General features: G+C 67.0%; 400 protein-coding genes, 5 tRNA genes, 3 rRNA genes, 8 pseudogenes and 2 riboswitches (2 of these 418 running past the window's edge). Of the genes and pseudogenes, 251 read left to right on the forward strand and 165 right to left on the reverse strand.

Going from position 1 to position 461373, the window contains the following annotated elements:
- The 3 genes from QF036_RS06995 to QF036_RS07005 form a co-directional block, all read right to left on the reverse strand.
- Positions 1-897: the 5' portion of an amylo-alpha-1,6-glucosidase gene (locus tag QF036_RS06995; protein WP_307100429.1), read on the reverse strand. Its footprint begins 1269 nt before the window's first position; the window shows 897 of its 2166 coding nt (coding positions 1-897); it begins with the start codon at positions 895-897; its stop codon lies beyond the left edge, outside the window.
- Between the two features lie 128 nt (positions 898-1025).
- Positions 1026-2693 carry a thiamine pyrophosphate-binding protein gene (locus QF036_RS07000; RefSeq protein ID WP_307100431.1) on the reverse strand — a complete coding sequence of 556 codons (1668 nt, stop codon included), beginning with the start codon at positions 2691-2693 and terminating at the stop codon, positions 1026-1028.
- Between the two features lie 120 nt (positions 2694-2813).
- Positions 2814-3317 (reverse strand): Lrp/AsnC family transcriptional regulator, encoded by a 504-nt coding sequence (locus tag QF036_RS07005; protein WP_307100432.1) that lies wholly within the window; start codon positions 3315-3317, stop codon positions 2814-2816.
- Between the two features lie 93 nt (positions 3318-3410).
- On the opposite strand from QF036_RS07005, the gene hisC reads away from it, so the two are divergent.
- Positions 3411-4520, forward strand: coding sequence for a histidinol-phosphate transaminase (hisC, locus tag QF036_RS07010; protein ID WP_307100434.1), 1110 nt, complete (start codon positions 3411-3413; stop codon positions 4518-4520).
- A 70-nt stretch (positions 4521-4590) separates the two neighbouring features.
- Positions 4591-6006 carry an amino acid permease gene (locus tag QF036_RS07015; protein ID WP_307100436.1) on the forward strand — a complete coding sequence of 472 codons (1416 nt, stop codon included), beginning with the start codon at positions 4591-4593 and terminating at the stop codon, positions 6004-6006.
- 190 nt (positions 6007-6196) lie between these two features.
- Here QF036_RS07015 and QF036_RS07020 read toward each other — a convergent pair whose 3' ends face one another.
- Entirely contained in the window at positions 6197-7885 is a 1689-nt protein-coding gene (locus tag QF036_RS07020; protein ID WP_307100439.1) for a multicopper oxidase family protein, read from the reverse strand.
- A 285-nt stretch (positions 7886-8170) separates the two neighbouring features.
- On the opposite strand from QF036_RS07020, the gene QF036_RS07025 reads away from it, so the two are divergent.
- Positions 8171-8425 (forward strand): hypothetical protein, encoded by a 255-nt coding sequence (locus QF036_RS07025; RefSeq protein ID WP_307100441.1) that lies wholly within the window; start codon positions 8171-8173, stop codon positions 8423-8425.
- Here the strand turns inward: QF036_RS07025 and QF036_RS07030 are convergent.
- The 3 genes from QF036_RS07030 to QF036_RS07040 all read right to left on the reverse strand — a co-directional run bounded on the left by QF036_RS07030 (position 8415) and on the right by QF036_RS07040 (position 10749).
- Entirely contained in the window at positions 8415-9401 is a 987-nt protein-coding gene (locus tag QF036_RS07030) for an aldo/keto reductase (RefSeq protein WP_307100442.1), read from the reverse strand. The two genes, QF036_RS07025 and QF036_RS07030, sit on opposite strands and share 11 nt — an antisense overlap.
- Positions 9402-9472: 71 nt before the next feature.
- The gene (locus QF036_RS07035) at positions 9473-9880 is read right to left on the reverse strand and encodes a (R)-mandelonitrile lyase (protein WP_307100444.1); all 408 of its coding nucleotides are present in this window, start codon (positions 9878-9880) and stop codon (positions 9473-9475) included.
- A complete protein-coding gene (locus QF036_RS07040; RefSeq protein WP_307100446.1) occupies positions 9877-10749 on the reverse strand; it encodes a helix-turn-helix transcriptional regulator in 873 nt (290 codons plus the stop codon). Before QF036_RS07040 ends, QF036_RS07035 begins: the two co-directional genes overlap by 4 nt.
- 167 nt (positions 10750-10916) lie before the next feature.
- On the opposite strand from QF036_RS07040, the gene QF036_RS07045 reads away from it, so the two are divergent.
- The gene (locus QF036_RS07045; RefSeq protein WP_307100448.1) at positions 10917-11234 is read left to right on the forward strand and encodes a carboxymuconolactone decarboxylase family protein; all 318 of its coding nucleotides are present in this window, start codon (positions 10917-10919) and stop codon (positions 11232-11234) included.
- A gap of 22 nt (positions 11235-11256) precedes the next feature.
- Here QF036_RS07045 and QF036_RS07050 read toward each other — a convergent pair whose 3' ends face one another.
- The 4 genes from QF036_RS07050 to QF036_RS07065 form a co-directional block, all read right to left on the reverse strand.
- On the reverse strand, positions 11257-13101 hold the full coding sequence (locus QF036_RS07050; protein WP_307100450.1) for a glycoside hydrolase family 15 protein: 1845 nt from the start codon (positions 13099-13101) through the stop codon (positions 11257-11259).
- A 29-nt stretch (positions 13102-13130) separates the two neighbouring features.
- Entirely contained in the window at positions 13131-13607 is a 477-nt protein-coding gene (locus tag QF036_RS07055; protein WP_003806116.1) for a hypothetical protein, read from the reverse strand.
- Between the two features lie 137 nt (positions 13608-13744).
- The gene (locus tag QF036_RS07060) at positions 13745-15037 is read right to left on the reverse strand and encodes a flavin-containing monooxygenase (protein WP_307100453.1); all 1293 of its coding nucleotides are present in this window, start codon (positions 15035-15037) and stop codon (positions 13745-13747) included.
- A gap of 2 nt (positions 15038-15039) precedes the next feature.
- The gene (locus tag QF036_RS07065; protein ID WP_307100455.1) at positions 15040-15426 is read right to left on the reverse strand and encodes a TfoX/Sxy family protein; all 387 of its coding nucleotides are present in this window, start codon (positions 15424-15426) and stop codon (positions 15040-15042) included.
- 248 nt (positions 15427-15674) lie between these two features.
- Between QF036_RS07065 and QF036_RS07070 the strand changes: the two genes are divergently transcribed.
- The 5 genes and pseudogenes from QF036_RS07070 (at position 15675) to QF036_RS07090 (ending at position 18578) form a co-directional block, all read left to right on the forward strand.
- On the forward strand, positions 15675-16142 hold the full coding sequence (locus tag QF036_RS07070; protein ID WP_307100457.1) for a hypothetical protein: 468 nt from the start codon (positions 15675-15677) through the stop codon (positions 16140-16142).
- Positions 16139-17367: pseudogene (locus tag QF036_RS07075) on the forward strand (Nramp family divalent metal transporter). The gene QF036_RS07070 and the pseudogene QF036_RS07075 overlap by 4 nt, the downstream one beginning before the upstream one ends.
- The gene (locus QF036_RS07080) at positions 17364-17804 is read left to right on the forward strand and encodes a hypothetical protein (RefSeq protein WP_307100459.1); all 441 of its coding nucleotides are present in this window, start codon (positions 17364-17366) and stop codon (positions 17802-17804) included. The pseudogene QF036_RS07075 and the gene QF036_RS07080 overlap by 4 nt, the downstream one beginning before the upstream one ends.
- Positions 17791-18138 carry a PRC-barrel domain-containing protein gene (locus QF036_RS07085; RefSeq protein ID WP_307100461.1) on the forward strand — a complete coding sequence of 116 codons (348 nt, stop codon included), beginning with the start codon at positions 17791-17793 and terminating at the stop codon, positions 18136-18138. Before QF036_RS07080 ends, QF036_RS07085 begins: the two co-directional genes overlap by 14 nt.
- 236 nt (positions 18139-18374) lie before the next feature.
- Positions 18375-18578 carry a cold-shock protein gene (locus QF036_RS07090; RefSeq protein WP_190606256.1) on the forward strand — a complete coding sequence of 68 codons (204 nt, stop codon included), beginning with the start codon at positions 18375-18377 and terminating at the stop codon, positions 18576-18578.
- Positions 18579-18703: 125 nt separating this feature from the next.
- Here QF036_RS07090 and QF036_RS07095 read toward each other — a convergent pair whose 3' ends face one another.
- Positions 18704-20533 carry a tetratricopeptide repeat protein gene (locus tag QF036_RS07095; RefSeq protein ID WP_307100463.1) on the reverse strand — a complete coding sequence of 610 codons (1830 nt, stop codon included), beginning with the start codon at positions 20531-20533 and terminating at the stop codon, positions 18704-18706.
- A 119-nt stretch (positions 20534-20652) separates the two neighbouring features.
- On the opposite strand from QF036_RS07095, the gene QF036_RS07100 reads away from it, so the two are divergent.
- Positions 20653-20817 carry a hypothetical protein gene (locus QF036_RS07100; protein ID WP_307100465.1) on the forward strand — a complete coding sequence of 55 codons (165 nt, stop codon included), beginning with the start codon at positions 20653-20655 and terminating at the stop codon, positions 20815-20817.
- Between the two features lie 173 nt (positions 20818-20990).
- Positions 20991-22343, forward strand: coding sequence for a Na+/H+ antiporter NhaA (nhaA, locus tag QF036_RS07105; protein WP_307100467.1), 1353 nt, complete (start codon positions 20991-20993; stop codon positions 22341-22343).
- Positions 22344-22378: 35 nt separating this feature from the next.
- Here nhaA (QF036_RS07105) and QF036_RS07110 read toward each other — a convergent pair whose 3' ends face one another.
- Positions 22379-23113: a FadR/GntR family transcriptional regulator gene (locus QF036_RS07110; protein ID WP_307100470.1), complete on the reverse strand. Its 735-nt coding sequence runs from the start codon at positions 23111-23113 to the stop codon at positions 22379-22381.
- Between the two features lie 192 nt (positions 23114-23305).
- On the opposite strand from QF036_RS07110, the gene QF036_RS07115 reads away from it, so the two are divergent.
- From QF036_RS07115 to QF036_RS07125, 3 genes are all read left to right on the forward strand, one after another.
- Complete coding sequence (locus QF036_RS07115; protein ID WP_307100472.1) at positions 23306-23851, forward strand: gluconokinase; 546 nt, start codon at positions 23306-23308, stop codon at positions 23849-23851.
- Between the two features lie 53 nt (positions 23852-23904).
- A complete protein-coding gene (locus QF036_RS07120) occupies positions 23905-25308 on the forward strand; it encodes a GntP family permease (RefSeq protein ID WP_307100475.1) in 1404 nt (467 codons plus the stop codon).
- A gap of 127 nt (positions 25309-25435) precedes the next feature.
- Positions 25436-25702, forward strand: a complete 267-nt coding sequence (locus QF036_RS07125; RefSeq protein WP_043420101.1) for a hypothetical protein — start codon at positions 25436-25438, stop codon at positions 25700-25702.
- 23 nt (positions 25703-25725) lie between these two features.
- Here the strand turns inward: QF036_RS07125 and QF036_RS07130 are convergent, their stop codons facing one another.
- Both QF036_RS07130 and QF036_RS07135 read right to left on the reverse strand, forming a co-directional pair.
- Positions 25726-26427 carry a type 1 glutamine amidotransferase domain-containing protein gene (locus tag QF036_RS07130; protein ID WP_307100479.1) on the reverse strand — a complete coding sequence of 234 codons (702 nt, stop codon included), beginning with the start codon at positions 26425-26427 and terminating at the stop codon, positions 25726-25728.
- A gap of 105 nt (positions 26428-26532) precedes the next feature.
- Positions 26533-27852, reverse strand: a complete 1320-nt coding sequence (locus QF036_RS07135; protein WP_307100481.1) for an SAM-dependent methyltransferase — start codon at positions 27850-27852, stop codon at positions 26533-26535.
- Positions 27853-28056: 204 nt separating this feature from the next.
- On the opposite strand from QF036_RS07135, the gene QF036_RS07140 reads away from it, so the two are divergent.
- The 3 genes from QF036_RS07140 to QF036_RS07150 all read left to right on the forward strand — a co-directional run bounded on the left by QF036_RS07140 (position 28057) and on the right by QF036_RS07150 (position 30442).
- Complete coding sequence (locus QF036_RS07140) at positions 28057-28524, forward strand: hypothetical protein (protein ID WP_307100482.1); 468 nt, start codon at positions 28057-28059, stop codon at positions 28522-28524.
- A 237-nt stretch (positions 28525-28761) separates the two neighbouring features.
- The gene (locus QF036_RS07145; protein ID WP_307100484.1) at positions 28762-29229 is read left to right on the forward strand and encodes a hypothetical protein; all 468 of its coding nucleotides are present in this window, start codon (positions 28762-28764) and stop codon (positions 29227-29229) included.
- Between the two features lie 220 nt (positions 29230-29449).
- The gene (locus tag QF036_RS07150; protein ID WP_307100486.1) at positions 29450-30442 is read left to right on the forward strand and encodes an IS481 family transposase; all 993 of its coding nucleotides are present in this window, start codon (positions 29450-29452) and stop codon (positions 30440-30442) included.
- On the opposite strand, the gene QF036_RS07155 is transcribed toward QF036_RS07150, so the two are convergent.
- The gene (locus QF036_RS07155) at positions 30413-30913 is read right to left on the reverse strand and encodes a hypothetical protein (RefSeq protein ID WP_307100488.1); all 501 of its coding nucleotides are present in this window, start codon (positions 30911-30913) and stop codon (positions 30413-30415) included. The two genes, QF036_RS07150 and QF036_RS07155, sit on opposite strands and share 30 nt — an antisense overlap.
- Before the next feature lie 390 nt (positions 30914-31303).
- Here QF036_RS07155 and QF036_RS07160 point away from each other — a divergent pair, with 390 nt between their 5' ends.
- The gene (locus QF036_RS07160; protein WP_307100490.1) at positions 31304-32935 is read left to right on the forward strand and encodes an alkaline phosphatase D family protein; all 1632 of its coding nucleotides are present in this window, start codon (positions 31304-31306) and stop codon (positions 32933-32935) included.
- A gap of 96 nt (positions 32936-33031) precedes the next feature.
- Here the strand turns inward: QF036_RS07160 and QF036_RS07165 are convergent, their stop codons facing one another.
- Entirely contained in the window at positions 33032-33385 is a 354-nt protein-coding gene (locus QF036_RS07165) for a GYD domain-containing protein (protein WP_307100492.1), read from the reverse strand.
- A gap of 147 nt (positions 33386-33532) precedes the next feature.
- On the opposite strand from QF036_RS07165, the gene QF036_RS07170 reads away from it, so the two are divergent.
- From QF036_RS07170 to QF036_RS07180, 3 genes are all read left to right on the forward strand, one after another.
- On the forward strand, positions 33533-33784 hold the full coding sequence (locus QF036_RS07170) for a hypothetical protein (RefSeq protein WP_307100494.1): 252 nt from the start codon (positions 33533-33535) through the stop codon (positions 33782-33784).
- A gap of 182 nt (positions 33785-33966) precedes the next feature.
- Positions 33967-34986 (forward strand): exonuclease domain-containing protein, encoded by a 1020-nt coding sequence (locus QF036_RS07175; RefSeq protein WP_307100495.1) that lies wholly within the window; start codon positions 33967-33969, stop codon positions 34984-34986.
- Between the two features lie 176 nt (positions 34987-35162).
- The gene (locus QF036_RS07180) at positions 35163-35918 is read left to right on the forward strand and encodes a ZIP family metal transporter (RefSeq protein WP_307100497.1); all 756 of its coding nucleotides are present in this window, start codon (positions 35163-35165) and stop codon (positions 35916-35918) included.
- Between the two features lie 19 nt (positions 35919-35937).
- Here QF036_RS07180 and QF036_RS07185 read toward each other — a convergent pair whose 3' ends face one another.
- From QF036_RS07185 to QF036_RS07205, 5 genes are all read right to left on the reverse strand, one after another.
- The gene (locus QF036_RS07185) at positions 35938-36120 is read right to left on the reverse strand and encodes a PspC domain-containing protein (RefSeq protein WP_307100498.1); all 183 of its coding nucleotides are present in this window, start codon (positions 36118-36120) and stop codon (positions 35938-35940) included.
- 188 nt (positions 36121-36308) lie between these two features.
- The gene (locus QF036_RS07190) at positions 36309-38657 is read right to left on the reverse strand and encodes a multicopper oxidase domain-containing protein (RefSeq protein WP_307100500.1); all 2349 of its coding nucleotides are present in this window, start codon (positions 38655-38657) and stop codon (positions 36309-36311) included.
- 164 nt (positions 38658-38821) lie between these two features.
- Positions 38822-40222: a GAF domain-containing serine/threonine-protein kinase gene (locus tag QF036_RS07195; protein ID WP_307100502.1), complete on the reverse strand. Its 1401-nt coding sequence runs from the start codon at positions 40220-40222 to the stop codon at positions 38822-38824.
- Between the two features lie 140 nt (positions 40223-40362).
- Positions 40363-40620 carry a hypothetical protein gene (locus QF036_RS07200; protein ID WP_307100504.1) on the reverse strand — a complete coding sequence of 86 codons (258 nt, stop codon included), beginning with the start codon at positions 40618-40620 and terminating at the stop codon, positions 40363-40365.
- 211 nt (positions 40621-40831) lie between these two features.
- Positions 40832-42031 (reverse strand): IS110 family transposase, encoded by a 1200-nt coding sequence (locus tag QF036_RS07205; RefSeq protein WP_307099832.1) that lies wholly within the window; start codon positions 42029-42031, stop codon positions 40832-40834.
- A gap of 732 nt (positions 42032-42763) precedes the next feature.
- Between QF036_RS07205 and QF036_RS07210 the strand changes: the two genes are divergently transcribed.
- The 3 genes from QF036_RS07210 to rrf all read left to right on the forward strand — a co-directional run bounded on the left by QF036_RS07210 (position 42764) and on the right by rrf (position 48210).
- Positions 42764-44289, forward strand: a 16S ribosomal RNA gene (locus QF036_RS07210).
- A gap of 525 nt (positions 44290-44814) precedes the next feature.
- Positions 44815-47941 (forward strand): 23S ribosomal RNA (locus tag QF036_RS07215).
- Between the two features lie 152 nt (positions 47942-48093).
- A 5S ribosomal RNA gene (gene rrf / locus QF036_RS07220) occupies positions 48094-48210 on the forward strand.
- Together the 16S, 23S and 5S rRNA genes form the textbook arrangement of a ribosomal RNA operon.
- A gap of 161 nt (positions 48211-48371) precedes the next feature.
- Here rrf and QF036_RS07225 read toward each other — a convergent pair.
- Positions 48372-49319, reverse strand: coding sequence for a patatin-like phospholipase family protein (locus tag QF036_RS07225; protein WP_307100505.1), 948 nt, complete (start codon positions 49317-49319; stop codon positions 48372-48374).
- 300 nt (positions 49320-49619) lie between these two features.
- Between QF036_RS07225 and QF036_RS07230 the strand changes: the two genes are divergently transcribed.
- Positions 49620-50474, forward strand: a complete 855-nt coding sequence (locus tag QF036_RS07230) for an SDR family NAD(P)-dependent oxidoreductase (protein WP_307100507.1) — start codon at positions 49620-49622, stop codon at positions 50472-50474.
- Positions 50475-50919: 445 nt separating this feature from the next.
- Here QF036_RS07230 and QF036_RS07235 read toward each other — a convergent pair whose 3' ends face one another.
- The 8 genes from QF036_RS07235 to QF036_RS07270 form a co-directional block, all read right to left on the reverse strand.
- The gene (locus QF036_RS07235; protein ID WP_307100509.1) at positions 50920-53067 is read right to left on the reverse strand and encodes a putative bifunctional diguanylate cyclase/phosphodiesterase; all 2148 of its coding nucleotides are present in this window, start codon (positions 53065-53067) and stop codon (positions 50920-50922) included.
- 164 nt (positions 53068-53231) lie between these two features.
- The gene (locus QF036_RS07240) at positions 53232-54617 is read right to left on the reverse strand and encodes a UDP-glucose dehydrogenase family protein (RefSeq protein WP_307100511.1); all 1386 of its coding nucleotides are present in this window, start codon (positions 54615-54617) and stop codon (positions 53232-53234) included.
- On the reverse strand, positions 54614-55915 hold the full coding sequence (locus QF036_RS07245; RefSeq protein WP_307100513.1) for a glycosyltransferase family 4 protein: 1302 nt from the start codon (positions 55913-55915) through the stop codon (positions 54614-54616). The genes QF036_RS07240 and QF036_RS07245 overlap by 4 nt, the downstream gene beginning before the upstream one ends.
- A gap of 80 nt (positions 55916-55995) precedes the next feature.
- A complete protein-coding gene (locus QF036_RS07250) occupies positions 55996-56241 on the reverse strand; it encodes a hypothetical protein (protein ID WP_306926717.1) in 246 nt (81 codons plus the stop codon).
- A 39-nt stretch (positions 56242-56280) separates the two neighbouring features.
- Complete coding sequence (locus QF036_RS07255) at positions 56281-57717, reverse strand: flotillin family protein (protein ID WP_307100516.1); 1437 nt, start codon at positions 57715-57717, stop codon at positions 56281-56283.
- Between the two features lie 338 nt (positions 57718-58055).
- The gene (locus tag QF036_RS07260; RefSeq protein WP_307100518.1) at positions 58056-58697 is read right to left on the reverse strand and encodes a DUF3618 domain-containing protein; all 642 of its coding nucleotides are present in this window, start codon (positions 58695-58697) and stop codon (positions 58056-58058) included.
- Positions 58694-59125: a phage holin family protein gene (locus QF036_RS07265; protein WP_307100519.1), complete on the reverse strand. Its 432-nt coding sequence runs from the start codon at positions 59123-59125 to the stop codon at positions 58694-58696. Before QF036_RS07265 ends, QF036_RS07260 begins: the two co-directional genes overlap by 4 nt.
- On the reverse strand, positions 59122-60072 hold the full coding sequence (locus tag QF036_RS07270; protein WP_307100521.1) for a hypothetical protein: 951 nt from the start codon (positions 60070-60072) through the stop codon (positions 59122-59124). Before QF036_RS07270 ends, QF036_RS07265 begins: the two co-directional genes overlap by 4 nt.
- A 423-nt stretch (positions 60073-60495) precedes the next feature.
- Here QF036_RS07270 and QF036_RS07275 point away from each other — a divergent pair, with 423 nt between their 5' ends.
- Entirely contained in the window at positions 60496-61368 is an 873-nt protein-coding gene (locus QF036_RS07275) for a PRC and DUF2382 domain-containing protein (protein ID WP_307100522.1), read from the forward strand.
- A 101-nt stretch (positions 61369-61469) separates the two neighbouring features.
- A complete protein-coding gene (locus tag QF036_RS07280; protein ID WP_307100524.1) occupies positions 61470-62177 on the forward strand; it encodes a MarR family winged helix-turn-helix transcriptional regulator in 708 nt (235 codons plus the stop codon).
- 152 nt (positions 62178-62329) lie between these two features.
- Here QF036_RS07280 and QF036_RS07285 read toward each other — a convergent pair whose 3' ends face one another.
- Positions 62330-62506 carry a hypothetical protein gene (locus tag QF036_RS07285; RefSeq protein ID WP_307100526.1) on the reverse strand — a complete coding sequence of 59 codons (177 nt, stop codon included), beginning with the start codon at positions 62504-62506 and terminating at the stop codon, positions 62330-62332.
- A gap of 89 nt (positions 62507-62595) precedes the next feature.
- Positions 62596-63726, reverse strand: coding sequence for a hypothetical protein (locus tag QF036_RS07290; protein WP_307100528.1), 1131 nt, complete (start codon positions 63724-63726; stop codon positions 62596-62598).
- Between the two features lie 155 nt (positions 63727-63881).
- Between QF036_RS07290 and QF036_RS07295 the strand changes: the two genes are divergently transcribed.
- Together QF036_RS07295 and QF036_RS07300 are read left to right on the forward strand one after the other, a co-directional pair.
- On the forward strand, positions 63882-64064 hold the full coding sequence (locus QF036_RS07295; RefSeq protein ID WP_307100530.1) for a hypothetical protein: 183 nt from the start codon (positions 63882-63884) through the stop codon (positions 64062-64064).
- Positions 64065-64130: 66 nt separating this feature from the next.
- A pseudogene (locus tag QF036_RS07300) lies at positions 64131-64640 on the forward strand (zinc permease); the annotation flags it as partial.
- 234 nt (positions 64641-64874) lie between these two features.
- Here QF036_RS07300 and QF036_RS07305 read toward each other — a convergent pair.
- On the reverse strand, positions 64875-65336 hold the full coding sequence (locus QF036_RS07305; protein ID WP_307100535.1) for a DUF4383 domain-containing protein: 462 nt from the start codon (positions 65334-65336) through the stop codon (positions 64875-64877).
- 175 nt (positions 65337-65511) lie between these two features.
- Here QF036_RS07305 and QF036_RS07310 point away from each other — a divergent pair, with 175 nt between their 5' ends.
- Entirely contained in the window at positions 65512-66831 is a 1320-nt protein-coding gene (locus QF036_RS07310; RefSeq protein WP_307105819.1) for a cell division protein PerM, read from the forward strand.
- Positions 66832-66867: 36 nt separating this feature from the next.
- Here QF036_RS07310 and QF036_RS07315 read toward each other — a convergent pair whose 3' ends face one another.
- A complete protein-coding gene (locus QF036_RS07315) occupies positions 66868-67311 on the reverse strand; it encodes a hypothetical protein (protein ID WP_307100537.1) in 444 nt (147 codons plus the stop codon).
- 39 nt (positions 67312-67350) lie between these two features.
- On the opposite strand from QF036_RS07315, the pseudogene purN reads away from it, so the two are divergent.
- Positions 67351-67927, forward strand: a pseudogene (gene purN / locus QF036_RS07320) (phosphoribosylglycinamide formyltransferase).
- A gap of 298 nt (positions 67928-68225) precedes the next feature.
- Entirely contained in the window at positions 68226-69101 is an 876-nt protein-coding gene (locus QF036_RS07325; protein ID WP_307100539.1) for a hypothetical protein, read from the forward strand.
- A 151-nt stretch (positions 69102-69252) separates the two neighbouring features.
- Here the strand turns inward: QF036_RS07325 and QF036_RS07330 are convergent, their stop codons facing one another.
- Complete coding sequence (locus QF036_RS07330) at positions 69253-70605, reverse strand: MFS transporter (protein ID WP_307100541.1); 1353 nt, start codon at positions 70603-70605, stop codon at positions 69253-69255.
- Between the two features lie 180 nt (positions 70606-70785).
- Here QF036_RS07330 and purH point away from each other — a divergent pair, with 180 nt between their 5' ends.
- Positions 70786-72456: a bifunctional phosphoribosylaminoimidazolecarboxamide formyltransferase/IMP cyclohydrolase gene (gene purH, locus QF036_RS07335; RefSeq protein WP_307100544.1), complete on the forward strand. Its 1671-nt coding sequence runs from the start codon at positions 70786-70788 to the stop codon at positions 72454-72456.
- 122 nt (positions 72457-72578) lie between these two features.
- Here purH and QF036_RS07340 read toward each other — a convergent pair whose 3' ends face one another.
- Both QF036_RS07340 and QF036_RS07345 read right to left on the reverse strand, forming a co-directional pair.
- Positions 72579-72713 carry a hypothetical protein gene (locus tag QF036_RS07340; RefSeq protein ID WP_307100546.1) on the reverse strand — a complete coding sequence of 45 codons (135 nt, stop codon included), beginning with the start codon at positions 72711-72713 and terminating at the stop codon, positions 72579-72581.
- Positions 72714-72741: 28 nt separating this feature from the next.
- Entirely contained in the window at positions 72742-73743 is a 1002-nt protein-coding gene (locus QF036_RS07345; RefSeq protein ID WP_307100548.1) for a trypsin-like serine peptidase, read from the reverse strand.
- Positions 73744-74116: 373 nt separating this feature from the next.
- On the opposite strand from QF036_RS07345, the gene QF036_RS07350 reads away from it, so the two are divergent.
- On the forward strand, positions 74117-76336 hold the full coding sequence (locus QF036_RS07350) for an NADP-dependent isocitrate dehydrogenase (protein WP_307100550.1): 2220 nt from the start codon (positions 74117-74119) through the stop codon (positions 76334-76336).
- Positions 76337-76447: 111 nt separating this feature from the next.
- Here the strand turns inward: QF036_RS07350 and QF036_RS07355 are convergent, their stop codons facing one another.
- Complete coding sequence (locus QF036_RS07355; protein WP_307100552.1) at positions 76448-76633, reverse strand: hypothetical protein; 186 nt, start codon at positions 76631-76633, stop codon at positions 76448-76450.
- Positions 76596-77315 carry an SRPBCC family protein gene (locus tag QF036_RS07360; protein WP_307100554.1) on the reverse strand — a complete coding sequence of 240 codons (720 nt, stop codon included), beginning with the start codon at positions 77313-77315 and terminating at the stop codon, positions 76596-76598. The genes QF036_RS07355 and QF036_RS07360 overlap by 38 nt, the downstream gene beginning before the upstream one ends.
- Positions 77316-77587: 272 nt before the next feature.
- On the opposite strand from QF036_RS07360, the gene QF036_RS07365 reads away from it, so the two are divergent.
- Positions 77588-79804 (forward strand): catalase, encoded by a 2217-nt coding sequence (locus tag QF036_RS07365; RefSeq protein ID WP_307100556.1) that lies wholly within the window; start codon positions 77588-77590, stop codon positions 79802-79804.
- A gap of 68 nt (positions 79805-79872) precedes the next feature.
- On the opposite strand, the gene QF036_RS07370 is transcribed toward QF036_RS07365, so the two are convergent.
- The 11 genes from QF036_RS07370 to QF036_RS07420 all read right to left on the reverse strand — a co-directional run bounded on the left by QF036_RS07370 (position 79873) and on the right by QF036_RS07420 (position 93940).
- Positions 79873-80412, reverse strand: a complete 540-nt coding sequence (locus QF036_RS07370; protein ID WP_307100558.1) for a mucin-associated surface protein — start codon at positions 80410-80412, stop codon at positions 79873-79875.
- Complete coding sequence (locus QF036_RS07375) at positions 80409-81635, reverse strand: serine/threonine-protein kinase (protein WP_307100560.1); 1227 nt, start codon at positions 81633-81635, stop codon at positions 80409-80411. The genes QF036_RS07370 and QF036_RS07375 overlap by 4 nt, the downstream gene beginning before the upstream one ends.
- A gap of 230 nt (positions 81636-81865) precedes the next feature.
- Positions 81866-83428 carry a hypothetical protein gene (locus tag QF036_RS07380; protein WP_307100563.1) on the reverse strand — a complete coding sequence of 521 codons (1563 nt, stop codon included), beginning with the start codon at positions 83426-83428 and terminating at the stop codon, positions 81866-81868.
- A gap of 87 nt (positions 83429-83515) precedes the next feature.
- Positions 83516-84349, reverse strand: coding sequence for a hypothetical protein (locus QF036_RS07385; protein WP_307100565.1), 834 nt, complete (start codon positions 84347-84349; stop codon positions 83516-83518).
- A 429-nt stretch (positions 84350-84778) separates the two neighbouring features.
- Positions 84779-85849 (reverse strand): Gfo/Idh/MocA family protein, encoded by a 1071-nt coding sequence (locus QF036_RS07390; RefSeq protein ID WP_307100567.1) that lies wholly within the window; start codon positions 85847-85849, stop codon positions 84779-84781.
- A 329-nt stretch (positions 85850-86178) separates the two neighbouring features.
- The gene (locus QF036_RS07395) at positions 86179-86886 is read right to left on the reverse strand and encodes an ABC transporter ATP-binding protein (RefSeq protein ID WP_307100570.1); all 708 of its coding nucleotides are present in this window, start codon (positions 86884-86886) and stop codon (positions 86179-86181) included.
- Positions 86887-86888: 2 nt separating this feature from the next.
- A complete protein-coding gene (locus QF036_RS07400) occupies positions 86889-88358 on the reverse strand; it encodes an ABC transporter permease (RefSeq protein WP_307100573.1) in 1470 nt (489 codons plus the stop codon).
- Between the two features lie 222 nt (positions 88359-88580).
- Positions 88581-89681 carry a substrate-binding domain-containing protein gene (locus tag QF036_RS07405; protein ID WP_307100575.1) on the reverse strand — a complete coding sequence of 367 codons (1101 nt, stop codon included), beginning with the start codon at positions 89679-89681 and terminating at the stop codon, positions 88581-88583.
- 55 nt (positions 89682-89736) lie between these two features.
- A complete protein-coding gene (gene mmsB, locus QF036_RS07410) occupies positions 89737-91014 on the reverse strand; it encodes a multiple monosaccharide ABC transporter permease (RefSeq protein WP_307100577.1) in 1278 nt (425 codons plus the stop codon).
- 47 nt (positions 91015-91061) lie between these two features.
- Positions 91062-92621: a multiple monosaccharide ABC transporter ATP-binding protein gene (mmsA, locus tag QF036_RS07415; RefSeq protein ID WP_307100579.1), complete on the reverse strand. Its 1560-nt coding sequence runs from the start codon at positions 92619-92621 to the stop codon at positions 91062-91064.
- Between the two features lie 128 nt (positions 92622-92749).
- A complete protein-coding gene (locus tag QF036_RS07420; RefSeq protein WP_307100581.1) occupies positions 92750-93940 on the reverse strand; it encodes an ROK family transcriptional regulator in 1191 nt (396 codons plus the stop codon).
- A gap of 209 nt (positions 93941-94149) precedes the next feature.
- Between QF036_RS07420 and QF036_RS07425 the strand changes: the two genes are divergently transcribed.
- Positions 94150-94983, forward strand: a complete 834-nt coding sequence (locus QF036_RS07425; protein ID WP_307100583.1) for a carbon-nitrogen hydrolase family protein — start codon at positions 94150-94152, stop codon at positions 94981-94983.
- 7 nt (positions 94984-94990) lie between these two features.
- Here the strand turns inward: QF036_RS07425 and QF036_RS07430 are convergent, their stop codons facing one another.
- Together QF036_RS07430 and alr are read right to left on the reverse strand one after the other, a co-directional pair.
- Positions 94991-96622 (reverse strand): PucR family transcriptional regulator, encoded by a 1632-nt coding sequence (locus QF036_RS07430; RefSeq protein WP_307100586.1) that lies wholly within the window; start codon positions 96620-96622, stop codon positions 94991-94993.
- Positions 96612-97826 carry an alanine racemase gene (gene alr / locus QF036_RS07435; protein WP_307100588.1) on the reverse strand — a complete coding sequence of 405 codons (1215 nt, stop codon included), beginning with the start codon at positions 97824-97826 and terminating at the stop codon, positions 96612-96614. The genes QF036_RS07430 and alr overlap by 11 nt, the downstream gene beginning before the upstream one ends.
- 101 nt (positions 97827-97927) lie before the next feature.
- Between alr and QF036_RS07440 the strand changes: the two genes are divergently transcribed.
- Positions 97928-99466 (forward strand): amino acid permease, encoded by a 1539-nt coding sequence (locus tag QF036_RS07440; RefSeq protein ID WP_307100590.1) that lies wholly within the window; start codon positions 97928-97930, stop codon positions 99464-99466.
- A 33-nt stretch (positions 99467-99499) separates the two neighbouring features.
- Entirely contained in the window at positions 99500-101236 is a 1737-nt protein-coding gene (locus QF036_RS07445) for a flavin monoamine oxidase family protein (RefSeq protein ID WP_307100592.1), read from the forward strand.
- Positions 101237-101303: 67 nt separating this feature from the next.
- On the opposite strand, the gene QF036_RS07450 is transcribed toward QF036_RS07445, so the two are convergent.
- The 4 genes from QF036_RS07450 to QF036_RS07465 all read right to left on the reverse strand — a co-directional run bounded on the left by QF036_RS07450 (position 101304) and on the right by QF036_RS07465 (position 104300).
- On the reverse strand, positions 101304-101828 hold the full coding sequence (locus QF036_RS07450; RefSeq protein WP_307100594.1) for a gamma carbonic anhydrase family protein: 525 nt from the start codon (positions 101826-101828) through the stop codon (positions 101304-101306).
- 44 nt (positions 101829-101872) lie between these two features.
- A complete protein-coding gene (locus QF036_RS07455) occupies positions 101873-102442 on the reverse strand; it encodes an HAD family hydrolase (RefSeq protein WP_307100597.1) in 570 nt (189 codons plus the stop codon).
- A gap of 25 nt (positions 102443-102467) precedes the next feature.
- Positions 102468-102788 (reverse strand): DMT family transporter, encoded by a 321-nt coding sequence (locus QF036_RS07460; protein WP_307100598.1) that lies wholly within the window; start codon positions 102786-102788, stop codon positions 102468-102470.
- Positions 102789-102887: 99 nt separating this feature from the next.
- A complete protein-coding gene (locus QF036_RS07465; RefSeq protein ID WP_307100600.1) occupies positions 102888-104300 on the reverse strand; it encodes an aminotransferase-like domain-containing protein in 1413 nt (470 codons plus the stop codon).
- On the opposite strand from QF036_RS07465, the gene QF036_RS07470 reads away from it, so the two are divergent.
- Positions 104299-105315 carry a DMT family transporter gene (locus tag QF036_RS07470; RefSeq protein WP_307100602.1) on the forward strand — a complete coding sequence of 339 codons (1017 nt, stop codon included), beginning with the start codon at positions 104299-104301 and terminating at the stop codon, positions 105313-105315. The two genes, QF036_RS07465 and QF036_RS07470, sit on opposite strands and share 2 nt — an antisense overlap.
- Positions 105316-105339: 24 nt before the next feature.
- Here the strand turns inward: QF036_RS07470 and QF036_RS07475 are convergent, their stop codons facing one another.
- Positions 105340-105699, reverse strand: coding sequence for a class I SAM-dependent methyltransferase (locus tag QF036_RS07475; protein ID WP_307100604.1), 360 nt, complete (start codon positions 105697-105699; stop codon positions 105340-105342).
- A 104-nt stretch (positions 105700-105803) separates the two neighbouring features.
- Entirely contained in the window at positions 105804-106664 is an 861-nt protein-coding gene (gene purU, locus QF036_RS07480; protein ID WP_307100606.1) for a formyltetrahydrofolate deformylase, read from the reverse strand.
- Between the two features lie 42 nt (positions 106665-106706).
- Positions 106707-106793: riboswitch (ZMP/ZTP riboswitch) on the forward strand.
- Positions 106794-106967: 174 nt separating this feature from the next.
- On the opposite strand from purU, the gene glyA reads away from it, so the two are divergent.
- The 13 genes from glyA (at position 106968) to QF036_RS07545 (ending at position 118975) form a co-directional block, all read left to right on the forward strand.
- Positions 106968-108278, forward strand: a complete 1311-nt coding sequence (gene glyA / locus QF036_RS07485) for a serine hydroxymethyltransferase (protein WP_307100608.1) — start codon at positions 106968-106970, stop codon at positions 108276-108278.
- 3 nt (positions 108279-108281) lie between these two features.
- The gene (locus QF036_RS07490; protein WP_307100610.1) at positions 108282-109181 is read left to right on the forward strand and encodes a bifunctional methylenetetrahydrofolate dehydrogenase/methenyltetrahydrofolate cyclohydrolase; all 900 of its coding nucleotides are present in this window, start codon (positions 108282-108284) and stop codon (positions 109179-109181) included.
- A gap of 160 nt (positions 109182-109341) precedes the next feature.
- Complete coding sequence (locus QF036_RS07495; protein WP_307100612.1) at positions 109342-110538, forward strand: sensor histidine kinase; 1197 nt, start codon at positions 109342-109344, stop codon at positions 110536-110538.
- Positions 110535-111200: a response regulator transcription factor gene (locus tag QF036_RS07500; RefSeq protein WP_307100615.1), complete on the forward strand. Its 666-nt coding sequence runs from the start codon at positions 110535-110537 to the stop codon at positions 111198-111200. Before QF036_RS07495 ends, QF036_RS07500 begins: the two co-directional genes overlap by 4 nt.
- 216 nt (positions 111201-111416) lie before the next feature.
- On the forward strand, positions 111417-111752 hold the full coding sequence (locus QF036_RS07505) for an SHOCT domain-containing protein (RefSeq protein WP_307100617.1): 336 nt from the start codon (positions 111417-111419) through the stop codon (positions 111750-111752).
- A gap of 338 nt (positions 111753-112090) precedes the next feature.
- Complete coding sequence (locus tag QF036_RS07510) at positions 112091-113026, forward strand: ABC transporter ATP-binding protein (protein ID WP_307105821.1); 936 nt, start codon at positions 112091-112093, stop codon at positions 113024-113026.
- Positions 113019-113852 carry an ABC transporter permease gene (locus QF036_RS07515; RefSeq protein WP_307100619.1) on the forward strand — a complete coding sequence of 278 codons (834 nt, stop codon included), beginning with the start codon at positions 113019-113021 and terminating at the stop codon, positions 113850-113852. The genes QF036_RS07510 and QF036_RS07515 overlap by 8 nt, the downstream gene beginning before the upstream one ends.
- A complete protein-coding gene (locus tag QF036_RS07520) occupies positions 113849-114682 on the forward strand; it encodes an ABC transporter permease (RefSeq protein WP_307100621.1) in 834 nt (277 codons plus the stop codon). Before QF036_RS07515 ends, QF036_RS07520 begins: the two co-directional genes overlap by 4 nt.
- Before the next feature lie 62 nt (positions 114683-114744).
- On the forward strand, positions 114745-115308 hold the full coding sequence (locus QF036_RS07525; RefSeq protein ID WP_307100623.1) for a hypothetical protein: 564 nt from the start codon (positions 114745-114747) through the stop codon (positions 115306-115308).
- Between the two features lie 10 nt (positions 115309-115318).
- Positions 115319-116152 carry an exodeoxyribonuclease III gene (locus tag QF036_RS07530; RefSeq protein ID WP_307100625.1) on the forward strand — a complete coding sequence of 278 codons (834 nt, stop codon included), beginning with the start codon at positions 115319-115321 and terminating at the stop codon, positions 116150-116152.
- Positions 116153-116171: 19 nt separating this feature from the next.
- Positions 116172-117260, forward strand: a complete 1089-nt coding sequence (gene trpS / locus QF036_RS07535; RefSeq protein ID WP_307100627.1) for a tryptophan--tRNA ligase — start codon at positions 116172-116174, stop codon at positions 117258-117260.
- Between the two features lie 4 nt (positions 117261-117264).
- Positions 117265-117873, forward strand: a complete 609-nt coding sequence (locus QF036_RS07540; RefSeq protein WP_307100629.1) for a 2'-5' RNA ligase family protein — start codon at positions 117265-117267, stop codon at positions 117871-117873.
- Positions 117874-117910: 37 nt separating this feature from the next.
- Positions 117911-118975, forward strand: coding sequence for a YihY/virulence factor BrkB family protein (locus QF036_RS07545; protein ID WP_307105823.1), 1065 nt, complete (start codon positions 117911-117913; stop codon positions 118973-118975).
- Here QF036_RS07545 and QF036_RS07550 read toward each other — a convergent pair.
- The 5 genes from QF036_RS07550 to sdhC all read right to left on the reverse strand — a co-directional run bounded on the left by QF036_RS07550 (position 118932) and on the right by sdhC (position 123454).
- Positions 118932-119702, reverse strand: coding sequence for an alpha/beta hydrolase family protein (locus tag QF036_RS07550; RefSeq protein WP_307100631.1), 771 nt, complete (start codon positions 119700-119702; stop codon positions 118932-118934). The genes QF036_RS07545 and QF036_RS07550 overlap by 44 nt on opposite strands.
- Before the next feature lie 184 nt (positions 119703-119886).
- Positions 119887-120669: a succinate dehydrogenase iron-sulfur subunit gene (locus tag QF036_RS07555; protein ID WP_307100633.1), complete on the reverse strand. Its 783-nt coding sequence runs from the start codon at positions 120667-120669 to the stop codon at positions 119887-119889.
- A gap of 1 nt (position 120670) precedes the next feature.
- Complete coding sequence (sdhA, locus tag QF036_RS07560; RefSeq protein ID WP_003798095.1) at positions 120671-122473, reverse strand: succinate dehydrogenase flavoprotein subunit; 1803 nt, start codon at positions 122471-122473, stop codon at positions 120671-120673.
- Positions 122474-122578: 105 nt separating this feature from the next.
- Positions 122579-123070 carry a succinate dehydrogenase hydrophobic membrane anchor subunit gene (locus QF036_RS07565; protein ID WP_307100635.1) on the reverse strand — a complete coding sequence of 164 codons (492 nt, stop codon included), beginning with the start codon at positions 123068-123070 and terminating at the stop codon, positions 122579-122581.
- A gap of 3 nt (positions 123071-123073) precedes the next feature.
- The gene (sdhC, locus tag QF036_RS07570) at positions 123074-123454 is read right to left on the reverse strand and encodes a succinate dehydrogenase, cytochrome b556 subunit (protein ID WP_076798412.1); all 381 of its coding nucleotides are present in this window, start codon (positions 123452-123454) and stop codon (positions 123074-123076) included.
- A 257-nt stretch (positions 123455-123711) separates the two neighbouring features.
- Between sdhC and QF036_RS07575 the strand changes: the two genes are divergently transcribed.
- The 20 genes from QF036_RS07575 to QF036_RS07670 all read left to right on the forward strand — a co-directional run bounded on the left by QF036_RS07575 (position 123712) and on the right by QF036_RS07670 (position 143253).
- Positions 123712-124845 carry a mannose-1-phosphate guanylyltransferase gene (locus QF036_RS07575; RefSeq protein ID WP_307100637.1) on the forward strand — a complete coding sequence of 378 codons (1134 nt, stop codon included), beginning with the start codon at positions 123712-123714 and terminating at the stop codon, positions 124843-124845.
- A gap of 148 nt (positions 124846-124993) precedes the next feature.
- On the forward strand, positions 124994-126193 hold the full coding sequence (locus QF036_RS07580; protein WP_003798088.1) for an amidohydrolase: 1200 nt from the start codon (positions 124994-124996) through the stop codon (positions 126191-126193).
- A 157-nt stretch (positions 126194-126350) separates the two neighbouring features.
- A complete protein-coding gene (locus QF036_RS07585) occupies positions 126351-126785 on the forward strand; it encodes a MarR family winged helix-turn-helix transcriptional regulator (RefSeq protein WP_307100639.1) in 435 nt (144 codons plus the stop codon).
- Positions 126786-126828: 43 nt separating this feature from the next.
- The gene (locus QF036_RS07590; protein WP_307100641.1) at positions 126829-127260 is read left to right on the forward strand and encodes an organic hydroperoxide resistance protein; all 432 of its coding nucleotides are present in this window, start codon (positions 126829-126831) and stop codon (positions 127258-127260) included.
- Positions 127257-128285: an NADP-dependent oxidoreductase gene (locus tag QF036_RS07595; protein WP_307100642.1), complete on the forward strand. Its 1029-nt coding sequence runs from the start codon at positions 127257-127259 to the stop codon at positions 128283-128285. Before QF036_RS07590 ends, QF036_RS07595 begins: the two co-directional genes overlap by 4 nt.
- Before the next feature lie 209 nt (positions 128286-128494).
- Entirely contained in the window at positions 128495-128896 is a 402-nt protein-coding gene (locus tag QF036_RS07600; protein ID WP_307105825.1) for a cytidine deaminase, read from the forward strand.
- A gap of 8 nt (positions 128897-128904) precedes the next feature.
- The gene (locus QF036_RS07605; RefSeq protein WP_307105827.1) at positions 128905-130215 is read left to right on the forward strand and encodes a thymidine phosphorylase; all 1311 of its coding nucleotides are present in this window, start codon (positions 128905-128907) and stop codon (positions 130213-130215) included.
- Positions 130216-130217: 2 nt separating this feature from the next.
- On the forward strand, positions 130218-130835 hold the full coding sequence (locus QF036_RS07610; protein ID WP_307100644.1) for a DedA family protein: 618 nt from the start codon (positions 130218-130220) through the stop codon (positions 130833-130835).
- Positions 130836-130937: 102 nt separating this feature from the next.
- Positions 130938-131636 (forward strand): DedA family protein, encoded by a 699-nt coding sequence (locus QF036_RS07615; RefSeq protein WP_307100646.1) that lies wholly within the window; start codon positions 130938-130940, stop codon positions 131634-131636.
- A gap of 87 nt (positions 131637-131723) precedes the next feature.
- Positions 131724-132869: an adenosine deaminase gene (locus tag QF036_RS07620; protein WP_307100648.1), complete on the forward strand. Its 1146-nt coding sequence runs from the start codon at positions 131724-131726 to the stop codon at positions 132867-132869.
- Entirely contained in the window at positions 132862-133566 is a 705-nt protein-coding gene (locus tag QF036_RS07625) for a MazG nucleotide pyrophosphohydrolase domain-containing protein (protein WP_373460109.1), read from the forward strand. Before QF036_RS07620 ends, QF036_RS07625 begins: the two co-directional genes overlap by 8 nt.
- 120 nt (positions 133567-133686) lie before the next feature.
- Positions 133687-134967, forward strand: a complete 1281-nt coding sequence (eno, locus tag QF036_RS07630; protein WP_003798068.1) for a phosphopyruvate hydratase — start codon at positions 133687-133689, stop codon at positions 134965-134967.
- 88 nt (positions 134968-135055) lie between these two features.
- Entirely contained in the window at positions 135056-135823 is a 768-nt protein-coding gene (locus QF036_RS07635; protein WP_307100651.1) for a septum formation initiator family protein, read from the forward strand.
- Between the two features lie 75 nt (positions 135824-135898).
- Entirely contained in the window at positions 135899-136618 is a 720-nt protein-coding gene (locus QF036_RS07640) for a DUF501 domain-containing protein (RefSeq protein ID WP_307100652.1), read from the forward strand.
- Entirely contained in the window at positions 136615-137571 is a 957-nt protein-coding gene (locus QF036_RS07645; RefSeq protein ID WP_307100654.1) for a Ppx/GppA phosphatase family protein, read from the forward strand. The genes QF036_RS07640 and QF036_RS07645 overlap by 4 nt, the downstream gene beginning before the upstream one ends.
- 18 nt (positions 137572-137589) lie before the next feature.
- Positions 137590-138984, forward strand: a complete 1395-nt coding sequence (locus QF036_RS07650; RefSeq protein WP_307100657.1) for a S8 family serine peptidase — start codon at positions 137590-137592, stop codon at positions 138982-138984.
- Between the two features lie 34 nt (positions 138985-139018).
- Complete coding sequence (locus tag QF036_RS07655) at positions 139019-140506, forward strand: NAD(P)/FAD-dependent oxidoreductase (protein WP_307100659.1); 1488 nt, start codon at positions 139019-139021, stop codon at positions 140504-140506.
- A 183-nt stretch (positions 140507-140689) separates the two neighbouring features.
- Positions 140690-141640: an N-acetyltransferase gene (locus tag QF036_RS07660; RefSeq protein ID WP_307100660.1), complete on the forward strand. Its 951-nt coding sequence runs from the start codon at positions 140690-140692 to the stop codon at positions 141638-141640.
- Between the two features lie 20 nt (positions 141641-141660).
- Positions 141661-141734, forward strand: a tRNA-Leu gene (locus QF036_RS07665).
- Positions 141735-141906: 172 nt separating this feature from the next.
- Positions 141907-143253 carry an ABC transporter substrate-binding protein gene (locus QF036_RS07670; protein WP_307100662.1) on the forward strand — a complete coding sequence of 449 codons (1347 nt, stop codon included), beginning with the start codon at positions 141907-141909 and terminating at the stop codon, positions 143251-143253.
- An 86-nt stretch (positions 143254-143339) separates the two neighbouring features.
- Here the strand turns inward: QF036_RS07670 and QF036_RS07675 are convergent, their stop codons facing one another.
- Genes QF036_RS07675 through QF036_RS07690 form a run of 4 tightly spaced genes read right to left on the reverse strand, consistent with a single transcriptional unit; the run spans position 143340 to position 147501 of the window.
- Positions 143340-144110: an ABC transporter ATP-binding protein gene (locus QF036_RS07675; RefSeq protein WP_307100664.1), complete on the reverse strand. Its 771-nt coding sequence runs from the start codon at positions 144108-144110 to the stop codon at positions 143340-143342.
- Positions 144107-145186: an ABC transporter ATP-binding protein gene (locus QF036_RS07680; RefSeq protein WP_307100666.1), complete on the reverse strand. Its 1080-nt coding sequence runs from the start codon at positions 145184-145186 to the stop codon at positions 144107-144109. The genes QF036_RS07675 and QF036_RS07680 overlap by 4 nt, the downstream gene beginning before the upstream one ends.
- Positions 145183-146151, reverse strand: a complete 969-nt coding sequence (locus tag QF036_RS07685) for a branched-chain amino acid ABC transporter permease (RefSeq protein ID WP_307100669.1) — start codon at positions 146149-146151, stop codon at positions 145183-145185. The genes QF036_RS07680 and QF036_RS07685 overlap by 4 nt, the downstream gene beginning before the upstream one ends.
- 9 nt (positions 146152-146160) lie before the next feature.
- The gene (locus QF036_RS07690) at positions 146161-147501 is read right to left on the reverse strand and encodes a branched-chain amino acid ABC transporter permease (protein WP_307100670.1); all 1341 of its coding nucleotides are present in this window, start codon (positions 147499-147501) and stop codon (positions 146161-146163) included.
- Positions 147502-147805: 304 nt separating this feature from the next.
- Here QF036_RS07690 and QF036_RS07695 point away from each other — a divergent pair, with 304 nt between their 5' ends.
- Positions 147806-148741: a Bax inhibitor-1/YccA family protein gene (locus QF036_RS07695; protein WP_307100672.1), complete on the forward strand. Its 936-nt coding sequence runs from the start codon at positions 147806-147808 to the stop codon at positions 148739-148741.
- Positions 148742-148876: 135 nt separating this feature from the next.
- On the opposite strand, the gene QF036_RS07700 is transcribed toward QF036_RS07695, so the two are convergent.
- From QF036_RS07700 to QF036_RS07715, 4 genes are all read right to left on the reverse strand, one after another.
- A complete protein-coding gene (locus QF036_RS07700) occupies positions 148877-150115 on the reverse strand; it encodes an acetyl-CoA C-acetyltransferase (protein ID WP_307100674.1) in 1239 nt (412 codons plus the stop codon).
- Between the two features lie 37 nt (positions 150116-150152).
- On the reverse strand, positions 150153-151310 hold the full coding sequence (gene galK / locus QF036_RS07705) for a galactokinase (RefSeq protein WP_307100675.1): 1158 nt from the start codon (positions 151308-151310) through the stop codon (positions 150153-150155).
- Positions 151307-152500 carry a galactose-1-phosphate uridylyltransferase gene (gene galT / locus QF036_RS07710; protein WP_307100677.1) on the reverse strand — a complete coding sequence of 398 codons (1194 nt, stop codon included), beginning with the start codon at positions 152498-152500 and terminating at the stop codon, positions 151307-151309. The genes galK and galT overlap by 4 nt, the downstream gene beginning before the upstream one ends.
- Before the next feature lie 132 nt (positions 152501-152632).
- Positions 152633-153442 carry a DeoR/GlpR family DNA-binding transcription regulator gene (locus tag QF036_RS07715; protein ID WP_307100680.1) on the reverse strand — a complete coding sequence of 270 codons (810 nt, stop codon included), beginning with the start codon at positions 153440-153442 and terminating at the stop codon, positions 152633-152635.
- A 257-nt stretch (positions 153443-153699) separates the two neighbouring features.
- Between QF036_RS07715 and QF036_RS07720 the strand changes: the two genes are divergently transcribed.
- The 4 genes from QF036_RS07720 to QF036_RS07735 are packed head-to-tail and all read left to right on the forward strand — an operon-like array spanning position 153700 to position 157993.
- Positions 153700-154677 carry an aldose 1-epimerase family protein gene (locus tag QF036_RS07720; protein WP_307100683.1) on the forward strand — a complete coding sequence of 326 codons (978 nt, stop codon included), beginning with the start codon at positions 153700-153702 and terminating at the stop codon, positions 154675-154677.
- A gap of 26 nt (positions 154678-154703) precedes the next feature.
- The gene (locus QF036_RS07725) at positions 154704-156137 is read left to right on the forward strand and encodes an AI-2E family transporter (protein WP_307100685.1); all 1434 of its coding nucleotides are present in this window, start codon (positions 154704-154706) and stop codon (positions 156135-156137) included.
- Between the two features lie 3 nt (positions 156138-156140).
- Complete coding sequence (gene ilvA, locus QF036_RS07730) at positions 156141-157379, forward strand: threonine ammonia-lyase (protein WP_307100687.1); 1239 nt, start codon at positions 156141-156143, stop codon at positions 157377-157379.
- Between the two features lie 8 nt (positions 157380-157387).
- Positions 157388-157993, forward strand: coding sequence for a rhomboid family intramembrane serine protease (locus QF036_RS07735; RefSeq protein WP_307100689.1), 606 nt, complete (start codon positions 157388-157390; stop codon positions 157991-157993).
- A gap of 118 nt (positions 157994-158111) precedes the next feature.
- Here QF036_RS07735 and greA read toward each other — a convergent pair whose 3' ends face one another.
- Together greA and QF036_RS07745 are read right to left on the reverse strand one after the other, a co-directional pair.
- Complete coding sequence (greA, locus tag QF036_RS07740) at positions 158112-158606, reverse strand: transcription elongation factor GreA (RefSeq protein WP_307100691.1); 495 nt, start codon at positions 158604-158606, stop codon at positions 158112-158114.
- A gap of 180 nt (positions 158607-158786) precedes the next feature.
- A complete protein-coding gene (locus QF036_RS07745; RefSeq protein WP_307100693.1) occupies positions 158787-159257 on the reverse strand; it encodes a DUF4307 domain-containing protein in 471 nt (156 codons plus the stop codon).
- Between the two features lie 84 nt (positions 159258-159341).
- On the opposite strand from QF036_RS07745, the gene mca reads away from it, so the two are divergent.
- From mca to QF036_RS07760, 3 genes are all read left to right on the forward strand, one after another.
- Complete coding sequence (gene mca / locus QF036_RS07750; protein WP_307100695.1) at positions 159342-160247, forward strand: mycothiol conjugate amidase Mca; 906 nt, start codon at positions 159342-159344, stop codon at positions 160245-160247.
- Between the two features lie 147 nt (positions 160248-160394).
- A complete protein-coding gene (locus tag QF036_RS07755) occupies positions 160395-160673 on the forward strand; it encodes a hypothetical protein (RefSeq protein ID WP_003798018.1) in 279 nt (92 codons plus the stop codon).
- A complete protein-coding gene (locus QF036_RS07760; RefSeq protein ID WP_307100697.1) occupies positions 160651-162834 on the forward strand; it encodes a thioredoxin domain-containing protein in 2184 nt (727 codons plus the stop codon). The genes QF036_RS07755 and QF036_RS07760 overlap by 23 nt, the downstream gene beginning before the upstream one ends.
- On the opposite strand, the gene trhA is transcribed toward QF036_RS07760, so the two are convergent.
- Positions 162815-163477, reverse strand: a complete 663-nt coding sequence (trhA, locus tag QF036_RS07765) for a PAQR family membrane homeostasis protein TrhA (RefSeq protein WP_307105831.1) — start codon at positions 163475-163477, stop codon at positions 162815-162817. The genes QF036_RS07760 and trhA overlap by 20 nt on opposite strands.
- A gap of 234 nt (positions 163478-163711) precedes the next feature.
- On the opposite strand from trhA, the gene QF036_RS07770 reads away from it, so the two are divergent.
- Positions 163712-164473, forward strand: coding sequence for an isoprenyl transferase (locus QF036_RS07770; protein WP_043417634.1), 762 nt, complete (start codon positions 163712-163714; stop codon positions 164471-164473).
- Between the two features lie 269 nt (positions 164474-164742).
- Positions 164743-166179: a PhoH family protein gene (locus QF036_RS07775; protein ID WP_307100700.1), complete on the forward strand. Its 1437-nt coding sequence runs from the start codon at positions 164743-164745 to the stop codon at positions 166177-166179.
- A gap of 81 nt (positions 166180-166260) precedes the next feature.
- On the opposite strand, the gene QF036_RS07780 is transcribed toward QF036_RS07775, so the two are convergent.
- The 3 genes from QF036_RS07780 to QF036_RS07790 form a co-directional block, all read right to left on the reverse strand.
- Positions 166261-166914 (reverse strand): GNAT family N-acetyltransferase, encoded by a 654-nt coding sequence (locus tag QF036_RS07780; RefSeq protein WP_307100701.1) that lies wholly within the window; start codon positions 166912-166914, stop codon positions 166261-166263.
- Between the two features lie 66 nt (positions 166915-166980).
- The gene (locus tag QF036_RS07785) at positions 166981-167538 is read right to left on the reverse strand and encodes a hypothetical protein (protein WP_307100703.1); all 558 of its coding nucleotides are present in this window, start codon (positions 167536-167538) and stop codon (positions 166981-166983) included.
- 65 nt (positions 167539-167603) lie between these two features.
- The gene (locus QF036_RS07790; RefSeq protein ID WP_307100705.1) at positions 167604-168416 is read right to left on the reverse strand and encodes a hypothetical protein; all 813 of its coding nucleotides are present in this window, start codon (positions 168414-168416) and stop codon (positions 167604-167606) included.
- A 59-nt stretch (positions 168417-168475) separates the two neighbouring features.
- Between QF036_RS07790 and QF036_RS07795 the strand changes: the two genes are divergently transcribed.
- Positions 168476-169027 (forward strand): prepilin peptidase, encoded by a 552-nt coding sequence (locus QF036_RS07795; protein WP_307100707.1) that lies wholly within the window; start codon positions 168476-168478, stop codon positions 169025-169027.
- Between the two features lie 116 nt (positions 169028-169143).
- On the opposite strand, the pseudogene QF036_RS07800 reads toward QF036_RS07795, so the two are convergent.
- The 4 genes and pseudogenes from QF036_RS07800 to QF036_RS07815 all read right to left on the reverse strand — a co-directional run.
- Positions 169144-169407 (reverse strand): annotated as a pseudogene (locus tag QF036_RS07800) (MFS transporter); the annotation flags it as partial.
- A 94-nt stretch (positions 169408-169501) separates the two neighbouring features.
- Positions 169502-170929 (reverse strand): class II fumarate hydratase, encoded by a 1428-nt coding sequence (locus QF036_RS07805; protein WP_307100710.1) that lies wholly within the window; start codon positions 170927-170929, stop codon positions 169502-169504.
- 87 nt (positions 170930-171016) lie between these two features.
- Positions 171017-171631, reverse strand: coding sequence for a carbonic anhydrase (locus QF036_RS07810; protein WP_003797999.1), 615 nt, complete (start codon positions 171629-171631; stop codon positions 171017-171019).
- 9 nt (positions 171632-171640) lie between these two features.
- Entirely contained in the window at positions 171641-172309 is a 669-nt protein-coding gene (locus tag QF036_RS07815) for a DUF4245 domain-containing protein (RefSeq protein WP_307105833.1), read from the reverse strand.
- A gap of 206 nt (positions 172310-172515) precedes the next feature.
- Between QF036_RS07815 and glpX the strand changes: the two genes are divergently transcribed.
- Positions 172516-173553, forward strand: a complete 1038-nt coding sequence (glpX, locus tag QF036_RS07820) for a class II fructose-bisphosphatase (RefSeq protein ID WP_307100712.1) — start codon at positions 172516-172518, stop codon at positions 173551-173553.
- 112 nt (positions 173554-173665) lie between these two features.
- Here glpX and QF036_RS07825 read toward each other — a convergent pair whose 3' ends face one another.
- The 6 genes from QF036_RS07825 to QF036_RS07850 form a co-directional block, all read right to left on the reverse strand.
- Complete coding sequence (locus QF036_RS07825; protein ID WP_307100714.1) at positions 173666-174607, reverse strand: endonuclease domain-containing protein; 942 nt, start codon at positions 174605-174607, stop codon at positions 173666-173668.
- A 158-nt stretch (positions 174608-174765) separates the two neighbouring features.
- Positions 174766-175725, reverse strand: a complete 960-nt coding sequence (locus QF036_RS07830; protein WP_307100716.1) for a lipid II:glycine glycyltransferase FemX — start codon at positions 175723-175725, stop codon at positions 174766-174768.
- A gap of 5 nt (positions 175726-175730) precedes the next feature.
- Entirely contained in the window at positions 175731-176981 is a 1251-nt protein-coding gene (manA, locus tag QF036_RS07835; RefSeq protein ID WP_307100718.1) for a mannose-6-phosphate isomerase, class I, read from the reverse strand.
- Positions 176982-177039: 58 nt separating this feature from the next.
- Positions 177040-178698 (reverse strand): LCP family protein, encoded by a 1659-nt coding sequence (locus QF036_RS07840; RefSeq protein ID WP_307100719.1) that lies wholly within the window; start codon positions 178696-178698, stop codon positions 177040-177042.
- An 8-nt stretch (positions 178699-178706) separates the two neighbouring features.
- Positions 178707-179294 carry a 5-(carboxyamino)imidazole ribonucleotide mutase gene (gene purE / locus QF036_RS07845; protein WP_307100721.1) on the reverse strand — a complete coding sequence of 196 codons (588 nt, stop codon included), beginning with the start codon at positions 179292-179294 and terminating at the stop codon, positions 178707-178709.
- Positions 179291-180484, reverse strand: coding sequence for a 5-(carboxyamino)imidazole ribonucleotide synthase (locus tag QF036_RS07850; RefSeq protein ID WP_307100723.1), 1194 nt, complete (start codon positions 180482-180484; stop codon positions 179291-179293). Before QF036_RS07850 ends, purE begins: the two co-directional genes overlap by 4 nt.
- Before the next feature lie 196 nt (positions 180485-180680).
- Here QF036_RS07850 and QF036_RS07855 point away from each other — a divergent pair, with 196 nt between their 5' ends.
- Positions 180681-181247: a GtrA family protein gene (locus QF036_RS07855; RefSeq protein WP_307100725.1), complete on the forward strand. Its 567-nt coding sequence runs from the start codon at positions 180681-180683 to the stop codon at positions 181245-181247.
- A gap of 42 nt (positions 181248-181289) precedes the next feature.
- Here the strand turns inward: QF036_RS07855 and QF036_RS07860 are convergent, their stop codons facing one another.
- Positions 181290-181988, reverse strand: a complete 699-nt coding sequence (locus QF036_RS07860; protein ID WP_307100727.1) for a TIGR03089 family protein — start codon at positions 181986-181988, stop codon at positions 181290-181292.
- Between the two features lie 26 nt (positions 181989-182014).
- On the opposite strand from QF036_RS07860, the gene QF036_RS07865 reads away from it, so the two are divergent.
- The 4 genes from QF036_RS07865 to QF036_RS07880 all read left to right on the forward strand — a co-directional run bounded on the left by QF036_RS07865 (position 182015) and on the right by QF036_RS07880 (position 188012).
- The gene (locus QF036_RS07865; protein WP_307100730.1) at positions 182015-182221 is read left to right on the forward strand and encodes a hypothetical protein; all 207 of its coding nucleotides are present in this window, start codon (positions 182015-182017) and stop codon (positions 182219-182221) included.
- Between the two features lie 118 nt (positions 182222-182339).
- On the forward strand, positions 182340-182900 hold the full coding sequence (locus QF036_RS07870) for a WhiB family transcriptional regulator (protein WP_307100731.1): 561 nt from the start codon (positions 182340-182342) through the stop codon (positions 182898-182900).
- A gap of 29 nt (positions 182901-182929) precedes the next feature.
- The gene (locus QF036_RS07875; RefSeq protein ID WP_373460112.1) at positions 182930-186337 is read left to right on the forward strand and encodes a glycosyltransferase; all 3408 of its coding nucleotides are present in this window, start codon (positions 182930-182932) and stop codon (positions 186335-186337) included.
- Positions 186330-188012 carry a DUF5719 family protein gene (locus tag QF036_RS07880; protein ID WP_307100733.1) on the forward strand — a complete coding sequence of 561 codons (1683 nt, stop codon included), beginning with the start codon at positions 186330-186332 and terminating at the stop codon, positions 188010-188012. Before QF036_RS07875 ends, QF036_RS07880 begins: the two co-directional genes overlap by 8 nt.
- A gap of 58 nt (positions 188013-188070) precedes the next feature.
- On the opposite strand, the gene QF036_RS07885 is transcribed toward QF036_RS07880, so the two are convergent.
- Positions 188071-188583, reverse strand: coding sequence for a metallopeptidase family protein (locus QF036_RS07885; protein WP_307100735.1), 513 nt, complete (start codon positions 188581-188583; stop codon positions 188071-188073).
- Positions 188584-188705: 122 nt separating this feature from the next.
- Between QF036_RS07885 and QF036_RS07890 the strand changes: the two genes are divergently transcribed.
- The 4 genes from QF036_RS07890 to QF036_RS07905 all read left to right on the forward strand — a co-directional run bounded on the left by QF036_RS07890 (position 188706) and on the right by QF036_RS07905 (position 192341).
- Positions 188706-189089 (forward strand): DUF3499 domain-containing protein, encoded by a 384-nt coding sequence (locus QF036_RS07890; protein WP_307100737.1) that lies wholly within the window; start codon positions 188706-188708, stop codon positions 189087-189089.
- A gap of 93 nt (positions 189090-189182) precedes the next feature.
- Positions 189183-189422, forward strand: a complete 240-nt coding sequence (locus QF036_RS07895; RefSeq protein ID WP_307100739.1) for a Trm112 family protein — start codon at positions 189183-189185, stop codon at positions 189420-189422.
- A 52-nt stretch (positions 189423-189474) separates the two neighbouring features.
- Positions 189475-190956, forward strand: coding sequence for an adenosylhomocysteinase (ahcY, locus tag QF036_RS07900; protein ID WP_307100741.1), 1482 nt, complete (start codon positions 189475-189477; stop codon positions 190954-190956).
- 152 nt (positions 190957-191108) lie between these two features.
- The gene (locus tag QF036_RS07905; protein ID WP_307100743.1) at positions 191109-192341 is read left to right on the forward strand and encodes a L,D-transpeptidase; all 1233 of its coding nucleotides are present in this window, start codon (positions 191109-191111) and stop codon (positions 192339-192341) included.
- 66 nt (positions 192342-192407) lie between these two features.
- Here the strand turns inward: QF036_RS07905 and QF036_RS07910 are convergent, their stop codons facing one another.
- Positions 192408-193220, reverse strand: a complete 813-nt coding sequence (locus QF036_RS07910; protein WP_307100745.1) for an RDD family protein — start codon at positions 193218-193220, stop codon at positions 192408-192410.
- Positions 193221-193290: 70 nt separating this feature from the next.
- Between QF036_RS07910 and QF036_RS07915 the strand changes: the two genes are divergently transcribed.
- Complete coding sequence (locus QF036_RS07915) at positions 193291-194283, forward strand: stage II sporulation protein M (protein WP_307100747.1); 993 nt, start codon at positions 193291-193293, stop codon at positions 194281-194283.
- Between the two features lie 157 nt (positions 194284-194440).
- Positions 194441-195676: a TIGR01906 family membrane protein gene (locus QF036_RS07920; protein WP_307100748.1), complete on the forward strand. Its 1236-nt coding sequence runs from the start codon at positions 194441-194443 to the stop codon at positions 195674-195676.
- A gap of 24 nt (positions 195677-195700) precedes the next feature.
- On the opposite strand, the gene QF036_RS07925 is transcribed toward QF036_RS07920, so the two are convergent.
- Both QF036_RS07925 and QF036_RS07930 read right to left on the reverse strand, forming a co-directional pair.
- Positions 195701-197530 carry an AMP-dependent synthetase/ligase gene (locus tag QF036_RS07925; protein ID WP_307100749.1) on the reverse strand — a complete coding sequence of 610 codons (1830 nt, stop codon included), beginning with the start codon at positions 197528-197530 and terminating at the stop codon, positions 195701-195703.
- A gap of 55 nt (positions 197531-197585) precedes the next feature.
- The gene (locus QF036_RS07930; RefSeq protein ID WP_307100751.1) at positions 197586-199292 is read right to left on the reverse strand and encodes a dolichyl-phosphate-mannose--protein mannosyltransferase; all 1707 of its coding nucleotides are present in this window, start codon (positions 199290-199292) and stop codon (positions 197586-197588) included.
- Positions 199293-199483: 191 nt separating this feature from the next.
- On the opposite strand from QF036_RS07930, the gene rsmI reads away from it, so the two are divergent.
- Positions 199484-200305, forward strand: coding sequence for a 16S rRNA (cytidine(1402)-2'-O)-methyltransferase (gene rsmI / locus QF036_RS07935; RefSeq protein ID WP_043417645.1), 822 nt, complete (start codon positions 199484-199486; stop codon positions 200303-200305).
- 224 nt (positions 200306-200529) lie between these two features.
- Positions 200530-202080, forward strand: coding sequence for an NAD-dependent succinate-semialdehyde dehydrogenase (locus QF036_RS07940; RefSeq protein WP_373460113.1), 1551 nt, complete (start codon positions 200530-200532; stop codon positions 202078-202080).
- A gap of 93 nt (positions 202081-202173) precedes the next feature.
- Here QF036_RS07940 and QF036_RS07945 read toward each other — a convergent pair whose 3' ends face one another.
- From QF036_RS07945 to QF036_RS07960, 4 genes are all read right to left on the reverse strand, one after another.
- Positions 202174-203583, reverse strand: a complete 1410-nt coding sequence (locus QF036_RS07945) for an MFS transporter (protein ID WP_307100755.1) — start codon at positions 203581-203583, stop codon at positions 202174-202176.
- Positions 203584-203815: 232 nt separating this feature from the next.
- On the reverse strand, positions 203816-206371 hold the full coding sequence (locus QF036_RS07950) for a transglutaminase family protein (protein ID WP_307100757.1): 2556 nt from the start codon (positions 206369-206371) through the stop codon (positions 203816-203818).
- A complete protein-coding gene (locus QF036_RS07955; protein WP_307100759.1) occupies positions 206368-207792 on the reverse strand; it encodes a DUF58 domain-containing protein in 1425 nt (474 codons plus the stop codon). The genes QF036_RS07950 and QF036_RS07955 overlap by 4 nt, the downstream gene beginning before the upstream one ends.
- Before the next feature lie 14 nt (positions 207793-207806).
- On the reverse strand, positions 207807-208916 hold the full coding sequence (locus QF036_RS07960; RefSeq protein WP_307100761.1) for an AAA family ATPase: 1110 nt from the start codon (positions 208914-208916) through the stop codon (positions 207807-207809).
- Between the two features lie 188 nt (positions 208917-209104).
- Between QF036_RS07960 and QF036_RS07965 the strand changes: the two genes are divergently transcribed.
- The 5 genes from QF036_RS07965 to QF036_RS07985 all read left to right on the forward strand — a co-directional run bounded on the left by QF036_RS07965 (position 209105) and on the right by QF036_RS07985 (position 215233).
- A complete protein-coding gene (locus tag QF036_RS07965) occupies positions 209105-209992 on the forward strand; it encodes a TatD family hydrolase (RefSeq protein WP_307100763.1) in 888 nt (295 codons plus the stop codon).
- A 268-nt stretch (positions 209993-210260) separates the two neighbouring features.
- On the forward strand, positions 210261-211445 hold the full coding sequence (locus tag QF036_RS07970; protein WP_307100765.1) for a resuscitation-promoting factor: 1185 nt from the start codon (positions 210261-210263) through the stop codon (positions 211443-211445).
- 58 nt (positions 211446-211503) lie between these two features.
- On the forward strand, positions 211504-212391 hold the full coding sequence (rsmA, locus tag QF036_RS07975; protein WP_307100767.1) for a 16S rRNA (adenine(1518)-N(6)/adenine(1519)-N(6))-dimethyltransferase RsmA: 888 nt from the start codon (positions 211504-211506) through the stop codon (positions 212389-212391).
- Positions 212391-213359, forward strand: coding sequence for a 4-(cytidine 5'-diphospho)-2-C-methyl-D-erythritol kinase (locus tag QF036_RS07980; protein WP_307100768.1), 969 nt, complete (start codon positions 212391-212393; stop codon positions 213357-213359). The genes rsmA and QF036_RS07980 overlap by 1 nt, the downstream gene beginning before the upstream one ends.
- A 35-nt stretch (positions 213360-213394) precedes the next feature.
- Complete coding sequence (locus tag QF036_RS07985) at positions 213395-215233, forward strand: ABC-F family ATP-binding cassette domain-containing protein (protein ID WP_307100771.1); 1839 nt, start codon at positions 213395-213397, stop codon at positions 215231-215233.
- A 25-nt stretch (positions 215234-215258) separates the two neighbouring features.
- On the opposite strand, the gene QF036_RS07990 is transcribed toward QF036_RS07985, so the two are convergent.
- On the reverse strand, positions 215259-215858 hold the full coding sequence (locus QF036_RS07990; protein WP_307105836.1) for a TetR/AcrR family transcriptional regulator: 600 nt from the start codon (positions 215856-215858) through the stop codon (positions 215259-215261).
- 246 nt (positions 215859-216104) lie between these two features.
- Between QF036_RS07990 and QF036_RS07995 the strand changes: the two genes are divergently transcribed.
- The 9 genes and pseudogenes from QF036_RS07995 to sufU all read left to right on the forward strand — a co-directional run bounded on the left by QF036_RS07995 (position 216105) and on the right by sufU (position 228306).
- A tRNA-Gln gene (locus QF036_RS07995) sits at positions 216105-216176 on the forward strand.
- Between the two features lie 121 nt (positions 216177-216297).
- Complete coding sequence (gene glmU / locus QF036_RS08000) at positions 216298-217788, forward strand: bifunctional UDP-N-acetylglucosamine diphosphorylase/glucosamine-1-phosphate N-acetyltransferase GlmU (protein ID WP_307100772.1); 1491 nt, start codon at positions 216298-216300, stop codon at positions 217786-217788.
- Between the two features lie 5 nt (positions 217789-217793).
- Positions 217794-218774: a ribose-phosphate diphosphokinase gene (locus QF036_RS08005; protein WP_003801047.1), complete on the forward strand. Its 981-nt coding sequence runs from the start codon at positions 217794-217796 to the stop codon at positions 218772-218774.
- A 235-nt stretch (positions 218775-219009) separates the two neighbouring features.
- On the forward strand, positions 219010-219618 hold the full coding sequence (locus tag QF036_RS08010; RefSeq protein ID WP_307100774.1) for a 50S ribosomal protein L25/general stress protein Ctc: 609 nt from the start codon (positions 219010-219012) through the stop codon (positions 219616-219618).
- A gap of 120 nt (positions 219619-219738) precedes the next feature.
- Positions 219739-220323 carry an aminoacyl-tRNA hydrolase gene (gene pth, locus QF036_RS08015; RefSeq protein WP_307100777.1) on the forward strand — a complete coding sequence of 195 codons (585 nt, stop codon included), beginning with the start codon at positions 219739-219741 and terminating at the stop codon, positions 220321-220323.
- 174 nt (positions 220324-220497) lie between these two features.
- Positions 220498-223236, forward strand: a complete 2739-nt coding sequence (locus tag QF036_RS08020) for a helix-turn-helix transcriptional regulator (RefSeq protein WP_307100778.1) — start codon at positions 220498-220500, stop codon at positions 223234-223236.
- Entirely contained in the window at positions 223214-225979 is a 2766-nt protein-coding gene (locus QF036_RS08025) for a LuxR family transcriptional regulator (RefSeq protein WP_307100780.1), read from the forward strand. The genes QF036_RS08020 and QF036_RS08025 overlap by 23 nt, the downstream gene beginning before the upstream one ends.
- Positions 225980-226499: 520 nt before the next feature.
- Positions 226500-227826, forward strand: a pseudogene (locus QF036_RS08030) (SufS family cysteine desulfurase).
- A 30-nt stretch (positions 227827-227856) separates the two neighbouring features.
- Positions 227857-228306, forward strand: coding sequence for a Fe-S cluster assembly sulfur transfer protein SufU (sufU, locus tag QF036_RS08035; RefSeq protein WP_307100782.1), 450 nt, complete (start codon positions 227857-227859; stop codon positions 228304-228306).
- 11 nt (positions 228307-228317) lie between these two features.
- On the opposite strand, the gene nhaA (QF036_RS08040) is transcribed toward sufU, so the two are convergent.
- The 4 genes and pseudogenes from nhaA (QF036_RS08040) to QF036_RS25240 all read right to left on the reverse strand — a co-directional run bounded on the left by nhaA (QF036_RS08040) (position 228318) and on the right by QF036_RS25240 (position 232201).
- Positions 228318-229661, reverse strand: coding sequence for a Na+/H+ antiporter NhaA (gene nhaA / locus QF036_RS08040; protein ID WP_307100784.1), 1344 nt, complete (start codon positions 229659-229661; stop codon positions 228318-228320).
- 193 nt (positions 229662-229854) lie between these two features.
- Positions 229855-230076 carry an SCO4848 family membrane protein gene (locus QF036_RS08045; protein ID WP_003801911.1) on the reverse strand — a complete coding sequence of 74 codons (222 nt, stop codon included), beginning with the start codon at positions 230074-230076 and terminating at the stop codon, positions 229855-229857.
- A 4-nt stretch (positions 230077-230080) separates the two neighbouring features.
- A complete protein-coding gene (locus QF036_RS08050; RefSeq protein ID WP_003801913.1) occupies positions 230081-230578 on the reverse strand; it encodes a DUF2505 domain-containing protein in 498 nt (165 codons plus the stop codon).
- 47 nt (positions 230579-230625) lie between these two features.
- Positions 230626-232201: pseudogene (locus QF036_RS25240) on the reverse strand (SDR family oxidoreductase).
- Between the two features lie 209 nt (positions 232202-232410).
- On the opposite strand from QF036_RS25240, the gene mfd reads away from it, so the two are divergent.
- Together mfd and QF036_RS08070 are read left to right on the forward strand one after the other, a co-directional pair.
- A complete protein-coding gene (mfd, locus tag QF036_RS08065; RefSeq protein ID WP_307100789.1) occupies positions 232411-236187 on the forward strand; it encodes a transcription-repair coupling factor in 3777 nt (1258 codons plus the stop codon).
- 5 nt (positions 236188-236192) lie between these two features.
- Positions 236193-237014 (forward strand): metal-dependent hydrolase, encoded by an 822-nt coding sequence (locus QF036_RS08070; protein WP_307105837.1) that lies wholly within the window; start codon positions 236193-236195, stop codon positions 237012-237014.
- Between the two features lie 74 nt (positions 237015-237088).
- On the opposite strand, the gene QF036_RS08075 is transcribed toward QF036_RS08070, so the two are convergent.
- The 6 genes and pseudogenes from QF036_RS08075 to nirB form a co-directional block, all read right to left on the reverse strand.
- Positions 237089-237322: a hypothetical protein gene (locus QF036_RS08075; RefSeq protein ID WP_307100790.1), complete on the reverse strand. Its 234-nt coding sequence runs from the start codon at positions 237320-237322 to the stop codon at positions 237089-237091.
- Between the two features lie 46 nt (positions 237323-237368).
- Positions 237369-238112 (reverse strand): deoxyribose-phosphate aldolase, encoded by a 744-nt coding sequence (deoC, locus tag QF036_RS08080; protein ID WP_307100792.1) that lies wholly within the window; start codon positions 238110-238112, stop codon positions 237369-237371.
- Positions 238113-238197: 85 nt separating this feature from the next.
- Positions 238198-239097: an FAD-dependent oxidoreductase gene (locus tag QF036_RS08085; protein ID WP_307100794.1), complete on the reverse strand. Its 900-nt coding sequence runs from the start codon at positions 239095-239097 to the stop codon at positions 238198-238200.
- A 259-nt stretch (positions 239098-239356) separates the two neighbouring features.
- Positions 239357-240526, reverse strand: a complete 1170-nt coding sequence (locus tag QF036_RS08090; protein ID WP_307105839.1) for a uroporphyrinogen-III synthase — start codon at positions 240524-240526, stop codon at positions 239357-239359.
- A 14-nt stretch (positions 240527-240540) separates the two neighbouring features.
- Positions 240541-241575 carry a uroporphyrinogen-III C-methyltransferase gene (cobA, locus tag QF036_RS08095; protein WP_307100796.1) on the reverse strand — a complete coding sequence of 345 codons (1035 nt, stop codon included), beginning with the start codon at positions 241573-241575 and terminating at the stop codon, positions 240541-240543.
- 1 nt (position 241576) lies between these two features.
- Positions 241577-244209: pseudogene (gene nirB / locus QF036_RS08100) on the reverse strand (nitrite reductase large subunit NirB).
- A 294-nt stretch (positions 244210-244503) separates the two neighbouring features.
- Between nirB and nirD the strand changes: the two are divergent.
- Entirely contained in the window at positions 244504-244869 is a 366-nt protein-coding gene (nirD, locus tag QF036_RS08105; protein ID WP_307100798.1) for a nitrite reductase small subunit NirD, read from the forward strand.
- A gap of 14 nt (positions 244870-244883) precedes the next feature.
- Here the strand turns inward: nirD and QF036_RS08110 are convergent, their stop codons facing one another.
- A complete protein-coding gene (locus QF036_RS08110) occupies positions 244884-246635 on the reverse strand; it encodes a phospho-sugar mutase (protein WP_307100801.1) in 1752 nt (583 codons plus the stop codon).
- Between the two features lie 132 nt (positions 246636-246767).
- On the opposite strand from QF036_RS08110, the gene QF036_RS08115 reads away from it, so the two are divergent.
- On the forward strand, positions 246768-247262 hold the full coding sequence (locus tag QF036_RS08115) for an RrF2 family transcriptional regulator (protein WP_307100802.1): 495 nt from the start codon (positions 246768-246770) through the stop codon (positions 247260-247262).
- 15 nt (positions 247263-247277) lie between these two features.
- Here QF036_RS08115 and QF036_RS08120 read toward each other — a convergent pair whose 3' ends face one another.
- The gene (locus tag QF036_RS08120) at positions 247278-248096 is read right to left on the reverse strand and encodes a purine-nucleoside phosphorylase (RefSeq protein ID WP_307100804.1); all 819 of its coding nucleotides are present in this window, start codon (positions 248094-248096) and stop codon (positions 247278-247280) included.
- 117 nt (positions 248097-248213) lie between these two features.
- Here QF036_RS08120 and QF036_RS08125 point away from each other — a divergent pair, with 117 nt between their 5' ends.
- Positions 248214-249629, forward strand: a complete 1416-nt coding sequence (locus QF036_RS08125) for an NAD(P)H-quinone dehydrogenase (protein WP_307100806.1) — start codon at positions 248214-248216, stop codon at positions 249627-249629.
- 183 nt (positions 249630-249812) lie between these two features.
- Positions 249813-250190 (forward strand): hypothetical protein, encoded by a 378-nt coding sequence (locus QF036_RS08130; RefSeq protein ID WP_307100808.1) that lies wholly within the window; start codon positions 249813-249815, stop codon positions 250188-250190.
- A 13-nt stretch (positions 250191-250203) separates the two neighbouring features.
- Here QF036_RS08130 and QF036_RS08135 read toward each other — a convergent pair whose 3' ends face one another.
- The 4 genes from QF036_RS08135 to QF036_RS08150 form a co-directional block, all read right to left on the reverse strand.
- The gene (locus QF036_RS08135; protein ID WP_307100810.1) at positions 250204-250911 is read right to left on the reverse strand and encodes a hypothetical protein; all 708 of its coding nucleotides are present in this window, start codon (positions 250909-250911) and stop codon (positions 250204-250206) included.
- A 72-nt stretch (positions 250912-250983) separates the two neighbouring features.
- On the reverse strand, positions 250984-252546 hold the full coding sequence (locus tag QF036_RS08140) for an FAD-dependent oxidoreductase (RefSeq protein WP_307100812.1): 1563 nt from the start codon (positions 252544-252546) through the stop codon (positions 250984-250986).
- Positions 252543-254759: a molybdopterin oxidoreductase family protein gene (locus tag QF036_RS08145; RefSeq protein WP_307100814.1), complete on the reverse strand. Its 2217-nt coding sequence runs from the start codon at positions 254757-254759 to the stop codon at positions 252543-252545. The genes QF036_RS08140 and QF036_RS08145 overlap by 4 nt, the downstream gene beginning before the upstream one ends.
- Position 254760: 1 nt before the next feature.
- The gene (locus tag QF036_RS08150; RefSeq protein ID WP_307100816.1) at positions 254761-256185 is read right to left on the reverse strand and encodes an MFS transporter; all 1425 of its coding nucleotides are present in this window, start codon (positions 256183-256185) and stop codon (positions 254761-254763) included.
- Positions 256186-256465: 280 nt separating this feature from the next.
- On the opposite strand from QF036_RS08150, the gene QF036_RS08155 reads away from it, so the two are divergent.
- Positions 256466-257878 (forward strand): MFS transporter, encoded by a 1413-nt coding sequence (locus tag QF036_RS08155; protein WP_307100819.1) that lies wholly within the window; start codon positions 256466-256468, stop codon positions 257876-257878.
- Between the two features lie 99 nt (positions 257879-257977).
- On the opposite strand, the gene QF036_RS08160 is transcribed toward QF036_RS08155, so the two are convergent.
- The 4 genes from QF036_RS08160 to QF036_RS08175 form a co-directional block, all read right to left on the reverse strand.
- Positions 257978-259789, reverse strand: coding sequence for an acetyl/propionyl/methylcrotonyl-CoA carboxylase subunit alpha (locus tag QF036_RS08160; RefSeq protein ID WP_307100821.1), 1812 nt, complete (start codon positions 259787-259789; stop codon positions 257978-257980).
- A 102-nt stretch (positions 259790-259891) separates the two neighbouring features.
- Entirely contained in the window at positions 259892-260551 is a 660-nt protein-coding gene (locus tag QF036_RS08165; protein WP_307100823.1) for a Maf family protein, read from the reverse strand.
- 32 nt (positions 260552-260583) lie between these two features.
- The gene (locus tag QF036_RS08170) at positions 260584-263139 is read right to left on the reverse strand and encodes an MMPL family transporter (RefSeq protein ID WP_307100825.1); all 2556 of its coding nucleotides are present in this window, start codon (positions 263137-263139) and stop codon (positions 260584-260586) included.
- 1 nt (position 263140) lies between these two features.
- The gene (locus QF036_RS08175; RefSeq protein ID WP_307105842.1) at positions 263141-263860 is read right to left on the reverse strand and encodes a TetR/AcrR family transcriptional regulator; all 720 of its coding nucleotides are present in this window, start codon (positions 263858-263860) and stop codon (positions 263141-263143) included.
- A 259-nt stretch (positions 263861-264119) separates the two neighbouring features.
- Here QF036_RS08175 and QF036_RS08180 point away from each other — a divergent pair, with 259 nt between their 5' ends.
- Positions 264120-264695 (forward strand): hypothetical protein, encoded by a 576-nt coding sequence (locus tag QF036_RS08180; RefSeq protein ID WP_307100827.1) that lies wholly within the window; start codon positions 264120-264122, stop codon positions 264693-264695.
- A gap of 73 nt (positions 264696-264768) precedes the next feature.
- On the opposite strand, the gene QF036_RS08185 is transcribed toward QF036_RS08180, so the two are convergent.
- The 5 genes from QF036_RS08185 to QF036_RS08205 all read right to left on the reverse strand — a co-directional run bounded on the left by QF036_RS08185 (position 264769) and on the right by QF036_RS08205 (position 270897).
- Positions 264769-265473, reverse strand: coding sequence for an alpha/beta fold hydrolase (locus QF036_RS08185; protein ID WP_307100829.1), 705 nt, complete (start codon positions 265471-265473; stop codon positions 264769-264771).
- 122 nt (positions 265474-265595) lie between these two features.
- Positions 265596-266999, reverse strand: a complete 1404-nt coding sequence (locus QF036_RS08190) for a dicarboxylate/amino acid:cation symporter (protein WP_373460114.1) — start codon at positions 266997-266999, stop codon at positions 265596-265598.
- Positions 267000-267217: 218 nt separating this feature from the next.
- Positions 267218-268903 (reverse strand): DUF885 domain-containing protein, encoded by a 1686-nt coding sequence (locus QF036_RS08195; RefSeq protein ID WP_307100833.1) that lies wholly within the window; start codon positions 268901-268903, stop codon positions 267218-267220.
- A gap of 183 nt (positions 268904-269086) precedes the next feature.
- A complete protein-coding gene (locus tag QF036_RS08200; RefSeq protein ID WP_307100836.1) occupies positions 269087-269317 on the reverse strand; it encodes an acyl-CoA carboxylase subunit epsilon in 231 nt (76 codons plus the stop codon).
- The gene (locus QF036_RS08205; RefSeq protein WP_307100838.1) at positions 269314-270897 is read right to left on the reverse strand and encodes an acyl-CoA carboxylase subunit beta; all 1584 of its coding nucleotides are present in this window, start codon (positions 270895-270897) and stop codon (positions 269314-269316) included. Before QF036_RS08205 ends, QF036_RS08200 begins: the two co-directional genes overlap by 4 nt.
- Before the next feature lie 230 nt (positions 270898-271127).
- Between QF036_RS08205 and QF036_RS08210 the strand changes: the two genes are divergently transcribed.
- From QF036_RS08210 to QF036_RS08290, 17 genes are all read left to right on the forward strand, one after another.
- Positions 271128-271997: an SDR family oxidoreductase gene (locus tag QF036_RS08210; protein WP_307100840.1), complete on the forward strand. Its 870-nt coding sequence runs from the start codon at positions 271128-271130 to the stop codon at positions 271995-271997.
- Positions 271998-272128: 131 nt separating this feature from the next.
- The gene (locus QF036_RS08215; protein WP_307100842.1) at positions 272129-273145 is read left to right on the forward strand and encodes a biotin--[acetyl-CoA-carboxylase] ligase; all 1017 of its coding nucleotides are present in this window, start codon (positions 272129-272131) and stop codon (positions 273143-273145) included.
- Positions 273138-273737, forward strand: a complete 600-nt coding sequence (locus QF036_RS08220; RefSeq protein ID WP_307100844.1) for a PH domain-containing protein — start codon at positions 273138-273140, stop codon at positions 273735-273737. The genes QF036_RS08215 and QF036_RS08220 overlap by 8 nt, the downstream gene beginning before the upstream one ends.
- A complete protein-coding gene (locus QF036_RS08225; protein WP_307100846.1) occupies positions 273727-274902 on the forward strand; it encodes an adenylate/guanylate cyclase domain-containing protein in 1176 nt (391 codons plus the stop codon). The genes QF036_RS08220 and QF036_RS08225 overlap by 11 nt, the downstream gene beginning before the upstream one ends.
- A 228-nt stretch (positions 274903-275130) precedes the next feature.
- Positions 275131-281220 (forward strand): Ig-like domain-containing protein, encoded by a 6090-nt coding sequence (locus QF036_RS08230; RefSeq protein ID WP_307100848.1) that lies wholly within the window; start codon positions 275131-275133, stop codon positions 281218-281220.
- A 63-nt stretch (positions 281221-281283) separates the two neighbouring features.
- Positions 281284-282255, forward strand: a complete 972-nt coding sequence (locus tag QF036_RS08235; protein ID WP_307100850.1) for an AAA family ATPase — start codon at positions 281284-281286, stop codon at positions 282253-282255.
- A gap of 61 nt (positions 282256-282316) precedes the next feature.
- Positions 282317-283597 carry a DUF58 domain-containing protein gene (locus QF036_RS08240; RefSeq protein ID WP_307105843.1) on the forward strand — a complete coding sequence of 427 codons (1281 nt, stop codon included), beginning with the start codon at positions 282317-282319 and terminating at the stop codon, positions 283595-283597.
- A complete protein-coding gene (locus QF036_RS08245; RefSeq protein WP_307100853.1) occupies positions 283594-286035 on the forward strand; it encodes a transglutaminase family protein in 2442 nt (813 codons plus the stop codon). The genes QF036_RS08240 and QF036_RS08245 overlap by 4 nt, the downstream gene beginning before the upstream one ends.
- 41 nt (positions 286036-286076) lie before the next feature.
- A complete protein-coding gene (locus tag QF036_RS08250; RefSeq protein WP_373460117.1) occupies positions 286077-287522 on the forward strand; it encodes an RDD family protein in 1446 nt (481 codons plus the stop codon).
- Complete coding sequence (locus tag QF036_RS08255; protein WP_307100856.1) at positions 287519-288397, forward strand: PP2C family protein-serine/threonine phosphatase; 879 nt, start codon at positions 287519-287521, stop codon at positions 288395-288397. Before QF036_RS08250 ends, QF036_RS08255 begins: the two co-directional genes overlap by 4 nt.
- On the forward strand, positions 288384-290081 hold the full coding sequence (locus QF036_RS08260; RefSeq protein ID WP_307100857.1) for an FHA domain-containing protein: 1698 nt from the start codon (positions 288384-288386) through the stop codon (positions 290079-290081). Before QF036_RS08255 ends, QF036_RS08260 begins: the two co-directional genes overlap by 14 nt.
- Positions 290078-291733, forward strand: a complete 1656-nt coding sequence (locus tag QF036_RS08265) for a serine/threonine-protein kinase (protein ID WP_307100859.1) — start codon at positions 290078-290080, stop codon at positions 291731-291733. The genes QF036_RS08260 and QF036_RS08265 overlap by 4 nt, the downstream gene beginning before the upstream one ends.
- Positions 291734-291808: 75 nt before the next feature.
- Complete coding sequence (locus QF036_RS08270; RefSeq protein ID WP_307100861.1) at positions 291809-292513, forward strand: hypothetical protein; 705 nt, start codon at positions 291809-291811, stop codon at positions 292511-292513.
- Positions 292510-296982, forward strand: a complete 4473-nt coding sequence (locus QF036_RS08275) for an FtsK/SpoIIIE domain-containing protein (protein ID WP_307100863.1) — start codon at positions 292510-292512, stop codon at positions 296980-296982. Before QF036_RS08270 ends, QF036_RS08275 begins: the two co-directional genes overlap by 4 nt.
- A gap of 88 nt (positions 296983-297070) precedes the next feature.
- A complete protein-coding gene (locus QF036_RS08280; protein WP_307100865.1) occupies positions 297071-297721 on the forward strand; it encodes a hypothetical protein in 651 nt (216 codons plus the stop codon).
- Between the two features lie 77 nt (positions 297722-297798).
- Entirely contained in the window at positions 297799-300063 is a 2265-nt protein-coding gene (ligA, locus tag QF036_RS08285) for an NAD-dependent DNA ligase LigA (RefSeq protein WP_307105847.1), read from the forward strand.
- Complete coding sequence (locus QF036_RS08290; RefSeq protein ID WP_307100867.1) at positions 300060-300899, forward strand: inositol monophosphatase family protein; 840 nt, start codon at positions 300060-300062, stop codon at positions 300897-300899. The genes ligA and QF036_RS08290 overlap by 4 nt, the downstream gene beginning before the upstream one ends.
- 42 nt (positions 300900-300941) lie before the next feature.
- On the opposite strand, the gene QF036_RS08295 is transcribed toward QF036_RS08290, so the two are convergent.
- Positions 300942-301454, reverse strand: coding sequence for a cupin domain-containing protein (locus QF036_RS08295; RefSeq protein WP_307100869.1), 513 nt, complete (start codon positions 301452-301454; stop codon positions 300942-300944).
- 276 nt (positions 301455-301730) lie between these two features.
- Here QF036_RS08295 and QF036_RS08300 point away from each other — a divergent pair, with 276 nt between their 5' ends.
- On the forward strand, positions 301731-302258 hold the full coding sequence (locus tag QF036_RS08300; RefSeq protein WP_307100870.1) for a GNAT family N-acetyltransferase: 528 nt from the start codon (positions 301731-301733) through the stop codon (positions 302256-302258).
- Between the two features lie 22 nt (positions 302259-302280).
- The gene (locus QF036_RS08305) at positions 302281-302607 is read left to right on the forward strand and encodes a Rid family hydrolase (protein ID WP_307100872.1); all 327 of its coding nucleotides are present in this window, start codon (positions 302281-302283) and stop codon (positions 302605-302607) included.
- 57 nt (positions 302608-302664) lie between these two features.
- On the opposite strand, the gene QF036_RS08310 is transcribed toward QF036_RS08305, so the two are convergent.
- Positions 302665-303327, reverse strand: coding sequence for a response regulator (locus QF036_RS08310; protein WP_307100874.1), 663 nt, complete (start codon positions 303325-303327; stop codon positions 302665-302667).
- 24 nt (positions 303328-303351) lie between these two features.
- Positions 303352-305091, reverse strand: coding sequence for a sensor histidine kinase (locus tag QF036_RS08315; RefSeq protein WP_307100876.1), 1740 nt, complete (start codon positions 305089-305091; stop codon positions 303352-303354).
- A gap of 215 nt (positions 305092-305306) precedes the next feature.
- On the opposite strand from QF036_RS08315, the gene QF036_RS08320 reads away from it, so the two are divergent.
- The 4 genes from QF036_RS08320 (at position 305307) to gatB (ending at position 310283) form a co-directional block, all read left to right on the forward strand.
- The gene (locus QF036_RS08320; RefSeq protein WP_307100877.1) at positions 305307-306785 is read left to right on the forward strand and encodes a CitMHS family transporter; all 1479 of its coding nucleotides are present in this window, start codon (positions 305307-305309) and stop codon (positions 306783-306785) included.
- 127 nt (positions 306786-306912) lie between these two features.
- Complete coding sequence (gene gatC / locus QF036_RS08325) at positions 306913-307209, forward strand: Asp-tRNA(Asn)/Glu-tRNA(Gln) amidotransferase subunit GatC (protein ID WP_003802035.1); 297 nt, start codon at positions 306913-306915, stop codon at positions 307207-307209.
- Positions 307210-307212: 3 nt separating this feature from the next.
- Positions 307213-308775 (forward strand): Asp-tRNA(Asn)/Glu-tRNA(Gln) amidotransferase subunit GatA, encoded by a 1563-nt coding sequence (gatA, locus tag QF036_RS08330; RefSeq protein ID WP_307100879.1) that lies wholly within the window; start codon positions 307213-307215, stop codon positions 308773-308775.
- On the forward strand, positions 308775-310283 hold the full coding sequence (gene gatB, locus QF036_RS08335) for an Asp-tRNA(Asn)/Glu-tRNA(Gln) amidotransferase subunit GatB (protein ID WP_307100882.1): 1509 nt from the start codon (positions 308775-308777) through the stop codon (positions 310281-310283). The genes gatA and gatB overlap by 1 nt, the downstream gene beginning before the upstream one ends.
- 77 nt (positions 310284-310360) lie before the next feature.
- Here gatB and QF036_RS08340 read toward each other — a convergent pair whose 3' ends face one another.
- Positions 310361-311269 (reverse strand): LysR family transcriptional regulator, encoded by a 909-nt coding sequence (locus QF036_RS08340; protein WP_307100884.1) that lies wholly within the window; start codon positions 311267-311269, stop codon positions 310361-310363.
- Positions 311270-311402: 133 nt separating this feature from the next.
- Here QF036_RS08340 and tdh point away from each other — a divergent pair, with 133 nt between their 5' ends.
- From tdh to QF036_RS08365, 5 genes are all read left to right on the forward strand, one after another.
- The gene (gene tdh / locus QF036_RS08345) at positions 311403-312449 is read left to right on the forward strand and encodes an L-threonine 3-dehydrogenase (protein WP_307100886.1); all 1047 of its coding nucleotides are present in this window, start codon (positions 311403-311405) and stop codon (positions 312447-312449) included.
- Positions 312450-312538: 89 nt separating this feature from the next.
- Positions 312539-313735, forward strand: coding sequence for a glycine C-acetyltransferase (locus QF036_RS08350; RefSeq protein ID WP_307100888.1), 1197 nt, complete (start codon positions 312539-312541; stop codon positions 313733-313735).
- A gap of 28 nt (positions 313736-313763) precedes the next feature.
- Positions 313764-314900, forward strand: coding sequence for an NAD(P)/FAD-dependent oxidoreductase (locus tag QF036_RS08355; protein ID WP_307100890.1), 1137 nt, complete (start codon positions 313764-313766; stop codon positions 314898-314900).
- An 11-nt stretch (positions 314901-314911) separates the two neighbouring features.
- Positions 314912-316123 carry an amidohydrolase family protein gene (locus tag QF036_RS08360; protein ID WP_307100891.1) on the forward strand — a complete coding sequence of 404 codons (1212 nt, stop codon included), beginning with the start codon at positions 314912-314914 and terminating at the stop codon, positions 316121-316123.
- A 111-nt stretch (positions 316124-316234) separates the two neighbouring features.
- Complete coding sequence (locus QF036_RS08365; RefSeq protein ID WP_307100894.1) at positions 316235-317023, forward strand: DeoR/GlpR family DNA-binding transcription regulator; 789 nt, start codon at positions 316235-316237, stop codon at positions 317021-317023.
- Here QF036_RS08365 and QF036_RS08370 read toward each other — a convergent pair.
- Positions 317020-317700 (reverse strand): histidine phosphatase family protein, encoded by a 681-nt coding sequence (locus QF036_RS08370; protein ID WP_307100896.1) that lies wholly within the window; start codon positions 317698-317700, stop codon positions 317020-317022. The two genes, QF036_RS08365 and QF036_RS08370, sit on opposite strands and share 4 nt — an antisense overlap.
- 119 nt (positions 317701-317819) lie before the next feature.
- Here QF036_RS08370 and QF036_RS08375 point away from each other — a divergent pair, with 119 nt between their 5' ends.
- On the forward strand, positions 317820-318599 hold the full coding sequence (locus tag QF036_RS08375; RefSeq protein ID WP_307100898.1) for a CPBP family intramembrane glutamic endopeptidase: 780 nt from the start codon (positions 317820-317822) through the stop codon (positions 318597-318599).
- A 132-nt stretch (positions 318600-318731) separates the two neighbouring features.
- Here QF036_RS08375 and QF036_RS08380 read toward each other — a convergent pair whose 3' ends face one another.
- Complete coding sequence (locus QF036_RS08380; RefSeq protein ID WP_003802054.1) at positions 318732-319370, reverse strand: VOC family protein; 639 nt, start codon at positions 319368-319370, stop codon at positions 318732-318734.
- A 218-nt stretch (positions 319371-319588) separates the two neighbouring features.
- A riboswitch (SAM riboswitch) is annotated at positions 319589-319704 on the forward strand.
- 12 nt (positions 319705-319716) lie between these two features.
- Here QF036_RS08380 and metX point away from each other — a divergent pair.
- From metX to QF036_RS08395, 3 genes are all read left to right on the forward strand, one after another.
- A complete protein-coding gene (gene metX, locus QF036_RS08385; RefSeq protein WP_307100900.1) occupies positions 319717-320847 on the forward strand; it encodes a homoserine O-acetyltransferase MetX in 1131 nt (376 codons plus the stop codon).
- A gap of 214 nt (positions 320848-321061) precedes the next feature.
- Entirely contained in the window at positions 321062-322444 is a 1383-nt protein-coding gene (locus QF036_RS08390) for an MFS transporter (RefSeq protein ID WP_307100902.1), read from the forward strand.
- A 102-nt stretch (positions 322445-322546) separates the two neighbouring features.
- On the forward strand, positions 322547-323683 hold the full coding sequence (locus tag QF036_RS08395; protein WP_307100904.1) for an alcohol dehydrogenase catalytic domain-containing protein: 1137 nt from the start codon (positions 322547-322549) through the stop codon (positions 323681-323683).
- 11 nt (positions 323684-323694) lie between these two features.
- On the opposite strand, the gene QF036_RS08400 is transcribed toward QF036_RS08395, so the two are convergent.
- Positions 323695-324627 (reverse strand): LysR family transcriptional regulator, encoded by a 933-nt coding sequence (locus tag QF036_RS08400; RefSeq protein WP_307100906.1) that lies wholly within the window; start codon positions 324625-324627, stop codon positions 323695-323697.
- Between the two features lie 112 nt (positions 324628-324739).
- On the opposite strand from QF036_RS08400, the gene mmsB (QF036_RS08405) reads away from it, so the two are divergent.
- The 4 genes from mmsB (QF036_RS08405) (at position 324740) to QF036_RS08420 (ending at position 329552) form a co-directional block, all read left to right on the forward strand.
- Complete coding sequence (gene mmsB, locus QF036_RS08405; RefSeq protein ID WP_307100908.1) at positions 324740-325642, forward strand: 3-hydroxyisobutyrate dehydrogenase; 903 nt, start codon at positions 324740-324742, stop codon at positions 325640-325642.
- Positions 325643-325704: 62 nt separating this feature from the next.
- A complete protein-coding gene (locus QF036_RS08410) occupies positions 325705-327189 on the forward strand; it encodes a CoA-acylating methylmalonate-semialdehyde dehydrogenase (protein WP_307100910.1) in 1485 nt (494 codons plus the stop codon).
- A gap of 163 nt (positions 327190-327352) precedes the next feature.
- On the forward strand, positions 327353-328945 hold the full coding sequence (locus tag QF036_RS08415) for an HNH endonuclease signature motif containing protein (RefSeq protein WP_307100912.1): 1593 nt from the start codon (positions 327353-327355) through the stop codon (positions 328943-328945).
- A gap of 112 nt (positions 328946-329057) precedes the next feature.
- Positions 329058-329552: a hypothetical protein gene (locus tag QF036_RS08420; RefSeq protein WP_307100913.1), complete on the forward strand. Its 495-nt coding sequence runs from the start codon at positions 329058-329060 to the stop codon at positions 329550-329552.
- 21 nt (positions 329553-329573) lie between these two features.
- Here the strand turns inward: QF036_RS08420 and QF036_RS08425 are convergent, their stop codons facing one another.
- The 4 genes from QF036_RS08425 to QF036_RS08440 form a co-directional block, all read right to left on the reverse strand.
- Positions 329574-330542, reverse strand: coding sequence for an IS481 family transposase (locus QF036_RS08425; protein ID WP_307100916.1), 969 nt, complete (start codon positions 330540-330542; stop codon positions 329574-329576).
- Positions 330543-330652: 110 nt separating this feature from the next.
- Positions 330653-331315, reverse strand: coding sequence for a hypothetical protein (locus QF036_RS08430; protein ID WP_307100918.1), 663 nt, complete (start codon positions 331313-331315; stop codon positions 330653-330655).
- Between the two features lie 108 nt (positions 331316-331423).
- Entirely contained in the window at positions 331424-332611 is a 1188-nt protein-coding gene (locus QF036_RS08435; protein WP_307100920.1) for a winged helix DNA-binding domain-containing protein, read from the reverse strand.
- Positions 332612-332680: 69 nt separating this feature from the next.
- On the reverse strand, positions 332681-333553 hold the full coding sequence (locus QF036_RS08440) for an SGNH/GDSL hydrolase family protein (protein WP_307105849.1): 873 nt from the start codon (positions 333551-333553) through the stop codon (positions 332681-332683).
- Positions 333554-333647: 94 nt separating this feature from the next.
- On the opposite strand from QF036_RS08440, the gene QF036_RS08445 reads away from it, so the two are divergent.
- Positions 333648-334298, forward strand: a complete 651-nt coding sequence (locus QF036_RS08445; RefSeq protein ID WP_307100922.1) for an alpha/beta hydrolase — start codon at positions 333648-333650, stop codon at positions 334296-334298.
- Positions 334299-334319: 21 nt separating this feature from the next.
- Here the strand turns inward: QF036_RS08445 and QF036_RS08450 are convergent, their stop codons facing one another.
- The gene (locus QF036_RS08450; protein WP_003802087.1) at positions 334320-334553 is read right to left on the reverse strand and encodes an RNA-binding S4 domain-containing protein; all 234 of its coding nucleotides are present in this window, start codon (positions 334551-334553) and stop codon (positions 334320-334322) included.
- Positions 334554-334586: 33 nt separating this feature from the next.
- Between QF036_RS08450 and QF036_RS08455 the strand changes: the two genes are divergently transcribed.
- The 3 genes from QF036_RS08455 to QF036_RS08465 all read left to right on the forward strand — a co-directional run bounded on the left by QF036_RS08455 (position 334587) and on the right by QF036_RS08465 (position 338145).
- Positions 334587-335603 carry a DMT family transporter gene (locus tag QF036_RS08455; protein ID WP_307100924.1) on the forward strand — a complete coding sequence of 339 codons (1017 nt, stop codon included), beginning with the start codon at positions 334587-334589 and terminating at the stop codon, positions 335601-335603.
- A 191-nt stretch (positions 335604-335794) separates the two neighbouring features.
- Positions 335795-337180: a glycine--tRNA ligase gene (locus QF036_RS08460; protein ID WP_003802092.1), complete on the forward strand. Its 1386-nt coding sequence runs from the start codon at positions 335795-335797 to the stop codon at positions 337178-337180.
- A 2-nt stretch (positions 337181-337182) separates the two neighbouring features.
- Positions 337183-338145, forward strand: a complete 963-nt coding sequence (locus QF036_RS08465) for a GNAT family N-acetyltransferase (RefSeq protein WP_307100926.1) — start codon at positions 337183-337185, stop codon at positions 338143-338145.
- A 70-nt stretch (positions 338146-338215) separates the two neighbouring features.
- Here QF036_RS08465 and QF036_RS08470 read toward each other — a convergent pair whose 3' ends face one another.
- Genes QF036_RS08470 through QF036_RS08480 form a run of 3 tightly spaced genes read right to left on the reverse strand, consistent with a single transcriptional unit; the run spans position 338216 to position 340657 of the window.
- Complete coding sequence (locus QF036_RS08470; protein ID WP_307100928.1) at positions 338216-339058, reverse strand: lysophospholipid acyltransferase family protein; 843 nt, start codon at positions 339056-339058, stop codon at positions 338216-338218.
- Between the two features lie 17 nt (positions 339059-339075).
- Positions 339076-339876, reverse strand: a complete 801-nt coding sequence (locus QF036_RS08475; protein ID WP_307100930.1) for a DUF1295 domain-containing protein — start codon at positions 339874-339876, stop codon at positions 339076-339078.
- A 19-nt stretch (positions 339877-339895) separates the two neighbouring features.
- Positions 339896-340657 (reverse strand): alpha/beta hydrolase, encoded by a 762-nt coding sequence (locus QF036_RS08480; protein ID WP_307100933.1) that lies wholly within the window; start codon positions 340655-340657, stop codon positions 339896-339898.
- Between the two features lie 53 nt (positions 340658-340710).
- On the opposite strand from QF036_RS08480, the gene QF036_RS08485 reads away from it, so the two are divergent.
- From QF036_RS08485 to QF036_RS08510, 6 genes are all read left to right on the forward strand, one after another.
- Positions 340711-342168, forward strand: coding sequence for a YibE/F family protein (locus tag QF036_RS08485; protein WP_307100935.1), 1458 nt, complete (start codon positions 340711-340713; stop codon positions 342166-342168).
- Between the two features lie 100 nt (positions 342169-342268).
- A complete protein-coding gene (dusB, locus tag QF036_RS08490) occupies positions 342269-343450 on the forward strand; it encodes a tRNA dihydrouridine synthase DusB (protein WP_307100937.1) in 1182 nt (393 codons plus the stop codon).
- Positions 343434-344747: a deoxyguanosinetriphosphate triphosphohydrolase gene (locus QF036_RS08495; RefSeq protein ID WP_307100939.1), complete on the forward strand. Its 1314-nt coding sequence runs from the start codon at positions 343434-343436 to the stop codon at positions 344745-344747. Before dusB ends, QF036_RS08495 begins: the two co-directional genes overlap by 17 nt.
- Before the next feature lie 52 nt (positions 344748-344799).
- Positions 344800-346779 carry a DNA primase gene (gene dnaG, locus QF036_RS08500; protein WP_307100941.1) on the forward strand — a complete coding sequence of 660 codons (1980 nt, stop codon included), beginning with the start codon at positions 344800-344802 and terminating at the stop codon, positions 346777-346779.
- 128 nt (positions 346780-346907) lie between these two features.
- A tRNA-Asn gene (locus QF036_RS08505) sits at positions 346908-346980 on the forward strand.
- 125 nt (positions 346981-347105) lie between these two features.
- Positions 347106-347178: transfer RNA gene (locus tag QF036_RS08510), tRNA-Asn, on the forward strand.
- Positions 347179-347230: 52 nt separating this feature from the next.
- Here QF036_RS08510 and QF036_RS08515 read toward each other — a convergent pair.
- From QF036_RS08515 to QF036_RS08525, 3 genes are all read right to left on the reverse strand, one after another.
- Positions 347231-347638, reverse strand: coding sequence for a hypothetical protein (locus tag QF036_RS08515; protein WP_003805942.1), 408 nt, complete (start codon positions 347636-347638; stop codon positions 347231-347233).
- Between the two features lie 108 nt (positions 347639-347746).
- Entirely contained in the window at positions 347747-347926 is a 180-nt protein-coding gene (locus tag QF036_RS08520; protein WP_102970802.1) for a hypothetical protein, read from the reverse strand.
- Between the two features lie 61 nt (positions 347927-347987).
- The gene (locus QF036_RS08525; protein WP_307100945.1) at positions 347988-349208 is read right to left on the reverse strand and encodes a multidrug effflux MFS transporter; all 1221 of its coding nucleotides are present in this window, start codon (positions 349206-349208) and stop codon (positions 347988-347990) included.
- Between the two features lie 180 nt (positions 349209-349388).
- On the opposite strand from QF036_RS08525, the gene QF036_RS08530 reads away from it, so the two are divergent.
- The 6 genes from QF036_RS08530 (at position 349389) to QF036_RS08555 (ending at position 354711) form a co-directional block, all read left to right on the forward strand.
- Positions 349389-350270 (forward strand): phage holin family protein, encoded by an 882-nt coding sequence (locus QF036_RS08530; protein ID WP_307100947.1) that lies wholly within the window; start codon positions 349389-349391, stop codon positions 350268-350270.
- Positions 350271-350325: 55 nt separating this feature from the next.
- Positions 350326-350949 carry a CDP-alcohol phosphatidyltransferase family protein gene (locus QF036_RS08535; RefSeq protein WP_307100949.1) on the forward strand — a complete coding sequence of 208 codons (624 nt, stop codon included), beginning with the start codon at positions 350326-350328 and terminating at the stop codon, positions 350947-350949.
- The gene (locus QF036_RS08540; protein WP_307100951.1) at positions 350949-351857 is read left to right on the forward strand and encodes a DMT family transporter; all 909 of its coding nucleotides are present in this window, start codon (positions 350949-350951) and stop codon (positions 351855-351857) included. Before QF036_RS08535 ends, QF036_RS08540 begins: the two co-directional genes overlap by 1 nt.
- Before the next feature lie 107 nt (positions 351858-351964).
- Positions 351965-353161 carry a glycosyltransferase gene (locus tag QF036_RS08545; protein ID WP_307100953.1) on the forward strand — a complete coding sequence of 399 codons (1197 nt, stop codon included), beginning with the start codon at positions 351965-351967 and terminating at the stop codon, positions 353159-353161.
- A 145-nt stretch (positions 353162-353306) separates the two neighbouring features.
- A tRNA-Ile gene (locus QF036_RS08550) sits at positions 353307-353380 on the forward strand.
- Positions 353381-353520: 140 nt separating this feature from the next.
- Entirely contained in the window at positions 353521-354711 is a 1191-nt protein-coding gene (locus tag QF036_RS08555) for an acyl-CoA dehydrogenase family protein (protein ID WP_307100955.1), read from the forward strand.
- A gap of 31 nt (positions 354712-354742) precedes the next feature.
- Here QF036_RS08555 and QF036_RS08560 read toward each other — a convergent pair whose 3' ends face one another.
- The gene (locus QF036_RS08560) at positions 354743-355306 is read right to left on the reverse strand and encodes a M23 family metallopeptidase (protein WP_307100958.1); all 564 of its coding nucleotides are present in this window, start codon (positions 355304-355306) and stop codon (positions 354743-354745) included.
- A 422-nt stretch (positions 355307-355728) separates the two neighbouring features.
- On the opposite strand from QF036_RS08560, the gene rpsB reads away from it, so the two are divergent.
- The 6 genes from rpsB (at position 355729) to QF036_RS08590 (ending at position 360706) form a co-directional block, all read left to right on the forward strand.
- Positions 355729-356598: a 30S ribosomal protein S2 gene (gene rpsB / locus QF036_RS08565; protein ID WP_307100960.1), complete on the forward strand. Its 870-nt coding sequence runs from the start codon at positions 355729-355731 to the stop codon at positions 356596-356598.
- 126 nt (positions 356599-356724) lie between these two features.
- Positions 356725-357561 carry a translation elongation factor Ts gene (gene tsf, locus QF036_RS08570; RefSeq protein ID WP_307100962.1) on the forward strand — a complete coding sequence of 279 codons (837 nt, stop codon included), beginning with the start codon at positions 356725-356727 and terminating at the stop codon, positions 357559-357561.
- A gap of 123 nt (positions 357562-357684) precedes the next feature.
- Positions 357685-358422, forward strand: coding sequence for a UMP kinase (pyrH, locus tag QF036_RS08575; RefSeq protein ID WP_307100964.1), 738 nt, complete (start codon positions 357685-357687; stop codon positions 358420-358422).
- A 97-nt stretch (positions 358423-358519) separates the two neighbouring features.
- Positions 358520-359077 (forward strand): ribosome recycling factor, encoded by a 558-nt coding sequence (gene frr, locus QF036_RS08580; RefSeq protein WP_003805927.1) that lies wholly within the window; start codon positions 358520-358522, stop codon positions 359075-359077.
- Positions 359077-360000 carry a phosphatidate cytidylyltransferase gene (locus tag QF036_RS08585; RefSeq protein WP_307100966.1) on the forward strand — a complete coding sequence of 308 codons (924 nt, stop codon included), beginning with the start codon at positions 359077-359079 and terminating at the stop codon, positions 359998-360000. Before frr ends, QF036_RS08585 begins: the two co-directional genes overlap by 1 nt.
- A gap of 118 nt (positions 360001-360118) precedes the next feature.
- The gene (locus tag QF036_RS08590; RefSeq protein ID WP_373460119.1) at positions 360119-360706 is read left to right on the forward strand and encodes a DivIVA domain-containing protein; all 588 of its coding nucleotides are present in this window, start codon (positions 360119-360121) and stop codon (positions 360704-360706) included.
- Between the two features lie 47 nt (positions 360707-360753).
- On the opposite strand, the gene QF036_RS08595 is transcribed toward QF036_RS08590, so the two are convergent.
- The 4 genes from QF036_RS08595 to QF036_RS08610 all read right to left on the reverse strand — a co-directional run bounded on the left by QF036_RS08595 (position 360754) and on the right by QF036_RS08610 (position 364567).
- Positions 360754-362220 carry a sodium/solute symporter gene (locus QF036_RS08595; RefSeq protein ID WP_307100968.1) on the reverse strand — a complete coding sequence of 489 codons (1467 nt, stop codon included), beginning with the start codon at positions 362218-362220 and terminating at the stop codon, positions 360754-360756.
- A gap of 22 nt (positions 362221-362242) precedes the next feature.
- Positions 362243-362593: a hypothetical protein gene (locus QF036_RS08600; protein WP_307100970.1), complete on the reverse strand. Its 351-nt coding sequence runs from the start codon at positions 362591-362593 to the stop codon at positions 362243-362245.
- The gene (locus tag QF036_RS08605) at positions 362590-363309 is read right to left on the reverse strand and encodes a LytR/AlgR family response regulator transcription factor (RefSeq protein ID WP_307100972.1); all 720 of its coding nucleotides are present in this window, start codon (positions 363307-363309) and stop codon (positions 362590-362592) included. The genes QF036_RS08600 and QF036_RS08605 overlap by 4 nt, the downstream gene beginning before the upstream one ends.
- A 61-nt stretch (positions 363310-363370) precedes the next feature.
- Positions 363371-364567, reverse strand: coding sequence for a sensor histidine kinase (locus tag QF036_RS08610; RefSeq protein WP_307100973.1), 1197 nt, complete (start codon positions 364565-364567; stop codon positions 363371-363373).
- Positions 364568-364732: 165 nt separating this feature from the next.
- Here QF036_RS08610 and QF036_RS08615 point away from each other — a divergent pair, with 165 nt between their 5' ends.
- Together QF036_RS08615 and QF036_RS08620 are read left to right on the forward strand one after the other, a co-directional pair.
- The gene (locus QF036_RS08615; protein WP_307100977.1) at positions 364733-365116 is read left to right on the forward strand and encodes a DUF485 domain-containing protein; all 384 of its coding nucleotides are present in this window, start codon (positions 364733-364735) and stop codon (positions 365114-365116) included.
- A 56-nt stretch (positions 365117-365172) separates the two neighbouring features.
- The gene (locus QF036_RS08620) at positions 365173-366729 is read left to right on the forward strand and encodes a solute symporter family protein (protein WP_307105853.1); all 1557 of its coding nucleotides are present in this window, start codon (positions 365173-365175) and stop codon (positions 366727-366729) included.
- A 207-nt stretch (positions 366730-366936) separates the two neighbouring features.
- Here the strand turns inward: QF036_RS08620 and QF036_RS08625 are convergent, their stop codons facing one another.
- The 4 genes from QF036_RS08625 to QF036_RS08640 all read right to left on the reverse strand — a co-directional run bounded on the left by QF036_RS08625 (position 366937) and on the right by QF036_RS08640 (position 369280).
- Positions 366937-367569 carry a hypothetical protein gene (locus QF036_RS08625; RefSeq protein ID WP_307100979.1) on the reverse strand — a complete coding sequence of 211 codons (633 nt, stop codon included), beginning with the start codon at positions 367567-367569 and terminating at the stop codon, positions 366937-366939.
- Complete coding sequence (locus tag QF036_RS08630) at positions 367570-367974, reverse strand: DUF4383 domain-containing protein (protein WP_307100981.1); 405 nt, start codon at positions 367972-367974, stop codon at positions 367570-367572.
- 126 nt (positions 367975-368100) lie between these two features.
- On the reverse strand, positions 368101-368664 hold the full coding sequence (locus QF036_RS08635; RefSeq protein ID WP_307100983.1) for a hypothetical protein: 564 nt from the start codon (positions 368662-368664) through the stop codon (positions 368101-368103).
- A gap of 142 nt (positions 368665-368806) precedes the next feature.
- Positions 368807-369280, reverse strand: a complete 474-nt coding sequence (locus QF036_RS08640; RefSeq protein WP_003805914.1) for an Lrp/AsnC family transcriptional regulator — start codon at positions 369278-369280, stop codon at positions 368807-368809.
- 196 nt (positions 369281-369476) lie between these two features.
- Here QF036_RS08640 and pdhA point away from each other — a divergent pair, with 196 nt between their 5' ends.
- The 3 genes from pdhA to QF036_RS08655 are packed head-to-tail and all read left to right on the forward strand — an operon-like array spanning position 369477 to position 373074.
- Entirely contained in the window at positions 369477-370652 is a 1176-nt protein-coding gene (gene pdhA / locus QF036_RS08645; protein ID WP_373460277.1) for a pyruvate dehydrogenase (acetyl-transferring) E1 component subunit alpha, read from the forward strand.
- Positions 370652-371662, forward strand: coding sequence for an alpha-ketoacid dehydrogenase subunit beta (locus tag QF036_RS08650; protein ID WP_307100986.1), 1011 nt, complete (start codon positions 370652-370654; stop codon positions 371660-371662). Before pdhA ends, QF036_RS08650 begins: the two co-directional genes overlap by 1 nt.
- 8 nt (positions 371663-371670) lie before the next feature.
- Positions 371671-373074, forward strand: coding sequence for a dihydrolipoamide acetyltransferase family protein (locus tag QF036_RS08655; RefSeq protein ID WP_307100989.1), 1404 nt, complete (start codon positions 371671-371673; stop codon positions 373072-373074).
- Positions 373075-373240: 166 nt separating this feature from the next.
- Here the strand turns inward: QF036_RS08655 and QF036_RS08660 are convergent, their stop codons facing one another.
- On the reverse strand, positions 373241-373915 hold the full coding sequence (locus QF036_RS08660; protein ID WP_373460120.1) for an SACE_7040 family transcriptional regulator: 675 nt from the start codon (positions 373913-373915) through the stop codon (positions 373241-373243).
- Positions 373916-374059: 144 nt separating this feature from the next.
- Here QF036_RS08660 and QF036_RS08665 point away from each other — a divergent pair, with 144 nt between their 5' ends.
- From QF036_RS08665 to QF036_RS08695, 7 genes are read left to right on the forward strand one after another with little or no spacing between them, the layout of a single operon-like run.
- Positions 374060-375667: a carboxyl transferase domain-containing protein gene (locus QF036_RS08665; RefSeq protein WP_307100991.1), complete on the forward strand. Its 1608-nt coding sequence runs from the start codon at positions 374060-374062 to the stop codon at positions 375665-375667.
- 8 nt (positions 375668-375675) lie between these two features.
- Positions 375676-377904, forward strand: a complete 2229-nt coding sequence (locus QF036_RS08670) for an acetyl/propionyl/methylcrotonyl-CoA carboxylase subunit alpha (RefSeq protein ID WP_307100992.1) — start codon at positions 375676-375678, stop codon at positions 377902-377904.
- Between the two features lie 2 nt (positions 377905-377906).
- Entirely contained in the window at positions 377907-379082 is a 1176-nt protein-coding gene (locus QF036_RS08675; RefSeq protein WP_307100994.1) for an acyl-CoA dehydrogenase family protein, read from the forward strand.
- A 54-nt stretch (positions 379083-379136) separates the two neighbouring features.
- A complete protein-coding gene (locus QF036_RS08680) occupies positions 379137-379979 on the forward strand; it encodes a CoA transferase subunit A (protein WP_307100996.1) in 843 nt (280 codons plus the stop codon).
- A gap of 2 nt (positions 379980-379981) precedes the next feature.
- Positions 379982-380722, forward strand: a complete 741-nt coding sequence (locus QF036_RS08685; protein WP_307100999.1) for a CoA transferase subunit B — start codon at positions 379982-379984, stop codon at positions 380720-380722.
- Positions 380719-381270, forward strand: coding sequence for a MaoC family dehydratase (locus tag QF036_RS08690; RefSeq protein ID WP_307101001.1), 552 nt, complete (start codon positions 380719-380721; stop codon positions 381268-381270). Before QF036_RS08685 ends, QF036_RS08690 begins: the two co-directional genes overlap by 4 nt.
- 15 nt (positions 381271-381285) lie before the next feature.
- Positions 381286-382116: an HpcH/HpaI aldolase/citrate lyase family protein gene (locus tag QF036_RS08695; protein WP_307101003.1), complete on the forward strand. Its 831-nt coding sequence runs from the start codon at positions 381286-381288 to the stop codon at positions 382114-382116.
- 52 nt (positions 382117-382168) lie between these two features.
- On the opposite strand, the gene QF036_RS08700 is transcribed toward QF036_RS08695, so the two are convergent.
- Complete coding sequence (locus QF036_RS08700; RefSeq protein ID WP_307101005.1) at positions 382169-383614, reverse strand: lipase maturation factor family protein; 1446 nt, start codon at positions 383612-383614, stop codon at positions 382169-382171.
- A 117-nt stretch (positions 383615-383731) separates the two neighbouring features.
- Between QF036_RS08700 and dxr the strand changes: the two genes are divergently transcribed.
- From dxr to QF036_RS25245, 13 genes and pseudogenes are all read left to right on the forward strand, one after another.
- Positions 383732-384946 (forward strand): 1-deoxy-D-xylulose-5-phosphate reductoisomerase, encoded by a 1215-nt coding sequence (gene dxr / locus QF036_RS08705; RefSeq protein WP_307101006.1) that lies wholly within the window; start codon positions 383732-383734, stop codon positions 384944-384946.
- A 19-nt stretch (positions 384947-384965) separates the two neighbouring features.
- Positions 384966-386297, forward strand: a complete 1332-nt coding sequence (locus QF036_RS08710; protein ID WP_307101007.1) for a M50 family metallopeptidase — start codon at positions 384966-384968, stop codon at positions 386295-386297.
- Between the two features lie 87 nt (positions 386298-386384).
- Positions 386385-387073: pseudogene (locus QF036_RS08715) on the forward strand (MarR family transcriptional regulator).
- Between the two features lie 8 nt (positions 387074-387081).
- Positions 387082-387636 carry a hypothetical protein gene (locus QF036_RS08720; RefSeq protein ID WP_307101009.1) on the forward strand — a complete coding sequence of 185 codons (555 nt, stop codon included), beginning with the start codon at positions 387082-387084 and terminating at the stop codon, positions 387634-387636.
- Positions 387637-387661: 25 nt separating this feature from the next.
- The gene (locus QF036_RS08725; RefSeq protein ID WP_003805893.1) at positions 387662-387955 is read left to right on the forward strand and encodes a YciI family protein; all 294 of its coding nucleotides are present in this window, start codon (positions 387662-387664) and stop codon (positions 387953-387955) included.
- Between the two features lie 39 nt (positions 387956-387994).
- On the forward strand, positions 387995-389161 hold the full coding sequence (ispG, locus tag QF036_RS08730; RefSeq protein ID WP_003805892.1) for a flavodoxin-dependent (E)-4-hydroxy-3-methylbut-2-enyl-diphosphate synthase: 1167 nt from the start codon (positions 387995-387997) through the stop codon (positions 389159-389161).
- Complete coding sequence (locus QF036_RS08735) at positions 389124-390011, forward strand: GNAT family N-acetyltransferase (RefSeq protein ID WP_307105859.1); 888 nt, start codon at positions 389124-389126, stop codon at positions 390009-390011. Before ispG ends, QF036_RS08735 begins: the two co-directional genes overlap by 38 nt.
- Positions 390012-390302: 291 nt before the next feature.
- Complete coding sequence (locus QF036_RS08740; RefSeq protein WP_307101011.1) at positions 390303-392114, forward strand: proline--tRNA ligase; 1812 nt, start codon at positions 390303-390305, stop codon at positions 392112-392114.
- Between the two features lie 15 nt (positions 392115-392129).
- Positions 392130-392924: a sulfite exporter TauE/SafE family protein gene (locus tag QF036_RS08745; protein WP_307101013.1), complete on the forward strand. Its 795-nt coding sequence runs from the start codon at positions 392130-392132 to the stop codon at positions 392922-392924.
- A 229-nt stretch (positions 392925-393153) separates the two neighbouring features.
- Positions 393154-393435 (forward strand): hypothetical protein, encoded by a 282-nt coding sequence (locus tag QF036_RS08750; RefSeq protein ID WP_003803594.1) that lies wholly within the window; start codon positions 393154-393156, stop codon positions 393433-393435.
- A 120-nt stretch (positions 393436-393555) separates the two neighbouring features.
- Positions 393556-399213 (forward strand): DUF6531 domain-containing protein, encoded by a 5658-nt coding sequence (locus tag QF036_RS08755; RefSeq protein ID WP_307101015.1) that lies wholly within the window; start codon positions 393556-393558, stop codon positions 399211-399213.
- Positions 399214-399239: 26 nt separating this feature from the next.
- Entirely contained in the window at positions 399240-399575 is a 336-nt protein-coding gene (locus QF036_RS08760) for a hypothetical protein (protein WP_307101017.1), read from the forward strand.
- A 75-nt stretch (positions 399576-399650) separates the two neighbouring features.
- The gene (locus tag QF036_RS25245; RefSeq protein WP_373460121.1) at positions 399651-400241 is read left to right on the forward strand and encodes an RNA 2'-phosphotransferase; all 591 of its coding nucleotides are present in this window, start codon (positions 399651-399653) and stop codon (positions 400239-400241) included.
- Between the two features lie 106 nt (positions 400242-400347).
- On the opposite strand, the gene QF036_RS08765 is transcribed toward QF036_RS25245, so the two are convergent.
- From QF036_RS08765 to QF036_RS08775, 3 genes are all read right to left on the reverse strand, one after another.
- On the reverse strand, positions 400348-401415 hold the full coding sequence (locus QF036_RS08765) for an aminoglycoside phosphotransferase family protein (protein ID WP_307101018.1): 1068 nt from the start codon (positions 401413-401415) through the stop codon (positions 400348-400350).
- A 116-nt stretch (positions 401416-401531) separates the two neighbouring features.
- Complete coding sequence (locus QF036_RS08770) at positions 401532-402275, reverse strand: VIT1/CCC1 transporter family protein (protein ID WP_307101020.1); 744 nt, start codon at positions 402273-402275, stop codon at positions 401532-401534.
- Positions 402276-402361: 86 nt separating this feature from the next.
- Positions 402362-403573 (reverse strand): ferritin-like domain-containing protein, encoded by a 1212-nt coding sequence (locus QF036_RS08775; protein WP_307101022.1) that lies wholly within the window; start codon positions 403571-403573, stop codon positions 402362-402364.
- A 105-nt stretch (positions 403574-403678) separates the two neighbouring features.
- Between QF036_RS08775 and rimP the strand changes: the two genes are divergently transcribed.
- The 5 genes from rimP to rbfA all read left to right on the forward strand — a co-directional run bounded on the left by rimP (position 403679) and on the right by rbfA (position 409695).
- Complete coding sequence (gene rimP / locus QF036_RS08780) at positions 403679-404296, forward strand: ribosome maturation factor RimP (protein ID WP_307101023.1); 618 nt, start codon at positions 403679-403681, stop codon at positions 404294-404296.
- Complete coding sequence (nusA, locus tag QF036_RS08785) at positions 404296-405273, forward strand: transcription termination factor NusA (protein WP_003798366.1); 978 nt, start codon at positions 404296-404298, stop codon at positions 405271-405273. The genes rimP and nusA overlap by 1 nt, the downstream gene beginning before the upstream one ends.
- Before the next feature lie 248 nt (positions 405274-405521).
- Positions 405522-405854: a YlxR family protein gene (locus QF036_RS08790; RefSeq protein ID WP_307031735.1), complete on the forward strand. Its 333-nt coding sequence runs from the start codon at positions 405522-405524 to the stop codon at positions 405852-405854.
- Positions 405855-406006: 152 nt separating this feature from the next.
- Complete coding sequence (infB, locus tag QF036_RS08795) at positions 406007-408883, forward strand: translation initiation factor IF-2 (RefSeq protein WP_307101025.1); 2877 nt, start codon at positions 406007-406009, stop codon at positions 408881-408883.
- A 302-nt stretch (positions 408884-409185) separates the two neighbouring features.
- Positions 409186-409695, forward strand: a complete 510-nt coding sequence (gene rbfA, locus QF036_RS08800; protein WP_307101027.1) for a 30S ribosome-binding factor RbfA — start codon at positions 409186-409188, stop codon at positions 409693-409695.
- A gap of 107 nt (positions 409696-409802) precedes the next feature.
- Here the strand turns inward: rbfA and QF036_RS08805 are convergent, their stop codons facing one another.
- Positions 409803-410924, reverse strand: a complete 1122-nt coding sequence (locus QF036_RS08805; protein WP_307101029.1) for a ScyD/ScyE family protein — start codon at positions 410922-410924, stop codon at positions 409803-409805.
- A 227-nt stretch (positions 410925-411151) separates the two neighbouring features.
- On the opposite strand from QF036_RS08805, the gene QF036_RS08810 reads away from it, so the two are divergent.
- Positions 411152-412780, forward strand: coding sequence for an HNH endonuclease (locus QF036_RS08810; RefSeq protein ID WP_307101030.1), 1629 nt, complete (start codon positions 411152-411154; stop codon positions 412778-412780).
- Positions 412781-412829: 49 nt separating this feature from the next.
- The gene (locus QF036_RS08815; protein ID WP_307101032.1) at positions 412830-413315 is read left to right on the forward strand and encodes a nucleoside deaminase; all 486 of its coding nucleotides are present in this window, start codon (positions 412830-412832) and stop codon (positions 413313-413315) included.
- 18 nt (positions 413316-413333) lie between these two features.
- On the opposite strand, the gene QF036_RS08820 is transcribed toward QF036_RS08815, so the two are convergent.
- On the reverse strand, positions 413334-414485 hold the full coding sequence (locus QF036_RS08820; protein WP_307101033.1) for a pyridoxal phosphate-dependent aminotransferase: 1152 nt from the start codon (positions 414483-414485) through the stop codon (positions 413334-413336).
- 81 nt (positions 414486-414566) lie between these two features.
- On the opposite strand from QF036_RS08820, the gene truB reads away from it, so the two are divergent.
- The 3 genes from truB to QF036_RS08835 are packed head-to-tail and all read left to right on the forward strand — an operon-like array spanning position 414567 to position 416360.
- Entirely contained in the window at positions 414567-415547 is a 981-nt protein-coding gene (gene truB, locus QF036_RS08825; protein ID WP_307101035.1) for a tRNA pseudouridine(55) synthase TruB, read from the forward strand.
- 2 nt (positions 415548-415549) lie between these two features.
- Positions 415550-415903, forward strand: a complete 354-nt coding sequence (locus QF036_RS08830) for a hypothetical protein (RefSeq protein WP_306922049.1) — start codon at positions 415550-415552, stop codon at positions 415901-415903.
- Position 415904: 1 nt separating this feature from the next.
- Positions 415905-416360: a hypothetical protein gene (locus QF036_RS08835; protein WP_373460122.1), complete on the forward strand. Its 456-nt coding sequence runs from the start codon at positions 415905-415907 to the stop codon at positions 416358-416360.
- Between the two features lie 9 nt (positions 416361-416369).
- Here the strand turns inward: QF036_RS08835 and QF036_RS08840 are convergent, their stop codons facing one another.
- Positions 416370-417125 carry a DUF937 domain-containing protein gene (locus QF036_RS08840; protein ID WP_307101039.1) on the reverse strand — a complete coding sequence of 252 codons (756 nt, stop codon included), beginning with the start codon at positions 417123-417125 and terminating at the stop codon, positions 416370-416372.
- 249 nt (positions 417126-417374) lie between these two features.
- On the opposite strand from QF036_RS08840, the gene QF036_RS08845 reads away from it, so the two are divergent.
- From QF036_RS08845 to QF036_RS08875, 7 genes are all read left to right on the forward strand, one after another.
- Positions 417375-418358, forward strand: coding sequence for a bifunctional riboflavin kinase/FAD synthetase (locus QF036_RS08845; RefSeq protein ID WP_307101041.1), 984 nt, complete (start codon positions 417375-417377; stop codon positions 418356-418358).
- Positions 418359-418428: 70 nt separating this feature from the next.
- Positions 418429-419283 carry a tryptophan 2,3-dioxygenase gene (kynA, locus tag QF036_RS08850; RefSeq protein WP_307101043.1) on the forward strand — a complete coding sequence of 285 codons (855 nt, stop codon included), beginning with the start codon at positions 418429-418431 and terminating at the stop codon, positions 419281-419283.
- Positions 419280-420518: a kynureninase gene (gene kynU / locus QF036_RS08855; protein ID WP_307101045.1), complete on the forward strand. Its 1239-nt coding sequence runs from the start codon at positions 419280-419282 to the stop codon at positions 420516-420518. Before kynA ends, kynU begins: the two co-directional genes overlap by 4 nt.
- Positions 420519-420697: 179 nt before the next feature.
- On the forward strand, positions 420698-420967 hold the full coding sequence (gene rpsO / locus QF036_RS08860) for a 30S ribosomal protein S15 (RefSeq protein WP_003798808.1): 270 nt from the start codon (positions 420698-420700) through the stop codon (positions 420965-420967).
- 240 nt (positions 420968-421207) lie between these two features.
- A complete protein-coding gene (locus tag QF036_RS08865) occupies positions 421208-423472 on the forward strand; it encodes a polyribonucleotide nucleotidyltransferase (protein ID WP_307105861.1) in 2265 nt (754 codons plus the stop codon).
- Between the two features lie 194 nt (positions 423473-423666).
- Positions 423667-425010, forward strand: a complete 1344-nt coding sequence (locus QF036_RS08870) for a M16 family metallopeptidase (RefSeq protein ID WP_307101047.1) — start codon at positions 423667-423669, stop codon at positions 425008-425010.
- Between the two features lie 15 nt (positions 425011-425025).
- Entirely contained in the window at positions 425026-425487 is a 462-nt protein-coding gene (locus tag QF036_RS08875; RefSeq protein ID WP_307101049.1) for a DUF1579 family protein, read from the forward strand.
- Positions 425488-425503: 16 nt separating this feature from the next.
- Here the strand turns inward: QF036_RS08875 and QF036_RS08880 are convergent, their stop codons facing one another.
- The 3 genes from QF036_RS08880 to moaA form a co-directional block, all read right to left on the reverse strand.
- Positions 425504-425785 (reverse strand): hypothetical protein, encoded by a 282-nt coding sequence (locus QF036_RS08880; protein WP_307101051.1) that lies wholly within the window; start codon positions 425783-425785, stop codon positions 425504-425506.
- A 221-nt stretch (positions 425786-426006) separates the two neighbouring features.
- Positions 426007-426273, reverse strand: a complete 267-nt coding sequence (locus QF036_RS08885) for a MoaD/ThiS family protein (protein ID WP_307101054.1) — start codon at positions 426271-426273, stop codon at positions 426007-426009.
- Positions 426274-426276: 3 nt separating this feature from the next.
- Entirely contained in the window at positions 426277-427488 is a 1212-nt protein-coding gene (moaA, locus tag QF036_RS08890) for a GTP 3',8-cyclase MoaA (RefSeq protein WP_307101056.1), read from the reverse strand.
- A 269-nt stretch (positions 427489-427757) separates the two neighbouring features.
- On the opposite strand from moaA, the gene QF036_RS08895 reads away from it, so the two are divergent.
- The 7 genes from QF036_RS08895 (at position 427758) to QF036_RS08925 (ending at position 433406) form a co-directional block, all read left to right on the forward strand.
- Positions 427758-429179, forward strand: a complete 1422-nt coding sequence (locus QF036_RS08895) for a molybdopterin-dependent oxidoreductase (RefSeq protein WP_307105863.1) — start codon at positions 427758-427760, stop codon at positions 429177-429179.
- Positions 429180-429197: 18 nt separating this feature from the next.
- Positions 429198-430574, forward strand: coding sequence for a molybdopterin molybdotransferase MoeA (locus QF036_RS08900; protein WP_307101058.1), 1377 nt, complete (start codon positions 429198-429200; stop codon positions 430572-430574).
- Positions 430562-431056 carry a cyclic pyranopterin monophosphate synthase MoaC gene (moaC, locus tag QF036_RS08905; RefSeq protein WP_307101059.1) on the forward strand — a complete coding sequence of 165 codons (495 nt, stop codon included), beginning with the start codon at positions 430562-430564 and terminating at the stop codon, positions 431054-431056. The genes QF036_RS08900 and moaC overlap by 13 nt, the downstream gene beginning before the upstream one ends.
- On the forward strand, positions 431053-431580 hold the full coding sequence (locus QF036_RS08910; protein WP_307101061.1) for a MogA/MoaB family molybdenum cofactor biosynthesis protein: 528 nt from the start codon (positions 431053-431055) through the stop codon (positions 431578-431580). Before moaC ends, QF036_RS08910 begins: the two co-directional genes overlap by 4 nt.
- A complete protein-coding gene (locus QF036_RS08915) occupies positions 431570-432037 on the forward strand; it encodes a molybdenum cofactor biosynthesis protein MoaE (protein WP_307101063.1) in 468 nt (155 codons plus the stop codon). The genes QF036_RS08910 and QF036_RS08915 overlap by 11 nt, the downstream gene beginning before the upstream one ends.
- 117 nt (positions 432038-432154) lie before the next feature.
- Positions 432155-432913 carry a 4-hydroxy-tetrahydrodipicolinate reductase gene (gene dapB, locus QF036_RS08920; RefSeq protein WP_307101065.1) on the forward strand — a complete coding sequence of 253 codons (759 nt, stop codon included), beginning with the start codon at positions 432155-432157 and terminating at the stop codon, positions 432911-432913.
- A gap of 4 nt (positions 432914-432917) precedes the next feature.
- Positions 432918-433406 (forward strand): hypothetical protein, encoded by a 489-nt coding sequence (locus QF036_RS08925; protein WP_307101067.1) that lies wholly within the window; start codon positions 432918-432920, stop codon positions 433404-433406.
- Here the strand turns inward: QF036_RS08925 and QF036_RS08930 are convergent, their stop codons facing one another.
- A complete protein-coding gene (locus tag QF036_RS08930; RefSeq protein WP_307101068.1) occupies positions 433407-434642 on the reverse strand; it encodes a heparan-alpha-glucosaminide N-acetyltransferase domain-containing protein in 1236 nt (411 codons plus the stop codon).
- 121 nt (positions 434643-434763) lie between these two features.
- Between QF036_RS08930 and QF036_RS08935 the strand changes: the two genes are divergently transcribed.
- The 9 genes from QF036_RS08935 to QF036_RS08975 all read left to right on the forward strand — a co-directional run bounded on the left by QF036_RS08935 (position 434764) and on the right by QF036_RS08975 (position 443912).
- The gene (locus QF036_RS08935; RefSeq protein WP_307101070.1) at positions 434764-434934 is read left to right on the forward strand and encodes a hypothetical protein; all 171 of its coding nucleotides are present in this window, start codon (positions 434764-434766) and stop codon (positions 434932-434934) included.
- Positions 434935-435260: 326 nt separating this feature from the next.
- Complete coding sequence (locus tag QF036_RS08940; RefSeq protein ID WP_307101072.1) at positions 435261-435530, forward strand: hypothetical protein; 270 nt, start codon at positions 435261-435263, stop codon at positions 435528-435530.
- 9 nt (positions 435531-435539) lie between these two features.
- Positions 435540-436391 (forward strand): carbon-nitrogen hydrolase family protein, encoded by an 852-nt coding sequence (locus QF036_RS08945; protein ID WP_307101075.1) that lies wholly within the window; start codon positions 435540-435542, stop codon positions 436389-436391.
- A 77-nt stretch (positions 436392-436468) separates the two neighbouring features.
- Entirely contained in the window at positions 436469-437377 is a 909-nt protein-coding gene (dapA, locus tag QF036_RS08950) for a 4-hydroxy-tetrahydrodipicolinate synthase (RefSeq protein ID WP_003798773.1), read from the forward strand.
- Positions 437378-437421: 44 nt separating this feature from the next.
- Positions 437422-439113, forward strand: coding sequence for a ribonuclease J (locus QF036_RS08955; RefSeq protein WP_307101077.1), 1692 nt, complete (start codon positions 437422-437424; stop codon positions 439111-439113).
- An 84-nt stretch (positions 439114-439197) separates the two neighbouring features.
- Entirely contained in the window at positions 439198-442086 is a 2889-nt protein-coding gene (locus QF036_RS08960; protein WP_307101079.1) for an FtsK/SpoIIIE family DNA translocase, read from the forward strand.
- 50 nt (positions 442087-442136) lie between these two features.
- Complete coding sequence (gene pgsA / locus QF036_RS08965; protein ID WP_307101081.1) at positions 442137-442808, forward strand: CDP-diacylglycerol--glycerol-3-phosphate 3-phosphatidyltransferase; 672 nt, start codon at positions 442137-442139, stop codon at positions 442806-442808.
- Complete coding sequence (locus QF036_RS08970) at positions 442805-443290, forward strand: CinA family protein (protein ID WP_307101083.1); 486 nt, start codon at positions 442805-442807, stop codon at positions 443288-443290. The genes pgsA and QF036_RS08970 overlap by 4 nt, the downstream gene beginning before the upstream one ends.
- Before the next feature lie 169 nt (positions 443291-443459).
- Positions 443460-443912 (forward strand): helix-turn-helix domain-containing protein, encoded by a 453-nt coding sequence (locus QF036_RS08975; RefSeq protein ID WP_307101085.1) that lies wholly within the window; start codon positions 443460-443462, stop codon positions 443910-443912.
- A gap of 178 nt (positions 443913-444090) precedes the next feature.
- Here the strand turns inward: QF036_RS08975 and QF036_RS08980 are convergent, their stop codons facing one another.
- Entirely contained in the window at positions 444091-444597 is a 507-nt protein-coding gene (locus QF036_RS08980) for a MarR family winged helix-turn-helix transcriptional regulator (protein WP_307101087.1), read from the reverse strand.
- A gap of 42 nt (positions 444598-444639) precedes the next feature.
- On the opposite strand from QF036_RS08980, the gene QF036_RS08985 reads away from it, so the two are divergent.
- From QF036_RS08985 to dapF, 7 genes are all read left to right on the forward strand, one after another.
- A complete protein-coding gene (locus QF036_RS08985; RefSeq protein WP_307101089.1) occupies positions 444640-444879 on the forward strand; it encodes a DUF3046 domain-containing protein in 240 nt (79 codons plus the stop codon).
- 210 nt (positions 444880-445089) lie between these two features.
- Positions 445090-446142 carry a recombinase RecA gene (gene recA, locus QF036_RS08990; RefSeq protein WP_307101091.1) on the forward strand — a complete coding sequence of 351 codons (1053 nt, stop codon included), beginning with the start codon at positions 445090-445092 and terminating at the stop codon, positions 446140-446142.
- A 100-nt stretch (positions 446143-446242) separates the two neighbouring features.
- A complete protein-coding gene (locus tag QF036_RS08995) occupies positions 446243-446758 on the forward strand; it encodes a regulatory protein RecX (protein ID WP_307105865.1) in 516 nt (171 codons plus the stop codon).
- 38 nt (positions 446759-446796) lie between these two features.
- Positions 446797-448353, forward strand: a complete 1557-nt coding sequence (gene miaB / locus QF036_RS09000; protein ID WP_307101093.1) for a tRNA (N6-isopentenyl adenosine(37)-C2)-methylthiotransferase MiaB — start codon at positions 446797-446799, stop codon at positions 448351-448353.
- A gap of 4 nt (positions 448354-448357) precedes the next feature.
- Entirely contained in the window at positions 448358-449257 is a 900-nt protein-coding gene (gene miaA / locus QF036_RS09005) for a tRNA (adenosine(37)-N6)-dimethylallyltransferase MiaA (protein WP_307101094.1), read from the forward strand.
- 32 nt (positions 449258-449289) lie between these two features.
- On the forward strand, positions 449290-450261 hold the full coding sequence (locus QF036_RS09010; protein WP_307101096.1) for a DMT family transporter: 972 nt from the start codon (positions 449290-449292) through the stop codon (positions 450259-450261).
- On the forward strand, positions 450258-451202 hold the full coding sequence (gene dapF, locus QF036_RS09015; RefSeq protein WP_307101098.1) for a diaminopimelate epimerase: 945 nt from the start codon (positions 450258-450260) through the stop codon (positions 451200-451202). The genes QF036_RS09010 and dapF overlap by 4 nt, the downstream gene beginning before the upstream one ends.
- Here the strand turns inward: dapF and QF036_RS09020 are convergent.
- Positions 451183-451797 (reverse strand): class I SAM-dependent methyltransferase, encoded by a 615-nt coding sequence (locus tag QF036_RS09020; RefSeq protein WP_003798746.1) that lies wholly within the window; start codon positions 451795-451797, stop codon positions 451183-451185. The genes dapF and QF036_RS09020 overlap by 20 nt on opposite strands.
- A 396-nt stretch (positions 451798-452193) precedes the next feature.
- Here QF036_RS09020 and hflX point away from each other — a divergent pair, with 396 nt between their 5' ends.
- Together hflX and QF036_RS09030 are read left to right on the forward strand one after the other, a co-directional pair.
- The gene (hflX, locus tag QF036_RS09025) at positions 452194-453771 is read left to right on the forward strand and encodes a GTPase HflX (RefSeq protein ID WP_307101101.1); all 1578 of its coding nucleotides are present in this window, start codon (positions 452194-452196) and stop codon (positions 453769-453771) included.
- Complete coding sequence (locus tag QF036_RS09030) at positions 453764-455824, forward strand: ATP-dependent DNA helicase (RefSeq protein ID WP_307101103.1); 2061 nt, start codon at positions 453764-453766, stop codon at positions 455822-455824. The genes hflX and QF036_RS09030 overlap by 8 nt, the downstream gene beginning before the upstream one ends.
- A gap of 91 nt (positions 455825-455915) precedes the next feature.
- On the opposite strand, the gene lexA is transcribed toward QF036_RS09030, so the two are convergent.
- The gene (gene lexA, locus QF036_RS09035) at positions 455916-456662 is read right to left on the reverse strand and encodes a transcriptional repressor LexA (RefSeq protein ID WP_307101105.1); all 747 of its coding nucleotides are present in this window, start codon (positions 456660-456662) and stop codon (positions 455916-455918) included.
- 307 nt (positions 456663-456969) lie between these two features.
- Here lexA and QF036_RS09040 point away from each other — a divergent pair, with 307 nt between their 5' ends.
- The 7 genes from QF036_RS09040 to QF036_RS09070 all read left to right on the forward strand — a co-directional run.
- Positions 456970-457422, forward strand: a complete 453-nt coding sequence (locus QF036_RS09040) for a LysM peptidoglycan-binding domain-containing protein (RefSeq protein WP_307101109.1) — start codon at positions 456970-456972, stop codon at positions 457420-457422.
- Positions 457423-457488: 66 nt separating this feature from the next.
- The gene (locus QF036_RS09045) at positions 457489-458607 is read left to right on the forward strand and encodes a histidinol-phosphate transaminase (RefSeq protein WP_307101111.1); all 1119 of its coding nucleotides are present in this window, start codon (positions 457489-457491) and stop codon (positions 458605-458607) included.
- Positions 458608-458666: 59 nt separating this feature from the next.
- Positions 458667-459293: an imidazoleglycerol-phosphate dehydratase HisB gene (hisB, locus tag QF036_RS09050; RefSeq protein ID WP_003798736.1), complete on the forward strand. Its 627-nt coding sequence runs from the start codon at positions 458667-458669 to the stop codon at positions 459291-459293.
- A complete protein-coding gene (gene hisH / locus QF036_RS09055; RefSeq protein ID WP_307101113.1) occupies positions 459290-460027 on the forward strand; it encodes an imidazole glycerol phosphate synthase subunit HisH in 738 nt (245 codons plus the stop codon). Before hisB ends, hisH begins: the two co-directional genes overlap by 4 nt.
- Positions 460028-460186, forward strand: coding sequence for a hypothetical protein (locus QF036_RS09060; RefSeq protein WP_307101115.1), 159 nt, complete (start codon positions 460028-460030; stop codon positions 460184-460186). It abuts the gene before it with no gap.
- 75 nt (positions 460187-460261) lie between these two features.
- Entirely contained in the window at positions 460262-461008 is a 747-nt protein-coding gene (priA, locus tag QF036_RS09065) for a bifunctional 1-(5-phosphoribosyl)-5-((5-phosphoribosylamino)methylideneamino)imidazole-4-carboxamide isomerase/phosphoribosylanthranilate isomerase PriA (protein ID WP_102970896.1), read from the forward strand.
- Between the two features lie 9 nt (positions 461009-461017).
- Positions 461018-461373, forward strand: the beginning of a protein-coding gene (locus QF036_RS09070; RefSeq protein ID WP_307101116.1) for an SseB family protein. Its footprint extends 556 nt past the window's final position; 356 of the gene's 912 nt are visible here — the first part of the coding sequence; it begins with the start codon at positions 461018-461020; the stop codon falls past the right edge of the window.

Below are 461373 nucleotides of genomic sequence, written 5' to 3' on the forward strand. Positions count from 1 at the left end.
CACCGGCAGCGCCATCAGGGACGCCCACAGGGAGTCCCGGCCGAACAGCGCCATGAACCAGGGCGCACCGGCGGCCACCACGATCCGGTCCGGGTGGTGGGGATCCTCGATGCGAAGTGCGCCCAGGTCGTCATAGCTGCGGCGAAGCGTCCGCTCGATGGAGCGGTTGCCCATGCGGAGCATCGGAATCTTTGACACCCACTCCTGCCGGCGGAGGTCGCGCGGAGACAGTCCGCCGTCGTCCGCACGAACAAAGGGCGCCGCGGAACCGGACATGTCTGCGGTGGGCACCGCGCTGACAGTGGCGCTCCATTCTCCATGCGGCGGGACAACGGCGTGGTACGTCAGGGCCTCCGGCGTGGCGTCGGCACCGCTGCCCGACACGACGACGCCCTTCCGAATGTCCTGCCAGACGGCCCGGATGGTCAGCGCGTCACCGTCCGCTTCTCGGGATTCGCTCCAGCGCCCCTGGATGCGCGCCTCCTTCACCTCGAAGAGGTCAGCGAAGTCCGCATCGACTTTGAGGGAGACCACGCATTCGGCGGGGACCGTCGCGTAGTTCCTGACGGTGATCTGCTCCAGGATTCCGGTGCCCACCTCGCGGAGGCGTTCGACAATCAGCGGGCTGTCCGCGTGCCCGTCCGGGCGTGGGACGCGGCCGGCGAAGAGGGCCCTGAACGGTTCCTTGGTCTTGGCGGCGAGTGCCTCCAATGGAGCTCCGTTAACGGTCAGATGCCAAGTGGACAGGATGCGGGTGTCCTCAAAGAAGACCCCATGCGGATACTCCGGGCTGATGTCCCCGTTCGCCCCCGAGATGCAGAATGATGAGCCCTCCACCAGGGTGACCGCGCCCGGCCCCGCCGAACCTGCAGCAGTGTCAGCATTCCATCCAGCCATCCCGACTCCTTCAAAGGACCGACTTCCACGGCTCAGCGCCGCACAGAGCCGGGCGGATCCTCCTGCGGCCGCCTGCTCAAAACGACGCTACGCCTGCGCGCCGATCGATACCAGTGGCGGTCCGAACCTCAGCTGGCGACCGTCTCCTTTGCCTTCATCCATTCGGTCAGCCACTGGGCCCGGACGCTCGAGGTGATGCGGCAGTCGGCCACGAAGGTGCCCTTGGCACCGGCGTCGATCCAGTCCTGGAGCGCGGAAAGGTCCTCCAGGGTGCGGATGATCGCAGATTCAGCCCCGATGGCGCGGGCTATCCCGCTGAAGTCCACCTCGGGGATCAGCATGGGCTTTTCGGTCAGGCCCTGCGAGCCGTACTGATGGATCTCGGCCCCGTAGGCGGCGTCGTTATAGATCACGACGACGGCGCTGCTCGCCGTGCCCACGAGCGACTCAAGGTCGGACAGGCCCATCAGGAATCCGCCGTCGCCCGCGGTCAGCACCAGGGTATTGCCCGCGTCCACGGCCCGGGCGGCCCCCACGGCGCTGGCCAGTCCAAGCCCGATCGCCTGGTAGGCGGTACCCACCATGACCAGGTCCTGAGGGCGCGGGATGCGCCAGTACATGGGCGCCCAGCCCATGAAGTGCCCGCCGTCCTGGACCACGGTGCGGCGTTCCGGCAGGACGGCATCCAGGGCCGTGGCAAGCGCCCGGGGGTCAAGCCGGCCGTCGGGGGTCTCCGTGCTGCCGGGGTGGTGGCAGGGTCCTTCGGCCAGACGGTTGAGGGCTTCCGCGCGCCAGGCCTTCGATGCACCGGCCTCGGATGGGGTGGCGCCATCCAGCAGCCGGAGGAGCCGGCCTGCGGCGGCCTTCACGTCCGCACCGACGAACAGGTCCACCCGCGGGTGCGTCGGCTCCATGGCGGTGTCGATCTGGATCACGGTGGCGTCCGGACTAATCAGGTGGCCGAAGCGCATCGTGAAGGGGCTCAGGCTCGCCCCCGCCACCAGCACCACGTCCGCCTCGTTCATGAGCCCGGCGGCGGTATCCGTGCCGAAGCCGCCCGCGACGCCGAGGTACCCCTCGCCCTGCAGCAGGTTCAGCGCCAATGCCGTCCCCGCGGTGAGCGCGCCGAGGCGGTCGGCGAGTTCCCGGAGTTCGGGGCCGGCTCCGGCCAGGTGCGCACCGCGGCCGGCAAGGATGAGCGGCCGTTTCGCGCCGGCGAGCACTTCGGCCGCCCGTCCGAGTCCGCCGTCGACGTCGTCCGCCACCGCAGCCGCCGCCGGCGGCGGCACGGGAAGCTCTTCCTCCGCCGCCTCAAGGGCCGCCAGATCGTACGGAACGGCGATCACGACGGCGGTCCGCCGGGCAAGTGCGTACTCCACCGCTTCCTGCGTGATTGCGCCCGCGGCTTCACGGGTGACCGTGAAGGTCGCCGCCCCCAGCCCGGCGGCGATCGCCGCCTGGTCCACGTCCCAAGGACGTGCGCCGCTGCTCGGGGCGTCTCCGGTGACGAGCACGACGGGAATCTTCGCCTGGACCGCTTCCGCGAGGGCCGTCAGGGCGTTGGTGTAACCGGGGCCGTAGGTGGTGGTCCCCGCCGCCAGCCGCCCGGATGTCCGATAGTAGGCGTCCGCCGCAGCGATGGCGGCACCTTCATGGCGTACCGCCGTGAAGCGGAGGCCCTCCTTCTCGGCGGCGTCCAGGAAGTAGACGTTTCCGTTGCCCATCACGCCGAACACATCACTGATATAGCTGCTGAGAACCTGCGCCACGCGGCCGGACACTGTAAGTGAAGTCATGCAGGAATCGTCGGATCTAGATCGTTGATAGGCAAGAGACTAGATTTTCGCTGGGATATTTGTCAGCTAAATCATTAACTGAGTGAAAATATGCCCAACGTGGCGCAGGTCACGGCAACCTTAGCCGGGCAGGCGGCTCTCCTGCTGTGACAGCCGGTCCAGGAGGCCGTCGTAGCGGGGCGGCATGAGCTCCAGTACGGAGATGGCCGTGCTGGTCCGCTGGATTCCGTCGATTTCCAGGATCTGGTTGGTGATTCGATAGAGATCGGCCGTGTCCCGGGCCACCACCTTGGCCATGAGATCCGCATCTCCCGTGGTGGCGTGGACCTCGATAACCTCCGGGATAGCAGCGAGCCCGCTTTCGATCGATTTCGCACGGGCCTGGCTAATGGCCAGGGAGAGGAAAGCCAGCAGGCCGTAGCCGAGCGCCGCCGGGTTCAGCCTCCGGCTGAAGGACCTGAGGGCGCCGCCGCTCTCAAGCTTCGTCAGGCGTGCGTGCACGGTGTTCCGTGCGACACCGAGCGTCCGGGAAAGAGCCAGGGCGCTCGCTTCCGGGTCCTTGTCGAGGGCGAGGATGATCCTGGCGTCCAGGGAATCGAAGGTGCGGGGATTCGGGATGGTCATATTTTCACCACAGACGATAGAAGTTGAGCAGAAATCCCAAGAGGGTAAGCGTATCTTGCAATGTGGCCCGGGTCACTTCCATGATCAAGCCTCATGACCAGTGATCAAACTCTGACGGCAACGGAAACCGCGCACCCCACCCTGCGTGACGCGGTCTCCGGCCTGCCGTCCTATGTGCCGGGCCGGCGCAGTGCCGGCGAGGACATCGCAGCCCTCGCCAGCAACGAAAGCCATTACGAACCCCTGCCCGCGGCCGCCGCCGCGGTGGCTGAAGCGGCCGGCAGGATGAACCGCTACCCGGACATGGCCGCCGTCGAACTCCGGGAACGGATCGCCGGACACCTTGCTGTCACCGCCGCGGAGATCGCGGTGGGACCCGGAAGCGTCGGCGTTCTCCAGCAGATCATCACCGGGCTGTGCGACGCCGGGGATGAAGTGATCTTCGCGTGGCGGAGCTTCGAGGCCTACCCCATCCTGGTGGAGCTGGCAGGTGCCCGGCCCGTCCGCATCCCGCTGGACGACGCCGAGGGCCACGACCTCGATGCGATGGCCGCAGCCGTCACCGAACGGACCAAGGTGGTCCTGCTCTGCACCCCCAACAACCCGACGGGCGTCCCGATCAGCCATGACCGCATCGAGGCGTTCCTCCGCTCCGTCAGCTCGGACATCCTCGTGGTGATCGACGAGGCCTACGTGGAATACGCCGAGGCGGGCAGCGGGCCGGACTCCCTGGCGCTCTACCGTGAATACCCGAACGTGTGCATCCTCCGAACCTTCTCGAAGGCCTACGGACTCGCCGGCCTGCGCGTGGGATACGCAGTGGCTGCGCCGGAAATCGCGGAGGGACTGCGCCGGACCGCCATTCCGTTCGCCGTGACGGCCCTGGCCCAGAAGGCTGCCGTCGCTTCGCTGGACGCGACCGACGAGATGCAGGCGAGGGTCGCCGTCGTCAAGAAAGAGCGCTCGCGGTTGGCCGCACGGCTGGAAGCCCAGGGCTGGAAGCTGCAGCCAAGCCAAGGCAACTTCCTGTGGATCCGGGCAGACGATGACCTCAGGGCGAGGCTCGTGGCCGCCTTCGACCAGGCGGACATCCTGGTCCGCGCCTACCAGGGCGACGGCATCCGGATCACCGTTGCCGATCCTGCTTCCAACGACCGCGTGCTCCAGGTTATGAAAGCCGTCCTGGCAGCCCGCGCAGCCTGAAAATCCCCACCCGTTCCACCTTTACCCGTTCGATCTTTACCCGTTCGACAGACAACACAGAGGACTCCCCATGGAACAACGGACAATGACGTCTGCCCCGGCGCTTGGCGCCGCCCTCAAACCCCGCCAGCTCACCATGATGGGACTCGGAAGCGCCATCGGCGCGGGTCTCTTCATCGGTTCGGGCGCCGGCATTCAGGCCGCCGGCCCGGCGGTGTTGATCTCTTACCTGGTCGCCGGCACGCTCATCATCCTGGTGATGTGGGCCCTCGGCGAGATGGCCGCCGCCAACCCGGACAGCGGTGCCTTCTCCGTCTACACCGCCAAGGCCTACGGGCCGGTGGCCGGTGCCACGGTGGGCTGGCTCTGGTGGCTGCAGCTCGTGGTGGTCATCGCCGCCGAAGCGCTCGGTGCGGCAGGCCTGCTGTCCACCATCTTCCCGGCCCTGCCGGTGTGGCTGATGGCCTTCGTGTTCATCGTGGTGCTCACCGCCGTGAACCTCACCAGCGTGAAGAACTTCGGCGAGTTCGAGTTCTGGTTCGCCCTGCTCAAGGTGGCAGCCATCGTCGGGTTCCTCCTGGTGGGTGCCGCCCTGCTCTTCGGCTGGCTGCCCGGCGTAGCGTCGCCGGGCCTGGCCAACTTCATCGGAGGCGATGCCGCTCCGCACGGGTTCGCGGGGATTGCCACGGCACTTTTCGTGGTGGCTTTCGCGTTCGGCGGCACCGAGATCGTGTCCGTGGCGGCAGCCGAGACCGCGGAGCCGGCCCGCAGCGTGAAGAAGGCAGTCCGGACGGTGCTGTGGCGCATCCTGGTGTTCTACATCGGTGCCATCTTCGTCATCGCTGCCGTGGTTCCCGTGGGTTCGGCGGGGCTGAAGAGCCCGTTCGCTGCCGTGCTGGAGGCCGCGGGCATGCCCGGTGCAGCGACTGCCATCACCCTGGTAGCCGTAGCGGCACTGCTCTCCGCCCTCAACGCCAACCTTTACGGCGCCTCCCGGATGGCTTACTCCTTGGCTGAGCGGGGTGAGGCTCCCCGTTTGCTCGCTTCCGTCTCCAAGGCCCAGGTCCCGGTCGTCGCAGTCCTGGCCAGCGTCGCCTTCGGTGTTGTCACGGTTGGGCTGGAGCTGGCCTTCCCCGAGATGGTCCTGCCCGTCCTGCTCAACATTGTGGGCTCGACCTGCCTGCTGGTCTGGACGTCCGCGCTCCTCGCCCAGCTCGCGCTCCGCATCCGCGCCGACCGCGACGGAACGGAACTTCCCCTGCGGATGCCCGGCTTCCCGTGGCTCACGGGCCTTGGCCTGCTCATTCTCGCGGCCATCTTCACCGTCGGCTTCATCGGCGAGGATTCCCGTCCCCAGCTCCTGAGCACCTTCGGCCTCGTGGCGCTCCTGGCAGTAGCGAACTGGCTGCACCACCGTTCCGCCAACATGCGGGAGCAGCGCGTCGAGTCCCCGGATCGCGTTGAACCTCCGGTCCTCGTCGACTGAACCGCGGTGCTCGTCGACTGAACCCCACCCTGGGGATTCTCCGCAAAGGGGAGGGCGCGTCCGGCCTGGCCGGCCGCGCCCTCCGTCGCCACGTGCACCGCCCCGAGTTTTTGTCCAGATAATCCACGTTTGGCGCGATTTATGTCGCGATATCTGCCCAAAAACTCGGGGCTTCGGTCATGGATCCATCTCACGTCCCCGCCGGGAACAGTGGCCGGTACACCGGCGGGAAGGCGTTCGCGGGCAGGGTGTCGCGCTTGGGCGGATCGGTGGTGATTGGGTTGTTGGTCCGCAGATCACCAACCGCATACTGAACCATCATGTCGTGGTCCTCGTGCACCAGGTTGTGGCAGTGGATCATGTACCGACCGGCCTCCTGCGGGATGGCGTCGAACTGCATCAGCGTGGTGATGGACTCGTTCTCGCCGGCGTAGAACACGTCCTTCGGGCCGAGTTCCCAGGCGAATGGTTTGCCGCCGTTGGTGTTGCGGGCGATGATTTTGGCGTCGACCAGGTGGATGTGTACCGGGTGGAACCACCCTCCGGATTGGTTAGTGATGGTCCACTGCTCGACGGCGAATGGCTGCGGGTTGCCGAACAGCTTGGTGAACCCGGACCTTTCGATGTCGTCCCAGATGACCCCGTTGATGCTCCACTGGCCGTTTTCGCGCTCGAACCGCAGCTGCCTCTTCACCGTGGCCATCTGCGGGGTGAGGCTCATCGTGTCGAGCCCACCCCGGGACGCGGTGGGCGACCCCCCGCCATCCAGCCTCGACGGGACGGAGGAGATGGACCCTGCCCCGGAGCCGGAATCGGCGACCACCTGGAACCGCATGATCTTGTCCGTGTTGGCAAAGTCGATGTTGTTCTTGTTGCTGAGGTTGCGCAGGTCGACGGTTTGCCCGGGCCTGTACTTGCGGAAGTCGATCAGGATTTCGTAGCGCTCGGCACTGCCCTGCCGCCACGAGGAAACAGCCTGGACCACCGGCGTCATGCCCGCATCGGTGCCAACGATATAGACGGGTTCACCGTTGGAGAGGGCAGGCCGGTAGGAGCGTGAGATCGATGCGTCGAGCACGCGGAAACGGTAGATGCGTGGCTTGACCTTCATGGTGGGCCAGGGCACCCCGTTGACCAGGATCACGTCACCCCACAGCCCCTTTTGGCTGTTGTCGCTGTACCCGAGCGAACCGTCCGCCTGGAACAGTGCGTCGGAAAGCATCAGCGGAACGTCGAACTCCCCTTGCGGCAGCTGGGCCCGCTCGAAACGGTCCGTCAGCGGGTAGAACCCTGCCAGTCCCGAATACACATTCTGGGCGGTGATGTGGTGCTTGTGGTCGTGGTACCAAAGCGTCCGCGCTGTCTGTCTATTGGGATAGTGGTAATTCTTGAAGAAACCGGTAACGGTGATGTCGTTGGCATAGCCGTCGTATTGGGGCAGGGACGCCGAGCCGTGCAGGTGCGTGGAGGTGCTGAATGCCCCCGGTTGGAGCAGTCCGGTCGCCGGGAATGCGTTGCGGATCCGGACCTCGATCCGGGTTCCCTGCCTGGCCCGGATGGTGGGACCCGGGAAGATCCCGTTGAACCCGGCCACAGTGGTGGAAAGGCCAGGCAGCATGCGGGCCTGTCCGAGTTTCTGGGTGAGGGCGTAGCGCTCGAAAGGTCGCCGCGGGTCGCCGCCATCGAAGCCCCGCTGAAACGGCACCAACTCCGGGGGCCGCCGGAAGACAGCCCTGAAAGGGATTGGCGTGTTCTGCGGTGCAAGCTGGCTGCGGCTTATAGGGTCCGTGGTCGCAGCGGGCTCAGCGCCGCCGGCCAGCACCCCGGTCAGAGCGGCGCCCACCGCACCCAGTTTCAGTACTTCCCTGCGAGACGTCATTGTCTCCTCCAGACATTGGGAACATATGTATTGACATACAACGGGCCCGCGACAATGGCCGCGGGTCCGCCTCCCCCTCGATGCTGCAGAGACCTGGATGCAACGACGCCAGTGTCTGCCGGACACGTTGGGAAAAGCTTGCCGGATCTGCCAGCCCGGACTGCGTTTCACCCCAAATGGGGCGTTGACCGCCCAGGACGATCTCTATACACGTCACGGTGCCATGGTCTTGGTCGGAACCGGGCCGTACCAACCGCTCTTTCAGGCACCGGTGACTGGGCGGAAATGACGGACAGCGAGCGCCGGATCGGTGCGGTGCACGCACTCGGTACCGACGCCGCCGTCGTCCTTCTTCTTGGATCCCTCATCGCGCGGATGCGTGGCCACCACGCGCTCGGGCTGAAGCTCGGCCTGGCAGGAAACGCCATCGTGGCAGGGGCCGGCTTCCTGGGCGGGCATCTGGCGCTCAACCGCGGAACGGCCCGCCGCGGCGCCGGCGGTGCGGACGGGGCCGGCCCGTCCGCACGGGTCACCGGTTGACGTATCCCAGATGCTGGTCGTTGTAGCGGGCGCCCTGCACGCCAATCCGCTGCGCGAGCGCATCGAGGTCTCCGACCTCGTCCGCTGACAGGGCCACGGTGGTGGCGCCGGCGTTCTCTTCGATCCTGGTGGCGCTCCGCGTGCCCGGAATCGGCACGATCCACGGCTGCTGCGCGAGCAGCCACGCCAGCGCGATCTGCGCCGGGGTGGCGCCCTTGGTGCGGGCGAGGCCGGCGACATGCTCGACGAGCGCGGCGTTCGCGGAGCGGTTCTCCTGGCTGAACCGGGGGATCGTGGCGCGGACGTCGCCCGCGGCGAAGGCGGTGTCCGTGCTGACGGTGCCGGTGAGGAAGCCCTTGCCGAGAGGACTGAACGGCACAAACCCGATGCCCAGCTCAGCGAGCGTTGGGAGCACCTCCGCCTCGGGATCGCGGGTCCACAGGGAGTACTCGCTCTGGACCGCCGTCACCGGCTGGACCCCGTGCGCGCGGCGGATGGTCCCTGCAGAGGCTTCCGACAGTCCGAAGTGCCGGACCTTGCCTTCCGCGATCAGCTCACCGACGGTACCGGCGACTTCCTCGATGGGAACGTCGGGATCGACGCGGTGCTGGTAGAACAGGTCGATCACGTCGGTCCGAAGACGCTTCAGTGAGGCGTCGGCGACGCGGCGGATCTGCTCGGGCCGGCTGTCCAGGCCCACGCTCTTTCCGTCCTCGATGCGCCACCCGAACTTGGTGGCGACCTGTACCTGGTGGCGGATCGGCTCCAAGGCCTCGCCGACCAGCTCCTCGTTCACATACGGCCCGTACACCTCGGCGGTGTCGAAGAAAGTCACCCCGAGGTCGTGGGCGGAGCGGATCACAGCGATCATGTCCTCGCGGCTGCCGGGGTTGGGTCCGTAGCTTTGCGAAATGCCCATGCAGCCCAACCCCACCGCCGAAACGTTCAGGCCCTGTCCGAGAGTACGTGTGTGCATTGTTCGGTCTCCGTTGCAGTCGGTGCTCTGATCGTGGTGCTTCCCGCGTCGGCCGATCCCGGGCGGGGGAGTCAGGACTGGGTGCCGTTGTATTCGTCGTCGGTGATGTGCTCCAGCCAGGTGGTGGTCGTGGCAGGGTCGTCACCGTTCTCCAGCATCGCGATGTGCTCCATGAAGCAGCCGGGTGCGGCAGCGTGCCAGTGCTCTTCGCCGGGCGGGGTGTACAGGGTCTGGCCGGGGTGAACCTCGATGATGGTGCCGTCGCGGCCACCGAACCGGGCGACGCCCTGGGTGACGCGGAGGTACTGTCCGCGGGCGTGCGAGTGCCAGGCGGTGCGGGCGCCGGGGGCGAACCGCACGGTCGCGACCACCATGCGCTGGTCGCTTTCGTGGGGAAGCGCGATGGGGTCCAGCCACACATCACCGGCGAACTGCTCGGGCGGATTCTTGCTCGTGGGTTTGGCGGGTTCGATGTTCATGCGTTCTCCTTGCTGGTTGTGGAAGTCGATTCTGTCGCCGCCCAGCTGGCGAGCAGCCGGAGGCCGTCCTCCGACGGGGTGCCGGGGTCGGCGCTGTAGGCGGTAAGCGTGAGCCCGGGCGCGTTCGGGAGCATCAGGGCGTCGAACGCCAAGTGCAGGTCTCCGACGGCGGGGTGGCGGAAGTCCTTGTAGCCTCCCCGGTGGAGGCGCACGTCGTGCCGTGCCCACCGGGTGCGGAAGTCCTCCGAACAGGTGGACAGCTCTCCGATCAGCTCGGTAAGGGACTTGTTGAACGGGTCACGGCCCGCCTCGGTGTGGAGGATCGCGACCGAGGTGTCGGCCGCCTTCTCCCAGTCGGGGTACAGGCCGTGCGAGCGGTGGTCGAGGAAGGCGAAACGTGCGAGGTTCACGGTTTCGGTGTTCTGTCCGTACGCCTCGGAGTACAAGGCACGCCCAAGGCCGTTGATCGCCAGGACGTCCAGCCGGCCGTTGCGGACGAACGCGGGCACGCCGACCATGGAGTCCAGCAGCCTCTGAACGCTGGGAGTCACACCCTCACTGGGCTTGCGCCGCGGCCGCGCCGAAGGTGACGCCGCGCGGGCCAGATTGTAGAGGTGCTCGCGTTCGGCCTCGTTCAGCTGCAGCGCCCTGGCCAGCGACTCGAGCACGCTTTCGGAGACCCCGGCAAGCGAGCCGCGTTCGAGTTTCGTGTAGTACTCAACCGAGACGCCGGCCAGCAGCGCGACCTCTTCACGGCGCAGCCCGGGGACGCGCCGGGTGCCGCCGAACGAGGGCAGGCCCGTCTGCTCCGGGCTGAGCTTCGCCCTCCGTGTGCCGAGGAACTCACGGATCTCGCTGCGGTTGTCCATGCCGACCACGCTACGTCGACCATCCGGGTCCGAGGGAGTCCCTGTCAGTACCATGCTTCGACGGACCCTGTATCGGCCGGGGCTCCCGCGCGGCCGCGGACGCGTGTTGACTCGTGTCATGACCGGCCTACCCCCGGTGAAAAGCCCGCTGAAAGGAAAGAATTCCCATGCCCGAAAACCCTCTCGCCGACTTCGCCCCCGCGCTCGTCGGCTACACGAACGACGTCCTGTTCGGCCAGGTGTGGGAACGCCCCGAGCTCTCCCCGCGTGACCGCAGCCTCATTACGGTCGCGGTGCTCCTCGCCGGCGGTAACACCGAGCAGCTGACCTTCCACCTCGACTACGCCAGGAAGAACGGCCTCACGGAGGAGGAGCTCATCGAGGCCATCACCCACCTCGCCTTCTACGCCGGGTGGCCCAAGGCCATGTCAGCCATGACCGTCGCGAAGAACGTCTTCACCGCCGGTTCGGGGCAGGAAGGCTGAACCGGGATTGGTTTCGACAGGCTCAACCAGCGGGGTCAGGCTCAACCAACGGGCTAGGCCGCGTTTCGACGGGCTCAACCAGCGATACATCGCGGAGGGCCAGGGCTGCCTGGACCAACGCGGCGTGGGTCATGGCCTGTGGGTAGTTTCCGAGCAGGACGCCGGTGGCGGGATCGATCTCTTCACTGAACAAACCCAGCGGGCCGGCGATCCCCAGAAGCGCCTCGAACAACTCCGCAGCTTCCGTGGCCCTTCCCGTGAGCGCGACGGCCTGGGCCAGCCAGAACGAGCACGGCAGGAACGCCCCCTCGTCCCCGGGCAGCCCGTCCTGACCCGGCGGGTAGCGATACAGGAACGGGTAGCCTGCCGAGAGCTCCGCCCACACGGCATCGACTGTGCCCCGCAGCCGTGCAGAGCCCGGCGACTCGAAGCCGGTCACAGGCAGGATCAGCAGGGCCGAGTCGAGGTCGGCGGATCCATACGAGCGGGTGTACGTGTTCCGAGCAGTATCGAAGCCCCGCATCCGGATGTCGGCAGCCACAGCGCTCCTCGCCGCCTCCCACCGGCGCCGCCGCCGGGCACTGATGTGGTGGCTCTCGGCGATGCGCAGGGCCCGGTCCAGCGCAAGCCAGCCCATGATCTTGGAATGCACGTGGTGCGCGGCATCAGCGCGGATTTCCCAGATACCGGCGTCCGGTTCCGGCCACCGCTGCGCCACGAGGTCAGTGAAACCGCGCATCGCCCGCCATGTCTCCGAATTGAGCCGGTGGCCCTGCCGGACGAGGTTCCATGCGGCGTCCAGGACCCAGCCGTAGCCGTCGAGCTGATGCTGGTGCGCGGCCCCGTTTCCCATCCGCACCGGAGCGCTGCCCAGGTAGCCCGGCCAGCTTTCCAGAGTGCGCTCGCGGGGGACATGCCCACCGGTCAGGGTCAGCAGGGCCGGCAGCCGGGGCCGCTGCAGCCTGCTCGCATGCAGGAGCCAGTTCAGGAAATTCAGTGCCTCGCCGTCTTTGCCCAGTCCGAGGAAGGCGGCGATGCCGATGCTGGCGTCCCGCGGCCAGGCGTACCTATAGTCCCAGTTGCGGATCCCGCCGGGGTCCTCGGGCAGGGACGTCGTCGGGGCTGCCACAGGGGCGCCCGACGGCGAGTAGGTCAGCAGCTTCAGCGTCAGCAGGCTCCGCAGCACAGGCTCCCGGAACGGGACGTCCTCGCTGATGCCTGATGTCCACTCACGCCAGCGGGCCTCGTCGGCCTCCACCAGGTCCCAGGCGGTTTCGGGATCGACCCAGATCAGCGGTTCCGTGTACGCCAGGGCGAGCACCATCACAACGGGACGGCCGGGCTCAACGGTGATAACCGTCGTCGTACCCGGCTCCACGCGCACCCCGCCGCTGCAGCCGAGCGATAGGGCCAGGGCGCCCCATTCGCACACCAGATGCTGCCCCTGCCGGACCCGGGGGCGGACATGGCGCTCGCCGAGGCGGGGGTTAAGTTCGACGGCGGCCTGAACCGGGACGCCGTCGGCCTCCAGCCGCCGGATTAGGAGAGTTGTGGGCAGCAGGCGGCCCGATACCTCCGCCACCATTGCTTCGGTGAGGGTCAGCGTGCCGCCGCCCGCGGCCCAGACCGTCTCCAGCGTGGCGGTGTGCGGACGGTACCGGCGGACGAGCCGCTCGGCGGGCAGGGCCGGGCCGGCGCGGAAGGTGCCTGCTTCCGGGCCGCCGAGCAGGGCACCGAAGACGGGATCGCCGTCGAAGGTGGGAGCGCAGAGCCAGTCGATGCCGCCGTCGGCCGAGACCAGGGCAGCCGTGCGCGTATCTCCCAGCAGCCCGTAGTCCGCAAGGGCGGGGGAGTGCTTAGCGTCCACGTTCCCGTTCACCTTCTTTCGCTCAGAGCTCAGTTGACCGTGAGGAGCAGCCCGAGCAGCGAGCCGTAGACCAGGTGGGCCGCCACGGCCACCGCCGGGGTCTGGATTCCGTAGTTCAGGCCCAACAGGCCCGGCGGTTCAAGCGCCGCACGGCTGGCCGGACCCGCCCTGGTGCTGGCCATTCTGGGGTGGATGCCGGGGAGCAGGGGGAGAATGACGGTGAGTGCCACGGCAACGTGCAGGAGTCCGAGCAGGGCGCCGATCCACCACGTGGCCCGGCCCAGCAGCGCAAAGACCGCCGCGTAGCCAAGGGCGAAGACCTGCCCCGCGGCCAAGTGGATGAAGAAGCCGGCGATCCGTGCCTTGTCCGGATCCGGCGTGACGAGGCTCCCCAGGACCAGCGGCAGGTCGAGCCGGGTCCAGCCGGCCATTTGAAAGGCGATCATCACCGCGGTCAGGGCTGTGGTGGCAAGCAGCCCGAACAGCGCCCAGCCTTGCCAGTCCATCTCAACCTCCCGGCCGGTTCTAAAGCTAACTTATTTAATTTTAGAACCCGGGGGAGCGGCAGGCAAGGTCCGGCTGGTTTCGACAGGCTCAACCAGCGGGCTTGGTTTCGACAGGCTCTACCAGCGGCTCCGGTGGTTCACCGCCCGGCGAGGTGCCCCACCACGTACTCGGCATCCAGACCCACCGCCGCCACCGTGGACGACGCGTGCTTGGTGAGCCACGGGAGCCCGACCGCATAAAGCCCCGGAACCTCCGTGACTCCCCGCGAATGGCGCGGGTAGTTCCACTCGTCGAGCACGGGAATGTCCAGGAAGCCGAAGTCCAGGCCGTAGCCGGTGCTCCAGATAACGGAGGTGATGCCCTCGGCGCCGAGGTCCAGGAGCGCCCCGGAGGAAGGAAGCAGCCAGTCATCCACCGGCACAGGTTCAGCAACAGGCGCCTCGATGCCCGCCGCGGCGATGTACGCGTCAAGCATCACCTTCATCCGCTGCCCGAACGCCGCCTCCACCAGCGCCATGCGGGCGGTGAGGTCGTCGCTGAAGGTGATGACACCGTCGTCCGTTCCCTCAAAGTGGCCGTGCAGCTGGACGCCCCGGCGGCCCAGGTCCCGCAGCCGGATGCCGTGCCCGCCGTCGTTGCCGGAGACCAGCGGATTGCACATGAAGCGCGCGGCGGGCGACGGGAGCTGCGCAGCCTGCAGGCCGTTGATGCCGTAGTCCGGCCCGTGCAGGTTGACCTGCAGCAGCCAGTGGAACGTGTCCTGGCCGCGGTAGCGCCGCGGCGCCTCGGGGCAGGCCGACACAGACAGGTGCACCTCCCGGCCGGAGGCGATCAGGTCCTCGGTGATCTGGCCGCCCGACTGCCCGGTCCCCACCACCAGCACCGCGCCGTCGGGCAGCTTCGCCGGGTTGCGGTAGTCATGGCTGTGCAGCTGGGTAATGCGCTGGGGGAGTTTGGCGGCCGACGCCGGAATCCGCGGCCGCTGATAGGCCCCGTTCGCCAGCACGACGTTCCGTGCCAGCCAGCGCCCCTGGTTTGTGTCGACGGCGAACCCGCCGTCCGCCGTCGGCCCGCCAGCGGCAAACCCCTCCGCCCTTGCAACCCGGGTGACCTCGGTCCCCAGCTGCACCGGCACCGCAATGCGCCGGGCGTACTCCCGGAACAGCTCGATCACCTCGTCCCGGGGCAGGAACGCGTCAGGCTCGGGTCCGTCGTACATCATCCCCGGCAGCAGGAACGCGAAGTTCGGCGTGTTCAGGTAGAACGAGTCCCAGCGGTCCTGCCACGCGCCGCCCAGTTCCGGGCGCTGCTCCAGCACCTGGTGTTCGACGCCCGCCCGGCTGAGCCAGTAGCTCGTGGCCAAGCCGGCCTGCCCCGCCCCGATGACCAGGGTGTCGACTTCTCGAGCGGCCGCTGCAGGCGGGGACATGGCTACTTCTTCGCGGCCCTGGGTTTGGGTTCCTTGGCGGCCTTGGGCGGCAGGCTGGCGACGTACGCGAACGCCTTCTCCGTCCAGGCCCGGGCCCGGGCGTCATCGCCGTCGCCCTCTTCGTTCCAGATCTCCGGCAGGCCAGTGTACCCGCCCATGGGGCGCTCGGCGGGACCGAACGGTACTGTCCGCTCCGAGGACTCGAGCACTTCGCGGTCCTCATCGGAGAGCTTGATGCCGATGGTCGGCCCGAACAGCCCGGCGAACATGTTGCCGTTGACGAACGCCCCCAGGTTCCCGAACATCGGCTTGATGACCACCTCGGGATGGTTGGGCACCACGGTCCGGAAGTGTTCCTTGTCAGCCTCGGACGCTTTGGGCATTTCCATCGGTGCACCTCCGGGTAGCAGGGCTCAGGCAGCAGTTCAGGGGACCGGCTCGGTGCCGTCCCATGCCGGGATCATACGCCCGGCCGGCGCCCCCGGCCACCGCTTCGGGCAGGCCGGCCACCTTCCCCACGCGGCACTCTGCTGTTTCCCGGCGCGCAGTGCTATACATACCTCAAGGCAACCAAATGCGCGGCTGTCTGCAGTGGCGTTTCGGACGAACCGGGCCCCGCCCGGAGGCTGGAGGAAAGGTGCTGACCAGGCCGGCCGGAGCGCGGACCAGCCCTCAGGTACTCCTCACCGCCGCCTGTCTGGGAGCCCTCCTCACCGCCTGCTCAGCCGGCAGCGCCGTCACGGACACTGTCTCCACCGCCGCCGAGGACAGCTCCTCCGCCATCGCCACCGCCAAGCTCGCCGTCGGCCTGGACTCCGACGGGAAGCTCACCCGGGCCGCCACCTCCACCGCGCTCGACGACGCCCTCAAGGAGGTGCAGACCAGCCGCGACACCGTCCTGCGGCTCTCGCCCACCTCGCCCGAGGACCGGCAGGTGCGCGAGGACGCCCTGAGGGTCCTGGACAGTTCCGCCGCCGGCCTCACCACCGCGCGGGACGCCGTTTCGTCCGACGACGGCGGGCCGTCCCTTTCGGACGGAGCGCGGGCGCTCGCCGCGGCTGAGGACGCGCTCTCGCAGCTCACGGCCAAGGTGGGCAAGAAGTGAAGCGCCTGCTCGGCGTCGCGCTCGGCATCCTCACCGCCATCGGAGGGTTCGTGGACATCGGCGACCTGGTGACCAACGCCGTCGTCGGGTCCCGGTTCGGGCTGTCGCTTGTGTGGGTGGTGCTGGTCGGCGTCGTCGGCATCTGCGTGTTCGCCAATATGTCCGGGCGGGTGGCGGCCGCCTCCGGCCGGGCCACCTTCGAGGTGATCCGCGAACGGCTGGGCCCGCGGGCCGGGCTGGCCAACCTGTCCGCCTCATTCCTCATCAACCTGATGACCGTGACCGCGGAAATCGGCGGCATCGCCCTAGCCCTGCAGCTGGCCAGCAGCGTCAATTACCTGCTCTGGATTCCGCTGGCGGTGGTGGCGGTGTGGCTGGTGATCTGGCGGGTCAAGTTCTCCATCATGGAAAACGTCACCGGGCTCCTGGGCCTGACCCTGATCGTCTTCGCCGTGGCGCTTTTCCTGCTGAAACCGGACTGGGGCAACCTGGCCAGCCAGGCCATCCCCGCCGTCCCGGCCGAGGAGACCGGCGCCACCTACTGGTACTTCGCCATCGCCCTCTTCGGCGCCGCCATGACCCCGTACGAGGTGTTCTTCTTCTCCTCCGGCGCTGTGGAGGAGGGGTGGAAGATCAAGGACCTGATCCAGTCGCGGATCAACGTCCTGGTGGGGTTTCCGCTCGGCGGGCTGCTGTCCGTGGCGATCGCGGCGTGCGCCGCCGTCGTTCTTCTCCCCGCCGGGATCGCCGTCACGTCCCTCTCCCAGGTGATCCTCCCGGTGGCGGAGGGCGCCGGAAAGCTGGGGCTCGCCGTCGTCCTTCTCGGCATTGTGGCCGCGACATTCGGGGCGGCCCTGGAGACGACGCTGTCCAGCGGCTACACGCTGGCGCAGTTCTTCGGCTGGTCCTGGGGCAAGTTCCGCAAGCCCGCAGAGGCCGCCCGGTTCCATCTGGCGATGATCATCTGCCTGCTGGTGGGCATCGCGGTGCTGGCCACCGGCGTGGACCCGTGGTGCTGGTGACCGAATACTCCGTGGTGTTCTCCGCGGTGGCGCTGCCGCTGACGTACCTGCCCATCCTGATCGTGGCCAACGACCCCCAATACATGGGCAAACACGTCAACGGCCGGGGCGTGAACGTGGTGGCGATGGTCTACCTCGTGGTGATCCTGGTGGCCTCGCTGGCGGCCATACCCCTGATGATCGTGACAGGAGCCGGCGCATGAAAACGCCCCGCCGCTCTGTTCCCCTGGCCCCGGTTCCCCCTGTCGCCGGGCAGACCCTGGACGCGCAGCTGCACCTGCTGGACCGCCAGGTTTTGGACAGCGACGGCGTCCCCGTCACCACCGTGGACGACCTCGAACTCGGCGTCCCCGAGGGCGCGCCCGAACTTCCGCTCGGGACGGTGATTCCCGAGGGAACGCCGGCCCCGGTGATCACCGCCGTGCTGACCGGCCCCGTCCTGGGGACGCGCATCTTCGGCGGCAGGCCGCCGTCGTCCCGGCTGATCCGGATCCCGTGGACGGACGTGGCCGACGTCGGCGTGGTGGTCCGGCTCGGCGTCAGCGGCCAGGGCCTCGACGCCGACTGGGTGGAGCGCTGGATCCGCGACAAGATCATCGCCCGGATACCGGGATCGGGAGGCCGCCGTGATCCTCGGTGACCTTTTGGGCACTCCGGTGCATGACGACGACGGCGTGCGGCTGGGGCGCGTGGCCGACGCCCGGTTTGTGGTGGACGGTGCCCCGCGCCGGCTGATGGCCGAAGCCCGGCTGCTGGGCCTGGTGGTCAGCCCGCACAGCTGGTCGTCGTTCCTGGGCTACGAGCGGAACAGCCTCACCCAGCCGTGGCCGCTGCCCAAGCTGCTGCGGTGGCGGCACCGGGGATCCTTCTTCGTGATGTGGGAGGACATCGCAGTGTTGGGGGACCGGTCCGTCCGGCTGCGGCCCGGGTACACGGCGTACAGTCCGGCGCTGGACGGCAACGGGCAGGAGTAGTTTCCCTTGCCGCCGCCGACAGCCCTGATCACCCTCGAAGGTTGATCCTGCAAGTTTGTCGCGGTGCCGGCTGGATCTCGTGTAGTCTAGAGACCGTTGTTGTGTTTGTATTTGGTAGTTCAGGCAGTACGCGCGGTCGAAAGTCCGCGTTCTTCTGAAGTAGCGGTTTTGAACACCCCACGCCGGAGGACCCGAAAGTCGGGACTTTTCCTCCACCTTCACGAAGGACAAAAATAATGGCTACTGGCACCGTCAAATGGTTTAACGCTGAAAAGGGCTTCGGCTTCATTTCCCCCGATGACTCTTCCCAGGACGTGTTCGCACACTACTCCGCGATCAACTCCGGCGGCTTCCGCTCCCTCGAAGAGAACCAGAAGGTCTCCTTCGAAACCGAGCAGGGCCCCAAGGGTCCCCAGGCCGTCAACATCCAGGCTCTCTAATTCCATAGAGTTTCTGGGGCCGCAAGGTTTCTGAGCAGGGCCCGTCTCCGGACGGGCCCTGCTTTTTGTTAACCCGGGTGTGCTGCTAATCGGCAGGCTCAACCACCGGGCTCAACCAGCGGCTGTTAGAGCTGGCCGCGCGCGGCCAGGAACGTGGTCAGTGCGGGGTTTTCGATTTCCTTTGCCAGCCAGGGGACGGCCTGGGCTGCGGTCTCGTCCCCGAGCACGGCGCGGTGGGACTGTGCCCGCACGGCGAACTCCCGCATCCCGCTGCGGCTGGCAAGTGCCCCGAGACGCTCGACCACTTCTCCCGCCCGCTCAGACCGTGCCGCGATAGCCACTTCCGCCGCAACGTCCAGCAGCCGGGCCGAATACCAGAGGTACCAGGGCTTGGGTTCCATCCCTCTGTCCACCCAGTGCTGCGCCGCGGCGAGGTTGCCATGCGCCAGGAACAGGCGGGCTTCGGCCCCCGCAGCGAGGGCCATGTAGCAATGGTCCCCGGCCAGGTCCGCCATCACCCACGAGCGGTCGATCATTTCGGCGGCAGCCTCGAGGTCGCCGGCAGCGAGGTACGTTTCGCCGCGTACTCCGGCCACAAACGGCTCGAACGCTGTCCAGTGCTCGGCAGCAATCCATTCCAGGGCGTGGTCCAGGGTCTTGGCCGCCAGGTCCAGCTCACCGCGCAGCAGCAAGACCCGGCCGAGGAGCGCGCTGCTGAACGCCTGCTGCCGGCGGTTCCGCATCTCCCGGGCCAGCTTCCCGGAGGCGGTCAGCGCATCCATCGCGTCCCCATAGCGTGCGGTATCCGACGCCAGCATGCCCTGAATCGCCAGGACTCGTGCCTGCTCTTCCGGGAACCCTGCGGCAGCCGCACTGGCCCGCTCCAGCCAGCCGGCCGCCCGGTCCGGGACACCCCGCTGCACGGATAAGTACCCCAGCTCGCGGTAAGCGGCCGCCGCAGTGGGGGACGCGCCGTCGTACTTTTCCGACGGCGCCACGGCCGACGGCGATTCGGCCGACAGGGCCCGGTGCAGAAAGTCCGCTACCTCCGCGCCGCGGCCGCCCGCCTGGTGGATCATCGCCCCGGCGAGCGTGACCAGCGACTCGGCGAGCAGGTGCCGGTTAGGCGTGCGCTGGGCCAGGACGACGGCAAGCCGCAGCTGATCCAGCCCGCGGTCCACGGCGCCGGCCGAGAGTGAGGCGCCGCCGGCGTCGAGATAGGACCGGACGGTAGCCACGGTGGCGGGAATCCCCGGGGCGGTCTCAGGTGCCGCGCCGGACAGCGCCGTCCGGATTTCGGGTGGCAGCGGGAGGCCCAGTTCGTCGCGGTAAAGGTTGGCGCACTTGCTCACATGCTCGCGCGCATGCCGGTGCTCACCAATCGCCACCAGCGCCCGGACCAGCACCGCGTTGCAATCAGTGTGGAACGGGTCACGCTGCAGCGCACGGGAGGCCAGCTCCGCAGCCTCCCGCGGATCGCCCGAAGCCATGGCGGACACTGACGACTCGTACAGCACGGACTGCGCGCAGTTCTCCAGCCGGTAGCGCTGGTCCGACAGCCAGGATTCGAAAACCGGGCAGTCGACGAAGGACAGCCCCTCGAGCAGCTGGCCGTTCAGGCTGTGCGGGTCAGGGCGGGGGACCGCACCCGACCCCACGAGTTCCGCAGCGTCGCAGCGCCACGGCGGCTGCATCTCAAACCGGAGGGGATCACCCGCCATCGTCACGCCGTCGAGGGTGCGCCGCAGCTCCGACAGGTTCCAACGCAGCGCCCCGAGCGGATCTGCAGCATCGGGAAATAGCAGCCCGGCGGTCCTCGACCGTCCGGTGCCCGCAGCCTGCAGGGCGAGGTAGGCCAGCACAGCCCATGCCTTCCGGCCGCGGGGCTGTGGAGGACTTGCGCCAGGGGACTCGATCCGCGGCGGACCGAGGAGCCGGATCCACGTCTCGGCCATACGGCTCATGGTACCCCGGCGGCTTTTCGCTGTCTGCGGTGCCTCACACGCTTGCTCACACGCATGCCGGACACACTGAAATCACCAATCAGCACCAACACTCATCCGAGGGAAACACCATGGAACTGCTCGTCATCATCCTGCTCGTTGGACTCTGGGTTGTCGGCGCCACCGTCCGTGCCGTCCTCACCGACGGCCGTGGCCACACTCCCCGGGTGCGTTCCACTGAAGGATGGCACGCAGGGCGTCTGCCCAGCGTTCCCTTCTCCGAGGCGCGGCTTTAGGGAGCAGCGGGTTTCAACAAGCTCAACCCTGAAGAGCCGCGCGGGGAACGCTCCGCCCGAGGATCGGACTGGGGTCGTTCGTGTCAGGGCGGCCCGAGCCCATAGACTGGAGGCAGGTGAGCCGGGAAGTCTGGTCGGCACGGTATTTGTCGACCCAACGATCAGGACACCTAATGGACCAGAACCCACCCTCAACTTCGCCCCGCGGCGGATCCACCGTCTTCGGACGCGGCAGCTACGCCGAGGCGCTGCGCATCGGGGCGATACTGCGAAAAGAAACCGTCGGCGGCGCACTGCTGGTCGTCGCAGCCGTCGTCGCACTCTTCTGGGCCAACTCACCCTTGGCCGAGAGCTATTTCGCACTCCGGGACTTCAGGATCGGCTACGAGCCCTGGCACCTAAACCTCAGCCTCGGAGCCTGGGCCGCCGACGGACTGCTGGCCATCTTCTTCTTCCTCGTCGGACTCGAACTCAAGCGGGAGTTCGTCGCCGGAGACCTGCGCCAGATCAGCAAATCCATCGTCCCCATCGCCGCCGCCGTTGGCGGTGTCGCTGTGCCCGCGGTCATCTACGCCCTGGTCAACCTCTCGAGCCCGGAGATGTTGCGGGGCTGGGCCATCCCCACCGCCACCGACATCGCCTTCGCCGTTGCCGTCCTGGCGATCATCGGCTCCCACCTGCCCAGCGCCCTGCGGATCTTCCTGCTCACCTTGGCCGTGGTCGATGATCTGATCGCGATCAGCATCATCGCCATCTTCTACTCCAGCGACATCCAGCCCGGGCCGCTGCTGCTGGCACTGATTCCTCTGGGCCTCTACACCTTCCTCGCCCAGAAATACCGCCGGTTCTTCGGATCCAGGCTTGTAGCAGCATGGCTCATCCTGCTGCCACTGGGCATCGCCACCTGGACGCTGGTGCATGCCTCAGGCATCCACGCCACCGTCGCCGGCGTGCTGCTGGGGTTTGCCGTGCCCGTGATCCGTTCCCAGGCCAGCGGCGGTCCGGAAGCCGGTCCCGGCCTCGCGGAGACCTTTGAACACCGCTTCCGCCCCATCTCCGCCGGCATCGCCGTACCGATCTTCGCGTTCTTCTCCGCCGGAGTCGCCGTCGGAGGATGGGAAGGGCTGGTCTCCGCCCTTACCGACCCGGTAACCCTGGGCATCATCCTCGCCCTCGTGCTGGGTAAGCCTGCCGGGATCCTCGGCACCACCTGGGTTCTCACGAAGGCCACCAGGGCAAGGCTGGATGACTCCTTCAAGTGGATCGACATCTTCGGAGTCTCCGTCCTGGCCGGAATCGGTTTCACCGTCTCGCTGTTAGTGGCTGAACTCAGTTTCGGTCACGGAAGCATCTACGACGACCACGCCAAAGTCGGCATCCTGACCGCGTCTCTTATTGCTGCGCTGCTGGCAGCAGCCGTCCTCAGCACCAGAAACCGCCAATACCGGCTGGCAGAAGCCGCCGAGGAAATCGACTCCGACCATGACGGCATCCCCGACGTTTACGAACAGGACCAGCGCTCCTGAACCCAGTGCGGGAATGTGCCGCCGGTCCCCTGGGACTAGTGCAGCCCCATCGCATTCCGCACTTCGTCGAGGATGTGGTGCATGGCGGTCTCTGCCGCCGTGGCGTCCCCACCGGCGACAGCTGCGGCCACTGCCTCGTGCGCGTCCAGGGCTTCGGGCCGGGGCTTGAACGGCATGAGGCCCTGCTTGGTGCGGCTGGTGAGCACCTCGGCCACCATGCCCTCGAGCGAGGAAAACATCTCGTTGCCGCAGCTTGTCAGCACCAGCCGGTGGTAGGCGATGTCAGCCGCCAGGAACGCCTCCAGTTCACCGGCTTCACCCAGCCGCCGCAGGTCCGCGGCCAACTCCACCAGCTGGCTGCGCTCGGCGGCACTTGCCCGGCGGGCGGCGCCCGCGGCGGCGATGGGTTCGACGGCGATGCGCAGCTCGGTGAGGCTGGCGTACTGCTGCGCGCGGCGCTCTGACGCGAGGCGCCAGCGCACAAGTTTGGGATCGTAAACGTTCCAGCGTTCCGGGCTCTGCACCACAATCCCCACCCGCCGGCGAGAGTAGACCAGGTTCATCGACTCGAGGACCTTCATCGTGTCCCTGGCGACCGTCCGGGACACGCCGTACTCCTGCTGCAGGCCTTCAAGGGTCAGGCGGCTCCCGGGGCCAAGACGCCCGGAAGCGATAGCCACGCCAAGAGCGTCAAGGACGCGTTCATGCATCGCGGGTGACAACCCGCCGTCGTTCGCGTCATCCGCGCTCTCTGATGTCGCCATCGACATATTCCTGCCTTCCCTCCGCGCCCGTGGCGCCTCCCAAGACTACCGGACGATGAAGGCAAAGATATGACCTGTGACACGAAAAGATAGTATCTTTTGAATGAATTGGTGATACCTTATCTCCAGCGCAGTTCGAATCGGGCTGCAGATTGAGCTTCTTCCACAAGCCAAAGACGTCTTCTTCGGAGGTAAAACATGCAGTATCCAGCCACGCACCTGGTGGTCATGGGCGTTGCCGGTTCGGGCAAGTCCACGATTGCCGCGGCCCTTTCCAAGCACCTCGGCTGGGCCAGCGCGGAGGCGGACGAGTTCCACCCGCAGTCCAACATCGACAAGATGAGCCAGGGCATCCCGCTGCAGGACGAGGACCGCTGGCCCTGGCTGCAGCAGATTCAGGACTGGATGACCGAACAGGCCCGGGCCGGCCACAGCACCGTGCTCACCTGCTCCGCGCTCAAGCAGAGCTACCGGAGGCTGCTGTCCGAAGCCGAAGGCCGCGTGCTGTTCATCCACCTGCACGGCGAGGCAGCCCTGATCAGCCAGCGCATGCAGGGACGCGAGGGCCACTTCATGCCGCCCACGCTCCTGCCCAGCCAGCTGGCCACCCTGGAACCGCTGACCGCGGAGGAACTGGAAGCCGGCAGCCTCCGCCTGGACATCACCCGCACCCCGGAGGAGCTCATCGGCGCCATCCTGGCCGCGCTGCAGCTTCCCTCCCACCAGGCGCCGTGCGCTAACTAAGCGCCCACCCTCTTTCACCTCCCCAACGCAAGAACCTGTTTCAAAGGAGAACCATGACCATCGAAGGATGGACCCAAACACTGGGCGCAGGACCACTGTTGCTCATCGCGGCAGCGGCCATCGCCGTCCTGCTCGTCCTGATCATCCGGCTGCGCATGCACGCGCTGCTGGCACTGATCGTGGTCAGCCTTGCCACCGCGTTCGCCACTGGCATCCCTGCCAACCAGGTAGTGCCGGTGCTGGTCAACGGCTTCGGGACAACCCTGGGCACCGTTGCACTGCTGGTGGGCCTGGGGGCCATGCTCGGCCGCATCGTGGAGACCAGCGGTGGCGCGAAAGTGCTGGCCGACTACCTCATCGGCATCTTCGGCGAAAAGCGCGCACCGTTCGCGCTGGGCCTCGCATCCCTGATCTTCGGCTTCCCGATCTTCTTCGACGCCGGCCTCGTGGTCATGCTCCCTGTCGTGTTCGCCGTGGCCCACCGTCTGGGCGGGGGCGTGCTGCGCTACGGCCTGCCCGCCGCCGGCGCGTTCTCCGTGATGCACATCTTCCTGCCGCCCCACCCTGGTCCCGTCTCGGCGTCGGCCTTCTTTGAGGCGAACATCGGCCTCGTCACCATCGCCGGCCTGCTCACGGCAATCCCCACCTGGTATGTCACCGCCTACCTGTACGGCCTGTGGACCGGCAAGAAGCTGGAGCTGCCCGTGCCGGAACTGCTCGGCCACGCAACCGCCGACGCCGAATCCCACCCGCCGCGGTTCCGCACCGTCATCGGCCTGCTGCTTCTGCCGCTGGCACTGATCTTCATCAATACCGGCCTGAACACCCTCGCCGCCTCCGGCGTGCTGTCCGAAGCGGTCAAGAAGGAACAGTGGTTCCAGGTGCTGCGCACACTCGGTGAAACGCCGGTGGCGCTGCTCATCTCCGTCCTGGTTGCGATGTTCGTCCTCGGCGCCCGCCGCGGAGTCCACAACGGCGCCCTGGAGAAGCTGCTTGAATCCTCGCTGGGCCCGGTCTGCTCGGTCATCCTCATCACCGGCGCCGGCGGCATGTTCGGCGGTGTGCTGCGCACCTCCGGCATCGGCGACGCCCTCGCCGACGTGCTCGGCAACATGGGTATCCCGCTGATCCTGGCCGGCTTCCTGATCTCCGCGATCCTGCGGATTGCGCAGGGCTCCGCGACCGTGGCATTGACCACCACCGCAGGACTGATCGCTCCGGCCGTTGCCGCGGGCGGACTGAACGGCATGCAGGTCGCTGCCATGGTCATCGCCGTGGCCGCCGGCTCCGTGGTGGTCTCCCACGTCAACGACTCCGGCTTCTGGCTGGTGGGCCGCTTCTTCGGCATGGATGTCAAGACCACGCTGAAGACCTGGACCGTCATGGAAACCCTGATCGGCGTCATGGGCTTCACCATCGCCGCGGTGATCTTCCTGGTTGCCGGGCTGGCCGGTTAGCTACTGCTTTCTAAAGTACGACGGCGGGAGGTTGGCAGATCTGCCAGCCTCCCGCCGTCGTACTTTTGTCGGCCGACTTCTGAAAAGTGAGGGAGACTGGAAGCCACAACCACGAAGGCGGACCACATTGATCAATCTGCAGCAGGATGCCGAAGGCTTCATCCGGATGAACCGGCATTTCCCGGAGAGCATCCTCGTCTCCGTCACCTTTTCCGACGGCTCGGTGGAGGAGGTTTCCGGCAAGCGGCTCAACCAGGCGTACGACGAGGCCTTGGCCGAGTTCCGCGCACAGAACCACCTGGACGCGAAAGGCTTCTCGCGTCACCAGAAGAGCCGGAGCAACCCCGGCAACAAGGTCGACTTCGTGCGGGTCCAGCCCGGCATGGGTGGCTGAGCCGGGGCGCCGCTTCGGCAGTTTTATTCGGCGAGGGCCTTGATGACCTCCTTGGCCACGTCCTCACTGGACTGCGGGTTCTGGCCGCTGATCAGGTTGCCCTCCCGCACAATGTGGCTGGCCCAGTCCGGGCCGGTTTCCACGTTGGCCCCCTTCCCCCGCAGCGCCGTCTCCACGAACCAGGGCGTGTTCTCGCCGGTGCCGCCGCCCATCTCCTCCGAGTTGGTGAAGACCGTGAGCTTGCGACCCGCGAAAGCGAACGCGCCGTCGTCGGCCGTGGCGCTGAGCAGGCCCGCCGGGCCGTGGCAGAAGGGCGCGATAATCTTTCCGGCACCGTCCGCCTCCACCAGAATCCGGCCGAGGTCCTTGTCCTGGAACAGGTCCGCCATCGGGCCGTGGCCGCCCGGCAGGACGACGGCGTCGTACCCGGACATGTCGACGTCGGCCAGCACCAGCGGCGCGAAAAGGTCGACGTCGATCATCTCCAGATAGGTCCGGAAGTCCTCCGCCCTCTCCTCGCTGCCGACCATGTCCGGCTGCAGGCTGATCTTGTCCACGTTGGGCTTGACGCCGCCGGGAGTGGCGAAGTCCACGTTGTGCCCGGCCTGCTGCAGGGTACGGTGTGCCACCACCAGCTCCTCGGCCCAGAACCCGGTGGGGTGCCGGCTGCCATCCTTCATGGTCAGCGAATCGGCCGCCGAGACGACCATCAGAATGTTAGCCATTGTTCTTGCTCCTTTTGTGATTTTCTTGGTTTCGGCAGGCTCAGCCAGCGGGGACCGCTAATCGAGCTTGTCGAGATCCCGCGGACCGGCTTGGTTTCGACGGGCTCAGCCGGTGGTCCATTCCCTCAGCCGGAGCGGCGGCTCCTCGCCGCCGGGCTTCTGAAGCAACACTTGGTTCACTCCCGTCAGGCCGCCCTCGAAGCCGAGAGCACTGGCGGCCATGTAGAGCCGCCAGATGCGCGCGCGGCCGTCGGACGTCAGCCGCACGGCCTCGTCCCACTGCTCCTCGAGGTTCTTCACCCAGGCCCGCAGCGTCAGGGCATAGTGCCGGCGGAGGGCCTCGACGTCCAGCACCTCGAAGCCGCCGCCCTCCAGCGCCACCACCAACTCGCCCAGGCTGAGCATCTCGCCGTCGGGGAAGACGTAGCGGGGGATGAAGGAATCCGGATCGTCCTCGGTGGGCCCGGCGTTCCAGGAGATGGCGTGGTTCAGCAGCCGGCCGCCCGGCCGCAGAAGACCGTGGAGCTGCGAGACGTAGCGGCCCAGCTGTTCGCGGCCGACATGCTCGGACATGCCGATGGAGCTGATCGTGTCGTAGGGCCCGTCGGTCACGTCGCGGTAGTCCTGGACCCGGATATCCACGAGTTCAGTCAGGCCGGCCTCGGCCACCCGCTTGCGGGCCATCTCGGCCTGCTCGGTGGACAGCGTGATGCCGACGACGCTCACCCCGAACCGCCCGGCCGCATGCAGCGCGAAGCTTCCCCAGCCGCAGCCCACGTCCAGCACCCGCATGCCGGGCTTCAGACCCAGCTTCCGGCAGGCGAGGTCGAGCTTCTCCTCCTGGGCCTCTTCCAGGCTCCGGCCCTCATCGGACCAGACGGCGCACGAGTAGACCAGCGACGGACCGAGGACCAGCCGGTAAAAGTCATTGCCGACGTCGTAATGGTGTGAGATCGCGGCAGCATCCCGTTTCTTGGAGTGCCTCCTGCCGTGCTTTTCCACCCTCGCCTCCTCCGGCGGGGGAGCGGGGTTGGGCCCGAGCGCGCCGACCCGGACACCCGTCTTCACCAGCGTCCACAGTTCCCGGGGTGTCAGCGGACTGAAAGGGCCAGGCTCGGCGAACTTGCCGACGGAGCTGAGGGCGGCGAAGGCCGCGAAGATGTCGCCGTGCGCGTTGATTTCACCGGCGACGTATGCCCGGCTCAACCCCAGCTGCCCGGGCGCCCACAGGATCCGCCGCAGCGCCCGCCGGGACGTGAACTCGATCAGCGGGGCATCTTCGGGACCGGCTTCGGAGCCATCCCAGGCCCGCAAACGGATGGGTATCTGCTCTGTGCCGGACCGGTCATTGTTCAAATCCCCGGTTCCGAGAACAATGGCCAATGCCTTGGCCAGCTTTGGTGCCGCTCCGGTCGTCTTTGCCATCCTCGTCGCCTCTCGTCCGCTGCCCCAGCTCGGCGGGCTGCGCCATTGCAGTCCCGTGGCAATAACGTACACAAGCCTGCGTGTAGCGGACAGGGAGACAACCCTGTCTCGCTGGCATCAGTCCAAACATTTCGACTCTGGACCGGATATCAGGGCGGTGGGATCCTGATCGCAATACCGTCGGAGAGGGAGGCTGATACCGCCATGGACGACTCGCCGGAGACGCGCCAGAGGCTGTCCGACCGCATCGAGGAAAAGCAGAGCGCACTCCGCTCCTACCTGGAACGGCTCCGGCCACGGCGGCACAGGCTCACGGAATTCAGCGTCGCCGGGAGCGTGCTGGCGGCTCTGTTCACTGCGGGTCCGGCGTTTGGCGGCACGGGGTTCACGGCGGCAGTCCAGGGTATGTTCTCGCTCGGTGACGCCTCCGTGGTGTGGCGCGTCCTTTGCCTGGGAGCGGTGATCCTGTCCGTTGGGGCAGGTCTGGCCACGAACTTCGCCAACTCGCAGGCTTTGGCCGAGAAAGTCACCGCAGCGGAGACAGCGATCGCGCAATTGGAGGGGCTGCAGCTGTCTCTGGGCTTCGGTCACATAGCGATTGACGAGGCAGCGATGCTGTACAAGCAGTTCGTTTCCCACGTTCCGTTCGTGGCAGAGGTCCCGTCCCGCTGAGCGGTATTAAGAGTACGACGGCGGTGGCGGCCAGCCGGTTCCGCGCTATCGCGGCCGAAGGATGCGCGGAGTCTCCCGTCCGGGTCCTCCTTCCCGGGTTCGGCGAACTTTCAGTGAGCCCTTGCTATTCCGCGTCCTATGGCGGGCGGACCCTGAGCATCCGAGTCTGGACCGGGATTCCGGGCGGTGGGATCCTGATCCAAACGTCGACCGGGGGGAGAAAGGCTGTAGCTAACCATGGAAGAATCCGCCGATACGCGGCAACGGCTCTCCGAGCGCATTGACCAAAAACAGCAGGCCATTCGCTCCTACATAGGACGGGAGCGGCCACGACGGAACCGACTCTCCAACATCAGCATCGTGGGCAGTGCGCTGGCGGCCGCACTCACGGCCGGACCGGCAGTGGGCGGTACCGGATTCACGGAGGCGGTACGCGGGATCTTCTCGCTGGACGACGACTCCATCGTGTGGCGGTTCCTCTGCCTTGCAGCCGTAATCTTCTCCGTGTCCGCCGCCCTGGCCACGAATTTCGCCAACTCCCGGGCCTTGGGCGAAAAGGTCAGCGCGGCCGAGAGCGCCAACGCCCAACTGGAGGGCCTGCAGCTGTCGCTGAACTTCGGCAACCTCGCCGTGCCCGATGCCCTCAAGCTCTACCAGCAAGCTGTGGCGCCGGTGGCCTTCGTGGACGAGGTTCCTTTGCGCTGAGCTGCTTTTTCTAAGAACGCACGACGTCGGGTGGCTGGCAGAAAGCCAGCCACCCGACGTCGTGACACGTGGAAGTGTTCTTATCGCGCTAGGTGTACTGCCCAGGGACGTTGGTTGGGTGAATGTGATGACTCGCTGGAGTCGTTGACTCATGGGTGAGGACCTCCGGTTGGACAGTGGAGTTGCTTAGACAACCGCTGAAGCGACCAGGAGGTCCTCAATGTCCCACGCTAATGCTGCTTTGACTCCACGCCAACGGTTACGCGTCGCGCGGCTCGTCGTTGATCACGGCTGGCCGGTGTCCCGGGCTGCCGAACAGTTCAATTGCTCCTGGCCCACCGCCAAACGGTGGGCAGCCAGGTATGCCGCGATGGGCCCAGCCGGCATGACGGACCGATCCTCAAGCCCGCACCGGGTGGCGAACCGGACTCCGCCGCATCTGGTTCGCAAGGTCGTGCACCTGCGCTGGAAGCAAAGGCTGGGGCCTGTCGCGATTGGAGCGAAGCTGGCCATGCCTGCCTCCACGGTCCACGCGGTCCTGGTCCGGTGCCGGCTGAACCGGCTGCATTACGTGGATAAGCGCACCGGGGAAGTCATCCGCCGCTACGAACACGACAAACCCGGGGCGATGATCCACGTCGATGTGAAGAAGCTCGGCAACATCCCGGACGGTGGCGGCTGGCGCTACGTTGGCCGGCAGGAAGGCAAGAGGAACCGCGCTACGACTCCGGCAAAGCCGCGAAGCAACCACCGCAACCCGCTGATCGGCACCGCCTACGTGCACACCGTCGTGGACGACCACTCACGCGTCGCCTACGCCGAGATCCATGATGACGAAACAGCGGCCACCGCAGCCTCCGTTTTGAAAAGGGCAGTATCCTGGTTCGCCGCGCGCGGCGTCACCGTCGAGCGAGTCCTTTCCGACAACGGATCAGCGTACAAATCGAACCTCTGGCGGGACACCTGCCGGGAGCTGAACATCAAGGCCAAGAAGACCCGACCCTACCGTCCGCAAACCAACGGCAAGATCGAACGGTTCCACCGCACACTGGCCGACGGATGGGCCTTCAAACGCTTCTACGCCACTGAATCAGCCCGCAGAAACGCCCTCCCTGCATGGCTGCACCACTACAATCACCACAGGCCCCACACTGCAATCGGAGGCCACACGCCCATCAGCCGCTTAACCAACCTGCCTGGGCAGTACAGCTAGGACAGCGCAGACGTCTGTGACTCTACCGGTCCCGCTAAATACGTGGACTTCGATGGACCCGTTAAGTTCAAATCGGAACGTACCCTCGACGAGGAAGATTCCCGGGCGGACTGTTTCATTGAGTTCAATGCTGTTGACGATGGCGTTCCTGCCGGTCACGGTGGAAACCACGTTACCGTTGGCCAGTGTTTGGTTGTGCGTAGCTCCCGTGATTACATAAGTGACGGACTTTCCAGTAAGCGTATTCGTGAACGTTGCTTTCAGTCCAGGTGCGATAAGAATGGAGTCGTCCCCAGGGGCGCCGATTTCTTTACTCTTTCCAGCGACTTCCACCAAAACAGGAAATGCACAGACATCGCCAGCGGTAGTGGTGAAGTCAAAAGCGATGGGTTCTACGGGCGCCGCCGCAACCGGTCCGGAGGTGACCATCGAGCCCAGGAAGACCCCAATGAGAATGAATAGCTTTTTCATGATTTATCTCCATTGTTTTTTGGCATACAAGCGCACTGGGCAGAATAATGCCGCAATATGCGCGCAAAGAAGGTGAGGGGCGTTGAATATTCGCATAAGGCCAATATTCCTATGAGGCAGGTTCTCCCACGGAGTAGCCCGCAAATGAGTTGCCGCAGGAAATGGCACGAAGCGCATTCCCACTCATTTACCCTTACGTAAAAGTAAGGGTCAGCTCTCGGCATTGTCTTCTTTGATTAATGCCTAGGTGCAGGATATTAGACCTGCTACTCGCCCTTGGGAAGACAATTCATTATTTGTCAAGGAATTCGAACTGGTTGTCACCGCCGCGATCCACCCGGTTCACCCCGCCGTCGCAGTCCCTTAACCCGGCCCGTCAACGATGGCCCCATGACTGCTCTCTCCCGCCGAAAAGTCCTCAAAGGTGCCATCGCCGCTGCCGGTGCCGCCGCCGTCGCGCCTTCGCTGGTGGTCCCGGCCCACGCGGCCCGGCCGTCCGCGGTTCCCCTGGTACGCAACCGGCTGACTCTCCCGTCCGGCATTTCCACCGGGGACGTCACAACCAACTCGGGCGTCCTGTGGTCGCGCGCGTCAGGCGCCGGCCGGCTAGTCGCCAACCTGGTGGCGGTCGACGAGGACGGGTCCGCGCTCCGCGGCAGCCGCGCCTTCAGCCGGGTGCTGCGCGGCACCACTGCCAGCGACGCCACCGACTTCACCTCGAAGATCGCCGCCCGAGGCCTCCCGGCGGGAACCCGCTTCGCGCTCACCATGCACTTCGAGGACTCGGACGGGAACGCAGGCGAAACCGCCCGCGGCTCCTTCAGCACCGCGCCCGGTTCGAAGGCCAACAGCGTCTGGTCCCGCAGCCCCGGCAGCAAGCGGGGCCAGAGCTTCGTCTGGACCGGCGACACCGCGGGCCAGGGCTGGGGCATCAACGAGGAGATCGGCGGCATGCGCGGATATGCGGCCATGCTCGCCACCAAGCCTGACTTCTTCATCCACTCGGGCGACACCATCTACGCCGACGGCCCCATCGCCGCCCAGGTCACCGAGCCCGACGGACAGATCTGGCGCAACCTCGTCACCGAAGAGGTTTCCAAGGTGGCCGAAACCCTCGAGGAGTACCGGGGGCGGCACCGCTACAACCTTATGGACAAGAACATCCGCGCCCTCTACGCGGAGGTCCCGGTCATTGCCCAGTGGGACGACCACGAAACCACCAACAACTGGTACCCAGGCGAAATCCTCACCGACGCCCGCTACACCGAGCGCCGCGTGGACGTGCTCGCCGCCCGTGGCCGCCAGGCCTGGCAGGAATACCAGCCCATCGCCCAGCTCAGCGACGGCAGCACCGGCTTCGAGCCTGCCCGCATCTACCGCAAGATCACCCGCGGCCCGCAGCTGGACGTCTTCTGCCTGGACATGCGCACCTTCAAGGACCCCAACACGGACGGCAAGGAAACGAACCTCACCCACATCCTTGGCCAGGAACAGGCCGACTGGCTCATACGCGAGGTCAGCACGTCCCAGGCCACATGGAAGGTGATCTCCGCAGACCTGCCGCTGGGCATCATCGTCCCCGACGGGCCCGCAGCGCAGGAATCTCTCTCCAACCGCGACGCCGACGCCCCCTTGGGCAAAGAACTCGAAATCGCACGTGTATTGTCCGCGTTCAAGCGCAACCGGGTTAAAAACGTCGTGTGGCTCACCGCGGACGTGCATTACTGCGCCGCCCACCACTACTCACCCGAGCGCGCCGCCTTCCAGGACTTCGATCCCTTCTGGGAGTTCGTGGGCGGGCCCATCAACGCCGGAAGCTTCGGCCCCAACCAGATGGATGGCACCTTCGGCCCCGAGGTGGCCTTCTCGCGGGCAGGAGCCTACTCCGGCGAGTCCCCACGCAGCGGCGAAAGCCAGTACTTCGGCCACGTGGACCTCGGCGCGGACGACGTCTTCTCCGTCACCCTCCGCAACGCCAACGGCACGGTGATCTTCCGCAAGGACCTGAATCCGGAGCGCTGAGCCGGCTGGTTGAGCCTGTGGGGATCTCGCAGATCTACTGGTTTCGACAGGCTCAACGGGCGGGGTTTTCGACAGGCCCAACCAGCGGGCATCGGCTCAATCGACGGTAACCTCGGGCTGCTGTGCGCCGCCGGGCGGTTGGTACTTGATCCGCGCAGCCTGCCGCATGGCTTCCATCGATTCCTCGACGCTCAGAAGCACCGTGGTTTCGAATGAGCTCAGTGCACCGCCTCCGCTAATTGCCAGTGCCACTGCAGCCATGGACACGTTGTCGGGCGCCTCCCAAAGGTTGTAGCCGTCGTGGCTGCCGAAGGCGTACCAGAATCCGTGGAGCTTCCCGCCGACCGATTCGATGTAAGCCTGGGCGGCTTTTCGTCGGTCCTCAGGGTTGTTGATCAGCCGTGCCCATGTGTCCGGTGTGTAGCTGAATTTGGATAGGTAGAGCGGCATCGTCTCGTCCTTTCGTTCACTGCCGGAAGCAGGATTCACCCAGAATGGCAGGCTGCTGTGCGGCCAGCAACGGCTGGATTTCCTGGCCTGACGTGCTCGCGGTTAGGGGAGGTAGTCACCCGGCCCGTCCGGTGGGACGATTCAACTATGAGCGACTACTTTCCGGACCATGGGCCGCACCTGCACGCGCATGCGGCTCCCACCACCCAGCAGATGCGCACCGTTGGCCAGCGCCGCCGGGATGCGGAAGTGAAGCTGGAACAGCATCTTCAGGAAGCCCGCCTGAAGGACCAGTCGGCCCACGATGAGCCAGTCACACTGGCAGGTACTCCGGCGGCGGACGAGAACGACGGCGGGCTGGCCGCCTCGGAGGGCGTGGACCCGAACCCCGGGCGGTAGGCTTCGCTACCCACCGGCACCCTAACCTCGCGTGCTCGGCCAGGGGACCCGGATGGCGCATGTCACATTTTCCGTTGAGAATGTAATCCGGCATCTCTTCTGCAAGAATGGCGAAGTCATGTGCGGGAGGTCACAAGCAAAGGCGCTTGAGACCTCCCGCACTATGCCCTGGGGAGGCAAGAATGTCAGGAATCAGTTTTACGGCCATCGATTTCGAAACGGCCAACAGCCACCGCGGCTCGGCGTGCGCCGTCGGCCTGGTGAAGGTGCACGACGGGCACATCGTGGACACGGCGTCGTGGCTCATCAAGCCGCCGCCCGGCATCGACGACTTTGATCCCATCAACGTGGAGCTCCACGGGATCGCGGAACAGGACGTCCAGAACGCCGCCGACTGGGAGATGTCCCTCGAAGGCATACTGCAGTTCGTCTGCGAGGACCCGCTCGTGGCGTTCGACGCCGCCTACGACGCCTCCGTGATGCGGAAAGCCACCGATCACCAGCACCTGGACCTGCCGGCCAAGGACTTCTACTGCGCGCTGCGCCTCGCCCAGGATCACCTGGCCCTGCCGCGGCACCGCCTCGACGACGTTCTCGCCGCACTGGACCTTCCGCCGGTTGAGCGGCATGAGCCGCGGGCGCACGCGCTGGCCTGCGCCCAGATTGTGCTTGCCATTGCGGCAGCACGGCGTTTCTCCACTCTGGCCGAGGTTTGGGAACAGCCGGCGACGGCGGTCGGCAAGCGCCGCCGTGGCCGGCGCGTCCGCACCGACGGCGACCCGGAGGCTGAAACTTCCGGCGCCGGACATGCGGAAGCTGAAGTTGCGCCTGGGGGACGGGATGAGCCCGATGCCAACCTCGCCGTGGTGGCGCCCGACGCCGGTCCGCACCGGACTCCTCAGCTGGTTCAGTTGAGCCGGGCGGAGGTTGCGCCCGTTGAAGACGGTGACGCTGAACCGGACCGAACACCCCGTCGGGGTGCCCCGAAGCGCGCGTTCAGTACTGCAGCGGGACTGGTGCTGTTCGCGCTGGGTGTGGCGGCCGCCGTCGGGCTCGCCTACCTCACCGGATTCACCATCCGCTTCTTCGCTGCCGGCCAGAACGTCACAGCCGCACTGACACTCGCCGCAGCCACAGCGACCATGTGGGCGATCTGGGCAAGCATCACCCTCGGCTGGCACCGGCTCCGGCCCGGCACCTGACCCGCTGTAGCTGACCCCCGGAAACTGACCAGCCTCATCTGCGGCCTGCCGCCACGGCGTCATACTTCCCGTCTGCGAGAATGCTCGTGGACCGGGGGCGGGCGCAACTGAACAATGCCGTCCCCTTAGCTCAACGAAGCTCAGCGAGGCCTCGCGGCCGGGGAAGGCGGACAACCATGCCCATGTGGGCCCAGGCGCTCTTTTGGGGAACTCTTGCCGGCGGGGCGCTGGTTCTCGGCTCGGGACTGTCCTGGAAATGGAACATCCCCGCGAAGCTTGTCTCCTCGATCATGGCGTTCGGCGCAGGCGTCCTCATCTCCGCGCTCGCGTTCGAACTCGTGGACGAGGCCGTGCAGGGCGGCGGCCTCTGGCCCACGGTCCTCGGCTTCCTCGCCGGCGCGGTGGTCTACGTCAGCGCCAACGCATTGCTCGCCCGCTCCGGAGCCAAGCACCGGAAGCGCTCCAAGGACCAGCAGCCCTCCGAAAAGGACGACCCGGGCAGCGGCACGGCCATCGCCGTCGGAGCACTCCTGGACGGCATCCCGGAATCGGTGGTCCTCGGCGTCGGACTGGTTACGGCAGGCACCGTGAGCCCGGCGATGCTCGCCGCTGTCTTCATCTCAAACGTCCCTGAGGGGCTGTCCAGCACGGCGGGCATGAAGAGGGCGGGCCGCGGTGCCAAGTACGTCTTCGGTGTGTGGAGCGGGATCGCGCTGCTGTGCGGGCTCGCGTCACTTGTCGGCTACACGGCACTGGAAACCGCGCCCGCGGGGATGGTGGCCTTCATTACGGCCGTGGCGGCAGGCGGGATCCTTGCCATGCTCGCGGACACGATGATCCCCGAGGCCTTCGAGGAGCACCACAACCTCACCGGCCTGGTGGCTGCCGTGGGCTTCCTTTCGGCCTTCACCATCCACCACGTCGGCGGGTAGTTCTCCTTTTCCGGAAGGTCTAACGCTCCTTGGGGATGAGGATCCACAGAGCGATGTAGACCAAGTCCCCGACGCCGAACAGGCCGAACAGCACAAAGCCGATGCGGACCAGAGCCGTGGAAATACCGAACCGTGCAGCCAGCGCCGCGCAGACGCCCGCGATCATCTTGCCACTCCTGGGCCGAACCATACCTGCTTCCATGCCGCCACAGTAGCAGCCGGTTCCGCCGGCGTCAGTGCACTGGTCGCACCAGTTTTCAAACGGTGGCTGGACCCCGACAGCGGGGGCACCACCGGTATCGGGGTCCCGAAAGTACCCCGACGACGGGCGGGCGGCGACGCTGACGCCCGCCCGCCGTCGGGCTTAATTGAGCGGTCCTGAAGGGCCGCTCAGGCTGCGGTGACTGTCACTGTCCGCGTGGCGAGCACCTCGGACGTGATCCAGTGCAGGAATTGGATGCTGATGGTGTACCTCCCGGGAGCCGGCGGGCGCAGCAGGAAGTCGAACTTCTCGGCGGCGCCGGACTTGATGATGTCGGTCAGGAGCGGTTGCCCGGCCTGCGACGGCTGAACCGCGGGTCCTGTGGGGCTGGGTGTGGTCCAGAAGGGCCGGCCGTCGTGGGCGATCAGCTCGGCGATTTTCGCTGGCCTGCCCGCCGAGTCCGTGATCTTCGTAAGCGTGGGGAAATAGTCCACGTTGACCATGCGCACGAGGGTCGGGTACTTGCCGTTCCGCACGACGTTGGCGCGCATCTGGGAGACGGCCCAGACCCTGTCGTCGCCCCTTGGCCGGCTTGGGATGATGCCGCCCAGGAGGAAGAAGTGCTTGGGCTCGAAGCGGTTGAGCCCCGCATCCTCGCCGTTGAGTCCGGCAGCATGGTTCAGTTCATGCCACCTCGGATCAAGCGAGTAGGGCGCGATGAATGTTTCGGTGGCGATATCATACAGCGGTCCCTCGAACGAATGACGCCGCGTGCCGGCCGGCGTCGGCGCAGCGGGGTTGGGCCGGGGATCAACCACGATCGCCCCGAACATGCCCATCTGAACGTGCAGCGGGGTGTTGACGTGGCAGTGGTAGAAGTAGGTGCCCGCCGCGCCGCGGTTGGGGTTGCCGCGTTCTGCGACGTCGGGCCTCCACTGGTAGGTGTAGTGTCCCGTAACCTCGAAGGAGGTGTGGCCCACGCCGTCATTCCGCGGGTCCGGTTCGATGCCGTGCCAGTGGATGGTGTGGACCCTCTTGCTTGGTTTGATCGTGGCCTGGAACAGTTGGCCCTCCTGCATCCTCACCGTTGTTCCGGGAATCTGGCGCCCGAATTTGTTGCCCTCGAAGCTCCACATCTCATGCTCTGAACCGTCAGGAAATGTGAACTTCCGGTTGAAGAAGTCCATCAGGAGGAAGACGTCAGGCTTCAGCGGGAACTCGGTCTCCGGGCTGCCTTCATGGGGCTGGTCCGACGAGAAGTCCACCTGGCTCCTGAACGTGTGGTGCGGATCCGCGGCCGTCGGCGGCGTCCCTTGGACAGGGGCGGGCTGGCCGGCCAGCACCCAGTCCGCCACCAGGCCGCCGGGGTACAAACCGCCGCGCGCCGTCTGGGACGGTTCCGCATGGCAGTGCATGGGGTACGTCCAGTCCTCGTCCCTTGTGTTCCACACCTGGTCGATCACATCAGGTGGCCGCCGGACCGGCAGCATCGATTCCTTGCGTTCCAGCGGCTGCAGCTGAACGGTGTCCTCCCATTGCTGGAGCTGCACGTCGCCCTGGGGCGACACCCGGCCGTTGGACCGGGGAAAGTCGATTCCATTGGCACGCACGGTCCACACGTGGTTGCCGTGGTAATGCAGCTGATGGTCCACGATGCCGGCGTTGAGCATTCGCATGAGGTGACCGGTGCGGATAGCCCCGGCTGAGGGGGAGGCGCTGAAATTGCGCACATCGGTCTCTCGGGGATGGCCTGAAGCCAGCGTGTCCTCATGCCGCCGCTCGTTGAATTCCAGGTCAGTGGTGACGGCCAGCGCCTGGAAGCCGGCGAACCCATTGATGGTGAAGTAATTCGGCACTGCCGGCGTGGCGAGGGGATCCACCGTCTGCCCCCTCGATGCGATGCGGGCCCAGTTGGAATCGACGTCGTGACAGAGCCACAGCCACTGCCGCTCGAATTCAGCTGCACCGGGCGCGAGCCGCCATGCGTTGCGCGGATCGATCACCACGAGGGCTCCGTAGAGACCAAGGATCCGTTCCACAGGCTGGTTGCCGGGGTCTGTGTACACGTAGGTTCCAGGCAAGGGCGCAGGAAACCTCAGGAGCTTCGTTTTTCCGGGAGCGACCTGACCGGAGCCAATATCCGCCCCGCCCGGGCCGGCACGGTGGAACCGGATCTCATGCGGCTGCGCGAGGTTGTTGTGCAACAGAATTTCGATGGTGCTGCCCGTCTCGGCGATCAGCGTCCGGGGCGGAAAGAAGCTGGCCCAGTAGCCTCGCCGGGCAAGGAACTGCCGGGTGAATGTAGGGTCCGGCCGCAGCGGCGAGGGCCTTCCATGCGGCGGTAGCGGCGCTCCCAGGGGATAGGTCCGGCTGGCCACCACCCGCCCGTTCACGGTGATAACCCTTGGGCTTATGGCCAGCGCCGGCTTCGGATCGTTGATCGCGGTGCGGCGGTCCCCGAACCCACGGTGGTAGACGAGCGATCCGTCCACCATCGGAACGAAGCCGTCGTTGATGTGGATGTCCAAGACTGCCATGCCCGGCCTCCCAGTGTGCTGGGGACGGGAGTACAGGTGGAATGCGGGTCCATGTCGCCCCCAATTGCGCTTATAGACAGAACCCCATGGTTGTGGGCGCAGCCTATAGAAAGCTTGGGGATGACCGTGGGAAGCGCATGTCCTTACATGCGCAGGTATGGCTTCTACTTGCCGACGGCGGAATCCTGGGGAGCGCCGTTCAATCCGGCTGCTGCTTCAAGCCGCAGTTCAAGGTCGGCCATGACCATCGCCGCCAGGTCCCGCAGGTTGGCGTTGTCCTCGGCGGTCATGGTGCGCGGCTCGAAATCCAGGATGCACAGGGTTCCGAGGTTGTAGCCGTCCCGGGTCTTGAGGGGAGCGCCGGCGTAGAACTTCAGCCCGAACTCACCCGCGACCAGCGGGTTGAGCAGGGTACGTGGGTCTTCCGGGGCGTTCTCCACCACCCAAAGCCCGTCCTGCAGGATCGCTGACGCGCAGAGGCCGGGGTCCCTGCTGATCTGCTCCACGTCCACTCCGTGGTGGGACTTGAACCAGATCCGGTCATGATCAACGATCGACACGATCGCCACAGGCACCGAGAAGAGCCTGGCGGCCAGCGCGGTGATCCTGTCGAAGGCGCCGTCCGGGGGAGTGTCGAGGATGCTGTAGCTGTGCACGGCCTCCATCCGGGCTTCCTCGTCTGCAGGTATGACGGCGGCATCCACCTTGTGCTTGCCGCGGCTGCTCAGGGACAGCTCATACAGGGCCTGGCTCACCTCGCTGGTTGACGGCCTGTCCTCCGGATTCCGCGCCGTCATCGCAGCCAAGAGAAGCCGCCACTCGGGATCAACGTGGTCGGGGATATGCGGGTCGTCCATGAGGCGGGCGAGGGCGCTCTGCAGGGGATCACCCGGGAAGGCTTGCTGCCCGGTCAGGCTTTCAAGCAGCACCAGGCCCAGGGAGTACACATCACTTGGGGGCCCGATGGGCTCGGCCTTGGCCTGCTCCGGGCTGAGGTATCCCGCGGTACCGAGGAAGCCGCCGTCGTGCAGGTCCGGCGCGTCAGCCATGAGCGCGATGCCGAAATCCGTCAGCTTTGCGTGCATCCGCGCGGTGTCGTGCTGGTAGTCAAACACCAGGATGTTTCCGGGCTTCACGTCCCGGTGAACCACACCGCTTTCGTGGATGTAGGCGAGGGCATCGGCCACGTCGTAGCCGATCTCGGCCGCTTGGCGGGAGGAGAGCGGGCCTTCGCTGAGGCGGCGCTTAAGATCCGGGCCTTCCACGAGTTCCATCACCAGGTAAATGAGCGTGCGGTCGCCTTCCGCCCGGTCCACGCCGGCGTCAAGGAGTGTGATCAGGCTGTGGTGGTTCAGGGCCGCGAGGACTTTGACTTCGGCGTCATCGTCGCGCACTGTTTCCCGAGCGGCATTGCTTCGGTTGATGACCTTAAGGGCCACTTCGCGCTCGAGGGAGTCGTCGACGGCCCGGTAGACGTTGGCCATGGCGCCGGAACCGATCTGTTCCACCACCCGGTACCTTCCGCCGAGGACTGTGCCTTCTGCAATGCCGGGTTGTACGGCCATGAGGTACCTTGATTTCCCGCCGGGCCCCGGGGGCCGGCGCTGTTAGTGCGTTGAAGCGTTGTGACAGCAGTGTGCGCCTGATACAGGGTTTTGGGTACGCAGAAAGAGCCGATATGTATCGGCTCTTTCTGCGGTTCGGCCTAGATAAGGCTGGGGGCGCTCGCCAGGATGTAGTCGGCGGCTGCGGGCCCGGTCATGGCCAGCTCGCAGTTCGCCGGATCGATGCCTCGCTCCTTGAGTGCCGCAAACAGGGAGTCAGGGGCGGCTGGCTGCAACTTATGGATCAGGCACCAGCTGGTGTAAAGGCCGTATAGCTCGTCGGTTCCGAGAACCGTGTCGGTTTCCCGTTCCGTGGTCAGCGCCTCGGCGATAAATTGTTCAAACTTGGTGGCGTCCATTTTTGGGCTCCTCTACGGACATGTACATTGATCCGCCGTTTCTGCTTCAGCGATAAACGGATCTCCGCCCATAGGGGCCAGCGATCTACCTGAAATTTATGCGAGACAGACTGTTCTGTCTAGTTGAGCCGGGGACGCGCAAAGTAGCATCTAGAACGCCACTTTCGATAAGGGGTAACGACGGCCGGGGGGGGTGTCCCTATGCTTTTGTTCAAGCGGCCTGGGCTGGTTTCTCCTTGTAGAGGGTGCCGTGTTTGAGCATGGAGTAGATGACGTCGCAGCGGCGCCGGGCGAGGCAGATGACGGCGGCGTTGTGCTTCTTTCCTTGGGCCCGTTTCTTTTGGTAGTAGGCCTTCGAGGCCGGGTGGTGGCAGCTGGCGATCCAGGCGGATCTGAATAGGGCGTTCTTGAGTTGTTTGTTGCCGGAGCGGGCAGGAAATTCACCGCGAATCGAGGTGCCGGAGCGTCGTGTCACCGGGGCTATGCCTGCGTAGGCCGCGAGGTGTCCGGCGGAGGTGAAGGTGCCGGCATCGCCGATGGTCAGGAGTATCGTCGCTGCGGTCTTGATGCCGACTCCCGGCATGGACATCAAGACCTGGGAAAGAGGGAAGTCATCGAGGAGCTTTTCGACTTCTTCGGCCACGATGGCTCGCTGGTGTTTGAGTTCCTTGATCTGGGCTGCGACGCGGGGGATGACCAGTTCGACGGCTTCGGTGCCGATGACGGTGACGGTCTGCTCGTCCAGTGCCGAAAAGATGGCTTCAATGAGGTCTACCGGGTCCTTGCGGCTGTGGTTCCTGGCCCAGCGCAGCACGTTGGATCGCCCGGCAGCCCGCAGTCCGGTCGGTCCGGCGTATTTGATGAACAGTTCCAGCACCAGGGGCCGGGTCAGCACTGTTCCCGGGAAGACGCGCTCCAGGGCGGGGAATATCTGCAGCAGCAGGGACCGCAGACGGTTGATCGCCCTGGTGCATTCGTGGGTCAGGTCCGCGTCGAATCCGGAGAGTACCTTCAGGGCCGCGAGCACTTCGCTGTCCCGGTCAACGGCGCGCAGCGTGTGCGGCATTGCACGTGCCGTCTCGGCGATGATGAACGCATCCCGCGCGTCCGTTTTGGACTTTCCCGGGTACAGGTCAGCAGCTTTGCGCATCGCCAGGCCGGGCAGGTAGGCAACAGTGCAGCCGCAGTCCCGTGCCACCGCTATCGGCAGCGCGCCGATGGTGTTGGGCTGGTCCACGATCACCAGCACCCGGCCGTGCTGCTGCAGGCCGGTGAACAGCTCGCGCAGCCGGGCCTCGTCCTGCGGCAGCGGTTTGTCGAAGACCCGTTCGCCGGCTGCGTTCAACGCGGCGGCGTGATGCTCGGACTTGCCGACATCAAGCCCGCAGTAAACCTCGTATCCTTCGTCCATCCGGCGCCCCCTTGCACCACTTATGGCCGCAGTCACGACACCCGATGCTGGCACCCACGTTACAAAGAGACCTGGCCCCGCGGAAGGAGCCGGCCGTGTCCCTATCAGCAGTCAACGCGTGTCTCCGAACCTGGCGACAACACCCCCCGGATCATCAATGACAGGGCAAGAAAGTCATACCAGGTCCAGCGACCAAATCCCCGGCCCTCGGGGACGGAATAAATGTAACGGGCAGCATTTGCTGTCCGCTCAGCATGTCCAGAACGGCTCGCTTCTGTGACTCCCGTCCTCGAGTCGGGGACGATTTGCACGCGCCTCCGGGGCCGTGTAGAGTCTTTCGAGTCGCCGCCGCTGAAGCGGAAAAATAGCGACCGACCCCCTTTCTGACAGCCTGAAAAACGGCGCACTAAACAGTGTGCCGGACGCGGGCCGGGGACCTTTCCTGCAGGCGGGAATCGCGGAAACGCTGATTTGCAAAGCTTCGCCGGGTCGGGTAAGTTTGAAAAGTTGCTCCGGAGCGATCCTGAACGTTGGTTTGGGTGGTGCCGGGTGTGTCTGTTGTTTGAGAACTCAATAGTGTGCCAAGTTTGTTGATACCGATTTTTTATGAATTGGTTGATTGTGCCGGGCTGCCCACCCCCGTGGTGTGGCCTGGTGTTTTTGGCTGGTTTCAAATTTTGTGCAGCCTTCGTTCCCGTTATTTCCGGGGGTGTTGGTTGTGTCTGTTTTACTTCAACGGAGAGTTTGATCCTGGCTCAGGATGAACGCTGGCGGCGTGCTTAACACATGCAAGTCGAACGATGATCCGGTGCTTGCACCGGGGATTAGTGGCGAACGGGTGAGTAACACGTGAGTAACCTGCCCTTGACTCTGGGATAAGCCTGGGAAACTGGGTCTAATACCGGATATGACTCCTCATCGCATGGTGGGGGGTGGAAAGCTTTTGCGGTTTTGGATGGACTCGCGGCCTATCAGCTTGTTGGTGAGGTAATGGCTCACCAAGGCGACGACGGGTAGCCGGCCTGAGAGGGTGACCGGCCACACTGGGACTGAGACACGGCCCAGACTCCTACGGGAGGCAGCAGTGGGGAATATTGCACAATGGGCGAAAGCCTGATGCAGCGACGCCGCGTGAGGGATGACGGCCTTCGGGTTGTAAACCTCTTTCAGTAGGGAAGAAGCGAAAGTGACGGTACCTGCAGAAGAAGCGCCGGCTAACTACGTGCCAGCAGCCGCGGTAATACGTAGGGCGCAAGCGTTATCCGGAATTATTGGGCGTAAAGAGCTCGTAGGCGGTTTGTCGCGTCTGCCGTGAAAGTCCGGGGCTCAACTCCGGATCTGCGGTGGGTACGGGCAGACTAGAGTGATGTAGGGGAGACTGGAATTCCTGGTGTAGCGGTGAAATGCGCAGATATCAGGAGGAACACCGATGGCGAAGGCAGGTCTCTGGGCATTAACTGACGCTGAGGAGCGAAAGCATGGGGAGCGAACAGGATTAGATACCCTGGTAGTCCATGCCGTAAACGTTGGGCACTAGGTGTGGGGGACATTCCACGTTTTCCGCGCCGTAGCTAACGCATTAAGTGCCCCGCCTGGGGAGTACGGCCGCAAGGCTAAAACTCAAAGGAATTGACGGGGGCCCGCACAAGCGGCGGAGCATGCGGATTAATTCGATGCAACGCGAAGAACCTTACCAAGGCTTGACATGGACCGGACCGCCGCAGAAATGTGGTTTCTCCTTTTGGGGCCGGTTCACAGGTGGTGCATGGTTGTCGTCAGCTCGTGTCGTGAGATGTTGGGTTAAGTCCCGCAACGAGCGCAACCCTCGTTCCATGTTGCCAGCGCGTAATGGCGGGGACTCATGGGAGACTGCCGGGGTCAACTCGGAGGAAGGTGGGGACGACGTCAAATCATCATGCCCCTTATGTCTTGGGCTTCACGCATGCTACAATGGCCGGTACAAAGGGTTGCGATACTGTGAGGTGGAGCTAATCCCAAAAAGCCGGTCTCAGTTCGGATTGGGGTCTGCAACTCGACCCCATGAAGTCGGAGTCGCTAGTAATCGCAGATCAGCAACGCTGCGGTGAATACGTTCCCGGGCCTTGTACACACCGCCCGTCAAGTCACGAAAGTTGGTAACACCCGAAGCCGGTGGCCTAACCCCTTGTGGGAGGGAGCCGTCGAAGGTGGGACTGGCGATTGGGACTAAGTCGTAACAAGGTAGCCGTACCGGAAGGTGCGGCTGGATCACCTCCTTTCTAAGGAGCACCTACAGTCCTCTGTGCCCGTGTATGCGGGTGTGGTGGGGTTGTCAGGAGTAAAGGCCCGTTGCGCAGACGCAAGTTCTGCGGCGGGTGCTCATGGGTGGAATATCAACGGATAGCGGCCGCGGGTTTTTCTCCTGTGCTTAGTACGGATCTTCTTTTTGGAGGGGGTCCTGGAACGGTGCGGGTGGGGATGCGCGGTTTAGTGTTTGGCACACTGTTGGGTCCTGAGGCAACAGGGCCGGGGAGGGTGACTTTCCCGGGTTTTGTTTGTTTCTGGTTTCCTGGCTGCACGGATCATGCGCGTTGGCTCCTTTGGGGGTGGTGTGTGGGGTGTGTGGTACGGGGTTGTTGTTTGAGAACTACATAGTGGACGCGAGCATCTTTTATAAGAAGCAATTTCCAAGAATATGAACCTGGATCTGGCTGCGCGTGATGATGGCTTCCCTTGTGGGGGAGTGGTTGTTGGGTGTGGTTGGTTTTCGTGGTTCTCTCGAAAATTACTCCTTGATCTTTTGTGGTCAAGTTTTTAAGAGCACACGGTGGATGCCTTGGCATTAGGAGCCGAAGAAGGACGTAGGAATCTGCGATAAGCCTGGGGGAGTCGATAACCGGACTGTGATCCCAGGGTGTCCGAATGGGGAAACCCCGCCAGACGCGCGAGTGATCTGGTGACCCGCATCTGAACACATAGGGTGCGTGGAGGGAACGCGGGGAAGTGAAACATCTCAGTACCCGCAGGAAGAGAAAACAACAGTGATTCCGTTAGTAGTGGCGAGCGAACGCGGATCAGGCTAAACCGACCCATGTGTGATAGCCGGCGGGCGTTGCATGGGCGGGGTTGTGGGACTTGTTGTCCTGGTTCTGCCGGACCGGGGAGGTGTGAGTGCTGGTATAGGTGAACGGTCTTGAAAGGCCGGCCGTAGAGGGTGTGAGCCCCGTAACCGTAATGCTGTGCACCGCCTTTGATGAGTATCCCAAGTAGCACGGGGCCCGAGAAATCCCGTGTGAATCTGTCAGGACCACCTGATAAGCCTAAATACTCCCTAATGACCGATAGCGGACCAGTACCGTGAGGGAAAGGTGAAAAGTACCCCGGGAGGGGAGTGAAACAGTACCTGAAACCGTGTGCTTACAATCCGTCGGAGCAGCCTTGTAGCTGTGACGGCGTGCCTTTTGAAGAATGAGCCTGCGAGTTAGTGTTACGTCGCGAGGTTAACCCGTGTGGGGAAGCCGTAGCGAAAGCGAGTCTGAACAGGGCGTTGCAGTGGCGTGATCTAGACCCGAAGCGAAGTGATCTACCCATGGCCAGGTTGAAGCGACGGTAAGACGTCGTGGAGGACCGAACCCACTTCAGTTGAAAATGGAGGGGATGAGCTGTGGGTAGGGGTGAAAGGCCAATCAAACTTCGTGATAGCTGGTTCTCCCCGAAATGCATTTAGGTGCAGCGTTGCGTGTTTCTTACCGGAGGTAGAGCTACTGGATGGCTAATGGGCCCTACAAGGTTACTGACGTCAGCCAAACTCCGAATGCCGGTAAGTGAGAGCGCAGCAGTGAGACTGTGGGGGATAAGCTTCATAGTCGAGAGGGAAACAGCCCAGACCACCAACTAAGGCCCCTAAGCGTGTGCTAAGTGGGAAAGGATGTGGAGTTGCGAAGACAACCAGGAGGTTGGCTTAGAAGCAGCCATCCTTAAAAGAGTGCGTAATAGCTCACTGGTCAAGTGATTCCGCGCCGACAATGTAGCGGGGCTCAAGTACACCGCCGAAGTTGTGGCATTCACATATTTTCCAAGCCTTTGTGGTTCAGGAGTGTGGATGGGTAGGGGAGCGTCGTGTGGGCGGTGAAGTCGCGGTGTAAACCAGCGGTGGAGCCTACACGAGTGAGAATGCAGGCATGAGTAGCGAAAGACGGGTGAGAAACCCGTCCGCCGGATGATCAAGGGTTCCAGGGTCAAGCTAATCTGCCCTGGGTAAGTCGGGACCTAAGGCGAGGCCGACAGGCGTAGTCGATGGACAACGGGTTGATATTCCCGTACCGGCGAAAAACCGCCCATGTTGAACAGGGGATACTAACCGCCCGAGACCTGCCCGACACCCCTTGTGGGTGAAGGGTTTTGGTGGAGCGCGGGACCTGATCCTGGGAGGCAAGCGTATTAACAGGTGTGACGCAGGAAGGTAGCCGAGCCGGGCGATGGTTGTCCCGGTCCAAGGATGTAGGGCGAACGGTAGGCAAATCCGCTGTTCATGTGCCTGAGATCTGACGGGACTCCCGTAAAGGGGGGATTCGGTGATCCTATGCTGCCTAGAAAAGCATCGGCGCGAGGTTTTAGCCGCCCGTACCCCAAACCGACACAGGTGATCAGGTAGAGAATACTAAGGCGATCGAGAGAATTATGGTTAAGGAACTCGGCAAAATGCCCCCGTAACTTCGGGAGAAGGGGGGCCCCAACCTTGAACGGTACTAGCGACCGGGAGGGGATCGGGGCCGCAGAGACCAGGGGGAAGCGACTGTTTACTAAAAACACAGGTCCGTGCGAAGTCGCAAGACGATGTATACGGACTGACTCCTGCCCGGTGCTGGAAGGTTAAGAGGACCGGTTAGCCTCACGGCGAAGCTGAGAATTTAAGCCCCAGTAAACGGCGGTGGTAACTATAACCATCCTAAGGTAGCGAAATTCCTTGTCGGGTAAGTTCCGACCTGCACGAATGGAGTAACGACTTCCCCGCTGTCTCAACCATAAACTCGGCGAAATTGCAGTACGAGTAAAGATGCTCGTTACGCGCAGCAGGACGGAAAGACCCCGAGACCTTTACTATAGTTTGGTATTGGTGTTCGGAGTGGCTTGTGTAGGATAGGTGGGAGACGTTGAAGCCCGGACGCCAGTTCGGGTGGAGTCATCGTTGAAATACCACTCTGGTCACTTTGGACATCTAACTTCGGCCCGTAATCCGGGTCAGGGACAGTGCCTGATGGGTAGTTTAACTGGGGCGGTTGCCTCCTAAAAAGTAACGGAGGCGCCCAAAGGTTCCCTCAGCCTGGTTGGCAATCAGGTGTCGAGTGTAAGTGCACAAGGGAGCTTGACTGTGAGAGAGACATCTCGAGCAGGGACGAAAGTCGGGACTAGTGATCCGGCGGTACATTGTGGAATGGCCGTCGCTCAACGGATAAAAGGTACCTCGGGGATAACAGGCTGATCTTGCCCAAGAGTCCATATCGACGGCATGGTTTGGCACCTCGATGTCGGCTCGTCGCATCCTGGGGCTGGAGTAGGTCCCAAGGGTTGGGCTGTTCGCCCATTAAAGCGGTACGCGAGCTGGGTTTAGAACGTCGTGAGACAGTTCGGTCCCTATCCGCTGCGCGCGCAGGAAATTTGAGAAGGGCTGTCCTTAGTACGAGAGGACCGGGACGGACGAACCTCTGGTGTGTCAGTTGTACTGCCAAGTGCACCGCTGATTAGCTACGTTCGGATGGGATAACCGCTGAAAGCATCTAAGCGGGAAGCTCGCTTCGAGATGAGATTTCCATACACCTCCGGGTGTGAGAGGCCCCCAGCCAGACCACTGGGTTGATAGGCCGGATGTGGAAGCGAGGACTAACGACTCGTGAAGCTGACCGGTACTAATAGGCCGATAACTTACACCACACAAGAACAAAGAATGCTTGCGTCCACTATGTGGTTCCCAACCAACAAACCCGTTGGAAGCGAACCGAAATAAATTGAATAACAACACCACTGTTGTTGTAACCACTGTTTTCCCACACACACCCGCGCGGGTGTGTGCCGGGTCAAAGGGTTACGGCGGTCATAGCGTGGGGGAAACGCCCGGTCCCATTCCGAACCCGGAAGCTAAGACCCACAGCGCCGATGGTACTGCACCCGGGAGGGTGTGGGAGAGTAGGTCACCGCCGGACAACCATTAGGTCGAGAGCCCCAACCAGTCACTGGTCGGGGCTCTCCCGCATTTAACCACCATCCACACCCGCCCAGGGCCCCGGCGCATCCGCCGGGGCCCTGGCCGTTTAAAACCTGACCCGTCCAAAAAGTCGCACCGCCCGCCCCCCGGCGCCCGGCGTCAGCCCCAGAATTCGGTGAGCTGCTCGGCTAGGGCGCTGCCCTGGTTGTAACCAGCCCGGGCAGCGGGCGGACGTAGCGTCAGATCCATCGCATTGGCGCCGAACATGTGCTCGGAGTTGCTATCCGGGAAGATGGTTTCGACTTTGCTGCCGCCTGCGCGTAGCCCGTCGACCTGTGTTGCGAGATGCAAGCCCCAGTTCACCGGCGTCCGTGTTCTGCCGCCGAATGGCGAGAGCACCAGCACCCGCTGGTATCCGGCCGCCAGATCGGCATTTTCGGCGTTGGATCGGTAGCCGCCGTCGATATAACGGTTGTCCCCGATCCCGTAGGCGAAGCCACTGGCACAGCTAGCGGCAACGGCGTCCGCCAGGTCGACTCCGCTTTGGCGGTCGAAGACGACCGGTTCACCGGATTGGGCATCGACTGCTGTGATGAGCACCCTTCGTTGCGGCCAGTGCTGGCTGGGCAGCCGCGCGGCGACAGTTGCGCGCCACCGCTGCTGTACGGACGTGTCCGACGCCGCATCCATGTCGAGTGCCGCCGCGCCCATTCTGCGGCGCATGTCGGCTGCGTCCTCAGCGGCGGCAATGATCTTGCTGGTTCTCTCCATGTGGTCCGCCACTGGCTTGGACGGAACGCGTCCGCTGCCGGATCCGGCCGGACCGGTCCCTTGCTGGAGCCGGGGCTGGGGCTGGGGCGCGGCGGCGAGGATGGCGGCCAGCAGTTCGGCGGGGGTCGCGCCAGCTATCTGGGCCGCGGCCGTGGAGCCGGCTGACGTTCCGATGGTCAGGTCGGCTGTGGTCACGTCCAGCCCGGAATCGGACAGGCCGGCGATGACGCCGATCAGCCACGCATTGCCTGTCGATCCGCCGCCACCGAGGACCAACGCTCGGTCGGAGACCGTCGTGGAGGTGAAATGCAGAGGTGAAGAAGGTGTTGTGTTCATGGGAGTCGCCTTTCGCGAATTTGCCGGCGGTGCTCCCGGTGGCGACTACTTCAGTCGCGCGATCGTGGACTGCGGGGGAGCACCCGTTGCGGATACTGCGTTCATGGGTCTCACCTCCTGCCAATAGATCACGATCACCGGAAAGCTATCACTTCGGCGAAGGGGCGCGCAATCGGCAACATGAGATTCCAGCCAGTATCCTGCTTTCCCTCTGCCCCGGGAACATGTCCTGGCAGGACGCCGTTGTATGTGGGACGCCGCCTCATGGTTCAGCGGCTCAATCACAGCAAAGGACACCTCATGCCCCAGCGCACCATCGTGATTACCGGCGCCAGCGACGGCATCGGTGCAGCAGCCGCGCGGTACCTGGCGCGGGCAGGCGACTGGATCGTCGTCGTCGGGCGTTCCCCAGGGAAGACCGCAGCGGTCGGTGCGGAACTGGGCGTTGACTACTTCGTCTGCGACTTCGCGGAGCTGGCGCAGGTGCGAGAGCTGGCCGCGGCGTTGCGCGAAAGGTACCCGCGAATCGATGTCCTGGTGAACAACGCCGGCGGGATCATGCGCGGCCATGAGCTGACCGTGGACGGCCACGAGAAGACGTTCCAGGTCAACCATCTAGCGCCGTTCCTGCTCACGAGCGAGCTGATGGATATTCTCACCGCCAGCCGTGCCACCATCATCAATACCTCCAGCGCTGCCAACGGTTTCGGGCGCCTGGATCTGACGGATCTCAACTCAGAGCGCAGCTACTCGACAAACCGCGCCTACGGTACGGCGAAGCTGGCGAACATCCTGTTTACCGCGGAGCTGCAGAACCGCTACGGGAAGGACGGCATTGCGGCGGCCGCCTTCCATCCCGGCGTCGTGGCGACCAACTTCGCTGCTGAGTCCACAAGCTGGTTCCGCCATGCCTACAAGACCGTGTTCAACCGGTTCCTGATCTCGGCCGAGCAGGGCGCTGACACGCTCGTTTGGCTCGCTACATCCCCGCCCGGACGGGACTGGGTGCCCGGCGCCTTCTACGTCAAGCGTGCGCTGGCGAAGGCCAACAAGCAGGCCTACGACGCCGGGCTGGCGAGGAGCCTCTGGGACCGCAGCCTGGAGCTAGTCAGCGCCGGCGAGCCGCTGGAGAAGCCCGAACTGGACAACGTCTGACATGTGTCAGCCGAAGGTCTCAACCTTCGCAGCCTATGCCATCACTGTCCCTGTCCAGGCCGTAGATGTCCGCACCAGTGACGGTCACCGGACCCTGTACATAGGCGGGCCCGTTACCGCTCCGCCAGCGCAGTCCACGTCTGAGGCGATTGGTACGCAGGCGCCAGAGTAATTCGGGTCGCAGTTGGAGGGGGCAGCTGCAGGCGGTGCGACTATGGCCTGCTGCGCTGCCTTGTCCGCCGCCGCTTGCGCAGCGGCAGCTTCCTGGGCTGCCGTGGCTTCTGCTGCACGTTGCGCTGCCTGAGCGGCGGCCGCCGCCTCCGCAGCCCCGCGGGACGGTTTCGGTCTAGGCGGCGAGAGCTGAGGGAGGGTTTGGGGTTAGGCGGCGAAAGGTGAGGGAGGGTTTGGGGTCAAGCGACGAGAGGTGAGGAAGGGTTGGCCTGGGTCAGCGGCGCAGGCGCAGACCTTCAAGGGCCTCGAGCGCTGCGATGGAGCGGCTGATGGCCTGCTCGAGGCCGGCCTCGGATTCGGGAACCGAGAACAGGTAACCCTGCATGGCGTCGCACTGCAGGTCCGTCAGGTAGGCGGCCTGCTGGGAGGTTTCGATGCCCTCGGCGGTGACGCCAAGACCAAGGCTGTGGGCCATGTTGATCATGGAACTGAGGATCGGCAGCTTCTCCGCCCCTGTCCGGACCATGGAAACGAAGGACTGGTCGATCTTCACCGCGTCCACCGGCAGATCCTGAAGCCTGCCCAGCGAGGAGTAACCGGTGCCGAAATCATCGAGCGCAACCCGCACGCCGGCGCTGCGCAGGCTTGCAAGCTGGCTGATCACGTGGTCGTCGGCATCGAAAAACACGCTCTCCGTCACCTCCAGCACCAGCTGCCGGGGGTCCATGCCGTGGGACTCGGCCATGTCCAGCACGCTGCCGGCGAAATCGCAGTCCCGCAGCTGCACGCCGGACACGTTGACCGCAAGGGAACGCTCGGCGCCGGCTGAAAGCCAGGGTCCAAGCTGGATAAAACTTTCCCGCATCATCTGCAGGCCGACCGCAGAGATCAGTCCGCTGCGCTCCGCCGTCGGAATGAACTGTGACGGCGGGACATTCCTCCCGTCGCGCTCCCACCGTGCCAGGGCCTCGAACTGGATCACCTCACCCAGCTGAGGCGAGACAACCGGCTGGTAGCTCACGCTGATCTGGTCGTTGTCGACGGCGAGCCTCAGTCCCGCTTCCATGTCCGTCCGCTGCACCAGGGCCGTCATCATCTCCGGCTGGAACCGCATGTACCGGTTCTTGCCCGCCGCTTTGGCCGCGTACATCGCCACGTCCGCACGCCGCAGCAGCTCCGACGCGGCCACCGCGTCCTCACAGAGCGAAGCGATTCCCAGGCTCAGGCTGGGCCGCAGCATGGACCCCTCGATCCATACCGGAACATTGAGCGACTGCACGATCCGCGCCGCGATGGACTCGGCATCTGTGGCTTCGGTCAGAAGCACGACGAACTCGTCACCGCCCAGCCGTGCCACCGTGTCGTCCGGCCGGACGCATGCCCTGAGCCGGCGGGCCACCTCCACCAGCATCTGGTCCCCTGCGGCATGGCCCAGGATGTCGTTGACCTCCTTGAAGTCGTCAAGATCCAGAAGGAGGACGTCGACGGCGGCACTGCCACCGCCGTGCAGGGCTTCAGCCAGCTGGTCATGGAACAGCTTTCGGTTCGCCAAGCCGGTCAGCGGATCCTGGAACGCCATGGCTCTGAGCTGTTCTGCCTGCTCGGCGAGGTCCGCCATCGCCTGCCGCGCCTGCTCCTGGGCCCGGCGCCGCGGCGTCACATCACGGAAGCTCCAGACCCTGCCCACCACCACGTTGCCGACCCGCTGCGGCCGTGAATAACGCTCAAAAGTACGGCCGTCGCGGAACTCCAGGGTGTCGTGGCTTTCCGCGGTGGGGTGCGCGTACAGCTCGTTGACCTTGTCCACGAAGCTTTCCGGGTGCGAGAGGAGACCAAGCACATGATTCATCACTGCAGCGTCATCGCCTGTGGCCATTAGTTCGCGCGGGATACCCCACATCTTGCTGAACTGCTCGTTGATGCCGGCGATATTGCCGTCGATGCCCACCACCAGGATTCCGTCGGCCGTGGACTCCAGGGTAGCGCTGAGCAGCGACATCGCCTCCCGCAGCTCGGCGTCGGCCTCCTGCCGGTGAAACGTGGGCCGGACCGACGCGACCAGGCATGGGCCGCCGTCGGACTCCAGCAGCGAGCAGGCCACCTCGCCGTGGAACTCCGTGCCATCACTGCGCAGGCCGTAGGACTCGAAAGGGGTCTGTGCGGCGGCGCTGTCTCCGGACCCGCTGCGCAGGCTGGCGAAGAGTCGGTCGAAACCGCCGCGGTAGCCTTCGGCGAGGAGCATCCGGTGGTCCTGGCCCACGAGCTGAGGCCTGCCGTAGCCGAAGAGCCTCTCGGCGGCGGCATTGGCCCGGGCAATGACCCCGTCGCCGGCCACCACCAGTACCGCGTCCGGCAGCGCGTCGAATAGGGCAGCGGAACTGTCGGCCGGATCCTCCCCAGGACGTGGGGAAGCCGCTGTCATGCCACCGTTGCGTGAGACCGCGAGAAACTCATTGAGCGTCCACCCCCTCACCAAGATGGTACCGCTGACCCTCCCCACCGGCACCCTAACCTCGCAAGCTCGGCCAGGGAACCCTGCCGGCGTGGGCCCGGGCGTGGGCCCAGGCTCAACCAGCGGACGGAGGCTCAACCGGCGGAGATGTGCTCAGTCAGAGCCGCCGCCTGGTTCGTGCCGAGGCCGCGCACCGTCCAGTCTTCCGCCCGCCACGCCGCGGTATCCAGCACGTTGCGCGCGTCCAGCACCGTCCGGCGTCGTACCAGCTGCCCGACGGCGGCCGGTGACAGGTCGCGGTACTCGGCCCATTCCGTCAGCAGCAGCACCAGCTCGGCACCCTCGAGCGCCCTCGCGGCAGAGGCCTCGAAGCGCAGCTGCGGGAAGCGCATCCACGAGTTGTTGATGGCCTTGGGATCCGTCACCGTGACGTGCGCACCGGCCGAGGCAAGCCGGAGTGCGACGTCGAGGGCGGGGGAGTCGCGGATGTCGTCCGTGTCCGGCTTGAACGCCGCGCCCAGCACGGTCACCGTCCGGCCGGCGATCGAGCCGCCGCAGAGTTCCTTGGCAACCTCCGCGGTCCGGGCACGCTGGCCGAGGTTGATGGAGTCCACCACGGCCATCCAGTCCTCCACAGAATGGACCTCCAGCGCCTGCGCCTGGGCCCGGAGGCTGCGGATGTCCTTGGGCAGGCAGCCGCCGCCGAAACCGAGCCCGGCGTGCAGGTACCGGTTGCCGATGCGCGGGTCCATGCCCATCGCCTCGCTCAGCTCGCTGACGTCGGCGCCGGCGGCGTCGCACAGTTCCGACATGGCGTTGATGAAGCTGACCTTCGTCGCCAGGAAAGCGTTCGACGCCGATTTGATCAGTTCCGCGGTGGCGAAATTGCACACGAGCCGCGGGATGCCGGCGCGCAGCAGCGGCTCGTACACCGCGTCCAGTACGGCGGTCACACCGCGGGCCGCTCCCGGCGTCCCGTCGCTGCGGCGCCCGAAGGCGCCCTCCTTGCCGCCCCGCACCCCGTACACCAGCCTGTCCGGCACCAGAGTGTCCTTCACCGCCGTGCCCTGCCGCAGGAACTCGGGATTCCAGCCGAGCAGCACGTCGGGCCGTGCCGCGAGGATGCGCCCCAGCTTGTCGACGGTCCCCACGGGCACCGTGGATTTACCGACGACGGCGGCACCCCTGCCCAGGTGCGGAAGGAGACTTTTGGTGGCGGAGACCAAGTAGCTGAGGTCGGCGCCGTCGGACGTCTTCGATTGCGGCGTGCCCACGCAGAGGAAGTGCATCTGCGCCCCGGCGGCGTCGGCGAAGGCAGTGGAAAAGCGCAGGCGGCCGGTGGCCCGGCCGTCGCGCAGGAGTTCGTCCAGTCCCGGTTCGAAGAAGGGCGCCCGGCCGGCGGCCAGCTGCTCGACACGTGCGGGGTCGACGTCGATCCCCACCACCGTGTGGCCCATGGAGGCGAGAGTGGCCGCATGCACGGCGCCGAGGTAGCCGCAGCCGATCACGGAAATGTTCACAGGATGGCTCCTTGAGTGCTGTTGGTTTCTGGTTCCGGAAGCTCAACCAGCGATCCGCTGGTTGAGCCTGGGCCCACTCCGGCAGGGTTCCTTAGCCGAGCTTGCGAGGTTGGGGTGCCGGTGGGGAGCGAAACCGAGGGAGTTTTTGTTTCGCAGTGATCTCGACAAACTCGATCAGCGATGGAGGTGCCGGCAATGACGGCCTTGTAGTCCCGGACCAGTTCCGCGCACAGGGCCGGCCACGTCCGGCCCTGTACCGAAGCGTGAGCCGCCGCGGCGAACGCGCGGCGCTTGGCGTCGTCGCCCATCAGGTCCATCACATGCCTGCGCAGGCCGGCCAGGTCACCGGGTTCATAGAGCCAGCCGGTGCGGGAATTTTCCACCAGATCCAGGGGGCCTCCGCGGCCCGTGGCCACCACCGGAACACCCGATGCCATGGCCTCCTGGATGGTCTGGCAGAAGGTCTCGAACTCGCCCGGGTGGACGAACAGGTCGAACGACGCCACGGCCCGGGCCAGGTCTTCGCCGCCGAGGAATCCGGTGAACACGGCGTTGGGAAGCGCTTCCTCCAGCGCGGCCCGCTGCGGACCGTCACCCACAATCACCAGGCGGGTGCCGGGGATATCGGCCAGCACGGCAAGGTCCTCCACCTGCTTCTCCACCGCCAGGCGGCCCACATAGCCGATGATCCGCTCACCGCCCGGCGCCACGGAAGCCCGCCATCCGTCGTCGCGCTTTCCCGGTGCAAAACGCGCGGTATCCACACCGCGCCGCCATATGCCCACCCGCAGAATCCCGCGGCCGCGCAACTGGTTCAGCGCGAAAGTGGACGGCACCAGCGTCCGGGACGCCAGGAGATGAATGTTTTCCACCCTGTTCCAGGCCCAGTTCTCCAGGAACGGCACCCCGTACCGGGCGGCGTAGCCGGGAACCTCGGTCTGGTAGATGGCCACCGTGGGGATCCCCAGCTGATGCGCGGCCTGCGCCGCCCGCCAGCCGAGCACGAACGGCGACGCCAGGTGGACCACGTCCGGTGCGTAGTCGGCAAGGATTCTCTTGACCCGGTACACACCTCCCAGCGCCACCCGCACGTTCGTGTAACCCGCCAGCGGAACGGAGGGCAGCCGGTGCACAAACGCGCCGTGCACAACGTCCAGAACATCAGCGTCCGACGTCGACGGCGCAATCACCAATACCTCATCGCCCCGTTCCTGCAGGTGCTCAAGCACTCGCAGGATGGAGTGCGTGACTCCGTTCATCAGCGGCAGGAATGATTCGGCAACGATAGCGATCCTCACCCCTCAACGGTGTTCCCGCCGTCTAACCATGCGGGGGAGTGGGCGTGACCGTGAAGGGAAGGTTGGGTAAACAGGCGGGGCTAGCGTTCCTCGTGGCGGAGAACGTCCGGCAGCTCGTCCACGAAGACAGTCTGCGGCGGGTCGAGGTAGATGACCAGCACCTCGTCACCGACAGGAAAGACACTGACCTTGTCGAACGGGTAGGCGTGGAAGGCGCTGACCCCACCACGGTACGGGAGCATGACCTCCCCCACGGTACCGGGGCCGATCCGCCCGGTGACCCGGCCGATCTTCCCGGTCAGGCTCCGGTCAACGTTTCTGTGCACCATGGTCCTCGACCTCCCTGGGCTACCTCGACCCCTGTCCTAGGCGCCGGGCTGCTTCGGCGGCTGCTTGGCGTGGTTCTGCCCGTTTTTCAGGGCACTCGACAGCCGCGGCAGGAACGAGCCGGCTTGGGTGATGATCCCGCCGACCATGCTGTTGACGCCGTCAGCGCCGTTGAGAACGGTGAACTGGTCGACGTGTCCGAACGGTTCGGCCGCCGCCGCCACAATGGCCGGCATGTTTTCCGCCAGCTGCTGGGCGATGACGGCGTCCTGGTTGCTTTCGAGGGCCTCGCCGCGGGCCTTGATGCCCTCAGCCTCCGCCAGCGCCTTGGCTTTGATGGCGGAGGCTGCTGCATCGCCGCGCGCCTTCGTGGCTGCCGCCTCTGCTTCGCCTGTCACCCGGGTGCCTCCGGCAATCGCCGCGGCCGCGCTCGCGCTGGCCTGCGCCTCCACTTCCACCCGGCGGGCATTGGCCTGCGCCTCGAGTTCCGTGCGCTTGGCACGGGCTTCGGCTGCACTGATGTCCGCGGCCTTCTGTGCTTCCGCCTCGGTGCGCTGTGCGTAGGCCTTGGCGTCGGCGGGCTTGCGGATGGTGGTCTGCAGCTTCTGTTCCTCGCGGTCTGCCTCGAGCTTGGCCACCTCTGTTTCCTGGACCACCACCTGCTGGCGCGCGGTAGCGTCGGCCAACGGGCCCGCCTGCGCCGCATTGGCCCTTGCCCGTTCCGCGTTGGCCTGCGCCGCCGACTGTTTGATGGCGGAGAGGCTCTGGGCGTCGGCGATCTGTGCGGCGGCCTCGGCTTCCCGCTCCGCGGCCTCACGGTTCCTTGTTGCTTCGGCTATGCGGGCTTCCATTTTGACCTGGGCGATGTGCGGCTTCGCGATGTTCTGGATATAGCCTGTGGGGTCCTGGAGGTCCTTGATCTGCAGGGAATCCACCACGAGGCCAAGTTTTTCCATTTCCACGCCGCTCGCCCCGCGGACCTGGGACGCCAACTTATCGCGCTCGCGGATAATTTCCTCAACGGTCATGCTGCCGATAATGGAGCGAAGGTGTCCCTCGAAGACGTTATACACCTGGCTTTCCATTTTGGGCTGCTGGCCCAGAAACCTTCGTGCCGCGTTGGCGATAAAGGCGGGGGCATCCCCGATTTTATAAATGACGACGCCTTCGACCACAACCTGGATGCCTTGGGACGTGACGCAGGAGACCTTCAGCTCTGTCTCGCTCAGCGTGAGCGACAGCGTCCGGACCGTCTGCAGGCCGGGAACCACCAGGGCGCCCTTCCCAGTGACGATCTTAAAGTCCATCCCGTCGGTGCTTTCCAGGGTGCCGTGCGTCAACCCGGAGATAATGAGGGCCTCGTTCGGCTCGGCCACCTTCCACATCAGTTTGACGGCCAGCCAAATGGCCAGAACGCCCAGAAGCACCGAGACAACAATAATAATCAGGGGCAGGATGGCTGCCAGGTTCTCCATGGCGGTGTCCTCTCAGTGCAATTAGAAGGCGCAGTGCGAGGCCGGTACTTATCCGGCCGGGAAAACCTGCCGGATAAAGCTCGGGCATTGCGGAGCCGGAAAGCCCAAAAAATGCGGGATGACCAGCTGTAATAGACAGTCTGGTGGTGCGTCCGCGCAGAGTCCAGCAATTCCGGCCGCTTTAGGAGAGTGAGCTCTCAAGGCCATTCGAGTTGGGTCGGGGCCGTGGCCGCTTGCCGGGGCTAGCCGCCGCCTGATCACAGGCACCTCGCCGCAGACAAACGGCCGCCCCGCGCAAAAGCGGGCCGGCCGTCGTCGTACTTTAGCTGTTTCGCAGACTACGTGTTTTGGACGTGGTCTTTGGCGTCGGTGGCGGTGGTTTTGACGTCGGTGGCGGCGGTTTGGCCTTCTTCCTTGACGTGCTGGGCGGCGTCGGTGGCGGTGGCCTTGACGTTTTCCATGGCGTCCTGGGCGGGTTCCTTCAGGCCCTGGGCCATGTCCTTGGCCGCGTCGGTGAGCTGGCTGGTCATGGGTTCGGCGGCGGTTTTAAGGGCGTCGGCGGCTTCGCGTTCCTTCTGGCTCGGCGGGATGAGGGAGGAGACGAGCAGCCCTGCGCCGAACGCGATCAGCCCGGCGGCGAGGGGGTTGCCCTGGGTTTTGGCCTTGACCTGCTGGGGGGCGTCGGCGATCGCTTCGCCGGCGGTGCTGATCGCGTTCCCGGCGGCGTCGGTGGCCTGGTGCACCCCGCCCGAGGCGGTGTGCGCGGCGTGGTGGAGGCCGCCGGTGGTGCTGTGGGTGGCGTGGTCCGCGGTGCCCATGACTTTCTCCTTCACTCCGAAGACGGCGTCTTTGACCTTGTCGGTCTGGCGGTGGACGATGTTGGACGGGGTGACCTTGTCGGCCACGGCGTCCACGTTGGTGCCGAGGCGGGCGCGGGTGGCTTCGATGTCGGCGCGGATGGCGTCCGGGTTCTCACTCATCGGTGGTCTCCGTTCGGTTTGAGGGTAGGCGGGATTTCCTGCACTGTCTCGACGGTTTGGGGCATGCCCTTGATGGCTTTGAGTTCCTTGCGGCCCACGGACGCGAGGATCGCGGCGATGATGCCCCAGATCACGGCGACGACGACGGCGGACCAGCCCAGGCCCATCAGCTCGCCCAGGGCGTACCAGAGGGCGATGGAGAGGAACAGGAGCACGAAGTGCCCGGCGACGCCGGCGCCGGCGAGCATGCCGCCGCCCTTGCCGGCGCGGCTGCCGGACTGTTTCAGTTCGGCTTTGGCGAGTTCGATTTCCTGCCGGATCAGGGTGGACAGGTCCCGGGTGACCTCGCCGAGGAGGTCACCGAGGGAGGTGGTGTCGGCCTTGGCGTGCGCGGCCGTTTCCGGGGTATCAGGGATCTGGCTGCTCACAGGGGACGACCTCCACCCTCGGTATCGTCAGTATCCCGCCGCCTCGGCTCGCCATATCCTGGTTCGCCGATGGCTGGCTCGCCATAGGCCGGTTCACCGTAGGCGGGCTGGCCCGTTGCTGGTTCGCCGTACGCTGGCTCCCCGTAGGCGGGCTGGCCAGTGGCCTGCTCCCCGTAGGTTGTCTCGCCGTAGGCCGGCTGGGTGTAGGCAGGTTCGCCCAGTTCGGCGCCATCGTAGAGCGGAGCGCCGACTCCTGCCTCCATGCTGCTTTCGGTGACCGGCGGCTGGACGGGGTAGGGCGGCATGGTGTCAGATCCATAGCCGGCTGTACGGGTTTCGGGGGCGCCGGCCTGCAGGCTGCGGCCCAGGCGTCCGGCAAGCATGCCGGCGCCTGCCGCGAGGAGCAGGAAGGTGCCGGGGCGCTGGCGTGCGAAGGACTTGACCTCATCCAGCAGTGAGCCCGGGTCCCGGTTGTCCAGCCAGGACGCGACCGATGCGGAACGGTCGGCCGCCTGCCGGATCAGGTCCGAGGCCACGCCCTGCTGGTCCGGCGCGTCGGCCATGGAGCGCAGCTGTGAGGAGATGGTTCGGATGCCTTCGGCGGCCTTGGCCTGCTGGGTGCCGGCCTGGCTGGTCAGGTCCGACTTCGCCTGGTGCAGCAGATCCCGGGCGCTGTTCTTGGCTTCATACGCGACGTTCGCAGCCTCGGACTTGGCTGTCTCCGCCACGTTGCGGGCGGCACCTTTAGCCTCGCCGGCGACGTTCGTGGCCTCTTCTTTCGCCACGTCCTTCTTCGAAGACGCGTCATCCTGGTAGCCGGGAGTGCCGTAGCCGGTGGTACCCGCTCCAGTTGCGCCGTATCCCGTGGTGCCGGCGCCGTAACCCGAATTCTGTGTGGCCGGGGGAGTGGTCAGGTCTTCATCCTGCGGCCATTGGTTCTCAGTCATCTTCGCTCTCTCTTTCCGAAAGGGGCAGCTGCTGTACAGGAACCAGCGTTGCTGGCATGCAATGGTAAGCATGTTTACTAATAAATAGTAAGCACCCTTGCCATTTTTTCCCACCTCCATTTTTCTGTCCTCATGGGGAAGTGGCAGAGGGTGTCGACCGTCGGCAGGACTTGCCGCGCGCCACCGGCCACCCAACCCAAGAAAAAAGCTAAGTAGGCTTGCCAAGCTGATAGTAAGCATGCTTAGGGTATAGGTGCGAGGTCGGATTACCGGCCTCGGTCGCGACGATAGATGGCCCCGGCAGGGGTGCTGCAGATGCCGTTCTGCAGCGGCGAGACTTTGCCGTAACCTGCCGTTGCGCTGTCGTCGGCCTCAGCGTGAACAGCCAAATGTGAACACGAAGTCAAACTCCAAGGAGACAACATGCTCACCAAGGAACACATCGACGACCTACTCAACAAGAACGGGAACATCCTCTCCGCAGACGGAGACAAGATCGGTTCCCTCGGCCAGGTTTATGCGGATGATGACAACGGACAGCCCACTTGGGTGACGGCACGGACAGGCCTTTTCGGGACGTCGGAGTCGTTCATTCCCCTCGAGGGAGCACGCCTTGAGGGATCGGACATTGTTGTCCCTTACAGCAAGGATCAGGTCAAGGACGCTCCGCGGGTGGACGCTGAGGGTCACCTTGATCCGTCAGAAGAGGACCGGCTCTACGAGCACTACCAGTTGCATGGCAACGTGACCTATTCCGAGGCTGCGACCGGGCACCGCCCCGACTCCGGCCGGACGGCCGACCGGTCCGCTGCCGGCCTTTCTGCCACCGAGCGGGATGCGGGGTTTGCTGCCGCAGGGAGCGGCGGAACTTATAGTGCAACGGATGGCGGGCTCGGACGCCATACGTCCGGACTGGCGGATGACGACGCCATGACCCGGTCGGAGGAGCGCGTGAATGTTGGCACAGAAAGGCAGGCTGCCGGCCGCGCCCGTCTGCGCAAATATGTGGTGACCGAAAACGAGACCCGGACAGTTCCCGTGCAGCGCGAGGAAGTGCGGCTGGAGCGCGAACCGATCACCGAAGGAAACCGGGACGAGGCGCTGAGGGGACCGGACATCAGCGAAGCGGAACACGAGGTGGTGCTGCACGAGGAACGTCCCGTGGTGGACAAGGAAACTGTTCCTGTCGAGCGGGTCAGGCTGGACACGGAAACCGTCACGGATGAAGTAACGGTGGATGAACAGATCCGCAAGGAGCGCATCGAGACAGACGGCGTAGAGGACACCCGCCGTTAACGTGCCTAACGCCGGGGCCGGGTTACCGGCCCCGGCGTTGTCGGCGGTTTTGGGCTGGCGGTGTTGCCAGCAGGGGTCAAAGGGAAAGAAGGTTGAGACCGATGGTCCCGAATCCTGACGCGGAGCAGTGGGGACCTCACCAGCTGCTGTCCATGGCCGCCAGGCTCGTCCAGCGCCGGCAGGACCAGGCGCTGGCAGAACTCGGCCTCACCCATGCCGCGGTCATTGCGCTCCAAGGCCTTACCGACGGCCCGCTGAACCAGGAGCAGTTGGCCGCCGATATCAAAGTCCGCAGCCAGTCCCTTGGGCGGGTACTGGCGAGGCTTGAGGGGGCAGGGCTTGTGGCCCGTGAGTCGAGTTCGCTGGACAGGCGGCACAACCAGGTATCCATAACGGAAGCTGGCCGACAGGCGCTGGAGGCAGCGCGGAAAGCGGAACAGGACGCCCTGCCCCCCGACGTCGTCGAGGGCACAGTTCTGGGCCGGGAGCTGGCCCGGGTCATCAGTTACTTTCCCGGCCGCAGCAAGGCAGACTCGGCCAAGAACCAGAATACGGCCGCCGTCGTCGGCGACCCAACCGTGGAGGATACCGCCGAGGCGGGCACTCCTGTGGCCGGTGCACCTACAGAAGGTGGGAGGCCCGCAGAAGGTGTACAGGAGGCTTCGGGCGCGGGCACGTCTGCGGAACCTGCCTTGCGGGCACCGGCTTCTGAAGCAGATGAGGTCGGACAGGACGCTACGCCGGCGCCGGAGGACCGTCCCGGAATAGGGCAGAAGCCAAACGGCGTGGGTGACTCCAGCCCGGAATAGGCCTATTGCCTTGGGTAGGTTTTTCGGTCATTGAGGGAGGAAAGTGTCGCCGCGCCGCGCGCGGCGACACTTTCCTGGTTGGCCCATGCCGGTCCGGGCTCAGGGCCGGACCGTACTCTGGCTTCGCTGTGACATCCCTGGCGCCGATATCCCTAGCTTCGCTGTTGCATCGGGTCCGGCCAGTTGCCGATGAGGCCGGACATGGGATCGGGCCAGTTGCCGATCCGGCCGCGCATGGGATCGGGCCAGTTGCCGATCCGGCCGCTAAGGGCGCCGGACTGCGGACGGGACGGACGAGGGGTAGCAGACAGCGGGGCGTGCGTAGACATGACATATTCTCCTGACTGAACTGATGGTCCTTGCGCAAGGTTGCGCAGGTGGTCGTTTCTGCCCGCATTTGAGGGCAGAGTTGACCTGTTCAGTCGGGGGAAGTCCCCGGATCGAAGGCTGGGCTGGCAGGAAGGTTCTGGGTGGCATCGAACATCCCGGCGCCGGCAAGCAGAAGGGGCCGGTCCCAGTCTCCCGCCGCTTCGGCGGCCTGGGCTCCGAAGCCTTCGGAGCCTCCGGAGGAGTTCCCCGACGTTCCCTCGCTCACGGCAAAGGCCGGGAGATGCCCGTCGCGCGGCAACGTATCAATGTTAAGTTTGTGGGTTGCGGGGCTGGCGGCTGCCGGCTCTCGCCGCTGGGGCGTGGTCATCTGCAGCTCTGCAAGCGTGAGGCCCGTGCCTGCGAGCGGCAGACCACCGCCTGTAGCCGGCATGGCCGGGAGGATCGTCCCGGCAAGTGCTGCAGGCAGGGTCCGGTCGGTCTTTGGAGTGTTCGTCCCCTGCGTGATGCCCGACGGCGAAACGGCATGTGGCGGTACAGCGAGATCTGGTGGGTTGTCCGCGGCGCCGGGAACCGGCGCCGGCGGCCTGACAGCCGGTGCGTGGACGCCGGGCAGATCCTGCACCGGCACCGAAGGAACACGCACCGAGGGAACTGGCACCGAAGAAACCGACACCGACGGGACATGCACGGAACGACGCGGCGAAGGAAAGACCGGAGCAGCAGGCGTTACCGGCAGTTGCGGCGCCGACGAAACGATGTCTTCCGCGGCCGTAACCAAGCTGTGTGCTCTGTCGAGCACCGGATCCGCTGCGGTGGTCACGGTGCTGACCGCCGTCGATGCCTCCTCGATCACTGTGGCGGCCGTGTCCGCTACAGTGCCGACGACGGTCGACACGGGCTTGGTGACATCGGCCGGGAGGCTCGGGGCCGTTGGCAGGGCAGGAACGACCGGAAGTAGCGTGGTCGCCGGGGCCACCCGGGAAACAGCCGAAGCCAGCGGAGCAGACACCGCCGACTTCGCAATGGCAGCCACAGGAGTTTTGACAAGGGAACCAGCGTTGAGGGAGCCGGTATCCAGGGGACCAGCGCCAAGCGAAGGGGCAGTCACTGTGTCCCCGGAAGCTGCCTCAGCGGACGCTGCGCCCCAGGTGATCCACGCGAGAACCAGGAGGGCGGGCAGCAGGAGCGCGCGCAGAACGGCAGCTTTGACAGAGCGCAAGCCGTTGCCCATCCGAATCACCCCCCAGCGCGGTGGGAGACCAGAATATGCCCGCCGCCCAGCTATGTCCAGAGGAAAAAAGTCCAGAGGAAAAAATTCGCGCAGGATCGAGCAGGCGGGAACGCTCTAAAATTGAAGCAGAAGGTGCTGTAAGGATGTCTGGGTCCATCGTCGTCGTCCTAGTGTTGCTGGCCGCAATCGCCGTCGTCGCCATTGCGGCAACGGTGCTGGCCGTGTTGCGCGACGGGCGAGGCGAAGTGCGGAGCGAACCGTCTGAGGAGCCCTGGACCGCCGGGAACCTGCCCAGCGAGCCATACGCCCAGATTCGATTCAAATAGCGGCCGCCGGAGGAGCATTCCCGGCTGCGGCTCCCGATCCTACACTGACGGGGTGGGAACCTCCCGGCAGACGAATTCCGCGGCAGCGCGAAGCTGGACACCGATGCGGCTGCCCAAGAGAAGGCCCCCGCGTCGACGTCCACCCGGGGTGCCGCCGGAGTGGCGCTTCTCGCAGCCGTGACCCTGGACGGGGTGCCGGAAAATATCGCCCTGGGCGTCGCACTGGGGGAGGGGACAGGGGGCCTGGCGCTCCTGGCCTCGATCTTCGTCTCCAATTTGCCGGAAGCACTGGTGGGCGCCGCATCCATGCGCAGCCAAGGCCGTACCAGCGGGGCGATCATGGCGCTGTGGACCATCTGCGCCCTGCTGCTCGTGGCGGCCGTGGTCCTGGGTGCGGGCCCGTTGTCCGGCACGGATCCGGAACCCATCTCCCTGCCGCTGGCATTTGCAGCCGGGGCTGTCATAGCCTCCCTCGCGGACACCCTGATGCCGGAGGCCTTCGAACATGGCGGGCCCGCAGTGGCGCTCAGCACGGCGGCCGGGTTCGTGCTCTCCTTCGTGCTCTCCCTTGCCTGATTTCTGCAAGCCAGCCTAGTCCTTGCCGGTGCCTCCCGGGGAGGAGCATTTCCGGACACCAACCTTGCCGGTGCCTCCCGGGGAGGAGCGTTTCCGGACACCAACTTTCCGGACACAAAGTTGGTGCAGCCGCCCACGATGTTGCGTGGCCGCCTGCACCAACCGGTAGTACGAATACTCAGATTAGATATCTACTCATTCGCGGCTCCTAGTTCCCGGCGTTCGCGTTCCGGGCTATTTCCTGTCCTCGACCGAATGCCTTGAAAACATCCAGCCGGCGGCAATCATCAGTACACCAGCCACCATCATGGTCCAGTTGTCCGTCATGTTCAGCGACAGGAAATTGGCCGCCGAATCCACTCCGACACTGAGCCCGTAAATGCTGAGAATGATGTATAGCGCACCGGCGCCCAAGAGGAACCTGCGAGCACCCATTTCACTGCGGGACATGGCCCAGCCGGTTCCGCCGATCACCAGTTGCACAATGTTGAGCAGCATGGACACCTGGAACAGACCTAGGAACATGGCGTGCGAATCGGGCCCAAGGAACATCAGTTCGCCATACCGTGCGGTAATGCCCGGGATGAACCCCAGCACACCGACCACCAACGCGACAATACCAACACCCATGCCGGCGTTCTGGACGTCAGTCCTGCCAAAGTGAACGCCATGTGCATGTGGGGATGCGGTAGTCATTTTCTGCCTCCAACCACTGAATGCGGACAAGCTAATTTTACGACGGGCATCCCGAAAAAGCGCCCGCCGTCGAGCCTGCCGTGCACCGGTGCAGGCGCATGATCGTCAGACTTCTCGCGCTGTTGAGCCTGTCGAAAACAGGGGAGCCGGGTGCTGCATGGCACGATGGGAGGCGATGAAACTGCGTGCTGACCAGACCGGAGACCGTGGCCTACCCATGCCCCTGTGGCTGCAGGGCGGGCTCGAGTCCGCCCAGGCGGCCATCATTTCCGCGCTGGTGGTCATCGCCCCCATCGTTGCGGTGTGGGCTACCTCGGGTTTCGGGAGCGCCGGCTTCGATGTCCTGGCCCGGCTGTCCGGCCAGGCGTGGCTGGTCATCCACGGGGTACCCCTGTACCTCACCACCGTGGGGGAGGGCTCTGCCGCGAGGCCGGAGACCGGTATGCTGTCGCTGCTTCCGCTGGGCCTGACACTTATACCGTTCCTGCTGGCCTGGCGGGCGGGCAGGCGTCTGGCCCGGGCGTCGTACACGGACCAGCTGTGGCAGGCGCTCCTCGGGTCGTGGCTGGTCTATGCAGGTTTCGGCATCGCCACTGGATTCATTTGCCGGACCGAAGACGTTGAGGTTTTCCTATGGTGGGCCGGGCTCCTTCCGCTGGTTCCGTTCGGCCTCGGGATGGTGATCGGCGCCCGGCGGGAGGCCGGTTCATGGAGCCGGCTGATCGGCGTCGACGCCGTGGACTGGATCGCCCGCACCAGCCAGCATTCACGCTGGGCGGGGTCGTATCTGGCCTCCGCAGCCAAGGCCGGCTTCGTCGCCGTCATCGCGGCGCTCGCCATTTCCTCGGCGTTGCTGGCCGTGGATCTTTTCATCCACTGGAACCTTGTGGTGGCGGTCTATGAAGCGCTCGACGCCGGACCCGTCGGAGGCGCGGCACTCACCATTGCGCAGCTCGGCTTCCTGCCCAACCTCGCCGTCTTCGCGCTCGCGTGGCTGACCGGCTCCGGATTCGCGCTCGGCGCCGGTTCCCAGGTGGGCTCGCTGGGAACCGCCGTGGGACCGCTGCCCACTATCCCGGTTTTTGCGGCGATCCCTTCCGGCCCGCTCGATTTCGGACCGGTGGCGCTGGTGGTTCCCGTGCTCGCCGGAGTCCTGGCCGGCTGGTGGTTCCTGCGTGAAGGTGAAAACCACTTCGATGAATGGCTGTCCATCAAACTCCGCGTCCGCTGGCTGACCGCCGCCGCGTCCACGCTGTTCCTGGCGCTGATCGTCGGGGCCGCCGCCGGCGTGCTGGCAGCAGCCCTCGCGTGGCTGGCGCGCGGCTCGGCCGGCATCGGCCGCCTCTCGGACATCGGCCCTGACCCGTTATGGACGGCAGTCTGGCTGGCAGCGGAAGTCGGGATCGGCGTCGTAATTGGGTACGCGGCGGGACCGTGGCTGGAACGCCGGCAACTGCGCGACGCCGAGCTGGGGACCGCCCCGAGCAGCACATAGCCTTCGGCGCGTAGTCTTCCGTGCGCCGGGGCGGCTCTAGCGCACGGGCTGCTTGAGCGGTCCGGGCAGCGAGTTCTCCAGCTGGACCCGGCATTCCGTGCTTGCCTTGCTGGTCAGCGCCTGGCGGGAGCACTGCTGGAAGTCCCGCACCTGGTTGAAGAACAGCGCCGAGGTCAGGACCAGGAGAACCATGACGGCGGAAACCACCAAGCCGGAGATGGTGCCGAACAGCACCAGTTTGGATTCCTTGAACCGGATGGCCCGGATGAGCACGATGATCCCCAGCGCGATGCCCGCCGCCGTCAGAATGGCCGTCAGCCAGAGGTAGGCGATGTCCAGCTGGAACACGAAGAAGGCGCCCAGCACGGCCACGATGAACATGCGGAACAGTGTGTGCGTCTTCTGGAGCGAGGCTTTGGCTTCCTCGCTGAGCGGACGCGCGGTCCGCTGCGACCCCTGGGGGCCCGGAGTGGGGTTCATGTTTTCCAGCCTACGCGAGCAGCCGCCTAAGCTTGAGCAATGCGCATAGTAGTCCTCGTCTCCGGAACCGGTTCCAACCTCCAAGCCGTCATTGACGCCGTTCAAGCCGGGGACCTGGATGTTGAAATCGCCGCGGTTGGCGCGGACCGCCCGGGAACCTACGGCGTAGAGCGCTCGGCGGCAGCCGGGATCGACACGTTCGTGGTGGACTTCAAGGCCTACCCGGACCGCGCGGAATGGAACGCCGCGCTGACGGAAGCCGTTGCCGCTTACCAGCCGGATGTGGTGGTGTCCTCAGGCTTCATGCGGATCGTGAGCCCCGAATTCATCGACGCGTTCGACGGGAAGATACCTCAACACGCATCCCGCCCTGCTGCCGTCCTTCCCGGGCGCCCACGGAGTCCGCGACGCCATGGCCTACGGCGTGAAGGTCACGGGCTGCACGGTGCACTGGGCCGACGCCGGCGTGGACACGGGGCCCATCATCGCGCAGGAGGCGGTGGCCATCGAGGACGGCGACACCGAGGAAACCCTGCATGAACGGATCAAGGTGGTGGAGCGCCGGCTCCTGGTCTCCACCCTCGCGTCGCTCGCCGCGGCGCACTCTGTCGCCTAATTAGCAGCCTGCTCCCAGTTTCAGGGCGCATGGGAACGGTGCCACTACTTGTTCAGGCTCTGGTTGCCGGGCTGATGCGTCCTGCCACATTAATAGGTGGTGCAATACCTGCCCATTGGTGAGTAATCGGAGCCGACGGCCCGGGTAGTGCCCTCGAAAAGACGGGTACCTGGGCGCCTGAATTACGCTGGCTGGCCGCAGAAGCGGCCCATACGCTGACTGCGTCTCATCCAGCGCGCGGCTTGCCAGGAGGTTTCACATGTCGCACTTCAGCATTTCCAAATCGAGTCCAAAAGTTTTGTGTCTTACAGCAGCGCTAGTTCTCGGCACCGGTGCCGTCACAGCTGTGTACGCCTCGGCGACGACGTCCGCCGCAGGCGAGATCAGTGGTTGCTTTAACAACAACAACGGTGGTCAGCTCAGGGTTCTGTCCGCCGGATCCACCTGCGACACCAAAAAGGAAACTCCCATCTCCTGGAACAGCCAAGGGATTCAAGGAGTCCAGGGAATTCAAGGCATCCCGGGCATCCAGGGCGACAAGGGCGGCACCGGGGCCACCGGAGCGACAGGGTCCCAGGGCGAGACCGGAGCGACCGGTGCCCAAGGCGAAACGGGCGACGTCGGGCCGCAGGGGATCCAAGGTGAGACCGGAGCGACCGGTGCCCAAGGCGAAACGGGCGACGTCGGGCCGCAGGGGATCCGAGGTGAGACCGGAGCGACCGGTGCGCAAGGCGAGAAGGGCGATACCGGCGAGACCGGTGCCCAAGGGGCCCAAGGCGAGAAGGGCGACACCGGGGCCACCGGAGCTACCGGGGTCCAGGGGGAGAAGGGCGATACCGGGGCCACAGGTGCACAGGGGATCCAGGGGGAGAAGGGCGACACCGGAGCCACCGGCGCGCTCGGTCCTGCAGGGCCCACCGGAGCCACCGGAGCCACCGGAGCCGCGGCTTCAACGAGCGTGACTGTGCAGACGCTCACCGCTTCGACCGCCACCGTGACGGTCCTGTGCGACGCCGGTCAAGTGGCCATGGGAGGCGGCTTCAGCGGCGTTATTACGACCCCCAGCAACCAGGTGACGGCCAGCCAACCAGTCACGGTAGGAGCGCAGAAGGGTTGGTCCGTGACCCAGACCAGGGCTGCTTCGATCACCGTCTACGCGACCTGCATCCAGTAGCAGCGGCTGGCGCACTATTTCGGGAGCGAGGCGCGGGGCAGCGGGGATTCCTCGCTGCCCCGGCCGGCGCCCGCCGCATCTGAGTAGCAGCAGGGGGCGTTCCCAAGGCTGGGAACGCCCCCTGCTGCTACTCAGATGGGAAAGCGGGCAGCTACTCGAGGCGGCGCTGGCGGGTTTCGGGGGAGAAGAACGCCATCCACAGCACGGACAGGACCACCAGGCCGCCGGCGAGCGCGAAGGAAGTGGCGAGGCCAAGCTGCGGCCAGAAGTAGTTCGCGAAAATGAGTGGGCCGAAGCCTGCCCCCAGCCGCGAGAACGTGGATGCCCAGCCGAAACCGCTGCCGCGCAGCTCCGTGGGGTACAGCTCGGAAACGTAGGCGTAGAGCACCGGGATGGCCACCTGCACCACGAACCCGAACACCAGCAGCCAGAACACCGCGGCCGTAGGCACGTCCACTACGAACGCCACGACCACCAGGATGAGAGCGGACAGCGGCCCCGTGATGGCCAGCAGCCACTTGCGGCCCACGCGCTCCACGAGCAGCGCTGCCGCGATCACGCCAAGGAGCCCGACGGCGGCCATCCCCGCCGTCGTCAGGAACGCCTTGTACTCGGCGAACCCGGCGCCGATCAGGATCCGCGGCATCCAGGTCAGGGACAGGTAGTAGACCAGCAGGATGCTCATGAACAGCGCCCAGGCGGCGGCGGTGATCTTCCAGTTGAACTGCCAGACCCCGCGCAGCTGCTGCCAGGCACTGCCGGCGGAAAGCCGCGGTACAGCCTGCGGCTCGGGCAGGCTGTAGGCCCGCGGCTCGGCGCCGGTGGCCTCCACCAGGCCGTCAATTACCCGGGCAGCTTCATCACGGCGGCCCATGCGGATCAGGAACAGCGGCGACTCGGGAACGCTGCGCCGAACCCAGAACACCAGCAGGGCCGGCAGCACCATGACGAGCATGGTCAGGCGCCAGTCGGCGAAGGCCGCCACGAGCCAGGCGGATACGAACCCGCAGAGCGCCGCGCCCACGGGCCACCAGCCGTCCATGGCCGTGAGAACCCTGCCGCGCTGCCGGCGCGGCGTGAACTCGCCCACCAACGCGTAGTCCACGGGAATGCAGCCGCCCAGGCCGAACCCGGCCATGAAGCGGAACACGCAGAACCAGAGGAAGTCGGGGGAGAAGGCGCCGAGGACCGTGAAAAGCGAGAAGATCAGCAGCGTGGCTGTGAAGGCCTTCCTGCGCCCGATGGTATCCGCGATGGTGCCCCAGACGAAGGCGCCCAGGGCCATGCCGATCAGATTCGCCGTGCCGATCCAGCCGGCCTCGCCCGGGGTGAGGCTCCAGTGCGTGGACAGCAGTGGAATGAGGATGCCGTTGAGGGTGACGTCCCAGGCATCGAACATGAATCCCAGGCCCCCGATCACGAAGATCCGGCCCTGCACTTTCCAGCGCCACGGCAGTTCCTGGACTACCTGCTCGCCGCTGGGCACAGCGGTGTAAATATTCATCTCGGCCTCCTGCTTAAACCTTACGTTGCGTGAGGTCCCGGAGCGGGGGGCCCCCACGCCGGGAACAGCCCGGCCTTCACACTGGGCCAGTCAGCAGGAGGGGGTCCGTCGACACGATAAACTGGGCCGTATCCCCACCAACCGCGGCACATCAACCGCGAGATAAAGACGGAGACTTTTGTGAGCTTGACGCAGCTTGACCGTGTTCCCATCCGCCGGGCCCTGATCTCGGTATACGACAAGACCGGTCTGGAGGAGCTCGCCAAGGGCCTGCACGCAGCAGGCGTCAAAATTGTTTCCACCGGCTCGACCGCCAAGAAGATCGCCGCGGCCGGCATTCCGGTCCAGGAAGTCGAAGAGGTCACCGGTTCCCCCGAGATGCTCGACGGCCGGGTCAAGACCCTGCACCCGCGCGTCCACGGCGGCATCCTCGCCGACCGCCGCGTCCCCGCCCACATGGAGACCCTCGCCAAGATGGAGATCGAGGCCTTCGACCTCGTCGTGGTGAACCTCTACCCGTTCGTGGAGACGGTCAAGTCCGGTGCCGCGCAGGACGACGTCGTGGAGCAGATCGACATCGGAGGGCCCGCCATGGTGCGCTCCGCCGCGAAGAACCACGCCGCCGTCGCCATTGTGGTGGACCCGACGTTCTACGGCGACGTGGTCCGTGCCGCCACCGAGGGCGGCTTCGACCTCAAGACCCGCCGCCGGCTCGCCGCAAAGGCGTTCGCGCACACCGCCACCTATGACACCGCCGTGGCCACTTGGACCGCCAGCCAGTTCCTCGACGAGGACGGCGACGGCGTCATCGACTGGCCGGCCTATGCCGGCCTCGCGCTGGAACGCTCCGAGGTCCTCCGCTACGGCGAGAACCCGCATCAGCAGGCCGCCCTCTATGTCGACAAGGCAGCCCCCGCGGGCATCGCCCAGGCCGACCAGATCCACGGCAAGGCCATGAGCTACAACAACTTCGTGGACGCCGATGCAGCACTCCGTGCCGCTTACGACTTCGCGGAGCCCGCCGTGGCCATCATTAAGCACGCCAACCCCTGCGGTGTGGCAGTGGCGTCGCCTGACGCTGCGGACCCGATCGCCGACGCCCACGCCAAGGCACACGCCTGCGACCCCGTCTCGGCCTTCGGCGGCGTCATCGCTGCCAACCGCACGGTCACCGCCGGCATGGCGCAGACCGTGGCCGGCATCTTCACCGAAGTGGTCATCGCCCCCGGCTTCGAGCCCGAGGCCGTAGAAATCCTCTCCAAGAAGAAGAACATCCGCCTGCTGGCGCTGCCCGAAGGCTACGGCCGCTACCCGGCCGAAATCCGCCAGGTCTCCGGCGGCGTGCTCGTCCAGATCACCGACAAGGTGGACGCCGACGGCGACAACCCCGCCAACTGGACCCTGGCAGCCGGCGAAGCCGCTGACGACGCCACGCTGGCCGACCTCGCGTTCGCCTGGACCGCCTGCCGCGCGGCCAAGTCCAACGCGATCCTGCTCGCCTCCAACGGCGCGGCAGTGGGCATCGGCATGGGCCAGGTGAATCGCCTGGACTCCTGCAAGCTTGCCGTTGAGCGTGCCAACACGCTGGGTGTGCAGGTTGAGTCCGACGTCGACGGTGCCGGTGGCGCCACCAACGTCGGGACGGCAGGCGCCCCCGCCCGTGCCCGCGGCGCGGTAGCTGCCTCCGACGCGTTCTTCCCGTTCGCCGACGGCCTGCAGATCCTGATCGACGCCGGTGTCCGGGCTGTGGTGCAGCCCGGCGGCTCCGTCCGTGACGAGGAAGTCGTCGCCGCAGCCAACGCTGCGGGCATCACCATGTACTTCACCGGCGCGCGCCACTTCTTCCACTGATTCCCACCGCGTCCCTAAACGCGGTCCGCTCGGCCAGGAAACCCGGGCGGCGTGGGCCCTAGCAAAAGCCCGACGGCGGCTGCCCCCTTAGGGGGACGGCCGCCGTCGGGCTTTAACCTGGGTTACTTTCCTGTGGCCTGGGGCTCCTCATCCTCCGGATCCGGCAACCGGATGTCCCGGGGGACCGCTTCGGCCATCCGTTCCGGCGTCCAGTAAGCCAGGATCTCCTCGGGTGCCTCGCTGACGCTGTGGCTCACCACATCGCCAGAGGAGCCCGCATCATCCTTATTTCCTCTGTGCACTGTCGTAGACCTTCATGGTGGTGGAGCCCCAGAACGGTCCGAACATCGTGGTGGAATTCGTGCCATAGCCGTAGCTGTTGACGGAGTTCTGGAAGCCGTCCGCCCCGCTTGCCGCGTCCGTGTCGCCCTTGGCAAACCACGGGCCGCCCGAGGAACCGCCCGTCATGTCGCACGAAATGCCCTGGGAGTTGAACTGCGGGTTGATGGTGTCATCCATGGCCGTGCCCGTGCAGCTGACCAGGGTCTGGCCGGTGAACGGGGCCGCGGCCGGGTACCCAAATGACTTGTACGTCAGGCCGCGGGGCTGGTTGAACTCCACTCCGGACGCCCCCACCACGTCGGCTAGGTACTTGCCTCCCACCCGGGCAACCACGGCGAAGCCGGTGTCATACCGGATGTCGCCGTCGGAGGTCCAGTTCCGTGCCGCGTGCAGGGACCGAGCCGGCCACTGACCGTAGGGGGCCGTCCCGTTGACGTAGCCGGGAACGAAGACCCAGTTGGTGGCGAAGGCGCCGGGCCCCTCATTAACGCAGTGGCCGGCGGTGGCCACTAGGCTCTTGTTCCGGGCAGCGACCGAGTTGCCGGAGCAGACGTAGTTGTTTCCGGCGAGGGTGAAGAAGACCTTGCCGATGTGCTTCACAGGGGCTTCATTTGTGTGCAGGGCAGTGGTGACCGTGGTCTGTGCAGCGGTGCCGGCAAATCTCGTTGGGGCTCCAGACTCCAGTGCAGCATCGGACGAGGGGCCTTGGTTGTCCTGCCGGGCCACAGCCTTGGCGGCCAGCACATCACCGGGAACGGCGGCACGCATGCGCTCGGGTGTCCAGTAGCCCTGCGGGCTGGACACTGGGGTGCTTGCGACCTGTAGTTGAGTTGAGTCCTGCGACGTTGCAGAGGAGGCTGTTGCGCCGCCGATGGCGCTCACTGCCAGCAACAGGCCTGTGGAAAGGCTCAGAAGGCTGCCGGCCAGAGTCTTTTTGCTCGTCATTGCGGTCCTACCTATCAGGTGGGGCGGGCCCCGGGAGGCACGCCAGGTGACTGATTGACCTACCCGGGGATGACAAGCTCGGTTATTGAGGATTCAAGTTTTGTTTGCCAGGTAGGGGTGGTACTGATCTGCCCCTGCCGCAAGGGGTTACAACTCAGTTCAGCCGCCGAAGCGGTATTCCTTTATGAGAGAAAGATTAGAGCTCCTCCGCGCCGGGGACAATGGATAGTGTGGCCGAAGACACAGGAACGTGGTCATGCAAGGGCATCCGGCCGTCCGCGTAAGGTTCATCCGGTTCACCTCGGGTAAGTTAAAGGTTGGTGAAATAGCCGGAATACCAGATACAAGCCGACCTTCAGGGAGACGCCCGAGCATGGCCAAAATTATCTATACCCACACCGACGAAGCGCCGATGCTGGCCACATATTCGTTCCTGCCGATCATCGAGGCGTTCGCCTCCACGGCAGGTGTGCAGGTGGAGACCCGCGACATTTCGCTGGCCGGCCGCATCATCGCCGTCTTCGGCGACTACCTCACTGAAGAGCAGCAGATCGGCGACGCCCTGGCTGAACTCGGTGAACTGGCGAAGAAGCCGGAAGCCAACATCATCAAGCTCCCCAATATCAGCGCATCCGTGCCGCAGCTGAAGGCCGCCATCGCCGAACTTCAGTCCCAGGGCTACAGGCTGCCGGACTACCCGGACAACCCCACGTCCGACGAAGAGACCGCCATCCGGTCCCGCTACGACAAGATCAAGGGCTCCGCCGTGAACCCGGTCCTGCGTGAAGGCAACTCGGACCGCCGCGCACCGCTGTCGGTCAAAAACTACGCCCGCCAGAACCCGCACTCCATGGGAGCCTGGACCCCCGAGTCCAAGACCAACGTGGCACACATGGAGGCCAACGACTTCCGCTCCAACGAAAAGTCCGTGGTTATCCCCGCCGACGGCACCATCGAAATCCAGCTGGTTCGCGAGGACGGCACGGTCAAGGTCCTGAAGAAGGCCTTCCCCGTCCTTGCCGGTGAGGTCATCGACGGCACCGTGATGCGCGCTGCCGCCCTGGACGAATTCCTGGCGGCACAGGTGGCCCGCGCCAAGGAAGAGGGCGTGCTCTTCTCCGCACACCTGAAGGCCACCATGATGAAGGTCTCCGACCCCATCATCTTCGGCCACGTGGTGAAGGCTTACTTCTCTGAGCTGTTCGACACCTACGGCAAGCAGCTCGCCGCGGCTGGCCTCAGCCCCAACAACGGCCTCGCCTCCATCCTCAACGGACTGGACGAGCTGCCCGAGGACGTCCGCGAAGGCGTCCAGGCCGCCATCAAGAAGGGCCTGGAAGAAGGCCCCGCGATCGCCATGGTCGACTCCGACAAGGGCATCACCAACCTGCACGTCCCCAGCGACGTCATCGTGGACGCCTCCATGCCCGCCATGATCCGCACCTCCGGCCACATGTGGGGCCCGGACGGCCAGGAAGCCGACACCCTGGCAGTCCTCCCGGACAGCTCCTACGCCGGCATCTACCAGGTTGTCATCGACGACTGCCGCGCCAACGGCGCCTTCGACCCCACCACCATGGGCACGGTCCCGAACGTCGGCCTCATGGCCCAGGCCGCCGAAGAATACGGCAGCCACGACAAGACCTTCGAGGCCCAGGTCCCCGGCAAGATCCAGGTGGTCGACGGCTCGGGCAACATCCTGATCGAACACGAAGTTGCCCCGGGTGACATCTGGCGCGCCTGCCAGACCAAGGACCTCCCGATCCGTGACTGGGTGAAGCTGGCCGTGAACCGCGCCCGCGCCTCCCAGACCCCCGCCGTGTTCTGGCTCGACGAGACCCGCGCACACGACGCCAAGCTCATCGAGAAGGTCCGCGAATACCTGCAGGAGCACGACACCGAGGGTCTGCAGATCGAGATCCTGTCCCCGGTGAAGGCCACCGCCTTCACCCTGGAGCGCATCCGCAAGGGCGAGGACACCATCTCCGTCACCGGCAACGTGCTCCGCGACTACCTGACGGACCTGTTCCCGATCCTGGAACTGGGCACCAGCGCCAAGATGCTGTCCATCGTTCCGCTGATCAACGGTGGCGGGCTCTTCGAGACCGGTGCCGGCGGCTCCGCCCCGAAGCACGTCCAGCAGCTGCTGAAGGAAAACCACCTGCGCTGGGACAGCCTGGGTGAATTCCTGGCACTGGCCGTCAGCTTCGAGCACCTGGCCAACACCACGGACAACGCCCGCGCCCAGGTCCTCGCGGACACCCTGGACCGCGCCACCGGTACGTTCCTGCTGGAGAACAAGTCCCCGAGCCGCAAGGCCGGCGAGATCGACAACCGCGGCAGCCACTACTACCTGGCCCAGTACTGGGCACAGGAACTGGCCAAGCAGACCGAGGACGCAGAACTGGCAGCCTCGTTCGCATCGGTCGCCGACGCGCTGACCTCCAACGAGGAAGCCATCGTTTCCGAACTGCTGGGCGTCCAGGGCCAGCCGGTGGACATCGGCGGCTACTACCGCCCCGACGCCGAGAAGGCTGCAGCCGTGATGCGGCCGTCCGCAACGCTCAACAAGATCGTCGCCAGCCTGGGCTAACCTGCCCGGTCCGCGGCTGAGCTCCCGAGCTGAGCAGTAGAAGCGCCCCGCCACTCGTTTGAGTGGCGGGGCGCTTCTTTGCTTGCCGGGACTTCCGGCCGGGAGGCTGAGTTACCGGTCCGGGATGTCGTCGCGGCGGGTATCCGTATGCCGGGTTTCGGTCCGCGGTTCACCTGTGTCGTTGTCCCCGTAGGGGGCGTCGACGGCCATGTCCGGGTCCGTGCTGACGGGCCGTTCAGTTGCGGAAGCATCGTAGGCGTCACCGGATTCGTAGGTGCGGCCCGGGACGGCGTCCATGCCTGCCCCCTCGGAATAACGCGGTGCTCGCGCCTGGGTCACCGTTGCCTCCTGCCGCTGTAGCCCCGATACCGACGCCGGCTGCTCCAGCCCCGGCCCCGGCTCCCGTTCCGGTTCCGGTGGTTCCGACGCCGGCTCCGGTGGTTCCGACGCCGGCTCCCGTTCCGGCTCCGGTGCCTGTGCCGAGTCCCGTGCCGGCCGCCGCGGAACCCGCGTCACCTTCCACCTCGCCACCGCTCACGCTTTCACGCCAGGCGCCGGTTTCCGTGTCCCGTTCCTCGATGAACTTCTTGAACTTCTTCAGGTCCGAGGCGACCTGCCGGGAATCAAGTCCGGTGGCTGCACCAAGCTTTTCCACTGCCGTTTCAGGCTCCCAGGTCAGCTCGACATTCACTTTGGTCTCGTTGGCGCCCAGGGACTCAAACCAAACGGTGCCCGAGTTGCGTGGCTCGTTCAGGCTCTCCCAGGTGACGCGCTGGTCCGGCTCCTGGACGGTGATCTGGGCGTCGTACTCGCGCTTCACACCCGCAATGCTGGTTTCGAAATGAACAGTGGTGTCATCGAGCTGGCGGACGGCGTCCACTCCGCTCATGAAATTGGGGAAATCCTCAAACTGGGTCCATTGGTTATAGGCCTGGCGTACGGGGACATCGACAGTGATCGATTCCTGGACAGTTGCCATGCGTGGTTCACTCCTTCAGCATACGGGCGGATGGGCCCGTGGTTCTGATTGCCTTGTTCGGGTGGAACACCTCCAACGTAGCGGGAAGCAGCTGGCATTTGAAGAGACAGCCAAGTCCGTTGACTATGAAGCTCGGAACGCTCAAATGACGGCCCGCGGTTGTGGGCGGCCACCGGCTTTCATAGGGTACTAAGCAGGCTTATCTTTTGGTCGGGCGCCCAGCGCCAACGGCCGAGTCCGGTTAGGCCACCGCTTCGGAAAGGATCCTCCCTGTGCCAGAAGAAACAGCAATCAACATTCCGGGAGCGCCGGCAGGCGAGCAACCCGCCGTCGTCGAACCCACCACCCCGAGGGAACCGTTGCCGCCCAAGCCGGACCAGCAGGGGCCGGAAGCGGTGTCTCCGACCGGCAGCCCCACGGGTGCGCCGGAACACTCCCGGGCACAGTCCGGCCAGTACCTGACCACAGCGCAGGGGCTCCGGCTGGCGGACACCGACCACTCGCTGAAGGCCGGGGCGCGGGGACCGATCCTGCTGCAGGACCACCACCTCCGAGAGAAGATCACCCACTTCGACCACGAGAGGATTCCGGAGCGCGTGGTGCACGCCCGCGGTGCCGGTGCCCATGGCGTATTCCGCTCGTACGGCACGGCGGCGAATATCACCCGCGCAGGCTTCCTCGCGAAGGACGTGGAAACGCCCGTGTTCGTCAGGTTTTCCACGGTCCTGGGCTCGCGCGGTTCCGCCGACACCGTCCGGGACACCCGCGGATTCTCCACCAAGTTCTACACGGATGAGGGAACGTACGACCTTGTCGGCAACAACATCCCGGTGTTCTTCATCCAGGACGGGATCAAGTTCCCGGACATTGTGCACGCCGCCAAGCCGCACCCGGACCGTGAGATTCCGCAGGCCCAGAGCGCCCACGACACGTTCTGGGACTTCGTGTCCCTGCACACCGAGGCGCAGGCGCACACGATGTGGAACATGTCCGACCGGGGCATCCCGCGTTCCTACCGCACCATGGAAGGATTCGGCGTCCACACCTTCCGCCTGGTTGACGCCGAGGGCGCCACGACGCTCGTCAAGTTCCACTGGAAGCCGAAGCAGGGCGTGCACTCCCTGGTCTGGGAGGAGGCCCAGATCATCAACGGCATGGATCCGGACTTCCACCGGCGGGACCTGGCCGACGCGATCGAGGCCGGCGCTTATCCGGAATGGGAGCTGGGAATCCAGACGTTCCCGGACACCGAGGACCAGATGTTCGAGGGAATCGACCTGCTGGATCCCACGAAGTTTGTGCCCGAGGAGCTGGCCCCCGTCCAGCCGATCGGGCTGATGACGCTCAACGCCAACCCGGTCAACTACTTCGCCGAGACGGAGCAGGTTGCGTTCCACCCCGGGCACCTCGTGCCGGGCATTGACGTCACCAACGATCCGCTACTGCAGGTCAGGCTGTTCTCCTACCTGGACACCCAGATTTCGCGGCTGGGCGGACCGAACTTCGCCCAGATCCCCATCAACCGGCCCCAGGCCCCGGTGAACGACATGCTGCGCGACGGCATGCACCAGACCGCAGTCCACGCCGGGGTGGCGCCCTACCGGCCCAACTCCCTCGACGGGGGCTGCCCGTTCAAGGCCGGCGCAGACCTCGGGGCGTTTGTCGATGTCCCGGAAGCGGTGGCGGAGGCCATCAAACAGCGCAAGAATCCGGCCTCCTTCGATGACCACTACAGCCAGCCCCGGCTGTTCTTCCGCAGCCTCACTCCGGTGGAGCAGGACCACGTGATCCAGGCCTACACGTTCGAGCTGGGCAAGTGCTACGAGAAGCCGGTCCGTGAACGCCAGCTTCTAGCCCTGGCCAACATCGATGCCTCGCTGTGCGCCGCCGTGGCCCGGGGGCTGGGGATGCCCGCTCCCGAAGCCACCGAGGACGTCCAGGACGCCCAGCCCAGCCCGGCCCTGTCCCAGCTGGGGAAGACCTGGCCGGTCGCAGGCCGCGTCGTCGGCATCGTGGCGGACGGGTCCAGTGACCTCGCGGCCGTCCGGGACGCACGCAAGGCGCTCGACGACGCCGGCATCGTTCCGCTGGTGATCGCCCCGTCCGGCGGGACGCTCGGGGGAGAGGCCGACGGCGGGATCCCGGTTCAGCGGACCTATCTCACCGCCCGCTCCACCGAGTTCGACGCGGTCATCGTGGCAGGATCCGGGGCCCCGGCAGACGACGCCGAACAGGGGCTGGATGCGAAAGCCGGTGATCCCGGTGCGTCGCTTGATCCGCGCGTCGTGCTCCTGCTGTCAGAGGCCTTCCGGCACGCCAAGGCCATCGGGGCCTGGGGGTCAGGCTCCGCCGGCGTGGACGCGGCGAGCATCCCGGACGATGCAGCAGGCGTGGTGCTGGGCGACAGTGCCGAGCAGGTGGTTCCGCAGATCCAGGGGCTGCTGGCCGCCCACCGGGCGTGGGAGCGTTTCCCGGCAGCCACTTCCTGACGGGCGAATCCTCTTGAAGGGCGGAGAAGCGCCTGAGGTCTGAAGAACAAGGACTGGTCCCGGCGGGGCTAGTCCTTGTTCTTGCCCGAACCCTTGTCCTTGTTCCCCTCCGAGCCGCCCTTGCCGGAGTTGTCCTGCTTTCCGCTGTTCACGGGCGCAGGCGCGGGGGCGGGAACCGGGACCACCACGACGGGGGCGGCAGTGGGTGCAGGTTTAACAGTTGCCGTGGCCTTCGCAGCCGCGGCCTTTGCGGCCGTCTCCGCAGCCGCAGCCTGGGCCGCCTTTTTGGACTGCGCTGCCGTGAGGTCGGCCCGCACGGAGCTGATGGCCGCCGTGATGCTCCGGTGGCGTTTGAAGGAAACCTGTCCGGCAGCCGCCGCAGCATCCAGCTCAGAGGACAGACGGGCCAGCGACTTCAGGGCGGCGGCGGGGTTGCTTCCCGCAGCAGATTTGGTGACCTCAAGAACCCGCTCCTGAAGCTTTTTAGCCGCGTCCGTTTCGAGGTCCGGGGCGGCGCCGGCGCAGCCTGCCAGTGCGGCTGCCAACGTGAACCCGATGAGGACGGTCATCGCCCGGCGCCACGCGGCCGGTGCCTGGCGCGGGGTCATGGTTCAACGCTCCTTTGCAGCTCCACGAGATGGTCACCCAAGGTGCCGCTCACGCTGGGGTAAGGGACGACGTCGGGCGTTGCAGGTGAGTTGGCGGCCACCGTCACCGCGGCGGCTCCGCCCAGCAGGGCTGCCGCCGCCAGGGCGGCGCCAATGCGGAGACGGCGGCGCCTCCTTGCGCCGGCGGGACGGCTGTCGGGGAGCGCTGATGCCTGGCCCGCTGTTGTTTTTGCTGTTGTTTTGGCGGGGGAGTGTGGCTGAGAAGGCCCTGACGTCTGAGCCGGCCCGGACCGGAGAATTGACGGCGGCCGGGTCGGCAACACAGGGAGTACACGGGTGGTGTGCTCCCTGGCCAGGTCTGCGGGGGCGGATTGCGGTGAAACGAGGGCGTGCCGGAGAGCCGCTTCCAGCTCCGCAGCGGTGGGCCGCTCCATCGGCTCGAGGGCGGTCGTGGAGGCCAGCAGGTGCTGCCATTCCACGGGCAGGTCGGCAGGGATCTCCGGGGCACGGTGCAGCCGCGCCACCGCCGACTCCACCGCGCTGCCCGGGTATTCAACAGTGCCCTTGATGCATTCCAACAGCACGAGGCCCAGCGAATAGATGTCCGACGCGGGTGAGAGCGGGGAGCCCATGGCCTGCTCGGGGCTTAAGTACGCCGCCGTGCCCACCATGGTGCCGGTGGCCGTGAGGCGGGTGCCATCTGCGATCCGGGCAATGCCGAAGTCTGTTAGTTTGGGCCGCACGGGCTCGCCGGGGCGAACCTGGATGATGAGAATGTTGGCGGGCTTGATGTCGCGGTGGATGATGCCCAGCCCGTGAACGTAGGCGAGGGCATCGGCGACCCCGGCGCCGATGACGGACAGCTCGTCGAGCGGAACTTGGCTGTGCCGGATGCGGCTGCGCAGGTCCTGGCCCTCCACGAGTTCCATGGTCAGGAAGGGCCGGGGCTGGTCGGGCACGCGGGTATCCACGCCGGCGTCGAAAAGGGTGACAAGGCCGGGATGGTTCAGGGTCGCCAGGAGCCGGATCTCGGCTTCCTGCCTTTTGAGTTCGTCGGCATCTGCGGCCTGAGGGGCGAAGAGCTTCAGGGCCACGTCCCGGCCCAGGTTCTGGTCCCTGGCCGCATAGACCGACGACATGCCGCCTCGTCCGATCACCTCACCCAGCCGGTAGCGCCCGCCCAGTACTTCCGTTGTCACCCCGCTGGGCGATTCCTTTAACACGTTGTCGTCCTTATCAGCTCGGGCTCGGTGTTAAGGATAATACGTGTACTTAGTAATTGAGGTCGCTGGCTGTTTGGTTGGCCGGCTGATTGGTTGGCGCAGCGGTGGCCGGACGGCCCGGGCGGGGGCACGGCTTCGTCGGCGGCCCGGCATCCGGAAGTCCAGAGGACTGCCGTGATGCGGACCGCCGACGAACGGCAGTTACTCCTGTCCGGAGAGGATCCGGGCTGTTAGGCCTTCTTCCTGCGGATCACCAGGAGTGCGCCGACGGCAAGCAGGACCAGTGCGAGTGGCAGCAGCCCAGCGTCGGCTCCCGTGTTGGCGAGCGTCTGCGGTGCGGTAACCATGTTTCCGTTGGCCGAAGTTGCCATGCTCTCCGAGGCGGAGACGGCCGTGGTCACCGAGCCCGCGGGCAGGATGGCGGCGCCAGTCGTGGAGGGCACGGTGCCAGCGCCCGTTGCCGCTCCACCGGCCGTGTCGGTGCCGGATCCGTTGCTGTCGGTCCCGGCGGTGCCGGTGCCAGTTCCGTCAGTGGCAGTGCCATCAGTTTCCGTGCCGTCGGCTCCCGTTCCAGCTCCACCGGTGCCGGTTCCGTCGGTGCCGGTTCCATCAGTTCCGTCACCCGGATCGGAGCCGTTGCCGGTTCCGTCACCCGGATCAGAAGCTGGCGGCGTCGTCACAGTTCCTGCGCCAAGTCCGATGCCCAAGTCGACACCCAGGTCCACGGCTGCATCAGTTCCCGTGCCGAGCCCGAGGTCGACGGCGCCTTCCGCACCGGTTCCCGGGGAACCCGTGTTGCCGAGGTTGAGGTCGACGACGGCGGCTAGGTCGGTGGCGGGAACAACGGTGTCCGTTCCGGTGCCGGTGGTGTTGCCGAGGTTGACATCGAGAGCGGCGGCCACGTCCGCGGTCGGGGTGGTGCTACCTGTTCCCGTCGTGTTTCCGAGGTTGACGTCGACCAGGGCGGCGGCGTCGGTGGTGTCGGTTTCCGTGCCGGTGCCCGTCCCACCGAGGTTGACGTCGACCAGGGCGGTGGCGTCGGTGGCGGGAGCGCTGGTGTCGGTTCCTGTCACTGCGGTGTTGCCGAGGTTGACGTCGACCAGGGCGGTGGCGTCGGTGGCGGGAGCGGTGGTGTCGGTTCCTGTCACTGCGGTGTTGCCGAGGTTGAGGTCGACGACGGCCGCTACGTTGGCGGCGGGAGCGGTGCTACCCGTTTCCGTGCCGGTGCCCGTCCCACCGAGGTTGACGTCGACCAGGGCGGTGGCGTGGGTGGCGGGAGCGGTGGTGTCGGTTCCCGTCACTGCGGTGTTGCCGAGGTTCACATCGACCACGGCGGTCGCGTCGGTGGTGGGAGCGGTGGCGTCGGTTCCCGTCACTGCGGTGTTGCCGAGGCTCACGTCGACCACGGCGGTGGCGTCGGTTCCCGTCACTGCGGTGTTGCCGAGGTTCACGTCGACCACGGCGGTGGCGTCGTTTCCCGTCACTGCGGTGTTGCCGAGGTTCACGTCGACCACGGCGGTCGCGGCCGGTGCCACCGTCGCAGTGCTGCCGTTCGAGGTACCGGTGTTGAGATCGAGGTCGGCATTAATGCTGACCGCGGAAGAATTCGACGGCGCTGGGCCACCCAGCAGACCCAGCGACGTCGAAGCATTGAGGTCCGCCGAAGCGGTTTCGGACGCGATGTTGACCGCGCCCGTGGCAGTTGTATCCGCGCTCGCCGCGGTTGCGCCGAGGGCTAGTAACCCTCCCGCAAAGAGGGTGCCTAGTAGGCCCCTGCGAACTGTCTGGTGCATTGTGATGTCTCCTGAAAAGTTGTTGTCAGGTGCTCATGGCAACCTGATTGGCCGTGTATCTGCCACATTGAGGCAGAAGGGGCCCAACTAGTCAGGAGAGGAGCCGGGGTCGATGGCCACCGGCGAAGGAACATGCTGAAGGGGTCCGCTGACAGGGACAAAGCCCTTGAGCGGCAGGTATTCAAAGGCGCTGTTCAGCCAGGCGGCCGAAGCCGAAGGGCCCCCGGAGGACGTGCTGCTACCCGAGCCTGAGGCAGGAGAAGGAAGCAGCGCCTCCGGTGACGGTGTGCCGTCGCCACCGGATGGTGAGTCTCCGCCGGTAGGAACCTTCGGGGCAGACCCCATGGGGTTGGCAGTTTTCGGCGCGGCAGCGTGGCTGAAATGAGCCGGTGATCCGGCGGCCGGTTGGAGAGCCGGCGCGGACACCACAGAGGGCGCGGGGACCATGCCAGGCCAGGCCCCTGGACTTGCGGAAGTTTGTCCCGTTTCGGCGAGGCCAACTGCGGGTAGCCGGCCTGGATCGGCGACAATCCCCGTCACGACGTCCTTGGCGGGCGCAACGATCGGTGCCGTCAGAGAAGGTACCTGCGTGAGCACGTCAGTGACGGGCTCAACGGGAAGCTCGACAGGGAGGGCCTCGGTCACCGGGCCCACGACGTCGGGTACTGGTTTCACGACGTCGGTAACGGGGTTAACGACCTCCGCGACCGGCTGCACGATAGTTTCGGCCGTGTCCGTCAGCGCTCCATCAGCAACGGAGGCAGCGGGATCGATAACCCCAGCCAGGGTGTCGTCCGGAATCGACCCGCCGAGAGGCAGTCCGTCGAGAGCGTTGTCAACGGGCTCCACAATGTCCGCCACAACCGGGGCAACCACGGCCACAGGTGCTGGCTCTGACGGCGTGGAAGGAACGGACGTCACGGGTGGAGGCGCAACGACCGGCGGCTGTGCGGCCGTGATCGGCGCAACTGTCGCCGGCAATGGTGCCGGGATGGCGGCCGGATCGACGGCTGGAAGTGGCGGGGGAGCTACGCTTCCCGCCACGCTGTCCGCATTTCTTTTGATGGACGAGACAGCCGAGGAAATACTGCCAGCAGGCGAGTCAGAGCGGTTGTCGGCGTCGGCGGCCGGGGCGGATACAGCCATCCAAGCCACAGCAGCGGCACCGGCCAAGAGAACAGGGCGCAAGGGGCGCAGCGCAGACCACGACAAAGCCGCAATGGTCATGCTTAACACCCCCAAACTCACCGAATTAATCGACGATCGGCTCCAGCCTAAGCCTCCCCCAAAGTGGGCGTCCAGACCCGGGGCAATAAATTCTTTCGATTCGATGAAGGCCGGAAAAGCTGCTCAGTGGGCGTCGTTGGGGTAGGCGACACCGAGTTGGGCGCGCACACCGTCGAACAGCCGCATCGTATTCAGCGAGTCCTCGAGGGGCATGACCGGGCTCTCGGTGAGGCCCTGCTGGACGCACCGGGTCACCTCGCGAAGCTCGTACGAATAACCCCGCCCAGTAACCTCGAAGTGTTCGGTTCGCGGTGTCTCCTGCCCGATCCCCACCACCAGCTTCTTGGGGTTGTTGATCGAGCCGAGTGTCTGCAGGTATCCCAGGCTGCCGGCAACGGTTGCGGTGCGGGGGCCGTGGGCGAGCAGCGACGAAGTGAGCTGTGCCTGCGCGCCGTGGTGGTAACCCAGCGTGAGCGCATTCTGGGCGTCCACGCCGTCGTCGTTCAAAGTGCCCATGGCACTGACCGTTTGCGGGAAACCCAAGGTGCCAAGCGCCCACAACAGCGGGTAGACCGTGATGTCAAGAAGCGCGCCGCCGCCATCCTGAACGGCCCAGAGCCTGGCGGTGGGGGAGTAGGGTGCCGGGAAGCCGAGGTCCGCCGTGACCCACTGGACCGTTCCGAGTTCGCCGGAATGTGCGATCTCGAAGGCCCTCTGCATGCTGGGCAGGAAGCGGCTCCACACGGCTTCCATCAGGAACAGCTTCTTTTCACGGGCTACGTCGATCAGCTCGGAGGCTTCGCGGGCGTTGATGGTGAATGCCTTTTCGCAGAGCACATGCTTGCCTGCGCGAAGAGCCGCCAGCACTACCCGGTGGTGCTGCGCGTGCGGCGTGGCCACGTAGACCACGTCCACCGCGTCGTCGGCCAGTAGCCGCTCATAGCCGTGGTGCCCGCCGTCGTCCCCGTACGCCACTGCAAAGCCGAACTCGCCCGCAAACGCGTCCGCGGTGTGCTGGGCGCGGGAGCTGACGGCGTAAAGCTCCGCGTCCTCCAGCAGCGCCAGGTCCCGCGACACCAGGGAGGCGATGCGGCCGGTGGCAATGACACCCCACCGCAGCGGTCGGCCCGTGGCGGCAAGGGGATCCTGGTTGGACTGGCTGAAGAGCCATGGCTTGGCGATCGGTGACGTCATGACGCCATCCTCTCACCCGGGTAAGGAAGGGGCGGGCTAAAACCTGCGAGAGGTGAGGAAGGGTCGGGTCAAAACCCGCGAAAGGTGAGGAAGGGTCGGGTTAAAACCTGCGAGAGGTGCGGGAGGATCGGGTTAAAACCTGCGAGAGGTGAGGAAGGGTCGGGTCAAAACCCGCGAAAGGTGAGGAAGGGTCGGGTTAAAACCTGCGAGAGGTGCGGGAGGGTTATGCCCTGCCCGCACCTTCCGCGCAAACTACACTCCCGCCGGCTCCCTACACTCCCGCCGGCTCCCTACACTCCCGCCGGCCTCCCTACACTCCCGCCGGCTCCCTACACCGCCGCCGGCTCCGCAGCGCGGCCGCGGACGGGTTCCTCCGTGAGCTTGCCCTGCTGGAGGCGGAACCGGCGGTCCGTCTTGTTGGCGAGCGTGCGGTCATGCGTGACCACGAGGATGGTGGTGTTGTGGTCGCGGCTGAGGGAGCTGAGCAGTTCGATGATGTGCTCGCCCGTCTGCTCATCGAGGTTGCCAGTGGGCTCGTCGGCGAGGATCAGCTTGGGTTCGTTGGCGAGGGCCCGGGCGATGGCCACGCGCTGCTGCTCGCCGCCGGAGAGGCGGTTGATGCGGCGGCCGTGCTTGTCCGGATCGAGCTGCACCTGCTCCAGCAGTGCCCGTGCCCGCTCGGCCCGGACTGGCTTCCGCACCCCGGCGAACTCCATGGGCAGCATGACGTTGTCCAGCGCGGAGAGGTTGGGCACCAGGTTGAACTGCTGGAACACGAAGCCGATGTCCCGGCGCCGGTATTCGGTCAGCTTGCCGTCCGGCATGCCCGCCAGGCTCACGCCGTTGACGACGACGTCTCCGCTGGTGGGCTTGTCCAGCGCACCCAGGAGGGAGAGCAGTGTGCTTTTGCCGCTGCCGCTCTTGCCCACGATGGACGCCAGTGTGCCCTGCTCCAGCTCGAAGCTGACACCGTTGACCGGCTTGATGGTGCGGTCGCCGGACTTGAACGTGCGGACCAGATCCTTGACTTCAATCATGGCTATTCTCCTCGGAGGACTTCGATGGGGCGGATGCGGGCGGTGAGCAGGGCCGGAACCAGCGCGCCGATGATGGCGACGCCGAACACAGCCGCGATGCCGGCGGCAAGGATTTCGGGGGACACGCTGGCGGTGACGGAGGTGAGCAGCTGGGAGGCGCCGCCGAACGGACCGCCCTGGCCTCCCGGGAGTCCGCCCGCCGCTCCGGCGAACCCGCCGCCGCGCTGGCCGGCGGGGGCCGCCGTCGCACCTGTGCTGGAGCTGACCAATGCGGAGGCGATGCCGCCGCTGGCGAAGGAGGCGATGACGGCGCCCACCACGCTGCCGAGGGCCACCAGGACCAGGGCCTCGAGCACGAACTGCAGGCCGATGGTGCGGTTCGGTGCGCCGATGGCCTTGAGGACGCCGATTTCGCGGCGGCGCTCGCGGACCAGCATGACCATGATCAGCAGGATGATCAGCCCCGCGGTGCCCAGCGCCGCGATGAACGCCACCATGGAGATGTTCTTGACGCTGTCCAGCGAGCTGACGGCGGTTTCGAGGTTGCGCTGGCCCTGGGTGACGTCGGCCTTGTCGGTGCCGAGCGCGTTCTGCAGCGCCGTCTTGGCGGCGTCCACGTTCTCCATGCTGTCCACCGTGACGATCATCGTGGACAGCTCGCCGGGCAGCTCGGCCAGGGTCTGGGCGGTGGGGAGCGTGACGTAGAGGGCGTTGTTGCCGAACGCGGTGCCGGCGTCGAACAGGCCGGCGACGGTGAAGGTCTTGCTGTTGATGGTGAAGGTGGAGCCCACCTTGACGTTGTTCTTTTCAGCGAGGGTGGTGCCCAGCAGCGCCTTGGTGGACTCGGCCGTGTAGTCGCCCAGCCCGGTGCCCGAGGTCAGTTCCAGCGCCTTGCCGGTGCTGTCCACCTCTGCGCCGGTGCCGGTCGCGGTGATGGGCAGGGACCGCGCCGGCTGGGTGGTCGCGGTGGTGGCTGTGGATCCGGTACTTCCTGTGGTCGCGGAGCTGTCCTGGTTGCGCGCGCCGAGCGTTCCGGCGTCAACAGCCGCGGTGAGGCTGGTGGTCAGCGTGGTGGTGGTTTGGCCACCGGGACCGGCCTGCCCGCCGCCGGGCCCCGTCTGGATGCCGGCCTGGGTGCCGGCTGCCGCCTGCGCGGCGGCCTCGGTCGCGTTGTGCAGCCGCAGCGCCTTGGTTCCGACGACGGCGGTCACGTTGGGCACGTCCGCCGCCGTTGCCGCCTGCTCGGCCGTGAGCGGCTCGCCGCCGCCTTCGAAGCCCTGGCCACCGGCCGGGTTCACCGTCAGCACCGTCCCCACCGAGGCGTTCAGCTCCTGGACTTTTGCCCCGACTGCCTGGTTGGCCACCAGCATGGCCGGGGCCAGCCCGATGGCGACCGCCAGAACGGCCACAACCGCGGCCGTTCGGACCTTGTTTCTAAACGCATTGCCTACACTTCGGGCGAGGACGCTCACTGCACTCCTTGGGATCACATGCCGGGGGATTGGCCGGCTTCGGATCCCACATTGGTGCCCGCTGCTGTGCAGGAAACGGGCTGAACCTATGTTTGTGCTGTGAGGAGCGGGGGCGCGAAAAGTCAGAGAGCGCTGTGATGGCAATGGAAGAGCCCCGGCCCTCCGGGTGAACTGGTCACCTGCGGGGGAGCCGGGGCTCTGTGGCGTCTGTGGCGGAAGCCGCTACTTGGTGATCGGGCCGAGAACCGGATCGTCCACGTAGGCCGTCTTGACGTTTTCCTTGGTCACGATGACCGGCTCCAGCAGGTAGGCGGGAACGGTCTTGACCTTGTTGTTGTAGGACTTGTCATCGTTGATTTCAGGCGTCTTGCCGGCCTGGATGTCCTTGACCATGACGATCGCGTGCTCAACGAGCTTGCGGGTGTCCTTGTTGATGGTGGAATACTGCTCGCCGGCCATGATGGACTTGACCGATTCAACCTCGGAGTCCTGCCCGGTGACCACCGGAAGCGGCTTGCCGGCAGCCTTGACGGCGGTCAGCACGGCGCGGGCCAGAGTGTCGTTCGGGGACAGCACACCGTCCAGCGACGCGGAGGTGTAGCTGCCGGTCAGGAGCGTGTCGGCACGGCGCTGGGCGTTTTCAGCCTTCCAGCCCTGGGTCACAGCCTGCCCGAAGGACTTCTGTCCGGAGAGCACCTTCAGCGTGCCGTCGTCGATCTTCGGCTGCAGGACGCTCATGGCGCCGTCGAAGAAGACCTTGGCGTTGGCATCGTCAGGGGAACCGGCGAAGAGCTCGATGTTGTAGGGGCCGTTCGGCTTCTTGGCCTGCATGCCCTCCAGCAGCGCCTTGCCCTGGAGTTCGCCCACCTTGAAGTTGTCGTAGGCCACGTAGTAGTCCACGTTCTCGGTGTTCAGCAGCAGGCGGTCGTAGGCGATGATGGTGGCGCCGGCGTCCTTGGCCTGCTTCAGCTGGGTACCCAGCTGGGCGCCGTCAATCGCGCCGGCGACGATGACCTTGGCGCCCTTGGTGATCATGGCGCTGATCTGGTTCTGCTGCTCCGAGACGCCGCCGTTGGCGAACTGTACGTCCGGCTTGAAGCCGGCGTCCTTGAGGCCGTCGTTGAACAGCTTCTCCGCCAGGACCCAGTTTTCCGAGGTCTTCTGGGGAAGTGCGACGCCGATCGAGGAGTCCTTGGGGAAGGCCTCGCCGCCGGCGGTGCCGCCGCCCGTTGTGCCGGTGTCGGAACGGCCGCAGGCTGTCAGCGCCAGTGCCGCAATGGCAGCGATTGCTGCCGCCTTTCCTGCCTTACCAATCATTCGCATTTGCTCGGTTCACTTTCTATAGGGGTGGGAAATGCATCCGGGAAGCGGGCCGTGCTCAGGCTTCCCGGGAGATGGTTTCCTTGGTGGAGGTCACTTCGTCGGGCTGGAGCGGAGTGCCTCCGCTGGGGCGGTTGAAGCCCTGGGTCAGCATGCCGATGATGGAACGCTTGCCCTGGCTCTTGTTGTAGACGTCGAACGCGACAGCGATCAGCAGAACCAGGCCCTTGATGATCTGGGTCAGGTCGGCGCCGACGCCAAGGAGCTGCAGGCCGTTGTTCAGCACGGCCATGACCAGGCCACCGACGATCGAGCCGATCACGGTGCCCACGCCGCCGGTGACCGCTGCGCCGCCGATGAACACCGCGGCAATGGCGTCAAGTTCCCAGCCGACGCCGTCAAACGGGCCGGATGCCGTGGAACGGCCCACGAAGATCATGCCCGCGAGGCCGGCCAGGATGGCCATGTTCATCATGACCAGGAAGTTGACCTTCTTGGACTGGACGCCGGAGAGTTCGGCGGCGTGGCGGTTGCCGCCCACGGCGTAGATGTGACGCCCGACGACGGTCTTGGAGGCGATGAAACCGTAGATCAGGACCAGTACGGCGAGGATGAGTCCCGGGATGGGGAAGGACGTGCCAGGGCGGCCCGTGGCGAACAGATAGGCGGCGTAGAGGATGGCGCCGCAGACCAGGATGAGCTTGGTGGCAACCACCCAGCCCTCGGGAACTTCCGCGCCGAGGGCCTTCGCGGTGCGGCGGGCGCGGATTTCACTAAAGACCACGAACGCGACGGCTAGCAGTCCCAGCAGCAGAGTCAGGTTGTTGAAGCCGGTGTTCGGGCCGACCTCCGGAAGGTAGCCGGAACCGATGTACTGGAAGTCCGACGGGACGGGGATGGTGTTGGACTTACCGACGAACTGGTTGAAGCCGCGGAAGAGCAGCATGCCGGCCAGCGTGACGATGAACGCGGGGATGCCCACGTAGGCTGTCCAGAACCCTTGCCAGGCCCCGATCAGGGCACCGAGGGCAAGGCCCAGGAGAATGCCCGCGTACCAGGGGATGCCCCAGTCCCGGATGGCCAGGGCGACCGTGACGCCAACGAAGGCCGCCACGGATCCGACTGACAGGTCGATGTGGCCGGCGATGATCACCAGCACCATGCCGATGGCCAGGATCAGGATATAGGAGTTGCCGTTGAAGAGGTTGATCACGTTGCCCGGCGTCAGCGTGCGGCCCTCGGTGGTGAATTGGAAGAAGACGATCAGTGCCACCAAGGCGAAGATCATGCCGAACTGGCGGGTGTTGCCGCCAAAGAGCTTCTTGAGCGCGTTCATTGTTTTCGGTCCTTGTGTCTGGAAGGTTCTGGAAGTTTTCCAGATGGTCAGGCGGCGGTCTTGCGGGCGGACGTCATGAGTTTCATGAGGCTCTCCTGGCTGGCTTCATCTTTGTTCAGGACACCGGTGATGGTGCCTTCGAAGATGGTGTAGATGCGGTCCGAGAGCCCCAGCAGTTCGGGGAGTTCGGAGGAGATGACGATGACGCCCTTGCCCTGGTTGGCCAGCTGCTGGATGATGCCGTAGATCTCGTACTTGGCCCCGACATCGATGCCGCGCGTGGGCTCGTCCAGGATCAGCAGGTCCGGGTCCGTGAACATCCACTTGGCCAGGACCACCTTCTGCTGGTTCCCGCCGGAGAGCTTGGCCACGCCCTCCTCCACGGACGGCGTCTTCGTGCGCAGGGACTTGCGGTACTGCTCGGCGACGGTGAATTCCTTGTTGGCGTCCACTACGAAGTGCCTGCTGATCTTGTGCAGCGCGGCCGAGACGGTGGTGGTTTTGATGTCGTCCAGCAGGTTCAGGCCCAGCGACTTCCGGTCCTCCGTGACGTAGCCCAGCCCGGCGTCGATGGCCTGCTTGACGTTCTTGAGGTGGAGTTCCTTGCCGTTCTTGTAGATCTGGCCGCTGATGAAGCGGCCGTACGAACGGCCGAACACCGACCGTGCCAGTTCGGTGCGGCCGGCGCCCATGAGCCCCGCGAAACCCACGATCTCGCCGCGGCGGACGAAGAAGTTGGAGCTCTTGCACACCAGGCGGTCCTGGATCTGCGGGTGCCCGACATTCCAGTTCTTCACCTCGAAGAGCACCTCCCCGATCTTCGGCTCGTGGTCCGGGAAACGGGATTCCAGGGTGCGGCCCACCATGCCCTTGATGATTCGGTCCTCGTCGACGCCGTCGGCCTTGACGTTCAGGGTTTCGATCGACTTGCCATCGCGGATGATCGTGATCTCGTCCGCGATCTGTTCGATCTCGTTCAGCTTGTGGGAAATGATGATGGACGTGATCCCGCGGCCCTTCAGGCCCAGGATCAGGTCCAGCAGGTGCTGGGAGTCGGATTCGTTCAGGGCGGCCGTCGGCTCGTCCAGGATGAGGAGCTTCACGGACTTGTTCAGCGCCTTGGCGATTTCCACCAGCTGCTGCTTGCCGACGCCGATTTCCTTGATCGGGGTGTCCGGGTCCTCGCGCAGGCCCACCCGGGCGAGCAGTTCTCGGGAGCGGGTGCGGGCCTCGGCCCAGTCGATCACACCGCGCTTGACCGGCTCGTTGCCCAGGAAGATGTTCTCCGTGATGGAGAGCTCCGGGATGAGCGCCAGCTCCTGGTGGATGATCACGATGCCCGCGTGCTCGCTGGCCCGGATGTCCTTGAACTGCTGGACCGCGTTTTGGTAGACGATGTCGCCGGTGTAGCTGCCGTAGGGGTATACGCCGGAGAGGACCTTCATCAGGGTGGACTTTCCGGCACCGTTTTCCCCGCAGATCGCGTGGATCTCGCCGGCCTTCACCCTGAGGCTGACATCGGACAAGGCTTTAACGCCGGGGAATTCCTTGGTGATGGAGCGCATCTCCAGGAGAACCGGCTCGCTCTGCGTGTTGAGGGACGTCATGTGCCCTTACGCCTCCAATGCATTGACTTCGTTGTCTTCCCTGCAATCCGCAGGGCCGTCTGATGAAAAAGTAGATGGAGCATGCCGTTGTCGTCAAGTCTTTAACGCAACTGCGGGATAACGAAACGCTACGTCCGCCGGATTCCGGCGTGCTGGAACACCAGGGCTGCGGCGCCGAGAGCCTCCGCGCGGTCGTTCAGCGAGGACATGGTGAGGGTGGTGGTTTCGCCGATGACCGGCACGGCGTGCCGCACCAGCCCGCGACGGATGGGGTCCAGCAGGATGTCGCCCAGTCCCGCGAGGGGGCCGCCCACCACGATGACCTCGGGGTTGATCAGGTTGGCCACATTCCCCAGCGCCCTGCCCACCGCAAGACCCGCATCATCCACGACGCGCAGGGTGGCGGCATCCCTCGCCAACGCCTTGCGGACGATGTCCTCGGGCGTGAGCGGACGCTCCTCGCCCCGGCTCAGCAGCTCAATCATGGTGGTGGTGGAGGCAATGGTCTCCAGGCACCCCCTGTTGCCGCAGCGGCAGATCAGGCCGTGTTCGTGGATGGTCGCGTGGCCGATTTCGCCGGTGATTCCGACGTTGCCGTAATACGGGTTGCCGTTGAGGATCAGGCCCGCGCCAATGCCGGAACCGATCTTCATGAACAGCAGGTTGCTGATGCCGCTGTGCGGCCCCCACGTGACCTCGGACAGGGCCCCCAGATTCGAGTCATTGTCTATGAAAATGGGGAACTGGAACGCCTCTTCGAGGCGTTCCTGGATGTCGATGCCCACCCACTCGGGCAGGATGGCTCCCTGGGCGACCGTGCTGGTCCGGCGGTCGATCGGGCCGGGGATTCCGACGCCGGCACCCACCACGGCGCTGCGTTCCACTCCGCTGTCCGCCAGCAGTTTATCGAGCAGGGCGACGGCTGCCTGGATGCCCTGCTCCGCCTGGTGGCCGAGGGGCAGGAGCACGGATTCCTCGGCGATGATGTGGTAGCTGAGCGAGGCGAGAACCACCCGCAGGTGCCGCCGTCCAAAGTCGATGCCCACCGCCACGGCACCGTTGCTGTTGAGCCGGACGTTGAGTGCGCGCCGCCCGGAACTGGTTGTCGGCTCCGTGGAGGCCAGGCCAGAGTCCTGCATGATCTTGACGATGTTGGACACTGTCGCGGTGGACAGTCCCGTCTGCCGCGCGAGCTCCGCCTGGGTCGAGGGGCCGTTGAGCAGGCATTCGATGATTCGCTGCTGGTTCAGGTGCCGGAGGGCGGATTGCGACCCGGGGTTTTTGGTTCGGCTCCTCGTCGAGCGCGATGGTGAGGGCATGAAATGAACATTGCACCATCAGTGGCCTTGTAGTCAAGAAGTTAACGCAACGCCCCAGCATACGGAAGGGCGCAGGGCCCGGGCAATCCGCCCCGCGGGCTGTGTGGGGCGGTGCAAATGGACCGGTTTGGCGGCGGCCGCACACGGATACGCTGAAGGTAACGGCGTCCGGTGTGGGCGGGCGTCCACGAAGACTTGAGGTGATCACGGTGAAGCTGGCGCTGATGCAGGCGAACTCCAGTGTTTTGGACATCGAACCGAACTGCGCAGCCATCGACCGGGCGGCTCAGCGGGCCGCGGAAGCGGGTGCTGACGTGCTCCTGACCCCCGAGCTTTTCCCGGTGGGTTATTCGCCGCTGCGCGTCAGGGCGGAACTGGACCCCAAAGCCCTGCCCGGCATCCGGCGCACCCTTGCCGGCATCGCTGCCACGCGCGGGATCGCCCTGGTGTACAGCCTGCCCGCCGTCACAGCCGACGGGCAGTGGCAGATCACCGCGACGGTCCTGGACGGCCGCGGGGACGAACTCCTGAGCTACGCCAAGGTCCACCTTTTTGGGCCGGAGGAGCGCAAGGCGTTCAGCCCCGCGGAAGCAGCCCCCGCCGTCGTCGATCTGGGCGGCATCAAAGCTTCGCTGGCCATCTGCTACGACGTGGAGTTCCCCGAGACGGTTCGCGCGGCCGCGACGGCCGGGGCTGACCTGCTCCTGGTTCCCACGGCGCTGGCCCACGGCTTCGAATCGGTGCCGCAAGTGCTGCTGCGGGCCCGCGCGCTGGAGAGCCAGCTGACGGTGGCTTATGCCAACCACTCCGGGGAGGAGGACGGCTGCACTTTCCTGGGCGGAAGCGTCATTGCCGGCCCCGACGGCGAACTGCTTGCCGCTGCCGGTCCCCACCCGGAACTGCTGTACGCCGAGGTCAGCGCCGAGGCGGCCAGCCAGGCACGCGATGCCGTGCCCTATCTGCGCGAACGGCGCCCAGATGTTTACCGTGCGTGGGAGGAGAGCAGCAGCGACGAGAACGGCGGCGCCCCCAAGCCTTCATAGGGTCCAGCTAGGCGCCAGGCGCCAGTTCGTTGACATACTGCAGCGCTATCCAGAGTTCGGCCCGGACCTGCGCCTGGTTCAGGTCAGTGTCCAACAGTTCGGCCACCGCGTTGATCTGCCGCCGGACGCTGTTCCGGTGCAGTCCCAGCGCTTTGGCCGTGGCATCCCAGTTCCCGTTCTCGCCGAGCCATGCCCGCAACACGGACAGGTGAGCCGTCCGGCGGTCGCTGTCCTGGCTGAGCACCGGCTCGAGCAGCCGGCTGGCCAGCATGGCACCGGCTTCCTGCCCCAGCAGTCCGGCGACCGTCCATGTCACTTCACCCACCCTGGCGCTCTTGCCGGTGGTCTGGACGCGCTGCCGTAACGCCGTCACCCGCTGGTACGCACTGCTCAGATCCGTGAGCTCGGTGGCGTCCCCGATGACCAGCCGCCACCCGAGTTTCTCGATTTCGCCCAGCAGCGCGTCGTCCACCCTGAGCCGGGTGATGGCGGCGAAGCCGTAGTCCGTGAGCTCCACGAGCTTCGTGTCGAACAGGCGGCGCCACTGCAGCAGCTCCCGTACCGGGCTCTCGCCGGCGCGCCCGGCGGCCTGATCAGCCTTGACGCCCTGCACGACCCGCAGCGGCGTGGAACGGGTAGAGGAGGTGCTTTGGGCCAGCAGGTCCCGGAGGCCGTTGACGTGCCGCGTTCCACCGCTGGCAAGGCTGTCCGGGTGGAGCAGCAGGGCGGTGGCCAGCTGGCTGGGTGCCAGGGAGCCGCTGGTCCGCTGGCGGACCAGCAGTTCCAGGAGCCCGACGCCGGCTGAGACCACGCTGTTCTGCGACGGCGTCAGGGGCGCATCCGTGCCCAGGATCAGCGCACCAAGGTTTGCGTCGCGGGTGCTGCGCAGGGGATGGCCGAACACGAGCGCCGAGCCCGGGACGTCGAAGGAATCCATTTCCACGCGGGGGCCGCTCCCGCCCAGGAGCCGGTCCAGGATCTGCCGCAGGGCGGAAAGCTCGACGCCGGAGCCCGCCCGTGCGCGGACCCTTCCGTCCGCCCCGACCAGCACAGCCCATACCGGGAGACGCTGGGTCAGCGCGGCCAGGAGTTCATGCTCGGGGCGGGCGGAGAGGACGGCGCGCATCAGCTGCCTGTTGGTGTCCGCCAGCTGCCTGAACAGCTTGGCGTTGTCCGATTCCAGAAGCTGCGAGAACTCGAGCCCGATGGCCGCGAAGGGCACCGTGCTGGGCACCTCCACCAGCGTCAGGTTGTGCCGGATGCAGGCCTCTACCAGCGTGTCCGGCACGGCAGTGAAGTAGGGCTCGAGGCCGAAGCCCAACGCGCCCACCCGGGCTTCCACCAAACGCCGAACATAGGCATCGACCCGTGCCCGGTCGCCTGCCTCCCCCACGAACGGCAGCCCGGCCGTGAGGAGGAACTCTCCGTCGAGCAGATACGGGGTGGGGTCTTCAAGCTCACTGGGCTCGACCCAGCGCAGCAGGCCGGAACCGTTGCCGCCGTCGTGAAGGACTTTCAACGCCGGCGGCAACTTGTCCAGGAACTGTTCCAGCGTGACGACACTCAACCGCTCGGCCCCATTCCCGTTGCCTGTCCCTCCGGCCGCCCCTGATGCCGTTGCGGGGGCCTTACGCGACATGAGGCACACCGTCTTCGGGGTCCTCGTAATCGGGGCACTCGTACGCCCTGGGCAGCCGCGGCGCTATCCGGTTGATGATTTCGTCGCCGTGGCTGCCGATCGCCGCCCCCCAATCGTCCGCGCTCGCAGCCCCGCTGTTCGGATCGCCAAACAGCACGGCGGTGTCACCGACAGAAACGCCGCCCGCTTCGGGACCAAGATCCACCATGAATTGGTCCATGCACACCTTGCCGATTACGGGAACCCGCCTGCCACCCAGCTGGACGACGCTGCGCCCCGAAATGCCTTTCGGAATGCCGTCCGCATAGCCCAGCGGAATCAGCGCCAGGAACCTGGGCTCGTGCGTGATGGCCTGGTGCTCGTAGCTCACACCTGTGCCTGCCGGGACCTTCTTCACCAGCACCACGGGAGCCGTGACAGTCAGGGCGGGACGAAGCCCGTAGTCTGCCGGATCGAGATGGTCGGCCGGGGCAAGGCCGTAAATGGCCAGGCCTGCCCGTACCATATCGAAGGCAAACTCCGGCCGGTCCAGGATGTTGGCGGAGCTGGAAACATGCCGCAGCTCGAGATCCAGCCCTGCCTCCCGGGCCTGGCGCACGGCCTCCTCGAACGCGTTCACGGCGGCAGCGTTGCCAGGGTGGGCCGGCACGTCCGCCCAGGCCAGGTGGGTCCAGATGCCCCTCACGGTAAGAATTCCCGCAAGCTCCGCCCGGCGTGCCGCGGCTACGAGATTCGGCCAGTCTTCGGCGCGGGCACCGCCGCGGCTGAGGCCGCTATCGAGCTCCAGATGGACCGCCGCCGGCTTCCCTAGCCCCATCGCGATGCCTGCCACTGCGTCCAGCTGGGCGGCGCTGCCCAGGGACATGTCAACGTCGTTTTCCACGGCCTCGCGGATTATTTCGCTGGATGCTGTGGCCAGGTACAACCAGGACAGGACCGGGGCGGTGATACCAGCCCGGCGGAGTGCGAGGGCCTCGGTGAGTTGCGCCGTTCCGAGCCAGTTGGCGCCGGCGGCAAGGGCTGCCTGCGCCACGTCCACCAGCCCGTGGCCGTAGGCGTTGCCCTTTACCACGGCCATGAAATGCGGTGCGGGGGTTAGCCTCCGCAGCGCTCGGACGTTGTCGGAAATTGCGGACAGATCAACGCTGACCTGGCCCGAGAGCACCGTCATCGAGGTGCCTGTCTGGTGTGCATTACGTCTCATGCCTGAACACTATAGGTCATTTTGCACACCTGTGAGAGATGGCTCACAGCCTTAGGCTGGAGCGACGGCAATCGACAACTACCCACGAACGGACGTCAACGATGACTCTGCCCACCTTCACAGAACAGCAGCCGGCGGTGACCTCCAGCCGCCCCGGACTGGCAGCACAGCTCCTTCGCCGAAAGCCGATCGGACAGATGGTCAACGAAGCCGAAAGCGGCCACGGCGGCACACGCCTGGTCCGCAGCTTCGGCGTTCTGCAGCTGACCATGATCAGTGTGGGCGCCACCCTCGGTACCGGCATCCTCGTGATCCTGGGCGAATCAGTGCCGCTGGCCGGGCCGGCCATCTGGATCTCGTTCGCCATCGCCGGCGTGGCCGCGCTGCTGTCCGCCGTGTCCTACGCCGAAATGGCAGGACTGGTGCCGGCTGCGGGCTCCAGCTACTCGTACACTTACGCCACCATGGGTGAGGGCATGGCCTGGATCTGCGGCTGGTGCCTTGTGCTCGAATACGCCGTTTCCGTAGCCGCCGTCGCGGTGGGTGCCGGCCAGTATGTCAACGAAGCGCTGGCGGTCTTCGGGCAGGCGCTGCCCGATGCTGTCTCGCAGCCGCCGGGTGACGGCGGGGTGGTCAACGTCCCGGCCATGATCATCGTGGTGCTGTCCATGGTCCTGCTGGTCCGCGGCGCCAAGGAAAGCGCGTGGATCAACACCGCGATCGTGGTGGTCAAGGTGGGCATCCTGGTCTTCTTCTGCGCCGTGGCCTTCACTGCCTTCAACGGCGGCCACTTCGAGCCGCTCCTGCCGATGGGTGCCGCCGGTGTTTCCGCTGCTGCGTCCCGGGTGTTCTTCTCCTACATCGGGTTCGACGCCGCCTCCACCGCGGGCGAGGAAGCCCGCAACCCCAAGCGCGACCTGCCCCGGGCCATCATGCTCTCCATGCTGATTGTCACCACCATCTACGTGCTGGTTGCCGTAGCCGCCATAGGCGCCCGCCCGTGGGGCTGGTTCGACGGCACCGAGGCCGCATTGGTGAAAATCCTGGAGGAAATCACCGGCCAGCCATGGATCGCGCTGGTGTTCGCCGTCGGTGCTGTGCTCGCCATCGCCAGCATTGTGCTCACCGTCCTTTACGGACAGACCCGCATCCTGCTGTCCATGTCCCGCGACGGACTGGTTCCCAGCATCTTCGGCCGCGTCTCCCACCGCACCGGCACGCCCGTTGCCGGAACCCTGATCGTGGGAACGGCCGTCGCCCTCACTGCCGGGCTGGTCCCGCTCGGGGCGCTCGCGGACGCCACCAGCATCGGCACCCTGTTCGCCTTCGCCCTGGTGAACGTGGCCGTCATCTACCTCCGCCGCACCCGGCCGGAGCTCACGCGGACCTTCCGGGTTCCGCTGTTCCCGCTGACACCGATCCTGGGCGCGCTCATGTGCGTCTACCTGATGGCCAACCTGGGCGCCGAAACGTGGGTGACCTTCGGAGTCTGGATGCTCGTGGGACTGGCCGCCTACCTTGGTTACGGCAGGCGGCACTCACGGGTGGCCGCGCTGGGGCAGGAGGAATACCGTGAACTATCCGGCCGTGACTTTTCCCCAGCTCCCGCACCCGCTGAAGCGACAATCTTTCACCAGTAAGACAACAGACGAGACCACGGAGACAGACCTTCCATGACAACCGCTACCGAACTGCCGGCATCCGACCCGTCCAGCACGACCACCGCCGCACCAGGCATCCTGCCGGAGGCCGGAGCGCCGGGCCAGGCCCCGGTGACCATGCTGAACCCCGATTTCCCATTCAGCTACGACCACTACCTGTCCCACCCGGACGGCCTTGGTTCGGTTCCACCGGAACTGCACGGCACCGAAGTCGCCGTGGTGGGGGCCGGGCTGTCCGGGCTCGTGACGGCGTACGAACTGATGCGGCTCGGGCTGCGCCCGGTGCTCTACGAAGCGGACCAGCTCGGCGGACGCCTGCGCACCGCCAGCTTCCCTGCGGCCCCGGACGTGGTGGCGGACCTGGGCGGCATGCGCTTCCCGGTCTCCGGCAAGGCGTTCTACCACTACATCGACCTGCTGGGCCTGGAGACGCGGGACTTCCCTAACCCGCTGGCACCGGCAACCTCCAGCACCGTGATCGAACTGGCGGGGCAGAAGCATTACGCCACCACCTCGGCGGACCTGCCGCCGTTCTTCCGCGAAGTGGCCGACGCCTGGAAGGCGGCCGTGAACGACGGCGCGCAGTTCACCCAGATGCAGGAGGCCATCCGGGCGCGGGACACAGCCCGGATCAAGGAGCTGTGGAACGAGCTTCTTCCGGAACTCGACGAGGAGACCTTCTACGGCTTCATCGCCGGCAGCCAGGCGTTCCGGAAGGCGGGATTCGCGCACCGCGAGGCGTTCGGCCAGGTCGGCTTCGGCACCGGCGGCTGGGACACCGACTTCCCCAACTCCATCCTGGAAATCCTGCGTGTCGTCTATACCGACGCCGACGACCAGCACCGGCTCATCGCCGGGGGAGCGCAAAGGCTCCCCGAGGCACTCTGGCGCCACGCGCCGTCGGGCATGGTCCACTGGCCGGAGGGGACGTCCCTGGCGTCCCTGCACTCAGGTTCCCCGCGCGGGGCGGTGGAGCGGATCAGCCGCGACGCCGACGGCAACCTCCGCATCCGGGAGCGCTGGGGGAGGGAAGCCTCCTACCCGGCCGTGGTCACCACCTGCCAGTCGTGGCTGCTGTCCACCAGGATCCACACCGAGGAGGCGCTCTTCCGGGCCGAGCTGTGGACCGCGATCGAGCGCTCGCACTACATGCAGTCGTCCAAGACGTTCGTGATGGTGGACCGGCCGTTCTGGAAGGACATCGATCCGGAAACCGGCAGGGAGGTGCTGTCCATGACACTCACGGACCGGCTCAACCGCGCCACGTACCTTCTGGACAACGGCCCCGATCAGCCGGCCGTGATCCTGCTGTCCTACACGTGGAACGATGACGCACTGAAGTGGCTGGCGCTCGACGCCGAAGAACGAGTGGAGCTGATGCTGCACTCGCTCGAGCAGATCTACCCCGGCGTGGACATCGCCAGCCACATCGTGGGCCAGCCCATCACCGTCTCCTGGGAGGCCGACCCCAACTTCATGGGCGCGTTCAAGGCGAACCTGCCCGGCCACTACCGCTACCAGCAGCGGCTGTTCACCCACTTCAAGCAGGACAAGCTGCCGGAATCCCAGCGTGGCATCTTCCTCGCCGGCGACGACGTATCCTTCACCGCCGGCTGGGCCGAGGGGGCAGTGACCACGGGGCTGAACGCGGTGTGGGGCGTGGTGAACCACCTCGGCGGCTCATCGGCCCCGGGCAACCCCGGCCCCGGCGACCTGCTGGACGAGCTGGGACCGATCAGCCTGGACTGACCCGCGCGGGCCCAACTGGGTAGCACTTCAGGGCGTTCCCAGCGCTGGGAACGCCCTGTGCTGCGACCTACTTGGGTGGGTGGAGTTCGCGGTGCGCCCGGGCGAGCTCGCGGTAGTGCGTCGCGTTGCGCTTCACGCCGTCGAACTCCTCATCGGTGAGTTCGCGGCGCACCTTGGCCGGGACCCCGGCCACCAGCGAGCGGGGCGGGACGACCGTGCCTTCCAGCACGACGGCGCCGGCCGCCACGAGCGATCCGGCGCCGATCACCGCTCCGTTGAGGATGGTGGCGCTCATGCCGATGAGGCAGTCGTCTTCCACAGTGCAGCCATGGACGACGGCGCTGTGCCCGACGCTGACGCGCGCCCCGACACTGCAGGGGAAGCCCGGGTCGGCGTGCAGGACCACGTTGTCCTGCAGGTTGCTGCCGGTGCCCACGGTGATGGCGGCGGTGTCGGCACGTACCGAGACGCCGTAGAACGCACTGGCGTCCTCGGCGAGCGTGGCACGGCCGATGACCGACGCCGTCGGCGCAACGAAAACGGAGGGGTGGATGTCCGGCGTGTCACCGGCGAAGGGGTAAATGGGAGCCATGCCCCCAAGCCTAGGACAAGGTGGGCATGGAGTAGCGCGGTTGGCTAGTGTGCCAGGGCGGCGTCGTCAGTCAGCACTTGTGCCAGCTGAATGAAGTCCGCTGCCACGACGTCCCAGTCTGAAGCCGGGGCCAGGTCCAACCCCACAACTACGTCCCACGGCAGCCCGGCGTTCTTGCCCATGTTGACCAGCAGGGCGGTGTTCCCGTTGGACAGTTGCCCGATGACGTAGCGGCTCTTCAGCTGGTGCAGGCCATCGCGGCTGTCCGGCCACGCCGGCAGGCGCTCCCAGGCATGGTTGAGTTCCTCAAGATCCGCGCTGGTAAAGCCGGCAGGGGAGAGCCCGCTCCGCTCGAGCACGCGCTTCAGGTTTTCCAGGTGCAGCTGGTCCAAAGGCACGTAGCCGCGTTGGCCGGAACGGACCGTTTCCATGGACGGCTGGTACTCCGCCCGCCATTTGTCCGCCAGGTTCAACGGGTCCACTGCGAGCCCGTGCCTGTCCGCGAATCTCCTGATCTCGGCGGCAACGCCGGACCGCCAGTCGACCACCGTTCCGAAGGTGTCGAACAGCACGGCCTTGGGCTGCCGGCCTGTCGACGGCGAAACGAAAGTCATGGTCATCTTCTGCCCCGGGCGCCCGTCAGTGTGCTCCGCCGACGTTCAGGACGACGACGCCGGCGACCACCAATGCGATCCCGAGGACCTTCATGAGGTTCAGTTCCTCGCCGAGGAAAACGGCGCCGATGGCCACGATGGCAACCGTTCCGAGGCCTGACCAGAGGGCATAGGCCACGCCGACGGGCACACTCTTGACCACCTGCGACAGCAGCGCGAAGGCAATTCCGTAGGAGCCCAGGCACCAGACGCTGGGCCAGAGCCGGCTAAATCCTTCTGTCGACTTCAGGAGGCTGGTGCCCAGGACCTCCGCGGCGATCGCCAGTGCCAGATAGACGTAGCCCAAAAGGTATTGTCCTTTCTCATTGCTGGGGCCCTGACCGGCGTGCTGCCGGCGCGTCGCACCCAGACCAGTCCCATCCTAGGTGCGCGCAGAACAGCAGACTTACCCGAGGGCCCGCGAGAGCTCCTGGCCGAGAATCCTGGTGCCTTCCGGGAAGGCGCCCGGGTTGGGGCCCGCGTAGTTGAGCCTGATGAAAGGCCCCGCAGGTTCGGCAGGGAACCACTCCGTTCCGGCGGCAATGATGACGCCGGCGCTTTCGCAGTTCCGGGCGAGCTGTTCGACTTCGGTCCCGTCGGGAAGGCGCACCCAGAGGTTCAGCCCGCCCTTGGGGACATTCTCGATGTGGGCCTGGGGTACGTGCTGAATCAGGCTCGTGAGCAGAAGATCGCGGCGGGATTGGAGTTGGTGCCGGAGGCTTCTCAGATGGGTCTGCCAGGCCGGCTGCGTGACGACATCGAGTGCCGCGGCCTGGAGCAGGCCGCTGACATACATCGACTCGGCTGCCCGGTCGGCAAGGATGCGCTCGCGTGCCGGGCCCCGGGCGATGGCGGCGGCCACACGGATGGCAGGGGAGACGCTCTTGGTCAGCGACCGGAGATACACCACGTGGCCGGAATCATCGCGGGCCGCCACGGGCTGTGCAGTGGTGGTAATGCCGAAGTCGTGTGCCCAGTCGTCCTCGAGGAGGAAAGCGCCGTTCTTGCGCACGACGTCCAGTACCTGTTCGCCGCGCCGGCCGTCCCACTGCGCGCCCGTGGGGTTCGCATAGTTCGGCTGCGCATAGAACATCCGGGCGCCCGTTTCCTCAAAGGCGCGGGCCAGCTCGGCCGGGTCCGGTCCGCCGGCACCGCTCGGTAGGGGAATGACCCGGACGCCGGCCTGCGCCGCGGCCAGGATGGCGCCCCAGTAGGTTGGGGACTCCATGAGGAGCGGCTGTCCGTAGCCGACGAGGGCCCTGAAGATGGAACTGAGGCCACTTTGGCTGCCCGGAAGCACGACGACGTCGCTCGGGGTTGGCGGCGTAATGCCGGCCGGGGTGGAGCTTCCGAGCTCGTGGGCGAACCACGATTGCAGCTCGGGCAGCCCTGCCGCCGGGGGACGGGACAACGCTGCCTCGCCGCGGGCCACCCGCGTGAGGGCCGCGCGCACCAGCCGCTCCGGCAGGAGTTCGCGGGCCGGATAGCCGGAATGGAAGGCAATGACATCGTTCGATGCGGTGCGCATCGCGGCGGACGTCGGGCGAAGGGGAGCCTGCGGTGACCGCAGGGCCGCCGTCTGCCAGCCGTAGTCCGAGGGCCGCGCGGTCCGGACGGCCCGCACGAATGTCCCCACGCCTGGCCGGCTCTCGATCACGCCCTCCCTCGTGAGGGCCTGCAGCGCCTTCTGAACTGTAACCGGGCTGGCCTGGTGCTCCGCGACGAGCGACCGCGTCGACGGCAGGCGCGATCCCGGCGCGGCGGCGGCGACCCATTCCCTCAGCCGCGACGCAATCCGGGAGCTGCTATCGTTGTTCATGAGGGACAATAGTAGCGCTACTGTTCATGTCAGCCCAGTGATATCGTCACTCTCTTCGTCAGGCGCCGGGTCGCCACACAGCGGTACCTCCCATGCCGGAATCTGGTGGGGCCTCCTGGGCGTAGTGGCTTTCTCGTTCACCGTTCCCTTTACCCGCCTCGCAGTCGAAGGGCTGTCGCCGTTGTTCATTGGCTCGGCCCGGGCGGTGGTGGCGGCTGTCCTGGCCGCCGCGGCCTTGGGACTGACGCGGCAGCGCTTTCCCCGCCGCACGCAATGGCTTCGTCTGGCGGTGGTCGCCGGAGGGGTCGTCGTCGGCTTCCCCATGCTTACGTCCTTCGCGCTCACTGCCGCGCCGGCCAGCCATGGGGCCGTGGTGATCGCCCTGCTTCCGGCCGCGACTGCAACGATGGCGGTTCTCCGCGGCCGTGAGCGCCCGCGAGTGGCATTTTGGGTCGCGACAGGAGCGGGGGCCATTGCTGCCGTTGCCTTCGCCTTTGCACAGCCGGGCGGCTTCGGCCAGCTGCAGTGGACGGACGCGTTGTTCTTCGGCGCCGTGCTGGCAGCGGCCGTGGGGTACGCCGAGGGCGGGCTGCTGGCCCGCGAGCTTGGCGCGTGGCAGACCATATCGTGGGCCCTCGTCCTTGCCGCGCCCCTGATGGTCGGTGCGGTGGCTTTCTCTGTATCCCAGCAAACGCCGTCAGCCACACCGGCGCAGTGGGCTGCCTTTGCCTATCTCGGTGTCGTCAGCATGTTCCTGGGCTTCTTTGCCTGGTACCACGGCCTCGCTATCGGGCCCATGGCCCAAGTGAGCCAGGTCCAGCTCGCCCAGCCGGTGATGACCATCTGTTGGGCTGCGGTTCTGCTTGGCGAACAACTGACGTGGGCCACCATTGTCGGCGGCCTTGCCGTCATTGTCTGCGCCGGCGCCGCGGTCCGCGTCCGGCTCAACCGGCCGACCGTAACCCAGCGCAGCCAACTGCTGTCCCAGCGGACCGGAGATAGCAGCGGGCGCTGAGCGGACAGAGCAGTTCTGCGGCAGTCAGGGAAGGATGACGGCGATCGGCGCACCCGGTTCTGCCACACGCTCAAGCTCCCGCACGACGTCGTCCGCCTGGTCCGCCGTGAGTCCCTCCAGCGACTGGACTGCCCAGACCGCCGGGAACGTATTCGCGGCGAAGGGCAGGCGCGAGGGCTCAGCCACCGACACGCTCAGACGGCGGGCCATGGCGTACCTGACGTTGCCGTCGAAAGGGTCAACGCCCGTGTAGTGGATGCCGGCCTGGACGAACCGGAGGCCGTCGTCGCCCGGGCCGCAGCACACGTCCAGCACGGCGTGCCTGCCCTGGGATTTGAGCAGGGCGATGAAGGGCTCCAGCGAGGTTTCTGTCAGCAGAGTCATCGTGTTAACCAGTCTTGGTTAAAACGCGCCGTCTGTGAACCGCCAGCGAAAACCGCCGCTGCGGGCACACCGCCCGCGGCGGGGTAGCAGTTATCGGCCGAGCGTCAGTTGAAGACGACCGTCCGGTTGCCGTCCAGGAGCACGCGGTGTTCGGCATGCCACTGCACGGCCTGGGCTAGGGTGCGGCCCTCCACGTCCCGTCCCATCTGCACGAACTGTTCCGGCGTGCGCGCGTGGTCCACCCGGATGACTTCCTGCTCAATGATTGGGCCCTCGTCCAGGGCGGCGGTGACGTAGTGTGCGGTGGCGCCGATCAGCTTCACACCGCGGGCATGGGCCTGGTGGTACGGCTTGGCGCCCTTGAAGGATGGCAGGAAGGAGTGGTGGATGTTGATCGCCTTGCCGGTCAGTTCGGTGCACAGGTCGTCGGAGATGATCTGCATGTAACGGGCAAGGACGGTCAGTTCGACGCCTTCTTCGGCGATGATCTTGCGGAGTTGGTCCTCGGCCTGGTCCTTCGTGTCCGCCGTCACCGGGATGTAGTGGAACGGAATGCCGTAAAACTCGGCAAGACCGGCCAGGTCCCGGTGGTTGGAGACGATCGCGGGAACCTCGATGGGCAGGGTGCCGGAGCGCTGCAGGAACAGGAGGTCGTTCAGGCAGTGGGCGGACTTGCTGGCCATCAGCACGGTGCGGACCTTCCGGCCCACGGGGTCCAGGCTCCACTGCATGCCGAAGGCTTCGGCCACCGGCTCCAGGGCAGCAACCACCTCGGTCTGGGAGGCGGTGGTGGTGGCTTCCACGCGCATGAAGAAGGTCCCGGTGGACTCGCTGCCGTACTGCTGTGAGTCCGTAATATTGCAGCCCGCCACGAGCAGGGCGCCGGCAACGGCGTGCACAATTCCGGGGCGGTCCGGGCAGGACAGGGTTACTACGTACGATTTGGCGAGCTGGTCTTCATTCACGAAGAACAGCCTACCCGCGCGTCGGTCCCGCTTTTGATAGTGTGGTGGCGTCGCAACTGGCGTTTGGGTGGCTAACCACCAGGGAGCGGCATTCACGAAGACCACGGATCGTACGCCTGGGCCGAGGGTCATGTTTTGCCGGTAGCGCTGCGCTTCTCGAAGAGCAGCCACCCCAGTGCGCTGCGGCGCCCTTAATAGACCTGCGCCGGAAGCCATTCCGGATGGTTGTCATCTAAGGGCGGAGCAACGTTCCAGCCGGTAGCCTGACCTTTAGCAGTGCCCATCCCTAGCCAGGAGTTCTTCGTGACCACTTCACCGACTTCCGTTAGTACCTCCTTCGTCAGCAACCAGCCGCTGGCTGAACTCGATCCCGAGATCGCCGCAGTACTGGACCAGGAACTCGGCCGCCAGCGCGGCACCCTGGAAATGATCGCCTCCGAAAACTTCGCCCCCCGCGCGGTTATGGAAGCCCAGGGCTCCGTTCTGACCAACAAGTACGCCGAGGGCTACCCGGGCCGCCGATACTACGGTGGCTGCGAGTACGTGGACGTCGCCGAGCAGCTGGCGATCGACCGGGTCAAGGCCCTGTTCGACGCCGAGTACGCCAACGTCCAGCCGCACTCCGGCGCGCAGGCCAACGCTGCCGCGCTCCACGCCATGATCACCCCGGGGGACAAGATCCTGGGCCTCTCCCTGGCACACGGCGGTCACCTCACGCACGGCATGAAGCTGAACTTCTCCGGCAAGCTCTACGAAGTTGCCGCCTACCAGGTCGAGGAAGGCAACTTCCGGATCGACATGGACAAGCTGCGCGAGCAGGCCATCGCCGAAAAGCCGCAGGTCATCATCGCCGGCTGGTCCGCGTACCCGCGCCACCTCGACTTCGCCGCGTTCCGTTCGATCGCCGACGAGGTAGGCGCCCTGCTCTGGACCGACATGGCGCACTTCGCCGGCCTCGTCGCCGCCGGACTGCACCCGAGCCCGGTCCCGCACTCCGACGTCGTCACCTCCACCGTGCACAAGACGCTGTCCGGGCCGCGCTCCGGTGTCATCCTGGCGAAGCAGGAATGGGCCAAGAAGCTCAACTCCGCCGTCTTCCCGGGCCAGCAGGGCGGACCCCTCATGCACGTCATCGCCGCCAAGGCCGTGGCGTTCAAGATCGCCGGCACCGCCGAATTCAAGGAGCGCCAGGAACGCGTCCTGGAAGGCGCCAAGATCATCGCCGACCGCCTCAACCAGCCCGATGTTGCCGAGGCCGGCGTCTCCGTCCTCACCGGCGGCACCGACGTTCACCTGGTGCTGGTGGACCTGCGCAACTCGCAGCTGGACGGCCAGCAGGCCGAGGACCTCCTGCACTCCGTGGGCATCACCGTCAACCGCAACGCCGTGCCGTTCGACCCGCGCCCGCCGATGGTCACCTCTGGCCTGCGCATCGGTACCCCGGCCCTGGCCACCCGCGGCTTCGGCGCCACCGAATTCACCGAGGTTGCCGAGATCATCGCCACCGCGCTCGTTAAGGGCACCTCCGGCAGCGTCGATATTGATGCCCTGCAGGCCCGCGTGGACAAGCTCGCTGCCGACTTCCCGCTGTACCCGCAGCACGAGCAGTGGTGATCCGTGACTGAAACCGCAAAAACCGCGCAGATCCTTGACGGCAAGGCTACCGCCGCTGCCATCAAGGCCGAGCTGACCGAACGCGTGGCCGCACTCAAGGCCAAGGGCGTCACTCCGGGACTGGGCACCATTCTGGTGGGGTCTGACCCCGGCAGCACCTGGTACGTGGGCGGCAAGCACAAGGACTGCGCCGAGGTGGGCATCAACTCCATCCGCCGCGACCTGCCTGAGGAAACCACCCAGGACGAGCTCCTGGCCGTGGTCCGCGAGCTGAACGACAACCCGGAGTGCACGGGCTACATCGTCCAGCTGCCGCTGCCCAAGCACATCGACCAGGACGTCATCCTGGAGGCCATGGATCCGGACAAGGACGCCGACGGCCTGCACCCGATGAACCTGGGCCGCCTCGTGGCCAACATCAGCGGCCCCATGAAGTCCCCGCTGCCCTGCACCCCCAAGGGCTGCGTGGAACTGCTTAGCCGCCACGGCATTGACCTGAAGGGCAAACGCGTCCTCGTCGTGGGACGCGGCGTGACCATCGGTCGCCCGGTGGGCCTGCTGCTGACCCGCAAGGACGTCAACGCCACCGTCGTTCTGGCGCACACCGGCACCGCCGACCTGCCCGCCGAACTCCGGCAGGCCGACGTCGTGATCGCCGCTGCCGGCGTGCCGCACCTGGTCAAGGCGGAGGACCTGAAGCCGGGCGCCATCGTGCTCGACGTCGGCGTGAGCCGTGTTGACGACGGCACCGGCAAGGCAGTGGTCACCGGTGACGTGCACCCCGACGCCGCCGACGTCGCCGCCTGGCTGTCCCCGAACCCGGGCGGCGTGGGTCCGATGACCCGCGCCATGCTCCTGGCCAACGTGGTGGAAACCGCGGAACGCCACGCGGGCATCGCGTAATCCCCACCCGCTCCCTGACCTCGCAAGCTCGGCCAGGGAACCCGGCGGGCGGGGCCCCCGGCTCAACCAGTCAAGCGTAGGGCGTCTACTCCTCCGGGAGTAGGCGCCCTACGCCGTTAAGCCGACGACGGGCGGGGCCTTCCCGGCTAGGCTCGGACCTATGCAGCGCCGTTTCCGGGGACCGCCCACAGCAGCCATCGTGGTTGCCGTGGCCGTCTTCGAGGTGGTGGGCACCGTGTTCGCCTCCGCCCGGCAGCCGGACCACCGCCCGCTGGATGCCCTCGCGTTCGTCCTGCTGCTGGCCGGACCGGCTTCCCTGTCGCTGCGGCGCCGTGCCCCGCTCGTGATGCTTCCGGCCGCGGCGGCGTCCGTCGTGGCGTATTTGGCCCTTGGCTACGCGTGGGGTCCGGTGTTCCTGTCGTTGGCGCTGGCGATCGTGCTCTCCGCCGCTGCCGGCAAGCGCTGGCAGACGTGGGCCGTGGCCGGCGCATGCGCGGCCGTCCTGGTGGCCGGCGCGGCGGGCAGCGGCGACGAGTTCGCCCTGGTCCGGGCATTTGCCGGCACCTCGTGGCTGGCCATTCTGGTGCTGATGGGGGAGGGCATTCGGCTGCGCACCGAACGGGTGGCGGAACGCCGCCGCCAGCACGAGGCCCGCGAGCAGGCTGCCCGCGACGAGTACCGGCTGGCCCTCGCCCGGGACATCCACGACGTGGTTGCCCATTCCCTGTCGCTGATCAATGTCCGCGCCTCGGTGGCACTGCACCTGGGGGAGAAGGACCCCACCCAGTTCCGCCCCGCGCTGGAAGCCATCAAGGCAGCAAGCAAGGATTCACTGGCCGAGGTCCGCCAGCTCCTGGGCGTGCTCCGCGAGGACGCCCCGCTGAGCCCCGCACCGCCGCCGCGGCTGGACCGGATCCCGGGGCTCGCCGACGACGCCCGCCGCGCCGGGCTCGAGGTCAGCCTGACCCAGCCGGAGGCGGCCGTTGTGCACCAGCTTCCGGACGCCGTCCAGGAAGCGGCGTACCGGATCGTCCAGGAGGCACTCACCAACGTGGTGCGGCATTCCGGCGCCCGGAAGGCCGCCGTCGTCCTCTCACTGGAGGGAACGACGCCGGCGGGGAACGCCGGAAAGCAGCTCACCGTGACCATTGACGACGACGGCGCCGGAGCCGCCGGGGTGCCGGAAGGCAACGGCGTGACGGGGATGCGGGAGAGGGCGGCCGCCGCGGGCGGTTCGCTTCACCTGGCGCCGCTGAACCTGTCGCCGCTGCGTCCCGGCCGGCGGGTCCGGGCCGTGATTCCGCTGGCCGGACCGCCGTCCCCACCCGTGCCCGGACCGGAACGGGAGGCGCGGTGATCCGCATCCTGCTGGCCGATGACCAGACCCTCATCCGCGCCGGCTTCCGCGCCCTCCTGAACGCCGAACCGGACATGGAGGTGGTGGCCGAGTGCGGAACCGGCCGCGACGCCGTCCGCCTGGCGGCGCGCGAGCATCCGGATGTGGTGCTGATGGACATCCGGATGCCCGAGACGGACGGGCTGGAGGCCACCCGGAAAATCATGGCCGACCAGGGCCTCGCGGGCACCCGCATCATCATCCTCACCACCTTCGAATTGGACGAATACATCGCGGAGGCGGTGCGGGCTGGGGCGGCAGGGTTCCTGGTGAAGGACACCGAGCCCGAGGAGTTGCTCCGCGCCGTCCGCGTGGTCCACGAGGGCGACGCCCTGCTCTCACCGTCCGTCACTCGGCGCATCATGGCCCAGCTGGCGCTGCAGTCCCGGGCGACGGCGGCCCCGGTGCTGCTGGTGAACATCACCGAACGTGAACGCGAGGTCCTGCGGTTGGTGGGCGAGGGGCTGAACAACGCGGAGATCGCGGAACGGCTGGTGATCACGCCCCTCACGGCCAAGACGCACGTCTCCCGCATCATGACCAAGCTGCTGGTCCGTGACCGGGCACAGCTGGTGGTGCTCGCCTACGAATCGGGGCTCGTGCGGCCCGGCTGGGCCGGTTAGGGATGCTGGGCGGTCAGGGGTGCTGGCTCGCCGGGCTAGGGGTTCTGGGCGGTGTAGGGGCTGCGGGGTCCGGCTGAGGCAGCAGGGGCCGGCCTCCCGGCGGAGTACGCGGGGCACCCAAAGTGACTCCCGCCGTCGGACGACCCGCCGCCGTCGGACGGCCAGACTCGAAGCAGAGCCGAAGGACGGCCCTTACCGAGATTTTGGGAGCATGACATGACTTCATCCCTGGCCACCACTTTCGCGGTCCAGTCCGCGCAGCTGCTGGCCGATCCCGTCGCCCATGGTCCCTGGGGCGCAGGCCCGTGGGGCACCGGATTCTCGCCATGGTTCCTGCTGTTCCCGCTGTTCTGGATCCTGGTGATCGGACTGATCATCTTCTTCGCCCGCCGCACCTGGCGCAGGAACCACGAGTGGGCCACGGCCCGCGGCGGTGAGAGTGTCCTGCGGGAGCGCTACGCACGCGGCGAAATTGACGAGAGCGAATACCGCCAGCGCCTGGAGGTCCTCCGCGGCGACTCCCGGAGGGAATCTGGGGGGAACCGCAGGTAACGCCAACCGCAACGCGGGGTCAGATATCGCCCAGTGCCGCCTCGGAATTGGGCGGTACCTGACCCTCCCACCCGCCCCCTTCCCTCGCAAGTCCGATCCGGCTCCCTGCCCTCGCAAGCTCGGGCCGGGGGCCCTCGCCCGAGCGGCTCCACGGCCAGGGAACCCGGCGGGCGTGGGCCCACGTTGCGGTCCGGATTTTTTGAGATTTAGCTATTCCTTTGGCCCGTGCCGCGTACTAGCGTAATGGGGTGCCCGAACTCCATTCCGCCGAAGGAACGTCCAAGAAGCCTGTGCCCGCCAACGAGACAGGGCCCACCAACGAAACAGAACCCGGCGCCGTGCCCGCCGCGCTGCGGTACGTGATTACCGCAGAGAACCTGACCAAGACCTACGGCGACGTCACCGCCGTCGACGGCATTTCCTTCAGCGTCCCGGCGGGGGAGTCCTTCGGGCTGCTCGGCCCCAACGGCGCGGGGAAGTCCACCACCATGAAAATGATCGGCGGGGTGTCCCAGCGGACCTCCGGGAAGCTGACCATCATGGGGCTGGACCCCGAGCAGAACGGTCCCGAAGTGCGCGCACACCTGGGCGTCGTGCCGCAGCAGGACAACCTGGACGAGGAACTCAAGGTCCGGGACAACCTGCTGGTCTATGGCCGCTACTTCGGCCTGCCCATGAGCTATCTCAAACCCAAGGCCGACGAGCTGCTCGAGTTCGCGCAGCTGACGGATAAAGCCAAGTCCAAGGTGGACGCCCTGTCCGGCGGCATGAAACGCCGCCTCACCATCGCGCGCTCACTCATCAACGAGCCCCGCATCCTGCTGCTCGACGAGCCCACCACCGGCCTGGACCCGCAGGCGCGGCACATCCTCTGGGACCGGTTGTTCCGGCTGAAGGAGCAGGGCGTCACGCTCATCCTCACCACGCACTACATGGATGAGGCGGAGCAGCTCTGCGACCGGCTGATCGTGGTGGACAAGGGCCGGATCATGGCGGAAGGCTCGCCGGCCGCGCTCATCCGGGACTACTCCACCCGCGAGGTCCTGGAGCTGAGGTTCGGATCGGAGCGCAACGCGAGCATCGGGGCCGAGCTCGAAGGCATCGGCGAACGCCTGGAAACACTCCCGGACCGCGTGCTGATCTACACCCACGACGGCGAGGCGGCACTGGAGGAAGTCTCCGCGCGCGGACTGCGGCCGCTGACCTCGTTGGTGCGCAGGTCCTCGCTGGAGGACGTGTTCCTCCGGCTCACCGGCAGGAGCCTCGTTGACTGAGCGCACCTTGCGCGCCCACCCTCCCGAGGTGTCGGCCGCCAGGGCGCGGCGTTGGGGCGCCTTCTACTACGCCGAGCAGGTCCTGCGCGTCATGAAGGGGTACGGCTGGTCCATCTTCCTGTACAGCGTGGGCCAGCCCGCGGCGTACCTGTTCGCGATGGGCGTCGGCCTGGCCACGCTGGTGGACACCAACGCTGTCTCCGCGTTCGGCGGGGTCAGCTACATCGCCTTCATCGCCCCGGCGTTGCTGGTGTCTGCCGCGGTCATGACCGCAGCCAACGAATTCACGTTCCCGGTGATGGACGGCTTTAAATGGCGCCGGGTCTACTACGGTCCGCACGCCAGCCCGCTGACCCCCGAGCAGATCGCGGCCGGGCAGATCATCGCGGTGACACTGCGGTTCCTGCTGCAGTCCGTCATCTACTTCGTCATCGTGGCGATGTTCGGCGCATCACCCAGTGGCTGGGGCTGGGGCTCCGTGCTGGTGGCCACCCTGGCCGGGCTCTCGTTCGGCCTGCCGCTCATGGCCTACGCGGCATCCATCAAGGAGGACAAGGGCCAGTTCGCCATGGTGATGCGGTTCATCGTCATGCCGCTGTTCCTGTTCTCTGGCACGTTTTTCCCGCTGGACACGCTGCCCGTGCTGGTCCGCTGGATCGGCTGGATCTCGCCCATCTGGCATGGCACGGAGCTGGGCCGGGTGATGACCTTCGGCTACGAGGAGTCCCCGGTGCTGACCATCATCCATGTCGTGTTCCTGCTGGCACTGGCCTGGTTCGGCTGGGTCCTCACCAAGCGCCAATTCGTCAGGAGGATGGGACAGTGACAGTCCTGACCCAGGGCCACGCCGTCACGGAGGAAGCCCGGAACAGGCGCTTCGGCCCGCTGTACTCGCGCAATGCCCGTGCGGTGATCGGGCGCGGGCTGATGGCCACCAAGAGCAGCAACTGGCTGGTCATGCTGTCCGGGTTCTTCGAGCCGGTGCTGTTCCTGATTTCGATGGGCGTCGGGATGGGCGCCGTGGTGGGCTCCGTCACCGGTCCGGGTGGCCAGGAGATCAGCTACGCGGCGTACATCGCGCCGGCGCTCCTGGCGGTTTCGGCCATGAACGGGGCGGTGTACGACTCCACCTGGAACGTCTTCTTCAAGATGAACTTCGCCAGGCTCTACCAGGGGATGCTGTACACGTCGCTCGGGCCGCTGGACGTGGCCATCGGCGAGATTTTCCTGGCGCTGCTGCGCGGCCTGCTGTACGCCACCGGGTTCACGGCAGTCATGGGGCTGATGGGCCTGATCACCACTCCGTGGGCACTGCTGATGATTCCGGCCTCGGTGCTGATCGCCTTCGGGTTCGCCAGCTTCGGCATGGGCATCACCAGCTTCATGAAGACTTTCCAGCAGATGGACTGGGTGAACTTCATCATGCTGCCGATGTTCCTCTTCAGTGCCACCTTCTATCCACTGAGCGTCTACCCGCAGTACATCCAGTGGCTGATCCAGGCCATGCCGCTGTGGCACGGGGTGGAGCTGCTGCGGCAGATCAGCGCTGCCGCCTTCACCCCGGCCACCGCCATCCACGTGGGCTACTACCTGGTGATGATCGTGCTGGGCCTCATGCTCACCACCGGCAGGCTGCGGAGCCTGTTCCTGAAGTAGGCAGGTGTTCGCCGCCGGTGGAAGCGTCCTGGGGCGCTCCGTGGATTTGAGAGAATAGCTGCATGCAATCTCTGGGCAGCTCCAAGTCGTCATCCACCCCCGGCCGGGGCGGATTCTCCATGTTCCGCATCAGCGGTCCGGGCCTGCTGGTCCTGATCACCGCCTTCCTGGTGGCAGTGATCTTCGCCGCCAACCAGAACGACGTCGTCGGCTGGGTTGTTGCCGTCATCGCACTGTTCTGGCTGGCGCTCGCCTCCTTCGTGGTCTTCAGCATCCAGCGGGCGGCCAAGAAGGCCGGAGCCAAGATCAACGAGGCGCACAACGCGTTCAACGCCGCCACCGGCCGCGCACCCTCCACCGTCTCGGCCGACCACGGCGGTACCCGCCTGGTCCGTGAACGCGGCGAGGCGGAGGAGCTCCGGGACATGAAGCTGGACCACTCCTTCAAGATCGTGCAGGTGCAGGTGCGCGTGGTGGAGCAGGAGCGGGCCAAGGGTGCAGCCGCGGACCAGGACACTATCCGCCGCGCCCTCGAGACCATTGAGATCACCGCCACCAACGCCCGTGACATGATCAAGTCGTCCGGCGGCTCCGGCGAGCCCGTGACCGGAACCATCATCGACTAGAGTGGAACGGGTGAGCTCGGCATTGAAGAAGGACCACCTTCGCATCGCAACAGTCAACGTCAACGGCCTCCGCGCTGCCTACAAAAAGGGCATGGCCGAGTGGCTGGCGACCCGCGAAGTGGACATCCTGACCCTGCAGGAAGTCCGGGCCCCTGACGCGATCGTGCGCCAGCTCATCGGCGAAGGGTGGCACATCCTGCACGCCGAAGCCGAGGCCAAGGGCCGCGCCGGCGTCGCCATCGCCTCCCGCGAGGAGCCCCTCGTCACCCGTGACCACATCGGCGATGACTACTTCGCCACGGCCGGCCGCTGGGTGGAGGCGGACTTCCGGGTCCGCGACGCCGAAGGCAACGCCTCCCAGCTGACCGTCGTGAGCGCCTACGTGCACTCCGGCGAGGCAGGCACCCCCAAACAGGACGACAAATACCGCTTCCTGGATGTCATGAGCACGCGTCTGCCCGAGCTCACCAAGCACAGCGACCACGCCCTGGTCACCGGTGACCTGAACGTCGGCCACACCGAGCTGGATATCAAGAACTGGAAGGGCAACGTCAAGCGTGCCGGCTTCCTGCCCCAGGAGCGCGCCTACTTTGACCGCTTCTTCGGTGAGGAGATCGGCTGGAAGGATGTTCACAGGGGCCTGGCGGGCAACGTCAACGGCCCCTACACCTGGTGGTCGCAGCGCGGCCAGGCCTTCGACAACGACACTGGCTGGCGCATCGACTACCACCTGGCCACCCCTGCCCTCGCGGCCGCAGCAGTTTCGGCCGTCGTGGACCGGGCGCCCTCGTGGGACACCCGCTTCTCTGACCATGCCCCGCTGGTAGTGGACTACCGGCTCTAGTTCCTAAGGCTCCTGACGAATGACCTCCACTCCCACCGTGACCGACGCCGCAGCCGCGCAGCCCGAAGCAGCAAACGGTACCCCGCCAGAGGCCGGAATCCGGCACCGCATCCTCTCCGGCATGCAGCCCTCCGCCGACTCTCTGCACCTTGGTAACTACCTCGGCGCCCTGGTGAACTGGGTGCGGATGCAGGATGAGTACGACGCCATCTTCTTCATCCCGGACCTGCACGCGATCACCGTTCCCCAGGACCCCGCGGAGCTGGCCCGGCGGACGCGGGTCACGGCCGCGCAATACATCGCCGGCGGCGTGGATGTGGACAAGTGCACCCTGTTCGTCCAGTCCCAGGTGCCCGAACACGCCCAGCTGGCCTGGGTCCTGAACTGCATCACGGGCTTCGGCGAAGCCTCCCGCATGACGCAGTTCAAGGACAAGGCGCTCCGGCAGGGCTCCGAGTACGCCAGTGTGGGGTTGTTCACCTACCCCATCCTGCAGGCCGCGGATATCCTGCTCTACCAGCCGCACGGCGTTCCGGTGGGCGAGGACCAGCGCCAGCACGTGGAACTCAGCCGCGACCTCGCCGCCCGGTTCAACACCAGGTTCGGCAACACATTCACCGTTCCCGAGCCCTTCATCCAGAAGGAATCGGCGAAGATCTACGACCTGCAGCTGCCCACCGCCAAGATGTCCAAGTCCGCGGAGTCGCCCAACGGCCTGATCAACCTGCTCGATGACCCCAAGGTCATCGCCAAAAGGATCAAGTCCGCCGTGACCGACGCGGAGACCGAGATCCGGTTCGACCGGGAAACCAAGCCCGGCGTGTCGAACCTGCTGACCATCTACTCGGCCATCACCGGGCAGAGCGTCGACCAACTGGTGGCCGCCTACGAAGGCAAGATGTACGGCCACCTGAAGGTGGACTTGGCCGAGGTGGTGACTGAGCGGCTGACCCCCATCCGCGACCGCGCCAACGAACTCCTGGCGGACCCGGCTGAACTTGACCGGCTGCTCGCGCTGGGCGCCGACAAGGCCCGCGCCATCGCCTCTGCCACCCTCGCAGACGTCTATGCCAAGACCGGCTTCCTGCCGTATGCCGGAGCCCGCTAGCGAGATGCCGGCCCCCAAGCCCGCCAACAGCGGAGTCAGCAACGGAATGAGCCTCGGCGTCATTCTGGCCTTCCCGCCTGAAATCGCCGAGGAACTGCAGCGGTGGCGGGCGTCCTTCGGGGACCCCATGGCCACCGTCATCCCGGCCCACATCACGCTCGTCACCACCACGCCCACGCACGACTGGGAAGCGGCCCGGGACCACGTGCGCGCAGTGGCCCGGACACAGGCGCCGTTCATGGTGACCATCTGCGGAACAGGGTCCTTCCGGCCCGTCTCCCCGGTGGTTTTCATCAAAGTGGAGGAGGGCTTCCAGGAGTGTGTTGACCTCCACGAAAAGCTCCAGACCGGCCCGCTCGAACGTGAGCTGCCCTTCGCCTACCATCCCCATGTGACCATTGCCCACGACGTCGCCCCGGAGAGCCTCGATGAGGCGGAAACGGTGCTGAAAGACTACAGGGCAACCTTCCCGGTGGTTAGCATGGGACTCTACGAGCACGACACCGGCGGTATTTGGCAGCTACGGGAAGAGTTTGACTTTGGTACCGAACCAGACGACGAACGGGACGCCCTCCGAGCAACAAACGCCGACGGAGCCACCGCTCCCCACTGAGCGTGCCCAACTGAAGCTGGAGGTCATCCGCAAACAGGTGGAGTGGGGCAAGGCCCGGAGGTCCGGCCAGGGGACCTTCCCCCGGCTCATGGCCCTGGTCCAGTTTCTGCAGGCCCGGCTGAACACCTTCCGTCCCATTCGGGTGCTGCAGCACTACACCCGGCAGCACGGCCCGCTGATGAGTGCGGGCACCGGCTTCAACATGTTCTTCTCCATCACCGGCCTGCTGGCCACGGGGTTCTCCATTGCGGGGCTGGCCTTGCGCGGCCAGCCGGCCCTCCTGGACCGGATCATCGCCAGTGTGTCCGAGAGCGCCCCGGGGCTGCTGAAGGTCAACGGCGGCGACGGGCTGGTGGATCCGAAGGACCTCCTGAACCCCGACGGTCTCGGCTGGACGGCAGTCATCGCGGCCGTCGTTACCGTCATTACGTCCCTGGGCTGGATCGCCGGACTCCGGGAGGGGCTTCGGGGAGTGATGATGCTGGGCCCGCTCAAGCTCAACCCCGTGGTCCTCAAGTTACACGACGCCGGAACGCTCCTGCTGCTCGGAGTCGCCCTGGTTATCAGCTCGGGTGTGTCCCTCGTGTTCGGCACCGCGGCGGGCTGGCTGATCGAGCAGCTCCGGCTGGATCCGGCCGTGGCAGGGCCTCCGGCGGCGCTGATCAAGATCGCCGTGCCGCTGCTCCTGAGCTGGATTACGGCGCTCATCATGTTCCGCCTGGCCGGCGGCCTGAAGCTGTCCCGGCAGGCGCTGCTGGAAGGGACCATCCTCGCCGGTGTGGGCACCACGGTCCTGCAGGTCTTCAGCACCGAGCTGCTCGCCGGCGCCGGACGCAACCCCATCCTGGCGCCGTTCGCCATCATCATCGGGCTGCTGATCTGGTTCAACCTGGTTAGCCGGGTCTACCTCGTGGCGGCGTCCTGGTCGGCCATCCGCGAAGAGGACCTGAAGGCCGCTCCGGCCGCCAAAACCACCGGCTGGGGGGCACGGCAGGTGCAGCCGGGCAAGACACCGGTGGAACGGCACCAGCCGGCCGAGCATCCGCGCCCCGTGGGCGTCAGTGTCCGGCGTCGAGGTACTGGTCGGCCCACGCCGCGATAATCTTGGCGGCCCGCGCGGCCTGCCCCTTGCCGGTCAGGAGGTGGTCGCTGCCTTCAAGGGAGACGAAATTCCGCGGATGGCGGGCGGTCTGGAAGATTGTGCTGGCGTTCTCGATGCCCACGGTGTTGTCCGTGGGGGAGTGCAGGACCATCAGGGGCTTGTGCAGCCGCCGGATGCAGTCCGTAAGGTCGGCGTTCTCGAGGTCCTCCACGAAATGCCTGCGGATCTCCACCCGTTTGCCGCCCAGGTCCACCTCGGCGCTGCCTTCGCTGAGGATCTTGTCCAGCGCCGCATCGAAGACGTGCGCAACATGTTTGGGGGAGAAGGGCGCCCCGACCGTGGCGACCGCATCGAGTTCCGGGATTTCAGACGCGGCCGCGAGTACGGCGGCGCCGCCGAAGGAATGCCCCACCAGCAGGGAAACCGGGCGGCCCTCGGCCCGCATGTACTCCGCCGCGCGGACGGTGTCCGCCACCTTGTGACTGAATGATCCAGCGGACCACTGCCCTGCGGAGCCGCCGAGGCCCACGTTGTCGAAGCGCAGCATGCCGATCCCGTTGTCGGCCAGCGCCTTGCACATCCGGGACGCCGCGGGGCTGTCCTTGCCCAGCGTGAAGCCGTGCGAAAAGACGCCCCAACCCTTCACGGGGCCGTCCGGCACGTCGAGGATGCCGGACAGCAGTTCGCCGGTGGTGCCTTCGAACGAGACTTTTTCGGAGCGGGACATCTGGTCCTCCCTGGTGGTTGGGCTTGTCGAAACCTCCCCACCCGCGCCCTAACCTCGCAAGCTCGGTCAGGGAACCCCGCGGGCGTGGGCCCAGTTCGATTAATACAACGATGGCGCCGCCCACCGTACGTTCCCGTACATGGTGAGCGACGCCGTCGTCCGTTACGTCCGCTGGTAAACGGTGTTAGATCTTGCGGGCCAGAATGGCCTGCTTGACCTCTGCGATGGCCTGCGTGACCTGGATGCCGCGGGGGCATGCCTCGGAGCAGTTGAAGGTGGTGCGGCAGCGCCACACGCCTTCCTTGTCGTTAAGGATCTCCAGGCGCATGTCGCCGGCATCGTCGCGGGAGTCGAAGATGAACCGGTGGGCGTTCACGATCGCTGCCGGGCCGAAGTACTGGCCATCGGTCCAGAACACCGGGCAGGAGGACGTGCACGCGGCGCACAGGATGCACTTGGTGGTGTCGTCGAAGCGCTCACGGTCCTCGGCCGACTGCAGGCGTTCCTTCGTGGGCTCGTGGCCCTTGTTGATGAGGAACGGCATGACCTCGCGGAAGGACTGGAAGAACGGCTCCATGTCCACGATCAGGTCCTTCTCCACCGGCAGGCCCTTGATGGGCTCTACGGTGATGGGCTTGGACGTGTCCAGGTCCTTCAGCAGGGTCTTGCAGGCGAGGCGGTTGCGGCCGTTGATACGCATGGCATCGGAACCGCAGACGCCGTGGGCGCAGGATCGGCGGAAGGAGACACTGCCGTCCACGTCCCACTTGATCTTGTGCAGGGCGTCCAGCACGCGGTCCGTGCCGTACATGGTCAGCTTGAAGTCATCCCAGTGGGCTTCGGCGGAAACCTCGGGGTCGTAGCGGCGGACGCGCAGGGTGATGTCGAACGTCGGGATTTCCCCGCCGCCGCCAACACCGGCGGGAAGTTCGATCTTGGAGGCTGGCTCAGCAAGTTCAGCGGACATATTAGTACTTCCTCACCATCGGCTCGTAGCGCGTAAAGACAACCGGCTTGGTGGCAAGCCGGACACCGGCGATTGCCTCCTCCGCGGAACCGTCGGCCGGTGCGTGGTCTTCTTTGTACGCCATGGAGTGCTTCATGAATTTTTCGTCGTCGCGGTCCGGGAAGTCCTCGCGGAAGTGGCCGCCGCGGGATTCCTCACGGTGCAGGGCAGCAACCGTCATGACCCTGGCCAGTTCCAGCAGGAAGCCGAGCTCAACGGCCTCCAGCAGGTCAAGGTTGAAGCGCTTGCCCTTGTCCTGGACGTTAATGCGCGTGTACCGCTCCTCGAAGGACTCGATGTCCTTCAGGACCTGGTTGAGCGTGTCTGCCGTGCGGAACACCTGCATGTTGGCGTCCATGGTGTCCTGCAGTTCCTTGCGGATCGCGGAGACCTTTTCGGTGCCGTTCGCGTTGCGGGCCACATCCAGCAGCTGGATGGTGAACGCTTCCGGGTTCTCCGGCAGCTCCACGAAGTCAGCCGTCTTGGCGTACTCTGCGGCGGCGATGCCGGCGCGCTTGCCGAACACGTTGATGTCCAACAGGGAGTTGGTGCCCAGGCGGTTGGAGCCGTGCACCGAAACGCAGGCCACCTCACCGGCAGCGTAGAGGCCCGGAACCACGGTGTCGTTGTCCTGCAGGACCTCGGTGGTGATGTTCGTCGGGATGCCGCCCATGGCGTAGTGCGCCGTCGGGAAGACCGGAACCGGCTCCGTGTAGGGCTCCACGCCGAGGTAGGTGCGGGCGAACTCGGTGATGTCGGGCAGCTTGGCGTCGATGTGGGCCGGCTCAAGGTGCGTCAGGTCAAGGAGCACGTAGTCTTTGTTCGGTCCGCAGCCGCGTCCTTCACGCACCTCGTTGGCCATGGAGCGGGCCACGATGTCACGCGGGGCAAGGTCCTTAATGGTCGGGGCGTAGCGCTCCATGAAGCGCTCACCCTCGGAGTTGCGCAGGATGGCGCCTTCACCGCGGGCGGCCTCGGACAGGAGGATGCCCAGGCCTGCGAGGCCGGTCGGGTGGAACTGGAAGAACTCCATGTCCTCCAGGGGGATGCCGCGGCGGAACGCGATGCCCATGCCGTCGCCGGTCAGGGTGTGGGCGTTGGAGGTGGTCTTGAAGACCTTGCCGGCGCCGCCGGAGGCGAACACCACGGACTTGGCCTGGAACACGTGCAGCTCGCCGGAGGCGAGGTCGTAGGACACGACGCCGGCAACGCGCTTCTGCTTGAACGGCGTGCCGTCCTCGCGTACTGCGTCTTCCTCGACGGTCAGGAGGTCCAGCACGTAGTACTCGTTGTAGAACTCAACGTTGTGCTTGACGCAGTTTTGGTAGAGGGTCTGGAGGATCATGTGGCCCGTGCGGTCGGCGGCGTAGCACGCGCGGCGCACCGGAGCCTTGCCGTGGTCACGGGTGTGGCCGCCGAAGCGGCGCTGGTCGATGCGGCCCTCGGGCGTGCGGTTGAACGGCAGGCCCATCTTCTCGAGGTCCAGTACCGCGTCGATGGCCTCTTTGGCCATGACCTCGGCGGCGTCCTGGTCAACCAGGTAGTCGCCGCCCTTAATGGTGTCGAAGGTGTGCCATTCCCAGTTGTCTTCCTCGACATTGGCCAGGGCTGCACACATGCCACCCTGCGCCGCACCCGTGTGGGAGCGGGTGGGGTACAGCTTGGTCAGTACTGCTGTTCGCGCACGCTGACCGGACTCGATCGCGGCGCGCATCCCGGCGCCACCGGCACCGACGATGACGACGTCGTACTTATGGACCTGCATACCAGACGCTCTTTCTCTCAAAATTCGCAATAAAACAGCGGGCGGTCTGAGCCGTCTCCGCACAAAATTGCGGCCCGCCAATGGATGGCGGGCCGCCACGGGGTGCTACGCGGGGCAGAAGCCGCCGGGCAGCTGGACGCCGTCCACGACCGGGCACGGGTTGAAGGTGAAGATCACCAGGGTGCCGAGGATGATGATGACGGCGGAGGCTGCGTAGAGGACCATCTTGAGCCAGAAGCGGGTGGAGTCCTTCTCGGCGTAATCGTTGATGATGGTGCGCACGCCGTTGGTGCCGTGCAGCATGGCGAGCCACAGCATGGCCAGGTCCCAGAACTGCCAGAACGGATCCGCCCACTTGCCGGCAACGAAGCCGAAGTCGATGGCGTGGATGCCCTCGCCCACCAGGAGGTTCACGATGAGGTGGCCGAAGATCAGCACAACCAGGACAACGCCGGACAGACGCATGAACAGCCAGGCCAGCATTTCGAAGTTGCCGCGCGAGCTACCGTTGCGGCGGTACTTCGGGGCGATCTTGCCGGCCTCGGGCTTGCCGCCGATCTGTCCGCTGCGCGGGGACTGGATCTCAGTTGCAGACATGGCTTAGTGACCTCCGAGCGCAAGGGACAGGTGGCGGATGGCGAAGGCGACCATGGTGACGACCCACAGGCCCAGCACCACCCAGAGCATCTGACGCTGGTACTTGGCGCCCTTCTTCCAGAAGTCGACGGCGATGATCCGCAGGCCGTTGAAGGCGTGGAACACGATCGCTGCGACGAGGCCCGTTTCACCCAGGGCCATCAGCGGGTTCTTGTAGGCGCCGATGACGGCGGTGTAGGCCTCAGGCGACACCCTCACCAGCGAGGTGTCCAGCACATGGACCAACAAGAAGAAAAAGATCACTACACCAGTAATGCGGTGTCCAACCCAAGACCACATGCCTTCACGGCCGCGGTACAAGGTGCCAGCTGGTTTCGTCGGCACTGAATAAACCTCCCTGCGACACAGCGGCGCTGGCGTGGGATCCACGCGGGGGGAACGCCTACTGCGAGAGCACTCGTAGCTCAGGCCTAAATCTAGGCTTCGCTCACAGCTTATTCAATTCAGGCGTCCCTTGCCCGCCACGTACTGTACGGATTTTCGGCTATTTTGAGACGAACACCACATCTGTTGCCACAGTATCCGCACCCCAGCCCCCGGCGAAAGGCCGCCTTGAGGTGCGTCGGCTAAAGTAGGCACTGATGAGTAACGACAAAGTGACAAGCCAGGATTCACCGCTCAGCCGTTTTATCGCTGTGATTCCTGCGGGCGGTGTGGGGACCCGCCTCTGGCCTCTGTCACGTGCAGCAGCTCCCAAATTCCTTCACGACCTCACCGGTTCAGGAAGCACGCTTCTGCGTGCCACCTACGACCGCCTCGAACCGCTGGCCGGCAACCGCGTCCTCGTGGTCACCGGAGTGGCGCACCGTGCGGCCGTGTGCCGCCAGCTGCCCGAGGTCCAGGACGGCGACCTCGTGCTCGAGAGCGAACCGAAGGACTCCGGCGCCGCGATCGGCCTGGCCGCAGCCATCCTGCACCAGCGTGATCCGGACATCATTATGGGCTCCTTCGCAGCGGACCACGTGATCAGCCCCGACGGTCTCTTCCAGGACGCCGTACGGGAAGCCATCCACACCGCGGCGGCCGGCAAGATCGTGACCATCGGCATCAAGCCGACCCACCCGTCCACGGGCTTCGGCTATATCCGGTCGGGTAACTCACTGCACATTCCCGGCGCGCCCAGCGCCCAGGCCGTGGTGGAGTTCGTGGAGAAGCCGGACGAGGACGTTGCCCAGCAGTACGTGGACAGCGGCGAGTACGTCTGGAACGCCGGCATGTTCGTGGCGCCCGTGTCCCTCATGCTTAAGCACCTGGAAGCGAACCAGCCCGAGCTGTTCAACGGCCTGCAGGAAATCGCCCAGGCCTGGGACACCCCGCAGCGTGACGAAGTCACAGCCCGAATCTGGCCCACCCTGCCCAAGATCGCCATTGACTATGCAGTCGCCGAGCCCGCAGCGGCGGCCGGGGACGTCGCCGTCGTGCCCGGTTCCTTCCGCTGGGACGACGTCGGTGACTTCGCCTCCGTGGGCCGGCTCAACAGCGCCAAGGAAGTGGACGAGGTGACCGTCCTCGGCGAGGGCGCACGCGTCTTCACCGAAAACGCCAGCGGCGTGGTGGTCTCGGACACCAAGCGTGTCATCGCGCTGATCGGCATCAAGGACGTCGTCATCGTCGATACCCCGGATGCGCTGCTGGTTACCACCAAGCAGCACTCGCAGCGGGTGAAGCAGGCGGTGGACGCCCTGAAAGCCAGCGGCGACACCGACGTCCTCTAGCAGAACGTCTTCCAGCGGGCCGGTGCACTAGAGTGCGCTGGCCCGCGGCAGTTGTGCGCCCTCCAGTCCTAAGTAAACCGGGGACGGCGAGCACGTAACGCGGAGAAGGCGATGCCGCTAATTTTTCCGGCCTCGCTACAGTTGAGGTGTGCGCAATTACACTACTGAAGCTGAGCCGACCGCCCTGGTGGGGCCGTGGCTCGAGCCCCTGCTGCCGGAACTGATCGATTTTCGCCGTGACCTGCATGCGCACCCCGAACTGTCCTTCAGGGAATTCCGGACGACGGACAAACTGGTGGAGCGGCTCGAGGCTGCCGGCCTCGAGCCCCGCCGGCTCGAAGGTACCGGCCTGACAGTTGACATCGGCGAAGGCCCGATCGCCACGGCGCTGCGCGGTGACATCGACGCCCTGCCGATCATCGAGGAAACGGGACTGCCGTTCGCCTCGAAGAACCACGGCGTCACGCATGCCTGCGGCCACGACGTGCACACCACCACCATGCTGGGCATCGCCCTCGTGCTGCACCGCATGCACCAGGAGTCCCCGCTGGGCGGATCCGTGCGCATCATCTTCCAGCCTGCCGAGGAAACCATGCCCGGCGGCGCGCACTCCTGCATCGAGCAGGGCGTGCTGGAAGGCGTGCCCCGCATTCTGGCGCTGCACTGCGACCCGCGCATCGAAGTGGGCAAGATCGGCACGCGCATCGGCGCCATCACCTCGGCGTCGGACACCATTCGGATTGAACTGTCCGGCCGGGGCGGGCACACCTCGCGCCCGCACCTCACCGAGGAACTTGTTTTCGCGCTGGCGCAGATTGCCGTTAACGTGCCAGCCGTCCTTTCCCGCCGGGTGGATGTCCGCAGCGGCGTCTCCGTGGTTTGGGGGCACATTTCCGCAGGTTCGGCACCCAACGCGATCCCCGGAACCGGGTACATGGCCGGAACCATGCGTTGCCTGGACCGCGATGCCTGGCACAGTGCCGGCGAACTGCTGGACGAAGTGGTACACCAGGTGGCCGCGCCCTACGGCGTCGACGTGCGGCTGGAGCACACTCGGGGCGTTCCTCCGGTGGTCAACTCCGAGCATGAGACGGCGCTGATCGAGGCGGCCGCACGCGCCGAGATCGGCGAGGGAGCCGTGGTGCTGACGCCGCAGTCCATGGGCGGGGAGGACTTCGCCTGGTTCCTGGCCGAACTGCCGGGGGCCATGATGCGCCTCGGCACCAAGACGCCCGGCGGCGAGGAGTACGATCTGCACCGTGGCGACTACATCCTGGACGAGCGGGCCCTCGGCTTCGGCATCCAGGTCCTCACCGCCGCAGCACTCCGCACCATCCGCGACCTCTAGGACCCGCAACACCTTCCAGCGCGAACGAACACTTAAGCCCCGAGGGCAGGCGCGAACGCACACTTAAGCCCCGCTCCGGGGGCCGCAAGTGTTCGTTCGCGCTTTCCTTTGACTAACTAAGTTGTGCACAATTGAATTGCCCGCTACCGTTGTGGGTATGCCCGATGCTCCCCGTCTTGACCGCCAGGTCTGCTTTGCCCTCTACTCCGCGTCGCGGGCTGCCACCGCCGTCTACCGCCCGCTCCTGGAGGAGCTCGGTCTGACGTACCCGCAGTACCTCGTCATGCTCGTGCTGTGGGAGAACGAGCCGCGTGGCGTGCGGGAACTGGGGGAGGAGCTTGGCCTTGACTCCGGAACCCTCTCGCCCCTCCTTAAGCGTCTCGAGGCGCTGGGCCTCGTGCAGCGGCGGCGCTCGGCGGCGGATGAGCGCCGCGTCGCCGTGCACCTGACTGAGGCAGGCAAGGCCCTCAGCAGCAAGGCCTCCGGCGTGCCCCAGCACCTCGCCGCCGCAGCCGGCCTGAGCCCCGGCGAACTTGACCAGCTGCGCGAAACCCTCGGCAAGCTCACAGCTGCCCTGCACGATTCGCTGTAGGCAGCCCCTCAAACCTCCAGACCTCCCAACCGGAAGGAATACATTGAAAACTCTCTACACAGCCGAGGCTCTCGCATCCGGCGAAGGCCGCGACGGTTCCGCGCGCACCAAGGACGGCAAACTCAACGTCAACCTGGCCAGCCCGGTGGAGCTGGGCGGCAGCGGCCACGGCACCAACCCGGAGCAGCTATTCGCTGCCGGCTATGCGGCTTGCTTCCACTCCGCCCTCCGCGTGGTCGGCCGGCAGGCCAAGGCAGACCTCACTGACTCCGCTGTCGCCGCCAAGATCCACTTCGGCGCCCTCGAGGACCGCGAGGGCTACGGCCTGGCCGCCGAGCTGGAAGTCGCCCTCCCGGCACTGGACCGCGACACCGCCGAGACGCTCATGGCCAAGGCGCACAGCATCTGCCCGTACTCCAACGTGACGCGCGGGAACATGGACGTCGCACTCACGCTGGTGGAGTTCGCAGCGTGAGCGCCGGCGCAGCAACCGCATTGCCGGCGGCCACCCGCGAGATCCAGCTGGCCTCGCGCCCATCGGGACGGCCCGTCCCGGAAAACTTCAGGCTCGCCGAGACGGCAGTCCCGGCCCTCAATGAGGGCCAGGTCCTGGTCCGGAACCTGTTCATCTCGGTGGACCCCTACATGCGGGGCCGTATGAACGACGCCAAATCCTATTCAGCACCGTTCGCGCTGGACGAAGCGCTTGACGGCGGTGCGGTGGGTGAGGTGATCGCGTCCCGGTCCGATCAGCGCAAGGTGGGGGACGTCGTCGTACATCAACTCGGCTGGCGGGAGCACGCGGTGGTGGACGCGGAGCGGACAACTCCCGTGGACACCAGCCTCGCCCCGGCCTCTGCCTTCCTGGGTGCGCTGGGCATGACCGGACTCACCGCGTACGCCGGCCTGCTGAAGGTCGCGGAGTTCAAGCCCGGAGACGCCGTTTTCGTCTCGGGTGCCGCCGGCGCGGTTGGCTCGCTCGTGGGGCAGATCGCCAAGGCGATGGGGGCCTCAAAGGTGATCGGCAGCGCGGGCACACCGGAAAAAGTTGCCCGGCTGCTGGACCTGGGCTTCGATGCGGCGTTCAACTACCGCGATGCCCCGGTCCTGGACCAGCTGAAGGCCGCCGCGGGCAGCAACGGCATAGACGTGTATTTCGACAACGTTGGCGGTGACCATCTCGAGGCGGCGCTGTCCGTCCTGAACGTGGGCGGCCGCGTGGCCATGTGCGGCGCCATCGCCCAGTACAACTCGACCCAACCGCCGGCCGCGCCACGGAACCTGGCCGTGGCGATCGGCAAGCAGCTCACACTGCGTGGGTTCCTGGTGGGCGGCCAGCGGCAGCATGCCGCCGAGTTCGCCGGGCGGATGGCCGGCTGGCTCGCCGACGGGACCGTCCGGTACGACGAGACCGTAGTCGACGGCCTGGAGAACGCACCGCAGGCCTTCATTGACATGCTCGACGGCGGGAACACCGGGAAGATGCTCGTCCGGCTCTAGCCCGTGCAACAGCCATCACCCCCGAGCGCGAACGTACACTTGAGCCCGTACCCGAGGGGTCGCAAGTGTCCGTTCGCGCTCGACGCGTTACCGGGACATGCCACAGGACACTAAAGTGGGCTCATGAGTGCGCTTCGGCGCACCCGGGTGCCGGCCAGCGGCATCCAGTACGCCAAGGGGTGACGGCCGTGCAGAACGACGCCAACGAAATGGGCGCCATCATTGACTGGTCGGCCCTGGAAGCCGCCGCGCTCGACGCCATGAAGGCCGCCTACGCGCCCTACTCGAACTTTCCGGTGGGGGCCGCAGCCTTCACGGCGGACGGCCGGATGGTGAGTGGCTGCAATGTGGAAAACGCCAGCTACGGCCTGACCCTGTGCGCCGAGTGCGTCCTCGTGGGAAACCTGCAGATGACCGGCGGCGGCCTGCTGCGCGCCTTCTACTGCGTTGACGGCGGCGGCAACGTGCTGATGCCCTGCGGACGCTGCCGGCAGCTGCTGCACGAGTTCCGGGCACCCGGCATGGAGCTGATGACCACGCAGGGGATCAAGACCATGGACCAGGTGCTGCCTGACGCATTTGGCCCCGAACACCTGGAGGGAACCCGGTGACACGTCCTTTGAAGGAAACCCAAGCGTTCGACGCCGTCGAGATCATCCGGACCAAGCGCGACAAGGGTGCACTGAGCCCCGAGCAGATTGCCTGGACCATCGACGCGTATACCCGCGGTGTCATCGCGGAGGAGCAGATGGCCGCCCTGAACATGGCCATCCTGCTCAACGGCATGGACCGTGCCGAGATCTCGCAGTGGACGGCGGCGATGATCGCCTCGGGGGAACGGATGGACTTCTCCGGCCTCCGGCGGCCGGACGGCGGCGTGAAGGTAACCACGGACAAGCACTCCACAGGTGGAGTGGGGGACAAGATCACCCTGCCGCTCGCGCCCCTCGTCGCCGTGTTTGGAGTGGCAGTGCCGCAGCTGTCCGGGCGCGGGCTGGGCTACACCGGCGGCACACTGGACAAGCTCGAGTCCATTCCGGGCTGGCGCGCGTCCCTGAGCAACGATGAAATGCTGGCCCAGCTCCAGGAGGTGGGCGCGGTGATCTGCGCCGCCGGCGCGCGGCTCGCTCCCGCGGACCGGAAGCTCTACGCGCTCCGCGACGTCACGGGCACAGTCGAGTCCATCCCGCTGCTGGCCTCGTCGATCATGAGCAAGAAGATCGCCGAGGGCACAGGCTCGCTGGTGCTGGACGTCAAGGTGGGCAGCGGGGCCTTTATGAAGGACGAGGCCGGCGCACGCGAACTGGCTGAGACCATGGTGGCCCTCGGCAAGGACGCCGGAGTGGAAACCGTGGCCCTGCTGACCAACATGAACACCCCGCTTGGACTCACCGCGGGCAACGCCATCGAGGTGGAGGAAACCGTTGAGGTCCTTGCAGGCGGCGGCCCTGCCGATGTCGTCGAGCTAACGGTGAGGCTCGCGGAGGAGATGCTGCGGTGTGCCGGTGTTACCGACGCCGATCCCGCCGCCGCGCTCAAGGACGGCAGGGCCATGGACGTCTGGAACCGGATGATCGCGGCGCAGGGCGGCGACCCGCGGGCCAAGCTGCCGGTGGCCAGGGAAACGGAAACCATCTACGCGCCCGCCGATGGTGTCCTTGTGGAGCTCGACGCGTTCGCGGTGGGTGTGGCGGCCTGGCGGCTCGGCGCCGGTCGGGCACGGAAGGAGGACACCGTGCAGGCAGCCGCCGGCGTCCGGATGCACGCCAAGCCCGGTGCAACTGTGCGTGCCGGCGAACCGCTGATGACCCTGCTGACGGACACGCCGGAGAAGTTTGCCCGGGCGAGGGAGGCCCTCGACCACGCCGTCACCATCGCGCCGGATGGTTCCAGGCCTGCCCAGCAGCTGATCATCGACCGCATCGCCTGACCGTGCAGGCCATCAATGACTTCATCCTGGCTGCCGCCGGCCAGCCCTGGGTCCTGTTCATAGTCCTCGCCTGTTGCGTCATCGACGGCTTCTTCCCGCCCATCCCCAGCGAATCCGTGGTGGTGGGGCTGGCCGCCGTCGCCGCGACGGCAGACGTTCCCAACCCGTGGCTGCTCGCGGCCGTAGCAGGACTCGGCGCGTTTACCGGCGACAACGCCGCCTATCTCATCGGCCGGGGCGTGGGCATACAGCGCTGGGCGTGGATGCGGGGGCCGCGGATGCAGCGCGCGTTCCGGTGGGCCGGACGGGAGCTGCGCAAACGGCCGGCGTCGCTGATCCTCGTGGCGCGGTTCGTCCCCATTGGCAGGGTGGCGGTCAACCTGACCGCGGGAGCCACGCATTATTCCCATCCCCGCTTCATCGGGCTGACTGTGCTTTCCGCCACCCTATGGGCCTCGTATTCCGTGGCCATCGGGCTGTTCTTCGGCCAGTGGTTCGAGGAAAACCACCTGCTCGGGGCCGTAATCGCCATTGTCTGCGCCATCGTGCTGGGCATCGTGGTGGACGTCGGTATCAACCGGCTCAGGAACCGCGTTAAGGATCCGTTGGAAGAACGTTGACTTTCCAATCAAGGCGTAGCGGACTATCCTCCCGCCATGGGACACTAAAGAGCGATTTGCGTCACTTCCCGTCTTGTTATAGTCCCTAGGAGCAACACCCGCGTGGAGTTTATTAATGAGGCCGTGCTCCATGCAGCGGGTCAGTGGTGGATTTATCCCGTTTTGCTGGTGTTTTTCTTCGTTGACGGGTTCGCGATGGTGGTCCCCAGCGAGACCCTCATCGTGGCATTGGCGGCTTTCTCCCGGCACAGCGGCGAGCCCAATCTCTGGATCCTCGGCCTGACTGCCCTGACTGGCGCCATGGCCGGTGACAACATGGCCTACATGCTGGGCCGGAAGATCGGCCTGGAGCGCTGGAAATGGATGCGCCGGCCCAGGGTGCAAAAGGTCTTCGGCTGGGCGCGGTACGAACTGGAGAAGCGCGGCGCCGTGCTGATATTCACGGCGCGCTATATCCCGTGGGGTCGCGTGGCCGTGAATTACGTCGCCGGCACCACCGGATACCCGCACCGCAGGTTTTTCCTGCTGGATGCCTTCGCCTGCTTCACCTGGGTGGGCTATTCGATTGGCATCGGCCTCGTCGCCAGCTCCTTCCCGTGGCTGCACCACAACCCGCTGCTGGGCGCGGGCATCGCCGTCGTGTTCGCCATCATCCTGGGAATCATCATCGACCACGCCCTCCGCTGGTGGCACAAGCGCCTCGGCCGCAACGATGCCGCCGCTGCGCCGGAGGGGACCCGCGCGTTGGACGAGGACAGTGTCCCGGACGGCGGTCGGGAACAGACCAGTCGCGTGGCGTAGCAGCGCGGCTGAGCGGACTTGCTCGCCGCCCATCCCCATGCAGCCAGCGCGTTGGCTTTGCTGCCGGTCCAACCCTAGAGTTGGTACGTGACTGAGCCAATCGTTGATGCCGCCCCTGCCCTTGACTTCGACCTGAAGAGCCTGCCCAAGGTATCCCTTCACGACCACCTTGACGGCGGCCTGCGCCCTGCCACCATCATTGAGCTGGCGGAGGCGGTGGGGCACAGCCTCCCGTCCACCGACCCGACCGCGCTGGGCGAATGGTTCCGCGAATCCGCCGACTCCGGCTCGCTGGTCCGCTACCTGGAGACGTTCGACCACACGGTCGCCGTCATGCAGACCAAAGAGGGTCTGTTCCGCGTCGCCAAGGAGTTCGTGGAGGATCTGGCGGACGACGGCGTGGTGTACGGCGAAGTGCGCTGGGCGCCTGAGCAGCACCTCCAGAAGGGACTGACGCTGGACGAGGTTGTCGAGGCGGTCCAGGAAGGCCTCGAAGCCGGCGTGGAGGCCGTGGCCGAGACCGGCCGCGAGATCCAGGTGGGCCAGCTGATCACGGCCATGCGCCACGCCGACCGCGGCCAGGAAATCGCCGAACTCGCCGTTCGGCACCGCGACAAGGGCGCCGTAGGGTTCGACATCGCCGGCGCCGAAGACGGCTTCCTGCCCTCGCGCTTCCGGGACGCCTTCACATACCTGGCCGAAAACAACTTCCCGGCCACCGTGCACGCCGGCGAAGCAGCCGGACTGGACAGCATCCAGTCCGCCCTGGTTGACGGCCGGGCCCTGCGCCTGGGCCACGGTGTCCGCATCGCCGAGGACATCATGGTGGAGTTCGACGAGGACGACGCCGACGACGAGGACAGCGACAACATCGGCCTGGTCACCCTGGGCAACCTGTCCAGCTGGATCCGCGACCGCGGCATCGCGCTGGAAATCTGCCCGTCCTCGAACCTGCAGACCGGCGCCATTGCCGCCTTCGGTGAGGGCATTGAGAGCCACCCGCTGGACATGCTGTACCAGCTGGGCTTCAACGTGACCATCAACACCGACAACCGGCTCATGAGCGGCGTGACGCTCACCGACGAGTTCGAGCTGCTGGTGGAAACCTTCGACTACGACCTCGACGACCTGCTGGAGCTCACGCTCAACGCCGCCGAGGCCTCCTTCCTGCCCCTCGAGGAAAAGGAAGCCCTCGTGGAGTACATCAACGACGCGTACGGCGACCTTGGCTGAAAGCCCCGACCCGGTGGGGGAGCTGTTGGGGGTGGTTGCCGCCCTCCGCGAGCACTGCCCGTGGATGGGCGCCCTCACCCACGAGTCACTCGTGGAGTACCTGCTGGAGGAGGCCTATGAAGTGGCCGAGACCATCGAGACCGGTGCGGATGAGGCTGACCTGAAAGGCGAGCTGGGTGATGTGCTGCTCCAGGTGGTGCTGCACGCCCGGCTCGCCGAGGAACGCGGCGTGTTCGGCTTCGGCGACGTCGTGCGTGGCCTCACCGGGAAGATGATCCGACGCAACCCCCACGTGTTCCGTCCGGACGGTTCCCTTCAGGACTCCTTTCCCGCCACGGTGGAAGAGATCGTGCTCAAGTGGGATGCCGTGAAAAAGGCCGAAAGCCCGGAGCGCAGCACGCCCTTCGAAGGCATTCCGGTGGCACTGCCGGCACTGGCCCAGGCCCAGAAAACCCTTGACCGGGCCGAACGGGCCGGACTGCCGCTGGTTGAGCCCGCCGAAACCAGGCCCGTCGAAACCAAGCCCGCCGAAACCAAGCTCGCCGACACAATAGAGACCGAAGCCGAACTCGGCGAGCTGCTGCTCGCCGTCGTCCGTTCTGCCAGGACCAGGGGGTTCGACGCCGAACGTGCCCTCCGCGGGGCCGTCCGGCGGTACCAGAACCGCCACCCGGAAACTTCCGCTCCCGGATCATGACGTCCGGGTTCTGGATAGGTTTCCGTAACGTGCACCACTCTCGACTACGCTAGTCCCAGACGAGGACGTCGAGATTTTCCGCTAAAGTTCCCCAGTAAATTGCCCATAAGGAGCAAATCCATGGCGCTTATCGATGCCATCCACGCCCGCGAGATCCTCGATTCCCGTGGCAACCCCACCGTCGAAGTTGAAGTTCTCCTCTCCGACGGCCAGATCGGCCGCGCTGCCGTTCCGTCCGGTGCCTCCACCGGCGAGCACGAAGCAGTAGAACTGCGCGACGGCGACAAGGGCCGCTACCTCGGCAAGGGTGTCCAGAAGGCCGTTGACGCCGTCATCGACCAGATCGCACCGGCCCTGACCGGCTTTGACGCCACCGACCAGCGCAGCATCGACCAGGCCATGATCGACCTGGACGGCACCGCCAACAAGGCCAAGCTGGGCGCCAACGCCATCCTGGGCGTCTCCTTGGCCGTTGCCAACGCCGCAGCAGCCTCCGCTGACCTGCCGCTCTACAAGTACCTGGGCGGCCCGAACGCCCACGTCCTGCCCGTTCCGCTGATGAACATCCTCAACGGCGGCTCGCACGCGGATTCCGACGTCGACATCCAGGAATTCATGATCGCCCCGATCGGCGCCGAGACCTTCTCTGAGGGCCTGCGCTGGGGCGTTGAGGTTTACCACAACCTCAAGTCCGTGCTGCAGCAGAAGGGCCTCTCCACCGGCCTCGGCGACGAGGGCGGCTTCGCTCCGAACCTGCCGTCCAACCGCGCTGCCCTGGACCTGATCCAGGAAGCCATCCAGAACGCCGGCTACACCCCGGGCACCGATATCGCCCTGGCCCTGGACGTCGCCTCCTCCGAGTTCTTCAAGGACGGTGCCTACCAGTTCGAGGGCAAGGCCCTGAGCGCCGCCGAGATGAGCGCCTACTACGCCGAACTCGTTGCCGACTACCCGCTGGTTTCCATCGAGGACCCGCTGGACGAGAACGACTGGGAAGGCTGGAAGATCCTCACCGACACCATCGGTGACAAGGTCCAGCTGGTTGGTGACGACCTGTTCGTCACCAACCCCGAGCGCCTGCAGCAGGGCATCGACGCGGCCACGGCCAACTCCCTGCTGGTCAAGGTCAACCAGATTGGCTCCCTGACCGAAACCCTGGACGCCGTTTCCCTGGCCCAGCGCTCCGGTTACACCACCATCACCTCGCACCGCTCGGGCGAGACCGAAGACACCACGATCGCCGACATCGCCGTTGCCACCAACGCCGGGCAGATCAAGACCGGTGCCCCGGCCCGCTCCGAGCGCGTTGCCAAGTACAACCAGTTGCTGCGCATCGAAGAGGAACTCGACGACGCCGCACGCTACGCCGGCCGCAGCGCGTTCCCGCGTTTCAAGGCCTAGTAGCCCAAGAAACAGCTGACCGGTGGCTATGGTGGAAAGACCATAGCCACCGGTTTTGTTTTAGGCGCCCACACGTTACAGGAGTGTCATGGCTACCCGCCGTCCCAAAGTTCCCCGGGTGACCCCACCAGCACAGCAGTCCTCCGCCGGATCGGCCGGGGGAGACGTCATCCAGGCGGACTTCGGCGGTCCGCGTCCGGCCACGGCCACCCATGAATCCGGGACGGGACACTCAGGGACGGCGGCGAAAGCACCGGGCAGCGCCAACGACGCCGGTACCAAGAGTGGCGCTCCCAGGACTGGCGCTGGCACCAAGGCCGGGACCAAGCCCGGGCCGGGTTCCAAGGCCGGCCCGAAGTCCGGCGCCGGTACCAAGGGGACCACCGGAAAGCCTGGCAGCGCCGGGAACAGCCGGGGAAAGTCCGGGTCATCAGCCGTTGCGGCCGAGGAAGAGAACCTGGATCCCGTTCCCGCCAAGGCGTTTTCCGGGCGCATGCTGGCGCTGGCCGTGGTGATGGTTGCCATCACCATCATGCTGGCCCCGACGGTGAAGATCTTCATCGACAAGCGGGCGGAAATTGCTGCCCTGGAGTCGGACATCGCGGACAGCAAGTCGAGCCAGGACAACCTCAAACGGCAGGTCTCGCGCTGGCAGGATCCCAACTACGTCAAGCAGCAGGCCCGGGACCGCATTAACATGGTTATGCCGGGAGAGACCGGTTACTGGGTGTTCGGCAGCGACCTGCCGGCCGGCGCATCAGGCAGCCAGCCCAGTGCAGCAGAAACACAAGACCCCGCCGACGTGCCTTGGGTGGATTCCCTCTGGGAGTCCATCAGGCGCTCGGCAACAGACTAGGAGCGGCGCCCGCCGCGGGACTGTCCACCGGAATTTCGGGGCAGCCAGATCCGGGCAGGAAGGACGGCCACGCCAGTGGACGACAACACGGCAACCGCCCCCGGTGAATCCCGGCAGCCATCAGCGCAGGATCTCGATGTGCTCAGCCGCCAGCTGGGGAGGCCGGTGCGTGACGTTGTGGAAATCCCGGCGCGCTGCGTCTGCGGGAACCCGCTCGTGGCGGCAACATCCCCGCGCCTCAGCAACGGGACACCCTTCCCCACCACGTTCTACCTGACCCACCCCGTCATCACGTCGGCGGTCTCCCGGCTGGAGGCCGGCGGCCTCATGAACGAGATGAATGACCGGCTTGCCGCCGACGAGTCTTTGGCGGCCTCTTACCGGAAGGCCCACGAGGCCTACCTGGCTGCCCGCGCCGAGATCGGGGCACGCTCGGGCATCGGTGACGTCCCGGAGATCGACGGCGTCTCTGCCGGCGGCATGCCCACCCGCGTCAAGTGCCTGCACGTCCTGGTGGGACACTCGCTGGCCGCCGGGCCGGACGTCAATCCGCTGGGCGACGAGGCCATCGCGGCCATCAGCGAATGGTGGACCGCCGACCGCTGCTACTGCGACGGCGCCTGGGACACGGCCGGCGAGGCACCTTCCCGGGACCTCAGCCGCCACGGCCCGCAGGGGCTGCCGGACATCGTCGGCCGGCCTGCCCCCGTCCGCAAATCCAGGACTGAGGCAACCGCAACGGACGCCCACGCCACAGACACCACCGGCGCAACCACAACGGAGGCAGGCGCATGACCCGGGTGGCCGCCATCGACTGCGGAACCAACTCCATCCGCCTGCTCATCGCCGACATTGACCGCAGCAACGGGGCCACCAAGCTCACCGACATCGTGCGTGAAATGCGCGTGGTGCGGCTTGGCCAGGGCGTCGACGCCACCGGCGAGCTGGCGCCCGAAGCGCTGGAGCGCACCTTCGCGGCCACGGCTGACTACGCCGCGCTCATCCGCGAGTACCAGGCCCGGAAAGTCCGCTTCGTGGCCACCTCGGCCAGTCGGGACGCCCGGAACCGCCAGGTCTTCGTGGACGGCATCCGGAACCTCATCGGCGTGGAGCCCGAGGTGATCACCGGCCACGAGGAAGCCGCGCTTTCCTTCGCCGGCGCCAGCAGTGTGCTGCCTATTTCGGCTGAGGACAAGATCCTGGTAGTGGACCTGGGGGGCGGCAGCACGGAGTTTGTGCTCGGTGACGCCAACGGCGTGATCGCCGCGAAGTCCGTGGACATCGGCTGTGTCCGGCTGACCGAGCGCCACCTCACATCGGATCCGCCCACGGCCGAACAGATCGCCGCCGCGGAGGCCGACGTCGACGCCGCCATTGCCGAAGCGAAACTGGACGTTCCGCTGGAACGCAGCACCGCCGTCGTCGGGGTTGCCGGCTCAATCACCACCATCACGGCACACGCGCTCAAGCTGCCCGAATACCTGCCCCACGCCATCCACGGCGCCGAACTGTCCATTTCCGCCATCCAGGCCGCGGCCACCGACCTGCTGCAGATGCCCCGGGCGCAGCGGGCCGAACTGCCGTACATGCACCCCGGCCGGGTAGACGTCATTGGCGCCGGCGCGCTGGTCTGGCGGCGCATCCTCACCCGCATGGGCGAGCTCAGCGGCGGCAGCATAATTACGGCCACCGCGAGCGAGCACGATATTCTTGATGGAATTGCCCTGAGTGCCGAGGCACCAAGTTAACCGAGTATTGGATCCTCAATGACCTCAACAGCCCGGCTTCGCCGGACGGTCTCGGCCCTTCTGTCCGCGGTGCTTGCCGGTGGCATCGCCGCGTCCGCCGTCGCCACCGCACCGGCCGCGCAGGCCGACTCCTGGCGCGAGAAGGAGTACTGGCTCAAGGAAGCCGGCATCACCAAGGCGTGGGAGGTCTCCAAAGGCGCCAACGTGAAGGTAGCTGTCATCGACAGCGGCGTGGACGGCGGCCACCCCGATCTCAAGGGCGTGCTGGCCGGCGGCCATGACGTCTCCGGTGCCGGCGCCCCCGACGGCGAGAAGAGCATCGGTGCTAAGCCCGAGCACGGCACGCTGGTGGCCACCATGCTCGCGGGCCGCGGACACCAGCCGGCGAAGAAGACGACGGCCAGCGCGAAGCCTTCCCCGAGCGCCACCGCAACGGCCTCCAAAGCCCTGCCGGACGGCATCATGGGCGTGGCACCCGAGGCGCAGATCCTCTCCGTATCCACCTGGCTGGGATCGGCCAACCCCGGCGGCAAGAGCGACCAGGACCAGATCCCGGAGGCCGTGCGCTGGGCGGTGGACAACGGCGCCAAGGTCATCAACATTTCGCTGGGCAGCACGTCGCCTGAGTGGCCGCAGAGCTGGGACGCCGCCTTCCTGTACGCCGAGCAGAAGGACGTGGTCATCGTGGCCGCGGCCGGCAACCGGGTGGGCGGCAACGTCCAGGTGGGGGCTCCGGCCACCATTCCCGGCGTGCTGACCGTGGCGGGCCTGGACCTGAACGGACAGGCCAGCACCGATTCCTCCTCCCAGGGCATCAGCATTGGAGTGGCAGCACCTGCGGAGAAGCTCGCCGGCGGACTGCCGGGTGGCAGCTACGCGGAATGGGCCGGCACGTCCGGTGCCACCCCCATCGTCTCCGGCGTTGCCGCGCTGATCCGCTCCAAGTGGCCCGAGATGAGCGCCAAGCAGGTCATCAACAGAATCGTCTCCACCGCCAAGGACGAGGGCGCGCCGGGCAAGGACCCGCTGTACGGCTTCGGCGTCCTCAATGCGGAGGCGGCCCTCAAGGACGATGTGGCCGAGACGAAGTCCAACCCGCTGGGTTCCATCGCGGACTGGATCCGCGTCCACCGGCGCGGGAACCTCGCCACGCCCGCTCCCGAGCCGACGACCCCGGCACCCACCACCGAAGCCACGCTGCCCAAGGCGACCGTGCCGGTTGCGGTGCCGCCGTCGCAGCTGGACAGTGCCTTGCCGGCCGCGGTGGTCATCGGGTTCGGCGCGCTTTTCATAGCCATTATTGTGGCCGGCGCGGTCCAGCTCCGGCGGGCCTACCGGGCCTCCGGCGGGGGAGTGGAGGAGCCGGAAACGGGCGCGGTGACAAAGGTGGAACCGGCCCACCGGCGAAGTTAGTGAAGATTTTCACAAAGTACTGTACTCTGGAGTTATGGCAACCACCCCACAGCTCCAGGATCGTCCGCGTGTGCTCGTCGTCGGCGGCGGGTACGTCGGCCTTTACGTAGCCCTCAAACTGCAGAAGAAGATCGCGAACGCAGGCGGCATCGTCACCGTCGTTGATCCGCTGCCCTACATGACCTACCAGCCCTTCCTGCCGGAAGTTGCCGGCGGAAACATCGAGGCCCGCCACGCAGTGGTCTCGCACCGCCAGCACCTCAAGCAGACCGAGCTCATCCAGGGCCGCGTCGTATCTATCGACCACGCCAACCGTACGGCCGTGGTTGCCCCGGCTGACGGTGGCGACAACTTCGAGGTGCCGTACTTCGACGTCGTGCTTTCCGCCGGCGCCATCACCCGCACGTTCCCCATCACGGGCCTGGCGGACAAGGGCATCGGCCTGAAGACCATCGAGGAAGCCGTTGCACTGCGCAACAAGGTCCTTGACCGCATCGAGGTCGGCTCCACCATGACCGACCCCGCCGAACGCGCCCGCGCCCTGACCTTCGTGGTGGTGGGCGGCGGCTTCGCCGGCATCGAGTGCATCACCGAAATGGAAGACCTCGCCCGCGCGGCCGTCAAGAACAACCCGCGCGTCAAGCAGGAGGAAGTCCGCTTCGTCCTCGTCGAGGCCATGGGCCGCATCATGCCCGAGGTCACCGCGAAGCAGGCCGAGTGGGTTGTGGAGCACCTCCGCAGCCGCGGCATCGAAGTCCTGCTGAACACCTCGCTGGACAACGCCGAGGGCGCCCTCAGGCTCATCAACCTGCCGGACAAGACGCTGGCCCAGGAATTCGAGTCCGACACCCTCGTGTGGACCGCCGGTGTGCAGGCGAACCCGATGGTCCGCTCCACCGACTTCCCGCTGGAGCCCCGCGGCCGCGTCCGCGTCCTGCCGGACCTGCGCATCTCGGGCGACGAAGGCATCATCGACAACGCCTGGGCTGCCGGTGACATCGCCGCGGTTCCCGACCTCACGGGCGGCGGCCTGCCGGACGGCACCTGCGTTCCCAACGCCCAGCACGCCCTGCGCCAGGCTAAGCGCCTTGCCAAGAACCTGTGGGCTTCCCGCTGGGACAAGCCGCTGGTGGACTACAAGCACAAGAACCTCGGTGCTGTGGCCGGCTTCGGCGAGTGGAAGGGTGTTGCCAACATCAATCTGCTCGGCCGCATCGGGCTCAAGGGCCCCCTCGCCTGGCTGGCTCACCGCGGCTACCACGGCATGGCCATGCCGACGTTCGAGCGCAAGTTCCGCGTGATCTTCAACTGGATCCTGAGCTTCTTCGCGGGCCGCGACACCACCCAGCTGCTGGACCTGGACAACCCGCGCGGCGCCTTCGTGGCCGCCGCCACCCCGGCGCCCAAGCCCGCTGCTCCCGCCGCTCCGGCTGCGGCCGCACCGGCGGAGAAGGCTGCTGAGAAGTCCGCCGACGCCCCTCAGGGCGGCGCCAAGGATCCCGTCAAGGCTGAGGCCAAGTAGGTCCCCACCGCCTCCCTCGCTTCGCTCCGCTCAGCCAGGGAACCCTCGGCGGCGGTGGCCCCTAATACGACGACGGCGGCCGTTCCCTTTTGGGGAACGGCCGCTTTCGCGTTTCCCCAGGCGGGGCGGTCTACCCTGGTGCATCCTCCCGGGAACGGCAGGGTGCCCACATAGACTGGCTCCATGACGGGTGAAAAGAACCTCCAAACTCTCCTTGCCTCGATGCGTCCGGCGCTCCGGGAAGGGGAGTACGTCTACGTTCTCTGGCCGCACGGCAAGCCGCTGGCGGGGCACGTCGAGGCCGCCGTCCGCGAGGCCGAGGGGCTCACTGTGGTCCTGCCCCGGGCCGAAGCGGACGCGCTGGACTTGTCTTACGATTTCGTGGCCGCATGGATCACCCTTGAGGTCCACTCGGCCCTGGAAGCGGTGGGCCTGACGGCGGCCGTCAGCAGGGCACTGACCCAGGCCCGGATCAGCTGCAACGTTCTCGCCGGCTTCCACCACGACCATCTCCTGGTGCCGGTGGCTGACTCGGCGCGGGCGCTGGAGGTCCTGGCCGAGCTCTCAGCCGCCAACGCCTCCGAGCCCGAACCGGTGCGGGAAGTGATCCTGCGCAGCGAACAGCCCGGGGACCGAGACGACCTCCTTGCCCTGACCGCCGATGCGTTCGCCGTTTCCCCGGTCACTGGCCTGCCCGTGGTGGGGGAGCCTGTTGAGGTTAAGATTCTCCGCGAGCTGTTCGTCGCCGAGGAATACCTGCCCGAGTTCAGCATCGTCGCAGAACTCGACGGCGAAATCGTCGGGCACGTGATCAGCACCCGCGCCTGGGTGGATGACCTTGAGCTGCTGGGGCTGGGGCCCATCGGCGTGACGCCCCGGCTGCAGCGCCACGGCATCGGCTCGGCGCTGATGCGCGAAACCGTTGTCCGTGCCAACGCTGCGGGGGAGAAGGGCATCGCGCTGCTCGGAAGCACCGAGTACTACCCGCGGTTCGGCTTCGTTCCGGCGTCGTCCCTGGGCGTAGAAGCGCCGGACAGGAACTGGGGCGACCATTTCCAACTGCTGCCCCTCGCGCTGTGGCCGGGCGGGGTCCACGGCACATTCCTGTACGCTGGGCCCTTGGCCGCCGTCTGAGGCGATACGATTGACCGGGCGCCCCAGTAGCCCAATTGGCAGAGGCAGCGGACTTAAAATCCGCGTGTTGTGGGTTCGAGTCCCACCTGGGGTACAACTTTCTCCTCCGCGTCGCCGGTGTTCCAATATGCAACGAGTGTTATGAGGATGTGACCTTAGTCACTTATGTTCACGCTCGAATTGGATTAGCTTGAACTTAGCTCAGGAACCCCTGACCAAAAATCGCATCAAAGGCCGTTCGCACCTTTCGATCGAGGAGACTCTAAATGATTTCACTCCCCCAGGCGGCGCCCAGGGTGGCTAAGCTCACAGCGCTTAGCATCGGCGTCGCCCTTCTGGCCACGGCTTGTGGTGGCGGTTCCACTCCAAGCGCGACCGAATCCTCCGCAGGGGCAGGCGGCATCGCGTGCCCTGCCCCCAGTGCCACGGCCGGGGCAACCAGCACCTCCACGGAGACCGGCGGTGTGCCGGCAGCAACCACCACCACCCCCACACCGCTGAAACTTGGATCGCTCCTGCCGACGACGGGGTCGCTGGCGTTCCTCGGCCCGCCCGAAATTGCCGGCGTTAACCTCGGCATCAAGGAAGTCAACGACGCCGGCGGCGTGCTCGGCAAGCCGGTTTCGATCACCCACCGTGACTCCGGCGACACCAAGACTGACATCGCCACCCAGTCCACCACAGCACTCCTCGGCCAGGGTGTCAGCGCCATCATCGGTGCGGCCTCCTCGGGTGTGTCCAAGACCGTGATCAACCAGATCACCGGCGCGGGCGTCATCCAGTTCTCCCCGGCAAACACCTCGCCGGACTTCACCACCTGGGATGACAAGGGCCTGTACTGGCGCACGGCTCCCTCGGACGTGCTGCAAGGCAAGGTGCTGGGCAACTACATGGCAACCTGTGGCGCCCAGACGGTAGGCATGATCGTCCTGAACGACGCCTACGGCACGGGCCTGGCGAAGAACGTCAAGTCCGCGTTTGAAGCAGCCGGTGGCCAGGTTGTGGCCGAAGAGCTCTTCAACGAGGGCGACTCGCAGTTCAGCAGCCAGGTGGACAAGGTCATCGCCGCCAAGCCGGACGCCATTGCCCTGATCACCTTTGACCAGGCCAAGAGCATCGTCCCGCTGATCACGGGCAAGGGCATCAAGCCGACGCAGCTGTTCATGGTGGACGGCAACACGTCCGACTACAGCAAGGACTTCAAGGCCGGCACGCTGAAGGGCGCACAGGGAACCATCCCCGGCACCTTCGCCAAGGAGGACTTCAAGAAGAAGCTCCTCGCCATCGACCCCGCCCTGAAGGACTACAGCTACGCCGGTGAGTCCTACGACGCCGTCAACCTGATCTCGCTGGCAGCTGAGGCCGCCAAGAGCACCAAGGGCACGGAGATCGCCAAGCAGCTCAAGGCAGTTTCCGAGGGCGGCGAGAAGTGCACGGACTTCGCGTCCTGCGTCACGCTGCTCCGCAACGGCAAGGACATCGACTACGACGGCGAGTCCGGCCCGGTGACCTTCTCCGACGCCGGTGACCCGACGGAAGCCTCCATTGGCATCTACGAGTACCAGGACGACAACAAGTACAAGCCGGCCCGGGAGGAATTCGGCAAGCTGTAAGCCGCCTTCCCGCCGCACAACACGAAGCCCCCGTCCGGGGAGCAGTTCCGCCGGACGGGGGCTTCTGTGTGTCTTCTGCGGGGCAGTTAGTCCTCGTCGGCCAGCGTGCCGAGGTACAGCTGGATGACCTTCGGGTCCTTCATGAGCTCACGGCCCGTGCCGGTGTACGCATCCCTGCCCTGGTCCAGGACGTAGCCGCGGTCGCAGATCTGCAGGCAGCGGCGGGCGTTCTGTTCCACCATGATGACGGATACTCCGGCACGGTTGATCTCGTGCACGCGCAGGAAGGTCTCATCCTGCTTGACGGGGGAGAGGCCGGCCGAGGGTTCGTCCAGCAGCAGCACTGCCGGCTCCATCATCAGGGCCCGCCCCATGGCCACCATCTGCCGCTCGCCTCCGGACAGCGAGCCCGCACGCTGCGCCCGGCGTTTACCCAGTTCCGGGAAAAGGCTGGTGACGAAGTCGAAGCGCTCCGCGAAGTCCTTGGGCCGCTGGAACATGCCCATCTGCATGTTTTCCTCGATGGTGAGGGTGGAGAAGACGTTGTTGGTCTGGGGTACGAAACCAACGCCCTGGGTCACCAGCTTGTTCGCCTTGAGCCCCGTGAGGTCCTGGCCCCTGACCACCACGGATCCGGAGTGCACCTTCACCAGGCCGAACATGGCTTTCAGCAGTGTGGACTTGCCGGCCCCGTTCGGGCCGATGATGCCGATCAGTTCGCCCTTCCGGGCCTCGATGCTGCACCCGTTGAGGATGTTGACGCCGGGGAGGTAGCCGGCCACCAGATCGGTGACCTTGACGACGGCGCCGTCCGCGGCTGCGCTGCTTGCGGCCGGGGCCGCGCTCGTGGCACTCATTCCTTGTCCTTTTCTGGCTGGCCGACAACTGTGGATCCGGCGTCTGTCCGTCCGGCCTCGTCTGTGCGTCGGGTATCCGGGCCGGCTTCGGTGACCGTGGGCACCACGACGTCCACCGCGATGATGCCCGCGTCCTCGGTGCCGACGATCGATTCCTCGTCCGCCGCGAGTTCCTGCTCCAGTTCCCGGATGCCCTCGGTGTCGCCGAGATCGACGTCGTGGTGGGCGCCCAGGTAGGCGTCGATGACGGCGGGGTCCTTCATGACCTCGACCGGGGGTCCCTCGGCCACGATCTTGCCCTCGGCCATGACCACCACCCAGTCCGCGATGTGCCGGACCATGTGCATGTCGTGTTCCACGAAGAGGACGGTCATGCCCTCGGACTTCAGGTTCTTGATGTGATCCAGCAACGACTGCGTCAGTGCCGGGTTGACCCCTGCCATCGGTTCATCCAGCATCACCAGCTTGGGCCGGACCATCAGGGAGCGGGCCATTTCCAGCAGCTTGCGCTGGCCGCCGGAGAGCGACGCCGCGTAGTCGTCCTTCTTGGTGTCGAGCTTGAACTTCTCCAGCAGGACGTTGGCGTGCTCGGTGATTTCCTTTTCGCGGCCGCCCCAGATGTTCTTGAACAGGGCCTTGGACAGCCTCTCGCCCGGCTGGTTGGACGCGCCGAGCCGCATGTTTTCCATGACGGTCAGCTTGCCCATGACCTTGGTGAGCTGGAACGTGCGCACCATCCCCATCCGGGCCACCTTGTAGGAGGACACCCCGGCGATGCTCTGGCCCTCGAACTGCCACTTGCCGGAGTTCGGTGTGTCAAAGCCGGTGAGCAGGTTGAACAGGGTGGTCTTGCCGGCCCCGTTGGGGCCGATCAGGGCGGTGATCTTGTGCCGCGGGATTTCCAGGTATTCGACGTCGACGGCGTTGATGCCGCCGAAGCTGCGGGTGACGTTTTCGGCGACGACGATCGCGTCCCGCTTCTTGCAGCCGGGGGTGTTGTCCCCGACGGCGATCGGCCGGGCGTCCGTCATGTAGTCGACGCCCGCTTCCATTGATTCTTCGCTGTGCTTGCTCATGCGAACGCCAGCTCCTTCTTATTGCCGAAGACACCCTGCGGCCTGAAAATCATCAGCAGCATCAGGGCGATGCCCACCAGGATGTAGCGCAGCTGGCCGGCCTGGACAGTGGTCAGCCAGGTCACCGCGCCGGATTCGATCAGCCCGTACAGGACGCCCTGTGTGAGGGACAGGACCACCCAGAAGATCATGGCGCCGATCACCGGCCCCAGGACCGTGGCCATGCCGCCTAGCAGCAGGCAGGTCCAGAGGAAGAACGTCAGCTCGGTGCCGTAGTTGGCGGGCTGCACGGCGCCACGGGGGAGTGTGAAGATCATCCCGGCCAGTGCGCCGAAGGTGCCGCCGATCACCAGCGCCTGCATCTTGTGGGCGTAGACGTTCTTGCCGAGTGAGCGCACCGCGTTCTCGTCCTCGCGGATGCCTTTCAGCACGCGGCCCCAGGGGCTGCGCATCAGGAGCCACACGAGCACGCAGCCGACGGCCACGAGCCCCCAGCCCACCACCCGGATGAAGAAGTCACGGTTGTTCATGCCGAAGTAGGAGCCCTCCGGGAACGGGTTCATCGTATAGAACCCGCCCTCGAAGGCGGCGAGCCCGTTGGCTGAACCGGTCACCGAGGTGAGCTGGTTGGTGGTGACGACATAGCGGACGATTTCCGCCGCCGCGATGGTGACGATGGCCAGGTAGTCCGCCCGTAGACGGAGGGTGGGAATGCCCAGCACCAGCGCAAAAAGCACGGAACAGATGATGGCGATGAGGAGGCCGATAAAGAAGGGCACCCGGAAGGTGAGTGTGGAGATGGCGAAGCCGTAGGCCCCGACCGCCATGAAGCCGGCCTGGCCAAAGTTCAGCAGGCCCGAGTAGCCGAAGTGCACGGCGAGGCCGAGCGCGGCAAGTGCGTACGCCGCCGTCGTCGGACTGAAAATTTCACTGGCTGCGCTGGAAAGGATGAATCCAAAGTCCATGGCTGTCTCCTAACCCACACGCTCGCGACGGCCCAGGATGCCCTGCGGCCGGAACAAGAGGACAACGATCATGATGAAGAGTGCTCCCACGTATTTGAGGTCCGCCGCGAGGCCGAACACAGTGGTCAGTTCGACGAAGATGCCGACGATGATCGACCCGACGAGGGCGCCGAAAACCGTGCCGAGTCCGCCGAGGGTGACGCCGGCGAAGATGAGCAGCAGGATCTGCGAGCCCATGTCGAACGTGACGCCCGGGCGGTAATAAGCCCAGAGGATGCCCCCGAGTGAGGCCAGCATGCCGCCCGTGATCCAGACCAGGCGGATGACGCCGTCGACGTCGATCCCGGAGGCGGCGGCCAGCGCGGGGTTGTCGGCCACAGCTCGGGTGGCCTTGCCCAGGCGCGTCTTCAGCAGCACGATGCCGATGAGGGCGATCACGACGGCGCTGATGACCAGGGACCACAGGTTGTTGGGGGAGATGGAGACCGGGCCGAGCTGGACTTCCGCGCTCTGCGCGAACGGCAGCTGCTGCGTGGCCCCGCCGAAGTAGAACTGGATGATGTAGCGGACCGCCAGGGCCAGGCCGATGCTGACGATCATCATGGGCACCAGGCCGGTGCCGCGGCGGCGCAGCGGCCGCCAAAGCCCGGCGTCCTGCGCGTAGCCGAAGAGTCCGCCGCCTAGCAGGGCCAGGATGATGGCGAGCCAGAAGGGCAGGTTCATGGCGCTGAACGCGAAGACCAGCACGGCGCCCAGGGTCACCATCTCGCCGTGCGCGAAGTTGGTGAGCCCGGTGGTGCCGAAGATCAGGGATAGGCCCACCGAGGCGAGGGCGAGCAAAAGACCGAAGCTTAGACCCGCCACGAGCCTGTTGAGCAGGTTCTGGCCGAAGTCCTGCTGCTGCACCACGATGCCTTTGCCGAACGCGAAGATGACGGAGAGGTTTGACGTCTGGCTGAACGTGACGGTCCGGGGATTCGACTGGCCTTCGGCGAGCTTGATTCCTTCCGGAAGCGTGGATTCGTCCAGCTGGATCTCATAGGTCCCCTGGCTGGGAACACCGATCCGCCAGGACCCGTTGGCGCCCGAGGTTGCCTCCCCGGTGAAGGTCCCGCTCTTGGCGGTGATCTTGACGCCTTCGATGGGGCGCCGTGTATCGTCGCGGAGGAAGCCGCTGATGGTGTCCTGGAACTGCTGGTTCGACGGGGGTGGTGTCGGAGCTGGCGTGCCTGCCTGCGATGCCGGTGCTGCGACCAGCAGAAGTGCCACGACGGCGGAGGCAATGGCCCCCCAAACCTTCAGCAGCCCGCCCGGCCGCCGGATAGGCAGCCCTCTCGGTGTGCGTCTCAAAATTGAAAACCTCCACGTGGGGGTGGTTGCGGCTGCGTCATTGCAGCCGCTGCGAACGGAGGGAGCCGGATATCATTGCTGGTGGAGCGGGTATTGACTAGCTGTGATATCCGTCACCCTGACCCGCTTATCGTACAGCGCAAGCAGTACAAACCGCGTGGGTGGAGCTGACCATCAGATAGCGATCCGGTAACAACTGAAATGCCCAGTCACCAGCAGGAACTTTCCGTGCCGCTGGTCCGTGGAAATTGATAGCGTGACCAGTAGATTCATCACTCGACCCCATACATGGAGGACACCCGCAATGGCACTTGGCGGAAACCCGATCTTCAACGGAAAGAATTTCCGTGGAGCCACCCAGGCACCGCCTGTCCCGCAGGCGTACGGCCACAACAACTATGGTCAGAACCAGTTCGGCCAGCCGGCGTACGGCCAGGGCCGTGTTCCCGGCCAGGTCATGGACGCACAATCCGGGTGGATGTCGCAGCAGCAGAACATGTCCAACGACCAGCTGCAGCAGATGTACAACCGGCCTGCCGCCGGCCCTGCCGAGACCGGGCGGATGACCTTCGACGACGTCATCGTCAAGACCGCCATCTGCCTCGCGGCGGTGGTGGCCGGCGCCGCCGTCACCCTGGTCGTGGCACTGCCCCTGGCCAGCCTGCTGATGATCGTCGGCGCGCTGGGCGGCTTTGTGCTGGCCCTCGTCAACACGTTCAAGAAGCAGCCGTCGCCGGCCCTCATCCTCGCCTATGCAGCCCTCGAGGGCCTGTTCCTCGGCGGCCTGACCCGCATCCTTGACGGGCTGTACCCGGGCGTCGGCCTGCAGGCGGTCATCGGCACGCTGTCGGTCTTCGCCGTGACCCTGGTGCTCTTCAAGAGCGGCAAGGTCCGCGCCACCCCCAAGGCGATGCGCTTCTTCATGATCGCCACCATCGGCTACGCGGTCTTCGCCCTGATCAACATGGTCATGATGTGGACCGGCGCCGTGGATTCCCCGTTCGGCCTGCGTACCAGCATGGAGATCGCAGGCATTCCGCTGGGCGTCTTCATCGGCCTGCTCGCGATCGGCCTCGCTGCCTTCTCGCTGATCATGGACTTCACCAGCATCGAGGCGGGCGTCCGCAGCGGAGCGCCGGAGCGCTTCTCCTGGACCGCCGCCTTCGGCCTGACCGTCACGCTCGTATGGCTGTACGTGGAAATCATCCGCCTGCTGGCCATCCTCCGCGGCGACGACTAACGCCTAAGCCGGCAGACCGCCGTCGTACGTTCTTAAGGGAGTGGGCCCCGCCAACCGGCGGGGCCCACTCCCGCGTTTAAGGCTGGAGTTTTTGTCCACTTATTGGGACTCCGGGGGCCGTTTGGAGCACGGTGGCTAGGTGAGGCGCTCCAGCACCACGGCCATGCCCTGCCCGCCGCCGACGCAGAGGGTGGCGAGGCCCATCGTTCCGTCCGTCTCGCGCAGGCCATTAAGCAGCGTGGCGGTCATGCGGGCGCCGGTCATGCCGAATGGATGGCCCAGCGCGATGGCACCGCCGTGGACGTTGAGCCTCGCGGGGTCGATTTTCAGTTCGCGGGCGCTGGCCACCACCTGCACGGCAAAGGCCTCGTTGAGCTCCACGAGGTCGATGTCCCGCATGTCCAGGCGGGCGCGGGCCAGCGCCTGCCGGGAGGCTTCCACCGGCCCCATTCCCATCAGCTCGGGGGACAGTGCGGTGGCCGCGGTGGAGACGATCCTGGCCAGCGGCTCCAGCCCCAGGTCCCTGGCAAGGTCGTAGCTCATGACCACCAGGGCGGCGGCGCCGTCATTTAGCGGGCAGGCGTTGCCTGCGGTGACGGTTCCTTCCCGGCGGAAGACCGGCTGCAGGGCACTGACGGCGTCGAGGGTCACGCCCGGCCGCGGCGAGTCGTCCCGGTCCACCACTGTGCCGTCGCGCCGCTCATACGGCGTGATCTCGCGGGCGTAGAAGCCCGAGGCGATCGCGGCCTCGGCCCGGTTCTGGCTCAGCACAGCCCATTCGTCCTGGTCCGCGCGGCTGACCCCGTAGGAGGTGGCCACGTTCTCGGCGGTCTGGCCCATGGCGATATAGATGTCCGGCATGCGGCCGCCCAGCCGAGGATCCGTCCACGGTGTGTTCGACTCGGCGCGCGCGGCCGTACGCTGGCCGGCCGGCTGGAACAGCGGGTTGTGGTTCTGGGCCCCGGTCTCGCCCGCCCCGGCCCAGTCCTGATAGCGCGACACGGCTTCGACGCCGGCCGCCACGAACGCCTGGCCCTCGCCCGCCCGGATGGCGTGGAAGGCCATCCGGAGGGTCTGCAGGCTCGAGGCACAGAACCTGTTGACGGTGGCGGCGGGCACGTTGTCCAGGCCAGTGAGGATGGTGACGACGCGAGCCATGTTGGAGCCCGCCTCGCCGCTCGGTTCGGCGCAGCCGAGGTACAGGTCGTCCAGGCCCGGCCCGCTGTCTCCGGTGGGGTCGAACGCCGGCAGTTTGGCCAGCGCCGCGCTGACCATGGCCGCCGCCAGGTCGTCCGGCCGCTCGTCCTTCAGCGACCCTTTGAAAGCGCGGCCGATCGGGCTCCTGGCGGTTGAAACAATGACTGCTTCAGGCATGCGACCAGCCTACGCCCGGAGCAGGGTGCATTAACAGCTATGCCAGCCGCATTGCCCCGGCCGCTGGGGTGACCGTGAAGATGTCCGGCGCGGTGTACCCCGCCTCCGCGAAGGCCCGTACGACGGCGGTACGCACCTGCTGCTCCTCGCTCGCCGGAGTCAGGGCGATGGCGGCGCCGCCAAAACCGCCGCCGGTCATCCGGGCGCCGATGGCGCCGTTGGCCCGGGAGGTATCGGCGGCGAGATCCAGTTCGGCGCACGAGATCTCAAAGTCGTCGCGCATGGACGCATGGCTGGCGTCGAGCAGGGCGCCGATCGCCGACGGGCCCTGTTGGCCCAGGAGCTCCACGGTCTGCAGCACGCGGTCGTTCTCGGTGACCACGTGGCGCACGCGGCGGAACGTGACCTCGTCCAGCAGCCCGCTGGCCTCCTCCAAATCACCTGGCGTGACGTCCCGGAGTGCCTTAACGCCGAGCACCTCGGCGCCCAGTTCGCAGGACGCCCGGCGGGAGGCGTAGCCGCCGTCGGCATGGGAATGGGACACCTTGGTGTCGATGACCAGCAGGACCAGGCCGGCCGCCTCGGCCTCGAAGGGAACCAGTTGGACACTCTGGTCCCGGCAGTCCAGGAACACAGCGTGGCCCTTGGAGCCGCGCAGCGAGGCGGACTGGTCCATGATGCCCGTGGGTGCGCCGACAAAGTCGTTCTCCGCGCTCTGGGTGGCCAGGACCATGTCCTCCGGACCCATGCCTGCTCCGGTGAGGTCATTGAGTGCGGAGATCACGGCGCATTCAATGGCATGCGAAGAGGACAACCCGGCGCCGAGGGGCACGTCGGAGCCCAGCAGCAGGTCCAGGCCCGGGACGTCGATGCCGCGCTGCTGCAGGGACCAGATGACGCCCAGCGGGTACTTGGTCCAGCCTTTGGCCGTCCCGGCCTGCAGCGAAGCTGTGTCCGCCGTCGTGATTCCCTGGTCGCCGTAGGTCGAGAGCAGCCGGATGGTGGAATCGGGGCGGACCCCGACGGCGACCCGGGCGGTCCGGTCGATGGCGAACGGCAGCACGAAGCCCTCGTTGTAGTCTGTGTGCTCGCCGATCAGATTGACTCGGCCGGGAGCCTGCCACACGCCGTCGGGCTGGCGGCCGAATGCGGCGTGGAACCGGGCCTCGAGGTCGGTGGTGGCGGGGGCGGTCATGCGTGGGCTCCTTCGATGAGGTCTGGTTCGGTAACGCCCTGTTCGATGAGGCCGGGCGCGGCCGGAGCGAGCGCCTCGGCCGGGGACGCCGGAACGGTGACCGAGCGGAGCCGCTCTGCCACCTGTTCGGGCGTGGTGTCGTTGATGAAGGCACCCATGGCCGCTTCGGAGCCGGCCAGGAACTTGAGCTTGTCCGCCGCGCGGCGCGGGGAGGTCAGCTGCAGGTGGAGGTAGCTTGCGGGGCGCAGCAGGTCATCCACCGGGGCCTGGTGCCAGGCCGAAATGTAGGGCGTCGGGGTGGGATAGAGGGCGTCGAGGCGCTTGAGCAGGTCGAGGTAGACGTGGGCCAGTTCGTCCTTCTCCTCTCCGGTCAGCGCCGCCAGATCCGGGACCTGGCGGTGCGGCACGAGGTGGATCTCCAGCGGCCAGCGGGCGGCGAACGGAACGTAGGCGCTGAAGCTGTCGCTTTCCAGCACCATCCGGCTGCCGTCCTCCCGTTCGGCGCGCAGCAGCGAGCCGGTCAGTGTGTGCCGCCCATCGGCGTCATCATAAAACCTCCGCGCGGCCGCGCCCATGACGGCGGCGCGAGGCGTGACATAGGGGTAGGCGTAAATCTGGCCGTGCGGGTGGTGCAGGGTGACGCCGATGTCCGCGCCACGGTTCTCGAACGGGAAAACCTGCTTGATGCCGGGCAGCGCGCTGAGGGCTGCCGTCCGGTGCGCCCAGGCCTCCACCACTGTGCGGGCACGCGTTTCGCTCAGGCCGCTGAACGATCCCGTGTGTTCCGGAGTGAAGGTGACCACCTCGCAGCGCCCGAACGCCGGGCCCGTGGTTCCCCAGCCCGGGTTGGCGGGGACCGGGCCAAGGGCCGGGCCCAGGGAGGGGAAGCGGTTCTCGAACACCACGACGTCGTAGTCGGGCGCCGGGATCTCCGACGGGTTGGCGTCTGTGGTGGGGCAGATGGGGCACTGGTCCGCCGGCGGCAGGTGGGTGCGCGTCTGCCGGTGCGCGGCCACTGCCACCCATTCGCCGGTCAGTGCGTCATACCGGACTTCGCCGGGCTCCCCGCGGGCCGGGAGATCCCGGCGGTCCTGGGTGCGCTCCACGGACCGCGGGCGGGGCGAGCCGGCGTCGTCAAAGTAGAGCAATTCACGGCCGTCGGCGAGGTGGGTGCTGGTGATATGGGTCATGCGTCATTTCCTTTGAACGCGGCAGTCGGCGTCTGGCCGTCCGGGAGGCTGGTGGGGCGGTCGGGAAGGGGGTCGTGACCCCAACTAGGTAGCAGCTCAGGGGCTTCCCAGCCGTGGGAACGCCCTGAGCTGCTACCCAGTTGGGAAGCCGGGGGCGATGCGTGCCAGCCGCAGTTCGCCGACGGACTGCCGGAGCAGCTCCTCGGCGGCTGGGCCGGCGGGGCCTGTGCTGATCCGGCCGTCGGTGATGAGGGTGCCGACGGCGGACAGCGGGGCGATCCCGGCGAGCCCCACGGTCCCGTACTTGGTGGCGTCGGCCAGTACTGCCAACTGGTCCGATGCCGCGATCATGGCGGCGTTGACCTCGGACTCGAGCAGGTTTGGTGAGGTGATGCCGGCCTTCGGGTCGAAGCCGTGCACGCCCATGAAGCAGAGGTCGGCGTGCAGGTTGTCCAGGGCGTGCACCGTGACCGGGCCAACAAGGGCCTCGGACGGGGTGCGCTGGCCGCCCAGGACCACGGTGCGGATGCCGCCGTCGCCGGACGCCGCCAGCGCGTTGGCTGCCATGAGGGAGTTGGTGGCCACCGTGAGCCCGAGATCCCGGGGGAGTAGCCGCGCCAGCTCGTGGGTGGTGGTGCCGCCGGAAACCAGCAGGGTCATGCCGGGGCGGAGCAGCATGAGGGCCTCCGCCGCGATGGCCCGTTTCGCGTCTGCTTCCCGGGCGGACTTTGCTCCGAAGCCCGGTTCGACGGCGCTGAACGCGCCGGCGCGGGTGGCACCGCCGTGAACCCGCAGCAGCAGGCCGTCGGCATCGAGCGCATCGATGTCACGCCGGACGGTCATCTCGGAGACACGGAGCAGGTCCGCGAGTGCCGCGACGCGGACCGTGCCTTCGGCATCGAGTTCCTGGAGGATGAGGTGCTGCCGCTGTGTTGCGAGCATGTCGCTCCTCCTTTCCTCGCGGATCCAGTGTGGACTCAGGCCCTGTGGGCCCGGTCACTATTTGTGGCTGTTTCTATTGTGGCACAAAGCGATCAAAAACAAATACTTTCTAACAAAAGATAACAAGCGGGATCCTCGCGGGCGGTGCGTGCACACTGATGCGTGCGTTGTACGGTAGGTCCATGACTTCCGGCGCGACTTCCGAAACCAGCCAGTCCTCCACGGGCAGCCATGCCCCGGCGGCGAGTGAATCTCCTATGACTTCGAGGCGTTACGCCACGGGCAGGCAGTACGAGCTCAGGCGCGGTGACGCGCTCGCCGTGGTCACCGAGCTCGCTGCCGGGCTGCGGTGGTACAGCCGCGGGGACGTCCAGCTGACGGAGTCCTACGGGGATTCCGACATTCCGCCCGGCGCCACCGGGATTACCCTGGCGCCCTGGGCGAACAGGGTGGAGGACGGTGTCTGGCACCTGAACGGCAAGAAGCAGCAGCTGGACATCACCGAGGTTTCCAAAAACAACGCAAGCCACGGGCTCCTGCGCAACGCGGCGTACTCCCTCGTCGCGGAATCCGAGTTTGCCGTGACGCTCGAGGCTCCGGTGTTCCCCCAGCACGGCTATCCCTTTCTGGTGCGGCACCGCGTGGAGTACTCCCTGGCCGAGGACCTGGGCCTGGAGGTGCGGCAAACGCTGGTCAACGATTCCGAGACCGAGGCGCCGTTCGTGCTCGGGGCGCACCCGTACCTCCGGATCGGCGACGTGCCCTCCGAGGACCTCACGCTGACGGTCAATGCCGCAACGCGGCTGGTGGCGGACGAGCGGCTCATCCCGCGCAGCTCCGAACCCGTGTCAGCGGACAGCGACCTGCGGCAGGGGAGGACCGTGGGGGACCTGGATCTCGACGCCGCCCTGACTGACTTGGCGTTCGACGGCGGGATCGCCCGCCACACGCTGACCGCGCCGGACGGCCGCAGCGTCAGCCTGTGGCAGGACGAGACCTGCCCGTTCGTCCACGTGTTTGTCAGCCGCATCTACCCGGGCCGGGCCGCGGCTGTGGCGCTGGAACCGATGACAGGGCCGGCGAATGCCTTTAACTCGGGGGACAGCCTCCGCTGGCTGGCGCCCGGGGACTCGTTCACCATCACCTGGGGCATCCGCGCTGACCTGGCCGGGCCCCTGACCAAGCAGTACCCGGCCAGGGCAGTACACAGTCGGGCCGTGGCGCGTTTCCCATAGCAGGGCGGCTAGGGAAGTATTGGGCTATGACGCCAGCAAAGGACGCCACACCAGACGACGCCGCCAACACGAGCGCCAGCGCGACAGGCGGCGCCAGCCCGACAGACAGTGCCAGCGGCACCGGCAGCGCCAGCCCGACGGGCAGGGCGAGCACCGCAAACGCGCCCCGGCCCTTCGGGCGGGGTCCATCCGAACGTCTCGAGCCCCGGCGCATCCGGACGGACCGTGACCTTGAACAGGACATTCCCTACGGGGTGCGCATTGCAGCGGCATGGGCCTGGCGGCTGGGGCTGATCCTGCTGGTCATCGGGGTGCTGGTCTGGCTGCTGGCCAAGGTCAGCTTCCTCATCATTCCCGTCATGGTCGCTGCGCTGCTGGCCGGCCTGCTGAGCCCCGTGGTGAAGTGGCTGCGGGAGTCGCGCGTGCCCAACGGGGCCGCCGTCGCCATCACGGTCGTGGGCTTCATCGGACTCATCGCCGGTTCCCTGGCGCTCGTGGGCCGGCAGCTGGCCCTCGGTTTCCAGGAGCTGTGGAGCGAGGCGCTGACAGGTGTCCAGCAGGTCCAGGACTGGCTGGCCGAGGGCCCGCTGCACCTGACCGCGGCCCAGATCGACCAGTACATCCAGGAGGCCACGGCCGCACTGCAGAACAACAGCAGCAGCATCCTCAGCGGCGCCCTGTCCTTCGGGAGCACCGCCGGCCACTTCGCGGCGGGACTGGTCCTGGCTCTGTTCATCCTGGTCTTCTTCCTCCTGCAAGGCAGCCGCATCTGGTCCTTCCTGGTCCGGCTCCTGCCGCGACAGGCGCGGATCCCCGCCGACGGCGCGGGCAGGCGCGGGTGGACCTCCATGGTCAGCTATGCGCGGATCCAGCTGTTCGTGGCCTTCGTGGATGCCGTGGGCATCGGCGTCGGCGCGGCGATCATCGGTGTCCCGCTGGCCCTGCCGCTGGGCGTGCTGGTGTTCATTGGTTCCTTCATCCCCGTGGTCGGTGCGTTGGTGACGGGTGTCATCGCGGTGCTACTCGCCATGGTGGCCAACGGTCCGGTCAATGCCCTGATCATGCTGGGCATCGTGCTGCTGGTGCAGCAGCTGGAAAGCCACATCTTGCAGCCGCTGGTCATGGGCAAGGCCGTTGCCCTGCACCCTGTGGCCGTGATCCTGTCCGTTGCCGCCGGCTCCTACCTCGCCGGCATCCCCGGGGCGCTCTTCTCGGTCCCCATCCTGGCCGTAGCAAACTCGGCGATTCGGTATATTGCTGCCAGAACGTGGGAACATGAACTTGTGCCGGCTGCCGCGGGTACCGCAGACCTGGCCTCTGCCGACGAGGACAACACCTTCAGGGAAGTCCGGCTGCCGGGTTCGCATTCCGGCCACGGCAACCCTGCCGACACTGCACACGGTGCCCCGGACGGCAACGCCGCCCCCGGCGCCGACGTCGAATCACCTAAAGGAGAATAGTTCGTGAACACCCCCGAAAGCCTTCCCGTCACGCTGGACGATGTCCTTGAGGCGCAGAAGCTGCTGGACGGGATTATTGCGCGGACCCCGGTGGAGTCATCCCGGGCCCTGGGCGCCATGGTGGGCGGCGAGGTCTACTTCAAGTGCGAGAACCTGCAGCGCGCCGGCTCCTTCAAGGTGCGCGGCGCCTACGTGCGGATGGCGCGCCTCTCCGAAGCCGAGAAGAAGCGTGGCGTGGTGGCAGCCTCCGCCGGCAACCACGCCCAGGGCGTGGCCGTCGCGGCCAAGAGCCTGGGCATCAAGGCCCGGATCTACATGCCGCTCGGCGTGGCACTGCCCAAGCTCGCCGCCACGCGCAGCCACGGCGCCGAGGTGGTCCTGCACGGGCACAACGTGGATGAGGCCCTCGCCGAGGCCCAGCGGTACGCCGACGACACCGGAGCCGTCTTCGTCCACCCCTTCGACAACGTGGACGTTGTGGCCGGCCAGGGCACCCTGGGCCTGGAGATCCTCGAGCAGGTGCCCAACGTCGACACCATCCTGATGGGGGTCGGCGGCGGAGGCCTGCTCGCCGGAGTCGCGGTGGCCGTCAAGGCCCGCGCGAAGGAACTCGGCCGCGAAATCCGCATCATCGGCGTGCAGGCAGAAAACGCGGCCGCCTACCCGCCGTCGCTGGCAGCGGACGCCCTGGTGCCGCTCAAGAAGGTGTCCACCATGGCCGACGGCATCGCCGTGGGCCGGCCCGGGCAGCTGCCCTTCAGCATCATCCGCGAACTCGTGGACGATGTGGTGACCGTCAGCGAAGACTCGCTGGCGCGGGCCCTGATCTTCCTGCTGGAACGCGCCAAGATGGTGGTGGAGCCCGCCGGTGCCGTGGGCGTGGCTGCCCTCATGGAGGGCAAGATCGAGAACCCGGGAACCACCGCCGTCGTCCTGTCCGGCGGCAACATCGACCCCATGCTGATGTTGAAGGTGATCCAGCGCGGCCTTTCCGCCGCCGGCCGCTACATGACCGTGCGGATGATGCTCGATGACCGCCCGGGCTCGCTGGCCACCATCGCCCGCATCATCGCCGAGAACGACGCCAACGTGACCGGCCTCGACCACACCCGCGTGGGCGGCTCCATCAGCATGGGCGACGTCTCCATCACGGTAAACCTTGAAACCAAGGGCCACGAGCACGGCGAACAGGTCCTCGGCGCCCTGCGCGCGGAGGGCTTCCAGCCGATCGTGGTCCACTAGGGGCCGCAATGCTGGACACGCCGGGGGAGGCACCCGCCACCAAGGAAACGACCGCTGCCCGCGCCAAAGGCGGACTGCTGGTGGTGGGATCGTTCGTGGTGCTGCTGTTCGCCATCGAGCTGCTCAACACGGTGCTGCTGCACTCGCTGAACGGCGTCTTCGGGCTCAGGCCCCGAAGCGCCGACGGCATCCTTGACGTGTTCACCTTCCCGCTGCTGCACGCCAACCTCAACCACGTCATGTCCAATGCGCTGCCGCTGATCATCTTCGGGTTCCTGGTGTTCCTGTCCGGGATCCGGGTGTTCCTCACGGCCGTGGCCTGCAGCTGGCTGGGTTCCGGGCTGGCCGTCTGGCTGTTTGGTGCCGGCGGGATCACCGTGGGTTCGTCCGGCCTGGTCTTCGGTCTCTTCGCGTTTCTCCTGGTGCGCGGGTTTTTCAACCGCAGCTGGTGGCAGATCCTGCTCTCTGTGGTGCTGTTCCTGGCCTACGGCAGCATCCTTTTCGGGATCATTCCGAACGTGGCAGCGTACGTGTCCTGGCAGGCCCACCTCGGCGGCGCCGCAGGCGGCGTCCTGGCCGCCGTCGTGCTGCGGGCACGGGCGTCCCGCCGCTAAGCCCTGGGCGGCGTTGGCGGAAACCGTAACTAAGGCGATTTAAAGCACGACGCCGGCCGTCCCCGGAATGGGGAAGGCCGGCGTCGTGCGTTTGCTGTGACCGCGGACGGCTGCGGTATTAGCCCGAGTAGGGCTTGGCGGAGAGGATCTCCACCGGGATGTCCTTGCCGTTGGGGGCGGTGTAGCTGAGCTTGTCGCCCTCCTTGTGGCCCATGATCGCGGCACCGAGCGGGGACTTCTCGCTGAAGACGTCCAGGTCGGAGTCGCCGGCGATTTCACGGGAGCCGAGCAGGAAGGTCTCCTCGTCACCGGCGATGCGGGCGACGACGATCATGCCCGGCTCAACGATTCCGTCGTCGGCAGGTGACTCACCGACGTGAGCGTCGCGAAGCAGGACGGTCAGTTGGCGGATGCGGGCCTCGATCTTGCCCTGCTCTTCCTTCGCAGCGTGGTAACCGCCGTTCTCCTTGAGGTCTCCCTCCTGACGGGCAGCGTCGATCTTCTGGACGATTTCCGCACGGCCGGGGCCGGAAAGGTGGTCCAGCTCTGCCTTCAGGCGGTCAAAAGCTTCCTGGGTAAGCCAAGCTGCAGGCGCGCTGTTAGTGGTAGACACGGACTTCTCCTCTAGTGGGTGTACAAGCGGTCTTACAAACAAAGACCCCGCCACGGTGGCCACCTGTGGAACTCAGTAACCATCTCAGCGGGGTAAAGGTATTGATCCATTGTAGTCAATCCTGTGGAGTAAACCCAACAACCAAGCGGCGTGGGTCACATACCTTTTTCTGCTGCGGCCCTAGGAAGCCGCGGGCTTCGGAATCCAGCAGTTGTCCACGACACCCGAGACGGCCTGCGATTCGGTGCGAAGGACAACACGCTGGGCGAGGGTGCGCCCGCCGTCGGCGCTCTGGCCCTGCGCCTCCTGTGCCACCGGCGGAATGTCGACCACCTTCCAGCCGACAACTGCGAACTTGGAATCGAGCGCCTTGATGGCGCACTTGACGGCCGTGCCGGGTTCCCTCGTCACCTGGAAGTCCACTTCGGCCTGCGTGGCATCCGTCGTCCGGTAGCCGATGTCCTTGAACGTCACCGACGCCGTGGCATTGGACGTGGAGACCCAGGCCAGAAAGCCCATCCCGATTGCCAGGGCAACGATAACCGCCCAGCGCCTGGCCTTTCGGGACAGCCTGCGCTTTGGACGGCCATAGCGATTGGCTAGGCTAATGTCTGCAGGCTCGGCAATGCCCGACTTGTCCTCGGTAGTCACCCTTCCAGTTTAGTGGCGATCACCCGGGGAAATATCCGGCGCCAGCATTGCAGTCAGTCCCAGGAGAAAGAGGAGCAGTCCCAGATGACAGCGTCCACCAGCCAGTCGTCCACGCTTCGCCTGCTGGCAGTCCACGCCCACCCGGATGACGAGTCCAGCAAGGGCGCAGCCACCATGGCCATGTATGCCGCGGCCGGCGTGGACGTTATGGTGGCGACCTGCACGGACGGCTCACGGGGCGACATCCAGAACCCGGCCATGGAGGCCGAGCCCCATCCGAAGCGCGACATGGCAGGCGCCCGCCGGCTCGAAATGAAAGAGGCCGCCCGACTGCTGGGCATCCGGCAGCGCTGGCTGGGCTTCGTGGACTCCGGGCTGCCCGAGGGCGACCCGCTCCCGCCGCTGCCGGCCGGGTGCTTCGCGCTGCAGCCCCTGGAACGGGCAGCGGCGCCCCTCGTTCGGCTGGTCCGGGACTTCAAGCCGCACGTCATCGTCAGCTACGACGAAAACGGCGGCTACCCGCATCCGGACCACATCATGGCGCACCGGGTTGCGGTGGAGGCCTTCGACGCGGCGGGCGACCCCGCGCGGTATCCGGGCACCGGCGAGGCCTGGGAGCCGAGCAAGCTCTACTACGACCGCGCCTTCAGCCCGGAACGCTTCCGTGCCCTGCACTTTGCGCTGGAGGAGGCCGGGCTCCAGTCGCCCTATGCCCAGCGCCTCGCCGCCTGGCTTGAGGCCGACGCCGAAGGGCACACGCCGCCGCCGCCCACGCACGAAACGACCACCCAGGTGGACTGCGGCGACTTCTTCGAAGCCCGTGACAACGCCCTCCGGGCCCACCGGACCCAGGTGGACCCGCTGGGCTTCTTCTTCGCCGTGTCGGCGGAGATGCAGGCGCGCGTCTGGCCCTGGGAGGACTACACGCTGATCCGATCCAAGGTGGCCTCCGAGCTGCCGGAAAAGGACCTCTTCGCGGGGCTAAGATAGATACACGAGACATTTTCTATCGCGCGTAGAAAATCCCGCGTAGAAGACCGTGCGGCGGCCGGAACGGCCGCGGCCGCGCGCGTACCAACGGGCCGGACGTTAGCCCATGCGGCGCACGGCGGCCCCAGCCTTGAGAAGGTTTGAACAGTGCACCATTTGCTCATCGCCCTGGCATCGTCCCCGGCCCCCTCGCCGTCGCTGCGCCCCGGCCTGTCCCAGGACCAGGTAACCCCCGGCCTGCTGGGATTCCTGCTGACCGCCTTCATCGTGGTGCTCACCGCGCTGCTAATCGTGGACATGGTGCGCCGCATCCGCCGCGTGCGGTACCGCGCCCAGGTGGAGGAAGAACGCCAGGCTGCCGCCGAGGCGGCTGACATTGCCCGCGACGATGCTGCCAACGGCAATGCAGGCCGCACCGACACCTGATCCCCGATCGGGGCAGCCCGGATCGGGGCAGCCCGGGCCGGGGGAGCGCAATGCCCTCGGCGCGGAACCCTCTGCCTACCTGCGCCAGCACGCCGGCAACCCGGTGCACTGGCAGCCGTTCGGGGACGCCGCCTTTGCGCGGGCCGCGTCCCGGGACGTCCCCGTGTTCCTGTCCATCGGCTACGCCGCCTGCCACTGGTGCCACGTCATGGCCCGCGAATCCTTCGAGGACCAGGCCACCGCTGACTACCTGAACAGCCACTTCGTCGCCGTCAAGGTGGACCGTGAGGAGCGCCCGGACGTCGACGCCGTCTACATGGCCGCCACGCAGGCGATCAGCGGCGAGGGCGGCTGGCCCATGTCCGTCTTCCTGAGCCCCGAGGGCCTGGCCTTCCACGCCGGCACCTACTTCCCGCCACGGCCCATGCCCGGCCGTCCCTCCTTCCGCCAGGTCCTCGAGGCCGTGCATGAGGCCTGGACGGAGCGCCGTGACGCCGTGGAGGAGAATGCACGCTCCCTCGCACAAAACATGGGCGAGGTACAGGTTGCGGCGGCCGTGGACGTGTCCCGCCCGCCGGAACTGCTCGACGCCGGTTTGCTGCCCGCCGCCGTGCGTTCCCTGGCCGGATCCGAAGACCCCGACGACGGCGGGTTCGGCACCGCCCCGAAGTTCCCGCCGTCGGCCGTTTTGGAGTTCCTGGTGCGGCATGCCGCGGTTCCCTCGGAAACTGCCGTGGTGGCCAGGGACATGGCCGGGCGCACCCTCGCGGCGATGGCCCGCTCGGCTCTTTTCGACCAGCTCGACGGCGGCTTCGCCCGGTATTCGGTGACGCGCGACTGGTCCGTTCCGCACTTCGAGAAGATGCTGTACGACAACGCCCAGCTGCTGCGCGTCTACGTGCACTGGATCCGGCTGGGCGGAACGGCCGGGTTCCCGGCAGCCGAGGCCGCGGACATCGCGTCGCGGACCGCCGACTGGCTGCTCTCCGCGCTCGGGCTGCCGGACGGGGGACTGGCGTCCTCGCTGGACGCCGATTCCGTGGTGGACGGGGAGCACCACGAAGGGGCGAGCTATCTCTGGACCCCCGGTGAGCTGGAGCGGGTGCTCGGGGCGGAGGACGCCGCGGCCGTCGCCTGGATGATGAACGTCGGCGCCCGGGGAACCGTCTCGGAGCTCGGCTCGCCGCTGCACCCGGGACGGGCGCTGGACGGTGACGAGGCGCGGCTCTGGTCGCGGGTGAGGCCCCGCCTCCAGGAAACCAGGGCACGCCGGCCGCAGCCCGGGCGGGACGAGAAGGTGGTGGCGGGCTGGAACGGCCTCGCCGTGGCTGCACTCGCGGAGGCCGGGGCAGTTTTGGGCCGGCCGGACCTTGTGGCGGCAGCCGGCCGGATCGGCGGCTATCTGGAACGGGTCCACTGGCGGGCGGAGACGGGGGAGCCGGATGCGGGGGAGCTGGTCCGCGTGTCGCATGGCGGCGCAGCACGGGGGATCGGCGGCCTGCTTGAGGACTATGCGTTCTGCGCGGACGGCTTCCTGGCGCTGTGCTCGGCCACCGGAGATCCACGCTGGTACGCGTTGGCCGAGGCGCTGATCCAGGCGGCGCACACCCGGTTCGTGGACGCCGGGACGCTCGCCGATTCCGCCGGGGAGTCGGAGCAGGTGGTCAGGGCCCAGGGCGGGAAGCCGGGGCTGAACCCCTTTGACGATGCCACGCCCAGCGGCGCGGCTGCATTTGCCGGCGCCCTGCTGGGCTATGCCGCCCTGTCCGGCTCGGTGGAACACCGGACCATGGCCGGCAACATCCTGGCACTGGTGCCCCCGCTCGCAACGCGTGCACCGCGCGTGGCGGGCTGGCTGCTGGCCACAGCGCAGGCCGCGCTGGCGGGGCCGCTGGAGGCCGCCGTCGTCGGACCTGCCGGTCCCGAACGGGACGCCCTCCACCGCGCGCTGCTGCTGTCCGCGAGCCCGGGGCTGGTAGTGGCGGTGGGTGACGCCGAGACGGACGACGGCGGGATGCCGGCCGGAGTGCCGCTGCTGCGGCAAAGGCCGGCCGGGCCAGGCGGCACGCCCCTCGTCTACGTCTGCCGCGGCATGGTTTGCGACCGGCCCGTGGCGACCGTTGAGGAGGCGCTGGAACGCGTCAGCTCAGCACTGCGATGAGGATGGCCGCGAAGTGTGCGGCGAAGGCCAGCACCGTGAAGGCGTGGAACAGTTCGTGGAAGCCGAAGTGCCGGTAGCTGATGTTGGGCTTCTTGAGTGCGTAGAACACGGCCCCGGCAATGTACAGCGCCCCGCCGACGCAGATGAGCAGGGCCGCCGGGACGCTCGCCGCGAAAAAGGCGGGCAGGTAGAACAGGGACCCGCAGCCGAGGCCGATGTAGATGGGCACGTACAGCCAGCGGGGTGCGTCGGTCCAGAGCAGCCGGAACAGCACGCCCAGGATCGCGGCGGACCAGATCAGCCAGAGCAGAAACTCCGCCGTCGGCCTGTCCAGCAGGCTCCACGCGAGGGGCGTGTAGCTGCCGGCAATCACCAGCATGATGTTGGTGTGGTCCAGCCGTTTGAGGACGCGCTTGACGCCGGGGGACCAGTTGCCGCGGTGGTACACCGCGCTGATGCCGAACAGCAGGACCCCGGTGAGGGCGTAGATGGCCGACGTTATCTTGCGGTCCGGAGTGGGAGCCACCGCAACCAGGACAATCCCTGCGGCCAGTGCCAGTGGCGCGGTGACCGTGTGGATCCATCCCCGCCACTTTGGCTTGATCGTCAGCAGCTCGGCGATGCGTGCGGCGGCGTCATCCATGCCGGTGGGCTCTGCCCTCGACGGCTCCGGTCCGCCGTCCGGGGCGTTGCTTTTCATGTCATCCAGAATAACCTACGGCTCAGTAAGTTACTCACCGGTAATGCCGCTTCCCGCGGGTCCTCGCGTCTCGTTCGAGGGGGTTCCTGGCGGCCGCCTGCACGCGGCCGCCGCCTCCGGGCGGTAGCCTAGGACTTGCACAAAAGTCGTACAGCAGGAAGTCAGGTGAGTCTCCGGATGGAATGGCCCGGGTTCCTCTATGGCTTCTATGAGCGCAAGCTTCTGCGCTCGCTGGAGCCGGAACGGATCCCCCGGCACATCGGCGTCATGGTGGACGGGAACCGGCGCTGGGCCCGGCAGTTCAACGCCCCGACCAGCCAGGGCCACCAGGCCGGCGCGGACAAGATCCATGAGTTCCTCGGCTGGTGCCAGGAGCTGGGTGTCCGGGTGGTCACCCTGTACATGCTCTCCACGGACAACATGAGCCGTTCCGGCGAGGAGCTTGACCTGCTCATGGGCATCATTGCCAACACGCTGGACCGGCTCGACGAGGACGCCGACATATCGGTCCACGCCATGGGCGCCCCGGAGCTCCTCCCGGACTACCTCGCGGACCGGCTGACCAAGCTCACGGCCAGGACGCCGGTGCGCGAGAAACTCCACGTGAACGTGGCCGTCGGCTACGGTGGCCGGCGCGAGATCGTGGATGCAGTACGCGAGCTGCTGCACGACGCCGTGGCGCACAAGGCGGACATCAGCGAACTCGCCGACTCCCTGAGCGTGGAGGACATCTCCCGCTTTCTCTACACCCGCGGCCAGCCCGATCCGGACCTGGTGATCAGGACCTCCGGTGAGCAGCGGCTCTCAGGCTTCCTGATGTGGCAAAGCGCCTACAGCGAGTTTTACTTCTGCGAGGCACTTTGGCCGGCCTTCCGGAAGGTGGATTTCCTTCGCGCCCTGCGCGACTACGCCGGCAGGCAGCGCCGCTTCGGCTCCTAGCCTTTTCCGGCGTCTGTTGGCCCCTTCGGGCCGCCGCCGTTCACGCCGAATTCACACAGCGGCAACAGGAATCGCCGGAAGAAGACGTTGGAAATTAGTTCGGGGCGATTTACGTTAAACCCATCAGCAGGCAAACCGCCGGCTGATCGGGGAGGCCAGTACATGGAGCGATTTTTCGCACCGGCTGTATGGGAGGCCGGATCCGGCCTCGTGGCCAATCCGCCTCACCAATAACAATTCCGGGCATGTGCCCCGGGGCTGGAGTCGATGTGGCTATTTCTGAACAACTGCCCGACGTCATCACGGACAAGGGTGAGAAGGCTACCTCTCGCGCCAAGCGAGCCAATTCAAAGACCGGTGCGGACACGAAAGACGCCGCAGCCGGTCTTGCTGTTTCCGGCCCACAGACTGAATCCCAGCCATCAGTCTCCACTTTCGTCATCGATACCTCCGTTCTGCTCTCCGACCCCCGCGCCCTGCTGCGGTTTGCGGAGCACGAAGTCGTTGTGCCGATCGTGGTGATCACCGAACTTGAAGGGAAGCGGCATGACCCCGAACTCGGCTACTTCGCACGGAAGGCGCTCCGGCTCCTTGATGACCTTCGCATCCAGCACGGGGGGCTGAACCGGCCCATCCCGCTGGGTGACGCCGGCGGTACGCTCATGATCGAGATGAACCACATCTCGGCCGAAGTCCTGCCGGCCGGCTTCCGCGCCGGGGACAACGACAGCCGCATCCTCGCCGTCGCCAAGAACCTCTCCAACGAGGGACGCAACGTCACCGTGGTGTCCAAGGACCTCCCCATGCGGGTCAAGGCCTCGGCCATGGGCCTGCTGGCCGATGAATACCGCAACGAGCTCGTCAAGGATTCCGGGTGGACCGGCGTCGCCGAGATCGATGCGAGCGACGAGGAGATCTCCACGCTGTACGGCCACGAGCCGGTCTTCATCCCGGCGGCCGCCGAGATGCCGGTCAACACCGGCCTTGTGGTGCTCTCCAGCCGGGGCTCGGCCCTGGGCCGTGTCGGTGCCGATAAGCAGGTCCGCCTGGTGAAGGGGGACCGCGACATTTTCGGCCTCCACGGGCGCTCCGCGGAGCAGCGGCTCGCCATCGACCTGCTGATGGACCCGTCGGTGGGCATCGTGTCCATGGGCGGCCGTGCGGGCACCGGTAAGTCGGCGCTTGCCCTGTGTGCCGGCCTCGAGGCGGTACTGGAGCGCCGCGAGCACCGCAAGGTGATCGTCTTCCGCCCCCTCTTCGCCGTGGGCGGCCAGGAGCTCGGTTACCTGCCGGGCTCGGAAGCCGAAAAGATGAACCCCTGGGCGCAGGCGGTATTCGACACCCTGGGCGCTCTTGTGAGCCAGGAAGTCGTGGAGGAGGTCATGGACCGCGGCATGCTGGAGGTCATGCCGCTGACCCACATCCGCGGACGCTCCCTCCACGATGCCTTCGTGATCGTGGATGAGGCCCAGTCCCTCGAAAAGAACGTTCTGCTCACCGTCATGAGCCGGATCGGGCAGAACTCGAAGATCGTCCTCACCCACGACGTTGCCCAGCGCGACAACCTCCGGGTCGGACGGCATGACGGCATCGCAGCCGTCGTCGAAACCCTGAAGGGCCACCCGCTCTTCGGCCACATCACCCTCACCCGGTCAGAACGCTCGCCCATCGCGGCGCTCGTCACGGACCTGCTCGAAGGGGCGTAACTAAGCACGGGTGTCGGAAGGGCCGTGGCCAGGTTCGCAGGGCCACGGCCCTTCGCCGTTGGGTGGGGAGCGAAACCAAGCTCAACCAGCGGGGATTCCCAGGAACTTCGCCGTGGGTTCGTGGCCTTCCACCTTTAGGTGCCATTCGGGGCGGCGGAAGGTTGCCGGCGTAAGGCGGACCCGTTGGACTGTTTCCTGCCTGCCGCCCCAGGACATGCGGGTCAGGCCGTTCAGTTCGTAGCCGAGCGAGCGGGAGACGCCCAGGGAGGCTGCATTCCAGTCGGCGGCTTCGGATTCGCAGACATCGGCGCCAAACCAGTCAAAGGCGTAAAGCGCGACGGCGGCCCGCATCTCCCTGCCGAAGCCGCGGCTTTGGGCGCTCCTCCGCAGCCATGATCCGGTGGTGACCGTGCGGAGAACCGAAAAGTCCCGCGCTGCGATGTCCTGGCACCCGAGGAAGGTGCCGTCGTGCCAGATGCCCAGCGTCAGTGTCCAGGAGTCCGGTGTGGAGGCGGCGCGGCACTGCCAGTACCAGCGGGCCATGTTGGGTCCCAGCTCGTCGGCGGGGACCGAGGTCCAAGGGGTGCTGAACGGATTGCGGCCCTCGTCGTGGATGCCGCTGGCAGCCGCTTCAACAGCCGCGGGGATGTGGTCGTCACGCAGTGGCCGCAGTGTGAGCCGGGGAGTGGCCAGGGTGAGCGCGAACGGAGGCCACACGGAGATCAGCTCGGTCATGCCGGAAGCCTAGCCGATGGACGCACCACAAGCGCCCGCAGCCCGCGTCTGGCGGGACCGCCGCTGTCAGCTGGTGTGGTGCGACAGCCCGAGGGACAGCCGGGTGTTGCCGGGCCCCTCCAGGACCAGGGCAATCGCCTGGTTGGGAAGCTCGAAGACCATGGTGGCGTCGACTGAATCGCCTTGCGGGAGCTGTGTCTTGCCGGGTGAGGTCCACAGCGGACGGAGGCTGCTGGCACCAAGCCCCGTCACCGTGAACTGCGACGCATCCACTGCGACGCCTTCACCTTCAAGAGCGGTGAACTGCACCAGTATCCGCACCCGGTGGGTACCCGCGGACGGGCCCTCGTCCAGCACCTGGACACGTTCCGGCGGAAGCCAACCGTCTTTTTCCAGCGGAATGACGCCGTTGACCCGGGCCGTTCCGCCGGGGATCACCGCGCTGGCGCCCAGGGGAGTGCTGGCCTCCGGCTTGGCGGTGAGGAAGAGATATCCCAGCACGAGTCCCAGGGCGCAGAGCAGGGAGAGCGGGATCAGCAGCAACTTCCTGCGGCGCCGCGTACCGGTCCTGCCGGTGACGGCCGTGTCAGGTGGTGCCGATACGTCTGGAGCCGTGGTTGACATGCCACGAGTTTGCGGCCGGCAGGTTGGGAAAAGCCTGCACAGACCCCCGCATACCGGGTGGCCCCTTAGGCCGGGTTGGGCCGCAGCGGCCACTGGATGTGCTCGCGCACATCGGTGAGGTTCATCGGCTCGGCCACAAAAAGATCATCAAGCATGTACTCGTCCACGGCCAGGATCCGGATGCGGTGCCCTGGAAGCTGACCCCCGCCGTCGAGCGGCTCGGCAACCACGCACACGCCGGTCCCGGCATCGAGGCGGATCCTGGTCCGGCCGGGGCCGCAGAGGGGTGCTGCCGGATCCAGCGGCCGGTACCCGGGGTTCGGTGAGACTACGGTTTCCAGCGCCGGGCGGCCTTCGTGCGCCACCTCCTGAACCGGCTCCAGCACTTCGACGGCGTTCGCGTTGGGGAACTCCAGCGGCACCGGGGCGTTGCCCGCCAGTTCCACCGGATCCAGTGCAGCCGCAAACCGGCCGTTTCCGAAGGAGGGTTCGCCGTACGCGGCTTCCGGACGGCGCCGCACCAGCCCGCCGTCGTCGTAGACCGGCGTCACCAGATGTGCAGGAAGAAGCCACGACTTCCGGGTGGCGCTGATGTACAGGCCGTCGCGGGAGTCGTTGATGCCGGTGGTGCTGCCGAGCAAGGTGCCGTCGCCGGACTCCAGGCGGAGGGCGCCGGGACGGCGCAGCCAGGCGCGGACAATGCCGCCGCCGGGACCGTCGCGGCCTGGAACGTCGCGGCCTGGAAATTCGGTGTATTCGAACCGCAGGGACTGCCATTTCCACGGGGACGAGCGGCACAGATTGCGAAAGGAGGCGGCCGACGCGGGCGTCGCACCGCCGCCGTGTTCCTGCCGGTGTTTGGCGTCCCAGGTCCCCATATCCACAGTTTACGCGCGGCCCCCAGCGGCAGGCCGGGCGAATCCAGTAGCATCCGAGAGTGATCCAACGACTTGCCGAATTGTGGGAAGCGGCACCGCCGGCATTCTGGCTGCTGCTGGCGGCGTGCGCCTACTTCGCCGTGATGGCGGTGCGGCTCACTGTCATCGACGTCCGGCACCACCTTCTGCCGAACCGGATTGTTTTTCCCTCCTATGGCATAGCCGGTGTGCTGCTGCTAGGGGCGGTGGTGACGCTCGCGGCGGCGGACCCCTCAGGGCTGCCCGACGGCGCTGCCCGCCTTTTCGGCGTACCCGCACTGAGGATTGCGGCCGGGGGAGCGGTGCTGTGGCTCTTCTACTTTGTGCTGCGGCTGGTGTACCCGCCCGGCATGGGGTTCGGGGACGTGAAACTCGCCGGTGTCCTGGGGCTGTACCTGGGCTACCTCGGCTGGCCGCATGTTTTCGCAGGGACGTTCGCCGCGTTCCTGCTCGGCGGCCTCTGGAGCATCGGCCTGTTGGCACTGCGGCGCGGAACCCTCAAGTCGGCCATTCCGTTCGGTCCGTTCATGCTGGCCGGAGCGGCCGCGGCGATGGTCCTACTGCCTGCCTGACTGGCACCCCAACCACGGCGCGAACGCACAGTTGAGCCCCGGGGCACGGCGCGAACGCACACTTGAGCCCCGGGGCACATGCCCCGGGGCCCACCAAAGCCGTGCCAAGCGGCAGGTCAGCGGCGCTGGCCGGCCAGCTCACCGTCGTCGTCCTTCACACCGTCAGCGGAACGAACTGTCGGTTCGAGCATTGCCGGTTCACGAACGGCGGCCTCGCGCAGGGCGGCCTCAAGAAGCTCGGCTTCCTCGCCGCGCGCCACCATGCCTGCGGTGTCCGAGAGCGGGATCTGCTTCAGCGTGATGGCCAGGATCAGTGCGACGGCGATGAACGGGACGAGGTACGAGAACACCGGCGCAAGGGAGTCGACGTAGGCGTTGACGCGGCCAAATTGCCGGTCATGCCCGACAGAGAACGCCAGCGGCCGCCCGCCTTCGCAACAGAAGGTGGGCGGCCGCCGTCGTACTTTTTGTAAATCAGGCCTTGTGGGCCGGAGCCGTCATGGTGGTGACGTCCAGTGCCTTGTCCAAGTCGGCCTCGGAAACCTTGCCTTCGCCGTCGCCGACGAAGCCGAGCTTCTCGGTGGCCTGGCGGACGGTCAAGCCCTCCTTGACAGCGGTCTTGGCGATCTTGGCGGCGTTTTCGTAGCCGATGAACTTGTTCAGCGGGGTAACGATGGACGGCGACGCCTCGGCGAGGAAGCGGGCGCGCTCGACGTTGGCGGTGATGCCGTCGATCATCTTGTCTGCCATGACGCGGCTGGTGTTGGCCAGCAGGCGGACAGACTCGAGCAGGTTGGCGGCCATGACCGGGATGCCGACGTTCAGTTCGAAGGCGCCGTTGGTGCCGGACCAGGCGATGGCGGTGTCGTTGCCGATGACCTGGGCGCAGACCATGATGGACGCCTCGCAGATGACGGGGTTGACCTTGCCCGGCATGATCGAGGAGCCCGGCTGCAGGTCCGGAATGGCGATTTCGCCGAGGCCGGTGTTGGGGCCGGAGCCCATCCAGCGCAGGTCATTGTTGATCTTCATGAAGGAGATCGCGATGTTGCGCAGCTGGCTGGACGCTTCGATGAGGCCGTCGCGGTTGGCCTGGGCCTCGAAGTGGTCGCGGGCCTCGGTCAGCGGCAGGCCGGTGTCGGTGGCGAGCAGTTCGATGACGCGCTCCGGGAAGCCTGCCGGGGTGTTGATGCCGGTGCCCACGGCGGTGCCGCCGAGGGGCACTTCGGCCACGCGGGGGAGCGCGGCGTTGATGCGCTCGATGCCGTAACGGACCTGCGCGGCGTAGCCGCCGAATTCCTGGCCGAGGGTGACCGGGGTGGCGTCCATCAGGTGCGTGCGGCCGGACTTGACGACGTCCTTGAACTCAACGGCCTTGCGCTCCAGCGATTCGGCGAGGTAGCCGAGGGCCGGGATGAGGTCGTTGATCAGGGCCGAGGTGGCTGCAACGTGGACGGAGGTGGGGAACACGTCATTGGAGGACTGCGAGGCGTTGACGTGGTCATTGGGGTGGACCACCTTGTCGCTGCCGGCAGCCTTCAGGGCGCGGGACGCCAGCTCGGCGAGGACCTCGTTGGTGTTCATGTTCGAGGACGTGCCGGAACCGGTCTGGAAAACGTCGATGGGGAAGTCGCCGTCGTACTTGCCCGTGGCCACCTCGTCGGCAGCGTCCGCGATCGCCTTGGCCAGCTCGCCGTCGAGCACACCCAGTTCAGCGTTGGCCTGGGCAGCGGCCTTCTTGACCCGGGCCAGCGCCTCAATGTGGGCGCGTTCCAGGGTTTTTCCGGAGATCGGGAAGTTCTCGACTGCACGTTGCGTCTGCGCGCGGTACAGGGCGTTCACGGGGACGCGGACTTCGCCCATCGTGTCATGTTCAATGCGGAACTCTTCAGTGGAAGTCATGGGGCTAGCTTAGGACGCCCGGGCGCCGCATCGAAAACCGTGAACGGCTTGCTACAGACGGCCCGCCCGGGCGCTTTCAGCCCGCTTCTAGAGGTCCCCGATTCCGGAAACAAGCTCCGCGTGGCCCTCGCCGAGGCTGTACGAGAGCCCGATGACCGCGGCCCGGCCCGACTCGATTGCGTCCGAAATCACACGTGAGCTGTCCACGAGGCGCTGGGAGGTCTGCTTGACGTGCTCCACCACCATGTCGTTGACCTCCGTCTGCTCGTTCCGCAGGGAGGTGAGGACCGACGGCGTGATGCGCTCCACGAGGTCGCGGATGAAGCCCACAGGCATCTGGCCGGTTTCGACGGCGGATTTCGTGGCACTGACCGCGCCGCAGCTGTCGTGGCCGAGCACCACGATCAGCGGCACGCCGAGCACGCCGATGCTGTACTCGAGTGAGCCCAGGACTGCGTCGTCAATGACCTGGCCCGCGGTCCGGACGACGAAGACGTCGCCGAGTCCGACGTCGAAAATGATTTCAGCGGCGAGCCGCGAGTCCGAGCAACCGAAGATCACCGCGAAAGGGTGCTGGTTCTCCACCAGCGAGGACCGCCGGGAGGCGTCCTGGTTCGGGTGCGAGGATTCACCGGTTACGAAGCGTTCGTTGCCTTCGCGCAGACGGCGCCAGGCCAGGGCAGGAGTCAGGTAAGTTGTCACGGCCCCACCTTACGGTGCGGGGCTCGCCGAGGGGGAAACGGTGACAGCAGGGTTACTTTCCAGGGACTTGACGACGGCGGCAGCCAGAACCGCGAATTCCTCCAGGTTGGCGTCTCCCGCCAGGACCACGGTGGAACCGCGGTAGGCGAGCACCATGCTCTTTTCGCCCTTGCCGGTGTCATGGAGTTCCCATTCCCTGCCGCCGGCGTTGCGGGTGCCGGTGACCGGGGCGCTCTTGGTCTGCTGCACGAGCCAGGTGGGGTTGGCCTTGCTGGTCTGTGTCAGGCCGATGAATTTTTCCTTCGGGGTCACGTACCCGACCTCCCAAGCCGCGACGCCCGTGCCCGAGGCCGCCGCCCAGCGGGCGTAATTCGGGCGGAATGTGTCACCCGCCGCGGGGGCCACCGGTGTGAATCCCGCCACACCCTTGGCGTTGCTGGCGACGGCGCTGACGTCGATGTTGGGCCGGAAGCCGTCCGACTTCGGGGACGGATTCATCAGGACGATAGGCAGGAACGCAGCGACGCTTACCAGCAGGGCGATGATCATTCCGATCACCGAGGCATTCGCCCGTTTTGCGGCAGCCGCGGGGATTATCGGCTTGACGGGCTGGCTGGCCGTAGCTGGGGAGGGGGTGGAAGCCTGCGCGCGGCTCGAAGGGGCGGACTGGTCCTGCATATCACTCACCCTTCTATAGTCGCCCATGCGGGGTCCGAACTCACATTCGAAGGCGGCAGCGGTGAGGCCGGCCGTGCGTTACGAGGCGGGGTCATTCGCCGCCCAGGGTCCCGCGGCGGCGACTATGATCAGTTACAGAGGAATCACCGCGATGGTCGACCCAGGCCTTGCGGGTCCAATGATCGCCACTCGAAGAAGAGGTTCACGTGTCACCAGCGTCCATCACCCAGAAGTACTCAACGCTTTCCCCGTCGCTCGCCGTCGGAATTGACGAGCCGGACCGCAACCTCGCCCTTGAACTTGTCCGCGTCACTGAAGCCGCGGCAATCGCCGGCGGCCACTGGGTGGGCTTCGGCGACAAGAACAAGGCGGACGGCGCGGCCGTCGACGCGATGCGTTCCTTCCTTCAGACCGTCCACTTCAACGGCGTCGTGGTCATCGGTGAAGGCGAAAAAGACGAAGCCCCGATGCTGTTCAACGGCGAACAGGTTGGTGACGGCACCGGCCCCGAGTGCGACGTCGCCGTCGACCCCATCGACGGAACCCGCCTGACCGCACTGGGCATCAACAACGCCCTGGCTGTCCTGGCCGTCGCCGAGCGCGGCTCCATGTTCGACCCCTCCGCCGTGTTCTACATGGAGAAGCTGGTCACCGGTCCTGAAGCCGCCGACATGGTTGACCTGCGTTTGCCGGTCAAGCAGAACCTGCACCTGATCGCCAAGGCCAAGGGCGTGAAGGTCAACCAGCTCAACGTCATGATCCTGGACCGTGACCGCCACCGCCCGCTGGTCGAGGAAATCCGTGAAGCCGGCGCGCGCACCAAGTTCATCATGGACGGCGACGTTGCAGGTGCCATTGCGGCTGCCCGTTCCGGCACCGGCGTTGACGCCCTCATGGGCATCGGCGGAACCCCGGAAGGCATCGTGGCGGCGTGCGCCATCAAGTCCCTGGGCGGCGTGATCCAGGGCCGGCTGTGGCCCACCAGCGACGACGAGAAGCAGAAGGCGATCGACGCCGGCCACGACCTCGATCGGGTCCTGTCCACCAATGACCTCGTCACCAGCGACAACTGCTACTTCGCCGCCACCGGCATCACGGACGGCGATCTCCTCCGCGGCGTCCGTTACAACAAGGAGAAGGTCCTGACGCAGTCAATCGTCATGCGCTCCAAGTCCGGCACCATCCGCTTCGTGGACGGCGAGCACCAGGCCAGCAAGTGGGAAGGCTACGCCCGCAAGAGCTAGCCCCTCCGCTTTCCCAGCGCCCTCCTAGCGCGAACGAACACTTGAGCCCCGCATCCGCCATGGATCCGGGGCTCAAGTGTTCGTTCGCGCTTGTTTGCGAGCCGATCGACGCTCAGGTTCCCGATGCCTGGCGCCGAAGCCGCCCCTGCAGCGTTGCCCTGACCTTCTCGAGAACGAAAGGCTTCTCACCGTCGAGGTCATCTTTGAAAATTCTGAGCTCGGTCCAGCCGAGGCGCTCCGTGGTTTCCTTACGCTTCCTGTCACGGGCGGCTTGGACCGGATCCGAATGGTGCGCGCCGTCGTATTGCAGCGCGAGTCGGTATTGCGGATAGGCGGCGTCGGGCCAGACCGCGGGCTGGCCCCAACCATTGCGGATCACATGGTTTAGAACTGGTTCGCCAAGCTTGGTGCGGGCAAGAACCAGGCGCATTCTGGTCTCCTGCGGGGAGTCAGCCCCAACGCGGATCTCGGAGAGTGCGAGCCGCGCCGTCTTCATGCCCCGCATGCCCGGGTGCGCCGCAATCATGCGCCGCAGGTCATCGATCGTGGCCAAGGGAGTCCTTGGTTTCGGGAAGTCCGGCCCGTGGGCAACCACCACCGAGTCTCCTGCGGCGATCAGCTCATCAACACTGAGAAGGCCGGCCAGATCAAGCCACGTCCTGGCCGGTGAGGTAACCCGGACGCCGTGGTGCATCACCACCTCGCCGGGCTTGAAAGTCATCCGGTGACCAATCACGTTGCGCCGCCGCGGCTGGCTTCCGTCCCGGTCACGGGCAACATGGATCCGCCAGTCCTCCTGCATCCAGCCAGGAAGGCCAAACTCCCAGATGCGGGCGCCGGAGTGGTGGGTGAGGGTGGACTTGTCATCCAGCGCAGTGTAGGCGCGCAGGTTCGCCGGAGTCGTCGCATCCCCCTGCAGTGGAACGCGGATCCCGCGTGAAGGAATGGCTACATCAGGTTTCCGCTGACGCCGCCGGGACACCCCCGCGGCAGCGGCGTGGGATGAAGTGAATGATCCTCCGAGCAAGTCACGGGGAAGCGGCGAGAGACCCATGCTTCAGTGTGCAACGGTCGAAGAGTCCATTGGACGTTATCCACAGGAGCATCCCTGCTTTTAGCGCGAACGAACACTTGAGCCCCGGAAATTTCCGGGCAGCGGGGCTTAAGTGTCCATTCGCGCTCAGGGGGTGGGGCTTAAGTGTTCGTTCGCGCTCAGGGGGTGGGGCGCTTGATGAGGGCCTTGATGCCGTCGCGGAGTTTGCGGGCCACCTGGTAGGCCGCGTAGCGGGGCCGGTTGACGGGCAGGTCCCAGGTGCCGGGGTAGGCGATCTCGCGCCCGCCGAAGGACTTCTTGAACGCGGTGAACCCTGCCCACTTGTGGTCGGGCTGGTCGGCGGGGGCCACGCCCCACAGGTCCACGTGCTTCAGGCCCTTCTCCTGGGCATCGGCCATGAGCGTCACCAGCAGGGGAATGCCCGCGCTGAGCTTGCGGTGGGTGTCATCCATGGCCGCGTGGGCGTACGTCCGGGTGTCCGCCGAATCGTAGGCCAGCGCTGCCGCCACCGGGCCACCGTGCAGATCGGCGATGAACAATGTGGCCGCGCCTGCTGGCATCAGGGACTGGGCCACCTGCGTCAGGTACTCGTCGCTCTGCGGTTTGAAGCCGTTCCGCCGTGCCGTCATGTGCAGGAAGTTCAGGAGCACACGGATGTCCTCGGGATCCTGCGTGCTGCGGAACGTGACGCCCTTCTTATGGATGTTCCGGTACAGGTTGCGGTTGACCGGCTTCATCTCCGCCAGGACCTCCTTGAAGTCCCGGTCAAGGTCCACGATCCAGCTGAGTTCGGGCTGCTGGTTGACCGGGGCAGGCTGCAGGCCACGGCTCCGCAGTGCCTCGGGCGCGCCCTCAGGATCGAGACCCGCAGTCACCGGCTCGATCCGGATGAAGACGGCGCCGCAGGACTTCGCCAGTGCCCGGAGGGCCACCAGTGCGGCGTCGAACGCCTCAACCGACTCGGCCACAGGCCCATAGGGCGCATAAAGGACCTTGCCCGCGGGGTTCTTTTCCTCGATGGCCAGGAAACTCCAGCCGGGACCGGATTGCCGGTGCACGTGGCGTCCCAGTGACTTCTGGAAGTCCTCCCAGGCTTTCGTTTGCAGGAAATACTCCACAGCGGTCAGGCCTTCATCGAGGTGGTCACGGCGAAGGCCACGGCGTTCTCCGTGGCCCCGGACACGGGATGGACGTTGACGGGAGCGTCGGTGTCCGGCAGGAAGGCACTTGCGCCGTGGCCCAGCTGAAGGTCGCCCTTCGGCGAGTCAAGGATCACGGAACCGGCAACGACGATAACCACCGCGGCGCCCGACTGTGCCAGCGGAACAGGCTCGCCGTCCGGCTGCAGTTCGATCCGCTGGAGCTGGAACTCGCGGAACGGCGGGAAGTACAGTTCCTGTCCGAGTTCGGAGGTTTCCCGCTGGAGCATGGGAACGTCCACCGATTCGAAGGCGATCGTGTTCAGCAGCTCGGGAATGTCGATGAATTTGGGCGTCAGTCCGCCGCGGAGCACGTTGTCCGAGGACGCCATCACCTCGACGCCGAGGCCGTGCAGGTAGGCGTGGACTTTGCCGGCCGGGAGGTACACGGCCTCACCGGGTTTGAGGGACAGCCGGTTCAGCAGGAGCGAGATCAGCACGCCGGGATCGCCGGGGTATTCGCTGTTGAGGCTCAGTACCGTGGAAAGCTCGAGCTGGTATGGGGCCAGGGGTGCGCCCGAGGCCAGCGCGTCGACCACCCGGGACGTGGCTTCCCTGACGGCCTCGCCCCCGGCGATCAGCCGTTCGAAGGCCGACCTCAGCGCCGTCACCTCCTCAGGCTGCGAGAGGTCGTCAATGACGTCCTTCAGAACCTGCGGGACACCGTTCCCGGGGAGCTCAAGGCAGCCGGCCAGGTGGAGGAAGATGTCGCGGGACTTCTTCGGTTTCCGGAAACCGCACAGCGACTCGAACGGAGTCAGCGCGAAGATCATCTCCGGCTTGTGGTTGTCGTCATGGTAATTGCGGTTTGCTGCGTCGGCCGGTATGCCGGCGGCGTTTTCGCGGGCGTAACCGGCCCGGGCCTGCTCAAGGCTCGGGTGCACCTGCAGCGACAGCGGCTTGGCGGCGGCGAGGAGCTTAGCCAGGAACGGCAGCCGCGGACCGAACTCGGCCACCGAAGCCGCGCCCAGAAAATGTTCCGGGTCCTCGCCGATGAGTGCGTCCAGGGGCGTCGTCGTGCCGTCCGGCCGGATGGCCACTGACGGCGAGTCAGGATGGGCACCGATCCACAGCTCGGCTTCCGGACCGCCGGACTCCGGCCGGCCGAGCAGGCTGGCTATCGCCGTCGTTGATCCCCAGGCATACGGCCGCAGGACATTCTCTATCTGGTACACGCCTGGTGTTCCCCCTTTTTTGATGTACGTATTGCTCAAAGCGTGCTGCGGCTATTGCTCAAAGCGGTGCACACTGGCCGTTGGTGGCCACGAGGTCGCGGATAGCCTGCTCGTTGCCCTCACGCTTGAACTGGTTCAGCATCGCTTCCGTGATCGGTTCCCCCTCAGGGGTGGTGGTCACCGGGGTGAAGTCCGACGACGACGATGGTGACGGTGAGGGGGTGGTGGCCGGAAGGCCCGCCAGGGGACCTGCCGCGCCTGCGGCGGAGAGCCTGCCGGGCACGGAACCCGACTGCACCAACGTGTCCTCCAACGCGGGGTCCCCCGGCGCGGCGGCCGGCGACGATTCGGAGCTGGCGGACGCGAGCAGCTTCTTGACCCGGTCATGGATCTGGTCGAAGTCGGGCACCGTGGAGAAGGACGCGTCGAAGTCCGGCGGGCCGATGGTGAGCCGTTTGATGTCCTGGCCCTTGGCCTTCATGGCCAGATCCACGAAGCTGCCGAGCTGGCTGGCGGAGACGTTGGAGTCCACCACCTTCGTGCCGGCGTTGGCGATGTCCTCGAATTTCGCCAGCAGCGTTGCGGGGTCCAGCTGTTTCAGCATGGCCTGCTGGACGCACTGCTGCCGCGCGATCCTGGCGTAGTCGTCCACGAATTCCCGGGACCGGCCGTACCAGAGGGCGTGGTAGCCGTCCAGCTTCTGTTCTCCGGCCGGAATCCAGCCCAGGGGCATCCCGTGGATGCCGTTGGCCTCGTCAATCATGTCGCCGCTGATGGGCACCCAGCCGCCGGCTTTGATCCGGATGCCGCCCATCGCGTCAATCAGCTTCGCGAAGCCGTCCATGTCCACCAGCACATACGCCTGCACGGTGATGCCGAGCGTGCCCGAAACCGCTTCCAGGGTGGCCTGCGCTCCGGGATCGGCGACACCGGGGTAGAGGTCCTTGTGCTCGTTCGTGACCTCGGTGTTGATCGCGTTGATGAGGCATTCGTCGCCGCAGTTGTAGCCTTCAGGATAGATCTTCCGCATGGGCGAACCCTCGCTGAACTGGGCGTTCTGCAGGTTGCGCGGCACGGAAATGATGGCTGTCTGGCCGGATTTGGCGTCCACGCTGAGCACCGACAGGCTGTCCGGGCGCCGGCCGGTCCGGTCTGCACCGGCGTCGCCGCCCATCATGAGGAAGTTGTAGCGGCCGTCCACCGGGTCGATGGCCGGCCCGCCGGCAAAGATGCTGCCGATGGCATTCCGGCTGACGTTCAGCAGGTAGGCGGCGTACCCCAGCGATCCGCTGCTCACCACCATGGCGAGGACAAGGACAACCACGACGGCGGGCCGCATCCGGGTGGGCAGCAACACCGGCCGGATAAGCCGCAGGGTGTTGACGAACAGCACCAGCCAGCCCACTGCCAGCGCGGCAAGGATAAGGACGATGAGCAGCGACGCAACCGGATTGGTGATGATGTTGATCAGCAGGGTCCGGTTGGTGAACAGCAGTACCAGGGCAAGGACCACGAGCAGCCAGGCGCTGAGCGTCACGCGCAAGGCGATCCGGCCAAGCTTGCGGTCGCCGGCCACGATCTGGGCGCTCCCGGGCACCAGCAACGTGAGCAGGATCAGCAGGAACGCGCGCTTGGTCCGGACAGGTTCAGCAGCGCTCGACGGGTTGCGGACGGGATCCGTCAGCGGGCCCTGGGACGGCAGGTCGGTGTTGGACATCGCAGACCCTACCGGCCGCTCCGGAGAGCCACGTTTGCGTCGGAGAAGACTTCGTTGACTTTCTGGCGCAGGTTGGCGCCCTTCCGGCTCGCCACATCATTGAGTTCCTGGGCGAAGTCCAGGAGCTCCGTGCGGAGGCGGGCGGAGAGGTCATCAGTGCCGGACGCCAGCATGCGGACGGCGAGCAGGCCTGCGTTCCGGGCCCCCGCGATGGAGACCGTGGCCACCGGGACCCCGGCGGGCATCTGCACGATGGAGAGCAGGGAATCCATGCCGTCCAGGGTCTTGAGCGGGACCGGAACACCGATCACGGGCAGGGGAGTGACTGACGCCAGCATGCCCGGCAGGTGCGCGGCGCCGCCGGCGCCGGCAATGATCACGCGGAGGCCGCGCTCGTGCGCGGTCTGTCCGTAGCGGATCATCTCCGTGGGCATGCGGTGGGCGGAGACAACATCCGCCTCAAACGGAATGCCGAACTCGGCCAGGGCATCGGCCGCAGCCTCCATGACGGGCCAGTCCGAATCCGAGCCCATGACGAGGCCTACGAGGGGAGCGGGGGCACCGGTTTCCGGGGCTGCAGCGGATTCGTGGCTCATGGGGTCTCCTCGATGGTGCCTGATGCCGCGGCCGGCAGTCTGCCGTCGCGGATGATGTTCGCCACAACGGTGGCCCGCTGGCGGAGGGAATCAACGTCCGCAGCGGACGCGCCCACCAGGTTGACGTGCCCGATCTTTCGGCCGGGACGCACGGACTTGCCGTAGCAGTGGACCTTGGCGGCCGGTTCTGCCGCCAGCGCCGCCGGGAAGGCGGAGAAGAGGTCCTGGTTGTCGCCGCCCAGGAAGTTCTTCATCACGGCGACCTGGCCGAGGACGTCAGTCGCGCCCAGGGGCAGGTTCAGGACCGCCCGCAGGTGCTGTTCGAACTGGCTGGTGACGGAGCCGTCCTGCGTCCAGTGCCCGGTGTTGTGGGGCCGCATCGCCAATTCATTGATCAGGAAGCCGACGCCGCTGCCGGGCGTCTCGAACATCTCCACGGCCATGACGCCGGTGACGCCAAGTTCATTCGCGATCCGGAGGGCCGCCTCCTCGGCGGCCGCAGCCACCTCAAGCGAAATGTTCTGTGCCGGGGCGATCACTTCGTCGCAGACGCCATCCACCTGGATGGTGTGGACCACCGGCCAGGCGCGGGACGCCCCGTCCGGAGTGCGGGCAACGAGTGCCGAGAGTTCGCGGCTGAACTCGACCTTGGCCTCCGCGAGGAGCGGGCTCATGGCCTCGAACCAGTCGGCGGTCTCTGCGGCTTCCTCGGCGGAACCGACGATCCGCACGCCCTTACCGTCGTAGCCGCCGCGCGGGGTCTTGAGCACCACGGGCCAGCCGATCCGGTCCCCGAAGCTGACCAGCCCGGCGACGTCGTCCACTGCGGCCCACTCGGGATTGGGCAGCTCGAGGCGGTCGATGGCGGCGCGCATTACCAGCTTGTCCTGGGCGTTGACCAGCGCGTCCGGGCCGGGCTGGACGTTCACTCCGGCTTCGATCAGGGCATAGAGGTGGTCGCCCGGGACGTGCTCGTGGTCAAAGGTCATCACGTCCAGGCCCTTGGAGAATTCCATCAGGGCCGCGAGGTCCTTGTAGTCGCCCACGGGGGCATTGGGGACGGCGGAGACTGCGGATACGTCTTCGCCTTCAGCCAAAACACGGAGTTCAAAGCCCAGGGCGGTGGCGGCGGGGGCCATCATGCGCGCAAGCTGGCCGCCGCCAACCACGCCGATTACTGGAAAAGTCACATGTTCCAGCCTACAGAAAAGGAGCGCGGTTGCTGTCTTTCATGGCTGTGAAGCTCCCCAAGTCGCCCGATTTCGGCTGCGCAGCTGCGGATGGGGCCGTCCGGCGCAGGGACGCACTGAGGTTACTCCCGGGAAACGGCGCTAAAATGGAAGCTTGGCCCAACGGCCCCCACTATTCAGACGGCCACGGAGGGTCATGATTAACACACTTGCAGAGCGCATCCGGGGACTCGCCTCGCTTTTCTGGCGCGAGGTGGCGAAGTTCGGTGCCGTGGGCGGTGTGGCGTTTGTCATTGACAACGGGTTGACTTATTACCTGATGCACGGACCCATGACGGACAGCGAGGCCAAGGCCCGCTTTGTGGGCGCCAGCGTCGCCACCGTCTTTTCCTGGATCGCCAACCGTCTCTGGACGTTCCGGCACCGCCGCCAGGCCAACGTGCTCCGTGAATTCCTGATGTTCATCCTCATCAACGGCATCGGCATCGGCATCTCCACCGGCTTTACGGCCCTCGCCAAGTATTCCCTGGGCGTCACGGACAAGAACATGCTCTTCGCCGCTGGCGTCGTGGGCATTCTGGTGGCAACGGTTGTCCGCTTCTTCGCCTACCGGTTCCTCGTCTTCAACCAGGAACTGGACCAGGAACCGGAGTTCGCGCACGACCACGAGATCATCGAGGTGCACCACCACTCCGCCCAGCCGGCTGAGCGTGTCCTGGAACCGGACGTTGATGACCCCGAGCGGCCCGTCCGGCCAAGCTAGGCCCGGCCTTCCGGTCTAGCTCCGTCCGGCCGGGCTGGCAGCTCACTCGCCGTGGATGCGCTCGGCTGCCAGAAGCTTCTCCGTCAGCTCCACATCGCCATGGACCAGAACCACCGAACCGTCGCTCTTCCACGCGCCAAGGGCGTTGGCCAGCGCCGCCTCGAGGCCGTCGGCCGCACGCACCAGGAGCCTCGCGCTCGGCTCGTGGCCCGCGGCAAACTCCGCCAGGAGGGCCTCATGCCGGACGGCTGCCCCCTCTGAGCTGCGGACCGCGGGAGCACCCGGGTCGGGGTCATTGTGGGCCATGAACACGTCACCGTGGGAGCGGACCTCCGCGGCGTAGTCGAGAACTCCGGCGGGCAGGTCGCCCGGCCATCGCATCGCCAGGGCAGGCAGCGGAACTGCAACGACGGCGTCGAACCCGTCCTCTGCGGCGTCCGGCTCGGACGTGGCGAGCAGGTCCGCGTCGCCGGGTCCGAGCACCACTTCCATACCCAGCTGCCAGGCGGCGAGGGCCCAGATAATGGATTTCCAGTGTGCGGGCAGGTCCAGCCGCAGCCGCATTCCCGGCTCGGCGTCGAGTTCGTCCTGGAGCAGGTTGCTGGTCTTTGCGACCCAGTTGTCCAGCACGCGCCCGGAGAGTTCCACCCGCTCCGCGTCCGGGCCGTACCAGGTCAGGCGCGGTGAGGTGGAGTGGCCCGAGCGCAGGGCCGTCATCAGATCAGTGGCCGGGATGTTCATGGCTTCATCTTGCCACGCCTTTTGGCGTGATCTCCGGCACAACATTTTGTAACGTCCTTTGCCTTAACCACCCGACCGGCGGCAGAATTGCCGGAATTGCACGCGCGCCGGACGGGATACTAAGCTTGCTGTCAAATTCCGGGCGGGCGCCGGGCGGCGCGGGAAAAAAATTCCCGGGCGTGGCGCGCCTGCTGATCGGGCCCGGCATTGATTATTATTCCGTCGCGGCTTGACTCCCCCCTACTTACACGCGTGTAATTAGATATCGAAAAGCCGCGGCGAACTCTCGGGAACACCACGTAGTGTCCTGAACGTCGGGGCCGGGGGCCGCACTACTCAGGAGGGGACGCCATGGGGCAAGCGGAGCGTATGCATGATGATGCTGTTATGGCCGGCCAGGCCACAGCAAAGTACAGGTCTCGGGGGGTACCCAGCGACTGGTACGTAGATCCGGCTGATCCGGACGCCGCGGAGCGGTACAACAAGGACACGTCTGCCTCGCTGCAGGACCAGGCCACGGCCTTCCTGGCCCAGCATGACGCCCTCCAGAACGAGTCCCTGCTGGCCGGCCGGCCGGAGCAGGACGAGGACGATCTTGATCCCCCCATGGAGATCCGGAATCCTGGACCCTCCACCCTGGCCCAGCCGGTGTGGATCGGGTTGCCGCTGGGACAGGATTTCGACGACGAAGGCGAGCTTGGGTGGCAGACCGACGCGCTGTGCGCCCAGACAGATCCGGAGGCCTTTTTCCCGGAAAAGGGCGGTTCCACACGGGACGCCAAGAAGGTCTGCGGAGCGTGCAGCGTCCGGTCGCAGTGCCTGGAGTACGCACTGGCGAATGACGAACGGTTCGGGATTTGGGGTGGCCTCTCCGAGCGTGAGCGCCGACGGCTGAGGAAGCGAGCAGTCTAATTCTTCAGGAAGTACACGTCACTGCCGTTGTGATCGCCCACAACGGCAGTGATTATCTGCCCAGGACACTTTCAGCGCTGGCGGCACAGACCCGGCCGGCGGACACCGTGATCGGGGTGGATACCGGCTCACAGGACAATTCGGCTGCCCTCCTGCAGCGCGCCATCGGCGACGCCAATGTCATAACCGTCAATGGCGGCAGGACGGGAATGGGCGGCGCCGTGCGGGCCGGCCTGGCCGCCCTGGCCCCCTGGAACCGGCGGGGCACGCAGGACCAGTCCGAATGGATCTGGCTGCTGCACGACGATGCGGCACCCGCCCCCGAGGCGTTGGCCGAACTCCTGCACGCCGTGGAGCGTGCCCCCTCCGTTACGGTCGCGGGCTGCAAGCAACTGGACTGGAACGCCAAACGGCGCCTCATCGACGTCGGGCTTTCCACCAGCCGCTGGGCCGAGCGGCTCACGCTGATCGAGGCGGACGAACTCGACCAGGGGCAGTACGACGGACGTTCCGACACCTTCGCCGTCAACTCCGCCGGCATGCTGGTTCGGCGGGACATCTGGGAGCACCTCAAAGGGTTTGACCCCGCGCTTCCCGGCACGGGCGACGACGTCGACTTCTGCTGGCGGAACCGGCTGGCCGGGCACCGGGTGGTGGTGGTCCCCAGCGCGAGGATGTTCCACGTCTCCCACCGGCCGCACGCGCTTGGCACGGCCTCGGCCGCACGCCGCGCACAGGTCCACCTGCGGCTAAAGCACGCCCCGCTGTGGGCGCTGCCGCTGCACGCCGCCGGCGCCCTCTTCGGGAGCCTCCTCCGGCTGGTCTTCAGCATCGCCGTGAAGGATCCCGGCTACGGCTTTTCGCAACTCCTGGCCACGGCGGCGGCCCTCGCCAGGCCCGCCGCCCTCGCCCGTGGACGGCGCAACGCTGCCCGCACCCGCCGCGTCCGCCGGTCCGTGGTCAAAGCCCTGCAGACCGAACGGCGCGAAGTGTGGGGCCACCGACGCTCCCTGATGGAAGCGCTTGGCGCGGACGACGCCCGGGCCTCCGAGGACAGCAACGATCCGCTGGAGGAGCAGCCCAGCGGCGACTCGACGGACGACTTCGCAGCCCTGTCCACGAACGAGCGGGGCTGGGTGGGCAACGGTGCCGTCGCCGCCGTGATCCTTGCCACCGTGGCGTCCTTCGCCGGCCTTGCCGCGCTTTTCCAGGCCGACGCCGCCGCCGGCGGAGCGCTCCTGCCGGTCTCAGCCCGCCTGGAGGACATCTGGCACCACGCCTCCAGCTGGTGGATCGGACTGGGCGCCGGACTTCCGGGGCACGGCGACCCCTTCGGCTACGTCCTCTGGATCCTCGGCCTGCTGGGCGGAGGCAACGCCAACGGTGCCGTCATCTGGCTCCTTCTGCTGGCCATGCCGCTCTCCGGCCTGACTGCCTGGTTCGCCGCCGGTGCCCTGACCTCCTACCGCCGCTTCCGGCTGGCGGCTGCCCTGGTCTGGGCCGCGGCGCCCGCCCTGCAGGTGGCCGTCAACCATGGGCGCATCGGAGCCCTGCTGGCGCACCTCATGATGCCGCTGCTGGTCCTCGCACTGCTGCGGGCTACCGGCTCCGCGTTCGGACGCGGCCGTTTCGCCCCCGTTCTGGCGGGCAGTCTCGCGGACCAGCCGCCAGCCAAGCCCGGCGTCAATGGCACGCCGTCGTGGACGGCAGCCGCGGCCGCCGGGCTGGCGCTGGCGGTCATCACGGCTGCCGCCCCGTCGCTCCTGCTGCCGGCCGCCGTTGGCATCATCCTCCTGAGCCTGGTGCTGGGGACACGCGGACGCACGATCTGGTGGGCGCTCCTGCCGAGCGCTGCGCTGTTTGTGCCGTTTGCGCTGTCCACCCTCGACCGGCCCAGGGCGCTGTTGGCCGACCCTGGACTGCCGCTGCCCTTCGAAGCTGCTCCGGTGTGGCAGCAGATCCTGGGCCAGCCGCTCAGTTTCGACCCCGCCGGCGGTCTCGCCGGGCTGGAACTCTTTTCCGGCGGCTCCGTTCCCTGGGCGCTGCTGCTGGCCCTCCTGATCGGAGCCCCGCTGCTGGCGCTGGCCGTTACCGCGCTCTTTGTTCCGCTGCGGGTCCACCCGGACCGCCGCGGGCGTGTCGCCAGGGCCCTCTGGGCAGCGGCGTTGCTTGCGCTGGCTGGCGGATGGCTGGCAGCGCACGTCGCCACCGCGGCCGGCACCCAGGCGCTCATTGTGCCTTTCACCGGTCCGGCCGTTTCCGCTGCCGTGTTCGCCCTGCTGGGGGCCGCCGTCGTCGGCGGTGACGGCCTGCTGGCGCTTGCCGCTTCCGGCAAGGGCACTGTGAACCCGGGCGCTGGGGGCCAGAACGCCGTGAACCAGAACACCGTGAACCCGGGCACTGCCGCTGGCGCGGGAGTGCGGCACGGCGCAGTGGCCCGCAGTGCTGCGGCGCTGGCGCTGGTGCTCCTGCTCGCCGGGCCGCTGGCCGGGCTGGCGGTCTGGACCGTGCAGAATGTCATGCAGCAGCCCGCCGACGCAGCGGTCCACGCTGACACGGCAGACCTCGGGACGCCCCGGCTCGTGGGCCCCACGGACCCACGGATGCTGCCCGCTACCGCGGTGGACCGCGGCGAGGGGCCGGAGCAGACCCGAACGCTGCTGATCAGCACCGGCGACGACGGAACGTACAGTGCCACCCTCATGCGCGGAGGGGGCACCACACTGGACAGCCTCTCAACCATCGCGGCCGCCCGGGACATCAGGGGCAATCCCGGGCAGGAATCGGTCCGCGACGACGACGAAGTCACCGCGGCGCTGCGCACCAGCGTGGCCACCCTGGTGGCTGCCCGCGGCGTAGACCCGCGGCCCGAACTGGAGCGGCTCGGCGTCGGATTCGTCGTCCTGCGCGCCGCGGACACGGCAGCGCAGCTGACCGCCAGCCGGATGGACGCGGTTCCCGGACTGACGGCCGTGGGGCCCACCGATTCGGGCTGGCTCTGGCGTGTGACCCCGCTTAACGGCGCGGTGCTGCAGCCGGCCGACGTCGCCCATCGTGTACGCATCGTCGACACCAAGGGCGCCACGATCGGCCTCGTTCCGTCAGATCTGACCGGCGCCGAAGCCTCGGTGCCGAAGGGGCCTGAGGGCCGGCTGCTGGTACTCGCCGAACGCGCAGATCCCGGCTGGACCGCCTGGCTCGACGGTCGCAAACTGACCTCCACCACCTCCGGCTGGTCCCAAGCGTTCACACTGCCCCCGCAGGCCGGCCAGGTGACACTCCGCTACGAAAGCCCGTGGGCACTCTGGTCGGGCGTCCTCCAGGCCGCCGTCATTGGCCTGACAGTCCTGCTGGCGCTTCCGATGCCGGCCCGGCGCCCCAACACCGGCCTGTCCAGGGACGAAGGCTCCCTGCGTAAGGAATACCAGAATGCATGAGGAAGAGAACGACGGCGGGACTCCGGCTAAGCGGGGCAGCGGACCGGTAGTCCGGGCTACTGGAGGCAACGCTTCCGGACCCCGGTCCAGCGGTGCCAGCCGCATTGCCGGCCGCCGCGGCATCGTGGCGGGGGTGCTCTCCGGTGTGGTCATCCTCGCCGCTGGCGGCGGCGTTGTAGCGGCAACCACCCTGGCGCCGCAGCCGTCGTCGGCCAGGTCGCTCGATCCGGCGGAAGCGGCTGTGCCGGCCGGAAGCGTCCAGGACGTCTGCCCTGCCCCGGCGCGGCTCCTCGAAGGAACGCCGGTAGGGACCGACCCCCAGTTCAGCCCCGAATCCGCCACGGCCAAGAGTACCGTGTCCGCGGCGGTGGTCAGCTCGGCGGGCGGCAGTCTTCCCGGCAGCGCGCTTTTCGCGCTGAAGGGGTCCGAGCTGCAGCGGATCGCCAAGGCTCCCGCCTCGGCGACGGCTCCCGCAGGCTCCTCCGGAGTGATCGCCGGGGTGATCGAAGAGGAACCCGTGGACGACGTCAGCGTGCTGTCCGCGGACGCCCTCGCCAACCGGCAGCCGGCGGCGGCAGCCCTCATGGCCTACACGGCAACGGACGGGGACCTGCAGGGATCGGCGGCGGCCGCCTGCCAGGCGCCCTCGAACGACCTGTGGCTCAGCGGCGCCAACACCGCGGTGGGCCGCAGCAGCGTCATCAATCTCACAAATGCCTCCACCACCCCTGCAACGGTGAACCTTGAGCTTTACGGAAAAGCCGGCCAGGTCAAGGCCTCGGGCAGCCGCGGCCTGCTGGTGGGACCAAAGTCGACGCGCTCAATCGTCCTGGCCGGTCTCGCACCCGGTGAAGAACGGCTGAGCGTGCACGTCCGAAGCTCCGGCGGGCCCGTCAGCGCCTTCATTCAGCAGAGCGTGCTGCGTGGGCTGACCTCCGGCGGCGTGGATTTCATCGCACCGGGGATCTCCGCGGCTCCGTCCCAGGTGATGACAGGCATCGACATCCAGGATGCCGGGGACGTGAAGTCACTGACCGGCGAATCGGGTTTTGACGACGCCGGACCGTCGCTGCAGATCACCGTTCCCGGCCCGTCGGATGCAGTCGTGGAGGTCAAGCTGTTTGGCCGCGCCGGGCAGCAGGCACTCCCGGGCGGAGGCGTTGTCACGGCCAAGGCCGGCACCGTCACCGAAGTGCCCCTGGCGGGCGTTCCTGCCGGCAAGTACACCGTTTCCGCCACGTCGGACGTCAGCATCGTGGCCGCCGCGCGCGTGAGCCGGGGCCTGAAGGCCAGCCAGAGCCTGGACTTCGCATGGTTGCCGGCCACCGCCCAGCTTGGCAGCCAGCACATAGTCCCGCTTCCCCAGGGCGGTGAGCGGCAGTTGGTCTTCGGCGCCCTGGACGACAGGGCCACCATTTCCTACACGCCGATCACGGCCGACGGGAAACTCCGCACCGCGGCGACCGCGGACATCGCGGCCGGCACCACCACAACCCTCATGGCAGCCGACAAGATCGGCAACTCGGCCGTCGTCGGATACGTGGTGTCCGCCTCCGGCGGAGCGGCGTACGGCACTGTGCTGCTGGAACGGGAAGGCCGGAACGATGTTTCCACCGTGGCCATCGCTCCGGGCGCAGAGGGCCAGGAAAAAGTACCGGTGACGCTGGGCTACTAGCCGCGGAGTTCGCCGGCGGCAAAAACCCGGCCTGGCAGCGGCAGTGGTAAAACCCGGCCTAGTAACGCCGGCGGTACACCGGGTCCAGTGTTTCCGGGGCGACGCCCAGCATTTCGGCGGTGTGTTCCACCACCACGTCATGCACCAGGTCCTGGAGTTCCTCCTTGACGGGGCAGGCCTGCTCAACCACGCGGCGGTACAGCGTGATGATGGGGCCCTCGTCCTCGGTGGCCGGGGTGTAGCAGCCCAGGGGAGCGGGCGAGCCGTCGGCCACCAGCTGTTCCAGGTTCGGCGGGATCTCGTCGACGGCGAACCGGACGCCGTCGAGCGGCTTGCCCCAGATGTCATGGAGCCGCTGGGCTGAGTCCATGACGAGTTCATCAAACCGGTCCGAGCGGCTTCGGTAGCCGGGGAGTGTGGGCAGCAGCAGTTCGCCCCGGAGGCCGCGGCCGTGCCGGTTGCGCCGGCGCTGCGTGAAGCTCCGGCCAGCGGGGACCCCGGCGGCGTCCCCAGACGTTTCCGGGTCAGCCAACCGGACCGTGAAACCCGAAGCATGGTGCGATGACTGCATATACAGACTTTAGACCCGCCGAATGATTTGCGCGACATAACCGGACCGGAGCCGCGCTGCCGTGGCGCGGGCCGTCCGTCAATGTCGGGAAATCTGCCTGGGGCAGAGTATTCTGTGTTTTCGTGGGTGCAATACGTCAGTGTTCCAGGTCAGCCTGCCGCCAGTCAGCGGTGGCAACTCTGACGTACGTCTACGCGGACTCGACGGCCGTCCTCGGCCCGCTGGCAACCTACGCGGAGCCGCACTGCTACGACCTTTGCGAGCAGCATGCCGGTTCGCTGACCGTCCCGCGCGGCTGGGAAGTGCTCCGCCTCGCCATGCCCTCGCAGCCGCCCCAGCCCGGCCCCGACGACCTTCTCGCCCTGGCCGACGCCGTCCGTGAGGCAGCGTCCCGCCCGGCGGCCCCGGCTCCGGGCCAGCGCGCCGCGCACTCGGCGCTGGAGGCACCCGCCGCAACCGAAGGCACACGCCGCGGCCACCTGCGCATCCTGCGCGAACCGTCCTAATTCTGCACAAACCTTCCTCATACCGAACTGGCGGTAGGCTGGAAGCTGAAATCCGTCAGCCACAGCGCTTGTGCCCAGCAGGGAGCATCCACCATGCCAAAGATCAGTCCTGAACTGTTGTCCGTTCTGCGGTGCCCGGTCACCGGATCGGCTCTGACCCAGGAGGGCGAGGAACTCGTTTCAACCTCGGCGGCGGAGGGCGGCGAACGGCTGCGGTACGCCATCGAAGACGGCATTCCGCTGCTGCTTCCCCCGGAACTCCGCGCCGCAGCCTCGGCCGCCCGGTCAGACCAGCACGACGCCGGCCCCGCAGCGGCCGCCCCCACCGCCTAACACCCAGCCAGCACCGCAGAAGGCTAGACGCCGGACACAGCAAAGGATTCCCATGACGTTCGATTACAAGGTTGCCGACATCTCCCTGGCCGAGGCCGGGCGCCACCAGATCCGCCTCGCCGAGCACGAGATGCCGGGGCTCATGTCGCTGCGCAGGGAATTCGGACCGAGCCAGCCCCTCAAGGGCGCCCGCATCGCCGGGTCGCTGCACATGACTGTGCAGACCGCAGTGCTCATCGAGACCCTCACCGCACTCGGCGCCGAGGTCCGCTGGGCCTCCTGCAACATCTTCTCCACCCAGGACGAGGCCGCCGCCGCAGTGGTTGTGGGCACCGGCACCGTGGAGAACCCGCAGGGCGTTCCCGTGTTTGCCTGGAAGGGCGAAACGCTGGAGGAATACTGGTCGACCGCTGAGCAGATCCTCACCTGGCCCGGTGCCGACACGAACCCTGAGCTGGGCCCGAACATGATTCTCGACGACGGCGGCGACGCCACGCTGCTGCTGCACCGCGGCGTGGAGTTCGAGGCAGCCGGGGCCGTTCCGGCCGCCACGGCCAACGACCCCGAGGAATACGGGATCGTCCTTGACGTCCTGCGCCGGACGCTGGCCGAGGACCCGAAGAAGTGGACCCGGCTCGCCGCCGGCATCCACGGCGTCAGCGAGGAAACCACCACGGGCGTGCACCGCCTCTACCAGCTCGCCGAACAGGGCAAGCTGCTCTTCCCGGCCATCAACGTCAACGACTCCGTGACGAAGAGTAAGTTCGACAACAAGTACGGCATCCGGCACTCGCTGCCGGACGGCCTCAACCGGGCCACCGATGTCCTCATCGGCGGCAAGGTCGCCGTCGTCTGTGGCTACGGCGACGTCGGCAAGGGTGCCGCCGAGGCGCTCCGCGGCCAGGGCGCCCGCGTTATCGTCACCGAAATCGATCCCATCTGTGCGCTTCAGGCAGCCATGGACGGCTACCAGGTGGCCAAGCTGGAGAGCGTGCTGGACCAGGGGGACATCTTCATCACCACCACGGGCAACAAGGACGTCATCATGGCCGAGCACATGGCCGGCATGAAGAACAAGGCTATCGTGGGCAACATCGGGCACTTCGACAACGAAATCGACATGGCGGGCCTCGGCCGGATCCCCGGCATCCGGAAGGTCGAGATCAAGCCCCAGGTCCACGAATGGGTCTTTGGCGGCGACTCGGCGGACAGCACCCGGTCCATCATCGTCCTGTCCGAAGGGCGGCTGCTGAACCTGGGCAACGCCACCGGCCACCCGTCGTTCGTCATGAGCAACTCCTTCGCCAACCAGACCATCGCGCAGATCGAGCTGTTCACCAAGAAGGACCAGCCCGAAGGCGAGCGGGAATACGAAAACCAGGTCTACGTGCTGCCCAAGATCCTCGACGAGAAGGTCGCACGCCTGCACCTCGATGCCCTGGGTGTTGAGCTGACCGAACTGTCCAAGGACCAGGCCGACTACCTGGACGTGGACGTGGCCGGCCCGTACAAGCCCGAGCACTACCGCTACTAGCCGCAGGCCTTAACGCAGCACCCCGGCGCGCCGTGGAACTCCACGGCGGCCGGGGTTAGCTCCGCCGTGCGATAAAATTGGCTGGTCAGCGTTACCGCTGGGCACACGGACGGATGCCGATCGGCAGCCCGGTGGACACGGAGAAACCAGTCATGACGGAAAAGAACAACCGGAAAACCGGCAAAATTATCGCCGTCGTTGCCATTTGCGCTGCCGTCGCAGCCGGCGGTATCGGCGTCGCCACCGCGCCCGGCTGGGCCAACCCCGCACCGCAATCCGAGGCTTCCAGCCCCGTCCGCAACGAACCGGGCCTGGCTACCCCCGTGGTCAAGGCCGTCGAACTGGGCGTGACACCGCTCGACGGCGCCAAAGGCGTAAACCCCGCGGTGGCGCCCTCCGTCAAGGCTGTCAACGGCCGCGTCCAGGACGTCGTGCTGGTCCCGGCCGCCGGGGGAGAAGCCGTCAAGGGCACTGTGAGCGCCGACGGCAGCACGTGGACGGCCGTGGACCCGCTGCTCTTCAACACGCCGTACAAGTACAGCTACACCATCGTGGACGAGGCGGGCCGGGAAACCAAGAAGGTCCAGACCTTCACCACCGTGGCGCCGGCCAATGAGGCGGACGCCGCCGTGTACCCGGAGAACGGCTCCACAGTTGGCGCAGGACAGCCCATCGACATCGTCTTCAGCGAACCCGTCACCAACAAGGCGGCGGTTGAAAAGGCCGTCAAGATCACTGTCTCCTCCAAGCAGCCCGTCGCCTGGCACTGGTACTCGGACCAGAAGGTGCGCATCCGCCCCGAGAAGTTCTGGGCATCCAACACCCAGGTCACCGTGGACATGAAGCTGTTCGGGGTGGACTTCGGCAAGGGCATGATCGGCAACTTCAACGCCAAAGTGCAGTTCAAGGTGGGCCAGCAGCGCCTGGCAGTGGTTGATGACAACACCAAGACCATGAAGGTCTACTTCGACGGCAAGCTGGTCAGGACCGCGCCCGTTACCCTGGGCGGCTCCGACTGGCTTTCCCCGTCCGGCTACGCCGTGATCATGGAGCAGGAACGGCATTCCAAGTTCAACGCGGGCAGCATCGGCCTGAAGCCCGGCGACAAGGGCTACTACCCGCCGCTGACCGTGGAGTACGCCAACAGGCTCACGTCCTCCGGCGTCTATGTCCACCAGGCGCTCGAATCGGCATGGGGCTACGTGGGCGTATCCAACGTCTCCCACGGCTGTGTCGGGCTGCTGCCCGTGGACGCCGCCTGGTTCTTCAACAACATGAAGTCCGGCGACGTCGTCCAGGTCCTGAATACGGGCGCCGCCCCCGTCGAGCCGCTCGAGGGCTACGGCGACTGGAACATTCCCTGGGCCCAATACGCGAAGCGGTAAACGCCAATACGCGAAGCGGTAAACGCAGGACGCGAAGCGTCAGAGGCAGTACTAGCTGTCCCGGGACTAGCTGTCCCGGGCCGCCGTGAACGGGAGCCGGCGCAGCCGTTCCCCGATCCGGTTGCTTTCTACGCGTGCCGCGCCCAGCCGGCGGAGTTCGCGTGTGCGGCGTTCGCCCAGCACGGCAGCCAGGTAGTCGTCGGGTGTGGTTCCGGGCGGCGGTGACGGTGCCACATATCCGGATATCTCCGTGGCGAGGGCTGCGGCCATGCCGCTGCGCGACAGGGGCGACATCCGTGGCGCCTGGCGCATGAATTGCCCGGCACGCCGTCCCAGGGCATCCGGAATCCGGCCGATGTCCGCGGCTTCCGCCCAGGCGGCGAGGTGCCGCGGAGTGACGGGGACGATTGCGGGTTCCACCGGGACCCGGCGCCGCAGTGAATAGGTGCCCGCCACGATGTCACCGAGCCGGCGGGACCTGCCGTCGAAGAGCGCGACGGCGATGGCGACGCCGCCGAAGGTCAGGTAGATCTCCAGGAAGCCGATCAGCGCCCTGATGACCGCATGGCGGAAACGGATGGCCCCGCCATCGTCACGCACTATCCTCAGTCCGGCCGCCAGTTTCCCCAGCGAGAGGCCCCGGGTCAGGGTCTCCACCGTCGCCGGGACAATGACGAAGCACAGCACCACGCTGACCAGGGTGAGCGCCCCGGCAGCCGCCTCGTCCAGTTCATCCCGGGCAGCGCCCATTGCCATCAGGATGGCGATCAGCAGCGCGGAATGCACCACGACGTCGAGAACAAGACCGAGTGAGCGGGCAGCGAAGGACGCCGGACGGAGTTCCAGGACGACTGCCTCGCCTGTGATGAGTGGACTCAATTCCTGCCCCGTACGTTGTTCCGGCTACCGGTCGCCTAAAGTCTAGTTCTCCGCAGGCTAGGGTAGGAGCGTGGACATGGACGCCTTCGCCGCCGTCAACTCGGACACATGGTCGCGGCTGCATCATCTTGCGAACAAGCGGCGCCTGAGCGGTGCCGACGCCGATGAACTGCTGCGCCTGTACCAGGTGACCTCCGCCCACCTCTCCCTGCTGCGTTCCACCGGGCCCGAAAGCGGCCTGTCCGCGTCGCTTTCTGCCACGCTGGCGCAGGCGCGCACCCGCTTCACCGGTGCGCGGTCGAACTTCATGGAAGACCTGGCGCAGTTCTTCGTGCTGTCCCTTCCGGCCGCTCTGTACCGGATCCGCTGGCTGACGGTGGCCTGCGGCGCCGCGTTCTGCCTTGTCGGCTGTGCTTTCGCACTGTGGATTGGCACCTCACCCGAGGCCCTGCGTGCTGTTGCCTCGGAAGCGGAAGTCCAGCGGTACGTCGAGGAGGACTTCATCGACTACTACTCGGAGAATCCGGCGGCGTCGTTCGCCGGCGCCGTCTGGACCAACAACGCCTGGATCAGTGCCCAGGCTGTGGCGCTGGGCATCACCGGCTTCTGGGTGCCCATGATCCTGTTCGCCAACGCACAGGGTGTGGGGGTGGCCGCGGGGATGTTTGCCGCGGTGGGGAAGACTGACGTGTTTTTCAGCTACATCCTGCCGCACGGCCTCATGGAGCTGACGGCGGTGTTCGTGGCCTGTGCGGCCGGGCTGAGAATCTTTTGGGCCATGGTGTCGCCGGGCCCCCGGACCCGGTCCCGCGCTGTTGCAGCAGAGGGCCGGTCCATGATCACGGTGGCGCTGGGCCTTGTTTTGGTGCTGTTTGTCTCGGGCCTCGTGGAGGGCTTTGTTACGCCCAGTACCTTGCCGGTGTGGGCAAAGATCAGTATCGGCGCGGCTGTGCTGGCGGCATACTGGTTATATGTGCTGGTCTGCGGGGGACGGGCCTACCGCGCCGGCGCCCGCGGTGATCTGGGCAGCCAGGACACCGGCTACACAGAGCTTACGGCCTGATTTTTACCGCCAGCCGAATATTCGACGCAGGCGGCGGGGTGGCACATCGCGGTGCCGGAGCGGCTGACGGTAGGCTCTTGGGGAGATACAAAGCGCTGCGTGGCCCCGGCCTTACCGGTGGCCCTGGAGCGTGGACGCCTACGGAAGTGAAGCTGCAGTGAAAGACAATACTCCGACACCGTCCGGACGCCTTGATCCGCGGCTGGATCCAGCGGCGAACCCCGCTCTGGTTCCCGCGGAGGACACCGACGAGCCGGCGTTTGAATGGATGAAGCCCGCGCCTGCAGCCCGCGCCGCTGAGGGGGAGGGCGCCCCCGGTCCTGCACGTTCCGCCTCTGCTCCTGCAGGAGGTCCGGCTGCAGATCCGGCAGCCGGTTCTGCAGCCGGCCAGCCGGAAAGCCGCGCGGACCGGAAGGCTGCTGAGGCGGCCGCCGCCGAGAGTGCCGAAACTGACCGGAGCGCGGATGCAGGCCAGCCGTCCCGGTCCGATGCTCCGTCCATGGTCCGTTCCTCCTCCATGGGCACCCACTACAGCGAGCCGCTCCCCACCTCCGCCCTGCAGGTGCGCCCGCCGCAGGAGGAAGTGGAGCGCCGCAACGCCCAGCGCGAGCAGGCAGCAAGAGCCAAGCCGGTGCTGCCCCGGTTCCTCCAGGTCCTGCTGGCCATTTTCTATCCGGTGATCCTCCTGGTCCTTGCCGTGCGCGCCGTGACCAGCCCGCTCTTCCTGTGGGCCGAGTACCACCGGCCCGGTTTCCCCGGGGACGGCTACGGCTTCAACGCGGACGACCGCATGACGTACGGCTCCTACGCCGTGGACTACCTGAGCAACTGGTCCGGTCCGCGCTACCTGGGCGAACTGGTTAACCGCAGCGGCGAAAAGCTGTTCAAAGACGGCGAGGTCAGCCACATGGCCGACGTGAAGCTCGTCTTCCTGTCCGCCTTCGGGGCCGGGGCACTGCTGATCCTGATCAGCATCATCGCGATCATCTACCTGCGGCGGCGCACGCCCGGCGGAGTGCGCCGGGGGCTGTTCGCCGGCTCCATCGTGACGCTAGTGCTCATCATCGGCCTGGGCACGCTCGCCGCCCTCGGCTGGCAGCAGTTCTTCACCGAGTTCCACCGCATCTTCTTCGCCGCCGGATCCTGGACGTTTGCGCTGGAGGATACGCTCATCCGGCTCTTCCCCGGGCAGTTCTGGATCGACGCCGGACTGGTCATCGCCGCGCTTGTCCTGATTACCGCTGTGGTGACGTTGATTCTGACCTGGCCCACCCGCAGGCGCCGCGGCCTGGCACCGGCACGGAAGGGCCGCAAGGGTGACGGCGCGGATGGCAGCGACGTGAACGACGACGACGCTCCGCAGGCAGGCACCGTACGGCCCGTGAACCTGTAGCGGCTTCCCGGCAGATGGGTCTGCTCAGCCGTACAGCTGCTCGATTTCCGCTGCAAAGTCCTTGACGACGGCGGCCCTCTTGAGTTTGAGGGAGGGCGTCAGGTGCCCGGACTCCACGGTGAAGGCTGCCTCCAGGACCTGGAACTTGCGGATGGATTCGGCTTTGGACACGAGGCCGTTGGCCTGGTCCACCGCTTCCTGGATGGCACCGCGTACCGCGGGGTCCGTGCAGGCTTCCGCGGGGCTGAGCAGGGGAACGCCATGTGCGGTGCACCAGCGCTCGAGGCCTTCGGGGTCGAGGTTGACCAGGGCTGAAACGAACGGCTTCCCGTCACCCACCACCACGGCGTGGCCCACCAGCGGGTGTTCGCGGATCTTCTCCTCAAGCGGACCGGGAGCGACGTTTTTACCGGCCGCCGTGACCAGCAGGTCCTTCTTACGGCCCGTGATGGTGAGGAACCCGTCGGCGTCCAGGGAGCCCAGGTCCCCGGTACGGAAAAAGCCGTCGGTGAACGCCTCGGCGTTAGCCGCCTCGTTCGCGTGGTAGCCCTTGAACACGCCGATGCCGCTGACCAGGACCTCACCGTCCTCGGCGATGCGGATGGTGGTGCCCGGCGCCGGGATCCCCACCGTTCCCACCCGGGCGAGGCCGGCGGTGTTCGCTGTGCACGGCGCGGTTGTCTCCGTCAGGCCGTAGCCTTCGAGCACGGCGATCCCGGCGCCCCTGAAGAAGTGCGCATCGCGGGCATTGAGCGGGCTCGCGCCGGAAACGGCGTACTTCATATTGCCGCCGAATACCTGGCGCAGCTTGGGATACACGAGACGGTCGAACAGTGCGTGCTGGGCCCGCAGCGTGGCGCGCGGGCCGCTGCCCTCGCCGCGCGCGGCGGCATCCAGCGCCTGCGAGTAGCGGACGGCCACCCCCGCGGCGGCACTGAACAGCCGCGACTTCCCGGCATCCTTCGCCTTCTGTTCCGCTCCGGCGTGGATCTTCTCGAAGATGCGGGGCACGGCGAGCAGGAAGGTCGGCTTGAAGGTTCCCAGGTCATCAAGCAGCTGCGCGTTCCCCGAGGTGTGGCCGAGAGTGACACCGGCGGTGAGGCACACCACCTGGACGGCCCTGGCCAGCACGTGGGCCAACGGCAGGAACATCAGGGTCCTGGCGTTCTCCTGCTGCAGCAGTTCGGGCAGGAAGGCCACGATGTTCCGGGCCACGAGGGCGAAGTTTCCATGCGTGATCTCGCAGCCTTTGGGCCTGCCGGTGGTTCCGGACGTATAGACGAGGGACGCCACATCCGACAACGCGGCTGCCGAGCGGTGCCGCTCCAGTTCGGCGTCTGATACCCCGGCCCCCGCGGCGGCGAGGCTGGCAAGGTTGGGGGCGTCGCCGTTGTAATCCATCCGGACCACCGGCACCAGGCGGCCGGCCAAGACGCTGGAGGCGGAGAGGACCTGGTCCAGCAGCGCCGCCTTCTGCCGGTCCTCAACGAAGACCCGCCCGGCGCCTGAGTCCGACAGGATCCACTCCACCTGGCTCGCCGAGGAGGTTTCGTAGATGGGCACAGTCACGCCGCCGGCAAACCAGATGGCGAAATCCACCAGTGTCCACTCGTAGCGCGTGGCAGAAAGGACCGCCACGGTGTCCCCGGGTGCCAGGCCGCCGGCAATGAGGCCTTTGGCCAGTGCCGTGACCTGGTCCAGGAAGTGCCCGGCCGTGACATTCTGCCAGCCGCTGGCGTCCCGGCGGGCGTAGACGGCGTGCGAAGGATTGTGCCGGTAGCAGTCCAGGAGCAGGTCGGTGACGTTGCTGCTGTCCTCCAGGGCAACCATCAGTTCCGTGCTTGCTTCCCTCACAGGCGGGTCTCCATTTCGTTGATGATCACGTCGGGGCTCCACCTGCAATCGTGCCTCAGATCCAGGAGGGCATCCACATCCTGAGCCGCCAGTCCTGGTAGGTGATCATTTCGGCGGTCCAGACCGGGTAGAAGAAGGACGAGATCAGGACCGCCGCCACGACGAACAGGGCAACCCCGTACAGCCCGGAACGCCGCCGCCACGGCGGGTCGCCCGTTTTGCCCAATACCAGGCCCAGACAGTACACGAGCGCCAGGACCAGGAAGGGCTCGAAGGACACCGCGTAGAAGAAGAACATGGTGCGTTCCGGGTACATGAACCACGGCAGGTAGCCGGAGCCGACGGCGGCCAGTATGGCCCCGGCGCGCCAGTCGCGCCTGCCAGCCCACCAGAACAGAAGGATCACCAGCGAGATGGCGGCGCTCCACCAGATCAGCGGGTTGCCGACGGACAGGATGGCCGAGGTGCAGTTGGTGAAATCGCAGCCGGGGGTGCCCTGTTTGGGGGACTCGTAGAAGAACGAGGTGGGCCTGCCCATCACCAGCCAGCTCCAGGCGCTCGCCTCGTACGGATGTTCCGAGCTGAGCCCCTGGTGGAACTTGTACGCTTCAAGGTGGTAGTGCGCCAGGGACCGCACGGAGTCCGGCAGCCAGCCCCATTCCGCGCTGGGGTTCGTCTCCGCCCACCGCCGGTAGTAGGCATCGGTGGACCGGAACCACCCCGTCCAGCTGACGGCGTACGTCACGGCCGCCACGGGCACGATGCTGAGGAAGGCCGGGAGGCCGTCCTTGATGATTCCGGCGCTGACCCAGCCGCGTATCCCGGCGATCCGGCGGGCGCTCAGGTCCCAGAAGACCGTCAGGAGCCCGAAACCGGCCAGGAAAAACAGCGCCGACCACTTGGTGCCCACGGCCAGGCCCAGGCAGACGCCCGCCGCAAGCCGCCACCAGCGGATGCCCAGCCACGGGCCGGACAGGAGCTGGAGCGCTGATGGCCTGCCTGAGGGGGAGGCGGCCGCCTGCCTGCCGAGCCTGGCGGCCAGCCGGCGCCGGCCGTCGTCGCGGTCCAGCAACAGCGCGCCGAATGCCGCCAGGACCCAGAACATGAGGAAGATGTCCAGCAGCGACGTGCGGGACATGACGAGGTGGTGGCCGTCGACGGCGAGCAGCAGCCCGGCTGCTGCTCCCAGGATCAGGGAGCCAAAGAGTTTCTGGGCTATCAGCGCGACGAGGGCGACGGACAGGGTGCCGGTCAGTGCCGCGGCGAACCGCCAGCCGAAGGGATTGTCAGCGCCGAACAGCCACATGCCGGCCGCGATCATCCACTTGCCCACGGGCGGGTGCACGACGTATTCGGGGGTGTTCAGCAGCACGTTGGGGTTGCCGGCCACGAATGCGTCGTTGGCCTTGTCCGGCCAGCTCCGCTCATAGCCGCTCACCAGCAGCGAGTAGCCGTCCTTGACGTAGTACGTCTCGTCAAATACGAGGCTGCGGGGGACATCCAGCCGGACGAACCTCAGGATCCCGCCCACAACGGCGGTCAAGGCGGGAACCAGCCAGAACCAGAGCCGGAGCGACGGCGGGTAGTCCCGCCAGGTGCGGATGCCGCCGATCAGGCGCCGGGTGAGGGCGTCCGCCGTGAAGGCCTCCGAGGGGCGGCTGATCCAGCGCTTCACGTGCGGGCCGCGGCCTTCCGTGGCGGGTGCGAAAGCCGGGGTACTTGCTGGTTCGGCCCCGTCAGGCCGCACGGAGGTCTGCGTCACGAGCCCATGCTACCGTTTGCGGCTGCTTGGAACCTGAGAGAGGTGAGTAGTCCGGGCGGCAGTAGGCTGGATCCGTGGACCATGATGCGAGCACCGCCCCTGACAGCAGTTCCGACCCTTCCAGCAGTGCAGAACCGGCAGGCACCGCCGGCGGAAGGCAGCCGGACCTCCGCAGCGGCGGTCCGGGACGGATCGTCCTGGCGGCAACACCCATCGGCAATGTGGGCGACGCTTCAGCAAGGCTGGTGGAGCTGCTGGCCACGGCGGATATCGTGGCTGCCGAAGACACCCGCCGCCTGCACCGCCTGGTGCAGAGCCTGGACGTCGCCGTGAGCGGGCGGATCATCAGCTACCACGAGCACAACGAGGCCACCAAGACCGCGGAGCTCCTGGAGCAGGTCCGCGCCGGGAAAACCCTTGTCATGGTCACCGACGCCGGCATGCCCGCTGTCTCCGACCCCGGCTTCCGGCTCGTCGAAGGCGCTGTGGCCGCCGGCCTCACGGTCACGGCCGTCCCCGGACCGTCGGCCGTCCTCACCGCGCTGGCCCTGTCCGGCCTGCCCACCGACAGGTTCTGTTTCGAAGGCTTCCTCCCGCGGAAGGCCGGCGAACGCGCCGCCCGCCTGGCGGATCTCGACGCCGAACGCCGCACCATGGTCTTCTTTGAGGCCCCGCACCGGCTGGAGGCCATGCTGCGGGCGCTGCACGAGCGCTTCGGTCCGGATCGGCGCGCGGCGGTCTGCCGGGAACTCACCAAGACCTACGAGGAAGTCCTCCGCGGCTCGCTCCGCGAGATGCTGCAGTGGGCGGAGACCAGCGAGGTGCGCGGCGAGATCGCCGTCGTGGTGGCAGGCGCGCCGGAGCGTGCCCCTGGCTCCCCGGAGGACGGCGTCGCCGCCGTCAACGAACTCGTGGCCAAGGGCGTCCGGCTCAAGGAAGCCGTGGCGGCTGTCGCCGAGGAAACCCGCGTCAGCAAGCGGGAACTGTACTCCGCCGTGCTCGCGGCGCGGTGACCTACCCGACCCGGTGACCCCGCCGCGGCGGTGCTGGTGAGCCTGTTGCCGCCGTCCGGCGGTGCGCTTCCAGCCGCCGGCGGTGCTGGCGGAGCGGCTGTGCAGCTGCACAACGAATGGCGCCACGGGCAGTGCGCCGAAGCGTAGACACTGCGGAGATCCCGGCAGTACCGTGGCATTAATCCAGCCAAGCTAGCAGCGGGCGGCAGGCGGCGGCACGCCGCATGCGGGAGCTGCACATAACCGGCAATCCGATTGCTGACGAGGGAGTCACCGTGTCTGTTACCACACAGTCCACTGCTACCGCAGAACGCGAAAGCGAATTGCTCGCGTCTGTTCCCACCGGCCTGCTCATCAACGGCGAGTGGCGTCCCGCGGCGTCGGGCAAGACGTTCGACGTCGAGGATCCCGCTACCGGGAAGACACTGCTGAGCATCGCCGACGCCGGCGCTGAGGACGGCGCCGCTGCCCTGGACGCGGCCGCCGCTGCCCAGGAATCATGGGCCAAGGTGCCGCCGCGGGAGCGCGGCGAGATCCTGCGCCGTGCCTTTGACCTGGTCACCGAGCGCGCCGAGGACTTCGCGCTGCTGATGACGCTGGAAATGGGCAAGCCGCTGGCCGAGGCACGCGGCGAGGTCACCTACGGAGCCGAGTTCCTGCGCTGGTTCTCCGAGGAAGCCGTCCGCGCTTTCGGCCGCTACTCTGTCTCCCCGGACGGCAAGTCCCGCCTTTTGGTGACCAAGAAGCCCGTGGGCCCGTGCCTGCTGATCACGCCGTGGAACTTCCCGCTGGCCATGGCCACCCGCAAGATCGCCCCGGCCGTCGCAGCGGGCTGCACGATGGTGCTGAAGTCCGCCAACCTGACCCCGCTGACTTCACAACTCTTCGCTGCCGTCATGCAGGAAGCCGGACTGCCCGCCGGCGTCCTGAACGTCATCCCCACGTCCACGGCCGGCGCCACCACCGGCCCGCTGATCAAGGACTCCCGCCTCCGGAAGCTCTCCTTCACCGGGTCCACCGAGGTGGGCCGCCGCCTGCTGTCCGACGCCTCCGAGACGGTCCTGCGGACCTCGATGGAACTGGGCGGAAACGCCCCGTTCGTGGTGTTCGAGGACGCCGACGTCGATGCCGCCGTCGCCGGCGCCATGCTGGCCAAGCTGCGGAACATGGGCGAGGCCTGCACCGCCGCGAACCGCTTCATCGTGCACGAGTCCGTGGCCGACGAATTTGCAGAGAAGTTCGCCGCGAAGATGAAGGAGATGACTACCGCCCGCGGCACCGAGCCCGAATCCAAGGTCGGTCCGCTGATCGACGCGAAGAGCCGGGACAAGGTGCACGAACTGGTCACCGACGCCGTCTCCGCCGGCGCCACCGCCGTGGTGGGCGGCGCCCCGGTCGAAGGGCCCGGGTACTTCTACCAGCCCACGATCCTGAAGGGCGTCAGCGAAGGCACCCGGATCCTGTCCGAGGAGATCTTCGGCCCCGTCGCCCCGATCACCACCTTCTCCTCCGAGGACGACGCTGTACGCCTGGCCAACAACACCGAATACGGGCTGGTGGCCTACGTCTTCACGAAGGACCTCAACCGCGGCATCCGGATGGGCGAGCGGCTCGAGACCGGCATGCTCGGCCTGAACGCCGGCGTCGTCTCCAACGCTGCAGCACCCTTCGGCGGCGTCAAGCAGTCCGGCCTGGGCCGTGAAGGCGGCCTCGAGGGCATCGAGGAATACCTCTACACGCAGTACATCGGCATCGCCGACCCCTACGCAGGCTAATAAGCCAGGCGCCGGACAGAACGGCAAAACGCACTGGTCCGCAGGAATCCTGCGGGCCAGTGCGTTTTTTGCGTGGCGGTGGCTGTCCCGGCGTTAGCGGGCCGCAGCCCGGACGCTTGCGTACTCCTCCCGGGAGACCGGCGTGGCGTCCGGCGAACCCAGCTGGTGGAGCGGAATCCGGTGCGTCTCCTTGGCGGACCAGGCCGCTATCGCCCCGATGACGGTGATGCCGAAGCAGATGGAGCCGACGGTGAGCGGAACGTTTGCCGAGCCCGGGGGAGCGACCACCGCGAAGAGGCTCGGCAGGAACGACGTGATCAGGAGCCCGATGTTCTGGGAGATGGCGAACCCGGTGACCCGCGTGCGGGAGGGGAAGAGCTCCTGGAAGAAGCTGGCGAAGGTGGCGTTCCAGACCTGGTACAGCGTGCCCCACATGAGGATCGCGAGGACGATGGTCAGCGGCACGTTGTTCTGGCTGACCGCGTACAGGTACCCATAGGCAAGTGCGCCGGAGCCCAGTGAACCGACGATCATCAGCGGCCGCCGGCCGAACCGGTCCGAGAGGTCGCCGAACCAGGGGATGAGGGCCAGCGCGACGACGTTGGCCAGCACCGGGATCCAGAGATAGACAGTGGTGCTCATGCCGATGCCGTACCCGGGCTGCGTGGCGTAGGCCGCGCCGAAGACCGCAACGGTGACGCCCACCACGTTGACCAGCGTCATGCAGACCGCCCGCACCACGTTCAGCCCGCTTTCGCGCAGCACCTGGACCACCGGCATCTTGGGAACGTCCTTGTGCGCTTTCTCCTCCACAAAGACGGGCGTCTCCTCAACGCGGCGGCGGATCATGTAGCCGGCGAACACCACCAGGGCACTGAGGAGGAACGGGATGCGCCAGCCCCAGGCGTGGAAGTCCTCCGCGGACAGCACGGCCGAGAGCGGGAGGAAGACGGCAGCGGCGATGATCTGCCCGGCCTGGGTGCCCTGAAGGGCGAAGCTGGCATAGAAGCCGCGCCGGCCGAAGGGTGCGTGCTCCACAATCATGGCGCTGGCCCCGCTCAGCTCCCCGGCCACCGCGAATCCCTGGACGAGGCGAAGGACCAGCAGCAGGGCCGGGGCCAGGATGCCAACTTGGTCGTAGGTGGGCAGCAGGGCCACCGCGAAGGTTGAGACGCCCATCAACAGCATGGCCAGGACCAGGACGTTCTTGCGGCCGTGCTTGTCGCCCCACTGGCCAAGGACGAATGCCCCGATCGGGCGGGCGACGTAGCCCACCGCGTATGTTCCGAGCGAGGCGATCAGCGCGACGGTCGGGTTTCCTGCCGGGAAGAAAACGGTGGGAAAGACCAGGGCCGCGGCCTGGGCGTAGATGAACCAGTCGTAGTACTCGAGGGCGCTGCCCACCCAGCCGCTGGCGGCAGCCTTCCTGGTGCTGCTCGTCCGGTGCGTGCCGGACTGTTGCGGTTCAGCCGAAGTCCGTAGCTTGTGTGTGTCGCTCTTCATGTCGTCCTCCTTTGGACAATCGTCTGCCCCGCCGGATTTGCCCCGTCGCTGGGTGCCAGATCAGGTGGGAAGGTTGCGCCTCGCGCCGCCAAAGCTGCTGCGGTTTACGGACAGTTTCTCTGCTTTCCCAAGCTTCGATGCCTTTGGAATGCGCTTTCCCGTTTCTCAAAGATAAGGTGGCGGCGGTCACATGTCAAACGTTGGGAGTGTCGCTGGCAGGTTCAGCGGGCGGCTAGCCTTCCCGCAGGCGGCGAAGGCCGCTGCGGGTCCTGCGCCACAGTACCGAGGCGCCGTGCCCCGTCCGGCGCGCCGCCCGGCCCAAAACGCGGAGAGGCCATCCGGCCACGGATCCCCAGCGGGAGAGGACCGACCTCGGCAGCCAGTCGGCACGGAGCCGGCCGACTATGCCGGCATTTCGACGCAGCGCCCGCCGCACCTGGCCGATGTGCTCGACGGCGGTTTCCTCCGGCAGGCCGCGGCGCGAGCCGTCCTGGGCCGCGGGCCGGCCATACTGATGCCGCTCGTAGGCATCCGTCAGGACGGTCACGGCCCGGTCGGTCTCGGCGTCGGGCCAGTATTTGCCTCCGGTATCTGCTCCGCTTCCGGTGTCTGCTCCGACGGGGTTTGACTCGGCCCGCAGACGCATGGCCGGGGACCCGCGCAGCCGGGCCGAGAATGTCCGCGGGGTCTCGCTCGGTTCAGGACGCACGCCGTAGTCCGTGGCCAGATCCTGGAGCTCCGACCAGACGAGCGGCGGCTCGGCCAGCCGGTTCCTGCCGGTGCCCGTTCCCCTGAGGCGCCTTGCCCGGATGCCGCCGCGCACCAGACGGGGTGAGGCGGCCAGGAGGACCAGCAGCAGAACCCCGGCGGCAGTGTAGAGCGCGGGCGCCAGTTGGTTCCCGGCGTCGGCGGTTCCGCCCCCCGGCAGGGGCAACGGTGCCGGCGGCGTCGACGACGGTGCCGTGGCGCCGTTGCTCGGCACCAGGCCGTCATTGTTCTGGTCGTTGGTGCTGGCGCCGCCCGAGGTTGACGAGTCCTGCGCGTACGGCGGCACCACGCCGCGCGAAGGGGTGGGTTCAAACGGAACCCAGCCGAGGCCCTGGAAGTACAGCTCGGGCCAGGCGTGGGCATCACGGGCGTCGACTTCGAACTCCGGCAGCGCCCCCTGGCCGGCAACGGACACCGTGGCCCCGGTTTGCCTGCCCGGTGCGTAGCCGACGGCGATCCTGCTCGGGATGCCTTCGAGCCGCGCCATGACCGCCATGGCGGACGCGAAGTGGATGCAGTAGCCGCTCTTCTGGGACAGGAAATCCGCCAGGACGGACAGCCCGTTTCCGTCATACCCGCCCTGGACGGGCGACTCCAGGGAATAGGTAAAGTCCGGGCCGCGCAGGAACCTCTGGAGCGCCATCGCCTTGGCATAGGCTGTCCGGCTGTTTGCTGTGACGGACTCAGCGGTGGTCCGAACGATGTCCGGAACGTTCGACGGCGGCCGGATGAACTCCTCCGGAACGCCCTGGACGGGTGCGGAGGACGCGTCCAGCAGTTCGGTGGTCAGTTTCGGCACCGAGGACTGAACCAGATACTGCTGGTTCCGGGAGTTGGTATCGGTGCCCTTGATGCTCAACGTCGCAGGATCCCAGCTCCACCGCCCGGTCAGCCCGTTGACAGATTCGGGGGCGTACGGGACGGGGAGGTAGGGGCTGGTGAAGTCCCCGGTGTTCACCACCGTCACCTGCCGGGTCTGTTCGGGTGCCAGGATCTCGTGGCCTGCGTCCATCCGTCCGGTGCCTGCCCGGCGGCTGGCATTGCGGTCGTCCGGGGACCAGGACTCGCCGTCGAACCGGTCCACTGTGACCGAGCGCAGGTAAAGCGGCGTGGTGGCGTTAGTGGCGTAGGTGATCCTGCCCTCGCCCGTCGGGGTGCGCAGGCTGTTGCCGAGGCTGATCATGGGGTTCAGTCCTGTGGCTGTACCCCAGGGGTTCAGCCGGGAGCCCTGGGGGAACGTGCCCTGGTCGAAGCCGGGAACCACAAGCTGCAGCAGGAGTGTGACCACCAGGGTCACGGCTCCGGTCAGGGCGGCCCGCCTGATCTGCCCCGGGTTGCGGGCAGTGTCCGCCTCCGTCCGCGCGTCGGGGGCAAACCACTGGCTGGAGGCGAGGATCACCAGATAGCCGGCCGCCGTCACCACGAATCCCAGCCAGCCCACGCTTTGGGGCTTGATCATGGCCGGAACAACCAGCACCGCCAACAGGCCGAGTCCGCTCGTGGCGGGCATGCCCAAGGGGAGGGCCAGCGCATCAACGAGGATGACGATTAGTCCCAGTGCGGCGCATGTCACCAGGACGATGCCGGCGTTGGGGGCTACCGGTGAGCTCTCGGCCAGCACTGTTTCACTGGCCCGGCGGAGGTGCCGGCCCAACGCGTCGAGGGTGGCCTGCGAGGGGAGGAAACCCGCAATGCTGTCACGCCGGAAGAAGGTGAAGGTCAGGATGAAGGCCAGGGACGCAAGGCCTCCCGCGGCCACCAGCACGGGCGCGGCACGGAAGGTGCGGAGCAAGGCCATGGTCAGTGAGACCACCACCACCGTGGTCAGGACCGGCAGGAACCACGCCCAGCCGCGAAGGACCCCGTTGAGGGACAGTGACGCGCCGCAGACGGACAGCGCCACTGCGCCGGCCATGACCCAGGGAAAGGCACCGGCCCCAAACCTTCCGCTGCCGGGGGACGCCGGAACGGGCTGCGGCTGGGCATCAGCCCCCGGCTGCCGTTGTGATGTCAGTGTCATCGCCCTACCTCCGCCCCGCGGCGCACGTCCGCCGCAGCCGTCCACATCGCGGCCTCGCCCTCGTCGAAATACATCCAGGCGGCCGGCAGCGAGGTGGACGCCTCGACGGCGACAGCGCGCCAGCCGCCCACCCGCAGGGCCTCGAGCACGTCGTGGCAGTCGGCGGGTTTGTCCGTGATCACCACGGCAAACGCGTTGGCGGCGTAGCCGGCTGCGGGAGCGAGGGCCCGCGCCTCCGCGAGTGAAATCTTGCCGAGGAGCGCCAGGACCGGGCCCCGCATCCGGTGGGCCGCGAGTTTGTCCATCAGCCGGTCGTCAAAGACGGACTGGGCAGCGTCGGCATTTCCTGCGTGTTCGCGGCGGGCGGTGTCATGGTCCCTGCGCGCGTGATGCGGCCCCGTCAGCTGGATCGCGGCGAGGCTTTCGGCGATCGACTGCAGGCCGGCCGCGCCGCTGTACTCCTCGTTGTCAGGCTCAGGGGCCGACGTCGAACGGTGGAAGGCGGGCTCACCCGCCGCGTCCAGGAACCGCAGCGAGTAGTTGAGCTCGGCGAGGTGGGCGCCCACGGACATGGCCGCCGTAACAGCCCACTCAAAGGTGTCGCTGGTGACGAGGTCGCTGCCGTCCTCACCTGGGCTGCTGAACACCGAGCCGTAACCCGAGGAATGGGCCACGAACCGGTGGTCCAGGATGACCGTGGCCTCGGGGGTCGTGACAGATTCCTCCTGCCTGACCATGAGGGCGCCGTGCCGGGCAGTGGCCGGCCAGTGCACCCGCCGCATCGGATCGCCGTGCCGGTACTCGCGCGTCATGACGTCGTCGTCGCTGGGGTTGGCCCTGGTCCGGGTGGCCGTGATGCCGTCGTTGCCCCGCGCGCCGGCAAGGCCGGTGGGCGGGAGTTCGACGGCGGCCGGCGTTACCGTGAGGGTGTCGCCGTCGTCGATCGAATGCCGGTGCAGCGACAGCCCGAACGGGTCCGTGAACTCGGCGCTGACGGGGCCGATGGTGAACTGTCCGCGCTTTCCCGACCGCAGGTGGTACTCATAGCGGCTGGTGCCGCCCGAGGCGGACCGGGCGGGAAAGCGGAACGCCGGGGATTCACCGAACCGTGGCGGCAACCGCTCCTCCATGATGACGCGGCCAGTGCCCAGCCCGGTCCGGGCGACGGCGAGCCGGACCGTGGTGACGGAGTCTGTCTCGACCGTGGAAGGGCTGAACTCCCGGTACACCCGGAACCGCGGCTTGACCACCCTGATGCCGGCCAGTGAAACGAGGGGGAGGACAACCAGCAGGACGCCGAGGGCAAGAAGGTCGCGGCGGCCCATGACCTGGGCGCACAGCAGCGAGACGGCGCCGGCTGCCAGGAGTCCCCAGCCCCGGGAGCTGAAGAGATGTCGGGGGAGGCTGTCCAGCAGTGCCACGGCGATGGTCCTGACTAGTGGCTGTGACGGAGTTCGGGTGAGGTCCGCCCGGCGTTTGCCGTGTCCGTCATCTCCTGGCTGACCGGGATCCGGGCAAGGACGCTGCGGATCACGCCCTGCGGGGTCTCGCCGGTGCTGGCGGCCTTGCGGTCCAGGATGATCCGGTGCGCCAGCACCGCCTCGGCAACGGCCACGACGTCATCCGGCAGCACGAAATCACGGCCATCCAGCGCCGCGGTTGCCTTCGCGGCCCGGAGCAGCTGCAGCAGGGACCGCGGGCTTGCCCCAAGGCGCAGCATGGCGCTGTCACGGGTGGCCCGGCCGACGGCCACGGTGTACTCCTTCACGGCTTCGGAGACGAACACCTGCTGGACGGTGGCGATCATGGCGGCGACATCCGCTGCCGTGACGACCGCCTTGACCCGGGCCAGCGGGGACGTGGCCTGGTGGGTCTCGAGCATTTCGATCTCGGAGTCCTTATCCGGGTACCCCATGGAGATCCGGGCCATGAAGCGGTCCCGCTGGGCTTCCGGGAGCGGATAGGTCCCTTCCATCTCGATGGGGTTCTGGGTAGCCACCACCATGAAGGGTTCGCCGAGCTTGTAGGAGTGTCCGTCCACCGTGACCTGGTGCTCCTCCATGCATTCGAGCAGGGCGGACTGCGTCTTGGCGGAGGCCCGGTTGATCTCGTCGCCGATCACGATGTTCGCGAACACGGCGCCCGGACGGAATTCGAACTGGCGCGAGGACTGGTTATAGATGGAGACGCCGGTGACATCCGAGGGGAGGAGATCGGGTGTGAACTGGATACGGCTGACGGAACAGTCGATGGTGCGTGCCAGGGTTTTCGCCAGCAGCGTCTTGCCCACCCCTGGGACATCCTCCAGGAGCAGGTGGCCCTGGGCCAGCAGGACCGTCAGCGCCAGCTTCGCGGCCTCGGCCTTGCCGTCGATGACGGTGTTGATGGCGCTGAGGATGCGTTCGCTGGCGGCCCGGAAAGCCGGGGCTTCCAGGGGAACAGTTTTGTGTCCGTTGAGCGGGTTGACGTTGCGCGCAGCACTTCCAGTGAGGCCCTGTCCGCCGGGAAGTGCTTCGTCGATCGTGATGCGTCGGTGCGGTTCCATCAGCAACCTTTCAGCCCAGAGTGAAGCAAAACGAAGCGGCGGAGGTCTGCCGTTGCCCTCGTTGGGCGCTCACATCCGTCCGTAACCAGCGTACTAACACAACTGCCGTGGCTAACAGAGAGTTCCCCGTAAATCTCCGGGTAATGCCGAGCGTCAGGCGGAGCCGGGACGGCCGCTAGGCTGGAGGAATGCGGCATTCCCTGATTCCCCGGCCCTACCGGGTTCCCGGCACCGACGGCTCCGGCAGGCGCGGTTTCCCGCCGGCGCCCGAACCGTTGCCCGTCCCCGTGATGGACAACCACACGCACCTGGACTTCCCGACTGACGATGTCCGGGTGGACATCGCGGCTGCCCTCGATGCAGCCGAAGCCGTGGGTGTCTGCGGCGCCGTGCAGGTGGGCTGCGACCTGGAATCCTCAAGGTTTACCGTGCGCGCCGTCGATCTGGATCCGCGCCTTTTGGGGGCCGTGGCCCTCCATCCGAATGATGCGCCGGACTACGCCGCCCGCGGTGAGCTTGAGGACGCCCTGGCTGAGATCGAGGAGCTCGCCGCCCACCCCCGCGTGCGCGCCATCGGCGAAACCGGCCTGGATTTCTTCCGCACGGAAGGGGAGGGGCTGGCCCACCAGCGTTACTCGTTCCGCCGGCACATCGACATCGCTAAGCGGCTGGACCGGACCCTGCAGATCCACGACCGCGACGCCCACGACGACGTGGTCCAGGTTCTGCGCGAGGAAGGCACCCCGGAACGGGTAGTTTTCCACTGCTTTTCCGGGGACGCAGAGCTCGCCCGGATCTGCAACGGGGAAGGATGGTTCATGTCCTTCGCGGGGACACTCACGTTCAAGAACGCCACCAACCTCAGGGAGGCGCTGGCCGTGGCCGACCCGGAGTTGGTGCTGGTGGAAACCGACTCGCCGTTCCTCACTCCGCATCCGCACCGCGGCCGCCCTAACGCCAGCTATATGGTGCCGTACACCGTGCGGGCAATGGCGGAATTGACAGAGACGGACTTGTCCAAACTTTGCGCCCAAGTCAGCGCAAATACCCTGCGGGCGTACGGATCCTGGGCCTGAATCGCCGCAGGCAACAATCCCAAAATACATACCTGGTAGGCAAATATTTTGGCCGGTTTATAACGCTTCGATTACAGTGAAAAACTATTAGCCGGGGTCGGGGAAGGCCTCCGGATGATGTAACTCACTTCGTGACAGGCAGGGCGCCTCCGGATGCCCTGCCATGTGAGTGTGGCGACGCATATGCCTGCGGCCTGCTCCGGCCTGTCCGGAGCCACCATGTCGGTGACCGCTGTGGGTACCCCTGTGCGTTTTTCCCCGTGCCCGGATGGCTCAAAAGTTACGGGCGATCGTGGTCAACTTCTTCACGTCAGACGGCAAGTTCAGTTTCATCAAGGTCGGCACCCAGCTGGTGGTGCTCTCGGCCCTCGTGCTGGGGCTCGTTGCCTTTGTGGGCAGCAACAAGACGGTCACCCTGAACGTCGACGGAAAAGTAAGCTCCGTCCAGACCTTCGGCGGCACCGTCGAGCAGGTGGTGAAGAGCGCGAATATCGAGCTGCACCCGGCCGACCGCGTCTCTCCCGCGCTGGACGCCAGTGTTGGGAATGGCTCCGTCATCAACGTGAACATGGCGAAGGCCGTGAAAGTCAGCCTGGATGGTGCGGAGAAGACCGTGAGCACCACGGCGCAGGACGTGGCCGGGCTCGTGACCCAGCTCGGCGTGGCCAGTTCTTCGGAGCTCTCCGTGCCGAAGGACGCGCAGCTGGCCGTGGACGGTTCGTTCGTGGCCATCTCGACGCCGAAGACCGTCAGCATCATCGCCGACGGCAAGGCCAAAAAGACCACCACCACAGCCGCCAATGTCGGCGAGGTCCTCAAGGACGCCGGCATCCGGCTCGCCGCCGCCGACCGGACATCCCAGCCGGCGCACGCCCCGGTGGTCAACAACATGGTGATCAAGGTGTCCCGCGTTACTGGCAAGACCGCCACCGTCACCGAAGAGATCGAGTTCCAGTCGCTGACCACGGACAGCGCCACCCTTCCGAAGGGTGAGGAGAAGGTCACCCAGGAAGGCGTTCCCGGCCAGACGACCCTTACCTACAAGCTGGTCCTGGTCGACGGCCGCGAGGCCTCCCGGACCCTCGTCTCCAAGACCACCACCCGCGAGCCTGTGACCGAGAAGATCACGGTCGGCACCAAGGAAGAGCCCAAGCCGGCAGCCGCCGAGGCCGATAGCGGCAACACCGGTGCCGCAGCCCCGGCCATGATGAATGTGGCCATGTGGGACAAGATCGCCCAGTGCGAATCCGGCGGCAACTGGTCCATTAACAGCGGCAACGGCTACTACGGCGGCCTGCAGTTCGACGTCCAGACCTGGATCGGCGCCGGCGGCGGCGCCTACGCCCCGAACGCCAGCCAGGCGACCAAGGCGCAGCAGATCGACGTTGCCAACCGTGTCTACGCGGAGCGCGGCCTTCAGCCGTGGGGCTGCGGCTGGGCCGCCAGCAGCTAGCCACCGGCAACCACCCGACGGCACCGTCCACGACTGAACGCCGGGATAGGATACCTAGGTGACTGACCCGACCCCCTCCGCCTCCGGCACCGCGCCCGCTCCACTGTTCGGTGCCTCCGATATCCGCAGGCTGGCCGGAGAGATCGGCGTCCGCCCCACCAAAACACTGGGCCAGAATTTCGTCATCGACGGCAACACCATCCGCAGGATCGTGGCCGCCGCCGGCATCGGGCCGGAGGAAACGGTCCTCGAAGTCGGGCCCGGGCTGGGGTCGCTGACGCTGGGGCTCCTCGACGCCGCCAAGGCGGTGGTCGCCGTCGAAATTGACCCCGTTCTGGCTGCGAAGCTGCCGGAGACCATCGGGCAATGGCGGCCCGACGCCGCCGGCGATTTCCACCTGGTCCTCGCCGACGCCATGAAGGTGACGGAGCTGCCGGCCGAGCCAGCAGCGCTCGTCGCCAACCTGCCCTACAACGTCGCGGTGCCTGTGGTGCTCCACCTGCTGCAGCACTTCCCGTCGATCAGGCACGGCCTGGTCATGGTCCAGGATGAAGTCGCCGACCGGCTGGCCGCTGAACCCGGCTCCAAGATTTATGGCGTGCCCTCGGTCAAGGCCGCGTGGTACAGCAGCATGCGCAAGGCCGGCGTCATCGGCATGAACGTGTTCTGGCCTGCGCCCAAGATCCAGTCCGGGCTCGTGGCCTTCACCCGGCGGGAGCCCCCGGCCACCACCGCCAGCCGCGAGGAAGTCTTCGCCGTCATTGATGCAGCGTTCGCGCAGCGCCGCAAGACACTCCGTGCAGCCCTGGCCGGCTGGGCCGGCAGCGCCGCCGAAGCAGAACGCTGCCTGGTCGCGGCCGGGGTCGACCCCACCGCGCGGGGTGAAGTGATCGATATCGCCGCGTTCGCGAGGATCGCCGAAGCCCGCGCTGCCGCGGACGCCTGATGGCGGTCCAGGGCCTGCGGGGGCGCTTTGCGGCAAGGACCGTCCGGGTAAAGGCCCCGGGCAAAGTCAACGTCTCGCTGGATGTCGGGCCACTGCGCCCGGATGGCTACCACTCCGTGGCCAGCGTGTACCTGGCTGTGTCGCTGTACGAGGAAGTCGCGGCCACCAGCACAGCTTCCGGCGGCATCACCGTCAGCATCAGTGCCGACAGCACGCTGGACCTCGACGGAGTGGACATTCCGCTGGATGAGCGGAACCTGGCCTACAAGGCAGCCGCCCTCATGGCCGATGTGTCCGAACACGCCACCGGCGTGCACCTTGAAATCACCAAGCGGGTCCCGGTGGCGGGCGGCATGGGCGGCGGCTCCGCGGATGCTGCCGCCACGCTCCTGGCGTGCGACGCATTATGGAACAGTGGCCTGTCGCGGGATGAACTCGCCCAGCTCGCCGCCGAGCTCGGGGCGGACGTTCCCTTCGCGCTGCTGGGCGGCACGGCCGTGGGGCTGGGCGTGGGGGATGACCTGTCGCCGGCGCTGGCAAAGGCCCAGATGGACTGGGTGCTGGTCACGGCCGAGTTCGGACTGTCCACGCCGGAAGTTTTCCGTACCCTGGACCGGCTCCGCGACGCCGAAGGCCTGGACGTCGAGGAGCCCACGGCGGTGGACCCGAAGATCCTGCAGGCCCTGCGCGGCGGCGACGCCGACGCCCTGAGCAGGGTGCTGGTCAATGACCTCCAGCGGGCCTCCATCGAACTCGCCCCCGGGCTCCGGGACACCCTTGGCCTGGGCGAATCCTGCGGAGCCATCGCCGGGATCATTTCCGGCTCCGGACCCACCGTGGCCCTGTTGGCGCACAATCCCGAAGCGGCAGAGAACCTCGCCGGGGAGCTGGAACGCAAAGGCCTCAATGCCCAGGCGGTCCACGGCCCGGTGCCCGGCGCCCGCATCATCTCCGATACGCTCCTTTAATACTTTCCAACCTTCACAGCAGAAAGCAGTTCCCCGTGGCACACCTGCTCGGCGGCGAGAACCTCAAGGTCTCGTACGCAACCCGCACCGTTCTGGACGGCATCACCCTTGGGCTCGAAGAGGGCGACCGGATCGGGATGGTGGGCAGGAACGGCGATGGCAAGTCCACGCTGATGCGGCTGCTGGCGCTGCGGTCCACGCCGGACTCCGGCCGGGTCACCAAGCGCGGGGACGTTAACATTGGCTACCTGGACCAGAGCGACGTCCTTGACGCCGACCTGACGGTGGGCGCCGCGATCGTCGGCGACAAGGCCGACCACGAGTGGGCGGCGAACCCCCGGATCCGCGAAATCATGGGCGGACTGGTGTCCGACGTCGACTGGCACGCCAACGTGCACGCCCTGTCCGGCGGACAGAAGCGGCGCGTCGCGCTGGCCAAGCTCCTCATTGAGGACCACGACGTCATCATGCTCGACGAGCCCACCAACCACCTCGACGTCGAGGGTGTGGCCTGGCTGTCGCGGCACCTGAAGACCCGGTGGCGGCCCAATCAGGGGGCCTTCCTGGTGGTCACCCACGACCGCTGGTTCCTCGACGAAGTCTGCAACAAGACCTGGGAAGTCCATGACGGGATCGTTGACCCGTTCGACGGCGGTTACGCCGCCTACGTGCTGGCCCGCGCCGAGCGGGACCGCACGGCCGCCGTCGTCGAAAGCAAGCGCCAGCAGCTGGTGAAGAAGGAACTCGCCTGGCTGCGACGCGGCGCCCCCGCCCGGACGTCCAAGCCCAAGTTCCGGATCGAAGCGGCCAACGCCCTGATCGCCGACGTTCCGGAGCCGCGTGACTCGACGGCCCTGAGCAAGATGGCCACTGCGCGCCTGGGCAAGGACGTGCTGGACCTGGAGAACGTGTCGCTCGACTTCGACAGCGGCGACCCTGAGCTGGACGCCGGCCGGAAGCTGTTCAACAACATCACGCTGCGGCTCGCGCCGGGGGAGCGGCTGGGCCTCGTCGGCGTCAACGGCGCCGGCAAGACCACCCTGCTCAAACTGCTCAACGGCGAAATCCAGCCGTCGGCCGGAAAGGTCAAGAAGGGTAAGACGGTGGTCACCGCTGTGCTCACCCAAGAGGTCAAGGAGCTCGACGACGTCGCCGACCTGCGTGTCATCGAGGTCATCGAACGCGAAAAGCGGTCCTTCAATGTGGGCGGCAGGGAGTTCACGGCCGGCCAGCTGGTGGAGCAGCTCGGTTTCACCAACCAGAAGCAGTGGACGCCGGTCCGGGACCTGTCCGGCGGTGAGCGGCGGCGCCTGCAGCTCCTGCGGCTGCTGGTGGGCGAGCCCAACGTGCTGATGCTGGACGAACCCACCAACGACCTCGACACGGATACGCTCGCGGCCGTCGAGGACGTCCTGGACGGCTGGCCGGGCACGCTCGTGGTGGTCAGCCACGACCGCTACCTGCTCGAACGCGTCACGGACCACCAGATGGCACTGCTGGGCGACGGCAAGATCCGCGGCCTTCCCGGCGGCGTGGACCAGTACCTCGAACTCCGCGAGAATGCCCTCGCCGGTTCCACCGTCACCGGCGGCGGAAACCCCGTCACCGGCCCGTCAGCCGGCGGCGCAGCAGCCCCCGCCGGTCCCTCCGAAGCCGAGAAGCGCGAGGCCCGCAAGTCCCTCAACCGCGTGGAGCGCCAGCTCAACAAGCTCGCCCAGCAGGAAGAGAAGATCCACGTCCAAATGGCCGCCAGCACCAACGACGGCGACTTCGAACGCCTCGGCGACCTCAACAAGCAGCTGAAGGACCTGACCGAGGAAAAGGACGCCCTCGAACTCGAATGGCTGGAGGCGTCGGAAGTTCTCGGCGAGTAGGTGGTTCCGGGCTGGGTGCCGGAAGTCACGGCTCGCTGCGGAGTTCCGGCTCCTTTTTGAGGCCGGTCAGGCCGTTCCAGGCGAGGTTGACCAGGTGGGCGGCCACAGCCCGTTTGTCGGGCTGGCGGGCGTCCTGCCACCATTGGCCCGTCATCGCCACCATGCCTACGAGCATCTGGGCGTACATGGCGCCGTCGGCTGCGCTGAACCCGCGGCGGGCGAATTCGTCGGACAGGATGTGTTCAACCCGGGCTGTCACGTGGGAGAGCAGCGTGGAAAAGGCGCCTTCGGGCTGGGACGGGGGAGCGTCCCGCATGAGGATGCGGAAGCCGTCGGTGCGTTCCTCGATGTAGGTGAGCAGGGCCAGCGCGGCGCGCTCCACGAGGACGCGCGGCTTGGCTTCGTCGGCCAGGGCGTTGTTGATATCGGCGAGCAGGATTCGGAACTCGTACTCGACAACCTGCGTGTACAGGCCCTCCTTCGAGCCGAAGTGCTCGTAGATCACGGGCTTGGAAACGCCGGCGGAGGCGGCGATCTCCTCGATGGTGGTGCCGTCCAGCCCCCGCATCGCGAACAGGGCCCGCCCTACTTCGATGAGCTGGGACCGGCGCTGGGCTCCGGTCATCCGCGACCGGGGGATGCGCCCCGCCGCTGCGTCGGGCCTTGCCGGCAGGTTCCCCGGACCGTCAGTTGTCCCTGTGCTGTTGCTCACCGTCCAATCATGCCTTATGTCAAGCGGCGGGCAGGGGTGGCAGCCAGTCCCGGCGCGCTGCCCCGGGCGGCACCCGCGCACCGGATGCGCCGAGGTCGCACGAGCCTCAACGTTCGTGGCAGAATTGGTTCTCGTGCCCAGGCTTAGCGCCGGGCATGGTCCGCTCTGGTGTAATGGCAGCACCCCGGCCTTTGGAGCCGTGGAGTATAGGTTCGAATCCTATGGGCGGAACAGCTGCATCAGCGGTGTCCAGTAGGATGAACCCTGTTGCCGGTTCCGGGCACAGGTTCGGACACCGCCGCGCAGGCAGCCGCGGATGCAGTACACGCAACCGAGCAAGGAGAGCCCGTACGTGAGCCCCGAGAAATCCGGCCCAGCCGCCGTTATCGTCCTAGCTGCAGGTGCCGGTACCCGGATGAAATCCCGTACCCCCAAGATCCTCCACGAAATCGGCGGCCGTTCCATGGTGGGCCACGCCCTCCTGGCCGCCCGCAGCATCAGCCCCCAGCGCCTGGCCCTGGTGGTCCGGCACGAGCGCGACCGCGTCGCAGCCCACCTCACCGAACTCGATCCGGACGCCCTGATCGTGGACCAGGACGAGGTGCCCGGCACCGGACGCGCTGTCGAGGTTGCCCTCGAAGCACTTGACGCCAAGGAGCCGATTGCCGGAACCGTCGTGGTCACCTACGGCGATGTCCCGCTGCTCACCGGTGAAATGCTCTCCGAGCTGGTGTCCACCCACGAGCGCGAGGGCAACGCGATCACGGTGCTCACCGCGATCCTGGACGACGCCACCGGTTACGGCCGCATTCTCCGCGGCGACGACGGTACCGTGACCGGTATCCGCGAGCACAAGGACGCCACCGACGCCGAGCGTGCGATCCGCGAGATCAACTCCGGCATCTACGCCTTTGACGCTGCCGTCCTCCGGGACGCCCTCCGCCACGTCACCACCGACAACTCGCAGGGCGAAAAGTACCTGACCGACGTCCTCGGGCTGGCCCGCGAGGCAGGCGGCCGCGTGGCCGCCGTCGTCACCGCCGACCGCTGGCAGGTGGAAGGCGCCAACGACCGCGTCCAGCTCGCCGCCCTCGGCGCGGAGCACAACCGCCGGATCGTGGAAGCCTGGATGCGCGCCGGTGTTACCGTCGTCGACCCCGCCACCACCTGGATCGACTCCACGGTGACCCTGGCGGAGGACGTCCGGATCCTGCCCAACACCCAGCTGCACGGCGCCACCACGGTGGCGCGGGACGCCGTCGTCGGCCCCGACTCAACACTGACGGATGTCAGCATCGGGGAGGGCGCCAAGGTGACCCGCACCCACGGTTCCGGCGCGGAGATCGGCGCGGGAGCCAGCGTTGGACCGTTCACCTACCTGCGCCCGGGAACGGTCCTGGGCGAGACGGGCAAGATCGGCGCGTTCTACGAAACCAAGAACGTCAGGATTGGCCGCGGCTCCAAGCTGTCCCACCTGGGCTACGCCGGGGACGCCGAAATCGGCGAGGACACCAACATCGGCTGCGGCAACATCACCGCGAACTACGACGGCGAGAAGAAGCACCGCACGGTGATCGGCTCGGGCGTGCGCACCGGCTCCAACACAGTATTCGTCGCTCCGGTCACGGTGGGGGACGGTGCCTACAGCGGCGCCGGAGCCGTGATCCGCAAGGACGTGCCCGCCGGGGCCCTGGCGCTGTCCATGGCAGCACAGCGCAACGCCGAAGGCTGGGTCGCCGCCAACCGTCCCGGCACGCTGTCCGCGGAACTGGCAGAAGCCGCCGCCGCCCGCGAAGGCCGCACTGATTCCGCAAATTCCCCCGCATCTACAGAAGAGGGCTAGCAACCATGACCGAAATTACGGCTCACGGCGAGAAGAAACTGGTGCTCGCCGCAGGGCGTGCACACCCGGAGCTTGCCCGGGAGATCGCCAAGGAGCTGGGCACGGAACTGCTGCCTGTGGACGCCTACGACTTCGCCAACGGCGAGATCTATGTTCGCGCCGGGGAGAGCGTCCGCGGCACCGACGCCTTCGTCATCCAGGCGCACCCCGCACCGCTGAACAACTGGCTCATGGAACAGCTGATCATGATTGATTCGCTGAAGCGTGCCTCCGCCAAGCGGATCACCGTGGTGTCGCCGTTCTACCCGTACTCGCGCCAGGACAAGAAGGGCCGCGGCCGCGAGCCGATCTCCGCGCGCCTCGTGGCCGACATGTACAAGACGGCCGGCGCCGACCGCATCATGAGCGTGGACCTGCACACCTCCCAGATCCAGGGCTTCTTCGACGGGCCGGTGGACCACCTCATGGCCATCCCGCTGCTGGCAGACTACATCCGCACCCGCGTCAGCGCCGACAACATCACCGTGGTCTCGCCGGACACCGGCCGCGTGCGCGTGGCTGAACAGTGGGCCGAACGCCTCGGCGGCGCGCCGCTGGCATTCGTCCACAAGAGCCGCGACCTGACCGTGCCCAACCAGGCCGTGTCCAAGACTGTGGTGGGCCAGATCGAGGGCCGCACCTGTGTGCTCATCGACGACATGATCGACACCGGCGGAACCATCTCCGGCGCCGTTCAGGTGCTCAAGAACGCCGGCGCCAAGGACGTCATCATCGCCGCCACGCACGCGGTGTTCTCCGATCCCGCCGCCCGGCGCCTCTCCGAGTCCGGCGCCCGCGAAGTGGTGGTCACCAACACGCTGCCCATCACCGCGGACAAGCGTTTCCCCGAGCTCACCGTGCTGTCCATCGCGCCGCTCATCGCCCGGGCCATCCGGGAAGTGTTCGACGACGGATCGGTCACCAGCCTTTTCGACGGCAACGCCTAACGGGGTCCGGCCCGTTTTCAGTAAACGGGCCGGGCACTGATAAGCTTTATCCCGATACCTTGGCGAGGGAGAGCACCTCCGGAACACCGTATGCACGGAACACCGGACTGCTGGTCTCCGTTATCGACTGGGTCTGAATCACCCTTCTGGTGGGGCCGCCTTCGGGCCGCCCGGCGTTGAAGGTCACTCCAGACCTCCGCCCTTGCTGAACCCACATATCCACCAGGAGATTCACATGTCTGAGCAGAAGCTCGCAGCAGAAGCACGCACCGAATTCGGCAAGGGCTTCGCCCGCCGCGCCCGCGCCGCCGGCCAGATCCCCGCTGTGATCTACGGCCACGGCGCTGAGCCCATCCACATCACGCTGCCAGCCAAGGCCACCACCCTCGCGGTGCGCACCGCCAACGCCCTGCTGTCCCTCGACCTCAACGGTGAAGGCCACCTGGCCCTCGTCAAGGACGTCCAGCGCGACCCGATCAAGCAGATCATCGAGCACATCGACCTCCTGACCGTGCGCCAGGGCGAGAAGGTCACCGTGGACGTTCCCGTGCACGTCGTGGGCGAAACCGCTCCCGGCACCGTGCACAACCTCGAACTGACCGTCGTCTCCCTCGAGGCAGAGGCAACCCACCTGCCCGAGTCCGTCGAGGTGAACATCGAGGGCCGCGCCGCCGGCGAGCACATCCACGCCTCCGACCTCGTGCTCCCCAAGGGCGCTGTCCTGCTGGCCGACGCCGAGGCCCTGGTCGTCAACATCTCCGAGGCCACGGCACAGGCCGAAGAGGGCGAAGCAGAGGAAGCCGCAGCAGAAGCTGCTCCGGCCGAAGCAGCTGCTGCCGAGTAATACAGGCACAAACCCTTTCCGCGTTGCACGCAGCGCGGATCAGTGGCCGGGTCCTTTTCGGGCCCGGCCACTGCCGTCCCTGCCCCATTTGCGGGCCCACCCCCGCCTTAGGATTGATTCATGACTGACACCTGGCTGATCGTAGGCCTTGGCAACCCCGGACCCGAGTACAGCGGCAACCGGCACAACGTCGGCCAGATGGTGCTCGACGGGCTGGCCGGGCGCATTGGCGGCAAGTTCAAGGCGCACAAGGCCAGGGCCGCCGTCCTTGAAAGCCGGCTGGGGATCGGCGGCCCCCGCGTGGTGCTGGCGAAGCCCGGTACCTACATGAACGTCTCCGGCGGACCGGTGTCGGCGCTTGCCAGGTTTTACGACGTCGAGCCGTCCCGCGTCGTGGCCGTCCATGACGAGATCGACATTCCCTTTAATACGGTGAAGCTGAAGATCGGCGGCGGCGAGGGAGGGCACAACGGCCTCCGGGACATCTCCAAAGCCCTCGCCACCAAGGATTACCTCCGCGTCCGGGTGGGAGTCGGCCGGCCACCGGGCCGGATGGACACCGCCGACTACGTGCTGCGGGACTTCGGCACTGCCGAAAGGAAGGAACTGCCCTTCCTGCTCGATGACGCCGCCGACGCCGTCGAGCTCCTGGTCAGGGAGGGCCTGACGGCCGCACAGCAGCAGTTCCACACCGCCAAGGTGTAGGACGGCCAGTCACGCCTTTCCCTCCCCGCCGCGCGAACCCTCAAGGTCGCATCAAGGTCTGCGAAATGTGAACGCAGTGCCCTATATCCCGGCAAAGTAACGGGGTAGTCTACTTTCTAAGCGGGGGAGGCGATGGAGCCTTTATCCTGCCGGGCGGGATGTAAGGAAAAGTTCATGTCAATTGAGCCACTGAGCTGGGGACGTGGGTCTACGGCGGGCGTGCTGGCGGGACCGGTGGGCGTCGCGGGCGGAACGGACCTCCAACGATGGTCGGTTCCGGCGCGCAGCGCAGACCTTGAAGCCATCCGCACTGCGCTGACAGATCCTGAGTCCCTGGGCGTAGTCATCACCGGTGCCCGCGGTGTGGGGAAATCCTCGCTCGCCCGCACCGCCGTGGCCGAACTGGGTCCCGACGTCTGGCCCCTTCAACTGCGCAGCCCCCTTTCCGGCTCACAAACCTCCTACGGCTGCCTCGCCTTCCTCCTGGCCAGGCTTCCGCAGTCCGCGCTGGCTTCCCCGACCGCCATCCTCCAGGGCATCACCTCCCTGATCCGGTCCGACGCCGCCGGCCGCGACTGCGTCATCACCCTGGACACCACCGGCCAGATCGACGACATGAGTGCCGGCGTCATCCTGAACATCATGCTGACGCACACCGCCCGCGTCATCGCCATCGCGCCCAGCACCAGCGACCTGCCGGCGGACTTCCACTGGCTGCTCACCGACAGGCGGCTGACGGAAGTCCGGCTGGACAACCTCAACGAACTGCAGACCCGGCAGGTGCTGCTGACGCTGCTGGGCCACCGGGTCTCGGCGTCGCTCGTGAGCACCTACCACGCCATCGTGGGCGGCAATCCGCTCCTGCTCAAGGCACTCGTCACGGAGCAACAGCAGTCGGGAAACCTCGTCCTGTCCGATTCGGTCTGGACTTTGCGGGACAGGGTGGTGCTCGACGGCGCCACCGGGCTGGATGACATCGTCCGGTCCCGCTGGACCCGGGAAGAGCCGGAAACCCGCGAGGTCATCGAGATGCTGGCTTGTGCACGGCGCGTCCCGCTGGCCAGGCTGACCGAAATCTACGGCACAGCCACCGTGGCCGACATGGAGGACGCCGGGTTGCTGACCGTGGCCGACACTGGGGACCGCTGGGTCTCGCTGCGGGAACAGTACCTGGGGGACGTCGTGCGCTCCTGGCTCAGCATCTCCCGGCGTCGTGAACTGCGGACCCAGCTGCTGCGCGGCCACGAACCCGAGCTGTCTGCCCTGACCTTGGAGGAACGGATCGAGTTCGCCGCCTGGACCAAGGAGTGCCAGGCCGAGCTCAGCCCCGCCATGGCGGTGGCCGCGGCGGAGGCGGCCGTGCAGCTCTTTGACCCGCGGTTCGCGATCTCCTGCGTTGAAGGCATCAAGAAGACCGACGACGTCTGGGTGGAAGCGCAGCTGTACAAGGCAACGGCGTACCTGCTGCTCGACCTGCCGCTGCAGGCCATGGCCGCGCTGGAGGACATTTCCCAGGCACAGCTGAACGGGCTCGGCGAGCAGGCCTTGGCCCGGGTGGTCGCAGCCAAAACCCGGGTCATGGTCTGGCTGCCGGAGCTCTGTGACAAAGTGCCGGACGAGCTGGCGGCCGCCCGGGAGAGGCTCGGCGTCGCCGGCGGAGTGGCAGCCAACTGGCCAGAACCCGTTGGCGTAGCGGCCAACGTCATCACCCTGGCCGAGTTTGAATACAAGTCCTTCATCGGCGACTACGCCTCCATGATCACCGAGTTGGAGGAAGCCTCCGACCCCGCGGTCAACAAGGATCCCGGCCTGAGGATCCAGGCGGCTCTGATCCTGATGCACGCCCTGTCGGCGGTCGGCCGGGAAATGGACGCCCTCCAGCTGATGCGGCGCGTCGGCGGGCAGCTCTCGGATGCGGAGCCGCTGACCGGCCTGCGCGAGCGGTTCGCGATGACGTCGTTCAACGTGCTGCTGCAGGCCGGTCAGTGGAAACGGTGCCTGGAACTCGTCGGCCCGGCCCAGGGGCAGGAAGAACGCCGGCTGGCCTACCGCACGTCTGCCACGGAACTCGCCGCCGGAATCGCGTACGTATTCTCCGGCCGTGGCGCGGTGGCCCTGGATTCGCTGCTGTCCGCCGTCGCCCAGCTCGAGCTCCGCCCTGTCCTGAACATGCTGCAGGCCGCCTACGCCGCCACGGCCTTCGCCTACGCCCAGATCGGCAATGCCGGGCAGTCGCACAAGTACCTCGATAAACTCCGCGGAGTGCGCGGGCACTGCAACTTCGGCACCCTGTTCGTCACCGAGTTCTGTGCGGACATGGCCGGGCGCTGGCTGGGGGACACCGATGCCGTGAAGCGTCTGCTCAAGGCAGCACACCGCGACATCGATGCCGGCCGGTACACCCTGGCCGGGATCAGCCTGCTCGGTGCCACCGTGAACGGGACCGATGAGGACTTCCGCCTGATGGAGGAGGTGGCGGGCCACCGGCAGGGGACCCTCGCCGAGATCTCGCGCCTCATCGCCGTGGGCACCCGCACCAAGGACGCCAAGGTTCTTTTGGAAGGCGCGCACCTGTGCGCCGAACTGGAGCTCGACGCCGTGGAAGCGCGGTGCGTTGCGCTCGCCGTCGACTTTGCCCGCCATTCCGGCGATTCCGCCTCCGCCCGCGTTGCCCAGGCCCGGCTGGACAGCCTCACCGCTACGGTGCCCAGCCTGCCGATCGTTCCCAGCAGCGGAAGCCCGCTCCTTACCGCGCGTGAACGCCAGATCTCCCGGCTGGCCGGAAGGGGCGTATCCAACCGGGACATCGCCCTGGAGATGGGTGTATCAGTCCGAACGGTGGAGGGCCACCTGTACCAGGTCTTCACCAAGCTCGGCGTGACTTCCAGGGGTGATCTGCCTGGCCTCGTCTAACAGCTCCCCATCAAACAGCGCCTCGACCAACCATTCGTCCCACGGCGTCGCGTCCAATGGCCGCGGTGCCAAGGCTGCTTCCGAACTCCGGCAGCTCACCGGCCGCCGCGAAGCGATAGAGCATGTCTGCACGGTCATCCGGAGCCGGGCCAGCCAGGCGGTCTACCTGATGGCGGGCCCCGGGGTCGGCAAGACAAGTGTTACGGACGCCGTGCGGGAGAAGCTGGCGGCAGAGATGACGGTGCTCCGCGTCCACGGCAGCGCCTCACTGGCCAAGGTCCCCTACGGCGTGCTGGCGCCCTACACGTCAGGCCTCGCCCCCGAGGAAGCGGACTCGCCTGTGGCGGTGCTGCGGGCCGTCTGGGCCCACTTCCAGGAGCTAAGGGGAAGCAGCGACCTGAAGGGCGGCAGCGAAACCCCCGTGCTCCTGGTGGTGGACGATGCCCACCACCTCGATGAGGCCACGGCCAGCATGGTGGTGGACATGACCTCGGCCGGCTGGGCGACCGTGCTGGCAGCCGGGCGGCCGCGGCCGGGCCTGCCGCAGGCCCTGAACCAGCTCTGGTACGACGGCCTGGCAGAACGCATTGATCTCCGGCCGCTCAATGGCGAGCAGGTCAGGGAGGTGGTGGAGCACACCCTCCAGGGGACCGTTCCCGTCAGCACCGTCCAATCACTGTGGTCCGCCTCGGGCGGCAACCCCCTGCTCCTCGACTGCCTGCTGGGGGATGCAACAGCTTCCGGAACGCTGGTCCAGCGTAACGGGATCTGGGTGCTGCTCGGCCCCCTGCCGGCCGACGGGCCCAGGCTGTCGGACCTCGTGGTCAAGGATCTCCTCCGGCGGACGCCGGAGGAACAGGACGCGCTTAAGGTGATCGCCCTGGCGGAGCCGGTGTCCCGGGGCCTGGTCGAGGACGTCTGCGGTGCCGGCATCGTGCGTTCCCTGCTGGACAACCAGGTGGTGAGCGAGTCGTCAGCGCCGCACTCCGAGCTGCGGTTCACGCATGCCATCCTGGGCGAATCGATGCGGCAACATGTTTCGGTCTCGCGGAGCCTGCAGCTGCGGCAGAAGCTTGATGCCCACCTGGACGCCGCGGCCGCAAGCGCCGAGGGCAGGCTGCGGCTGGTCGAATGGTCGCTCGAATGCGGCATGGAGGTGTCAGACCAGGACCTGCTGGACGCAGGATTATTGGCTGCGACCACCTTCAACAACGCCGGCGCGCGCCTCATGGCCGGACACGTGCAGGCCCCGGAGCTGAAGGCCCTTGCGCTCTCAATCACCGCGAGGGCTCATTTCAACGAGGGGAAGTACCGCGAGGCCGCCGAACTCCTTGACAGTTGCTGGCTTGACCTGGCGGACCGCCCGGAGGCTCCGCAGGTACTCATGCTCAGGGCGTCATCCCACCTGGCGCTGGGAAAGCCCATGCCGGTGCTCAGGGCTGAATCGCGCCGTCTGCTTGAGGAGGCCGGGATCGCGCCGGCCGACGCTTGGCAGGACAGGATCCTTGGCCTGCTGGAGATGGCCGCCGCCGGCGACCATGAAGGCATCAGGGGGGTCATCGACGAGCTGGGAACCACGGAGCCCGGCAATGCCTCGAGCGTCGAAGCAACACAGCACGCCGTGGCGCAGGCCCTGCTTGCCCAGGCTCTGGTTGCTGCCGGCCGGTCACACCAGGCACACGCCGCCGCGGCCGCCGCCGGCCCCTTCCTGCCCGCGCTCAGCGGCGGCCTCTATTTCTTCAACGAATTTGTCCTGACCCGGCTGGCGCTCAGCACCCTCGCCGCCGGCAACTGGGAATCTGCCGAACACGAACTGTCCGGATACCCGGCTGAGCGCACCGAGGGCGCTTCGACCTTCGGCGGCGGTATCCAGGCACTGCGGGGCCTTGGGCTGCTGCGGCAGGGGCAGCTGGAGCGCGCCTACCAGGTCCTCCTGCCCGCGGTCGAGGCGCTGCGGGTCAATGATCCGCTGCAGGAATTCAGGTTCGGCTCGTCGCTTGCCTTCTACGCCGCAGCACGGCTGGGCGACACCGTCCAGGCGAAGCGGCTCGAACAGGACTTTATTTCGGCCAGGCACGCCAGCGGACCCGGTTGTGATGCAGTCGCGGAAGCCTATGCGGCCGCCGCGGCTGAATACCTTGACCGGAAGGGCAGCGGGCTGGACAGGCTCCGTGAGCTTGCGGGGTCCGAGTCCGTTACAGACCATCCAGGAACCAGGATGGAGTGCCTCATCCTTTGCTCCGATCTTGGCGAGCGGTCGGTGGCGCAGGAACTCGCCGCCCTCGCCGCCACCGTTGAAGGCCGGTGGGCTGCCGGCTGGCGGCAGCTGGCCCAGGCCTGGGCCTCGGAAAACGCCGATGTCCTGATGGACACAGCCGCCGCCCTGGAGGAGGCGGGCCTGCTGAACCTGGCGCGCGAGGCGTACGCCAGGGCAGGTGCCCTGCTGGACGAGGCAGGGGAGCGGCGACGCGCCCGCCAGGCGATCGCGCACCGGGAGAAGTGCGACCAGGAGCTCGGCGAGCGGTTCCGGGAGAGCCCGTTCGTGGCCTCCGTCCCCAGTGTCCACCTGACCCGCCGCGAGCGGGACATCGTGGAGCTGGCCGTGCAGGGCCTCTCCGACCGCGAGATCGCCCAGCAGCTGATGGTGTCCGTGCGGACCGTCGAGGGGCATCTGTACCGCAGCTACGTCAAGCTTGGCGTCCGCCGGCGCGACGAGCTCGCGCTCGCCCTTCCGAAGAAGTAGTCCTCCGAAGAAGTAGCCCTTCCAAAGAAGCAGCGCTTCCCCTCAAAATGATTTTTTCTGGCCCGCCGGGCAAATTCCGCGCGGTTGCGCGGCGGACATCGCCACCTGCGGGAACCAGTAGTTAAGTACTCAGAAAAACGAGTACATGATACTGGTGCCGCGGGCGCCGGTACGCGATTAACTAATAGTGGCAGCGGAAGCAGGGCTGATCTCCCCCCCCCCCGAAGCTGCCACCAGCTTTCCAGGTCTCGCACCAGATTTCCGGCCCCTCGGGTCCGGGTAAGGCGGGGCCGGCGACGTCAGAGCCTTCTGAGACCGAGGCTCTCCCCCCAGCCGTCGCCGGTCCTTATAACTAACAGTTGAATAGTACGCCGGAGCATCGGCATCGCAGGGAGCGGCCCGCACAGACGAGGGCCGCCCTTAGTGTGTATGGGCTCCGGGAGTGCATCGCCGGCCCGTGCTGCCGGCAAAGGTGCTGTGGGACAATTGAGAGGTACCTCAAGGCACCCAAGGAGTCCCATTGGCCGTAGTATCAACGCCAACCACGCTGACGCGTGCCCTTTCTGCGATGGACAATGCCGAGGTCCTGCGGATCCGCAACGATTTTCCCGTGCTGAACCAGACGGTCCACGGCCGCCCGCTCATTTATCTTGATTCCGGCGCCACGTCGCAGAATCCCGCTGAGCGTGATCGAGGCGGAACAGGAATTCTACGAGCAGCGGAACGCTGCAGTGCACCGCGGCGCCCACCACCTAGCCGTCGAAGCCACCGAGGTGTTCGAGGACGCCCGGCAGACCGTCGCCGACTTTGTCGGGGCCGCCTATGAGGAGATCGTCTGGACCTCCAACGCCACCGAGGGCCTCAACGTCATCAGCTATGCGCTGTCGAACGCCGCCCTGTGGTCAGCCCAGGGACGCGGCCACGCCAAGCTGCGGGACCTGGCCCTGGGGCCGGGCGATGAAATCGTGGTCACCGAAATGGAACACCACGCCAACCTGATTCCCTGGCAGGAACTGGCCTACCGGACCGGTGCCACGCTGCGGCACATCCCGCTGGACGATGCCGGCGTGCTGCGGATGGATGAGGCAGCGGAAATCGTGGGGGAGCGCACCAGGCTGCTGGCGTTCACCCACGCCTCGAATGTACTGGGCACCATCAACCCGGTCAGCGACCTTGTTGCCCTCGCCCGGCGGGCAGGCGCCCTCGTGGTGCTGGATGCGTGCCAGTCGGCGCCGCACCTTGCCCTGGACGTCAAGCAGCTGGATGTCGACTTCGCCGTGTTTTCCGGCCACAAGATGCTGGGACCCACCGGCGTCGGAGTGCTGTACGGCAAGCAGGAGCTCCTGGACGTGCTCCCGCCGGTCCTGACCGGCGGTTCCATGATCACCACCGTGACCATGGAACGCGCGGAGTACCTCCCTGCGCCGCAGCGGTTCGAGGCCGGGACCCAGAAAATTTCCCAGGCAGTGGCCCTTGCCGCTGCGGTCAACTATCTGACGGAAACCGGCATCGACCGGGTGCACCGCTGGGAGTCCGAGCTGGGCCAGCGCATGGTGGCAGGCCTGGAAGCCATCGACGGAATCCGCGTGCTGGGACCGGCCGCAGGCCAGGACCGCATCGGCCTGGCGGCCTTTGACGTCGCCGGTGTCCACGCGCACGACGTCGGCCAGTTCCTTGACTCGCGGGGCATCGCGGTCCGCGTGGGCCATCACTGCGCGCAGCCGCTGCACCGGCGCTTGGGCCTGACGGCCACCACCCGGGCCAGCGCCTACTTGTACAACACCACCGACGACGTGGACGAATTCCTGGACGCAGTGTCCGGAGTCCGCGCCTACTTCCGGGCCTAGGGCCCGGACCCCGACGACAGGTACCTCACCATGAGCCTCGACCAGCTTTACCAGCAGATCATCCTGGACCACTCCAAGGCCAGGCACGGCAGCGGACTGACCGCAACGGCCGCCCCGGACGGCGCGTCCACAGGCCAGTCACACCAGCTCAACCCCGTGTGCGGCGACGAGGTCACCCTGCGCGTGGCCGTTGACCACGGCACGGTCACGCAGCTGGCATGGGACGGGGCCGGCTGCTCGATCTCCATGGCCTCGGCCTCTGTGCTGAGCGAGCTGGCCGAGGGCATGACTGTGGACGAGCTCCGCTCGGTGATCGGGAACTTCCGCGAGGTCCTGCGCTCCCGCGGGAAAATCCCCGCCGACCCGGAAATCCTGGGCGATGCCGCGGCCTTCGAGGGCGTGGCCCGCTACGCGGCAAGGGTAAAGTGCGCCATGATTTCCTGGGTTGCGGCCGAGGATGCCCTGAACCAGGCAGCCTGACCGTACCCCCTTTAGCCGTCCTGTTCGGACCGTTCGAAGAGATCCGGGACGCCGTCGCCGTCGTCGTCCCTTGCCTCCTCCGCCTCCAGGCGGCGGTAGTGCCTGTTGCGGGCCTTAAGCACGATGGCGGCCAGCGCCGCGGCGGTCAGCGAACCGGCCAGGATGGCCACTTTTGCGTGGCCGTCCCGGGCTGAGCCCGAGCCGAAACTCAGTTCGGCGATGAGCAGCGACACGGTGAAGCCGACGCCTGCCAAAAGAGCCAGCCCGGCGACGTCGACCCACTTCAGCCCGTCGTCGAGCTGTGCGCGGGTGGTTTTCGTGACCAGGAATGTAGCCCCGAAGACGCCAAGGGCCTTGCCGGCGATCAATGCCGCCACGATGCCCACGGCCACGGGGTCGGCCAGTGCGGACATCAGGCCGGAGGCGCCGCCGAGCGCAACGCCTGCCGAGAAGAACGCGAAGACAGGAACCGCAAATCCTGCAGACAGCGGCCGGAGCAGGTGTTCCAGGCGTTCGGCCATGCCGGTGCCGACGCCGTCGGTGCCGGTCCCCGGGTGGCGGCGGTCCCGCCGCGAGGCAGCCACCGGAACGGTGAAGCCGAGCAGGACGCCGGCCACCGTGGCATGGATGCCGGACGCGTGGACGAGGCCCCATGTGCCCGCCGCCAGCGGCAGGAGCAGGTACCAGCGGCTGACCCGCTTCTGCACCAGCCAGGCGAAGAGTGCCAGCGGGACCAGGGCGGCGAGCAACAGGCCCGGCTGAAGCCCGGAGGAGTAGAAGAACGCAATGATTCCGATGGCGATCAGGTCATCCACCACGGCGAGGGTGAGCAGGAATGTCCGCAGCGCCGCCGGGAGGTGGGTGTTGATGACGGCGAGCACTGCCAGCGCGAACGCAATGTCGGCGGCGGTGGGGATCGCCCACCCCCGCAGGGCTTCGGCACCCTGGTTCCAGACGATGAGGGCGTAGATGATGGCTGGCGCGGCAACTCCGCCCACTGCCGCCGTCACAGGGACGACCGCCCGGGACGGCCGGCGCAGGTCGCCGGAAACAAACTCGCGTTTGAGTTCCAGCCCGGCGATGAAGAAGAAGAGGGCGAGCAGTCCATCGGAAGCCCAATGCCCCAGGCTCAGCTGCAGGTGCCAGGGCTCGTAGCCCACCTTGAAGTCGCGCAATCCAAAGTAGGCGTCCGCCGCGGGGGAGTTGGCCCAGATCAGGGCGGCAGCCGTGGCGGCCAGGAGGAGCGCGCCGCCGACCGTCTCCGTCCGGAGGATCGCGGCAATGCGGAGGTACTCGGGGTAGGTGGAGCGGCTGAATACCCGGAATTTCCCGGACGGGAGGGAGGACTTGGGCATTGGAGCTCCTCGCGAGGGGTCGGCTAACGTCTTGCCGACCAGACTTCCCGGCGCACCATGTGTACCCAGCTTATCCGACTGGTGAAGGTCCACCGAGGCCGCTGGTTGAGCTGGTCGAAACCCCGGTTTCGACCAGCTCAACCAGCGGACCTTCTCTGGAACCGGTTAGCCGGCGCCGGTTAGCCCGCGCGGCTCAGCTGACGAGCGCCGCGATTCCGATGGCGGCTGTGGCGGCACCCAACACCATGGACACCGTCACCAGGACCACGTGGACGGTGAGGAACTTCGTGGCCTTGCCGGCGGCGTCCCGTGCCCGCGGGTCCTTCATGACGCGGCGCAGGAATTGCGGCCACACCACCAGGGACCACACGCCCGAAACAACCAGGACCAGGGCAAGGAAGGCAGGGACGTCCACAGGACTAGTGGCTTTCGAGCCAGGCCTGGGCCTGCTGCGACTGGATGTTCAGCGCCTTGCCCACCATGGGCTCGGCGGCGTCGGCGATCTTGCCGCCCAGGAACGGCACGGAGGACGTGACGTTGCCTTCGAGTTCAACCCGCGTGCTGCCCGCGTCCGCCACGAGACGCTGGACCGCGGACACGTCGATCGGCGCGCCGGCGATCTTCAGCGAGATGGTGCTCTGGCGCGAACCGTCGGCTGCCGGGGCGTCCCAGTTTTCCACCTGGGTCACCTTGAGGCTCTCGCCGACGAACTTGCGGGCGATTTCCGGCAGGCGCGTCGTGGGGAGGGTACGCACCGACGTGGTGCTGAACTCTCCAGCGATGTCGCCCGCCACGGTGAAGGACTCGAGGGTGCCGCCGACGTATTCGCTGGTGTGGCGCTGGAAGTCCTCGTTCGCGAAGACTGCGGTGACGCTGTCGACGCCGTGGGGAAGGGTGGTGGATGCACTCAGTGCCATTGATCCTCCGTCGTTGTGGGGTCAGAACGCTTTTTGCTCACCACATCCTACGGGGTTGGCCGCGCTTCCCCGGCACCGGCACCTCGGGCACCCGGCTCTGCGACGCCGGATTTCTCCTCGGCGGACAGCCTCCGGGCCGCCGCGGTAATGTTGCGGGACATGGCCGGGAAGATGATGCTGTGGAACGGAAGGACGGCCAGCCAGTAGAGCCGCCCGCTGAGTCCCTTGGGGAAGAAAATCGCCCGCTGGCTGTAACGGCTTCCGGTGCCGTCAGGCTCCACGCAGAGCTCCAGCCAGGCGCGTCCGGGTGCCCGCATTTCGGCCCGTAGCCGGAGCAGGCGGCCGCGCTCGATCCGTTCCACGCGCCACCAGTCCACCACTTCACCGGTCACCAGATGGTGCGGATGCCGCCGTCGGGCGGAGCAGGCCCGCCCCGCCCGAGAGCTTGTCCAGCCAGCCGCGCACGCTCCAGGCCAGCGGGAGCGAGTACCAGCCGCTGCGGCCGCCGATCCCCTCGATGATCGTCCACACGTGCGACGGGTCAACGTCGCTGGCGAAGGTTCGCTCGTCGACATACACCCTGTGTCCGGCCCAGCCAGGGTCGCTCGGCAGCGGGTCGGCGTCGGCGCCGGCGTTTGCCCAGATGGTTTCCACCTGCCCGTCGCGTTCCTTGCCGAGCGCCAGGGCCACTGCCCTGCGGTAGCCGGTCAGGCCGCCGCCGGGCTGTTTGATGTACGTGTCGATGTCGTGTTCGGCCGAGACCGCGTCGTGCTGCAGGGACTGGACCAGCGGCACGGACATGGACAGCGGAATCGGGGTCACCAGGGCAACCCACAATCCGGCCAGCCTGGGTGCCGGCACCGGCAGCGCCAGGACCGGACGCGGCGGCAGCCCCGCCTCGGCCGCGTACTCCTTCATCATGCCGGCGTACGTCAGGACGTCCCGGGAGCCGATGTCGAAGGTGCGGTTGAGGGGGTCCGCCAGTGAGGCGGCTCCAACGAGGTAGTAGAGCACGTCCCGGACGGCGATGGCTTCGATCCGGTTTCGGACCCAGCTGGGCGCCGGCATGAGGGGCAGGGTTTCGGCGAGATGGCGGATCATTTCGAACGACGCCGAGCCGGAGCCGATGACCACCCCGGCCTGGAACACGATGGCGTCGACCGGGCCGGAGAGAAATACCCCGCCGACCGCCTCGCGGGAGCGCATGTGCGTTGACAGTGCCGTGTTGGGCGGGTGCAGGCCGCCCAAATAGACGATCCGCCGGACGGAGGCAGCCGCGGCGGCACCGGCCACAAGTTCGGCCATGGCCTTTTCCTTGGCCTCGAAACCGGAGCCTGCTGCCATGGAATGGACCAGGTAATAGAGGACGTCGACACCCTGCAGGGCTTCCTCCAGCGCTGCGGAGTCGTCGAGGCTGCTGCGGACCACTTCCACGTCGTCGAACCACGGCACGCCGGCGATTTTCTCCGGGGACCTTACGAGCACCTTGACGCGATGGCCGGCGTCCAGCAGCCGCGGAACCAGCCGCCCGCCGATGTACCCTGTGGCACCCGTGACGAGCACCGTCCGGGCAGCCGTGCTGCTGTCATTTCCGCTGCTGTCATTTCCGGTCTGGTCGCTCACGGGAGTCTCCTTGGGGGCGGCGGCGGTGTGGCTGTGCTGATCTTCGGGCTGTGCTGGACTTCACGTGCTCAGCAAGCTTAGCAATGCGGCATCCGGGGCCCGGATGCCGCCGGTGTGCCCTCAGGGGTAGGCTGGAGGCCCCGGCATTCGCAAGAATCTCGGCTTTTCGTGTTGCCTGCGTTCGAATGAGATTCCAGGAGATCCTGCCCATGAGCTCCAAAGGCCAGAGCCCCAGCGGCCAGCGCCCCAAAGGCCAGCCCTCCAATGGCTTGCCCCTCAATGGCTTGCGCCGCGTCCTTCATGCGGACAGGACGTTCGCCCGCGTGCAGTCCGAGGCGGGGAGGAGCTTCAGTGTCCGCAGCGAGGACTACCAGATCAGCGCCCCGGCAGGCCTGCGGCCGGTGCTCCTGGCGGAGATGGCGGACGGCCTGCTGAACGCTGCAGGAAATGGGGGCTCCGCCGCTGACCACGCCGCGCCGGGTGTTGTCCTGGCGGTCACCGCCACGGGACGCGAGGCCGAGGATCTTGCCGCCGCGCTCCGCGCCTACTTGCCCGCCAACGCCGTGGCCGAGTTCCCCAGTTGGGAAACCCTCCCGCATGAGCGGCTGTCCCCGCGCTCGGACACGGTGGGCCGCCGGCTGTCGGTCCTGCGGCGCCTGGCCCATCCCGAAGACTCAGCGCACTCCGAAGACCCAGCACATACGGCAGACGCTGCGCACCGGGAAAACGCAGCGGGACCCCTCCGGGTGGTCGTGGCCCCCGTCCGTGCCGTGCTCCAGCCGATCGTGGCCGGCCTGGGGGACCTGGTTCCGGTGACCCTGAAGGTCGGCCAGGAGGCGCCCTTCAGCAGTGTCGTCAAGAACCTTGCAGACGCCGCCTACGCCCGCGTGGACATGGTGACCCGCCGCGGCGAGTTCGCTGTCCGCGGCGGCATGCTGGACGTCTTCCCGCCCACCGAGGACCACCCCATCCGGGTTGAGTTCTTCGGCGATGAGGTGGACCAGATGCGCTGGTTCGCCGTCGCCGACCAGCGCTCGCTGTCCGCCCCCGGCGTGCATCACCCCACCGAACTCCATGCTCCACCCTGCCGCGAAATCCTCATCACCCCCTCGGTGATGTCCCGGGCTGCGACGCTGAAGTCCCAGCTGCCCGCTGCCGCCGACATGCTGGAGAAGATCGCTGGCGGCATTGCCGTGGAAGGCATGGAATCGCTGGCGCCTGTCCTCGTGGACGCCATGGTCCCGTTCATGGAACAGCTGCCCCCGGGTTCCATCTCGGTGGTCATCGAACCGGAGAAGGTCCGCACCCGCGCGCACGACCTCGCCGCCACCAACGAGGAGTTCCTGGAAGCCGCGTGGTCCACGGCCTCCGACGGCGGAACTGCACCGCTGGATCTGAGCTCGCAGGCGTCGGCGGCCCTGCATTCCGCCAGTTTCCGCTCGCTCGCAGAGACCCGCTCCGCGGCCCTCGGGCACGAGGTGTCCTGGTGGTCCATCACGTCGCTGGCCACGGACGAGGAACTGGCACCGGACATCGACGTGCTCAACCTCCACGCCCGTGAACCGCGCGGGTACCAGGGCGACGTGGCGGAAATGATGGATTTCATCGGCTCGCACGTGCGGGACCAGTGGCGGATCGTGGTGGCCACCGAAGGCCCGGGCCCGGCGCAGCGCCTGGCCGAGCTATTCCACGACGCCGACATCCCCTGCGCCCGGGTGGACACACTGGACCACGAACCCCAGGCGGGGATCATCGAAGTGACCACCGCCGTCGTCGGACGCGGTTTTGTCCTGGACGGACTGAAACTCGGGCTCCTGACCGAGGCCGACCTGCTCGGCCGCACCTCCGCGGGCTCCACGAAGGACATGCGCCGCATGCCCTCCAAGCGGCGGAACGCCGTGGATCCGCTGCAGCTGGTGGCCGGGGACCATGTGGTGCACGAGCAGCACGGCATCGGGCGGTTCGTGGAGCTCATCCAGCGCAATGTGACTGTCGGGGGCTCAAAAAATTCAATCGGCGTGCGCGAGTACCTGGTGCTGGAATACGCGCCGTCGAAGCGCGGGGCGCCGGGGGACCGGCTGTTTGTGCCCACCGACCAGCTGGACCAGGTGACCCGCTACGTCGGCGGCGACACCCCCGTGCTCAGCAAGATGGGTGGCGCGGACTGGGCCAGCACCAAGTCCAAGGCGCGCCGGGCGGTCAAGGAAATCGCCGGCGAGCTCATCCGGCTCTATTCGGCCCGGATGGCGTCCCGCGGCCATGCCTTCGCCCCGGACACGCCGTGGCAGCGTGAGCTGGAGGAGGCCTTCCCGTACGTGGAGACCCCGGACCAGCTCACCACCATCAACGAGGTCAAGGCCGACATGGAGCGGGAGATCCCCATGGACCGGCTGGTCTCCGGCGACGTCGGCTACGGCAAGACCGAGATCGCCGTCCGCGCCGCCTTCAAGGCCGTGCAGGACGGCAAGCAGGTGGCGGTGCTGGTGCCCACCACGCTGCTCGCGCAGCAGCACTACGAGACGTTCACGGAGCGGTTCTCCGGGTTCCCACTGCGCGTGAAGCCGCTGTCCAGGTTCCAGGCGTCCAAGGAGGCCAAGGAAACCGTCGAGGGCGTGAAGAACGGCTCCGTGGACGTGGTGATCGGCACGCACCGGCTGCTGTCCAAGGACTTTGAGTTCAAGGACCTGGGCCTGGTGATCGTGGACGAGGAGCAGCGCTTCGGCGTCGAACACAAGGAAGCGCTGAAGAAGATGCGCACCAACGTGGACGTCCTGGCCATGAGCGCCACCCCGATCCCGCGTACGCTCGAAATGTCGCTGACCGGCATCCGCGAAACGTCCACCCTGGCCACCCCGCCGGAGGAGCGCCATCCCGTGCTCACCTATGTGGGGCCGTACACGGACAAGCAGACTTCCGCCGCCATCCGCCGCGAGCTGATGCGCGAGGGCCAGGTGTTCTTCGTGCACAACCGCGTGTCCACGATCGAAAAGACCGCGGCCAAAATCCGCGAACTCGTCCCCGAAGCCAGGGTCGAGGTGGCTCACGGCAAGATGTCCGAGAGCCGGCTGGAGCAGATCATCGTGGACTTCTGGGAGAAGCGCTTCGACGTCCTGGTGTGCACCACGATCATCGAAACCGGCCTGGACATCTCCAACGCCAACACCCTGATCGTGGACGGCGCGGACAAGTACGGCCTGTCGCAGCTCCACCAGCTGCGCGGGCGCGTGGGCCGCGGACGCGAACGGGCCTACGCCTACTTCCTCTACCCCTCCGAGAAGCCGCTGGGCGAGGTGGCGCTGGAACGGCTCAAGGCCGTGGCCACCCACAACGAGCTCGGCGCGGGCATGCAGCTGGCCATGAAGGACCTGGAAATCCGCGGCGCCGGCAACCTGCTGGGCGGTGAGCAGTCGGGCCACATCCAGGGCGTCGGCTTCGACCTCTACATCCGGCTGGTGGGCGAAGCCGTGGCCGAATACCGCGGTGAGGCCGAGGAGAAGGCCGCCGAGATGAAGATCGAGCTGCCGGTCAACGCGCACCTGCCGCACGACTACGTCCCGGGCGAACGGCTGCGGCTGGAGGCCTACCGGAAGCTGGCGTCCGCCGTCACCAACGAGGCCATCGACGAGGTCCTCGCCGAGCTCGTGGACCGCTACGGCGAGCCGCCGCTGCCCGCACAGAACCTGGTCGCCGTCGCGCGCTTCCGGGTGGGTGCCCGCGAAGCCGGGCTCTCCGACGTCGCCCTGCAGGGAAACTTCATCCGGTTCTCCCCGGCCCAGCTGCCCGAATCGAAGACCATGCGGCTCAACCGCATGTACCCCGGCTCCCAGTCCAAGCCGGCCCTCGACGCCGTGCTCATCCCCAAGCCGAAAACGGCAAGGATCGGCGGCCGCGACCTGCAGGACGCCGAAATCCTGGAATGGGCCGACGGTGTCATTCGCAACATTTTCGCCGACGCCCCCGTCCCGCTCGAAGCCACAAAGGGCTAGCCGTGATGGGAGGACACCACGCCGCGTCAGGAGCCGCGGCGTGGGTGGCTATTGCCGCGACGGGGCCGTACACCCTGGGCTGGTACCCGCTGGACACCACCGGTGTGCTGATCGGCGGCATGGCGACGGCGGGCACCGCCCTGGTGTGCGACTGGGACCACCGCTCCAGCACCGTGGCACACTCGCTGCCGCCGCTGTCCAACATGATCGCCGTGGGCATCGAGAATGCCAGCGGCGGCCACCGGCAGGGCACGCATTCGGTGCTGGGGGCGGCCATGTTCGTGCTGCTCGCCGCCGTTGCGGCGCAGATCCAGGTGGACACGCCGTGGGGTGTGCTGTCCGTTGGTGCCGGGCTGCTGTGCATGTTCATGATCAACATCGCCGCCAAGGCGCTGAAACTGTTTCCGAAGTCCGGGTGGATCGCCAACTGGGTCTTTGCCTTGGCCATGGCCGGCCTGGTGACCTGGTTTGCGCCCCACCAGTGGACCTGGCTGCCCATGTCCATGCTGATCGGCGTCGTGGTGCACATCGTTGGCGACATGGTGACCACCGGCGGCGTTCCGCTCCTCTGGCCGCTGGTGATCAAACCGCCAAGGTTCCTCCGCCGGATGTGGGTGTTGCGGAACTTCTGGCGGCCCAACGGCGCGTTCTCCATCCCGCTGCTGGGCCGGGCGGGGTCCCGGCGGGAATGGCTGGTGCTGATACCGGTGAGCGGCTACGCCATGGTGGGAATGTGCCTGGCGGCGTGGTCGCTGGCAGGCACGCATTTTCCTGCGGCGCTGGCCCTGGCCGGCCGGCTGGCCAGCAGCCTGCTGGGACTGCCCTGATTCATTCGTTAAAAACTGAAGCCCCGGACAGTTCGCACAGTCCGGGGCTTCGGTTTTTTAGTTCAGGTTGGTCTTTAGTATTCGCCGGCCGAATCGGAGCGGCCCGTGATGGTCTGCGGGATCCAGAATGCGAGGGCGAAAAGGCCAAGGCACACAGCCATCGGCCACGGGTTCTCCAGGGACAGGAAGGACAGCGAGTAGATGGCACCCAGGAACAGGGCCATGATCACCACGAAGAGAACGATGCTGCCGGCCAGGGTGTTCTCGTTCTGGGGCGTCTTTACTTGCTGGTCGATCTTGCTGGACATTCATTCCTCCTCGGCCCCGCGGGGCTCAAACTGTGGCTGCCGCCGGTCAGTACGCAGACGAACCCTGTTCGCCTTTGACGATTGCAATACCGGAGCTGGCGCCAATACGTGTTGCACCTGCAGCAATCATAGCCTGTGCGTCCTCGAGGGACCGCACGCCGCCGGAGGCCTTGACACCCAGGTCCGGGCCCACGGTGCGCCGCATGAGGGCGATGTCCCCGGCGGTGGCGCCGCCGCCGTTGAAGCCCGTGGAGGTCTTGACGAAATCGGCGCCGGCCTCCACGGCCGCTTCGCAGGCCAGGACCTTCTGGTCATCGCTGAGCAGGGCAGTCTCGATGATGACCTTGAGGATCGCCTCTCCGGCGTGGACGGCCTCGGCAACGGCCTTGATGTCGTCCACCAGGGCGCCCCTGTCCGAGGCCCTGGCCGCAGCGATGTCGATGACCATGTCCACTTCGTCGGCACCGTCCAGCACGGCACCGCGCGCCTCGAAGGCCTTGACGTCGCTGGGCGTGGCGCCCAGCGGGAAACCCACCACGGAACAGGTGAGCACGCCGGTGCCCTTGAGTGCCGTCTTGACCGTCTTGACCCACACCGGGTTCACGCACACCGACTTGAATTTGTACTCGGCGGCCTCGGCGCACACCTTGAGGATTTCCCCCTCGCTGGCGTCCGGCTTCAGCAGCGTGTGGTCGATGAAGGAAGCGATGCCCGGCGCCCCGCTACCCTCGCCGGGAGATCCTGCGGGGCTGGTGGCGGTGCCCGTTCCGGGGCTGGCTTCGTTGCTCATGCTGGTCCTTTCCATGGGCTGTTGGCCGAAGGACGCCCCCGGGTGTCGCGGCGTCCTTGCGAACCATCCTGCCACAGCAGGAAAGCTAGGCAGCGGTAGCCAGCTGCCCCACCGAAAGTGCCGCCATGAGCTCGGCCGCGCAGACGCCGGCAGCGGACCCGGACGCCACCAGCAGGCCCAGCCGCACGCCGTCGAACGCTGCCGCGTCGCCGATGGCCCAGATGCCCGGCACGGAGGAGCGGAAGTCGCGGCCGACGACGATCCCGCCTGACGCTGCCGTCTCCACGCCAGCGGCGGCGGCCAGGCCGTCCCGGGGCGTGCGGTCCTCGGCGAGGACCACGAGGTCGCCGTTCATGCGGCTGCCGTCCTCGAACACGACGCCGGCGGCCGGCAGCACGGAGCCGGCAAGGGTTGGCACGACGGCGGCGGGCCGGGCAGTGGTGCGGACCGGCCGGACGCCGCGGGCGCGGAGCACCGCTTCGGCCTGGCCGGCGGCGGGACCGGTGCCCACCAGGATGCCCAGCGGCCTGCGGCCGAGGACCCGGGTGACTTCCTTGACGGCGTGGCCGATCCTGGCGGCGTCATCGATGGTGGAGTAGTTGAGGCAGCGGCCGGAGCCGTCCACCGGCGAGTGCACCGGGGCCGAGCCGGTGGCGATGACCAGCTCGTCGTACGAGAATTCCATGCCGTCGGCGGTGGTGACCACCTTGGCGGTGGCGTCGATGTGGCTGGCGGGCTGGCCGAAGCGCACGGAGACAAACGGCAGGGCGGCCAGTTCCAGCAGGTCGTCAGGGGCGTCGTCCCGGCTGCTCAGCACCGTCACGGTCCCGGAGAACTGTGCCGCGGCCAACTGGGCCACCAGCGCCTGGGCGGCCGGGCCGGCACCGGCGATGAGGATTTTCGAAGCGGCGTCAGCGGCCGGTCCGGATGAGGGATCGGTGGAGGGAACGGTGGCGATGGACGGAAACTGTGCCGGAGCGGACATGTGCGGGCCCTTTCGAATGCTGCACCAGGCGGGCCGGTCTCGGGCCCTGTTGTGCTGATGGGACCCAGCCTAGGGGGAGCGTTTTTCACGGGTGTTTCCCTGCCATTGCGGAATTGTCCCCGGCTGTTCGCTGCTTTTTACCACCCGGTAACAAAAGGGAGTTTTTGTACAGATATCGCGCCCTAAACCACGTTTTGGGGCCGTTATCTGTACAAAAACTCCCTCTGTTATTTGCGTCACGCCGGGGCTGGTGCGGGAGCTAGACGCGGATGCGGTATCCGCGCTTCACCACGGTCTCCACGAGCTTGCCGTCCGGCAGGGAGGAGCGGAGCCGGCTGACCGTCATGTCCAGCGCGTGCACCGAGCCGCGCAGTTCCAGGAGCTCGGAGAGCGACTCCCGGGACAGGACCGCACCGCCGGCGCCCAGGAGCGCGCGGAGCAGCAGCAGCGGCGCCGGGGCGATCTCCACGGCCTCGCCGTCAATGCGCAGCGACCGGCCGCGCAGTTCCACGTTTCCGGAGCGCGTGTCGAGGCGGCGCACGTGGTTCAGCGCGAGGTGCTCGCACACCAGCCGGATCAGCGCACCCATCCGGAACCGCTCCGGCACCAGGGGAGTGATGCCGGCGTCCAGCAGCGGCTGCGCCGTCACCGGACCGACGACGGCGGTCGTTACCGTGGTCTTGAGGCTCTCCACCAGCTGTTTGTACAGCCCCATCTCATGGGCCGTGCTCCACATGGCGTCCACCGCGGGGGCACTCGTGAACGTCAGGACGTCCAGGTTGCCGCTGCACGCCGCCTCGATCAGGCGGGGGAGCCGGTCGGCGCCGTCGGGCTTGACCCAGCGGTACGGGGTCACGGTCAGCACCGTGGCGCCGGACATGCGCAGCCGTTCCAGCTGGCGGACATCCGTGTAGCCGTGTAGCTGCACTGCAACGGTCTTGCCGCGCACGCCCTCCGCCAGCAGCATGTCCACCAGCGTCGCCGTGGTCTCGTCGCTGCTGATTCCGACGTCGGCCAGGCCGGCCGCGCGCACGGCGCCGCGGGCCTTGGGTCCGCGGACGAACATCCGGCAGGCGCCCAGGGTTTCCAGCAGCTGCTCACCGATCCCGGACGCGTCCGCCGCCTCGCACCAGCGGCGCATGCCGTAGGCGGTGGTGGCGATGCAGAGGTCGGGCTTGGCCGCGATGATCGCCTTGGTGTCCTCGATGAGGCTGATGTCCTCGTTTACCGGGGCGATCTTCAGGGCCGGGGCATGCAGCACCTCGGCGCCGCGGCGTTCCAGGGCCTCGATGAGGTCCCGCGAACGGCGGTGGGATGTCACACCAATCCGGAAACCCTCCAAGGGGGCTTCGGCAGCAGGTGCCTCCGGCGCTGTCTCGGTGGGTGCTGTCTCCGTGGGGGCTGTTTCAGTGGGGGCCAGTGCATTCATTGCGTTCATGCCTATCACGAACCCAGCAGCGAGGCCGCCAGGCGGTCGAGCTCCGCCGCGGCCTCGGCATGCCCGCGGTTGGCCTCAGCCACCCGCACCACCTCGCCGATCACCAGGACGGCGGGGTTGCTGCAGCCGGCGGCGGCAGTAGTGATGGTGCCCAGTTCCGCGATGGTGGTCTTCTGGCCCGGCCGGTAGCCGCGCTCCACCACAGCCATGGGCATGTCCGTGCGCATCCCGGCCCGGCGCAGGCCCGCGGCCAGGTGGTGCAGCGTTCCAATTCCCATAAGCACCACGATAGTGCCGCCCAGCCCTGCGAGGTGGGTGAGTTCCTTCTCGGTCAGCGGGGCATGGCCGGAAACAACCGTGAACATGTGGCTGACTTCGCGGTGCGTGACGGGGATTCCGGCAGCTGCCGGAACGGAGATCGCACTGGTGACGCCAGAGATCACGCGGACGGGCACGCCGGCGGCGACGCACGAGGCAACTTCCTCCCCGCCGCGGCCGAAGACGTAGGGGTCCCCGCCCTTGAGCCGGACCACGTTGTTGCCTTCCAGGGCGGAAGCGACCATGAGCTTTTCGATGTCGCCCTGGCTGACCTTGTGGTGCCCGGGCTTCTTGCCCACATCCACCAGTTCGGCCGAGGTCAGGGAGGGCAGTTCCTGATAGGGGGCCAAACGGTCGTAGAACACGACGTCGGCATCACGCAGGGCCTTGACGGCCGCCACGGTCAGCAGTTCGGTGGTGCCGGGGCCGCCGCCGACCAGCGTGACGTGGCCCACCGGGCCTGCAGCCGGTTCGGCGGAAACAGGGATGCCGGTGGCGCGGCACCGCTCCAGCAGGGCCTCCCAGCCCGGCTGGCCGTCGTTGACTGCTGCGACCAGGAACGGGCGCTCGGGCAAGGGGCCGTCATGGCCGGCACCGTGCGGGGTGCTGAGGCGGGAGACGACGGCGCCGGCCGCCTTGTAGCGGCGGACGGCCTGGCGGGCGGCGTGGTCGGAGCCGGTGACCAGGACTTCGCGGCCGGTGAGATCAATGCTGAGCTGCATGCTATACCTCGTTCTCATCGCGGGGCCTCATGGGGATGGAAGCCCCGATCAGCACTTTGCCTTTTTCCTCTGCCGTGGCCGGGCGCATCTGGCCGCGCTCATCGGGGACGAAGGTAATGGAGTCGTCCTTCTGGTCCGGGGCGTTGACGAAGGAGCGGAACCGGCGCAGGCGCTCGGGATCCGTCAGGGTGTCAGCCCACTCGTCGACGTAGGTGTCAACGTGCTTGGCCATGGCCGCCTCGAGCTCCTCGGCGATGCCCAGGGTGTCATGCACCACCACGTCCTCGACGTGCTTGATGCCGCCGTCGAGCTCCTCCTGCCAGCGAGCGGTGCGCTGCAGGCGGTCGGCGGTGCGGATGTAGTACATGAAGTAGCGGTCGATGTACTTGATGAGCGTCTCGTCGTCGAGGTCCTTGGCCAGCAGCTGGGCATGCGCCGGGGTGGCACCGCCGTTGCCGCCGACGTACAGGTTCCAGCCGTCGGCGGTGGCGATAACGCCGACGTCCTTGCCGCGGGCCTCGGCACATTCGCGGGCGCAGCCGGACACGCCCATCTTGAGCTTGTGCGGGCTGCGGAGGCCGCGGTAGCGAAGTTCCAGCTGGATGGCCATGGCCACCGAGTCCTGGACGCCGAAGCGGCACCAGGTGGAACCGACGCAGGACTTCACTGTGCGCAGGCTCTTGCCGTAGGCCTGGCCGGATTCGAAGCCGGCGTCCACCAGTTCCTTCCAGATTTCCGGGAGCTGCTCCAGCCGGGCACCGAACATGTCGATCCGCTGGCCGCCGGTGATCTTGGTGTACAGGTTGTACTTTTCAGCGACGGCGGCGATGACGCCGAGCTTCTTCGGGGTGATCTCGCCGCCGGCGATGCGGGGGACCACCGAGTAGGTGCCGTCCTTCTGCATGTTGGCCAGCGCACGGTCGTTGGTGTCCTGCAGGGTGCCGCGGCCGGCGTCCAGGACGTAGGCGCTGTTCTGGCTGGCCAGAATGTTGGCGATGGTCGGCTTGCAGATGTCGCAGCCTGCGCCGGTGCCGTACTTGGCCATGATCTCCTCGAAGGAGGTCAGCTCCAGGACGCGGATGGCGTCGAACAGTTCCTGGCGGGACAGCTCGATGTGCTCGCACAGGGCCTTCGAAACCTCGACGCCGGACTTGGTCAGTTCGGTTTCCAGCAGCTTCTTGAGCATCGGCACGCACGAGCCGCACTGGGTTCCGGCGCGGGTGCAGCCCTTGAGTTCGCCGAGTTCCTGGACGGGGGCGTTGCCGTCGCAGGCGCCGCAGCCGTTGATGGCGTCGCGGATGGTTCCTGCCGTGACGTTGTTGCAGGAGCACAGGGTGGCGTCGTCCGGCAGTTCGGTCTCGGGGGCGTCGCCGCCGCCGGCGGCGCTGAGGAACGCACCGGGTTCGGCGGGAAGTTCGCGGCCCAGCAGCGGGCGAAGGCTCATGTACGGCGAGGCGTCGCCCACGAAGATGCCGCCCAGGAGGGTCTTGGCGTCGTCCGTGGTGACAATCTTCTGGTAGACGCCGCGGGCGGGGTCTGCGTAGACGATTTCGAGGGCGTGCTCGGTCTTGGCGAAGGCGTCGCGCCGAAGCTGGCTACATCCACGCCGGACAGCTTGAGCTTGGTGGCGGTGTCGAAGCCGGGGAAGGTGGCATCCCCGCCGTGCAGGCGGTCGGCCACGATCTCTGCCATGGTGTTGGCGGGCGCAACCAGGCCCAGGCACATGCCGCCGAAGTTAGCTACTTCACCAATGGCCCAGATGCCCGGTACTTCGGTGGCGCAGTAGTCGTTGATGACCACGCCGCCGCGCTGGCCCAGTGAGAAGATTTGCTCTTCGCCCTCGGCGGCGCGGAAGAGCTCATCGCGGGGCCGGACGCCGATGGCGACGATCACCATGTCGGCTTCGATGATGCGGCCGTCGGCCATGAGGACGCCCGTGACCTGGCCCTCGCCGTCGGACAGGACTTCTGAGGGGAAGACGCCGCCGTGGACTTCAAAGCCCTTGGCTTTGATGAGACGGCCCATTGCCTGGCCCGCTCCTTCGTCGAGCTGCGTGGCCATCAGCCACTGCGAACCGTCAATGACGATCGGGTTGGCGCCGAGCTGCTCCGTGCCGGCGGCGGACTCGAGGCCGAGGAGGCCGCCACCGATGGTGACGGCGTTGACCTTGCGGCCGAGCTTTTCCGTGAGCTCGGCGATGGTCTTGTTAATGGCCCAGACGTCTTCAAGCGTGCGGTACACGTGCGTGAGCTCGGCGCCGGGGATTGGCAGGCGGGCTGCATTAGAACCGGTTGCAACTACCAGTTCGTCGTATTCATAGGTGTTGCCGGCAGCGGTTTCCACCGTCTTGGCTTCGGCATTGATCTTGACTACCCGCTCGCCGGTCTTCAGCTCCACGTTGGCGTGGTCCCACATGGCCGCCTCACCCAGGGTGAGGTCGTAGTCCATGTCGGTGAGGGCCTTGGAGAGCGCAACCCGGTCGTAGGGGAGGTGGGCTTCCTCAGTGAGGACCGTGACATGCCAGCCATCGAGGCCACGGGCATGCATTGCGTCCGCAAAACGGTGGGCTGCAGGGCCGCCGCCGGCGACCACGATGCGGCGCGGAGTCGATGAGGTTGAAGTCTGTTCGGTCACTGTGGGCCTTTCGCTGGGCCGCAGACGGTGCTCTGCAGCTTGTCCATCCAGACTAGGGAGACGCAGTTTCGCTTCAGTTTCCCAATTGTTTCGTGAACTTAACTTCTGCATCACGGGATTGTTTCGGGCCATGTGAGGTGTCTTTTACGTTCCCGACACATTGACTGCACCCCGTCGAAACACCGTCACCCTAGCTTTGGTATACGGCCGCAGCGGCGGCTACAGCAGGCGCAATTTCACGTCTTGCAGGACCGGCCCGCCGCCGGAAAGCACGCAAAGGGAGAGGAGCCGGACATGACGGCAACACTGGAACTTGAGGATCTCGCCACCGGATATGCAGCAGGCTGGCACCGTGTCTGTGCGGTGGAGGACTTGGAACTGTCCTGGGGCGAAGCGGCACTCGTGGCCGGCCGGCAAGTGGCCCTGTTCCGCACAGGCCCCAGTGAGGTTTTCGCCGTAGCGCAGGAGGACCCGGCCACCGGCGCCTTCGTCATGGCACGCGGCATCCTCGGATCACGCGGCGCACGCCCCACGATCGCCTCGCCGCTCCACAAGGAGGTCTACGACCTCGAAACGGGCGAGTGCTTCGGCAACGAGGACCTTCGCCTGGCCGCGTACGGCACCCGCATCGTGGACGGCTTCATCGAGGTTGAGCTCTAAAGTCCCAGGGCCATTTAGAGGCCCAGGGCCTCGCGCACGTCAGTGAGCACCTGGTCCAGCGCGGCCCTGGCCGCCAGCCGGGCTTCGGGCAGTTCAGCGGCCGAGCCGACGCTTTGGATGACCTCCAGGTAGCACTTGAGCTTCGGCTCGGTGCCGCTGGGCCGGATGATCACACGGCTCAGGTCGCGTGTCACGTAGAGCAGCCCGTCGGTCGGAGGCAGCTGTTCGCTGCCTTCGGCCAGATCAACGAATGACGCCACGGCCGAACCGCCAAATGATTCGGGCGGGTTCACGCGCAGCCGGTTCATCATGGCGTCCAGCAGGCCGAGGTCGCCCACCCGGATGTTCAGCTGGTCACTAGCGTGAAGCCCGTGGACCAGGTACAGCTCGTCCAGGGTGTCGAAGATCGTCTTGCCCTCGGACTTGGCCGCGGCCGCGAGTTCCGCAATCAGCACCGCGGCGGACAGTCCGTCCTTGTCGCGGACCAGATCCGGTGCAACGCAGTAGCCCAGCGCCTCCTCATAGCCGTAGACGAGGCCCGGCACCCGCGAAATCCACTTGAACCCCGTGAGCGTCTCCTCGTGGGCGTAGCCTGCTGCCGCCGCGATGCGTGCAAGCAGCCGGGACGAAACAATCGAACTGGCGAACACCCCGCCGCCCGCGCCCGCTTCGGAGCCGTCGACCCCGGCGGCCAGCCGCGCCACGACATGCGCTCCCAGGAGGGCGCCCACCTCATCGCCCCGCAGCATCCGCCACGCACCCGTGTCCGGGTCCTTCGCGGCCACCGCGGCGCGGTCCGCGTCCGGGTCGTTGGCCAGGACAATGTCCGCGTCCGCCTGCATCGCCGCGCCAAGCGCCAGATCCAGGGCGCCGGGTTCCTCGGGGTTGGGAAAACTGACGGTGGGGAAGTCCGGGTCCGGCTCGGCCTGCTCGCTGACCAGTGTCACGTCGGTGAACCCGGCTGCCCGGAGCACGGCGACAGCCGTGGTGCCGCCCACGCCGTGCAGCGGTGTCAGGACGATTTTCAGGTCCCGGGCCGGGAACAGCCCGCGGTCGGCAAGCCCCGCCGTGGCGGCCTCGTAGTCCTGAACGATCCCGGCGCCCAGGACCGTCCATCCGTCCTGGGCCAGGGGGATCGAGGCAAGGTCGCCCACGTTGCTGATTTCGGTGGCGATCAGGGCGTCGTACGGCGCCACGATCTGCGCGCCCCGGCCGTTTTCCTCCACGGCATGACGGCCGAGGTACACCTTGTAGCCGTTGTCCTGCGGAGGGTTGTGGCTGGCTGTGACCATCACACCGCCGTCGCATTCCAGCGCCCGGACCGCATACGCCAGTAGCGGCGTCGGCAGGGCAGCCGGCATTAGGAACGTCTCGATTCCGGCCGCGGTGAGCACCGCCGCCGTCTCCGTGGCGAAGATGTCTGAGTTGTAGCGGGCGTCATAGCCGACGACGGCGCGTGGCCGTGTGCCGGGCGCAGCCTCCGCCACCGCCCGGACCAGAAAAGTGGCGAAGCCCGCCGCCGCGCGGCGGACCACGACGCGGTTCATCCGGTTGGGCCCCGGTCCCAGGGCGGCACGCAGGCCCGCCGTTCCGAACTGCAGAGTTCCCCGGAAGCTGTCTTCGAGGTCCTGCCGGGCGGCGGGCGTGCCGGCCTCGGTGAGTTTCACGAGTTCGGTCAGCGTTGCCGCGGTGCGCGGGTCCGGATCCTGGGCAGCCCAGGCACGGGCGTCGTTGAGCAGCTGCAGATCGGCTTCGGAGGACGTCATGGAAACCAAACTATCGTCAAAACCCGGCGGAGCGGTGCCGGACAGGGCAGCGGACCCGTCATAACCCGACCGCTTCGTGGCCGCCGGAGCGCTGCTTGACAGCAAAAATTCTGGACACGTAGCGTCTGGGTTGTGAAGCTGAACCAGGGGGTGGAGTGGGCCCTGCACTGCTGCGTGAACCTGACATGGGCATCCGCAGGGGAACCGATCAGCAGCGGCCGGCTGGCCGAGCTGTATAAACTGCCGCCGGCCTACCTGAACAAGCAGCTTCAGTGCCTCGTGCGGGCAGGCGTCCTGCAGTCCGTGTCCGGCCCCAGGGGCGGGTTCCAGCTGGCGCGCCGGGCCGACCGGATCTCAGTGCTGGACGTGGTGCTGGCCATCGAAGGCCGGGACCTGGCGTTCCGCTGCGACGGCATCCTGGCGAACTGCCCCGGCGGTGAGGCGGACGAGGACTACCTCCGGAGCTGCATCATTTCGCAGTCCATGCGCCAGGCGGAGCTGGCCTGGCGCACCGAACTCGCGCGGCAGACCGTGGCAGGCATCGCACAGTCCCTCGAACGGCGCTTTCCCCAGGCACGTGCCGACTCGCTCGCCCAACTGCGCGCCACCAGCGACGGGCGGGATTAGAGCCGGGCAGTACACCTAGAGCCGGCCGATGATCTCCGCGAGGAGCTTGGAGATGCGCGGCCCGGCAGCGTGTCCGGCTTCGAGCACTTCCTCATGGCTCAGCGGGGTCGGGCTGATGCCGGCCGCGAGATTGGTGACCAGCGAGATGCCGAAGACCTCCATGCCGGCGTGCCGGGCGGCGATGGCCTCCAGCGCAGTCGACATACCCACGAGGTCGGCACCGATCCGCTTGGCGTACTGCACCTCGGCCGGCGTCTCGTAATGCGGGCCGGTGAACTGGGCGTAGACACCTTCATTCAGGGACGGGTCGACGTCGCGGGCCAGGCCCCGCAGCCGCGATGAGTACAGGTCGGTCAGGTCCACGAAGGTTGCGCCTTCGAGCGGGGACGTCGCGGTGAGGTTTATGTGATCTTTGATGAGCACGGGGGTGCCGGGGGCCCAGTCTTCGTTGAGTCCGCCGCAGCCGTTGGTGATCACCAGGGTTCGGCAGCCGGCGGCGGCCGCGGTGCGCACGCCGTGGGCAACGGCGCGGACGCCCTTGCCCTCGTAGTAGTGGGTGCGGGCGCCGAGGACCAGTGCGCGCTTGCCTTCGCGGGTCAGCACGGAACGAATCGTGCCCACGTGTCCCTCCACGGCCGGAGCCGAAAAGCCGGGGACCTCCGAGGCCGCCAGCGTCGCGGTGGTCTCGCCGATGAGGTCGGCGGCCTCGGCCCAGCCTGAGCCCAGGACCAGGGCGGTGTCGTGTGCCTCGACGCCGGTCTCCGACGCGATGTAGTCTGCGGCCGTCCGCGCTGCTTCGAAGGGGTCCGTGCCCAGGAAATCTGTTGTGCTCACCCGGTCCAAGCTACCGTGCCGGAGCCGGTGCGGGCAGCAGAAACGCGCCCCTTGCGGCTGCCTGGCCTGCCCCGGACGGTTGGTGGTCCGGCGCCGGATGCAGGAGAATGACTTCTTGTGACTATGCATCCTGATTTCAGCGCCCCCCGAATCGCAATTCTCGGCGGAGGTCCGGGTGGCTATGAAGCCGCCATGGTGGCCGCCTCGCTGGGAGCCCAAGTCACCATCATCGAGCGCTCCGGCCTCGGCGGCTCCGCCGTGCTGACCGACGTCGTGCCGTCCAAGACGCTGATCGCGACCTCGGACCTGATGACCCGCGTCAGCGGCGCCGGCGAGCTGGGAGTCAAGTTCGACGTCGACGGCGGGGACTTCGTTCCGGTCATGCGCGCGGATCTCAAGCACATCAACGACCGCCTGCTCGGCCTCGCCCGCCAGCAGTCCCTCGACATCCAGACCGGTCTGGAGCACCAGAACGTCCGCATCCTCAACGGCTCCGGCAAGCTGGTGGACAATCACACCATCGAGGTCCTGACCGCTGACGGAACCGAAACCGTCGAGGCTGACGCCATCCTGCTGACCGTCGGTGCCCACCCGCGGGAACTGCCCACGGCACGGCCGGACGGCGAACGGATCCTGAACTGGGCACAGATCTACAACCTGGACGAGCTGCCGGAGGAATTGATCGTGGTGGGCTCCGGCGTGACCGGCGCCGAGTTCGCCTCCGCCTACAACGGCCTGGGCTCGAAGGTCACCCTGATCTCCAGCCGCGACCGCGTGCTTCCGGGTTCCGACACCGACGCCGCCGAGGTGCTGGAAGACGTTTTCGAACGCCGCGGCGTGAAGGTACTGTCCCGTTCCCGGGCCGAGACGGTGGAACGGACCGACGACGGCGTGGTGGTCACCCTCGGTGACGGTTCCAAGGTCACCGGCAGCCACTGCCTGGTGTGCGTGGGCTCCATTCCCAACACCGCCGGCATCGGCCTGGAGGAAGCCGGCGTGGCGCTGACCGAGAGCGGCCACATCAAGGTGGACGGCGTGTCCCGCACCACTGCCCCGAACATCTACGCCGCCGGCGACTGCACCGGCGTCCTGGCGCTCGCCTCCGTCGCCGCCATGCAGGGCCGGATCGCCATTGCGCACTTCCTGGGCGACCAGGTGACCCCCATCAAGCTGCACCAGGTGGCGTCCAACATCTTCACGTCACCGGAGATCGCGTCAGTGGGCGTGTCCGAGGCCGAGATCGAATCAGGCAAGTACCAGGGCGACATCATCAAGCTCTCCCTGCAGAGCAACGCCCGCGCCAAGATGCGCAACGTCAAGGACGGCTTCGTCAAGATCTTCGCCCGCAAGGGATCGGGCACCGTGATCGGCGGCGTGGTGGTCGGCGCCAACGCGTCCGAGCTGATCTTCGCCATCTCCATCGCGGTGAAGCAGAAACTGCACGTCGACGACGTCGCCAGCACCTTCACGGTGTACCCGTCCCTGAGCGGCTCCATCTCCGAGGCGGCACGGCGCCTGCACGTGCACATCTAGGGGGTTGCCGCCCAACCTGTGAATGGCAGCATTCTCCTAGTCGCCACCGGCAGAGCTGAGTAAAATTCAGACTGTCGATCCCCGGGATTGGCGGCTCCGGGCTCCGACAGACCGATCCACCAGCGGTCAGCTATGCGGAGATTTTCCTCCGAACGGTCGGACCGCGGAAGCCAGGAGCATGCCATGATCACTGTTCAAAAAGCCGCAATCAACACCGCCCTCGTAGCGGCCCTCGTGGGCGGCGGTGCCTACCTCGCCATGGGCTATCCCGTCATTGCCTCGTCCACAAACGGCACGGGAAGCCAGTCCAGCACGGACTCCGCCAAAGGCGGCCACCAGGCCAACGGGATCACCGAGCAGCTGCTGACGGGGAGCACTGCCACACGGGTGAGGAACGCAGTGCTGGCGGCCAACCCTGGCGCGACGGTCCACCGGGTTGAGACCGACGCCGAGGGTGCTGTCTACGAAGCGCACATCACGAAGGCTGACGGCTCGCGGGCGACAGTCAAGCTGGACGGTTCCTTCAACGTCACCGCCACGGAAGCCGGACGCGGACGGTAGGAGTTCCGGCGGCTCAGGAGCAGGCGTACGGGGGAACGGCGTCGCCGGGCGTGAAGGGTTCGAACCAGTGCCGGATGTCCAAGCTTCCCGCGTCCTGCTCCCGGGCGCCGTCCGCTGCGCCGGCGCCGTCCGCATACAGGGTTTCAGAGTCTGCGTCCTCCAGCAGGACTTCCTCCACGATGGCCCGCCACTCGTCGGGGAGGTCCAGTTCGTAAATGTCCTCGGTGATCCTGGCCTGGTCGAGCAGGCAGTGGACCGCGAGCTCGCCGGCCAGGCAGCCGGGGGCGGTCCAGCCGCGGGCAAGGGACGCGGTGACGTCCGACGCCACCACGATGAACCGCTGCGTGAACTTCGCGTCATAGCTGGCAGCGAACTGCGGGGGCAGCGAGGACAGCACGGACGTTCCGGCGATGGCCTCGGGTGTGACGGTGTCCAGATCGTACAGCGTGCCAAGGTCGCGGAACAGCTGGTCGATGAGGATGCTGGACGAATTCCACAGCAGGCCCGCCAGCAGGCGCGTCTGGCGCACGGACCGTTCCCTCTCGCCGGGGCTGGCGGCGGCCATCTCGGCAAGGTCGTCGGGGTCGAACTGGAGCCGCTGTTCGGCCGTCATGTCGTCGGGGTGCGGGTCCAGTCCCAGGAGCTCAAGGCTCAGCCCGGTGAGCTTTTCGGAATCGGCCAGCAGTTCGTCGGTGATGTCGTCGTCGTCGTCGGCACTCATGCCACCGATGCTACCGGCCAGCCGCGGCAGGCCCGATTTCTGTGACGCAGGCCGGGTCATCAGGCAGCAGCCTCAGGCGGCAGCTCCCTGAAAGTGCTTCTCGATCAGCCCCCTGATGTCCTCGTGGCAGCCGCCGCAGCCCGTGCCCGCACGGGTTGCCGCGGAAACCTCCGCCACCGTGGAGCAGCCTCCGGCGGCAGCGTCGGCAATCTTGCCTCCGCTCACGCCGGCGCAGCGGCACACCGTGCTCTCGGGGTCGTTGGAGGCCCCCGCCGACGCGAGCTGGTCGGGTCCGTCGAGACGAAGGAGCAGGGACCTGTCCGCGGGCAGTTCGGCTCCGCGTTCGAACAGCTGCACCAGCTCTCCCGCGGTGCGCGGCATGCCCACGCTGACCAGGCCTTCCAGGACTCCGCCGCGGGTGGTCATCTTGACGTAGCGCCCGTGCTCGGGGTCGGCCCACTGGGCGATCTGCAGGCGCGGCCGGCCGTTGACGGCTCCGGCCGTCAGGACTTCCTCATCCCAGGGTTCGGCGGAGTTGTCCCCGGCCACCGCCATGTTCATGCCGCGCGCCTTCAGCACGATGACGCCCGGCTTTTCCTGGGGGAGCGGGGGCAACGAGTCGGCGTCCTCCGCGGCACCCTCGGACAGCAGCAGTAGGTATTCGGCGAGCCATTCGGCCTGCCGCCAGCCCGGGCCCACCAGACCAGACGGGCCCCGCGCGGTGCGGCACTCGGTGCAGGCGGAATCCGGGCAGCGGACCTCCGCGCAGTCACCGATGGCGAAGATGTGCGGCTCGTGGTGGGCCCGCAGCCGGTGGTCCACCAGGATGCCTGTTCCGGTGGAGAGCCCGCAGCCCTCGGCGAGCTCAATGCGCGGGCGGACGCCGCAGGACAGGACCAGCAGGTCGCCGTCAATCGCCGATCCGTCGTCGAGCAGCAGTGCCGAGAACCCGCCGTCGGGACCGTTGTGCTCAACGCCCGTGGAACGGGCGTTGCCCGCCACCCGGACGCCGCAGCTGCGCAGGCTCGCCGCCAGCACGGCGCCGCCGCCGCGGTCGATGTTCCGGCCCAGCGGGTGGGGCCCGTTGTGCACGACCGTGACCGTGGCGCCTTCTTCCGCGGCGGCAAGGGCCGTCTCAAGCCCCAGCACGCCGCCGCCCAGGACCACCACGCGCTTGCGGTCAGCCACGGCCTGGCGCAGCACCTCGGCGTCGCGGAGGTCGCGGAGTGCGGTGACACCCGGCGGGAGGACGGGCGCGGCAGGGTCAGGATTCAGCCCCGTGAGGTTGGGGATCACCGGCCGGGAACCGGTGGCGAAGACCAGCCGATCGTAGTGGGCGGAGGTGCCGTCGGAGAGTATGACGGACTGCCGGGCGCGGTCCACGCGCCGGACCTTCACGCCCAGCCGGACGTCCACGCCGTCGGCCACCAGTGCTGCGGCGTCGGCGAGGGCCAGCGCCTCGGGGGAGGTGCGGCCAACCCCAAGGTCGGCCACCAGCACCCTGTTGTACGCGGCCTCGGTTTCCTGGCCGATGACCGTCAGCCCCACCTGCCCGGCACGCAGGGCCGGCAGCAGTTCGTCGACCAGCCGCGCCGCCACCGGACCGAATCCGACAATTACAATCTGCTCGCTCATGAGGCCTCCGATGTCTGAAGAACACTGGTGATCGGGGTGGCCGCTGCCAGCCTGACCCAGACTTTGTTGAACTTGAATTCGGGCATTCCCGAGATGGGATCCGTGGCCGCTTCCGTCAGCCGGTTCGCGCTTTCCAGTTCGGGGAAGTGGAACGGCAGGAAGACGGTCTCGGGGCGGATGGCAGTGCTGAGCTCGGCCCGGCAAACCACTCCGCCGCGTTCATTGGCCACCGAGACCTCCGCGCCCTCCGTAATGCCCATGGCCGCGGCGGCGGCCGGATGGATCTGCACCCGGGCTTCGGGCTGGGAGGCCAGGAGCTCTGCCACCCGGCGGGTCTGCGCACCCGACTGGTAGTGCTCCAGCAGGCGGCCGGTAATGAGGGTCATGGGTTTGGCTGCCGCCGCTGCGCTGTCCCGGCCGGGGTTTGCAAGAGGAGCACGACGGCGGCGGGGCGCCACCGGGGTCATGACCGCCTTGCCGTCGGGGTGGGCAAACGCCTCCAGGAACATGCGCGGGGTTCCGGTGCTGCCGGCGGGGTAGGGCCAGTACGCGGCCGCGCCGCTGTCCAGCATGGCGTAGTCGATGCCGGAGTAGTCGGCCGCCCCGCCGGCGGAGGCCAGGCGCAGCTCCTCGAAGACCGTCTCCGGGTCGTCGCTGTAGGTGGACGGTGCCTGAAGCGCCTCGGCCAGCCGGGCCATGATCCACAGCTCGCTGCGGGCGCCGGCGGGCGGCTGGATCGCCTGGCGGCGGCGGAGGACACGGCCTTCGAGGTTGGTCAGCGTGCCTTCCTCCTCGGCCCACTGCAACACCGGCAGGACGAGGTCGGCCTCGGCTGCGGTCTCGGACATGAAGAAGTCGCAGACCACCAGGAAGTCCAGGCTGCGGAGCCCGCGGATGACAGCGTTGGCGTCCGGCGAGGCGACGGCGATGTTGGAGGCATGCACGAAAAGGCAGCGGACGCCGTCGGGCTGTCCCAGTGATTTGAGCAGCTGCACGGCTGGCAGGCCGGGGCCGGGGATGAGGGACTCGGGCACATTCCAGACCTTCGCCATGTGTGCACGGGCGGCGGGATCAGTGATCTTGCGGTAGCCGGGCAACTGGTCGGCCTTCTGGCCGTGCTCGCGGCCGCCCTGGCCGTTGCCCTGGCCGGTGAGTGTGCCGTAGCCGCTGCGGGCGCTGCCGGGCAGGCCCAGCAGGAGGCTGAGGTTGATGGCCGCCGTGGCGGTGTCAGTGCCGTCCACGTGCTGTTCCACGCCGCGTCCGGTCAGGATGTAGCTGCCGCCCTTGCGTGCGCCGCTGGCCAGCCGCCGGGCCGTCTCGCGGATGAGCTCGGCGGGAACACCGGTGATGGACTGGACCCGCTCCGGCCAGTAGGCGTTGACGGACCGGACCACGGCGTCAAAGCCCGTGGTGCGCGCCTGGATGTAATCGGCGTCGAGCAGGCCTTCGTGGATCACCACGTGGGAGATGCCCAGCAGCAGCGTGAGGTCGGTGCCGGGAAGGGGCTGCAGGTGGAGGCCGCCGCCGTCGGAGGTGAACCCGGCGGTGGCGGAACGCCGCGGGTCCACCACGATGAAGCCGCCGGCGTCGCGGACGCCCTGCAGGTGCTGGATGAAGGGCGGCATGGTCTCGGCGACGTTGGATCCGAGCATCAGGATGGTGCTGGCCGTGTCCAGTGCTTCAAGCGGGAAGGGGAGCCCCCGGTCCAGCCCGAAGGCCCGCATGCCGGCGGCGGCCGCCGACGACATGCAGAACCGGCCGTTGTAGTCGATCCGGGAGGTGCCGAGGGCGAGGCGGGCAAACTTGCCCAGCTGGTAGGCCTTTTCGTTGGTGAGGCCGCCGCCGCCAAAGACGCCTACGGAGTCCGCACCGTACTTGGCGCGGGCGTCCTTGACGGCGGCGGTGACGCGGCCCAGGGCCTCGTCCCAGGAGATGGGGCGGAAGACGCCGTCGGGCCCCTTGAACATGGGCTCGGTGACGCGTCCGGGGTGCTGCAGGAGCGACGCGGACGTCCACCCCTTGCGGCAGAGGCCGCCGCGGTTGGTGGGGAAGTCGCGGCCGCTAACCTCGAGGGCCGGCGCGGCCGGCACGGGGTCTGACCCCGGCTGGACAGCCGGGGTCAGACCCGTTGCGGCCGTGGCCGCTGGGGACTTGAGCGTCATGGCGCACTGCAGGGCGCAGTAAGGGCAGTGCGTGTCGGCGCTTTTGGTCATGTTAGACGTGTCCCATCGCATTTCGGTTGGCGTTGCGGATGTAGAAGAACCAGCAGACGGCCAGCATCAGGACGTATGCTCCGACGAAGCCGTAGAAGGCCGGGGTGTAGGAGCCGCTGGCGGTGTTGGAGGCGTTCAGCACCTGCGGGATAACGAACCCGCCGTAGGCGCCGATGGCGGAGATCAGGCCGAGCGCCGAGGAGGCGAGCCGCTGGGTCTGCACCGAGCTGGCTCCGGAACGGGCTGCCCGGCTGGAGGTCGCGAAGATCACCGGGATCATGCGGTAGGTGGCGCCGTTTCCGAAGCCGCTGGCCGTGAACAGCATCAGGAACAGGACCAGGAAGAGCCAGAAGTTCTTCAGCGGCAGCGTCCAGATCATCGTCAGCGTGATGACGGCCATGGAGGCGAAGGCTGTGACGGTCATCCGGGCTCCGCCCATGCGGTCAGCCATGCGTCCGCCGTAGGGGCGGGCCAGCGAGCCGACCAGCGGGCCGAGGAAGGCCAGCGAGAGGGCGACTGCACCGACGGAGATGGAGGAGAAAGCCGGGAAGTAGTCCTTGATGAGCTTGGGGAAGACACCGGCGAAGCCGATGAAGGAGCCGAACGTTCCGATGTAGAGCAGGGCCATGACCCACAGGTGGGGTTCCTTCACTGCTGCCAGGGATCCGGCGACGTCGCCCTTGGCGCTCGTGAGGTTGTTCATGTACTTGTAGGCGCCGAAGGCTGCCAGGAGGATCAGCGGAACCCACATGAGGCCGGCTACAGGCAGGTTGACGGTGCCGGCTGCCAGCAGCGTGATGGCGATCGGGACGGCAAGCTGCGCCACGGCTGCGCCGAGGTTGCCGCCGGCGGCGTTCAGGCCCAGGGCCCAGCCCTTTTCACGGGCCGGGTAGAAGAACGTGATGTTGGCCATGGAGCTGGCGAAGTTGCCGCCGCCGAAGCCGGCAAGGGCAGCTACGAGGAGCATGACGCCGAACGGTGTCTCCGGGTTTGACACGCACAGTGCGAGCCCGGTGGAGGGAATGAGGAGGAGCAGGGCGGAGACGATGGTCCAGTTCCGTCCGCCGAAGCGCGGAACCATGAAGGTGTAGGGGATTCGGAGCGTGGCCCCGACGAGGCTCGGCATGGAGATCAGCCAGAAGATCTCGGAGGTGCTGAACGTAAATCCGGCGGCGGGCAGTTGGACCACGACGATGGACCACAGCTGCCAGACGACGAAGCCAAGGAATTCGGCGAAGATCGACCAGTTGAGGTTGCGGCGCGCAATGGTGCGGCCCTCGGATTCCCACTGGTGCTTGTTCTCGGCGTCCCAGTTGGCGATCCAGCGTCCGGGACGCTCTTCAAGGGCAGGTGCGTCAGTGGTGGTGGCGGCGGCAAGATCGAGGGAATTATGGGTTCCGGCGTCTGCGGTGCGGTCAGCAGTCACGGTTTACCTCCTTGGGGATTGTTGTCCTTCCAAGGTAGAGATGGCGCGTTTCGCAGACGGTCGCAGTTTGTTAACGTGCTGTGACATTTGCCTATCAGCCCGCTTCGGGCAGCGTTAGGCTGGTCGGACGGCCTCATGCTGAGACAACCAGGAAGGTCCGGATACTGGACCGCCTGTCCGTTGCGTGGACGGCGGGAACTAAGATTGAACTCTGTTTTATCCCTATGTTTGGAGGGGCTTCCGCGCGAGGCCCCTCCAGTTCTCATGAAAGCGTCCCCACATGTCATCGCCTGCTACGTCAACGGAACATGGCACCGCCAAACCGGTGAACTCCAAGGGCAAAGTGATCTTTGCCAGCCTCATCGGAACGACGATCGAGTTCTATGACTTCTACATCTACGCCACTGCGTCGGTGCTGGTCTTCCCCCGGCTGTTCTTCCCCCAAGCCACCGAAATCAACGCCCTCCTGAGCTCGTTCGCGATCTTCGGCGTTGCGTTCATCGCCCGGCCCATCGGCTCGGTCCTGTTCGGACACTTCGGCGACAAGTTCGGCCGCAAGGGCACCCTGGTGGCCTCCCTCCTCACCATGGGCCTCGCCACCTTCCTCATCGGGCTGCTGCCCACCGCCACCGTCGCCGGCTGGGGCATCCTGGCCCCGCTGCTGCTGGTGCTGCTGCGCTTCGCCCAGGGCCTGGCACTGGGCGGTGAGTGGTCCGGCGCGGCACTGCTGGCCACCGAGAACGCCCCCAAGGGCAAGCGCGCCGTCTACGGGACGTTCCCGCAGCTCGGCGCCCCCATCGGCTTCATCCTGGCCAACCTGCTCTTCATCTGGTTCAACGCCGCCCTCAGCCCCGAAGAATTCATCGCCTGGGGCTGGCGCGTTCCGTTCCTGCTCAGCGCGGTCCTGGTGATCGTGGGCCTCTACGTCCGGCTGAAGCTGGTGGAGAGTGTCTCCTTCCAGAAAGTCCTGAAGGAAGACAAGGTGGTCAAGGTCCCCTTCGCCGCCACCTTCAAGAGCCACTTGCGCCCGGTGCTGGCCGGAACCTTCATCATGCTGGCCACGTACGTGCTGTTCTACATCATGACCTCCTTCACCCTGACCTACGGCACCAAGCCCGCTTCCGTTGCGGCCGCACAGGCCGCCGCGGAGAAGGCAGGCAAGCCGATGTCGGCCGCCGAGGTGGCCAACTTCGTTCCCGGCCTGGGTGTTCCCCGCGGCGACTTCCTCTGGATGCTGATCCTCGGCGTCGTCTTCTTCGGCATCTTCACGCTCGTGTCCGGCCCGCTGGCCGAGAAGTGGGGCCGCCGCAAGTTCCTCATGGGCGTCACCGTAGGCATCTTCGTGTTCGGCGCGCTGTGGTTCACCATGTTCGGCCCTGGCCCCGGCGCGGCAATCGTGGGCCTCATTGTCGGCTTCACGCTGATGGGACTCACCTTCGGCCCGATGGCCGCGATCCTGCCCGAGCTGTTCCCGTCCAACGTGCGCTACACCGGCTCGGCTGTCGCGTACAACCTCTCCAGCGTCATTGGCGCCGCTCCGGCATCGTTCATCGCCATTGCCCTGTGGCAGGCAGCCGGCGGCAGCACCTGGCTCGTCGGCGTGTACATGGCCGCGGCCGCCGTGCTGACGTTCATCGCGCTGTGGATCACCCGCGAGACCAAGGACACGGACTACGAGAACAACGTGGCCTGATTTCCACGTGTAACTGCGGAAACGAAAATGCCCGGTGTGGATCACACCGGGCATTTTCATGCGCTGTTCAGTCGTGGGTCGCCCCAGGCTTCGGACGCCTTAGTCTTCGATCGTTGCGATGACGGCGCCCGCCGCCACCGTCTGGCCGGCCGCGGCGGACAGGCCCGTGATGGTGCCGGCACGGTGTGCCGTGAGCGGCTGTTCCATCTTCATCGCCTCAAGTACGACGACGAGATCACCTTCGGCGACGACGTCGCCGTCGGCCACGGCCACCTTAACAATCGTTCCCTGCATGGGGGACGTCAGGGCGTTGCCGCCCGCGGCGGCGGTGGCGCCGCCGGTGCGGCTGCGCTTCTTGGACTTGGCCGGCTTCGCGCCGGCGGCTGCGGCTCCGCCGAAGCCGAGGCTGGCGGGCAGCGCCACTTCCAGGCGCTTGCCGCCCACTTCCACCACCACGGTGCGGCGCTCAGCGGCGTCCTCACCCTCCGGGACGGCGCCGTTGGGCGTCCACGCGGGAAGGTCGTTGACAAACTCGGTTTCGATCCAGCGGGTGTGGACGCTGAACGGGCCCTCGGCCGGCGCGAACGCCGGGTTGCTGACCACGGCCAGGTCGAAGGGAATAACGGTGGGAATGCCTTCCACCACCATCTCTTCGAGGGCGCGGCGGGCACGCTGCAGGGCCTGGGGGCGGTCCGCTCCGGTGACGATCAGCTTGGACAGCATCGAGTCGAAGTTGCCGCTGATGACGTCGCCTTCTTCGATGCCGGAGTCAATGCGGATGCCGGGGCCGGTGGGGTTCTTCAGTGTGCTCACGGTGCCGGGGGCGGGCATGAAGTTGCGGCCCGGATCCTCGCCGGTGATGCGGAACTCGAAGGAGTGGCCGCGGACTTCGGGGTCGTCGTAGCCCAGCTCTTCGCCGCAGGCCAGGCGGAACTGTTCGCGGACCAGGTCGATGCCGGTGACTTCCTCGGAGACGCAGTGCTCCACCTGCAGGCGGGTGTTGACCTCAAGGAAGGAGATGGTGCCGTCCTGTCCGACGAGGAACTCGCAGGTTCCGGCGCCGAGGTAGCCGGCTTCCTTCAGGATGGCCTTGGATGATTCGTAGAGGCGCCGGTTCTGCTCCTCCGTCAGGAAGGGGGCCGGGGCCTCCTCCACGAGCTTCTGGTTGCGGCGCTGGAGTGAGCAGTCGCGGGTGGAGACGACCACCACGTTGCCGTGCGCGTCGGCGAGGCACTGGGTTTCGACATGCCGCGGGGAGTCGAGGAACCGCTCGATGAAGCACTCGCCGCGGCCGAAGGCTGCGGTGGCCTCGCGGACGGCGGAATCGAAGAGCTCGGGGATTTCCTCGCGGGTGCGGGCCACCTTGATGCCGCGGCCGCCGCCGCCGAACGCGGCCTTGATGGCCACGGGCAGGCCGAACTTGTCCACGAACTCGAGGATTTCTTCGGCGGACGCAACGGGGTCGGCGGTGCCGGGCACCTGCGGGGCGCCCACCTTCTCGGCGATGTGGCGGGCCTGGACCTTGTCGCCCAGGGCGGAGATGGCTTCCGGCGACGGGCCGATCCAGGTGATGCCGGCGTCGATGACCTTGGCCGCGAACTGGGCATTCTCGGCCAGGAAGCCATAGCCGGGGTGGATGGCGTCGGCGCCGGACTGGCGGGCCACCTCGATCAGCTTGTCCATCACGAGGTAGGACTCGGCGGCCGTGTTGCCGCCCAGGGCATATGCTTCGTCGGCGAGCCGGACGTGGAGGGCATCCCGGTCAGGGTCCGCGTAAACGGCGACGGAGGCGATGCCCTCGTCCCGGGCTGCACGGATGATGCGGACGGCGATCTCACCGCGGTTCGCGATCAGAACCTTGGTGAGTTTTGAATGCACTGGACCTGCGGACTGCTCCGGCTTTACTGACAAGGCGTCTCCTTCTTTCCTTCAGGGAGCCTAGCCTGATTTTGAGGATTCCGCTGATATTGCTGGCGGAATCCGCGTGTAAGAGGCCCGGTCTTTGTAGGGAAGCTACAACTCCCCGGAAATTGCCGAGTCGGGCAGGTCCTGCCAGAACTCGGTGATGCTCACGTTCGCCTGGGCCAGCAGGGAGCGCAGGGTCGATACCGACAACCCGACGACGGCGTGCGGGTCGCCGTCGACTTTCCGGATGAAAGCGCCGCCCAGGCCGTCGATCGTGAAGGACCCGGCGCAGTGGAGCGGCTCGCCGGTGGCGATGTACGCGTCGATCTCCGCGAGCTGCATCTCCATGAAGTGCACCTCCGCGGAGGCGACGCTGCCCAGCGTGGCGCCGGAGCCCCCGTCGTTGTCCGTGTCGCGGCAGTCCACCAGCCAGTGGCCGGTGTGCAGGACGCCGCTGCTGCCGCTCATCCGCAGCATCCGCTGCCGGGCCACGTCCACTGTGTACGGCTTGCCGTGCGACTCGCCGTCGAATTCAAAAACCGAATCGCAGCCGAGCACCAGGGCCCCTTCGGCCTCCGGCAGCGACGCGACGGCCTCGGCCTTGGCGCGGGCCAGGAGCAGGGCGGTGTCGTGCGGATCGGTAACGCCGTAGCGTTCCTGCACGGCATCCTCGTCGACGTCGGACACGAGGACCTCGTGTTCGATGCCGGCCTCAGTCAGGAGCTTGGTGCGGGCGGGGGACTGGGAGGCAAGAATGAGGCGGGTCACGGATCCAGCGTAATTCATCCTCCCGACACTGCTCAGCGCGCGGCGACCTCCGCGGGCTCGGCATCCGGCTCGGCGTCGGCCGCGGCGCCGGTCGCGCCCTCGTGCTTGCGGAGCTTCGCTCCTTCCACGTCGACGTCCGGCAGGATGCGGTCCAGCCAGCGCGGCAGCCACCACGCCTTCTCGCCGAGGAGGTACATGACCGCCGGAACGATCGTCATGCGCACCACGAAGGCGTCAACCAGCACGCCGAACGCCATCGCAAAGCCGAGCGGCCGGACCATGTTCAGGTGCGAGAAGATGAAGCCCGCGAACACGCTGACCATGATGATCGCGGCGGCGGTGACCACCGCGGACGCGTGGCTGAAACCGGAGCGGACGGCGTGCTTCGCGGACTCGCCGTGCATGAAGGACTCACGCATGCCCGAGGCGATGAACACCTGGTAGTCCATGGCCAGCCCGAACAGCACGCCGATCAGGATAATCGGCAGGAAGCTCAGCACGGCGCCGGGGTTGTCGACGCCGAACACCGCACCCAGCCAGCCCCACTGGTGGACCGCCACCACGGCGCCGAATGCGGCCGCAAGCGAAAGCAGGAAGCCGCCGGTCGCCAGCAGCGGCACCACGATCGAGCGGAACACCAGCAGCAGCAGGACCAGCGAGAGCCCCACCACGATGGCCAGGTACGACGGCAGGGCGTCGCCCAGCTTCGTGGAAACGTCAATGTTGCCTGCCGTCTGGCCGGTCAGGCCGATGCTGACGCCGGTGGAGTCCTCCATTTCGGCGCGTTCGGCGCGGATGTCGGAGACCACGTTGACGGTGCTGGCGCTTGCCGGCCCTTCCTTCGGGATGACCTGGAACACCGCCGTCCCGCGGTCCTCACTCAGTGCCACCGGAATGGCGGCGGTGACGTTCTCGGTTTCGCCCAGGATGTCCGCGACGTCGAGCTGCTTGGCCTGTGCCTCGGTTTCACCCAGCCCGTCAGGGAGATCACCCACCACGATGATCGGTCCGGTCATGCCTTCGCCAAAGCTGCGCTTGGTGGCGTCATAGGCCTTGAAGGCCTGGGAATCGGCAGGTTCGGAGCCGCCGTCGGGCAGTGCGAGCCGCAGCTGGGCAGCGGGCAGGGCCACTATGCCCAGCGCCAGGACCCCGGCGAGAAGGGCCAGAACCGGGTGCCTGGTGAGGAGCCCGCCCCAGCCATGGCTGCTGCGGTGCTCGTCCTTGGCACGGTCCTCAGCCTCACGGTTGGGGTCGGCATTGTGCTGCTCGGCCTTGGCCCAGGCCCGCTTGGAGATCAGCTTCCTGCCCACGAGGGAGAGGATCGCCGGCGTCAGCGTCAGGGCGACCAAGACGGCTACCGCGACCGTCCCGGCCGCGGACACGCCCATGACTCCCAGGAAGGGAAGCCCCGGTACGACCAGCGCGGCGAGGGCGATGATGACTGTCAGGCCGGCAAAGAGCACGGCGTTGCCTGAGGTTCCGGTGGCGAGAGCCACGGACTCTTCCGCGCCCACACCTGCCAGGAGCTGCCCGCGGTGGCGGTTGACGATGAACAGCGAGTAGTCAATGCCGACGGCGAGGCCCAGCATGAGGGCGAGCATCGGGGAAATGGAACTCATGTCAATAACGCTGCTCAGTGCCATGGTGGCGCCAACGCCCACCGCCACGCCGATCACAGCCATCAGCAGCGGCAGCCCGGCGGCGACAAGTGTGCCGAGCATGATGATCAGGACCAGTGCCGCCACGGCGACACCGATAATCTCGGCCACACCGAAGATTTCGGAGACGTCCTCGCTGATTTCCTTGCTGGGCAGAGCGGTTACCCCGGCTGAGGAGACTTCTTTCACGATGTCCTGGACTTCCTGGCGCACTTCGGGGTCCAGCCCGTTGATGGAGGTCTTGAACTGGACCTGCGCAATGGCCGCCTTGCCGTCCTCCGAGACGAAACGCATTCCCCGGGAAGCTTCGAACTGACGCGTGGCGAGTGCCAGCCTGGCGTTGCCGGCGTCCGCTTCCCTGGTGCCGGCGTCGAGCTTTTCCTGGCCGGCAGCCAGGGCGGCCTTCTGCTGGCCCAGCTGGGCTTCAATGGCCGACGCCGGAAGCCCGGCAGCGGTCATTTGCGCCTGGGCCGCGGCCAGCTGTTCCTTGCCGGCGGCCAGCTCGGCGGCGGCCTTTTCCAGTTCGGCCTTGCCCGCGGCCGCCTTGGCCTCGCCTGCGGCCAGATCTTTTGCCGCCTGGTCCAGCTGGGCCTGCGTGGCGAACGGGTCGACGGTTCCGCGGACGTCCGGGAGGGTCTCAAGCTTGGCCAGCGCGGCGGATACCGCGTCCTTGCCGGCCTGGCTGAACTGGGCGTCGTTTGTTTGGAAGACTACCCCGGCCGAGCCGCCGGAGGACGCCGGCAGCTCCTTCTGGAGCTTGTCGGCCATCTGCTGGGTTTCCGTGCCCGGAATCTGGAAGTTGTTGGACAGCGTGCCGTGGAACGCTGCCGCTGCGCCGCCGGCTGCCAGCAGGATTGCCAGCCAGAGCGAGACGACGAGCCATCGGTGACGGTAGGAAAACTTGCCAAGGCGGTACAGGAGAAGTGCCATGTCAGGACCGTTCTGCATTGCGGGTGGAGGGATTGGCGGAAGACTCAATCGACGGCGGACCCGGTGCCGGCCCGGCGAAACCGGATCCGAGGAGCCCCATCGAATCAATGAGCAACTGGCGGAGGATCGCCAGCGATCCGGGGGAGAGATCGGGTCCGCAGCGGCGGAACCACACGTCCATGGCAGCTTTGCCGCAGGAGACGACCGAACCTGCGAGGGCCCGGACGTAGAGTTCTTCCTGTTCAGTGCCGGGACCCTGCTCAGCGCCGGGGTCCTGTTCAGTGCCGGGACCCTGTTTGGTCCGCGGAGACCGCTCGCGGGCCGCGGCAACGATCTGCTCGGTGCAGTGGTCCCATGCCTCAAGTTCGGAGCGCGCCATGAGCGGATTGCCCTGGGTCAGGCCGAACAGCTCAGCCAGCGGAGCCACGGTCATGGGATCGGCCAGTCCAATGAGGGCAGCGCGGGCGGACTCGAGGATGGGTTCGTCCGCGGGACGCTGGCGGAAGAGTTCGAGGGCGCTGTCCAGGAAGCCGTTGGTCACCGACGCGATGGCGGCCTCTGTGCTGCTGAAGTAATTGAAGAAGGTCCGGCGTGAGATGCCCGCCGTTTCGGCGATGTCCTCGACCGTGAAGTTGCCGGGGCCGTGCTGCCGCAGAAGAGCCAGCGTGGAGTCGGTAATAGACTGCCGGGTGGCAGCCTTGTTCAGCTCGCGCCGGGACATCGGTTCGCCGGCGTCGGCCGGGACCGAATCCGCCGAAGACGAAGGCGAGGACGAAGAAGTGGAAGTGGACACTCAGTTACACTACGTGCAAGTTTGCACTCTGCGCAACTATCCATTGAATACTTCGCAACTTTCGCGGCAGGATTCACAGCGTCTTCACAGCCGGACTAAAGCCGTTCTTGAGGAGGAGCGTGCATCCTGAGTCATAGCTGGCACGGCGGCAATGATGCCTCAAGGCCGGCGGATCGAGGAGCGGACCATGGAGCGTTCAAAGAAAGTGGCTCTGGGACTGGGCGCGACCGCCCTGGCACTTGGCACCGGATTCACTGTCACCGGAATGGCAGCCACCACAACAGCCACTCCAACGCCTACACCCACATCAAGCAGTCCATCCAGCGGTCCCGCTGACGGACCCCGTTTCGACGGCGGCCGGCACGGGCACGGGCACGGGCATGGACACGGACGCGGCCACGGGGTCGTCAAAGCGGACGCCGCGGCGCTCGCGGCCAAGCTGGGCGTGGACCAGGCCAAGGTGGAGGACGCCCTGCGGGCCTACCGCCAGGCCAACCATCCGCCCGGCCTCCATGCCGACGGCACCAAACCGGACAGGGCAGCGAAGGAAGCTGCACTGGCAGCATCGCTGGCCAAATCCCTGGGCATCGATGAAGCCAAGGTCAAGGCAGCACTCGAGGAACTCCGGACCCAGGCGCAGGCGGGTCGGGCGGCTGCCCTGAAGACCCGGCTCGATCAGGCCGTGAAGGACGGAACGCTCACCCAGGCCGAAGCCGACGCCGTGACGAAGGCCGTGGAAAAGGGCGTGATCGGCGGCCACTAGGCCTGGTCAACGGGTCCGGAACCGCTGTGGTCCGGTCGCGCCTGTAGCCTGGTGACCCCCGCGGGCTGCCCTGTCAGCTTGTTCGGTCGACGGCGGCGAGGATTGCCGCTCCAAGTTCCGAGGGCTTGGTGAACTGGGGCCAGTGCCCGGTGGGAAGGTCCACGAGTTCCACATCGCGGATGCGGGCGAGTTCTTCAACGTAAGGGTGCCCGGCGTCCATCCACTCTGTCAGCAATGAGGACGGGAACTCGCAGGCGATCACCGTGGCAGGGACGTCGTAGCGGCGCACGTCGTGAAGGTGCTGCCTGTCGCAGGCCACTCCCTTTGGCTGCGGGATGGCCCGTGCCCGGAATGCTTCCCGCAGCCCGTCGTCGAGATCGGTGAGATCGGCGTCGTCGAACACGTCCCAAGGGGGCAGGGGGATCTCGTCACCGTCAACCGGCAGTTCATCATTGATGACCCCGCCTTCCCCGAGCGGTCCGCTGTCCACGTACACCGCCCGGACTACACGGTCGGGGCGCTCGTCCACGGCGCCGTGGATGATGGCGCCGCCGCCGGAGTGGCCGACGAGGACCAGCGGGCCCTCAATGCCGTCAATGGCTTCCACCACCGCGTTGATGTGGTCGCGGAGCCCGATGCCCGTCCGCTTCGCGTCCCTCGCCTCGAGCCCCGGGAGGGTCAGCGCATGGATCTGGTGGCCGGCCTCCAGAAGCGGGGGAGTGACGCCGGACCAGGATGAGCCATCGAGCCAGAAGCCGGGAACCAGAATGATGTCCATGCCGGTACCCTACCCTTGCTGCCTGCCGCCCGGGACCCATTTGGCCGTCCGGACTTAACGCGGGCGGACTTAAATGCGTGTGCCCCCGGGAACTCCCCGGGGGCACACGCATTCAACGGCGATCAGGCCTTCGACTCAGCCAGCTCACGGTCGACGGCTGCGGGCGCCTCTTCCTCGCGGAAGGCCTCTCCGGTGCGGGGTGCGTTGTAGAGGGTTTCGTCGAGGATGCCCTGGCGCTTGGCCACAATCGTGGGTACGAGCGCCTGGCCGGCGACGTTGACCGCCGTGCGGCCCATGTCCAGGATGGGGTCGATGGCCAACAGGAGTCCGACCCCGGCCAGCGGCAGTCCCAGCGTGGAGAGGGTCAGCGTCAGCATGACGACGGCGCCGGTGGTTCCCGCCGTCGCAGCGGACCCGAGGACGGAGACCAGGGCGATGAGCAGGTACTGGCTGAAGTCGAGCTGGATCCCGAAGAACTGGGCTACAAAGATTGCTGCCACAGCCGGGTAGATTGCCGCGCAGCCGTCCATCTTGGTGGTGGCGCCCAGCGGAACGGCGAAGGAGGCGTAGCCCCGGGGAACGCCGAGGTTGCGCTCGGTGACACGCTGGGTCAGCGGCAGCGTGCCGATGGAGGAGCGGGAAACGAAGGCCAGCTGGATGGCCGGCCACGCGCCTGAGAAGTACTGCTTGACGGACAGGCCGTGCGAGCGGACCAGAACCGGGTAGACGCCGAACAGCACCAGGGCAAGGCCAATGTAGATGGCAACCGTGAACTTGCCCAGCGAGCCGATGGTGTCCCAGCCGTAGACGGCCACCGCGTTGCCGATCAGGCCTACGGTGCCCAGCGGTGCGATCCTGATGATCCACCACAGCACCTTTTGGATGACGGCCAACGCGGAGGCGTTGAGGGCCAGGAACGGCTCCGCCTGCTTGCCCACCTTGAGGGCGGCGACGCCGACGGCGATGGCGATCACCAGGATCTGCAGGACGTTGAAGCTGACGGAGGTGGTTACGGCGCCGGAGTCGGTGACGGTGGAGCTGGCACCAAGGCCCAGGAAGTTCTTGGGGAACAGGCCGATGAGGAACGCCCACCAGTCGCCTTGCTTGCCGTCGTACTCCGCGTCGCCCGGGATGCCGGTGTTTGCGCCCGGCTGCAGGAGCACGCCCAGGCCGATGCCGATCAGCACGGCGACCAGCGACGTGATGGCAAACCACAGCAGCGTGTTCCAGGCCAGCCGCGCCGCGTTGGAGACCTCACGCAGGTTGGAGATGGAGCTCACCACGGCGGTGAAGATGAGCGGCACGACGGCGGTCTGCAGCAGCGAGACGTAGCTGGAGCCGATGGTCTGCAGCGTGGCGCCCAGCCCGTTGGGGTTCGCCTTGGTGCTGCCGGTGTACTTAGCCAGCAGGCCAAGCCCCAGCCCGACGATCAAAGCCGCAATGATCTGGAAGCCGAAGGAACCTGCCCACCGGGGCAGCTGGAAGCCGGGTCGCCCGGCCGTGGATGAAGTGGTTTGATTGCTCACCACAACAAGCTAGGCTGCATAAAATACAGCTTCCAGCCCGCATTGAGAAATATTACGCTGGCCCCGATCGGTAAGAACGCCGCAATGCCCGGTAAATCGGCGCCAGGCCGGCGTTTTATGAAGTTATTCCCGCGGCGCGTGTGGCAAACATCTCGCGGACGCCGCTGGTCGAGCTTGTCGAGACCTTGATCTCGACAAGCTCAATCAGCGGCGGGCAGCTAGGCGAGCATGGCGCGCTTCAGGGTGTCGAGGCCAACGGAGCCGATGTTGAGCGCCTTGGTGTGGAAGGCCTTGAGGTCGAAATCCGGCCGGGCTTCGAGTTCCTCACGGATCTGTTCCCACAGCCGCTGTCCCACCTTGTAGGACGGCGCCTGGCCCGGCCAGCCAAGGTAGCGTGCGAACTCGAACTGAAGGTTGCCGTCGCTGATATCCAGGTTGGCCTTGAGGAAATCGAAGCCCTTCTCCGGCGTCCAGGTGCCTGTTCCCCAGCGCGCGGGCACGTCAAGTTCCAGGTGCACGCCGATGTCGAACACCACCCGGGCAGCCCGCATCCGCTGCATATCCAGCATGCCCATGTGGTCGCCCGGATCCTTGAGGTAGCCGAGTTCCTCCATGAGGTTCTCGGCGTACAGGGCCCAGCCCTCGCCGTGTCCCGACGTCCAGCAGACATTCCGCCGCCAGCTGTTGAGCAGCTCGCGCCGGTAGACGGCCGTGGCCACCTGCAGGTGGTGGCCGGGCACGCCCTCATGGAACACCGTGGTGGTTTCGGCCCAGGTGGTGAACGTGTCTTCGCCTGGCGGCACGGACCACCACATCCGGCCGGGCCGGCTGAAGTCGTCCGTCGGCCCCGTGTAATAGATGCCACCCTCATCCGTGGGCGCGATCCGGCATTCAAGGGTCTTCATGACGTCGGGAATCTCGAAGTGGACGCCGGCGAGGTCGGATATGGCGCGGTCGGACAGCTCCTGCATCCACGCCGTCAGGGCTTCCGTTCCCTTGATCTGGCGGGTGGGATCGCTGTTGAGGATTTCCTTGGCCTCCGCGATGGAGGCACCCGGCTTGATTTGCCCGGCTACCTGTTCCTGGGTGGCAATGATCCGCTCGAGTTCCTCGACCCCCCAAGCGTAGGTTTCTTCGAGGTCGACGGCGGCGCCAAGGAACACCCGTGAGGCGAGGGCGTAGCGCTCCCGGCCCACGGCGTCCTTCTCCGGGGCGACCGGCAGCAGCTCCTCCTGCAGGAATGCGGCCAGCCCGGCGTACGCCGCCCGGGCGGCGGCGGCGCCGGCGTCGAGCTTTTCCTGCAGTTCCGCCGGCAGCGGGCCGTCAAGTGTTTTGGCGTCGGCCGCGAGCTTGGCGAAGAAGCCGTCCTCCGCGGCGTATTTGGTGGTCTGTTCGATCACGATCGACACCTGGCGCCGGGCCGAGACCTTGCCGTTGTCCTTGGCCGTCCGCAGGGACTCGATGTAGCCGCTGATGGCAGCCGGCACGCTGTGCGTACGGCCCGCGATGTTCGCCCAGTGCTCCTCGGTGTCCGTGGGCATGAGGTCGAAGATCGACCGGATGTTCTGCGCCGGGGAATCAATGTTGTTCAGTTCGGCGAGATTCCAGCCCGAGTCATGGATCTCCAGCTGGAGGCCGAGGCGTTCGCGCAGGGCATCGAGGGTGACGGCGTCGACGTCGTCAACGGGTTCCAGCCCCTCGAGGGCCTGCAGGGTCTTTCGTTCGGCGGCGGCGAACCTGCCGAGTCCGGCGGGGGAAAAGTCCTGGAACTCGGTGTCATGCCCCGGGATGCCGAGCGTGGTGGCCAGGCTCGGGTCCAGGGCAACGAGTGTGTCGGTGTGGGCGTCGGCGACGGCGTCGATGGCGGTCCGGGGGCGCGCTGGGGCGGCAGATTCAGTAGTCACCCCACGAGACTAACTGCGGGGTTCCGGTTATGAAAGACTTACTGAATTTTTCAGCGGCCGGGGCCTCCGCCGCCTGGGCCCACGCTGCCGAGGGGCCCCGATCGAGCTTGCGAGATTGGGGAGGCAGCGGGGAGGTTCCCTGGCCGAGCGAAGCGAGGTTAGGGAGGCGGTGGGGACGGACCGCTAGCCCCGGCTGCGCTTCCAGGCGCCCGGACCCGGCGTCGGCTCCAGCCGCAGCTGCTGGCGCCGCACCCAGTGCCGCGTGCTCGGCTTCTCCGGGCGGGCCGCTGCGGCGGGACCTAAGGAAAGCACGACGGCGGTAAACGCCGCCAGCTCCTCGGGCGTCGGTTCGCCTTTGGTAACGGAGAACAGCGGGGTTTCGACAGGCTCAACCAGCGGATCTTTCGCGCTCACAGCGGGATGTTCCCGTGCTTCTTCGTGGGCAGGCTCGCGCGCTTGTCGCGCAGCGCCCGCAGCCCCTTGATGATCTGCAGCCTCGTGTCCGAGGGCGCGATGACGGCGTCAACGTAGCCCAGCTCTGCGGCCTGGTACGGGTTGAGCAGCTCTTCCTCGTACTGCCGGATTACGTCGGCGCGCTTGGCCTCCACGTCGCCTCCGGCCTCGGCAACGGCGGCGAGGTCGCGCCGGTACAGGATGTTGACGGCGCCCTGTGCGCCCATCACGCCGATCTGGGCGGTGGGCCACGCGAGGTTCAGGTCAGCCCCGAGCTTCTTGGAGCCCATCACGATGTAGGCTCCGCCGTAGGCCTTCCGGGTGATCACGGTCAGCTTGGGCACGGTGGCTTCGGCGTAGGCGTAGAGGAGCTTGGCTCCGCGGCGGATGATTCCCTGGAACTCCTGGTCCTTGCCCGGCAGGAAGCCGGGAACATCGACGAGCGTGATGATCGGAATGTTGAAGGCGTCGCAGTGGCGGACGAAGCGGGCGGCCTTTTCGGAGGCTGAGATGTCCAGGGTGCCGGCGAACTGCAGCGGCTGGTTGGCCACGATCCCCACCGTGTGGCCTTCGACGCGGCCATAGCCGATGATCACGTTCGGTGCGTACAGCGACTGCATCTCCAGGAAGTGGGCGTCATCGACGATCTGCTCGATGACCTTGCGCATGTCGTAGGGCTGGTTCGCGGAGTCCGGGACCAGCGTGTCCAGGGCGAGGTCGTCGTCGTCGAGCTCCAGCTCCTGCTGGTGCTCCAGCACGGGCGCCTCGGAGAGGTTGTTGGAGGGCAGGAAGTCCAGTAGTTCCCGGACGAACTCAATCGCATCGGCTTCGTCCGAAGCCAGATAGGTGGACGTGCCGGTGGTCGCGTTGTGCTGCCGGGCGCCGCCGAGGGTCTCCATGTCCACGTCCTCGCCGGTGACCGTCTTGATGACGTCGGGGCCGGTGATGAACATGTGCGACGTCTTGTCCACCATGACCACGTAGTCGGTGAGCGCGGGGGAGTAGGCTGCGCCGCCGGCGCACGGGCCCATGATGAGCGAGATCTGCGGGACGACGCCGGATGCGTGCACGTTGTTGCGGAAGATGTCCGCGAACATCGCCAGCGAGGCAACACCCTCCTGGATGCGGGCGCCACCGCCGTCGTTGATGCCCACCACAGGGCAGCCGTTGCGCAGTGCGAATTCCTGGACCTTAACGATCTTTTCGCCGTTGACCTGGCTCAGCGAGCCGCCGTAGACGCTGAAGTCCTGGCTGTAGAGGGCCACGAGCCGGCCGTCCACGGTTCCGTAACCCGACACGACGCCATCACCGAGCGGCTTCTTCTTCTCCATGCCGAAGGCGGTGGAGCGGTGGACCGCAAGGGCGTCGAACTCCACGAAGGATCCTTCGTCCACGAGCAGGTCGATGCGCTCGCGGGCGGTGTTCTTGCCGCGTGCATGCTGCTTCTCGATGGCTTCAGGGCCGGACGGCTGCTCAGCACGGGCCTGGCGGTCGCGGAAATCGGCAATCTTTCCCGCCGTCGTGGTCAGATCGTGGCTCATGAAGTGTCTCCGGCTCTGTAGCTGTTGTGCTGTGGCTGTTCTGCTGCGGCAGCGTGACGCGGGCCCTGGTTGCCGGTTTAAGTAGCATCCGTACAAATCCAAAGCCCTGATGGCTAGTCTAGTGACGCTAATTCCCGGGACCGCTGTAGGGTTCCTACAATTTTCGTTCGTGGCGCCGACGGAACCGCCGATGTTACTCGCGGGTAACAAATTGCGGCTAGAGTGTCCCTATGACTTCGAGCAGCGACGCTTACCCTGTTCCGGCTACGCCTTACCAGACCCCCGGCAGCCTTCGGGGCCGGACCATCCTGATGTCCGGGGGCAGCCGCGGCATAGGCCTGGCGATCGCCCGGCGGGCAGCGCGCGACGGCGCCCATGTGGTGCTGCTGGCCAAAACCGGCGAGCCGCATGCAAAGCTCGAGGGTACCGTCTATAGCGCCGCCGAAGAGCTGGAGGCTGCCGGCGGCAGTGCCCTGCCTCTGGTAGGGGATGTCAGGAACGACGACGACGTCGCGCGCGCCGTGGACGCCGCCGTCGGCCGCTTTGGCGGAATCGACGTCGTCATCAACAACGCCTCCGCGATCGACCTCTCACCGACGGACGCGGTGGACATGAAGCGCTACGACCTCATGCAGGACATCAACGTCCGCGGCACCTTCCTGCTCTCCAAGCTGGCGCTGCCCGCCCTGCGCAAATCATCCGGCGGCCACATCCTCACGCTCTCGCCGCCCCTGAACCTCGACCCGAAGTGGGCGGGCCGGCACCTGGCGTACACCATGGCCAAGTACGGCATGAGCCTGACCACGCTGGGCCTGGCGGAGGAGCTCAGGAACGACCGCATCTGCGTCAATTCGCTGTGGCCGAGGACGCTCATTGATACGGCCGCCATCCGGAGCATGGCCGGCGGTGAGTCCATCGTCCGGGCTGCCCGCAGCCCCGAGATCATGGCCGACGCGGCCCATGCCGTGCTCACGGGGGACTTCGACACGGGCAACTTCTACACGGACGAGCAGGTCCTGGCCGCCGCCGGGGTGACGGATTTCCGGCCCTACAGCCTGGGAGCTGCCGAGGAGGACCTCGTCCAGGACATCTTCCTGTGAGCGGCACCGTCTGTGGGCCGGCATCTATCTGCGGGCCGGTTTCTTCCGGTTAGCTGGCATCTTCCTGTGAGCCGGCCTCTGACCGGGGGCTTTCCCGGCCGCGCAGCCCGGCGAGTCGCTAGGATTCAACTATGGATGCCGCACGCCCTGACGATAGCCGTGGACCGCAGGAGAACCTCACCGGTGCGAAGGGCCTGCCCGAGCGGCCGGCCCTGGACCGGGAAGCCCTGTCTGACGCCAATTTCCTCGCCGCCACCGGCATCGCCCAGCTGACGGTCGTGGAGACAACCGGGTCCACCAACGCCGACCTGCTGCGGGCAGTGACCGTGGATCCCAAGGCCTGGCCAGACCTGGCAGTCCTGACGGCCGAGCATCAGACTGCCGCCCGCGGCCGCCTGGACCGCGCCTGGGAAGCGCCCGCCCGCAGCTCTGTGCTGGTCTCGCTGGTGCTGCGGCCCGTTAATGCTGACGGCCGCCCCCTGCCCACCCAGACCTACTCATGGCTGTCACTCCTGGCCGCTGTCGCGCTGCGCGACGCCCTCGATGAGACAGCGGGAATTCCCGCTGAGCTGAAGTGGCCGAATGATGTTCTGGTGCGCGGCGGGAAAATTGCCGGCATCCTCGCCCAGCTCGGGCCCCTGGGCGACGGCTCCGTGCCGCCCGTCATCCTTGGCACGGGCCTGAACGTCACACTCACCGAGGACGAGTTGCCGGTGCCCACCGCCACGTCCGTCCAGCTTCAAGGTGCCGGAACGGTGGACCGTACCGTGCTGCTGAAGAGCTACCTGTCCCGTTTTTGCATGCTGTACCGCAGCTTCTGCAATGCTGACGGCGACGCCACGGCAGGCCTGGCCGGCGGCCCGTCGCTGCACAAGCGCGTCGAAACGGCGATGGTCACCCTGGGCCAGCAGGTCCGCGCCCAGCTGCCGGGCGACCACGAAATCATCGGCCACGCATCCCGGCTTGATGACTCGGGCTCCCTGCTGGTGGTGGACGCCTCTGCCCATGAGCACGTGGTGACTGCGGGGGACGTGGTCCACCTGCGGCCGTGGTCTCCGGAGACGTCTGCCAAGCACGGCGCCGACAGGCACAGCTCCGGGAAGCATGGCGCCGACAAGCAGGGGGCCGGCGAAAGCGGTTATGCGTAAGGAACTCCTTCCGGGCGAGCAGGTCATCGTGGTGACCCGCCCGCAGCCCAGGGTGCTGTTCCTCCCGGCGGCGGTTTTCATTGTGGTGCCCGCCCTTGCGGCATTTGCGAGCGCCTGGATTATCCGCGGCGGCCTGTCCGCGATGGCCCCTGCCGTCACCGGGGAATGGACGTTTTGGGCGGTGGCTGCCTGCGTGCTTGCCGGCCTGTGGATCCTGCTGGGATACTGCCTGCCCCGGCTGCTGCGGTGGCAGGCCACACGGTATTACCTGACCAGCCAGCGGGTGCTGGCGCGCTACGGGATGCTCCGCCGCCGGGACCGGCAGGTTTTCCTGGCCTCAGTGCGTAATGTCACAATCAGCCAGTCGATGCTCCAGCGGATGTTGCGTTCGGGGAATATATCCTTGGATGCCGGGCACCATTTCGGCACCGTGCTGAAGGACGTGCCGGAAGTTGCCACCTTCCACAGGTTCTTGCTGGATGCCCTCGATGAGCTTCCGGACGACGAACCATTTGGATTGGGTCAGGCGCCGGATGAGCCCGGCGCCCGGTTTCCGCGGGATGTGAGAGAAGGTGGAAGAGATGAACGATGAGGATCAGCGCGGCGGCCAGGAGGCAGGCACGCATGAGGCGGGCAAAGACGGAGCCGGCGCGCACGGCACCGGTCACGGGGAGGTGACGGACGCCGTCGTCGAAAATCCGGCCACCGGCACCCTGTCCGCGGAACGAATCGCGGCAAAGGCCCTCGAAGCACGCCTTCTGGGCGGGGAACGCAAGCTGCGCCGGCGCGACGTGGCGGGCGGTGTCGGACTGTCGCTGCTCTCGGCGCGCAAGCTGTGGCGTGCGCTGGGCTTCCCCAACTTCGGTGACGACGACGTCGCCTTCACCGAACGCGACCAGGCCGCCCTGTCCACGGCCGTGGGCATGGTCCGGGCCGGAATGCTCACCGAGGAGGCCGCCATCTCGGTGACCCGTGCCATCGGACAGATGACGGACCGCATGGTGGTGTGGCAGATCGAGGCGCTGGTTGAGGACATGGTCCACGAGCAGGGACTCACGGACGCCCAGGCCCGCAAGCGGCTGGTCCATGAACTGCCTGCCCTGGTGGATCCCCTCGAGGAGATGCTCGTCTACTCCTGGCGGCGCCAGCTCAACGCCGGCGTGCAGCGGCTGGCCGTCCGGGCGGAAGCCGGCCTGCAGGCCAGCGAGGAAGGCCGCGAGGGTGACGAGGACGATGCTCCGCTTCCGTTGGCGCGTGCCGTGGGCTTCGCCGACCTGGTGTCCTACACGAGCCTTTCCCGCCGGATGAACGAGAAGACACTCGCCAAACTGGTGCAGCGGTTCGAGAACAAGTGCGCAGAAATCATCTCCGTGGGCGGCGGCCGGCTGGTGAAAACCGTGGGCGACGAAGTCCTCTACATTGCCGAGACGCCGGCAGCGGGCGCCGAAATCTCGCTTGCCCTCGCCGAGGCGTTCACCCGGGACGAGATCCTGCCCGAGGCACGGGTTGCCATGGTCTGGGGCCGAATCCTCTCCCGTCTGGGTGACATTTACGGGCCCACCGTCAACCTTGCCGCCCGCCTCACCACGCTCGCCGATCCGGGTACCGTGCTGGTCGACTCGATGACCGCTGCCGCGCTGGACCAGGACGAGCGGTTCGTGCTCATTCCCCAGGACGTGGAGAACGTCCGGGGATTCGGGGAGATCCAGCCGGTCACCCTGGCACGGGGACGTGGCAAGGGCCTGGTCCTGGACTAGGGCAGTCCTCCCCATCGCCCGGGCCGGGCTGCGCAGGTAGGCTGGCCGGGTAACGGACGGCCAAAGGGTTGTTCTTGGACAAGCCGCCAGCGCCCATGTAATAGTCGAGACTCAGAATTGTTCCGGCGTCTCTATGGGGGAGTGGCGGAATGTCACCGGCCCGTGATGAACATCAGGGGCTCGTAAGCCGCGCTCAGGCGGCCGTGATTTCAGGGGAATAATAACGCTGTGTCAACTTTGTTCGGCAAGCTGGGGCTGAGGAAACGCCGCAACAGGATCGTCACCGGAACCGTCTTTACCGCTGCAGCTGCAGCGCTGGTGGCCGGTGCTGTCATCCACCCGGGGTTCAAGACAACCGAGGTTGACCTTAACGACGGCGGTGTCTGGGTGGTCAGCAAGGCCCGCAACGCCGTCGGCCGGCTCAACTACCCCTCGCGGGTCCTTGACGGTGCCGTGACCCCGGCCAGCACCACGTTCGATGTCCTGCAGAATGCGGGCAAGGTGTTCGTCGACGACGAATCCGGCTCTACCCTGAACCGGGTGTCCGCCGCCAACATGAGGCTGGGCGGCGACAGGAAGCTTCCCGGCTCGGCGCAGGTGAGCTTCGGCGCCGACGTCATCTCGGTCACCGACCCTTCCACCGGCAAGATGTGGGCCTTGTCCCCGTCAACCGTCAACGCGTTTGACGAGGAGTCCAGCGAGCCCGCCGTGGCCGGTTCCCAGGGCCTCGTGTCCGCCGTCGGCCCGGATGACCGGATCTATTCGGCGGATCCGAAGACGGGGCAGGTGACTGTGACCACGGTGGACGCCGCGGGGGCGGCCACCGACACCGAGCACAGCACGTGGGACGGGCTGAAGGGTGCCGGGGACCTCCAGCTCGCCGTCGTGGGGGACCAGCCTGTGGTCCTGGACGCCGCCGCAGGAAAACTGTTCCTGCCCGGCGGGCGCGAAGTGCCTCTGGCCGACGCGCGGGAGGCGAAGCTCCAGCAGTCAGGCCCGGCGTCAGAGTCCGTGGCTGTGGCCACCAGCAAGGCGCTCCTCAAGCAGCCGCTGAACGGCTCCGCCGCGAAGACCGTGACGTTCGGCGGCCAGGGGGTGCCGGCAGCGCCGGTGCAGCTGGGGGGCTGCGTCCACGCGGCATGGTCCGGGGCGAACAAGTATGTCCGGGACTGCGCCAATGACTCGGACAACAAGAATGTGGCCGTGCCCAAAGCCAGCGCATCGCCCAGCTACGTGTTCCGCGTCAACCGGGACGTCGTGGTGTTGAACGACGTGAACTCGGGAAACGTGTGGCTGGTCAACCAGAACATGCAGCTGGTCAACAACTGGGACGACGTTGTCCCGCCCAAGAACCAGGCTGACGACCCGGATGAGGAGTCCGCCGACGACAACACCATCAACGTCCTGCCGGACCGGACCAAACCGAACCGTCCCCCCGAAACCAAACCCGACGCCGTCGGCGTCCGGCCGGGCCGGACCACTGTCCTGAGCGTTCTCGACAACGACTCCGACCCCGACGGCGACGTGCTGACCGCGTCACTCGGTACGGAAGGCCCGCAGGCCGGGAGCATTGAAAGCATCTACGGCGGCTCCGCCTTCCAGATTACGGTGCCGGCCGACGCCGCGCCGGGGACCGAGACCTTCGACTACACGGCGGCGGATGGTCGCGGCCTGTCCGCCGGCGGCAAAGTAAGCCTGAGCGTCGTCGGGCCGGACGAGAACCGGCCGCCGGCCTTCAAGCGCGGCGACCCCACCACACTCCTGGTGGAGCAGGGCAAGACCGTCAGCCAGAACATCCTCACCGACTGGGCCGATCCCGACGGCGACGACCTCGTCCTGATGTCAGCCACCGCCGACAACGAACAGGACCAGGTCAAGGTCCGCCGCGACGGTCTGCTCACCTTCCAGGATTCCGGCGCCTCGGCCGGCAAGAAAAGCGTCACCGTGACCGTCTGGGACGGCCGCGCCACCACCACGGGAAAGGTGGTGGTCAACGTCCAGCCGCCGGGAGCACTCGCTCCCGTGGTCAACGCCGACCACGTCACGGCAGTGGTGGGCCAGGACCTGGTCATCGCGCCGTTGAAGAACGACGTCGATCCCAACGGCGGCGCCCTGCGCCTCGCCCAGGTGGAAGCCAGCGGAGCTGCAGAACTGGGTCCGGTCACCGACGGCGGCACCTTCACCTTCCGCAGCCGGACCCCGGGCCCGGTCTACCTGACGTACCTGGCCAGCAACGGGCCGCAAAGCAGCCAGGGCCTCATCCGGGTGGATGTGGAATCCGGCAAGGACTCCGGAAATCCCGTCGCCGTTCATGACGTGGCACTCCTGCCGGTGGGCGGCAGCGTGCTGCTGGACCCGCTGGCGAACGACTCGGACCCGTCCGGTGGCGTCCTGGTCCTGCAGTCGGTCGCGGTGCCGGAGAACGCCACGGCGTCGGTGAGTGTGATCGACCACAGCGTCCTGCGGATCACCGACATCGCGGGCACCAAGGACCCGTTCCTGTTCCGCTACACGATGTCCAACGGCAAATCTTCCGCCACGGGAAGTGTCTCCGTGGTGCCTGTTCCCGCCCCGGCTGTGGTGGAGGCCCCGCAGCCCAAGCCCGATGAGGTCAACGTCCGCGTCAACGACGTCGTGACCATCCCGGTCCTGGACAATGACACCCACCCGCAGGGCGAAAAGCTGACTGTTGACCCGGTCCTGCCGCAGGCCGTCCCGGCGGAGGACGGGAAGAGCTTCGTCTCGGAGAACACCCTCCGCTTCATCGCAGGGAGCCAGCCCAGGACCGTGCGCGCCATCTACAACGCGGTGGACCCGCAGGGCCAGAAGAGCGCCGCCGCCGTCACCATCCACATCCTGCCGCTGGAGGGCGCTGAAAACTCCCGCCCGCAACCCAAGAACCTGACGGCCCGGGTGGTGGCCGCCGGCACGGTGCGCATTCCGGTGCCGCTGGACGGCATTGACCCCGACGGGGACTCCGTCCAGCTGACCGGCATCGACAGCACGCCTGGCATGGGCACCGCGACGGCGGGCAGCAACTTCATCGACTTCGTCGCGGCCGGAAACGGCGCCGGAACCGATACGTTCCGCTACAAGGTCGTGGACCGGCAGGGAGCCGTGAACACCGGCACCGTCACCGTGGGCATCGCGCCCCGCAGCGACACCAACCAGAAGCCCACCCCCGTGGACGACCAGGTCAAGGTTCGGCCCGGGCGGCAGATCGCCGTCGACGTTGCCGGCAACGACACTGATCCGGACGGCGACCTGATCCGGATCCTCACCGACGGCATCGAAGCCGATGCCGCGCTCAAGGCCACGGTCAGCAAGCAAAGCGGCCGCATCCTGCTGCAGGCACCGGCCGCCGAAGGTACCGTCAACGTCCGCTACACCGTGGCCGACGAACGCGGAGCCTCCGCGCAGGCAGCCATCAGGATGATGGTGGACAGCAACGTCCCGCTGCAGGCACCGATAGCCCGGGATGACCGGGTGACGTCCGCGCAGACCCTCGGCAAAACCGCCGTCGACGTCCCCGTCCTCAAGAACGACGAGGACCCTGACGGTGTGGGCGAGAACCTCAAGGTCAGCAGCGCGGCCGAGACTGCGCGCCCGGGGCCGGACGGCAACATGATCGTCGGGCTGACCGAGCAGCCACAGCTGGTGCCCTACACGGTTGAGGACGTCGACGGCCAGAAGTCGACGGCGATCATCTGGGTGCCGGGCCTGGGCCAGCAGGTTCCCACCCTTGCCAAGGACGACGTCCTCGAAGTGGTCGCGGGCCAGTCCGTGACCGCAGACCTCGCCGAATGGGTCAAGGTGCGGGACGGCCGGTCGCCCCGGCTGACCCAGACCGACCGCATTAAGCTCATCGGTGCGGACGGCAGCAACCCGGTGGCCGGAAACGGCACCGCCGTCAAATACACGGCGGACAAGGACTACGTGGGCCCTGGATCCATCACCTTGGAGGTGACGGACGGCTCGGGCCCGGACGACCCCGCCGGACTCAAATCCACGCTGAGCATCCGCACCAAGGTGCTGCCGGACCCCAACCGCAACAACCCGCCGGTGCTGCTCGGCGGCTCGGTGGATGTTCCGTTGGGTGACTCCGCCGCCGCCGACCTGGCCAAACTGACCACCGACCCGGATGGCGACGACGCCGCGAACATGAAATACGAGATCGCCGGCGCGGTTCCCCAGGGCTTCCACGTGGCCATCGACGGCGCGTCCCTCAAAGTCTCGGCGAAGGACGGCACAAGGACAGGTGACGGGGGCGCCGTGCAGGTGACGGCGAAGGACCCGCGCGGCCTTGAATCCACCGCCACGTTCCGACTCGCCGTTACGGCAACCAACCGGGCCAAGCCCGTCGCCAACGACGACGTGGAGGAAAATGCCGCGGCGGGCAAGCCGGTGACAGTCAAGGTGCTGGCGAACGATGCCAACCCCTTCCCGGACGCCCCTCTGAAAATCATCGGCGTCGCCACCGAAACCGGCCAGGGCACGGCCGCCATCAGTGGCGACTCGGTGACGGTCACGCCCTCCGCCGGGTTCTCCGGCACCCTGATTGTGTCCTACACCGTGGGGGACAAGACCGAGGACTCGTCCCGGTATGCGACCGCCCGCATCCGGCTCACGGTCAAGGACAAGCCGCTCGCACCCACCACGCCCCAGGCGCAGAGCGTCGGTGACCGGACTGCGCTGCTGAACTGGACGACGCCGGCTGACCGGGGATCGCCGATCACCACGTACACGGTGTACGGCGAGGGCGGCTACAAGCAGGACTGCCCGGCCAACTCGTGCACCCTGAACAACCTCGTCAACAACACGAAATACCACTTCCAGGTGACCGCGACGAACGAATTTGGTGAGTCCGACCGTTCACCGGCTTCGGCTGAGGTCCGGCCCGACGTCAAGCCGGAGATGCCGCTGGCTCCGTCGCTGAAGTTCGGCGACAAGCAGCTCTCCATTGCCTGGAAGGCACCGGCCAGCAAGGGTTCGCCGGTCAAGTCCTACGATCTGGAAATCTCGCCGGCACCCAGCGGCCAGAACCCGCAGATCCAGAACCTGACGTCCACCAGCTACGTCTGGAAGGGGCTCACCAACGGCGTGGCCTACAAAGTGCGGGTCCTCGCCCGGAACGATGCCAAGGACCCGTCGGACTGGAGCACCTACTCCGCGGCCGAAGTGCCGGCCGGCGTACCTGTGACGCCTGCAGCCCCCACCGCAGCCGGCGCCGGTTCCGTGGGTTCACAGTCCCAACTGAACGTCAGCTGGACGGCCCCAAACAACAATGGCGACGCCGTCTCCGCCTACACGCTGACCACGCTGCGGGGCGGATCCGTGGTCAAGAGCCAGAAAGTGGCGTCCGGAACGTCGCTGAACGTCACGGTGGACAACTCCGAAGCTGACTACGCGTTCACGGTTTCCGCCACGAACAAGGCCGGTACGTCCGGGACCAGCGCGCAGTCGGCGCCGGTCCGCGCCGCCGGCAAGCCGGGGACGGTGGACGGCGGAACTGTTCGGGCGAACGGGAAGGACGGCCAGCTGGACGTTACGTTCACGCCGCTCACGGAGGCGCAACGGAACGGTTCCCAGGCGTCGGAGATCAGTTACCGCTGGTCCACGGCCTACGGATCAGGCCCGATCAGCACTGGCGGGGGGACTATCACCGGCCAGCCAAACGGCCGGGACGTGACGGTGAACATCATCGCTGCCTCCACTAAGAACAAGGTGTCCGGCGACGGCAAGGCCATAGGCTCGGGCAACCCGTACGCGCCGCCGAACGCGCCGAATGTCACCGGCCAAAGGTCTGCCAAGGGCGACGGTGATGTGCACTGGACCTGGAACAACCCGGCGAGCAACGGGCGCGCCATCAAGCGGTTCGAGGTGAGCTTCGATGGCGGCAACTGGATCAGCGTCGGACTCAGCAACCGCTACGACCGCCCTGCGGGAGGCTGGGACAGCACCCACTCGCTGCGCGTCAGGGCGTTCACTGTGGTCTACGGACAGGCCGGCAGTGACAGTGCTACCAGCGGAGCAGATCCAACGCCCCCGCTCACCGAGGTCAGGGTCAAGCGGTCGGACAACAACAGCTGCCCCGGCAAGCCCGGTGTCCCCGACCGGTACGACGCCGCCACCCGCAGCTGCGGCGGCAGCGACGCCAACTGGGTGTCATATTCCGACGGCTGGATCCCCACCCCCTGCTGGTCCGATATCTACAACAACGGAAGCCGCTGGTACCTGATGAACGGCGGGCCGCACCCCGGCTGGTACGTCAAGGGCATTACCGTGGACCTCCGCGGCCCCGGTGTGGGCCAGTGCTGACCGTGCAGTGCCACCGCCTGCTGAGAACGAATATGCCTGGAATGAAACAGAAGAGGAACAACCATGACAATGACTAGCGAGCAGGCCGCCTGGTTTGCAGGGACGTTCGAGAAGCTCGTCGCCAACGTGGGCCAGGCTGTCCTGGGCAAGGCGCACGTCATCCGTCTGACCATCACCGCGATGCTGGCCGAGGGCCACGTCCTCTTCGAAGACGCCCCGGGCACCGGAAAGACCTCGTTGGCCCGGGCCCTGGCGGCCACCGTCCAGGGGTCCAACAGCCGCATCCAGTTCACGCCGGACCTGCTGCCCTCGGACGTCACCGGCGTCACCATCTACGACCAGAAGACCCAGAAGTTCGAATTCCACAAGGGTCCGATCTTCAGCAACATCGTGCTTGCCGACGAAATCAACCGGGCCTCGCCCAAGACGCAGTCGGCGCTGCTGGAGGTCATGGAGGAGTCCCGCGTCACCGTGGACGGCACCACCTACGAAGCCGGCCGCCCCTTCATGGTGCTGGCCACCCAGAACCCGATCGAGCAGGCGGGCACCTACCGGCTGCCCGAGGCCCAGCTGGACCGCTTCCTGATCAAGACCTCCATCGGATACCCGGACCACGCCTCCACCGTCCAGCTCCTGGGCGGAACCAACCTTAAGGACCGGTCCCGGGACCTGCAGCCGGTCATCACCACGCAGGCGGTGGCCGACATGGCGGACCTCGCCGCCACGACGCACGTCGACACCGCCGTGCTTGAGTACATCTCCCGGCTTTGTGAGGAGACCCGCAACGCACCCGAGACCCGCCTGGGTGTGTCGGTGCGCGGCGCCCTCGCCATGGTCCGGGCGGCCAAGGTCTGGGCCGCGGGCCAGGGGCGCAATTTCGTCCTGCCGGACGACATCAAGGACCTCGCCGGCGTCGTCTGGACGCACCGTTTCGTGATGGACCCCGAAGCCGAGTTCTCCGGGGCAACGGCCGAAGCCGTTCTGGAACGCGTCCTGGCCGATGTCGCAGCGCCGCAGCAGCGCGCCGCCGTCTAAAGTGCAGCGGTTTAGGGTGCGGGTACCCAAAGTTCGGCTGCCCAGGGTGCGGCTGACCAAAATGCGGCTGCCCGGGCTGCTGTTCCATAGCCGCCCGTCCAGGGTGTGGTCGGATGCCGCCGGCACTGCGCGCCTGGCAGTGGGCCCCGCCTGGCGGGTAGCCGGCGGCGTATGGGGCGGGCGCGTCCGGCCCGTCCTGTCCGTGGTCAGCGTCCTGGGCTGGTCCGTGCTGGCCGCCGCGGTTCTCCTGTGGGCGGCCGGAAGCGCCTACGGCTGGCAGGAAGCCAAGGCGGCGGCCATTGCGGCGCTGGTGCTTTTCGTCCTCGCCGTCGGCTTCATCCTGGGCCGCTCCTCCTACGGTGTGGTGCTCGACCTCGCCCGGACCAGGGTGGCGGTGGGGGACAGCGCCGTCGGAAGCATCGCCGTGTCCAACACCTCTGCCCGGCCGCTCCTGCCCGCCGACCTCGAGCTGCCCGTCGGGGCAGCCACCGCCGTCTTCCACCTCCCGCGGATGAAGCCGCAGCAGGTGCATGAGGATCTCTTCACCATCCCCACGGCGCGCAGGGCGGTCATCGTGGTGGGTCCGGTGCGCTCAGTCCGGGCCGATCCGCTGCACCTGCTCCGCCGGCAGGTGCTCTGGACGGAACCGGAGGACCTCTACGTGCACCCCCGAACTGTTGCGCTGGCCGGTTCCGCGGCCGGGTTCATCCGCGACCTGGAGGGCATGCCCACCACGGAGCTGTCCAGCGCGGACGTTTCCTTCCACGCGCTGCGCGACTACGTCCCGGGGGACGACCGGCGGCACATCCACTGGAAATCCACCGCCCGGACCAACAAGCTCATGGTCCGCCAGTTTGAAGAAACCCGCCGCGCACACCTGGCCATTTCGCTGTCCATCAACACGGACGAATACGCGTCGGAACAGGAATTCGAGCTGGCCATATCGGCAGCCGCGTCGATCGGCCGGCAGGCCATCCGCGAACAGCGCGAGCTGGACGTCCTGACGCAGGCCGGTCCGTTGCGCTGCGAGACCGGCCGCAACATGCTGGACGACATGACCCGGATCGTCGGCACCCCGCTCCGGAAGACCGCCGTCGACCTCGCCCGCACACTGGCCGACACGGTGCCCAATGCTTCGGTGGTTTTCTTCGTCGTTGGCAGTCACGTGACGCCCACCCAGCTGCGCTCGGCCGCCGCGTCGGTGCCGCCCGGGGTCCGAAGCCTCGCCGTGCTTGTCGACCTTGGCGCCGCGCCGGCCCGCGCCAACATCGGCGACCTGACCGTCCTCACGGTCGGTGACCTCTCCGACCTTCCCTCCGTCCTGCGAAAGGCTGCAGCATGAGTGAGGCCACAGGTCTCCGCCCCCGCCGTTCAGACAGCGCCCGCCGTTCAGGCAGCGTCCGCCGTTCGGCCCGGCCTGCTGCCGGGTCCGCGTTCGCGGACGGCCGGCCGCGGTGGTATTTTGTGCTCGACGGCGGTGCCCTCACCATTCTGCTCGGGCTGGGTGTCCTCGGGTTCAGCCTCAGCTTCGGCGGCGGCCCCCGTTACCTGGTTGCCGGCTTTGGCGGGATCATCCTGGGCCTGGCCATCGCTGCCGGCAACGCCCATTTCCGGTTGGGCCTGCTGATCACCACGGCCCTGGCCTTCGGCGGTTACCTGGTACTGGGGACGGCCCTCGCCGTGCCCGACGCCGCGGTGGCTGGATTCCTTCCCAGCCTGGAATCCCTGCGGACGCTGCTGCTCGGCGTCGTCTTCTCCTGGAAAGACATGCTCACCGTCGGAGTGCCCGTGGGCACCGCGGGCGGCGTGCTGATCGTCCCCTTCCTGAGCTCACTCATCACGGCAGTTGCCGCCGGCGTCCTCACGTGGCGGATCCGGAGCCCCTACTGGCCGCTGCTGCCGGTCCTGGTCCTGTTCGTCACGGGCATCGCCTTCAGCACCAACGCCGGGTTCCTGACCGTGGAGCGGGGCATCGCGCTGACAGTGGTGGGCATCGCCTGGGCCACCTTCCGGCGCGACGCCCTGCGCCGGCGCGACACCCACAAGGTCTCGGTGAACCGTCCCCAGCACGACGCCGGCACGGCCGGGAAGGCGCGCATGCGCCGTTTGGCGGCCGGAGCCGCCGTGCTGGCGGCGACGGTGGGTATCACCGCGGCGGTATCGCCGCTGATCGCCGCCGGTGACGAGCGGCGCGTCCTCCGCAACGTCGTCGTACCGCCCTTTGACCCCAAGGCCTACGTCACGCCGCTGGCGAGCTTCCGCAACTTCGTCAAGGACAAGAAGGACGACGCCCTGTTCACCGTGAAGGGGCTGCCCAAGGACGCGCGGGTCCGGCTCGGGGCACTCGATTCCTTCAACGGCACCAACTACACCATGGATCCGAACGGCTCCGGCAGCTTCAGCAAGGTGGGCGATGCGAAATCGATCAACACGCTCGCCGGTTCCACGGACGCGGTGCCGACGAACGACTACAGTCTGGACATCACCATTGATGACTACCAGGGCTACTTCGTCCCGGGCGGACGGAAGACCACCGGGCTCAGCTTTGGCCCGGGCTCGTCCGGTGCCGCCTCGGGGCTGTACTTCAACTCCGGAACCGACACCGCGGTAACCACCCAGGGCCTGTCCCGGGGCGATTCCTACACCGTCCAGGTGTCGGACCCGGTGAAGCTCGAGCACGGGCAGCTGACGCAATACGACTTCGCCAGGGTGAGCCTGCCGGACATCACCGACGTGCCCCCGGTGGTGGGCGCCCAGGCCAATGACCTCGCGGCGGACGCCCCGACGGCCGTGGACCAGGTCCGGCAGATCGAGGCCCACTTTCAGAAGAAGGGTGCCTTCAGCAACGGGCTCATCGCCGACGGGCAGCTCCCGAGCGTCTCGGGGCACGGCGCGGCGCGCATCCGCGACCTGCTGACTGCCAAGCAGATGCTGGGCGACGACGAGCAGTATGCCGTGGCGATGTCCCTGATGCTTCGCCATTTGGGCATTCCCTCGCGCGTGGTCATGGGCTTCTATCCCGACCCGAAGAGCCCGGAGAACGGTGCCGGCGAAATCAGGATCCTGGGCAAGGACGTCCATGCCTGGGTGGAGGTGGCCTTCAACCGGGTGGGCTGGGTGGCCTTCGACCCCACTCCGCCCAAGGACAACATTCCCATCCCGCCCGATCCGGAAAACAAGTCCAAGCCGAAGCCCCAGGTCCTGCAGCCGCCGCCACCGCCGCAGGAACCGGCCGACCTGCCGCCGGACTCCTCTCCCGACGCCCTCGACGCCGACGAGAAGAAGAACAACCCCTGGCTGCTTTGGGGTCCCGTCCTCACGGCCATCGGCATCGCCCTGATTCCGGCAGGCATCCTCGCGCTGCCGCTGCTGCTCATCGCGCTGCTCAAGTCCCGGCGCCGGAAGGCCCGCTTCACCGGCGGCGATCCTGCCCAGCGCGTCGGGGGCGGCTGGAACGAGGTCCTCAGCCTGGCAACGGACATGGGTGCCAACGTGGACAACCGTGCAACCAGGCGGGAAACGGCGGCGGTAGTCGCTGCGGCGTTCCCCGCCACCGGCACCGCCACAACCCTGCTCGCGCACCGGGCTGACGCGTCAATCTTCGGGGCGGGCCAGCCGAGCGAGGATGAGGTGCGGGAGTACTGGGACGTCGTGGACGGCTCGCTCAGGGAGATGACCGGAACCGTTGGTTTCTGGCGGCGCCAGCAGGCGCGGTTCTCGCCACGGTCGCTGCTGGCTGAGGCCCGTTCGGCCCTGGCCGCGCGGGGGTTCCGGCGGTGAACGGGTCTTCGGCGAACGGGTCTTCGGCGACCGGATCGTCTGTGAACGGCGAGGGGTCCGGAGCTGGGGAGGGGCCTGAAGCTGCCGGGGGAACAGGGCGGTGCCTGCGCTGCGGGCAGCCTGTCCGCGCCGGGGCGAGCTTTTGCGGTGCCTGCGGCACCCCGCTGCCCAACAGGGGAGCCACGGTCAACCGGAGAGCCATGGTCAACAGGGGAGTCCGGTCCGATCGGGGAACCATGCCCAGCCGGGGCGGGAGGCAAGCCGCTCCGATTCCCGGTAGCATCCCGGTAGGGCTGGGGGAAGGATCGGACATGTCAGGCACTCTTGCGCTGGTTCCAGCGGCGCCGGGCAAACGCATCGGCGCAGCCGTCCTCGACTGGCTTGCGCCGGTGGCCATCCTGACGGTTCTGCTGTCCTTCGGGTTCGCAGGCATCACCAGCACGCGGAGCGCCGGACTCATCATTTACGACACAAGCCTGCTTGCACTCCTTGGAAGCATCGGAGCCGGACTGGCCCTTGTCTACGCGTTCGCCGTCGCAGGTGTCGAGGGCCGCTCAGGCAACACCATCGGCAATCAGCTGATGGGCATCCGCAGCGCCGACAAGGACGGCTACGCGCCGGGCCTCGGGGCTGTGTTCCTGAGGGGCACCGTGACCGGCGCCGGCATCCTGCTTGCCGTCCTTGCCGCGGTTCTGGTGGCTGTCTTCAAGTGGTTCGACGCCGCCCCGCTGATCCTGGGGCCGCTGCTGCTTCTCGGAACGGCCTGGGCAGTCGTCATTGTGGTATCCAGCGCCTGGGACCGGAACGGCAAGCTCCGCGGATGGCATGACCGTGCGGCCAAGACCCTTGTCTTCGACGTCGTGAACGGCCGCAACCCCGTGGCCACCGGCGGGATCGAAGGCCCGTACAGCTTCGCACCCCTGGACCTGCCCCCGGTGCAGCAGGTGGCCTCCCCGGTTGCTTCCCGGACCCCGGTTGTCCCGGGCCCGGTTGCTTCCCAAACCCCGGTGGAGCCGCTCCCGCCTGCAGCCCCGGCTGCTCATCCCGATCCTGCTGTTCACCCCGATCCTGCTGTTCATCCGGAAACTGCTGTTCATCCGGACGATGCGATGGACCGAACCCGGGTCCGCGCCGGCGTGCGCCAGGACGCGCCTGAGGCGGTGCTGAGGATAACGCTCGACGACGGCCGCGACTTCCGCCTGGAACGGACCGTCCTGATAGGCCGCAATCCCGCCCCGGCCGCCGGGGAATCGCAGGCGCAGCTGCTGCCGGTTCCGGATCCCGGCAGGACCATTTCCAAGACGCACCTCCACCTGCTCACCGACGGCACCGGCCTCTGGGTCACCGACCGTCATTCAACCAACGGCAGCGCCGTCACCACACCCGACGGCATGCGCACGGCGCTGCAGCCGGGCGTGCCCGCATATGTCAGCCCCGGAACCACAGTTCATTTCGGGGACCGCACCTTCAACGTAGGACACGCATGAATTCACAGCAGGTGGCCGGAACCCCAGGGACCGGCGGCGAACCCGGCCTCAGGCTGAGCTACGGCCACGGAACGGACCGGGGCCTTCGCCGCGAGCTCAATGAGGACTCGTACATTGCCTCGGATCCGGTGTTCGCCGTCGCTGACGGCATGGGCGGCCATGAAGCCGGCGAGGTAGCCAGCGGCATGTGTGTGCAGGCGCTGGCACAGCTGCCGCAACTGGCCACGGGGGAGCGGACAGCCACCGCGGGAGTGGTGCAGCAGTACCTGGCCAGCGCCGACGAATCGATCCGCTCCGCCACCGGCTCGCGGGCCGGAACGACGCTCAGCGGCGTGGTGGTGGTGGAGCAGATGGGTGTTCCCTACTGGCTGGTCATGAACATCGGGGATTCCCGGACGTACCGGCTGAGCCAGGGCCGGCTCTCGCAGGTCAGCGTGGATCACTCCGAGGTCCAGGAGCTCGTGGAGAGTGGCGAGATCACCGCCGAGGAGGCCGCGGTTCATCCCCGCCGGCACGTCGTGACGCGCGCGCTGGGCGCCGGCGACGAGACTGAAGCCGACTACTGGCTCCTGCCCATTGAGGAAGGTGACCGGATGATGGTGTGCTCGGACGGTCTTAACGGGGAACTGACGGACGGACACATGCTGGAGATCCTCAGCACGGTCGAGGACCCCCAGGAGGCCGTGGATGCCCTGATCCAGGCAGCGCTGCGGCGCGGAGGCCGGGACAACATCACGGTGATCGTCATCGATGCCAGGAACGTGCTCAACGATGCCGGAATCGCGACGACGGCTCCCCGGACCGCCGCCGACGCGGAAGAGGAGGACACGCTGCCGCGTGCCGGAAGCGAGGACGCTGCCAATGGCCGCAGCTAGCTATGTCCCCGGGGGATGGCTGGGCCTCATCCGGTCGGGAACTGCGGTGATCCTCGACCCCGCCACTCCCGCCCCGCTGGTCAGCACGGTGTGGGATCTGCTGGCGAAAGGCCCGGACGCATCCGAGGTTCTTCATGCCGTGGCCGGAGGGTTCGGTGCGCCGCTGTCCGCCAGCCCGTGGTTCGGAATCATCGGGTTCAGTGACTCGCTGCGGGTCTTCCTGCGCGGCGACATCGACCTGACAGTCCAGCTCCCGTCGGGCCCCGTGATCCTCGACGGCCGGAATGTCACCACCTGGACCGAGCGGTGGCTGGATGCAGCCGAGTGGTTCAGCGTGGCGGTGCCCGAAGACCCGTCAGCGCAGTCCGCTCCGTCAGAGCCGGGCTCCGTTGCTGGCATGCCGGCCGCCGCCCTGCCTGTTGCTGAATTGCCCGTGGTGGAAGGGGCGGTGCTGCTGCAGTCCCTGCGCGTCAGCGTCACCGGACCCGGGGGTGCCCCGCCACTCCGGCCGGAAACTGCTACAACGTCTGCTGCTGCAACGTCTGCTCCTACAATGTCTGTTGCTGCCACGTCTATGGAGGTGTCGGCCGAGACAGTTGCCGGGCTGCAGGAAACCGTCACGGGCTTCACTGAAACCGGCGCTGCCACTGCCGGGACACTGCACGAGGAAGCCCTGCCCGAGGAAGCATTGCCCCAGGAAGCACCGTCCCAGGACGCATTGCCCGAGGAACCACCGAGCCGGGAAGACAGCCCAGCCCCCGAATTCACCGGCTCGTACGACCACCTCTGGGACAAGACCGTGGTGCGCCGCATTGAGGACGCCGCCGTGCGGACCGGGGAGGAGGACGACGGCGGTGCTCCCGCGGCCGGGGAGAAGGCAGTTCAGGAAACTGCGGGCCAGGAAGCCGGCCCGCCGGAAGCCGACCAGCCGAACGCCGACCAGCCAGACAATGCCCGTGAGGCAGCAGCTCCGGCGCCTCCGTCGGTGCCTGCGTTGTCGGGCCTGATCGACTCGGTGCCGTGGGCGACCGGCGGCGACCGTGCCCCGGGACCCCAGGTCCCGCCGTCGTTCGTCCCGCCGTCGTTCCTCTCCGTGCCCGAGCCCCGCGGGGCGGCGGAAGGCGACCACGACGGCCAGACCGTCCTCAAGAGCGATCTCCCCGCATCCGGGGCACAGCAGGCAGGGCAGAAACCGGAACCCGGCCAGGGCGCCGCGGCAGGCAACGGCCCCCTGGTGCTCGCCCGGGTGTGTCCCGGCGGCCACGCCAACCCTCCCACCAGCGGCCAGTGCTTTACCTGCGGGGCGCAGCTTCCGGACGTCGCGAGCCAGGTGCCGCGCCCCCGGCTCGGCCGGCTGCGGCTGTCCACGGGGGAGCTGATCGACCTCGAACAGTCGCTCGTGATCGGGCGGCAGCCGTCCGTGTCCCGGGTCCAGGGCGGCACCATGCCGCGGCTGGTCCAGGTTGCCAGCCCCGGCGGTGACATTTCGAGGTCGCACGTGGAGGTCCGGCTGGAGGGCTGGCACGTGATGCTCTGCGACCTGAAGGCAACCAACGGCACCGTGCTGATCCGCGAAGGACAGCCGCCGCGGCGCCTTGCCCAGAACGAAATGGCCATTATTTTGGACGGCGACATCGCAGAACTCGGCGATGACGTTTCCTTGCGCTTTGAGGAGATCCTGTGAGTTCCAAGCGGCCGGCGGCGCCACCGCCCCGCATTCCCGGTTTCAATTACGTCAGCCTGCTCGGATCGGGAGGCTTTTCCGACGTCTACCTCTACGAGCAGGACCGGCCGCGCCGCAAGGTTGCCGTGAAGGTGCTGCTGTCCGGCCTGAAGACTGAGGGCGCCCGCCGCCGGTTCGAGTCCGAGGCCAACCTGATGGCCCAGCTGTCGTCGCACCCTTTCATCGTCACCATCTTTGAAGCCGAGGTGACCGAGGACGGGCATTCCTACCTCGCCATGGAGTACTGCTCCCGGCCCAGCCTTGACGTCCGGTACCGCCGGCAGCGCTTCAGCGTGGACGAGGTCCTGGCCGTCGGCATCCAGGTGGCCTCCGCCGTCGAAACGGCGCACCGGGCCGGCATCGCCCACCGTGACATCAAGCCCGCCAACATCCTGGTCACGGACTACAACCGTCCGGCGCTCACCGACTTCGGCATCTCCGGCACGCTGGCCGGCGACGTCGACGAGGACGCCGGGATGTCCATCCCGTGGTCCCCGCCGGAACAGTTCAGGGACGGCAACGTCGACGGCGTGCTGGTGGACGTGTGGGCCCTCGGCGCCACGCTGTACACGCTGCTCGCCGGACGGTCGCCGTTCGTGCTGCCGGGCGCCGACAACTCCCAGCGTGAGCTCATTTCGCGCATCGCCAACATGCCCGTACCCCGGCTGAGCCGCGCCGACGTGCCGGAGTCCCTTGAACTGGCCCTGGCCACGGCGATGGCCAAGTCGCCGGCCTCGCGCTATTCGTCGGCCCACGCTTTCGCCCTGGCGCTGCAGCGGATCCAGGCCGAGCTCAACCTGTCCGTCACGCCTTTCGAGGTGCTCGAGGAACGTCTGCCGGAGGACGTGCACCTGGATGACGGCGTGGAGGAGACCCGCGTCCGCAACGTCGCGTCCATCGACCCGGACCGGACCGGAAGCGCCCCCACGTTCCCGGCCCGCACCAAGCCGCTGGACGGGGGAGCCGCGTCGGCGCCGGGCCCGGCTGTACCGGGACTTGTCGTACCGACGCCGGGGCCGGTCAGTGGGCAGGCACCGGGCATCCCGCCGTCGGCCCCTGCGACAGCGGGACGGACAGCGGCACGCGAGCCGGCAGCTGACGACTGGGCCGAGGCCACGGTCCTGCGAAGCAATAAGCCCCAAGCTGCGGAGGATGATGCACCCGGCCAGCCGGGGGACCAGCCGGCAGACCACGGGAAACGCAACCTGTGGCTCGCCATCTCCGGCGGAACGCTCCTGGCGCTGGCGGTCATCGTGGGCATCGCGGTGGCATCGTCCGCGCCGGAGCCGCAGGCCCGGCCCACCGAAACGGTCAGCAAGCCGCCCGCCGACGCCATCGACGACGGGTCCGTGCCCGACGTCGCCAAGCTGGCCGGCAGCGCAGGCGCGCAGGGAAAGGTCCGGTTCACCTGGGCCAACCCGCAGCCGAAGCCCGGGGACACCTACAAGTGGCGGATCAAAACGGTCAAAGGCGGCGGCAGCTACCTGTCGACGTTGGCCACCCGGGTGGACGTCACGGCGAACCCGGCGGAACCCACCTGCGTCCAGGTGATCATCGTCCGCAGCGACGGATCCGCATCGCCCGCCGGCGAGGACTCCATCGCCTGCCTTTAGCACTCTGCAGCGGCAGGCCCGAGAAGCATCAACTGCCGCCCAGCATCAACAGACCCAACGACAAGACGGGAAAACATGGGAGACCTGGCCATAGATTTCTGCGGCGAGTGGTACGAACCCACTGATGAGGACATCTTCAGCATCGGCCGCGAAGGCGACCTCGAGGTGGACGACAACCCGTACCTGCACCGGCGTTTCCTGCAGATTGCCAGGTACGACGGCATCTGGTGGCTCAGCAACGTGGGCAGCCGGCTCTCCGCCACGGTGGCCGACGGATCCGGCGGCATGCAGGCCTGGCTCTCACCCGGCGCCCGGCTGCCGCTCGTCTTCAGCCACACCAGCATCATCTTCACGGCCGGACCCACCACCTACGAATTCGCTGTCCACCTGAAAACGCCGTCGTTCCGGCAGGAGACCAGCAGCGAAACCAGCGGCGGCGACACCACCATCGGCCCGGTGGTCTTCACGGACTCCCAAAAAGCTCTCATCGTGGCGCTCGCCGAGCCCATGCTCCGGCGCGAAGGCACCGGCTTCAGCGCCATTCCGTCCTCCGCAGAGGCGGCCCGGACCCTGGGCTGGGCCATCACCCGGTTCAACCGGAAGCTGGACAACGTGTGCGACAAACTGGACCGGGCCGGGGTGGCCGGCCTTCGCGGAGGCGGCGGCAAGCTGGCCACCAACCGCCGGGCACGCCTCGTGGAGCACGCGGTCACCTCGCACCTGGTCACCGCCGACGACCTCCACCTCCTGGAAAAGATGCGCGGGGACGGCGAAGCATGAGGATCCGACTGACCCTGCGCCGGGACCCTGCCGAGGCCAAGGATCTGGCCGTCACCGTGGACGGCCGCGCCACCGTCGCGGACATCGCCACCGAGCTGTGGACCGCCGACCCCGCCCGGCGGCAGGAGACCGCTCCGCCGAACCTCTCACTCCGGATCGACGAGGCATTCGTGGCCGGCGGCATGCGCGGCATCGTCCTCGACCGGGCGGACAACCTCCTCGAATCCGGGCTGCGGCCCGGGTCCGTCGTTTCGCTCACCCAGGTGAGCGACCAGTTCGGTAACCCGAACGACGCCGGCCGTGCCGCGGACCGCGGCCCCGCCGCGGCGACGCTCCGGATCGTCTCCGGGCCCGACGTCGGCCGGGAGTTTTCGCTGCCCTCCGGCACCAGCTACATCGGGCGGGACCGGAACGTGGACGTCCGGCTCACCGACCCCCTGACGTCGAAGCGGCACGCCCGCATCACCGTGGGGGAGAGCATCGAGATCGTCGACACGAACTCCGCCAACGGCCTCCAGATGGACGGGCTGCCCGTCACCCGGGCCACCCTGAATTCCTCCGACACCGTAACCCTGGGCGACACCGAGCTGACCGTGGTGCCGCTGGCGCGCAGCGGTGCGGCAGCTCCGACGTCGCCCCTCGTGGACTTCAACCGTTCACCGCGGGTGGTGCCCCGGTTCGCCCCCGGCAAGCGGGTGCCCCCGGCCGGGCCCAAGCGGCAGGACCACCACCCCTTCCCCTACATCATGCTGATCGCGCCGCTGATGATGGGCGCGGTGCTGTTCGCGGTGACCCAAAGCCTGCTGTCCATGCTGTTCATGCTGATGATGCCGCTGTTCATCGTGGGCCACTACGTGGACCAGAAGCTGCAAAACAAGCGCGAACGCAAGGAGCAGCTGAAGCAGTTCAGGGAGGCCATGGCAGCCTTCCGGCAGGACACCACTGAGCTGCAGCGCGTGGAGCGGGCCGTCCGGCTCCAGGAAGCGCCGTCCGTCAGTGACACCGTTGACTCGATCTACAAGCTTGGCCCCCTGCTCTGGACCCACCGGCCGGAACACTCCGGCTTCCTGGCCCTCCGGTTCGGGCTCGGCACGGTGCCGTCCCGGATTCCGTTCGAGGAACCGAACACCGCGGAAACCGAGACGGAGTACCGGCGCGAGATCGAGGACTGCCTGGACCAGTTCCGGCACATCGAGGGCGTGCCGGTGGTATCCCAGCTGCGGTCCGCCGGCTCGTTCGGCCTCGCCGGGCCGCGCGGACTCGTCGATGACGTGGCACGGGGAGTGGTGCTCCAGCTCGTGGGCCTGCATTCCCCGGCGGAAGTAGCCGTGGCCGCCATCACCTCGGCACGGTCCAGGGAACGCTGGAACTGGCTGCAGTGGCTGCCGCACGTAGGCTCGCGCCACAGCCCGCTCGGCGGTGACCACCTTGCTGCAGGCTCGGCAGGCGGCACCAGCTTGCTGGCCCGGATCGAGGACCTCGTGGAACTCCGGGAAACCACGATGCGTTCGCAGGGCCCAGTGCAGGGCGCCGCGCAACGGCCCGCCATCCTCGAAGAAACCGCGGACGTTCCGCCGCCGGTGCTGCCCTCGGTGCTGGTAATCGTCGAGGACGACGCGCCGGTGGACCGCGGCCGGCTGACCCGGCTCGTGGAGCGCGGACCCGATACCGGTGTCCACGTGCTGTGGGTGGCTGCCGGCGTCGAATCCCTTCCGGCGGCCTGCCGCGACTTCATGGCGGTAGACGGCGAGCACGGCACCACCACCGGCCAGGTCCGGCTGGGACGCCACACCTACCCCGTGAGCTGCGAAAGCCTCGACGCCGAACTCGCCGGCCAGCTGGCCCGCATGCTCTCGCCCCTGGTCGACGCCGGAAAGCCGGTGGAGGACGACTCGAACCTGCCGCGGGCTGTGTCCTATGCGGCGCTGGTGGGCAAGGACTTCCTCGACAACCCGCAGGCCGTGGCCGAGCGCTGGCAGGAGAACAACTCCGTCCGCTCCACCGCTGTGGCCAACCGCAAGGACAACGGCTCGCTGCGTGCCCTGGTGGGGTCCAAGGGCGTGGAGCCCCTGCACCTGGACCTCAAGAACGAGGGCCCGCACGCCCTGGTGGGCGGCACCACCGGCGCCGGCAAGTCGGAGTTCCTGCAGTCCTGGGTGATGGGCATGGCCACTGCCTACAGCCCGGACCGCGTCAGCTTCCTGTTCGTGGACTACAAGGGCGGCGCCGCGTTTGCCGACTGCGTCCGCCTCCCGCACACCGTGGGCCTGGTCACCGACCTCTCTCCGCACCTGGTGCGCCGCGCCCTCACCTCGCTGCGGGCCGAGCTCCGCTACCGGGAACACCTGCTCAACAGGAAGAAGGCCAAGGACCTGCTCGCGCTCCAGCGCGAGGCCGATCCCGAGGCCCCGCCCTACCTGGTGATCGTGGTGGATGAATTCGCTGCCCTGGCCACCGAGGTGCCCGAGTTCGTGGACGGCGTGGTTGACGTTGCCGCCCGCGGCCGGTCCCTGGGGCTGCACCTGATTCTCGCCACCCAGCGGCCCGCCGGTGTCATCAAGGAAAGCCTGCGTGCCAACACCAACCTTCGGGTGGCGCTGCGCATGGCCGACGAGGACGACGCCACGGACATCCTTGGCGTTCCGGACGCCGCCTACTTCGACCCCTCCATACCGGGCCGCGGCGCGGCGAAAACCGGCCCGGGCCGCATCCAGGGTTTCCAGACCGGTTACGCCGGCGGCTGGACCACCGAACGCCCGCAGGGCCCGCAGATCGACATCGTGGAGATGGCCTTCGGATCGGGTCCCGCGTGGGAAACACCGGCCCCCGATACCGCCGTGCAGGACGAACCCGCCGGGCCGAACGACATCGCCAGGATGACCGCCAACGTCATCGCCGCCGCGGACCTGCTGGCCATCGAGCCACCGCGGAAGCCGTGGCTGAACCAGCTGGCCACGACCTACGACTTCTCCCTGCTGCCCAACCCGCGCACGGATGAACGGCTCCTGCTGGGAGTTGCGGACGACCCCGCCCACCAGGACCAGCCGACCGTCTTCTACGAGCCGGACAAAGACGGCAACATGGCCATCTACGGCACGGGCGGCTCGGGCAAGTCCGCGGCGCTGCGGGGGATCGCCATCGCGGCCGCCGTCACGCCCCGCGGCGGCCCCGTCCACGTCTACGGGATCGACTGCGGCTCCGCCGGGCTGAAAATGCTCGAGGAACTCCCGCACGTGGGCGGGATCATCGACGGCGATGACGTGGAGCGGGTGGGCAGGCTGCTGCGCTGGATCCGCGACCTCGCCGAGGACCGGGCGAGCCGTTTCGCCGAGGTGCGTGCCTCCACCATCGGGGAGTACCGCACGCTCGCCGGGCTGCCGGATGAAAAGCGCATCTTCGTGCTGGTCGACGGCATGTCGGCCTTCCGCGAGGCCTATGAGTACAGCAAGCTCTCCGGCCTCTGGGACATCTTCCTGCAGCTGGCGACGGACGGCCGTCCCCTGGGCATCCACCTCGTCGTCACCGGTGACCGCCCCAACTCGGTCCCGGCGTCGTTGCTCGCCTCCATCCAGCGGCGGCTGGTGCTCCGGCTGTCCGCCGAGGACGACTACCTGACCATGGACGTGCCGAAGGACGTCCTCGGCCAGGCCTCGCCTCCCGGCCGCGGGCTGCTCGGCGGCCATGAGGTGCAGCTCGCTGTCCTGGGCGGCAACTCCAACCTGGCCCTGCAGGCGCGTGAAGTGCACAAACTCAGCGAGGCCATGCTCCGCCAGGGCGTGGAAAGGGCTCCGCGGATCGAGCGGCTGCCCGAGCAGATCGACCTGGACATTCTGCCTGCCGGACTGCCGGACCTTCCCGTGATCGGTGTGGACGACGAAACACTGCAGCCCGCCACGCTCATGGCCAAGGGCCCGCTGCTGCTCGCCGGCCCGCCCGGCGCCGGCCGCACGGTGGCCTTGGTGACCATGGCCTACGCGCTGCGCCGGTCCAACCCCGACACCGAACTGGTTTACCTAGCCGCCAGGAAGTCCGCAGTGGCGTCCCTGCCGGTCTGGGACCGCTCGCTGGTGGGGGCCGACGACGTCGAGGAGGCGGTGGAAGCGCTCACGGACCACGCCTCGGCCAATCCGGGCAAGGTGGCCATATTCATTGAGGGACTCACGGAGTTCACGGACACCCTGGCCGAGTCCGGCATCGAAAGGCTCGTGGCCGCGTCCATCAAGGCCGACCAGTGGGTCGTGGGGGAATCCGAAACCTCCACCTGGTCATCGGCGTGGTCGCTGGCGCAACCGTTCAAGTCGGGCCGGCGGGGACTGCTGATCAATCCGGGCGATATCGACGGCGACAGCCTCCTCAATACATCGCTCGGACAGGTCGGCACCGACTTCATTCCGGGGCGCGGCTACATCGTTGGCAGGGGCAAGGTCCGCAAGCTCCAGATCGCGCTGCCGCCGGAAAACCGGCAGTAGTCAATTTGGCGCGCCGCGCGGGACTGTAGGAAGATACCCGGGACAAAACTCGGCGCGGGGTGTCCTGCGCGGCTGCAAAGGTACTTCCATGATCCGAATCACTCGTCTGCGGGGCGCCCTGCTGCCCGGAATTACCGCCGCCATGCTGGCGATTACGGTGGTGGCCGGCGCTGCCGGCGCGGCCCGGGCAGCCTGCCTGCCGGAGCAGCAGTGCTCTGAATCGCCGGTACCGATCGCCCCGCCGTCGTCCGGTTCACCGGCTCCGACGACGGCGGCTCCCGTCCCGACGCCTGCTCCGGCGCCGCCGCCGGCGCAAAAGGCGCCGGCACCTGCCCCCGCCCCTGCCCCTGCCCCCGCCCCTGTGCAGCCAAAGGCGCCGGGCGTTGCCCCGGCACCGGCGCGGCCTGCCCCCGCGCCTACCCTCACACCCTTGGTCGCCCCAACATTCAATGGCGGAATGGCGGCCGACGCTGTTCAGGTGGCAACACCCGCGGCCGTTCCGGTCACCTCTGCCTCCTCCAGCCCGGACCCGTCGTCGTCCACGACCATGGCCGAGTCCAGCTGGACCAAACCGATCGCCACACCGGCAGCCAGCCAGGCTGCCGCGGTCGTGTCCGTGGAAAAGAGTTCCGGCATCGGCATCTTCGGCCTGTTCGCCATCATGGGAGGCGTCCTGCTGGTGGGCCTGGGCGGGCTGGCCTTCGCCCTGTGGAGCCGGAACCGCCCCGGTCACTGGTAGGCGGCCCGCCGCCGCGGCAAAATGTCCGGGCTGTAAGGCAAGATAGGTCTGTGAGCACATCATCAGGCCCCACAGACATTGCAGCCACCGGAACTGACCAGCTTGAGCCGGAAGCCATTCCCTCTGAGTCGGTGCGGGATGAGTACGAGAACCTGGCGGACCTCGTCCGGAAGTACCGCTTCGCGTACTACCAGGAGGACGAGCCGCTCGTCTCCGATGCCGAGTTCGATACTCTCTTTCGCCGGCTGGAGGAACTCGAGGCGCTGCATCCGGAGCTCGTTTCCAATGACTCGCCCACCCAGGAGGTTGGCGGGGAAGTGTCCGCGGCATTTGCCGCAGTCGAACACCTCCAGCGGATGTACAGCCTGGAGGATGTGTTCTCCATCGGGGAACTCGAGGCCTGGATCGCGAAGGCCGAGGCAAGCGTCGCCAAGCTCGGCAACGGCAGCGCCGGCCCCACCTGGCTCACCGAACTCAAGATTGACGGCCTGGCGGTCAACCTGCTCTACCGCGACGGCAAACTCGTCCGCGCGGCCACCCGCGGTGACGGCTACACGGGCGAGGACATCACGCACAACGTGCTGACCATCAAGGAAATCCCGCAGCAGCTGAGCGGCGGAAACTTCCCGGCCGAAATGGAGGTCCGCGGCGAGGTCTTCATTCCATCCCAGGCCTTCGCCGAATTCAACGAGGCACTGATCGAGGCCGGCAAGGCGCCCCTGGCCAACCCGCGCAACGCCGCGGCCGGCTCGCTGCGCCAGAAGGACCCGGCGGAAACCGCCAAGCGCCCGCTGCGCATGTACGTCCACGGCATCGGCGCCCGTGAAGGGCTGGCAACGGTAAGCCAGTCGGACACCTACCGCCAGCTCGCCGAATGGGGCCTGCCCACCAGCCCATACTTCGAGCTCCTCGGGAGCCTCAAGGAAGTCCTCGACTTCATCAAGCGCTACGGCGACAAGCGGCACAGCCTCACCCACGAAATCGACGGCATTGTGGTCAAGGTGGACGACTTCGCCACCCAGCGTGCCCTCGGGTATACGTCCCGCGTACCGCGCTGGGCCGTGGCCTACAAGTATCCGCCGGAGGAAGTCCACACCAAGCTGCTGGACATTGCCGTGAACGTGGGCCGCACCGGCAGGGTCACCCCCTTCGGCATCATGGAGCCCGTCAAGGTGGCCGGTTCCACCGTGGGAATGGCCACCCTGCACAACCAGGATGTGGTCAAGGCCAAGGGCGTGAAAATCGGCGACATCGTGGTGCTGCGCAAGGCCGGGGACGTCATCCCGGAGATCGTGGGGCCGGTCCTTGCCCTCCGCGACCAGCAGGATCCGCCGGTCCGGGACTTCGTCATGCCCACAGAATGCCCTTCCTGCGGCACGCCGCTGGCCCCCGGGAAGGAAGGGGACGTGGATATCCGCTGCCCCAACTCGCGCTCCTGCCCGGCGCAGCTGCGTGAACGGGTGTTCCATGTGGCCAGCCGTGGTGCCTTCGACATTGAGGCGCTTGGCTGGGAGGCCGCCATCGCGCTGACCCAGCCGGCCGAGCCCGAAACCCCGCCGCTGACCAGCGAGGCCACCCTGTTCCGGTTGACGCGGGAGGACCTCGCCGCGGTCCGCATCCGGCGAGAGAAGCGGTCCAGGGGCGTGGGCACGGGTGAATTCGAGCTGGTCCCGTACTTCTTCAGCAAGGGCACGGCCAAGTCGCCGTCGAAGCCGACGGCCACCACCGAAAAGCTCTTCGCTGAACTGGAGAAAGCCAAAACCCAGCCGCTGTGGCGTGTGCTGGTTGCGCTGTCCATCCGGCACGTCGGGCCTCGGGCGTCGAGGGCGCTCGCCACGGCGTTCGGCTCGATGGATGCCATCCGGCAGGCCTCGGAAGAGCAGCTCGCGCACGTCGACGGTGTGGGCCCGGTCATCGCCGCGGCGCTGAAGGAATGGTTCGCCGAGGAGTGGCACCGCGAAATCGTTGACACCTGGGCAGCCGACGGCGTGCGGATGGAGGACGAGCAGGACGAATCCGTTCCGCGGACCCTGGAAGGGCTGACCATCGTGGTTACCGGAAGCCTCGAAGGCTTCAGCCGCGACGAGGCCAAGGAAGCCATTCTCATCCGGGGCGGCAAGGCAGCAGGTTCCGTCTCAAAGAACACCAGCTACGTCGTGGCGGGGGAGAACGCCGGAACCAAGCTGGACAAGGCCGAGCAGCTCGGCCTGCCGGTGCTGGACGAGGACGGGTTCCGCGAGTTGCTGGCCAACGGACCGGCGCCTGCCGGGGAAAATAGTGAGGCGGAGGCTGACGATCCCGAGGCAACCGCCAATCCGCGCGACCAGGAGGACTCCGAATGACGCAAGACCTGACCGACCCCCGGGACCTCAACGGGCTGCTCGCAGTAGCCAAGGCGGCTGCGGCCGCCGGTGCCGGTGTTCTCGCCGAACGCAGCCACGGAGCCCTGGACTCAGGGACGGTGACCAACAAGGGCGAAGCCGGCGACTGGGTTACCGCCTTCGATGTGGCCGCGGAGGAAGCCGTGCGCACGGCCATCCGCAGCGCGCGTCCCGGCGATGCGATCACCGGCGAGGAACACGGGACAACCCGTCCGGAGGAACCGACCGGGCTGCGGTGGTCCATTGATCCGCTCGACGGCACCACCAACTTCATCCGCAATATCGTCTACTACGCCACCTCGGTGGCCGTTGCCGATTCCGACGGCGTGTGGCTGGCCGGCGTCGTACACGCCCCCGCGCTGGGACGCGTGTACTACGCCTCAAGGGGACAGGGCGCGTGGCTGGAGCAGGGCGGGAAGCGGTTCCAGCTCACCGGTCCGGTTCCCGGCCGCACCGGCCAGATCCTGTCCACCGGCTTCAGCTATGACCCTGAGGTGCGCGCAGAACAGTTTGCGGCGCTGGGGAGCTTCGTGGACGGCTTTGCGGACGTACGGCGGCTCGGCTCGGCGGCCCTGGATCTCTGCATGGTCGCCGACGGCACTGTCGATGCCTTCGGCGAGCGGGGACTGAATGAGCACGACTTCGCCGCCGGCGCGCTTGTGGCCGAGGAGGCCGGATGCTGGGTCCGGCGTCCCCGGCTCGCCAGCCCGCTCCTCGGCGGACCCTCCGCCGAGGAACGGCTGTCCGCCTGGACCTGCGCGGGCACACTGGAGATGTCCGGCAAGTTCCCGCTGTAGCCGGGCGGTCCGAGCTCTGGCCACTTACGGCCAGGGCCTGGTTCACATGCGCGGCGGAGTCAGGTTGTAGCGCGCGATAATGTCCGGCAGCCAGGGCGCCTCAGCGAAGCGCAGGCCGAAGTGGGCCGCGAGTTTCTCGATCGTCTCAGGGTCCGGAAGCCCGGCTTCGATGTGGTTGGCAAACCCCCAGAAGAAGTGTTCAAATCCGGCCGGGCTGATCACCTCTATCATCCGGGCAGGCACCTTGCCCGCGTTCCACATGGTGTGAAGTTCATTCCGTGGCTTCGTGATGTACCCGCCAGCACCCAGGACCGCCTCGCGGTCACCGGACCGGAACCCTATTTCGCCCTCGATGACGATCGAGTACTCGTCTTCGCGGGTGTGGATGTGCGGAGGCACCAATGCGCCGACCGGGAACGGGTGCTCCACGATCGAGAGCTTTTGGTCTGTGTCCTCTCCGAAGAGCTTGAACACGACCCCGATGCCGCCAAGTGGTGCCTCTCGTCCCTCACCGGGCTGCACGACGGTAAGTCGCGGAGCCCCTTCCTCGTTCATGGCTCTTCCCTTCAATCGGTGAACTCTGCGGTGCACGAATTATCGTCCCGCCAACCCCGCGGGTCCATACCGAAAACACGGCAGACCAGCCGGCTGCATAAGTGTGGACGAGACGGTTATGCGCCTGACGATCCCGCTGCGGCCAGTGCCCGGAGTAATGGTTCAGCGGCCGCGCCAGTCCGTAGTGCTCGCGGACCGTCGCCTGACCGTGATAGTTCAGTCACGGAAACAGCTGTTTCGCACCGCGCACCGGCCGGCCGCCACTACCATTGACGGGTGCAGCCGCAGATCACCGTCCGTCCCGCCGTCCCCGCCGACTTTGCGGCCATCGCCCGCATCACCCGGGACGCTTATCTGGCGGCCGGCTACTTCGAGACCGCGGACCATCCGTACATGAAGCAGATCCAGGACGTGGCCACCCGCGCGGAGCGGGCCACCATCTGGGTGGCAGAGCGGGCCGGCACGATCGTCGGCTCGGTGACGCTGGCGCTTGCCGGCGAGAAGTATGCCGACATCGCCCTGGACGACGAGCTTGAGTTCCGCATGCTGGTGGTGGATCCAGCCGTACAGCGCAGTGGCGCCGGCCTGGCCATGGTCGAAGCGATCATTGCGCACGCCAGATCGCTGGACGGAATCCGAGCCGTGGCCCTGACCACCGGCGGGACCTGGGAGAGCGCCCACGGGCTGTACCGGAAAACAGGCTTCCGGCGGGTGCCCGAGCGCGACTGGTATGTGCCCGGCACCGACATAAAGCTGCTGGTTTTCAGGCTCGACGTCCAGCCGCCTAAAGTGGAGCCGACTTAAAACCCCTAGTGAAAGGCGCAGCATGCGCAAGACGTTTGGCACCGGCTCGGTCTGGGAACAGAAGCTCGGCTACTCCCGCGCGGTGCAGGTGGACAACACGCTCTACATCTCGGCCACCTCGGCCAGCGGCGAGAACGGCATCGTCGGCAGCGACTTCTATGAGCAGACCCGGTTCATCCTGCAGAAGCTGGAGACCGTCCTGGCCGACGCCGGATTCGCGCTCGCCGACGTCGTGCAGTCCAAGCTGTACCTGACGGACATCAGCAAGTGGGAGGACGCGGGCCGTGCGCACGGCGAGGTCTGGGCGGCGGGGCTTAAGTGTTCATTCGCGCTGGGCGGCGGGACTTAAGTGTTCGTTCGCGCTGGGCGGCGGGACTTAAGTGTTCGTTCACGCTTCAGGTGGGGGCTATCGGGGCGGGAGGCCGTAGCGGTGTTCGGGCCGGCCGGTGGTGCCGTACCGCAGCTGGATCTCGACCGCGCCGTCGTCCGCCAGTGAGGACAGGTACCGCTGGGCGGTGGCCCGGGACACGCCAACCCGCCGCGCGACGTCGGCCGCCGAGTACTGCTCGCCGGGAATCAGCGACTCCAGCACCGCCGCCTCCGTCGCCGACCGGGGCTTGGCCGACGGCGAGACGTCCCCCGGAATGAGCGCCCGCTTCGCCCGCTCCACCGTGTCCTGGTCCAGGGCACCCGGCTGGCCAAGGATCCGCCGGTACCGGGCATAGGACCGCAGCTGCTGGGACAGGGACTCGGCCGTGAACGGCTTGAGCAGATACCCGAGGGCGCCCCGCCGGAAGGCCGTCCGCAGCGACGCGGCGTCCGATGCCGCACTGAGAATCATCGTGTCCACGTCCAGCTGATGCAGGAGATCCAGGCCCGAGGCGTCCGGCAGGTACACGTCCAGCAGCACCAGGTCCGGGCGCAGGCTGTGGATGGACTGCAGGGCAAGCGACGCCGAACCCGCCGGCGGCAGCGCAAGGAACCCTGCCACGGAATCCACATAAGCGGCGTGGAGCTTGGCGACGTGGAAGTCATCGTCCACGATCAGCACCCTGAAATCCTCAGACATCCTCGTCCTTCCGTCCGCTATCCATCAGTCTTTGCGTGCCGTGGTGGTTCCCGGCAGCGTTGCCATGAAGACGGCGCCTGGTCCACCAACGTTCCCCGGTTCCAGCACGGTAACGTCGCCGCCGCGCCGGCGCGCCAGTTGCCGTGCAAGTGCCAGGCCCAGGCCCTGGCCGCCCGCGGGGCGGACCTGCCCCTGGAGAGCCCGGCCGCCCGCCGTCGTAAACCCCTCGGCGAACACCGCCTCCGGATCGCCGCCGTCCGGCAGCCCGTCGCCGGAGTCGGCGACGACGAGGTGCAGGATGCCGCCGCCGTCGCCCGCTTCATCCAGCAACTCAAGCTCCACCCAGCGCTCGGCGGCCGTACCGGCCACCGCCGCGTTGACCGCGTTGTCGATCAGGTTTCCGAGCACCGTGGTGACGTCCTGCGGCTCCGTCACCTGGCCCCGCACCAGGGTTTCCGGCCCGATCCGCAACGATACCCCCCGCTCGTCGGCCTCCACGCCCTTGGCGCCAATGAAGGCCTGCAGATACGGGTCCTGCAACAGTTCGGCCTGGTCCACGGGGAACTTCAGCGGGCCCGTGGCGGCGAGCCGCTCAAGGTAATCCCGCGCCTGCTGGTGCTGGCCGATACTCATAAAACCGGCGATGGTGTGCAGCTGGTTGGCGAACTCATGCCGCTGGGCGCGCAGGGCCGTGGACATGGTTCCCACCGCGTCGAGCTGGCGGGTCAGGTGCTGGAGTTCGGTGCGGTCACGGAGCATGACCACCCACCCCAGGTCTTCGCGGCGGTGCAGCGCCTTCCGGGCGCTGGCGACGAGGACCTGTTCGCCCGCGACCAGTTCCACTGCCTCGCCCTCCCGGGCATCGGGCAGGGTCAGGGCCTTGAGCCGGGCCGGCACCGGGGCGTCCTGCCAGAGCTGGCCGGCGAGGTCTGGCTGGCCGAGGAGGCGCTGTGCGGCGGCGTTGAACACGCTGATGCGGCCGTCGGCAGAGATGCCCACGACACCTTCATCCACACCCTCCAGGACCGCCACCTGATCATGCACCAGCGCGCCGATTTCCTCCGGTTCCAGGCCGAGCGTGAGCCGCTGCAGCCGGCGCCGGAGCAGGAACGACGCCAGGACCCCCGCCACCAGCGAGCCGGCCGCGGTCAGCACGATCGGCACGATGTCCCGGGCCAGGCTCTGCCCGATGGACTCGGTGGAATAGCCGACGCTGACCTCGCCCACCACGGTCCGGGAACCGGAACCGGAACCCCCGCCGGAACCCGTGCCGGAAGCCGAACCGGGTGCAAAGACGGGGACCTTCGCCCCGGCCGACGGACCCAGCGTGCCGGTGTTGCGGGTGGTCACCTCGCGGCCGGCAAGCGCCTCGGACGGGTCCGTACTTACGCGCTCGCCCAGCCGGTCGGCGTCGGGATGGGCCAGCCGGAGGCCTGTTTCGTCGGTAATCACCACGAACAGGGCGCCGGTGCGGGCCCGGGCGCCCTCGGCCACTGCCATGAGCGGCCCGGTCTTCAGCTCTGCGGGCGGGGGAGTACCGGCCTGCCGGCTGATGGCCTGCACGTTGGCACGGACCGAAGGGTCCGAGGCCACGGTCCGGGCCAGCGTCAGTGCCTGGTTTTCCGCTTCACGGCCCAGCCGTTCAAATGTCAGCCAGGCATGCACCGCGCCACTGAGGAGCACAACGAGGAGAACCACGCCCAGCTGCAGCAGCAGGGTCTGGGTGGAGAACCTGAGCGGAAGCCTGCCGGCGGGGCTCATCATGGCACTCCTTCATGGGGCGAGCGGGCTGCAAGGTGTTTTGGGCTGGCAGCTGTGTTTGTAGCGGCGCGGAGGCGTTTGAGCAAAATGCGCAAAATGCTCCCAATAAGCAGTATGCCAATCAATTGAGCCAAAGGCACTGCCGTGACCGGGGCCACTCTAACGTCTGTAGTACGCATCACACCGGGGTGGTGCTGTTCACTTAGAAGGAGCCGGCTGTGCTGGTATTACTTGGATTCGCCATGATCGCGGTTTTCATGGTGCTGATCATGACGAAGAAGTTGACGCCAGTGCTGGCGCTGATCATCGTCCCCACCGTTTTCGGTCTTTTCGCAGGTGCCGGCCTCGGCATCGGCGACATGGTCATGGACTCAATGAAGTCCATGACCTCCACCGCGGCGCTGCTGATGTTCGCCATCATCTACTTCGGCCTGATGATCGACGTCGGGCTGTTCGATCCGCTGGTCCGGTTCATTCTGCGCAAGCTCGGCAATGATCCCGCCAAGGTGGTCCTGGGCACCGCGCTGCTGGCCGCTGCCGTGTCCCTCGATGGCGACGGCTCCACCACCTTCATCCTCACCACCGCCGCCATGCTGCCGATCTACCTCCGGCTGAAGATGAGCCCCGTGGTCCTCACCTGCGTGGCCGGCCTGGCCAACGGCACCATGAACATCGTTCCTTGGGGCGGCCCCACGGCCCGCGCCGCCAGCGCCCTGAAGATCGACGTCAACGAGGTCTTCGTCCCCATGATCCCGTCGCTGATCGCCGGTCTCGCCGTCGTCCTGGTCTTCGCCTGGGTCCTCGGCCTGCAGGAACGCAACCGCCTCCGTGCCACACAGCCCGAGATGTGGGGAACGCCGGAGACGGCTGAAGCGTTCGACGGCGGTGCCCCCGCCGGCCGCGGTGGTTCGGGCGGTTCCGGTCGTGGGTCTGCACCTGTCCCCGCAACGGGAGGCCCCGCCGTCGGCGGTTCCCCTGAAGGTTCATCCGTCGCCGTCCTGGAACGGACCGAGATCCTGGTCGACGACAGCGACACCGCCATGGCGGACACCGCACTGGACCCCAACCGCAAGACCCTGCGCCCCAAGCTGCAGTGGTTCAACCTGGCCCTCACCGTCGCCGTCATGGGCATGCTCATCGCCGACCTCGTGCCCCTGCCGTACGTCTTCATGGTGGGCTCAGCCATCGCCCTGCTGGTGAACTTCCCGCACGTCAAGGACCAGGGCGCGCAGCTCGTGGCCCACGCACCGTCGATCGTCGCCGTCGTCAGCATGGTCATGGCAGCTGCAGTCCTCACCGGTGTCCTGACCGGCACCGGCATGGTCGAAGCGATGTCCGCCTGGCTGGTCCAGATCATCCCGTCCAACATGGGCCCGTTCATGGCAGTCATCACCGGCGTCCTCAGCATCCCCATGACGTTCTTCATGAGCAACGACGCCTTCTACTTCGGCGTGCTGCCCGTCCTGAGCGAGACCGCCGCCCACTACGGCATCAGCGCAGCCGAGATGGCCCGTGCCTCCATCACCGGCCAGCCGTTCCACATGCAGAGCCCGCTGGTTCCCGCGATCCTGCTCCTGGTCTCGCTGGCCAAGGTAGACCTGGGCGACCACCACAAGAAGGTCCTCTGGCGGAGCGCAGTCGTCGCCCTCGTCATGCTCGGAGTAGGGATCCTGACCGGAGCAATCGGCATCCACTGATCCGTCAGTTGCCGCGGCCCTGCCGCGGCCGACAGTGCCCGCCTGGCACCCGCTACAGGGTGCCAGGCGGGCACTGTCGTTTGCCACGTAGACTAAGGGGAAACCAACTACATTGCAGGGGAGATCCATGGCTGCGATCAACCGTGACGACGTCGCGCACCTAGCGCGGCTCGCGCACATTGAGATGAGTGCTGAAGAGCTGGACAGGATGGCCGGCGAACTTGCCGTCATCGTAGACGCGGTGAAATCCGTGAGCGAGGCCGCAGGTGACGGCGTTCCGGCCACTTCGCACCCGATTCCGCTGAGCAACGTGTTCCGCGAGGACGAAGTGGGCCACACGTTCACCGCCGAGCAGGCACTCTCCGGCGCTCCGGACTCGGACGCAGACCGCTTCAAGGTTCCGGCAATCCTGGATGAGGACTAGAACATGACTGAAACCAACAGCACGGAACTCATCCGTCTTTCCGCAGCCCAGCTGGCCGCGAAGCTCGCCGCCGGTGAGGTCACCGCCGTCGAGGTCACCCAGGCGCACCTGGACCGCATCGCCGCCGTCGACGGGGGAGAGCGCGGCGTCAACGCGTTCCTCCACGTCAACACCGAGGAGGCGCTCGCCGTCGCGGCCGAGGTGGATGCCATCCGCGCAGCCGGGGGGCAGGCCGCCGAGGAACTGCACGAGCTCGCCGGCGTTCCGATCGCCGTCAAGGACCTCATCGTTACCATCGGCCAGCCCACCACGGCCGGTTCCAGGATCCTCGAAGGTTGGCACAGCCCGTACGACGCCACCGTCGTCAAGAAGCTGCGGGCCGCCAAGATGCCGATCCTGGGCAAGACCAACCTGGACGAGTTCGCCATGGGCTCCTCCACGGAGCACTCGGCCTTCGGCCCCACCCGCAACCCGTGGGACCTGGACCGCATCCCCGGCGGTTCCGGCGGCGGGTCCGCAGCCGCCGTCGCCGCCTTTGAAGCTCCGCTGGCCTTGGGCACGGACACCGGCGGATCCATCCGCCAGCCCGGCGCCGTCACCGGCACCGTGGGCGTCAAGCCCACCTACGGCGGCGTCTCCCGCTACGGTGCGATCGCCATGGCGTCCTCGCTGGACCAGATTGGGCCCGTTTCGCGCACGGTCCTGGACTCGGCGCTGCTGCAGCAGGTCATCGGCGGCCACGACCCCCACGACTCCACCTCCCTGCCGGACCCGCTGGGCGACCTTGTGGCCGCTGCGCGCCTAGGCAACGTGGATGGCATGAAGATCGGCATCATCAAGGAGCTCCACGGCGAGGGCTACCAGGCCGGCGTCGAAAACCGCTTCAACGAAGCCCTTGAGCTGCTCAAGGAGGCGGGTGCGGAGATCGTTGAGGTGTCCTGCCCCAACTTCCAGTACGCGCTGGGTGCCTACTACCTGATCATGCCGTCCGAGGCCTCCTCCAACCTGGCCAAGTTCGACGGCGTCCGCTACGGGCTGCGTGTGCTCCCCGAGGATCCGCCGATGACCATCGAGCGCGTCATGGGCGCCACCCGCGCCGCAGGGTTCGGTGATGAGGTCAAGCGCCGCATCATCCTGGGCACGTACGCGCTGTCCGCCGGCTACTACGACGCCTACTATGGCTCCGCGCAGAAGGTCCGCACGCTCATCCAGCGTGACTTCGAGGCTGCCTTCGCCAAGGCCGACGTCCTGATTTCCCCCACGGCGCCCACCACAGCGTTCAAGCTGGGCGAGAAGCTCGATGACCCGCTGGCGATGTACCTCAATGACGTCGCCACCATCCCGGCCAACATGGCCGGCGTCCCCGGGCTGTCGCTGCCCGGCGGCCTGGCTGACGAGGACGGACTGCCTGTCGGCATCCAGCTGCTGGCGCCGGCCCGCGAGGACGCCCGCCTCTACCGGGTGGGCGCTGTCCTGGAATCCCTGTTGGAAGCGAAGTGGGGCGGTCCGCTGCTGGACAAGGCCCCGGCGTTGGTTGAGCTTGTCGGAACCCAGGAGGCAAAATAATGAGCGCTGACGCGATTCTGAGCTTCGAAGAAGCTATGGAGAAGTACGACCCCGTCCTGGGGTTCGAGGTCCACGTTGAACTCAACACCAAGACCAAGATGTTCTCCTCCGCGCCCAACGTGTTCGGCGACGAGCCCAACACCAACGTCAACGAGGTGGACCTGGGCATGCCCGGCGTCCTGCCGGTGGTGAACAAGACCGCGGTGGAGTCCTCCATCAAGATCGGCCTAGCGCTGAACTGCAAGATCGCCGAATCCTGCCGCTTCGCCCGGAAGAACTACTTCTACCCGGACACCCCGAAGAACTTCCAGACGTCGCAGTACGACGAGCCGATCGCATATGACGGCTACCTGGACATCGAACTCGAGGACGGCACCGTGTTCCGGGTCGAGATCGAGCGCGCGCACATGGAGGAGGACGCCGGCAAGCTCACCCACCTCGGCGGCTCGGCCGGACGCATCCAGGGCGCGGAATACTCGCTCGTGGACTACAACCGCGCCGGCGTTCCGCTCGTGGAGATCGTCACCAAGCCGATCGAGGGTGCCGGTTCCCGCGCCCCCGAGCTCGCCAAGGCCTACGTCGCGGCCGTGCGTGAAATCGTCAAGAACCTCGGCGTCTCGGACGCCAAGATGGAGCGCGGCAACGTCCGCTGCGACGCCAACGTTTCGCTGCGCCCGCACGGCCGCGAACGCTTCGGCATCCGCTCGGAGACGAAGAACGTGAACTCACTGCGCGCCGTCGAACACGCCGTCCGCTACGAGATCCAGCGCCACGCCGCCGTCCTGGACTCCGGTGAGCCGGTGATCCAGGAAACCCGCCACTGGCACGAGGACACGCGCACGACGACGTCGGGCCGGGCCAAGTCCGACGCCGACGACTACCGCTACTTCCCGGAGCCGGACCTGGTCCCCGTGGTTCCCTCCCGGGAGTGGGTGGAGGAGCTCCGCGCGACGCTCCCCGAGCCGCCGGCCGAGCGCCGCAAGCGGCTGAAGCAGGACTGGGGCTACTCGGACCTGGAGTTCCGCGACGTCGTCAACGCCGGCGTGCTGGACGAGATCGAGGAAACCATCGCCGCCGGGGCCACGGCATCCGTGGCCCGTAAGTGGTGGATGGGCGAGATCGTTGGCCGCGCCAAGAACGCCGACGTCGACCCCGGCCAACTGGGCATCGAACCGGCCACCATCGTCGAACTGAGCCGCATGGTGGAAGCGGGCAAGATCAACAACAAGATGGCGTCCGCGGTGCTGGACGGCGTGCTCGCCGGCGAAGGCACCCCGGCCGAGGTCGTCGAGAAGCGCGGCCTGGCCGTGGTCTCGGACGACGGCCCGCTCCTGGAAGCCATCGACGCAGCCCTGGCGGCGCAGCCGGACGTGGCCGACAAGATCCGGGGCGGCAAGGTGCAGGCCATCGGCGCCATCGTCGGCGGCGTCATGAAGGCCACCCGCGGGCAGGCCGACGCCGGCCGCGTGCGCGAGCTGATCCTGGAGAAGCTCGGCGTCACCGTTTAGCGGTTTGTCACCCAACTGGGTCGCAGTTGTGGGGGTTCTGAGCGCTCAGAACGCCCTGTGCTGCGACCCAGTTGGGTTTAACCGTGGCTGAGCCGGGCCATGATGTCCTGCAGCGCCTCGCACACCACCCGGACCGAGGCGCGCTTGAGGTTCTCCGGGCGCGCCAGGATATCGATCCGGCGCCGGGTGCTGATCCCGTGCAGCGGCCGCAGCACGATGTCCGGGTTCAGCACCGGCCGCGCGGTGTGCCGCGGCAGCAGGCCGATCACGCTTCCGGAGGCCACCAGCGCCGCCACCGTGGAGTAGTCATTGATCCGGTGCACGATGTTCAGTTCCCGGCTGGAGACCGCGGCGACGGCGGACAGCACGTCCGCGGGGGAGTAGCCGGCGCGGCTGGTCACCCAGGGCTCGCCGACGACGTCGGACGCTGTCAGCGCCGCCTGGCCCGCCAGCCGGTGGCCGGCCGGCAGCGCCACGTCCAGCGGCTCATGGGCCAGCGGTATCACCGCCACCCTTTCCTCCGGCCACTTGGGGCTGTGGTCCATCCGGTGCGCCAGCACGAGGTCGTACCTCGCCGTCAGCGCGGGGAAATCCTGCTGGGCCACGTCCTCGTCGGAGAGCAGCACCTTCGGCTTGTCCGGGCCGTCCAGAAGCCGCGCCAGCGGCGCGAACAGCGCCTGCCCGGCACTGTGGAATCCGCACACTGTCACCGGGGCCACCGTTGAGCTGTGGTACGCACCGATCGCCATCCGAGCGTCGGCCATGGCGCTGACGACGGCGGCGCCCGCGTCCGCGAGCACCTGGCCGGCCTCCGTGAGGACCAGGTTCCGGCCCTCCTTGCGGGTCAGCGGCACCTCGACGCTTTTTTGCAGCTGGGCGAGCTGCTGGGACACGGCGGAGGGGGTGACGAGCAGGGTATCGGCCACGGCCTTGACGCTTCCCAGCGCGCCAAGCTCCCGCAGCATTTCGAGCTGGTGGATCTCCATGCGCCCCATCCTATTCCTTAGCAATTCCTTAATCGTCGATTGAGAAAATTCCCCTTGTGCTAACGGGTCGAAGGTGGCTCTAATGAAGGGAGATTTCCCCGCATGCCACCGCATGCCGAACGTAAGGAAGCCAATGAAGGCCCTCTACAAGGCCGGCGCACACGCCGGGTTTGAACTAACCGACCGCCCGGAACCCGAGGCGGGACCAGGCGAGGTCAAGATCCGCGTGCTGACCACCGGCATCTGCGGGACTGACCTGCACATCCAGTCCTGGGACGCCTGGGCGCAGGGCATCATCGAGGCGCCCCTGATCGCCGGTCACGAGTTCTACGGCGAGGTGGTGGCCACCGGCGAGGACGTGCGCTACGTCAAAGTCGGGGACCGCGTGTCCGGCGAAGGCCACATCGTTTGCGGGATCTGCCGCAACTGCCGCGCCGGCCGCCGGCAGATGTGCATCCACACGGTCAGCGTGGGCGTGCAGCGGGACGGGGCATTCGCCGAATACGTCGTCATCCCCGAGACGAACGTCTGGGTGCACCAGGACCCGTCCGTAACGCCCGAGCTCGGCGCCATCTTTGACCCCTTCGGAAACGCCGTGCACACTGCGCTAAGTTTCCCGCTGGTGGGCGAGGATGTCCTGATCACCGGCGCCGGGCCGATCGGCCTGATGGCCATCGCCGTGGCCCGCCACGCCGGCGCCCGCAAGATCGCCATCACCGACGTCTCTGCCCCGCGGCTCGAGCTTGCCCGGCAGCTCGGCGTGGACCTCGCCATCGACGTCTCCAAGACGCGGGTCCGGGAAGCCCAGCGGGAGCTGGGCATGCGCGAGGGCTTCGACATCGGACTGGAAATGTCCGGCCACCCCACGGCGCTGCCGGAGATGATCGACAACATGAACCACGGCGGACGCATCGCCATGCTCGGCCTGCCCAGCCAGTCCATCAACATCGACTGGGGCAAGGTGGTCACGCACATGCTCACCCTGAAGGGCATCTACGGCCGCGAGATGTACGAGACCTGGTATGCCATGAGTGCCATGCTGTCCTCCAATCCTGCGCTGCACGCCAGCATCTCCGCCGTGGTCACGGACGTGCTGCCGGCCACCGAGTGGGAGAAGGGCTTCGAAATCGCGAAGGCCGGCATCGGCGGCAAGGTCGTGCTCGACTGGTCGGAAATCTGAGTGGCGCCCGGTACCTGACCGCACCGGGCCTGACCCCGCCACCTCCCACCCCTAGTCTTTAACTGTTTCCCAGCCGAGGAGAACCCGCCATGTACTCAGCCATCAAGAACCAGCTCCGCGCCGAGCTCGACGACATCCGCACCGCAGGCCTCTACAAGACCGAACGCCACATCGACTCCGCCCAGGCCAGCCACATCACGGCCGGGCAGATCGGTGAGGCCGGCTCGCCCGTCCTGAACTTCTGCGCCAACAACTACCTCGGCCTGGCCGACCACCCGGACATCATCGCGGCGGCCAAGTCCGCCATGGACGAACGCGGTTTCGGCATGGCCAGTGTCCGGTTCATCTGCGGCACCCAGGACCTCCACCTCGAACTCGAAGCGAAGGTCTCAAAGTTCCTGGGCACGGAGGACACCATCCTGTTCTCCAGCTGCTTCGACGCCAACGGCGGCGTTTTCGAATCGCTCTTCGGCCCGGAGGACGCCATCATCTCCGACGCCCTGAACCACGCCTCGATCATCGACGGGATCCGGCTCTGCAAGGCGCAGCGGTTCCGGTATGCCAACCAGGACATGGCTGACCTGGAGGCGAAGCTGGTGGAGGCCAAGGATGCGCGGCGGAAGATCATCGTCACCGACGGCGTCTTCTCCATGGACGGCTACCTGGCGCCGCTGGAGGCCATTTGCGACCTCGCCGAGAAGCACGACGCCCTGGTGATGGTGGACGACTCCCACGCCGTCGGGTTCATGGGCGCCACCGGGGCCGGGACCCCCGAGCACGCAGGCGTCTCCGACCGGGTGGACATCTTCACCGGCACCTTCGGCAAGGCGCTGGGCGGCGCCTCGGGCGGCTACGTGTCCGGCCGCAGCGAAGTGGTGGCGATGCTCCGGCAGAAGGCCCGCCCCTACCTCTTCTCCAACTCCCTGGCGCCGGCCATCGTGGCGGCCACCATCAAAGCACTGGAGCTCGTGCAGACCTCCGGTGAGCTCCGGGCCAGCCTGTTCCGGAACGCTGAACTGTTCCGTCGCCGGATGACGGAGGAAGGCTTCGAACTGCTCGACGGCGAGCACGCCATTGTGCCGGTCATGTTCGGCGACGCCGTGCTGGCAGCAAAGGTGGCCGACCAGATGCTCCAGCACGGGGTGTACGTCACAGCCTTCAGCTTCCCCGTGGTGCCGCGCGGCGCCGCCCGCATCCGCGTCCAGCTGTCCGCCGCGCACAGCGCCGACGACGTCGAAACCTGCGTGCAGGCGTTCGTCAAGAGCCGCGACGCGGTGACCGCGTAGGTTCCGGCCATCTGTAAAGATTGAGCCCATGGCATCAACCTATGACGTGGTCATTGTGGGCGGCGGGATTGCCGGTCTGTCGCTGGCCTCCGCGCTGGCCGGCAAATGCACTGTTGCGCTTGTGGAGGCGGAGCAGCAGCTGGCGTACCACACGTCCTCACGCTCGGCCCGGCAGCTCATCCCCAGCTACGGTCCGCCGGTGGTCCAGGACCTCACCGTCCGCACCCTCGAGCTGATTGCGGCGGACGACACCGGACGGCCCCAGCCCGTGCTGACGCCGCGAAGCTTCCTGCTCATCGGGGACGAAGAGACGGTGCGGGCCGAGGCCAGCGGCGAGATGCGCCTGATCAGCCATGGGGAAGCGCTCGGGTTGTGCCCGGCCCTGAAACCCGAGTCCTTCTCCGCCGCCGGCCTGGACACCGGGTCCTTCGCGTGCGACGCCCCTGTGCTGCTGGAAAGGCACCGGGCGCGGGCCGAAGCTGCCGGCGTGGACATCATCACCGGTGCCCGCGTGCACTCCGCCCAGCGGCTCGGATCGGGCTGGGAGATCGGGGCCGGTCAGGAAGGCTTCTCCGCCGGCGTCCTGGTCAACGCCGCCGGCGCCTGGGCGGACGAACTGGCGGTGCTGAGCGGCGTCGAGAAGATCGGCCTGCAGCCGTACCGGCGGACGGCGGCGATTGTCGGCGTCGACCATCCGCTGCCGGAGGGCAGCCCCATGGTGGCTGCCGCCGACGACTCCTTCTACTTCCGCAGGGAAGGCGGCGACGTACTGATCTCCCCGTCGGAGCATGTGGCCAGCCCCGCGGAGGACGCACGTCCCCGTCCCGGGGACGTGGAGCGGCTCATCGCCCGGCTCAATACGCTGACGACGCTGGGGATCGGACCCGTCCGGACGGCCTGGACCGGCCTGCGCACCGAGGCGGCCGACGGCGTCCCGGTCGTGGGGTTCGATGCCGAGGCCCGCGGGTTCTTCTGGCTCGCCGGCCAGGGCGGCTACGGGTTCCAGACGTCGTCCGGTATCGCGGAACTGGCCGCGGCCCAGATCCTTGCCGGTCCGGATGCCGGTGCCGCGCGGGCCGCCAGCGCCGGGCAGGAAGCCGGCGCCGGTCCGGTATCCCGGACGGCGGATGCCCTGGCTGCGACGCGCTGGTCCATCCGGCGCTGAAGAATGGATCCATGAGCACCCTGATCACGAACATTGCCGAACTGATGACCCAGGACGCGGAACACCGTGTCCTCAAGGACGCGGCAGTGGTGATCGAGGGGGAACGGATCTCGTGGATTGGCCCGGCATCCGACGCCCCGGCGGCCGACGAGGCCGTGGATGCCGGCCGCCGGGCCGTGCTGCCCGGCTGGGTGGACTCCCACACGCACCTGATTTTCGCCGGCGACCGGACGGCCGAATTCGAGGCGCGGATGGCGGGGGAGGAGTACAGCGCCGGAGGCATCGCCGTCACCACCGAAGCCACCCGCACCACCGGCGACTACGACCTCACGCGGCTGGCGCAGGGGCGCGTCGCCGAAGCGGTATCGCAAGGTACGACGTATCTGGAAACGAAAACGGGGTACGGCCTCGACGTCGAGCAGGAGGCCAGGAGTGCCCGGATCGCCTCGACCGTGGCGGACGAGGTCACCTACCTGGGCGCCCATCTGGTGCCGGCCGGGATGGACGCGGAGGAGTACGCCAAACTCGTCTGCGGCCCGATGCTGGACGCGGTCCGCCCCTACGCCCGGTGGGCCGACGTGTTCTGCGAACGGGGCGCCTTCTCGGAGGAGCAGTCCCGCGCCGTGCTGCAGGCCTGCCGCGACGCCGGGCTGGGGCTGCGGGTGCACGGCAACCAGCTGGGTCACGGCGCCGGAGTCCGCCTCGCCGTGGAGTTCGGCGCAGCGAGCGTGGACCACGTGAACTACCTCTCGGAGCAGGACATCGCGAGCCTCGCCGCGGGCTGGACCGGCTGGGATGCCGCCGCAGGAACGGGCCGGCGCGGAACGGTGGCCACCTGCCTGCCGGCCTGCGACCTTTCCACCCGCCAGCCGCTGGCCCCCGGCCGGCAGCTGCTGGACGCCGGCGTGCCCCTGGCGCTCGCGTCCAACTGCAACCCCGGCACGTCCTACACGAGTTCCATGGCGTTCTGCGTCACCACCGCTGTCCTCCAAATGGGCCTGAGTGTCCACGAGGCCGTCCGGGCGGCGACGTACGGCGGCGCCCTGGCGCTGCAGCGCGAGTCCGGTAACGACGTCGACGGCGAACGCGCGGTGGGCTCCATCGCCGTCGGGCACCGGGCGGACCTGCACGTTCTCAACGCCCCGTCCGCCACCCACCTCGCCTACCGGCCTGGCATGCCGCTCACCCACGCGGTTTGGCGCGCAGGGGTGCGCGCACGGTAGTGTCAGGCGGGGCCATCACCCGACGTTCGTGACGGAACATGATCATTACGGGTCTGGTACAATCACAAAGCGTCATTTTTCGTGACGCTTTTGGATCCTGAAAGGCCCTGCATGACCCGCACCGACCGACTGACGGCCATCCTTGATCTCCTTGCCGAGACCGGCCAGGTGGAAGTCGAGGAGATCGTCACCCGGCTCGGCGTGTCACCGGCAACCGCCCGGCGCGACCTGGACAGCCTGGCCAAGCGGCGGCTGCTGACGCGGACCCGCGGCGGCGCCACCACCGGCGCCCTGGCCTACGACCTTCCCGGCAGGTACAACCGGGACGACCACGCCGTGGCCAAGCAGGAGATTGCCCTGGCTGCCTCGGCCCTCATTGCCCCGGGCATGGTGATCGGGCTCTGCGGCGGCACCACGAGCACCGCCCTGGCGCAGATCCTGGCCACCCGCGAAGACCTCAACTCGCCGTCGAACCAGCCCACCCTCACGGTGGTCACCAACGCGATCAACATCGCCTCGCAGCTTGCCGTCCGGCCCAACATCAAGGTGATGGTGACAGGCGGCATCCTCAACACGCGGTCCTATGAGCTCGTGGGCCCGTACACGGACATCATCATGCAGAAGGTGGTGCTGGACATCGCCTTCATCGGCGTCAACGGTGTCGACGCCGAGGTGGGGCCCACCAACACCGGCGAGGCAGAGGCAACGGTCAATGCGCTGCTGGCCAGCCGTGCCAGCGTCTCCTACGTGATCGCAGATTCCTCGAAGGTGGGCCGCCGGGCGTTCGCCACGATGGACGGCTACGACTTCACCCGGCTCATCACCGACGCCGGCATTTCTGCGGCGGACAAGGCCGCGTTCGAGGCCCGCGGCACCGAAGTGATCGTTGCCGGCGCCTAGAAGATCACCGGCGGGGCGTCCAGCACCGTTGCGTCCACCCTCCGGTCCACCCACTGGGTAAAGGGCGTGTCGAGTTCGTACTTGCCCAGGCTGTTGCGCACCAGCATGCGGACTTCGGCGTTTTCGGGGTTGTTCAGCGACTCGAAATACTCCACCGACCAGTGGAACCAGCGCATGCAGAACAGGCGCATGGTCAGCCCGTGCGTGACCAGCAGGGCGTTGGGGGAGTAGTCCGGCTTGGACCAGTGCCGGTACAGGGTTTCCATGAAGGACGAGATCCGGTCGTAAACGTCGGAGCCTGACTCGCCCTCCCGGAAACGGTAGAAGAAGTGGCCGTAGGCGTTGCGGAGTTCCTTCTGGTCCTCGATGTCGCCGGAAATCTGGAAGTTGGCCCAGTCCTGCTCGCGCAGCCGCGGCTCCTCGATCACCCGCTCCGTCAGGGCGCCAAGGTTCAGCGCCTCGAGGGTCTGGTAGGCGCGCAGGTACGGAGACACGTAGACGCTCACCTGCCGTCCGTCCAGCTCCCGGCGGATGCGCTCCCCGGCGGCCTTCGCCTGCTCCAGCCCGAGCTCCGTCAGCGGAATCCGGTAGTCGGGCACCCTGTTGTAGATGGAGGTGTCCGCGTTGGCCGCCGACTGGCCGTGCCGGATCATGATGATTTTCCCGGGAGCGCTCATAGTTTCCCAGCATAGGGTCAGCCCGCAGCCGGACAGGAACCGACTGGCCAGCAGGAAGCGAACGGCAGGAGTCGGCAGGCTGACAGGAAAGTACCAGCAGGTACAGGCAAGATAGGAACATGTTGGTTCCCTCCCGCCGTCGGCTGCGGTTCGAAGTCTGGATTGTCCTGGGGTTGTCGCTGGGGCAGTCCGCCGTCTATTCCGTGGTGCAGCTGCTGGACAAGATGACCCGGGCACCGCTGGCGCAGGGGACGTCCACGCTGAACAGGTCACAAAGCACCCGGGAGTACTTCGACCTGACCTACCAGCTGCTGGACATCATCTTCGCCCTGGTGCCGGTCCTGCTGGTGATCTACTTCATGACAGACCAGCGCCAGGCGAAGTCCGGGTCCGGGCACGACGCCGGCTCCGCGTTCCGGAAGCTGGGATTCAACCTTGCCCGGCCCGGAAGGGACCTGCTGCAGGGGCTCGGGCTGGCCGCCCTGATCGGCATCCCGTCGCTGGGCCTATACGCCGCCGGACGTGCCCTGGGCATTACGACGGCAATCATCCCCAGCGGTCTGGACGCTTACTGGTGGACCGTGCCCGTGCTGATCCTGTCCGCCATGCGCCACGCAATCGTAGAGGAAGTCATTGTGGTGGGCTATCTCCTGGACCGGTTCTCCAAGTTCGGCTGGTCCATGCCCCTGGCGATCTTTGTCTCCTCGATGCTTCGCGGCAGCTACCACCTGTACCAGGGGTTCGGGCCCTTCATCGGAAACGCGGTCATGGGCGTGGTCTTCGCCTGGGTCTACACCAAAACCCGCCGGGTGATGCCGCTCGTCATCGCGCACGCGCTGCTGGACATTGTCGCGTTCGTCGGGTTCAGTCTGTTCGGCAAAGCGGCCGGGCTGGGCTAGTTGTCCTGGGCTGGCGGTTCCGGGCTGGCGGTCCTGGGCTGGGAAAATCCGTTAAAAATGATTCGGCCGCCATCGGCGGGTGACGTCGTTGGCACCCGCTGATGGCGGCCGAAGTGAAGGGCAGAAAGTGCGTCAGATGGTGACGGCGCCTGCCGCGGTTTCGAAGGTGACGGAGAGGATTCCGGGAGTGCCGTGCGGGGCCACCCAGTTCACTGCGACATCCTCAAGCGGCCGTTCGACGGGCTCGCCGAGCCACTCGGTCACGCGCTCGGCAGAGCCCGCAATCGTGAGGCTGGACATCTTCACATTGCTGTCATAGGCGTTGGACGGGTGCAGTCCCGGATCGCCCTCCCACTTCAGCATGTACGGAACCTGCGGGTCAGCGATCAGGCCCAGGATGCCAATCTGCTTCCAGACCAGCTCCCGGCCGTCGGGGAACTTGCGGTTGCCATTGACGGCGGAGCGGCCCAAGCGCTCCTCGAAGGGGGCAAGGTCGTCAACTTCGACGCACCAGCCCATCCAGCCGCCGCCCGCTGCGGACCGTGCCCGGACGGCCTGGCCGAACGGTGCCTTGTCCGACGCCGGGTGGTCCAGGACCTCAACAACCTCGAGATACTTGTGGCCTGCCAGGGGGATGATCATATTCCGGGTTCCAAACCGGGGGTGCACTCCGCCCTTTACGGCTTCGACGCCGAGGGCAGAGGAGATACGTTCGGTGGTGGCCGCGAGGCCATCGTGTTCACAGGCGTAAGAGACGTGATCCATGCGCATGCCCTCATCTTGGCACTTTGTGACGGGGCTCTCAGCTTAGGGTCGCCTAACCTGAGAAAAGTCCATACTTTGTCGAAGTTCGTCACAAAGCTGTGCGCGTAATAGAGCCGTACCTGCGTCGATCGCAGGTCATGAGTGCCAGCTAGAGAGAGCCCGGGAGTCACACAATCGTCACATTCTTCGCGCAGATGTACGCCTGTTTCGTAAACTGGGCAACAGGTCATGAGTGCCAGCGACAGCCCCGGCTTGCTGGCCGGCAACCCTCCTTCCGCGGTGGGGTGCCCCGGGTGAAGACCTGGCCTGCCGGACAGCTGCCGGCGGGCAAGCGCGTAGAAGAGGTTTACCTATGACGATTTCTGTCAGCAGCACCAACTATCCGGCCGCCGAGGCAGCGCAGGATGGCACAGTCCGGTACGTCAACATTGGCAGCCTGGAACTCGAGGCCGGAGGCTTCCTGCCGGACGTCACACTGGCCTACGAATCCTGGGGAACGCTCAACGAGGACGGCTCCAACGCCATCCTCGTTCAGCATGCCCTCACCGGCAGCACGCACGTGACGCGGGGTGCCGGTGACGAGGAGGGCTGGTGGGAGCAGCTCGCCGGACCCGGTGCGCCGGCGGACACTGACAGGTTCTTTGTCATCTCCATCAACATCCTGGGCGGCTGTTACGGGTCCACTGGACCGTCGTCGACCGCTCCGGACGGCAAACCCTGGGGTTCGCGCTTTCCGCTGGTGACGCTCAGGGACTCCACCATCGCCGAGGCGAGGCTCGCCGACCGGCTCGGCATCAGCAGCTGGCACGCCGTGGTGGGCGGATCCATGGGTGGGGCCCGCGCCCTCGAATGGGCAGTGACTTTCCCGGAGCGGGTGCGCCGCTGTGGTGTCATCTCCGTCGGTGCCAGGAGCACGGCTGAACAGATCGCCTTCGCCCAGGCGCAGACTCTTGCCATCCGGCAGGACCGCCATTTCAACGGCGGCGACTACTACGGCGGGCCGGAACCCGTGGAGGGCCTGGCGCTCGCACGGCGGATTGCACACATCACCTACCGGTCTGCCTACGAACTCGATTTCCGGTTCGGCAGGAACGCCCAAGCCGCCGAAGAGCCGCTGCAGGCCGACGCCTTGGCGGGCCGCGGCCGATACCAGGTGGAGAGCTACCTCGACCACCAAGGCAACAAGCTGGTCCGGCGCTTCGACGCCAACAGCTACATCGCCCTGACGGAAGCACTCATGAGCCATGACGTCACCCGGGGGAGAGGGACACTCAAGGAAGCCCTGGCGCGGGCCTCCGCAGACTTCTTCGTTGCCGCCGTGGAGACGGACCGGCTGTACTTTCCCGCCCAGACGCTGGAACTCGCCGAGGCCCTGCCCGGGAACGTGGACGTCCACATGATCGATTCGCCCATCGGCCACGACGGGTTCCTCACGGAGATCGGCCAGCTTAACGCCCAGCTCAGGGCACACCTCCTCAACTGATTCAAGGCCGGCCCGTGCGGCCGGGGCCGACCGCATCGTGGCAATGCCGATGCCGCAGATGTGCATTTATGCAGATGTGCCCTGCACTATTTGGCGTTGAGCTCGCGTCATCGGCAGACCATACTCGTTGAATCCGGCGTTCGTGGTGCGCATCACACCCGTTCGCCATCGTCTGGTCCCCGTGGCGTCGAGGAAGACGCCGAAGGAGTTCGCAATGAGTACGGAAAGCTCCGCCGCAAGGCGTGCAGAGGAAACCGACATCAAGGCCACTGGCCTCAAGAAAGTTGTCACGGCGTCCATGGCCGGCACCGTCGTGGAGTGGTATGAGTTCTTCCTCTACGCGTCGGCTGCCACCCTGGTCTTCGGCAAGACCTTCTTCCCCAACGCCGGCACCGAGCTGGACGGCATCATTGCCGCCTTCCTCACTTACGCGGTCGGCTTCGTTGCCCGCCCGATCGGCGGCATCGTCTTCGGCCACTTCGGCGACAAGTTCGGCCGCAAGCAGCTGCTGCAGCTGAGCATCATCCTGGTCGGTGTCTCCACCTTCCTCATGGGCTGCCTCCCGACGTTCCAGCAGATCGGCTACTGGGCGCCCGCGCTCCTGGTCTTCCTGCGGTTCGCCCAAGGCTTCGCGGTCGGCGGCGAATGGGGCGGCGCGGTCCTCCTCGTGGCAGAGCACAGCCCCAGCAAGTCACGCGGATTCTGGGCCAGCTGGCCGCAGTCCGCCGTGCCCATGGGCAACCTGCTCGCCACGGCCGTGCTGTTCATCCTGTCCTCCACCCTGACCCAGGAAGCGTTCCTCGGCTGGGGCTGGCGCGTCGCGTTCTGGCTCTCCGCGGTGATCGTCCTCATCGGCTACTACATCCGCACCAAGGTCAACGACGCCCCGATCTTCCTTGAAGCCCGCAAAGAGGTCGAGGCCGGGCACAAGGGCTACGGCGTGGCCGAGGTCTTCAGGCGCTACCCGCGCGGTGTTTTCACCGCCATGGGCCTGCGTTTCGCCGAGAACATCCTCTACTACCTCGTGGTGACGTTCTCCATCACCTACCTGAAGACGGTTGTCCAGGCCGACACGACCCGGATCCTGCTGCTGCTGTTGCTCGCCCATGCCGTGCACTTCGTTGCTGTGCCGCTGGTGGGCAAGCTGTCGGACCGTTTCGGCCGCAAGCCCGTCTACATGGCCGGGGCCATCCTCGGTGCCACGTGGGGCTTCTTCGCCTTCCCGATGATGGACACCAAGAACGACGTCATCATCCTGGCGTCCATCATGATCGGCCTGCTGTTCCACGCCCTGATGTACGCCGGCCAGCCCGCGATCATGGCGGAAATGTTCCCCACCCGGATGCGCTACTCCGGCGTCTCGCTGGGCTACCAGGTGACCTCCATCGTGGCCGGTTCGCTGGCCCCGATCATCGCCGCCTCACTCCTGAGCACGTACAAATCCTCCGTCCCTGTGGCCATCTACCTGCTGATTGCCTGCGCCATCACCGCCGCCGCGGTGTTCTTCCTGAAGGAGACCCGCGGCATCTCGCTCCACGACGTGGACGCGGCCGACGCCCAGGGCACTGCCGACCTGCTCGCAGCCGGCAAGAAGTAAGCCCGGCTTTAGCCTCGACCCTGACGAGCATTCAGCAGCTGCCCGGACCCGCCACCCATGCGGGGCCGGGCAGTTGCCCGTTCACCGAGACCAAGGATTTACATGAAAGCAGCAGTCCTCTACTCCACCGTCCCCGCCACCGGTACTCCAGCGCAGAAGCCCAGCTACACGGACGCCCGGCCCCTGGTGGTGCAGGAGCTGGCCCGGCCGGAGCCGCGCGCCGGCGAGCTGGGCGTTGCCATCACCTACTCCAGCCTGTGCCACTCGGACCTTTCCGTGGTGGACGGTTCGCGGGTCCGGCCCCTGCCCATGGCACTGGGCCACGAGGCGGTGGGGCGGGTCGTGGCCGTCGGCGACGGCGTCTCCGATGTGTCGGTGGGGGACCACGTAGTGCTGGTCTTCGTGCCGAGCTGCGGGGACTGCCGAGCCTGCCGGTCAGGCCGTCCCGCGCTCTGCCACCGTGCGGCCGAGGTCAACGGCTCCGGCGACCTGCTCCACGGCGAGGCGCTGCTGCGCACGCCGGCAGGGGAGCGGATCAACCATCACCTGGGCGTCTCGGCTTTCGCCGATTACGCCGTGGTGGCCCGGGAATCGGTGGTGGTGATTGACGACGACGTCCCGGACACCGTTGCGGCGATGTTCGGTTGCGCCGTGCTCACCGGCATGGGCGCTGTGCTCAACACCGCCGCCGTCACGGCCGGCCAGTCGGTGGCCGTCTTCGGGCTGGGGGCAGTGGGCCTTTCCGCCGTCATGGCCGCCTCCCTCGCGGGGGCCGGCAGCGTGATCGCCATCGATCCAAATTCCGGCAAGCACCAGCTCGCCCTTGACTGCGGCGCCACCGCCGTGGGGACGCCCGAGGACGCGGCCGGACTCATCGCGGAAGCCGCCGGCGACGGGGTCGACGTCGCCATCGAAGCGGTTGGCTCAGCCGGCGTGATTGCCGCGTGCCTCGGGCATGTGACCCGGGGCGGCGCCGTCGTCTCGGTCGGCCTGCCCCATCCGTCGGCAGAGCTGACGGTGCCGGCGCTGCAGTTCGCCGGAGCCGGCAAGCGCCTGCTCGGTTCGTACATGGGCGATGCCGTTCCCGGGCGGGACATCCCGCTCTACCTCGGCTACTGGCGGGAGGGCCGGCTGCCGGTGGAGCTGCTGCACACCGACACCAGGCCGCTCACCGAGATCAACGAGGGACTGGATGCGCTGGCCTCCGGGCAGGTGGTGCGGCGGCTGTTCACGGCCTGACGGGGCGCGCGTCAGCCCGCCAGCAGGCCCGCCTGGGCCTTTACTTCCTCCTTGAGTGACGCGATGACGGCCTGCACCGCGGCCGAGCGGAGGGATTCCGGCCGCGCCACCGCCCAGATAGGCAGCTGGCGCTCGAAGTCGCCGGCGAGCACGGGAACGAAGTCCGGCTGCCCGGCCACCATGAAGTTCGGCAGCAGCCCGATGCCTGCGCCCTGCCGCACCGCCTCCACCTGGGCGAAGACACTCGTGGCCTGGAAGCTCGAGGCGGGCATCGGCAGCTGCGAGGACCAGCGGTGCCCCAACTCCGCCACCTGGAGCGCAGACTCAACGTAAGAGACAAAACCGTGCTGCCCGACGTCGTCGAGCGTTTCCGGCAGTCCGTGCTCCGCGGCGTAGCCGGGGCTGGCGTAGAGGCGCAGGTAGTAGTTGCTCAGGAAGATGGTCTGGGCGTTGCTGACGTCTGTCCGGCCAACCACGATTTCCAGGTCCACGCCGGACCTGTTCTGGCTGACCTTCCGCGTGGCGCTTAGCATCTCGATGTTCAGCTGCGGGTTCTGCTGCTGCAGCCGGACCAGCGCAGGCGTGACGAACACGGCTCCCACACCGTCCGTCGTCGCCACGCGCACGAGCCCGGACAGGGCGCTCTGGTCCTGGCTGATCAGGCCGGAGAGTGATCCAAGGGTGTTCTCGATGGCTTCCGCCGCCTCCACGGCGGCGGTACCGAGCTGGGTCAGCTCCCAGCCGTGCGGGCTGCGTTCGAGAGTGCGCCCGCCAAGCTGCTTGTCCAGGGCGAGGATCCGGCGGGAGATGGTGGTGTGGGTGGTGCCCAGGGTTTCCGCCACCGCGTTGAACCTGCCCAGGCGTGCAACTGTCAGCAGGATCAGCAGGTCGTCCGGGCTCGGAAGCCGCCTCAGGTCCACGGCAAGCCTTTCATCTGTGTGCATCAGTGCACATACCGTCTGTAATTTTTCCCCTTGATTGCACTCTAGCAGGGTGTGATGGTGGACACAGAGCTTCCGGCCCGAGCGGCCGGATCCGAAGCAAAGGAGCTTACGAATGGCAGTAATCGGCTGGATCGGCCTCGGAAACATGGGCGGCTTTATGTCCGCGAACCTGGCCAAGGCCGGGCACGATGTCCGCGGTTTTGACCTTAATCCCGCGGCGCTCGCCGCCGCCGAGGAGGCCGGCGTCAAGCCGGTCGGCAGCATTGCCGAGGCCGTCGGCGGCGCTGACGTTGTGTTCACCATGCTGCCCAAGGGCGAGCACGCCCGTACGGTGTACCTCGGCGAAGACGGCGTCCTCGCGCATGCCGACACCCGCACGCTGCTGGTGGACTCCTCCACCATCGACATCGCGTCCGCCCAGGAACTGCACGACGCCGCTGCTGCCGCCGGCTTCCGCTTTGTGGACGCCCCGGTCTCGGGCGGCATGAGCGGTGCCAAGGCGGGGACGCTGACCTTCATGGTGGGCGGCGAGGAGGGCGCCGTCGCGGACGCGACCGGCTTCATCGGCCCGATGGCAGCCAACATCATCCCCACCGGCGGCGCCACCACCGGGCAGGCAGCGAAAATCTGCAACAACCTGATGCTCTTCATCAACCTCGCCTCCACCGCGGAGGGTGCCGTGCTGGCGGACCGGCTGGGCCTGGACAAGCAGGTCTTCTGGGACATCGCGTCCGTCTCCTCGGGTGACTCCTGGGCGCTGCGGACCTGGTACCCGGTGCCCGGCGTCGTTCCCACCGCAGCCTCGAACAACGACTTTGCGCCAACCTTCACCACCGAACTGGCGAACAAGGATATCGGCCTCGCCATCAGCGCCGCTGAGGACACTGGCACGCCGCTCGAGATCGGCAAGCACGTCCAGCAGCTGTTCCAGCAGCTCATCGACGCCGGCGAGGCGGGCAAGGACTGCTCGATGATCATCAAGCTCGCCGACGGCTCGCTGGGCTCCGCGGAGTAGTCCTCACGGCCAGACCCATTTCCCAGTCACACCTGTCAGCAACGCACGAAAAGAGACTTCCCTTGGAAACCATTCCGCATTTCATCAACGGCAGCCGCGTCAGCGACGCCGAACGTTTCGGTCCCGTCTTTAACCCCGCCACCGGGGAACAGGAGAAGCAGGTGGCGCTCGCCTCGGCGTCGCGGACTGAAGAGGCGATCGCCGCCGCCCGCGCCGCACTGCCGGCGTGGCGGGCCACCAGCCTGGCCAAGCGCACCAACATCTTCTTCCGGGTCCGCGAAATCCTGAACCAGCGCAAGCCCGAGCTCGCGGCCATTCTCACCAGCGAGCACGGGAAGGTCCTCTCCGACGCCGAAGGGGAGATCTCCCGCGGCCTGGAGAACATCGAGTTCGCCACCGGCCTGTCCCACATGCTCAAGGGGGAGCGCTCGGAGCAGGTCTCCAGCGGCATCGACGTCCACTCCGTGCGCCAGCCGGTGGGCGTGGTGGCCTGCATTACCCCGTTCAATTTCCCGGCCATGGTGCCGCTGTGGATGATCGGCAGCGCCCTGGCGTGCGGCAACACCGTGCTGCTGAAGCCCAGCGAGAAGGATCCCTCGGCCGCCATCTTCATCGCCGAGGCCTTCGCCGAGGCGGGGCTGCCCGCCGGCGTGCTGAACGTGGTCCAGGGGGACAAGGAAGCCGTCGACGTCCTGCTCGAGCACCCCGATGTGAAAGCGGTGAGCTTCGTCGGCTCCACGCCCATCGCGCAGTCGATCTACAAGCGGGCGGCCGACCACGGCAAGCGCGTCCAGGCTCTGGGCGGGGCGAAGAACCACATGGTGGTGCTGCCCGACGCCGACCTGGACATGGCCGCCGACGCTGCGGTTTCCGCTGCCTACGGTTCGGCGGGCGAACGCTGCATGGCCGTCAGCGTCCTCGTCGCAGTGGGCAACATCGCGGACGACCTGGTGCAGGCGATCTCCAGCCGTATGGCGGGCCTCAAGATTGGTGCAGGAACCGATCCGGCCTCCCAGATGGGTCCGCTGATCACCGCGGAGCACCGGGACCGGGTGGCCTCCTACGTTGCGGGAGCGGAAAACGAAGGCGCCACGGTCGTCGTTGACGGGCGCTCGCAGCAGTTCGATTCGAACGGCTTCTTCATCGGCGTCAGCCTGGTTGACCACGTGAAGCCCGGCATGAGGGTGTACGACGACGAGATCTTCGGCCCGGTCCTGTCGGTGGTCCGCGTCGACACCTACAGCGACGCCGTCCGGCTGGTCAACGAGAACGAGTTCGGCAACGGCACCGCCATCTTCACCCGCGACGGCGGCGCAGCCCGGCAGTTCGAGTTCGACGTCGATGCCGGCATGGTGGGCGTCAACGTTCCCATCCCCGTCCCGGTGGGCACGTTCTCGTTCGGCGGCTGGAAGAACTCGCTGTTCGGCGACACCCACATGTACGGCCCGGACAGCATCCGGTTCTACACCCGGGGCAAAGTGGTCACCACGCGCTGGCCTGACCCGTCCACCTCGGTGATCGACCTCGGCTTCCCGCAGATCGACTAAACTCGAAACTCGGTTTACATCAAAACTTGAGTTTGGGCCGGTCACGACCGGCCTGTGTCTCAGCCCGCGTCCCGCAGCCACAAGCAGCGGGCCGCGGGCTGTACCTTTTTCGGGTCCAGGCCGTTGCCGTTAGATTGTCAGTGGCCCGTGAAATGCTTCGGGTATGGAAAGCAGTGCAGCTGTGGAGACGGTGGAGGCCATTGACGCCTCCGTCTCTGCGCTGGCTGTTTTGGTCCGCCGCGGAATGGGAAGCGGGGCTGTCCGCGGGGCAGGCAGCCCGGACCGGGGCGGTGCTGATGTGTTGCGGGACCGGGCGGACGCCTGCCTGGACGCGCTGGCCGAGTTGGCCAAATTGGAAGCGCGGATGGCGGCCCTGAAGGTGCACGTCGTCGCCGGTTACGTCGACGTTGAGAAGGCGATGACGCCGCCGGGCGCGTCCGCGCGGGACCGCACCGTCAGGGAGATGGCCGTGAACGCGGAGGTCGCGTGTGCCCTGACCATCAGCGAACGCGCTGCCGGCGCGCTTCTGTTCGAGGCCGGTACCCTGACCACGGACCTGCCGTTTACCTTGTCTGCGCTGCAGGCCGGAACCGTGGCTTGGCAGCACGCCCGGATCATGGTCGACGAAGCCGTAAACCTTGACCCGGCCGGGGCTGCGGCGTTGGAGGCACATTTCCTGGACCCGGACGCGCCGGATCCCGCGCGCGGCTGCCGGGCCGGTGAGCTCGTCCCGTGCCGGTTCCGGGCGAAAGTCCGTACCTGGCGGGAGCGGCACCACCCGGTCAGCATCGAAACGCGCCACACCCGCAGTGCGGCAGACCGGCGGGTGGAGTACGCCCCGGACCGGGACGGGATGGCCTGGCTCTCGGCCTACCTGCCCGCCGCGCAGGCGGCCGGGATATGGGACCGTATCACCACCGGCGCCCGGGCAGTGCAGGGGCCGGGCGAGGCCAGGACCCTCACCCAGCTCCGTGCCGACATCGCCTCGTCCTGGCTCCTGACCGCAGGGCTCGAATCCGCACCCGCCAGCACGGGCGACGTGCCCTCGCCCGTGGCCCAGGTCCTGGTCACCGTTCCGGCGCTCTCTCTGCTTGGCCTGACCGAGGAGCCGGCCATGCTCGACGGCTATGGGCCGATCCCGCCCTCAATGGCCCGTGCGCTCGTCGCGGACGGGGCGCCATCGTTCCGGAGGGTGCTCACTGACCCCCGCGACGGCGCACCCCTGGAGATCGGACGGACCAGCTACCGCATCCCCAAAGCGCTGAGGCAATGGCTCCGGCTCAGGGATGCCAAATGCACGTTCCCGGGATGCAACAACCACAGCCTGGACAACGACGCGGACCACCTCCTGGCCTGGGCCCGCGGCGGGCCCACCGGGATCAGCAACCTCGGCCAGCCATGCCCCAAGCATCACCGCCTCAAACACAACTCCGCCTGGACACCCACCGCCGCCAGCGCCAACGACCCACCCGTATGGACCTCACCCACCGGCCGCCGCTACGCCAGCGAACAACCCGACTGGGAACCACCCCACTGGCCACCACACATCCAGCCCATCTTTGGCGACCTCGACCCACCCGGCGGACTCGACCCCGGCACGCCTGAAAACCCTGGAATACCCCGCCGCACCTGCCACTCCACCGCACCGCCACACGCGGCCCCGACTACAGCCACACGCCTTGGCCGCAAGCGGGAACTGCTTGAGCGCGCCAAATCCCCAAAGCAGGCGCCCCATCGGGGCCCGCTTGTCGCGTAGGTGGAAATTGGGTGTGAGATGCCGCCTGCGGTCAGCTTGCCCTGCCGACCGGCCGGATGCGTTGAGTGCTGTGCGCCTATCTTCCGTGCGTGGCGGAACCTATGCTGGCCGCATGCTCCGGCTGCGAACCTTTGCATTTCTCACACTGTTGCTGCCGGCGCTTCTGCCGGTGACGGGATGCGCGAGGGTTTGCCCGGCAATCGGGTGGAACAACTCCGTCACTGTGGCCCTGGCCGGAGACACCCGCAACGTCGCCTGGGTGCAGCTGTGCACACCGGAAGCGTGTTCCCGGGCGGCCGAACGCCCCATACCGCAGCCAGTGCTTCCTACCGCGACCGCGACACCGACCGGCGCCAACGGTCTCGGTTTCCCTCCAGGTGGTGGTCCGGCCGTTCACCGCATCGTGGTCGAGAAGGTCGGCGCGGCCACCTGGCGTTTTAGCTTCGACATGGACTCTCCCGGATCAGCGACGGTACGGGCTCTGGACGCCGTGGGCGGGACCCTCGCGGAAGAAAAGGTGCCATTGAACTGGCAACGGATCGGTGGCACGGCCGAATGCGGCGGACCCTCGACGGCAGCACCTGTGACCCTGGCGGTCAACCCGTAGCCTAAAGCGGCGGCCGGCTGCCTAGCTGTATTGACCTGAGAGGTTGGTGACGCGGCTGGCCGGTGTTTGACCTTTGAGTGCAGTGTGGGCTCGATGGTGATTGTAGGCGTGGAGCCAGTCGGTGAAAGCTGCGACACGCTCGGCCTCTGAGCGGTAGGGGCGGATGTAAGCCCATTCCTCCAACATGGTGCGGTTGAATCGTTCGACCTTGCCGTTGGTCTGTGGACGGTAGGGTCGGGTGCGTTTGTGCTTGATGTCCGGTCCCAGGGCCTGAGCGAAGGCCCGGGACCGGTAGCAGTTCCCGTTGTCGGTCAGGACGCGCTGGACCGTGATCCCTTGGGCCTGTAACCAGGCGTTGGCGCGCTGCCAGAAGGCTGCTGCTGTTTCCTTTGTTTCGTCCGTAAGGATCTCGGTGTAGGCCAGGCGGGAATGGTCATCGACGGCGTTATGGAGATAGTGGTAGCCGGGCCTGCGGTTGGCCGTGGTGCCGGTCTTGTTCTTCCAACCAGCGATCCTGCCCAGGACCCGGTGTCCGCCGCCGGCCGGGATCCGGCCGAGTTTCTTGATGTCGACATGGACCAGGTCCCCGGGCTTGTCGTGTTCGTAGCGGCGGATCACCCGCCCGGTGCCACGATCGAGCCAGGCCAGTTTCGCCAGCCGGTAACGGGACAGGACGCGGTGCACGGTGGACGGGTGGATGCCCAGCAGATAGCCGATCCTGGCAGGCCCCCACCGGCGGTTCACGCGTAGACCGATGATCCGCCGCTCCGTGCGCGTTGCCGTCCGCCGGGGCGAATAATGCGGGCGGCTGGATCGGTCCAGCATCCCATCCGGACCGTGCTCGCGGTAGCGCTGAGCCCAACGCGCAGCAGTTGGCACCGAGACCTGAAACCGCTCCGCGGCCCGGCGCAGACTCCAGCACTGCTCAACGACACATTGCGCGAGATGAAGCCGGCCACGAGGCGTCAGAAGAGCGTTAGGGTGGGACATGAAGACCTCCGTGCGTGGAATTGGACTCTAGACAAGCCCCACTCCACCCGGAGGTCTTCTTCATGTCACCAAACCACGCCGAGCGTCACTAACGTCCGTGATCAATACACCTAGCCGTTCATGATGTCGTTGCGCCGGGCCATGTACTCCTCCATGGAGATCTGGCCGTCGCTGTACTGCTGGTCCAGTTCGGCCAGCTTCCGCGCCCGGAAACCCTGCGGAGCCGACGGCGGCGGGGGAGTCGAGGGCGCCGGGCCAGTGGCAGGGGCCGGGTTCTGTTGCGGCTGGGGCGGGTTGGCCCGGTATTCCGGGCTGTCCTCGTAGGGCACCGGACCCTGCTGCCAGGACGGTGCACCTGGGCCGCCGGGACCGGTCTGGTTGGGGTATGGCTGATTCGGATATGACTGGTCCGGATACGGCTGGTTCGGGCCGGGCTGGGGGTATGGCGGGTACTGCTGACCCGGGTAGGGCTGGTTCAGGGGCGGAAGCTCCTCCTGGCCACCGCGCTGCGGAAACCCCAATCCACCACTGAAGTAGTCCTGCTGCGTGTAGCCGTCCCGGGGCCGGTTGTCCGGACGGCCCTGGAATGGGCCTCCGAGCGGGCTGCCAGGCTGGTTGCCGAACTGGTCGTCTCCCGGGTTGGGAAACTGGCCGGGGTACTGTCCGGGCAGGCCTGGCCCCTGGTTCCGCTGTTGGACCGACCGCCGGTACATCCGCATGCCCATGGGAACCAGGACGGCCAGAATGATGATCCAGAAAAACAAGTCGAACACGGTGGGGCCTCTCGGTGAGTGTCCATTCCAGCTTAGCCCCGCCGGAGAACGCGTCCACGATCCTTATGCCCGGAGCGCACGGCGTCACTGGAAGGGCCGCACTGGACGTCAGGTGCCCGCCGGAACCCGGACTGCCGGCATGCCGAGGAAGTCCCCGTACCTTGCCACTGCCAGCTCCAAGGCATTTTCCAGCTCCTGTCCGAGCGGCCGGGAGAGCCGGATGTCCAGTTCGCAGCGCTGTGCGGCGGACCCCCGCCGGACCAGAGAATGCCGCCAGGAGCCCGCCAGTACCCCGTCGAGCAGGACCACATGCATGGGATTGTCGTCAAAGGGATAGGCCGGCGCGGTTCCGCCGAAGTAATGCCGTGAGACCGAATAGCCCATGATGTATTCGTCGTAGCACTGGACCAGATCGATCTGCGGCTGGCCATCCCAGGCACCCGCCTGCGCCGCTCCCCCGTTCGGCAATGATTCCCCATCCCGCCCCGGTGCCTCCCCGGCCTCCGGCGGCCGGAGATAGAACGCGGCGCCGTCGAAGCTGGCGGCAACGATGGCGCCCGGAGCGATTTCGTCCGCCAGTGCCAGCCCCTTGCGCACATCAGTCATCGCGAGTCCGGACCAGTCCGCGCAGTCCCGGACGGTGGCAGGCCCGCGGCTTCCGAAATACCTCAGTGCCAGGGCCGCCAACGATTCCTCCCGTGAGGGCACGGCCGCCGGGGCGGCCCCGGCCACGCGCTCATCGAACGCGGCGTAGGTCTGCCGCAGTGCGCCGCCGGGACTGCGGACGGGGGCGCCGCTCACCAGCACCCCGCTGATCTCGGCATGCATGATCAGGTATGCGAGGGCGAGTCCCTTGGCCGGGAAGCCCGCACCCTGCAGCCTGGCAGCCAGCTGCTCAGGGGTGAGGTGCACCCCGCCGGCCACCGCTTCTGCCAGTACGCCGGCGCTCCGGGATGCTGCCGAATCGTCAATCCCGGTCCTGCGGTACGTGCCGCCGTTCGCCTGGTGCAGCCGTGGCGCGGACAGGGCCCGGAGCCACGGCAGGTCATCGCGGTGCACAAAATGCCAGGTGGGCCGCAGAATGTGGGTCCGGAGGATCCGTCCGTCGGCAACTGCCTGCTCCACTTCGGCGGCCGTCGCGCCGCTGGTCCGCTGGGCCAGCGACCAGCGCGCATAGGGAAACTCCTGCGCCTGGACCGCGAGCAGGTTTTTCAGGGCATCCTCCGCCGTGGCGGCCCGCGGCTCCCTCAGCTGCTGCCCGGCCAGCCGGGTCCGCAGCACCTCATGGGGTTCCATGCCCGACGCCGCTCCTCACCTTTGGCAGTTCAGTCACCAACCAAGCCACTTGCCCCAGCCATGCGCCGGCTAATGCCGGACGGGATCACCGAGGCCGAGCGGTCCTTCACCCGAACCCAACGGAACACCCGGACCGAACACGGGTCCCGGCATCGGCCGTTTGGGGGCGATGCCGTCGCCGGAGGACCGGTGGCGCAGGCGCCGGATCACCCACGGCACAAAGTACTCGCGAGCCCAGACCAGGTCTTCGCTGCGGGCCTCGCGCCAGCTGCGCGGCGGCAGCGGCTTCGGCGCGAGCGGCTCCAGGCTGTGCTGGACGTTCAGGGCCTCGAGCACCATGGCGGCGATGGTGTGGTGTCCCAGCGGCGAGAAGTGCAGCCGGTCCTCGTTCCACATCTGCGGGTCTTTCAGCTGCCGGAGCGACCACATGTCGGCGATGATCGCGTCGTGCCGGGCGGCGATGGTGCGGAGGTTTTCGTTGTAGATCGCCACTTTGCTGCGGATCCGGCCCAGGACGGAGGATCCTGTGTCCGGGCCGTTGAACAGCACCACGGTGGCGCCGCTCGCCGCCAGGGTCTGCACCACCGGGTCGAGCTTTTCGGCCAGGGCGTCCGGGTCGCCGCCGGGCCGGATGAGGTCGTTGCCGCCGGCGGACAGCGTCACCAGATCGGGCTTGAGGGCCAGGCAGGGCGCCAGCTGTTCGTCGATGATCTGCTGTAGCAGCCGTCCCCGCACCGCAAGGTTGGCGTAGGCGAAATCCTCATGACCCCGTCCGAGCTCTTCCGCCACCCGGTCCGCCCAGCCGCGGTAGCCGCCCGGACTGTTGGGTTCGGGGTCACCGATGCCTTCGGTGAAGGAGTCACCCATGGCCACATACCGGCTCCACGGGTGCCGACCCGCAGGCACCGGGGATTCTTCCAAGGGCTCTGGGGGTTGCTGCATGGGTTCGGTTCCGCTCACCTTCCCATCCTGTACCGGCACCGCCTGGCTACGCCACCGTAGGTTGTTACCAGTGGGTAACTGTAAGAATGGAGCCATGACTTTAGCCGACGCCTTTCCTGCCCCCGTTGTTCTGTGGTCCAAGCCTGAGGAAGCCAGGGCCGGCAAGCCACTGCTCGTCCTGCTGCACGGCTACGGCGCGAACGAGCAGGACCTCCTCAGCCTGGCTGACATGCTCCCGGACGACTTCGCCGTGGCATCGGTCCGCGCGCCCATCGCCATGGGGCCGGGCTTTTCCTGGTTCCCGCTGACCGGCTCGATCGAATACTCCGTCGACGCCGTCAAGGCTGCGTCAGCGTACGTCCTGGACTGGCTGGACACGGTCAAGGCCAACCACCCGTCCGTGACCCTTCTCGGGTTCTCGATGGGCATGGCCATGGCCACCACGCTGCTCCGGCAGCGGCCCGCTGACTTTGCCGCCGTCGTCGGCCTTTCAGGTTTTGTGGTCAATGCGGAGTCCGACGGCGAGTTCCGCGATGCAGAACTGGACGGATCGGTGCCGCTGTTCTGGGGCCGGGACCAGCAGGACCCGGTCATCACGCCGGACAAGATCGAATACACGATGGGCTGGGTACGCAAGCACGTAAAGCTGACCAAGGTCCTCTACACCGGCATGTGGCACGGCATCAATGCCCAGGAGGTCGGGCACGTGTCCGAGTTCCTCACCCACGAGGTGCTGAACAAGTAGGCCCTCCTGCAGCAAAAGCTTTTACGCCTGGGGAGCGCTGACCCGGACGGTCTGGCCGTTCACCGTGACCGTGTCCCCGTTGTGAAGCTGCCGGCCGCGCCGGTCATCGATCTCACCGTTGACCTTGACCAGGCCGTTCTTGATCAGCTCCGTTGCCTCCACGCCGTCCTCCACGAGGTTGGCGAGCTTCAGGAGCTGGCCCAGGCGGATCATGGTGTCGCGGATGGGGATCTCTTCGATTTCCGGGTTGCTCATACCAGTAATAATGCCTGACGTAAGGTGAAACGAATGACCCATGCACCCCGGCTGCCCCTTGCCGTGGGCCTTCCGATGGCTGTGGCCTCCGGGCTAGCCATCCCCGTCCAGGGGCGCATCAACGGGGCCCTTGGTGCCCGCCTCGGGGACGGGATAGCCGCCGCCGTCGTCAGTTTCAGCACCGGGCTGATCGTGATGGTCATCGTGTCCCTGCTGGCTCCGCACGGGCGCGCCGGTCTCGCCCAAATCCTGCCTGCCCTGCGGGAACGCCGCTTCCCCCCGTACTATGCGCTGGCAGGCGGCATCGGCGCCTTCTTCGTCTTCGCGCAGTCCTTCACGGTGGGGCTACTGGGCATCGCCCTCTTCACCGTGGCAACCGTCACCGGGCAGACACTCAGCGGCCTGCTCGTGGACCGCCTCGGCATCGGGCCGGCCGGCAAGAAGTCCGTGACCGGCATCCGCGTCATCGGCTGCATCCTCACCATCGCGGCCGTCTCCTGGGCGGTGTCACCCCGGTTCGCCGGCGGCGGAGCGGCCGCTGCAGGCGCCGCCGGCACTGCGGCAGCCGGCGGGGCGGCGGCCGACCCCACGGCGCTCGTGCTGCCGATCATCCTGCCGGTTCTCGCCGGGTTCCTGATGAGCTTCCAGCAGGCCATGAACGGCACCGCCACCGTGCACTACGGAACCCCGATCGCGGCCACCCTGGTGAACTTCATCGCAGGCACCTGCGTGCTGTGGGTTGCCTGGTCCATCAAGGTGGCCGTTGCCGGGCCGGCCAATCCGCTGCCCGGGGAGTGGTGGTACTACCTCGGCGGGCCCATGGGCTGCGTCTTCATCGGCCTCGGCGCGCTGCTGGTCCGCAGCCTCGGCGTGCTGGTGACCGGGCTGGGAATGATCGCCGGGCAGCTCCTGGGGTCGCTCGGCCTGGACCTGCTGGTGCCCACGCCGGGCACCGTGGTGGAGGTGGCCACGGTTCTGGGGACCCTGCTGACCCTCGCGTCCATCGTCGTGGCCACCCTGCCCTGGCCGCGGGGCGCCTTCCGGAGGTGAGCGCCGCTTTCCGGAGGTGAGCGCCTTCCCCAGATGTGGGCGCGCGTTCCGTAGGCAGCTCCCGGTAGGCTAGGACTCGCAGCTTCCTGCACAGTTTTCCCTTTCACACGCCCCCGCCCGGCATCCAGCCGCGGTCAGGGCCAGAGACACCGCGGACCGCACCCAGCGGCCCTGTAGAAATTGGAGTTCCCATGGCAGCAAAATCCGTCCTCGACCAGGTCATTTCCCTTTCCAAGCGGAGAGGTTTCGTTTTCCAGGCCGGCGAGATCTACGGAGGCTCGCGTTCCGCTTGGGACTACGGACCCCTCGGTGCCGAGCTGAAGGAAAACATCAAGCGCCAGTGGTGGCAGTCAGTGGTGCGCGGCCGCGAGGACGTGGTGGGCCTGGACTCCTCAGTGATCCTGCCCCGCCAGGTATGGGAAGCCTCCGGCCACGTCGAGGTCTTCTCCGATCCCCTCGTCGAATGCCTCTCCTGCCACAAGCGCTACCGTGCCGACCACCTCGAAGAGGAATACGAGGAGAAGAAGGGCCGCCCCGCCGAGAACGGCCTCAAGGACATTGCCTGCGCCAACTGCGGAACCCGCGGCGAATGGACCGAGCCGCAGGAATTCTCCGGCCTCCTGAAGACCTTCCTGGGCCCGGTGGCCAGCGACGAGGGCCTGCACTACCTGCGCCCCGAAACCGCCCAGGGCATCTTCGTGAACTTCAGCAATGTGCTCACCACCTCCCGGAAGAAGCCGCCCTTCGGCATCGGCCAGATCGGCAAGTCCTTCCGCAACGAGATCACCCCGGGCAACTTCATCTTCCGCACCCGTGAGTTCGAGCAGATGGAGATGGAATTCTTCGTCGAGCCGGGAACGGACGAAGAGTGGCACGAGTACTGGATGAAGGAGCGCATGGCCTGGTACACCGGCCTGGGCATCCGCGAGGAGAACCTGCGCTTCTTCGAGCACCCGCAGGACAAGCTCAGCCACTACTCCAAGGGCACCACGGACATCGAGTACCGCTTCGGTTTCCAGGGCTCCGAGTGGGGCGAGCTCGAAGGCATCGCCAACCGCACGGACTTCGACCTTTCCACGCACGCCAAGGCCTCCGGAACGGACCTCAGCTACTTCAACCAGGCCACCAACGAGCGGTACACGCCGTACGTGATTGAGCCCGCCGCCGGCCTGACCCGGTCCTTCATGGCCTTCCTCATCGACGCCTACACCGAGGACGAGGCCCCGAACGCCAAGGGCGGCGTGGACGTCCGCACCGTGCTCAAGCTTGACCCGCGGCTCGCGCCGGTCAAGGCCGCGGTGCTGCCGCTGAGCCGCAACGAGGACCTCTCCCCGAAGGCCAAGGACCTGGGCACCCAGCTGCGCAAGAACTGGAACATCGACTTCGACGACGCCGGCGCCATCGGCCGCCGTTACCGCCGCCAGGACGAGATCGGTACCCCGTTCTGCATCACGGTTGACTTCGACACGCTTGAGGACCAGGCGGTCACCATCCGTGAACGCGACACCATGAGCCAGGAACGCGTGTCCCTGGACAAGGTGGAGGGCTACCTGGCCGCACGGCTGATCGGCGCCTAGCCGTGGCGATCCAATACCGCGAATGGCGCGAGGGCGACGACCTCGCGCTGCTGGAGATCTGGGGCGACCCGGAAACCGACCAGGCGGGGCAGTTCCGCGGCACCCTCGCGCCCTCCGGCAACGCGCCGTGGCGGCGCTGCATCGTGGCCGAGGACGTCGTCGACGGTGTGGCCATCCCGGTTGCCGCCGGCGTGGTCCACGAGGCCAGCCTGCACCCGGAGCGGCTCTGGGTATATGTCGAAGTCGCCCGGGACCACCGCCGGGCCGGGATCGGCTCCACGCTGCTCATGATGCTGCGCCGCGAGGCGGAGGGATCGCCGTCGGGCGTTACCCGGCTGCGCTGCAAGGTGGAGCCGGGCACCACCGGCGCCGCCTTCGCAGAGGCGGCGGGCCTCACCCCGATCCAGCACACCCGGCTCGTCGTGGTGGAGCCGGCGGCCTTGAAGCTGCCCGTCTTCGGTGACGGTTCAGAGGAAGCGGCGTCGGAACGCATCGAGGACCTGGCCACCGGGTCGGTGGAGCTTTCCGACGTCGTGGGCCGGTACTACTCGTCCGTCCACGGCTGGGACAGCCCGGGCGAACTGGGCATCGGCACCGTGCAGCGGCTGTTCCTGGACGAGCTCAGCGGCGCGCACGGCGCGATCGTGCTGCGCGCCCCGAAAGCCAGCGCCTTCGGGTCCGGCGTGCCGGCAAGCCGCAAGGGCAAGATCCAGGCCTTCGCGATCAGCTATGCCCAGGGCAACTCTGATCACCCGTCCGATGTGTTCCTCGGCCACGAGCCGGAGCTGGACGCCGATGAGGCAGAGGCCGCCGTCCGTGACCTGCTGGCCCTCATCGCGTACCAGTACCCGGTGCTCATGGAAGTGGACGATTCAATGGAAGCGCTCCGCGCCGTCGTCGGGCCGCTGATGGAAGCGGGCAAGGCCCGCCGGCAGGGCTCCGAGACGTTCGTCGTCTCCGACTGATCCATCTATGTAACTGACCCATCTGTGTAGCAGCACAGGGCGTTCCCAGGCCTGGGAATGCCCTGTGCTGCTACACAGTTGGGTGCTCCGTTCGGGAAGTGCGACGGCGGTCCCTCGCCAGATCGGCCGCATCGAGCCTTTGGCGTTCCGCCTCGGAGATGGCGCCGCCGCCGAGGTCCGCCGGCATCCACCAGTCACCCGGCCGCACCGCCACGGGAAAGCCGGCGATTGCGGCGTCGATGCCTGCCTGAAGGGTCCTGCGGAGCCGCGCCGTTTCAGCCTCTGCGTCGATCCCCGGGGCCAGATGCACCGGCTCGCCGACATGCACCCGGACCGGCGCGCGCCAGACGCGGTGGAGGGGAAGGCCGTTGCCACGGGTCAGGATCCGGTGGGCACCCCAGACGGAGACCGGAATAAGAGGCACGCCCGCCTCGGCTGCCATCCGCACGGCCCCCGTTTTGCATTCGCGGACCTTGAAGCTGCGGCTCACGCCGGCTTCGGGCATGACGGCCAGGTATTCGCCGGCGCGGAGCCTGGCCACGGCGTCGTCGTAGGCCGCAGTTCCCGAACCGTGGGGCACCACCACCTGGCCCGCTGCGCTGATGAAAGGACCCGCCAGCCAGTGGTCCGCGGCTCCCTGGTGGATCATGAACCGCAGCTGCCCGCGGTTGTGCCGCCACAACACCAGCTCGGCAGCGGCGAAGTCCAGATAGCCGAAATGGGTGATGGCGACGACGGCACCCCGGCCCGGCAACACCGCCCTCGCAGCCTTGTCGCCACTTCGTGCTTTTTCGCCGGGCAGGTTTTGCTGCCCGGTCACGATCAGGCGGATCCGGAACAGCCACCGCAGGAACAGCCCGGCCCGGACGAGGAGGCGGTAGAAGCGGTCGCTGGCGGCTGGGGTCCAGGGCATACGGTGCTCGGAGGCCTTCAGTGCCGCCGCGGCGGCCAGGGGATAAAGCCGCTGGTGGACTGCACGTATTCACGGTAGCCGGGGCGGCCGGACATGGCCTTCTCTGCGAGCGGCTTCCCGGTCTTGGCGGCCAGCGTCCAGATCATCAGGGCAGGGGAGAAGACGGTCAGCACGCCGGGCCAGGACTCCGCCGCGACGAGGAAAAGGCCGGCCCAGACGGCGGCGTCGCCGAAGTAGTTGGGGTGCCGCGTGTAGCGCCACAGCCCGGTGTTCAGCACGGTTCCCCTTCGGGCCGGATCGCTCTTGAACTGCTCCAGCTGCCGGTCGCCCACGGACTCAAAGATGAACCCGGTCAGCCAAGCTGCCGAACCCGCCATGGCAAGAGGACCCAGCGGACCAGTGGCGAACATGCCCACCTGGAGGGTCAGCGAGACGAAGAACATCACCAAGCCCTGGGGCAGGTAGACGCGGCGGAGGGCGTAGGCGTTCCGGGAGCCGCGTGCTCCTTGGAGCAGCGCCACGTAGCGGGGGTCCTCATGTCCGCCGCGCGCCCGGCGGCCGATGTGCGTGCCAAGCCGGATCCCCCAGATGCCCGTCAGAACCAGCAGGAGCACCCGCCTGCCGCCGTCGCCTTCCCCGGCTGCGAGGACAAAGGAGATCACCGCGACGACGACAAAACCGGGACCCCACGCCACGTCCATCACCGAGTGCCGTGCTTGGCCGACGGCCACGGCATAGGTGACGGCGAGCACCAGCACCACGCCCAGCGCCGTCCATGGCAGGCTGGCAACGAACGCCTCCAGCGGAAACGGGCTCATGACAGTGGTCGCCGACTTCCTAGAGGACCAGCGGCAGTGCCTCGCCGGACGGGGGAATCACCCTGTCCAGGGCTGCGGCGGACGCGGAGGGCCCTGCCCCGGGAACTCCGGTCCGTTCCATGAAGGCCTTCATCAGGAACCCGGTGGCCAGCCTGTGCCACAGCCGGAGCCGCCGGAACATGAAGTGCCCCGCCCCGCGGAGCGAGACGTACCGCAGCTCCGCCGCTCCCGGTGCCGCCCGCCGAGCGAACCGCAGTGAGGCCGACGGGCTCGTCCACCGGTCCTCGTTCCCGTGAACGATCAGGACTTTCCGTCCTGCGACTGCGGACGCGGGAGTGACATCATTGAGCCACGGAGCCAGCGCCACCACGGCGTCCACGTTCGGTTCGTCCGCGGCGCAGACCGCGGTGAGGCCGCCCATCGAATGCCCCAGCAGGTAGATGGGCACGCCGGGGTGCTCCGCGCGGATCCTTGCCAGCGCCCAGCGCGCATCCTTCAGCGGGGTCATGTCCTCGCCGTTCCAGCCGCGCACGCTGTTCCGCAGGATCCACACTGCCAGGCCGTGTTTCCGGCCGGCGGCGTGCAGGTGGCGGGCGAACGGCACCATCCGCGCAGGGCTCAGGTGCCGGGCCTGGACCGGCTCGAAGCTGTGCGACTTGCCGCCGTGCAGGACCAAGGCCACGCCGCGGGTAGGACCGGACGGGGCCAGAACCGTCAGCACCGCTTCGTGGTCAGTTCGGCGTTGGCTCACTGCTGCATCCTCCGACACTTCGTCGTTCATTTACCAACCCTATGGCGGCCGCCGTAGAGTTCAAGCATGAGGTTTAACTGCTGATGGGTGCAGGTCACTCCCACGGTCATACCGGCCATTCGGAGCCAACCGCTGAAGCGATGGCTGCCCGCAGGAAAGCAAACAGGATTCTGGCTGCGGTGCTGGTCCCGCTGACCCTGCTGACCCTCGCGGCCATGGCGGCACTCTGGCCCTCGGGCAGCAAGGAGGGCCTGACCCTGGCCAACCCGTACGCCGCAGCTCCGGGTGTCACCTTCGACACAGGACGAATCCAGCGGGTGGTCACCGAGAGCTGCACGCAGGCGCCAGCCGGAGAAAACACAGCAACAAACTCCACAGCCCAAGGCAACACAGATGGCGGCTCGCAGTGCACCTTCGCGTTCACCGAGCCGGACAAGGGCGGCAACCCGGTCAAGGTGGTGATCAATCCTGACATCGCCAAGTCGCACGGGGTGAAGGTGGGCGACAACATCCGCTACCTGAACCTGTCCAACGCCCAGGCAGCGGTCACCGGCGCCGATGCCCCGGCGGCCCAGGGGTCGCCGTCGTACATTTTTGTGGACTTCGTCCGCACCATGCCGATTATCCTGCTGGCCATCCTCTACGCCGTCGTGGTGGTGGCCGTGGCGCGCTGGCGCGGGCTGCGCGCCCTGATCGGCCTCGTGGGCGCCTATTTTGTGCTGGGCAGCTTCATGCTTCCTGGCCTCGTGGAGGGCAAGCCGCCGCTCCTGCTGGCCCTCGTCGGCTCCACGGTGATCATGATCGGGGTGCTGTACTTCGCGCACGGCTTCTCGGCGCGGACCTCGACGGCGCTGCTGGGCACCATTTTCGGGCTGGGCATCACCGCGCTGCTCGCGGCCTGGGCCACCGACGCGGCGAACCTCGCAGGCGTGGGAAGCCACGACGCCGCCACGCTCGTGAACATCTCGGACAACATCTCCATTTCCGGCATCATCCTGTGCGGCCTCATCATCTCCGGGCTCGGCGTGCTGAACGACGTCACCATCACGCAGTCCTCCGCGGTGTGGGAACTGTATGAACTCGCGCCCAACACGAGCGCCCGCAAGCTGTTCTCCTCGGCCATGCGGATCGGCCGCGACCACATCGCCTCCACCGTGTACACCATTGCGTTCGCCTACGCCGGCGCCGCCCTGCCCATCCTCATCATCGTGATGCTCTACAACCGTCCGCTGGGGGAAGCGCTCACCAGCGCCGAACTGTCCGAGGAAGTCATCCGCACGCTGGTCGGCTCCATCGGGCTGGTCCTGGCGATTCCGGTCACCACCCTGATCGCCGTGCTGGTGGTCAAGGCCACGGGAGTCCGGGGTGCTGGTCTGCCTGAGCAGCAGCCGCGGGGGAGGACGGCCATAACCGCCGACGACGTCGACGACACCGGCGCGCTCGCGGCCGCCGCCGCGGTGGCTGGCCGGGAAAACGCCGACGCCGACGCTGACTCGCCGCCGCCGACCCGGCGCGGACGGCGTGCCGCCCAGCGGGAATAGATGCGGCGGTATGAGATGCAGCGGGATTGAGCGCCGCCGCCGGCATCCTGACGATTTGCCGGCTTTGAGACGATTTGCCCGGCTTTGAGACAATGGACGGGTGACTGTTGTAGCTACGCCTCCCGCCCCCCGGCTGGAACTTCCGCCGCTGAAACTCGGCCCCATCACCGTGCACACCCCGGTGGTGCTCGCCCCCATGGCCGGAATCACCAACACCGCCTTCCGCAGGCTCTGCCGTGAATACGGCGGCGGGCTGTACGTGGCGGAGATGGTCACCTCCCGTGCCCTCGTGGAGCGCACGCCGGAATCGCTGCGCATCATCTCGCACGACGAGGACGAGAAAGTCCGTTCCGTCCAGCTCTACGGCGTGGACCCCGGCACTGTGGGTGCGGCCGTCCGCATGCTGGTGGAGGAGGACCGGGCGGACCACATCGACCTCAACTTCGGTTGCCCCGTGCCCAAGGTCACCCGCCGCGGCGGCGGTTCGGCGCTGCCCTGGAAGATCGACCTTTTCACCTCCATCGTCCAGACCGCCGTCCGTGAGGCGTCCAAGGGCGGCATTCCTCTGACCATCAAGATGCGCAAGGGCATCGACGATGACCACCTGACCTACCTCGACGCCGGCCGGATCGCGCGCGATTCCGGTGTTGCCGCCGTCGCCCTTCACGGCCGCACGGCGGCGCAGTTCTACTCCGGCCAGGCGGACTGGTCCGCTATCGCCCGCCTGCGCGAGGCACTGCCGGACATTCCGGTGCTGGGCAACGGCGATATCTGGTCCGCCGAGGACGCCGTCCGCATGGTCCGCGAAACCGGCATCGACGGCGTCGTCATCGGCCGCGGCTGCCAGGGCCGCCCCTGGCTGTTCGGCGACCTGCAGGCGGCGTTCGAAGGCAGCGACCACCGGCACCGGCCCGGCCTGCGCGAGGTGGCCGAGGGCGTCTACCGGCATGCCGAGCTCATGGTGGAAACCTTCGGCAATGACGAATACAAGGCGCTGCGGGAAATCCGCAAGCACATGGCCTGGTACTTCAAGGGCTACGTGGTGGGCGGCGAACTGCGGGCGAAACTCGCCACCGTGCCCACACTCGAAGTGCTCCGCGAACTGCTGGACCAGCTGGACATGGACCTGCCGTATCCCGGCATCGATTCCGAAGGACCCCGCGGACGCGCCGGCTCGCCGAAGAAACCGGCCCTGCCCAAGGACTGGCTGATGAGCCGCCAGCTGAACGAGGACCAGTCGCGGGACATCGCCGCGGCGGAACTGGATGTGTCCGGTGGCTGAAAGCCGGCTGGCGGATGCCCGCACCACCCCGCAGGCGCTGCCGGGCTACGAAGCCCACGATTCCGCCCGCTGGGTGGAGGAGCCGCCCAAGAGCACGTACCGCTCGGACTTCGAGCGTGACCGCGCCCGCGTGCTGCACTCTTCGGCCCTGCGCAGGCTCGGCGCCAAGACGCAGGTGGTTGCTCCCGACACCGACGACTTTGTCCGCACCCGGCTGACGCACAGCCTCGAGGTGGCCCAGGTGGGCCGGGAACTTGGCCGCGCCCTCGGCTGCGACCCCGACGTGGTGGACACCGCCTGCCTCAGCCACGACCTCGGGCACCCGCCGTTCGGGCATAACGGGGAATCGGCGCTCAACGAGATGGCCCATGCCATCGGCGGGTTCGAGGGCAATGCCCAGACCTTGCGCCTGCTCACCCGGCTCGAGCCGAAGGTCCTCGACCCGGAGGGCAGGCCGGCCGGCCTGAACCTCACCCGGGCCAGCCTTGACGCAGCCGCAAAATACCCCTGGTCCGCCCTGGACGCCCCTGTGATCCACGGCCAGCGGACCAGCAAATTCGGCGCCTACGAGGACGACCTGCCCATCTTCAACTGGATCCGGGAAGGCGCCCCGGAACGGCGGTCCTGCCTCGAGGCGCAGGTCATGGACCTCGCGGACGACATCTCCTACTCGGTCCACGACGTTGAGGACGCGATCGTGGCCGGCCACTTCCAGTTGCGCTGGATGGACAACCCCGACCACCGGGCACGCGTGGTGGGCTACGCCAAGCAGTGGTACCTGCCGCACAACGATCCCGCCGCCATCGACGCCGCCCTGGCACGGCTGGAAGCCACGGACGTCTGGGTGCGCGAGGCGGACGGCAGCCGCAAGTCCATGGCAGCGCTGAAGGACATGACCAGCCAGCTCATTGGCCGCTTCTGCCAGAGCGCACTGGAAACCACCCGCGCCGTCTACGGTCCCGCGAACCTGACCCGGTACAACGCCGAGCTCATGGTTCCGGACGAGACCGTCATGGAGATTGCGGTGATGAAGGGCCTGGCCACCACCTTCGTGATGACCACTGACCACCGGCAGCCCATCTACGAACGCCAGCGCGAGGTCCTCCACGCCTTGGTCACGGCGCTGAACGCCTCCGGGGACCGCCACCTCGAGCCCATGTTCGCCGCCGACTGGCGGGAAGCTCCCGACGACGCCGCCCGGCTCCGCGTGGTCATCGACCAGGTGGCATCGCTGACGGACGGCTCCGCGCTGGCCATGTACGAACGGCTCGTGGGCAGCCTGCCCTCGCTTTGGTGACGGCCGCCATACGGCGGCTCCCGCCGTCGTACCCGGGGACTAGGATTGCTTCGTGGCTGGGCTGATTAAACGGGAAGACATCGATGAAGTCCGCCAGCGCACGGACATCAAGGAAGTCGTCGACGGCTACGTCACGCTTAAGGGCGCCGGCCTCGGCTCCTACAAGGGCCTGTGCCCCTTCCACGACGAGCGCTCGCCGTCGTTCACCGTCCGCCCGCAGGTGGGCCGCTACCACTGCTTCGGCTGCGGCGAGGACGGCGACGTCATCTCGTTCGTGCAGAAGCTGGACCACACCTCCTTCCACGAGGCCGTGGAGAAGCTGGCCGCGCGGATCGGGTACGAGCTCCGCTACGAGGACGGTGGCACCGGCCCCAGCCGCGAGGAAGTGGGCAAGCGGCAGCGGCTCCTGGACGCCCACAAAATCGCCGACGAGTTCTTCCGTGCCCAGCTGCTCACCGCCGGCGCGGCAGAGGGCCGGAAATTCCTGCAGCAGCGCGGCTTCGACCGGGCAGCCGCCGACCACTTCGGCGTCGGCTACGCACCCCAGGGCTGGGACGCGCTGCTCAAGCACCTGCGCGGCCGGGGCTTCACCGATGCCGAACTGAAGCTCACCGGTATGTTCTCCGAAGGCAACCGGGGCATCTACGACCGTTTCCGCGGCCGTCTGATCTGGCCCATCCGGGACATCGCCGGCGACACCATCGGTTTCGGCGCCCGCAAGCTGTACGAGGACGACCAGGGCCCCAAGTACCTCAACACCCCGGAAACCACGCTCTACAAGAAGTCCCAGGTGCTGTACGGGATCGACCTTGCCAAACGGAACATCGCCAAGGACCGGCAGCTGGTGGTGGTGGAAGGCTACACGGACGTCATGGCCTGCCACCTCGCTGGAATTCCGACGGCGGTGGCCACCTGCGGTACGGCATTCGCTGCCGACCACATCAAGATTGCCCGCCGCCTGCTGTCCGACGACGGCACCGGGGGAGAGGTCATCTTCACCTTCGACGGCGACGCGGCCGGCCAGAAGGCGGCCCTGCGGGCCTTTGAAGAGGACCAGCGCTTCGTGGCCCAGACCTACGTGGCGGTCGAACCCACCGGCGCCGACCCCTGCGACCTGCGCCAGACGCGGGGGGACGCCGCCGTCCGTGACCTGATCAGTTCCCGGCGCCCGCTTTTCGAATTTGCCATCCGCGCCACCCTGCGGCGGCACAACCTGGACACCGTGGAGGGGCGGGTGGCCGCGCTGCGCGAGTCCGCCCCCGTCGTGGCCCAGATCCGCGACGCCGGGCTCCGGCCCGGCTATGCCCGGGAACTGGCGGGATGGCTGGGGATGCCCATTGAAGACGTCACGCGGGCCGTGGCGGCCGCCGCGAAGCGCGGGGCGCCCGGTGTGCAGGCCTCGGGGGCGCAGGCGTCCGGGGCGCCGGCGTCCGGCGCACAAGCCGGCGGGGCAGCCGGCCGGTCCAACACAGCCGGATACAACCAAGCCCCGGGGAACGGCCAGAACGTGCCGGGCGTAGCGGCGCTCCCGCCGTCGGGCGTTCTTCCGTCCTTCCACCGTCCGGATCCCCGGGACCCGGTGGCGTCCATGGAGCGGCAGGCGCTCGAGGTGGCCCTGCAGGAGCCGGCCATGCTGGGCGGCGCAGCCTGGGAGCGGTTCGCGACCGCCCGGTTCGCCACGCCCGCCTACCAGGCCATCCACGACGCCATCCGCGCCACGGCTCCCGGCTTCTCCGGGGATGCCCTGCAGTGGGTGGAGGCGTTGCGGCAGGAGGTTCCGGAGCCGCTGCAGCCGCTGGTTTCGGAGCTTGCTGTGGTGCCGCTGCCGGCCCATACCGCCGAAGCGGTGCAGAAGTACTGCCGGGACATCCTCGCCAGGCTGTTCGAGCTGCAGATCACCCGTGTGAAGGCGGACAAGCTGGGGCAGCTGCAGCGGCTGGATGCCGCTGCCCACCCCGAGGAGTTCCAGCGGCTGAACAGGGAGCTCATGATGCTCGAAATGGAGCGCCGGTCGCTGCGCTCCGATGCCTAGCCTGAGGCAGCCTAGCGTGGAGCAGCGCCGGTCCCCAGAATGGGGTTTCCGGAACCGGGTCTCCGGAACCGGAAAGACGCCGATTTCGTTTCCGGGCAGGGTGTTTGCTAGGCTAGTACCCGCTTCATTCCTCCTTAGCTCAATTGGCAGAGCATTCGACTGTTAATCGAAGGGTTGCTGGTTCAAGTCCAGCAGGAGGAGCGCACAGTCCCCGTTCCGGGTTCCGGAACGGGGACTTTTTTATACCCGGGAGGGGTATTTCTGCGCAGTATTGGCGCCGATTTCGCATTGCGGCAGAACGTTTGCTAATGTCATACCTGCTTCATTCCTCCTTAGCTCAATTGGCAGAGCATTCGACTGTTAATCGAAGGGTTGCTGGTTCAAGTCCAGCAGGAGGAGCGCACAGTCCCGCGGTTGGCCCCAGAGCCGGCCGCGGGACTTTTTTGTGCCGTCAGACGAAATCCATCTCCACCTGGAGGAAACGCTCGGCCTCGGCTACGGCGGCTTCAAACGCTTCCCTCTCCGTGGGGGACTTCCGCGGTTCGCGGGGGTGCCACTCGTGGGGCGAGGAGTGCACGCGGGTGAAGCCGCCGTCGGGCGGGGCGTAGAAGATGCCGAACCGCTGGACGGGCCATTCGGGGGAGGTCTCGGGGGCCACCAGCAGCGCAGCGTTGAAAGCCGGGTTGAACCACTGGGCTATGGGCCGGCGCCGGTCCTCAGTGAAAAGTCCCGCCGCATAGAGCGCTGCCGACTGCGCACTGGTCTGGGTGCACAGCCGGTCCCACCACAACGGCAGAATGCCGGAGTCGCACCGCTGCCACGTGGCCGGAAGTGGAGGATGATCCTGCCAGTGGGGCACGTAACAACTTTATCGCGCAGGTACCCGGGCGAACAGATGGCCCGGCACCGGGCGCATCCTGTCTGGAGTCTTGTCTGGAGGCACGGCCTGGCCCAGGGAAGCGACGGGTCAGGGCCTGTTCCACGGTCCCGGATTGACGCGGTACAGCAGTGCAGAACCGACGACGGCGCCCACCAGGATGCCCAGTGCCGCGTTGCCCATCATCCTGCCGGCGAAGAAGCCGGCCACGGCGCCGAGGATGGCTCCGAGGAACAGCCCTCGGCCGTTGCGGTGGGGTTTGCGGGTCATGGAGCCAGCCTACCCGCCACGGCCGGGGGACCGGCCCGTGGCCGGGGAACAACCATGACCGTCAGTGGATGGAAGGCACGGTCCGGGGCCGGACCACAAGCCACAGGGCCGCCGCGGCGAGGAAGATGCAGCAGGCCTGCACCGCGCCCATGGGAGTGGCGGAATTACCTCCCAGCCAACCCACGACGGGGGAGATGATGCCTGCCATCAGGAAGGTGGACGCCCCGAGCAGCGACGCCGCCGTGCCAGCCTGCGCTCCGTGGCTGGCCAGCGCCAGGACCTGCACGCAGGGGAAGGTGAACCCGGTGCCCAGGATGTAGAACCACAGCGGCACCATGACGCCCCAGAGCCCGAACCCCAGCTGGTCGAACACGACGATCAGCACGGCCATCAGGAACATCCAGGCGGTGGAGCAGGCCAGGATCCACTGCGGCGGGACCCGCTTTATCAGCCGGGCACTTGTCTGGACCCCCGCGACGATGCCCAGCGAGTTGATGCCAAAGAGCAGGCCGTACTGCTGGGGTGAGAACCCGAAGACGTCCTGGAAGAGGAACGGGGAAGCCGAGAGGTAGGTAAACAGGCCGCCGAAGTTCATCCCGCCCAGCATCAGCAAGCCCACGAAGATGCGGTCGGAGAAGAGCACGCCGTACCGCTGCCGGGCCGTCAGGCCGGACTGGCCCCGCTTCTCCCGCGGCAGCGTCTCCCGGACAAGCACGACGGCGGCAAGGATCACCGCTGTGCCGTAGCACGCCAGGAAGACGAAGATGCCCGGCCACGCCATGACCAGGAGAAGCTGGGACCCAATGACGGGCGCCAGGATAGGCGCGAGCCCGTTGACCAGGGCCATCCGGGAGAACATCCGGACCATGGCGTACCCGCTGAACAGGTCGCGGACCATGGCCATCGCCACCACGCCGCCGCCGGCTGCGCCGATGCCCATGAGGACCCGGAACACGCCAAGGGTCGCGATGTCCGTGGAGAGCGCGGCGCCCAGCGAGGCGGCGATGTGTAGCGCGGTGGCCAGGATCAGCGGGAGCCGGCGCCCGAACTTGTCGCTGAAAGGGCCCACCACCAATTGCCCCAGGGCGAAGCCGACAGTGGTGCCGGTGAGGGTGAGCTGGACAGCAGCTTCCGAGACCTTGAGGCTCGCTTCCAGGGCGGGGAAGGCCGGCAGGTAGAGGTCCACCGTGAACGGCCCGAGGGCTGTCAGGGCGCCGAGTAGAAGGATGTAGAGGAATTTCTGCCGGCGGCTGAGCGCATCGCCCGGGTTGGTGGTGGTCACAGAGAACCATCCTAGGGCTGACAGATCAGACTTTTACAGCGTTGGAGGGCTCGCCGGGGCTATTTCCAGAAGTTCCGGCTGAACCTGAATGATAGTTTTGTCAGCGGGGGCGCGCGGGCGAACCGGAAACCCCCGAAGCAGTGAAGAAAAATCGACAATGGAACCAGTTAGGCGGAACCTATGAGCGGGCGTCACAGCGGGCGGGCCAACCAAGGACTGCGTATCACTGCGCTGCCAAAAACGTTGAGGCTCGCCGTCAAACTGGTGCCACGCCAGCTCAATGACGAGATCGCGCTGGCGAAGATCGAGGCAAAGCGCAAAGGCAAGCAGCTTGGCGTCGCCGGCGCCTTCTTCGGCGTGGCCGCCGTCTTCCTCGCGCTGCTGGTCACCGGGCTGATCGTTGCCGCCATCATGGGCCTGGCCACCATCATGCCGGCCTGGCTGGCGGCCCTGCTCGTCAGCGCGGTCTTCCTGCTCATTGCCCTGATTGGCGGACTCATCGGCCTCCGGAAGTTCAAGCAGGCCATGCCGCTGATTCCCGAGGACACCGTCCGCGGCCTCAAGCATGACCTGGGCATCGCGAAGGAGGGCTCGGACTTCGACGCCGCCGTGCTTGATCCCAAATCGCCCCAGGCCAAGGCCGCCGCGGAAGCAAAGGCCGCCGAGAAAGCCAGGGAGAAGGCCGACAAGGAAGCCAAGAAGGCTGCCGAGGCCGTGGACGTTCCCGTGCCCACCGAGCCTGAACTCCGCCGCCGGCTGAAACAGCGCCGTGACCACCTGACCGGTGTGCGGGATGAGCTTGGCGAGGAACTGGACGTCAAGACCCAAACCCAGGCTCTCCTCGGTGTCGCGAGGCACCGCGCGGCGGAGGGCAACGAGAAGTTCCAGGAGGCCCGCCAACGTGCGGCCGAACACTTCGCCGCAGTGTCGGCGTCGGCCCGCTCCGGGGCCTCGGAGGCTTCGCTGCCCGGCCAGTTGGAGGCGCGCTGGAAGCCGCTCCTTGCGCTCGCAGCCTCCACCGCCGTCCTGCTCACCCTGCTGCGGAAACTCTTCAAGAGCTGAGCTTTGCCCTGAACGAAGACTGTACGAGGCCGCCGGCCGTGGAGAGGAAGGCCTGATGAGATTCATCGGCGCTGGTTCCCGTCCCGGCCAGCCGCATGTCGATCGCGATCTGGTCTATACCGTCCCCAATCTCCTCACGGTGCTGCGCTTCATGGGCGTGCCGATCTTCATCTGGCTGGTGCTGGCCCAGAAAGAATACGGACTTGCCGTGCTGGTGCTGGCCATCATGGGCAGTACCGACTGGGTGGATGGCTACATCGCCCGGCGGTTCAACCAGACCTCGAAACTGGGGCGCGTCCTGGATCCCATCGCCGACCGGCTGGCCCTGATAGCCGTCGCGGTCACCCTGGTGATCGCCGGCGTCGTGCAGTGGTGGTACCTGGCGGCGCTCGTGGTTCCCGACGCCGTCCTGCTGGGCATGTCGCTGTTCTACTTCCGCGGACACCCGGACCTGCCCGTCAGCCTGGTGGGCAAGGCCCGCACCGGCCTGCTGCTGCTGGGAACTCCGCTCCTGGTGCTGTCCAAGCTGTCCATTCCGTTCGCCGGCGCATGGTTCGTTGCGGCCTGGGTGGTCTTGGGGCTGGGGCTCGTTGGCCACTGGATTGCTGCCTACAACTATTTCTGGGCGATCAAGCGCAAAGGAAAAATGCTGACGGCCGACGACGGCGGGAACGGCTGATGGTCTGGGTTGCGGTTTTGCTCGCGGTCATGGGCGCCTTTTGCCTGGCCTTTGGTGCCCAGCGCCAGGGCAGCGCCGTTCAGAGGGACACCGGCGGCCTGGCGCTGAGCTCCAACGGTTTCCTGCGCCTTCTGCGGAACCCGCGGTGGGTCTTTGGCCTCCTCCTGCTTTGCATGGGGATGGCCATGAACTCCGTAGCACTGGTCACGGCACCCCTCACCGTGGTGCAGCCCATCGGCGCCATCGCCCTGGTGATCACCACCGTGGTTAACACCAAGGACCAAGGGCTGAGCATCAACCGCGCCACGGTGGTAGCAATCACCGCATGCGTGACGGGCTCGGCACTGTTCGTGCTGCTGGCAGTGTTTGTCACGCAGGAAAGCCACCACGTCACGCCTGAGGACGAGATTACTATTGTGCTGCTGCTTGCCCTGGCGGTGGGCATCTTCGGCAGCCTCGCCGCCATGTTCAGGCACCGCATGAGCGCGTTCATTTACATCCTGGGCGCCGGCATCCTGTTTGGTTTCGTGGCCGTGCTGACGCGGATTATCGGCAAACACCTCCTGGATCCGAACGGCCTGCTCCTGCTGAACGTGCCGTGGTATTCGGTGGTGGCCATCGCAGCGGCCGGGGGACTGGGGTCCTGGTTCGTCCAAAGCGCGTACTCCACCGGCCCGCCGGACCTGGTGATCGCCGGCCTCACCGTGGTGGACCCCATTGTGGGCATCGCGATCGGTATCACGATCCTCGGCGAGCTGCGCCCCGATGTCCACGCCGTCCTGGCGATTGCCATGGGTACGGCGGCAACCCTTGCTATCGTGGGGGTAATCGCCCTTTCACGACACCATCCCGAGGTCACCAAACGGAAGAAGGACGTTCGGAAGGCCACGGGCAGGGCGTCCCACTAGCCGAGTTTTACTGCGGACCAGGCAAGAATGTGCCGGTGCATGACGTGCCGGCACCGGCCAGTGTGGTCAGCCGCAGCCGAACACCATGACCACCAGGAGCTTTCTACGTGACCATGCCCGACGCCCAGCGTCCACTGACCATCCTCATCGCGGCGGACACCTACCCGCCCCACGTCAATGGAGCCGCCCAGTTCGGCTACCGGCTGGCCAAGGGCATGACGGCGCGCGGACACAACGTGCACGTGCTGGCCTGCCGGCAGGACAAGGGCAAGAGCTTTACGGAGTTCCGCGCCGAAGCCACTGTCCACCGCCTCCGCTCGCACAGCGTGTTCACGCACGAATACTTCAGGGTCTGTTTCCCCTGGGAGATCAAGAAGGAAATCAGCCTGCTGTTCGACAAGGTCCAGCCGGACGTGGTGCACATCCAAAGCCACTACATGATCGGCGAACGCGTCCTGTACGAGGCGGTGAAGCGCGGCGTCCGCGTCGTGGCCACCAACCATTTCATGCCGGAGAACCTCAACCCCTTCCTGCCGTTCCCGCAGTGGTTCAAGGACATCATCGGGAAGATCTCCTGGAAGGACATGGGGAAGGTGATGGGACAGGCGGACGTCGTCACCACGCCCACGCCGCTGGCCGCCAAGGCGATGCACCGGCATGCCTTCCTGCGCAAGGTGCTGCCGCTGTCCAACGGCATCGACTCGGCAGCGTACGAGCCCAAGCCGGACGAGGTCATTGAGCCGCACGAACACCCCACCGTACTGTTTGCCGGGCGGTTGGCTGAGGAGAAGCACGTTGACGTGCTGATCAAGGCGGTGGCCGACACCCCTGCCGACCTGAACGTCCATCTTGAAATCGTCGGCGGCGGCGAGGTGCGGCCGTCGCTCGAGGCCCTGGTGGAACGGCTCGGACTGCAGAGCCGGGTGAAGTTTCTGGGCCTGGCCAGCGACGACGAACTCCGCGAGGCCTACATCCGGGCCGACCTGTTCTGCATGCCCGGTACTGCCGAATTGCAGTCGCTGGTGACCCTGGAGGCCATGTCCGCATCGACGCCCGTCCTGCTGGCGGACGCCATGGCCCTTCCGCACCTGGTGCGCGACGGCGAAAACGGGTACCTGTTCACGCCGAACGACAGTGCAGACCTCGCGGAGAAAATCACCCGTATTTTCCGCCTGCCGGTCGAGGAACGGAAAGCCATGGGCAACGCCAGCCGGTGCATGGTGGAGCCGCACAGTATCCAGGGGACGCTGCAGACGTTTGAGGACCTGTACTACGGGGCGAACTACGAGGACAAGGTGGTCTAGGGTCCTGCCCGTCAGAGGGCCAGCGGCGTCTGAAGTGGTCTGAAGCGGTTCGCCGGTTTGCTAGAGTAAATCTGCCCGCCGACGACGGGCCCCTTCCGGGCCGGCGCTGGTCGGGCGCACCTTCCGGTAAACAGGGCAGGTGCACGGGGCTATAGCTCAGCTGGTTAGAGCGCGGGACTCATAATCCTAAGGTCCTCGGTTCAAGTCCGAGTAGCCCTACCTCCAGAGCCCTGATCTGCGTCTTCGCGGATCAGGGCTCTTTTCATTTTCCGCCCGCCTGGGATATGTTACTGACCAGTAACTATCCCGCCGGCGCCGTGGTATTCCACTTCGGACGCTGGCCAGTGCGAAGGAGCGCCATGTCCGCCGCTGCAACTGACATCAACAGCCTGCCCTACGCCGACGGCGACTTCTTCTCCTTCGAACAGCTTCTCAGTTCCAAGGAGCAGGACAGGCTGGCCGAGGTCCGTTCCTTCCTGGCCCGGGAAGTAAAGCCGATAGCGGTGGACTGCTGGAACCGTGCCGAATTTCCCCTGGACCTGATTCCCAAGCTGGCCGAGCTCGACCTCGTCAGCCCGGTGCGACGCCAGGGCCATTCCAATCTGTTCGCCGGCATCGTGCACGCTGAAGTTACCCGCGCGGACACGTCCATCGCCACCTTCATGGGTGTGCATGACGGCCTTTTCACCGGTTCCATCGAGGCGCTGGCTTCCCCGGAACAGCAGGATGCCTGGCTTCCGGACATCTACTCGCTGCGCAAGATCGGCGCCTTCGGGCTGACGGAACCCCTGGGCGGTTCGGACGTCGCCGGCGGGACGCGCACCATGGCCAGGCGGGACGGCGACCGCTGGATCCTCAACGGCGCCAAACGCTGGATCGGCAACGCCACCTTCTCCGACTGGGTAGTGGTTTACGCGCGCGATGTGGCCGACAACCAGGTCAAGGCTTTCCTCGTGGACACGGGACTGCCCGGATTCAGCGCAACGAAGATCGAGAACAAGATTTCGCTGCGGACGGTGCAGAACGCCGACATCACCCTCGAAAACGTGGCGGTGCCGGACTTCTTCAAGCTGGCCAATGCCAACAGCTTCCGCGACACCAACAAGGTGCTCAAGGTAACCCGCCTCGCTGTAGCCTGGCAGGCGGTGGGCCAGCAGCTCGCCGCCTTCGACGTGGCCCGGCGCTACGCGGTGGAACGGCACCAGTTCGGGCGCCCGCTGGCCTCCTTCCAGCTGGTGCAGAGTCAGCTGGTCCAAATCCTGGGGAACGCGGTCAGCTCCATGGGCATGATGGTGCGGCTCTCCCAGCTCGAGGATGCGGGTCGGGCCAAGGATGAGCAGTCGGCCCTCGCCAAGGCGTTCACCACCGCGCGGATGCGGGAGAGCGTGGCCATCGGCCGCAGCCTCCTTGGCGGAAATGGCATTGTGACGGACTTCGAGATGGCAAAGATCTTCGCCGACGCCGAGGCGATCTACTCCTACGAGGGCACCCACGAAGTGAACACCCTGGTGGCCGGCCGGGCCATTACCGGCGTCTCCGCGATCGTCTAACAGGCGCGATGGTCCAAGCGCGATCCTCAAGTCAGTTCAGCGGCAGCAGCACCGAGGGACGCAGGTCCAGGATGAAGGACAGCGGATTGAGGTACTCCTCTCCGCGGCGGACGCCCCAGTGCACGCACGGTGAGGGACCGCAGTGGCCGGCAAGCAGGGTGCCCACCACGGCACCCTTGGCCACGGAAGCGCCCTTCTTGAGCGTGCTCCGCACCGGTTCGAAGCTGCTGCGGAGTCCATTGCCGTGATCGATGGTGATGACGGGCCGGTCCACGACCACACCCACAAAGCTGACGGTTCCGGACTCCGGGGCGGTGACCGGACCGCCGTCGGACGCTGCTCCGAGGTCCACGCCCCGGTGCCCGCTCAGCCACGGTTTGTCCGGCGGATCGAACGGACGCAGGACCGCCGGCCGCGGCGCAAGTGGCCAGCGCCAGCCCGCCGGCGCCGGCGTCGTGGCCCGGGAAGAAATCGTGGCGAGGGAAAAGACCGGGACGCCGGGAGCTGTTCCTGGAGCAGGCGGTGCGGGCGCGGCGGAAGGTGCGGCAGCCGCCGTCGTGAGCAGGAGCACCGCCGCCATCACGTAGGCTTTCATGTCCCCAGCATGGTCGCCCTGTCCGCCTGCCGGAACGGGACCTTCGGCCTATGTGGAAAACGAGGCCTGGCGCGGCGGAACCGGTGCATTTGCCGCGGTCCGCTGTAGTACACTTGGTGGAGCAGTTTGCTGTGCCCTCAACGCATTCCATTTCGTGGCTAGCGTCAGCACGCCCCATTCAGGAGTGCGGGGGAGCAGCAGCTGACTACGCGTATCCAGCCCTCCACAACCGGTAAGCAGTTGCTTGCTGCTGCGGAGGATTGTGCCTCTTGCGGTCAGGTCCGGCAACGGTCCTGATGAGATGTGCAATGGATGCCAGGAGCCTGTGCCCGCCCGGGCAGGGCTAAATAACCGTCAACTATTGGCAGGGTAAGAGCGGCCGCGGCCGCTCTCATGAATGACCTGCCGGAAGGAGCGTCGGCATGCCCGTCGTAACCATGCGCCAGCTGCTTGACAGCGGCGTCCACTTTGGACACCAGACCCGCCGTTGGAACCCGAAGATGAAGCGCTTCATCTTCACCGAGCGCAACGGCATCTACATCATTGACCTCCAGCAGTCGCTGTCCTACATCGACCGTGCCTACGAGTTCGTCAAGGCCACCGTTGCCCACGGCGGCACCGTGCTCTTCGTCGGCACCAAGAAGCAGGCTCAGGAAGCCATTGCCGAGCAGGCCACCCGCGTTGGCCAGCCGTACGTCAACCAGCGTTGGCTCGGCGGCATGCTCACCAACTTCCAGACCGTTGCCAAGCGTATCCAGCGTATGAAGGAACTCGAAGAGATCGACTTCGACGACGTCGCCGGCTCCGCTTACACCAAGAAGGAACTGCTGCTCCTGCGCCGCGAGCTGACCAAGCTCGAGTCCAACCTCGGTGGTATCCGCAACCTGACCAAGGCACCGTCCGTGCTCTGGGTTGTTGACACCAAGAAGGAGCACCTCGCTGTTGACGAGGCCAAGAAGCTCAACATCCCGGTTGTGGCCATCCTGGACACCAACTGCGATCCGGACGAGGTCGACTTCCCGATCCCGGGCAACGACGACGCCATCCGCTCCGTGAACCTCCTGACCCGCGTTGTTGCTGACGCCGTTGCCGAGGGCTTGATCGCCCGCAACCAGCGCGCAACCGGCACCACCGAGACTCCGGAAGAGCCGCTGGCTGAATGGGAGCGCGAGCTCCTCGAAGGCAGCAAGGCCGAGGAAGCTCCGGCTGCCGAGGCTGCTCCGGCTGCCGAGGCTGCTCCCGCCGCTGAGGAAGCCCCGGCTGACGCCGAGGGCACCGACTCCGCGAAGTAACAACTTCATCGGGATTTCCGGGCGCTGTCCGCAGCGTCCGGGCAACTGACAGGATGGCCGCTCACCCAGTGAGCTGCCGTCCTGTCGGTCCGTACACACAAAAATTTTCTAGACAGAGGGGTTCACATGGCGAACTACACTGCCGCTGATATCAAGGCTCTGCGCGAGCGCACCGGCGCCGGCATGATGGATGTCAAGAAGGCTCTCGACGAAGCCAACGGCGACGCCGAGAAGGCGATCGAGATCATCCGCATCAAGGGCCTGAAGGGCGCCACCAAGCGCGAAGGCCGCTCCACCGCTGAAGGTCTGGTTGCTGCCAAGGTCGAGGGCGGCGTCGGCGTAATGATCGAGGTCAACTGCGAGACCGACTTCGTCGCCAAGGCTGACAAGTTCATCCAGCTGGCTGACAAGGTCCTGGCCATCGCCGTCGAGTCCGGCGCTGCCGACCTCGAGACCCTGCTCGCCACCGATGTTGAGGGCAAGCCGCTGTCCGAGGTTGTCGTCGAAGAGGGCGCTATCCTCGGCGAAAAGGTTGTTGTCCGCCGCATCGCCCGCATCGAGGGTGCCACGGTCGACGCTTACCTGCACAAGACCTCCAAGGACCTCCCGGCCCAGGTCGGCGTCCTGTTTGCTGTTGACGGCGAAGGCGAAGCAGCTGCAACCGCAGCCCACGACGTCGCCGTGCACATTGCGGCAATGGCCCCGAACTACCTCTCCCGCGAGGACGTTCCGGCGGACCTGGTCGAATCCGAGCGCCGCATCGCCGAGGAAACCGCAAAGGCCGAGGGCAAGCCCGAAGCTGCGATGACCAAGATCGTCGAAGGCCGCGTTACCGGCTTCTACAAGGGTGAGGTCCTGGTTGACCAGGCTTTCGCCAAGGACGCCAAGAAGTCTGTGGCGCAGGTCCTCGAAGAGGCCGGCGTCAAGGGAACCGCCTTCACGCGTTTCCGCGTCGGCTCCTAGTCTGACACGCAAGGGGTGGCCACTTCGGTGGCCGCCCCTTTTGCATGCACCGGCCACATAAGAATGTGAGCGCTGGCCGGATGCGCGATAACCTAGCTCAGAGTTCACCAAACGGAAGGCACCATGGAAGCCGTCAATACTCCCGTCCAGTCAGAGAAGAGCAGGCGCCGGGTCCTCCTGAAGCTGTCCGGTGAAGTCTTCGGCGGAGGCAAGCTGGGCGTCGACCCGGACACCGTCCGCGCAGTAGCCAAGGAGATCGCCGCAGCCGTTCCCGACGTCGAGGTGGCCATCGTGGTTGGCGGTGGCAACTTCTTTCGGGGTGCCGAACTGTCCCAGAGCGGCATGGACCGTTCGCGTGCCGACTACATGGGCATGCTGGGAACCGTCATGAACTGCCTCGCGCTGCAGGACTTCCTGGAGCAGGCCGGTGTTGAGACCCGGGTCCAGACCGCTATCACCATGGGACAGGTGGCCGAGGCCTACATTCCTCGCCGCGCCATCCGCCACATGGAAAAGAACCGCGTGGTCATTTTCGGTGCCGGCGCAGGCCTGCCGTACTTTTCCACGGACACCGTGGCTGCCCAGCGTGCACTCGAGGTGCACGCCGACGTGGTGCTGATGGCCAAGAGCGGCGTGGACGGTGTGTACACCGCCGACCCGAAGAAGGACCCGGCGGCGGAGAAGCTGGAGAACCTCAGCTACGACGACGCCCTCCGCCGCGACATCCGCGTCATGGACCAGACCGCAATGACCATGTGCAAGGACAACAAGCTCTCCATGGTGGTGTTCGGCATGGAAGGTGAAGGCAATGTCACGCGCGCCATACGCGGCGAAAAGCTGGGAACGCTGGTCACACCCTAGTTACAGCTAGGATATTTCTAGGACGGTTCCGCCCATTGGGCGGGACCAGGATTATGAAATGCCCGGTTGGCCGGGAACCAATTTCTGAGGAGAGATCGTGATCGAAGAAACCTTGCTCGAAGCCGGGGACAAGATGGACAAGGCTGTTGAGGTAGCCAAGGAAGACTTCGCCTCGATCCGCACCGGCCGCGCCACCCCCGGCCTGTACAACAAGGTCATGGTGGAGTACTACGGAACCCCCACCCCGCTGCAGCAGCTGGCGTCCTTCGCGGTTCCCGACGCCCGCACCATCCTCATCACGCCCTACGACAAGACCGCCCTGCGCGACATCGAGCGTGCGCTGAGCGATTCCGAGGTCGGCGCCAACCCGTCCAACGACGGCAACGTCATCCGCATCACCATCCCGGAGCTGACGAAGGAACGCCGCAAGGAATACGTCAAGATCGTCAAGTCCAAGGGCGAGGACGCCAAGGTGTCCATCCGCAACATCCGGCGCAAGGCCAAGGAAACCCTGGACCGACTCGTCAAGGACGGCGAGGCCGGCGAGGACGAGGGCGCCCGTGGCGAAAAGGAACTCGACGTGATCACCAAGCAGCACGTCGACGGCATCGACGAGCTCCTCAAGCGCAAGGAAGCTGAGCTGCTCGAGGTCTGATGGGCCAGGCACAGCAGGCCCCCGGTGCGCGGGCCCGAACCCGGACCCGCCAGCCAAGGCCCAACCCCACCCCTGGGGCGGGGCGCAACCTGCCGGCGGCTATCGCCGTGGGCCTGGCCATGCTCCTTGCGGTGCTCGGCGGGCTGCTCTTCCTGCCGCTCGGCTTTGTCGCCGTCGTCACCACCTTTGCAGCCTTCGGCGTGTGGGAGATCTTCCGCGCGCTCGAAGCGAACGGCACACGCCTGCCCATTGTGCCGGTCATGGTGGGCACGGTGGCGATGCCCTTCTCGGCCTACTTCGGTGGTCTGGAAAGCCTGCTGTTCGCGATGCTTGCCAGCAGCGTGGCGGTGCTGCTCTGGCGGTCGGTGGAAAGTGCAACGGGTTCGGCCCGCAGCATTTTCGCCGGGGTGTTCACCCTCGCCTGGGTGCCCTTCCTGATCAGCTTCGCCGCGCTGCCGCTGCACGTCCAAGGCGGCGCCTCCCCGGTGGGACCGTGGCCCGGCGGAACCGTCCCGGAGGGTGCGTGGCAGATTGTCATCCTGCTGCTCCTGGTGGTTTCCAATGACACGTTCGGCTACCTCGTGGGCGCCCGGTTGGGTAAGCACCCCATGGCGCCAAAGATCAGCCCGAAGAAGTCCTGGGAAGGTTTCGCCGGATCCATCGCGGGCGCCATGCTCGTTGGTATCCTGGCCAGCATCTTCCTGCTGGACAAGCCCTGGTGGGTGGGTGTTGTGCTGGCAATCGGCATGGTCGCTTCCGCCACCGCCGGCGACCTCGCCGAATCGATGGTCAAACGCGAACTCGGCGTCAAGGACATGAGCAGCATCCTGCCAGGACACGGCGGGGTGATGGACCGGCTGGACTCAATCGTGTTCGCCTCGCCGGTGGCCTTCATGCTGTTCGTCCTGTTCTCCGGGACCTGAGTAGTCACCGGCCTGGGTTTTCCGGGCAGGGTTTTCCGGCAGGGGCTCTGGCATCCGGCCCTCCGCAACGCCCTAGAATAATGCGGTTACGACCCGCCGAAGAAGTATCGAAGGAAACATGGTGAGAGTGGACAGCAAGCGTCAGATTCCGGCGTCGTTCGGACGCGTCGCGCGGACCGACTACGGCTACAACGCCAAGCAGGTGGACCAGTTCCTCCAGCAGGCCCGCGTATCACTGGAGACGCCCGAGGCTGCCGCCCGCCCCATCAAAAGCGCCGACGTCCGGTCCGTGTCCTTCGACCCCGTGAAGGGCGGATACTCGGCCACCGCCGTGGACGCCGCGCTGGACCGGCTTGAAGACGCCTTTGCCCGCCGGGAACGGGACGACCTCATCGCCGAACGGGGCGAGGACGCCTGGCTCCGGCAGATCGGACAGCTTTCCGGGACGCTCCGCGGCCGCCTTCACCGGCCCGACGGAGAGAGGTTCCGCCGCCCGGCCAAGAAAAAGGCACGCAGCTACAACACCAAAGACGTGGACACCCTGTGCCGGGACCTGATCGGTTACCTGGAGCAGGACAAGCCCCTCAGCGTCGACAACGTGCGCCGGGCGGTCTTCCGGCCCGCCGTCGGCACGGACGGCTACGAGGAGACCCAGGTGGACGCGTTCCTCGACCGGGTGGTCGAGCTGATGGCCGCCATCGACTGACGGCCTGGCCTACCGGCGGCCTGGCAGCCCACTGACGGCCCGGCCGCTCAGCGTTCCGTGGCCAGCGGCCGCTCGGGTGTGTGCAGCCTGGTCATCACCCGCGTGATGGTCCGCGGCACCCGGGAACTGGTGGCACGCGATGCCAGGACCATCACGGTGAAGGCAGCCGGCACCGTCCAGGCCGCGGGCTGCGCCAGCCACGGCGGCGTTCCCGCCACACCGAGCACCGTCCCCGCCACCATGGCGCCGCCACACAGGAGGCCGCCGGTCACCATGCCGGCGATGGCACCGGCGTCGGTCAGGCCCCGCCACCAGATGCCGAGCAGCAGGACCGGGCAGATGGTTGACGCCGTGAAGGCGAAGACCAGGCCCACGCTGCCGGCGAGTGCCAGCGAGTCCGTCATGAGCGCCAGGCCCAGCGGAACGGTGATCGAGACCAGTGCCGCCACCCTGAAGCCGCGCACACTGCCGCCCAGCACGTCCTGGCTGATCACACCGGCCAGCGAGACGACGAGTCCCGACGTTGTGGACAGGAACGCGGCGAAGGCCCCCGCCACGACGAGGGCAGACAACAATTCGCCGGCCGGGCCCCCAACGAGACGGCCCGGAAGCAGCAGCACCAGGGCATCCGCCTGCCCCGTCCTGGCCAGGTCCGGGGCGAACAGCCTGCCGGCCAGGCCGTAAGCCGTGGGAAAGAGGTAGAACACGGACAACAGGCCCAGCACGATCAGCGTGGTCCGCCGCGCCGAGTGCCCGTCAGGGTTGGTGTAGAAACGGACCAAAACGTGCGGCAGGCCCAGCGTTCCGAACAGCAGGGCAACGAGGAGCGAGATGCTCTGGTAGGGGCTGGCCGGACCCGCTCCGCCCGGATTCGTGGCCGCTGCAGCCAGCGCCGGGGAGCCGTCGTCTGCCAGCACCAGCAGGATGAAGATGAGGGGCACGGCCAGTGCCGTGAGCTTCAGCCAGTACTGGAAGGCCTGGACGAAGGTGATCGAACGCATGCCCCCGGCCACCACGGTGAGGCACACCACCACCACGACGGCGGTTGAACCGGACCAGGCCGGCAGGCCGGTGGTGGTCCGGATCGTCAGAGCAGCGCCGTGCAGCTGCGGAACGATGTAGAGCCACCCCACAATGACCACAGCCACGCTGGTGACACGGCGCACGGCCCGCGAATCGAGCCTGGCCTCGGTGAAATCGGGGATTGTGTAGGCCCCGGAACGCCGCAGCGGCGCGGCCACGAACAACAGAAGCATCAGATACCCGGCGGTGTAGCCCACCGGATACCACAGGGCATCCGTGCCGGACAGCAGGATCAGGCCGGCCACGCCCAGGAAGCTGGCGGCGGACAGGTACTCCCCGCCGATTGCCGACGCGTTCCACCACGGCGGCACGGTTCGGGAGGCGACATAGAAGTCGCCGGTGGTGCGGGAGATCCGCAGCCCGTAAAAGCCGATCACAGCCGTTGCCACGGACACGGCCGCTACCGCCGCGATGCCCACTGCCGGGTTCACCGGAGCATCTCTTTCCGCCGCATCATCTGTCCCCGGCGAGGTCGCGGTAGCGGACTTCGTTCCGTGCGGCGCTGCGGATGTACAGCCAGGCGCTGATTCCGGTCACAGGGTAGATCCCTGCGCCCAGCAGCAGCCAGTCGAACGGAATGCCGGCAATCCGGGTCTGCGCCAGTCCGGGTATCGCACCCAGCAGCAGCGGAAAGGCGCCGAGGATCAGCAGGAAGCCGCCGGCCACCACCAGGGCAAGCCGGAGCTGGGAGCGGATCAGCGAGCGGACAAACACCTGGCCGACGGCCGACTCCTCGGCGGACTCCCGCGGTTCGGCCGGCGGTCGCGCCGCTGAACGGGGCGCCGTGACCCTGACGCGCGTCATGCCTGCGGCCGGATCCTGGTGGCCTCAAGCTTCTCGCGGACGGCCGGCAGGTGCCGGCGGCTGATCGGCAGTTCAGCGTCCTCGACAGACACGCTGGGGCGGCCGGCGGCGAGCTTGAGGTGGGAGACGTGGGCGAGGGCCACCAGGTAGGAGCGGTGGGTGCGGATGAAGCCGGCGTTCGCCCACTGCTGTTCCAGGTCGGCAAGGGGAACCCGGATCAGGTAACTGGCATCGGCGGTGTGGAGCCGGGCGTAGTCACCCTGCGCCTGGACGTATGTGACGTCGTCGCGCCGGATCATCCTGGTGGTGCCGCCCTGGTCCACCGTGATCATCTCCGGCGCGGCACCGCCGTCGCGGATCAGTTCACTGATCCGGCCCACGGAGCGGGCCAGCCGCTCGGCCCGGACCGGCTTCAGCAGGTAGTCCACGGCCGCAAGCTCGAACGCCTGCAGGGCGCAGTCCTCATCCGCTGTCACGAAGACGACGGCGGGCGGCCGGCTGCTGCGGGATATGGCCCGTGCGATGTCCAGGCCGGATACCGCCGGCATGTGGATGTCCAGGAAGACGGCGTCCACCGCCTCGGCTTCGAGAACCCGGAGGGCCTCGGCACCGGATGAGGCGCGGAGGATGGTGCCGATCCTCTCATCGCGGCCCAGGAGGAAGGCAAGCTCCTCAACCGCGGGCAGCTCGTCGTCGGCGACGAGAACGTTAATCATGGTCCTAGGGTATCTTTCGGGCCCACAGCTTCGGGCCTGGGAACCTCCGGTGCCGGCAATTTCACGCGTCGTGGTCCGGCTGGGACTTGGGGACCCGCATGGTGATGAGTGTGCCCTCGCCGGGAGCCGTCTCGATCACCAGGCCGTGCTCGTCGCCGTACACCTGCCGGAGCCGGGCATCGACGTTCCGCAGGCCCACGTGCTCGCCGTCCAGGTGGCCGGCCAGCATGGACTGCAGCTGAACCGGATCCATCCCCACGCCGTCGTCCTCGATGGTGACCTCGGCGAACGCGCCCGAATCGTTGGCGGAGATGGTGATGTGACCCGGCCCCTCCTTCGCCTCCAGGCCGTGTCGGACCGCATTCTCCACGAGCGGCTGCAGGCTCAGGAAGGGGATCACCGTGCTCAGCACCTCCGGCGCGATCCGCAGGCTGACCTGCACCCGCTCGCCGAACCGGGCCCGCTCCAGCAGCAGGTACCTGTCGATGCAGCGCAGCTCCTCGGCCAGCGTGGTGAAGTCCCCGTGCCGCCGGAACGAGTACCGGGTGAAGTCCGCAAACTCCACCACCAGTTCCCGCGCCCGGGCTGGATCGGTGTTGATGAAGGAGGCGATCGCGTTCAGCGAGTTGTAGATGAAGTGCGGGCTGATCTGGGCGCGGAGGGCCCGCACCTCCGCCTCCATCAGGAGCGTCCGGGAGGCGTCCAGCTCGGCCAGCTCCACCTGCGTGGCCACCCAGTCGGCCACTTCGGTGGTTGCGCGCACCAGCCCTGCCCCCGCCTGCGGGGCGAAGGCGGCAACCGCTCCCACCACACGCGAGCCGGCCCGGACGGGAGCCACGACGGCGGCCGCGACTGATCCGGACTTGGGGGAACGAAGCTGCAGGTCGGCGGCGTTGAAAACCTGGGTCCTGCCATTGGAGAGCACATCTGCGGCGAGCCCCATCAGCCCGGGACGCAGTTCCTCCGCAGTCCCGTCCCAGGCCAGCACACCGGACACATCCAGGATGGCCAGCGCGTCACAGCCAAGCAGGGTGCGAAGCTGGCGGCTGGCCTTGGCGGCGCCCGCGGGGTTCAACCCGGTCCGCAGGTGCCGGCCGGCTTTCGAGGCGGCGTGGAGAGTGTTGTAGGTGGCCCGCTCGGCATCGGTGCCCAGCTCCCGGAAGGAGCGCAGCACCTTGAGTCCGACGGCGACGATGATGGCCACCGCGAGCGCGATGACGGCCACGGCGGCTGCGGAATAGAGAGGGGAATCCGGCATGCTGCCCAGCGTAGCGCGTGCCGTTTGGCGCAGCATCGCCGCCGTTGGCCGACCCGCAGCGCGCAACCACTGGCTTATCATCCCTGCCGCGACGCACAGTGATGGCAGTCACATCGGCTGGTGGGGTGCGGCCGTGTGGGAAATTAATCTCGATGAGGAGGAATGATGGGTAACGATGCCCGAACCCAGGACGCGGCGGCGTCCGTGGACTTCGAGGAAGTCCAGGCCACGCAGCAGTTCAAGGACCTGCGCAAACGCCACCGCAGCTTTGTGTTTCCGATGGCCGTCGGGTTTCTGCTCTGGTACTTCGCGTACGTCATCCTTGCCGCCTACGCCGTGGACTTCATGTCCACCAAGGTGTGGGGCAACATCAACGTGGGCATCATTATGGGGCTGCTGCAGTTCGTGACCACGTTCGCCATCACCGGCTGGTACGTCAGCTACTCGAACCGGCGCCTGGATCCGATCGCCGCGGACATCCGGCACGGCATTGAAGGCCACGAGTATGACAAATCCGGCAACAGCGCATTGGGCGGAGGGGCAAAGTGATCACCATTCCCGCAGCGGTTGATGTCGCCGCACTCAAAGACACCACGCTGCTGAACATGGGCATCTTCGCCCTGTTCGTCGCCGTCACCATGGTCATCGTTCTCCGGGCCAGCCGGAACAACAAGACGGCGGCCGACTACTATGCCGCCGGCCGTTCCTTCACTGGCTCGCAGAACGGCACCGCCATCGCGGGCGACTACCTGTCGGCGGCCTCCTTCCTGGGCATCACCGGCGCCATCGCCGTCAACGGCTACGACGGCTTCATGTACTCCATCGGCTTCCTGGTCGCCTGGCTCGTGGCGCTCCTGCTGGTGGCGGAACTGCTCCGGAACACCGGCAAGTTCACCATGGCCGACGTCCTTTCGTTCCGTCTCAAACAGCGTCCGGTGCGCATCGCGGCCGCCATCTCCACGCTGGCCGTCTGCTTCTTCTACCTCCTGGCCCAGATGGCCGGCGCCGGAAGCCTGATCTCGCTCCTGCTCGGCATCAGTGACTGGGGCGGACAGGCCCTGGTGATCATCGTCGTCGGTGCGCTGATGATCATGTACGTCCTGATCGGCGGCATGAAGGGCACCACCTGGGTGCAGATCATCAAGGCCATCCTGCTCATCGCCGGTGCCGCCGTCATGACGCTCTGGGTTTTGGCCATCTACGGGTTCAACCTTTCCAGCCTGCTGGGCGGCGCGGTAGACGCGGCCAACAACCCGGCTGTGCTCAACCCCGGCCTGCAGTACGGAAAGACGGAAACCTCCAAGCTGGACTTCATGTCCCTGGGCCTTGCCCTGGTGCTGGGGACGGCCGCCCTGCCGCACGTGCTGATGCGCTTCTACACGGTGCCCACCGCCAAGGAAGCCCGCAAATCGGTTGTGTGGTCCATCTGGCTGATCGGGCTGTTCTACATCTTCACCCTGGTCCTCGGCTACGGCGCCGCCGCACTGGTGGGGGCGGACACCATCAAGGGCGCCCCGGGCGGCGTCAACTCCGCGGCGCCGCTGCTGGCCTTCCACCTGGGCGGCCCGCTGCTGCTGGGCTTCATCTCGGCCGTGGCTTTCGCCACGATCCTCGCCGTGGTGGCCGGCCTCACGATCACCGCCGCCGCCTCGTTCGCCCATGACATCTATGCCAACGTCATCGCGAAGGGAAAGGCCGACGCCGACACGGAAGTTAAGGTGGCCCGCCGCACTGTGATTGTGATTGGCATCCTCGCCATCCTGGGCGGAATCTTGGCCAACGGCCAGAACGTGGCGTTCCTGGTGGCCCTGGCGTTCGCCGTGGCGGCCTCTGCCAACCTGCCCACCATCATCTACTCCCTGTTCTGGCGCCGGTTCACCACGCAGGGCGCCACGTGGAGCATGTACGGCGGGCTCGCGTCGGCCATCATCCTGATCGCGCTCTCCCCGGTGGTGTCGGGCACTGCGACCTCCATGATCAAGGGCGCCAACTTCGCTGTCTTCCCGCTCAGCAATCCCGGCATCGTGTCCATCCCGCTGGCCTTCCTGCTGGGCTGGCTCGGCACGGTGCTGGACAAGAGGCAGGAGGACCGCGGCAAGCAGGCCGAAATGGAAGTCCGGTCACTGACCGGGATCGGCGCCGAGAAGGCGGTGGAGCACTAGCCGCTTCCGGTTCGCGCAACCTCAGTCCCCGGGTATAACGCGTCCCTTACTAGGCCCTACTTAGCTAGGCCCTACTTAGTGAGCCCAAAAAACAGGCAGGAGTCCCCGCGCACCGCGCGGGGGCTCCTGCCGCGTTTGCCGCCGTCGGACTGGCGGTCGGGGGAAAGGCTGCCAGGGACTGGGCTCCGCCGGGGGTAAGCCTGCGGCTCAAGGTGAGTGGTGCCCTCCGGCGTGTTCGCCGTGCGGCACTGCGAACTGGCCTGCCGTCGATGCGGCGAGTCCCGGCGTCGTGATGGCCGCAACCAGCACTGCTCCGGTGAAGGCGGCGGCGAGCAGCGTTCCGGCGCCCAGGCGGCCCGATGCGTTCTGGCCCGATCCGCGGGGAAGACCGGGGGATCTGCGGCCGAGCCATAATGTGGCCGAGAGGATCATGAGGGTCAGCAGCAGGGCGGCGAGGTGGCTGATGCCCAGCCCCGCCATGCCGCTCCCTGCGCCCAGAACAATGGCCGCCACGTGCGCCGTGGCAGCGGCGGGCAGCAGGAGGGCGGAGGCCCTCGGCAGCGGGAAGCGGTTCCTGCTCAGTCCGGCAACCGTCCACCCCAGCAGGGCCACGCCCCAGAGCAGGGCGGCCGCGGCGCCGGCCGCCCTCGCTGGGAGGGCAGGGCCGACGGCCGCAAACAGGCTGGAGGCGACGGCGAGGTTCACCGCTGCCGCGCCGAGGCCGGCAAAGCCGGCGAAGAGCCGCACGGCATCGGAACGGAACGTTTCCTGCGATGCCGGGGTTTCCTGGGTTGCCGCGTTGGCCTGGCCGGTCATTATCTTTGTGCGCGGGGTCGTCATCTAGGCACGGGCTGTGGCGGGGACCTTGTCCAGGGACAGGCCGACGCCGAGCAGCAGGACGGCGCTCGCCAGGTGGAGAACGTTGTCCGCGCCGTTGAGGGCAATGATGTTGAGCGGCGAGCTGAGCAGGAACAGCCCGAGGATACCGACCAGCAGGTATACCGCGCCCACTGTCGTGTTGACGGTGCGTGCAAGCTGGACGTCCTTGACCCCCGCGTAGAGCAGTGCGGCGCCGATGGCCAGGTGGATCACGTTGTGCAGCGGGTTGACCTCGAAGATGATCAGGTTGGCGCCTTCGGTGGAGAAGAAGCTGACACCCGAAGTCACGGCGAAGCCGACGAGGCCCACCAAGAGGTAGACAGCTCCGAAGACTGTGGCGACAAGACGGTTAGGTGAGTTGCGCATGGCCCAAATTCCTTCCGGTTGCTGGCAGGGTCAGATGCCCTGGCCAGATTTTCGGAGCCCCGGTCGGGACTCTCGGAAGCAATTCGGGTCCGATGTGCGCTTGGATGGGTGGCGGTCAGATAAGAGTCAGGCCTTTGGCCGGAGCCGGATGGTGACCATCTTGAGGTCGTCCTTGCCGGCGAAGCGGTACACGAGTTCGATGTCCTTGCCCCGGCATTTGATGAGCCCGGCGATATCCGCGATGTTGTTGTCGCCCTCGTTGCTGACTTTGAGGTCGTCATAAGCCGTGGTGCAGGAGGGATCCAGTTGGAGGCTCTTAACGCCTGAATCGAACTCCTCCCGTGACAGCTGCTCCTTCAGGCTCGGGTCCATGTAGTCGTTGTACGCCTTGTTGGTGTCACCGGCGATGACCAGCTTGGTGAAGCTGTCCGCGAGATCCCCGGCCTGCCGCGTGGCTCCGCCCACAAGGTTCACGAGGAGCAGCACTCCGACGGCCACCAGCAGCAGCACGCCTGCCACAATGCCCACGACGATCCAGAGGCCCTTCCGGTTGTTGGCCGGAGGCATGCCGGGCAAGCCGAACGGGGCAGGCGGAAGCCGCCGCCGGCCAAGGGGCTGCTGCGGACCTGGCGGGTAGGGGCCGGGCTGTTGTGCGCCGGGCTGCTGCGGGGGGAGCGGGGGATTGCTCAAGGGTGGGCCTTTCCGGCACCGCACCAGCGGCGCTCCAACTAACGGGGGCACAGCCGGCGCCCGGTCACTCTTGTGCAATAGCCTATAGCGCCGGTGGCCCGGAACAGCGATGTTTGCCCGTGGTTACGGCTGGCTGTCGCAGTCAGGCTTCCGCTGAGTTGCGCTCAAGCAATGGCTGGATCCGGAAAGGTATCAGTTCACCCATGGCCAGGGCGGTATCGGTCCTCTCGACGCCGTCGCAGGCCAGAATCTTCCCGTTGATCCGGAAGAGGTCTTCGGCGTCCAGCGCCACCACGCGCAGCAGCAGGTCGGCCGAGCCGGTCAGGCCATAGCCCTCAAGGATTTCCGGCACGGCTGCCAGTTCCTCGGCAAGGGAGCCGAGCTTTTGCTGCTGGACATGCACCGAGATGAAAGCCATCAGCGGATAGCCCAGGGACACCGGATTGATCCGCCGCTCGAACGACAGGAAGGCGTGCTTCTTCTCGAGCTGGGCCATCCGCGCCTGGACGGTGTTGCGGGAGAGGCCGAGCTTCTGGGCGAGGGCCACCACAGTGCGGCGCGGGTCCTGTGCCAGGGCGGAGAGCAGCCGGGTGTCTGTGCCATCCAAAGCTTGCATAATGCGCAAGGCTAGCACGGTCTGAAGCCGCCAAATAGTGCATTGTGCTCAGTTTTCCGCGTGGTGGTTGTACCACCTGAACATTGTGAGTATGGTCACAATTAACCGGGGCAAAGGCGCCCGGGAGGCCGGAATGCGGCGGTATCACGAGTCCTGCCGCGGGATGGTTACACGACGTCAGAAGGTTGCGGCAACAGTGGTGACAGACGATGCGGGCCAGGGCGGAACAGCCGCCGGCCGGAACAACAACACAGGGCACCAGGGTGGCGCAGGCCACAGCATGGTCCAGCTGATCACCCCTGCGGGGGAACGCGTCAGCCATCCGGAGTACGACCCCTGGCTCAAGGACGTATCAGACGAGCAGTTGTGCTCGCTCTACGAGGACCTGGTGGTGATTCGGCGGATCGACAAAGAGGCAACCGCGCTGCAGCGCCAGGGTGAACTTGGCCTTTGGCCGCCTCTGCTGGGCCAGGAAGCCTCACAGGTGGGATCCGTGCGGGCACTGCGGGAAGACGACTTCATTTTTCCCAGCTACCGCGAGAACGGCGTGGCCTACTGCCGCGGAGTGGACCTGGCGGACATCCTGCGTGTTTGGCGCGGCGCTGCGTCCGGCGGCTGGGACCCGTACACGGTCAACATGGCCATCCCGCAGATCGTCATCGGCGCGCAGACGTTGCATGCGACCGGGTACGCCATGGGAATCCAGAACGACGGGGCCGACTCCGCAGCGATTGTGTACTTCGGCGACGGCGCCACCAGCGAGGGCGATGTCAACGAGGCCATGGTCTTTGCCGCCAGCTTCCAGGTGCCCCTGGTGTTCTTCTGCCAGAACAACCACTGGGCCATCTCCGAACCGGTGCGCGTCCAGTCCCACACCCAGCTTGTGGACCGCGGGACCGGCTTCGGCATCCCCAGCATGCGCGTCGACGGCAATGACGTGCTTGCGGTTATGGCAGCCACCCGGGTTGCTCTCGACCGTGCCCGCCGGGGCGGCGGTCCCACTTTCATCGAGGCCGTCACCTACCGGATGGGCCCGCATACGACGGCGGACGATCCCACCCGGTACCGCGACGCCAATGAGCTAGAGGACTGGGCAGCCAAGGATCCCATCGGGCGGGTCCACGCGCTGCTTGACCGCAAGGGCCTGTTCACCGAGGAGTTCGAAACTGGCGTGCGGACCAAGGCAGACGCCGTCGCCCGTGAACTGCGTGCAGGCTGCATTGGCATGCCGGACCCCGAGCCTCTCGACGTCTTCAAGCACGTCTACAGCACCCCCAATTCCTGGCTGGACCGCCAGCAGGACCACTACTCCCGTTACCTTGCCACCTTCGGCGATCCCGAAGCGGCAACACAAGAAGAAGGTGCACGCTGATGACGCAGATGACCTTTGCGCGGGCAATCAACTCCGGCCTCCGCAGATCCCTCGACAACGATCCCAAAGTGGTCCTCTTGGGCGAGGACATCGGCGCCCTGGGCGGCGTCTTCCGCGTGACCGACGGGCTGCAGAAGGACTTCGGCAAGCACCGCGTCGTGGACACGCCGCTGGCCGAGTCGGGCATCGTGGGCACGGCGGTTGGCCTGGCTTACCGCGGCTACCGGCCGGTGGTGGAAATCCAGTTCGACGGCTTCGTCTATCCCGCCTTCGACCAGATCGTGTCCCAGGTGGCGAAGATGCACTACCGCAGCCGGGGCACCGTGAAAATGCCCATCACCATCCGCATCCCGTTCGGCGGCGGCATCGGGTCGCCGGAGCACCACTCCGAGTCGCCGGAGGCCTACTTCGCCCACACGGCAGGCCTGCGGGTGGTCACTCCGGCCAGCCCGCAGGACGCCCACACCATGATCCAGCAGGCCATTTCGTGTGATGACCCCGTGGTGTTCTTTGAGCCGAAGCGCCGCTACCACGACAAAGGCGAGGTGGACGAGTCGCTGGATCCCAACTCAGCCCCGCCGATGGGCCAGGCCCGCGTGGTGACGGACGGCAGTGACGTCACGCTCGTGGCCTACGGGCCACTGGTGAAGACGGCCCGCGATGCCGCCACGGCGGCCGCGGACGAGGGCGTCTCGGTTGAGGTCATTGACCTGCGGTCACTGGCTCCCGTGGACTTCGCCACCGTTGAAGCCTCGGTCCGCAAGACGGGCAGGCTGGTGATCACCCACGAGGCCGGGCAGTCAGGCGGGCTCGGCGCAGAGGTCGCGGCCAGCATCACCGAGCGCTGCTTCTACCATCTGGAGGCGGCACCGGTCCGCGTCACCGGGTTTGATGTGCCGTACCCCTATTCGAAGGTGGAGATGCACCACCTTCCGAATCTTGACCGGATCCTCGACGGCGTCGATCGCGCGCTGGGCCGGCCGAATTCGCTGAGCGGGCTGGAAGGATGACCGCCACCATGATCAAGGAATTCCGGCTGCCGGATCTCGGCGAAGGACTGACCGAATCTGAAATCGTCAGCTGGAAGGTGGGGGTCGGGGACACCGTCAGCCTGAACCAGATCATCGCCGAGGTGGAGACCGCCAAAGCGGTGGTGGAGCTGCCCTCGCCGTTCGCGGGCGTGATCACGGCCCTGCATGAACAGCCGGGAACCGTGGTGGAGGTGGGCAAGCCGATTGTCTCGTTCGAGGTAAAGGACGACGCCGGTAACCAGCCCGGCCCTGCCGCTCCGGCTGAAGCGCCGCTCCCCAAGAGGGAACCCAACCTGGTCGGGTACGGCGCCGTCGTCGAAAGCATCGGCCGCCCCGTCCGCCGGCAGCGCACGCTCCTCGAGCCCGCCGAAACCAAGCCTGCGGTGGTTGAGCCTGCCGAAACCAAGCCGGCCGAAACCAAGGCCCCGGCGGTTGAGCCTGTCGAAACCAAGCCTGTCGAAACCAAGCCGGACGAAACCAACCCCGCCGAGCGGCCCCGTTCCACGCCGCCCGTCCGGAAGCTGGCCAGGGACCTCGGCGTGGATCTGGAGAAGGTGGCGGGGACCGGCCCCGGCGGACTGATTACCCGTGACGATGTGCGCAATTTCGTGGGAGGCGGGGATCTTCCCGCGGCCGCCCAGGAGCTCGCGGCACAGGAAACGGCACCAGAGTCCGCGTCGGCCCGGCGTGACCGTGAGGTGCGTACGCCTATCAAGGGTGTCCGCAAATTCACGGCGGCCGCCATGGTCAGCAGTGCCTTCACAGCGCCGCATGTGACGGAGTTCCTGACGGTCGACGTCACTCCGGCCATGGAACTGCTGGCCAGGCTCAAGGAAAGCAAGCCCTTTGCCGGCCATAAGCTCACGCCGCTGACCCTCGTGGCCAAGGCGGTCCTGATCGCACTGCGGCGCAATCCTGGCCTGAATGCCAAGTGGGATGAGGCCAACCAGGAGATCGTTCAGTTCAACTACGTGAACCTCGGCATCGCGGCCGCAACCCCGCGCGGCCTCACCGTTCCCAACATCAAGGACGCCGACCGCCTGACGCTCGTCGACTTGTCCGCGGCGCTCGCAGGACTGACGGACACCGCCCGGGCCGGCAAGAGCAGCCCGGAGGACCTCTCCGGCGGCACCATCTCCATCACCAACATCGGCGTCTTCGGGATCGACGCCGGCACACCCATCCTCAACCCGGGGGAGGCCGCCATCCTGGCCATGGGCGCCGTGCGCAAGACCCCTTGGGAGTACCAGGACCAGGTCGCGCTGAGGGAGGTCATGACGCTGAGCCTGTCCTTCGACCACCGGCTGGTGGACGGCGAGCAGGGATCCAGGTTCCTGGCCGACGTCGGCGCCCTCCTTGCGGATCCCGGCATGGCCTTCGCGATGGCCTAGCCGCAGGCAGCCTGCCGCTCGGGCTCGAGCGGCAGGCAACCCGGAACCACACAGCCTGCAACCAAAACGGGGCACTTTGAAGCCGCAATCGGGGTGTACCCGCTGAAACCCCGGCGTGTCCATGCCAAAGTGCCCCGTTTTGGCGCCGGCCAACCGGCCAGCAGGGTTACTGGGCCAGCGGACTGTCTGTCACCAGCAGGGCCGCAAGCGCCATGTTCTCCAGGAGGGGCCGCGCCGACTTGATGGCCATCCGCCGGCCGTGGTTGCGGACAGAGTGCGGCGTGGAGTTGATCAGGCCGAACGTCGCGTGGGCGCGCATCCGGAGATCTGCCGTATCCGTTGTGCCGTGGATGCCAGCCAGCACGTCCACCCACACTTCCACGTAGCTGCGCTGCAGGGCACGCACCTGGGCCTGGTCCTCGCTGGTCAGGTTGCTGAAATCCCTGTCCTGCACCCGGATCACGTCGGGGTTGCTGAGGGCAAAGTCCACGTGGAACTGCACCAGCCGGGTCAAGGCGGCGGAGGGATCGGCGGCGGCGTCCACCACGCGGCGGCCGCCGTCGAGCAGGTCCTGGCTGACGGTGAGCAGCAGCGCACCCAGCACGGCCTGCTTTCCGGGGAAATGGCGGTACACGGCGGGTCCGCTCACACCTGCTGCAGAGCCCAGGTCCTCAAGGGAGACCCGGTTGAACCCGTTGACGGCGAAGAGCGTGGCCGCTGCGGACAGGAGCGCCTGCCGCCGGGACTCCTTCGCCCGGCTGCGTTGCGTGGGGCCGGATGTCTCATGGCCGGCTATGCTCTGGCCGGCAGCGGTGAGCTCTCCGTGATCTGTGGTGGGCACTTTTCCTCCTCGGAACCCAAGAACTCTACCAACATCCTGTGTTGGACATCACAGTTACTAGAGACTAACCTAAACTCAGTTACGAGACACTAACCGAAATGCGGCAGGACTGCCGCCGGAAGTGCCCGGGAATGGAAGCGGTCAATGGAGACACTCGCCAGCCGGCTGGATACCGCCGGCAGCGCGTTCGAGGCCAACAGCCTTGCGCAGCGCGCGCTCGCCGAAGAGCTGCGGAAACGGCTTGCGACGGCGGCCGTGGGCGGGCCGGAGAAATCCCGCCAGCGGCACATGGCCCGGGGCAAGCTGCTTCCCCGGGAGCGGATCGACCGCCTTCTCGACGACGGCAGCCCCTTCCTCGAGATCGCCCCGCTGGCCGCGAATGGCATGTACAACGACGATTCACCCGGCGCCGGCATCATCACGGGCATCGGCCTGGTGCACGGCCGCCACGTGCTGGTGATTTCCAACGACGCCACCGTCAAGGGCGGCACCTACTATCCCATGACGGTGAAGAAGCACCTCCGGGCCCAGGAGATCGCGCTCGAGAACCGGCTCCCGTGCATCTATCTCGTGGATTCCGGCGGTGCCTTCCTCCCCAAGCAGGACGAGGTCTTTCCGGACCGGGACCACTTCGGCCGGATCTTCTACAACCAGGCCCGCATGTCCGCTGCCGGTATTCCCCAGATCGCTTCCGTCATGGGCTCCTGCACCGCGGGCGGAGCCTACGTACCCGCGATGAGCGATGAGACGGTGATCGTCCGCAACCAGGGCACCATCTTCCTGGGCGGGCCGCCCCTCGTGAAGGCCGCCATCGGCGAGATCGTCAGCGCGGAGGAGCTCGGTGGCGGCGACGTGCACTCCAGGATCTCCGGCGTTACGGACCATCTCGCCGAAAACGACGAACACGCCCTGCAGATCGTCCGCGACATCATCGCCACGCTTCCCGGGCCCGGCGCGCCGGCCTGGGATGTGGACACCGCCGTCGACCCTGTTGCCGAGCCCGGCCAGCTCTACGGCGCCGTTCCCACGGACGTCAACGCGCAGTACGACGTCCGCGAAGTGATCGCCCGGCTGGTGGACGGCAGCCGCTTCCACGAGTTCAAGAAGAACTACGGCGCCACCCTCGTGACCGGATTCGCCAGGCTCCACGGACACCCGGTCGGCATCGTGGCCAACAACGGCGTGCTGTTCAGCGAGTCGGCACTCAAGGGCGCCCACTTCATTGAACTGTGCGACCAGCGGGGCATTCCGCTGCTCTTCCTGCAGAACATCTCCGGCTTCATGGTGGGCAAGGACTACGAGCAGGGCGGCATTGCCAAGAACGGCGCCAAGATGGTCACCGCCGTGGCCACCACGCGCGTGCCCAAGCTGACCGTGGTGATCGGCGGGTCCTTCGGTGCCGGCAACTACTCGATGTGCGGCCGGGCCTATTCACCGCGCTTCCTGTGGATGTGGCCCGCCAGCCGGATCTCCGTCATGGGCGGCAACCAGGCCTCCAGCGTCCTGGCGACCGTCAAGCGCGACCAGTTCGAGGCGGCCGGGCAGGAGTGGTCCGCAGCGGACGAGGAAGCCTTCAAGGCACCTATTCGGCAGCAGTATGAGGACCAGGGCAGCCCCTATTACTCGACGGCCCGCCTGTGGGACGACGGAGTGATTGACCCCGCGGACACCCGCACCGTGCTGGGCCTGGCTCTCGACGTCGTGTCCCGCGTTCCGCTGCCGGAGACCTCCTTCGGCCTCTTCCGAATGTGAGCCCCGGGATGACTACAGACAACATGTTCCGCACCGTCCTGGTGGCCAACCGCGGCGAGATTGCCTGCAGGGTGATCAGGACCCTGCGCGCCATGGGCATCCGTTCGGTTGCGGTCTACAGCGATGCCGACGCCGGTGCCCGCCACGTGCGCGAAGCCGACGCCGCCGTCCGGATCGGCCCCGCTGCGGCGGCCCAGAGCTACCTCAGCATCGAGGCGGTCATCAGGGCCTGCCAGGAGACCGGCGCCCAGGCGGTCCACCCCGGCTACGGATTTCTCAGCGAGAATGCGGACTTCGCCCGGGCACTGGATGCCGCCGGCATCGCCTTCATCGGACCCGGGGCCGAAGCCCTGGATGTCATGGGGGACAAGATCCGATCGAAGAACCACGTGGCCGGGTACGGCGTTCCGGTGGTCCCGGGCATCGCCGAGCCCGGCATGACGGATGAGGAACTCATCGCCGCCGCCCCGGCTGTGGGTTTCCCCCTGCTGATCAAGCCCTCGGCGGGTGGCGGTGGCAAGGGAATGCATGCTGTCGAGCGGCCGGAGGACCTGCCGGCCGCCCTGGCAACCGCGCGGCGCGTGGCTGCGAGCGCGTTTGGAGACGGCACCCTCTTCCTGGAACGCCTGGTGACGTCCCCGCGGCACATCGAGGTGCAGGTCCTGGCCGACGCGCACGGCAACGTGATCCACCTGGGGGAGCGCGAATGCTCCCTGCAGCGGCGGCACCAGAAGGTCATCGAGGAGGCCCCGTCACCGCTGCTGGAATCTCTGTCCGACGGCGAGGCAGTCCGTGCGAAGATCGGCGAGGCCGCCTGCCAGGCCGCCCGCAGCGTCCACTACGTCGGCGCCGGCACGGTGGAGTTCCTCGTCTCGGACGACTCCCCGGACGAGTTCTTCTTCATGGAAATGAACACCCGGCTCCAGGTGGAACATCCGGTGACGGAAATGGTCACCGGCATCGACCTCGTCGAATGGCAGGTGCGCGTCGCCGCCGGTGAGGTGCTCACCGTCGGACAGGACGACGTCGAACTTAACGGCCACGCCGCGGAGGCCCGCGTCTACGCCGAAACCCCGCACCGGAACTTCCTGCCATCCTCGGGCGAGGTGGTGCTCCTCGACGAAGCAGGCGGCCTCTTCACGCCCGTGGGGCGGCCTGGCCCCCAAAGGACTGCGGCTGCCGGCGGTGGTTTCCAAAGCCAGGACGTCCGGATCGACTCATCGCTGCTGCCGGGGCTGGAAATCTCCAGCGATTACGACCCCATGCTGTCCAAGGTCATCGCCTGGGGAACGGACCGCAAGGCCGCCTTGGACAAACTGGACGCGGCACTGGAGCGGTACACCGTCCTTGGCATCGATACCAATGTGGAGTACCTGCGGCTCCTGATTAATGACGACGACGTCCGCGCCGGCCGCCTCGACACCACGCTGATCGACCGCAAGATGCCGGAGCTGGCGTTCCGGGACATCGGAGACACCGAGCTCACGGCAGCCGCCCTGCCGTTCTGGCTTGGCGACGTCGAGGCTGTTGAAACCGGCGGGGGACAGGTCGGGGGACAGACAGGTCCCCGGTCCCCATGGGACAGTGCCCGGGGCTGGCGCCTCGGAGCGCCGGCGCCGTGGCGGGTGAGCTTCGGCCTTCCCGGCGGTGCCATGGCCACCGTGGCCATCACCTGGCAGGGCGACGGCGACGCCCTGGTCCGCGTCGACGACGGACCGGAGCTCGAGGTGCGGGTCCTGGGCACCGGACTCGATGGCACCCGACCTGACGTCATCAGATTCGAGCTGGGGGACCAGCAGCACACCTTCGCCATTGGTCTGTCACGGCAGGAACATGCCGACGGCGGCCGTCGCCGGGCTGTGCGGGCGGGGCATGTCTACGTGGGCCACGGCGGCTGGTCCTGCGGGCTCGAAGTCCTCACCCGCGAGTCCCGCCTGGAGCGGGTGCTGGCCGCCATCGAACGCGAAGAGGGCGCCGCCGATCCGGAAGTCCGGTCACCCATGCCCGGGACCGTCGTCTCCGTTGCAGTGCGCGACGGCGATCCGGTGACAGCGGGCCAGGTGCTGCTGTCCGTGGAGGCCATGAAGATGGAACACCAGCTCGTGGCCGAAGTCTCCGGCACCGTCCATATCACCGTTGCCACCGGCGACCTGGTCAAGGCCGACCAGGTCCTAGCCACCATTCACGCGGCCGGCACCGCAGCACAGGATCCAACAGAAGAACGTAAGGAGGCCTAGCCATGGCCGATTTTGACCTCAGCGAGGAATACCAGGACCTCAGCAAGACCGTCCGCGAATTCGCCGACGAGGTGGTGGCCCCCGTCTCCACCAAGCACGACGAGGAACACAGCTTCCCCTACGAAGTGGTGTCGCAAATGGCGGACATGGGGCTGTTCGGCCTGCCGTTCCCGGAGGAGTACGGCGGCATGGGCGGCGACTACTTCGCGCTGGCCCTCGCGCTGGAACAGCTGGGGCGGGTGGACCAGTCCGTCGCCATCACGCTGGAGGCAGGGGTGTCCCTTGGCGCCATGCCCGTATACCGTTTCGGCACCGAGGCCCAGAAACAGGAGTGGCTTCCGCTGCTCGCATCCGGAAAGGCGCTCGCCGGCTTTGGCCTGACTGAGCCGGAGGCCGGCTCGGACGCCGGTGGCACGAAGACCACGGCCCGGCTGGAAGGCAGTGGAGACACAAAACACTGGGTCATCAACGGCAACAAGGAGTTCATCACCAACTCGGGAACCGACATCAGCAAACTGGTGACCGTCACCGCCGTCACCGGCCAGCATGAGCGCAAGGACGGCAGCATCAAGAAGGAAATCTCCACCATCCTGGTGCCCACCGACACGCCCGGCTTCAAAGCGGAAAAGGCCTACAACAAGGTGGGCTGGAACGCCTCGGACACCCACCCCCTGACGCTGCGTGACGTCACCGTCCCCGAGGCGAACCTGCTGGGGGAGCGCGGACGCGGCTACGCCAACTTCCTGTCCATCCTGGACGAGGGCAGGATCGCCATCGCCGCCCTGGCCACCGGCGCGGCACAGGGCTGCGTAGACCTTTCGGTCCGCTACGCGAAGGACCGCAGCGCCTTCGGGACCAATATCGGCAAGCACCAGGCGATCGCCTTCAAGATCGCCCGCATGCAGGCACGCGCCCACACGGCCCGTCTCGCGTACTACGATGCGGCTGCCCGGATGCTCGTCGGCAAGCCGTTCAAGACCCAGGCGGCCATCGCTAAGATGGTCGCAGGCGAGGCGGCCATGGACAATGCGCGGGATGCCACCCAGGTATTCGGCGGCTATGGCTTCATCAATGAGTTCACCGTGGCGCGCCACTACCGGGACTCCAAGATCCTGGAGATCGGGGAGGGCACCACGGAGGTCCAGCTGATGCTGATCGCCCGGGAACTCGGGCTGTAGCAGGCCCGGTGGCCGTGTCTGTCGAAGTCTGTGGAGACGCCGAAAGGATCAACGATGATTGACAAGGTTGTTGCCAGCGCTGACGAAGCGGTCGCCGACATTCCCGACGGCGCGTCGCTCGCCGTCGGGGGTTTTGGACTGTGCGGGATCCCGGTGGCGCTCATCGATGCCCTTCACCGCCATGGCACCAAGGACCTGGAGACCGTCAGCAACAACTGCGGCGTGGACGACTGGGGCCTGGGAATCCTCCTCCGGGACGGCAGGATCCGCCGGACTGTCAGCTCGTACGTGGGGGAGAACAAGGAATTCGCCCGGCAGTACCTCGCCGGCGAACTGGAGGTGGTCCTGACCCCGCAGGGCACCCTGGCCGAGAAGTTGCGCGCCGGCGGCGCCGGCATACCCGCCTTCTACACCAAGGCGGGGGTGGGGACCCAGGTGTCCGACGGCGGCCTGCCCCAGAAATACGACGCCGACGGAGGCATCGCCATCGCGTCACCGCCCAAGGAAGTGCGGAACTTCGACGGCGTCGACTACGTGCTGGAGGAGTCGCTGACCCCCGACTACGGCCTGGTCCATGCCTGGAAGGGCGACCGCCACGGGAACCTGGTCTTCCACGCCACGGCCATGAACTTCAACCCCCTTTGCGCCATGGCAGGACGGACCACGATCGCGGAGGTGGAAGAACTCGTGGAGCCGGGCGAGCTGGATCCCGAACACGTCCACCTGCCCGGCATCTTCGTGCAGCGGGTGGTCGTGGTGCCCGAGTCCGAGAAGCGCATTGAAAAGCGGACGGTAGCACTGTCCGCGGCGTCGGCCACCCAGTCAGGGAGCACCGGAACTGCAGAAACCATTGGCGCAGCGGGAACCACCGGAACCACCGAACAGGCAGGAGCGTAGCCATGGACCTGAACAGCACGCAGGCGCAGCCGCCCCGTCCCGAGGCCGTCCGCCATGAGTACCGCCGGGCCGCTTCCTCCCACCCCGAGGGCAAGGGCTGGACACGCAATGAGCTCGCCGCCCGCGTGGCGCAGGAGCTGAGCAACGGCCAGTACGTGAACCTCGGAATCGGCATGCCCACGCTCATCCCGAACTACATCCCGGCCGGTGTTGAAGTGGTCCTGCACTCCGAGAACGGCATCCTCGGCGTCGGCCCGTACCCCGGCGAGGACGAAGTGGATCCGGACCTGATCAACGCCGGTAAGGAGACCGTCACCGTCAACAAGGGTGCCGCGTTTTTCGACTCCGCGCAGTCCTTCGGCATGATCCGCGGGGGGCATGTGGACGTGGCCGTACTCGGCGCCATGGAGGTGGCCGCCAACGGGGACCTCGCCAACTGGATGATCCCCGGAAAGATGGTCAAGGGGATGGGCGGCGCCATGGACCTGGTCTTCGGCGCCAAAAAAGTGATTGTCATGATGGAACACGTGGACCGCAGCGGGAAACCGAAGATCGTGGATCGCTGTTCACTGCCTTTGACCGGCAAGGCCTGTGTGGACCGCATCATCACGGACCTCGCCGTCCTTGACGTGACTCCCGACGGCCTGGTCCTGCGCGAACTCGCCCCCAATGTGTCTGCGGAGGATGTTGCCGCGGCCACCGGTGCGGAGCTGTTCGAGGAAGACCAGGAACTCACCGTATGACGCCGAACCCTGAGCAGAGTGCAGCCGGGGTTTCGACGGGCTCAACCACCGGCGGTGCCCGCGTCGTTGAGCAGCGGGGTCTCTATTTTGAGGAACTCGAGGAAGGCGTCGTTTACGCCCACCGTCCAGGCCGGACCGTCACGGAAACGGACAACGTGCTGTTCACCACCATGACCATGAACACGCAGGGGCTGCACCTGGACGCGGCATGGAGCGCGGGCCAGCCCTTCGGCCAGCGGCTGGTCAACTCCATGTTCACGCTCGCGACGGTGGTGGGTCAGTCCGTCGGCCAGCTGACCCAGGGCACCATCATCGCGCAGCTGGGGCTGACCGACGTCTCTTTCCCTCACCCGCTCTACCACGGTGACACGCTCTATACAGAGACCGCCATCACCGGCAAACGGCTGTCCGGGTCACGGCCGGGGCAGGGCGTCGTCACCATGCAGCACACCGGCCGCAACCAGGACGGAACCGTGGTGGCACTGGCCACGCGCAGCTGCCTGATGTGGACGCGCGAGGCGCATATAGAGGCGCAGCGGGGCAAATAATCGGACAATGGCTGTATGACTTTTGTGATGGGCCCCGCCCTGCTGTTCTGCCCTGCTGACCGCCCCGAACGCTTCCAAAAGGCCGCCGAGCGCGCCGACGCCGTCATCCTGGACCTCGAGGATGCCGTGGCGGCGCCGGACAAACAGCGGGCACGGGGCGCCATCCTCGCCCAGCTCGGCGGCTCCGGCGAGGGGCCGGAGCTCGACCCCAGCCGGACCATCATCAGGATCAATCCGGCGGGCACCGAGGACTTCGAGAAGGACCTGCACTGCCTGGCCCACACTCCCTACCGCACGGTCATGCTCGCCAAGGCGGAGGGCGTGAGCCAGCTCCGGGCCCTACCGGACTTCCACGTGATTGCCCTGTGCGAGACGGCCGCGGGCGTGGTCCACGCACCCGCCATTGCTGCCGAACCCAACGTGGTGGCCATGATGTGGGGGGCAGAGGACCTGCTTGCCTCCCTCGGCGGCACTTCCAGCAGGAACGACGACGGCGGCTACCGCGCCGTTGCCCTGCATGCCCGCTCCTCCGTGCTCCTGGCAGCGGGTGCAGCCGGCAAGCAGGCCGTCGACGCCGTCTACGTGAACATCCCCGACCTTGACGGGCTCGCCGCGGAGGCCCGGGACGCCGCCGCATCCGGGTTCGGCTCCAAAGCCTGCATCCACCCCAGCCAGGTGGCCGCCGTCCGGGCCGCCTACGCGCCGTCGAACGAGGACGTCGCCGATGCCACCCGCCTGCTGGAGGCCGCCAAGGAAGCCGGGACCGGCGTGTTCCAATACCAGGGCCGGATGATCGACGGTCCCATCCTTCGGCATGCAGAGTCGGTGCTCCGCAGAGCCCGCTAGGTTCCGCGGAGCCCGGCAGCCCGCCGTCGGCCCCGCCTGATTCCGGACACCGTCATTTCCCTGCCCGCAGGGAAATGGGCGGGATTGCCTCGTAGAGGGGTGTCCGGATCCAGCGCTGGCCGGTCTCCCGGAACTCCGCCCGGGTGGCGAAACGGTACAGATAAGTGCGGGCGCGCACCCAACGGGGGCGTTCGCCGTCGAACGGGTCGTGGCGCAGCAGCCGCAGCATGGCTGCGTCAGCCTCGAGCAGCTTGCCGAGGAAGGCGTAGAACCATTCCTCGTGGACCGTTCGCAGGGGCAGGAACCACATGAGCCAGTCCAGCCGCAGGTGATAGGGAGCCCACTGGCGGGGGAGCCGGTGCACTTCCCCGGGTTTTCCCTTGAAACCGTACTCGCGCCAGTCGGCCGCCTCGTCCGGCTCCTCGTCCAGGGTGCCCTCCACCGCCACCTCGATGCGCTGCTTCGTTACCGTGCCGAAGGCGCCGTAGGTGTTCACCAGCTGCCAGCGGTTGAAGCTGGCGTTCATCAGCTGGTACTGGGAGAACAGGTTCCGGATTGGCCAGTAGCTAAGGACCACCAGGAGCAGGGACGCGGCCAGCGTGATGATGAGCCACCACAGCGGCGTCTCCCCGGTGGTGTGCCAGTCCAGCGGAATGACCGGCAGCACCGTGTGCGCCACGGGATCGCTGACGCCGGCGAAGGCCAGCACGATCGCTATCCAGTTCAGCCACGCAAAGTTGCCACTGGCCACCAGCCACAGCTGGGTGAAGATGATGATGCCCGCCGCGATGCTGCCCAGCGGCTGCGGCGCGAAGAGAAAGAACGGCACCACCAGCTGGGCGAAGTGGTTGCCCACCACCTCCAGCCGGTGGAAGGGCTTCGGCAACAGATGCGCCTGCCGGCTGAGAGGGCCTGGCATCGGCTGGGTCTCGTGGTGGTAGTACAGGGCGGTGAGGTCGCGCCACTCCCGGCCGCCGCGGATCTTGATCATGCCGGCCCCGAATTCCAGCCGGAACACCAGCCAGGCCACGAGGATCAGGACGGTCCGGGGCGGATCGGTCTGGTCGGATCCCAGGAAGGCCACGGTGAAGCCGGCCTCCAGGAGCAGCATTTCCCAGCCGAACCCGTAGAACGTCTGCCCTACATTGACCACTGACATGTACAGCAGCCACAGCGCCAGGAACGCGATCAGTGGCAGCCAGGGCGGACCCAGTTGGGGAAGGCCGAGGACCAGGACGCCGGAGATGACCAGACCCGCAGCGCAGACGGCCCGGAACAGCCGGTCCGAGTAGCGCCAGCGGAACAGCGTGGGACGGCGCATCCGGCTGAAGGATTTCAGGTAATCCGGAACTGGAAGGAGTCCGCGCTCGCCGAGAAGGGCGGGGAACTGGTTGAGGGAGGAGAGGAACGCAACGAGGTAGAGTGCGGCAACACCGCGCTGCAGCACCTGCCGGGCGAATTCATAGTCCGGCGCGTCGAACCATGCGGCCCAGTCCACGGGCACCACGTTACCCCGGCGCGGAAGCGCGTCAAGGTGCTTCCACTTGCCCGCGCAGCCCGCCCGCGCCGAACCCCGCACGTCCGTCGGCCACCGGCGGTGCGGGATACTTAAGCCATGCAGACTTCCGGCTCCAGCCGTCCAGCCAGCCAGCCGCGCACCATCGTCATTCTTGGATCCACCGGTTCCATCGGCACCCAGGCGATTGACGTCGTCGACGGCGCCCCCCATCTTTTTGAGGTTGTGGCGCTCAGCGCCGGCGGCGGCAACCTCGAACTCCTCGCCCGGCAGGCAGTGCACACCCGGGCCGCGGCCATCGGCATCGCCGAAGGCGATCCCGGGCGACTCCGGGACCTGATCAACGACGCCGCCCGCGAGGCAGGGATCCGGCAGTACCGTCCCGAAATCATCGCCGGCCCCGACGCTTCAACCACGATCGCCGCCGTCAAGGCGGACGTGGTGCTCAACGGCATCACGGGCTCGATCGGGCTGGCGCCCACGCTCGCCGCGCTGGAATCCGGCGCCACCCTGGCGCTCGCCAACAAGGAATCCCTGATCGTTGGCGGTTCGCTGGTTAAATCCGCCGCCGCGGACGGACAGATCGTGCCGGTTGACTCTGAGCATTCCGCCATCGCCCAGTGCCTGCGCTCGGGTACCGCCGCGGAGGTGGACAAGCTCATCCTGACCGCCTCGGGCGGGCCCTTCCGCGGCCGTACCCGCGAAGAGCTCTTCGCCGTCACGCCGGAGGAGGCGCTGGCCCACCCCACCTGGGACATGGGCCTGATGGTCACCACCAACTCAGCCAGCCTGGTGAACAAGGGCCTTGAAGTCATTGAGGCGCACCTGCTGTTCGACATCCCGCTGGACCGGATCGACGTGGTGGTCCACCCGCAGTCAGTGATCCACTCGATGGTGCAGTTCGTGGACGGTTCCACCATCGCCCAGGCGTCGCCGCCGGACATGCGCCTGCCGATTGCGCTTGGCCTGGGCTGGCCGGACCGGGTGCCCAGCGCCGCACCCCCCTGCGATTGGACCCGCGCCGCGAGCTGGACGTTCGAGCCGCTGGACTCCGCCGCGTTCCCCGCCGTCGGGCTGGCCAAGGACGCGGCGAGGCAGGGAAGCACCTACCCCGCTGTATTCAACGCCGCCAATGAGGAGGCCGTGATGGCTTTCCACGCCGGGCATATCCGGTTCACGAGCATCGTGGACACCATCGAAGCCGTCCTCAGCGAACATTCGGGTTCCTCCGGGCTAACGGTCGGATCCGTACTCGATGCTGAGAAATGGGCACGTGCGCGTACCCACGAACGTTTAGCAGTGAGCAGTCTCTAGGAAGCAGCAGATCTAAAGCATGAGTCCCGTCATCCTCTTTATTCTTGGTGTCGTCTTTGTGGCGGTCGGCATCGCGGTATCGATTGCGCTGCATGAGGTGGGCCACCTGGTGCCCGCCAAGCTGTTCAAGGTGCGCGTCACCAAGTACATGATCGGCTTCGGCCCCACCCTCTGGTCGACCAAAAAGGGTGAGACCGAGTACGGCTTCAAGGCGTTGCCGCTTGGCGGCTACGTGTCGATGATCGGCATGTACCCGCCCAACAAGGAGGACGGCTCGGTGCGCCCGTCCAGCACGGGCATGTTCCAGACGCTGGCCAGCGAGGCCCGCTCCATGGCCCATGAAGATGTGGGTCCCGGGGACGAGAACCGCGTGTTCTACCGGCTCCCGGTCTGGAAGAAGATCATCGTCATGCTCGGCGGGCCGGCAATGAACCTCCTGATCGGCCTCGTGCTCACGGCCGTGCTGCTCATGGGCTTCGGCATCTCCGAGCCCACGACCACCATCGCCGACGTCTCCAAGTGCCAGGTGAAGGCGGGGGAGACCGTCGACCCGGACTCCGCCGACTGCAAGCCGACACCGGCAGCTGCAGCCCAGCTCAAGCCCAACGACGTCATCACCTCCTTCGACGGAAAAGCCGTGACCAGCTGGGACCAGCTCACGGGCTGGATCCGGGCTTCCGCCGGCAAGGAAGCGTCCATCACCGTGGAGCGCAACGGCTCACCGGTGACCAGTACCGTCACCCCCGTCCTGTCGGCGCGCCCTGTTGTCGGAGCCGACGGACGCCAGGCAAAGGACGACGCCGGAAAGCTCCTGTACCAGGACGTCGGTTTCCTGGGCATCGGTGCGCAGACCGCCCTGGTTCCCCAGCCGGCGTCGTCCGTCCTGCCCATGGCAGGGGAGAACATCAAGCAGGTGGCCGGAGTGGTGCTTAATCTGCCGGCCCGGGTTGCCGGCGTCGCCAAGGCGGCGTTCAGCGAAGAACCCCGCGACCCCAACGGCCCCATCAGTGTGGTGGGCGTGGGCCGCGTGGCCGGCGAGGTGGCGGCCATGGAGGAAGTGCCTGTCCAGGCCAGGCTGGCCGCCCTGGTGGGACTCCTCGCCGGACTCAACTTTGCCCTGGCCGTTTTCAACCTGATCCCGCTGCTCCCTCTCGACGGCGGCCACGTCGCCGGCGCTCTCTACGAGGCCGTGCGGCGGCGGGTGGCGAAGTTGCTCGGCAAACCCGACCCGGGCGCCTTCGACATCGCGAAGATGCTCCCTGTGACCTACGTCGTGGCCGCGCTGCTCATGGGAATGGGTGCGCTGTTGATCTATGCGGACATCGTGAAGCCGGTGAATCTCTTCGGCTAGTTCTTATGCCTTAACCCCAAAGGGCTGATTCCCAATAATCAGCGCTAAATGATTGATTTTAAAATATAAACCGGATACGGTTTAGCCATGTACGTTCTGACCATCGACCAGCGCGGCAGCACCAATGACGTGGACCGCGTGCCCGAGCTCCTTGGGGGACTCGGCGGCCATCCTGGTGTCCGCTTTGAACGCTCCGTCGGCGACGAAGTGCAGGGGGTTCTGCAGGACCCTGCCCTCGTGGTCGACGTGGCGCTGCATGCGCTGCGAAGCGGGCACTGGTACGTGGGAATCGGCGTCGGCCCGGGGGCCTTGGCACCGGACGCCAGCCCCCGCGAAGGGTCCGGACCCGCCTTTGTTGCCGCGCCCGCCGGGCGGTGGAACGGGCCAAGTCAGCCGCGAGCCATGTCCCTGCCGCCGTGGTCGCGGGGACACGCGAGCACGAGGCCACCGTGGCGTGCGCCAACGCGGAGGCAGTGCTGCGCCTGGTCGGGAGGCTGGTGCAGGACCGGACCGAGGCCCAGTGGCGCGTGGTGGATGCCCTCCGGGCGAAAAGCGGAGCCGCACCGGAACGGGGCCACGGACGCCACGGACTCCAGAAACAGGTGGCCCGGGAGTTGGGAATCAGCGAACAGTCGGTGAGCCGGACCGTCCTCCGGTCGGGCTGGCAGGAAGAATGGGCCGCAAGGCCGGCGGTGGAAATGCTGCTGGCGACCGCCCACCGCCTCGTCCTGAAGAACCTCACCCCCGTGGCCCAGGACGGCGACGACAACAACTGAGGAGAACCGTGAACGCTGTCTGGATCGCAGCCGCCCTGCTGACGGCCGGATTCGTGGGCTGGCCTGTCACGGCCCTGGTTTTCCGGCTGGCCCGTACCATCGACGACAAAGCCGACGCCGACGCCGACGCCGCCGCCGCAGGTGCCGGCCGGGACGGCGCCGACGATCCCTCGGCGGATGTAACGGTGGACAGCCCCGCCACAGGGGACAGCCCGGCCACAGGGGACAGAGCCACAGGGGACAGGGCCAACACAGTGAACGGCGACATCACGGTGGGCGCCGGCACGGCTGCTGCGCCGGCATCCGGGGGCGGCGCTCCGGCCACACGGATTCTTCGGGGCGGCGCCATCATCGGCGTGCTCGAGCGGCTGGCCGTCTGCCTTGCCATCCTGGCCGGTCAGCCCGTGGCGATCGCCTACGTGGTGGCCATCAAGGGCCTGGGCCGGTTCGCGGAACTCAAGGAAACGCCCGTGGCCGCGGAGCGGTTCATCATCGGCACCCTGGCCTCCATGCTGTGGGCTGCGGGAGTTGCCGCCCTCACGAAGGTCGTGCTCCTCGGCTAGCCCGGCCGCGGGATAGGGTATCTCTATGACTGTTTTTGCTGTTGAGTACGTATACGACGCCGAGTCCTCCGAAACGCGCGCGGCCACCCGCCCAGCCCACCGTGAATGGACTGCGGGACTCGCGCAGGACGGCACGCTTCTTGCCAGCGGACCCTACGGCGACGGTGCGGGTGCCCTGCTCATTTTCAAGGCGGCTGACGAAGCTGCACTCAACGAGGTCCTGCGGCAGGATCCCTTCGCTGCTGCCGGCGTCATTTCCGGCACCCGAACCACCGAATGGGCACCTGTGACCGGCCTCCTGGCTGAGCACGCAGCCTAGCCGCCCCGCACTACCGATTTTCGAATTCAAGGAGTCCACGTGACCTCGGTCAGCCTGGGAATGCCATCCGCACCGCCGCCCGTCCTTGCCCCGCGCCGCAAGACGCGCCAGATCAAAGTGGGCTCCGTCGGCGTCGGTTCCGATTTCCCCATCAGCGTGCAGTCGATGACCACCACGCCCACCACGGACATCAACGCCACACTGCAGCAGATTGCCGAGCTGACCGCGTCCGGCTGCGACATCGTCCGCGTGGCATGCCCGTCGGCCGATGACGCTGAAGCGCTGCCGATCATCGCCCGGAAGTCGCAGATCCCGGTGATCGCTGACATCCACTTCCAGCCGAAATACGTCTTCGCGGCCATCGAGGCAGGCTGCGCGGCAGTGCGCGTCAACCCGGGCAACATCCGCAAGTTCGACGACCAGGTCAAGGAGATCGCGAAGGCGGCCAAGGATCACGGCACGTCCATCCGCATTGGCGTGAACGCCGGATCGCTGGAACCAGGCATCCTGAAGAAGTACGGCAAGGCCACCCCGGAGGCCCTGGTCGAATCGGCAGTCTGGGAAGCCTCGTTGTTCGAGGAACACGGCTTCCACGACTTCAAGATCTCCGTCAAGCACAATGACCCGGTGGTCATGGTGGCGGCCTACGAAATGCTCGCCGAGAAGGGCGACTGGCCGTTGCACCTCGGCGTGACCGAGGCAGGCCCCGCCTTCCAGGGAACCATCAAGTCGGCCACAGCCTTCGGAGCCCTCCTCTCGCGCGGCATCGGCGACACCATCCGCGTGTCCCTCTCCGCCCCTCCCGTCGAGGAGATCAAGGTGGGCAACCAGATCCTGCAGTCGCTGAATCTGCGGCCCCGCAAGCTGGAAATCGTCTCGTGCCCCTCCTGCGGGCGCGCCCAGGTGGACGTCTACACCCTCGCCGAGCAGGTCACCGCCGGTCTCGAGGGAATGGAGATCCCGCTGCGTGTCGCCGTCATGGGCTGTGTCGTCAACGGTCCGGGCGAAGCACGGGAAGCGGACCTCGGCGTCGCCTCAGGCAACGGCAAGGGCCAGATATTTGTGAAGGGCGAGGTCATCAAGACTGTCCCCGAGAGCCAGATTGTTGAGACACTGATCGAAGAGGCCATGCGTATCGCGGAAGAGATGGGGGAGGCCGATGGCGAAGATGCTGTCAAGGGTAGCCCCGTGGTTAGCGTCTCATAAGGACGGCCCCGCGCCGGACGGTGCCACCGTCCGGGTACTGGGTGTTGCGGACACGCGTCAACTGCGCGAACTGGCAGAGACCGATCCCGTAGCCAACGTGTTCATTTTGGCGCACCTGGAGTCCACGGACTCTGCCGCGCCCACCCCGGGCGGAGCCAACGTCCTGGGCGTTTTCGACGGCGACGTACTGGTTGGCGCCTGCTGGGCAGGCGCTAACCTGGTCCCCGTCCAGCTCGACCCCGAGCTGGCCGGACCGGTGGCTGCTGCGGCCCACCGCTCCGGACGCCGGTACGCGTCGATCTTCGGACCGGCCGGCACGGTCCTTGCCCTGCACCGCCACCTGGAGGAGCTGGGCCACCTGGCCCACGAGGTGCGGGCCGACCAGCCGCTCATGACCATCACCGGCCCTCCCGCCGTCGAGCCGAACTGGCAGCTGGGATATGGGCAGTACGCAGACTTTGACGCCATCCTCCCTGCCTGCGCGGCGATGTTCGAGGAGGAGGTTGGCTACTCGCCCTACCTCGGCGGCCGCGACTTCTACAGCCGCCGGGTGGCAGGCCTGATCCGGCAGGGCCACTCCCTGGTCCACCTGAAAGACGGCGAAGTCGTGTTCAAAGCCGAACTCGGCGCCGTCACGGCCGAGGTCACACAGGTGCAGGGCGTATGGATGAATCCCACCCACCGGGGGCTCGGGCTGAGCGCCGGCTACATGGCGGCCGTGGTGCTGCTGGCCCAGAAGATGGCACCCGTCACCAGCCTCTACGTCAATGACTACAACTCCCGGGCGCGGGCAACATATGAACACGTTGGCTTCCGCCAGGTGGGGACCTTCGCTACAGTTCTCTTCTAGCCCGAGGCCCAGCCTCACCCCGCCAAAGCGGATTTGGAATCGGTGACGGCTATCACATAGGTTCTTTGTAACCGCGTTTACGGACTCGGGTGGTCTCAGAGAATTAGCGGCATGACCGGCCGCGAAGCCACGCCACCGCAGGGATGACCAGCCGGAAACGGCCAGGGGCTTCTCCTGTGGGGCGTGGCTTTCCTGTTCGGCTACCACAGGACCCGGAATCCTGTACTGCTGCCCAGCCGGTAGATTAGTACCCAGACAATCAGCACTTCCCCCAGAAACGGACACCTACCCGTGGTTCTTCGACTCTCCAAGCTTTTCCTGCGCACACTGCGTGAAGACCCCGCCGACGCCGAGGTGGCCAGCCACCGCCTGCTCGTGCGCGCGGGATACATCCGCCGCGCGGCTCCGGGCATCTACACCTGGCTGCCGCTGGGACTGAGCGTCCTGCGCAAGGTGGAACAGATCATCCGTGAAGAGATGGCCGCCATCGGCGCCCAGGAAGTTCACTTCCCCGCGCTGCTCCCGAAGGAGCCCTACGAGGCGACCAACCGCTGGACCGAGTACGGCGAAGGGCTGTTCCGGCTGAAGGACCGCAAGGGCGGCGACTACCTGCTGGCCCCTACGCATGAGGAGATGTTCACCCTCCTGGTGAAGGACCTGTACTCCTCGTACAAGGACCTGCCGCTGAGCATCTACCAGATCCAGAACAAGTACCGCGACGAGGCGCGTCCCCGCGCCGGACTCCTCCGCGGCCGCGAATTCATCATGAAGGACTCCTACTCGTTCGACGTCGACGACGCCGGGCTGGACGCCAGCTACTCCGCCCACCGTGCGGCTTACCTGAAGATCTTCGAGCGGCTGGGCCTGGAAGTCATTCCCGTGACGGCCACGGCCGGCGCCATGGGCGGCTCCAGGAGCGAGGAGTTCCTGCACCCCACCGACGTCGGCGAGGACACCTTCGTCCGCTCGGCCGGCGGCTATGCAGCCAACGTCGAGGCCGTGACCACTGTGGTTCCCGCCGAGATCGACTTCACCAACGCTCCGGCCGCGGAAATCCGGGATACCCCGAACACTCCCACGATCGAAACGCTCGTGGCTGCCTCCAACGAGCTCGTGCCCCGCAGTGAGGCCGACGGCGGCCCCTGGACTGCCGCTGACACCCTCAAGAACGTTGTTCTCGCGGTCACCCTGCCCACCGGGGAACGTCAGATCGTGGTCCTCGGCGTCCCCGGAGACCGGGGCGTCGACCTCAAGCGCGTCGAGGCCAACATCGGTGCCTACCTCCCGGTGGCCGGCGAGATCGCCGTGGAAGCCGCGGGCGAGGAGGACCTGGCCCGCAACCCGCTCATTGTGCGTGGTTACCTCGGCCCGGGCATGTCCTTGGACGCACCCCTTCTTGGCCTGGAGGGTGCAGCCAAGCTCCTCTACCTGGTGGATCCGCGCGTCGTCAGCGGCACGGCATGGATCACCGGTGCCAACATGGCCGGCAAGCACGTCTACGGGCTTGTCGCGGGACGCGACTTCACGTGGGACGGCGTCATTGAATGCACCGAAGTGCGCGCCGGCGATGAAGCCCCGGACGGGTCCGGACCGCTCGAAACGGCCCGCGGCATCGAGATGGGGCACATCTTCGCGCTGGGCCGCAAGTACGCTGAGGCGCTGGAACTGAAGGTCCTGGACCAGAACGGCAAGCAGGTCACTGTCACCATGGGTTCCTACGGCGTGGGGGTCACCCGTGCCGTGGCCGCCCTGGCGGAATCCAACCACGACGCCAAGGGCCTCGTCTGGCCCCGCTCCGTGGCTCCGGCCGATGTGCACGTTGTGGCAGTCGGCCGCGGCGAGGAGATCTTCGCTGCCGCGGAGCAGCTCGCCCTCGAGCTTGAAAACGCGGGCCTGGAGGTCATCTACGATGACCGGCCCAAGGTTTCCCCGGGCGTCAAGTTCGGCGACGCTGAGCTTGTTGGTGTACCCACCATCCTTGCCGTCGGCCGCGGACTGGCGGACGGCGTCGTCGAAATCAAAGACCGCCGCAGCGGCGAGGCTGAAAACGTGGCCGTGGACAAGGCCGTTGACTACGTGGTCAACGCCGTCCGCAGCAACTGACCGCCGATCCACTAAGTGGTTTCGGGGTTCGAGTCGATCCAGCTCGCCACTATTGTCCTGATAGTGGTGGCTGGCTTCTCCGCAGGCTGGGTGGACGCCGTCGTGGGGGGCGGCGGCCTGCTGCAGCTGCCGGCGCTGCTGCTCGTGCCGGGGATCACCCCGGTGCAGGCACTGGCTACCAACAAGATGGGCTCCATCTTCGGCACCACCACCAGCGCCGTGACCTACTACGGCCGCGTCCGGCCCGATCTGAGGACGGCCGTGCCCATGGCCGTGATCGCGCTGGCGGGCAGCTTCGGCGGGGCGTTTCTGGCCACCCGGCTGCCGGCGGAGGTGTTCAAGCCGATCATCGTGGTGGCGCTGGTCGCCGTTGCGCTGTCCACGGCCCTTAAGCGCGACGCCGGACACCTCACCGAGCTCAGGCACGACGGCCGAACACACTACGTGGTGGCCTGCGCCATCGGGGCCGTGATCGGGTTCTATGACGGCCTGATCGGGCCCGGCACCGGATCCTTCCTGGTAATCGCACTGGTTTCGGCGATGGGGTACGCCTTCCTGGAGGCCAGCGCCAAGGCGAAGATCGTCAACATGGCGACGAACGCCGGGGCACTCATATTTTTCCTCCCGCACGGGTCCCTGCTCTGGGGAGTCGGCCTGCTGCTGGGCGCGGCGAACATGGCCGGGGGCTATCTCGGCGCGCGCACCGCTGTAAAGCAGGGGAGCAAGTTCGTCCGGGTGGTGTTCCTCGTGGTGGTTTTCGCCCTGATCGTCAAACTCGCCCTCGACGTCTGGCAGGAGAACTTCGCCTGAGTCTGGCTCCCGGCGGGGCTGCCGTCCGGCACGCCACGTGCTGGCTGGAAAACCAGCCCACTCGGCGGGTAGTTCCGCAACAGGCATAACGCAGTTCTAATATGGGCGCCATACTGGTTTGTCTTTTTGTTGGATTTATTCGCCGGGTGTTGGTAGCCTCGGCTTCGTCCGGTCGTCGGCGGTTCTGTGTTCGGCGGTATTTTGGGGTTGTCTTTGGGGAGGAATTTTTATGTCGCGTGTGTTGTCTACTGAGCAAGCGAAGGCTGCGATTGGGCAGGTGCAGTCGATCATTAATGGTGGTTTCACGGACCAGATCTCGGCGCTGGATGCGCAGGGGCGGGTTTTGTCGGATCCGAATGTTTGGGATGGTCCTTTGGCTGCGCAGTTCCGTGGTTCGACGTGGCCGGAGACGAAGGCTGCGTTGGATAAGGCCAAGGAGGAGTTGGAGCAGTTGCGGGGTCAGCTGCAGAAGATCTCGCAGGACATTTTCTCCGCCGGCGGCGGCGCCTGAGCCTGTTTTTTCTTGTGTGAGGGCCGGGTAAGCGCGCCGCTTGGGTGAGTGCGCGGTTACCCGGCCGTTGCCGGGTGTGGTCTTGTTGTTTGAGTTTTGTTCTTTTGGGGGGCTTTGGTTGTGACCGAGTTCGTTGAGGTGCCGTTGTTGCCGGATTCGGATGCTTCTGAGGGCGGGCGGTTCGACTACGCCGTGGCGGGGGCGGTGAGGTCGGCGTTTGAGTCGGCGGCGTCACGGCTGGAGGAGCATGCGGGTTCGCGGGTGTCGTATGTCTCCTCGGCGAAGGAGGACTTTCGGGGGCACTTCTCGGAGCTTTTCGCGGCTAATGCCGCCACGGCGAGGAATGATGCTGACGCGCTGGTGGCGGCGTTGCGGACGGTGGCCGGGTACGTCGGGAAGATGATCGACGCCGGGCATGAAGAGGACGCCCGGCGGGAGCGGAACAACGAGTGGGTCCGGGAGCATAACGACCGGAACTGGTTCGAACAGGCCGGCGAGTGGCTCTTCGGTGAGGAGGAGCGGCCGAACGCCCGGCCGGGGAGTGCTCCTGCGTTCGCCCCGGCCAGTGCCGCGACCGGGTCCCGGGAGACGCCCCAGCCCGGCGGCGGGTACGGGGGCGGGACGTCCTCGGCGCGTCCGGCGAGCCTGCGGTCTTTCGCGGCGAACTCCCGCGGCCTGGACGAGGGATTGTCCTCGGCCCCGGGAACCCTGGAGGGGCAGCTGTCGGCGTTTGAGTCCGGCTGCTATTGGGGACGGATCGAGGCGTCGGGAGTAGTCGCCGCTTACCGGGAGTTCCTGCGGGCCAACGAGAACGATGCACGGTGGGCGGTGACTGTCGCTGACGCGTTCGCCGCGGCCGGGGGCGAGGGAAACGTTTCCACCCTCTCGGACGCGGCGGTCAACGAGGCACTGGCCGCGGCCGGAGTCAGCGCCAGCAGGTCCGGGCTGGTGATCGACCCGCCATTGGCGGCGGGAGCACTGCCTACCAGCGGTTACGCCAATGACCCGGTGAACACGGCCACGGGCAACTTCATCGAGCCGGAAACGGATCTGGGGTTCGCCGGGGCCGCCTCGAACCTGGTGCTGTCGCGGATGTATAACTCGCTGGCGTCGGGTTTGGAGGCGCCCGGGGTGTTCGGTCCGGGGTGGGCCTCGGTCCTGGACCAGTACCTGGCGGTCTCGGATGAGGGCTGCCGGTGGGTGATGGCGGACGGCCGGGCGGTGGACTTCCCCCGCGAGGGGGACGGCTGGGGCCGCGCGGCAGGTGAAAACTACTGGCTGGCCCGGGAGCCCGTGACTGCGGCAGGCCTGGCGGAGCTGGGCTCCCTGCCGGCGGGCGCGGCCGAGGTCCTGGTGGTCCGGGATAACCAGGGCGCCTGGTGGGCGTACACCCTTGCCGGGGTGTGGCTCGGCGCCGGGTCGGGGCCGGGCCGGACGGTGTCCGTGGTCCGGGGCAAGGCGGCCGACGCCGGCAGCGCGGGTCCGGTGGCGCGGCTGGAGCATGTGCGGGGCCGCTTCCTCGAGGTCGAGTACGCGGACGGCCGCAGGGACGGCCGGGTGGCGCTGGTCCGGGCCTCGGACGGGCGCCGGGTGGAGTACGGGTATGACGACGCCGGCAGGCTCACCCGGGTGGCGACCGAACTGGGCGCGCGCAGGTACCGGTGGAACGGGCAGGGCCTGATTGATGCTGTGGTGTCGGCCGCGGGTGTTCTTGAGGCGGAGAACAGCTACGACGACCACGGCAGGGTGGTCCTGCAGGTGACCCAGCACGGGCGCCGGACCAGGTTCGCGTACCTGCCGGGCCGGGTGACGGTGGTTTCGGATGAGGACGGCACCCGCTCCAACTCGTGGATTGCCGATGCGAAGGGCCGCCTGGTCGGCGTGCTGGACGGTCATGACCTGCGCCAGTCGATGGCCTATGACGCGCACGGGAACCTGGTGTCCTTCACCGAGCGTGACGGGGCGGTCACGGTGCACGCCTACGACGGGCGGGGCCGGAAGGTCCGGACCGTGACCCCGGAGGGTGCGGACCTGAGCTACGGCTGGGACGGGCAGGACCGCATCACCACCCTGGTGACGGAGTCCGGCTCGGTCGTCTCCTATGAGTACGCCGACGACGTCTCCCGGGATCCTTCGGTGATCCGGGATCCGCTGGGCGGGCTCACCGGGCTGGAATGGCGGGACGGGCTGCTGGCCCGGGTCACGGACCCGGCCGGGGTGGCCGTCGACTTCGACTATGACGGGTTCGGGGACCTGGTCGCGACCCGGAACGCGGCAGGCGATACCGCGAGAATTGTCCGGGATGATGCGGGCCGTCCGGTCGCGGCGATCAGCCCGTCCGGGGCTACGACCCGCTTCGGCTATGACGCGGCCGGGCTGCTGGTGCGGCGCGAGGACCCGGACGGCGCCGTCTGGGCCTTCGAGCACGATTCCGCGGGGCGGACCACCGCGTTCACCGCCCCGGATGGCGGACGGACCGAACTGGAGTATGCCGCCAACGGCGAACTCGTCCGGACCGTCGACCCGCTGGGCCGCAGTATTGAGCGGGTTTTCGACGAGCTCGGCAATGTCACCGCCGCGGTGCTGCCGGACGGTGCCCGGTGGGGCTTCGCCCACGACACGCTCTCCCGGCTGGTCGGCATCACGGACCCTGCCGGGCATGACTGGGTGCGGGAGTACGACAAGGTCGGTGCCCTGACCGCCGTCGTCGATCCGACCGGGGTCCGCACGGAGGCCGCGTCGGACCGCAGGGCCGGCACGGCGACCCTGACGGACGCGTTCGCGTCCGCCACGTACAGCTTTGACGGGTACGGGCGCCCCACCCGGGTGCAGGCGGTGGACGGGTCCGCGGAGCTGGTCTCCTATGACGCGGCGGGCAACCCGGTGGAACTCGTCGACGGCGAGGGCGGCCTGACGGTCCTGGGCCGGGACGTGGCCGGGAAGATCACCTCCATTACCTCTCCCACGGGCGCGGTCACCCGGTATGAGTACGACGGGTGCGGGCGGCCCTGGCGGACCACGGACCCGGCCGGGGCGGTCACCGAACTGGCCTACGACGCCGATCAGCGTGTCATGGCCCGGACGCTGCCCACGGGCGAGGTCGAGACGTTCGAGTACGACGTGTGCGGGCGGCTCGTGCTGCACCGTGCCCCCGGGCAGGGCGTGTCCCGGTACGGCTACGACAAGGCAGGCCGGCTGACCTTCTGCCAGGACACCTGGTACGGCACCCGCCGGTTCAAATACAACCCGGCCGGGGAACTGACCGAGACCGTCAACGGCGTGGGCGGGCGGACCCGGTTCGAGTACGACGCCCGCGGGCGCCTGATCCGCATCACCGACCCCGTGGGTGGGGTGACCACGCGCACCTACACCGCCACGGACCAGGTGGAGTCGGTGACCGACCCGCTCGGACGGGTCACCACCGCCGCCTACGACCCCGCCGGGCGCCAGCTGTCCCAGACCGGCCCGGACGGGCACACCACCACCTGGACCTACGACCCGGCCGGCCGCGAAAACTCCACGTCGTTTGACGGGAAGCTGCTCGCCAGGATCGAGCGTGACCTGATCGGCCGCCGCGTGGTCATCACCGACCACACCGCCGGTGACGGGTTGGCGGTCGAGCACGAGCTCGGGTTTGACCGGCGCGGGCTGCTGACCTCCCGCACCCGCGCGAACAAGGGCCTGTCCTGGGCTTACGACGCCGACGGGCACCGCACCGCCTTCACCGACGCCAACGGAACCACCACCACCTATCGGCGCGACACCGCGGGCCGGGTCACCTCCGTCAGCAACCCCCGGCTGGGGGAGGCCGTGTTCACCCACGATGCCTCGGGGCGGATCACCGCCGCGACCGCCGGGGACCTGGTCCAGGAATGGGCCTACCGCAACGGCGCCCTCGCCGAACACACCCGCACGGACACTGCGAACCCGGGTGCCGCTGATGTCACCCTGATTGGCCGGGACGGGGACGGCCGGATCACGGGCCTGACCCGTGCCGGAGCCGTGACCCGCTACGGGTACGACGGCGCCGGGCAAATGGTCACCGCCACCACCCGGACCGGGGACCGGGACAGTTCGGCACCGGCTTCCGTTTCCGAGTGGGTGTACGACGCCGGCGGTCGGCTCTTGCGCGAAAGCACCCCGGCCGGTTCCCGGGAGTACGAGTACGACGCCGGCGGGCAGCTTCTCGCCGTCACCGAGGCTGACGGGTCCCGGACCGAGTACGTCCACGACGGGCTGGGCCGCCGCACCCGGCTCATCCGCCCCGACGGGTCCTGGACCGAGTACGCCTGGGGCCCGACCGGCCACCTGGGCGGCACCACCGACCGCACCCCCGACGGCGCTGCAGTCTCCCGGCACGAACTGTGGGTGGACGCCCTGGGCGAACTCGCCGCGGTTGATGGCGCGGAGCTGTGGTGGGACACCGCCAACCCCATCCCCACCCTGGCCGGCATCAGCGGCGGACAGGTCCTCACCCTGCCCGGCGGCGTCACCGGCATTGGCGACGCATGGACCGCGCCGGGCTGGCGCGCCGCCCGGCCCACCGACCACACCGACCCCTGGGCCCTCACCGGCACTCCCGCCCTTCCTGCTCCCGGCGGAACTGCAGGTGCCGGCGGCACAGGAACTGCCGGTGCCGTATCCGGGCTGGGCGGTGCGCTGCCCGCCGGGATCAGCATCACCGGCAACGGCGGCGTCGACATCGCGGGCCTGGAATGGCTCGGCAAACGCGCGTACGACCCCGCCGCCCGCGGCTTCCTCTCCACCGACCCCCTCGCCCCCATCCTCGGCGCAGGCTGGGACGGCAACCCCTACGCCTACGCCGGAAACAACCCCCTCAACACCACAGACCCCACCGGACTACGCCCACTCACCGATCACGAACTCAAAGCCTACGACGGCTCCACCCGCGGGGCCTTCGCCGCCGCCGGAAACTGGCTGGCAGACAACTGGGAATATGTTGCCGGTGGCATGGCGATAGTCGGCGGGGCGGCGTTGATGTTCGTCCCCGGTGGCCAGGTCGTCGGGATGGGGCTGATGAGTTTCGGCGCCGACGTTGTGATCCAGAAAGCAACCACCGGCGAAGTTAACTGGGGCCAAGCCGCGATCTCGGGTGGACTTGGGATGGTCGGCGGCGGTGTCGGTATGGCGGCGGGCAAGCTCGTCAACAACCCCATGGTCCGTATGGCCGTGGAGAACGGTGTTGAAGGGTCGATTAGCGGAGCCGGCGGATACCTCACCGGGCCAGGCCCCCACACGCCGTCCGGATTTATCGGTGCCACCGCCATGGGCGGCGGCACCGGGGCCTTACCCATCGGCGCCGCCAGCCGGGTTGATCTTCCGGTGGGACCAACCACTCGCCTGGGCGATCTGGCCCCAAACCCGACCTTACTCAATGCGTCGGATGTACGTTTCAGTCAGCGAAGTGTCACGGATCTGCAATCGCGAATTGATACCATGGCCGAACACGGCTGGTCTCGTTTTGATCCTGCTGACGTTGTGCTCATGACTGATGGGGGATACACAACACTCGACAATAGGCGGGTACTTGCGGCCGCTTATACGAACAATCCCGTTCACGCCAATGTGCATCTTCACACGGATATAATTGACGATCCAGTTGTGGGCCAGCGCTTCCCGGTTCCAAGGGGGCCGGAGCGGGGCCAACCTGCTGCGACGTGGGGCGAAGCGGTTGAAAACAGGATCGGGAACCAGGGCGCAGTCTTCCGCAACACGTATCCACAAGGGTCGCCAACCACTGGGTGGGCCGGAGATTAGCCAGCAAGAAAGAGGCAACAAGACCGATGATGCAAAATCTTTCACTACCGGTTCTCTATGACCGCATGATCGAGTGTGGGGTGATCGACCTGGAACCGTGGGCACTGTTACGTGGATCCGAGCAGTTGCAGCGCACGCAGCATGTCGATGAGCTTTTCCCGGGGTGGGGTGTCATCCCCTTCGCGCGGAGGACCGATAACGACGAAGTAGCATGCTGGACTGGCGGGAGTGTCGTGGTCATCGATGACTTCGACGTTGTTCGAGCCGCAGGCGGGGAGGCGGTACGCCGCGCGATCTCGGAGTACGCCTCGATGGATGAGTGGCTCATCGCGGCGGTACGAGACTTCATCGAGTTCGATTGAGCTCTAGCTCGGCATGTGACAGACGCGAGGCAACGCAGCCGGACGGGGACGAGATTCGCTGAAAGGCGGCACCAGATGAATAGTCGGCCCAGCAGGTCAGAGATCAGCCGTGTCTTGTCCCATGCGCTCCGTCACGCACCGGGCGAGTATGGTCTGGCGCTGGATCCGCAAGGGTGGGCGCCCGTCACTGAGCTGCTTCGGGCGCTACACAGGCTGGGCCAGGAGTGGGAATTAGTCGACGAGACGACAATTCGTGAGGTTCTCGAAGCCTCAAAGAAGAAACGGCACCAGATGGCCGAAGGCCGGATACGAGCCCTGCACGGACATTCCATACCCGTGCAGGCGCTGTATGAACCGACTCCGCCCCCACCGGTGCTTTTCCACGGGACCGCGCGAGCAACCGTCCCCGCGATTCGAGTGTCTGGGATCCTACCCATGCAGCGACAGTACGTTCATCTCGCGGAGACCGTGGAGCAGGCCCGTCAAGTGGGAGTGAGAAAGGACCTCAATCCCGCTATCCTCACGGTGGATACGGGTGTCGCCACGGCAAGTGGGGTCCTCTTCTATAGGCCGGAATCAGGGATTTGGCTGGCCACATCCATCCCGGCCTCGGCGGTGGGGATCCCAGGTGTTATTCCCACTGACGTGAACGCTGTCGATAAGTAAGCTGCTGCCGGTGCCGGTGCCGGTGCCGACGCCGGTGACGTGCCACTGCGGTGGAAGCGGTGCGGACGGCCGTCGAAGCCGTCCGGCCCTGACGGCCCTGACATTCCTACGACGGCGACGTGTTCGTGGCCTCCTCGCCCGGTTCGGGCAAGTCGTGGGCAGCCGGAAGCCCGTCCAGGGTCCGCCCGGCAAGTGTGCTGGCCACCCACAGTGACCGTGCCACGTCACCAGCGTGGCCCGGCCTCGAGGTGTAGTGCAGGGCGTTGTCCACCTCCCGGGCCAGGCTCCACTGCCGGGCCACTTCCGGGTCCAGCCCGGCCGCGACACTGAAGTCATGGCACCTGGCCAGTAGGCCGGCGGCGGGATCCGTTGTGGGAAGGTCCGGAATCCGGTTCCAGAGCACGGGAGCCACGGCGAACTCCGCCTCACCCACCATCGGCTGGGGATCGATGGCGGCAAAGTCGTCGGCGGCAGCATTTCCAGCCGTTGTGCTCCCCGACGCAGGCCCGGGCGCTTCCGGCCTGGCCAGGATGTTCAGGTAGTGGAAGTCCGTGTTGACAAGGACGTCCTCAGAGGAGCGGCGGCCCACGGCGCCTCGCGTCTGGCACACCTCAAGCGCGGCCTCCAGCAGCCACCGGGGAAACGGGCGGCCCAGCTGTTCCCATTCGGCGGGCAGGTCATCGCTCCACTGTTCTGCCCGCGCGGCCACGTGCAGAAATTCCTGCCACTGCGGCCGGCCGTCGGGGACGAGGCTCAGCTGCCGCATCAGCCCGCCCCACACCTCACGGGCGGTGTCCATCGGCTCTGTCCGGAGCGACCTGCCGGCATCCAGGCGCTCAAGGAGCATGGAACACGTTCCGGCGTCAGAGGCAATCAACCGCACCGCACCATGGCCGTTCCACAGCGCCAGCGCATGGCGTTCCACCAGAGCTTCGTCATGCGGAAAGGCCACCTTCAATGCCGCCGCCGATCCTGCCGCGCGGACCGGCACCACGACAGCGCCGTGCCCGCTCCAGGGAAGCGCTCCCGGTGCCAGGTCAAGCTCGAGCTGCCACTGCTCCAGCCGGCCACGGATCATGTCCGGCAGTGACGCCAGCCAGGCCCTGCCGGCGCTGCTGCGGGAATAGCGGCGGGTCAGGTCCGGGGGAATGGGAACGTCTGCTGGCGGGCTCACAGCTCCAGCGTAGTAGAGGGGGCCTTTCGCAGCGTGAAGGCCAGCGCAGCGGGAAGACCGGACAGCTCCTGCCCAGACTATGCCGCAAGCGCCGCTACACGATGCGGCAAGCGCCGCTAGACGATGCCGCTGGCGCCCAGCAGGTTGCCGATGGTGAACGTCGCGGCCAGGGCCAGGCCCCCGCCCACCACCACACGTGCACCCGCCCGGGTTTTCGAGCCGCCGCCGATCCACGCGCCCACGGCGCCCGTCACGGCCAGGGCCAGCAGGACTGCCCCGAAAGTCACGGCCACGCGTATGTTTTCCGGTGGCAGCAGGATGGCGAGCATCGGCAGCACGGCCCCCAGTGTGAAGGCGATGGCTGACGCAAAGGCGGCATGCCAAGGGCTCACGATGTCCTGCTCGTCGATGTTGAGCTCGGCGGAAAGGTGCGCGGCCAGGGCGTCGTGCTCTGTGAGTTCCCGCGCCACATTCTGGGCTGTTTCCTCACTCAGGCCCTTGCTGCGGTAGATCGCGGCGAGCTCCAGCAGCTCCTCTTCCGGTTCCTCGGCCAGTTCGCGCCGTTCCTTCTCGATCAGCGCCTTCTGGCTGTCGCTCTGGCTGCTGACGGAGACGTACTCACCCAAAGCCATGGATACAGCACCGCCCACGAGCCCGGCAGCACCGGCAGCGAGGATGGGGCCGTGCTCGCTGGTCGCACCGGCCACACCCACCACAATCGCCGCAACCGACACGATCCCGTCGTTGGCTCCGAGGACACCGGCACGCAGCCAGTTCAAACGGTGCACGATGTCGTTGTTGTGGGGTTCATTGGCGTGCTGCCTGTCCGGGGGCAACGCCGATTTGTCCGCTGGATCCATGGTTCCAGCAAACCACTCAGAGGCAGCCGGCTGCCAGTGCGATGTCACCGGCCGACCCTGGACACTGGGCCGCCGGCCCCCCGCCTCTAGGGTGCGGCGGGAGTTGCCGCTGCGCCGCCGTCGGTCGGGCTTGCCGAGGGCGCAGCCTGCTCCGGAAGTTCCGGCAGGAGCGCGGTGTCCAGCACAATGCCTGGTACGGGCCCCGGATCGGATCCCCAGCGCATGGTCCGCTGGGCAGCCGCGACCAGCGAGGAGACTGCCCACCGCCGCGTCTCACCCTCGCTCAGGGCCACCAGGTCGCCGTAGACCGGGAGTGTTCCGGCTTCCAGGCTGGCCAGTCCCGCAGCGGGCTTCTGCAGGAACGAGGTGCCCAGGGTGTAGCCCGGTTCACGGGGAGGAACGGACACACAGTGAACGCGGGTGTACGCCTCTGCCTGGCCAATCAGGGACTCGTGCGTGGCCAGCAGGGAGGCGGCCTGGTCCGCGGCGGACCCGTCCAGGCGCGTCAGCGCCACCTGATAGCCGTACACCGTCTCAACTTCTGTCCGGACCACCCGGTTCAGGGCGGCAGCCAGCGTGGCGTTGTCCGTCGAGTCCTCTGTCTGGCTGGACTGGCTACCGTTGCTTGATGGGGCGCCATCCTGTGACCCAGCGCTTGGCCCGATGCTGCTGCCCGCGGAACTGCACGCCGTGGCCGCGTTGCCCCGCGCCGCCACCGGCGCCTCAAGCACGGGTGGCGGTGTCCCGGCAGCCTGTGCCAGCGCCGTCGCCTGAAGCAGCTGAGCGGTCCCTACCGCGGCGAGCAGGCGGGCCATCCCGCCGTCGGCCTTCTCGGCATGCACGAGACGTGCCTTGCCGCTCTTGGACAACGCGGCCACCAGCGCCGGCAGCGTTGCCGTGCCCGATTGTGCTGTCCCTGATGATGCCGTGGCGGCGGGGCCCGCGGTTCCCGGGGCGCCAGCCGCGGAACTTGTGCCGGCCGCAGAACCGGCGGTGGCACCGCCCGGAAGAAGGAGTGCCCTTGCCTGCGTAGTCAGCAATGTCACAGTGTGCGAAAACAGTTGCCGCCGGGCTCCGGACGACCCTTCCGCGAGCTGCTGGCTGGCAGTCTTCAGGTCCAGGGTTTCGGCGAGGGCGGCGGTGCGCGCCTGCTCGGAGAAGGGTGGGGCTGGCGGTGCCGGGGATTCCCGCGGAATCAGCGCAAAACCGAGACTCAGCACCAGGAATGCGGAGAGTGCCAGCAGGCCGTACCGGAGATAGCTGGCCGGGCTTCTTTTTCGCCCGTTGTCGTCATTCACAACAGACCATGTTGTCACGGCCGGCAGGAAGTCCGTGCACCAAGCCGCCCGGAAAATCGCTACGCTAGTAGTCACAACATCATCTAACGGGAGGCGGCCGGCATCGTGAGCAATGCAGAAGCCACGACTTCATCAGACCGGACCAACGCGGGAAAGGCTGAACCCGCGGCTGTCCACAATCCTGAGGCTGAACGCCTCCGGGCGCTGCTGGAACCCGCGGTCCAGTCGCACCGGCTTTACCTGGAGGATGTTGCCATCCACATCGCAGGTTCCAACCGTGTGGTCCACGTAGTGGTGGATCTGCCACAGGAAGAAACGGGCGGGGTGAGCCTTGACGTCATCGCAGACATCTCCAAGGAACTGTCCGACATCCTGGACAGCGACCCCAGCACGGACAGCCGTCCCTATGACCTTGAGGTTTCATCGCCCGGCGTGGGGCGGCCGCTGACCGAGCCCCGGCACTGGCACCGCGCCCGCGGCCGCATGGTGAGCGTCAATGTGATCCAGGGCGAGAACGTCACGGGCAGGATCAGCTCCGTTGACGACGCCGGCGTGACCGTTGTCCCCGAAATTGCCGTGAAAAAGGGCATGAAGCCCAGGCAGGGCGACCCCGTAAAACTTCCTTTCGACAAGATCCGCAGCGGAAAAGTCGAAATTGAGTTCAGCCGCCTCGACGAGGCCGGTCTGGAAACTGAGCACAATGGACCTTCTGAGGAGGCCTGATGGATATTGACATGAGCGCGCTGAGACTCCTGGAGCGTGAGCGCGAAATCCCGCTGGATCTCCTCATCCCCACGATCGAGCAGGCATTGCTTGTCGCCTACCACAAGTCGCCGGGGGCCTTCGAGAAGGCCCGGGCGGAGCTGGACCGCAAGAGCGGCCACGTAACCATCTGGGCCACGGAAATCGACGACGACGGCGCACCTATCGGCGAGTTCGAGCACACGCCGGCCGGGTTCGGCCGCATCGCCGCAAGCACTGCCCGGCAGATCATCCTGCAGCGGCTGCGCGACGTTGAGGATGACAACGTCCTGGGCGAGTTCAAGGGCCGCGAGGGTGAACTTGTTGCCGGGCTGATCCAGCAGGGCAACAACCCCCACATGATCCAGGTCAACCTCGGCACGGTGGAGGCCCTGCTTCCGCCGCCGGAGCAGGTGCCGGGGGAGAAGTACATCCACGGGAACAGGCTTCGTGCTTACGTGATCGACGTACACCGGGGCACCAAGGGCCCGTCCATCACCCTTTCCCGTTCGCACCCGGGCCTGGTCCGGAAGCTTTTCGAACTGGAGGTCCCGGAGATCGCCGACCGCTCCGTGGAGATTGTCGCCCTGGCCCGCGAAGCCGGGCACCGCACCAAGATCGCGGTCAAGGCAAACACCCAGGGCATCAACGCGAAGGGTGCGTGCATCGGCGAAATGGGCTCGCGCGTGCGGGCGGTCATGACCGAACTGAACGACGAAAAGATCGACATCGTAGACTTCAGCGAGGATCCGGCCACCTTCATCGCCAGCGCCCTGTCGCCGTCGCGTGTGAATTCAGTCACCATCACCGACGAGGCCACCCGATCAGCCCGCGTCGTGGTGCCGGATTACCAGCTCTCCCTTGCCATCGGCAAGGAGGGGCAGAACGCCCGCCTCGCCGCCAAACTGACGGGGTGGCGAATCGATATCGTCTCCGACGCCGCCGCTCCGCGCGGTTAGCAGCCCCTGCCGGACAGCGGAAAAACCGTCCGGCACAGGCTCTTGGCCTGATCGAACTGCCCGCCCCCGCGGCGGGCAGTTTCGGTTTCCGGTTTCGGGTATCGGCCCCGTGAGGGGCTAGAATAGAACTTGGCCGCGCCTAGCGGCCGGCATCAGCGTGTTCGAGCACCGGGTCCTGCCGAAAGGCAGTGGCGGGCGGCCGGGCAGGCAGATAGGTACAGGCAGGAAGATACTCGGCAGTGGCACACGTGCAACAACTCGGGAATCAGCCGCAGCGTACCTGCATCGGATGCCGGAAAAAGGGGCCGCGGTCAGAGTTGCTCCGGCTCGTCTCCGACACCGGCGGTTCGTCCGCCGTCGTGGTGGATGAACGACGCCGGATGGCTGGCCGGGGTGCATGGCTGCACCCCAGCGAAGCGTGCCTGGCCCTGGCGGTCAAGCGGCGAGCCTTCGGAAGGGCCCTCAACGGGTCAACCGGAACGGCCGCCGTCGAACGCCGGATAACGGCAGGAGCGCACGCTGCGGACGTCCCGGCGTCTGCAGTACCAACCGTCCAACCTGAAAGCGGGTCAGAAATCTGATGGAAACCCGATGAGTTCCCAGCGATGAGTGCGTAACGATGACAACTTTGTTGCGCTCTGCAATGGGCCTTTCAGCTGTAACCGCAGCGGGGGCCCGCAGTAAGAAGTAGACGGTTCGTGCCTGGCTCGGTGCGGACCGAGACAGGAGAAATGTGGCCAAGGTCCGCGTACATGAGCTTGCAAAAGAGCTCGGTATTACTTCCAAAGATGCAGTAACCAAACTGCAGGAACTGGGCGAATTTGTTCGCTCCGCCTCTTCCACCATTGAGGCCCCCGTGGTGCGGAAACTCCGCAACGCGTTCCCGGCTGCCGCCGCTTCGAAGTCCGAAGCCCCCGCAGCCGCCCCCAAGTCCCCGGCAAAGCCGGCGGAAACCCGTCCCGCGCCGGCTCCCGGTCCCGCTGCCCCCAAGGCTGCGGCGCCTGCTCCGGCTCCCGCTCCCGCACCGGCACCGGCCCCCAAGGCCGAGGCGCCTGCAGCTCCGGCTGCGCCCGTCGCCCCGGCAGCTCCGGCTGCCGCAACGCCTGCTGCGCCCTCCACCGGTGCCAAGCCGGGAGCACGTCCCGCGCCCAAGGCTGAGACCCCCTCACGTCCGGGCGGCGCTCCGCGTCCCGGCGGCCCCCGCCCCGGCAACAACCCCTTCGCCACGTCCCAGGGCATGCCCCGCGGCCGCGGAGGAGACGGTGACCGTCCGCCGCGCCCAGGCAACAACCCCTTTGCAACTTCCCAGGGCATGCCCCGTCCCGGCGGCGGCCGCACTGACGGCGACCGTCCCGGCGGCCCGCGTCCGGCAGCCGGTGCAGGCGGACCCCGCCCCGGCGCTCCGCGTCCCGGCGCTACGCCCGGCCCGCGTCCTGCAGCTGGTGCAGGCGGCCCCCGTCCCGGCGGTCCCCGTCCGGGTGCCGGCGGAAACCGGCCCACGCCTGGCATGATGCCTAACCGCACCGAGCGTCCCGCACCTGCAGGTGCCGGCCGTCCCGGTGGCGGCGGACGCGGTCCCGGCCGTCCCGGCGCTCCCGGAACCGGCGGTCCCGGTGGCGGCGGCGGTGCTCCGGCTGGCGGTGGCTTCGGCAAGGGTGGCCGCGGTCGCGGTGGCACTCAGGGTGCGTTTGGCAAGGGCGGCGCTGGCCGCGGCAAGCAGCGCAAGTCGAAGCGCGCAAAGCGCCAGGAACTTGAGCAGATGAGCGCACCGTCGCTGGGTGGCGTGAGCGTACCCCGCGGCGACGGCAACACTGTTATCCGGCTTCGTCGTGGCTCGTCCATCACGGACTTCGCTGACAAGATCGAGGCGAACCCCGCCGCACTGGTTACCGTGCTCTTCCACCTCGGTGAAATGGCAACGGCAACCCAGTCGCTGGACGAGGACACCTTTGCACTCCTCGGCGAGGAACTCGGTTACAAGCTGCAGGTCGTTTCGCCGGAGGATGAGGAGCGCGAACTGCTCAGCGCCTTCGATATCGACGTCGAAGCCGAACTCGAGGCTGAAGGCGACGAAGAGCTTGAGGCACGTCCTCCAGTAGTCACCGTCATGGGCCACGTTGACCACGGTAAGACCCGCCTGCTTGACGCCATCCGCAACTCGGATGTCGTCGCTGGCGAGCACGGTGGCATCACCCAGCACATCGGTGCCTACCAGATCAGCCACGAGCACGAGGGTGCGCTGCGCGACATCACCTTCATCGACACCCCGGGTCACGAAGCGTTCACCGCCATGCGTGCCCGTGGCGCGAAGGTCACGGACATCGCCATCCTGGTTGTGGCAGCGGACGACGGCGTGATGCCCCAGACCGTTGAAGCACTCAACCACGCCCAGGCGGCCAACGTGCCGATCGTCGTGGCCGTGAACAAGATCGACAAGGAAGGTGCGAACCCGGACAAGGTCAAGGGCCAGCTCACCGAGTACGGTCTGGTTCCCGAAGAATACGGTGGCGACACCATGTTCGTTGAGGTCTCTGCCCGCCAGAACGTCAACATCGATGAACTGATCGACGCCGTGCTGCTGACCGCCGACGCCGCGCTGGACCTGCGGGCCAACCCGGACAAGGCCGCCCGAGGCATCGCCATCGAAGCGAACCTGGACAAGGGCCGCGGTTCCGTGGCCACCGTCCTGGTGCAGTCCGGTACCCTCGCGGTCGGCGACACAATCGTTGCCGGCACGGCCCACGGCCGCGTCCGCGCAATGTTTGACGAAGACGGCGAAGCCCTCGACGTCGCACTGCCGTCCCGTCCGGTCCAGGTCCTCGGCCTGTCCAACGTGCCGCGTGCCGGTGACACCTTCCTGGTGACCACCGACGAGCGTACCGCCCGCCAGATCGCCGAAAAGCGTGAAGCAGCCGACCGCAACGCCCAGCTCGCCAAGCGCCGCAAGCGCATCAGCCTGGAAGACTTCGACCAGGCCGTCGCCGAAGGCAAGATCGACACCCTCAACCTCATCCTCAAGGGTGACGTCTCCGGTGCCGTGGAAGCCCTCGAAGACGCGCTGCTCAAGATCGACGTTGGCGAAGGCGTCCAGCTCCGTGTCATCCACCGCGGTGTTGGTGCGATCACGCAAAACGACGTCAACCTGGCTACGGTCGACAGCGCCGTCATCATCGGCTTCAACGTCAAGCCTGCCGAGCGTGTTGCCGAACTGGCAGACCGCGAAGGCGTGGACATGCGCTTCTACTCCGTCATCTACTCAGCAATCGATGACATCGAGCTGGCCCTTAAGGGCATGCTCAAGCCGGAGTACGAAGAGGTCCAGCTGGGCACGGCCGAGGTCCGCGAAGTGTTCCGTTCCTCCAAGTTCGGCAACATTGCAGGATCCATCGTTCGCACCGGTACCATCCGACGCAACACGAAGGCCCGCATCACCCGCGCCGGCAAGCTCATTGGCGACAACCTCACGGTGGAGACGCTCAAGCGGTTCAAGGACGACGTCACCGAGGTCCGCACGGACTTCGAGTGCGGTATCGGCCTTGGATCGTACAACGACATCACCGAAGGCGACATCATCGAGACCTTCGAGATGCGCGAGAAGCCGCGCGTCTAGTCGTGTGAGTTTCACAGGTGCGGGGCCGTTGGGTTTTTCCCGGCGGCCCCGCGCTTTCGCCCGACCCGGGAGCCTCCGAGTTTTCGGAGCGCCCCGCCCCTACGCTGGGCGGCTTGGGATTTTCGATCCCAAGCCGCCCAGCTCCGGCAGCGGAGCTGGCCTTCCCAACACTCGCAAGCTCGTGTCGGGGCCCGCGGCCATCTCCTTAGATGCCACTCCCAGGCCCCCTCAATCGCTACGCGCTAACGTTGTTCCATGCGTTGGCGCGCCCCCAGTTTTCTATTTCTATCCAGGAGGATGTAATGGCTGATCCGGCACGCGCTGCCAAGATGGCGCAGCGGATTAAGGTTGTTGTTGCTGAGGCTTTGGGCCGGAAGGTCAAGGATCCCCGGCTCGAGGGCATTACTGTCACTGATGCCCGGGTGACCAATGACCTGCAGCATGCCACCATCTACTACACCGTGCTCGGTGACCAGGCCGTGCAGGTTGACGCCGCCAGAGGCTTGGAGAAGGCCAAGGGCGTGCTGCGGCAGGAAGTGGGCCGCAACATCACCGCCCGGCTTACCCCCACACTCGAGTTCGTAGCCGACCAGATTCCGGTGAACGCCTCCAACCTTGAGGAACTGCTCCGGGAGGCCAAGCGGCGCGACGCCGAGGTGGCTGCCCTGGCCGAGAAGGCCAAGCACGCCGGCGACGCCGACCCGTACAAGAGCGACGTCCAGCCGGACGTGGAAATCGACGAAGACGACTTCGATGAAGAGGACCTCGACCTGGCCGACGATGAGACAATCGACGAGGACCGGAACCGCTAGCCTTCCCGGTTCTGCACGGCACAGCCTCTGCCATCAGGCACTGTAAGGGTGCGGCCGGATCTACTCGATCCGACCGCACCTTTACTTCTTGCTGCCCTTACTTTTCCCTAGTCGTCCAGCGGGGCCTTCACGACGCGGCCGTCCGGTGCCGCATTCGGTGCCGGCAGGGAGTTGACCGTCGCGTAGATGCTTTCGCCCCTGATGTCGACGTCGGCCGTGAGCATGCCCGGAAGTACTACCGTCTGCTTGCCGGAGTGCGCAGACAGCCGCAGCACGCCCTTACCGAACAGGGAGGCGACGTACACGTGCCCGTCGTCGTCCATGTCCAGTCCGGTGGGTGACATCACGTCGTCAGCGAACAGCTTCACGCGGCCGTTGTGGGGATTGACCTTGTACACCGCTCCGCGGGAACCCAGCGCCGGGTCCTCCGGGCCGCCGGGCAGCACGGAGACGTACAGCCAGCCATCCGGTCCGCGCTTGACGTCGGTGGGCACCGGCTCGAAGCGGTAGGCGTGGCCGGTGATGCAGCCGGGAAGTTTGAGGGCCGCGGCTTCCTCGGCGGTGAACGTGTGCGGCCGGGCCGGCAGCACGGCGACGGTTTCGGCCTTGCCTGACTCCACGTCGACCGAGACGATGGCGTTGGCTCCGGCGTCGGCTACGTAGATGGTGTCGCCGTAGACATCGATTCCATAGGGGTGCGAATCGATCTCGCCCTTGTAGGAAACCGGCACATCTTTGGGTAGCTTCGCAACGCAGGCGGCGGGAAGGTCCTTGAAGCCGTAGCTGGTGCCGCCGTCGGCGTTGTGCTTCATCTCCAGGGCAGCAAGGTCGCCGAAGGTACGGTGCTTGCCGTCGGTGTCAATGCTCCTGATGTGTCCGGCAAACGGCCTCGGATCCATGGGGCCGGCGCCCTGGCTCTCGGCCAGGTATATGGTGCGGCCACGGCGGTCGCTGCCGGCCACATCCCAGGCCGCGTTCCGGTAGACGACCGATTTGCTGCCGTCCCGGGCGATTTTCGTCAGCTGCCCCGCGAATTCCTCGCTGACCAGAACTGAACCGTCCTGTCCGTCGCTGAGGTGGAGCGGGGTCAGCAGGCCCCTGGCAAGCACGGCCGGTGCTGACTGGCTTCCTGCTGCCTTGCCTGCCGGGGCCGCGTGGCCCGCCGGGGACGCCGACAAGAGGATTGAGGCAGCCGCGACAGCAGCCCAAAGTGCTCGTTGCTTTTCCATATCGTCTCCAATGTCAATGGTGCGCATCCAGAACATTGAGACCGATATGTGGTCCGAAAATCGGGTCCCCCGACGCGCGTATTCTAAGCCCGACTTTCGGGGCCTGTCGATGGCGCAATTCCATGACCTTTCGCTTTGGACTGCTGCTTCGGGTCGTCCGCGAAAAAACTTTGGGGGTCTCGGCCTGCGGGACTATTAATGTCAGACCCCCTGATCAGACTGGTTCCATGGAAGCCATTGGGGGACTCACCGCAGACCGGGCCGGACGGCCCGGTCCCGGTGGGTTGGCTACCGCCGGCGCCAACGCCTTGCAGGTCGTTTCTTCCACGGCGGACGTGGTGGACTACGCCCTTGATCTGCTGACCTCCAGCGCGATCACCGCCGGAGACACGGCGTTGTGGGGTTTCGGGCAGGCCGCGGATTTCGCGGGCCGGGTCGAGCAGCTCTCCCGTCACGTGGAGTTTTTGCAGGTGGTGGCCGCCGGCGCGGTGGACCGTGCCCGCACCGAGGCCCTCACCGCCGCCGCGTCACCCCTCGACACGAGCGCTGCTGCAGGGGACCCGGGTCCGGGGGATGACGGGTCCCGCAACACTGTCGAGTTCCTGCAGGGGAGGCTGCGGGTCCCGGCCGCCGAAGCCCGCCGCCGGCTCTCCCTGGCCGGTGCCGTGCTGCCCCGGGCCGGTTTCGGCGGCCAGCAGCTCCCGCCCCGCTACGAAGAACTCGCCGCCGCGGTCAGCACCGCCCAGATCAGCTCCCGCGCCGGGACCACCATCACCCTGGCCCTGGACCGGGCCCGGCACCTCACCACCCCGGCCCTCACCACCGAGATGGAACACGCCCTGACCCAAACCGCCGTCGAAAGCGACGGCGACTTTCTGACCCGGGTCACCAAACACTGGGCCGAGGCGATCGACCAGGACGGGACCGAACCCTCCGAACCGGCCCTCCGCCAGATCCAGGGCGCCTTCATCCGCCGCCCCAAACACGGCCTGCAGCACCTGGAAATTTTCGCCACTGCCGAACAATTCGAAACCCTCACCACCGTCATGAACACCGCCACCAACCCCCGCACCCCGGCACCCGCCGACGGGACCGGCAGTGACGGGACGGATGGTGACGGGGCCGGTGAACGGGGTGGCCTGGCCGGCTGGGACACCTCGGGCGTCCCGGAGATCCCTTTGGATCACCGGTCCCAGGGCCAGAAGAGGCTCGACGGGCTCGTGGGCGCCTGCCAAACCGCCCTCACCACCGACACCTTGCCCGCCAACGGCGGGCACCGGCCCCAGATCCTGGTCACCATCAACTACCGCGCCCTCCTCGCCGAAGTCCAGCAACGACAGGGCGCGCAGTGGTTCCAGGCCGCGCAGTGGTCCCAGGGCGGGCAGGGTCCCCGGCCGGGCTACACCGGCCGGACCGGCGACGGCACCGCCCTGCTCGCGTACGGCGGCCCGGTTAACCCGGCCACGATCCGCAAAATCGCCTGCGACGCCGACATCATCCCCGTCGTCCTCGGCAGCGAGGGCCGGATCCTGGACGTCGGCCGCGCCTCACGGGTCTTCCCGCCCCACATCCGTAAAGCCATCATGGCCCGGGACCAGGGCTGCGCGTTCCCGGGCTGCACCATCCCCGCGCCCTGGTGCGAAGCCCACCACATCACCTACTGGTCCCGGGGCGGAACCACCGGCACCGGCAACGGCGTCCTGCTCTGCAGCCACCATCACCACCTCATCCACAAAGAACACTGGACCATCGAAGTCACCAACGACGTGCCCTGGTTCAAACCCCCACCAGAACTCGACCCCCACCGAAAACCCCGCCGCAACCACTACTTCCGCTCACGACCCCAACACGAATGAATAGAACCCGGCTGCCCCGCAGCGCGATCCGGCTGGCTATGATCAGACCATGCGCGCCCACCCATCAGCAGCAGACGTAACCGAATACCTGACCGAAGCCGTGGCATTGGCCCAGCGGAACGTCGCGGCCGGAGGCGGGCCTTTCGGCGCGCTGGTGGTAACAGCCGCCGGCACCGTCCACGAAGGGGTCAACCGCGTCACCCGGGACAACGACCCCACGGCCCATGCCGAGGTGGTGGCAATACGTACCGCCGCTGGAGAGACCGGGAACTTTGATCTCAGCGGCGCTGTCCTGTACGCCAGCTGCGAGCCCTGCCCGCTGTGCCTTGCGGCGGCGCTCTGGGCGCGTATCGACCGCGTGTACTTCGCCGCCGACCGGCACGGCGCGGCCGCCGCGGGATTTGACGACGCGCTCTTCTATGAATACTTCGGCGGCTCCCGGCCGGAACTGCTGCCTGTCAGCCATACCCCGGTTCCGACGTCGGGCAGCCCGTTCGATGCCTGGCGCAACAACGCCGAACGCACCGACTACTGATCCGGTTACCGTGCCTGGCTACCTCCGGGGGAGTCTGCCCACGCCCTCGACCAGTTCACTTTGGTCGCCGCACAACGCAACCCGGATCCAGCCCTCGCCGATGGAGCCAAAGGCCGTTCCCGGAGCAAACGAGACGCCGGCCTCGGCGAGGAACTGTTTGACCCAGGCCCGGACGTTTCCGCCGCTCACGTGCGAGACGTCCGCCCACAGGTAGAACGCCCCCTGCGCGCTCAGGAAGGGAATGCCCTTCTCTGCCAACACGGCCGACGCCGCGTCGCGGTTGGCACGGTAGTGCGCGTGGGCCTGCGACACATAGTCCTGCGGACCGGTCAACGCGGCGAGCGCCGCGTACTGGGACGGTGACGCCACGCAGGAGACGATCGCCTCCATGACGTTGTTCATCCGCTGCTCCAGTCCCGGCGGGCACACCAGTGCTCCAATGCGCAGACCGGTGAGCCCGTACGTCTTGGACAGCGTCAGCGACGTGAACACGCGTGCTTCACCGGGGGCGGTGCTATCGAACCGGGCAGGACTCACGTGCGGGACGTCGTACGTGAAGGCCTCATAGCATTCGTCCGAGATGATCCACAGGTCATGGCGGCGGGCCAGTTCCACCAGTTCCCGGGTCAGGTCTTCCCGGAGGACGGCGCCCAGGGGGTTCGATGGCGAGTTGAGCATGAGCACGCGCGTCCGGTCCGTGATGAGCGCCTCGATGTCCGCGATCCGGGGTTGGAAATCGTGCGCGGGGTAAAGGGGATACTCCACGGGGACGGCATGAAGCAGCCGGCTGGTCATGGCAAACGTGGGATAGCCCGGATTGGGAATCAGGATTTCGTCGCCGGGTGCGAGGAGCAGGCTCATGGCGAAGTGCAGGCCCTGCTGGGCGCCGTCAACCACATATACGCGGTCCGCCGCGATGTCTACGCCGGACTGCTCCCGGAACCTGGCGGCGAAAGCCTCGCGCAGCTGCGGGATCCCTGCGTTCGGAGTGTAGTTGGTCTCGTCACGGTCCAGGCACGCGATTCCGGCATCCAGGACATGGCGGGGGAGCGGGAACCCGGGCTCGCCGATGCTCAGGATCAGCGCCCCCGGGGTTCGCCACGCTGCCTCGGTGATTTCGCGGATCTGGTTGACGGGTACGTCGCGTATGTGCGCGGAAAGCTCGGGCATGACTGCCATCCTAGCGCCGGGCCGGCCGCGGCCCTCGACGAGGCCCAATACCCCCGCCGGGTCCCCGATATACTGATAGGCGTGCTTTCTGGACTGGTAATAGTGGACAAGCCGCAGGGATGGACCAGCCACGATGTGGTTGGACGGATGCGGCGGATCGCCGGTACCCGGAAAGTGGGCCACGCGGGAACGCTGGATCCCATGGCCACCGGCGTGCTGGTGCTCGGCATCAACAAGGCAACGCGGCTGCTTACGTACATCGTGGGCACGTCCAAGACCTACACGGCAACCATCCGGCTGGGGGAATCCACCATCACCGATGACGCCGAAGGCGAAGTTGTCAGCCGGGCGAGTGCCGCGTCCCTGACCGAGGACGCCATCCGCTCCGGAGTAGAGTCCCTCACAGGGGAGATCCAGCAGGTGCCCAGCAGCGTCAGTGCCATCAAGGTCAACGGTGAACGCTCCTACGCCCGCGTACGTTCCGGGGAAGATGTCCAGCTGGCTGCCCGGCCGGTCACCATCCACCGCTTCGACATTCACGGAATCCGCCGGGACCAGGCCGCCGGACACGCCACGGATGTGGTGGACGTCGACGTGACGGTGGAATGCTCCTCGGGCACCTACATCCGTGCCCTCGCCCGGGACCTCGGCAACTCACTCGGCGTCGGCGGGCACCTGACCGCATTGCGGCGGACAAACGTCGGACCCTACTCGCTGGACCAGGCGCGCACCCTTGAACAACTCGCCGAAGACCTCGAAATCCTGGAAATGTCGCAGGCGGCCAGGGCGCTCATGCCCAACCGTGAACTGAGCGCCGATGAAACCACCGAGATTTCCTTCGGCCGGCGCATCGCAGCCGGAACCGCGGCGGGCACACCGGGCGCCGCCACTGCGGAGAAGCCCGCAGCCGCGTTCGCGCCAGACGGGTCGCTTGTGGCGCTGCTCGCGGACAGCGGAAGCTTCGCCAAACCCGTGCTGGTTTTCGCCCCGGGAACGGGCCCCGGCGGCTCCAACAGTCCCGGCGTTCCGAATGGTTCCCGTGCCGACGGCGGGCAGGCCTAGTGTTGGACGCATATTTCTACATCATCCTGGGTGTCGGCCTGCTGTCCACCCTCATCTGTGTGGCGGCGGGCATCATGAAGAAGGCCCCGAACGACATCACCATCCTCTCGGTAGCCGCCGTCGAACTGGCCCTACTGGTCTACCTGGTGGGTTCCATCGTGCGGGTCATCGCGGGGGAGCAGATCGCCGGAGAGGCCTGGGAATTCTGGGGCTACCTCGCCACCGCCCTCCTGCTGCCCGTCGCCGCCGTATACTGGTCCATCCTGGAACGGACCCGCTGGAGCAACTTCGTCCTGGCGGCCGTCGGAGTCACCGCCCTCGTCATGGCCGCCCGCATGAATCAGATCTGGTACTGAAGTGGAAGAAGCACGCAACGTGACTGATACGTCCGAACACACCGGCAAACGCACCGCCGACACGAGAAACACCGGTCCCGGCCGGCTCCTCATCGCTGTCTACGCCATCTTTGCCATTTCGGCTACCGCACGGGCCGGCTACCAGATCCTCACCAAGTTCTCCGAGGCGCCGCTGGCCTACCTGCTCTCCGCCTTCGCCGCCGTCGTCTACGTCGTGGCCACGGTGTCGCTGGCCAAGGCTGGCCGCACCTGGTTCAAGGTGTCCCTGGTCGCTGTCCTGGTGGAACTGGTCGGCGTCATTATCGTGGGGGCGCTGAGCCTCTTCGACTCCGTACAGTTCCCGCACGAAACCGTGTGGTCCGCGTTTGGCCGCGGCTACGCCTTCGTTCCGCTGATCCTGCCGGTCCTGGGCCTCATCTGGCTCTACCGGCGGCGGCCGGCAGCCCCGGCTGCCTAGGGCTCGGATCTAGCGATTCTCGTCGGGCAGGTCCACCTCGATCAGCTCACCGGGCGTCACAGACCGGTGCGCCGGTGGCACTGAGTCAGTTGTACTCGGTGCTGGGCCGGATTGTGTAGGTGGTTCCTGGTCCTGCTCTGTCAGCGGAGCCTGCTGCGGTTGCGGGCTGCCTCCAAGAATGCCGCCGAGGATATCGCCAAGCCCGCCTGAACCCAGGCCGCCTGAGCCCTGCCCGCCGCCACCCAGCCCGCCGGAACCAAGGCCGCCCAGGATTCCCCCGAGGATGCTTCCCAGGTCGATTCCGCCGCCTCCGGCCGGGGACGGCTGTGCGCCGGATCCCTGTGCGCCGGAATCCCGTCCGCCGAGGACCTTTTTGGCCAGATAGGACATGACGATCGGGGCGAGGATCGGCAGCAGCCGGCGGACGAGGTCTCCGCCGACACTGCCGAGGTTCGCTGTTCCGGCAAGCCGGTTGGCCACTTGGTCCTGCTGGCCGCCGAAGACATGGCCAACGATCTTTTCCCCGTCCCGGGTGTCCACCTGCGACGGGTCCACTCCGCCGTCGGCCAGTCCGTTCCGGTGCCTGGCCAGTTCGGATTCCAGTGCTGCGGCGCCATCCGGCGCCTGGACGTTGCTCTGCATTCCGGCAAGCAGCGTGGGCACGGCGGCTTCGACGGCGGCCTGCGCGGACGCCGTATCAGTCCCCAAGAGGGACGCGATCTGTTGGACCGGGATCTGTCCCAGCAGCTCCTGGACATCACTCATGGCGTGGCTCCTTCCGGCCCGCTCATCCCGCAGGCGATCCGTGGTCAAAACGCGAATGAAACTCCGATTGAAACTCTGACAGCCCAAGGCAGCACTGCCCGGCCGCTGCCTCTGCATCCTAGCCGGGCGTGTGTGCAGGCGGTAGGCCGCCCGGCCGTCCATGACAGTCAGGGATTGCGGGTAACCTTAGAGAGTTCCGGCCCTGGCGCGCCGGGAGCAAGTTCAGTCAGGCAGTAAAAGGCGAGGTTGATGGTCCACATCTGGAACGACCCGACCGAGGTCCCCGAAGACTTTGGTCCTTCCGTTGTCACTATCGGCAATTTCGACGGCGTCCACCGCGGCCACCAACAGGTGCTGTCCCAGCTCATCAGGACTGCGCGGCTGAACAGCGCCAAGTCGGTTGCCGTGACGTTCGACCCCCACCCGGCCCTGATACACCGGCCGGAAAGCGCGCCCGAACTGATTATGGGCCTGCACGACAAACTCCAGGCGCTGGGCGAGCTCGGACTGGACGCCATACTTGTCATGAAGTACTCCCTGGAGCTCGCCAGCCTTACCCCTGAAGAGTTCGTCGGCTCGGTCCTCGTGGACAGCCTTCACGCCAGCCATGTGGTGATCGGCCACGACACCCGCTTCGGCAAGGGCAACTCCGGCGACCTGAACACCATGCAGGAGCTGGGGGAGAGGTTCGGCTTTGAGGTCCTGGTCATCAGCGAGTTCGGCTCCGAAGGCTTCCCGCTGCATGACGACGGCGGGACGGACCGCCGCTGTTCCTCCACCTGGGTGCGCGAAGCGCTGCGGGAGGGAGACGTCGACACCGCCGCCGCTGTCCTGGGCCGCGCACACCGGATGCGGGGCGAGGTGGTCCACGGCGCCGCGCGTGGCCGGGACCTCGGTTTCCCCACCGCGAATCTCTCCAGTGATGCGAGCGGCCTGATCCCTGCGGACGGCATCTATGCGGGCTGGCTCGTGGACGAGGCCGGGACGCGCTGGCCGGCCGCGATCTCCGTTGGCTCCAACCCCACTTTCGACGGCGTGAGCCGACAGGTGGAGGCGCACGTCATCGACAGGCCCGAAGAGCGCATCGAGGACTTCGATCTGTACGGCCAGACAGTAGTCGTGGAGTTCGTGACCAGGCTGCGTGGCATGGTGGCATATCGTGGGCCTGAAGCCCTCGTGGAGCAGATGCGCCAGGACGTCCTGCAGACGCACGACATCCTGCTCAAGCGCTGACCCGCGCGTTCCACACGGAACTGCACCACGCAGTCCCGCCCCACACAGTATTGGCAAGGAAGGCGACGCTGTGACCGTAGAGAAGAACACCAGGAAACTGGACAAGGGGATTGTGCGCGATTTCAGTTCCCGCATGAGTTACGCGTCCTACCTTCAGCTGCCCACACTGCTCAGCGCCCAGCAGCCCGTCAGCGTCCCGGAACACCATGACGAACTGCTGTTCATCATCCAGCACCAGACCACGGAGCTGTGGCTCAAACTGGTGCTTCACGAGCTCCGCAGTGCCGCCCAGTGGCTGCGGTCCGATGACCTCGGCTCGGCCCTGAAGGGCATCGCGCGGGTCAAGCACATCCAGAAGACCCTCACCGAACAGTGGTCCGTCCTGGCCACGCTTACCCCCACCGAGTACGCGGAATTCCGCGGCTTCCTGGGCAATTCGTCCGGATTCCAGTCCAGCCAGTACCGTGCCGTGGAGTTCGTGCTGGGCAACAAGAACAGGAAGATGCTTCCCGTCTTCGAGTCCGATCCCGAAGCGCACGCCCTGCTGACCGAAGTCCTGCACGCACCGAGCATCTATGACGAATTCCTCGCCTACCTCCACCGCCAGGGCTTCGACGTTCCCGAGGAGGTGCTGACCAGGGATGTGACCCGGGCGCATGAGTTTGAACCTGGACTGGTGCCTCTGTTCAAGCACATCTACGAAAATGCCGCGCAGAACTGGGGTGCGTACGAGGCCTGCGAGGAGCTGGTTGACCTGGAGGACAACTTCCAGCTGTGGCGGTTCCGGCACCTGCGCACCGTGCAGCGCACCATCGGCATGAAGACAGGCACCGGCGGCTCCACCGGGGCCGCGTTCCTGCAAAAGGCCCTTGAGCTGACGTTCTTTCCGGAGCTGTTCGCCATGCGTACGGAGATCGGACAATGACCACGCAAGCAGCCGACGCGCTGCTTCAAAAGGCCACACGCCTCGACGCCGGCGATCCCCTGGCCAGGTACCGGGGCCTGTTCGTCGGCGCGGACACTGACCTGTCCTACCTGGACGGCAACTCCCTGGGCCGCCCGCTCAAGCGGACCGCCGGAGACATAACCGCCTTCATCCAGGAGGGCTGGGGCGGGCGCCTGATCAGGGGCTGGGACGAGGAATGGCTGGACATGCCCCAGGCCATCGGCGACCAGCTGGGGCGTGCAGTGCTGGGCGCCGCCGCGGGCCAGACCATCATCGCCGACTCCACCACCGTGGTGCTGTACAAGCTGATCCGGGCAGCGCTGGCCGCCGTCGGGGATCCGGCGCGGACCGAGATCGTGGTGGACACGGACAACTTTCCCACCGACCGGTACCTCGTCGAGGGCATCGCCAAGGAGGAGGGGCTGACCCTGCGCTGGATCGAGGCGGATCCCGCCTCAGGTGTCCACCTCGAACAGGTGAGGCAGGCCCTGGGGCCGGCCACCGCCGTCGTCCTCCTTAGCCACGTGGCCTACCGCTCGGGGCACCTCGCGGACCTGCCGGCCATCACCGCTGCAGTGCACGACGCCGGTGGCCTGGTGGTCTGGGACCTGTGCCATTCCGCAGGGTCCGTGGAGCTGCAGCTGGACGCGTGGAACGTGGACTTTGCCGCGGGCTGCACGTACAAGTACCTGAACGGTGGCCCGGGTTCGCCCGCCTTCGCCTACGTCAATGACCGGCACCTGCCCCGACTCGCGCAGCCCATCTGGGGATGGATGGGCAGGAAGGACGCGTTTGAGATGGGGCCCGGCTACGAACCGGCCGCCGGCATCCGCGGTTTCCTGAGCGGCACGCCGGCCATCTTCGGAATGATCGCCATGCGCGGCACGCTGGACCTGATTGAAGAGGCCGGCATGGCCGCCATCCGGGAGAAGTCGCGGCAGCTCACCGCCTACGCGCTGGAACTGCACGATGCCTGGCTCGCGCCGGCCGGGGTGATGCTTGCTACACCCCGGGATCCGGACCGCCGCGGAGGCCACATCACGGTTGACCATCCCGCCTTCCGTGAGGTGACGGCGGCGCTCTGGGAGCGGGATGTCATCCCGGACTTCCGCGCTCCGCAGGGCATCAGGATCGGACTTTCGCCGCTGAGCACCGGCTTTGCCGAACTCCACCGCGGTATGGCCACCATCCGGGACCTGCTTCCGGGGGCGTGACCAGCCCTGTTGCCGTTTCGACAAGATTGCAATATGGCCGGTAAACTAAACGGTGGATCCGGCTGCAGTCCGTGGTTGCTGGGTCCTGTCTTGTGCGGAATGTTCTTCGGAACTCCGCGCCGGCACCCCCGGCAGTGAATTACTGACTCGGGCCTCACGGCACATCTCTAGGAGTTATTGTGGCACTTGACGCCGCCGTAAAGCAGTCCATCATCAAGGAATACGCAACGTCCGAGGGCGACACCGGTTCGCCGGAGGTCCAGATTGCGGTTCTGACTCAGCGGATCAAGGATCTGACTGAGCACATGAAGGAGCACAAGCACGACTTCCACACCCAGCGCGGTCTGCTGGCCATGGTTGGTCGCCGCAAGCGCATGCTGACCTACCTGAAGAACACCGACATCGCCCGCTACCGTTCGCTCATCGAGCGCCTCGGCCTGCGCCGCTAGTCTGGTTTTGAGGCGGCCCATTCCTGCCGGAACGGGCCGCCTCGTCAGTACATAAAAACTAAACAGGAGGATCAACCGCATCACGCATTCGCGGTCCTCGGTAGTGATCCCCGGGAAGCTTCGCAGACTGAAGCCGGCCCGTGGGTCTCGATCGATGACCGGGTGCAGGGCCAGTAGACAGATGCTGGGCTGGGTTGATGCGGCTGGACTTCCGTTAATCAAGAAACGGAGGTGACTCTCTTGGAGGGTCCCGAAATCCAGTTCTCAGAAGCAGTCATTGACAATGGCCGCTTTGGCAAGCGTGTAATCCGCTTCGAAACCGGCCGTCTTGCCAAGCAGGCAGCCGGCGCAGCCATGGTGTACATCGACGAAGACACCGCACTGCTCTCCGCCACCACCGCCGGCAAGCACCCGCGCGAAGGCTTCGACTTCTTCCCGCTGACCGTGGACGTCGAAGAGCGCATGTACGCCGCCGGCCGCATCCCGGGCTCGTTCTTCCGCCGTGAAGGCCGCCCGTCCACCGAAGCCATCCTGGCCTGCCGCCTGATGGACCGCCCGCTGCGCCCCGCGTTCGTCAAGGGCCTGCGCAACGAGGTCCAGATTGTCGTTACCGTTCTGGCGATCAACCCGGACGAGCTTTACGACGTCGTGGCCATCAACGCTTCCTCGATGTCCACCCAGCTCTCCGGCCTGCCGTTCTCCGGCCCGATCGGCGGCGTCCGCGTTGCCCTCGTCGCCGACGAGCAGGGTTCGCAGTGGGTTGCCTTTCCGAAGCACTCCCAGCTCGAGAACTCCGTGTTCAACATGGTCGTTGCCGGCCGCGTTGCCGGTGACGACGTCGCCATCATGATGGTCGAGGCCGAAGCCACGGACAACTCCTGGAGCCTCATCAAGGAACAGGGCGCCACCGCCCCCACCGAAGAGGTTGTTTCCGAGGGCCTGGAGGCTGCAAAGCCGTTCATCAAGGCTCTCTGCGAAGCCCAGCAGGACCTGGCAGCCCGCGCCGCCAAGCCCACCGTCGAGTTCCCCGTCTTCCTGGACTACCAGGACGACGTGTACGCCGCCGTTGAGGCCGCTGCGACGGAGAAGCTCACCGCTGTCTTCCAGATCGCCGACAAGCAGGACCGCGACAACGCAGCCGACGAGCTGAAGGACGAGGTTGTTGGCTCCCTCGCCGAGCAGTTCGAAGGCCGCGAGAAGGAGCTGTCCGCAGCATTCCGCTCCGTGACCAAGCACGTGGTCCGCCAGCGCATCCTCAAGGACCAGATCCGCATCGACGGCCGTGGCCTGACGGACATCCGCCAGCTCACCGCCGAGGTCGAGGTCCTGCCCCGCGTTCACGGCTCTGCCATCTTCGAACGTGGCGAAACCCAGATCATGGGTGTCACCACGCTGAACATGCTCAAGATGGAACAGCAGATCGACTCGCTGTCGCCGGTAACGCGCAAGCGCTACATGCACAACTACAACTTCCCGCCGTACTCCACCGGTGAGACCGGCCGCGTCGGTTCCCCGAAGCGCCGCGAAATCGGCCACGGTGCCCTGGCCGAGCGCGCGCTCGTGCCGGTGCTGCCGTCCCGCGAGGAGTTCCCGTACGCCATCCGCCAGGTGTCCGAAGCCCTTGGCTCCAACGGCTCCACCTCCATGGGCTCGGTCTGCGCCTCGACGCTGTCCATGCTCAACGCCGGTGTTCCGCTGAAGGCCGCCGTCGCCGGCATCGCCATGGGCCTGGTCTCCGACCAGGTGGACGGTCAGACCCGCTACGCAGCACTGACGGACATCCTTGGCGCCGAAGACGCCTTCGGTGACATGGACTTCAAGGTTGCCGGTACATCCGAGTTCGTCACGGCCATCCAGCTGGACACCAAGCTCGACGGCATCCCGGCGTCCGTCCTGGCAGCAGCGCTGAAGCAGGCCCGCGAGGCCCGCCTCCACATCCTCGAGGTCATCAACGCCGCGATCGACACCCCGGATGAGCTCTCCGAGTTCGCTCCGCGCGTCATCGCCGTCAAGATCCCCGTGGACAAGATCGGTGAGGTCATCGGCCCCAAGGGCAAGATGATCAACCAGATCCAGGAGGACACCGGCGCGGACATCTCCATCGAGGACGACGGCACCGTGTACATCGGAGCCACCAACGGCCCGTCGGCAGACGCCGCCCGGTCCGCGATCAACGCCATCGCCAACCCGCAGGTCCCGGAAATCGGCGAACGTTACCTGGGCACCGTGGTCAAGACCACCACGTTCGGTGCATTCGTCTCCCTGACCCCGGGCAAGGACGGCCTGCTGCACATCTCCGAGCTGCGCAAGCTCGCCAGCGGCAAGCGCGTGGACAACGTCGAGGACGTCGTCTCCGTGGGCCAGAAGATCCAGGTCGAGATCACCAAGATCGACGACCGCGGAAAGCTGTCCCTGTCTCCGGTTGTGGCTGAAGAGGAAGGCGCCGGCGAGGCCGATCGCGTTCACGCTGCGGCTCCAGCAGAAGGCTCGGACGCGTCCGAGTAGTTCCGGGCTCCGGCAGCTGAGTGCTGCCGGATCCCATAGGGCGGGGCCGTTGGTTGTACCACCGGCCCCGCCCCGTTTAACCCCCACCCAACCCCCGCTTGCGGCGGCAAAACAGCCCACGTCAGAGCCACGCCGACGGCGGGCCCGCTGGTACGATTGCAGGCAGATTTGGCTCCGCTTCCCGAAAGGCCTTGATGACTGTCGTACCCCTGCCGCTGGAGCAGAACCACCCCGGCGACACCCTGATCCACGGAGCCGACGGCGGTTCGGAAGTCCGCCGTTCGGTCCTCCCCGGCGGGGTTCGCGTGCTGACTGAGGCCATGCCGGGGCAGCGTTCAGCCACCATCGGGTTCTGGGTGGGCGTGGGATCACGCGACGAAGCGCCAGGACAGCACGGCTCGACGCACTTCCTTGAGCATTTGTTGTTCAAGGGCACCAAGAGGCGCACCGCTCTCGAGATCGCTTCCGCCTTTGACGAGGTGGGTGGCGAATCCAACGCCGCCACCGCGAAGGAGAGCACCTGCTACTTCGCCCGCGTGCTGGATACGGACCTGCCAATGGCCATCGACGTCATCGCCGACATGATCACCGGCGCCGTGCTGGACCCCGCTGAGATGGAGCAGGAGCGGGACGTCATCCTCGAGGAAATCGCCATGGACAGCGACGACCCCACGGACGTCGCGCATGAACACTTCGTGGCCGCCGTACTCGGCACCCACCCGCTGGGGCGCCCCATTGGCGGCACTCCTGACGCGATCCGCGCCGTGGCGCGTGACTCCGTCTGGGACCACTACCGGCGCTACTACCGCCCGGACGAGCTCGTGATCACCGCCGCCGGCGGTTTGGAGCACGACGTCGTCTGCCGGCTTGTGGTGGCTGCGCTCCACTCAGCCGGGTGGTCACTTGAGCCCGGGGCGGCCCCCGTGGACCGTCGCTCCACCGCGCGCGCAGAGATCACCGGCACGGCGGGGCTGCACGTGGTCACCCGCCCGGTGGAACAGGCCAACATCATCATGGGCTGTCCCACCATCGTGGCCACCGATGAACGCCGCTATGTCATGAGCGTGCTGAACGCCGTGCTCGGCGGCGGGATGTCGTCACGGCTGTTCCAGGAGATCCGCGAGAAGCGCGGGCTCGTGTACTCCACCTATTCCTTCGCCTCGTCCTACGCCGACGCCGGCTACTTCGGCATGTATGCCGGCTGCACGCCCACCAAGGTCCGCCAGGTTCTGGAACTCCTCGGCGCCGAACTCGACAGTCTCGCGGCCGGCGGCATTTCCGATGACGAGCTCCGCAAAGCTGTGGGGCAGCTCTGCGGCGGGATCGTCCTGGCCTTGGAGGACACGGGCTCCCGCATGTCGCGGCTGGGCCGCGCCGAGCTGGTCTCCGGTGAATACCAGGACATCGACGAGACCCTGCGCCTCATCAAGGCCGTGACGGCGGAACAGGTACAGGAGCTGGCCAGCGAGCTGGCCGCGGCGCCCCGGACCGTGACGGTGGTCGGCCCCTTCGACGAATCGGAAACCTTCGGGCTCTGAGTTCGGGGAGAAACGATGGACCAGCCGCAGCCGGGAACAGCGCACGAAGCGCTCGAGATCTTCGTCGGCCGCTGGCTGGGAACCACTGAACTGGCTGCCTCGCCGTGGGGTCCGGCACGCACGGCCACTGCGGAGGTGACGTTTACCCGCGCGGCCGGAGGATTCGCCGTCGTGCAGTCCTACCGCCACACCGAAGCCGACGGCACACACTTCGAAGGGCACGGGGTCTTCACGGTGGACCCGGACCACGACGAAACGCTCTGGTACTACGTCGACAGCATGGGCAAGCCGCCTGCGGCGCCGGCCCGCGGTGCCTGGCACGACTCCACCCTCACAGTGGAGCGGCACAGCGATCGCGGGACCGCCCGCCACACTTTTCGGGTGGACCAGGGCGTGCTGACCCATACGGCTGAACTGCGGCTGGGGGAGGCCCAGGAGTTCCAGCCGTTCATGACCTCGATCTGCCACCGCGCCTAAAGTCAGTACCAGGCGCTCAGCCCACCAGTTCGATGACCCGTGTCTGCGGGGTGCCGGACAGGGCCGGTGCGACGTCGGGGGAGTTCCATACGTTTTCGCGCAGCTTGGCCAGGAACTCCTCGGCCTGGTCACGTCGCTCGAAGTCCAGTTCCACCACGATGTACCGGTCGTCCTCCACCGGGCGGCCGATCCGGTGGGCTACGACGCCGGAGCCCGCCCGGTCCGCAGGGTCGCGGTCAAAAACCGCCTTCCACGATTCGAAGTCCTTGATGGCGTGCTCAATCTGCAGGGTGAACATTTCCGGTCTCCTTTGGCCAGCCTCCGCTCCATGCCTGGTGTGTTCCATGCCTGGTGCGTTCCATTCCCCGCGCGGTCCGTTTCCGGCGCGGTGAAATGGCGAGGTAGTGCCATGGTAGGTCCCGGCACCCGGCCTTACCACCCACTCCCGCACCACCCAACTAGGTGGCAGCACAGGGCGTTCCCACGGCTGGGAAGGCCCTGTGCTGCGACCCAGTTGGGTCAGCCGCCGGCGAAGGGCGGCAGGACGTCCACCACGTCGCCGGCTGCCAGGACGGTGGTCCGGTCCCGGACGGCGACCTCGTTCAGCAGGAAGCTGCTGCGGGCCAGGATCCTGTCGAGCGGGGGCGTCCCGGCCGGAGGCTCAGGGCGTTCGACGTCGAGCACGGCGGCGAGGAGCGACTCCACCGTGGAGCCGGCGGGAAGTTCGAAGCGCTCTTCATCCACGCCTGCCGCGGCGCGTGCGGCAGCGAAGTATCGTACGTTCAAGGATTAGCCTCCGATGGCGCTCATGCTGCGGTCCGGCTGGACGAAGTCCGGAGCGTCGAGGCCCACGTGGTCCATGCCGTGGGCTTTGGGCTTCAGCCACATGGCATCCTGCCAGCGTTCGGCGAGCTGCTCGTCGCTGGCCCCTTGCCTCAGCAGGCCCAGCAGGTCGAATTCCTCGCGGGAGAAGAGGCAGCTCATGATCTTGCCTTCGGCGGTGATCCGGGTCCGCCGGCAGTCGGAGCAGAACGGCTCGGTGACCGAGGCGATGATCCCCACAGTACCCAGCACTGGGCCGTGTGAGTCTGCGGCGCCGGCCGAAGCGGCGGAACTGTGTGAATCAGCGGAACTGCCGGAATCACCGGAAACGGCCGTCCGGCGTCGTACTTCAAAGCGTTCCGCCGGTGCGCCGTCGCGGGCGCGCGGATCCGGGCTGAGCACGAACTCCTCGGAGAGGAGTTCCCGGATCTCCGCCGCGGTGATCATGTTCCGGCGGGTCCAGCCGTGGTCCGCGTCCAGGGGCATCTGCTCGATGAACCGCAGTTCGTAGCCGCGCTCCAGCGCCCAGGCGAGGAGGGACGGCGATTCGGTGTCGTTGATGCCCCGCATCAGCACGGCGTTGAGCTTCACGGGTCCCAGTCCGGCGGCCCAGGCGGCGTCCACTCCGGCGAGGACCCGGTCAAGGAACGGGCGCCGGGTCAGTTTGGCGAAAGTTTCCTCGTGCAGCGAGTCCAGGGAGACGTTGATGCGGGTCAGCCCGGCGGCCTTGAGGGCTGCAGCCTTCCGGTCCAGGCCCACACCGTTCGTCGTCATCGAAATCGGAAGCTCAGGGTGTGACTGGCGCAGCGCACCGATGATGTCGACGAGGTCGGCACGGACCAGCGGCTCGCCGCCGGTCAGGCGCAGCTCGCGCACGCCCAGCAGGTTCACGCCGATGCCCACGATCCGTACGATTTCCTCCCCGGTCATGACTGCCTGCTTGGCGAGCCACTCCAGTCCCTCGGCCGGCATGCAGTACGTGCACCTCAGGTTGCACTTGTCCGTGAGCGAAAGGCGCATGTCCGTGGCCCTGCGGCCGTAGCGGTCCGCGAGCCCGGCGGCAGCATCAGCCGGGCGGCGGGCGGGAACCCCGGCCGGGCGCGCATCCGAAAGGGGCTGCGAACCGGAACCGGGTACGCCTCCTTCAGGAAGCTGCGGTATGCCAAGCTGAACACTCATGACTTCAGGCTACGCCACCCCGGGCCGCCGATCACACCCGCCGCGTTCCGTGACTGGGCTGCGGCTGCGGACGGCGGCGACGCGCAGCCGCCAGGGATGACGGCGGTGCCGGATAGCGCTGGTGAACCTATGCTGGAAGGGTGAACGGGTCCCATGAGCCAGGCCGGCACCGGCGCCGGTGGGCGGCGGCCGCAGGCGTGGTGGCAGCCGGCACCGGACTCGTCGGCAGCGAACTCATCGCCGGCTTCGTCAGTCCTTCACTGTCAACCATGACTGCCTTGGGCGGCGCCGTCATCGACGCGGTCCCGCCGGGTGTCAAGGACTGGGCTGTTTCCCTCTTCGGAACAGCGGACAAGCTTGCCCTGCTGGCCGGCATGGCGCTGGGAATCGCCGCTTTCGCCGCCGCGGCAGGTGTCCTCGAGCTGCGCCGGCGCTTCGCGGGCGTCGCTGTCTTTGCCGTCTTCGGCGTCGTGGGCCTGGCCGCGGTACTGACCCGCGCCCAGGTGACCGCCGCCGCCGTCGTTCTTCCGCTCCTTGCCGCCGGGGTCGGAACGGCGGTGCTGCTAAAACTGGTCAGGCGCCTGGCTGCCACTGACGGTGGCGGGGATACTGACCCGCGGCCGGCCAGGCGGGGCTTCTTCCAGCTGCTGGGCGGCACCGCCGCCGGCGTCCTAGTGGGCGGCGCCATCGTCACCGTCTGGCGGGGCGGGGCCGCCGGCGTCAACGAGGTCCGACGGACCCTGCGGCTGCCCGCGCCGCAGTCCCCGGCGCCGCCCATTCCGGCCGGCGCTGACATCCGGCTGGCCGGGGTGGCTCCGCTGGTCACACCCAACCCTGACTTTTACCGCATTGACACCGCGCTGTCCGTGCCCGTGCTGGATTCCCGCGAGTGGAGGCTCCAAGTCACCGGGCTGGTGGAACGGGAAGTAGAGGTTTCCTTTGAGGACCTGCTGGCGAAACCCCTGATCGAGCGGCACGTGACCATCGCCTGCGTTTCCAACGAGGTGGGCGGCGACCTGATCGGCAATGCCCGCTGGCTGGGCTGGCCAGTCCGGGAGCTGCTCGCCATGGCCGGCCCCAAGCCGGACGCGGACATGGTCCTGTCCCGAAGCTCGGACGGCTTTACGGCCAGCACGCCGCTGGAGGTGCTCACCGACCGCCGTGATGCGCTGCTCGCCGTGGGCATGAACGGCGAGCCGCTGCCGCTCGAACACGGCTTCCCTGTGCGGATGATCGTTCCCGGGCTCTACGGGTACGTCTCCGCGACCAAGTGGCTCACCGAACTTAAGGTCACCAGGTTCGCCGACGACGTTGCCTACTGGACGCCGCGCGGCTGGTCGGAGCGCGGCCCCATCAAGATCTCATCCCGCATCGACGTGCCACGGAACGACGCCTCGGTACAGCCCGGGACCGTGGTGTTTGGCGGCGTGGCCTGGGCGCAGCACACCGGAATCGGCAAGGTCGAGCTGCGCGTGGACCGGGGCAACTGGCAGCCGGCCAGGCTCGCTCCGGGCATCTCGGTGGACACGTGGTACCAGTGGCAGTTCGGCATTGACCTGCAGCCCGGGCAGCACGAGGTCCAGGTGCGGGCCACGGACCTCAAAGGCACCGAACAGGCGGAGGAGCAGCGTTCGGTGGCGCCGGACGGTGCCACGGGCTTCCACACCATTAGAGTGGACGTGAAAACGTAGCCCATCAAAGGCCGGACCATGCACAGCCATTCGCAGCCGCACGACGATGCCGCCGTACGATCAGCCACGCCCGACGCCGGCGCTGCCGCCGTTGCCGCCGTTGCCGTCACACGCTCAGCCCACGCCGGCGCCCATGATCACGGCACCCACGATCACGGCACCCACGATCACGGCGCCCATGAGCACGGCGCCCACCGCAGCGTTGCAGACCACCGGCAGGCGGTCAGGGAGCTCCTCGAACCGTTGCTGTCCCCGGAACGGACTGAAAGGCTGCCGCTGGTCCAGGCGCTGGGCCGGGGGCTGGCGGAGGACATCACCGCGCCGTTGAGCCTGCCCCCGTTTCCGAACTCCCAGATGGATGGGTTTGCCATCCGCTCTGGCGACGTGCCCGACGGTGGGGCGGACCTGCGCGTGGCGGCTCCGGTGCCGGCGGGCGCGAAGCCCGCGCCTTTGCAGCCGGGTACCGCTGTCCCCATCATGACCGGTGCCATGGTGCCCGACGGTGCAGACGCCGTCGTACCCATTGAACGGGCCGTCCCCTCCACCTTTCCGGCGGCAGGGGAAGAGGCCGAGGTGAGACTGCCGGCAACGGCAGCCGGGACGTTCATCCGCACCGCCGGGAGCGACATCGAAGCCGGCCAGCAGGCACTGGCCGCGGGCACCTGCCTGGGCCCGGCGCAGCTGGGCCTGCTCGCCGCGCTGGGGCTGCCCGAGGTCTTGGTGCGCACGCAGCTTTCGGTCCTGCTCGTCACCACAGGCGATGAAGTGGTGGAACCCGGGGAACCGCTGGGCGACGGCAAGATCTACGACGCCAACGGCACGCTCCTGGAAGCCGCGCTGCGGCAGGCGGGACTTGACGTGACCAGGGCGGGCATTTCCGCCGACAGCCCGGACGCCCTGCGGACGCTACTGCGCAGCCACGCGTCCGCGATGGACCTGATTGTCACCACCGGGGGAGTCAGCAAGGGCGCGTACGAGGTGGTGCGGCAGGCCATGGACGGCCAGGACGTCGCGTTCCAGCACGTCGCAATGCAGCCCGGCGGCCCCCAAGGACTGGGAACGTTCGACGGCGTCCCCCTCCTTGCGTTTCCGGGGAACCCCGTCAGCTGCCTCGTCTCCTTTGAAATGTTCCTCCGCCCGGTGCTGGGCGAACTGTTTGGCGCGCCCGCGCCCAGGCCCGCGGTCCGGGCACGGCTGGCACAGTCGCTGTCTTCCCCGCCCGGCAAGCACCAGATCCGGCGCGGGTCCCTGCAGGCTGACGGCACAGTCCGGCTGCAGGGCGGCGAGAGCTCGCATTTGGTGCAGGCACTGGCCCACTCGAATGCCCTGGTCCACGTACCCGTGGGCACCGCCGCTCTCGACGAGGGCGCCGAGGTGGAAGTATGGATGCTGTGACTTCAGATAATGACCACGGCGCCCTGACCCATCTGCGCCGTGACGGCACGGCCCAGATGGTGGACGTCTCAGGAAAACCGGAGACCACGCGCGAGGCCACGGCCACGGCGACGGTCCGCAGCACCGCCGAGGTCCTGGCTTTGCTGGGCAGCGGCGGCCTGCCCAAGGGCGATGCCCTGGCCGTGGCCCGGGTTGCCGGGATCATGGCAGCCAAGAAAACGCCTGAGCTGATCCCGCTGTGCCACCCGCTCCCGATTTCAAAGGTGACCGTCGACTTCGAACTGGGACCCGAGACGGTGGACATCCTGGCGACCGTCAAGACCCGGGGCGTGACCGGCGTCGAAATGGAGGCCCTGACTGCCGCCTCCGTGGCGGCGCTGAGCGTCTACGACATGATCAAGGCCGTGGATAAACACGCCGTGCTCACGGACATCAAGGTGCTGGCCAAGAGCGGCGGCAAGAGCGGGGACTGGGCCCTGTGAGCAACCATCCTTCGAAAACCCCGGCACCGCACCTCCACGGCGAGGTGCAGGGCCGGAAGGCCGGCGTCGTGATTGCCTCAACGCGCGCCGCCTCCGGCGTCTACCAGGACGAGACCGGGCCCGTCATCACGGACTGGCTCGCCGAACACGGCTTCGTGCCGTACCCGGTCATGGTGGTGCCCGACGGTGAACCGGTGGGCGCGGCGATCCGCGCGCTCCTGACCCAGGAACCCGCCGTCGTCATCACCAGCGGCGGCACCGGCCTGAGCCCGGACGACCAGACGCCGGAAATGACGCTGCCGCTGCTGGACCGCGAAATCCCCGGCATCATGGAGGGCATCCGCCAGTTCGGAACGGCGAAGACGCCCCATGCCATGCTGAGCCGCGGACATGCCGGTTCGGCCGGCCGGACTTTCATCATCAACCTGCCCGGATCACCCAAGGGGGTCATGGACGGTCTCTCCGTCCTGGATCCGGTGATCGGGCACCTATGCGACCAGTTGGAGGGCGGACATGGCCACTGAGGCTTCGTTCGAAGTAGTAACCGCAGTGCTCAGCAGCGAACCCATCTCCGTGGACCAGGCCATCGCCGCCGTGGAGTCGGAGACTGCCGGAGCGGTGGTCAGCTTCAGCGGCGTGGTCCGGAACCACGACGGCGGCAAGCCGGTCGACCGGCTCAGCTACAGCGCCCACCCCACGGCCCGGAAGGTGCTGGATGACGTCGTGGCGCAGCTGGTGGCGGAGCAGGCGCAGGCGGCTGGCGCCGACGCGGTTCCTCCGGTCCGGATCTGGGTCGCGCACCGGGTGGGCCCGCTGGAAATCGGCGACCCAGCCCTCGTCTGCGCGGTATCGGCCGCCCACCGCGGGCAGGCCTTCGCCGTGTGCTCCGAGCTCGTGGACCGGGTCAAGGCGCAGGTGCCGATCTGGAAAGAACAGTTCTTCAGCGACGGCACCGTTGAGTGGGTTGGGGCCGGCGAGTAGGGCCACAGCGCCGGTGAGTAAACGACCACAGCGCCGGGGGACTGGAGGCCCCGCGCGTGAGGTAACGCATGCGCTCCGGTTCCGTCCGGCGGACCCCCGAACGGTAGTGTTGAATCCATGACCCAACAACTTCCTGTCGCCGTTCTGGGCGCAAACGGGCGCATGGGCGCCGAGGCCGTCAAAGCTGTAGAGGCCGCTCCCGACATGAAGCTCGTCGCCGCGCTGGGACGCGGTGACTCCCTCGATTCCTTGCTCGACGCCGGTGCCCGGTACGTCGTCGACCTCACCGTTCCGGAGAGCACCGAGGAGAACGTCCGCTTCGCCGTCGAGAACGGCATGCATGCCGTGGTGGGCACCACGGGCTGGGACCTGGGCAGGCTGGAGTCGCTGGAGACCCTGCTGGCCGGCCACCCGGAGGTCGGTGTGCTGATTGCACCCAACTTCGCCCTGGGCTCCGTGCTCACATCGGCATTCGCTGCCAAGGCGTCCAAGTACTTCGAATCCGTGGAGATCATCGAACTCCACCACCCGGACAAGGTGGACGCGCCGTCGGGTACCGCCGTGCGCACTGCCCAGCTGGTAGCAGCGGAACGCGAGGCGGCCGGCGTCGGCCCCAGCCCCGATGCCACCACCACTGAGCTGGCCGGCGCCCGCGGCTGCGAGGTGGACGGCGTGCGCGTCCACAGCGTCCGGCTCCGGGGGCTCGTGGCGCATCAGGAAGTCCTGTTGGGCGGCCCGGGGGAGCAGCTGACGCTCCGCCACGATTCCTTTGACCGGGCGTCGTTCATGCCGGGTGTCCTCCTGGGCGTGCGGAACGTCGCAGCCCATCCCGGGCTCACCGTCGGCCTGGACGGCTACCTGGACCTGGGGCTGTAGCGCAGTGAAACCGCTTCTTGGCTGGCTGAGGACAAACCGCACCAAGATCTGGGTAGGCGCGGTGACGCTCCTGCTGGTCTTCTATCTCGTGGTGTCCTTCCAGCGCTCCGTCCTGCTGCTGACCGACGCCGAGCCGGTGGCCAAAGCGATCGGCGCGGCGTACCTCGTGCTGCCGGTGATTGGTGCCTGGGCACTGATCCGGGAACTCCTTTTCGGCGCCCGGACCGAACAAATGGCACGTGTGCTTGAGGCCGAAGGTGGCCTGCCGGAGGACAACCTGCCCCGCACGCCGGCCGGCCGCATCATCCGGGCTGCCGCGGACCAGGAGTTCGAGAAGTACCGCGCGGAAACGGAAGCCGCCCCGGACGACTGGCGGTCCTGGTTCCGGCTCAGCTGCGCCTATGACGCGTCGGGTGACCGGAAGCGGGCACGTTCCTCTATGCGCGATGCCGTGCGGCTGTTCCGCGCCTCCGGCGACGCCCTGGCCCGGTAGTTACCGGATTTTTGCCGGCTGGTGCCGGCCCACCTGGTTGGCGGCGTGCCCGAGCCATTCCAGCGGACCGCGCCATTTCAGGATTACGAAGACCATTCCGATCACCACGGCCAGCGCCGCATGTGCGAAGTACATCCCGTCCTCGGTCCAGCCCACGGGCAATGGCTTGAGATGGAACGACGCCACCACGCAAACGTGGGCGGTGTACAGCGTCAGCGTCATGGCGCCCGGTCCCCGCAGCGGAAGCAGCAGGTCCAGGGCCAGCCACTGCCCCAGCCTGCCCACCAGAAGGCAAAGGCCGACGACGGCGGCCGCCACGCCGCTGGTATGTAGCAGGTCCAGCGTGGTTCCGGAATGGGGCGCGCTGCTGGCCAGCCACCACCACGATCCCTCCTGCCGGACACCGGCGAGATTGACCTGCAGGAGGCTGTCCAACGGATAGTTGGGGTCCGTGAGGATGTCCTGCAGGGCGGCGCGGCCACCCCACTGCTCCATCGCCGCCGTGCCCAGGACCTTGGAGAATGCCGCCACGGCAGTGCCGCCGAGCAGCAGCAACACCGGAACGATTGCCGTGGTCAGCGCGAGCCTGCCGATGATGAGCCCCACGAGCAGATACGAAATCCACTGGAACACCGGGTAGTACCCCGTCAGGAACAGGTCACCCAGCAGCTGGCCCGGACTGGTCAAGTCCTCCCATCCCGGGTTGTGGTTGAGCTGCAGCGGCGGATCTGCGGCCATGAGCCAGGGCCGCAGCAGGAAGGCAATCAACGGGGACAGCAGGATCCAACCCGCTGCCCAGGCGCACAGGGCCTTCAGCCGCAGCCCGATGAACGGCAGAATGCACAGGAACAGCACGGCATAATGCACCAGAATCACCGCGATGTTGACGTCAAGCCCGCCGAGTGCGAGCCCGACAACGGCAATGACCAGGGCGCGCATCGCGATGCCGCGCCGTGCCGCCGTCAGTGCGGGTCCGTCAAGGGGCTGTTGCTTGCCGGTGGACAGCGCGAGGCCAATGCCCGCGAGCACGGCAAACAGGGCGGCGGCACGGCCGGAGAACGTCAGGCCCACCCAGGTGGGGGTCAGTGCGGCATTGGACTCGAAGGTCGGGAGCAGGTGCGTGGCCATCATGCCCAGGAGGGCCAGGCCGCGGGCAGCATCGATACCGGCCAATCGGACGCCGGTCGCCGGCCTCTTCGCTGTCTTGGACGATGCAGCCGTGCTCCGCGAGGTCATGGTGTGATCGTCTCATATCCGCAGTGCAGGCCTGATTTTCGTGAACCGCGGTCTCCGCACGACGTCGTGAATCACCGTCGTGTTCCAGGCGGCCTGGGTGAGGGTCCGCGAAAATACGAACTTGGGCATCTCCCGCCAGATCCCGGCGAACTTGGCCATGGGCGGAGAGGCCGGGATTCTGGTCGGCCGTGGGCCGGAAATCGGCCATCAACTCATGGGTGATGCGCCCGGACATGAAGGCACCATCGTCCGGAAGCGGAAAGCGGCAGGTCGCCGTCGTACCTTCCAGTGACGCATTCGGGAATCCGGCGGGACAGGACAGGACGTGGTTGGGGACTACCGACTGGCATACCCCTTAGTCAGGATTGGCCCCGTCTTCAAAGTTGGCCTTGACAGTCAGGATTGGTTTGGGCGCGACCTTGTATTCGAATATATGTTCGAATAGTATTTCGGCATGAAGAAGTCATCAGGGCGTCCTGCAGGCCACCAACTGGAAGGGCGCGAGCTGGGCGGACACCGGCTCAAGAGTGACCCCCTCAAGGCCCCTGCGCTCCGGGTGATGCGCCCAGGGCCGACCCGCTCAGGGCTGATCCGGCGAAGGGTGATCCGCTGAAGGCGATGAGCCCCGGCGTGGTGGACTTCCTTTTCCGGCAGCTCGTGGCGGGGGAGCCTGCCGAGGACGTCCAGTGGGGCCGGGAAGGCGTTGCACTCTCCGACCAGGCGCCGGGGGCGGAGCTGGCACGCCGGCTGTCGGAAACGGATATCGATGCGCTGACGCCCACGGAGCTGTTCCACTACGTCCGCGCCGCACAGCGCCTCACCCTGTGGGTCGAATCGTTGCGGGAGGTGGCCGTTGAGCGGTACTGCTCGGGGGCAGACCCCGCCTAGGATGGGCTCGTGACCGCACCGCTTACCGTATCCGCCATCCAGTACGCGGCCCTGGACGGCGGCATCGACACCAACGTGCCTGAGCATGTGCGCCTCATCGAGGACGCCGACTCGCACGGTGCCAGGCTGGTGGTATTTCCCGAGCTCTCCCTCACGGGGTACAACCTGCGGCTGCTACGCGGCGGGGACCAATGGGACAGTGACCAGCCGGGCGGGGACCAGTGGGTGGTGCCCGCGGATCCTCGTTTGGACCCCATCCGGGAGATCTGCGGCAGGACCGGCATCACCGCCGTCGTCGGCGCGCCGTTGCGGGAGCCGGACGGGACGCCCCGGCTCGCATCCCTCGCTATCCACCCAAACGGCGCGGAAGAGGCTGCCTTCAAGACGCACCTGCATGGCGACGAGCAGTCCCTGTTTGAAGCAGGGCCCGGGTTCGAAGAAGGGCAGAGGTTCGTAGCAGGGCAGAGGTTCGGGCCGGGGCAGGGGCCCGAACAAGGGCACGAGCCGCTCCTGCTGGACGTGGACGGCTGGAAGGTCGCCCTGGCCATCTGCTTCGATGCTGCCCATCCGGCGCACTCCGGGGCTGCTGCCGCTGCCGGAGCCGACGTGTATGCCGTCTCGGCGCTCTACACGCAGGACGAAGGCCACCGGCTGGGGCTGCATCTTGGAGCGCGAGCCATGGACAACCGCATGTACGGCGTCCTTGCCAACCTCGGTGGCCGCACGCCGCTGGGGCCGTCCTGCGGCCTGAGTGGTTTCTGGGGGCCGGACGGGCTGTCGATGCAACAGGCTGGCGGTGCCGGAACGGAAGTGGTCACCGCTGTCCTGCGGCGGGGTTCCCTGGACCGGTACCGCGGCTAGCGTGCGCGCCGGAATTTGACGTTCATCACGCTGCGGCCATTGTCCTAACCTGCACGTGACAAGGTAACGTTTTTCCCATGGCTGACACTTCCGCGAACATTCCTGCCCTGGGCACCCTCCTGACCGCCATGGTCACCCCGTTCACCACTGACGGCAAGGTCGATTACCAGCAGGCCGCGGAACTGGCCAGCAAGCTCGTTGACGACGGCTGCGACGGCCTCGTCGTCACCGGAACCACCGGCGAGACGTCCACCCTCACCGACGAGGAAAACCTCGGAATGTTCCGCGCCGTGATGGAAGCCGTTGGCGGGCGTGCCGCCGTCATCGCCGGCACCGGAACCAACGACACCGCGCACTCCGTGCACCTGTCCCAGGAAGCCGCCAAGCTGGGCGTCGACGGCCTGCTGATCGTCACGCCGTACTACAACAAGCCCAGCCAGGCCGGTGTCCGGGCGCACTTCGAGACGGTCGCATCCGCCACGGACCTGCCTGTCATGCTCTACGACATCCCCGGACGGTCGTCCATCGAGATCGCGCCGGACACCATGATCCGCCTGGCCCAGCACCCGAACATCGTGGCCGTCAAGGACGCCAAGGCCGACTTCGCTGCGGCCACCCGCGTCCTGGCCGAGACCGACCTTGCCTTCTACTCCGGCGATGACGGACTGACCCTGCAGTGGATGGCCCTGGGCGCCGTCGGCCTTGTGGGTGTCACCACGCACGTCGCCACCCGCCGCTTCCGTGAGCTCATCGACGCGATCAACGCGAACGACCTCGGAACGGCCCGCAAGATCAACTTCGAGCTTGAGCCGGTAGTGCGCGCAACGATGACCCGTGTCCAGGGTGCCGTTGCCGCGAAGCAAATTCTTAAATGGCAGGGAGTCCTGCCCAACTCGATTGTCCGCTTGCCCCTCGTGGAGCCGGACGAAGCCGAGATCGAAACCATCCGCGAGGACTTGGCGGAAGGAGGGCTGGTCTTTTCCTGACGGACTAAGGCCGGCACTCTCTTCCGTCTGGAAAGAAGTGCATTATGACCCAAGTAGCCCTCCCCGGCCTCGTTACCCCTCCCCGCCTTCCCCAAGGCACCCTGCGGATTGTTCCGCTGGGCGGGCTGGGCGAGATTGGCCGGAACATGGCTGTGTTCGAAATCGACGGCAAACTGCTGGTTGTCGACTGCGGCGTCCTCTTCCCCGAGGAAACCCAGCCCGGCGTTGACCTGATCCTGCCCGATTTCTCCTACATCGAGGACCGGATCAATGACATCGTCGCCGTGGTCCTCACGCACGGCCACGAGGACCACATCGGAGCCGTTCCGTATCTGCTGCGGCTCCGCAACGACATTCCGCTCGTGGGCTCCCAGCTGACGCTGGCGCTGATCGAAGCCAAGCTGCAGGAACACCGGATCAAGCCCTACACGCTGTCCGTCACCGAGGGGCAGGTGGAACAGTTCGGTCCCTTCCAGTGCGAGTTCGTGGCGGTCAACCACTCCATCCCGGACGCTTTGGCCGTCTTCATCCGCACGGCCGGCGGCACGGTGCTGCACACGGGCGACTTCAAGATGGACCAACTGCCCCTCGATGGCCGCATCACCGATCTCCGGCACTTCGCCAAACTGGGCGAAGAAGGCGTGGACCTGTTCATGTCCGACTCCACCAACGCCGACGTTCCGGGATTCACCACCGCCGAGAAGGAGATCGGTCCCACCCTGGACCGGCTCTTCGCCCAGGCCACCAAGCGCATCATCGTCGCCTCCTTCTCCTCGCACGTCCACAGGGTCCAGCAGGTCCTGGACGCCGCGGCCAAGCACGGCCGCAGCGTCGCCTTCGTGGGACGTTCCATGGTGCGGAACATGGCCATCGCCGCCAAGCTTGGCTACCTGCACGTGCCGGACGGCATCCTGGTGGACCTGAAGAACATCGACACATTGCCCGACAACCGCGTGGTGCTGATGTCCACCGGCTCCCAGGGCGAGCCCATGGCCGCGCTGTCACGCATGGCCAACGGAGACCACCGCGTGGTGGTGGGCCAGGGCGACACGGTCATCTTGGCCTCCAGCCTCATTCCCGGCAACGAGAACGCCGTCTTCCGCATCATCAACGGCCTGCTGAAGCTCGGCGCCGACGTGATCCACAAGGGCAACGCTAAGGTCCATGTGTCCGGCCACGCCGCGGCAGGGGAGCTGCTCTACTGCTACAACATCCTCGAGCCGCTCAACGCCATGCCGGTGCACGGCGAGACGCGCCACCTGATCGCCAACGGCAAGATCGCGGAGGAGTCGGGTGTTCCGGCCGCCAGCATCCTGCTTGCAGACAACGGCACCGTGATCGACCTGAAGGACCACCAGGCCGACATCGTGGGCCAGGTCGAGGTCGGGTTCGTGTATGTGGACGGTTCCAGCGTCGGCGAAATCACTGACGCCGACCTCAAGGACCGCCGTGTCCTGGGCGATGAAGGCTTCATCTCCATCATCACGGTCATCAACCGGGCCAACGGCAAGGTTGTCTCCGGACCCGAGATCCACGCCCGCGGCGTCGCCGAGGACGACTCGGTCTTCGACGACATCATTCCCAAGATCAACGCCGCGCTGGAGGAGGCGGTGCTCAGCAACGCTGACCACACCAACCACCAGCTGCAGCAGATCGTCCGCCGGATCGTGGGCACGTGGGTCAACCGCAAGCTGCGCCGGCGCCCCATGATCATCCCGGTGGTCCTGGAGGCATAACCACGGGTGCCCGGGGGTTGAACACAGCCCCCGGCGGCCCGGAAATCCGCGGTTCCGCGGCCGCGGTGGAGTACCGTGGCAGATATGGCCACTCGTACTTCCCCCGCGCCAAAACGTACCTCCAGCAGTAAAGCGGGCGCATCCGCAGGGCGCAGCGGCTCCTCGGCGGCCAAATCCGGCCGGTCCGGATCGTCCGGCGGCAGTGCCCGCACGCGCCAGCTTCCTGCCGTCGAACACCGGCAGCCATGGCTGCTGCGGGTGGCCGGCGGGGCCTGGCTGGGCATCGGCCACCTGGTGGGCGGGGGAGTGCGCCGCATCGGCCAGGACGTCAGCGACCTGGCACCCGAGGACCGCCGTGACGGGGCTGCCCTGTTCAACCTGGCCCTGGCCGTCTTCATTGCCACCTTCGCCTGGTGGGGTTTCCGGGGCTGGTTCCCTGACGCTGTCTACGCCGTGGTCAACGGCACGTTCGGCTGGATGTCGCTGGTCCTGCCGCTCATGCTCTTCGTGTGCGCCTGCAGACTGTTCCGGCAGCCTGTGGACGGCCGCGGAAACAACCGAGTGGGCATCGGCTTCCTCATCATGACGTTTGCAGGCTGCGGCATCGCGCACATCGTGGGCGGCCAGCCGACTGTCAGCGAGGGCTTCGATGGGCTGCGGCAGGCCGGCGGCATGCTGGGATTCCTGGCAGCCTCCCCGCTGGCCGCCATCCACCCCGCCGTCCCGGTGGCCCTGTACGGGCTGCTGGCCTTCGTGTCCGTGCTCATCGTCACGGCCACGCCGTTCGGAGCGATTCCGCGGCGGCTGCGCGGTGCCTATGAGCACCTGATGGGCATCGACCTCCAGCAGAACGACGGCGACGCCCACGACCGCAGCTACCTGGACGAAAACAGCCGTCCCGCCCCGAAGAAGAAGCGCAAGCGGTTCTTTGGCAAGGATGAGGAAGCCGATCCCCGGCTGGAGGGCTACGTCGGAGATGAAGCCTTTGAGCATGCCGTGATCGACGACGACGACCCGTCGCCGGACGCCGGCAAGGGAACCCCTGCTGTGGCCCCCGGAGTCCGGCGGCCCACCCAGGCGGAGATCGCCGTCGAGAAGATCAAGGCAGCCCAGGGACTCGGCGCCAAGGGCGCCAACGCCGAGAACGCCACCGAGGCAATTCCGCTGGTGACGCCGGGCATGGCCGGCGCGGCCGCTGCACCGGGCGCAACTCCCGGCGCTGCAGTGCAGGTGCCCGCCAAACCTGTGGCGCCTGCGCCGCTGCCCACCCCTATTCCGCAGCGCACAGAGCAGCTCTCGCTCGCGGGCGACGTCACGTACACGCTGCCGTCGTCCGACGTGCTCACGCCCGGCTCCATTCCCAAGGAGCGAACGGAAGCCAATGACGCCGTCGTGGCCGCCCTGACGGACACGCTCCAGCAGTTCAACGTGGATGCCACCGTGACCGGCTTCAGCCGGGGCCCGACCGTAACCCGCTATGAGATCGAACTGGCTCCCGGCACCAAGGTGGAGCGGGTCACCGCGCTGTCCAAAAACATCTCGTACGCGGTCGCCTCGAGTGACGTGCGCATCCTCAGCCCCATTCCCGGCAAGTCCGCCATCGGCATCGAAATCCCCAACACGGACCGTGAGACGGTCTCGCTCGGCGACGTCCTGCGCAGCCAGAACGCCCGCCGCACCGACCACCCCATGGTCATGGGCGTCGGCAAGGACGTCGAGGGCGGCTACGTCGTGGCCAACCTCGCGAAAATGCCCCACCTGCTGGTGGCCGGTGCCACCGGTGCCGGTAAGTCCTCGTTCGTGAACTCCATGATCACGTCCCTGCTGATGCGCGCCACCCCCGACGAGGTCCGCATGGTCATGGTGGACCCCAAGCGCGTGGAACTCACCGCCTACGAAGGCGTGCCGCACCTCATCACGCCGATCATCACCAACCCCAAGAAGGCGGCCGAGGCCCTGCAGTGGGTGGTCCGCGAAATGGACGCCCGCTATGACGACCTCGCCAACTACGGCTTCAAGCACGTCGACGACTTCAACAAGGCAGTGCGCGCCGGCAAAGTCCAGCCGCCCGTGGACTCCAAACGCGTCATCCGGCCCTACCCGTACCTCCTGGTGATCGTCGATGAGCTCGCCGACCTGATGATGGTGGCGCCGCGCGATGTCGAGGACTCCATCGTCCGCATCACGCAGCTGGCCCGAGCCGCCGGCATCCACCTGGTGCTGGCCACGCAGCGCCCGTCCGTTGACGTGGTCACCGGCCTGATCAAGGCCAACGTGCCGTCCCGCATGGCCTTCGCCACCTCCTCCGTGACCGACTCCCGCGTGGTCCTGGACCAGCCCGGTGCGGAGAAGCTGATCGGGCAGGGTGACGCCCTGTTCCTTCCGATGGGTGCCTCCAAAGCGATGCGTGTGCAGGGCGCCTGGGTCACCGAGTCCGAGATCCACAAGGTGGTTGAACACGTCAAGGGCCAGCTCCAAGCCGTGTACCGTGACGACGTCGCACCCGAAGCGCAGAAGAAGCAGATCGACGACGACATCGGGGACGACCTCGACGTGCTGCTGCAGGCCACGGAGCTGGTGGTCACCACCCAGTTCGGCTCGACGTCCATGCTGCAGCGCAAGCTCCGCGTCGGGTTCGCCAAGGCCGGCCGCCTCATGGACCTGCTGGAATCACGCGGCGTGGTTGGGCCGTCGGAAGGTTCCAAAGCACGCGATGTGCTGGTCAAGCCGGACGACCTCGCCGCGGTGCTGGCTGCGATGAAGGGCCAGGAGGCTCCGGCGACGGCAGACTCGCAGACCGCCGCGCTCAGCGACAATGCCAACGCCAACATCGCCCAGGGCGGCTACGCGGAGGACCTCGTTGCCGCAGACCTGGACAACCGCACCCAGGGCATCGAATATTACGACGGCGCCGACAGTTCCGGTGACGACGAGGACGGTTCGGAGGACGCCTGGTCGCTTACCGGCCGGTAGTCCTAAGGTGAACAAGAATTTGGTAGTGCCGAAGACGGTAGCCTAGAAGGGTGACAAGCACCGAAGCGACCGCGGCCGGCTCCAACAGCTCCGGTATCTGGAATCTCCCCAACATCCTCACGATGCTCCGCATTGTGCTGGTGCCGTTCTTCGTGTGGTTCCTCATCGCCGACGCCCCCGGCCTGCGCAGCGAATCCGGGGCCTGGCGCTGGGCAGCAGTGGCGGCGTTCGCCGTCGCGATTTACACGGACAAGCTCGACGGCGACATCGCCCGCAGCAGGGGACTGGTCACCGACTTCGGCAAGATCGCCGACCCGATCGCGGACAAACTTCTGACCGGCTCCGCGCTGGTCATGCTGTGCGTCCTGAACGAGCTGCCCTGGTGGATCACCATCGTGATCCTGGTCCGTGAGTGGGGCATCACGGCGCTGCGGTTCTTCGTGATCCGCTACGGCGTCATCCCGGCATCGCGCGGCGGCAAGCTCAAGACGGTCGTCCAGACCGTGGCGATCTTCCTCTACCTTCTTCCGCTGGCACCCATCGCCCCGTGGCTGACCTGGGTGGCCTTTGCGGTCATGCTCGCTGCCGTGCTGATCACCGTCTGGACCGGCGTCGAATACGTTGTCCAGGCGCTGAAAGTCAGGTCGGAGGGGTTGCGCCGGCGGGCTGCGGAGCACGACAAGCCCAACCAGGACATCCCTAACCAGGAAGGCCATCCGTGACGAATCTGCACCGGATCGCCGGGGAGGCCGTGGCTGCGGCCGTCGGGCGTGGCGTTACCGTCGCCACCGCCGAGTCACTCACCGCCGGAATGGTGGCCGCTGTCCTGGCCGATACCCCGGGGGCGTCTGCCATGCTGCAGGGCGGCGTGGTCTCTTACAACAACACCCTGAAGCGGGACGTTCTTGGCGTTCCGCAGGACTTGCTGGACGCCGTCGGGTCGGTGGACGAAGCGGTTGCGGCCGCCATGGCGCAAGGCGCCCGGCGCGTCTGCGCCGCGGACCTGGCCGTCTCCACCACGGGCGTGGCAGGGCCCGACGCGCACGACGGCAAGGCCGTGGGAACGGTGTTCGTGGGCGTCGCCACCGCAGCCGGTGTCCAGACCTTTCCGTACAAGTTCGAGGGCACCCGGGCAGAGATCCGCGGGCTGGCCTGTGGCGCTGCTTTGGAGCGTCTGCAGGAGGCACTGGCTGCGCTGGGCTGAGCCCATGACTGCGCTAAGCTACCGGGAGTAAGGTTGCCGGGAACAAAAAGCGATTCCGAATAGTTGTCACATTGTGTCGCCTCTCCTGGAGGGAGGCGCCTAGGATGAAGAGAACAAATGCGGTTCACGTCACAGTGAATCGAAAGCATGAGGGAGCAAGGCGATACAGATGGTAAAGCAGCCCGTGTCCGTAAACGGCGTTGTCCGCTGGAAGGACGTGGGCCTCGCCGATCAGGCCAAGAGCGAACAGAAGGAGCGCAAGATGGTTGTACTTCGTCACGAAATTGGTGATGTTCTGCGCGATGTCCGCCAGCGTCAAGGGCGTACCCTCCGCGAAGTCTCGCACAGCGCCCGGGTATCCCTGGGTTACCTCAGTGAGGTGGAACGCGGCCAGAAGGAAGCGTCCTCGGAACTCCTGTCCTCGATCTGCTCGGCGCTGGACGTACCGCTTTCCAGCATGCTCCGCGAGGTCAGCGACCGCGTTGCCGTGGCTGAAGGCGTTGCCGTGCCGGATACCGTCCCGCAGGAATTCTCCCAGCGTTACGGCCGGGACCTTGAGCGCGACCTGAGCAGCGAGCTCAACAATCAACTGGCAACGGAAATGCTCTCGGGCGCCCGGTAACTGAACCCCGGTAACCCGGACCACAGAACTACAGCGAAGGCCTCCGGCAGTCTGCCGGAGGCCTTCGTCGTGCCTGGCTTCCCGTCGGGGCTGACCAGTCGCGCTCTGCTGTCCGGTTGCGCTCTGCTGTCCGGTCGCGGCTGACCAGTCGCGCCTCGATGGCTACGAGCCGTCCTGTCTAGGCGCCGTCCTTGGGAAACCCGTCACGTTCGTATGTGGCGTTGAGTTTGGCCATGTAGGCAGCCAGTGCCTCGAGATCCTCTACCGGCCATTCGCCCAGGCGCTCCCGGAACACCTGCCGCCTGGCATCCTGCACCTGGTGCATCTTCTCCTCGCCTTCGGCGGTGAGCCTGATGGTTTGCGCCCGGCCATCCAGGGGATCGGCTTCCTTGAGCACCAGGCCGATGCTTTCAAGGAACGCGATCTGCCTGCTGACGGATGGCTTGCCGACGCCGATGCAGGATGCGAGTTCGGTCAGGCGGATGGGCCCGCTCTTGCGGATGACGGTGAGCAGGCCGTAGGCGGCGGGCTCCATGTCCGGGTGGACCTCGCGCGACAGTTGCTGGGAAACGGACCGGGCCCGTCGCCAGAAAAGACTGATCTGATGCTCCACGTTGGTCAGTGCCGTATCAAGCGTGTCCTCGAAGGGGGCACCGGCTCCGGGGGCTTCAGCGGGGTTGCTCATGGCAACCATTCTAGAGTCAGCGCCCGTGAGAGACTGTATTGAGTGAGGATTAGTGATTTCTGGCGGCTGATGGACGATGAATTCGGGGCCGGGTACTCGCGCGTGCTGGGCGGTTCCCTCGTCCTTGCAGGCGTCGGCGGCCGGACGGCGAACCAGGCCCTCGCCGCCGGCGTCAGTCCACGCGACATCTGGCTCGCCGTGTGCGACGTCCAGGACGTCCCCGAGGAGCGCCGCCTCGGCCGCGACATCAAGCCCCGCCAGGGCGGCCCAGACCTGGTCTGAGCAGGTCCCGACCCCGGCCCAAGAAGCTGCTGACACGCCGACCGATTGTTCGAATATCTGTTCGGGTGCGGCTATGCTTTTTGGCAGCGGGTTATCCACATACGCACGCCTGTCCGGTAAGAATGTCAGCGGGTGGCGCTAGCGTCGGTGATGACAGACAAAGGGCCGCTGAGGCCCCTCCAAAGCGAGAAAGCATTAGAGGTGTGAACCATGGCGGCAGCCCCGGATCGTGAAAAAGCGCTTGAAGCAGCGCTCGCGCAGATTGACAAGCAGTTCGGCAAGGGATCGATCATGCGGCTGGGCGACGAAACGCGCGCCCCCATCGAAGTCATCCCCACCGGCTCCATCGCGCTGGACGTCGCACTCGGAATCGGAGGTCTCCCGCGCGGCCGCGTCGTGGAAATCTACGGACCGGAATCGTCGGGTAAGACCACCGTTGCCCTGCACGCCGTGGCCAACGCCCAGCGTGCCGGTGGCATCGCTGCCTTCATCGACGCCGAGCACGCCCTCGATCCCGAATACGCAGCCAAGCTCGGCGTGGACACGGACGCCCTGCTGGTCTCCCAGCCGGACACCGGTGAGCAGGCCCTGGAGATCATGGACATGCTGGTGGGCTCCGGCTCACTGGACATCGTGGTCATCGACTCCGTGGCAGCCCTGGTGCCGCGGGCGGAAATCGAAGGCGACATGGGCGACAGCCACGTCGGCCTGCAGGCACGGCTCATGAGCCAGGCCCTGCGAAAGATCACCGGCCGGCTGAGCCAGACCAAGACCACCGCCATCTTCATCAACCAGCTGCGTGAGAAGATCGGCGTGTTCTTCGGATCACCGGAAACCACCACCGGTGGTAAGGCGCTGAAGTTCTACGCGTCCGTGCGCATCGACGTCCGCCGCATCCAGACCCTGAAGGAAGGTGCCGATTCCGTCGGTAACCGGACCAAGGCCAAGATCGTCAAGAACAAGATGGCTCCGCCCTTCAAGATCGCCGAATTCGACATCATCTACGGCCTGGGCATCTCCCGCGAGGGCGGCATCATCGACATGGGCGTGGAGCACGGCATCATCAAGAAGTCCGGGTCCTGGTTCACGTACGACGGCGACCAGCTTGGCCAGGGCATGGAGAACTCGCGCCGCTTCCTGCGCGACAACCCGGAACTCGCTGCGGAACTGGAACGGCTCATCAAGGAAAAGCTCGGTGTGGGAACCAAGCCTGCGGCCGACGCTGAGGCCTCACCGAAGCTGAAGGCCGTTGACGGCTTCTAGCAAACGCCGGTCCTCTTCGGCCTTCGCTAAGGCCGGAGGGGACCGCACAGCAGGACCCAGCCCGGAACCCGATGAGGACCGTGATGCAGATCCCGCGTCGGTGGCGCGCGCCATAGTGCTGCGCCAGCTGACCGCATCGCCCAAGAGCCGGCTGCAGCTGGAACGCAAGCTGGCCGAGCGCAACGTGCCGGAGGACGTCGCCGCGGCCGTGCTGGACCGCTTCGAAGAGGTCCGGCTCGTTGACGACGCGGAATTCGCGGACATGTGGGTGCGGAGCCGGTCCCAGTCGCGCAGGCTGGCCAGGGGAGCCCTCCGCCGGGAACTCGCGGACAAGGGCATTGATGCTGACACGGCGGCGTCTGCCTTGGAGCAGCTGAGTGACGAGGACGAGGAAGCCGCCGCGCGCCATCTCGTGGAACGCAAGCTGCGGCCGGGGACGGACCTGTCAGGCCGGGCGGAGCGGGACAAGGCCACACGGCGGCTCGCGTCCATGCTGGCCCGCAAGGGATACCAGCCCTCGCAGGCCTTCCGGATCGTGGCCGAGGTCCTTGACGCCGCAGCCGTGGGTGCTCCGGCCTGTGAAGACTCCGCCGAGGCCACATCTCACTGGGAGTGAGCGCACCCGGTACCCTTGGCAGCCGGTACCCTTAACGAGTGAGTCTGACCTATCCTTCCCCCGCAACCGGCACCGAAAACGCACCAATCGGCGACGCCGAGGTGCCCCGCACGTATCAGGTGCGCACCTTCGGCTGCCAGATGAACGTTCACGACTCGGAGCGCATGGCGGGGATGCTGGAAGCCGCCGGTTATGTACCGGCGGACGGTGCCCAGGCCGACGTCGTGGTCTTCAACACCTGCGCGGTGCGGGAGAACGCAGACAATAAGCTCTACGGCAACCTCGGCCAGCTGGCGCCGATCAAGGCAGCCAACCCGGGGATGCAGATCGCCGTCGGCGGCTGCCTCGCCCAGAAGGACCGCGAAACCATTCTGAAGAAGGCTCCCTGGGTCGATGCCGTCTTCGGCACGCACAACGTCGGCGCCCTGCCCGCACTCCTGGACCGGGCCCGCCACAACAACGAGGCGCAGCTGGAGATCCTCGAGTCGCTGGACGTCTTCCCGTCCACGTTGCCCACCAAACGCGACTCGGTTTATTCGGGCTGGGTGTCCATTTCAGTCGGCTGCAACAACACCTGCACCTTCTGCATCGTCCCCGCCCTGCGCGGCAAGGAAAAGGACCGGCGGCCCGGAGAGATCCTCGCCGAGGTCCAGGCCCTGGTGGACGACGGCGCCATCGAAGTGACGCTCCTCGGCCAGAACGTGAACTCGTACGGGGTGGAGTTCGGGGACCGCCAGGCCTTCTCCAAGCTGCTGCGGGCCTGCGGCGAGATCCCGGGCCTGGAACGGGTGCGGTTCACCAGCCCCCACCCGGCCGCGTTCACGGATGACGTCATCGACGCCATGGCCGAGACGCCCAACGTCATGCCGCAGCTGCACATGCCGCTCCAGTCGGGTTCGGACAAGGTCCTGCGCGACATGAAGCGTTCCTACCGGTCAGCGAAGTTCCTCGGCATCCTGGACAAGGTCCGCGCCAGGATGCCGCATGCCGCGATTTCCACGGACATCATCGTCGGTTTCCCGGGGGAGACGGAGGAGGACTTCCAGGCGACCCTGGACGTCGTCGAAAAGTCACGCTTCGCCACAGCCTTCACCTTCCAGTACTCCAAGCGGCCCGGTACGCCGGCCGCGGACCTGCCGGACCAGCTGCCCAAGGCGGTGGTGCAGGAACGCTTTGAGCGCCTCACCGCCCTTCAGGACCGCATCGCCGCGGAAGAAAACGCCAAGCAGCTGGGACGCGGCGTCGAGGTCATGGTCACCGCGCAGTCTGGCCGCAAGTCCGAGGAAACCCACCGACTCTCCGGCCGTTCGCAGGACCAGCGCCTTGTCCACTTCACAGTTCCCGAGGGCGCTCCTGCCCCAAGGCCCGGAGACCTGGTGACAGTCACCATCACGGAAGCCGCCGCCTTCCACCTGATCGCCGATCCGGCCACCGCGGACGACTACTCCCTGCGCCGGTCCCGCGCCGGTGACGCCTGGGACAGGGCACAGGCCGACTCCTGCGGGGCCCCTGCGCCGGGTGCAGCAGGTGCCGGCGGGTCAGGCAAGTCCGGCGTGTCGCTCGGCATGCCCTCGCTCCCGGTGCGGAGCCGCTGACCCGGTGGCGGGCCAGCCCCCCGTCATTGCGGTCGTCGGACCCACCGGATCGGGCAAGTCCGACCTCGCCGTCGAACTTGCCCTGGCCCTGGACGGCGAGGTGATCAACGCCGACGCCATGCAGTTCTACCGCGGCATGGACATCGGCACCGCCAAGGTCACCGAAGCTGAACAACGGGGCGTCCGGCACCACCTGCTGGACATCCTGGACGTGACGCAGGAGGCGTCGGTGTCCGACTTCCAGCAGCAGGCGAGGGACGCCGTCGCCGATATCCACCGCCGCGGCAGGCGCGCCATCCTGGCCGGCGGGTCGGGCCTGTATGTCCGCGCCGCGCTCGACGTGCTGGAGTTTCCGGGAACCGACCCGGAAATCCGCGCCCGGCTCGAACAGGAGAACGCCGAGGCAGGCACTGCCGCACTGCTGGAACGCCTCCGGGCGGTGGATCCCGTCTCCGCCGGGCGTCTCGGCGACGCCCGCCGCATCATCCGCGCGCTGGAGGTGTTCGAACTGACGGGACGCCCGTTCAGCTCGTTCATGCCGACGCGCGAGTACCACCAGCCGGCCGTCCAGATCGGCCTGCAGGTGGACCGTGAGCGGTTGCGTGACCGGCTCGCCGTCCGCGTGCACCGGATGGTGGAGCAGGGGCTGCTGGCGGAAGTCGAACGGCTGGACGCCCAGGGCCTGCGCCGCGGCAAGACCGCACCGCGCGCACTGGGCTACGCCCAGTTCCTCAAAGTGCTCGACGGCGAAACGGACGCAGCGCAGGCAGCCGAGGAAACCATCGTGGCCACCAGGCAGTTCGCCCGCCGGCAGCTGACGTGGTTCCGGGCCGATCCCCGCATCAGCTGGCTGGACTGGCAGGACCCCCGGCTGGCTGCCAAAGCGGCCGACCTCGCCCGCTGAGCCAGCATCAAAGCACTGGAAGAAAGACTCTTATGCCGCTCGCAGTTGCCAGCACGCCACAGCGCACTTCGCGGCGGACCCTCACTGTTGCGATCGCCTCGCTGTTGGGCGCGACGCTGTTCTGGGCAGGCAACTACATTGTTGGAGCCGGCGCGGTCGAGAGCATCGACCCTCTCAGCCTCGTCCTGCTGCGCTGGTTGGGCGCCGTGGTTCCGCTGCTGGCTATCGCCCAGATGGCAGAGCGCCCGCAATGGCGGCAGGTGCTGGCAGCGTGGCCATGGCTGGTCGCACTGAGTGTGTTCGGACTGCTGGGCTACAACCTGCTTCTGTACACAGCTCTCGAGCACACTGATGCATTCAACGCTTCCCTCATCAATGCGTTCAACCCGGCACTCATCACGTTGGCCGCTGCCGTGTTCCTCAGGGAACGCCTGACCCGCAGGGCAGTTGGCGGTGTCCTGATCGCACTTGCCGGGGTGCTCCTTGTCCTCAGTAACGGCGACCTGGGCAAGCTGCTGCAGGCTGGCTTCGGGACGGGCGAGCTGTTCATGATCGCGGCAATTGCAGCGTGGTCCGCGTATACGATCACCGGGCGCCTGGCTCCGCCACTGCCCCCGATAACCGCCACGGCCATCCAGGCTTCGATCACGATCGTTGTGCTCGCACCATTCAGCCTGGCTGCCGGCGGTCCAGCCCTGCCCTCCACGCAGGGTGCGATTGCTTCCCTGGCCTTCATTGCGCTCTTCCCGTCTGTGCTGTCCTACCTGCTGTGGAACCGGGCCCTGACAGTCATCCCCGCCGGCAACGCCGGGGTATTCCTTAACCTCATCACCGTCTTTACAGCCTTGTTCACAATCCTCTCGGGGCATCCCTACACCTTTGCCCAGATAGCAGGCGGGGTGATTGTCATCGCCGGCATCCTCCTCACCAGCGCCCGCGGTCTGCGAGGCACAGCCAAGCCGTTTTTCTGGCGCCGCCGGCGGGCGGGTAACCTTGAACCATGAATGAAACCCTTGCAGAAACAGCCCGGCCCGCCGCCAGCACACTGAGCGGACTGCGGTTCTCCAAGGGCCATGGAACAGGCAACGATTTCGTCCTGGTCGCTGACCCCGAGGGCGTACACGCCATCTCAGCCGAGCAGGTCGCCCAGCTGTGCGACCGCCACCGCGGCATCGGCGGCGACGGCCTCATCCGCGCTGTGCCGTCCCGGCTCATGGACGAGGGCCGGCAGATACTTGCCGAAAACCCCGATGCCGAATGGTTCATGGATTACCGCAACGGTGACGGTTCCCTGTCGGAAATGTGCGGCAACGGCGTCCGGGTGTTCGTCCACTTCCTCCTGGCCGAGGGCCTCGCTGAACTGCCTGCGGGCGGCTCGCTGACCATCGGCACCCGCGGGGGAGTCAAAACCATTGTCCGCACCGGCGACGGCTACGCCGTCGACATGGGCCCCTGGGAGTTCATCTTCCCGGACGATGCTGCGGCCCGCGCCATGGATTCACTCGTCAGCGCCGACGGACTCGAGGTGGCAAGGCCGGCGCTGTCCGTCAGCATGGGCAACCCCCACACGGTCGTCGCCCTGGCCGAGCTGTCCGAACTTCAGGACACCCGGCTCTTCACAGCGCCCCACGTCGATCCCACTCCCGCCAACGGCACCAACGTCGAATTCGTTGTCCCGGCAGAGCCGCTGGTGCACGACGGCGTGGGCACCGTGACCATGCGGGTCCACGAACGCGGCGTCGGCGAAACGCAGTCCTGCGGTACCGGAGCGTGTGCTGCAGCCGTGGCCATCCGGCACTGGGCGGGGCAGGGCGCCCCGGACGCCTGGCAGGTTAAGGTGCCCGGCGGCGTCGTGGGCGTGAAGTTCTTCACCGTCGCCGGTGGCCGGGAGCACGTCGAACTGAGCGGCCCGGCAACGATCGTTGCTAGCGGGACGCTTTCCTGACCCGCAGGATCCTGAACGACTTGGATGTGCTTTCCCGTGTCACCGTGAAGGATTCGTCAAGCGCCTCTGCCAGCCAGCGCTGAAGCGAATCCGAGCCCAGGTTCTTCTGCACCACCAGCCAGGCCGAACCCCCCGGCGCCAGCCTCGGCAGCCACAGCATCAGGAGTGAGTGCAGCTCGTCCTTGCCGATCCTGATCGGCGGATTGGACCAGATGGTGTCGAAGCGGAGTTCCGGATCCACGTCCTGCGGCGTGCTGGCCGCGACGTTGCCCAGCCCAAGCAGTTCGGCGTTCCCGTTCGTGAGCGCGATGCAGCGTTCATTGACGTCCACCGCGTAGACCTGCGCGTGCGGTGCCCGCAGCGCCATGGTCAGGGCGATGGGTCCCCAGCCGCACCCGATGTCGAGCAGGTTTCCCTGCGGGGCGGGAGCCGGAACCTCAGCCAGCAGGACCGCCGTGCCCTTGTCGATTCCGTCCGGGCTGAAGATGCCCGACGACGTCTGCAGCTTCCGCGTTTCACCGGCCAGTTCCACCGTGAGGGGCTTGCGGGTGAACGGCCCCGCAGGTGAGGCGCTGAAATAGTGGGCAGACTCCATAACTGGCCAGATTAGTGGTCCGCCCGGCTGATGGGAAACCGGCCGGTGCGAAGGCGGGTGCCGGTGTTCTGCTATCCTTGAACGCATGTTCCTGATTTTTGAGTAGCCGGCTTTCTTTGCCCGCGGCCTTCAGCCGCCGGTACCGGCCCGGGGCTCCCTCCGATGCGATGCAGGTATACCGCCTTCCGCCGGAGCGCGCAGCGTGACCACAGCGCAGCCTGAAACGCAGCGCAGCCCAAACAGCACTCGATCAGTCCACTTTCGCCGGCCCAGCTTGTCCGCCGCCGGCATGTCAGGAGCACCTCCATGACCCCTCGCAGTCAGCCCAGCGCGAATACCGCAGCCAAGGGCGGCAATCAGCACTATTCTGAAGATGCAGAACCTTCAAAGGAGACCATGACCAATCAGCAAAATTCCGGATCCGACCCAGCCGCCCAGGACATGAGTCCCGAGGAGATCCAGGCTGTCATCGACCGGATTCTCGCCAAGGACGTCCCAGCCAGGAACGCAGCGGCAGCCGACGGCGGCCGCGCCGACAGCAAGGGTGTCCTGGGCAAGGCGCAGGCCATCTCACAGCTCGCCGAAGAGCACAGCACGTTCGACGGCGACCAGCAGGACCTCGAGGAACGCCGGGCACTGCGACGCACGGCCGGGCTGTCCACCGAACTCGAGGACGTCACCGAGGTCGAATACCGGCAGCTGCGCCTGGAACGCGTTGTTCTCGCCGGCCTCTGGAGCGAAGGCACCCTGGCTGACGCCGAAAACTCGCTGCGCGAACTCGCCGCGCTGGCCGAAACAGCCGGCTCGGAAGTCCTCGACGGCCTGGTCCAGCGCCGTGCCAAGCCGGACCCCGGCACGTTCCTCGGAGCAGGCAAGGCTTTGGAGCTCAAGGACGTCGTGATGTCCACCGGCGCGGACACCGTTGTGGTGGACGCCGAGCTCGCTCCGTCCCAGCGGCGCGGCCTTGAAGACATCGTCAAGGTGAAGGTCATCGACCGCACGGCACTCATCCTCGACATCTTCGCCCAGCACGCCAAGAGCCGCGAAGGCAAGGCCCAGGTGGAACTTGCGCAGCTCGAATACCTCCTCCCGCGCCTCCGCGGCTGGGGTGAATCCATGTCCCGCCAGGCCGGTGGCCAGGTGGGCGGTGCAGGCGCCGGCATGGGCTCGCGCGGTCCCGGTGAAACCAAGATCGAACTGGACCGGCGCAGGATCCGCACCCGGATGGCCAAGCTGCGGCGCGAAATCGCCGCGATGAAGCCGGCACGGGAGACCAAACGGGCCAACCGCCGTCGTAATGAAGTCCCGTCAGTGGCCATTGCCGGATACACCAACGCCGGGAAGTCCTCGCTGCTGAACCGCCTCACGGACGCCGGCGTCCTGGTGGAGAACGCCCTGTTCGCCACCCTGGACCCCACTGTCCGCAAGGCCGAGACCTCGGACGGCGTTGGCTACACGCTGGCCGACACCGTAGGCTTCGTCCGGTCCCTTCCCACCCAGCTGGTGGAGGCCTTCCGCTCCACCCTGGAGGAGGTGGCGGATGCAGACCTGATCCTGCACGTCGTGGACGTGTCCCACCCTGACCCGGAAGGTCAGATCGCCGCCGTGCGCTCAGTGTTCGCCGAGGTGGACGCCCGCAAGGTGCCCGAAATCATCGTCCTGAACAAGGCGGACGCCGCCGATCCGTTTGTGGTGGAGCGGCTCAAGCAGCGCGAACCGCGGCATGTGGTGGTTTCGGCACGCACGGGGGAGGGCATTGCCGAGCTGCTCAAGGCCATCAGCGAATCGATCCCGCGGCCGAACGTTAAGATGCAGCTGCTCGTCCCGTACCACCGGGGCGATCTAATCAGCAAGCTCCATGACTCCGACGCGGAGATCCTGAGCCTGGACCACGAAGAGGGCGGCACCCGCGCCGTGGTCATGGTCCGGGAAGGCCTCGCGGCTGAACTGGAATCCTTCAGCACCGATGACTGACGAGGCGGCAGCCGCCGGTGCCGCGGCCACGGCCGGCGAGCAGCGTGTCCTTGACCTGCTCGACCGTGCCGTGGCGGGCATGGGCGGCCAAAGCCGCAGCGGCCAGCACGAGATGGCCCGGCAGGTGGCGCGCGCAATAGAAACGGGCGACCACCTGCTGGTTCAGGCCGGCACCGGAACCGGCAAGTCGCTGGCTTACCTGGTCCCGCTCATCGCACATTCGCTTGAGAGCAACAAGCCAGCCCTCGTATCCACTGCCACCCTCGCCCTGCAGACGCAGATCGTGGGCAGGGACCTTCCCCGGCTCCTGGAAAGCCTCAAGCCGGCACTCGACCGGCCCGTGAAAATTGCGCTGGTCAAGGGCCGCGCCAACTACGTCTGCAGGCACAAACTCGAAGGCGGCTTTCCCTCCGAGGAACCCTCGGAAGGCCAGCTCTTCTCGCTGGGCGAGGACACCAGCGTCCCGCACTTCGCCGCGGCGGTAGGCGGTCCTTCCTCGCAGCTCGGCAAGGAGGTGGTCCGGCTCCGCGAATGGGCGGAGCAGACCACCACGGGCGACCGTGACGAGTTGCTTCCCGGCGTCACGGACCGGGCCTGGCGGCAGGTGTCCGTCACGTCCATGGAATGCCTCGGCTCGCAGAAGTGCCCCCTCGCCGAAGAGTGCTTCAGTGAGCTTGCCCGCCACAACGCCACGGAAGCCGACGTCGTGGTGACCAACCACGCCATGCTGGCCGTCAGCGCGTTCGAAGGACTGGCGGTGCTGCCGGAGTACGACGTCGTGGTGGTGGACGAGGCCCACGAACTCCAGGACCGGGTAACCGGCGCTGTTTCGGGGCAGCTGTCTGTGGCCATGGTCCACGCCGCAGCGTCCGGCGCCCGCAAGCACACCGGCATTACCGTTGACGCCCTCAACACAGCGGCCGCCAACCTTGAGGTGGCTCTCGCCGGCGTTCCCAGCGGCTTGCTGCCCAACGGCCTGAACGACGAGCAGCTGGACTGCGTGGACCAGCTTCGTGAGGCCTGCCGGGCGGCGCTGTCGGATTCCAAGGGGGACAGCAATACAACCGCCGACGGCGGGCGGCAGCTCGCGCGCTCCCGCCTGCTGGTGATTCTGGAGCTTTGCGAACGGCTCATCGCCGCCCGGGAAAACCGCGAGGTGGTCTGGTTCTCCCGGAACAGCACGTTTGATCCCCAGCAGGGCTACTCTGCGCCGGACGAGACTGCCCCGGCGCTGGTCAACATCGCCCCGCTGAGCGTCGCAGGCCGGCTCCGGGAAGGCCTGTTCGCCGGGCATACAGTGGTGCTGACATCGGCCACTCTTGCCATCGGCTCTGCCTTCGAACCCGCAGCCGGCGGGTTGGGCCTGGTCGGGGAGGGCGCGCCGAGCTGGACCGGCGTCGACGTGGGGTCGCCCTTCGACTACCCCAGGCAGGGCATCCTCTATGTAGCGAGCCACCTGCCGAAACCGGGCCGTGGCACCTCGCCTGAGGCGCTGGACGAACTCGAGTCCCTCATCCGCGCCTCGGGCGGGGGAGCGCTTTGTCTGTTTTCCTCGCGGAGGGCGGCCGAGGAAGCTGCGGACGCCCTGCGCACGCGGCTGGATGTCAGCATTCTTTGCCAGGGCGAATCCACCATGACGGCCCTGGTGAAGCAGTTTGCTGACGAGCCCGATACCTGCCTGTTCGGCACGATGTCCCTGTGGCAGGGGGTCGACGTGCCGGGCGGGTCCTGCCGCCTGGTGGTCATTGACAGGATTCCCTTCCCGCGGCCGGACGATCCGCTGATGACCGCGCGGTCCCGGGCCGTTGCCCAGGCCGGCGGCAACGGCTTCATGTCCGTCTCCGCCACGCACGCGGCCATCAGGCTTGCCCAGGGCGCCGGACGGCTCATTCGGTCCACGAATGACAAGGGCGTGGTGGCCGTGCTGGACTCCAGGCTGTCCACGGAACGGTACGGCGGGTTCCTGCGGGCCGCGCTTCCGCCGTTCTGGCCAACGACAGACCGGAAGACCGCCGTCGCGGCACTGGAAAGGCTCGCCGGCGCACAGGCCTGAGGAAGCCCCCGGCTGATGCTGCCCGGGGCCCAAGGCTCCCTGAAGGACGTTTCGGGGGACGAAACCCGGGGTGGCCTGCCGGCCCCGGAGGCTACAGCGAGCGGAGTACGGAAACCACCTTGCCCATGACAACGGCGTGGTCGCCGAGGATGGGTTCGTACTGCGTGTTCTGTGGAAGCAGCCACGTGTGGCCGTCACGCTGCCGGAATGTCTTGACCGTGGCTTCGTCGTCGAGCAGCGCCGCGACGATATCGCCGTTGACGGCGTCGCTCTGCCGCCGGACCACCACCCAGTCCCCATCGCAGATGGCGGCGTCAACCATGGAATCGCCTGCGACCCTGAGCATGAACAGCTCGCCGTGGCCCACCAGCTGGCGGGGCAGCGGCATCAGCTCCTCCACCATCTGGTCCGCAAGGATGGGGCCGCCGGCGGCGATCCGGCCGACCAGCGGAACCATTGCGGTGTCCATCGCGCTGGGCAGTTCGGACACGGTAGCGCCTGCGGTGCCCAGGGCCGGGGCCTTGTCCGCGCCGCCGGACTTCGCCGCCCCCGCGTCCAGGGTGAGCGGCATCAGGACCTCCATGGCGCGCGGACGCTTGGGGTCACGTCGAAGGTAGCCAAGCTTTTCCAGCTGCGAGAGCTGATGGGTCACGCTGGACAGGCTGGCCAGGCCGACGGTGTCGCCGATTTCCCGCATCGACGGGGGGTAGCCGTTCTCGTTGACCGAACGCTGGATGGTTTCCAGGATCTTCTTCTGGCGGAGTGTTAGTCCCTTGGGGGTCCGCTGAGACCGCGGGCTGCGCTGGGGAGCCTTGCCGTCAGAGGCCTGTGCTGCCATGTTCGCCAACGCCTTTCCGTTCCTCCCGGCCGCGGTAGCTGCAGTGGCCGGGAACTTCCGGCCTGAAAATGTCAGACCCTGCTGATCAACTGCAGATGTGGTTGTTCTGTGATTTCCAACGTAGGCCAGCCATAGGGCTTTTTCAAACATTTGTTCTAGCGAGTCTCGACTTAATTCGTTGATAGGTGCTAAAACTGGAAAAGCAAAGTTCGAACATGTGTTCTAGTGAGGGCCGTTTCTCAGTCCGGCGTTCGAACTGTTTGTTCGAACGCGAGGCAGTACAACTTGGTCCAGGAGGGCTCACGCCATGTCAGCTTCACCAGCAGTGTCGGCTTCAACAGCAACCCCGTTCGCGGATTCCCAGCGCACCGCGGTGTCTCAGCTGCGTGCGGTGCCTCAGCCGCGTGCAGTATCCCAGTCCCGTGCAGCTTCCCGGCCGGGCAAGCCGCCGCGCCTTCGCCTCACCCGCCGTGGCCGGATCGTCCTGATCGGCCTGCCGCTTGTTCTGCTGGCCGCCCTGATCCTGTCCCTGGCGGGGCTGCTGAACTCGCCGGCCAAAGCTGCGGACACCGCCGGCGGCCTGACCGTCACGCCCGCAGTTTCTGTCACGGTGCAGCCCGGTGAGTCGCTCTGGGCAATCGCCGGAAAAGTCGACCCCGACCGCGACCCCCGGGACGTGATTGCGGACATCGTCCAGCTCAACGACCTCCAGGCCGGGAAGGTCATGCCCGGCCAGCAGCTGTTCGTGCCGAACAAATAGGCGGTTGCCCGGCACTGGAACCGTCACAGTTTCCGGCCAGCCCTACGGGTTACTTAAACTGTCTAGGTGACTGACCAGCTTGAGCGACTGAACCGACTGCCCCTGCGGACCAACCTGAGGGGGCTGTCCCCTTACGGCGCCCCGCAGCTTGACGTTCCGATCCTGCTCAACGTCAACGAGAACACGCATGGCGTGCCCGCCGACGTGCGTGCGGCCATCACCGCGGCCGTAAGCGAGGCAGCCACCGGCCTCAACCGGTACCCCGACCGCGAATTCACCGAACTCCGGGAAGCCCTGGCAGAGTACCTCGGCCACGGGCTCAGCGCGGACAATCTCTGGGCAGCCAACGGCTCCAACGAGGTCCTCCAGCAGATCCTCCAGGCCTTCGGCGGCCCGGGCCGTTCACTCCTGAGCTTCCCGCCGACGTACTCCATGTACCCGCTCCTCGCCAGCGGCACGGACACCGCCTACATCGCCGGCAAGCGTGCCGACGACTACGGCCTCAGCGCCGAGTCGGCTGCACGCCAGGTGCGCGAACTCCAGCCCAACATCGTCTTCCTGTGCTCACCGAACAACCCCACCGGCACCGGCCTGGGCCTGGACGTGGTGGAAGCCGTCTACGAGGCGGGCGAGGCCAGCCAGGCGATCGTAGTCGTGGACGAGGCCTACCACGAGTTTGCGCACGACGGCACGCCCAGCGCCCTGACCCTGCTGCCCGGCCGGGAGCGGCTCATCGTCTCCCGGACCATGAGCAAGGCGTTCGCTCTTGCCGGTGCCCGCCTCGGTTACATGGCCGCGGCCCCGGAGGTGACCGACGCCCTGCGTCTGGTGCGCCTGCCCTACCACCTGTCCGCCGTTACGCAGGCAACCGCCCTCGCGGCCCTGCAGCACCGCGAGGCGCTTATGGCGGATGTCGAGGACATCAAGCGTCAGCGCGACCGGATTGTCGCGGAGCTGACACGGATGGGGCTGCGGCCCGCGGCATCCGACTCCAACTACGTCTTCTTCGGCGGGCTGGAGAACCCCCATGAGGTCTGGCAGGAACTGCTCGACGCAGGGGTGCTTGTCCGGGACGTCGGCATCGCCGGCCACCTTCGGGTGACCGCCGGTACTGAGACGGAAACCACAGCCTTCCTGGAAGCGCTCGAAAGCATCCTGGCCCGGCAGGCCGCACTTCCGGCCTAAACTTGAACATGGACCAGGTCAGGTCCGCCCCCATCCTTCGTCAAAGGACATCTATCACCATGAGCGACACCGGTATCAAGGCTGCCGAGGCACGGACTGCACGCATGGAGCGGGCCACCAGCGAATCTTCCGTGCTGGTGGAGATCAACCTCGACGGCACCGGAGTGTCGGACATCAGCACGTCGGTCCCGTTCTATGACCACATGCTGACGGCGCTGTGCAAGCACTCACTCATCGACATGACCGTCAAGGCCACAGGCGACACCCACATCGACGTCCACCACACCGTCGAGGACGTGGCCATCACGTTCGGCGAGGTGCTGCGCACCGCTCTGGGCAACAAGGCCGGGATCCGCCGCTTCGGCGAGGCCACCGTGCCGCTGGACGAGGCCCTGGCGCACGCCGTCGTTGACGTCTCCGGCCGGCCCTACCTGGTGCACGGCGGCGAGCCCGCCGGGCAGGAGTACCACCTGATCGGCGGCCACTTCACGGGCTCGCTGACCCGGCACGTCTTCGAGGCCATCACGCTGCACGCCGGCATCTGCCTTCACATGAACGTCATCGCCGGCCGCGACCCGCACCACATCGTGGAAGCCCAGTTCAAGGCGTTCGCGCGGGCCCTCCGTGCAGCCGTCGAGCCGGATCCCCGTGTCGAAGGCATTCCGTCCACCAAGGGAGCACTGTGACCGGCAAAGTACTGCGCGAGGGCGCGATCCTCGATCCGTCGGCCACTCTGAAGCCGGCTTCCCCGGAGGGCAAGCCCACCGTCACCGTCCTGGACTACGGCTCCGGCAACGTCCGTTCCGCCGTGCGTGCCCTGGAACGTGCCGGTGCCGAGGTCATCCTGAGTTCCAAGCCCGAGGACGTGCTGAACGCCGACGGGCTGGTCGTTCCCGGTGTCGGCGCTTTCGAAACGGTCATGCGCGAGCTCAAGGCCGTTGACGGCATCCGGATGATCGGCCGCCGCGTGGCCGGCGGACGTCCGGTCCTCGGCATCTGCGTCGGCCTGCAGGTGCTCTTCGAGGCCGGCGTCGAACACGGGACTGAAGCCGAAGGCATGGGGGAGTGGCCTGGCAAGGTGGAGCTCCTTCCCGCTGAGGTGGTGCCGCACATGGGGTGGAACACCGTCAAGGTTCCGGAAGGCTCCAGGCTTTTCGACGGCGTCGAAGCTGAGCGGTTCTACTTCGTGCACTCTTATGGCGTCCAGAACTGGGACTTCGAAGTGATCCAGCCGCGGATGGCGCCGCCCCTGGTCACGTGGTCCGAGCACGGTGCCCCCTTCATCGCCGCCGTGGAGAACGGCCCCCTCTGCGCCACCCAGTTCCACCCGGAGAAATCCGGTGACGCCGGCGCGCGGCTGCTCAAGAACTGGGTCGACGGGCTCCGCGGGCCGCATTCCCGGCAGGCGGCGGACGCCTAAATGTGGTCCATTCTCCTGATGGGACTGGCTGGCCTCCTGGTGGGCGGTGGCCTGTCCTTCAGGCAGCAGCACAAGCCGCTCTGGATCCAGATCGGCTTCTACGTGCTGGCCGCCATGTCGCTGCTGGCTGCCTACCTGCTGACCCTTCCCGGCAAATAACCAACCAACCCGCCGTGTGCGCCGCAGAAGCCGCCGCGCACGGGAACCAGCGCCTACAAGAACTGAGGACCCCTGATGACCAGCCAAAACGAGCTGCCGGTACTTGAACTGCTTCCCGCCGTCGACGTCGTGAACGGCCAGGCCGTCCGCCTGGTCCAGGGCGAGGCCGGCAGCGAGACAAGCTACGGAACGCCGCTGGAGGCGGCGCTCAACTGGCAGCAGCAGGGCGCGGAATGGGTCCACCTGGTGGATCTGGACGCTGCCTTCGGGCGCGGTTCAAACGCGGACCTGCTGCGCGAGGTGGTGGGCCGGCTGGACATCAAGGTCGAGCTTTCCGGCGGGCTCCGGGACGATGAATCCCTGGAAAAGGCACTGGACCTGGGCGTCGCCCGGGTGAACCTCGGCACCGCCGCCTTGGAGAACCCGGACTGGACCGCGCGGGCCATCGACCGCTTCGGTGACCGGATCGCCGTCGGGCTGGACGTCCGCGGAACCACTCTCGCCGGCCGCGGCTGGACCAAGGAAGGCGGAGACCTGTGGGACGTACTGGGCCGCCTCGAAGAGGCCGGCTGCGCACGCTACGTTGTTACCGACGTGACGAAGGACGGCACGCTGCAGGGACCGAACGTTGAACTCCTGCGGCAGATGGTGGAGAAGACCGGCAAGCCAGTAGTGGCGTCCGGCGGCATTTCCAGCCTTGATGACCTGAAGGTCCTGCGCTCCCTGGTGCCGCTCGGCGTCGAAGGCGCCATCGTGGGCAAGGCCCTGTACGCCGGCGCCTTCACCCTGCCCGAGGCCCTCGACGTCGCCGGACGCCGCTAGGGCATCGCCGTGACCGAGCACCAGCGCAACTCCGCGGACGGCGGCGGACCGGGCGCGGACCTGCCGCCGGCACGCCGGCTGCCCGGTCACATCGAGGCCGCCCTCGCCGGGGCAGGTGGCGCCACCGATTCGGCCGGACAGCCCTGGGCCGGACGCAGCCTCGCCGGTGACGACGCCAAGATCCACAACTTCGAGGACGACGACGGCACAGCCGACGCCGGCTACCTCACCGCAGTCTCTGCCCTTGTCGCCGGCGACGGCGACGAGGCCGCGGTGGTTGCCTCGCTCGCCACCGCCCGTGTCTTTGTCCCCGTGGTGGCACAGCTGGCGGAGGAAGCCGAGGGCGCGCATGGCGTGCACGCCGA

The organism is Arthrobacter globiformis (assembly GCF_030817195.1).
GTDB classification, from domain to species: domain Bacteria; phylum Actinomycetota; class Actinomycetes; order Actinomycetales; family Micrococcaceae; genus Arthrobacter; species Arthrobacter globiformis_D.

Bases quoted from the DNA above. Each gene is read 5' to 3' on its own strand.
- QF036_RS08185 (WP_307100829.1), bottom strand. From the start codon at position 265,473: ATGGACATCATTCTGGTTCCCGGCTTCTGGCTCGATGGCTCATCCTGG.
- QF036_RS08395 (WP_307100904.1), top strand. From the start codon at position 322,547: ATGAAAGCAGCAGTCCTCTACTCCACCGTCCCCGCCACCGGTACTCCA.
- QF036_RS07940 (WP_373460113.1), top strand. From the start codon at position 200,530: ATGCGGGAGCTGCACATAACCGGCAATCCGATTGCTGACGAGGGAGTC.
- QF036_RS08110 (WP_307100801.1), bottom strand. From the start codon at position 246,635: ATGACGTCCTCCGAAGCCGATCTGCAGCTGCTCAACGACGCCCGTGCC.
- moaA (WP_307101056.1), bottom strand. From the start codon at position 427,488: ATGAGTGTTCAGCTTGGCATACCGCAGCTTCCTGAAGGAGGCGTACCC.
- QF036_RS07205 (WP_307099832.1), bottom strand. From the start codon at position 42,031: ATGGACGAAGGATACGAGGTTTACTGCGGGCTTGATGTCGGCAAGTCC.
- QF036_RS08530 (WP_307100947.1), top strand. From the start codon at position 349,389: ATGAGCGGGCGTCACAGCGGGCGGGCCAACCAAGGACTGCGTATCACT.
- QF036_RS07140 (WP_307100482.1), top strand. From the start codon at position 28,057: ATGGACGACTCGCCGGAGACGCGCCAGAGGCTGTCCGACCGCATCGAG.
- QF036_RS07200 (WP_307100504.1), bottom strand. From the start codon at position 40,620: ATGGACGCCACCAAGTTTGAACAATTTATCGCCGAGGCGCTGACCACG.
- dapB (WP_307101065.1), top strand. From the start codon at position 432,155: ATGACCCAACAACTTCCTGTCGCCGTTCTGGGCGCAAACGGGCGCATG.
- deoC (WP_307100792.1), bottom strand. From the start codon at position 238,112: ATGAGCAACGAAGCCAGCCCCGGAACGGGCACCGCCACCAGCCCCGCA.
- QF036_RS08655 (WP_307100989.1), top strand. From the start codon at position 371,671: ATGATCAAGGAATTCCGGCTGCCGGATCTCGGCGAAGGACTGACCGAA.
- sdhA (WP_003798095.1), bottom strand. From the start codon at position 122,473: ATGCAGGTCCATAAGTACGACGTCGTCATCGTCGGTGCCGGTGGCGCC.
- QF036_RS08845 (WP_307101041.1), top strand. From the start codon at position 417,375: ATGGTCCACATCTGGAACGACCCGACCGAGGTCCCCGAAGACTTTGGT.
- nhaA (WP_307100467.1), top strand. From the start codon at position 20,991: ATGGACCAGAACCCACCCTCAACTTCGCCCCGCGGCGGATCCACCGTC.
- QF036_RS08085 (WP_307100794.1), bottom strand. From the start codon at position 239,097: ATGTCCGCTCCGGCACAGTTTCCGTCCATCGCCACCGTTCCCTCCACC.
- priA (WP_102970896.1), top strand. From the start codon at position 460,262: ATGACCAGCCAAAACGAGCTGCCGGTACTTGAACTGCTTCCCGCCGTC.
- QF036_RS07355 (WP_307100552.1), bottom strand. From the start codon at position 76,633: ATGGACGCCGTCCCGGGCCGCACCTACGAATCCGGTGACGCCTACGAT.
- QF036_RS07235 (WP_307100509.1), bottom strand. From the start codon at position 53,067: ATGACAGCGGCTTCCCCACGTCCTGGGGAGGATCCGGCCGACAGTTCC.
- QF036_RS07190 (WP_307100500.1), bottom strand. From the start codon at position 38,657: ATGGCAGTCTTGGACATCCACATCAACGACGGCTTCGTTCCGATGGTG.
- QF036_RS07035 (WP_307100444.1), bottom strand. From the start codon at position 9,880: ATGAACATCGAACCCGCCAAACCCACGAGCAAGAATCCGCCCGAGCAG.
- QF036_RS07185 (WP_307100498.1), bottom strand. From the start codon at position 36,120: ATGGAAGCAGGTATGGTTCGGCCCAGGAGTGGCAAGATGATCGCGGGC.
- QF036_RS07195 (WP_307100502.1), bottom strand. From the start codon at position 40,222: ATGGCCGTACAACCCGGCATTGCAGAAGGCACAGTCCTCGGCGGAAGG.
- QF036_RS07660 (WP_307100660.1), top strand. From the start codon at position 140,690: ATGACGGGTGAAAAGAACCTCCAAACTCTCCTTGCCTCGATGCGTCCG.
- QF036_RS07370 (WP_307100558.1), bottom strand. From the start codon at position 80,412: ATGACCCCGCGCCAGGCACCGGCCGCGTGGCGCCGGGCGATGACCGTC.
- QF036_RS07675 (WP_307100664.1), bottom strand. From the start codon at position 144,110: ATGAGTGCCACGAGCGCGGCCCCGGCCGCAAGCAGCGCAGCCGCGGAC.
- QF036_RS08180 (WP_307100827.1), top strand. From the start codon at position 264,120: ATGGAGCGTTCAAAGAAAGTGGCTCTGGGACTGGGCGCGACCGCCCTG.
- QF036_RS08370 (WP_307100896.1), bottom strand. From the start codon at position 317,700: ATGAGCGCTCCCGGGAAAATCATCATGATCCGGCACGGCCAGTCGGCG.
- QF036_RS07180 (WP_307100497.1), top strand. From the start codon at position 35,163: ATGCCCATGTGGGCCCAGGCGCTCTTTTGGGGAACTCTTGCCGGCGGG.
- QF036_RS08005 (WP_003801047.1), top strand. From the start codon at position 217,794: ATGACCGAAATTACGGCTCACGGCGAGAAGAAACTGGTGCTCGCCGCA.
- QF036_RS07395 (WP_307100570.1), bottom strand. From the start codon at position 86,886: ATGATTGAAGTCAAGGATCTGGTCCGCACGTTCAAGTCCGGCGACCGC.
- QF036_RS08680 (WP_307100996.1), top strand. From the start codon at position 379,137: ATGATTGACAAGGTTGTTGCCAGCGCTGACGAAGCGGTCGCCGACATT.
- QF036_RS07390 (WP_307100567.1), bottom strand. From the start codon at position 85,849: ATGACGTCACCGATCGCCAAGCCATGGCTCTTCAGCCAGTCCAACCAG.
- QF036_RS08670 (WP_307100992.1), top strand. From the start codon at position 375,676: ATGACTACAGACAACATGTTCCGCACCGTCCTGGTGGCCAACCGCGGC.
- QF036_RS08470 (WP_307100928.1), bottom strand. From the start codon at position 339,058: ATGCCCTGGACCCCAGCCGCCAGCGACCGCTTCTACCGCCTCCTCGTC.
- QF036_RS07135 (WP_307100481.1), bottom strand. From the start codon at position 27,852: ATGGCAAAGACGACCGGAGCGGCACCAAAGCTGGCCAAGGCATTGGCC.
- alr (WP_307100588.1), bottom strand. From the start codon at position 97,826: ATGAGACGTAATGCACACCAGACAGGCACCTCGATGACGGTGCTCTCG.
- QF036_RS08145 (WP_307100814.1), bottom strand. From the start codon at position 254,759: ATGACCAAAAGCGCCGACACGCACTGCCCTTACTGCGCCCTGCAGTGC.
- QF036_RS07015 (WP_307100436.1), top strand. From the start codon at position 4,591: ATGGAACAACGGACAATGACGTCTGCCCCGGCGCTTGGCGCCGCCCTC.
- QF036_RS08725 (WP_003805893.1), top strand. From the start codon at position 387,662: ATGACTGTTTTTGCTGTTGAGTACGTATACGACGCCGAGTCCTCCGAA.
- QF036_RS08235 (WP_307100850.1), top strand. From the start codon at position 281,284: ATGACAATGACTAGCGAGCAGGCCGCCTGGTTTGCAGGGACGTTCGAG.
- gatC (WP_003802035.1), top strand. From the start codon at position 306,913: ATGGCTGCGATCAACCGTGACGACGTCGCGCACCTAGCGCGGCTCGCG.
- QF036_RS07970 (WP_307100765.1), top strand. From the start codon at position 210,261: ATGGCTCAAAAGTTACGGGCGATCGTGGTCAACTTCTTCACGTCAGAC.
- QF036_RS08270 (WP_307100861.1), top strand. From the start codon at position 291,809: ATGGGAGACCTGGCCATAGATTTCTGCGGCGAGTGGTACGAACCCACT.
- QF036_RS07115 (WP_307100472.1), top strand. From the start codon at position 23,306: ATGCAGTATCCAGCCACGCACCTGGTGGTCATGGGCGTTGCCGGTTCG.
- purE (WP_307100721.1), bottom strand. From the start codon at position 179,294: ATGAGCCACGAATCCGCTGCAGCCCCGGAAACCGGTGCCCCCGCTCCC.
- QF036_RS08495 (WP_307100939.1), top strand. From the start codon at position 343,434: ATGTGTCCGGTGGCTGAAAGCCGGCTGGCGGATGCCCGCACCACCCCG.
- QF036_RS07380 (WP_307100563.1), bottom strand. From the start codon at position 83,428: ATGCACCAGACAGTTCGCAGGGGCCTACTAGGCACCCTCTTTGCGGGA.
- QF036_RS07080 (WP_307100459.1), top strand. From the start codon at position 17,364: ATGAAAACGCCCCGCCGCTCTGTTCCCCTGGCCCCGGTTCCCCCTGTC.
- QF036_RS08365 (WP_307100894.1), top strand. From the start codon at position 316,235: ATGACCCGCACCGACCGACTGACGGCCATCCTTGATCTCCTTGCCGAG.
- QF036_RS07780 (WP_307100701.1), bottom strand. From the start codon at position 166,914: ATGACCGAGCTGATCTCCGTGTGGCCTCCGTTCGCGCTCACCCTGGCC.
- QF036_RS08020 (WP_307100778.1), top strand. From the start codon at position 220,498: ATGTCAATTGAGCCACTGAGCTGGGGACGTGGGTCTACGGCGGGCGTG.
- QF036_RS07885 (WP_307100735.1), bottom strand. From the start codon at position 188,583: ATGCAGTCATCGCACCATGCTTCGGGTTTCACGGTCCGGTTGGCTGAC.
- QF036_RS08880 (WP_307101051.1), bottom strand. From the start codon at position 425,785: ATGTTCACCCTGCAGATTGAGCACGCCATCAAGGACTTCGAATCGTGG.
- QF036_RS07670 (WP_307100662.1), top strand. From the start codon at position 141,907: ATGATTTCACTCCCCCAGGCGGCGCCCAGGGTGGCTAAGCTCACAGCG.
- cobA (WP_307100796.1), bottom strand. From the start codon at position 241,575: ATGCAGCTCAGCATTGATCTCACCGGCCGCGAAGTCCTGGTCACCGGC.
- QF036_RS08710 (WP_307101007.1), top strand. From the start codon at position 384,966: ATGAGTCCCGTCATCCTCTTTATTCTTGGTGTCGTCTTTGTGGCGGTC.
- QF036_RS07145 (WP_307100484.1), top strand. From the start codon at position 28,762: ATGGAAGAATCCGCCGATACGCGGCAACGGCTCTCCGAGCGCATTGAC.
- QF036_RS08690 (WP_307101001.1), top strand. From the start codon at position 380,719: ATGACGCCGAACCCTGAGCAGAGTGCAGCCGGGGTTTCGACGGGCTCA.
- QF036_RS09020 (WP_003798746.1), bottom strand. From the start codon at position 451,797: ATGGAGTCTGCCCACTATTTCAGCGCCTCACCTGCGGGGCCGTTCACC.
- QF036_RS07950 (WP_307100757.1), bottom strand. From the start codon at position 206,371: ATGACACTGACATCACAACGGCAGCCGGGGGCTGATGCCCAGCCGCAG.
- QF036_RS08050 (WP_003801913.1), bottom strand. From the start codon at position 230,578: ATGGCACTGAGTGCATCCACCACCCTTCCCCACGGCGTCGACAGCGTC.
- QF036_RS08090 (WP_307105839.1), bottom strand. From the start codon at position 240,526: ATGAATGCACTGGCCCCCACTGAAACAGCCCCCACGGAGACAGCACCC.
- QF036_RS08215 (WP_307100842.1), top strand. From the start codon at position 272,129: ATGGATGCCGCACGCCCTGACGATAGCCGTGGACCGCAGGAGAACCTC.
- QF036_RS08310 (WP_307100874.1), bottom strand. From the start codon at position 303,327: ATGTCTGAGGATTTCAGGGTGCTGATCGTGGACGATGACTTCCACGTC.
- mmsB (WP_307100908.1), top strand. From the start codon at position 324,740: ATGGCAGTAATCGGCTGGATCGGCCTCGGAAACATGGGCGGCTTTATG.
- eno (WP_003798068.1), top strand. From the start codon at position 133,687: ATGGCGCTTATCGATGCCATCCACGCCCGCGAGATCCTCGATTCCCGT.
- QF036_RS08205 (WP_307100838.1), bottom strand. From the start codon at position 270,897: ATGAGCCACGATCTGACCACGACGGCGGGAAAGATTGCCGATTTCCGC.
- QF036_RS07495 (WP_307100612.1), top strand. From the start codon at position 109,342: ATGCAGCGCCGTTTCCGGGGACCGCCCACAGCAGCCATCGTGGTTGCC.
- QF036_RS07650 (WP_307100657.1), top strand. From the start codon at position 137,590: ATGACCTCAACAGCCCGGCTTCGCCGGACGGTCTCGGCCCTTCTGTCC.
- QF036_RS07470 (WP_307100602.1), top strand. From the start codon at position 104,299: ATGAGGGACAATAGTAGCGCTACTGTTCATGTCAGCCCAGTGATATCG.
- QF036_RS08350 (WP_307100888.1), top strand. From the start codon at position 312,539: ATGTACTCAGCCATCAAGAACCAGCTCCGCGCCGAGCTCGACGACATC.
- QF036_RS07430 (WP_307100586.1), bottom strand. From the start codon at position 96,622: ATGTCGCGTAAGGCCCCCGCAACGGCATCAGGGGCGGCCGGAGGGACA.
- QF036_RS08980 (WP_307101087.1), bottom strand. From the start codon at position 444,597: ATGAGCAACCCCGCTGAAGCCCCCGGAGCCGGTGCCCCCTTCGAGGAC.
- ahcY (WP_307100741.1), top strand. From the start codon at position 189,475: ATGACGTTCGATTACAAGGTTGCCGACATCTCCCTGGCCGAGGCCGGG.
- QF036_RS25245 (WP_373460121.1), top strand. From the start codon at position 399,651: ATGAATAGTCGGCCCAGCAGGTCAGAGATCAGCCGTGTCTTGTCCCAT.
- QF036_RS07550 (WP_307100631.1), bottom strand. From the start codon at position 119,702: ATGTCCCGCTCCGAAAAAGTCTCGTTCGAAGGCACCACCGGCGAACTG.
- trpS (WP_307100627.1), top strand. From the start codon at position 116,172: ATGACCTCCACTCCCACCGTGACCGACGCCGCAGCCGCGCAGCCCGAA.
- QF036_RS07000 (WP_307100431.1), bottom strand. From the start codon at position 2,693: ATGACTTCACTTACAGTGTCCGGCCGCGTGGCGCAGGTTCTCAGCAGC.
- QF036_RS08140 (WP_307100812.1), bottom strand. From the start codon at position 252,546: ATGAGCGAGCAGATTGTAATTGTCGGATTCGGTCCGGTGGCGGCGCGG.
- QF036_RS08560 (WP_307100958.1), bottom strand. From the start codon at position 355,306: ATGAAAGCCTACGTGATGGCGGCGGTGCTCCTGCTCACGACGGCGGCT.
- QF036_RS07870 (WP_307100731.1), top strand. From the start codon at position 182,340: ATGGGGCAAGCGGAGCGTATGCATGATGATGCTGTTATGGCCGGCCAG.
- nusA (WP_003798366.1), top strand. From the start codon at position 404,296: ATGGATATTGACATGAGCGCGCTGAGACTCCTGGAGCGTGAGCGCGAA.
- QF036_RS08305 (WP_307100872.1), top strand. From the start codon at position 302,281: ATGCGCAAGACGTTTGGCACCGGCTCGGTCTGGGAACAGAAGCTCGGC.
- QF036_RS07275 (WP_307100522.1), top strand. From the start codon at position 60,496: ATGCTCACCAAGGAACACATCGACGACCTACTCAACAAGAACGGGAAC.
- nirD (WP_307100798.1), top strand. From the start codon at position 244,504: ATGACGGCAACACTGGAACTTGAGGATCTCGCCACCGGATATGCAGCA.
- dapA (WP_003798773.1), top strand. From the start codon at position 436,469: ATGGCTGACACTTCCGCGAACATTCCTGCCCTGGGCACCCTCCTGACC.
- QF036_RS07095 (WP_307100463.1), bottom strand. From the start codon at position 20,533: ATGGCCGAGACGTGGATCCGGCTCCTCGGTCCGCCGCGGATCGAGTCC.
- QF036_RS07100 (WP_307100465.1), top strand. From the start codon at position 20,653: ATGGAACTGCTCGTCATCATCCTGCTCGTTGGACTCTGGGTTGTCGGC.
- QF036_RS07540 (WP_307100629.1), top strand. From the start codon at position 117,265: ATGCCGGCCCCCAAGCCCGCCAACAGCGGAGTCAGCAACGGAATGAGC.
- QF036_RS07505 (WP_307100617.1), top strand. From the start codon at position 111,417: ATGACTTCATCCCTGGCCACCACTTTCGCGGTCCAGTCCGCGCAGCTG.
- gatA (WP_307100879.1), top strand. From the start codon at position 307,213: ATGACTGAAACCAACAGCACGGAACTCATCCGTCTTTCCGCAGCCCAG.
- QF036_RS08750 (WP_003803594.1), top strand. From the start codon at position 393,154: ATGTCGCGTGTGTTGTCTACTGAGCAAGCGAAGGCTGCGATTGGGCAG.
- QF036_RS07715 (WP_307100680.1), bottom strand. From the start codon at position 153,442: ATGCTCGCAACACAGCGGCAGCACCTCATCCTCCAGGAACTCGATGCC.
- QF036_RS07280 (WP_307100524.1), top strand. From the start codon at position 61,470: ATGGTCCCGAATCCTGACGCGGAGCAGTGGGGACCTCACCAGCTGCTG.
- QF036_RS07465 (WP_307100600.1), bottom strand. From the start codon at position 104,300: ATGAACAACGATAGCAGCTCCCGGATTGCGTCGCGGCTGAGGGAATGG.
- QF036_RS08930 (WP_307101068.1), bottom strand. From the start codon at position 434,642: ATGACCTCGCGGAGCACGGCTGCATCGTCCAAGACAGCGAAGAGGCCG.
- QF036_RS07680 (WP_307100666.1), bottom strand. From the start codon at position 145,186: ATGAGCAAGCACAGCGAAGAATCAATGGAAGCGGGCGTCGACTACATG.
- QF036_RS08605 (WP_307100972.1), bottom strand. From the start codon at position 363,309: ATGATTAACGTTCTCGTCGCCGACGACGAGCTGCCCGCGGTTGAGGAG.
- QF036_RS08460 (WP_003802092.1), top strand. From the start codon at position 335,795: ATGGCAGCAAAATCCGTCCTCGACCAGGTCATTTCCCTTTCCAAGCGG.
- QF036_RS07295 (WP_307100530.1), top strand. From the start codon at position 63,882: ATGTCTGGGTCCATCGTCGTCGTCCTAGTGTTGCTGGCCGCAATCGCC.
- QF036_RS07345 (WP_307100548.1), bottom strand. From the start codon at position 73,743: ATGACGAGCAAAAAGACTCTGGCCGGCAGCCTTCTGAGCCTTTCCACA.
- QF036_RS09030 (WP_307101103.1), top strand. From the start codon at position 453,764: ATGACTGACGAGGCGGCAGCCGCCGGTGCCGCGGCCACGGCCGGCGAG.
- QF036_RS08915 (WP_307101063.1), top strand. From the start codon at position 431,570: ATGGCCACTGAGGCTTCGTTCGAAGTAGTAACCGCAGTGCTCAGCAGC.
- QF036_RS07725 (WP_307100685.1), top strand. From the start codon at position 154,704: ATGACGCCAGCAAAGGACGCCACACCAGACGACGCCGCCAACACGAGC.
- QF036_RS07455 (WP_307100597.1), bottom strand. From the start codon at position 102,442: ATGACTTTCGTTTCGCCGTCGACAGGCCGGCAGCCCAAGGCCGTGCTG.
- QF036_RS08630 (WP_307100981.1), bottom strand. From the start codon at position 367,974: ATGCGCAACTCACCTAACCGTCTTGTCGCCACAGTCTTCGGAGCTGTC.
- QF036_RS08735 (WP_307105859.1), top strand. From the start codon at position 389,124: ATGCTGTCAAGGGTAGCCCCGTGGTTAGCGTCTCATAAGGACGGCCCC.
- QF036_RS08960 (WP_307101079.1), top strand. From the start codon at position 439,198: ATGGCCACTCGTACTTCCCCCGCGCCAAAACGTACCTCCAGCAGTAAA.
- QF036_RS07025 (WP_307100441.1), top strand. From the start codon at position 8,171: ATGACGGACAGCGAGCGCCGGATCGGTGCGGTGCACGCACTCGGTACC.
- QF036_RS08210 (WP_307100840.1), top strand. From the start codon at position 271,128: ATGACTTCGAGCAGCGACGCTTACCCTGTTCCGGCTACGCCTTACCAG.
- QF036_RS08450 (WP_003802087.1), bottom strand. From the start codon at position 334,553: ATGAGCAACCCGGAAATCGAAGAGATCCCCATCCGCGACACCATGATC.
- QF036_RS07150 (WP_307100486.1), top strand. From the start codon at position 29,450: ATGTCCCACGCTAATGCTGCTTTGACTCCACGCCAACGGTTACGCGTC.
- QF036_RS07960 (WP_307100761.1), bottom strand. From the start codon at position 208,916: ATGGAACCGCACCGACGCATCACGATCGACGAAGCACTTCCCGGCGGA.
- galK (WP_307100675.1), bottom strand. From the start codon at position 151,310: ATGACCGCCCCCGCCACCACCGACCTCGAGGCCCGGTTCCACGCCGCA.
- QF036_RS08475 (WP_307100930.1), bottom strand. From the start codon at position 339,876: ATGAGCCCGTTTCCGCTGGAGGCGTTCGTTGCCAGCCTGCCATGGACG.
- rpsB (WP_307100960.1), top strand. From the start codon at position 355,729: ATGCCCGTCGTAACCATGCGCCAGCTGCTTGACAGCGGCGTCCACTTT.
- QF036_RS07815 (WP_307105833.1), bottom strand. From the start codon at position 172,309: ATGCAGGACCAGTCCGCCCCTTCGAGCCGCGCGCAGGCTTCCACCCCC.
- QF036_RS07475 (WP_307100604.1), bottom strand. From the start codon at position 105,699: ATGACTCTGCTGACAGAAACCTCGCTGGAGCCCTTCATCGCCCTGCTC.
- QF036_RS08600 (WP_307100970.1), bottom strand. From the start codon at position 362,593: ATGACGCGCGTCAGGGTCACGGCGCCCCGTTCAGCGGCGCGACCGCCG.
- QF036_RS08540 (WP_307100951.1), top strand. From the start codon at position 350,949: ATGGTCTGGGTTGCGGTTTTGCTCGCGGTCATGGGCGCCTTTTGCCTG.
- QF036_RS07305 (WP_307100535.1), bottom strand. From the start codon at position 65,336: ATGACTACCGCATCCCCACATGCACATGGCGTTCACTTTGGCAGGACT.
- QF036_RS08295 (WP_307100869.1), bottom strand. From the start codon at position 301,454: ATGAACGAGGAAGGGGCTCCGCGACTTACCGTCGTGCAGCCCGGTGAG.
- gatB (WP_307100882.1), top strand. From the start codon at position 308,775: ATGAGCGCTGACGCGATTCTGAGCTTCGAAGAAGCTATGGAGAAGTAC.
- QF036_RS08555 (WP_307100955.1), top strand. From the start codon at position 353,521: ATGTCCGCCGCTGCAACTGACATCAACAGCCTGCCCTACGCCGACGGC.
- QF036_RS07555 (WP_307100633.1), bottom strand. From the start codon at position 120,669: ATGTCCGCTGAACTTGCTGAGCCAGCCTCCAAGATCGAACTTCCCGCC.
- QF036_RS08665 (WP_307100991.1), top strand. From the start codon at position 374,060: ATGGAGACACTCGCCAGCCGGCTGGATACCGCCGGCAGCGCGTTCGAG.
- QF036_RS08135 (WP_307100810.1), bottom strand. From the start codon at position 250,911: ATGAGTGCCGACGACGACGACGACATCACCGACGAACTGCTGGCCGAT.
- mfd (WP_307100789.1), top strand. From the start codon at position 232,411: ATGAGCTCCAAAGGCCAGAGCCCCAGCGGCCAGCGCCCCAAAGGCCAG.
- QF036_RS07260 (WP_307100518.1), bottom strand. From the start codon at position 58,697: ATGAGTGAGAACCCGGACGCCATCCGCGCCGACATCGAAGCCACCCGC.
- QF036_RS08220 (WP_307100844.1), top strand. From the start codon at position 273,138: ATGCGTAAGGAACTCCTTCCGGGCGAGCAGGTCATCGTGGTGACCCGC.
- QF036_RS08380 (WP_003802054.1), bottom strand. From the start codon at position 319,370: ATGCGCATGGATCACGTCTCTTACGCCTGTGAACACGATGGCCTCGCG.
- QF036_RS08805 (WP_307101029.1), bottom strand. From the start codon at position 410,924: ATGGAAAAGCAACGAGCACTTTGGGCTGCTGTCGCGGCTGCCTCAATC.
- QF036_RS07895 (WP_307100739.1), top strand. From the start codon at position 189,183: ATGCCAAAGATCAGTCCTGAACTGTTGTCCGTTCTGCGGTGCCCGGTC.
- QF036_RS08255 (WP_307100856.1), top strand. From the start codon at position 287,519: ATGAATTCACAGCAGGTGGCCGGAACCCCAGGGACCGGCGGCGAACCC.
- QF036_RS07770 (WP_043417634.1), top strand. From the start codon at position 163,712: ATGGAATGGCCCGGGTTCCTCTATGGCTTCTATGAGCGCAAGCTTCTG.
- QF036_RS08130 (WP_307100808.1), top strand. From the start codon at position 249,813: ATGATCACTGTTCAAAAAGCCGCAATCAACACCGCCCTCGTAGCGGCC.
- QF036_RS08455 (WP_307100924.1), top strand. From the start codon at position 334,587: ATGACCCATGCACCCCGGCTGCCCCTTGCCGTGGGCCTTCCGATGGCT.
- QF036_RS07565 (WP_307100635.1), bottom strand. From the start codon at position 123,070: ATGTCTGCAACTGAGATCCAGTCCCCGCGCAGCGGACAGATCGGCGGC.
- QF036_RS07860 (WP_307100727.1), bottom strand. From the start codon at position 181,988: ATGAACATCCCGGCCACTGATCTGATGACGGCCCTGCGCTCGGGCCAC.
- QF036_RS08280 (WP_307100865.1), top strand. From the start codon at position 297,071: ATGATCCGAATCACTCGTCTGCGGGGCGCCCTGCTGCCCGGAATTACC.
- QF036_RS07005 (WP_307100432.1), bottom strand. From the start codon at position 3,317: ATGACCATCCCGAATCCCCGCACCTTCGATTCCCTGGACGCCAGGATC.
- QF036_RS08240 (WP_307105843.1), top strand. From the start codon at position 282,317: ATGCGGCTGCCCGGGCTGCTGTTCCATAGCCGCCCGTCCAGGGTGTGG.
- QF036_RS08535 (WP_307100949.1), top strand. From the start codon at position 350,326: ATGAGATTCATCGGCGCTGGTTCCCGTCCCGGCCAGCCGCATGTCGAT.
- QF036_RS07255 (WP_307100516.1), bottom strand. From the start codon at position 57,717: ATGGAGAACCTGGCAGCCATCCTGCCCCTGATTATTATTGTTGTCTCG.
- QF036_RS08955 (WP_307101077.1), top strand. From the start codon at position 437,422: ATGACCCAAGTAGCCCTCCCCGGCCTCGTTACCCCTCCCCGCCTTCCC.
- QF036_RS07585 (WP_307100639.1), top strand. From the start codon at position 126,351: ATGCCCGATGCTCCCCGTCTTGACCGCCAGGTCTGCTTTGCCCTCTAC.
- QF036_RS08275 (WP_307100863.1), top strand. From the start codon at position 292,510: ATGAGGATCCGACTGACCCTGCGCCGGGACCCTGCCGAGGCCAAGGAT.
- QF036_RS09040 (WP_307101109.1), top strand. From the start codon at position 456,970: ATGTCAGCTTCACCAGCAGTGTCGGCTTCAACAGCAACCCCGTTCGCG.
- QF036_RS07065 (WP_307100455.1), bottom strand. From the start codon at position 15,426: ATGGAAATGCCCAAAGCGTCCGAGGCTGACAAGGAACACTTCCGGACC.
- QF036_RS07945 (WP_307100755.1), bottom strand. From the start codon at position 203,583: ATGAAGAGCGACACACACAAGCTACGGACTTCGGCTGAACCGCAACAG.
- QF036_RS08815 (WP_307101032.1), top strand. From the start codon at position 412,830: ATGCGCGCCCACCCATCAGCAGCAGACGTAACCGAATACCTGACCGAA.
- QF036_RS07880 (WP_307100733.1), top strand. From the start codon at position 186,330: ATGCATGAGGAAGAGAACGACGGCGGGACTCCGGCTAAGCGGGGCAGC.
- QF036_RS07175 (WP_307100495.1), top strand. From the start codon at position 33,967: ATGTCAGGAATCAGTTTTACGGCCATCGATTTCGAAACGGCCAACAGC.
- QF036_RS08170 (WP_307100825.1), bottom strand. From the start codon at position 263,139: ATGGCACTTCTCCTGTACCGCCTTGGCAAGTTTTCCTACCGTCACCGA.
- QF036_RS07045 (WP_307100448.1), top strand. From the start codon at position 10,917: ATGCCCGAAAACCCTCTCGCCGACTTCGCCCCCGCGCTCGTCGGCTAC.
- QF036_RS07600 (WP_307105825.1), top strand. From the start codon at position 128,495: ATGGGCGCCATCATTGACTGGTCGGCCCTGGAAGCCGCCGCGCTCGAC.
- pyrH (WP_307100964.1), top strand. From the start codon at position 357,685: ATGGAAGCCGTCAATACTCCCGTCCAGTCAGAGAAGAGCAGGCGCCGG.
- hisB (WP_003798736.1), top strand. From the start codon at position 458,667: ATGAGCGACACCGGTATCAAGGCTGCCGAGGCACGGACTGCACGCATG.
- QF036_RS07225 (WP_307100505.1), bottom strand. From the start codon at position 49,319: ATGAACACAACACCTTCTTCACCTCTGCATTTCACCTCCACGACGGTC.
- metX (WP_307100900.1), top strand. From the start codon at position 319,717: ATGACGATTTCTGTCAGCAGCACCAACTATCCGGCCGCCGAGGCAGCG.
- QF036_RS08810 (WP_307101030.1), top strand. From the start codon at position 411,152: ATGGAAGCCATTGGGGGACTCACCGCAGACCGGGCCGGACGGCCCGGT.
- QF036_RS08975 (WP_307101085.1), top strand. From the start codon at position 443,460: ATGGTAAAGCAGCCCGTGTCCGTAAACGGCGTTGTCCGCTGGAAGGAC.
- QF036_RS08840 (WP_307101039.1), bottom strand. From the start codon at position 417,125: ATGAGTGATGTCCAGGAGCTGCTGGGACAGATCCCGGTCCAACAGATC.
- QF036_RS08640 (WP_003805914.1), bottom strand. From the start codon at position 369,280: ATGCAAGCTTTGGATGGCACAGACACCCGGCTGCTCTCCGCCCTGGCA.
- QF036_RS07855 (WP_307100725.1), top strand. From the start codon at position 180,681: ATGATTAACACACTTGCAGAGCGCATCCGGGGACTCGCCTCGCTTTTC.
- QF036_RS08820 (WP_307101033.1), bottom strand. From the start codon at position 414,485: ATGCCCGAGCTTTCCGCGCACATACGCGACGTACCCGTCAACCAGATC.
- QF036_RS07060 (WP_307100453.1), bottom strand. From the start codon at position 15,037: ATGTCCCCGCCTGCAGCGGCCGCTCGAGAAGTCGACACCCTGGTCATC.
- QF036_RS08870 (WP_307101047.1), top strand. From the start codon at position 423,667: ATGACTGTCGTACCCCTGCCGCTGGAGCAGAACCACCCCGGCGACACC.
- kynU (WP_307101045.1), top strand. From the start codon at position 419,280: ATGACCACGCAAGCAGCCGACGCGCTGCTTCAAAAGGCCACACGCCTC.
- QF036_RS07040 (WP_307100446.1), bottom strand. From the start codon at position 10,749: ATGGACAACCGCAGCGAGATCCGTGAGTTCCTCGGCACACGGAGGGCG.
- QF036_RS07270 (WP_307100521.1), bottom strand. From the start codon at position 60,072: ATGACTGAGAACCAATGGCCGCAGGATGAAGACCTGACCACTCCCCCG.
- tdh (WP_307100886.1), top strand. From the start codon at position 311,403: ATGAAGGCCCTCTACAAGGCCGGCGCACACGCCGGGTTTGAACTAACC.
- QF036_RS08420 (WP_307100913.1), top strand. From the start codon at position 329,058: ATGCTCCGGCTGCGAACCTTTGCATTTCTCACACTGTTGCTGCCGGCG.
- QF036_RS08075 (WP_307100790.1), bottom strand. From the start codon at position 237,322: ATGTCCAGCAAGATCGACCAGCAAGTAAAGACGCCCCAGAACGAGAAC.
- QF036_RS07160 (WP_307100490.1), top strand. From the start codon at position 31,304: ATGACTGCTCTCTCCCGCCGAAAAGTCCTCAAAGGTGCCATCGCCGCT.
- QF036_RS07315 (WP_307100537.1), bottom strand. From the start codon at position 67,311: ATGAACCCCACTCCGGGCCCCCAGGGGTCGCAGCGGACCGCGCGTCCG.
- QF036_RS07445 (WP_307100592.1), top strand. From the start codon at position 99,500: ATGACAACCGCTACCGAACTGCCGGCATCCGACCCGTCCAGCACGACC.
- QF036_RS09060 (WP_307101115.1), top strand. From the start codon at position 460,028: ATGTGGTCCATTCTCCTGATGGGACTGGCTGGCCTCCTGGTGGGCGGT.
- QF036_RS07805 (WP_307100710.1), bottom strand. From the start codon at position 170,929: ATGACTTCCACTGAAGAGTTCCGCATTGAACATGACACGATGGGCGAA.
- QF036_RS07700 (WP_307100674.1), bottom strand. From the start codon at position 150,115: ATGCCTGAAGCAGTCATTGTTTCAACCGCCAGGAGCCCGATCGGCCGC.
- QF036_RS08375 (WP_307100898.1), top strand. From the start codon at position 317,820: ATGTTGGTTCCCTCCCGCCGTCGGCTGCGGTTCGAAGTCTGGATTGTC.
- QF036_RS07330 (WP_307100541.1), bottom strand. From the start codon at position 70,605: ATGAATATTTACACCGCTGTGCCCAGCGGCGAGCAGGTAGTCCAGGAA.
- pth (WP_307100777.1), top strand. From the start codon at position 219,739: ATGACTGACACCTGGCTGATCGTAGGCCTTGGCAACCCCGGACCCGAG.
- QF036_RS07450 (WP_307100594.1), bottom strand. From the start codon at position 101,828: ATGGCTCCCATTTACCCCTTCGCCGGTGACACGCCGGACATCCACCCC.
- QF036_RS08480 (WP_307100933.1), bottom strand. From the start codon at position 340,657: ATGAACGACGAAGTGTCGGAGGATGCAGCAGTGAGCCAACGCCGAACT.
- moaC (WP_307101059.1), top strand. From the start codon at position 430,562: ATGGATGCTGTGACTTCAGATAATGACCACGGCGCCCTGACCCATCTG.
- QF036_RS08590 (WP_373460119.1), top strand. From the start codon at position 360,119: ATGGTGAGAGTGGACAGCAAGCGTCAGATTCCGGCGTCGTTCGGACGC.
- QF036_RS08390 (WP_307100902.1), top strand. From the start codon at position 321,062: ATGAGTACGGAAAGCTCCGCCGCAAGGCGTGCAGAGGAAACCGACATC.
- QF036_RS08010 (WP_307100774.1), top strand. From the start codon at position 219,010: ATGTCTGAGCAGAAGCTCGCAGCAGAAGCACGCACCGAATTCGGCAAG.
- QF036_RS08650 (WP_307100986.1), top strand. From the start codon at position 370,652: ATGACGCAGATGACCTTTGCGCGGGCAATCAACTCCGGCCTCCGCAGA.
- QF036_RS08695 (WP_307101003.1), top strand. From the start codon at position 381,286: ATGACTTTTGTGATGGGCCCCGCCCTGCTGTTCTGCCCTGCTGACCGC.
- QF036_RS08435 (WP_307100920.1), bottom strand. From the start codon at position 332,611: ATGGAACCCCATGAGGTGCTGCGGACCCGGCTGGCCGGGCAGCAGCTG.
- QF036_RS08315 (WP_307100876.1), bottom strand. From the start codon at position 305,091: ATGATGAGCCCCGCCGGCAGGCTTCCGCTCAGGTTCTCCACCCAGACC.
- QF036_RS08340 (WP_307100884.1), bottom strand. From the start codon at position 311,269: ATGGAGATCCACCAGCTCGAAATGCTGCGGGAGCTTGGCGCGCTGGGA.
- QF036_RS07905 (WP_307100743.1), top strand. From the start codon at position 191,109: ATGACGGAAAAGAACAACCGGAAAACCGGCAAAATTATCGCCGTCGTT.
- mmsA (WP_307100579.1), bottom strand. From the start codon at position 92,621: ATGACGTCCCTCAACACGCAGAGCGAGCCGGTTCTCCTGGAGATGCGC.
- QF036_RS07655 (WP_307100659.1), top strand. From the start codon at position 139,019: ATGGCAACCACCCCACAGCTCCAGGATCGTCCGCGTGTGCTCGTCGTC.
- dapF (WP_307101098.1), top strand. From the start codon at position 450,258: ATGAATGAAACCCTTGCAGAAACAGCCCGGCCCGCCGCCAGCACACTG.
- QF036_RS07785 (WP_307100703.1), bottom strand. From the start codon at position 167,538: ATGTCAACCACGGCTCCAGACGTATCGGCACCACCTGACACGGCCGTC.
- trhA (WP_307105831.1), bottom strand. From the start codon at position 163,477: ATGGATGACGCCGCCGCACGCATCGCCGAGCTGCTGACGATCAAGCCA.
- QF036_RS08760 (WP_307101017.1), top strand. From the start codon at position 399,240: ATGATGCAAAATCTTTCACTACCGGTTCTCTATGACCGCATGATCGAG.
- QF036_RS07825 (WP_307100714.1), bottom strand. From the start codon at position 174,607: ATGGGTCTCTCGCCGCTTCCCCGTGACTTGCTCGGAGGATCATTCACT.
- QF036_RS07420 (WP_307100581.1), bottom strand. From the start codon at position 93,940: ATGCCCTCACCATCGCGCTCGACGAGGAGCCGAACCAAAAACCCCGGG.
- QF036_RS07055 (WP_003806116.1), bottom strand. From the start codon at position 13,607: ATGGACTGGCAAGGCTGGGCGCTGTTCGGGCTGCTTGCCACCACAGCC.
- QF036_RS08290 (WP_307100867.1), top strand. From the start codon at position 300,060: ATGACGCAAGACCTGACCGACCCCCGGGACCTCAACGGGCTGCTCGCA.
- QF036_RS07030 (WP_307100442.1), bottom strand. From the start codon at position 9,401: ATGCACACACGTACTCTCGGACAGGGCCTGAACGTTTCGGCGGTGGGG.
- QF036_RS08400 (WP_307100906.1), bottom strand. From the start codon at position 324,627: ATGCACACAGATGAAAGGCTTGCCGTGGACCTGAGGCGGCTTCCGAGC.
- tsf (WP_307100962.1), top strand. From the start codon at position 356,725: ATGGCGAACTACACTGCCGCTGATATCAAGGCTCTGCGCGAGCGCACC.
- QF036_RS07645 (WP_307100654.1), top strand. From the start codon at position 136,615: ATGACCCGGGTGGCCGCCATCGACTGCGGAACCAACTCCATCCGCCTG.
- QF036_RS08895 (WP_307105863.1), top strand. From the start codon at position 427,758: ATGACTGCCTTGGGCGGCGCCGTCATCGACGCGGTCCCGCCGGGTGTC.
- QF036_RS08360 (WP_307100891.1), top strand. From the start codon at position 314,912: ATGAGCACCCTGATCACGAACATTGCCGAACTGATGACCCAGGACGCG.
- QF036_RS07360 (WP_307100554.1), bottom strand. From the start codon at position 77,315: ATGGCAACTGTCCAGGAATCGATCACTGTCGATGTCCCCGTACGCCAG.
- QF036_RS07090 (WP_190606256.1), top strand. From the start codon at position 18,375: ATGGCTACTGGCACCGTCAAATGGTTTAACGCTGAAAAGGGCTTCGGC.
- mmsB (WP_307100577.1), bottom strand. From the start codon at position 91,014: ATGAACGCGCTCAAGAAGCTCTTTGGCGGCAACACCCGCCAGTTCGGC.
- QF036_RS07405 (WP_307100575.1), bottom strand. From the start codon at position 89,681: ATGCGAATGATTGGTAAGGCAGGAAAGGCGGCAGCAATCGCTGCCATT.
- lexA (WP_307101105.1), bottom strand. From the start codon at position 456,662: ATGGCAGCACAGGCCTCTGACGGCAAGGCTCCCCAGCGCAGCCCGCGG.
- QF036_RS09010 (WP_307101096.1), top strand. From the start codon at position 449,290: ATGCCGCTCGCAGTTGCCAGCACGCCACAGCGCACTTCGCGGCGGACC.
- galT (WP_307100677.1), bottom strand. From the start codon at position 152,500: ATGACCCATATCACCAGCACCCACCTCGCCGACGGCCGTGAATTGCTC.
- QF036_RS07110 (WP_307100470.1), bottom strand. From the start codon at position 23,113: ATGTCGATGGCGACATCAGAGAGCGCGGATGACGCGAACGACGGCGGG.
- QF036_RS08620 (WP_307105853.1), top strand. From the start codon at position 365,173: ATGGGCATCTTCGCCCTGTTCGTCGCCGTCACCATGGTCATCGTTCTC.
- recA (WP_307101091.1), top strand. From the start codon at position 445,090: ATGGCGGCAGCCCCGGATCGTGAAAAAGCGCTTGAAGCAGCGCTCGCG.
- QF036_RS08260 (WP_307100857.1), top strand. From the start codon at position 288,384: ATGGCCGCAGCTAGCTATGTCCCCGGGGGATGGCTGGGCCTCATCCGG.
- QF036_RS07120 (WP_307100475.1), top strand. From the start codon at position 23,905: ATGACCATCGAAGGATGGACCCAAACACTGGGCGCAGGACCACTGTTG.
- QF036_RS08875 (WP_307101049.1), top strand. From the start codon at position 425,026: ATGGACCAGCCGCAGCCGGGAACAGCGCACGAAGCGCTCGAGATCTTC.
- QF036_RS07440 (WP_307100590.1), top strand. From the start codon at position 97,928: ATGACTCTGCCCACCTTCACAGAACAGCAGCCGGCGGTGACCTCCAGC.
- rbfA (WP_307101027.1), top strand. From the start codon at position 409,186: ATGGCTGATCCGGCACGCGCTGCCAAGATGGCGCAGCGGATTAAGGTT.
- nhaA (WP_307100784.1), bottom strand. From the start codon at position 229,661: ATGCCCAAGTCCTCCCTCCCGTCCGGGAAATTCCGGGTATTCAGCCGC.
- QF036_RS07155 (WP_307100488.1), bottom strand. From the start codon at position 30,913: ATGAAAAAGCTATTCATTCTCATTGGGGTCTTCCTGGGCTCGATGGTC.
- QF036_RS07525 (WP_307100623.1), top strand. From the start codon at position 114,745: ATGCAATCTCTGGGCAGCTCCAAGTCGTCATCCACCCCCGGCCGGGGC.
- QF036_RS07990 (WP_307105836.1), bottom strand. From the start codon at position 215,858: ATGACCGGAGCCCAGCGCCGGTCCCAGCTCATCGAAGTAGGGCGGGCC.
- QF036_RS08225 (WP_307100846.1), top strand. From the start codon at position 273,727: ATGAACGATGAGGATCAGCGCGGCGGCCAGGAGGCAGGCACGCATGAG.
- QF036_RS08585 (WP_307100966.1), top strand. From the start codon at position 359,077: ATGGGCCAGGCACAGCAGGCCCCCGGTGCGCGGGCCCGAACCCGGACC.
- QF036_RS08440 (WP_307105849.1), bottom strand. From the start codon at position 333,553: ATGCAGCAACCCCCAGAGCCCTTGGAAGAATCCCCGGTGCCTGCGGGT.
- QF036_RS08355 (WP_307100890.1), top strand. From the start codon at position 313,764: ATGGCATCAACCTATGACGTGGTCATTGTGGGCGGCGGGATTGCCGGT.
- QF036_RS08675 (WP_307100994.1), top strand. From the start codon at position 377,907: ATGGCCGATTTTGACCTCAGCGAGGAATACCAGGACCTCAGCAAGACC.
- QF036_RS07735 (WP_307100689.1), top strand. From the start codon at position 157,388: ATGCTGGACACGCCGGGGGAGGCACCCGCCACCAAGGAAACGACCGCT.
- QF036_RS08415 (WP_307100912.1), top strand. From the start codon at position 327,353: ATGGAAAGCAGTGCAGCTGTGGAGACGGTGGAGGCCATTGACGCCTCC.
- QF036_RS07980 (WP_307100768.1), top strand. From the start codon at position 212,391: ATGGCGGTCCAGGGCCTGCGGGGGCGCTTTGCGGCAAGGACCGTCCGG.
- QF036_RS08155 (WP_307100819.1), top strand. From the start codon at position 256,466: ATGTCATCGCCTGCTACGTCAACGGAACATGGCACCGCCAAACCGGTG.
- QF036_RS07635 (WP_307100651.1), top strand. From the start codon at position 135,056: ATGGCTACCCGCCGTCCCAAAGTTCCCCGGGTGACCCCACCAGCACAG.
- QF036_RS07720 (WP_307100683.1), top strand. From the start codon at position 153,700: ATGACTTCGAGGCGTTACGCCACGGGCAGGCAGTACGAGCTCAGGCGC.
- QF036_RS08625 (WP_307100979.1), bottom strand. From the start codon at position 367,569: ATGACGACCCCGCGCACAAAGATAATGACCGGCCAGGCCAACGCGGCA.
- QF036_RS08425 (WP_307100916.1), bottom strand. From the start codon at position 330,542: ATGTCCCACCCTAACGCTCTTCTGACGCCTCGTGGCCGGCTTCATCTC.
- QF036_RS08685 (WP_307100999.1), top strand. From the start codon at position 379,982: ATGGACCTGAACAGCACGCAGGCGCAGCCGCCCCGTCCCGAGGCCGTC.
- QF036_RS08485 (WP_307100935.1), top strand. From the start codon at position 340,711: ATGGGTGCAGGTCACTCCCACGGTCATACCGGCCATTCGGAGCCAACC.
- QF036_RS07130 (WP_307100479.1), bottom strand. From the start codon at position 26,427: ATGGCTAACATTCTGATGGTCGTCTCGGCGGCCGATTCGCTGACCATG.
- QF036_RS07350 (WP_307100550.1), top strand. From the start codon at position 74,117: ATGGCCAAAATTATCTATACCCACACCGACGAAGCGCCGATGCTGGCC.
- QF036_RS08770 (WP_307101020.1), bottom strand. From the start codon at position 402,275: ATGGATCCAGCGGACAAATCGGCGTTGCCCCCGGACAGGCAGCACGCC.
- QF036_RS08900 (WP_307101058.1), top strand. From the start codon at position 429,198: ATGCACAGCCATTCGCAGCCGCACGACGATGCCGCCGTACGATCAGCC.
- hisC (WP_307100434.1), top strand. From the start codon at position 3,411: ATGACCAGTGATCAAACTCTGACGGCAACGGAAACCGCGCACCCCACC.
- QF036_RS07285 (WP_307100526.1), bottom strand. From the start codon at position 62,506: ATGTCTACGCACGCCCCGCTGTCTGCTACCCCTCGTCCGTCCCGTCCG.
- QF036_RS08610 (WP_307100973.1), bottom strand. From the start codon at position 364,567: ATGCCGGATTCCCCTCTCTATTCCGCAGCCGCCGTGGCCGTCATCGCG.
- sufU (WP_307100782.1), top strand. From the start codon at position 227,857: ATGAGCCTCGACCAGCTTTACCAGCAGATCATCCTGGACCACTCCAAG.
- QF036_RS07695 (WP_307100672.1), top strand. From the start codon at position 147,806: ATGGCACTTGGCGGAAACCCGATCTTCAACGGAAAGAATTTCCGTGGA.
- QF036_RS07685 (WP_307100669.1), bottom strand. From the start codon at position 146,151: ATGGACTTTGGATTCATCCTTTCCAGCGCAGCCAGTGAAATTTTCAGT.
- QF036_RS07965 (WP_307100763.1), top strand. From the start codon at position 209,105: ATGCGGCATTCCCTGATTCCCCGGCCCTACCGGGTTCCCGGCACCGAC.
- mca (WP_307100695.1), top strand. From the start codon at position 159,342: ATGACAGCGTCCACCAGCCAGTCGTCCACGCTTCGCCTGCTGGCAGTC.
- QF036_RS07020 (WP_307100439.1), bottom strand. From the start codon at position 7,885: ATGACGTCTCGCAGGGAAGTACTGAAACTGGGTGCGGTGGGCGCCGCT.
- QF036_RS08245 (WP_307100853.1), top strand. From the start codon at position 283,594: ATGAGTGAGGCCACAGGTCTCCGCCCCCGCCGTTCAGACAGCGCCCGC.
- QF036_RS07310 (WP_307105819.1), top strand. From the start codon at position 65,512: ATGAAACTGCGTGCTGACCAGACCGGAGACCGTGGCCTACCCATGCCC.
- QF036_RS08175 (WP_307105842.1), bottom strand. From the start codon at position 263,860: ATGTCCCGGCGCGAGCTGAACAAGGCTGCCACCCGGCAGTCTATTACC.
- QF036_RS07760 (WP_307100697.1), top strand. From the start codon at position 160,651: ATGCAGGCCGCACCGACACCTGATCCCCGATCGGGGCAGCCCGGATCG.
- QF036_RS07575 (WP_307100637.1), top strand. From the start codon at position 123,712: ATGAGTAACGACAAAGTGACAAGCCAGGATTCACCGCTCAGCCGTTTT.
- QF036_RS08940 (WP_307101072.1), top strand. From the start codon at position 435,261: ATGAGCCCCGGCGTGGTGGACTTCCTTTTCCGGCAGCTCGTGGCGGGG.
- QF036_RS08520 (WP_102970802.1), bottom strand. From the start codon at position 347,926: ATGACCCGCAAACCCCACCGCAACGGCCGAGGGCTGTTCCTCGGAGCC.
- QF036_RS07165 (WP_307100492.1), bottom strand. From the start codon at position 33,385: ATGCCGCTCTACCTATCCAAATTCAGCTACACACCGGACACATGGGCA.
- QF036_RS08615 (WP_307100977.1), top strand. From the start codon at position 364,733: ATGGGTAACGATGCCCGAACCCAGGACGCGGCGGCGTCCGTGGACTTC.
- QF036_RS07840 (WP_307100719.1), bottom strand. From the start codon at position 178,698: ATGTCCAACACCGACCTGCCGTCCCAGGGCCCGCTGACGGATCCCGTC.
- QF036_RS07790 (WP_307100705.1), bottom strand. From the start codon at position 168,416: ATGGGGACCTGGGACGCCAAACACCGGCAGGAACACGGCGGCGGTGCG.
- hflX (WP_307101101.1), top strand. From the start codon at position 452,194: ATGACCAATCAGCAAAATTCCGGATCCGACCCAGCCGCCCAGGACATG.
- QF036_RS07230 (WP_307100507.1), top strand. From the start codon at position 49,620: ATGCCCCAGCGCACCATCGTGATTACCGGCGCCAGCGACGGCATCGGT.
- QF036_RS08070 (WP_307105837.1), top strand. From the start codon at position 236,193: ATGGGAGGACACCACGCCGCGTCAGGAGCCGCGGCGTGGGTGGCTATT.
- QF036_RS07170 (WP_307100494.1), top strand. From the start codon at position 33,533: ATGAGCGACTACTTTCCGGACCATGGGCCGCACCTGCACGCGCATGCG.
- dxr (WP_307101006.1), top strand. From the start codon at position 383,732: ATGCAGACTTCCGGCTCCAGCCGTCCAGCCAGCCAGCCGCGCACCATC.
- QF036_RS08445 (WP_307100922.1), top strand. From the start codon at position 333,648: ATGACTTTAGCCGACGCCTTTCCTGCCCCCGTTGTTCTGTGGTCCAAG.